Here is a 441,014-nt window from a genome sequence, read left to right as displayed (position 1 = left end):
GGGCGCGTTTATATTGCTCGTTGCCCGTCGGGATATTGAGGTATCGACGGGCCTGACCAAAAGAACGGCGGGGTTGGCCCGCCGTTCTTTTGACCTGTTTTGACCGAGGCCGAGATTACTCGGCGGTGGCGGCTTCCGCCTCGGCGGGTGCTGCGGACGCGGCCGCAACGGCAGCGGCGGCGTCTTCCTGGGCCTTCTTCAGCAGGGCTGCGCGCTCCTGCGCCTTCTTGCCGGGCAGGGCCTTGTTCGGGTTGGAGCGGGCCGGACGCTTGGCGATGCCGGCCTCGTCGAGGAAGCGCAGCACGCGGTCGGTCGGCTGGGCGCCGTGCGAGAGCCAGTGCTTGACGCGGTCGGCGTCGACCTTCACGCGTTCGCCGTCCTTCGGCAGCAGCGGGTTCCACGAGCCGAGCGCCTCGATGAAGCGGCCGTCGCGCGGCGAACGGGCGTCGGCGACGACGACGTGGTAATAGGGACGCTTCTTCGAGCCCGCACGGGCCAGTCTGATCTTCAGTGCCATTCTTTATCTCCTAACAAGCTCTGAGTTCGTTGATTGGGTTGCGGCTTTGGCCTTGTGCAAGTCGTAATCCCAAGACCGCTGCGCAGTTTGGGCGACATGCACCAGCTTCAGCCGGTTTTCGTCACGCCGTTGTTAGCGGCGATCTGTTCGTGATGCCGGATGACTTCGCGGATGACGAAGTTCAGAAATTTCTCCGCGAAATCCGGATCGAGATGCGCATCCTTCGCCAGTTGGCGCAGGCGGGCGATCTGCTGCTGCTCGCGCGCCGGGTCGGCTGGCGGCAGGCCATGCTCGGCCTTCAGCACGCCGACCGCCTTGGTGCAGCGGAAGCGCTCGGCCAGCATATGAATGAGGGCGGCGTCGATGTTGTCGATCGAAGCGCGGTAGCCCGCCAGAACGGCGCGTGCCTCGGCCATATCCTTCTCCTCGTTCATCGCCCCCCTCACTTCTTCTTGCCAAGGCCAGGCAGCCCGCCGCCGCCGAGACCGGGAAGGCCCGGCAGTTTCATGCCGCCGGGCAGGCCCGGCAACCCGCCCCCGGGAAGTCCGCCGGGCAGCCCGCCCGGCAGGCCCTTGCCGAGACCGGCAGCCTGAGCCTGCTTCTGCAGGGCCTCGAGCTGCTTGGGATCCATCTTGGAGAGATCCGGCATACCCCCCATGCCGCCGGGCATCATGCCGCCAAGGCCCATCTTCGAGGCAAGGCCGCCCATCATGCCGCGCATCATGCCGCCGCCTTTGCCCTTGCCGCCCATCGCCTTCATCATGTCGGCCATGCCGCGATGCATCTTCAAGAGCTTGTTGATCTCGGCCGCGTCGGTGCCGGAGCCGGCAGCGATGCGCTTCTTGCGCGAGTGCTTCAAGATATCGGGGTTAGCGCGCTCGGCCTTGGTCATCGAGGAGATGATGGCGAGCTGCCGGCGGAACATCTTGTCGTCGAAGCCGGCCGCGGCGAGCTGGTCCTTCATCTTGCCCATGCCGGGCATCATGCCCATGATGCCGCCCATGCCGCCCATTTTCGACATCTGCTGAAGCTGCGCGGCAAGATCGTTCAGGTCGAACTTGCCCGACTGCATTTTCTTGGCCATCGCCGCCGCCTGCTCGGCGTCGATGGTCTCGGCGGCCTTCTCGACCAGTGAGACGATGTCGCCCATGCCGAGGATGCGGTCGGCGATGCGCTTGGGGTGGAATTCCTCCAGCCCGTCCATCTTTTCGCCGGTGCCGATCAGCTTGATCGGCTTGCCGGTGACGGCGCGCATCGAAAGCGCGGCGCCGCCGCGGCCGTCGCCGTCCATGCGGGTCAGCACCAGGCCGGTGATGCCGACGCGCTCGTCGAAGCTTTTCGCCAGGTTGACCGCGTCCTGGCCGGTCAGCGAGTCGGCGACCAGCAGGATTTCGTGCGGCGACGACACCTTCTTAATGTCGGCCATCTCGACCATCAGCGGCTCGTCGATATGGGTGCGGCCGGCGGTGTCGAGGATGACGACGTCGTGGCCGCCGAGCTTTGCCGCCTGCACGGCGCGCTTGGCGATATCGACCGGGCTTTGGCCGGCGATGATCGGCAGCGTGGCGACCTTGGTCTGCTCGCCGAGCTGGCGCAGCTGCTCCTGCGCGGCCGGACGCCGCGTGTCGAGCGAGGCCATCAGGATTTTCTTGTTCTGACGCTCGGTCAGCCGCTTGGCGATCTTGGCCGAGGTCGTCGTCTTGCCGGAACCCTGCAGGCCGACCATCATGACGACGACGGGCGCGGGCGCGTTGAGGTCGATAGCGACGCCCTCGGCACCGAGCATATCGACCAGCTCGTCATGGACGATCTTGACGACCATCTGTCCGGGCTTGATCGACTTCAGCACCGCGGCGCCGACCGCCTTCTCGCGCACCTTGTCGGTGAAAGAGCGAACCACCTCGAGCGCCACATCGGCCTCAAGCAGTGCCCGGCGCACCTCGCGCAGCGCCGCAGAGACGTCCGCCTCCGACAGTGCACCGCGGCCGGTCAGGCCGTTCAGGATGGAGCCAAGGCGCTCTTGTAAGGACTCAAACATTGATCAAACCGCCGTGCGAGAGCGCCCTGTCGGCCCTGCGGCCCTCCACGCCTCTTGTGCGCTCCTGCAGTGATTCAAACATCTTGCTTCCTTCGATCTCGGTTCATTCGACCCGAGAGGTAGTGCGTTCGCGCCGGGTCGCCAAGCAAAAGCGCAAAGCCAAAAAGCACCCGGGGGCGCATCGCGCTGCCGGGTGTTGGCCTCCAGGATCGGTTTACAGCTCTCGCCTCAAAGAGGCTTCGGCGTCCTGGTCGGCTTTCGCGGAGAGGGTCTCGTCGCGGAATTCGTGCGCGTCTAGACAGGAAATCGGCGGCAGAGTCAAGGCTGGGGCGGTTTTCAAGAGCAAAAGAGGCGGTTCAGGGCAGCTTTTCGCCATCCAGGATGCGCGTATAGAGATCGAGATAGCCGTTTGCCGTCCTCGCGATGGGAAATCGCGCGGCGGCGGATGCGCGGCACTGCTCAGGCGACAAGCCGGCGATGTCGGCCAAGGCCTTGGCGAACTCGGCATCGGTGTCGAAGAGGCGTCCGGTGGCGTCGTCGACGATTTCGGGCAGCGCGCCGCGCCGTGTCGTCAACACCGGCGTGCCGCAGAGCATCGCTTCGACCGGCGCCATGCCGAACGGCTCTTCCCAGGCGATCGGGTTGAGAAAAGCTCTGGCCTCTCCCAGCAGGCGCAGCTTCTCGTCGCCGTCGACGACGCCGTGGTAGCGGAAGCGGCGGCCGAGGCTCTTGAAGAAGACACCCTGGCGGCGAACCTTGGTGCGCTGCAGGAGCTGCCAGCGCGAGCCGCCGGCGATATCGAGGTGGAAATCGAACGCACGGGCGAGATCGACAGCCCGGTTGAGGTTCTTGCCGGCGCGGGCGATGCCGGCCAGAAACAGAAGCCTGTCCGTCTTGCCGGCGGACAGCCGATAGGCGTCGACCGGAAAGCCGTTGTGGACGAAGGTTTCCCGCCCATGGTTGCGCGCATGGCTGGCGCTGACAAAGTTCCAGTTTGGCCTGTTTTGCGTGAATTCCGGGTCGAAGCCATGCATCGTATAGAGCGCCGGTCGCGAAATCTCGATGTACCAGCCATTGAAATGCACGATGTCGGTGTCGGCCGGGATCGCAGCGCGGCATTCGGCGGCCGAAGAGGCCTGCCGCACTTCGCACAGCGGATGGCTCGAGCCGCGACCGGCGATCAGGACCACCTTGTGGCCGAGACGCGAAAGCTCTTTTGCCAGCCAGTCGACCTGCCGCTCAGTGCCGCCATAGCCTTTGCAGGGAATGGTGCGTTCCGCCACCAGCGTGATGCGCATCAGGCGAGCCCGTCGGTTTTCCGCCTGACCACGATCCGATCAAGAAACCGGTTTCCGCTTTTTTGGATCATGGCTCGTCCGGCCCGACCGTCAGGGGGGAGCGGCGATGCAGAAGCAGGAGCATCGTCAGCAGCGTGCTTACGATGCCGATCGCGGCGATGAGAACGGCGTCCCAATTGGTCCAGCCGGGGCCTTCCAGCGGCTTGGCGTTGAACAGGGCGAAGGAATTGTAGCTCTGCTGGTGCGAGATCAGCAGGAAGCCGGTCAGGTTGTTGCCGAGATGGGCGCCGAATGCAGCGCCGAGATTGCCGGTCACATAGACCAGCAGCGTCAGCAGCAGCGCAAAGGCGGCGATCGAGATCAGTACGCAGGCATTGATGGCAGGCGTCGAGGCCGGGCTCCAATGCAAGGCGGTGAACAGAAGGCCCGGCAGCGCGGCCCAGATCAGCGGGCTGCCAAAGCGGCTGGCGAGGCCACGCAGCAGATAGCCACGGAACAGAGCCTCCTCCGATGAGGTCTGCAGAAAGGCGAGCGGCACGATCGCGAGAAGCAAGAGCAGCCAGGACGAGAACGCGATCGATCCGCGGACGATCTCCGGCTGTAGCCAATAGAGCAGCACCTCGGAGAACAAGGAGGTTGTCAGAACCGCGACCAGGCCTTTGAGAAACCCGCCGCGCGAGATGCGGCGGTCTGGGCCGATCAGCGCCGAGAGCGGCTCGCCATGAACGAAGCGCATCGCGGCCCAAAGACCGATCCAAATGCCGGCAAAGGACGCCAGCGCGGTGAGGATGCCGGCGGGAGAGGCAAGGAAATCCTGGATCGGCTGTCCGGTCGCCGGGCCCGGGAGGCGCAAGACGATGAAGGCGGCGGTGCCGGCGACGAGCACGACCAGCGTCACGGCGAGCCAGAAGAGAACGACGATCGCCGTTCCGAGCAGGAGCCGGAGCAGGGTGGTTTTCTCGTTCGGCGAGCGCCGGTAGCGCTCGAAGGCGGCGTTGTCGATGATCACACGGGGTCCCCTGCCGAGCGCTTTTCCGGTCGCATGATCTAGGGGATCGGCGTTTTCGGCGCAATCGCTCCCGTCAAATCCAGCAACAGTTGGGCCGCTCGACCGCAGGGATCATCGAAATTGCCTGCAGATTAGCCATGGCCTTCCATCGGTGCAGGGCCACCCGCCTAACGCTGCTGCCGGGAATCCGAGCCGGTCGACAACAATTTCGGCTCTCGATTAACCGTTTTGCCGCTTTTTACGCTTAAGAAGCTTGCCATGAAACGCGTTATCGCCATCGCCGACCGCGCGGCCCTCGTCTCGTTGAAGCTGCTCGCAGCGCTCAACGTGCTGTTTTTCCTTTCGTTCCTGCTCGTGCTGCTGCTGGCCGGTCGCGCGCATGCCGAAGCGCCCGCCTGCGGCGGCAGCGACCTGCTGGCAGGTCTTGCAAAGAGCGATCCCGCCGCCTTCAAGAAGGTCCAGACCGAAGCCGCCGCCGTTCCAAACGGCCGGGGGCTGTTGTGGAAGCTCGAGAAACCGGGCGAGGAGCCGTCCTATCTCTTCGGCACCATGCACATGACGGACACGCGCGTCACCACGCTGCCTGCCGCGGCCCAAAAAGCCTATGACGGCGCCGACACCATCATCATCGAAACCACCGACGCCCTCGACAAGGCCAAGATGATGGCCGCCATGGCCGCCGAGCCTGGCCTGATGATGTTCACGGACAACACGACGCTGTCCTCGCTGCTGTCGCCCGAGGATGCAGCGGTGCTGAACAAGGGGCTTGACGCACGCGGCATTCCGCCTCTGACGGTGGCCAAGATGAAGCCGTGGATCCTGTCGGCCATGGTGGCGCTGCCGGCCTGCGAGGTGGCGCGCCAGAGCGCCGGCGCGCCGGTGCTGGACGTCAAGCTGGCCGCCGACGCCAAAGCATCCGGCAAGGACGTCGAGGGGTTGGAAACCGCCGTCGACCAACTGCGCGCCATGGCTTCGCTGCCGCTCGCCTACCACATGAAGGGGTTGGTCGAGACGCTGAAGCTCGGCGACAAGGTGAACGACGTCAACGAAACCATGATCGTGCTCTACCAACGCGGCGAGGTCGGCATGTTCTGGCCGCTGTTTCGCGCCGTGCTGCCCGACACGGCGGATGACCAGGCCGGCTACGCCGCCTTCGAGCAGACCATGATCACCAGCCGCAACAAGGTCATGGTCGCGCATGCCATGCCTATCCTGGCCAGGGGCAATGCCTTCATGGCGGTCGGCGCGCTGCATCTGCCCGGCCCTGACGGACTGGTCGAAGATTTCCGCAAAGCGGGGTATAGTGTTACCGCCGTCAACTGAGTCGTCTGGCGGCTGGGGAGCGGAAAATGCCGGTTTTTCAGCGCTTTCCGTCCGCCTGCGTGAAACCCATTAGGGGATCCGCGCGTTGATGGCTGCTATTTGATGCCTTTCATTCCAAGGAGGACACGTTTCATGGCGAACCCTAATGACCCCTACACCCCGTCGAGCACGCCGCCCTCGAGGGGCGGTGGTGGCGGCAGCGGGTGGCTGATCGCCCTAGTTGTCATTATCCTGGCCATTGTTGCGTATTATGTTTTTGGCAGAACCGGCGGCGAGCACGCCCCGGCGACTTCCGAGCCGCCGGCCGCGACGACGCCGGCCCCGGCGCCTGCAACGCCTGAACCAGCGCCCGCAACGCCTGCTCCAGCTCCGACGCCAGCCCCGGCGCCCGCGCCGACTCCGACGCCTGCCCCGGCTCCGGCACCTGCGCCGTCTCCGTGATCAGGCTATAGCTCCACGACGAACGGCCCGCCGAAAGGCGGGCCGTTTTTGTTTAACTACAACCTTCGCCATCCTCGGGCTTTCCGCGCCGGCGCGTGACGAGCACCTAAATATGGATCGGCTTGAAGAACGTGGCCAATGCCGCTTCCTTGACCGCCTCCGACATGGTCGGGTGGGCGTGGCAGGTGCGGGCGAGGTCTTCCGAGGAGCCGCCGAACTCCATCAGCACCGCCGCCTCGTGGATCATCTCGCCGGCGCCGAAGCCGACGATATGAACGCCGAGCACGCGGTCGCTCGCCTTGTCGGCGAGGATCTTCACGAAGCCGTCGGTGTGCAGCATGGCCCGCGCGCGGCCATTGGCGCTGAAAGGGAACTTGCCGACCTTGTAGTCGATGCCGGCCTTTTTCAGCTCCTCTTCGGTCTTGCCGACCGAGGCGATTTCGGGACTGGTGTAGACGACGCTCGGAATAACGTCGTAGTTCACATGACCGGCCTGGCCTGCGATCCTCTCGGCCACCGCCACGCCCTCGTCCTCGGCCTTGTGCGCCAGCATCGGCCCGGCAATGACGTCGCCGATGGCATAGATGCCGGGCACGTTGGTCCTCAGATGCCCGTCGGTCTTGACCCGGCCGCGCTCGTCCATCTCGACGCCGGCGTCTTTCAATCCAAGGCTGTCGGCGTAGGGGCGGCGTCCGGTCGCGACCAGCACGACATCGGCCTCGATCGTTTCCGCCGCGCCGCCATTGACCGGCTCGAACGTCACGCTGGCGCCCTTCTTGGATTTGGCGACGCCGGTGACCTTGGCGCCGAGCTTGAATTCGAACCCCTGCTTGGACAGCAGCCGCTGGAACTGCTTCGAGACTTCGGCGTCCATGCCGCCGAGGATGGTGTCGAGGAACTCGACAACCGTGACCTTGGCGCCGAGCCTGGCCCAGACCGAGCCGAGCTCGAGCCCGATGACGCCGCCGCCGACCACCACAAGACTGCCCGGCACCTTGGCCAGCGACAGCGCGCCGGTCGAGGACACGATCACCTTCTCGTCGAAGTCGACCTTGACACCCGGAATGCCGGCGACGTCGGAACCGGTGGCGATGACGATGTTCTTGGTCTCGATCTCCTCGACCTTGCCGTCCTCGCCGGTGACCGACACCTTGCCGGCGCCGATCACCTTGCCGGTGCCGCGGAAAGAGTCGATCTTGTTCTTCTTGAAGAGAAAAGCGACGCCGTTGACGTTGGAGGCCACGGTCGCATCCTTATGCGCCAGCATCTTCTTCAGATTGAGTTTTGGCGCGCCGACCTCGATGCCGAGCGTATCGAAGGCATGGCCGGCTTCGGCGAACATCTCGGAGGCGTGGAGCAGGGCTTTCGACGGGATGCAGCCGATATTGAGGCAGGTGCCGCCGAAGGTGGCGTTCTTCTCGACCACCGCCGTCTTCAGGCCGAGCTGTGCCGCCTTGATGGCGCAGACATAGCCGCCCGGTCCCGATCCGATGATTACGACGTCATAAGCCATGATGGTGTCCTTCTGGTCTGGCCTTCAGCGGCCGCCGCTCACATTCAGGATCGCGCCCGTTATATAGGAGGCCGCGTCCGACAAAAGGTAGAGAACCGCGCTCGCGACCTCGTCGGCCGTGCCCGCGCGCTTCATCGGCAGCAGATCCTGCATCCGCGCCACGCGCTCCGGCTGGCCGCCGGAGGCATGGATGTCGGTTTCGGTGATGCCTGGACTGACGGCATTGACGCGGATGCCTTCCAGCGCCACCTCGCGCGCGAGACCAACGGTCAGCGTGTCGATCGCGCCCTTCGAAGCGGCGTAGTCGACATATTCGCCGGGAGAGCCCAGTCGTGCCGCCGCCGAGGACAGATTGACGATGGCGCCGCCCTTGCCGCCCTGTCGTGTCGACATGCGCTTGACGGCCTCGCGGGCGCAGAGGAAGGAGCCGACGACGTTGATGCGCATCATGCGCGCGACCCGCTCGGCGCTCATCTCGTCGACGCGCGCCTTGACGTCGACGATGCCGGCATTGTTGACGAAGGCGTCGAGCCGGCCGAAAGCCTTGTCCACCGCCTCGAACATCGCCACCACATCGGCCTCGTTGCCGACATCGCCCCTGACCGCGAAGGCCTCGCCGCCCACGGATTCGAGCTCGGCGGCAAGCGCCCCGGCAGCGTCCTGGTTGGAGACATAGTTGATCGCTACCCGATAACCGGCCCGACTGGCCTGCCGGCAGATCGCGGCGCCGATGCCACGGCTGCCGCCGGTGACCAGCAGCGTCTTCTTGTCGGCATTCATTCCTGGCAGCCTTTCAGGGCAAAGACGTCCCACGGTACTTTTGAGAAGCCCGCCGGACCGTAAGCGGCTGACATTTCGAGCGACGGTCCGAGATCGGGAAAGATCAGGCTGTTCGGTGCATCCGCGCCCTCGGACGGCAGCAGACCCACGACGCCCTTCTCATCGGCGCTATAGATCACGCCTTCCCAGACCGTGCAGGCGGCGAGCTCCTCGCCGGTGACGTCGCCGGTCGGGCATTTGTACATCAGCGAGCCATGCGGCCGCCCGGCGGAGCCCTCGGTCCACATGGCGATGCCATCGAGCACGGTATTGTTGTCGAGTATCATGCGGAATTTGTTGGTGATCGTCGCCGAGGTACCCGTCGGGCTGAAATCGATCTCGGCGCCGCTTTTCGCCTCGCCATAGACGGCGAGCTGGATCGGGCAGGCGGCCTGGGCATCGGCTGATACGAGAGCCGCACCGGCGGCAAGCGCGACCGGTCTCGCGGTGCTGAGCCAACGGGCCTTCACTCGCCGCCCCGCCCGCGAGCCTTCATGCTCCACCTCAGAGATCGAGCACCAGCCGCTCGGGATCCTCCAGGCTTTCCTTGACGCGCACCAGGAAGGTCACCGCTTCCTTGCCGTCGACGATGCGGTGGTCGTAGCTCAGCGCCAGATACATCATCGGCCGGATGACGATCTGGCCGCCGACCACCACCGGCCGCTCCTGGATCTTGTGCATGCCGAGGATGCCGGACTGCGGCGCATTGAGGATCGGCGTCGACATCAGCGATCCGTAGACGCCGCCGTTGGAGATCGTAAAGGTGCCGCCCTGCATGTCGGCGACCGAGAGCTTGCCGTCGCGCGCGGCGAGGCCCAGCCGGCCGATCTCCTTCTCGATCTCGGCGATCGACATCTGGTCGGCGTCACGCACCACCGGAACCACCAGGCCCTTGTCGGTGCCGACGGCGACGCCGACATGGGCAAAGTTCTTGTAGATGATGTCGGCGCCGTCGATCTCGGCGTTGACCGCCGGGATCTCCTTCAGCGCATGCGTGACGGCCTTGGTGAAGAAGCCCATGAAGCCGAGCTTCACGCCATGCTTCTTCTCGAACACGTCCTTGTACTTGGCCCTCAGCGCCATCACCGCGCTCATGTCGACCTCGTTGAAGGTGGTGAGCATGGCGGCCGTCGACTGTGCCTCCTTGAGCCGGCGCGCGATCGTCTGGCGCAGCTTGGTCATGCGCACGCGCTCCTCGCGCGAAGCATCGTCGGCCGTCGACGGCGCGCGGGCCGCGACCGGTGCGGGAGCAGGAGCAGGAGCCGCTTTCGGCGTCTCGGCCGGCTGCGATGGCGCGCCCTTGGCGATGGCATCGAGGACGTCGCCCTTCAGCACCTGGCCGCGCTTGCCGGAGCCCGTCAGTTGCTCGACCGAGAGATTGTGCTCGGCAATCAGTTTGGCCGCGGCCGGCGCCGGCGGCATGGTGCGCGGCTCGACCGGGCCGGCGTCGCCGGCCATCTTGGCGGTTTCGGCGGCGGCCTGCTTGGTCGTGGATGCGGCGTCCGGACTGGAGGCCTGCGCCACCGCCTGCGGCTTGGTGGCGGGAGCGGCGGCTGCGCCGCCGGCCGAAATCGAGCCGAGCAGCGCCCCGACATTGACCGTCTCGCCTTCCTTGACGGTGATCTCGGAGAGCGTCCCGGCGCCCGCGGCGGGCACCTCCACCGTCACCTTGTCGGTTTCGAGCTCGACCAGCGGCTCATCGGCGGCGATCGCGTCGCCGACCTTCTTGAACCACTTGCCGACGGTCGCCTCGGTGACGGATTCGCCGAGAGTGGGGACGCGGATTTCGGTAGCCATTGTGCCTGTCCGTTCTCTTGTCTTCTTGAGGTCAGTTTGGTCCGGGTCTGCTTATTCGCCCAGCGCGTCGTCGAGCAGGGCGGAAAGCTGGCTGAGATGCTTCGACATCAGCCCGGTGGCCGGCGAGGCCGAGGCCGGCCGGCCGGTATAGCGCACCCGCTGATGCTTGGCGTCGATATGCGCCAGCACCCATTCGAGATAAGGATCGATGAACGACCAGGCGCCCATATTCTTGGGCTCCTCCTGGCACCACACCATCTCGGCGTTGCGGAAACGCGACAGCTCGGTGATCAGCGCCTTGGCCGGGAACGGGTAGAGCTGCTCGACGCGCAGCAGGTAGATGTCGGTGATGCCGCGCTTCTCGCGCTCCTCATAGAGGTCGTAATAGACCTTGCCGGAGCAGAGCACGACGCGGCGGATCTTGGAATCCTTCACCAGCTTGATCGGCTGATCCGCCAAGAGCTGCGCATCGTCCCACAACAGCCGGTGGAACGAGCTTTCGCCCGCCATTTCCGACAGCGTCGACACCGCCCGTTTGTGGCGCAGCAGCGACTTCGGCGTCATCAGGATCAGCGGCTTGCGGAAGTCGCGCTTCAACTGCCGGCGCAGGATGTGGAAATAGTTAGCCGGCGTCGTGACGTTCGCCACCTGCATGTTGTCCTCGGCGCAGAGCTGCAGGAAGCGTTCGAGACGGGCCGAGGAATGCTCCGGCCCCTGGCCTTCATAGCCGTGCGGCAGGAGGCAGACGAGGCCCGACATTCTCAGCCACTTGCGCTCGCCGGACGAGATGAATTGGTCGAACACCACCTGGGCGCCGTTGGCGAAATCGCCGAACTGCGCTTCCCAAAGAGTCAACGCCTTGGGCTCGGCGAGGCTGTAGCCATATTCGAAGCCGAGCACCGCCTCTTCCGAGAGCATCGAGTTGATGACTTCGTAGCCGGCCTGCGCCGCCGACAGATTGTTGAGCGGAATGTAGCGCGTCTCGTCGCGCTGGTCGTAGAGCACGGAATGGCGCTGCGAGAAGGTGCCGCGCTCCGAATCCTGGCCGGAGAGCCGGATCGGATTGCCGTCGAGCAGGATGGCGCCGAAGGCCAGCGCCTCGGCGGTCGACCAGTCGATGCCGTCGCCGGATTCGATCGCCTGGCGGCGGTTCTCGAGGAAGCGCAGGATCGTCTTGTGCGCCTCGAAATCCTTCGGCACCTCGGTCAGCTTCTTGCCGATTTCCTTTAGCGTGCGGACCGGCACCGCGGTCTTGCCGCGCCGCTGTTCGTCCTGGTTGTCGGCGGTGCGCAGGCCGGACCAGGCGCCGTCCAGCCAGTCGGCCTTGTTCGGCTTGTAGGACTGGCCGACTTCCCACTCCTGTTCCAGATGCGCGCGCCAGTCGGCCCGCATCTTGTCGACCTCGGCTTGGGTGATGTGACCCTCGGCGATCAGCCGGTCGGCATAGACCTGCACCACCGTCTTATGGCTGCGGATGTTGCGGTACATGATCGGCTGCGTGAAGGACGGCTCGTCGCCTTCATTGTGGCCGAAGCGGCGGTAGCAGAACATGTCCACCACCACCGGCTTGTGGAACTTCATGCGGAATTCCGTCGCCACCTTCGCGGCATGCACCACCGCTTCCGGATCGTCGCCGTTGACGTGGAAGATCGGCGCTTCGATCATCTTGGCCACATCCGACGGATAGGGCGAGGAACGCGAGAAGCGCGGATTGGTGGTGAAGCCGATCTGGTTGTTGATGATGAAGTGCAGCGTGCCGGCGACGCGGTGGCCGCGCAGGCCGGAGAGCCCGAACATCTCCGCGATCACGCCCTGGCCGGCGAACGCTGCGTCGCCATGCAGCAGCAGCGGCATCACCTTGGCGCGCTCGGACAGCGGCACGATCTCGCCGCGCTCGCGGCCGGCGAGCTGGTCCTGCTTGGCGCGCGCCTTGCCCATCACCACCGGGTCGACGATTTCCAGGTGCGAAGGATTGGCGGTCAGCGACAGGTGCACCTTGTTGCCGTCGAACTCGCGGTCCGACGAGGCGCCGAGATGGTACTTCACGTCGCCCGAGCCCTCGACGTCGTCGGGAGCGGCCGAGCCGCCCTTGAACTCATGGAAGATAGCGCGGTGCGGCTTGGCCATCACCTGCGAAAGCACGTTGAGGCGGCCGCGATGGGCCATGCCGAGCACGGCCTCCTTCAGACCGAGCTGGCCGCCGCGCTTGATGATCTGCTCCAGCGCGGGGATCAGCGACTCGCCGCCGTCGAGGCCGAAGCGCTTGGTGCCCTTGTACTTGACGTCGATAAATTGCTCGAAGCCTTCGGCTTCGACCAGCTTCGACAGGATCGCCTTCTTGCCGGTGGCGGTGAAGGTGATCTCCTTGTCGGCGCCCTCGATGCGCGCCTGGATCCAAGCCTTTTCCTCAGGGTCGGAGATGTGCATGAACTCGACGCCGAGCGTCGAGCAATAGGTGCGGGTGAGGATATCCAGCATCTGCCGGATGGTGCCGAACTCGAGCCCCAGCACATTGTCGAGGAAGATCGGCCGGTCGTAGTCGGCTTCGGTGAAGCCGTAATTCTCCGGCGACAGCTCGTTATAGTCCTCGAGCGGCTTGGCGATGCCCAGCGGGTCGAGATTGGCGTGCAGGTGGCCGCGCATGCGAAAGGCGCGGATCATCATGATGGCACGCACGGAATCGCGCGTCGCCTGGTGAACGTCCGCATCGGAAAGGGCCGCGCCGTTGACGACCGCCTTTTCCTTCACCTTCTTTTCGATGTGCTTTTCGACCAGGCCCCAATTGCCGTCGAGCGCCGAAACCAGCTCGCCATTGGCCTGCATCGGCCAGGAAGGCTTCGCCCAGGACGCGCCCTTGGCGTTCTTGCGCACGTCGCCCGCATCGTCCTTCAGCGCGGCGAAGAAGTCCTGCCATTCCGGATCGACGGAGCCGGGGTTGTCCTCATAGGCGGCATAGAGCGCGTCGATATAGTCGGCATTGCCGCCATAGAGGAATGAGGTGAGCGAGAATTGGTCGTTGGCCTGATCTTGTCTTGCCATTTTCGTCTGCGGAGCCTGGCTCCGTCTCCTTTTATGGAAGGGAGTAGGGGAGTAAGGCAGTAGGGGAGTAGGGCATTTTTTGCCGCTGATCTTTCCCTGCTGCCCTATTCCCTTACTCCCTACTCCCTTAACCCTTGATCGCCTCGACCAGCGTCGTGCCGAGCCGCGCCGGTGACGGCGAAACCTTGATGCCGGCCGATTCCATCGCCGCGATCTTGTCTTCCGCGCCGCCCTTGCCGCCGGAGATCACCGCGCCCGCATGGCCCATGGTGCGGCCGGCGGGCGCCGTGCGCCCGGCAATGAAGCCCGCCATCGGTTTCTTGCGGCCGCGCTTTGCCTCGTCCTTCAAGAACTGCGCGGCGTCTTCCTCGGCCGAGCCGCCGATCTCGCCGATCATGATGATCGACTTGGTCTCGTCGTCGGCGAGGAACATCTCGAGCACGTCGATGAACTCGGTGCCCTTGACCGGGTCGCCGCCGATGCCGACAGCAGTGGTCTGGCCGAGGCCGACATTGCTGGTCTGGAAGACCGCTTCATAGGTAAGCGTTCCCGAGCGGGAAACAACGCCGACCGAGCCCTTGCGGAAGATGTTGCCGGGCATGATGCCGATCTTGCATTCGTTGGGGGTCAACACGCCCGGACAGTTCGGGCCGATGAGCCGCGAGGAGGAACGGTCGAGCCGCGCCTTGACCTTGACCATGTCCATAACCGGGATGCCTTCGGTGATGCAAACGATCAGCGGGATCTCGGCCTCGATCGCCTCGATGATCGCATCGCCCGCGCCTGCCGGCGGCACATAGATGACGGAGGCGTTGGCGCCGGTCTTGTCCTTGCCCTCGGCGACGGTGGCGAAGATCGGCAGGGTCTCGCCCTTCGCGCCGGTCCAGGTCTCGCCGCCCTTCTTCGGATGGACGCCGCCAACCATCTTGGTGCCGTGATAGGCCAGCGCCTGCTCGGTATGGAAGGTGCCGGTCTTGCCGGTCAGGCCCTGCACCAGCACCTTGGTATTCTTGTCGACGAGAATGGACATCGCGGCCCTTTTCTAAAAACCGTTGATCGAGGAAGGCGAAACGCGCCGGTAGAGGCCGCTCACCATGTCTTGCCAGGCGTCGCTGCCGGCGGGCTTGTAGTGCAATCGCATGCGGTAAGTATCAGTGCCGTCAAAGCTGTAAGTCACGCGAGCCGAGCCGCGCGGCGACGACCGTTCCAGCACAAGCTCGTTGCCGTTCCATGTGCCCGTAGCCGGTGAGGCCGGCACAAAGCCCATCGAGTCGAACTGATGCATGGTGACGACGTCGTTCGGCTGGTCGAAGCCGAACACATTGTGCGCGCCGAACGAGATCGTGCCGTCGCGGCGCTGGCGGTAGCGCTGGACCACGAACTGGCCGCCGAACTGCGCGTCCGCAAGCACTTCCGAAGTCGCGGCGCCGGCATCGGTCCATTGCGTCGCCGCGACATCTTCCTCGCCACGCCACGCGCCGACCAGCGCCTGCAGGCGCTGGTGACCGGCCGAAAGCGATGAGAAAGGCGTCGCGTTCATTGGTTCAGAGCCGCTTCAGATCGGCGACGGTGAGGTCGCTTTGGGCATTGCCGGTGTTCAGAGTCGTTGCCGGCTCGAACATAAGCACCACCGGCTCGACCGTCAGCGACCGCGGCCGATGCTCGACGCCGCGCGGCACGACAATGAAATCGCCCTCGCCGAGCTCGACCGGTCCATCGCGGAAATCGATGGCGATCTTGCCGCGCAGCACGAGGAAGGCCTCGTCCTCGTCATCATGCGCGTGCCAGTCGAAAACCTCGCCGAACTTGGCGACCTTGGCTTGGCTGTCGTTGACGTCGCCGGCGATGTGCGGATCGAAGACCTTGGCGATCTTCGCATCCGCCGCCTCGACCAAGTTTATCTTGCGCGGAGGCATCCGCTTTAGCCCTTCACCGCCTTGACGATCTTCTTGGCCGCGTCGTCGAGATCGTCTGCCGAGACGACGTTCAAGCCGCTTTCGTTGATGATCTTCTTGCCGAGCTCGGCATTGGTGCCTTCCAGCCGCACGACCAGCGGCACCTTCAGCCCGACTTCCTTGACCGCGGCGATCACGCCCTCGGCGATGACATCGCACTTCATGATGCCGCCGAAGATGTTGATCAGGATGCCTTCGACCGCCGGATCCTTGGTGATGATCTTGAAGGCCGCCGTCACCTTCTCCTTCGAGGCACCGCCGCCGACATCGAGGAAGTTGGCCGGCTCGGCGCCGTAGAGCTTGATGATGTCCATCGTCGCCATGGCGAGGCCGGCGCCGTTGACCATGCAGCCGATATTGCCGTCGAGCGCGACATAGGCGAGGTCGTATTTCGACGCCTCGATCTCCTTCTCGTCCTCTTCGGTGGCGTCGCGCAGCTCCATCACGTCGGGATGGCGGAAGAGAGCGTTGTTGTCGAACGACACCTTGGCGTCCAGCACGCGCAGCCGGCCGTTCTTCATGACGATCAGCGGATTGACCTCGAGCAGGCTCATGTCCTTCTCGACGAAGGCCCTGTAGAGCAGCGGGAACAGCGTGCCGCCGTCTTGCGCCGCATCGCCGTCGAGCTTCAGCGCGGCGTTGAGCTTCTTCACATCATCGGCCGTCACGCCCTTTTCCGGATCGATGGCGACGGTGAGGATCTTCTCCGGCGTGTCATGCGCGACCGCCTCGATATCCATGCCGCCCTCGGTCGAGACGACGAAGGCGATGCGCCCGACGGAACGGTCGACCAGGACCGACAGATAGAGCTCACGGTCGATATCGGCGCCGTCCTCGATATAGAGGCGATTGACCTGCTTGCCGGCGGGTCCGGTCTGCTTGGTGACCAGCGTATGACCGAGCATTTCGTTGGCGTTGGCGACCACTTCCGCCGCCGACTTCGCCAGCCGAACGCCGCCCTTGGCGTCGGCAGGCAGTTCCTTGAACTTGCCCTTGCCGCGGCCGCCGGCATGGATCTGGCTCTTCACCACATAGAGCGGGCCGGGCAGCGTCTTGGCGGCGGCTTCCGCCTCGCTTGCCTTGAACACCGGGACGCCGCTTGCGACGGGCGCGCCGAACGACTTCAGCAGCGCCTTGGCCTGATATTCATGGATGTTCATGCGCTTGGTCTCCGGAGAGGGACGATTACTTGCCGGCGAGATGCGGGGCGATCTTGGTGCAGGCCTCGGTGAGGCCCTGCACGGCCGCCACCGAATTGTCGAACATCTTCTGCTCGGCCTTGGAGAGGTCGATCTCGATGACGCGCTCGACACCGCCGGCGCCGATCACCACCGGGACGCCGACATAGGTCCCCTTGACGCCGTACTGACCGGACAGGTGCGCCGCGCAGGGCAGCACGCGCTTCTTGTCTTTCAGGTACGATTCCGCCATCGCGATGGCCGAGGCCGCCGGCGCGTAATAGGCTGAGCCGGTCTTCAAGAGGCCGACGATCTCGGCGCCGCCGTCGCGGGTGCGCTGCACGATCTGGTCGAGCTTCTCCTTGGAGGTCCAGCCCATCTTGACGAGGTCGGGCAGCGGGATCCCCGACACGGTCGAATAGCGGATCATCGGCACCATCGAGTCGCCATGGCCGCCGAGCACGAAGGCGGTGACGTCCTCGACCGAGACCTTGAACTCTTCCGCCAGGAAGTAGCGGAAGCGGGCGCTGTCCAGCACGCCGGCCATGCCGACGACATGGCTGGTCGGCAGGCCCGAAAACTTCTGCAGCGCCCAGACCATGGCATCGAGCGGGTTGGTGATGCAGATGACGAACGCCTTCGGCGCGTATTTCTTGAGACCCGCGCCGACCTGTTCCATGACCTTGAGATTGATGCCGAGAAGATCGTCGCGGCTCATGCCGGGCTTGCGCGGCACGCCGGCGGTGACGATGCAGACATCCGCGCCCTCGATGCCGGCATAGTCGTTGACGCCTGTCAGTCTGGAGTCGAATCCGTCGACCGGCGAGGACTGGGCGATGTCGAGACCCTTGCCCTGCGGAATGCCCTCGGCGATGTCGAACAGCACCACGTCGCCGAGATCCTTCAGGCCGATCATATGGGCGAGCGTGCCGCCGATCATGCCCGAGCCGATGAGCGCTATCTTGTTGCGTGCCATGTCAGGATGTTTTCCCTTTGTCTGTGACGGTGCCGTGACGGGGGCCGGGGGCCGGAAGGAATGCGGGAAACCGCGGGATTTCGCCGAACCCAATAGCTCCGGCATGGAGAAAATTCAAACGGTTATTTGGCACCCAGTGTTTTCAATCGGTTAGATGCATTGGGAATTACGTAAACGTCAAAATTTTCGAGCTAACTGAACAGAATTTATACAACAAACGATGAAATCAGAAGGCCTTCATCCCGGCGATGACGCCGTTGTGATTTTAGGAGCGGCGGACAGAGCCAAGTGGGGCGGCTGAGCGGTTCGGGAGGTGCCCATTCAAGCGAGGAAGTGCTTATCGCTTGCTCATCCCAGGTCTTGGCTCCGCGGGTCGCTCCGCCTAGGATGAGGACTGGACGCGGCTACGTTCACGCCTGCCGCGCCTCCGCGGGCTCCGACCCGACTTGCCGCCTCTCCGCCCAGCCTTCCAGCCAGTCGCGGCTCTGCATTTCGATCAGCCGCGAGGCGGTGCGCTCGAATTCGAAGACTTCCGTGCCGCGCCTGGCGGTGTAGAGCCCCTCGGGGGGCGCGGCGGCGCTCACAACCAGCCGCATGTGGTGGTCGTAAAGCGTGTCGATGAGCAGAATAAAACGCTTGGCTTCGTTGCGCTTGCCTTCGCCGAGCACCGGCACATGGTCGATGAAGACGGTCGCGAAGCGGTCGGCGATGGCCAGATAGTCGCGCGCGCCGAGCGGCTTTTCGCAGAGATCGGCGAAGGAGAAACGGGCGGCATCGCCGGCAGCGCGCGGCACCACAAGCTGACGCCCTTTCAGCGTCAGTGTCATCGCCTCGGTTGGCCTGCCATGTGTCATCGTCTTCCAAGCGTCGTCCAGCGCGCGGTCGGCCGCGGCGTCGGCCGGCGTGACATAGATTGGCAGGCGGTTGAGCTTTTCCTGCCGGTAGTCCTTTTCGGCATCCAGCGTCAGCACATGCGCATTGCGTTCGAGCAGGCCGATGAAGGGCAGGAAAAGCTGCCGGTTGAGGCCGTCTCGATAAAGGTCATGAGGCCCGACGTTGGAGGTGGCGACCAGCACGACGCCTTTGGAAAACAGCGCCGAGAACAGGCGCGACAGGATCATGGCATCGGCAATGTCGGTGACCGAAAACTCGTCGAAGCACAGCACCCAGGCCTCCTCGGCCAGCGCCCGCGCCACCGGCGGGATCGGATCGTCTTCCTTGACATCGCCGTTCTTGCGCGCCGCCCGGTGTTTTTGGATGCGGTCCTGCACGTCGGCCATGAAATCGTTGAAATGGACGCGGCGCTTTCGCCTGACCGGCAGGAGATCGAAGAACATGTCCATCAGCATCGTCTTGCCGCGCCCGACGCCGCCATGGATGTAAAGGCCCTTGACGGCCTCGCGCGGCTTGTTGCTGCGCGCGAACAGCCAGCCCAGCGCGCTCGATTTCTGCGCCAGCCTTTTTGCGGAGATCTCGTCGGTCAGCCGGTCGAGCGCGGCGACGACGCGCTCTTGCGCCGGATCGCGTTCGACCACGCCGGTTTCCACCAGATGGTCGTAGCGCTGCCTGACGGTCGCATGCGTCTGAAGGCCGTCACGCAGGTGCATAGGTCACGTCGTTCTCGGGCAATTTCGGAAAGCGGCTTGCCGTCCGAAACTGCGTGAAACAATAGGGAAAGGTCCAGCCTACCTTGTAAGCGAGATCGGCTGGCCGTTGGAAGTCTGGCCGTCGAACTTTTCGCCACCGGAGGAATAGAGCCTGGCCAGCGTGCCGCCGTTTTCGTCGTAGAGCGTCAGCTGCTTGCCGGCGACATTCCACGACTTGATGCCGTCGATCGGAGCCGGGCAATGCAGCGGACCGGCGCGGTAGCCGGCGCCGAACTTGGTCTGCGGCGTCGCCACTTTGCAGCTCTGGCCGGAGACACTGACATTCCAGACGCCGGCGACGCTGGCCGCGGTCAGGTCCGCGGCGCCCGTGGGCGCCGAACCGTCCGGCGGCAGAGAAGCCATCTGACTGTTCTTCGGCGCGGTGGGGAATTGCGACGGGTCGGTGGTGCCCGGAGCAGCCGGTGGCGGCAGCTGGTTCTGCGTCACCGTGCCGGAGGGCGCCGGCGTGAGCGGCGCCGGCTGCTGATCGTCCATCGATGAGAAGCGCGAGGTCGAGCAGCCGCTTGCAACGAGCGCGGCCAGCGATACGGCCAAAAGGCCAGTCTTCGAAAAAGTCATTCCAACCTCCGTCGGATCCGGTGGGGGGCGCCGTCCGCGTAAACACTCGCTTCACCAAGATGGCGAAGGTGGCAGAATTTCAACCCGATATGGTTAAAATAGGGTTTTCGGAGCTGGTGTTGCAAATTTGTCGCGACGGCCTTCCTTACCGGGGCGCCAGTCGAGAAATTGGACCGTAACGTCTTGAAATTTCAGGCTTGCAGCGGCGCGCTGGGCACGAAGAGATACCCGTCCGGACCAACGATATAGCATTCGCGCAGGCCATGCGGCTTGTCGATCGAGCCGGCCAACACGATGTGGCCGAGTGCTGCGGCCCTTTTTTCGACCGCATCCGGATCGGCGCCATAGAGGCGCAGCTCGATGCCGGCGCCACGCGTTTCGGCTCCGGCGAAGACGCCGGTCATCGGATTGTCGAGATAGGAATGGTCGGCATGCAGCATGAAGATCGAGCCCAGCAGCTCGATGGCCGCGAAATCCTCGTCGGCATAGATGATGCGCGCGCCCAGCACATCGCGGCAGAAAGCCTCCATCGCCGCCATGTCGGTGACAAGCAAGTTGACGCCCAGCCCATGCGGCAGCGAGCGGCCGAAATCCTCGGCCTTCATCCACGGTGTCCCGGTCCGCTTCTTCGCCACGGTGCTGTCCCTCCACATCGTCGATCCTAGTCGAAGCCGACCGTTGGCCCTTGGCATTCCCCAGCAAAATGCTTGCGCCAGGCGGCGGCGTCCTTATTTCAGGACAAGCGACAGGGGAGCGGGCGGAGAAACGATGGCCGCAGGAACAAGAGCAGCCAACCGCTACTATAGCGGCCCACTCAGCGATCATTTCGACGGCAGCCTCTTTTTCAATCCCGACGGCAGGCCGCCGGCGCGCTTCACCGATTTGCTGAAATGGCAATTGAGCGGTGGGCGCTCGAAATGGCCGGCGGCCTGGCCGAGCCCATATCCCCAGGCGAAGCCCGAACAACGGATCGACGGCGCCGCGCTTCGGCTCACCATGGTGGGTCACGCCTCGCTGCTCATCCAGACAGCCGGCCTGAACATCCTGACCGACCCGGTTTGGTCCGAGCGTGCCTCGCCTTTCGGCTTCGCCGGACCGAAGCGGGTCAACGCGCCGGGCATCGCCTTTTCCGACTTGCCGCCGATCGACCTGGTGCTGCTCAGTCACAACCACTACGACCATCTCGACCTCGCGACCCTCAAGCGGCTGAAGCAAAGCCACGACCCGATGGTGATCACGCCGCTCGGCAACGATGCGATCATCGGCACTGCCGTGCCCGGCATGCGAGTGTCGGTACATGATTGGGGCGACAGCGTCGAAGTCGCCAGCGGCGGCATCATCCACATCGAGCCGGTGCATCACTGGTCGGCGCGCGGCGGGCGCGACCGCCGCATGGCGCTGTGGGCGGGCTTCGTCGTCGATACGGCGGGCGGCAAGGTCTATTTCGCCGGCGACACCGGCTTCCACGGCGGCACCAACTACCGCCGAATGGCGGAAAGGCATGGCGGGTTTCGGCTGGCCATCCTGCCGATCGGCGCCTATGAGCCGCGCTGGTTCATGGCCCCGCAGCACCAGAATCCGGCGGAAGCCGTCCAGGGCATGAGGCTGTGCGGCGCCGTCCATGCTGCCGGCTGCCACTGGGGCACCTTTCAGCTCACCGACGAACCGATCGAGGAGCCGGCGCAGAAGCTCGCCGAGGCATTGGCGGCCGAAGGCATTTCGCCGGAGCGTTTTCGCGCCATGCGCCCGGGCGAAGCATGGGATGTGCCGCCGCCTGGCTAAGGAACCCAGCCCGGGCAAACGCGTTGGTTGCACAACGCAAATCCGCCTCGGAGCCTTCCATGATCAAGTGGATCATCATCCTTCTTATCGTTGCCGCTGCGGCAAGCCTGCTTGGCATGCCCGCGCTGGCCGGCGCCGCCGCCACAGGTGCCCGCATCCTGATCGGTATTGTGCTGATCATCTTCCTGCTGATCGTGCTTGGCGTCTTCGCCGTGACTTAGCCCGCATATTCGCCGCGGCAGGCCAGAGCCGCTCCTGGCCGGGAGTCGCGTTGCACTGGTAATTCCCCCCCGTTTCCGCCATATAGCGCCAAACGGAATTGGAACGACCGGTTAGATGGCAGGCACTGCCCCATTCGCCAAGATGAACGGCATCGGCAACGAGATCATCGTCGCCGATATGCGCGGCCGTGCCGACAAGGTGACCGCAGCCGCGGCGATTGCCCTCAATGCCGACGCGGCGACCAAGTTCGATCAGATCATGGCGATCCATGATCCGCGCACGACCGGCACTGCTTATTACGTCGATATCTTGAATTCGGACGGCACCGGTGCGCAGGCCTGCGGCAATGGCATGCGCTGCGTCGTGCAGGCGCTTGCGGCCGAGACCGGCCAAAAGACCTTCACCTTCGAAACCCGCGCCGGCATTCTCAATGCTCAGGAACATGCCGACGGCTCGATCTCGGTCGACATGGGCAAGCCGCGTTTCGGCTGGCAGGAAATCCCGCTTGCCGAGGAGTTCCGCGACACCCGCATGATCGAACTGCAGATCGGCCCGATCGATGCGCCGGTGCTGCATTCGCCTTCGGTCGTCTCGATGGGCAATCCGCACGCGATCTTCTGGGTCGACCGCGACGTCTGGTCCTACGAGCTCGACCGATTCGGTCCGCTGCTCGAGAACCATCCCATCTTTCCCGAGCGCGCCAACATCACCATCGCTCAGGTCACCTCGCCCGAGACGATGATCATCCGCACCTGGGAGCGCGGCGCGGGTCTCACCAAGGCCTGCGGCTCCGCGGCCTGCGCCGCCGTGGTGGCAGCCGCTCGCACCAAGCGCACCGGCCGCAGCGTGTCGCTGATCACGCCCGGCGGCGGCGAGCTCAATGTCGAGTGGCGCGACGACGATCACGTCATTTTGACCGGCGCCGCCGAATGGGAGTTTTCCGGCAGCTTCGACCCTTCGACCGGCGCCTGGGCCCGCGACACCGAAAGCGCCGCCTGATGTCCGCTCTTCAAAAGGGCCCGGCGCCCGAAGGGCCTATCGGCAACGGTATCGACGTCGTCACGTTCGGCTGCCGCCTCAACACCTATGAATCGGAGGTGATGCGCCGCGAGGCCGAAAGCGCCGGCCTCGGCGCGCTGGAAGGCGGCGCCGTCATCTTCAACACCTGCGCCGTCACCGCCGAAGCCGTGCGCCAGGCCAAGCAGGCGATCCGCAAGGCCCGTCGCGAGAACCCTGAAGCGCGCATCATCGTCACCGGATGCGCCGCGCAGACCGAGCCGCAGAACTTCGTCGCCATGGACGAGGTAGACCTGGTGCTCGGCAATGAGGAGAAGCTCAAGGCGAACTCCTACCGCGCGCTGCCGGACTTCGGCGTCAACGATACCGAGAAGGCGCGCGTCAACGATATCTTCTCGGTGCGCGAGACGGCGAGCCACATGGTCGACGCCATCGAGGGCCGGGCGCGCGCCTTCGTGCAGGTGCAGAATGGCTGCGACCATCGCTGCACCTTCTGCATCATTCCTTACGGCCGCGGCAATTCGCGCTCGGTGCCGATGGGTGCCGTGGTCGAGCAGGTCAAGCGTCTCGCAGGCAACGGCTATGCCGAGATCGTGCTCACCGGCGTCGACATGACCAGCTTCGGCGCCGACCTGCCGGGCAGCCCGAAGCTTGGGAAGCTGGTGAAGACGATCCTGCGCCAGGTGCCCGAGGTGAAGCGTCTGAGGCTGTCGTCGATCGATTCCATAGAAGCCGACGACGAGCTGCTCGACGCGATTGCCACCGAGCCGCGGCTGATGCCGCATTTGCATCTGTCGCTGCAATCGGGCGACGACATGATCCTGAAGCGCATGAAGCGCCGGCATTTGCGCGATCAGTCGATCCGCTTCTGCGAGGAGGTCCGGAAGCTCCGTCCCGGCATCGTCTTCGGCGCCGACATCATTGCCGGCTTCCCGACCGAGACCGAAGCGATGTTCAAAAACTCGGAGAAAATCGTCGAGGAATGCGGCCTGACGCATCTTCACGTCTTCCCGTTCAGCCCGCGCGAGGGCACGCCCGCCGCGCGCATGCCGCAACTGCGCCGCGAGGTGGTGAAAGAGCGCGCCGCACGGCTGCGTGCCGCCGGCGAGGCCGCCTATCGCCGCCATCTGGCTGCCCTTGCAGGCACGCGGCAGTCGCTCCTGATCGAGCGCGACGGGCTCGGCCGCACCGAAGGTTTCACGCTTGCCGCGATTGGCGTTGGACAGCCGGGCGAGATCGTCGAGGCGGTTGTCACCGGCCATGACGGCGCCCGGCTGATCGCGGCGCCGCTCGCCGCTCAAGCCGCCTGAGACTGCAAGACGTATGGCTGGTTTCTTCAAGAAGATATTTTCGTTCGGCAAGAAGGAAGTCGTCGAGGAGCGCGTCGACGAGACCGCGCTCCTGCCGCCGATCAAATGGGACGCGCTCGAGGCGCTGAAACCGGAAACCGAGCAGGAGCCTGCGTCCCGCAGCGCCGACGCCGGCGCCAATCACCCTCGAGCTGCGCTCGGGACCTCCCCCATCGAGGGGGAGGCAGGACCTGCGCCACAACCGGTTCCCGAGGAGCCGAAGCCCGAACCCGCACCGGACATTCCGCCGGCGCCGGAACCCGTCATCCCGCCGGCACCGGAGCCGGTTGTTCCATCCGAGCCGGAGCCGCTGCCGCAGCCCCAGCCGGAAGAAGAGCCGCGGCCCGCCCCGGAGCAGCCGCAGCCGCCTGCACCCGAGGAAGTGCCCGCTCCGCCCGGACCTGCACCTGAGCCGGTGCCCGCGCCGGCACCGCAGGAGGTGCCTGCACCCGCGCCGGCCGAGCCGGAGATCGAGCCTTCGCGTCCGGAGCCGCAGCCGGTGCCGGGGCCGGTCGAAGTGCCGACGCCCAATGAAGTCCCGGCCGAGACGCCAGCGCCGATCGAAATTCCACCGGCCGAGGCACCTTCTATCGAGCCATCTTTAGAGGTCGGCGCCGCCCCTCATCCGCCTGCCGGCACCTTCTCCCCCTATAGTGACGGGGAGAAGGAAGAAGCGCCAACGCCGACGCCCCCTTCTCCCCGTTCTCCACGGGGAAAGGATAAGGATGAGGGGCAGCGCCAGCCTGCGGAGGATTTGCCGCCACCGGAGCCGGCTCCGCCGGCGGAAGCCCTGCCTCCCATTCGCCAGGCTGCGCCGGTCGAGCCGGGGCGGATCCTTGCCGAGATCGCGCCCGAGCCGGAAGCCGTCCCCGCGCCGCCGCCGACCCCCTCTGCCGGCAAGGTGACGGTCGCCAAAAAGGTCGAGCAGAAGGCCGAGCCGCAGAAGGCACCGGAGCCGGCGCCGCGGCGCTCCTGGTTCCAGCGCATGCGCGACGGGCTTGCCCGTTCCTCGCGCGAGCTCACCGGCAACATCGCCGGCGTCTTCACCAAGCGCAAGCTGGACGAAGACACGCTGCAGGATCTGGAGGATGTGCTGATCCGCGCCGATCTTGGCGTCGAGACGGCGCTGCGCGTCACCGATTCTCTCGCCTCAAGCCGATACGGCAAGGACGTTTCCGACTCGGAGGTCCGCGCCGTGATGGCGGCGGAAGTCGAAAAAGTCCTGACCCCGGTCGCCAAGCCGCTCGAGCTCGATCTCAGCCACAAGCCGCATGTCATCCTGGTCGTCGGCGTCAACGGCACCGGCAAGACCACGACCATCGGCAAGCTGGCGGCCAAGCTGACCGAAGGCGGGCTTTCGGTCATGCTGGCGGCCGGCGACACGTTCCGCGCGGCCGCCATCGAGCAGCTGAAGATCTGGGGCGAACGCACGAAGTCGCCGGTCATCGCCACCAAGCTTGGCGCCGACGCCGCCGGCCTCGCCTACGATGCCTTCGAGAAGGCGAAGGAGGCAGGCTCCGACGTGCTGATTATCGACACGGCCGGCCGCCTGCAGAACAAGACCGAGCTGATGGCGGAGCTGGAAAAGATCGTGCGCGTGCTGGGCAAGCTCGATCCGGAGGCGCCGCACACCGTGCTGCAGACCGTCGACGCCACCACCGGCCAGAATGCGCTCAGCCAAGTCGAGATCTTCCGCAACGTCGCCGGCGTCAACGGCCTGGTGATGACCAAGCTGGACGGCACGGCGCGCGGCGGTATTCTGGTGGCGATCGCCGCCAAGCATAGATTGCCGGTCTATTTTATCGGCGTCGGCGAGCAGGTCGACGACCTCGAACCCTTCTCGGCCAGCGAATTCGCCAGAGCGATCGCCGGCGTTGCTTGAACGATCCCAAAAGCGCCGACTTTCGGGACAACAAGGACTTTCATGAACATCCTCGAACGCGACCCGTCCGACCCGCAGAAACAGAAGAAGGAGGGCATCAACCCGCCGCTCAAGCTGGTGCTCGAGCTCGGGCCGCTGCTGGTCTTCTTCTTCGCCAATGCGCGCGGCGAATGGCTGGCGCAGAAATTTCCGGCCTTGGCCGAGCTCGGCGGCCCGATCTTCGTCGCCACCGGCCTGTTCATGGCCGCCACCGCGTTGGCGCTGATCGCCTCGTGGCTGCTCACCCGCACCTTGCCGATCATGCCGCTGGTGTCGGGCGTCGTCGTCCTTATCTTCGGCGCGCTGACGCTCTATTTGCAGGACGACGTCTTCATCAAGATGAAGCCGACCATCGTCAACACGCTGTTCGGCGGCGTGCTGCTCGGCGGCCTTTTCTTCGGCAAGTCGCTGCTTGGCTATGTCTTCGACTCGGCTTTCAGCCTCGATGCCGAAGGCTGGCGCAAGCTCACCTTCCGCTGGGGCCTGTTCTTCCTCTTCCTGGCCCTCGTCAATGAAGTCGTGTGGCGGAATTTTTCAACCGATGCCTGGGTTACCTTCAAGGTCTGGGGCATCATGCCGATCACGCTTCTCTTCACCTTCAGCCAGATGCCGCTGATCATGCGCCACTCGCTGGAGGAAAAAGCCAAGGAAGAGCAGGCGAGTAAATAGAGCAGGTTCCGGGGAGGGGGCGGCATGGAATTCCTCACCACGCGCGATGAGCTGAGGACGATCTACAAGACGCCGCGGCCGACCGACGGGTCGATCCGCAAGGAACTCAAGGCGCTCGATGGCCACTGCCGTTCCTTCATCGGCAAGAACCCATTCGTGCTGATCGGCTCCTCCGACGGCGCCGGCAATGCCGACGTGACCCCGAAGGGCGACAAGCCCGGCTTCACCGCCATCCTCGACAGTTCCACCATCGCCATCCCTGACCGTCCAGGCAACAACCGGCTGGACACACTGGAAAACATCGTTCGTTGCCCGTCGGTAGGGCTGCTCTTCCTCATTCCCGGCATGAACGAGACGCTGCGCGTCAACGGCGAAGCCCACATAACCATCGACGCCGGACTGCGCGCCCGCCTGGCCGTCGACGGCAAGGAGCCGCTGAGCGTCATCGTGGTGACGGTCAAGGCCGCTTACATGCACTGCGCCAAGGCCTTTATGCGCTCCGAGCTGTGGGAGCCGGAGACCTGGTATGACCGCGCGAGCCTGCCGACGCTCGGCCAGATCATCCGCGACCAGCTGGCGCTTACAGAGAGCGCCGGCGAGATCGACCGCGAACTGGACGACGATTACCGGCAGACCATGTGGTAGGCTCCCGGGCACGATTCGTCCGAACCGCCCCCGTCACCCTTGCTGAACCTCCTCGCCATATCCGGCAGCCTGCGCGCCGCCTCGACCAATTCGGCCCTTGTCGCGGCGCTTGCCGCCAACGTGCCCGCGGATTGCCGCGTCACCGTCTATGACGGGCTCGGCCGCTTGCCGATCTTCAACCCGGATGAAGAGGGCGAGCGCACGCCGTGTGAGGCAAGATACCTGATCGAGGCCGTCACCCGCGCCGATGGCGTCATCGTCTCCTGTCCCGAATACGCCCATGGCGTGCCGGGCGGCATGAAGAACGCGCTCGACTGGCTGGTGTCGCGCGACGCCGCCGTCGGCAAGCCGGCGTTGCTGGTGCACGCCTCGCCGCGCTCGCTCTTTGCCCGCGCCGCCCTTGCCGAGATCGTGCGCACGATGTCCTTCGCGCTTTACGAAGAGACCGCGCTGGAGATCGCGCTGCTCGGCAAGAAGCCGCCGGAGGTGGAAGAAATCCTGGCTGAGCCGTCGAACCGACAGGCGATGCGCAAAGCACTTCAGGATTTCGCCGGCTTTATCCGCCCCCGCTGACGCCGTTGCCGGTCAATACGTCTTCGCCCCATTCACCATCAGCCAGACCACATAGAGCGAGGTGGTGCCGCAGATGTAGAGGCGGTTGCGCTTGGCGCCGCCGAAGGCGCAATTGGCGACGACTTCCGGCACTTTGATCTTGCCGATCAGCGTGCCGTCCGGATCGTAGCAATGGATGCCGTCGGCGGCGCTCGTCCAGATGCGCCCGCTTTCGTCGAGCCGGAAGCCGTCGAACAGGCCGGCCGTGCAGTCGGCGAAGACCTTGCCGCCCGAGACCTTCTTGCCGGGCTTGCCGACATTGAAGACGCGGATATGCGCGGGGTTCTTGGCGCCATGGGTGCGGCCCGTGTCGGCGACATAGAGCAGGCTTTCATCGAGCGAGAAGGCGAGCCCATTGGGCCTGACCATGTCGGTGATGACGGCATCGATCTCGCCCGTGCCGGGGTCGACGCGGTAGACATTGCAGGCGCCGACCTCGCTCTCGGCGTGGTCGCCTTCATAATCGCTGTCGATGCCGTAGGCGGGATCGGTGAACCAGATCGAGCCGTCGGAACGGACGACGACGTCGTTGGGCGAGTTGAGCCGCTTGCCGCGCCATTTGTCGGCGATGGTGGTGACCGAACCGTCATGCTCGGTGCGGCTGACGCGGCGGCCCGAATGCTCGCAGGTGATCAGCCGGCCCTGCCGGTCGACGGTGTTGCCGTTGGAATTGCCGGACGGCTGGCGGAAGACGCTGACGCTGCCATCGGTCTCGTCGTAGCGCAGCATGCGGTTGTTGGGGATGTCGGACCAGATGAGGTAGCGGCCGGCGGCGAACCAGGCCGGACCTTCCGCCCAGCGGCACCCGGTGAACAGCTTCTCAACCCGCTCATTGGCGTTGAACAGCCGCGAGAAACGCGGATCGAGAAGTTCATAGTCAGCGGCCGTCATGCTTTCCCTCCCGGCAATCAAAAGACGCGCGATCAAGCCAGCACAGAGCGGAGAAGGCAAGATCGCGGATGCCTCTCACGGCATGTTGACGCGTGGAGGGGCTAAGACGCCATTAACCGGCTATGCGCTGCTTGCAATGGTGCATTGCAACATCTTTCTTTTGCAATGCACCATTCCTATGTCATTCTCGCAATTGATCAGGGAGGAATAACTCAGAAGGAACCTCGTCATGATCTTCGACAACCTCGTCACCCGCGCTCGCACCAACCTCGCCAAGCGCCGCCACTACAATCGTCTCGTCGCAGAAATCGAGAACCTGTCGAGCCGCGATCTAGCCGATCTGCGTGCCGACCGCTCCGAGATGCTCTACCAGATCCACAAGCAGATTTACGGTTGAGTCCGAGGCCGGTCGAGCCGGCCTTTGCGCCGCGTCGCTTCGCTCCTTGCCTCGCACTGGAATGACGACGCAAAGGGGCGCCTAACCCGAAACCGCCAGGGCCTTCTCGATCTGCGGCAACAGCAAATCCTTCGCCGATTCCGGCGTCAGCGGCCCGACATGCTTGTAGGCAATCTTGCCGTCCTTGCCGATGACGAAGGTCTCCGGCACGCCGTAGACGCCCCAGTCGATCGCCGCGCGCCCGGCCGGATCGACGCCGATCGCCTGGTAGGGATTGCCGAGATCGCCAAGGAAGCGACGGGCGTTTGCCGGCTCGTCCTTGTAGTTCAGCGCGGCAAGCGTGAACCGCTTGTCCTGCGACAGCGCCAAAAGCACCGGATGCTCTTCCCGGCACGGCGCGCACCATGATGCGAAGACGTTGACCAGCGTCACCTTGCCGGCGAAGGATTTCGAGTCCAGCCCTGGCAGGTTCGAGCCTTCGAGCGGCGGCAGGTTCGTCTGCGGCGCCGGCAGGCCGATCAGAGCCGAGGGAATTTCAGACTCGTCGCGGCCGGACAAAAGCTGCGACAGGAACAACCCCGCCAAACCCAGGAATACCAGCAGCGGAAGCAGCACGAACAGGCGGCGACGGGGCGATGCCGGGGCTCCGGTTTCGGCGCTCACGGCTTCGCCGTCCCGGCCTTGTCGGAGCGCCGCCGCACGCCGGCCGCGTCGAGCGCCGCGAGCTCACGCTTGCGCGCCCGCTGGTCGAGCAGGATCCAGCCGATCAGCCCGACGAGCACGATCGCGCTGATGGCATAGGCGGCGGCGACATAGAGAGCATGCGCGCTCATATCAGCCGCTCCATCTGCGCACCTTCCGCGCCTGCCCTGCCAATCCGTTCGACCATGCCTTCCCTTAACTCTGCGTCACAGGCCGCGCAACCAGGCGCGGCGCCGCAGTTGAGAAACGCCCCAGCGCCTCAATCCGTCCCGTGCCGCAACGCCAGCGCCGCCGCCAGCGGCCCGACCACGGCAAGAAACAGCGTCAGCGCGGCAAGAATGAGGAAGGGCTGCAGGAACGGCGCGGGATCGGCCACCGCGCCATAGCTCGCCGAGACGCCGAAGATCAGCACCGGAATGGTGAGCGGCAGCACCAGCACGGAGATCAAGAGCCCGCCGCGCGGCAGCGCCACAGCCACGGCCGCTCCGGCGGCGCCGATGAAGGTTATGGCCGGCGTGCCGACAAGAAGCGTAAATGCCGTCGCGCCGATACCGAGCGGCTCCATGTTCATGAACAGGCCGAGCAAAGGTGCCGCGATCACCAGCGGCAGCACGCTGCCCGCCCAATGCGCCAGACACTTGGTCAGCACCGTCAACGCCAGCATGTGACGGTCGCTGTTGAGCACCAGAAGATCGAGCGAGCCGTCCTCGCGGTCGGCCTGGAAGAGGCGATCGAGCCCGAGCAGGCAGGCGAGCAGGGCGGCGATCCACAGGATCGCCGGACCGATGCGCGACAACAGGTTGAGGTCGGGCCCGACGCCGAACGGGATTGTGGCAATCACCGCCAGGAAGAAGATGACGCCGATCAGCGCGCCGCCGCCGGCGCGGACGGAGAGGCGGATATCGCGGAGGAAGAGGGCTAGCATGACTTGGTATGCCTTCGCCCAGGGGTGCCTCGCGCCGACATCAGTCACCCATCCTCAACGTCTTGGCTCCCTCGAGCCCGAGCGGCAAATGCGTGGCCGCCACGATGATGCCTCCCTCTCGGCAATGCCCTCTCATCAATCCCGCGAATCGTTCCTCCGAAGCCTTGTCCAGCCCTGCGGTCGGTTCGTCGAGCAGCCAGACCGGCCGGCGGCTGACCAGGAGCTTCGCGATCGACGCGCGCCGCCTTTGCCCGGTCGAAAGGTAGCCGAACGGCAGGTGCCCGAGCCCGTCCAATCCGACCGTCTCCAGCGACTGCCCCACGCTCAAACCAGCCTCGCCCTGGAAGGCGCGCCAGAAGCCCAGGTTTTCTTCGACGCTCAATGCCGTCTTCATCGCATTGAGATGGCCGAGATAGTGCGAGGCCGAAGCGACCGATGGAAACTCGTCGCCGCCGCCCTCGACCTTTACCTTGCCTTCGGCCGGCGGCAGCAAGCCGGCGATGACCCGCAAAAGGGTCGATTTGCCGGCGCCGTTCGGCCCGGTGACGACGAGTGCCTCGCCCCTGTCGAGGGCGAATTCGATGCCGGAAAAAACCGTCTCGCCGCCGCGCTCGCCGCCCAGATTTTCGGCGATCAGCCGCATCCTTGCCCGTCCCGAAAGCACCGTTTCGCGGCCGCCGCCGCATCGCACAAATTTGCTTTTCGACTGTCTAGAACTATTCCAGAAAATTCTCTATATGCGGTTCATCCGTGCCAGCGGTCGGCGCGGGAACAGAATTAGCGCCGAACCAGCGCACGCGCCGCCTTCAACGGCTCGGGTTGCTCGGGAGCGGACAGCGGAAATGGCCGTACCCGCACCTTTGCGCGTGATTGCATGCCAACGGCGTCCGTTCCCTTTCAGGCTGAACAGACAAGGACGGATCGCCGTGACGAAATCCCTCGATAGTTTCAACTGCCGCCGCACCCTGACCGTGGGTGGCGCGGACTATGTCTATTTCGACCTCGCAGAGGCGGAGAAAAACGGCCTTGGCGGTATTGCCCAGCTGCCCTATTCGATGAAGGTGCTGCTGGAGAACCTGCTGCGCAACGAAGACGGCCGCTCGGTCACCAAGGAAAGCATCCAGGCGGTCGCAGCATGGCTCACCGACAAGGGCACTGCCGGTGTCGAGATCGCCTACCGCCCGGCCCGCGTGCTGATGCAGGATTTCACCGGCGTTCCGGCCGTTGTCGATCTCGCGGCCATGCGCGACGGCATCAGGGCGCTCGGCGGCGATCCGGAGAAGATCAACCCGCTGGTGCCGGTGGATCTCGTCATCGACCACTCCGTCATCGTCGACGAATTCGGCACGCCGATGGCCTTCGCCCGCAATGTCGAGCTCGAATATGAGCGCAACGAGGAGCGCTACAAGTTCCTGAAGTGGGGCCAGCAGGCCTTCCGCAACTTCCGCGTCGTGCCGCCGGGCACCGGCATCTGCCACCAGGTCAATCTCGAATATCTGGGACAGGTCGTGTGGACCAACGCGGAAGAGGGCGAGACCACAGCCTATCCCGACACCTGCGTCGGCACCGATTCGCACACCACCATGATCAACGGCCTAGGCGTGCTCGGCTGGGGCGTCGGCGGCATCGAGGCCGAGGCCGCAATGCTTGGCCAGCCGGTCTCCATGCTTCTGCCGGAAGTGATCGGCTTCCGCCTCACCGGCAAGCTCAAGGAAGGCGTCACCGCCACCGACCTGGTGCTCACCGTCACCCAGATGCTGCGCAAGAAGGGCGTCGTCGGCAAGTTCGTCGAGTTCTTCGGCCCAGGCCTCTCCAATATGACGCTGGCCGACCGCGCCACCATCGGCAACATGGCGCCGGAATATGGCGCCACCTGCGGTTTTTTCCCGGTCGATAGCGAGACCATCCGCTATCTGACAATGTCCGGCCGCGAGGAAAGCCGCATCGCGCTGGTCGAGGCCTATTCCAAGGCGCAGGGCATGTGGCGCGACGCCGGCTCGGCCGATCCGGTCTTTACCGATCTGCTCGAGCTCGATCTCGGCGACGTCGTGCCGTCGATGGCCGGCCCGAAGCGCCCGGAAGGCCGCGTCGCGCTGCAGGATATTCCCGCCGGCTTCGCCAAGGCGATGGAGACCGAGTATAAAAAGGCCGTCGAGATCTCGAAGCGCTACGCCGTCGAAGGCACCGCTCACGATCTCGGCCATGGCGACGTCGTGATCGCCGCCATCACTTCGTGCACCAACACCTCCAACCCGAGCGTCTTGATCGGCGCCGGCCTGTTGGCCCGCAACGCCAACCGGCGCGGACTGAAGCAGAAGCCGTGGGTGAAGACCTCGCTGGCGCCGGGAAGCCAGGTGGTCGCCGAATATCTCGAGAAATCCGGCCTGCAGAAGGAACTCGACCAGATCGGCTTCAACCTGGTCGGCTTCGGCTGCACCACCTGCATCGGCAATTCCGGCCCGCTGCCGGCGCCGATCTCCAAGACCATCAACGACAAAGGCTTGATCGCTGCCGCGGTGTTGTCCGGCAACCGCAACTTCGAAGGCCGGGTTTCTCCGGACGTCCAGGCGAACTATCTCGCCTCGCCGCCGCTGGTGGTGGCGCATGCGCTGGCCGGCACCGTCACCAAGGACCTCACCACCGAGCCGCTCGGCGAGGGCAGCGACGGCAAGCCGGTCTATCTCAAGGACATCTGGCCGACCTCGGCCGAGATCCAGGAGTTCATCGAGAAGAACGTCACGCGCGAGCTTTTCGCCCGCAAATATGCCGACGTCTTCAAGGGCGACGAATATTGGCAGAAGGTGAAGGCGCCGGAAGGCCAGACCTATGCCTGGGACGATCATTCGACCTATGTGCAGAACCCGCCTTATTTCGCCGGCATGGGCCGCGCCTTCGGCAAAGTGGGCGACATCAAGGGCGCGCGCGTGCTTGGTCTCTTCGGCGACAAGATCACCACCGACCACATCTCGCCGGCCGGCTCGATCAAGGCGGCTTCGCCGGCAGGTAAGTACCTCACCGAGCACGGCGTCGGCGTCGCCGACTTCAACCAGTACGGCACGCGGCGCGGCAACCATGAGGTGATGATGCGCGGCACCTTCGCCAACATCCGCATCCGCAACCACATGCTGGGCGAGAACGGCCGCGAAGGCGGCTACACGATCCACTATCCCTCGAAGGAGGAGATGTCGATCTACGATGCCGCCATGGAATACAAGAAGGAAGGCGTGCCGCTGGTCATCTTCGCCGGCGTCGAATATGGCAACGGCTCCTCGCGCGACTGGGCAGCCAAGGGAACCAACCTCCTTGGTGTCCGCGCCGTCATCGCCCAGTCCTTCGAGCGCATCCACCGCTCGAACCTGGTCGGCATGGGGGTCATCCCCTTCGTCTTCGAGGACGGCACCTCATGGGCTTCCCTCAACCTCAAAGGCGACGAGCTGGTCGAGATCGACGGCCTGGATGCCATCAAGCCGCGCCAGAAGATGACGGCCAAGGTCACCTATGGCGACGGTACGCTGAAGAACGTGCCGATCATCTGTCGCATCGATACGCTGGACGAACTCGACTACTTCAAGAACGGCGGCATCCTGCAATACGTGCTGCGCGATTTGGCTGCGTAGCGACAGGGAATAGGCGGTAGGCATAGGCAGGGGGAGATTTTCCCACTGCCTGGTGCCTACTGACGTCCTAGTTAAACTGCGGCAGGCCAAGCATTCTCCGGCCCGGCTCAAAGTCCAAGTCCGATTGGCGCGCAATAGAAATCCTCCGGCAGCAGCAAACTTACCGCTTCGCGGCGATGCGGTCCCGAAATCGAACCGGGTCGAAGAATGCAGTGGCCCCTCCTGTCGCCGCCTTACCTGCGGTCGGCGGCAAAATTTCACCGCAACGTGACTTCCCGTTGACTGTCCGTTCTGCCACATATTTTAGCAACCAGAACAAGGCCGGCGTGACCGGCGGGAATTGGAACGGTCATGGCATTGCGAGGACCATTGCGGCTTACGGCAGTTGCGCTGGTCCTCACGGCGTTGAGCCGCGTGGCCTCAGCAGCCGAGCTTGAGAAAGTCGCGACCGGCAAGCCGCAGACTGAAAAGCCTTTGGGCGTCGTCGAGTTGTTCACCAGCCAGGGCTGCAGCTCCTGTCCGCCGGCCGATGAATTCTTCGCCGAGCTGGCGGCGAAGGAAAATGTCGTCGCGCTCGCATATCACGTCAATTACTGGGACTATCTGGGCTGGCAGGACACGCTGAGCAACAAAGAGAACACCGAGCGGCAGTATGACTATATGCGCGCCTTTGGCAGCCGTTCGGTCTATACCCCGCAAGCCGTCATCAACGGCCGCAGCCATGTCAACGGCGCCAACCGCAAGGAGATAGACGGCGCGCTGGCCCGCATGGACAGGGCCGGCGAGGGCATGCGGGTCGGCATCAAGGTGAGCCGCACCAGCGATCGGGTCATGATTGACGCCGGCGATGCCGGCAATGGGCCGACCGACGCCCATGTGGTGATCGTCTATTTCGATCCGCCGCAGATGGTGAAGATCGGCCAGGGCGAAAACAGCGGCCGCAACATGACCTATTGGAACGCCGTTTCCGACATCCAGATCGCCGGCATGTGGAACGGCAAGGCGCAGCGTTACGAGCTGCCGATGACGGAGATTGCGAAGAAGGGCGGCTGTGCCGTGCTGCTGCAGTCCGTCGGCAAGGACGGCGTCCCGGGACCGATTCTCGGCGCCGCGCTCATCCGCAAGCCTGACCGGCTCTGACGGCTCCGCTGACAAAACCTGATCGCCGACGAAAGCCGGCCGGGGCCCACGAAGCAGAGCATCCATGGCAAAGCGACCCGAGCCGCACCCGATTCTCCTGACGACGCGGCTACGCCTGCGTCAGTTCAGGGCTGAGGACACGGATGCGATGCACGAATGCTTTGCCGACCCGGAGGCGATGCGGTTCTGGAACGCACCAGTCCACACCAAGCGGACCGAGACCGAGCGCACCGTGCTCAGATATGTCGCCTGCACCCCGTCCTACCATCGGCACTGGGCGGTCGCCGACATTGAGACTGACCGCTGCCTCGGCCTCGTCAGCTATCACGATGGCCACATCCGCAACAAGCGTGCGGCCATCGGCTATTTCATCAACCCCGCATATCAGAGCCGGGGCATGGCCACCGAGGCTGTCTCGGCGATGCTCGACTTCTGTTTCGACGATCTCGGCCTGCACCGTCTGCAGGCGTTCATCGATCCCAACAACACCCCGTCGCGCAAATTGGTCGAGAAACTCGGATTCGGGCGCGAAGGCCTACTGCGTGATCATCTACGTGTCGGCGGCATCTGGCGCGATGAGATCCTGTATGCGCTCCTTAGGACTGGTCGCTCATCCAGCGCAGCGGTTCCAGCTCTCATTCCCTGATCGTGCATTGTGATGACGCCCGCCTGGCCGCGAGACAGGGGCCGGCGGGCCAGAGCGGACAGGCATGAAAAAACCGGCGTCAGCTTGCTTCTGACGCCGGTTATTCAGGTTTTGGGATCGTCGCACCTGATTTTTCCAAGGAAAAACCGAGGTTGGTTCGATCCGACGCTGACCCGTGGGCGGGGGGCTTGGGGTTTACGAGCCGGTGCCGGACCGAACCGTCTCAGGCAACGCGGGTAAACTCGTCGGACATTGGGGCATGAGCGCGGATAATTTGTGGCGACAATGTGGCAGAGCATCACCAATTCCAACACGCGTTTTGCAAACGTGACTGGACCTTTCGGAAACGGCGGACCGCAAGCCTGCTTCGCCGGCCCTTGCAATTCGGCCGCGAAAGCGCGAACCTTGGCCGGCGCAAGATTCAATCGAAGGATCGCGGCATGACCGATCACAGCAGCGGGACGGAGGATGGGGAAGCATCCGGAATACTGATCCCGCTGCATGAGGCGCGCAGCGCACGCCTCGACCAGCCGGTGCGCTTCGACCGGCGCGAGCTCGACCAGATCCTAAGGCTTTACGGACGCATGGTGGCGGCCAATGAATGGCGCGACTATGCGATCGACCATCTTTCCGATCGCGCTGTCTTTTCGGTCTTCCGCCGCGCCAGCGAAGTGCCGCTGTTCCAGATCGTCAAGGACCCGAAATTGGCGCGCCGACAGGGCGCCTTCGCCGTCATCGCCGCCGGCGGACGCATCCTCAAGCGCAGTCAGGAACTCGGCCGCGTGCTCGGCGTATTCGATCCCAAGCTGAAGCTGGTCCAAGCTTAACTATCCAATTTGCCGCGAAATCTCCGCTCCGGCAGTGACTCCGGATCCGGCGGCACTTCCGCGCCGCCGTTGAGCGGCAGCTGCATGAACACGGTGTCCAGCCAGCGCCCATGCTTGTAGCCGGAGCCTTCCAGGCGCCCGGAGTGACGAAAGGCGAGCTTCTCGTGCAGGCGCACCGAGGCGCTGTCGGCATGGCCGTCGCCGATCACCGCGACGATCTGGCGAAAGCCGGCCAGGCGTGCCGCCTCGATGAGCGCCAGCATCAGCAGGCGGCCGATGCCCTGGCCCTTGGCCTCGGGCGCCACATAGACCGAGTCCTCGACGGTGAAGCGATAGGCGGGCCGGGGCCGGAACGGTCCGGCATAGGCGTAGCCGAGCACGGCGCCCTCCCTTTCAGCCACAAGATAGGGAAAGCCGCCTCGTGCCAAACTGTCGAATCGATCGCCCATTTCGGCGCGGCTGGGCGGCTCCAGTTCGTAGCTTGCGGTGCCGTGCGTGACCGCGTCAGCATAGATTTCGGTTATTCGGTCGAGGTCGGCCGCAGTAGCGGCTCTGATCGCCAGATTGCTCATAATTTGTGCAGTTCTTCCTGTTGCCTCAATATCAGCAGAGGAGCGCACAAAAGGAAAGGGCGGCCGTTGGGCCGCCCTTTCCGAAGTTTATGGTCCAGCCGGACGGCTACCGTTTAGCGGCGGTCGCCCATGAACTGCAGCAGGAACATGAACAGGTTGATGAAGTCGAGATAGAGCTGCAGGGCGCCCATGATCGCCTTGCGGCCGGCGACATCCGCGACGTCACCCTCGAAATACATCTCTTTGATGCGCTGCGTGTCGTAGGCGGTGAGGCCCGCGAACACCAGCACGCCGATCGCCGAGATGGCGAAGGCCAGCGCCGACGACGCCAGGAAGATGTTGATGACCATCGCGATCAGCAGCCCGATCACGCCCATGATCAGGAACGAGCCGAACGCGCTCAGATCGCGCCTGGTCGTGTAGCCGTAGAGCGACAGCCCGCCGAAGGCCGCGGCCGTGGCGAAGAAGGTCTGGGTGATGCTGGTGCCGGTGTAGACGAGGAAGATCGTCGACAGCGACAGGCCGACAAGGCCGGCATAAACCCAGAACGTGGTCTGGGCCGCAGCCACGCTCATCGATTGGATCCTGAAGGACAGGAACATCACGGCAGCGAGAGGCGCCAGGATAACGACCCAGCGGAACGCGCTAGCATAGATGAGCTGGCCGAAGGCGGTGAGCTGGCCGTCGCCGGTGACGGCAAGCTGGAATGCGCCCCAGGCGGCAAGGCCTGTGATGAGCAGGCCAAGCCCCATGAGGTTATAGACTTTGATCATATAGGCCCGCAGGCCCTGATCGATATCGACGCGCGCGCCCGAGGCGGCGGACGTCTGGTAGTTGCGAATGGGATCAGCCATTGGAAATCCTCTATTGCTTCTGCCCCGTCCGGTGACAGGTCCTTGGAGCGACCTCCTTGGACCAGGCGCCGCTGGCGGGACTCCAGCATGCCTAGCGCGAAATATGAGCGTTCTCGACCTCAAGAACAAGACGGTAACGAACGGTAACGCTTCGTGAGAAGGCAAAAGCCCGATTTTCAGCCTTTTCCCGCCGGCATTCTTACCAAGATTTAACGCAGACAGGCCATCGAAGGGCGCTGCCGGATCAAAGCTCGCGCAGCACCGGCGCCGCCTTGTGGCCAAGCACCCGCCAGGTGCCGGCAAGGCCGATGCCGACGGTGACGGCGAGCGAGACGAGGATCGTCGCCACCGCAACTTCCGGCATGAAGTGCGACGGCAGCGTCATGATGCGGGCCACCACGAACCATGCCGCGACGCCGCCCGCGGCAAGCGCGAACAGCGCTGTCGCAAGACCGATCAGCACATATTCCAGCGAGAAGGCCGCAATCAGCGTCCTCCTTGTCGCGCCGAGCGTCTTCAGCACCACCGCGTCGTGGATGCGCGCCCGGTTGCCGGCGGCCAAAGCCCCGGAGAGCACCAGCACGGAGGCGATCAGCGCCACGCCGGCTGCGGCGCGGATCGCAGTGCCCAGCTGCGCGACCAGCCGGTTGACGATGTCGAGCGCGTCCTTGACCCTCACCGTCGTCACTGCCGGAAAGGCGCGGGTGACAGCGTTGAGCAGCCGCGCGTCGTCGGCCGTGGTGGCCTTTCTGTCGGTCAGCGTCGCCAGCCAGCCATGCGGCGCGCCGGCGAACGTATTGGGCGAGAAGATCATGACGAAATTGATGCCCATGGTTTCCCACTCGACCTGGCGGAAGCTAGCTATTCTTGCCGTCACGTTGCGGCCGAGCACGTTGACCGTGACCGTGTCGCCGAGCTTCAGCCCGATCGCTTTGCCTTCCTCGGCCGAGAACGACACCAGCGGCTCGCCGGAATAGTCCTGCGGCCACCATTTGCCTTCGGTCAGCGTAGCGTTTTCCGGCTGCTTTGCGTCATAGGTCAGCCCGCGGTCGCCGCGCAGCACCCAGGCGCCGTCGGCGGGGACCTTCACCTTGTCGACGTCGATGCCGTTGAGCGCCATGATCCGGCCGCGCAGCATCGGCACCTTGACCAGCATCCCTTGCGGCGCTTCCTTTTCGACCAGGCCGGCAAAGGCATCGACATCGCTGCTCTGGAGGTCGACGAAGAAGAAGTTCGGCGCCCGCTCCGGCAGGCTGCCGGAGATCTGGCGTCTGAGATTCCCGTCGATCAGCGCCAGCGTCACCAGCAGCGTCAGGCCGAGCCCGAGCGACAGCACCACCGATGGCGTCAGCGCGCCGGGCCGATGGATATTGCCAAGCGCCAGCCTGAGAGAGACCGACCGCAGCCGCGGGCTTCGCCGGGCCAGCCATTGGACCAGCGCAGCCACCAGCCGCAGCACCAGGAAGGCAAAGGCGGTGGCGCCGACGAAGATCGAGGCGATGCGCCGATCGTCGGCGGAAAGGATGGCGAGCGCCGCCAGCGCGAGCACGATCGTCAGCGCGGCGCCGACATAGGGCAGGCGCGGCAGGCCGCGGCTTTCGAACCCCATTTCGCGAAACAGCGCCGTTGCCGGCACGTCGCGGGCGCGGCCGAGCGGCAGCAGCGCGAAGGCCAGCGTCACCAAAAGGCCGAACAGGGCCGCGATCGCAAGCGCGCCGGGATAAAAGCCGCCTCGCGCCGGCACCGGAATGACCGACTGCAGGAGCGCGCTCGCCACGAACGGCATTGCCGCACCCAGGATCAGGCCGAGCACGATGCCGAGCCCGGCAATCAAAAGAATCTGCACGAGATAGATGGCGAAGACGAAGCCCCCGGAGGCGCCGAGGCTCTTGAAGGTGGCGATGACGCCGCGCTTGCCGTCGAGATAGGCGCGGACGGCATTCGCCACGCCGACGCCGCCGACCACAAGCGCCGTCAGCCCGACCAGCGTCAGGAACTGCGAGAAGCGCTGGATGTTGGCGGAAAGCGCCGGCGCTGCGTTGCTGCGCGTGCGGATCGACCAGCCCGCCTGCGGAAAATCCTTCGCCGCTTCGGCTTGAATGCCTTTGATGCGCGCCTCGCTCGCGCCATCGGGCAATCGGATCTTATAGGCGTTCTCGACCAGGCTGCCGGGCTGAATCAGCTCTGACGCGACCAGCCCGTCGTGCGAAATCATCAGCCGCGGCGCGAAGCCGAAACCGTCGGAAATCGCGTCGGGTTCGCTGACCAATCGGGCCCTCAGCTCGAACGTTGCGCCGCCAAGCTTCAAGCGGTCGCCGATATGCAGATTGAGGCGATCGAACAAGAGAGCGGGCGCGGCGGCGCCGAAGATGCCGGATCTCTCGCCGAACAACTCATTCCTGGGCAGCGGCGGATCGGTCTCCAGCGTGCCGTAGAGCGGATAGGCGTCGTCGACCGCCTTGGCTTCGACCAGCGCCTGGTCGGAGCCGTCCTCGAGCCGCGCCATCGAGCGCATGCCGGAATTCAGCGAGACCGTGCCGAGGCTCTTGATGAAGCCGAGCTCGGCGTCCGAAGCGCTGCGCTGGTTGATCTGGAAGCGCAGGTCGCCGCCGAGCAGCGTCTGGCCCTGGTTGGCGACGCCGGCGGTAATCGCCTGCGCCACCGAATTGACGCCGCCGATCGCCGCGACGCCAAGCGCGATGCAGGCGAGGAAGATCATGAAGCCGGACAGCCCGCCGCGCATCTCGCGCAGCGAAAAGCGCAGGGCCAGTTTCAAAGTCCGCATCAGGCCGGCACCTTAGCCTGTCTTGGCGCGTCCTCGATGCGTCCCGAGCGCATCGACACCTGGCGCGAGCAGCGGCCCGCAAGCGCCGGATCATGCGTGACCAGCACCAGCGTCATGCCGCGCTCGGCCGCCTTGGCGAAGAGGAGGTCGGCGATCTGCTTTCCCGTTGCCTGGTCGAGGTTGCCGGTCGGCTCGTCGGCAATGAGGATGCGCGGCGAAGGCGCCAGGGCCCTGGCGATCGCCACGCGCTGCTGCTCGCCGCCCGAAAGCTCTCCCGGATAGTGCGTCACGCGGTCGCTCAAGCCGACCGCCGCGAGCTCCTGCGCGGCCACCCCGAACGGGTCGTCGTGCCCGGCGAGCTCCAGCGGCACCGCGACATTCTCGAGCGCCGTCATGTTGGGGATGAGGTGGAAGGACTGGAAGACAATGCCGATGTTTCGCCCCCGAAATGAAGCAATCTGGTCCTCGCTTTTGCCGTTGAGCAATTCTCCGGCGATCCGCACCGTACCCGAATCGACCCTTTCCAGCCCGGCCAGAACCATCAGCAAGGTGGACTTGCCGGATCCCGACGGGCCGACGATCCCGGTGGCTTCGCCGGCGGCCACATCGAGGCTGATGCCCTTCAGCACATGGACGGAGGAGGCGCCCTCGCCGAGCGTCAGCGAGACATCCCTCAATGCGATGACGGCTTCTGTCACAATGAATGCGCCCTATATGGTGGAAGAAGGAGGCAAAAAATGTCTCCTTTGCATGAATCGTGTCGGTCATATGGGGCTCGCCGCATGGCTTTCAAACACTCAGCTGCCGCAGCCCTCACTCTTCTCCTGGTGGTTTGCGGCGCCATTTCGCCGGCGCGCGCCGATACGTTCAAGATCGTCGGCTTCGGCGACAGCCTGATGGCGGGGTTCAGCCTTGGTCCCGATGAGGGCTTCACCGATAAATTGCAGGCGGCCTTGAAGGCAAAAGGCCACGACGTCGCCGTCGGCAATGCCGGGGTTTCCGGCGACACCACAAGCGGCGGCCTCGCGCGGCTCGACTGGTCGGTGCCCGACGGCACCGGGCTCGTCATCCTTGAGCTCGGCGCCAACGACATGCTGCGCGGCGTCTCGCCCGAGATCGCCGAGAAAAATCTCGACGCTATGTTGGCCAAGTTGAAGCAACGGAACATCCCGGTGCTCCTGGCAGGCATGCTTGCAGCGCCCAATCTGGGCGCCGAGTACCAGAAGGCCTTCGACGCCATCTACCCGAAGCTTGCCGCGAAATACGCCGTTCCGCTCTATCCGTTTTTTCTTGACGGGGTCGCCGGCCACCCGGCCATGCAGCTGGAGGACGGTCTTCATCCCAACCCGAAGGGAATAGACGTCATGGTCAAAGGCATTCTACCGGTCGTGGAAAAGGCCATCGCCGCCAAGGGCGGCGCGTGATGAGACCAAAACGCCACGGTTTCCCCAGGGGAAAGCTTGTGGACAACAAACCGCTTGCCCCGCATGGCTATCGATGATTCGCTAGGGGCGAGAGTTTCGATTCGAGGACAGGAGGCTTCCCATGCCACGTCTTTTCACCGCCCTCGAAATTCCGCGTGATGCCGCGCTTTCACTCTCGCTGCTCCGGGGCGGCCTGCCCGGAGCCCGCTGGATCGACGTCGAAAACTATCATCTGACGCTGCGCTTCATCGGCGATGTGGAGGGCCATATCGCCGACGACATCGCCAATGCGCTCGATCGCGTCAACCGTCCCTCCTTCCCCCTGGCGCTCTCCGGCGTGGGCGCTTTCGGCGGCAAGAAGCCGCACGCCGTATGGGCCGGCGTGTCCGCCTCGCCGGACCTGGTAGCGCTGCAGGGCGAGATCGACCGCATCTGCCAGCGGCTCGGCCTGCCGGCCGATCCGCGCAAATTCTCGCCGCATGTGACGCTCGCGCGCCTGCGCAATTCGAGCCCGGCGGACGTCGCGCAATATCTGTCGGCGCGCGGCAACTTTTCCACGCTGCCCTTCCGGGTCGGCCGCTTCGTCTTGATGTCGTCGCGCGATTCGGTCGGCGGCGGCCCCTACATCGTCGAGGAAGCCTGGCCGCTGGTCGGCGCCGATCCGCTCGCTTCCAGCCGCTTCGCCAGCGCCTCCGACGCCTCGCGGATCATGCGGTAGACCGAAACGAAGGCCTGCTGGTCTTCGTAATAGGGGTCCGGCACATCGCGCGCGATACCGCTTGCAAACTCCAGAAAGAGATGGATTCGGTCGCGCGCGGCCTGCGGCGCTAACGCCTTCAGATCGCGCACATTCGTCCGGTCCATGCCGAGAATCAGGTCGAAGCGCGAGAAATCCTCCAGCGCTATTTTGCGCGCCTTTTGCGCGGAAATGTCGATGCCGTGCCTTGTGGCTACCGCGATCGAACGCGGATCGGGCGCGGAGCCGACCTCCCAGCCGCTGGTCGCGGCCGAATCGAGAAGGATGTCCCGGCCTTTCCCGCGCTCGGTCCACACGGCGCGGAAGACGCCTTCGGCCAAGGGCGAGCGGCAGATGTTACCGAGGCAGACGAACAGAATGGATTTTGTGGGCTTTGCGCTCATCGATCCGGCGCTATGGTTGGAATACCTCCGAATAGCACGGGAACCCGACATGACCAGGGAAAAACTCAACAAGGAAGCGATCACCGCAGCGCTGGCGGAACTCGAAGGCTGGTCGCTGGCGGCCGACGGCGCCTCCATCAAGCGCAGCTTCGGCTTCAAGAACTTCTCCGAGGCCTTCGCCTTCATGACCCGCGTGGCGCTGGCCGCCGAGAAGATGGACCACCACCCCGATTGGTCGAACGTCTACAAGACCGTCGACGTCACGCTGAACACGCATGACGCCGGCGGCGTCACGGCGCTCGACATCGAACTGGCGAAGCGGATGAACCGCTATTTCGGCTAACGACTGCCGATAAGTCCGATTCCGATTTGCCGGGCCGGCAACGGTGGAGACCTTGCAGGGGGGTGCCGCTTTCACCACATCTTCCGCGGTGGCCGCAACGCAAGCTGGCGCGTGGCCGAGGAGAGATTGATGGCGCAGGAATCCCGTTTCGATTTCTTTGGCTTCGGCGACAGGCTCGCCGGCGAAGGCGAGGTGCGCGAGAAGTTCTGGCGCACGGCCAAGAAGGCTGCCCGGCAGATCCCGTTCATGGAAGAGGTGGTCGCCGCCTACTATTGTGCCATGGACAAGGACACGCCGCTGCGCACCAAGGGTACCCTGCTTGCCGCGCTCGGCTATTTCGTGCTGCCGGTGGATTTCATCCCCGACTTCGCGCTCGGTCTCGGGTTCACCGATGACCTTGCCGTGCTCACCGCGGCAATCACCGCCGTCAGCGCCCATATCACCCCGGCGCACCGGCAGGCCGCCAGGGACGCCCTCGCCGACAAAGGTTGATCCTGGCTGACTTTTCGCCACAACGAAACCGCGAAACCGCCCGCGCGAAAAGACAAACTCTTGCCGCTTTCGTGCCCTCCAAGTTCGCGCCGGGACATCGCGACCGCCGCGTGGAAGCGGCGGCGCGAATGGCGGCGGTTTCCTGGGGTGAGTTCCTTTTGTTGGGAAAAATTCACCGTTTGGTAACCCTGATTAAATCAAAATGAAGCGACGGCAGGACGCCATGCGGCCCGCCTCCGCACCATTTCGGAATACGGGAAGAACGATGCGCGGATTGATTGCTACACTTTCCAGCCTGGTCCTGGCGGCCGCCTTCGCGGCGCCGGCGCTGGCGCAGCAGGCGACCAAGATCGGCCAGCACAACGCCTGGGGCACCTACAGCTATCAGTCGGCAGGCGGCAAGGTCTGCTATGTGCTGACGGTGCCGACCGACAAGCAGCCGCCGAAGCTCGACCATGGCGACATGTTCTTCTTCGTCAGCCAACGCCCCGGGCAGCAGGTGTCCTATGAGCCGCAGTTCATCGCCGGCTACAACTTCCAGGAAGGCTCCAAGGCCACCGTCACCATCGACAAGAAGTCCTTCTCGATGTTCACCCGCGGCAAGTCGGCCTGGGTCGAGAACGCCGCTGAAGAGCCGGTGCTGATCGCCGCCATGAAGACGGGTACCGACATGAAGGTGCAGGCGAAGTCCGGTCGCGGCAACCCGACTTCCTACGTCTTTTCTCTGAAGGGCATCTCGGCCGCGCTGGCCTCGATCGCCAAGTGCAAATAGGCTGAGGCTCCCTTGGCGGAGGATGGCAATATGGAAGTCCGCCTCCCGCAAGTGCTGCCAGGGACAAGCGAATAAGGCGACAGCGCCAAGCTCGCCATTCAGCCTTGCTGCTCGACGGCCCTGCGCCGCCTGATCGCTTCGGCGATGAACACGCGCGACAGCGCGTGATAGAGCGGCTCGTTGGAGATCAGCCGCGCCGTTCCGTAGCCCAGCATCGCCGCGCACATCAGCGCGATGACGTTGTCGTGGTTGCCGGTCATTTCGAGGATGATGACGAAGGCCGTCATCGGCGCCTGCACGACGCCGGCGAAATAGCCGGCCATGCCGAGCAGCGCGGCGAGGCCTGTCCCGGCGCCGAACGCCAGGCCAAGCGTGCTGCCGAGACCGGCGCCCACCGCCAGCGACGGCGCGAAGATGCCGCCCGGAATGCCCGACACCATCGACAGCACGCCGGCCGCGAATTTTTCCAGGAAGAAGAATGCGGGTAGCGGCGCGCCTTCAACGGCGCCGCGGGCCTGAGCGTAGCCGGTTCCGAAGGTAAGGCCGCCCGAGACGAGACCGATCGCGGCAACCGCCAGGCCGCAGATGCCTCCCACGAGCAGCGCGCGCCACAATGGCTGCAGGCCATTCCAGCGTCGGACGCGCCGCGTGATCTTCAGCGCCAACAGCGAAAACAGCGCGCCGAAGCCGCCGCCGATGACGCCGCAGGCAATCACCAGCGGCCAGTCGGTGGCGAAGGCCACCGTGTCCCTGGCGACGCCGAAATAGGTGTAGTTGCCGAGCAGGCCGAGCGAGGCGAGGCCGGCGAGGATCACCGCCGTCAGCACCAGCCCGTTGGTCCGTGACTCATAGGCGCGACCCATCTCCTCGATGGCGAAGACGATGCCGGCGAGCGGCGTGTTGAAGGCGGCGGCGACGCCGGCAGCCGAGCCGGCCAGGATCAGGCCGCGCGCCTGCGCCATGCCGCCCCAGCGCGCCGCCTGAAGCATGAGTGAGGCGCCGACCTGCACCGTCGGGCCCTCGCGGCCGATCGATCCGCCGCAGGCGAGACCGATGACGGTAAGCGCAACCTTGCCCGCTGCCAGGCGCAGCGAAAGAAGGTGGCCGCGATCCTCGTCATCGCGCAGGTGACGGGCGGCGATCGCCTGCGGAATGCCGCTGCCTTGCGATCCCGGAAAGAAGGAATGGGCAAGCCAGGCGCAAATCACGAAGCCGGCGGGCGTCATGACCAGCGGCAGATAAAAGCGCCAGCTGCCGCTATCGCCGCCGGTGACGACGTGGAACAGCGCCTGCGCCCGGTCGGCCAGCATGGCGAACAGCACGCTGATCAACCCGATCGAGATGGCGCCGGCCCAGAACACAAGGCGCGGCTGCCAGACGCGGCGCGACGCCCACATAGCCTGCGAGCGCCGCAGCATCGGGTATCTACGCGATATGCCGGCCATGCCTGTCCTCTGGGTGATGACCCGCCCCTAGCACATTGAGAGGGAGGATCAAGCCTGCGAGGTCAGGTCGGGTCGATGCGAGCGACGAAAATCGGAGATCGAGGAGCCAGGGCAGGACCGCGGTTTGGATATCCCGCCGGCCTGCGCCGGCGGGCAGCAGGGTTGGCGAGTCCGACCACTCTCACATCGCCATCTTTTCACATTCGGCCTGGGCCTTCTTGGTCGACGTATCGATCATGTAGGCTTTGCCTTTGGCGTCGGTGATTATCATCATGCAATGCTTGATCGGCTTCGCCATCTTCATCATTTCGGCGCTCATCTTGGCGTCAGGCATCATGGTGCCCATATGGCCGTCGGGCATGATCGCCGTCACTTGCCCACCCTTCATCATGGTCATCGTGCCCATCGTATCCTCGGCGAACGCCTGCGAGGCAAAAAGGCTTGCGAGACCGGCGACGGCAACAAGCTTGATCGAATGCATTCCGCTTACTCCCATTTCTGCAAGGGCATAGTCGCCCCTTTCAGGTTCGCGGGTGCGCTTCGCGCTGTTACGCCAACACGAATATGTGATCTCAGCCGGGGCGGGAATAGCGACACCGGCCGCCTATGCCGCCGACATGACTCCGGTCGCAAGCTGTGCTATGCGCGCGTTTCATTTCAGGCACGATGCTGAAATCGGCCGCAAACCGCTTATATTGGCGCAACCATGACCCTTTCATTCGATCTGACCGCCGAAGGCGCTCGCGACGCCTTGCGCGCCCGCGCCACGCCGGCCGAAAAGCCGTCGCTGATCGGTCTGACGCGTGCCGAGCTTGGCGCCGCTCTGGTTCACGCCGGCATCGTGCCGGAGCGCCAGGCGAAGATGCGCGCCCAGCAGCTCTGGCACTGGATGTATGTGCGCGGGGTCTCCGATTTCGCCCATATGTTCAACATCTCCAAGGATCTGCGCGCCGAGCTCGACAAGCATTTCACCGTCGCGCGGCCCGAGATCGTCGAGGAGCAGATCTCTTCCGACGGCACGCGCAAATGGCTGTTTCGCTTTCCGCCGCGCGGCGCCGGCCGTCCGGTCGAGATCGAGACCGTTTATATTCCGGAGGAAGGCCGCGGCACGCTCTGCATCTCCTCGCAGGTCGGCTGCACGCTGACCTGCTCTTTCTGCCACACCGGCACGCAGAAGCTGGTGCGCAACCTGACGACGGAAGAGATCCTGGCGCAGCTGCTTACCGCGCGCGACCGGCTCGGGGACTTCCCCGACCGCGACACGCCGGACGGCGCCATCGTGCCGGCCGAGGGCCGCAAGGTATCCAACATCGTCATGATGGGCATGGGCGAGCCGCTCTACAATTTCGAGGCGGTGAAGAAGGCGCTGCTGATCGCTTCCGACGGCGACGGACTTTCCCTGTCGAAAAGACGCATCACGCTGTCGACCTCGGGGGTCGTGCCGGAGATTGCCCGCACCGGCGAGGAGATCGGCGTCATGCTGGCGATCTCGCTGCATGCCACCAATGACGACCTGCGCGACCTGCTGGTGCCGATCAACAAGAAGTATCCGCTGAAGGAGCTGATCGCTGCCTGCCGCGCCTATCCGGGTCTCTCCAACGCCCGCCGCATCACCTTCGAATATGTGATGCTGAAGGACGTCAACGATTCCCTCGAGGACGCCAAGGCGCTGGTCAAGCTGCTCAAGGGCATTCCGGCCAAGATCAACCTGATCCCGTTCAACCCGTGGCCCGGCACCAACTATCAGTGCTCGGACTGGGAGACGATCGAGAAGTTCGCCGATTACGTCAACAATGCCGGCTACGCCTCACCGATCCGCACGCCGCGTGGCCGCGACATCCTCGCCGCCTGCGGCCAGCTCAAGTCGGAATCGGAGCGCATGCGCAAGGTCGACCGGCTGGCGCTTGAAGCGATGATGATCGCGGGGCACGGCGAGGCGTGAGGCGTATCATCGCCTATCTCGTCCGCTTCGCCGCCATCCTGATCGGCTATGTCATCGCCTCGCTGGCGGCGAGCGCCTTTCTCAACGTGCTGTTCCTCGGCTATTTCGGCTATGCGCCGGAGCCCGGACATCAGACGATCGCGCCCGCGCTCTATTTTTCGGTGCCTTTCCTGGCACTGTTCGTCGCCTATTTCGGCTTCATGCCGGCGGCGATCGTCATCCTGATCGCCGAAGTGCTCGGCCGCCGCGACTGGCTGTTCTATGCGCTGGGCGGCGCCGTGATCGCCGTCGTCTTCCTCGGCTTCGCGCATAACATCGGCGACGGCGATTTCGATGTCGCCGACAACAATGTCAGGCTCGCGCTGATCGGCAGCGGCATGGTCGGCGGCATCTTCTACTGGCTCTCCGCCGGCCGATCTGCCGGCAGTTGGCGCCGCGAGGCGCTGCCCGATCTGGAGCCCTGAGCTCGGCGCGGGCTCTACTTCGCCTGTGCCGTCAGGATCTTGAGCGCGAAGGCCGAGAACACGCCGCCGAACAGATAGTCGACCACGCGCGTGACGCGCGGGCTCGCCTTCATCGCCGCCGCGAATTTCTCCGCCGCCAGCACCATCGGCGCCGTCACCGGGATCGATAGCACGATGAATGTGATGCCGAGGAAGAACAGCTTGCCGGGCGCGTACGGGTCATGCGCGGAGACGAATTGCGGCAGGAACGTCATGAAGAACAGGATGATCTTCGGGTTGAGGAGATTGACCCCGAGCCCGGCCGCCCAGCTGCGGAACAGCGAGATTTGCGGTCCCGTCTTCTTCTCCGGCGAAAAGGCCGAACCTTTGGCCACCGCCTGCCAGGCTAAAAACACCAGATAGCCGGCGCCGAAAATCTTCAGCGCAAAGAAGGCCATGGGAGAGGCCACGATCAGCGCCGAGACGCCGACCACCACCAGTGTGGTGTGGACCAACGTGCCGGTGAGCGCGCCTGCCATCGAGGCGAAGCCGGTGGCGCGGCCCTGGCTCAGCGTACGCGACACGAACAGCGTCATGTCCGGTCCCGGCGTGATCGCCAGGATGAGCGTGGCGATGGCGAACTGGATGAGCGTCGAAGTGTCGGGAATGAAGGACATGGGTCGCCTCGGAGTGGATCGCGCAGCTCTATAGCGCGGCGATTTTTGCGTCGCCAGCGTCTGTTCAGGCAAACATCTGGCCCAGCCTGTGCCATCGGCGGGCATCTGTTCGTCTCTTGCGCCGCCCGGAAGGGCCGTGATACCTCGCCCGCGAAGCCATCTTCCCGCGGAACCGCCAAAATGTCCAAGACCAAAGACGTCAAGAAAGTCGTGCTCGCCTATTCCGGCGGCCTCGACACCTCCATCATCCTGAAATGGCTGCAGACCGAGCTCGGCGCCGAAGTCGTCACCTTCACCGCCGATCTCGGCCAGGGCGGCGAGCTGGAGCCGGCGCGCCGCAAGGCCGAGATGATGGGCATCAAGGACATCCGCATCGTCGACGTGCGCGAGGAATTCGTTTCGGACTTCGTCTTCCCGATGTTCCGCGCCAACGCCGTCTATGAAGGCACATATCTGCTCGGCACTTCGATCGCCCGGCCGCTGATCTCCAAGCATCTGGTCGAGATCGCCAAAGAAACAGGTGCCGACGCCATCGCGCATGGCGCCACCGGCAAGGGCAATGACCAGGTCCGCTTCGAACTTTCGGCTTACGCGCTGAACCCCGACATCAAAGTCATCGCGCCGTGGCGGGACTGGTCGTTCAAGTCGCGCACCGATCTCATCAACTTCGCCGAGCAGCACCAGATCCCAGTGCCGAAGGACAAGCGCGGCGATGCGCCGTTCTCGGTCGACGCCAACCTTTTGCATTCCTCCTCGGAAGGCAAGGTGCTCGAGGATCCGTGGAGCGAGCCGCCGGAATTCGTCCACCAGCGCACCGTCTCGCCGATGGACGCGCCGGACGTCGTCACCGAGATCGAGGTCGAATTCCTGAAGGGCGATCCGGTCGCGCTCAACGGCAAAAAACTGTCGCCGGCGACCATGCTGGCGGCGCTCAACGACCTCGGCCGCGACAACGGCATCGGCCGTCTCGACCTTGTCGAAAACCGTTTCGTCGGCATGAAGTCGCGCGGCGTCTACGAGACCCCCGGCGGCACCATCCTGATCGCCGCCCACCGGGCGATCGAATCGATCACGCTCGACCGCGGTGCCGGGCACCTCAAGGACGAGTTCATGCCGCGCTATGCCGAGCTGATCTACAACGGCTTCTGGTTCTCGCCCGAGCGCGTGATGCTGCAGGCAATGATCGACAAGAGCCAGGAAGACGTCGAAGGCGCGGTGCGGCTGAAGCTCTACAAGGGCAATGTCATCGTCACCGGCCGCAAGTCGAAGAAGACGCTCTATTCCGACGCGTTGGTCACCTTCGAGGACGACCGCGGCGCCTACGACCAGAAGGACGCCGCCGGCTTCATCCGTCTCAATGCGCTGCGGTTGCGGACGCTGGCGGCAAGGAACCGCGAAGGCTGATATCCGAACGTCGAAAGTTGAGATAAGCGGGAAAAACCCGGCGGAGACGCCGGGTTTTATTTCGCGTATCTAATCTAAGAAAAGTTCAGACCACTTCAGAGAACTATCGTTTGACCTTTCCGCCGCGCCAATTGAGTTCGCCAGCGGGATGCGGGGGTTTTGACAGTGAAAAGTAGTATTTCTCTTCTGGTCGCGACGGCGTTGACCTTGATGACGTGCGGGTCCTCGCAAGCAGCCACGAAGCAGGCGCCTGCGGCTAGTTTGGACGGGTGCATCTCCGCTGTCCATCTATGGAGCATCACGTTCAAGCACGAAATCGCCTCCTTCATGGGCGTCTCGCAGGAGCGCATGCCGGCCTTGTTCTGCCAGCGCATAGCCGAGGGGATACGCAGCGGCCGCATCAGCTACTCCGACATAAACAGGCTGCAGCTCGACCAGCCGACCGAAATCTGGTTGGTCATCAAGGGCAAGTCCAAGGCGGCTGCTGCGGCCACAACGGCGCCGCGGAACTCTAAATTCCGTACCTGCTCAAATGTTATCACCGGCTTCTTCGAGGTTGCCGCTTCCGAGAAATGCCCCTTAGGCGGCAGCTACTCGCAAGCTGCCGGAGTCCCGACGGTGATCGAGGACAGGCCAAAGGCGGCTCCTTCAGCGCCGCGGAACCCCAAATTCCGTACCTGCAACGGCACTACCGGTACCTTCCGGATTCCCGTTTCCCGGAAATGCCCATTGAGCGGCTACGCGAATGATTGAGAGTTAGGTGATGAGATCGAACCTGGTCGTTCCGGGTGGTTGGGTTTTGATCCTTGCTCCGTAACAAAAAGCCCGGCGCAGGCCGGGCTTCTCGTCGGAATGGAGATATTGCATCAGTTGGCGTCGATCGCCTCGGCGATGCGGGCGATGGCCTGCTGGTAGACGCTTGCCGAATTCCAGCCGGCGATGGCGCCCATATTCGCCTCATAGCCCGCCCCGGCCTGCCAGCCATGGGCTTTGAGGAAGTTGGCGGTGGAGGCCAGCGCCGTGTTCCTGTCGCGCAGATTTCCGTTGCCGACGCCATACTTCAGAACATTTCCGGGCAGGAACTGCGTATGGCCGATCTCGCCATGCATGGCGCCGACCGAGGAGGCGGTCAGCGCGCCGCGATCGACCAGCTTCAGGGCGGCGATGGCATGGGGGGTGAAATAGTCCGGGCGGCGGCAATCATAGGCCAGCGTCAGAATGGCGGAGACCGTGTTCTGGTTGCCCATCGACGCGCCGAAGCCAGTCTCCATGCCCCAGATCGCAAGCAGGACGCCCGGCGGCACGCCGTAAGTCTGTTCGATCCTGTCGAACATCGCCGCGTTCTGCTTCTTCAACGCACGGCCCTTGGAAATGATCGCGGCCCCCCCACGACGCTGCATGAACGCTTCCACCGAGCCGCTGAAAGCCTTGTGGATCGCGCGGTCGGCAGCGATCGTCCTTGTCGCGTAAGTCGCGCCGGCCAACGCGGACAGACCCCTCTGGCCCACGCCCTCGGCTTGTGCTTCCGCGGCAAATTGCTGTTTCCATGCGTCGAAGCCGGCGCCGTTCTTGCCGCAGCTGGCCGCGGCCTGCGCGCCTGTCGCCAGCCCGAAAGCCGCCACAACGGCGGCCATGAAAATCCTTCCCTTGGCAAAAAATGCCATATCGTTCTCCTGGTTGCCTGAATCACGTCCCGGCTGCAAATCTGCCAGTGAAGCGCCCGGTTGTCACCGCCCGCGCGGGCTGCGCAGCGCTTGAAGCTGGCGAATGCCGGGGAATTTGCCCACGATCAAGCATAAATTATGGCGCAAGGATTTATTGTGTGTGTCTTTTGGGAAGACGTCGATGTTGTGATCATTGGCGCAGGCTCGGCTATGCGGCTGCCCAATCCGACCGTTCCGAAGCGCGCGCCACACTGTTGCAGGCGGTGGCGGAGAAGATCTTCTTCGCCGGCGAGCATGTCGCCGGACCGCTCATCCAGACTTGTGGCGGTGCGACATTGTCAGGCGAAAGCGTGGCCAGGCGGGGCGTCGCCCTGCTCGCGACGAAATAGAAACGGAACGACGGCCGGCGACGGGCGTTTGGGCGTTGCCTAACTTCGTTGACCTTTTTTCCCGCGGTTCGATGACCGATGAAGCTGTTCGACTGCCCTCATTGCGGCCACCGTCTCTATTTTGAGAACGCGCAATGCCTGAACTGTTCAAGCCTGGTGCTTTATGATCCGGAGCGGGCGTGTTTCGTGCTTTGCGGCGGCGACGCCGTTCCATGCGGAAATGCCGACGAGTGCGCCTGCAACTGGCGGGCCGAGCCGGGCAGGATTTTCTGCCGCGCTTGCGCGCTCAACCAATGGATCCCCGACCTTTCGGTGGAGGGCAACCGTCGGCGCTGGATCCGCGTCGAGGCGGCCAAGAAACGCGCCGTCTATTCGCTGCTCGCCTTCGGCTTGCCGGTGGCGCCCAAGGCCGGACCGCAGGACGAGGCCGGGCTCGCTTTTGACTTCCTCGCCGATCCGATCGGCGGCGGACCAGGCGGCGAGCGCATCCTGACCGGCCACGACAACGGCAGGATCACCCTTAACGTCGCCGAGGCCGATTCCGCCGAGCGCGAGCGGCGGCGTGTCGAGATGGGCGAGAACTACCGCACCTTGCTCGGCCACTTCCGCCACGAGCTCGGCCATTATTACTGGGACCGGCTGATCCGCGACGATCCCGAGCGGCTTTCAGGCTTTCGCGCTCTGTTCGGCGACGAGCGGGTCGACTACGAGCAAGCGCTGAAGGCCCACTACGCCAAGGGCGCGCCGCCGGACTGGGAGCAGCGCCACATCTCGGCCTATGCGGCGTCCCACCCCTGGGAAGACTGGGCCGAGACCTGGGCGCACCACCTGCACATCACCGACACGCTGGAGATGGTGCATGCGCTGAATTTTCCGCTCGGCCGGCTGGAGACGGTGGAAGCCAACGACCTGCCGCCTGGCGATACAGGGGGACATCCGTTGCGGGAGCCCGCCGAACCCGATCCGCCGCCGGAACCGTTCGAAAGGATCCTCGCCCGCTGGCTGGTGCTGTCGGAGGCCTCCAATTCGATCAACCGCTGCATGGGTCTGCCCGACCTTTATCCCTTCGTCATTTCGGAGATGACGGCGCAAAAACTGGCCTTCGTTCACCAGCTTTTGACCGACTTGCCCAAAACAAATGGAACAATTCGTGAGCAGGCGACGGCACTTTAGCCGGAACGCATAAGGTTCTGGTTCGTTTTCGAGCCCGAGGGAGCGTTGAGAACGGAGAGAAATCATGAAAAGTCTATTGTTTCCGGCACTTGCCGGTGCGCTGCTTGCCATGTCGGGCGCGGCGCTTGCCGACACGCCCGTCTCGGCAGTGACGGATCTGAATGTCCGCGCCGGCCCCGGCCCGCAATATCCCGTTATCGGCGTGCTGGCTGCCGGCCAGTCGGCGACGCTCAGAGGCTGCATCGAAGGCAGCAAATGGTGCACCATCGCCGAAGCCGGCGGCAAAGGTTGGGTCTATTCCGACTATGTGACTGCCGAATTCGGCGGCAGCCGTGTTGTGGTGACACGCCGGCCGGCCGATGCCGGCATTGCCGTCGTGGCTCCGCCGACCGATGATATCTACACCACTGACACCTACACCGGCGCCATCGTTTCCGGCGACGACGCCATCGAGCCGATCGCCAGGCCGCCGGCCGAGGTCGGCACCTATGTCACCACGCACCGGGTCGAACCGGTCTATCTCGAGGGCGAAGTGGTGACCGGCGCGGTGCTGCCCGATACGGTCGAGCTGCGCGAGATCCCGGATTACAACTACCGCTATGTCTATGTGAACAACCAGCCGGCGCTGGTCGATCCGGGCACGCGGCGCATTGTCTACGTGATGCGCTGACCTAGGGTATTCGAGAGGCGGCCGCCGGGAAACGGGCGGCCGCCTTTCGAAGAATGTCAAGGTTGGGTCAGGCTACCTGCAGCTGTTCGACAGCCGCCGGTTTCGACCTGCAGCCACCATTTCAGGGTTCACTCCGCTCGTTGCTCCGTCTTGGCACGAGGAAGCGGGGCGGCTTCGCCAAACGCTTCACGCCCTTGGATGCGCCCGGTCGTAGATGTCGAGCAGCCTTGCCGTATCGACGCCGGTATAGACCTGGGTGGTCGACAGGCTAGCATGGCCGAGCAGTTCCTGGATGGTGCGCAGGTCGCCGCCACGGCCGAGCAGATGCGTGGCGAAGGAATGGCGCAAGGCATGCGGCGTCGCGGTTTCCGGCAGGTTGAGGGCCGAGCGCAGCTTCGCCATCTCGCGCTGGACGATGGCCGGATTGAGCGGGCCGCCGCGAGCGCCGCGGAACAGCAGCTCTTTCGGATCGATGTGGAAGGGACACAGCCGCCGGTATTCGGCGACCGCCCTGAGCGCCACCGGCAGCACCGGCACCAGCCTTGTCTTGCCGCCCTTGCCGGTGATGCGCAGGACCGTGTCAGCCTCAGTGGCGAGATCGGCCCCGGCCAGGCCCAGCGCTTCCGAGATGCGCAGGCCGGAGCCGTAGAGCAGCGTCAGCACGGCGGCGTTGCGGGCGGCGATCCAGGGTTCCTCCGCCAGTTGGCCCTCGACAGTCACGACCTGCTTGGCATCGCTCGCCGTCAGCGGTTTTGGTAGCGATTTCGGCTGGCGCGGCGCGCGCAGGGCGGCCGCACCCGCCGCGTTGACGAGGCCGCGCTTTTCGAGAAAGCACAGCAGCGAACGGATGCCGGCCAGGCCGCGGCCAAGCGTGCGGGCGCCGGCGCCGCCGTTCCGGCGCGCGGCGAGGAAGCCGCGCAGGTCGGCCGGCCGCAGGTCGGCGATATCGGAGATGCCGGGCGGGCCGCCGCAATGCCCGGTCAGAAAATGCAGGAACTGGCGCGTGTCGCGCTCATAGGCTTCGACTGTTTCGGGCGATAGCCGGCGCTCGCGCGCCAGCATCTTGAGCCAGCTCTCGCGCGCCGCCTGGAGGTCGGGTTTTGCCGGGATTAGGAATTCCTGCATGCCAGCATTTTCGGGCAGTCAGGTTAGGAAGCGGTGAAGAGCCGATCATTGAAATGACGGCTTCAGAGGGTTAGAGCAGGGCAAAGGAAGTGATGCCGATGTCGAAGCTCGAGAACCCTGTACAGATGGCCGTGATCGGCGCCGCACACGGCATCAAGGGCGAATTGCGGGTAAAGACCTTCACCGGCGATCCGTTGGCGCTCGCCGACTACGGGCCGCTGCATACCAAGGATGGCCGTGCCTTCCAGATCCTCGACATCCGGCCGGCCGGCACGGTAGTGGTGGTGCGCTTCAAGGGCGTCAGCGACCGCAACACGGCCGAGGCGCTTGCCGGCACGGAACTGTTCGTCGACCGTTCGGTGCTGCCGGACGACGGTGAGGAGGACGAGTTCTACCATGCCGACCTCGTCGGCCTGGAGGTCAGGGACGATACCGGCGTCATCGGCAGGATTGTCGCCGTGCACAATTTCGGCGGCGGAGACATACTCGACGTCACGCTCGCCGGCCGCAAGGGCGTGCTGATCCCGTTCACGCAAGCCGCCGTGCCGCATGTGTCGATCGCCGACGGCTTCGTTCAGGTCGATCCGCTGGCGGCGGGGCTGGCCGATGACGAGGAGAGCGAGGCGCCCGGTCAGCCCGGGTTCGACCCGAAGGGGCGGCCGCGCGGGCCGAAGGATGCCGGGGGCAACCGGTGAGCTTTACGGCTTCGGTGCTGACGCTCTATCCGGAGATGTTTCCGGGCGCGCTTGGCCTCTCGCTCGCCGGCCGGGCGCTGGAAGCAGGCACCTGGTCGCTGGAAGCGATCCAGATCCGCGATTTCGCCACTGACCGGCATCGCACCGTCGACGATACGCCGGCCGGCGGCGGCGCGGGCATGGTGATGCGCGCCGATGTGCTCGCCAGGGCCATCGATCACGCTTCGCCGCAGGGCGATGAACGTCCAAGGTTGCTGATGAGCCCGCGTGGAAAGCCGCTGACGCAGGCCCGGGTGCGCGAGCTCGCCGCCGGGCCGGGTGCCGTCATCCTTTGCGGCCGGTTCGAGGGCGTCGACCAGCGGCTGATCGAGGCGCGCGGCCTGGAGGAAGTCTCGATCGGCGATTTCATCCTGTCGGGCGGCGAGCCGGCGGCACTGGTGCTGCTCGATGCGGTGGTGCGGCTGCTGCCGGGGGTGATGGGCAACGCCGTCTCGGGCGAGGAAGAAAGCTTTGAGAACGGCCTGCTCGAGCATCCGCATTACACGCGGCCGCAGGAGTTCGAGGGCAGGCAAATCCCCGAAGTGCTGACCTCCGGCAATCACAAGAAGATCGCCGCGTGGCGTCGCGCCGAGGCTGAGAAGCTGACGAGGGAGCGCCGGCCCGATCTGCTGGCGGGGGCTCAGCCCTTGGTGAAGTAATAAAAGGCCAGAAACAGGCCGACGGCGACGACGAAGCCGCGCACGACACCTTGCGGCACGCGCCTGGCGATCCACACCCCGGCATAGCCGCCCAGCGCCCCGCCGGGGATCATGACGATCGCCTGCGGCCAGGCGACGACGCCGCCCGAAACGAAAACCAGGATGGCGATTGCCGCGATGACCACCGCCAGCATGTTCTTCAACGCATTGAGCTTGTGGTAGTCGCCGGCCTGCGTCAGGCCGAGGGTGGCAAGCATCATCACGCCCATGCCGGCGCCGAAGAAGCCGCCATAGACCGAAGTCAGGAACTGCGCCAGCGACCCCGCGAGCGGGCCGAGCGAGGCCTGGTGCTCCGGTACGGCCGCCGGCTTCAGCCACGGACCGGCCGCGAACAGGGCGGTCGCGGCGATCAGCAGCCAGGGCACAAGCGCACGGAAGGACGTGTTGGAGAGCGCCAGCAGAATGAGCGAACCGGCCAGCGCGCCGAAGCCGGATATCACGCAGAGCACAAGCGCCTGGCGCCAGAAATGTCTGATGTCGTCGAGATAGGCGAGCGTCGAGGTGATGTAGCCCGGAAACTGTGTCACCGAGGACGTTGCGTTGGCAACGATCGGCGGCAGGCCGACCAGCGTCATGGCACCGAAGGTGACGAAAGTGCCGCCGCCGGCGACGGCGTTCACCGCGCCCGAGACAAAGCCCGCGAAGAAGAGCAGGACGGCATCGAAGAATGTCATCGAGGGAGGCCTGGGAAATAGCTTTCTCCGACTTAGAAAGCTTGCATGGCGCGCGCAACCCGGCACGGCGGCAATATGATGGGGCCATAGTTTTCAAAAATTAGGCGTCAAAGGCGTGACAAAGCGCCGAAATAGCTGTATGTCGCCGCCCGAACCGGAAGAACGATCTTCCGGACCCGTCAACAAATGGCGGTGTAGCCGTCCCTGTCCGATGCCCCCGATTTGAATGTCTGGGCAAAGGACATAGCCGAGCGGTCATTGGAACTGCAAGGCAAGTCGAGGACGCTCTGGCTGTCGGAAGAACAAGAAGTGGATATTTGAGATGGATCTCATCCGTCAGCTCGAGGCCGAGCAGGCCGCCAAGATCGAAGCCAAGCGCAAGCTGCCCGAATTCCAGCCTGGCGACACCGTGCGCGTCCAGGTGCGCGTCACCGAAGGCAGCCGCACCCGCGTCCAGGCCTATGAGGGCGTGGTCATCGCCCGTTCCGGCTCCGGCTTCCAGGAGAATTTCACCGTCCGCAAGATTTCCTACGGCGAAGGCGTCGAGCGCGTGTTCCCGGTCTACTCGCCGATGGTCGAAGGCGTCGAGATCGTGCGCCGTGGCAAGGTGCGCCGCGCCAAGCTCTATTACCTGCGCGACCGTCGCGGCAAGTCGGCCCGCATTTCGGAAAACACCGGCGTGCGCGCCCGCAAGCTGAACGATGAAGAGCGTGATGCGCTGAACGCCGAACGCGCCCGCATCGAGGCCGAGAAGGTCGCCGCCGCCGAGGCGCTGGCTGCGGAGAAAGCCGCGCAGGACGCCGCCGAGAAGAAGGCTGCGGAGTCTGCGTCGGCCGAATAAGGCGCTTCCGCAGATTGTTTTGGAAAGGCGGCTTCGGCCGCCTTTTTCGTTTGGATGTGCAAGCGGCGCGCTTGCCTGCAGCATGCCGCCGGAACGCGCCGAGCTGAAAGCCCTGCATGGCACGCCGACCCGGCTGGTCGCCGGGTTGCGCGAAGCGGTCGCGGATTCCGCGGGATGGTCCGTCGCAGGCTGGGTTCGGGAAGCGTGCCGATCAGAGCATGGGGATCCGCTTTGGCGCTCATCGATGCAGCGGATCGGCTTGCAAGGCGCTTGCGGAAAGCTAAAGTCGGCGCCGGTTTTTCTCTTGGGCGAGCGTAGCGCCGCCAGTCACGTTCGGGAGTTCGTCATGATCAAGTCGAAACTGCTGCTGGCCGGCCTATTGGCCTGCCTTCTCGCGCCCGCTGCGGCGCTCGCCGACACGCTGCCCGATCTCGGCGGCAGAAAGGTCGTGGTGGTGACCGAAAACGCTTACCCGCCGCTGCAGTTCATCGACAAGAAGACCGGCAAGCAGATCGGCTGGGAATATGACGCGATGGATGAGATCGCCAAGCGGCTGAATTTCAAGGTCGAGTACCAGAACACCTCCTGGGACGCGATGATCCAGGCCGTTTCCGACAACCAGTACAATATCGGCATGACCGGCATCACCATCAAGGACGAGCGCAAGGCGAAGGTCGACTTCTCGGACCCTTACATGCGATCGGAACAGTTCATGCTGGTGCGCGGCGACGAGAGCCGCTTCACCGACGCCAAGAGCTTTGCCGCCTTCAAGGACGGGCTGATCGGCGCGCAAGCCGGCACGACGCCCTTCTACACCGCCGTCTACAGCGTGCTCGACGGCAATGAGCAGAATCCGCGCATAAAATTGTTCGAGACCTTCGGCGCCAGCGTGCAGGCGCTGAAGTCCGGCGATGTCGACGTGGTGCTGACCGACGGCACCGCCGGCAAGGGCTATGTCGATGCCTCCGAAGGCAAGCTGAAGCTGATCGGCGGGCCGCTCGGCAGCGAGGATTTCGGCTTCATCTTCCCCAAGGGCTCGGACCTGGTGAAGCCGGTCAACGCCGCGATCGCCGCGCTCAAGGCCGATGGCACGCTCGATGCGCTGAACAAGAAGTGGTTCCTCGACTACAAGATGGGGCAGTAGGCTCCTTTGCTGCGAATGATCGGCGACGGCGGCGGGCGGAAAACCGCGAAAATCTCATTCCTTCCCACCCCCCTCTGTCCTACCGGACATCTCCCCCGCAAGCGGGGAGATTGGCTGTCGCCTTCGCTTTCGCAAATCGCCGACGTTGCAAGAAGAGCGCCGGCGACAAAGCTGCTGATCTTCCCTCCTGCGGGGGAGATGCCCGGCAGCGCAGAGGGGGCTGTGCCGGAACGCGGCCTTCGCAACGATGCTGGCGGCACATCCTGATGTCCGCCACGACGTCCACCGCCAAATCCGAATTCCCCTGGTGGCTGGCCGCAGCGGCCATCCTGGCGCTCGCTGCGGCGCTGGCCATCGCCGCCAGCGACCTTTACGCCGAGGTCTTCGCCACCGTCGCCATGGGCATCGGCATCACTGTCTTCGTCACCGTGGTCGGCTTCGCGCTGGCCTCGGCGCTTGGACTCGGCATCGCGCTGATGGCCTTGTCGGGGTCGCAATGGCTGCGCCAGATCGCGCGCTTCTATGTCGAGATCATCCGCGGCGTGCCGATCCTGGTGCTGCTGTTCTGGATCGCTTTTGCCGGGGCGCCGGCATTCGTCGCGGCGTGGAACGCGCTGACGGCGCCGCTGCAGAGCGCCGGCTGGATCGGCGAGCTCCTGGTGCGGGATGTCTCGCTTCTGTGGCGCGCCATCATGGCTCTGACCATCGGCTATTCGGCCTTCATCTCGGAAGTGTTCCGGGCCGGCATCCTGTCGGTCGAGAAGGGTCAGATCGAGGCGGCAAAAGCGCTCGGGTTGACGCGCGTGCAGCGCTTCCGGCTTATTGTCTTTCCGCAGGCGATCCGCACCATCCTGCCGCCGCTCGGCAACGATTTCGTTGCCATGGTCAAGGACTCCTCGCTGGTCTCGGTGCTGGGCGTCGCCGACATCACCCAGATCGGCAAGGTCTATGCCGCCGGCTCGTTCCGCTTCTTCGAGACCTATTCGATCGTCGCGTATATCTATCTGATCTTGACGGTCGGCCTGTCGCTGGCGCTGCGGGCGCTCGAGAAACGGCTGCGACGGCAGCATGAGCAATAGCCCCCGGGCCAAGAGCGCGCTACGCTTGCTGGGTTGGTAACGTCCAGGAGCTGACCCATGAATTTCGACAAGGCCAATGCGGCGCTGGGCTCCGTCTATTCAGCCGAGACGCCGGAGGCGCTCGCCAAGGCCTATGCCGAATGGGCGGCGACCTATGACAGCGAGACCGCCTCGCTCGGTTATCTGCTGCCCTTCCTCATCACCGCCTGGGTGGCGCGGCATGTGCCGGCGGGCGAAGGCCCGCTGCTCGACGCCGGCTGCGGCACCGGCCTGTCCGGGCCGTCATTGAAAGCGCTGGGCTATGGCGACATCGCCGGTCTCGACCTTTCCGACGACATGCTGAAGATCGCAGGCAGCCGCAATGCCTATGGCGAGCTGAAGAAGGCGATGCTCGGCGGCCGGCTGCCTTGGCCCGACAGTCATTTCCGCGCCTTCTTCTCGACCGGCGTCTTCACCATCGGCCACGCGCCGGCCGAGGGCCTGCATGAGCTGGTGCGCATCACGAAGAGCGGCGGCCACGCCATCTTCACCGTGCGCGACCAGGTTTTTGAGAGCGGCGGCTTCCAGGCGGTGTTCGACGCACTCAGGCAGGCAAGGAAATGGCGGCTGGCAGAGGAAAGCACGTGGTTCCGCTGCTATGCGATCGGCGACCCGGGCGCGCTGGTGAAGACTTTTGTGTTCGAGGTGCTGTGAGCGCGGCTTCCCCTTCTCCCACAAGGGGAGAAGGCAAAGCTACCGCAATTGCCGAAAAGCCAAAACGTTGATATGAGCAGCGCCATGGAAGAGCTTTTCGGCGATCCGGCCTATAAGGGTTTCGTGCTGCAGGACAGGAAGCGCCTGCCGTCGCGATTTGCCGCGCGCGTCTGCGGCGCGCTCACCAGCCGACTTAGCTGAGGCGACTTATCCGATCGCTTCGCCGGTCAGAAGCCCCGGCGCCAGCTTTTGCCATTCTCATATCGACGGATTTACGCACATGAGCGCACCGCGCACCCTCTACGACAAGATCTTCGACGACCATGTCGTCGACCGCCAGGACGACGGAACCTGCCTGCTCTATATCGACCGCCACCTCGTCCACGAGGTCACCAGCCCGCAGGCCTTCGAAGGCCTGCGCATGAGCGGCCGAGACGTTCGCCATCCTGAGAAGACGCTCGCCGTGGTCGACCACAACGTGCCGACCTCGCCCGAGCGCAAGTTCGGCATCAAGAACGAGGAAAGCCGCATCCAGGTCGAGGCGCTGGCCAAGAATGCCAAGGATTTCGGCATCGAATATTATTCGGAGAACGACGTCCGCCAGGGCATCGTCCACATCATCGGGCCGGAGCAAGGCTTCACGCTGCCCGGCATGACCATTGTCTGCGGCGACAGCCACACCTCCACGCACGGTGCGTTCGGCGCGCTGGCGCACGGCATCGGCACTTCGGAAGTCGAGCATGTGCTGGCGACGCAAACCTTGATCCAGCGCAAGGCCAAGAACATGCTGGTGCGCGTTGACGGCCAGCTTCCGGAAGGCGTCACCGCCAAGGACATCATCCTCGCCATCATCGGCGAGATCGGCACCGCCGGCGGCACCGGCTACGTCATCGAATATGCCGGCGAGGCGATCCGCTCGCTGTCGATGGAAGGCCGCATGACGATCTGCAACATGTCGATCGAAGGCGGTGCGCGCGCCGGCTTGATCGCGCCGGACGAGACCACCTTCGCCTATGTGAAGGACAAGCCGCGCGCGCCGAAGGGCGCCGCCTGGGACGCCGCGCTTGCCTACTGGAAGACGCTGCATTCCGACGAAGGTGCGCATTTCGACAAGGTGGTCGTGCTCGATGCGCAAAAACTGCCGCCGATCGTCTCCTGGGGCTCCTCGCCCGAGGATGTCGTCTCGGTGCAGGGTTTCGTGCCGAATCCGGCCGACATCGCCGACGAGAACAAGCGTTCCTCGAAGCTGCGCGCGCTCGACTATATGGGGCTGACGCCCGGAACCAAGATCACCGACATCACGCTCGACCGCGTCTTCATCGGGTCCTGCACCAATGGCCGCATCGAGGACCTGCGCGCCGCCGCCAAGGTTGTCGAGGGCAAGAAGGTCAATCCGCGCGTGAACGCCATGATCGTGCCGGGCTCCGGCCTGGTGAAGGAGCAGGCCGAAGCCGAAGGGCTCGACAAGATCTTCGTCGCCGCGGGCTTCGACTGGCGCGAGCCCGGCTGCTCGATGTGCCTGGCGATGAACGACGACCGGCTGAAGCCGCATGAGCGCTGCGCCTCGACCTCGAACCGCAATTTCGAGGGCCGGCAGGGTTTTAAGGGCCGCACCCATCTGGTCTCGCCGGCCATGGCGGCGGCGGCGGCAATCGCCGGCCATTTCGTCGATATCCGCGACTGGAAGTAACGGCCTGCCGCGGAGGCGATCAAAGGCCCGGAGCGCACCGCGATCCGGGCCTTTTGTCGCTCAGCGGTCGCCGAGCCGAATAATCTCGTGGAACTCCTCACGTCGGCCAGGCTCGTCGGCAGCGACGATCAGCGCCAGTTGCTGCTCGTCAAAAATCTTGAACCACTCGTCCCATTCGACCAGCTCGTAGCCGCCGGCGTTGGGAGGCCGCTCCGGGCGGTCGTCGTCCTCATAGGCGTTCTGGCCAAAAACCAGGCGCAGCATGGGTTGCGTGCCGGCCTCGGGCGAAATGTCGACAATGGCCGGAAATCCGGCGCGCGCCGCCGCCCAGGAACGGATCGCATCGTGCTCGGTCAGGGTGATTGTACCGGCCATCGGCGTTCTCCTGTTTTGTGTTGAGAACGCCGGTCTCCCGGAGCTGTTCCGTGCCGTCGCTTAACCGCTTGTTTGTGCTTCCCGACTAGCATCTCCCCTTGGGTAACTTGGGGAAGTCACGGTCCGTTGGACACCGGTCTGCTCATAGCGCTGCTCAATCCGACGATAGCGCTGGCGCTCGGCGCTGCGTTCCTCGTGCTGTGGTTTTATCAGCGCCATCGTCCGTATCTGGCGGTGCTGGCGGCGAGCTACTGCCTGTCGGCGTCGGGTTTCCTGCTGCAATATTTCACGTTGCCGCTCGGCATCGTGGCGACCAAGCTGATCTCCAACATATGTTTCACGATAGCCGCCTGCTGCCTTTCCGGCGCGATCATCGCGCGCTACGGCCGGCGCGTGCCCTATTTCGGCATCGGTGTCATGGCCGGCGGCGGGCTCGCCGCCTTCGCATGGTTCATGTTCGTCCAGCCGGATCTTACCTGGCGCGTGCTCAGCATGAATTTCGGCTTCGGCGGCCTGAGCCTGCTCGTCGCCGTCGAGCTCAGGACAGTGCGCAACAATGGCCCTGAGAAAATCCTGGTCGCGCTGGCCCTGCTTTCCGCGCTGAACTTCACCGCCCGTACCCTGATCGTCGTCATCGCGCATGGACCGTTCCCAAGCTATGACGGCTTCTACGGCTCGTCCTACTGGACGACGGCGCTGCTCTCGCACGCGCTTTTGTCGCTTCTGATCGCGCTCTGCCTGTTCACGGCGGCCGCCCTCGACGTGCTGAAGGCACTGAAGGCCGAGACGCACACCGACCCGTTGTCCGGCCTTCTCAACCGCCGCGGCTTCCAGGAACGGGCAGCACTTCTGCTCGATCAATGCGCCAAGGCCGGGTTTCCCGTCGCGCTGGTGCTTGCCGACCTCGATCACTTCAAGGCGCTCAATGACCAGCACGGACATGAGGCGGGCGACCGAGTGATTGCCGATTTCGCTGCCAAGCTGCGCTTTGCCACCGGTGCGCGCGGCGCAGCGGGGCGCATCGGCGGCGAGGAGTTCGCCGTGCTTCTGCCGCTCAGTGATCTCGCCGCGGCGCGCCTTTTCGCCGAAGCGATCCGCACTTTCTATTCGGCCGGAGCCGTCGACGGCCTGCCGCCCGGCACCAGGGTGACAGCGAGCTTCGGCGTTGCGGCCCGCAGCGGCGCGGAAGGGCTGGCGCCGCTGATGCGGCGCGCCGACGAGGCGCTCTACAAGGCCAAGAGGAATGGCCGTGACAGCGTCCGCCTTTCCTACGAGCGCCCCGAAACCGCCTTCGTGCCCGAAGCGGTGAGCGTCGGCTGAAATCGGACACTCCAGAGCACCTGACAACAGCCAGCATCCCCGTCCGAAGGCATGCGGCGTTAACGTGTTTTTCGCCCGTCGATGGTTTTCTGCCCGGGGGGCTTCGAAGGGAACATGGGCAGCGCCGATTTCATCCTGATGATCAATCTGCTCGTCGCCGGGCTGTTGGCCGCGGCCTTCGTGGCGATCGCCGTCCACGACGTCGGGCGTGTGTCGGCGCGCTGGCTGGCTTTCGGCTATTTGCTAGGCATGGCCTATTTCGCCATCGAGTTCAGTATCCCCGCTTTTGCCGATGCCCGGCTGCCGGTTGTCATGGCCTTCGCTGTCTTCCTCGGCGCGACCATCGCCTTCAACGGCGGGGTTGCCCACAAATATGGCGTGACGCCGCCCTGGGCGCCGATGCTGGTCTTCCTGGCCGTGGCCTCGGCCGCCGTCTATCTGGTGCAGGACCTGCCGCGATACTCGCTCACCCGCATGTTGGCCTATCAGCTTCCTTATGCGGCCATGCAGTGCACCGCGCTTGGCATCGTGCTGTCCTCCAGGCAGCGGCTCGAGCGGCTCGATCACCTCCTGATGCTCGTGCTCGCGGCAAGCGCCCTGCAGTTCGCATCAAAGCCTTTCATCGCCGGCGCGTTGGGCGGCTGGGGCGCCAATCCGCAATCCTATGTGCAGACGGGTTATGCGCTGGTGTCGCAGTCGCTTGGCACCGTGTTCGGTCTGGCGCTGGCGCTGCTCGCGCTCGCTATCCTGGTGCGCGACGTGCTGGCCGAGGCGATGTCGAAATCGGAGACGGACACGCTGTCGCGGCTCCTCAACCGCGGCGGTTTCGAACGCCATGCCGAGCTGGCGTTGCGGGATGCGGTGCGCCGGGGCGTACCGGTGGCGCTGGTCATCGCCGACCTCGACCACTTCAAGAGGATCAACGACAGCTACGGCCATGCCTGCGGCGATCGTGTCATCGAGACGTTCGCAGGCTTGCTGCGCGAGGCGGCGGCCGAGCATCACGTCGCCGGCCGCATCGGCGGCGAGGAATTCGCCATCATCCTGCCCGGTACCAACCTCACTGCCGCGCGATTGTTCGCGGAAGGCGCGCGCAGCGCGTTTGGCGGGCTGCCGATCGAGGGCCTGCCCGCCGAGCATCGCTGCAGCGCGAGCTTCGGCGTCGCCGAGCTTGCCGTGGCTGAGGATTTTTCAGATCTGCTGCGGCGCGCCGATGAAGCGCTTTACGCGGCCAAGAATGCCGGCCGCGACTGCGTGCGCGTCTCGCTCGGGACCGCGCGCCGGCAGTTCCCGGCGGCGGTCAGCGGCAGGGGCTGAGGTTGGGCATCTCGCCGTCGGAGAGGCCGTACATATAGGAACGGCCCTTGATGAAGACCGGCGGCTGGTAGCAGCCCGGGGCACCGGCTGCGTCGGAATCGTAGATGACGTCGGGCTGGCCGGCGCCGGTGAAGTTCGAGAGCTGCTTGGCGTGCCGGCCCTCGCCGACGATGATGCGCTTGTAGCCGGCGGCGCTGTCGATGACGAGATTGCCGAAGGAATCGGCATAGACGCGGTCATGATGGCGCAGGCCGGCTTCGGCCGGCACAGCAATGGCGGTGGCAAGTCCAGCCAGCGTCGCGACCGCCAGGCCTGCCCGCACTGAATTCGAACGCATGTCGCTCTCCCTTGGACGGTGCGACCCTCGGGATCGCCCTGCAAACGTCGTGCGAATCGGAAATTAACCCTTTCTTAACCTTTGTTAAGGGGCAGACAGGCTTCAGGAGGGGAACTTAATGAACATGGTTAATTTCGGCGCCTTGGCTCCACTCCGTCCATCGCCCCGCCCCGGCCCAGCTGACCCAGGCGAGCTTGATCTTGGCGCATTGCGTGGCTAGCGTGCCGCGCACGAAAGGGGCAGCACATGATGTTTGGCCGCGCGATTTGGGTGTCGCTCGTTGTTCCGCTGCTTCTTGCGGCTACGGCCTGCGTGCCGCAGGACGGCGTGCCGAAGGCGGCGAATACTTTATCGCCAACAGTCTCGCCCGTTCCAACCAGCCAACCCGTCGCTCCCGGGGCCGGAGCTGCCGCAACGCCCAAGACATTGGCAACAGCTTCGCCACCCGCAACCAAAATCACCACCGACCTGACCACGCCGCGAGCCGGCGTCGGAACGGCCACCTACAGATGCGGCAATGGCGGCATGATCACCATCCAAAATCTCGGCTCTTCTCTGCGTGTGCTCGGGCCGGATGGCTCGGCCGAAGTGTTTCCAGCGTCGCCCGCCAATCAAACCAGCCGCTACCAGGAAGCGGCGACGCATGACGCAATCGTGATCGACGGTCGCGAGGCGCTGGTGATGAAGAAGGGGTCCACGCCGCAGAGCTGCAAAAGATAACGGATCTTATTGCACTGCAGCGACGTTGCGCCGGCTGCAGATCGGCCGCTAATCGATTGAAGCTGAATTTCCCCGTTTTGTCAGACTAAATGACGTTTTCAAAACGATTTTCCGGCTTTGACGCGGTGCAAAAAGCGCATTAGAAACCCGCTATCCGAGGCCCTATGTTGTGCGGCAAAAGCCGCATCCTTCGCGGCTCAGGAACGCCGATCTGGGGGAGCCATGAGCAAATCACCAGCCACCCGCGCAATTGCCAGACGTGAACGGCCGCTTTCGCCGCACCTGACGATCTACAGGCCCCCGATCACGATGACGATGTCGATCATCCATCGCATCACCGGCGGCGCGCTCTATTTCGGCACGCTCCTAGTGGCGGCCTGGCTGATCGCTGCGTCGAGTTCGCAGGCTGCGTTCGACTGGATCAACTGGGCCTTCGGCTCGTGGCTCGGCCGGCTGATCCTGTTCGGCTACACCTGGGCGCTGATGCACCACATGCTGGGTGGGTTGCGCCATCTCGTCTGGGACACCGGCGCCGGGCTCGAAAAACACACCGCCTCGAGGATCGCATGGGCAACGCTCGCCGGCTCGATCGTGCTGACGCTTTTGATCTGGATCGCGGGCTACATGGCGCGGGGGGCACTCTGATGACCGCAAAGAATTCGGACATGCGCACGCCGCTCGGGAAGGTTCGCGGCCTTGGTTCGGCGCGTGAGGGTACCGGCCATTTCTGGCGCCAGCGGTTGACGGCGGTGGCCAATATCCCGCTCATCCTGTTCTTCGTCGGCTTCCTGATCGCCCTCAACGGCCACGGCTATGCGGAAGTGCGGGCGTCGCTCGCGAACCCCTTCGTGGCGCTGGTGCTGTCGTTGGTGCTGATTTCCGCGCTCTACCACATGCGGATCGGCATGCAGGTCATCATCGAGGATTATGTGCATGGCGAGGGCATGAAGCTGGCGCTGATCGCCCTCAACACATTCTTCTCAATTGCAGTCGGCGTCGCCTCGCTCTTCGCTCTGCTTAAACTCGCATTCGGAGGCTGACGTCTTGGCCAGCGCAAACACAGCCAGCACGGCTTCGGCCTACACCTTTGTCGATCACAAATTCGATGTCGTGATCGTCGGCGCCGGCGGCGCCGGGTTGCGCGCCACGCTCGGCATGGCCGAGCAGGGGCTGCGCACCGCCTGCATCACCAAGGTGTTTCCGACGCGCTCGCACACGGTCGCGGCGCAAGGCGGCATCGCCGCCTCGCTCTCCAACATGGGCCCGGATTCCTGGCAGTGGCACATGTACGACACGGTCAAGGGCTCGGACTGGCTCGGCGACGTCGACGCCATGGAATACATGGTGCGCGAGGCGCCGGCCGCCGTCTACGAGCTCGAGCATTACGGCGTGCCATTCTCGCGCACCGAAGAGGGCAAGATCTATCAGCGGCCGTTCGGCGGCCACATGATGAATTATGGCGACGGCCCGCCGGTTCAGCGCACCTGCGCCGCCGCCGACCGCACCGGGCACGCCATCCTGCATACGCTCTACGGCCAGTCGCTGAAGAACAACGCGCAGTTCTTCATCGAGTATTTCGCGCTCGACCTGATCATGGAGCCGGACGGCACATGCACCGGCGTGGTGGCGTGGAACCTCGACGACGGCACCATCCACCGCTTCTCGGCAAAGATGGTGGTGCTGGCGACCGGCGGCTATGGCCGCGCCTATTTCTCCGCCACCTCGGCGCATACCTGCACCGGCGACGGCGGCGGCATGGCCGCGCGGGCCGGGCTGCCGCTGCAGGACATGGAGTTCGTGCAGTTCCATCCGACCGGCATCTACGGCGCCGGCTGCCTGATCACCGAAGGCGCGCGCGGCGAGGGCGGCTATCTCGTCAATTCCGAGGGTGAGCGCTTCATGGAGCGCTACGCGCCGTCGGCCAAGGACCTCGCCTCGCGCGACGTGGTCTCGCGCTGCATGACGCTGGAGATCCGCGAGGGCCGCGGCGTCGGCAAGAACAAGGACCACATTTTCCTGCATCTCGACCATCTCGATCCGGCGGTGCTGCACGAGCGGCTGCCGGGCATCTCCGAATCGGCCAAGATCTTCGCCGGCGTCGACCTGACCAAGGAGCCGATCCCGGTGCTGCCGACGGTCCACTACAATATGGGCGGCGTGCCGACCAATTATTGGGGCGAGGCGCTCAACCCGAGCTTCGACAACCCCGACCGCGTGTCGCCCGGCCTGATGGCGGTGGGCGAGGCCGGCTGCGCCTCCGTGCATGGCGCCAACCGGCTCGGCTCCAACTCGCTGATCGATCTCGTCGTGTTCGGCCGCGCGGCCGCAATCCGCGCCGGCCAGGTGATCGATCGCAAGTCGGCGATTGCGTCGCCCAATCAGGAATCGGTCGACAAGATCATGGACCGCTTCGACAAGCTGCGCCACGCCAGCGGCTCGACCCCGACCGCGGCGCTGCGCGAAAAGATGCAGCGGGCGATGCAGGAAGACGCGGCGGTGTTCCGCACGCAGGAATCGCTGGAAAATGGCTGCCAGCGCGTTTCTCAAATCTGGAGCGAGCTCAAGGACGTCAAGGTCTTCGACCGCTCGATGATCTGGAACTCGGACCTGGTCGAGACGCTGGAGCTCGAAAACCTGATGGTCAATGCCATCGCCACGGTCTACGGCGCCGAGGCGCGCAAGGAGAGCCGCGGCGCGCATGCGCGAGAGGATTTCTCGGCGCGCGACGACGCCAACTGGCGCAAGCACACGCTGGCCCAGGTCAGTGAGGACGGCAAGGTGACGCTTTCCTACCGCCCGGTGCACACCGACCCGCTGCTGGCGGAAAAGGATGGCGGCATCAGCCTGGCCAAGATCGCGCCAAAGGCCAGGGTCTACTGACATGGCATTGGCGGCCGCGGGATATTCCGGCACGCCCCTTCCGGCCAAGCTCGGCCTGAAGGACGGCATGGTCGCCGCCTTCATCGCGCTGCCGCCCGAGCTCGACGAGTTGGCTGGAGCCGTCGGGTTTGCCGGGGTCGATCGGCTGCCCAACTGGTCGGCGATCTCGGGCAACCGAAAATACGATGCGGTGCACGCGTTCACCCGGCAGCGCGCCGAGATCGAGGACGGCCTGGCCGGCATCGAGATGGCGATCAAGCGCGACGGCATGGTCTGGGTCTCCTGGCCGAAGAAGGCTTCGAACGTGCCGACCGACGTCACCGAGGACGTCATCCGCGCCGAGGCGCTCAAGCGCGACCTTGTCGACGTCAAGGTCGCGGCCGTCAACGATATCTGGTCCGGGCTGAAGCTCGTCATCCGAAAGGACCGCAGGTAATGGTCGAACTCACGCTACCCAAGAATTCGAAAGTCCAGCAGGGCAAGACCTGGCCGAAGCCGGAGGGCGCCACCAATCTGCGCGAATACCGCATCTACCGCTGGTCGCCGGACGACGACGAGAATCCGCGCATTGACACTTATTTCGTCGACATGGACGATTGCGGGCCGATGGTGCTCGACGCGCTGCTGTGGATCAAGAACAAGATCGACCCGACGTTGACGCTGCGCCGCTCCTGCCGCGAAGGCATTTGCGGGTCCTGCGCCATGAACATCGACGGCTCGAACACGCTCGCCTGCACCAAGGGCGCCGAAGACATTTCCGGCGCGGTGAAGATCTATCCGCTGCCGCATATGCCAGTGATCAAGGACCTCGTGCCCGACCTTACCAACTTCTATGCCCAGCATGCCTCGATCGAGCCCTGGCTGAAGACGGTCTCGCCGACGCCCGCCAAGGAATGGCTGCAAAGCCATGAAGACCGCGAGAAGCTCGATGGGCTCTATGAGTGCATCCTGTGCGCCTGCTGCTCGACCTCGTGCCCGAGCTACTGGTGGAACGGCGAGCGCTATCTCGGCCCGGCAACGCTGCTGCAGGCCTATCGCTGGCTGATCGATTCCCGCGATGAGGCGACCGGCGAGCGGCTCGACAATCTCGAGGATCCGTTCCGCCTCTATCGCTGTCACACCATCATGAACTGCGCGCAAACCTGTCCGAAGGGGCTCAATCCGGCGAAGGCGATCGCGGAGATCAAGAAGATGATGGTTGAGCGGCGCGTCTAAAGTTTAGCGGCTCAAGTTCGTACGCAGCGATTCTTCGCGCCCCCCTTTGGCCTGCCGGCCATCTCCCCCACGGGTGGGGAGATTGGCTGTCATCGCGGCTTTCGCCAATCGCCAACGTTGAAGGATGAGCGCCGTCGGCGAAGCTGCTGATCTCCCCCCCAAGTGGGGGAGATGTCCGGCAGGACAGAGGGGGGCGCTGTCCCGCCGACGTTCCGAAGGTTCTGCCTTGTCGCGGCGATCCGATTTCTGTCAAAATCGGTACCCGGAGAACCGACCTTATCGAAAAGCCAAACCCAATGACCGATCTTCCCGTCCTCTCTTCCGTCGAAGCCCGCGTGCTCGGCTCACTGATCGAGAAGAAGGAGCTGACGCCGGATGTCTATCCGCTGACGCTCAACGGTGCGCATGCCGCCGCCAACCAGAAGACGGCGCGCGAGCCGGTGATGGCGCTGGAACTGACCGACGTTAGGCGCGCGCTCAGCTCGCTCGAACAGAAGGGTCTGGTGCGCCAGGCTTTTGCTTCGCGGGTCGAGCGCTACGAACATCTGATGGCGCAGCGCTTTTCGCTGACCACGCCGCAGATCGCGATCGTCGGTCTGCTGCTCCTGCGCGGCGCGCAGACGGCGCATGAGCTGCTCGCCCGTTCTGAGCGCATGGCGCGCTTCGGGTCGATCGAAGAGCTTCGCGATAATCTCGACCTCCTCATCGGCCGCCGGCCACCGCTCATTCTGCTGCTCGAACGTGCGCCCGGTCAGCGCGAGGAGCGGTATGTGCATCTGCTCAGCGGTCCGGTGGAAGTATCAGCGGCGGCAGCGCCATGGGAACCGCCGGCGTCCTCCGACGCTTCCGATCTCGAAGCGCGGGTGCGGGCTCTGGAGGAAGAGGTTGCTTCGTTGCGGGCGAAGATCGAGGCGCTGGGCGGCTAGCGTGAGATGATGGCGGGACAGCGCCCCCCTCTGTCCTGCCGGGCATCTCGCCCCTCGTGGGGAGATGTCCGGCAGGGCAGAGAGGGGCGCGACGGATCCCTGCCCCGCGCAGCCTACGTCAGCCCAGCCTGGCGTCCAGCGAGACCTTGATGGCGCCGAGCGCCTTTGAGACCGGGCACTCGGCCTTGGCCTTCTCGGCCAGTTCCTGGAACTTTGCCGCATCGATGCCCGGGACCTTGCCGACCAGGGTGATGGCGCTGCCGGTTATGCCGGTGCCGGGCACCAGTGTCACAACAGCCTTGGAGTCGAGCGCGATGGCCGGGGTGCCGTTCTCGGCGAGGAAATGCGACAGCTGCATGGCGTAGCATCCGGCATGGGCGGCGGCGATCAGCTCTTCCGGATTGGTGCCGGATTTGCCGCTCTCATCCTCGAAGCGCGCCTTGAAGGAATAGGGTATGCCCTTCAGAGTCCCGCTCTGCGTTTCCAGCGTGCCCTTGCCCTCTTTCAGATTGCCTTTCCAGACGGCGTTTGCGGTGCGGTCCATGAAGTCCTCCTGGCTTGTCGGGGTTCGCGCCGGCGGGCGCCGGCGTTCCGCTGAACTATAGCGCGAGCGCGCCGGAAGACCATGGCGCGATTGTGCCCGCGAAGTCGACGCGCGCGAAAAAATTCTCGAAAAAAAACGCGTGCAAAAATGTCGACTTCCCGGCGGCCGGACCGTCCTGGGGGCGGCCACGAAGTTCGGGGCCGAAGGAGGTTGAAGATGAACAATCTGTTTTTCGCACTTTGGAGGCGCCCCGGCCGAAGGGTGCAGCGACCGGAAGAGTTCTGGCTGGATCCCCCGGCCTTCGGCCTCGGCCGGCTGGCGGCGGCCGTGGCCATAATCGGGATTGCGGCATGCCTGCTCGATCATGCGGCGGCCAGAAGCAAGGCTGACAGCATCGCGGTCGCCTCCTATGGTTCATCGCAGGAAGGGAACTGACAATGAAATATGTCCTGCTGGTCTACGGCGAGGAAAAGGACCTCTTCGCGCTCACGCCGGAACGATCCGCCAAGCTCGACGCCGATTCGCTCGCCTATGACAGGGAACTCGATCGACAAGGCAAGCTGATCATCGCGCAGGCGCTGCAGCCGGTGAAGATGTCGAAGTCGCTCAGGCGTCGCAAGGGCAAGCGGCTGGTTACCGACGGGCCGTTCGCCGAGACGAAAGAACAGCTGCTCGGCTTCGTCATGGTCGAGGCCGCGGATCTCGACGAGGCGATGGCGATCGCAGACGGCATTCCGCTGGCCGAGCTCGGCACCGTCGAGGTCAGGGCTGTCTACGACATACCGGGGTCATGACCCGGAGTTATTAGCGGTTTGTTCATCGCCGCAATTGTCGCGAGTTGAAGCGATGCTGTACTTCTTCTATCGTTGCCGCGGTTTCGGGGGAATTCGGCATGCCTTTTCTGCTCGCTATGCTTGGCCTGCTCGGCGTGGCGGCCATCTGGTGGTACCGGCTGAAGGCGATGAACGAGGCGGCCAGCGAGGTCGCCGACGTTATCGGCCGCGTGCAGGGCAATATCCGCCGTAAGAAGCTGCGCAAACAGGCGGCACTTTCGCCGCTGACGGCGATCGACGATCCGGTCGTGGCCGCCGCGACGCTGATCACCGCGATCGTTTCGGAACATGGCCCGATCCTGCCGCAGCGCGAAGCCGTCATCCGTGAGGTGATCGCGCAGATTGCCGACAACCCTAAGAAAACCGACGAGGCCGTCGTCTACGCCAAATGGGCGGCCGCGCAGGTCGACGACACCACGATCGTCATCGACAAGCTGGCGCCGTTCCTGCGCGAGCGCCTCGAGCCGCACGAACGGGACGATCTGCTCAGCATGCTGAACCGGGTGGCACAGGGCGGCGAGCAACGCCTGCGGATCGCCGACCAGCGGATGGTGAGGCTGCGGCAGAAGCTGGGTTTTGAGGTCAATTAAGCTGAAGCAGTGGCGGCCGGATCGCCTACCTTCGTGATTGGCCGAAACGCTTCTCGCCTCCTCATTCTATGGCGGAGCAAGGAGCGAAGCGGCGCGGCGCAGACCATAGAATCCATTCCGTTACCTATAAGCGTTGCAGCGGTGCAGGATTCTGCTCGGCGGCATTCTTCGACCAAGGTCACGGCATGGATCCTCGGGTCTTCGCGTCCGCTTCGCTCCCGCTCCCGCCGTGGATGACGACGTCGCGTAGGCACCGGCCAATTGCTAGGCGCTAGATCGCTTCGCCCTTCAATAGCCGCGGCATGTCGCCTGACAGGCCAGACGCCTGACGGATGAAGAAGTCCTTGAGCTTCGGCATGCGCTCGACGATACCGAGGCCGAGGTCGCGCACGGCGCGCAGCGGGCCAATGTCGTTGGAAAACAGGCGGTTCAGCACGTCGGTGGTGACGCCCATCTGCAGCGTGTCGAAGCGGCGCCATTGCTGGTAGCGCTCGAGCACGTCGAGCGCGCCGATGTCCTGGCCGAGCCGGTCGGCCTCGACCACCACTTCGGCAAGTGCTGCGACATCCTTGAAGCCGAGATTGAGGCCCTGACCGGCGATCGGATGGATGCCGTGAGCCGCATCGCCGGCGAGCGCGATGCGCGGTGCGACGAAGGCGCGCGCAAGGATCAGGCCGAGCGGCCAGGCGCGCGGCTTGTCGGCGACGCGGATCTCGCCGAGCTTCAGCCCAAAGCGCTGCTCCAGCTCATGCTCGAAGACGAACTCGTCGCCCTCGACCAGCTTCTGCGCGTCTTCCGTGCGCTCCACCCAGACGATCGAGGAGCGATTGGTGCCGTCCTCTTCAGGCTTCAGCGGCAAGGTGGCGAAGGGGCCGGCGGGCAAAAAATGTTCCTCGGCGCGGCCATTGTGCGGGCGCTCATGCGCGACCGTGCAGACGATGCCGGACTGGCCGTATTCCCATTTCACCGTCTTGATGCCGGCCATGTCGCGCAGCTTCGAATTGACGCCGTCAGCGGCGACGAGCAGGCAGGCCTTAAGCGCGGCGCCGTCGGCCAGATGCACGGTGATGCCGGCGCCGTTCGTGTCGAAGGCGCTGACGGCCATGCCTTCGATGACGTCGATGCCGAGTTTTTCGGCGCGGCAGCGCAGCGCGCCGTTGAGAACCCGGTTGGCCACCATATGGGCGAAGGGTTCGCCGGCCGCCACCTCGCCTTCGAAGGTCAAAAACACCGGGCGCACCGGATCGGCGGCGCGCGAATCGGTGATGATCATCTCGGTGATCGCCTGCGCCTCGGGCGCGATCTCGTCCCAGACGCCGAGCTGCTCCAGCATGCGGCAGGCTGCGGCGGCGATCGCCGAGGCGCGGCCGTCCTTCTGCCAGACGCCGGCAGGTGCCGCATCGACAATGGCGACGGCAAGGCTCGGTCGTGCCTGCTTCAGCGACACGGCCGCGGCAAGGCCGACATAGCCGGCGCCCGCCACCAGCACGTCCACCGAGGTTTTGTCCGCTGCATCCGCCTTGCGGTCGACCATGGCACTTTCCTTTCGCGACCTACGGCCACCGCGGCGGCCGTTGCAGCTTGACTGCCCGGCTCTCCTGTCCGAAACCCGCCATGACACATCTTCAAAGGACGTGGAACATGACGGCGGCCATGGACGAGCTTCTCGACATTCTCGACCTCGAGCAGCTCGAACACAACCTGTATCGTGGTCGCAGCCCCAAGCTCGACTGGCAGCGCGTGTTCGGCGGCCAGACGATCGCTCAGGCGCTGGTCGCCGCCCAGCGCACTGTCGAGCCCGGGCGCCATGTGCATTCGCTGCACGGCTATTTCATGCGGCCCGGCGACACCAAGGTTCCGATCGTCTATGAGGTCGACCGCATCCGCGACGGCGGCTCTTTCACCACGCGCCGGGTGGTGGCGATCCAGCATGGGCAGGCGATCTTCTCGCTGGAAGCCTCGTTCCAGCAGGATGAGGTCGGGCTGGAGCATCAGCTGCCGATGCCGCGCAACGTGCCGGCGCCCGACACGCTTCTGTCGCAGCGCGAGCTGCTCGGCAAGTTCGGCGAGGCGGTGCCGGAAGGCATCAAACGCTACTGGGAGCGCGACCGGCCGATCGAGATGAAGCCGGTAATGCTCAAGCACTATACCAGCCGCGAGAAGCTGGAGCCGGAGCAGAATATCTGGATCCGCACCACGGGCCCGGTGCCGGAAGACCGCGCCACGCAGGCGGCGGTTCTTGCCTATCTCTCCGACATGACGCTGCTCGACACCTCGACCTTCGCGCATGGCCGCGCCATCTTCGATCGCGACATCCAGGCGGCGAGCCTCGACCATGCCATGTGGTTCCACCGCAGTCATTCGCTGGACGACTGGATCCTCTACACGCAGGACAGCCCCTCCACGCAAGGCTCGCGCGGTTTCACCCGCGGATCGCTGTTCGCGCGCGACGGAACGCTGATCGCCTCGGTCGCGCAGGAAGGCCTCATCCGGCTGAAACGCTGAGCCGGCTTCGAGGCATGGCTAGAAAGCAGGCATTTTCCAAATTTTGCCCATTTTTTAATCATGAGCCATTGCGGCACTGCGCCCGTTTGTTGAGCAAGGGCTGCGGATCCCGTTTGTTTACAACAGGTTAATGTCCTGCTTCGGCAATTGGCACGGAGCTTGAATCCTGTCCTGCACTCTCCGGCTCTCCTCGGGATCGGTGAAGGTGTGCAAACGCGGGGGACCGCAACAGCAAAGGGTGAAACCTTATGAAAATCGTGATGGCAATCATCAAGCCGTTCAAGCTCGACGAGGTGCGCGAAGCGCTCACCGCCGTCGGCATCCAGGGCCTGACCGTCACCGAAGTCAAAGGCTACGGGCGTCAGAAGGGACATACGGAAATCTATCGCGGCGCCGAATACGCGGTCAGCTTCCTGCCCAAAATCAAGATCGAGGTCGCCGTCGGCGCCGACATGGTCGACAAGGCCGTCGAAGCCATCAGCTCCGCCGCCAAGACCGGCCAGATCGGCGACGGCAAGATCTTCGTCTTCGGCATCGACCAGGCGGTGCGCATCCGCACCGGCGAAACAGACACCGACGCGCTCTGAGCGGCGACCAGCTATTCCAACGGAGAGTTCAATGAATATTCCTTCCCCCTTGAAGACGACGGGACGGGCGGCCGCTGCGCTCGCTCTCGTAGCGTTCAGCACCGCCGCCGCCTTCGCGCAGGAGGCCGCTCCGGCAGCCACGGCCGCAGCGCCGGCCGCCCCGGCGCCCGCGCTCGACACCGGCAACACCGCCTGGATGCTGACCTCGACGGCGCTGGTGCTGATGATGACCATCCCGGGCCTGGCGCTGTTTTACGGCGGCATGGTGCGCAAGAAGAACGTGCTCGCCACCATCATGCAGAGCTTCGCCATCACCTGCCTGGTGACGGTGCTGTGGTTCATGTTCGGCTACTCGCTGGCCTTCTCCGACGGCGGCGGCATGAACAAGATTATCGGCGGTGCCTCGAAATTCTTCCACCACGGCATCACCACTTCCTCGCTGTGGGCGCCCGGCGTGGCGAACATCCCTGAATTCGTCTTCTCGATGTTCCAGATGACCTTCGCCATCATCACCCCGGCGCTGATCGCCGGCGCCTTCGCCGAACGCTTGAAGTTCTCGGCGCTGCTCATCTTCATGGCGCTGTGGCTGCTGGTCGTCTACGCGCCGGTGGCGCACTGGGTATGGGGCGGGGGCTTTCTCGCCACCGCCGGGGTGCTCGATTTCGCCGGCGGCACCGTCGTCCATATCAATGCCGGTGTCGCGGGCCTGGTCTGCGCGCTCGTTCTCGGCAAGCGCGAGGGCTACGGCACCACCAACATGGCGCCGCACAACCTGGTCTACTCGGTGATCGGCGCCTCGCTGCTGTGGGTCGGCTGGTTCGGCTTCAACGCCGGATCGGAACTGGCGGCCGACGGCCTCGCCGGCGCTGCGATGTTGAACACGCAGGTCGCCACCGCCGCGGCGGCGCTGGCCTGGATGTTCGCCGAATGGATCGTCGCCAAGAAGCCTTCGGTGCTCGGCATCATCTCGGGCGCCGTCGCGGGCCTTGTCGCGGTGACGCCTGCTTCCGGCTTCGTCAACCCGACCGGCGCCTTCTTCGTCGGCATCATCGCCGGCGTCGTCTGCTACCTGTCGGCGGTCAAGCTCAAGCACGCCATGGGCTATGACGACTCGCTCGACGCCTTCGGCGTCCACGGCGTCGGCGGCATCGTCGGCGCACTGCTGACCGGTGTGCTCGCCGATCCGGCGATCAACAGCCTGTCGTCGGGCGCCTCGCTCGCCAAGCAGGCATACGGCGTCGCTGTCACCATCGTATGGACGGCGGTCGCCACCTTGGTGATCCTCTACATCGTCAAGGCGCTGGTCGGCCTGCGTCCGAGCACCCAGGAAGAGGTCGAGGGTCTCGACGTCACCCAGCACGGCGAAGTCGTGCCGTAAGGCCGACCCGGCCAAGGACCGGCGGATACTCCTCCCGCCGGTCCGGATATCAAGGGAAGCCGCGGCGCGGCTTTCCCGATTTGCTCCCAAGATCCCGTCGTGATGCTCTCGAAAGGGGCTCACGCCTTGAGGCCCGGAAGATTTTCCGGGCCTCCTTTTTTCTCGGATATGAGCATGGAGCGTTTCGATCACATTCACTTGATCGCGAATGTGTGAAACGTCCGCCCTTCCGGTTCCGTACTGGGATTGCGACCGCCATCGTGGTGTCGCCAAATATCAGGGAAGGAATCGACCAATGAACTGCAAGAATATCTTCCTGGGAGCAATGGCTCTGTCGATGGTCAGCGGTGTTGCACTTGCCGGCGCGCTCGACTCGCCTGACAATATGGCTCCGTTCTTCACCGATTCCAGCATGAAGACCATGAAGTCCGAGGCCGATTTCAAGGCCGCCTGGGCGACGACGGCAAAGGACAAGCAGGACGCGATGATGAAGGAGTGCCAAGACGCGGCGATGAGCAAGCCGCATGCCGAATTCTGCGCCAACCTGATGCAGTACGCCGGCCATAAGTGATTTGCGGCAGGTCGGGTCCTTACGGGCCTGATCGTTTCATCTTTGCCAATGAGATGGCGAGCTTCATGGGCCCGCCATCTCCCTTCCGGGGAGCATCTCGGTAAAAGGCCATGGTTAATGCGGCCTTAACCTTCCCGCCGATAGTCTGGGAGACGAATCTCCCGGCATGCGTCACGCATCCGGCCAGGCATCGACACACGGGGAAGAGGCATGCGTTCAGGCGCTTCAGCACCGCTCGCGCTGACCGATACGGGGCACGGCATCCAGGCGTTCGCGCGGCGGCAGGTTGGGCGCCTGGTCGGTGCCGGGATGTTCGTGTTCACCGCTTTCGGCGTCGCCAGCCTCGCTACCTGGAACGTCGCCGATCCGAGCTTCTCGCACGCCACCAACAATCTCGTCACCAACGCCATGGGCTATGCGGGCGCGGTGTTTTCCGACCTTGCCATGCAGTTCTTCGGCCTTGCCGCCGTCGCCGGACTGGTGCCGGCGGTGATCTGGGGTTTTCTGCTCTTCTCCGCCCACGGCGTCGACAGGCTGGGCAAGCGCGGGCTTGCCTGGTTCGGCTTCGCGCTGCTTGCCGCGGCGATCGTCGGCTGCGTGACGCCGCCCAACACCTGGCCGCTGCCGACCGGTCTCGGCGGCGTGTTCGGCGATATGGTGCTGAAGATCCCGGGCATCGCCGTCGGCGGCTATCCGAAGGGCCTTTTCGCCACCGTCATCGCCATTGTGCTTGCCACGCCGGCGCTCTGGCTGTTCGCCTATGGCTCAGCGCTGATCGCGCGCAAGAACGGCTTTGCCGTCATGGAGCGCGCCGCCGAGCCGGAACCGCGCGAGCAGGACGATCTGCTCTTCGATGAGGATGAAGACGAGGGCGACGAAGGCATTCTTGCGCTCGGCGCCATCACCCATTGGTGGCTGTCGTTCCGTGCATGGATGCATCGGCGTGCCGCGCGCCGCAGGCAGGAGCGTGACGAGTTCGAGCCTCAGATTGAGCCGCGGGCCAGCGCCTGGCGCCGCGCCGCCGAACGGGTCGAATCGGCCGAGTACGCCGAATCCAGGATGAGCCCCGGCGGCCGCGCCCGTGTCGAGCCGGAATTCTTCGCCGCAATGGTCAACGACCGCAGCGCTTCGGTCGATCCGGTGGACGACGATGACTTCGACGACGAAGAGGCCGATCTCGACGACTTCGACGACGAAGAGCCGGTCCAGCGCCGCGCCAATGTGCGCAACTTCCGCTCGGACGCGGCGACGCGCGTGGAGGCGCCTGCGCCGCGCCCGGTGCAAGGCGCACGCGTTCAGCGCGAGGCGCAGACCTCGCTCATCGGCTCCGGCACGTTCGAGATGCCGTCGCTGCATTTCCTGTCCGAACCGAAGAACGTGGCGAAAGACCCAAGCCTGTCGAAGGACGCGCTGGAGCAGAACGCAAGGCTGCTCGAAGGCGTGCTCGAGGATTTCGGCGTCAAGGGCGAGATCATCCATGTCCGCCCGGGTCCGGTCGTCACCCTCTATGAGCTGGAACCTGCGCCCGGTATCAAATCCTCGCGCGTCATCGGCCTTTCCGACGACATCGCCCGCTCGATGAGCGCGATCGCCTGCCGCGTCGCCGTCGTGCCCGGCCGCAACGCCATCGGCATCGAACTGCCGAATGCCAAGCGCGAGACGGTCTATCTGCGCGAGATCATGGCGAGCCGCGACTTCGAAACCACCAAGGCGAAGCTCGCCTTGGCGCTCGGCAAGACCATCAACGGCGAGGCGGTCATCGTCGACATCGCCAAGATGCCGCATGTGCTGGTCGCCGGCACCACCGGCTCAGGCAAGTCGGTCGCCATCAACACCATGATCCTGTCGCTGCTCTACCGGCTCACCCCGCAGGAATGCCGGCTGATCATGATCGATCCGAAGATGCTCGAGCTCTCGGTCTATGACGGCATCCCGCATCTGCTCACGCCCGTCGTCACCGATCCGAAGAAGGCCGTGGTGGCGCTGAAATGGACGGTGCGCGAGATGGAGGACCGCTACCGCAAGATGTCCAAGGTCGGCGTGCGCAACATCGACGGCTTCAATGCACGCGTCAGCCAGGCCGAGAAGAAGGGCGAGAAAATCTCGCGCACCGTGCAGACCGGCTTCGACCGCCAGACCGGCGAGGCGATCTACGAGACGGAGGATCTCGACCTCGAGCCGATGCCCTATATCGTCGTCATCATCGACGAAATGGCCGACCTGATGATGGTGGCCGGCAAGGACATCGAAGGCGCGGTGCAGCGCCTGGCGCAGATGGCGCGCGCCGCCGGCATCCACGTCATCATGGCGACGCAGCGCCCGTCGGTCGACGTCATAACCGGCACCATCAAAGCCAATTTCCCCACCCGCATCTCCTTCCAGGTGACGTCGAAGATCGACAGCCGCACGATCCTGGGCGAGCAGGGCGCCGAGCAGCTGCTCGGCATGGGCGACATGCTCTACATGGCGGGCGGCGGCCGCATCCAGCGTGTCCACGGTCCCTTCGTCTCGGACGACGAGGTCGAACGCATCGTCGGCCATCTCAAACTGCAGGGCGTGCCGGAGTATCTCGACGCCATCACCGAGGATGACGAGGAAGACGACGAGGACGGCGCCTCGGGCCGGGGCGGTTCCGGCGGCGGCGGGGGCGGCAATTTCGAGGATTCCGATGATCCCTACGATCAGGCGGTGGCCGTGGTGCTGCGCGACGGCAAGGCCTCGACCAGCTACATCCAGCGCCGGCTGGGCATCGGCTACAACCGCGCGGCGTCAATCATCGAAAAGATGGAGAAGGAAGGCATCGTCGGCCCGGCCAACCACGCCGGCAAACGCGAGATTCTCGTTCCCACCGAGGACGATAAGTTCTAGCCCGGCGACGTCCACGGGAGGCGGCCGGCAACTTTGAACCCTCTGGCGCGTTGATGCGACCAAGCGGCGTGCGACCCGCCAAACTTAGGCCCAACTGGCGGTCCAGAGACTGCGACCAAGGCAAATCACAGGAAGTGACCGGCATGAAGACCCAGACAGATTTCGCTCCGACCCGCCGACAGCTGCTCGGCCTTGGCCTGGTGCTTGCGGGCGCCGCCGCCATCAATGTCGTGCCGGGCTTCCAACTTCTGGCCTTGGCTCAGGCCGCGGTTCCGCCGGCGGCGCAAAAGATCGCCGACCATTTTTCCTCGGTCAAATCGATGAGCGGCGAATTCGTGCAGTTCGGCCCGAAGGGCGAGCAGACCGGCGGCAAGTTCTTCCTCGAACGTCCCGGCAAAATCCGTTTCAACTATGACGGATCGTCGAATTTCCGGGTGATCTCGGACGGCAAGTCGGTCGTCATCCTCAACAAGAAGCTGAACACCTCCGACCTCTATCCGCTGTCGAAGACGCCCTTGAAGCTTTTGCTCGACGACCGGATCGATCTCTCGGGCGGGCGCGTGAAGGCCGTCAAGGAAGAAGACGACCTCACCACCATCCAACTCTCCGACAAGTCGGTGTTCGGCAACGCCAAGATCACCATGATGTTCGATCCGAAGACCTATGAACTGCGCCAGTGGACGATCACCGACGCGCAGGGCAAGGACACGACGGTGATGATCTTCAACGTCAAGGAAGGCGTCTCCATTCCGGACGGCACCTTCGCCATCGACTATACGGCGAACCGCGAGCTCAATACCAAGACAAGATAACTTCCTTCGTCTTAGTGCTCTTGCGAGCGTCGGCGCCGCCCCTCATCTGGCTGCCGCCATCGTCTCCCCGTGAAACGGGGAGCAGGGACGCCGTCATCGACGGTTTCTCCAATCTCCAGCGTTGCAGAATGAGTGCCAAGGCTGCGGCCGGCTTCTTTCTCGCCGTTTACGGGGAGAAATGCCCAGCAGGCAATGAGGGGTGGCGCCAGCCTCGGCGATTGTCGCCGGCTTGTTTTTATGGCTGGCGGCTGGCAGTAGTTCGGCGACCTCTTGCCGGACCCGCCGCATGCCCTTTTCCATCGCCACCTGGAACATCAACTCGGTGCGCCTGCGCATGCCGATCGTCGAGCGGCTGCTCAAGGAGCACGCGCCGGACGTGCTCTGTCTGCAGGAAACCAAGGTTCCGGACGAGCTGTTTCCGGAAAAGGCTTTCCGCAAGGCGGGATACGAGCACATCCTGTTCCACGGCCAGAAAGGCTATCACGGCGTGGCGACGGTGGCGCGCCGGCCGATCGCGCTGGTCGAGAAGCGGCGTTTCTGCGAGATCGACGACAGCCGGCATCTCTCGGTCAGGGTCCAGGCCGGCGGCAGGTCGATTCTGCTGCACAATTTCTACGTTCCGGCCGGCGGCGATGAGCCCGACCCGGACATCAACCGGAAATTCCGCCACAAGCTCGATTTCGTCTATGAGATGAACAGCGTGCCGGCGAGCGAGCACGATGCCTCGATCCTGGTGGGCGACCTCAACATCGCGCCGCAGGAGCATGACGTGTGGTCGCACAAGCAATTGCTCAACGTCGTCAGCCACACGCCGGTCGAGACCGAAAACTTCGAGGCGATGCGGCGGGCCGGCGGCTGGGTTGACCTGATGCGGCTCAACGTGCCGGCCGAGCAAAAGCTCTACACCTGGTGGAGCTACCGCGCGAAGGACTGGCAAGCATCGGACCGCGGCCGGCGGCTCGACCATATCTGGTCGTCCGCCAATCTGGTGCCGAGCTTTGCCGGTTGCGAGATTGTCAAGGCGGCGCGCGGCTGGGAGAAGCCGTCGGACCATGTGCCGGTCATCGCGAAGTTTGAATTGGATTGAGCGCTATCAATCGGCAGAGGCGCTGCGGCGCGTCTATTCCGTAAACCGTGGCGCGAGCTCCTCGATGCGGGCGATCATCTCTTGGAATTCCTCCAGGATGCGCTCGTGCAGCTGCACCGCCAGCTCCGGATACTCCTCCAAGATGCGGCGGAACATCTTGCGGCTCAAGCGGATCACTTCCGAATCGATCGCGGCCGAGGCGCTGGTCAGCCGGTTGGTGTCGGCGATAAGGGCCAGTTCGCTGAGCATGGCGCCGGGGCCTGCCGTGCCGATCGGGACGCGTTCGCCGCTGCCCTGCTCGCGATAGAGGACTATCCGCCCGCTGACGACGATATAGGCCGAGTCGGCCACGTCATCCTCGCGGTAGAGCTTGTGGTCGGCCTGCAGAAAGGTCGTCTCGGCGCCGAAGGCCAGCAGGCGCAACTGTTCCTGCGTGAAGCCCTGAAAAAGCTTCACGGCGGACAGGATGCGGATGTCGTCATCCAGCGCCATGCTAGCTGTGTCCCCGAGCGGTCAGTCCAGTCCCTCCTTTGGAGCGCCGCCTCCTTGCGGGAGCGCGCACTCCAACTTCAATCACGCGTCGTGCGATGCGTGCAGCGAGCCGATCCATCACCCTCCAGCATCAGGATCGTACCCGAGGCAGTCCCGCCCGACCGCCTATCTGTTTGGTTCGACGCAATTCCGATCGGAAAACCGCTTTCACACTTTTCCTGGAATTGCTCTAGATCATGAAATGTTTAAGGAACCAGCTTGTAGCCGCCGCTTTCTGTCACAAGAATTTCGGCATTGGAAGGATCGCGCTCAATCTTCTGGCGCAGCCGGTAGACATGGGTTTCCAGCGTGTGGGTGGTGACGCCGGAATTGTAACCCCACACTTCTTCCAAGAGCACGTCGCGCGTTACCACCTTCTGGTCGGCGCGATAGAGATATTTGATGATCGAGGCTTCCTTTTCGGTCAGCCGCACCTTGGCGCCGCGCGGATCGATCAAAAGCTTCTGGCTGGGCTTGAAGGTGTAGGGGCCGACCGAGAAGGTGGCGTCCTCGCTCTGCTCGTGCTGGCGCAACTGCGCACGGATGCGCGCCAACAGCACCGCGAAGCGGAAAGGCTTGGTGACGTAATCGTTGGCGCCGGCCTCGAGCCCCAGAATGGTGTCGGAATCGGTGTCGTGGCCGGTCAGCATGATGATCGGGGCCTTATAGCCGCCCTTGCGCAGGATCTTCACCGCCTCGCGACCGTCCATGTCTGGCAGGCCGACGTCCATGATGAGCAGATCGACAAGGCCGCCGCGCGCCGTGGCGACGCCTTTTGCGGCGGTGGCTTCCTGCTGGACGTCGAATTCCTCGTAAAGCGCCAGTTGCTCGACGAGGGTGGCTCGCAGGTCGTCGTCGTCGTCAACGATTAGAATGGTGCGTGATGTCATGATCAATCCGTTGTTTTAAAAAGAATATTCAGTTGACCTCCCCCCATTTATGCGGAAGCTCACCGGCGCAACAGTCGTTCACAGTGATTTGTTCCGTGAGACAATCATACAAGAAAAAACGCGCGCGCAATGCGGCAGGTGAATTTTTGCCCAAAGGCCTGCATGCCCTGGTTGTGCGTGCAAAGCCCGGCAACCCTGCGCAGGGCTTGCTGCAAGCCGGCCAAACGGTGTTTCCCTGCGCCCTCGGGCGCGGCGGCATTTCCGCCAGCAAGCGCGAGGGCGACGGCGCGACGCCGCTGGCTGCGATGCGGATATTGTCAGGCTATTTCCGCAACGACCAGTTTCCCGTGGGCCGCCGGACGGGGTTGGCGATGGTACCGATCGGCCCGGATCTTGGCTGGTGCGAGGTGCCGGACGACCGCAACTACAACCGACCGGTGAAGATCCCTTACGGCGCCAGCCATGAACGGATGCGGCGCGCCGACCGGCTCTACGATGTGTGCCTGGTGCTGGACTGGAACATCGTGCCGCGCCGGCGCGGACGCGGCAGCGCGATCTTCTTCCATCTGGCGCGTCCCGGCTTCACGCCGACGCAAGGCTGCGTCGCGGTGACGGCGCGCACCATGGCGAGGCTGCTGCCGCTGCTGTCGGACCGGACGGTGGTGAAGGTGGTGAGGTAGGGGAGTAGGGGAGTAGGGGAGTAGGAGAGTAGGATATGTCACGGAGGACGCACGTCCACCGAAGCGAGATTTCCTGCCTACTCCCCTATTCCCTCAGTGCCGCTTAGGCTGCTGCCAGCCGGTATCCAGCAATCCGATCCGGCCAAGCTCCCGGTTCATCGCCTTTGCGACGTCCCTGCGCTCGACGCCGATGTCGCGCAGCTGACGGTCGGAGAGATCCTCGACGGATTCGTCGGGAAGCCGAGCGGCGACCCCGGCCTGGCGCAGCCACTCGAATGCCGAACGCAGCCAAAGCGTGATGCCGGAGTCGGATTTCTGGACGGCGTGAGACTTCAGGACGATCTCGGTCATGGCTCTATCCCGTGTTCTCCGGATATCAAATCCGGTTTGATGGTTTATCGATGCGGCCATCTTGCCGGATTGAGAAACAAACGGGAAACGAGTAGTTCTTGTCTGATCATCAAGTTTTTTTTGAGATTGAGATGGCCCGCTTGCTGCCCGGAACGCGTGCGTTGAGGACGTTCGAGGCAGCGGCGAGGCACCTCAATTTCACCCGTGCCGCGGACGAGCTTGGCCTGACGCCGGCGGCGGTCAGCCACCAGATCAAGGAAATAGAGGATCAGCTCGACCTCGTGCTGTTCACGCGCACCAGCCGCACCATGCGGCTAACCGAAGCGGGGAACGTTCTGTTCGAAGCCTCGGTCGATGCGCTCGACCTGCTTGGCCGCGCCGTTACCCGCGCGCGCAAGATGGCGAGAGGCACGGCGCTGCTGAAAGTGACGCTCGACGCGCAGTTCGCAACCAAGTGGCTGATGCGGCGCGTCGACGGTTTCCGCCGGCAAAAGCCTGGCGTCGAGTTGCGCTTCGACATTACCTATGAAGTCAGGGATTTCGAGCGGGACGATGTCGATATCGGCATTCGTTTCGGTACCGGCAAATATCCCGGGCTCTGCGCTCACCGGCTGTTCGAGAACATCATCATCCCCGTCTGCAGCCCGGCGCTGCTCGCCTCAGGCCCGCCGCTGAAGGAGCCGCGCGATCTCTTCCACCATACGCTGGCGCATATCGAATGGTCCCGGCAGGGCGTCACTTGGCCGAACTGGAGCATGTGGATGCACGCGGCAGGGGTCGAAGATTTCGACGACAGCCGCACCCTTGTCTTCGGGTCCTCGACCGATGCCGCGCAGGCGGCGCTCGACGGCAATGCGGTGGCGCTTGCCGACTTCGCCATGGTGGCCAACGACCTTTCGCAAGGGCGGCTGATCCGGCCCTTCGAACTCGGCATCAAGGTCGCGCCGGAGTTCGCCTATTTCCTGGTTTATCCGGAAGCGATGAAGGACGACGCGCGCATCGTCGCCTTCCGCGAATGGCTTCTCGACGAAGTCACGAAAGACGCAGACGCGGGGTAGCGGCGCTCCGGACCGCTCTCTCTGTTTATTGGGCGCAATTCCGACGGAAACCGTTTCACACTTTTCCTGGAAATGCTCTAGCCTGCCGGCGCGGCCGGCGCGCCGAACCAACCGATCACGGCGCCGATGATGAGCAGCACGCCGAGCCAATGGCCGGCATCGATCAGCGTGAGCTCCCAGCCGAAGCCCTGATAGCGGTGGTTGACCGACAACGTGGTGGCGACGAAGCCAAACCAGAGCACAAAGCCGAAGATCACGCCGGCGAGCGGGTTGGGCTCGCCGCCGGTCATCGCGCCGACCACCAGCGTCATGACCAGCGCCATGACGAGCTCGGCGACGAAGCTGACGATGAACGGAACGGCCGAGCGCTTCATCGTCGCCGGATCGAGCTTTGCCGCCTTCAGCCAGGGCCTGCTCAGGCCCATGTACCAGGCGGCACCGAACAGCCACGCCACGACGGCTGCGGCGATCACCGCCAGCCAGTTCACCGTTGAGAAATCCATAGAATCCCCTCCCGAAAGATGAGCGATGGAATCCCTGTTCGCCGGCTGCGTCAAGCCGAAGCGGCGGAAACCCATCGCCACACGGTCGTGCGCTTGACCTCGGCATCCTCCAGCACGCGCGTCACCGGCACCTGGTAGACGGCGAGCGATTGCAGTCCGGTCTTCGGCAGATAGGCGCGCCCGGGATCGCCGACGAGGATGTCGGCGCCGCGCGCCTTGAGGCTCGTGAACCACGGCGTCAGCCTCTCCGCCAAAGGCTTGTCGTAGAAGACATCGCCGGCCAAGACGACGTCCCAGCCGTCATCCGTGCCGGTGGAGTCCGCATCCACGAAATCGGCCTTCACACCATTGGCTTCGAGGTTGAGGGTGATGACCGTCGCGCAAAAGGGATCGATATCGGCCGCGGTCACTTCAGCCGCGCCGGCTTTCAAGGCAGCGATGGCGACCATGCCGGAGCCGGAAGCGAAGTCGAGCACGCGTTTGCCCTGCACCGTCGCCGGATGGTCGAGCACATAGCGGGCAAGGCCCTGGCCGCCGGCCCAGGCGAAAGCCCAGAAGGGCGGCGGCAGGCCGATCTCGGCCAGCTCCTCCTCGGTGCGCAGCCAGAGGTCGTGCGCCTCGTCAGCCAGGTGCAGCAGCACTTCCGGCACGTGCGGCGGCGCCATCAGCGCCGTATTGTCGAGGATGAATGTCCTTGCGTTTTTGGGAGTGAGTCTGGTCACGGCGCCGGGTCGAGGCCGGCCATGCGGCAGACTTCTTTCCACTCTGCCGGCGTCACCGGCTGCACGGAAAGCCGGCCAAGCCGCACCAGCGCCATGTCGGCCAGCTTCGGATTGGCCTTGACCTGTTCCAGCGTCACCGGCTTCGGCACGTCTTTGCGGGCGCGGATGTCGACGCATTCCCAGCGTGGATCGTCCGTGGTGGAGTCGGGGTGGGCGAGCGCGCAGACCTCGGCGATGCCGACGATGTCGAGGCCTTCATTGGAATGGTAGAAAAAACCGAGATCGCCGATCTGCATGGCCTTCATGTTGTTGCGCGCGGCGTAGTTGCGCACGCCGTCCCACTGCGTGCCGGCCTTGCCCTTCGCCTTCAGCGCCTCGAAGGAAAAGACCGAAGGTTCGGACTTGAACAGCCAGTAGTTCATCTCAGTTGTCCCCTTGATTGTCGGTTCGCCACGATTGAAGCGTTGGCGCTCTTCCTTATCCTTTCCCCGTTCTCGCGGGGAGCGGGAGCGCCAGCGACCGGTCACGCGGCGGCGGGCTTCTGGAAGACCCAATTCCATGGACGGATTTCGACGCTTTCGAACAGGCCAGCCTTGGCATAAGGGTCGGCGGCCGCCAGGGCTTGCGCGCCGGCCATGTCGGGCGCCTCAATCATCACCAGGCTTCCGTCAGGCTTTCCGGCAGCGTCGAGGAAGGGACCTGCGAAGGCAAGTCTTCCTTCCCTGATCAGCCCTTCCAGGAACGCCGCATGCGCCGGCCTTGTGTCGGCGCGCAGCTGCAAGCTGCCGGGCTTGTCCTTGCAAATCAACGCAAACAGCATGTTTCATCTCCGAGGCTTCAGATGTCGGTTTCGGTTTTGAGCGGCCGCGTCATCAGCGCCGTCACAGCCTGGCCGATGGTCACCTTGCCATCGAGGATGGCGGCGACAGCGGCAATGATCGGCGCCTCGATGCCGCGCTCGGCGGCTATGCGGGCGGCAATGCCGGCCGTCGGCACGCCTTCGGCGAGCGGCAGGCCGGTGAGCTCCTTGCCTTGGCCGAGCGCCAGGCCGTAGGCGAAGTTGCGCGACTGCGCCGAGGAACAGGTGAGCAGCAGGTCGCCGAGGCCGGAGAGCCCCATCAGCGTTTCCGGCCTGGCGCCGAACGCGGCGCCGATGCGGCGCAGCTCGACGAAGCCGCGCGTCACCATGGCGGCCTGGGCGCTGGCGCCAAGCCCGGCGCCCGTTACCGCGCCGGCGGCGATGGCGAAGACGTTCTTCAGCGCGCCGCCGATCTCGACGCCGATGAGATCGTCGCTGGAATAGCAGCGCAGATTCTCGGCCGAGAAGCGGGCGGCGAGATCGGCCGCCAGTTCCCCGTCGCGGCCGGCCACCACCACCGCCGTCGGCAAGCCGCGCGCGACATCGCTGGCGAAGCTCGGGCCGGAAAGTGCGGCGACCGGATTGTCGGGCAGGTTTTCCTCGACGATCGAGGACAGCAGCGCGCCGGTGTCGCGCTCGATGCCCTTGGCACAGAGGACGAGCGGCACGCCGGATGGCACATGGCCGGCGGCAGCGGCCAGCACCGCGCGCAGCGATTGCGCGGGCGTTACCGCCAGCACGCAATTCGCACCGTCGAGCGCAGCAGCGATATCGCTGGTGGCGACGATGCCGGGCTCGATCGCGATGCCGGGCAGATAGTGCGGGTTTTCGCCACGGTCGATCGCGGCGACGGTGTCGGGATCGCGGGCATAGAGGCGGACAAAATGGCCGGCGCGCAGCATGGCGAGCGCCAGCGCCGTGCCCCAGGCGCCGCCGCCAAGCACCGCTACGCGCCAGCCGCTGGGCGCCTTGGCCTGTGCGCCGTTCGTGACCGCGTCAGTCATGCCTTTGCCCCGCGACGGCCCGAGCCGACCAAGGGAGCGGAAACACTGTCCAGCGGCCAGCGCGAGCGCGGCACGAAGTCGGCGGCGCTCGCGTCGGCCATCCCGGCGCGCAGCCGCTCGATGCCGGCCCAGGCGATCATCGCGGCATTGTCGGTGCAAAGCTTTTGCGGCGGTGCGACGAATGCGAAGCCGGCCTTGGAACAGCGCGCCTCCAACGTCGCCTTGATCGTGCGGTTGGCGGCGACGCCGCCGGCGACGACCAGCGCCGGCTTTGCCGTGTCGGGAAATTCCTTGCGGAAACGGGCGAGCGCCCGCGCGACACGGTCGCCCAGCGCATCGGCCACCGCCGCCTGGAAGGAGGCGCAGATGTCGGCGACGTCCAGGTCGCCGAGCGGCGCGATCGCCGTTGCTGTCTGGCGCACAGCCGTCTTCAGGCCGGAGAAGGAGAAATCCGGCTGCGCCGAGCCTTTCATCGGACGCGGGAAGGCAAAGCGGCTCGCATCGCCGCCGGCCGCGGCCTTTTCGACATTCGGCCCGCCCGGATAGGGCAGGCCAAGCATCTTGGCCGTCTTGTCGAAGGCTTCGCCCAGCGCATCGTCGATGGTCGTTGCCCAGCGCTGGTAGTCGCCGACGCCGCGCACCGCGACGATCTGAGTGTGGCCGCCGGAGACCAGCAAGAGCAGATAGGGAAAGTCGAGCCCCTCGGTCAGCCGGGCGGTCAGCGCGTGACCTTCGAGGTGGTTGATGGCGATCAGCGGCTTGTTCGCGGCGGCGGCGATCGCCTTGGCGGTCATCAGACCAACGATCAGCCCGCCGACCAGCCCCGGCCCGGCAGTCGCGGCGACGGCGTCGACCTCATCGAGCGATACGGCCGAATCGGTCAGGGCTGCCTCGACGATCCCATCCAGCGCCTCGACATGGGCGCGCGCGGCAATCTCGGGGACGACGCCGCCGAAGGCGGCATGCTCCTCGATCTGGCTCAAGACGACATTGGAGAGGATTTCGGGCGCGGAGTCGCCGTCCAGCGCCACCACGCTGGCCGCCGTCTCATCGCAGCTTGTCTCAATGCCCAGAACGCGGATCAATTCGTCGCTGTCCTCGAAGATTGTGTCTCTGACCTTTCCTATATAGGAGGTCTGTCGATAGTCAGGTGATGCCGGCCTGCAAATGGCGGTTTTCTGCGCTTCCGGCGCTCGCGTACCCAAAAGCACGCTCCGGTTCTCGAAATCCGCCATTTTCGGCTCGGCCTGACCTGAATCTCGGCAAACCTCGAAATCGCCTGGGGGGTTATCACGGACCGCGCGCCATGCAAACAACCTTGAAAATCGGAACACGCGGCAGCCCGCTGGCGCTCGCCCAGGCGCATGAGACGCGGGCGCGGCTCATGCAGGCGCATGGCCTGCCCGAGCAGGCCTTCGAAATTGTGCCGATCTCGACCAGCGGCGACCGCATTCAGGACCGGCCGTTGTCGGAAGCGGGCGGCAAGGGCCTGTTCACCAAGGAGATCGAGGAAGCGCTGCTCGATCGCCGCATCGATATCGCCGTGCATTCCTCGAAGGACATGCCGACGGTGCTGCCCAACGGGCTGGAGCTTTCCGTCTTCCTGCCGCGCGAGGACGCGCGCGACGCCTTCATCGGCAAGACCGCGAAGCGGATCGCCGATCTGCCGCATGGCGCGACGATCGGCTCGTCGTCGCTCCGGCGCCAGGCGCTGCTCCGCCGGATGCGGCCGGACCTCAATGTGGTGATGTTCCGCGGCAATGTGCAGACCAGACTGCGCAAGCTGGATGAGGGGGTGGCCGAAGGCACCATCCTCGCCTATGCCGGGCTGAAGCGGCTCGGGCTCGAGAGCGTGATCACCGATCTGATACCGCTGGATGTCTTTCCGCCGGCGCCGGGGCAGGGCGCGATCGGCATCGAAAGCCGCATCGGCGACGGCGCGGTCGAAAATATGCTGGCGGCTATTCACGACATGCCGACCGGCCAGGCGCTGGCCTGTGAGCGCGCCTTTCTTGCTGCGCTCGACGGCTCCTGCCGCACGCCGATCGCCGGCCATGCGACCGTCTCGGACGAAAACCTGTCTTTCGCCGGGCTGATCATCTCGCCCGACGGCACCGAGTCGCATGAGGTCAGATTGAATGGCCCGGCCCGGGACGCGGCGAATACCGGCGTGGAAGCCGCGCGGGCCGTTCGCGCCGAGGCCGGCGCAAAATTCTTCGACGGCTGGGCCTGATATGGTCCGCGTCCTGGTGACGAGGCCGGAACCGGGCGCCTCCCGCACGGCCCGGCGCCTTGAAGCCCAGGGGTTCCAGCCCGTCCTGCTGCCACTGACAAAAACGGCGGCGCTGCCGGTCGAGGCACGCGTCCTTCCCGCCGCTGCCGCGGTTGCCGTTACCAGCGCCAATGCTGTCCGCTATGCGCCCAAGGAACTGGTCGCCGCGCTTGCCGCCCTGCCTTGCCATGCGGTTGGCAAAAGGACGGCGGAAGCCTGCCGTGCGGCTGGATTTACGTCCGTCTTTGAAGGCCCAGGCGATGCCGAAGCACTGGCCGGCCAGATAACCGCCGAACTTACGGGCAAGGAGATGGTTTATCTTTGTGGCCGGGCGCGCTTTCCGGTGTTCGAAGAACGGCTGGCGGCAGCCCGGGTGCGTGTCCGGCCTGTCGAGACCTACGACACCATCGAATTCGATTATGGCGACGATGCCGTCGTTGCCCGATTGTCGGGCACGCCGGTCGAGGCAGTGCTGCTCTATTCGGCCAAGGCGGCACCCGTGATGATTGGCCTGGCCATGCGCCCAGCACTGCGGCATCTCTTTGAACGGGCGGAGTTTTTGGCCCTTTCCGCGCGAATCGCCAACCCATTGGACGGGGTTGGCGGGCAAAAGGTTCGCATTGCCTCTCAACCCGACGAGGACGCGCTGTTCCAGCTTTTGTCGCTACCGGGCTGAGCCGCGTCATCACACCGCCCCTTTTCACCGCTTGGTGATGTGGTAGAGCATCCTTGAGCTCTAGACCCTTTGAACCATCCTCAAGCCAATTTGCGGAGCCCAAGCATGGTCAAGACGCCTAAGGTGCGACATTCGAAGAGCCGCCGCGAGCCGGTGACCATCGAACTCGAACCCGGCGCCGTCTCGCGAATCACCGACGAGGATGCCGCCAATACCGATACCAACACGGAACGAACCGACGAGGCGAAGGCAGAGGAAGGGGCTGCTGCTTCGCAGCCGGAAGCTCCCGAAGAGCCGATCCATGCCGAACAGGCCGACATCGAGCCGTGGGAACACACCGACGCGGCGCAGGGCGGAGCTGACCAGGCTGGAACCAACAAGGATGGGGCGGAAGCATCCTATCCGGGCACTGATGAGGCTCCGAAGAGCGAACCAAAAAGCTTCGGCTACAGTTTCGAGGATGCGTCGGCAGCCAAGACCAGTTCTGCCGCCTCGACGGCGAAGCCGAGCAAAACCCGAAGCGACAATCGCGACTTCCCGGCCGCCAGGCGCTCAGGCGTCAACATGATTGCCGCCGGCGTGATCGGCGGCGTTGTCGCGCTTGCCGGCGCCGGCCTTCTGCAAGCGGTAGGGCTGCTCGGCTCTCCGACTTCGGTCGGCGGGCCCTCGCCCGACGGCGTCACCGGCGAGATCGCCTCGCTGAGAAGCCAAATCGCGGCACTTAAGGAGACGGCCGATACCGGCGCTTCGGCCAAGGTCGACGGCCTGTCCTCGGCGCTCGACCAGGTGAAGTCGGACGTCGCGGCGCTGAAATCCTCGGCCGGACAGGGCGACGACGGCGCCGCGCTCAAGGCGCTCACCGATAAGGTCGGCCAGGTCGAGACGTCGGTCGCCGACCTGCAGAAGGCCGGAAATGCTGCACCGGTCGATCTCGCCCCGCTCAACGAGAAGCTCGCCGGGCTCGACGCGCTTGTGAAATCGGCGGGCGACGCGGCGAAGGCGGCGGACAGCCGGATCGCGGCGCTGGAACAGTCGGTGCAGCAGCTCTCCGGCAAGGTCGAGGCGCAGGCCTCGCAGCCGAAGATCGCGTTGGCGATCGCCGCTTCGGCGCTGAAGGCGGCGCTCGATCGCGGCGCGCCGTTCGCGACCGAGCTCGACACGTTCGCCGCGATTGCGCCCAACGCGCCGGAGCTTGGCGTTCTGCGCGGCTATGCGGAAAAAGGCGTGCCCACGCGAGCCACCATCGCTTCCGAGGCCGAAGCCGCCGCCAACGCCATGATCGAAGCGGCAACGCCGGTCGACCAGAATGCCGGCTTCTTCCAAAGCCTCGTGTCGAGCGCGAAATCGCTGGTGCAGGTGCGGCCGGTCGGCGCCGTCGAAGGCAAGGGCGTGCCGGAAACCATCGCGCGCATTGAAGTGGCAGTCAACCAGGGCGATTATGCCAAGGCTCTCGCCGAATACGATACCCTGCCCGATGCGTCGAAGGCGGCCGGCGCCGACTTCGCCGGCAAACTGAAGGCGCGGCTCGAGGTCGAAAAGCAGATCGAAGCGCTGATTGGCGGCGCGACCAAGGCATGAGGACCGTCAAATGATCCGCATCCTCGCCTTCCTCGCCGTCGTCTTCGCGCTGGGGCTCGGCTTTGCCTGGCTGGCCGACCGTCCGGGCGAGATGATCGTCACCTTCAACGGTTACCAGTACCAGGTCACGCTAATGGTGGCGGCGGTGGCGATCGTCGCCGTGGTCGCAGCGGTGATGATCGTCTGGTGGCTGATCAAGTCGCTGTGGAACAGCCCCTATGCGATCTCGCGCTATTTCCGGGTGCGCCGCCGCGACCGCGGCTACCAGGCGCTGTCGACGGGGATGATCGCGGCCGGCGCCGGCGACGGCGCGCTGGCGCGTAAGAAGACCAAGGAGGCGGCCAAGTTGATCAGTTCCGACCAGGAGCCGCTGATCAACCTGCTCGATGCGCAGGCCTCGCTGCTCGAAGGCGACCATGACGGCGCGCGAGAAAAGTTCGAGCGCATGCTCGATGATCCGGAGATGCGGCTGCTTGGCCTGCGCGGGCTCTATCTCGAAGCCGAGCGACTGGGCGACCACAACGCCGCGCGCCACTATGCCGGTCGCGCCGCAGCTGTGGCACCGCAGCTTGCCTGGGCGGCGGAATCGACGCTTGAAGAGCTGACGGAGCGCGGCGACTGGGACGGCGCGTTGAAGCTGGTCGAGGCCCAGAAATCGACAAGGCAAATCGAACGCGATGCCGCCAACCGCCGCCGCGCCGTGCTGCTCACCGCCAAGGCGCAGGCGCTGGTCGACAGCGACCCGAACGCTGCCCGGACCGCGGCGCTCGAAGCCAACAAGCTGGCGCCCGATTTCGCGCCAGCCGCGGTGATCGCGGCCAACCTGCTGATCAAGCACAACGACGTGCGCAAGGGTTCCAAGATCCTGGAGACCGCTTGGCGGGCCGAACCGCATCCGGATATTGCCGAGCTCTACATCCATGCGAGGCCGGGCGATGCCGTGCTCGATCGCCTCAACCGGGCGAAAAAGCTGCAGGAATTGAAGAAGAACCATGCCGAATCGTCGATGGCCGTGGCACGCGCCGCGCTCGACGCGCAGGATTTCGCCACCGCCAGGCGCGAGGCGGAATCCGCAATCCGCATGGATCGCCGCGAAGGCGCCTATCTGTTGCTGGCCGACATCGAGGAGGCCGAAAGCGGCGACCAGGGCAAGGTGCGGCAGCTGCTGTCCAAGGCTGTGCGCGCGCCGCGCGATCCGGCCTGGGTGGCGGACGGTGTCGTCTCGGAGCGCTGGGCGCCGGTATCGCCGATCACCGGCAAGCTCGACGCGTTCACTTGGCGCGCGCCGATGGAGCGGCTCGGGCAACTAATCGACAGCGCGGTTGAGGAGGCGGTTCCCGCGATCGCTGCATCGGCGCCCGCTTTGCCGGCTGACGAGAGAGCGATCGACCTTGAGCCCGATAGTTCGGCCGAGAAGGCGGCCGCCGAGGCGCCGAACGGCATCGAGAGGGAAACCGCGGTCGCCGCCGCCGATGACACGGTGGTCGAGCAGGCGCCGGAGTTGCCGCGCTTGCCGGATGATCCCGGCGTGACGCCGGAAGACGAGGCGGAAAAATCGCCGCGCCGGTTTCGTTTGTTTTGAGGCTCGGCTTGGCGGACAGGGAAAAAGCATCGATGTTCGAACGCGTATTGTCCTTCCTGAAGGATTTGCCTGCTGCGGGCGCGAGCAAGCCAAGCGCGGACGATCCGCGCGTCGCGGCCTCGGCGCTGCTCTATCACGTGATGAACGCCGACGGCGTGCGCCAGGATATCGAGTGGGAGCGCTTCAAGGAGATCCTGGCCGAGACCTATTCGATCAGCGGCGACGAGCTCGACGCGCTGGCCGCCGCCGGCGAGCGTGCCGATAACGAGGCGATCGACCTCTATGCCTTCACCAGCGTGCTCAAGCGCCATCTGGATGCCGAGGCGCGCAAGGCCTTCATCGGCCTCATGTGGGAGATCGTCTACGCCGACGGCGAGCTGCACGAGCTCGAGGACAACACCGTCTGGCGCGTCGCCGAGCTGATCGGTGTCGAGCGCCACGACCGCATCGAGGCGCGCCGCAAGGCGGCGGCCGAAGCGCCGGGCGCCCGGGGCACATCGAGCGACGAATAGCTGGACCTTTCTTCTTCCATGCCACCCAGACCCAGGCCGAGAGCAAAAATCCTGATCGTGCTGCATCAGGAGACTTCGAGCCCCGGCCGCGTCGGCCATATGCTTCTGGAAGAAGGTTTCGATCTCGACATTCGCCGGCCGCCGCTTGGCGAAGAGCTTCCCTGCACTTTGGACGGCCACGCCGGGGCGGTGATCTTCGGCGGGCCGATGAGCGCCAACGACCAGGACGAGTTCGTCCGGCGTGAGACCGAGTGGCTCGAAATCCCGCTCAAGGAAAACCGGCCTTTTCTTGGGATCTGCCTCGGCGCGCAAATGCTCGCCAGGCATCTTGGCGGCAGGGTCGAGGGCCATGGCGAAGGACTGGTCGAGATCGGCTGGTATCCGCTGAAGGCGACCGACGCCGGCAAGAAACTGCTGCACTGGCCGGAGATGGTCTACCAGTTCCACCGCGAGGGCTTTTCCCTGCCGAAGGACGCGACGCTGCTCGCCACGGCCGAAACCTATCCCAACCAGGCTTTCCGGTATGGCGAGAATGCCTGGGGCATCCAGTTCCATGGCGAGCTGACCAGGGTGATGATGCAGCGCTGGGTGGTGCGCGGCGCGCATCGCTTCGAGCTGCCGGGCGCGCAGCCCGGCCGCGATCATCTCGGCGGCCGGCTGATTTGGGACATGCACCTCAAGCGCTGGTTGGGCGAATTTCTGGGTCTGATTTTTGGCAGGCCGGCCGTCGGATAGATTTTGCCGCAATGCAGAGGGAAGCCGCTGCACTCTTCTAGTCCGGCCGTCAACTTGCTGCGCCGGCAATTAGTTCCTGCTATTCAAATGCCGCACCTGCCGCAGCGCAGGGAACAACCAGGCCCAGATCCCGGCAACCGCGATGGCGCCGACGCCGCCGATCACCACCGCCGGCACGGTGCCGATCAGCGCCGCCATGGTGCCGGCGCGGAACTCGCCAACCTCGTTGGAAGCGCCGACGAAGACCTGGTTGACGGCGTTGACGCGGCCGCGCACCTCGTCGGGCGTCCAGAGCTGGATCAGCGTCTCGCGGATATAGACGCTGAACATGTCGGTGGCTCCGAGCATGGCGAGCGCCACGATCGACAGCCAGGTGATGGTCGAGACGCCGAACAGGACGGTGAAGGCGCCGAACAAGGCGACGAAACCGAGCATGATCTTGCCGGCATGGTCGCGGATCGGATGGCCGGCGAGCCAGACCGCCACGGCGATGGCGCCGATGCCAGGCGCCGAGCGCAGCAGGCCGAGGCCCCAGGGCCCAAGCGCCAGAATGTCGCGGGCATAGACCGGCAGCAGCGCCGAGGCGCCGGAGAGCAGCACCGCGAACAGGTCGAGCGAGATCGCGCCGAGCACGATCTTCTCGCCCCAGATGTAACGAAAGCCGGCAAACAGGGTCTGCATCGTCGGCTTGTCGGTAGCCGTCTGCTGCGCGGGCTTGGGGATGGTGAAGACGAGCAGCGCGGCGACAAGCATCAGGATCGCCGCAGTAGCGTAGGCGATCTCCGCCGAAAGGCCGTAGAGCAGGCCGCCGGCGACCGGGCCGACGATGGTTGCCGTCTGCCAGGCGGACGAATTCCAGGCAATGGCGTTGGCGAAATCCTGTGGCGGCACCAGATTGGCGACCAGCGAGGACGAGGCCGGCCCGTAGAAGGCGCGGGCGATGCCGAACATGGCGAGCACGACGAAGATCGGCAGCGGGCCGCCAAGGCCGCGCAGCGTCAGCAACAACAGAGTGAGCGCACAGCCGGCCTCGACGAACGACGCCAATGTCATGATCAGGCGGCGGCCGAAGCGGTCGGCGACGACGCCGGTGACAAGCACCAGGAGCAGCGACGGCAGGAACTGGACGATGCCGACGATGCCGAGGTCGAAGGGATTGCGCGTCAGGTCGTAGATCTGCCAGCCGACGGCGACGGAGACGATCTGGGTGGCGAAAGTGGTGAGGAAGCGCGCCGTCCAGTAGCTGAGATACGGCCGGTGCCGGAAGGCGGCGTAGCGCTGTTCAGGTGAAGTTGCTTCGGCGGTCATGATTCGAGGGCCCCGTTGTGACATCGGCCGGCGGGGCACTTCCACGGTGGGCGCTGTTCCGGCCGGAGACCCTTAGCCCAGTTCGCCTCGTCGCGCGCGCAAAAAATCGGCGCGGGATGAAGGAACTTCGGAATTATCGTTCACGGTCAAGGAGGCTCAGTCTCTCAGCGCGGCGGAAATCGCTTGCAACCCGCCGCGCAATTCCGCCTCTTTCGGCCAGCCGAAGCCGACGCGGAAGAAGCGCTTCGGCATCTCGAACCAGTGGCCGGGACCGACATAAGTGCCGTGCTCTTCCAGGAGCCGCGCGTAGAACCGGTCGAAGTCGAAATCCGCATCGACATTCAGCCGCGGGAAGCCGACCACACCGCCTTGCGGCCGCACCCAGTCGACCAGCGGCTCGCCGTCGATCCAAGCCTGGACGATATCGCGGCGCTTGGCCATCTCCGGCAACAATGATGCTAGGAAGGCATCGCGCCGCTCGAGCATGGAGCGTGCGATCGCCTCGTCGATGACACTGCCGCAGATGCCGATCTGCTCCTTGGCGGCGAGGAACGTCTCTTGCAGAGCCCTGTCCTTGCTGACCAGCCAGCCGATGCGGATGCCCGGAATGCCGAAAGCTTTCGAAAGGGAACAGACGCTGATCGCGCTTGGACTGAGCGATGCCGCGGAGGGCAGGCGCTCGCCATAGGACAGATCGCGATAGGTTTCGTCGACCAGAAGCCGGCAGCGGCGGCTTTCGGCAAGCGCGACAAGCGCGTCGAGATCGGCGCCGGTCATCATCGTGCCGGTCGGGTTGTGCGGGCAGGTGACGCTGATCAGCCTGGTGTTCGGCCGCACCGCCGCCGCGACCCGCGCGACATCGACGGCGAAGCCCTCGTCGAAGTCGAGATCGACATAGCTGATCGCGCAGCCGATCGCCTTGGGCGTCTCGATATTGGTGGCATAGTTCGGCCGCACGACGACGAGATGGTCATCGGCCGAAAGCAGCGAGGTGGCAATGATGAACAGCGCGCCGGCAGCGCCGGCGGTAACCAGCACGTCGTCCGGGGAGAGCCCTTTGTCCTGCCCGGCGATCAGCGCGCGCAATTCCTTGTCGCCGCGATGCTCGCCGTAGAACAAGGTGAGGTCGGGCAGCGACAGGCCGATATCGGCAAGCTTCTGGTCGGCGATCGAGCTTTCGGAGAGATTGAAGCGGATGCGGTCGTAGCCGTATTCCTCCGGCGCTTCCTTCTCGATCACCATCCTCGCATAGTTCATGGCTCACCCGAACAGCCTTCGCTTGTCTTATCCAAGCCAAAAGCAGGAAGCCTGCCAAGGCGGATTCCTTGGCAGGCTTCTTCAAACCGTTGGCACAGGGCCAAGATCGTTCAGGCGGGGGCCTTTACTTTCCTGGCCTTTGCCGGCTTCTCCGGCTCGGCTTCGGCCTTGCGGCCGAGGCCGATCGACTTGGCAAGCTCGGAGCGCGACGCCGCGTAATTGGGCGCGACCATCGGGTAGTCTGCCGGCAGGCCCCATTTGGTCCGGTAGGCTTCCGGGCTCAGCCCGAAATGCACGCCGATATGACGCTTCAGCGATTTGAACTTCTTGCCGTCCTCGAGGCAGATGATGTAGTCCGGCGTCACCGAGCGCCGGGGATTGACGGCAGGAACGGGCGGCGGTGCCGGCGGAGTCGGCGGCTGGTTCAGGGCGCCGATCGAGGAGGCGACATTGGCGATGAGTTCGCCCAGGCCCGAAGCAGGCAGCCGGTTCTTGGCGACATAGGCCGACACGATGTGGGCGGTGAGCTCGAGCAGGTCGACATCTTCCTTGGCTGTATTGGTTTCCTCGTCCACGTCAGTCCTCCTCTATGCCGCACGGCCGCAAATCGGGATGAAAAATCAGCGCGCTGCCGCGCTCTTGGCGCGCCGAGGCGGGCGCATGTGCGGCAGGCCGGCGGATTCCTAGTCGGCAAATCTGCGCGGCGCAACGACAGGTCGTGCGACTACACGTTATTTTGAACGACTATACTGAAAAGTAAAAATATCAGACGATCAGCGCCTTATCGCGCCACAGTCGAAATCCGCCTTCGAAGGCACGTGTGTTGTCGCCGCGCCTGGATTTTGCAGGCAATTCATCGAGCTTGTCGACATTGCCGCCGCCGATGACCACATAGTCCGGCTGCAAGGCGGCGCGAAGCCTGTTTACGACATCGAAAACGTATCTGCGCCATTTTTTCTTGCCGTGCTTTTCCAGGCCGCGCTCGCCGACATAGTCCTCGAAGCTGCCGCCCTTCTTGTAAGGAAGATGAGCAAGCTCCATCGGCTGCCCGACATTGTCGAGGATCATGGCGGCGCCCAGGCCGGTGCCGAGGCCGAGGAACAGCATACGGCCGCCGTCATAGCTGCCGATCGCCTGCAGGAGCGCGTCGTTGACGACTTTGACCGGCTTGCCGAAGGCGGCGGCGAAATCATAGCCGTTCCAGCCCTTGCCGAGATTGAAGGGATCGAGCGACGGCTTGTTGTCCCTGACCGGACCGGGATAGCCCATCGAAATGACGTCGTAATCCAGGCCCTCGGCCAGCTTCTTCACCGAAGCCACCATCTGCTCAGGTTTCAGGCCCGGCCCGGACTCGGTGCGGCGCATCTCGCCGCCGGCGCTGGTGAGAATTTTCACACGCGATCCGCCGACGTCGATGGTGAGGACGACCTGCCCGTCCTTCGTCGAAGCCCGTTTTGCTGCTTTCGCCATCCGGTCCCCTGAGAAGCTATTTCGTCGGATTGATCCAGCCATTGGGCGGGCCGAAGCCTTTCATGGCGTCGGCCGGCCCCCAGGTCTTCGGCGCGTAAATCGGAGGCGGCGTGGTGTCGCCAAGCACCGGTCCGACGATCCGCCATGCAAGCTCGGCCGCGTCCTGGCGCGTGAAGAGCTGGCCGTTGCCGTTCATGGCGTCGCCGATCAGCCGCTCATAGGGCGGCATATCGCCCTTGCTGTCGTCGAGCGCGGTCAGTTCCACCTGCTCGCCGATCATGTCGTCGCCGGCTACCTTGCGCTGGGCGCCGATCGAGATCGCCACCTGCGGATCGATACGGAAACGGACATAGTTGGCGTCGCCCGGCTTGATCGGATCGAAGACGTCGAGCGGCGGGCGCTTCAGCCGCACGATCACTTCGGTCGCATGCACCGGCATGTTCTTGCCGGCGCGGATGAAGAACGGCACGTCCTGCCAGCGCCAGGTGTCGACGAAGAAGCGTACGGCGGCGAAGGTCTCGACCGGCGAGTTCGGCCGCACGCCCGGCTCCGCCAGATAGCCGTCGAACTGGCCGCGCACGACATCGTCCTTGGTAAGCGTTCGGATGGCGCGCAGCACCTGAACCTTCTCGTCGATCAAATCGTCGGCAGAGCGGCCGACCGGCGGCTCCATGGCGAGCAACAGCAGGATGTTGAGCAGATGGTTCTCGATGACGTCGCGGATGCAGCCGACGTCCTCATAGAATTTGCCGCGGCCTTCGATGCCAAAATCCTCGGCCATGGTTATCTGCACGCTCTCGACGAAGTTGCGGTTCCAGATCGGCTCGAGGAAAGCGTTGGCAAAACGGAAATAGAGCAGGTTCTGGATCGCTTCCTTGCCGAGATAGTGGTCGATGCGGAAGATGGACTGTTCGTCGAACACCAGGTGCAACACGCGGTTCAGCCAGCGGGCCGACTGCAAATCGTGGCCGAAAGGCTTTTCGACCATCAATCTTGCGCCCCGCGCGGTGCCGGATTGTTCGAGCCCCTGGACGACGGTTTCGAACATCGTGGGCGGCACTGCCATGTAATGCAGCGGCCGCTGCGCCGAGCCGAGCGCCGTCTTCAATCTCTCGAATGTCACCGGATCGCGATAGTCGCCGCTGACATAGCGCAGCAGCGAGGCGAGCCTGGCGAACACCTTGTCGTCGACGGTGCCCAGCGCATTGACAACGCCGTCGCGGGCACGGTCCACCAGCTTGCCAAGATCCCAAGGATCGAAAGCGACGCCGATCACCGGCTCGCTCAGCGTCCCCTTGGCGACCATGTGATAGAGCGCCGGAAATATCTTCTTGTGCGCAAGGTCGCCGGTCGCCCCGAAAAGCACCAGCGTGTCGGATCTCTCCTGGCTCATCCCGTCACTCCCGCTCTCACGCCTTCGGCTTTTCGACATGGCCGCCGAAAGCGTATCGCATGGCGGACAAGAGCTTGTCGGCGAAGGCGGATTCGCCTTGCGAGGAGAAGCGGTCGAACAGCGCCGAGGAGAGCACCGGCGCCGGAACGCCGGTATCGATCGCGGCCTTGAGCGTCCAGCGGCCTTCGCCGGAATCGGAGACGCGGCCGCCGAACTGGGCGAGCGACGGATCGTTCTTCAGCGCGCCGGCGGTGAGATCGAGCAGCCAGGAGCCGATGACGCTGCCATGGCGCCAGACTTCGGCCACGGCGGGCAGGTCGATGTCGAACTGATAGTATTGCGGGCTTTCGAGCGGGCTGGTTTCGGCGTCCGCCGTGCGGGCGCGCTTGCCGGCATTGGCCGATTTCAGGATGTTGATGCCCTCGGCGTAGGCCGCCATGACGCCGTATTCGATGCCGTTATGAACCATCTTGACGAAATGGCCGGCGCCGCTCGGCCCGCAATGCAGATAGCCGTAAGGCGCGGTTCCGGCGTCTTTCGGCGGATTGGAGCCCGGGTCGGCGCCCGGCGCCAGCGTGGCGAACACCGAATCCAGGTGTTTCACGGCTTCGTCGGGGCCGCCGATCATCAGGCAGTAGCCGCGCTCCAGCCCCCAGACGCCGCCGCTGGTGCCGACATCGACGAAATTGATGCCCTTGGTCGCCAGCTTCGCCGCCTGGTCGACGGCATCGTGATAGTAGGAATTGCCGCCGTCGATGATGATATCGCCCGGCTCCATCAGCGCCGCAACCTGGTCGACGATCCTGCCGGTGATCGCCGCCGGCAGCATCAGCCAGGCACAGCGCGGCTTGGCGAGCTTGGCGACGAACTCCTCCAGCGAGGCGGCGCCGATGGCGCCGTCCTTGACCATGCCGGCGACGCTTGCCGAATTGATGTCGTAGACGACGCATTCGTGGCCGTCGCGCATCAGGCGGCGCACCATGTTGGCGCCCATCCTGCCCAGTCCCATCATTCCGATCTGCATGGTGTTATCCTAATAGCTTGAGGAAAGAACCTTACTGGCTATCCGAAGGATCGATGCCGACGGTGAAGTCGACATTCTCCCAACGGCTGGCTTCCGGCCAGAAAAATGTGAAGACGACCGTCGATCCCGGCTGCAGGCCGTCGACATCCAGGTCAACCAGGTGGACGCCGAAGGCGTTCTCCACCGTGTTGTCGTCGCGCACCGTCAGCCACTTGTCGCTACTCCAGTGAACCACGCCGCGCGCCGCAAGTTCCACGCGCAGGAGCTTGCCGGCGGGAAGAGAGCGGATCTTGTTGTTGAAGCGCCATGTCCTGAACGGCGACACGGTCTTGCGCTTGATGTAGCGCTCGACGCCCTGCGGCGGCATGTCGAAGACCTTGCCGTCGCGCAGCGAGCGCAGCAGCTTGATGTGCTCGGCATGCGCCCAGACCAGCGGCATGGCGCTGCCCGATGGCGCGCTGAGCCGCAATTCGCGCTCCGGCAGGTCGGGTCTGTCCCAGACCTGCTCCGGCAGCAGGCCGCCTGCACCGGCAGAGCGCTCGAAGGTCTCGAGCAACTCGGCCGCTTTGCCGGGTCGCCCGGCGGCCAGCTCGTAATGCGCGCGCTCGCCGGCGAGCAGCGGCCAGGGCCGGCCCCGGCCGGTGCCGTCGAAGGGCGAGCCGTCCTCATGCTCGCCATAGCCGTCGCCGGAATAGCGGTACCAGAGCGGGCCTTGCGGCAACTCGCAGCGCAGAAGCGAGTCGATGGCTTTGACGGTGTTCAAGATGCGCGCATCGTCGGCGGCTCTCAGTCCGAAGCGGACCAGCGCCAGCGCGTCGGGACTTATGATGGCCTCGGCCGGCCGATGGCTATCGCCGGGCGGGCGGTTCTTGATCGGCACGAAACCGTCCTTCGGCGAAGCGGCGCCAGCACCGTCGGGCGGTGCGATGCGGACATAGTAGCCGTCGATGCCCTCCCTGGCGCAGAGTTCGGTGCCGGTGACATAGGTCCAGCGCTCGATCTGGTCATTCCAGCAATCGGCCGTCTCGCGCAGATAATTTGCCGGTTCATTTTTGCCGCAAGCATCCAGCATGTCAGCCGCCGCAAGCAGCGCCGCGATCTCGACAGCGAGCGTGAACGGGCTGTAGCCGGCGTCCTCTTCCCAGCGGTCCTCGCCGGTGACCGGGCCGTTGCGCACCACATAGGAAGCCGCGCTTTCGATCATGGCTAGGAAGTCGTCGAGCTTCGCGCGCGGCAGATGGCCGGCGCGGCGGAGCGCGTCGGCAAGCAGCAGCGGAAAGGCGCATTCGTCCATCTGAATGCCAGGCCAGTAGGGCGTGCCGCTCGCCCAGCAGTTCTGCGGCCAATGACCGTCCGGCTGTTGGATCGAGCGGAGATAGGTGAGAATATCGAGCGCCTGCCAGGCGTCGCCGGCTGCAAGGAAGCCGCCCGCCGTTTCGACCAGGTCGCGCGGCCAGACCAGATGGTAGCCGCCGAGATCGTCGTCGCCCTTGTTGAAGCCCCAGGGGATCGAAAGACTGGCGACTGCGGCTCCAGGTCTGGCGATCGACAGATGCGAGGCAAGCACCGCGGTACTGACGCGGCAGGTGTTCAAGCCGGAGGCGGCTTGCCTGTCGAGCGTCTCCAGGCCGGACTGGAAACTCCGCCAGTTGGCGGCATAGGTTTCGGCGGCCGCATCGAAACCGTCCTTCAGGCTGGCCAGCGCGACCTCCGCCGCCTCTTCCGGCGAGGCGCCGAAGCCGAGCGCCAGCAATGCGGTGCCCTTGCCTGTCGAGAAGCCGATCTCGCCGGTCAGCGCCACATTGCCATCCTCCGCGCGCTCAGCGGCAGGATCGAGCGCGCCGCCATTCCGCAGCTGCTGCCAGCCGTCGGAGAAACCGACATAGCCGGCCGAGCATGCGCCCCAGGGCGGCGAGGCGGCAAGCGCGAGCGAGACGCCGCGGCCTGACGCAAAGAGGACACGCTGCCCCTTGTGTTGGCCGACCCAGGCGGTGTTGCCCATGCCGCGATTGACGAGATGCGGCGCGAGCAGCGCGTAAACCTGGTAGTCCGAGGCTGAGCCTTTGAGCGCCGCGAATGTGATTTCCTGCAGCAGAACGGGCCGTTTCGAATCCGTAACGATGCGCTTTTCAATCCGATAGGAGCCGTTGACCGCCGTGTTGACCAAGCGATAGCCGGGGACGCCGGCTTCGAATGGCTCGATAAGGTGGGCGGCATCGCGTTTCTCTTCCGAGAAATAGCCATCGGGACCGGTTATGATCAGCCCCAGGTCGCGCGTGCAGGCGCTGTCGAGGCGGGGATAATAGACCTCGTTCAATATGCCGTGACTGATGGTGAACCAAAGCGGGCTGTTCGCTGAAAGCCCGGTGCCGACACCGCTCTTGGCGCTTGACGTCCAGCGCGCGGGAATTCCCGGGGCGCCCTGAGCAACGGTCGGCGTCACTGCCATCAATTGGCCTCCTGCGGCCGTTCCTAGACCAGGAGCCGGCGGCTTTTCAATCGCCGCACCCGAAGTTGATCGGGCTCGGGTCGCGTCACCCATCGTTGACAGCGGCGCCGTCAAGCGCTCACTATTTCTCGGGCAGGGAGGAACTGCGGAAAACAGGATCGAGGCAGCGCCGTGCAGCGCGGCTTGGCTGTCGTTCCACGGCATTCATCAGGGGGACAGGGAGGAGACATGTCGGAGGTATCTCCCCAGCTGATCGATCGGCTGCTCGCAATCTCGCGGGCGCTCGCCGGCCATATCGATCCGGGCTCCGCGTTCCGGGCGACAGCGATCGAAATCGGCACGCTCATCCCGCACGACCATATCGATCTGGCGGTGTTGTCGCTCGATGGGCGCATGCATGCCTGCTACGAGGCCGGCTTCCATACCAGCTGGAGCGATCTGGCGCAGCATCCGGTCGAGGGCAGCCCGATCCGGCGCGTGCTGTGGGGCGACACGCCTTATCTTCTGACCGACAACGCGCTTCTCGACGACCGATTTCACTTCGAGGGAGCGTTCGACGGACCGATCTTCGCCGCCAAGCTGCGCAGCCGCATCATCGTGCCGCTGCGGGCACGCGGCAGCGTGATCGGCGCGCTCAACATCAGCCGGCACAAGGCCGGCTGCTACTCGCAAGAGGACGTCGAGGTCGCTCAGCAATGCGCCGACCTCATCGGGCCCTATATGTTCGCGCTGATCCAGACGGAGGAAGCGCGCCGCGCCATGCTCGCCGAAAGCGAGGCGCGCAACCGGGCGGAACTTTTGAGAGTCGGCGCCTCGCAACTGACCGAGGGCATGGAGCGCGAGCGGCGCCGCATGGCCATGGACCTGCACGACCAGACGCTCGCCGACCTTGCCCGCATAGCACGTCAGGTTTCAGCTTTCCGCAGCCGGGGCGTGGCGCGGACGGCCCAGCTTGCCGATCTCGAGCAGGAGGTGGCGGGCTGCCTGGCGGAGCTGCGCCACATCGTCGACGACATGCGGCCGAGCGTCCTGGAACTGTTCGGCCTGCGCGACGCGGTCGAGGCACATCTCAACCGCAGCGTTGCCAGGGCCAAGCCGCCGATCGCGGTGCGCATCGCCGACACCAGCGACGGCAGCGCCGACGGCCTGTCGGAAACGCTTCGCACCGCGCTCTACCGTATCGTGCAGGAAGCCATCAACAATGCGGTCCGTCATGCCGCGCCAAGCCGCATCGAGGTGCAGCTGGCGTCGACGGCAACCACATTCAACGTGACCGTCACCGACGACGGGCATGGCTGCGGCGCGATCGATCCCGCCGCTCAAGGCGGCATCGGCCACATGCACACGCGAGCGGCCCTTGTCGGGGCGCGGCTGCGTTTCGAGCCGGCCGACCGCAAGGGCGGCACCAGGGTCGTGATCGAGATCGATCGCGAGTCCGCCGAGGCCAAGGCGGCGGCGTGCAGCACCGCGATAACCGAAGCTCAGCCGGTGGCGGAGGCAGTTTGATGCTGGTCATGATCGCCGAAAATGACGGCCTGCATCGCACCTTCGCGCGGCGGACCGTCGAGCAATTGTGGCCCGGCGATGTCGAGGTGATCGAAGCCGGCGACGGCGAGGACGCCATCAATCTTGCGGCGGAACGGCAGCCGCCGCACGTCGTGCTCGACCTGCAACTGCCCAAGGCGACCGGGATCGAGGTGGCGCGCGCCATCTGGAGCCAACGCGCCGGCACGCATATCCTGTTCTGGTCCAACTTCGCCGACGAGGCCTATGTGCGCGGCGTGGCCCGCATCGTGCCGCCGGGGTCGGTCTATGGCTATGTGCTGAAATCGGCGACGGAAGAAGGCATGCGCTCGGCGCTGCGCGGCGTGTTCCGCGAGGGGCATTGCATCATCGACCGCGAGATCCGCGGCATCCAGCACCGCGTCCAGGACCGGTTCGAGGGCATCACCGACGGCGAGTATGAAAGCCTGATCGACATCGCGCTCGGCCTCACCGACCGAGCGATCGCGGCGCGGCGCGGCCTGTCGATCCGCGGCGCGCAGAGCCGCATCAAGCATGTCTATGAGAAGCTCGGAATAGTGCCGCCGGAGGAGGGCGCTGGCGAGGCGTCGGTGTTCAATTCGCGCACCCGCGCGATCTATCTGGCCATGGCGCGCGGCCTGATCAACATCGACGCGCTGCGGCGCGAGCAGGAGCAGCTCGACGCCTGGCTCGCGCAGGCAACGCCGTTGCAGGAGCAGTAAGCCCCGCGATGGGTGAACAGGCTCAGCTTGAATGCTGATTGCTCTTGGCCCTCAGAACGATCGGCTCGGTCTCGATCAATCGAAGCGACCTGACCATATCAGCCGTCCGCGCCTTGTAGGTGAGAAAGTGCGGCGCGGTCAGGTGGGCGTGGTAGGCGGAATGATCGACGTAGCATTCGATGACGCGCACCGTTTCGGGCGAACCTTTTATCGAGACCGCGTGCAGGAACAACACGCCGGGCTCGTTCTGCACCGAGGCCTCGATCTCTTCGGCGAGCAAGGCCCTGAAGATGTCGAGCTGGAAGGCATCGATCTCCAGCTCCGCAATCCGTACGATCGGCCTGCCGCATCTCTCCGCCATCAATGGTTCTCCTGTCTGCAGCCGCGGATGCCGGCGCCGACTGTGCAAAACCACAGTCGGTGCTGCGCTTAGACCGCTATCGCCCGGTCCGCGTCCCGACTAGCTTTTGTCCTACAAAACAAGAATCCCGGGGAAGCGCTCATGCCGTTCGTCAGCATACGGATACTCGAGGGTCATTCGCAAAAGCGCAAGAACGAGATCTCGCGCCGGGTCGCCGAGGCGATCAGCGAGGTCGCCGAACTGCCCATGGAAGCGATCTGGGTGGTGATCGAGGACGTGCCGGGCAGCGACTGGTTCGTCGCCGGCAAGCCGGTGCGGGAACCCAAGAGCCCGTGATGTCGACCCCGGCGCGCGCCCGTCATTCCGGCTTTGATGACGTCGTCGGCAATGCGACGATGGAGCGGCTCGCCACCGGCTACGGCTTCATCGAAGGTCCGGTGTGGCATCCCTATGAGAAATGGCTGGTCTTTTCCGATATTCCGCAAAGCCGCATGTACCGGCGCAGCGCTTCCGGCGAAATCGCGGCGTTCCGCGACCCGAGCCACATGGCCAACGGCAACACGCTCGACCGGCAGGGGCGGCTGGTGACCTGCGAGCACGCCAGCAGCCGCGTCACCCGCGCCGAGCCGGGCGGCACCACGACCGTTCTCGCCAGCCATTACCAGGGCAAGCAGCTCAACAGCCCGAACGACATTGTCGTCGCCACTGGAGGCTCGATCTATTTCACCGATCCGACCTACGGTCGAGCGGAATTCTACGGCGTGCCGAGGCCGCAGGAACTGTCCTACCAGGGCGTCTACCGGATCGACGGCGACGGCGCCGGGCTGACGTTGCTTGCCAACGATTTCGAGCAGCCCAACGGGCTCTGCTTCTCGCTCGATGAATCGCGGCTCTTCGTCAACGATACCACGCGTGGTCACATCCGTGTGTTCGGCGTCGAATCCAATGGTGACCTCAATGGCGGCGCCGTATGGGCTGTGACCGAGGGCGATGCGCCAGGCGCGCCGGATGGAATGAAGATCGACAGCCGCGGCAACCTCTATTGCACCGGCCCGGGCGGCATCCATGTCTTTGACGCGTCGGGCGATCTCCTCGGCGTCATCGCGACGCCGGAAGATTGTGCCAATTTCACCTTCGGCGACGAGGACCTGCGTAGCCTCTACATCGCCGCGTCGACGTCGCTCTACCGGCTAAGGGTACGGGTGCCGGGATTGAGGCTGTTTTGAGCGGGACCGTTCGCGCTCAGATCGGATGGGAGTGAAGCCGGCCCGCAGGGGCCGGTGGGAAGTGCAGCAGTCAACACATCTGGGAGGATAATGACATGAAGAAACTACTGGTCTTGAGCGCCTTTGCAGCCATGCTCGCCTCGGGCACCGCGCTTGCCGACACGAGCGGCAAGAAGATCGCCTTCTCCAACAATTATGCCGGCAATTCGTGGCGCCAGGCGATGCTCGACAGCTACGCCATCGTCACCAAGAAGGCGGTCGAGGACAAGGTGGTGGCGGCGGCGGATGTCTTCACCACCGCCGACAAGGAAGTGCCGACGCAAGCCGCGCAGGTGCAGAACCTGATCCTGCAGGGCTATGACGCCATCGTCATCAACGCCGCCTCGCCGGATGCGCTGAACGGCGCCATCAAGCAGGCCTGCGACGCCGGCATCGTCGTCGTTTCCTTCGACGGCATCGTGACCGAGCCTTGCGCCTACCGCGTCGTCGTCGACTTCAAGGACATGGGTAGGCAGGAAGTCGAGCAGATGGCCAAATTCCAGCCGAAGGGCGGCAATTTGCTGGAAATCCGCGGGCTGGCAGGCACCTCGATCGACGATGCCATCCATGCCGGTATCCTCGAAGGCGTCGCCGCCCATCCCGAGTTCAAGATCGTCGGCTCCGTGACCGGCGACTGGGACCAGACCACGGCGCAGAAGGCGGTGGCGACCATCCTGCCGTCGCTGCCGGAGATCGTCGGCGTCGTCGACCAGGGCGGCGACGGCTATGGAGCCGCGCAAGCGTTCGCCGCCGCCGGCAAGCCGCGTCCGACCATCATCATGGGCAACCGTCAGGACGAGCTGAAGTGGTGGAAGGAGCAGAAGGACAAGGACGGCTACCAGACCTGGTCGGCCTCGATCGCGCCCGGCGTGTCGACGCTCGCCTTCTGGGTGGCGCAGCAGGTGCTCGACGGCCGCAAGGACGTGCCGCACGATCTGCTGGTGCCGTATCTCGCCTTCACCCAGGACAATTTCGAGGCCGCGCTGCCGAAGATCAAGGAAGGCGGCGTCGCTACCCACGAATACACCCAGGAAGACGCGATCGCGGCCATCAAGGCCAACATCAAGCAATAGCGGCGCGACGTTGCCAGCCGCATCGCCGACCGGATATCGTTGAGGATGCTCCAGGCTATTGCAGACATCGTCAGGCTGGACGGCGCCGAAAAGCACTTCGGCGCCGTCCGCGCGCTCAACGGCGTCGACTTCCATGTCGGCGCCGGCGAATGCGTCGGGCTGGTCGGGCACAATGGCGCCGGCAAGTCGACGCTGATGCATATGGTTGCGGGCACGCTGCGGCCCGATGGCGGGCAGATCGCGGTGCGCGGCAATCAGGAAGCGAGCTATTCCGTGGCGCGCGCGCTCGAGCTCGGCATACGCTGCGTTTTCCAGGAGCTGTCGCTCTGCCCAAACCTCAGCGTCGCCGAGAACACGCGCATCAACCATCCCTCGCTCAGCGGGCTCGGCTGGCGGCGCAAGGCCGCCGATCTCATCCAGGCCAAGCTCGACGAGATCTTTCCCGACCACGGCATCGCGGCGGACGACATTGCCGGCGATCTGTCGATCGGACGCCGCCAGATGGTCGAGGTGGCGCGCGCCTTCACGCTGACCCGCGAGCCGCTGCATCTGGTCATCCTCGACGAGCCGACCTCGTCGCTCGATGCGCACACGGCCGGCCAGCTGCTTTCATTCGTGCGCCGCTTCGTCGCCGCGGGCGGCAGCTGCATCCTGATCTCCCATGTGCTGGGCGAGGTGCTGCAGAATGCCGACCGCATCGTGGTGATGCGCGACGGCAAGGTGGTCGCCGCCGACGCCGCAAGCGCGTTCGACCGGGACAAGCTGGTCGCCGCGATGGGCGGCGCCGGGGAACATCAGAAGGCCGCCGCCGAGACCCGCAAGGTCGCGGTCGGGGCGCTCAGGGTGCGGGCGCGCCCGGCGCGGCAGCAGGATGGCAAGGAGCTTGTCGCCCGCGCCGGCGAGATCATCGGCCTTGCCGGACTCGCCGGGCATGGCCAGACGGACCTGCTGCTCGCGATCTTCTCGGCCGCCTCGCGCGACAGGGCCGGCATCGAAGTGACGGCGCCGGTGGCGCTGGTCGCCGGCGACCGCCAGGCGGACGGCATCTTCGCCCAATGGTCGATCGCCCAGAACATCGGCATCCGCTCGCTTCAGCGCCTGCGCGACGGCCTGCTGATCTCGCCGCAGCGCGAGGCGGAGCTGGCCGAATTCTGGAAGAAGAAGATCGGCATCCGCACGCCGGACATGAACAACAACATCTATTCGCTGTCGGGCGGCAATCAGCAGAAGGCGCTGTTTGCGCGCGCGCTCGGCTCCGATGCCGAGATCGTGCTGATGGACGATCCGATGCGCGGCGTCGACATCGGCACCAAGCTCGAGGTCTACGACCTCGTGCGCGAGGAGGCCGGAAAGGGCCGCACCTTCCTCTGGTACACGACCGAAACTGAAGAGCTCGACAATTGCGACCATGTCTATGTCTTCAAGAACGGCCGCATCGTCGCCAATCTTGGACGCGACGAACTGACGGAGGAGAAGATCATCCAGTCCTCGTTCGGCGACACGGCCTGAGATGACGGCGATCGCTCCCGGCACGGTCCCCAAATCTTCCCGCGGCAGCGCGGCCCGCGCACGCATGCTGCGCAGCCTGCTGCCGGCGCTGTCGCTGGCGCTAGTGTTGATGGCCATCGCCTGGCTCAATCCGCGTGCCATCAGCTATTTCGGCTTCAACCTGATGCTGAACCTGGCGATCCCGATCGCGCTGGCGACGATCGCGCAGATGTTCGTCATCGCCGGCAATGAGCTCGATCTGTCGATCGGCACTTTCGTCGGCTTTGTCGGCTGCGTCACCGCCACCTGGCTCAGGGATGCGCCGCTCATCGGTGTCGCTGTGCTGCTCGGTTCAATCGGCGTCTACGCGCTGCTCGGCGCGCTGATCCATCTGCGCAACCTGCCCTCGATCGTGGTGACGCTCGGCATGAGCTTCGTCTGGCAGGGGCTGGCTATCCTCATCCTGCCGAAGCCGGGCGGCAAGGCTCCGGACTGGCTGCTGGCGATCATGTCTTTCAAGCCGCCCTATATCCCGTTCCCTATCCTGGCGGCATTGCTCATCGCGGCGATCGTGCATTTTGGCCTGATGCGCACTTCATATGGCGTCATACTGCGCGGTTCCGGCGGCAATGCCGCGGCGCTCAGGCGCGCCGGCTGGTCGCTGCTCAAGACAAAGATCGTGCTCTTCGCGTTGACCGGCCTGTTCGGCGTGCTTTCCGGCATGGCGCTGATCGGCATCACCACTTCGGCCGACGCCAATATCGGCAACGGCTACACGCTGCTTTCGATTGCCGGCGTCATCCTTGGCGGCGGCGAGTTCGTCGGCGGCCGGGTGTCGCCGATCGGCGCGGTCATCGGCGCGCTCACGCTGGCTTTGGCCGCCTCGCCGCTGTTGACCTTCATGCACATCCCGCCCGATTGGCAGGTGGCTGCCAATGGCGCGATCCTGATCATCGTGCTGGCGGCCCGGGTGCTGATCAGCCGCAGGGAGAGGTGAACGATGACCTCTGTACGGATGCTGCTTGAAAAACCCTGGCTCTGGTCCTTCGTCGGCGCCGTTCTCGTGTGGGTGGCGACCGTCGCCTTCACCGGCGGCTATGGCGCCGGCGGCATGATCACGGCGGCACTTTCGCTTGCCGTCTTCACCGTCATCGTCGGCGTCGGCCAGATGTTCGTCATCACGCTCGGCCCCGGTAATGTCGACCTGTCGCTGCCCGCCAATATCGGACTGGCGAGCGCGGTGGCGATGAAGGTTATGGGCGGCAGCGATTCGATGATCGTCGTCGGGCTGTTGGCGGCGCTCGCCTGCGGCGCGGCGATCGGCGCCATCAACTATCTGCTGATCTGGGCGCTCAGGATTCCGCCGATCATCGCGACGCTGTCGGCGAGCTTCATCATCCAGTCGGTCGACATCAGCTACGGGCGCGGCCTGCAGATCAAGCCGCCGCCGGGCTTTGCCGATTTCACCAACTGGCAGGTGCTGGGGATCCCGGTGCTGGCGATACTGACGGTGGTTTTCACCGTCGCCGCGGCGCTGGCGCTGCAGCGCATGATCTATGGCCGCTCGGTGCTGGCGATCGGGCAGAACATCCGCGCCGCCTGGCTGGCCGGCGTCAATGTCGGCCGCATCCGCTTCCTCACCTACACGCTTTGCGGCGCGCTCGGTGGCATCGACGGCGCGCTGCTTGCCGGCTATTTCCGCGGCGCCAATGTCGATATCGGCAATGAATATCTGCTCGCCTCCATCGCGGTCGTCGTCATCGGCGGCACCTCGGTCGCCGGCGGCAAGGCCAACGTGCCCGGCGTCTGGGGCGCCGGCCTGTTCCTGGTGCTTTTGCTCACCATGCTCAACACCTTCGGCGTCAGCGCCGGCGTGCGGCTGGTGCTGACCGGGCTGATCATCGTCGGGGTGATCACGGCGGCGGGTGGCGAGAAGGCTGTGCGGTGACAAGTCGCGAGGAGGGGGTCGCTCTGCGGGGTCGCCGCAGCCAAATTTGACCATGTGGACAAAGGTCGGGCGTCGTTCCATAGTCCTCCCGTCTGACATGTTTTGAACGGCCGGCTCGACACGGCTGTCGAGCAGAGGGGATTTCAATGGAAAACGATCATCGCAAAACGCAACGCGCCGGCCTGTCGCGGCGCAATGTGCTGGAACTCGGCGCCCTTGGGCTGACCGCGGCGGCGCTGCCCGGCGTGGCCTTCGCCAAGGACAAGAAGCTGAAGGTGGCGGCGATCTTCGCGACGCCGATCGAGGAGCCGTGGGACAACCAGATCCATGTCGCCCTGCAGAAGGCCGAGAAGGAACTGGGCATCGAATACAAATGGTCGGAGAAGGTGCAGACCGCCGACTTCAGCCGTGTGATGCGCGAGTATGCGCAAGGCGGCTACCAGTTGGTGCTGGGCGACGCCTTCGCCGCCGAGCGCGAATCGCGGCGCACGGCAAAGCAGTTCCCGAACACGGCCTGGCTGTTCGGCTCCGGCGCCGGGCCGGCCGAACCCAATTTCGGCGTCTTCGACAACTGGATCCACGAGCCGGCCTATCTCTCCGGGCTGATCGCCGGCAAGATGTCGAAGTCGGGCACGATCGGCGCTGTCGCGGCAATGGGCATTCCGGAAGTGAACCGGCTGGTCAACGCCTTCTTCGCCGGCGCCAAGGAGGTCAATCCAAACATCAAGCGGAAGGTCGCCTTCATCGGCTCCTTCTTCGATCCGCCGAAGGCCAAGGAGGCCGCGATCGCGCAGATCGATGCCGGCGTCGACGTCATCTATGCCGAGCGTTTCGGCGTCATCGAGGCGGCGGTCGAAAAGAAGATCTACGCCATCTCCAACATGTCCGATCAGTCGAGCCTCGGACCCGACACGGTGATCACCGGCCCGGTATGGAACATGTATCCGACGGTCGAGCAGGCGATCAAGCTGGTCAAGGCGGGCGTCTTCACCGCGCAGGACTATGGCGACTTCTCGCGCATGGCCAAGGGCGGCTCCGATCTCGCCCCCTATCACAAGTTCGACAAGACGCTGCCGGCCGAGGTCAAGGACCTGGTCGCCAAGAAGAGAGCCGAGATCCTGGAAGGCAATTTCCGCGTCGACGTCGACGAGAACACGCCGGTGTCGGATTGACCAGTACCCTCCCCCTTGCGGGGAGGGTGCCGAGCGAAGCGAGGCGGGAGGGGTCGTCTCAACCGCTCGACCTTGACGACTGAAGATGGAGCGCGTCGCGGGCGACCCCAACCGGCCCTGCGGGCCACCCTCCCCTCGAGGGGGAGGGATATTAGGAGCATCCTTGCCCGTCCCTCTGATCGAAATGCGCGGCATCACCAAGAGTTTCGGCGCCGTCAAGGCGAACGAGGGCGTGGATCTCAGCGTCGCCCCCGGCGAGATCCTTGGCCTGCTCGGCGAGAACGGGGCCGGCAAGACGACGCTCATGAACGTGCTGTTCGGCGCTTATGCGCCGGACGCCGGCGAGATCCTGGTCGAGGGCAGGCCGGTCGCCATCCACAATTCGGCCGATGCACTCGCGGCCGGCATCGGCATGGTGCATCAGCATTTCCATCTGGCGCCACGGCTGACGGTGCTGGAAAACCTCTTGATCGGCATTGCCGGCAAGTCCGGCCGCATCGACCGCACGGGCGGGCTGGCGCGGCTGAAGGAGATCGGCCGCCAGCATGGCTTACATCTCGATCCCGGCCTGCCGGTCTCGGCGCTCTCGATCGGCGAGCAGCAGCGGCTGGAAATCATCAAGGCGCTCTTTCGCGGCGCCAGGCTCCTGATCCTCGACGAGCCGACGGCGGTGCTGGCGCCCAGCGAGGTCGATGGCCTCTTCGCCGCGCTGCGCTCGATGGCGGCGCAAGGGCTCGGCATCATCTTCATCTCGCACAAGCTCAACGAAGTCAGGGCGCTCACCCATCGTTGCGTCGTGCTTCGGCATGGCAAGGTCGCCGGCCGCGTCGATCATCCGGCAGGAACCACCTCGGCCGAGATGGCCAAGCTGATGTGCGGCCACGAAATCATGCCGCCGATCAAGGAGGTCTCGACGCCTGGCGCGCCCGTGCTGACGCTCGACGGCGTCTCCACCTCAGCGCATGGCGGCACGCCGCTGCGCGAGGTCTCGCTCTTCGTCCGCGCCGGCGAGATCCTCGGCGTTGCCGGCGTCTCCGGCAATGGCCAACGGGCGCTGGCTGATGTGATCTCCGGCATGCTGTCGCCGAGTGCCGGTTCGATGACGATAGCCGGCAAAGCAGTTGCGCAATTTTCGCCGCGCGAGCTGCAGGCGCTCGGCCTTGGCCGCATTCCGGAGGACCGGATGACGACCGGGCTGGTCACCAACCTGCCTCTAGCCGACTCCATGGTGCTGCCCCGCATCGGCACCGAGGCCTTCAGCCGCAAGGGACTGCTCGATCCGGCCGCGATCCGCGCCTTCGCGGAGGCGCAGATCAAGGCCTATGACATACGCTGTCCCGGGCCCATGACGCGCGCCGGCGCGCTTTCCGGCGGCAATCTGCAGAAGGCGCTTTTGGCGCGCGAGCTCGCCTTCGACCCGAAGGTGCTGGTCGTTTCGCAGCCGACGCGCGGCCTCGACATCGGCGCCGGCCGGTTCATCCACGAGAAGTTCCTCGCCATGCGTGCCAAGGGTTGCGGGATCATCGTGATTGGCGAGGATCTCGAGGAGTTGCTGATGCTGTGCGACCGCATCACGGTGATGTACGAAGGCCGCATCGCCGGCACGCTTTCCGGCTCGGAGGCCACCGTCGCGAGGCTTGGGCTGCTGATGACCGGCGCGGAGGGGAGGGCGTAGAGCTATGGAATTGCCTCGGGAGCACGCCTGATGTTCCGTCTCGAAGCCCGCAGCTCGACTCCGGCCTGGTTCAATCTCGCACTGCCGCTGCTCGCCATCGCCGTCGCGCTGGTTTTGTGCAGCGGTCTCATCGCTGTCGCCGGCGCCGGTGTCATCGAGGCCTATGGCGTGATGCTCTCGGCCTCGCTCGGCGACAGCTACGCCATCACCGAGACGCTGGTTCGCGCCGCGCCGATGATCTTCACCGGCCTTGCGGTGGCAATCGCCTTCCGCGCCAAATTCTGGAACATCGGGGCCGAAGGCCAGCTGCTCGCCGGCGCGGTTGCGAGTTGTGCCGTAGGCGCCATCCCGATGCCGGGACCGCTCGCCATGCTGCTGATGGTGCTGGCCGGCGCGGTGGCCGGCGCCCTCATCGCGCTTGTGCCGGCGACGTTGCGCGTCCAATTCAAGGTCGACGACGTGGTCAGCTCGCTGCTGCTCAACTCGGTCATCTATTACGCGCTGATGGCGCTGATCGAGGGGCCGTGGAAAGACACCTTTTCCGGCTATCCGATCTCGCCGCCGATCGAGGATTCCGCCAATTTCCCGGTGCTGATCGAAGGCACAAGGCTGCATATCGGCGTCGTCGTGGCGCTGATCGCAGCGCCCGTCTGCTGGTTCCTGATCGCGCGCACCACGCTTGGCTTCCGCATCCGCGTCACCGGCGAGAATGCGGAGGCGGCCCGCTATGGCGGCATCAATACCCAGCGCGTGCTGCTCTCCACCGCGCTGCTTTCCGGCGCGCTGGCCGGACTGGCCGGCGTCGGCGAGGTTGGTGGCGTCCACTTCCAGGTGATGAGCGACATCTCGCCGGGCTACGGCTATTCCGGCATCGTCGTCGCCATGCTCGCCCGGCTCAATCCGCTCGGCGTCGTGCCGGCCGCGATCTTCCTTGCCGCGGTCATGACCGGCGCCGAGGCGATGTCGCGCGCAACCGGCGTGCCGGCCTTTCTCAGTGAGGTCATCCAAGGCACAGCGCTGCTTGCGATGCTGGTGGCGCTGCTCTTCACCGCCTACCGCATCCGCCGCGTGGGGGCGCCCGCATGAGCGCGGTGTTCGAGCAGATTTTTCAGGTCGGCTTTCTCGCCGCCATCATCCGCATCGCCACACCGCTCGCCTTCGCCACGCTAGGCGAGATGTTTTCCGAGCGCGCCGGCGTGCTCAATCTCGGCATTGAAGGCATCATGCTATTGGCGGCCATGGCCGGCTTCACCGCCGCGAGCCTGAGCGGCAGCCTGTGGCTGGGCGTGCTGGTGGCCGTGCTTGTCGGGGCGGCGATGGGCGCGCTGCATGGGCTGTTCACGGTGGTCTTGGGCCTCAGCCAGCATGTCTGCGGCATCGGCGTGACGCTGTTCTGCTCTGGGCTCGCCTATTTCCTCTACCGGCTGATCTTCGGCCAGCAATCGGTGCCGCCCAGCATCAAGGGCTTTCAGCCGGCGCCGATCCCCCTGCTGTCGGAAATTCCGATCCTGGGTCCGGCGGTGTTCAACCAGTTCACGCTGGTTTATCTCGCGATCATCGCCGTTCCGTTTGCCGCCTTCGTGCTCTACCGCACGCCCTGGGGGCTGTCGGTGCGCATGGTCGGCGAGAACCCGCGCGCGGCGGATTCCGCCGGCGTCAGCGTGATCGCCACGCGCTTCCAGGCGGTGATCCTCGGCGGCGCGCTGATGGGGCTCGCCGGCGCCTTCCTCACCATGGCGCAGTTCAACGCCTTCACCTTCGGCGTGGTGTCGGGCCGCGGCTGGGTGGCGATCGCGCTGGTGGTGTTCGGCCGCTGGGACCCGTGGCGTTCGGCGGGGGCGGCATTGCTCTTTGCCTTCGTCGACGCGCTGCAGCTCAGGATGCAGGCCAGCGGGCTCGGCCACATCCCTTATGAAGCCTTCCTGATGCTGCCCTTCATCTTCACGATCGTCGCGATGGCCTTCATTTCGCGCAACGCGGTCGCGCCTTCGGCGCTGCTGAAGCCGTTTCGACGCGAGGAACGGTAGGTAGATTCCGATCGCCGGGGTAGAGGAAGGGCGCCAAGCTTGGGACGCCTCAGATCGCCGTGAAGGCGTTGTCGACGAACAGATGCGCGCCGTTGACGAAGCTCGATTCGTCGCTCGCCAGGAACAGCGCCGCCTTGGCCACTTCCTCCGGCTCGCCGATGCGGCCCTGTTGCGCGGCCATGGCGGCATCGGAAACATCGACGCCGAGCTTGCCGAGGTCGGCGACCTCGCGCATTCCGTGCGGCGTGCGGATGAAGCCGGGACAGATGGCATTGCAGCGGATGTTGCGATCGCGGAACTCCACCGCGATGGCACGCGCGAACATGTGGCAGGCGCCTTTAGTGGTGTCATAGAGCACTTCGTTCGGCGTCGCCGCCACCGCCGAGATCGACGAGGTGCAGACGATCGAGCCGCCGCCGGCGGCGATCATGCCGGGCAGCACCGCGCGCGTCATCAGGAACATCGAACGCACATTGACGGCGTGCAGCCAGTCCCATTCCTGCAGAGTCGTCTCCAAGAAGGGTTTAATCACAATGGTGCCGGCGTGGTTGAACAGCACGGTCACCAGCCCGAATTTTTCCGCGGCCGCCTTCGCCGCCGCCTCGACCTGCGCCTCGTCGGAAACGTCGGCTACGAAATGCTCGGCGACATGGCCGCGCGCGCGGATCGCCGCGGCGGTCTTGCCGGCGGCATCGCCATTGCGGTCGATGATCGCCACTTTGGCGCCTTCGGCGGCAAACAGCTCGGAAGCCGCTCCACCCATGCCCGTCGCGCCGCCCGAGATGATGGCGACCTTGCCCGCCAGCCTTCCACCCATTTTTCTCTCCCTGAGTCCTGTGAGGCTATTTTGATGCTATCCCCTCGCGTATCGAATAGCCAAGCACTTGCAAGGCCGGTTGCCGCCGAAAAGCCGGAGCTACAGGCATTTTGTCGGATCCTCCGGTGGCGCGTCCCCGGACGGTTTTCGATCTCGGCTGAGAATAAACGCCCCTCAAGTTGCCGTTTCCGAGGACGTCCTTCCAAGAATCGTCGAAAAATAGCACTCGACAAAGTCTACTATCTTTATAGATTAATGGCCGAGACGGAGGTTCGACCATGACCTACATGCAGAATGCTCAGCGCGAAGGCCAGAGGCTGACCACCGACCGGAGCTGGAGGCCCGCCTATGGCGGAACCTTCGCCTATCTCGTTTTCGCGCTGGCATTCGTGTTCACCGGCGCGGTGGTGCTTGGGATCATCCCCTGACAGAGCCGGGGCCTAGGGCCCCGCCGTCCGAAAATCTGAGTTGAAGTAACCGGAGAGATGACTGGCCGAGCGCCAGGGCGCGTCGGCGCGCATTTGGATTGTTCGAGGTGGAGCGGGCAAGCAACGTGACGGAGGAGATGGCAATGCCGATCGAGTTCACGCATGTTCCCGGTAAGCCTGCCAATGGCAGCTTCTTCTACGATTTCGCCGAGACGGCGACCAAGCTGTCGCTGATCGAGGATGCGGGGTTTCGCAAGCTGGTGATCGACGATCCGGCCGGCCTGCTCACCAATATGGAGATCGCCGCGCAGACGCTCGACCGCACCCCGGCGCTGGAAGTGGTGCTGACGCACTGGGCCGGCGTGGTCGAGCCGGCGGTGGCGGCAAGGCAGCTCGCGGCGCTCGACCGCAGAGGCGGCGGCCGCCTGTCGCTCAGGATGCTGAGCGAGCCGCTGCAGGACAGTGACGCCGAGCCGCGGCCGGCCGGCCACAGCGTGGTGTGGCAACGCATCGACGAATATCTGGTGCTGCTGAAGCGGCTGTGGTCGAACGACAAGCCCTTCGACCATGAAGGCGCCTTCTACAGCGTCAAAGGCGGTTACGTGCCGCGCAAAGGCCCGCATGGCGGCGACCTCAGCATCCGGCTCGGCGGCCAGTCCGGCACAGCGCTGAAGGTCGCCGGCCGGCATGCCGATATATTCGAGCTGGCGGCCGGCTCGCCGGACGAAGTCGCGCAGTTGATGCAGCGTGTGCGCGGCGCTGCAGCCGAGCACGGCCGCGCCGGCAGATTGCGCTTCGCGCTTCCCGTCCGCATTCGCCCCGAAGGCTGGTCCGGCGCCTCCGACCACAAGGCGGTCGAGGTCGCGGGGCCGCCGGCGCGGCTTGCGCTCTCGCTGTTGCCCTATACCGCGCTAGGCATCGAGGAATTCATGATCGGCGGTATCGACCGTCCCGGCGAGATCGCGCGGATCGGCCGCGAGACGGTCACGCTGATCGCGAATTCGCTGGCGCGGTGCGACGCCGACACCCTGGCGCCAGGAACGTTCGCGTCGCGTTCGTTCACCGGGGCACACCTTCGATGAAATCGCGGGGCGAGGTGAGACCGGCCGCTGCGGCTGCCGGTTTCATCAAGACGGGACATAATCGACGCCATCCATGACATAGTCGGCGAAGAGGAAATCGCGGATGCCGGCAATCCGGCCGTTCTCCCAATCGATGAGGATGAAAAAGCGCGGCGGCCCGTCCGGACGATCCGGGCTGGTGACCAGAATGGCGGGGCGGCCTTCGACCGATATCAATTCCGTTCTTCTGCGATCCGCGACAGCGCGGCGATCACCGCCTCCGAGCTCGCCAGCGCGCCGAAGACGCCGTCCTCGACCGTCACCATATCGAGCGCGGCTTCGTGCGCCCGGCCGTCGCCGCTGGCGCAGGCGTCCGCAATCGTCAGGCATTGGAAATTGCGGTCGCAGGCCTCGCGCAGCGTGGTGTGAACGCAGACATCGGTCGTGCAGCCGGTGAACATCAGATGGGTGATGCCGCGCGCCCTCAGCACCAGTTCCAGATCCGTATAGGTGAAGGCGCCGTTGCAGGTCTTGTCGACGATGATGTCCTCCGGCCCGACTTCTATGTCGGCGACGATCTGGAAGCCTGGGCTGGAGCGCAGCAGGATGTCGGTACCGTCCAGTCCCGCCCGCTTGCGGCGCCATTTCTCGTAGGCCGTCATGTCGGCCATGTCGGCGCGGTAGCCCTGTCTCGTGTGGACGATGGCAAGGCCGGCGGCGCGCGCCGCCGCAATCAGCCGGTTCACCGTCGGCAGAATGGCCCGCAGCGGCGAAGGGTCGTAACCTTTCCTGGCGAAATAGCCTGTCGGCGACAGGAAATCCTCCTGCAGGTCGATCACGAGCAGGGCGGTGTCTTGCGGCACCAGCCTGCCGTCATAGGGGAAGTCGAACGGGGTCGCCTTGATCATCGCCTGCTGCCTCGGTTGCGGCTGGCATGGTGGCCCAGCGACGGCGTCGCAGTCCAGGCCTCACGGAGTCCCTATGCGCCGACCCGGATTATTTGTTGATGATGGAAGATCTTAATAGTTGACTCTCTAACTCATGTTTTCTAGTCAGACGGCATTGGCGTGCAATGATAACGCGAGGACTAGCCTTGTCCCGGAACGTTTTTTTTGTGGTGCTGGCCGCGTTCGCCATTCTTGCGGCCGGCTCGATCCTTCCCGACATCGCGGCGGCACAGAAGCAGGCTGCACCCGCGGTACCGGTTGCACAAGCGCCTGCTCAGCAGCCCATGACAGCTCCGGCGGCCGCGCAGCCAGCTCAGGCCCCGGCCGGGGCGCAGGCCCCGGCGACGGAGGCACCAACCGCTGCCGCACCGACCGAACCGCGCGTTCAGCCGGCGCCGAGCACTGCTGGGGGCGAAGAGCCTTCCGCCATTGCTCTGACGCTGCCGCATGACCTGTCGCCCTGGGGCATGTTCATGAACGCCGACATCGTGGTGAAGGCGGTGATGGTCGGACTTGCTTTCGCTTCTCTGGTCACCTGGACGATCTGGCTCGCCAAGTCGCTGGAGATCGTCGGCGGCAAGCTCAAGGCGCGGCGCGCGGCGAACGCGATCGGCAATGCCGCGACGCTGATGCAGGCCGGCCGCGCGCTCGGCCACAGCGGTGGCCCGGGCGCGCTGCTGGTGCGGGCGGCGGAGGAAGAGCGCGCGCTTTCGGCGGGCGCGCTGGACCATGCATCAGGTGATGGCCTGAAGGAGCGCGTCACCTCGCGGCTGTCGCGCATCGAGGCGGCAGCGTCCCGGCGCATGTCGCGCGGCACCGGCCTGCTCGCCACCATCGGCTCCACGGCGCCCTTCGTCGGCCTGTTCGGCACCGTCTGGGGCATCATGAACGCCTTCATCGGCATCTCGCAGGCGCAGACCACCAATCTTGCGGTGGTGGCGCCGGGCATCGCCGAAGCCCTGCTCGCCACGGCAATGGGTCTGGTGGCTGCGATCCCGGCGGTGGTGATCTACAATGTCTTCGCGCGATCGATAGCCGGCTACAGGCAGATCCTCGCCGACGTCTCGGCAGGCGTCGAGCGGCTGGTCAGCCGCGACCTCGATTTTCGCACGGTGCCGCCGGCAACCGCGTTGGCAGCGGAGTGAGCGGCCAATGGCGGCGCGGATTCGCGAGACGGCCGGCGACGATCTCGAGGAAAGCCACGAGATCAACGTCACCCCGTTCATAGACGTCATCCTGGTGCTTTTGATCATCTTCATGGTCGCGGCTCCGCTTGCGACCGTCGATGTCAATGTCGACTTGCCGGCATCGACGGCGTTGCCGGCGCCACGGCCCGAGACACCGCTGTTCCTGACGCTGAAAAGCGATCTTTCGCTGGCGATCGGCAATGAGGCTGTGCCGCGACCGAGCTTCGCCACCGTGCTCCACAGCCGCACCAAGGGCGACAAGCAGACGCGCATCTTCCTGCGCGCCGACAAGACGGTGGGCTATGGCGAGCTGATGGAGGTAATGAACCTGCTGCGCGCTGCGGGCTACCTCAAGATCGCGCTGGTCGGGCTGGAGACGGCGTCCGGCACCGGGGCTGCGGCCGCGGGCGCCACCTCCGCGCCGGCGACAAGCGGAAGCGCGGCGCAATGACGCAAGCGATCGCCGCCTTGTCCACCCAGCCACGCTTCGGCTTCCGCGAAGCCGGTCTGTGGGCAAGCGCGGCCACGGTTATTCTCGCCGCACATGTCGCGGTCGCTTATGCGGTGCAGAATCTGAGCTTTGTTGAGGTGCCGGACGGCGGCCCGCCGCCGGCGCTGGCTGTCGAAATGGCGCCGCTGCCGACGACGCCTGCCGTGCCGGAAGAGCTGGACACGGTCACGCCGGAGCCGCCCGATGCAATCGAGGAGGCGCCGGGGGTCAGCGAAGTGAAACCGGTGACCGATCCGGCGCCGGTCATGAAAAGGGTCGAGCCGGTCGCCGAGCCGCCGGTCGTTTCCGACAAGGCGGCGGAGGCCGAACCGACGGAGACAGTAGCTGCGCTCAGCGAGCGGCCGCCGCTGGACGAGGTCGTGCCCGACCCTGTCGAGGCAGTTACTCCTGACATCGTCGTTCCACTGCCGCAGCCAAAGCCTGTCGAGGCGCAGCCGAAGGCAAGCCAGCCCGTCGAGGCGAGGAAAAAAGTGGAAAAGAAGCCGGTCGAAAAGCCGAACCAGAGGAAAAGGGCAAAGGCCAGGCCGCCAAAGGCCGTGACGATGGCCAGCATTGATGCCAACGCAGGCGCGAAGGCCGCCGCGCCGCAATCCTCCGAGTCGGTGTCGCGATCGAGCGTCAGCCCGTCGCGCTGGAATTCCAGCTTGGCGGCATGGATCAGGCGGAATACTCGGTATCCAAGCGCGGCGCGCTCCAGGCGCGTCGAGGGCACGCCTACTGTAACCTTCACGGTAGACGTCTCCGGCAGGGTGGTCTCTGCCCGGCTGGCGCAATCCTCGGGCGATCCGGATCTCGATCGCGCCGCGCTCGGCGTGTTGCAGGGCGCGTCGGTGCCGGCGCCGCCGGCCGAACTCGGCGCCCACGTCACCCGCACCGCGCCTTTCGTCTTCAGCCTGCGCGATTAGATGCCCCGCCGCGGCCATGCAACTTTGAGGCTTGACTGGCGGGCGGTAGGGAATAGGGTAGCTGCGAACATATCGGCCTCGGTCGCCGGACGGCAAGAATGCCTCGTATGCCTCGCCTGTCGGCGGCGGCTGCGGGGCTTTTTCATTTTTGGGGCATTGCTTGAAACGGCGTATCCAGATCGGCGTCCTCTATTCGCGATCCGGCAGCTACCAGCTCGTCTCGGACGCGTGCCGTACGGGCGCGATGCGGGCGATCGCCGACATCAATGCCGACCGAAGCTGCGGGATCGAGCTGGTGCCGGTCGAACGCGATCCGCAAAGCAATGCCGACCGCTACGCCTCACTTTGCGAGGATATCTTCCGGACCAGCAGCGCCCGCCACGTGATCGGCTGCATTACCTCCTGGAGCCGCAAGGAGACGATCCCTGTGCTGGAGAAGGCGGGCGGCATGCTCTGGTATGCCTGCCCCTATGAGGGGTTCGAGGCCAACGAGCATGTCGTCTACATGCATGCCTGCCCGAACCAGCATCTGGTTCCGCTGATGGCTCATGTAGCGCCGCGTTTCGGCGCCAACGGCTTCCTGCTCGGCTCGAACTATATCTGGGGCTGGGAGATGAACCGCGTCGCGCGCGACCTGATCGCCGACGCTGCGGGCAAGGTGCTCGGCGAGCGCTACCTGCGCATCGGTGAAACCGACGTTTCGCGCCTGATCGATGAAATCCGCGCCACGCGGCCGAATTTCATCCTCAACAACCTCATCGGCACCTCGTCCTATGCCTTCCTGGCGGCATATCGCGACTTGGGACGCGAGAATGCGGCCTTCAAGGCCGACGCCTGCCCGGTCATATCCTGCAATCTCACCGAGGGCGAGTTGCCGGCGATCGGCGAAACGGGCAGGGGCCATTTGTCGGCCGGACCCTATTTCGCGCCGCGCCCGGCTGCCTTCGCCTCGTCCTTCGAGGCGTCCGCCTATGCATCGGTGCAAGTGATGGCGGACGTGCTCTCCGGCGATCCCGACGCCGGCCCGGCGGCGTTCTCAAAAGCCTTCGCCGGGCGCCGCTTCACGACGCGCCTGGGGTCTATCGCAATCGATCCGCACACGCAGCATGCAACCCTGCCGGTGATCATCGGGCGCATCGCCGATGGATTTTTCGAGGTCGTCAGCCGCGAGGAAGAAGTGGCGCCCGATCCCTATCTGTCGCGTTACGACCCGGCGAAGACCTTCGGCCGTCCGCGGCTCAGGGTGGTGTCGTGAGCCGGTCCGCACGCATCCCCAATCTCGGCGGCGCGCGGGCTTTCGTGCTGCATCGCCCGCACGCGACGGTGCAGGCGATCACCAGGCAGCTGTCGGCGATCGGCCTTGAGGCGGTCGAATGCTGGCCGCAATTGCCGGCAGAGGCGCTTGCCGCGGATTTCGTCTTCTTCGACGCCGATCTCGGCTTCGACGAGCAGTTCCCGTGGCAGCCGGGCGAGGCGCCGATGCCCCTGGTGGCGCTGATCGGTTCGGAAGCGCCGGGCCGCATCGAATGGGCGCTGTCGCAAAAAGCCGACGCGCAATTGTTGAAACCGGTCGGCAATGCCGGCGTGTACAGCGCGCTGCTGATCGCCCGGCAAAGCTTCGAGGCGGGGAAACGGCTGGCCGACGAGATCGCGTCGCTGCGCCAGCGCGTCGGCGAGCGCCAGACCATCGTGCGCGCAGTCGCGGCGCTGTCGAAAGGCAGCGACGACGATCGCGCCTATGCGCAGTTGCGGTCGCTGGCGATGAGCTGGCAGATCAGCGTCGAGGAAGCGGCCCGGCGGATCGTGGCGATGACGGAAAATGAGGATGGCGGTGACCAATCCCATCGCGCCTGATCTCCCGGCGCCGGGCCAAATGCCGGTCAAGCCGCGCGCCGGCGTCTGGCGCCGGCTGCTCAAGCGGCCGCTGGCGCTGCTCGGACTCTTCATCGTCGCCATCGTGCTTGCCGGCGCCATCCTGGGGCCGTGGCTGACCGGCTACGATCCCAACGAGCAGATGTTCGACGGACTGACGCTGGAGGGTTCGCCCTTGCCGCCGAACGCCAAGTTCTGGCTGGGTACCGACCTGCTCGGCCGCGACCTGTTGACCCGCATCCTGTTCGGCGCCCGCACCTCGCTGATCATCGGCATCGTCGCCAACGGCGTGGCGCTTCTGATCGGCACGCTGGTCGGCGTCACGGCCGGTTATTTCCGCGGCTGGATCGGCAGCGCGCTGATGCGCTTCACCGACCTGATGATGGCCTTCCCGGCACTGCTTCTCGCCATCTGCCTGGCGGCGGTGTTCGAGCCGAGCCTTTGGATCGTTGCCATGGTGATCGCGCTGGTCAACTGGGTGCAGACCGCCCGCGTCATCTACACCGAAACCTCGTCGCTGTCCGAGCGCGAGTTCATCGATGCCGAGCGCACGATAGGGGCGAGCGCGCCGCGCATCCTGTTGCGCCATATCCTGCCGCATCTGCTGCCGAGCATCATCGTCTGGGGCACGCTCGGCATCTCGACCACGGTGCTGCTCGAAGCCACGCTCAGCTATCTCGGCATCGGCGTGCAGCCGCCGACGGCCTCCTGGGGCAACATCATCTTCGAGAACCAGACCTATTTCCAGGCGGCGCCCTGGCTGGTGTTCTTCCCCGGCGCCGCGATCCTGGCGCTTGCGCTTGCCTTCAATCTGATCGGCGACGCGCTGCGCGACATCCTCGACCCGACGCAGAGGGGGCGGGCATGATCGCCTATCTCGGCCGACGTCTCATCCAGTCGCTGCTCATCCTGCTCGGCGTCTCGCTGATCACCTTCGCGCTGCTCTATCTGCTGCCGGCGGACCCAGTGCGCCAGATCGCCGGCCGCAGCGCGACGCCCGACACGGTTGAAAACATCCGCAGGCAGCTCGGCCTCGACCAGCCCTTCATCGTCCAGTACTGGCACTATCTCACAAGGCTGCTCAGCGGCGATCTCGGCCGCTCCTACATCCAGCGCTCGGAAGTCACCGAGCTCATCGTCTCGCGGCTGCCGGCGAGCCTGCTTCTGATGGTCGGCGCCATCCTGTGCGAGCTCGCGATCGGCCTTACCATGGGCCTGATCGCCGCCGTCAAGCGCGGCACCTCCACCGATCAGACCTTGATGGTCGCCTCCTTTGTCGGCGTCTCGGCGCCGCAATTCGTCGTTGGCCTGCTCCTGCTCTATGTCTTCGCCGTCCGGCTCGGCTGGTTCCCGATCGGCGGCTACGGCAGTTGGCGGCATCTTGTGCTGCCCTCGCTGACTATGGGCATACTCGGCGCCGGCTGGTATGCGCGCATGATGCGCTCGTCGATGATCGACGTTCTGCGCCAGGACTATATGCGCACCGCCCGCGCCAAGGGCCTGGCGCGCGGCGCCATCCTGTTCCGCCATGCGCTGCCCAACGCCATCCTGCCGGTGGTCGCCATGATCGGCATCGACATCGGCGTCTTCATGGGCGGCATCGTGGTGGTCGAAAGCGTCTTCGGCTGGCCCGGGATCGGCCAGCTCGCCTGGCAGGCCATCCAGCGCGTCGACATCCCGATCATCATGGGCGTCACCCTGGTCTCGGCCTTCGCCATCGTGCTCGGCAACCTGCTGGCCGACATCATCGCGCCCTTCATCGACCCCCGAATTAAACTCAGATGAACAAGGCAACAACCAGAGAAAGGGAACAGTGACATGAGACGATTTCTGGCATCCACCGTGGCGGCCTCGGCGCTTGCGCTGATGCTCGGCATGGCAAGCGCGATGGCCGACGATGCGATCGACCCTAACGCCAAGCAGGGCGGCGCCATCACCATCACCTATAAGGACGATGTCGCGACGCTCGATCCGGCGATCGGCTACGACTGGCAGAACTGGTCGATGATCAAGAGCTTGTTCGATGGGCTCATGGACTATGAGCCCGGCACCACCAAGCTGAAGCCCGACCTTGCCGAAAGCTACGAGATCTCGCCGGACGGCAAGACCTTCACCTTCAAGCTGCGCCACGGCGTGAAGTTCCACAATGGCCGGGAGATGACGGCCAACGACGTCAAATACTCGCTCGACCGCGTCACCAATCCGAAGACGCAGAGCCCGGGCGCCGGCTTCTTCGGCTCGATCAAAGGCTATGACGAGGTCGCCGCCGGCAAAGCGAACAGCCTCTCCGGCGTCACCGCGGTCGATCCCTATACGATCAAATTCGAGCTGACCCGCCCGGACGCCACCTTCCTGCATGTCATGGCGATCAATTTCTCGCATGTGGTGCCGAAGGAAGAGGTCGAGAAATACGGCGCCGACTTTGGCAAGCATCCGGTCGGCACCGGCGCCTTCAAGCTCGCCGAATGGACGCTCGGCCAGCGCATCGTCTTCGAGCGCAATCCCGACTACTGGCATAAGGGCCTGCCGCATCTCGACAAGATCACCTTCGAGATCGGCCAGGAGCCGATCGTGGCGCTGCTGCGCCTGCAGAAGGGCGAGATCGACGTGCCCGGCGACGGCATTCCGCCGGCCAAATTCCAGGAGGTGATGAACGATCCGGAGCAGAAGGCCCGCGTCGTGGTGGGCGGGCAATTGCACACCGGCTACATCACCATGAACACCACCATGCCGCCCTTCGACAATGTGAAGGTGCGCCAGGCGGTCAACATGGCGATCAACAAGGACCGCATCGTTCAGATGATCAACAACCGCGCGGTGCCGGCCAACCAGCCGCTGCCGCCTTCGATGCCCGGTTACGACAAGGCATTCAAGGGCTATCCCTATGACGTCGCCAAGGCCAAGGCCCTGCTTGCCGAGGCCGGCCACCCCGATGGCTTCGAAACGCAGTTGTTCGCCATGAACACCGACCCCAATCCGCGTATCGCGCAGGCGATCCAGCAGGATCTGGCTGCCATCGGCATCAAGGCCAGCATCCAGTCGCTCGCCCAGGCCAACGTGATTGCCGCCGGCGGCGACAAGTCCGGCGCGCCGATGATCTGGTCGGGCGGCATGGCCTGGATCGCCGATTTCCCGGATCCGTCCAACTTCTACGGACCGATCCTCGGCTGCGCCGGCGCGGTGCCGGGCGGCTGGAATTGGGCGTGGTACTGCAACAAGGATCTCGACGCCAAGGCGGCCGAGGCCGATTCGGTCGTCGATCCGGCAAAGTCCGCGGATCGCGAGAAGATGTGGAGCGCGATCTACGACAAGATCATGGAGGACGCACCCTGGGCGCCGGTCTTCAACGAGCAGCGCTTCACGCTGAAGTCGGCCCGCATGGGCGGCGCCGACAATCTCTATGTCGACCCGGTCCATATCCCGATCAACTACGACAATGTGTATGTGAAAGATGTGCAGTAACTGCGACTACACCATCCACGGGCGCCATCACCACTTCGGCTGGGACAATTCCTTTGCCCCGGCCGAGCGCGTGGCACCTGGCTCGACGATCGAGTTCCAGTGCCTGGATTCCTCCGGCGGGCAGCTCAAGGCCGACAGCACCGTCGGCGATATCGCCAATCTCGATTTCGGCATGATCAACCCGGTGACCGGGCCGATCTTCGTCGAGGGCGCCGAGCCCGGCGACGCGCTGAAGGTGACGATCGAAATGTTCAAGCCGTCCGGCTTCGGCTGGACGGCGAACATTCCGGGCTTCGGTCTGCTTGCCGACGACTTCAAGGAGCCGGCACTCAACATCTGGAAATACGAAGCCGGCTCGCTCGAGCCGGCGCTGTTCGGCAGACACGGCCGCGTGCCGCTGAAGCCGTTTGCCGGCACGATCGGCAACGCGCCGGGCGAGATGGGCCACCATTCGGTGGTGCCGCCGCGGCGCGTCGGCGGCAACCTCGACATAAGGGACCTTGCCGCCGGCACCATTCTCTATCTGCCGGTGGAAGTGGCAGGCGCGCTGTTTTCCGTCGGCGACACGCATGCCGCGCAGGGCGACGGCGAAGTGTGCGGCACTGCGATCGAGAGTCCGATGGACGTCGTGCTCAAGCTCGACCTGGTGAAGGACGCGCGGCTGAAGACGCCGCGCTTCACCACGCCGGGCCCGGTGACGCGGCATCTCGACGCCAAAGGTTATGAGGTGACGACCGGGATCGGGCCCGACCTGATGACCGGCGCCAAGCAGGCGGTCAGTCAGATGGTCGACCTGCTTGCCGGCCGATACAAGCTCGACCCGGTCGACGCCTATATGCTGGTCTCGGTCTGCGGCGATCTCAGGATCAGCGAGATCGTCGACATGCCGAACTGGGTGGTGTCGTTCTACTTCCCGCGCTGCGTGTTTGAATGAGAGGTCGGCGCCCCACCCCCGCCCCGCTGCTTCGCAGCGACCCTCCCCACAAGAGGGAGGGTAAAACGCCAGCGCCCTACCTCCCCCTCGTCGGGAGGTCGGACCAAAGGTCCGGGTGGGGACCGGCGCTCCGACTTGCTCGGGGAAAGCAATGACGCAAAGCGTTCGCGAAGTTCCATCAGCGCTGGCCGGCGAGGCGGTGCTTGAAATCGCCGGCCTCAGCGTCAGCGTGCGCGGCGAGGATGGCGAGCGCGAGGTGGTATCCGGCCTGTCGCTGTCTCTCAAACGCGGCGAGACGCTGTGCATCGCCGGCGAGTCCGGCTCCGGCAAGTCGATGACCGCGCTGGCAATCATGCAATTGCTGCCGCAGCCGGCCGGCCGCATCGCCGCCGGCGCGATCCGGCTTCGCGACAAGGATGGCAGCGCCGTCGAGCTGACGGTGCTCGACGAGCGGCGCATGCGCGACATTCGCGGCGACCGCATCGCCATGATCTTCCAGGAGCCGATGACCTCGCTCAACCCGGTGCTGTCGATCGGCCGGCAGCTCACCGAATCGATCGAGGCGCATACCGGTGTATCCCACACGGAGGCTAAGCTGCGTGCGGTTGCGGCGCTGAAGGCGGTGCGCATCTCCGAGGCCGAAAGCCGGCTGAAACAGTTTCCGCACGAGCTGTCCGGCGGCATGCGCCAGCGGGTGATGATCGCGATGGCGCTGGCGCTCGAACCCGACGTGCTGATCGCCGACGAGCCGACGACGGCGCTCGACGTGACCGTACAGGGCGAGGTGCTGGAACTGCTGCGCGACCTGCAGCGCCAGCACGGCACCAGCGTGATCCTGATCACCCACGACATGGGCGTCGTGGCCGAAATGGCCGATCGGGTGATCGTCATGCGCAACGGCCGCATGGTCGAGGAGGGGACGGCATCGGCTATTTTTGCGAGGCCGCAAGCCGCGTATACGCGCGAGCTTCTTGCCGCCGTTCCGCGCATCGGCTCCGGCGCGCGCCGCCGGGCTTCCGGCGAGTCCGACGCGGCGGCAATGCAAGACAAGGTGGCGGTCGTGAAAGACCTGCATGTCCGCTTCGACCTGCGCGGCGGCTTCTTCGGCCGCGTCAACCGAAGGGTGCATGCCGTCGAAGGCATTAGCTTCTCGATCGCGCCGAACGAGACGCTGGCGCTGGTCGGCGAATCCGGCTGCGGCAAGTCGACCACCGCTAAGGCGCTGGCCGGCCTCGTTCCTTATAGCGGCGGCGTGACGATCGGCGGACGCGAATTGTCCGGCCTCGGGCGCGACGAGCGCAAGGCGGTGCGACGCGACGTGCAGATGGTCTTTCAGGATCCTTATGCCTCGCTCGATCCGCGCATGCGCGTCGGCGAGCTGGTGGCGGAGCCGCTGCTGATCCATGGCGTCGGCTCGAAGGAAGAACGGCGCCAACGCGTGGCAGCGCTGTTCGAGCGGGTCGGTCTCTCGTCTGAGCAGATGCAGCTTTATCCGCATGAATTCTCGGGCGGCCAGCGCCAACGCATCTGCATCGCCCGGGCGCTCGCGCTGAGGCCGAAGCTGATCATCGCCGACGAGAGCGTTTCGGCGCTCGACGTTTCGGTGCAAGCGCGCGTGCTCGATCTCTTGAAGGAGCTGCAGCGCGAATTCGGCGTCGCCTATCTGTTCATCTCGCACGACATGGCGGTGGTCGAAAACGTCTCGGATCGTGTCGCCGTCATGTATCTCGGCCAGATCGTCGAGATCGGCAGTCGCGACCAGGTGTTCTCCAATCCGCGCCATCCCTATACGCGGCGGCTGATCGAGGCCGTGCCTGTTCCCGATCCGTCATTGCGCCGGCCACGCTTTGCCCGTCTCGACCGCGAAATTCCAAGCGCGACGCGGCGGATCGGCGAGAGCGTGCCGAAACTGGTGCTCAAGGATTTCGGCGGCGGACATTTCGCCGCCGTCGGAGATTGATCAGGATCACGGCCTGCCGCATTCAGCCTGGCATTCGATTGGCTTTCGGGAGCGGCGATCTGTCCGTTTCGGGATGTGCGCGAATGATGGTAGAGCCTGAAGCCGCCACTCACCCGTTTCGGATTCTCAATGTCGGTCCTCACACGCCGCAAACTCCTGCAGGGCGCCGCGGCGGCCGGCGCGGCCGGCATCGGCCTCTCGACCGCCGGCAAGTTCGCCGGTTGGGCGGCGGCGAAACCCGAACCGCTGATCTTGAAGACTGCAGGCATTGCAGCGCAGTTGATGGCCGGCGCGCCAACGAAGAATGTCCTGACCTATGGCGAGGCCGGCCCGCCGCCGGTCATCAGGATGAAGAAAGGCAAGCCATTCGCTGCGCGGCTCGTCAACGGCATCGACGACCCGACGACCATCCATTGGCATGGCATCCGCGTTCCCAACAAGATGGACGGCGTGCCGTTCATGATCCAGCCCTATGTGTATCAGGGCGATCATTTCGACTACGCCTTCGCGCCGCCAGACGCCGGCACCTTCTGGTATCACCCGCATTGCAACACGCTGGAACAGATGGGCCATGGGCTGACCGGCGTCATCGTGGTGGAAAACCCGAACGATCCTGCCTTCGATGCCGAAGTGGCGCTCAATCTGCGCGACTGGCGCCTCGGCGATGACGGCCAGTTCATCGCGCAGTTCCGGCCGCGCGATGCGGCGCGTAGCGGCACCTATGGCACGGTGCGCACGGCTAACTGGCTCGACCAGCCGCAATATGACGCGCCGGCCGGCGGGCTGGTGCGGCTGCGGGCCGCCATCACCGATGTCACGCGCATCTATGGCTTCCGCGTCGACGGCGCCGAGGCCGCCGTCATCGCGCTCGACGGCAATCCGGTGCCGCAGCGCTTTGCGCCCGACGCCCTGCAGCTCGGGCCCGGACAACGGCTGGAGCTTGCCATCCGCATGCCCGACGACGAAGGCGCGATCGTCAGCCTGCGGGATGTCAGGGGCACGAAGCCAAAGGTTCTGGCGACACTGCGTGCGGTCGGACAATCGCTCAAGCGCGATCTTCGCGATCTCGGCCCGCTCGAGCCCAATCCGGTGGCGGAGGTGGACGTCGCCGCCGCGAGGCGCATTCCGCTGGCGCTGAGCGCCACGGCCGAAAATGTCGCGGCCGACAGCATCTGTGGGTCGCTCGGCTATAGTTTCTGGGCCATCAACAAGGTACCGTGGCCGGGCGACACGCCGGACCCGACCGCGCCGCTGGCCGAGCTGAAACTCGGCCAAAGCTACATCATCGACATGGAAAACCTGACGCCGCACGCGCACCCGATCCACCTGCACGGCATGAGCTTCAAGGTGCTGTCGTCCTCGACGCGCGCGGTCCAGCCGCTTATCTCCGACACCTATCTGCCCGACGAGAAGGTGCAGCTGGGCTTTGTCGCCGACAACCCCGGCGACTGGCTGCTCCACTGTCACATCATCGAGCACCAGAAGACGGGCATGACGAGCTATTTGCGGGTGACGTGAGCGCATGGAGCGATAGGCGCCCTCGCCTTTGCCCGGAATTCGCGGACCTCGACGGGTTGACGCCCTTGCCCGCTTGCCTAGGTAGGCAAGAGGCGCTGGGGCGGCACGCAACTCCGACCGACGGCATGACATCTTTGCGCATTCGAAAACTTGCCCTTGTTGCGGCAGGCATCTCCATCCTGTCGTCCTGCGTCATCCCCGACGATACGTCGCGGGTCGCGAAAGAGGATGCCACCACGGCCGCCGCCCGCCGGGAAATGGTCGGCCTCAGCGAGGCCGATGTCCGCATGTGCGCCGGCTTTCCGACCGCGACCGCCGATGTGGGACCTTCCGGCCAGATCTGGACCTATCAGCGCAGCGTGCAGCGCGGCAACCTCAACATCGCGGTGCCGACCATGGCCCTGGGCGCTATCCCCGCGGTTGGAGGGTCCGTCAACGTCGCGCCCGGCGGCTATTGCAACACGCAGATTCGCATGCTCGGCGGCCGTGTCGCGGAAGTGACCTATGCCGGCGACAACAATTTGCCCAACAGCATCGATGCGCTCTGCGTCAGCACGGTGGACGCCTGCGTGGCCTATGCGCGACAGCGCAATCGCAAAGCGACGGCGGTCTCCAGATGATCGGGCAATACCGGCCACGCGGAGCGTCCAATTCGCACTTGTCCTGGAAGTGCCTTAGCGTCCGCCGGGATGAATGGCGCCGTGCTCTTTTTCGGAGGCGCCGGGTGAAACTTGCCGGCCCATGTCTCTGCGGGTTTCGGGCGGCGAGGCGTCCATCAGGTTCCTGACCTTGGCGTTGTTGTGCGCATGGATGATGGCACGGCCGAGATGGAGCAGGATTCCCACCACTGACATTGATACTTCCTCCGTTGGGATGGCGGATACGTCGGCGGCGGGACGCCCAACCCAATGCGCCCCGTCTGTTTCGTGGGAATGACGCGGAAGATGGCTTCTCGTTGCCAATTCGTGACCTGGAAACAGAGCAGGCCGGCGTCCAGGACGCAGGATGCAAGTGGAAACATGATCTGACGCTCATATGTGCGGCGGGAAAGAAAAGTGATGCTGGTCGCCGCAAATCGTCCTGAATCCGAAGGTCTTTCGGCCGCCCAATTCGAGACGATGGAGAGGTCGATGAAATTGTCCGTCCTTACTCTTGCCGGCACTATGCTGGCGCTGGCGCCCGCGGTTCAGGCGGCGCCGATGATCGGTATCCCGGCTGGAGAGGGCCTCGTGCAGCAGGCGCATGTGACATGCGCGTACCTGACCGAAGACGGCTATTGCGTGCGCCCGCACAAGAAGCACAAGCATTGGAAGCGCGAGCGGCACTACCGGCCGATCTATCGCACCTACGAGCCGCAGCCGTCGGACGAGTATTACTGGCGCTACGAGCGCCAGCGGCCGATTGTCCGCGTCATCCCCAGCTATCCGCGGCAGGATGAAGACAATTGGGACGATTGGGACGACTGAGCGACTGGCGGGCCCAGAGCCCGCCCCTGCTTTTCGGCTGGTGGAGCTGAGGGGGATCGAACCCCTGACCTCATCATTGCGAACGATGCGCTCTCCCAGCTGAGCTACAGCCCCGTTCCAGCGGATCGGCTTGTATCGGTCGCGGCGGTTTGATGTCAAGGCGAAACGGCTGCCCGGCGTCGAGTGCCGAAACGGCCGGGCCTTGCCCGTTCCGCGCGCAATGGCTACATGTCGGCGACAATTTGGAGACCGGCATGATCGCCCTTATTCAAACCATCGTCATGGCGCTTGATATCTACTGGTGGATCATCATCGCCTCGGCGATCTTTTCCTGGCTCTATGCCTTCAACGTCGTCAACTCGCGCAACCAGTTCGTCGGCACCGTCGGCAATATGCTTTACCGTCTGACCGAGCCGGCGCTGCGGCCGATCCGCCGCTACATGCCCGATCTTGGCGGCATCGACATCTCGCCGATCATTCTTCTTTTGATCATCTTCTTCATCCGCCAGTTTTTGATCACCACCGTCTGGTCCTGGGTCGCTTAAGGCTGTTCCATGGCCTCGCCGTTCCGTCCGCGCGACGACGGCATCGACCTTTTCGTGCGGCTGACGCCGAAGGCGGCGGTGGATCGGATCGAAGGCATTGAGATGGCCGCCGACGGGCGCAGCCATCTCAAGGCGCGTGTGCGCGCGGTGCCGGAGAACGGCGCCGCCAATACGGCCCTGGAGCGGATGGTGGCGAAGGCGCTTGGCGTGCCGGGATCGGCGGTTTCGGTAGTGGCTGGGGGCACGTCCCGGCTGAAGACGCTGCGGATAGGGGGTGATGCGGCCGAACTGGCGAAGAGCGTCGAGGCGCTTTCCGGGTAATCCAAACTTGAGAGGTAGGCGGGCCGGCGCCCGCCTTTGTCCTGCCGGACATTTCCTCCGCTTGGGTTCCCACTCGTGGCGATCGGCAGTTCAGCGCCGGCGCTTCAATCTCCCAGCGGCAGCTTCGGATCGTCGACCTTCAGCGTGTTCACGCTCTGCTTGATGCGGCGCAGGTTCTCCAGCACCTTCGGCCCGCGCGACTCCGCCACAGTGGTGGCGATCATGTCGAGAATGGCAAGCAGCGCGTAGCGCGACGAGGTCGGCTTGTAGATATTGCCGTCCTCGAAAGACTGCAGCTGGATGACCGTGTCGGCGACCTTGGCCAAAGCCGAATCGGGCGCGGTGATGGCGACGGTGGCTGCGCCATATTGCTGCGCGACCTCGACCGCCTCGATGACCGAGCGGGCATAGCCCGAGACCGAGAAGGCGACCAGCGTCGTCTCCGGTGTCGCGACCGCCGCATACATGCGCTGTAACTGGCCGTCGACCTGGGCGAGCGCCGAGAGGCCCAGCCGGAACAGCCGATTTTGCATCTCCGTCGCCATCATCGAGGAGATGCCGCCGGAGCCGATGCACAGCACATTGCCGGAACCGGCGATGCGGGCGCCGACAGCCATCAGCGTCGTCATGTCGAGATTTTCGCTGGCGCGCTGGATGGCGGCGACCGCTGCCTCGGTAATGGCGGAAGCGATGCGCTGCTCGCGCGCGTCGCGGCTGAGCGGTTCCGGCGACAGGTACTGACCGCCGATGGCGATCGCCTGCGCCAAATAGAATTTGAAATCGCGCAGGCCCTCGCAGCCGAGATTGCGGCAGAAGCGGGTGACGGTCGGCTCGCTGACGCCGACACGCGCGGCAATCTCCGAAATCGCCGCCTTGGAGGCGAAATCGAGATCGGAAAGCACCAAGCCGGCCAGCCGGCGGTCCGATTTGGTGCCGTCCTGCGACATCAGTTGCAAGCGGGTGATGATGTCGGCCGGGGTCTTCATCCTTTCATCTCACAGCGGCAGGCCCGTCGCCTTGTCGAAGAGATGGATGTTGCGCGGGTCGACGCTCACCGGCAGCCGGTCACCCGGCTTCACCTGCAGCCGGTCGCGGAACACGGCGCGTACCGTGTCGTCGCCGATCGAGCCATAGACATGGGTCTCCGAGCCGGTCGGCTCGACCACGTCGACGTCGATGGCGATGGCATCGTCACGCGCGCCGATGATGAAATGCTCGGGGCGGATGCCCGCCTCGACCGTGTCGCCGCCGGACGCTGTCTTGCCGGCAAGCGCCAGCCGGCCGCCGCCTTTGGTCTCGAACCAGGACTTGGCGTCGGCGGTCTTCAGCGCGCCGGAAACAAAACTCATCGACGGCGAGCCGATGAAGCCGGCGACGAACTTGTTGGCCGGCCGGTCGTAGAGTTCGAGCGGCTGTCCGACCTGTTGGATGCGGCCACGATCCATCACGACGATGCGGTCGGCCATGGTCATGGCCTCGATCTGGTCGTGGGTGACGTAGACGATGGTCGATTTCAGCCGCTGGTGCAGCGCCTTGATCTCGGTGCGCATCTGCACGCGCAACTGCGCGTCGAGATTGGAGAGCGGCTCATCGAACAGAAAGACGGAGGGCTCACGCACGATGGCGCGGCCCATGGCGACGCGCTGACGCTGGCCGCCCGACAACTGCCTGGGATAGCGGTCGAGATAGGAGAAGAGGTTGAGCACGCCGGACGCTTTCTTCACCTTGTCGTCGATCGCGGCACGCGTCTCGCCGCGGATCTTCGGGCCGAAGCCGATATTGTCGGCGGCCCTCAGATGCGGGAACAGGGCATAGGACTGGAAGACCATGGCGATGTTGCGCTTCTGCGGCGGCAGGTCGTTGGCACGGGTGCCGCCGATCACGAGATCACCGGAGGAGATCGTCTCCAGCCCGGCCAGCATGCGCAGGAGCGTGGACTTGCCGCAGCCGGACGGACCAACCAGCACGACGAACTCGCCGCTTTTGATCTCGAGGTTGATGTCCTCGAGAATTTTATGCTGGCCGAAGGATTTCGACAGGTTGCGAAACTGGACATCGGTCATGGTCACGCTCCCAAAATGTCGTCGATGAAAGGCAGGTAGCCGGCTGTCAGTCCGGCGTCCACCGGCACCACGGCGCCCGTTATGCCGGATGCGCGGTCGGAGGCAAGGAAAGCCACGGCCTCGGCCACTTCCGACGCATTCACGATGCGGCCGAGCGGATAGAGCCGCTTCAGCCGGCCGAGGATCTCGGTATCCTTAGCCAGGCGATGATCCCAGGCGGCAGTGCGGATCGAGCCAGGGCAGACGACGTTGGCGCGCACGCCGCTGCGGCCAAGCTCGACGGCGATCGACTTGGCGTAAGCGTTGATGCCGGCCTTGGCGGCGGCATAGGCCGGATTGCCGAAATGCGCGATGGCGTTGACCGAGGAGATGAAGACGACGCTGCCCGAGCCGCGCGCGGCCATCGCCTTGACCAGCGGATCGGCGAAACTCATCACGCCGGCGAGGTTGAGGTCGAGCTCCTGTTCTATTCTGTCCGGCGTCAACGCTTTCAGCGTCTCGGCGCGCGTCCAGCCGGCATTGTTGACAAGGATATCCGGCACGCCGTCCTTGTCGAGCAGGCTTGAGATCGCCGCTTCGATCGAGGTGCGGTCGAGCAGGTTGAAAACGTGGCACGAGGCGATGTACGGGCTGGTCAGCGCCTCGGCCGACTGGTCGCAGCCGACGATGCGGCCGCCGCGCTCGGCCATCAGCGCCACGATCGCCGAGCCAAGACCGCCACCGGCGCCGGTGACGACAATTGTCTTGCCCTCGAAATCGCCCTGCGACACCACGATCAGTGCTCCTCGCCACTTCCGACAGGGAGAGAACGCTACTCAACGAAATGTAATTAAGCAACATGATAAACTGCTTGCTTCCCCGAAAACCATCGATAATGTAGGAAAGTAACATAAATCCTGTGCCCACCGGGCCAGGCGCGAATGCGCATCATGGGAGGAGATCAGATGAGCCTTGCGAAATGGACTATCGGCCTGTTGGCCGGAATGAGCATGCTGGCGCTTGCCGCGCCGGCCGATGCGGGCGAGGTGCGCGTCACCGTCGCCGAATACAGCGCCAAGACCGGCCCCTATTTCGAAGAGGTGAAGAAGGAGTTCGAGGCGGCCAATCCCGGCATCACCATCAAATATGAAGTGGTGCCGTGGGACGTGCTCCTGCAGAAGCTGACCACCGACATCACTGCCGGCACCAATGCCGATCTGTCGATCATCGGCACGCGCTGGCTGATCGACTTCGTGCAGCAAGACGTCGCCGAGCCGCTCGACAGCTACATCAAGCCCGAGTTCAAGGACCGCTTCATAGACACCTTCCTGCAGCCCTCGATCATGAACGGCCATACCTATGGCCTGCCGATCGCCGCCTCAGCGCGTGCCATGTATTACAACAAGGAGCTGTTCGAGAAGGCCGGCATCGCCAAGCCGCCGGCAACCTGGACCGAGTTGCAGGAGGACGCGCGCAAGATCAAGGCGGTCGGCGCCTTCGGCTACGGCCTGCAAGGCAAGGAGATCGAGACGGACGTCTATTACTACTACGCGATGTGGTCATTCGGCACCGAGATCCTCAACAAGGACGGCACGTCGGGCTTGAGCACGCCGGGCGCGCTTGAAGCGGCCAAGCTTTACAAGTCGATGATCGACGAGGGCCTGACCGAGCCTGGCGTGACCTCCAACAACCGCGAGGACGTGCAGAACCTGTTCAAGCAGGGCAAGGTCGGCATGATGATCACCGCGCCATTCCTCTCCAACCAGATCAAGGAAGAGGCACCGAGCCTGAAATACGGCGTCGCCGCCATTCCGGCCGGGCCGACCGGCGCGCGCGGCACCTATGGCGTCACCGATTCTATCATCATGTTCAAGAACTCCAAGAACAAGGACGAGGCCTGGAAGCTGCTCGACTTCCTGTTCACCAAGGAGCAGCGCGCCAAGTTCACGCAAGGCGAAGGCTTCCTGCCAGTGAACAAGGAAGAGGCGAAGATGGAGTATTACGTCAACAACGCCGACCTCGCCGCCTTCACCGCGCTGTTGCCCGACGCTCGCTTCGCGCCGGTCATCCCGGGCTGGGAAGAAATCGCCCAGATCACTTCCGACGCCATGCAGAAGATCTATCTCGGCAGTGCCGAGCCGGAGGCCGCCTTGAAGGAGGCGGCAGACAAGGCCAACGGCGTGCTGAAGAAATAGGGCGTATCTCCCTGCGCCCGTGGCGCGCCCCACCCGTCGGGGCGCGCCACATCTGTCCGGTGTGGCAATCCCAGGAGAACGGGCGCGGTTTTCTGTCGGATTGCGGAAGAACGACCGGGCAATCGGTTCAGACAAGGACAATCATCGATGTCGGCGCAAACGCCGGCGAGGAATGCAAATCCTGATGCAATTGCCCAGGAAGAACGACAGCCAAGCCGGCAGGCCAGCGAAATTCGAATGCGGGGACGTGCCTTGAGCACCAATGCCACTGCCATCTACCCGCAACGCGGTGCAGGCCAGCCGATGCAAAGCCGTATCGTGCCCTATCTGCTGACGCTTCCCAGCCTTTTGCTGGCGGCGGTGGTGATCTTCTGGCCCGTCTGGGATCTCGTGCAGATCTCGACGCATGACGTGAATCGCTTTGGCCAGCTGCGCGACTTCAGCGGACTGGCCAATTTCCGGGCGCTTGCTGCCGATCCCGATTTTGTCGCCGCCCTGTGGCGCACCGGCCTATGGACCGTGCTGGTGGTCGGCGGGGCGCTGCTCTTGTCGATCCCGGTGGCGATCATCCTCAATACCGACTTCTACGGCCGTGGGCTGGCCCGCGTCATCATCATGCTGCCCTGGGCGGTGTCGCTCACCATGACGGCGGTGGTATGGCGCTGGGCGCTCAACGGCGAAAGCGGCATGCTGAACTCGGGGCTGATGAAGCTCGGCCTGATCAGCCAGAACATCCAGTGGCTGGCGAGCGCCGAGACCGCCTTCCCGATGCAGGTGCTGATCGGCATTCTGGTGACGGTGCCGTTCACCACCACGATCTTCCTCGGCGGCCTGTCGTCGATCCCCGACGATCTCTACGAAGCCGCGGCGCTGGAGGGCGCGACCCCCTTACAGCAGTTCCGCGAGATCACCTTTCCGCTCCTAAAACCGTTCATCAACATCGCGATCGTGCTCAACACGATCTACGTCTTCAACTCCTTCCCGATCATCTGGGTGATGACTCAAGGGGGACCGGCGAACTCCACCGACATATTGGTCACTCATCTCTACAAGCTCGCCTTCCGCATCGGCAAGCTGGGCGAGGCTTCGGCGGTGTCGCTGGTGATGTTCGTCATCCTGCTCATCTTCACCATGATCTATGTGCGGCTCGCCATGCGGGAGCAACGCACATGAGAAACGGCAAGCTGAAACGCTCGATCATCGCCTGGCTGCTGCTTGCGCCATTGATCGTGGTGACGATCTTCCCCTTCGCGGTGATGTTCCTCACCGCGGTCAAGCCGCGGACCGAAGTGCTGACGCCAACATGGTGGCCGAGCGAATTCCGCTGGTCGAATTTCGCCGACATGTGGGTGGCGACCGGCTTCGGCCAGGCGCTTCTCAACTCGCTCTATGTCTCGGCGCTGGCGACGATCGGCGCCATCCTGATCTCGGTGCCGGCGGCATATGCCATGTCGCGCTTCCGCTTTGCCGGTTATGGCGCCTTCCGCCAGTTCCTGCTGATCTCGCAGATGATCTCGCCGATCGTGCTGGTGCTTGGCCTGTTTAGGCTGATGGCCGCCTGGGGGCTGGTCGAGAGCACGACGGCACTCGGCTTCATCTACATGGCCTTCAACGTCGCCTTCACCGTCTGGATGCTGCAGAGCTATTTCGACACCATTCCGCGCGACCTCGAGGAGGCCGCCTGGATGGAAGGCGCCGGCCGCTGGCTGACGCTGCGCAAAGTGTTCCTGCCGCTTTGTCTGCCGGCAATCGCTGTGACGGCGATCTTCACCTTCATCAACGCCTGGAACGAGTTCGTCGTGGCGCTCACCATGCTGCGCAGCCAGGAAAGCTACACGCTGCCGATCCAGGTTTTCTCGCTGGTCGCCGGCCGCTACACGATCGAATGGCACCATGTCATGGCGGCCACGCTGCTGGCCACGCTGCCGGTGGCGATCCTCTTCATCTGGCTGCAGCGCTACCTGGTGCGCGGGCTGGCATTAGGAGCGGTGAAATAGCAATCCCGGCAATTCCAGGAAAACTGTGCAGCGGTTTTCCGTCCGGAATTGCCAAAAACAAATAGTCCACGGAGTTTTGATGCGCATCTTCACCGCCTCCCTGGCGACGGAAACCAACACCTTCTCGCCGGTGCCGACCGACCGGGCCTCGTTCGAGATGGCCTTCTATGCCGGCCCGGGAAAACATCCGGAGACGCCGACGCTGTGCTCCTCGCCGATCGTGGCGCTGCGCCGGCGTGCGGCCAGCGAAGGCCTGACCGTCATAGAAGGCACCGCCACCTGGGCGGAGCCCGGCGGGCTGGTGCAGCGGCAGACTTTTGAGGCGCTGCGCGACGAGATCCTCGACCAGCTCAATGCCGCCCTGCCGGTCGATGCGGTGATCCTCGGCCTGCACGGCGCGATGGTGGCGCAGGGTTATGACGACTGCGAGGGCGACCTGCTGGAGCGTGTGCGCGCAATCGTCGGGCCGAAGGTGGTGATCGCCTCGGAATTCGATCCGCACAGCCATCTGACGCCCAAGCGCGTCGCGGCCTCCGACATCATGGCCTATTTCCTCGAATTCCCGCACACCGATTTCTACGAGCGCGGCGAGCATGTGGTCGAGCTCGGCCTTGCCGCGGCGCGGGGCGAAATCAAGCCGGTGATCTCGACCTTCGACTGCCGCATGATCCAGGTGCTGCCGACCAGCCGCGAGCCGATGCGCTCTTTCGTCAACAAGATCAAAGCGCTGCACGGCAAGGACGGCGTGCTGTCGGTCTCGGTCATCCACGGCTTCATGGCCGCCGACGTGCCGGAGATGGGAACGCGCATCCTGGTCGTCACCGACAACGACAAGGAAAAAGGCGACCAACTCGCCGAGACGCTGGGACGCGAGCTCTATGCGCTGCGCGAAAAGACGGCGATGACGATGCTCTCCGCCTCCGCCGGCATCGAGCGGGCGCTTGCCGTGCGTGCGGCACAGAAGGACAAGCCGGTGGTGATCGCCGATATCTGGGACAATCCGGGCGGAGGCGTGCCGGGCGACGGCACCATCGTGCTTTCCGAATTGCTGGCGCGCGGGATCGACAGTGTCGGCGTCGCCACGATCTGGGATCCGATCGCGGTGACCTTCTGCCAGGCGGCCGGCGATGGCGCCGTCATCGACCTGCGCTTCGGCGGCAAGGCCGGGCCGCAGGCGGGCGAGCCGATCGACGCGCGCGTCACGGTGCTCAAGGCCGTCAGCGAGGGCTGGCAAAGCTTCGGGCCGAGCCGGGTGACGCTCGGGCCGGCTGCGGTGGTTCGCATCGAGGGCACCGAGGTCGACGTCATCCTCAACACCAACCGCACGCAGACCTTCGAGCCGGACATCTTTTCCAATATCGGCGTCGATCCGATGTCGAAGGACATCCTGCTGATCAAGTCGACCAACCATTTCTACGCCGGCTTCGCGCCGATCGCCGCCGAGATCATCTATGTCGCGGCGCCGAGTTCTTATCCCAGCAATCCGGCGGTGACGGATTACAGGAAGCTGACGAGGCCGATTTGGCCGAGGGTGAAGGATCCGTGGCGCCGATGATCTCCCCCCTTGAGGGGGGAGATGGCCGCTAAGCGGCCAGAGGGGGTTGCCGCGCGTGAAGCGCCGACCTTTTTTGAAGGCGTCGCTGCGGTCGGGTGACCCCCTCTGTCGCCTTTGGCGACATCTCCCCCTGAAGGGGGAGATTTGCTAGCGCTACACCAACCCTCTTTTCACCATCATCGCCTCGGGCGAAGGCATTTTCCCACGGAAGGCAGTGTAAAGCTCTTCCGGGTCCTTGGAGCCGCCGGCGGCGTAGATGTTCTTCCTCAGCCGCTCGGCAAGGTCCGGGTTGAAGGGATCGCCTGTTTCCTCGAAGGCGGAAAAGGCGTCGGCGTCCAGCACCTCCGACCACATGTAGGAATAGTAGCCGGCTGAATACCCCTCGCCGGCGAAGATATGCCCGAAATGCGGGGTGCGGTGACGCATGGCGATGGTGTCGGGCATATGCAGCTTTTCCAGCGTTTCGGCCTCGAACGGAAGTGGCTCGGCCGGCGCGTCCGGCCTTGCGTGATAAGCCATGTCGATCAGCGCCGAGGCGGTGAACTCGACCGTGGCGAAGCCGGCGCCGAAGGTGCGGGCGGCAAGCATCTTGTCCAGCAGGTCCTTCGGCATCGGCTTGCCGGTCTTGACGTGCAGCGCATGCTTTTCCAGCACCGCCGGCACCGTCAGCCAATGCTCATAGAGCTGCGAGGGCAGTTCGACGAAGTCGCGGCTCACCGAGGTGCCGGAGACTGACGGCCAGGTGACGTCGGTCAGCATGCCGTGCAGCGCATGGCCGAATTCGTGAAACAGCGTCTTTGCTTCGTCGACGGAGAGAAGGGCCTGCTCGCCGGCCGGCGGCTTGGCGAAGTTCATGATGTTGTAGATGACGGGCTTCGCGCCTTTACCAAGCTGGTAGCCGGATTTCAGCGCGCTCATCCAGGCGCCGGAGCGTTTCGAGGGCCGCGCGAAATAGTCGGCGAGGAACAGTCCGCGCTCGCTGCCGTCCGCGTTCTTGACCACGAAGACGCGCGCGTCGGGATGCCAGGCGACAATGCCCTTCTTCTCCTCGAAGCTGATGCCGAACAGCTTGGTCGCGACGTCGAAGCAGGCGTCGATGACGCGTTCGAGCTGCAGATAGGGCTTCAGCTCGGCCTCGTCGAAGGCGAATTTCTCGGCGCGCAGCTTCTCCTGGTAGAAGCGCCAGTCCCATGCCGCGAATTTTTCGTTGCTGCCGGCTTCGGTGGCCAGCCGCTCCAGCTGCTTCTGATCGGCGGCCGCCTTTTCCAGCGCCTTTTCCCAGACCGGATCGAGCAGGTTGTGCACCGCCTTCGGCGTCTTCGCCATCGTGTCGTCGAGCTTAAGCGCCGCGAAAGACTCATAGCCGAGCAGCCTCGCCTTCTCGGCGCGCAGCTTCAGCATGTCGCGCACCACATCGGTATTGTCGCTTGCGCCGCCATTCTGGCCGCGCATGATGAAGGCGCGGAAGGCGATCTCGCGCAGGTCGCGGCGCTCAGAAAAGGTCGAGAACGGCTCGTAGATCGAGCGCGACAGCGTCACCGCATAGCGACCCTTCTGGCCACGCATCTCGGCCGCCTCGGCCATCGAGCTCTTCAAGAAATCCGGCAGGCCGACGAGGTCAGCCTCATCGAGGAACAGCGCCCAGTCACGTTCGTCGGCCAGCACATTCTGGCCGAATTTGGTGCCGTGCGAGGAGAGTTCCTCGTTGATTGCCGCCAGCCGCTTCTTGCCGTCCGCATCGAGCTTCGCACCGGAGCGGACGAAGCCTTTCCAGGTCTTTTCCAGCACACGCAACGTCTCGGGATCGAGGCTCAGCCTGTCGCGGCGCTGGTAGAGGTCGTCGATGCGGGCAAACAGCTTCTCGTTCATCGAGATCGCGGAGAAGTGCCGCGACATCTTGGGCGAAATCTCGCGCTCCAGCTGCTGGATGGTGTCGTTGGTGTGGGCGCCGGCCCGACACCAGAAGATCGACGAGACATGGTCGAGCGGCTCGCCGGCGAGCTCAAGTGCAGCCAGCGTGTTTTCGATCGTTGCCGCTTCGCTGTTGCCGGCGATCGCGTCGATCTCAGCCTGGTGCGCTGCCAGCGCCGCGTCGAAGACCGGCCCGAAATCATTGTCGCCGATGCGGGTGAAATCGGGCAGGCCGAGCGGGCCTTGCCAAAGCGTCAGCGGATGGGCGGCGAGGTCGACGGTCTTTGACATGGGCAAATCCATAGGCGCTTTTGGTGGGGCTGAATGCAGGCGGGTTATCCCGATGTAGGGCGGTGCTCGGCACCGCGCAACAACAGGATCAGTAGGCGCTGCAGTCCTGCGCGACCGCCGTCTGGGTGCTGGCGGTGATGCGGCCGCCGACGACGGTGAAGGTCTCGCGCATCAGCGTGTCGTTCTCGGGGAAATCGTAGCAGGCGAGCACCGTGGTCTCGCCCTTTTCGCTCTTCTCGATGCGATGGCGGATGGCGGCGCCGGCAACCGCGCCTTGCCATTCGTCGATCGACGCGAGGAATTCCTGCTTGTCCTGGACGACGCCGACATCGTCGAGCTTCATGTGCACCTCTTCAGAAAGCAATTCGGACAGTTCGGTGCGGTCGGCGACCAGGAGTGCCGAATACCAACGATCGATGACGGCGCTGTCATCGGCGCTGGCGCTGATCGTCGCGGACAGCAGCAGCGCTGCCGCAAGGAGAAACCTACACCAGATCCGCTCCATCAGCCCTCCATCAAAGCTCCGGCCGCTCGAAATCGCCGGTCTCCTTGTTCATCACCCAGAGCTCGCCGGTCGAGATGTCGAACCAGGCGCCGTGCAGGGTAAGCTTGCCCTTGCCCTCGAGGATCGAAACGCAGGGGAATGTCCTGAGATTGGCGATCGAATAGCGGATCGAGATGCGCTCCAGCGCCGTCTGCCGCTCGGTCGCCGTCATGAAGGTGCTGGACGAGACGGTCTCGGCAGCCGGCGCGATCAGGCTCATCCATTTGCCGATGAAATCGCCAGGCGACAGCGGCGCAAAATTGGTATCGAGCGCGGCGCGGATGCCGCCGCAGCGGCCATGGCCCATCACCACGATGTTCTTCACCTTCAGGCTCTGCACGGCGAACTCGAGCGCAGCAGAGGTCGAGTGGAACTCGCCGTCCGGCTCATAGGGCGGCACGAGATTGCCGACATTGCGCAGCACGAAGAGCTCGCCCGGCCCGGCATCGAAGATCGCTTCGGGGGCCGAGCGGGAATCGCAGCAGGCGACGATCATGGTCTCGGGCGCCTGGCCCTCGCGCGCCAGCGAGCGGTAGCGGTCGCTTTCGGCGGGATAGCGGCCGCTCATGAAGTTGCGATAGCCGGTCAGCAGATGTTCGGGGAGATGGGGCATGGGCGCCTTTCCGGGTTTGGGGCGGCAGCTCGTTGCGATCGAAAAAGCCTCTAGCGGCAAAAGCCGGTCGCGGGCAATGCCGAATTGCGGATGGCGGCGTCGCAAACGCATGCCGGCCGCTCCGACCGGTCATGCCCAGATGGCGACCTGAATGCCGAAGCGGTCGGTCAGCGGCGGATCGGGCGAGGGCCGCGCCTCGCCGCTGGCGATGCGGCCGGCGATCAGCATCATGGCGGCCGCGTCGAGGAAGTCGTCGCCGGCGGCACCCTTCGGCGGCGCCTGGTCGAGGAAGGTCTTGTCGTAGCCTTGCCGGCAAAGCAGCGCCTTGCGCTCCTCCATGCCGGCCGGGTTGATAGTGCCCTTGATCTTCTTGGGCAGGATCATCGCGGTGCCGCCGTTCAGCCGGCAGAAGGCGACTTCCGGGTGCGATTCGAAGATGCGGCCGCGCAAATCCGGTCGCGCGATCAACAGCTGGTCGATCTCGCGAATCTTCGAAAAAATACCGAAGGCCTGGATGGAAACGCCGCGCGGCGGACTGGAAGTCGTCATCGCCACCTCGCTCGCCCGCCGGTGCGCGGCATACCAGGCTTCGACCGTGGTGAAGTTGCCGGTATCGGCGTAGAGCGCTGCGCGCGATGGTATGGCAAAGACGCTCGACTGCCGTGCTCCGAGCAGCGGCCGCACCAGCGCCTCCGGCCCGCGACCGCCGCGGCTGGAAAAATCAGGCAGGCCGATCGGCATGTCGACGGCGATCGTGGCGTCGGGCAGGGCGTGTAGCAGAGCCTCGAAAGTCGCGAAGACCGACGCCGATGGCGGCGCGCCAGGCTCGCGATGGACGGCGATCCACCCGGCCTTGCAGCCGTCGACCCCGGCCAGCACGCCGCCGCCTGGCGTCACGCCCGCTTGTCCCGCCCGGGGTGAAGGAGATGGCGAAGCTGCACCATCGCCATCGGATGCGACAGGCTCTGCGCGTCCGTCTCGAGCTGCAGCTCGTCGCCGCCGCGTTTCGCCGTGCGCGCCAGGATCTCGTAGACGGCGGCCGTGGTCGACTGCAGCGCCTTCGCCGGCGGCTGGCCGGAAAGGATGCGGGCGAGATAGACGGCGGCCGTCAGGTCGCCCAACCCGTTCGGCGGCTTCTCGATCAGGCGGTGCTCGGCAAGCAGCGCCTGTCGGTCGTCGAGGAGGAAGTTACCGGTGCCGCCCGCCATCATCGAGGGTGCCGAGGTGACCAGCATGGTGGAGGGACCGGCGTGCAGGGCGGCCGCCGTCACCGATTTGATGTCGGGCAGCGGCGCGCCGGCCATCCATTCGAGCTCGTAGCGGTTGGGCGTGGCGATGTCGGCGATCGGCATCAGCCTGTCGCGCAGCGCGACGGCCGTCGGCTCCGGCACATAAAGGCCACCCGAATCGCCCATCACCGGGTCGCAGACATAAAGGGCATCCGGCGTCCTCGCCTTGACGGCCGCAACCAGCGAAGCGACGGCCTCCGCCTGGCCGGCCTCACCGAGATAGCCCGAGAGCACCGCGCTCACCTCGCCCAGCCACGGCGCGCGCTCGAGGTCGGCCATCAGCGCCTTGAACTGATCGAGCGGCGGCACGATGCGGGTGGCGCGGCTGTGGCCTGGGTGCCAGGGTAGGATCACGGTCGGCACCGCCCAGACCGGAAACCCCAGCGTCTCCAGCGCGAACACCGCGGCGCGGTTGCCGACCGAGCCGCGGGCGACATGGCTGGAGATGACGATGACCGCGCGCGGCGCGTCGGTTTTTTCAGCAATCATGAAATTCGGTTCCTAGCCACCCTGCGTGGCGGCATACACCAGCCAGACCAACAGCCCAATGGCGATGATGAGGCCGAGCGTTCGGCCAATGCGGGTGCCCCAAACTTCGATCGGATCGGAGCGGTCGGCATCGGCCGCGGTCACGTGGTCGCGTGCGTCCTTCGCGGTGCGGGCGACGAAGGAAGCGCCGCCCGGCGTCGTTTCGCGCGCCACGCGCTCAAGGATGCGGCGCGATTCATTCTCGTCGTCCCGGCGCTCGGCCATGGCAAATGTCCTTTCCGGCCCGGAGCTTAGCCTGTTCGATCGCGTATTCACAGGGGGCGAGCGGCCGGACCAAGGCTGCGTCATCACCGGGTCATTTTCTTGCGCACGGATTGTGGTAATGCTTCGCATCACAACTTCTGTCGAGGGGACCAATCATGTTCGCCGAGCGCCTTCTTCTACCCTCCGCTTTCCGCAATTTGCCGGCCTTGCTGATGATGGCCTTCGTGCTGCCGCTGCTTGCCGGCTGCGGCTACAACACCATCCCGACGGCGGAGGAGAATGCCAGGGCAGCCTGGAGCGAGGTGCTCAATCAGTATCAGCGCCGCGCCGACCTGATCCCCAACCTGGTCGAGACGGTGAAGGGCTACGCCTCGCACGAGAAGGACACGCTCGACGCGGTGGTCCAGGCGCGCGCCAAGGCGACGCAGATCACGGTGACGCCGGAGACGCTGAAGGATCCGGAAGCCCTCAAAAGATTCCAGGATGCCCAGGCCGGGCTGACGGGCGCGCTGTCGCGGTTGATCGCGGTCTCGGAAAACTATCCCGACCTCAAGGCCAACCAGAATTTCCTCGCGCTGCAGGCGCAGCTCGAGGGCACCGAGAACCGCATCGCGGTGGCGCGTCGCGACTACATCCAGGCGGTCAGGGAGTACAATCTGACGCTGAGGACCTTCCCGTCGGTGCTGTGGGCGACATTCTGGTTCCGCGGCAATGAGCCGTTTGCGAACTTCACCGTCGAGGAAGACAAGATGCAGGTGCCGAAAGTGGATTTCGGCACGAGCACCAAGCAGGGCGGGTGAGCGGCGCGACTGAAATTTAATCGAGCTTGCAGGCCTTGCGTTCCTTCGCGCCCCCCTCTGTCCTGCCGGACATCTCCCCCGCAAGGGGGGAGATTGGCAGCTCGACCGCTGTATCTCCGCTTCCAACGTTGGAGAGTGGCGAGGGTGGACGCGATATCCAATCTCCCCCCAAGTGGGGGAGATGTCCGGCAGGACAGAGGGGGGCGCGAAGGAACGCTTACCTCAGCTTCCTTGGCGTTCTTTTCTGCCTCCTCTTCCCCATCGCCGCCCTTGCCGCCGACCTGCCCCCGCTCACCGGCCGTGTGGTCGACAATGCCGGCATTATCGATGCCGGCACGCGCGCGGCGCTGACGCAGAAGCTGGCCGATTTCGAGACAAAAGGCTCCGACCAGATCGTCGTCGCGACAATCTCCAGTCTCGGCGGCGAGGAGATCGAGCCCTACGCCAACCGGCTGTTCCGCTTCTGGAAGCTTGGCCAGGCCAAAGAGAACAATGGTGTTCTTCTCCTGGTTGCGCCGAACGATCGCAAGATGCGCATCGAGGTCGGCTACGGGCTGGAAGGCACGCTGACCGACCTGCACACCAAGCTGATCATCGAAAACGACATGGTGCCGGCCTTCCGCGCCGGGGACTTCTCCGGCGGCATCAGCAAGGCCGTCGACGACATCATCATGGTGCTGGAGGGCAATCCGGAGGAGCTGGAGGCGCGCGGCAAGCGCAACGAGCAGGCGCCGTTCAACTCCGACGACCTGTTCTTCGCCATCTTCATCACCATATGGGCGCTGATCTTCTTCGGCGGCATCGCGCTGACGGTGCTGCCGCCGATCTTCGGCCAGAAGATCGGGCCCGGCCGCTACCGCTGGCTCGGCATGACCTTCAAGCCCAGCCGGCGATCCTCCGGCGGATGGTCGTCCGGTGGCGGAGGCTGGTCGTCGGGCGGTGGAGGCTGGTCCTCCGGTGGCGGCGGTGGCGGGTTTTCCGGCGGCGGCGGTTCGTCGGGCGGCGGCGGCTCCTCTGGAAGCTGGTGAGAAACCATGGCAACGCGACCGATCAGCCCCGAGGACCATGACCGCATCGCCGGTGCCATCCGTGCCGCGGAAGCAAGGACCGACGGCGAGATATACTGCGTCGTGGCGGGGTCCAGCGACGGCTATTTCTTCCCGGCCGCGTTCGCGGCGGCGCTCGCCACGATTGTCGTCAGCCTCGCAGTGGCCTACGGGCTGGAAGCCTTGTGGCTGACCATCCGTTTGCCGCATTTCGTGCTTGCTCAGCTTCTGGCGTTTGGCTGCATGCTCGCGCTCCTCTGGGCGCTGCCCGGCTTGCGCATTCACCTCGTGCCGAAACGGCTGCGCTACCAGGCGGCGCATGCCAATGCGATGAAGCAATTTCTCGCCCGCAACGTCCACCGCACCCAGGCGAGGACGGGCGTGCTGATCTTCGTCTCCATCGCCGAGCGCTATGCCGAGGTCGTTGCCGACAGCGGCATCGATGCTAAGGTCGGCCAGCATGTCTGGGATGGCGTGGTGCGGGACCTGACACAGCACGCGGGCGACGACCGACTCGCCGACGGTTTCGCCAAGGCGATCGAATCGGTCGGCGCGGTACTGGCCGAGCATTTCCCGGTTACCGCCGGCGACACCAATGAATTGGATGACCATCTCGTCGAGATCTGACGGAACTGGCTGAAAATCTGCTCTGCCGGGGCCAGGTGAGGGCTGGTTTTCGGCGCCTCCGATGCCGCCATGCTCGTTTGTGAGAAAGCGCGGGCGCGACAGCGCGGACTCTTTGCAGTCGGGCCAAGCGGGTTTATGATTAACAAATCATGAACACGCTGACGATCGACATCCGGAAAGCCGACCCTCGCGATGCAATGGCTATCGCGGACGTGCACCAGGAGGCATGGCGCGGCGCCTATTCCGGCATCATCCCGCATCGCACGCTGACGGCCATGATCAATCGCCGCGGCCCCGATTGGTGGGCGAACGCAATTCGCAAGGCAGCTACCGTGCTGGTGGTCGAGATCGGGGGCACGATCGCCGGCTATGCCACGATCGGCAGGAACCGCGCCCGCGAGCTCAGGCAGCAAGGCGAGATCTACGAGCTTTACCTGCGTCCGGAATATCAGGGCATCGGCCTCGGCAGCAGGCTGTTCAAGGCGGCGCGGACGCGCCTTGCCGACCACGGGCTCAGAGGCCTGGTGGTGTGGGCGCTGGAGGACAATTACAACGCGCTGGCCTTCTATGCCGGCAATGGCGGCCGCGACGTCGCCGAAGGCGTCGAGGTCTTCGAGCAGAAGGCGCTGAAGAAGGTTGCCTTCGTCTGGGAATGATGGCCGCCACTTAAAGCGCGTAGCGGTGACGTGCTTCAAGTCTTCGTTTGATGCATATCGTTCGCCCAAAACCGCTGCGCAGTCTTGGGCGGCATGCATTGGGTTACAATCCATCACAAACTGTGCGCTTCCATTAGCGTCCAGTGCTATTCGCCGCATTGCACCATGAAGCGCCGCCCGCTATCGATCTCACAAATCGAGAGAGGGATTTGAGCATGCGCATCGAAGCCGTACCAACGGGGAAGAACCCGCCCGAGGACATCAACGTCATCATAGAGGTGCCGATCGGCGGCGAGCCGATCAAGTACGAGATGGACAAGGAGGCCGGCACGCTGTTCGTCGACCGCTTCCTGCACACCTCGATGCGCTATCCCGGCAACTACGGCTTCGTGCCGCACACTTTGTCGGGAGACGGCGACCCGATCGACGTGCTCGTCTGCAACACGCGCGCGCTCGTGCCGGGCTGCGTCATCAATGTGCGGCCGATCGGCGTCTTGATCATGGAAGACAATGCCGGCCAGGACGAGAAGGTGATCGCTGTTCCCTCGCCGAAGCTGACGCTGCGCTACGAGAATGTCACCGAATACACGCACCTGCCGGAAATCACCCGCCAGCAGGTGCAGCACTTCTTCGAGCACTACAAGGATCTCGAGCCCGGCAAATGGGTCAAGATCGAGGGCTGGCACGATTCCAACTATGCCAAGAAGATGATCGTCGAGGCGATCGAACGGGCGAAGGCGGTCAAGTAGGTAAGCGGCAGCCAACGCCTGGGCAATGGGGCTTGGGCGAAGCCCTCAACGTCGTCATTCCAGGGCGAAGCAGGAGCGCAGCTCCGTCGCGGAGACCCTGGGATCCATGCCGTGAGGTCGCGCGAAGATCGTTACGGAACGGAATTACTGCACCGTGGCAACGCCTTGATGTAACGGCATGGATCCTTGGGTCTGCGCCGCGTCGCTTCGCTCCTTGCTCCGCCCAAGGATGACGAATGCGCAACCTTCGCCGTCTTGCACTCGTCGAACACCCTCTAATTTCTAGTTATCTACTCGCCCAAAGTCCGGCACGTTGCCGATCACCTCGCGCTTGTCCTTGCCGCAAGCAAAACCCTTCGCCTTTCCGTCGGCGAGCTTGCGGGCCTGGTCGTTGGCCTGAGGATTGCCGGTCGCGAGCACGAGGCCGATTGTGCAGCCCTCATGCTCCTCCGGCTGCGCGACCTTGGCGACGACCAGCACCTCGGTCGGCTTGTTTTCGTTTTCGGGATTGCTGATCTCGCGACGATGAATGGCGGCGAAGGGCACCGCCTTGTCGCCATTGGTTTCGATGCGCCACTCGACCTTACGGCCCGCGGTGTTGAGCCCGGAGAAACTCTCCCAGACGACGGTCATGTCGTCGGAGGGAAAGCCGTAATAAACGGACTCGCGCGCGTCGTCGTAGCCGATCAGCACCGGATAGCCGCGATAGCCGGCGCAGGCGAGGCTCGCCCAGTCGCCGTCGCCTTCTTCCGATTGCGCGTAGGTCACGCAGTCCTTCTTCCAGTCGAGGTCGGTATAGGCGCTGGAAATGTCGCCCGCATGGGCCGCTTGGCTAAGACCGGCGAAAGCAAGCGGGACCAGAAGCGCACGCATCGCGATTACATTCCCGTGAGTATTTTGTTATCTGGCTCTAAGCCTCGCAAAAAAATACAAGGCGTACAACGTGGAAAACAAAGCGGATGCCAGGAACGCTTGATAGTCCATCCAGCAGATCGCGAGCAGTGACACCCAGACGGCAAGCAGGACAATGGGGACAAAAGCATCCAGATATAAAAACACCAAAGCGATCGTACATATTGACCCGGTCAGGATGCTTGCCGCTGAGCCGGCGCCGTGCGCCTTTTCGATACAGTAGTTCAGCGCTGACGAGATCAGCAGCAAGAAAAGCACTCTGCGCAGCACGGCTTCCTTGACCGTGTATTCGTTCAGGTTCAGGACCGTGACAATATCTTTCTTTTCTTGCTCGCCGATAAATCCTCGATTGCCCCGCCCCATATAGTGGATCAGGAACATCTTTTGCAGATCGTCCAAGAGCATACGACCAATGTTCAAATCTTAGCCGCCAGTTCGCAATAGCTTAAAGCTCAAGCAATACTAGTATGATTGCTGCTGGGTCGGATCGCAAGGTCTATTTCTTCAAGCTCGCTTCAATCAGGAGATCGGCGTTACGGGCGACCGATGCCGCCGGTCCGCCGAGGCCGAACAATTGGCCGCTGATATAGGCGCCCTCTATCAGCAGCAGCAGCCCATCGCCCAGCGTGTCGGAATCACTCGCACCCATCGCGGCCGCCATGGCGCGCAGGCGCCGGCGCAATTCCTGCTTGTTGTTCTCGCTCACCACCCGCGCAGGATGGCCGTGCTCGGGATATTCGACCGCCGCATTGGTCATGCCGCAGCCGCGATAGTCCGGCCTCTGCGTGCGTTTGCCGACGCGAGTGAGGAAAGCGATGATCTGCGCGCGCGCATTGCCAGGATGCGCGTCCACGGCCTCGTCGAACCGCTGCCAGAATTCGAGGTCGCACTTGCGCAGATAGGAAGCGGCGAGTTCGTCCTTGGACGGGAAGGTCCGGTACAGGCTGGGCTTGGTGACGCCGGCGCGCCTGACGATCTCATCGACGCCGATCGCCCGGATGCCTTCGCGATAGAACAGGTCGCGCGCCACGTCGAGGATCTTGTCGGCAGCCTTCGGCGCCGGCGCCGTGCCGGCTCCGCTGATCGACGCTTCAATTTTTTTGTCCGATGGCATTCAACAAACTCGCTTGACAATGTTACTGACCGGTACGTATGAGTGGCGCCGCTCCATTGCAACGTACCGGTCAGTAACATGCTAGCTCATTCCCGCCCCTTTGGCCAGCGCTACGCCTTCGTCGTCGTCGCAGTCATCTTCTTCTGCCTGCTGATCGCCGCCGGACTCCGTTCCGCGCCGGCGGTCATGATGCTGCCGCTGGAAGAGAGCTTCGGCTGGCGGCGCGAGGTCGTCTCGCTTGCCGCCGCGGTCGGCATCTTCCTCTATGGCCTCACCGGGCCATTTGCCGCGGCGTTGATGGAGCGGATCGGGCTACGCCGCACACTGCTTGCCGCGCTGCTGATCATGTCGGGCTCCACAGCGCTCAGCCTGCTGATGACCAAGCCGTGGCATCTGCTGATCACATGGGGGATATTTTCGGGCATCGGCTCGGGCGCGGTCGCGACCGTGCTCGGCGCCACCATCGTCAATCGCTGGTTCAAGACCAATCGCGGCCTGGTGATGGGGCTGATGTCCGCCTCCAGCGCGACCGGCCTGCTGGTGTTCCTGCCGCTGCTCGCCTCGCTGGCTCAGTCGGGAGGTTGGAAGCCGGTCGCCGTTGCCATCGCCATTGCCACGGCGGCTCTCGTGCCGCTGGTCTTTCTGCTGGTGCCGGAGCGCCCGGCTTCCATCGGCCAGGTGCGTTATGGCGCCGATGCCGACGACGTGCCGCCGGTGTCGCCGGCCGCGCAAGGCAATTTCCTGGCGCATACGCTGAACACGTTGCGCCGTGCCGCGGGAACCAGGGTGTTCTGGTACCTGTTCGCCACATTCTTTGTCTGCGGTTTCACCACAAACGGCCTCGTCGGCACGCACCTCATCGCCTTTTGCGGCGACATGGGCATCGGCGAGGTGCAGGCAGCCGGGCTATTGTCGATGATGGGCATCTTCGACCTGATCGGCACGACGCTGTCCGGCTGGCTCACCGATCGTTTCGATCCGCGCAAGCTGCTTGGCGTCTATTACGCCGTGCGCGGCCTGTCGCTCATCTATCTGCCCTATTCCGGCTTCTCGGCGGTCAGCCTGATCATCTTCGCCGTGCTCTATGGACTAGACTGGATCGCCACAGTGCCGCCGACGCTCAGGCTCGCCAACGAAGCTTTCGGCGACCGCAGCGGCCCGATCGTGTTCGGCTGGATCGTCGCCGGCCACCAGGTGGGCGCCGCGGCGGCGGCGGCCTTCGGCGGCACGATGCGCGAATTGCAGGGCAATTACGAGCTTGCCTTCCTGATCGCCGGCATGACCGGCATAGCCGCGGCCTGTATTTCGCTCTTGATCAACACGAGCAAGCCGGCTTTTGAGCCGGAACCGCAGGCGGCCTAAAGCGCGACTTCCCCTTCTCCCGCAAGGGGAGAAGGGAGAGCTGTGACCTGTTATCAAAATTTCATGGTTCCGATATGCGCCTGAAACATTGAGGCCGGAGGTTTGCGGTCCCGTTCAACGCCATCCGGAGACAGCCATGAACAAGCTCTCGTTAACCCGCCGCGCTTTCGTCACCTCGGCCAGCGCCTTTGGCCTAGTCGGCGCCTCCGGTCTCGCGTTGCCTTACTATTCGCGCGCCAATCAGCGCCCGGCCTTCACCCACGGCGTCCAGTCCGGCGATATCGACGCCACCTCCGGCGTGATCTGGACCCGCACCGACCGGCCGGCGCGCGTGATGTACGAAGTGTCGACCACCGAAAGCTTCGCCGACGCCGTCAGGCTGGCGCCGCTCGATACCTCGCCCGCCAGCGACTATACGGTGAAGCGGCTGCTCACCGACCTCGCCGCCGACCAGGACATTTTCTACCGGATGACGGCCGCCGATCTTTCCGACATCAACGCCGTCTCCGAGCCGATCGTCGGCCGTTTCCGCACCGCGCCGGCGTCGAAGCGCGACGTGCGCTTCGCGTGGTCGGGCGACACCGCCGGCCAGGGCTGGGGCATCGACGAGACCGGCATGAAGACCTACTCCACCATCGCCAAGCATACGCCTGACTTCTTCCTCCATTCCGGCGACACGATCTATGCCGACGGCGCCATGAAGGACGAGGTCGACCTGCCCGGCGGCGGCAAGTGGAAGAACGTCGTCATGATCGACGGCAAGCGCAAGGTTGCCGAAACGCTGGACGAGTATCGCGACCAGTGGAAGTACAACATGATGGACAAGCACGTGCTCGCGCTTAGCGCCATCTGCCCGACCTTCTACCAGTGGGACGACCACGAGGTGGTGAACAACTGGTCGGATTCGAAGGACCTGACGACCGACAACCGCTACACGGAAAAATCCATCCATGTGCTGGCGGCTCGCGCGGCGCGCGCCTTCCACGAGATGACGACCATCCGCTACGAACCTTCGGAACCGGGACGCGTCTATCGCAAGATCGCCCACGGGCCGCTGCTCGACGTGTTCTTCCTCGACATGCGCTCCTATCGCGGCCCGAACGGCCCCGACATGGAGGACACGCTGACGCCGAAGTCGCGCATGCTCGGCGAGCAGCAGACGCAGTGGCTGAAGCGCGAGCTGGCGAATTCCAAGGCGACCTGGAAGATCATCGCCGCCGACATGCCGCTCGGCCTCGTCGTCTGGAACGACGCGGCCAAAAAGGCCGGCGCCGAGGCGGTCAGCAACGGCGACAATGGCACGCCAAAAGGCCGCGAGCTCGAGTTCGCCGACCTGCTGCGCTACATCAAGAACGCCGGCATCACCAACACGGTGTGGCTGACCGCCGACGTCCACTATACGGCGGCGCATTACTACAATCCGGACAAGGCGCAGTTCCAGGATTTCAACCCGTTCTGGGAATTCGTCTCCGGCCCGATCCACGCCGGCACCTTCGGTCCCAACGATCTCGACATGACCTTCGGGCCCGAGCTGAAGTTCATCAAGGCGCCGAGCGCCGAGCAGGGCCAGAACCTGCCGCCATCAGCGGGCCTGCAGTTCTTTGGCCTGGTCGACATTTCCGGCGCCACCGAGCAGCTAACGGTGCGGCTGATGGATCGCGACGACAACGAGCTCTACAAGGTCACGCTCGATCCGGTGCGGTCGGCTTAGGGTCGGGACGAGGCACCCCCCTATTTCCTGCCGGACTGTCCGGCAGGGCAGGGGGCATGTGCCGGAGTGCTACCGTTGTCAGAAAGCCGTCCGCAATTAGTCCGGATAGCAGGTCGCGGGAATGTTCGGCCAGACGGCGGTGTCGCAGTTGGCTGCCTTCTGGCGCTGCTTGAAGGCGGCGCTGACCGGGCCGGTGACGATCGGGTCGACCCCGTCCGGGGCGTCGGCAAACATCTGCTGCGCGGTTTTGGCATCAGGGGGCGAGGGCTCGGCTTCTCTCAGGGCAGCCGCCGACTGCGCGGCGCCAGCCGCGACAAGCACGCCAAGCGCGGCCCACGCGAAAACCGGACGCAATCTGGACATCTGATCGGTCATGAACATGAAATTGCCCGGCCCCTCAAAGGTTCCGCCTTGGTTAACAGAATCAGTTCACACCAAGACGTTTAAGAATCAGTGACCATTTATTTGGGGCGGGGCCTCCCCTTTCGCAATTGCGAAAAACCTTGTATGAGCCGCCCAACCAAAAAAGGCGGCGCTTTCGGGCCTGCTGCCTGCAACGCTCCCGAGACCAGACAATGAACCTCCGCAATATCGCGATCATCGCGCATGTCGACCATGGGAAAACCACGCTCGTCGACCAACTCCTGAAACAGTCCGGCGCCTTCCGCGAAAACCAGCGCGTCGCCGAGCGCGCCATGGACTCCAACGACCTCGAAAAAGAACGCGGCATCACCATCCTGGCCAAGGCGACCTCGGTCGACTGGAAGGGCACCCGCATCAATATCGTCGACACGCCCGGACACGCCGACTTCGGCGGTGAGGTCGAGCGCATCCTGTCGATGGTGGATTCGGCGATCGTGCTCGTCGACGCCGCCGAAGGGCCGATGCCGCAGACCAAGTTCGTCGTCGGCAAGGCGCTGAAGGTAGGTCTGCGGCCGATCGTCGTCATCAACAAGATCGACCGGCCTGACGCCCGTCACATCGAGGTGGTCAACGAGGTGTTCGACCTGTTCGCGGCGCTCGATGCGACCGACGAACAGCTCGACTTCCCGATCCTCTACGGCTCGGGCCGCGACGGCTGGGTCTCGGAAAATCCTGAAGGTCCCAAGGACCAGGGCCTTGCGCCGCTGTTCGATCTCGTCGTCAAGCATGTGCCGGCGCCGACGGTGCATCCCGGTCCGTTCCGCATGATCGGCACCATCCTCGAGGCCAATCCGTTCCTCGGCCGCATCATCACCGGCCGCATCGAGTCGGGCTCGCTGAAGCCAAACCAGGCGGTCAAGGTGCTGCACCATGACGGCACGCAGATCGAGACCGGACGAATCTCGAAAATCCTCGCCTTCCGTGGCCTCGAGCGCCAGCCGATCGAGGAAGCCCAGGCGGGCGACATCGTCGCCATCGCCGGCCTGTCGAAGGGCACCGTCGCCGACACCTTCTGCGATCCGAGCGTGAGCGAGCCGTTGCATGCGCAGCCTATCGACCCGCCGACGGTGACCATGTCCTTCCTCGTCAACGACAGTCCGCTTGCCGGCACCGAGGGCGACAAGGTGACCAGCCGCGTCATCCGCGACCGGCTGCTGCGCGAGGCCGAAGGGAATGTGGCGCTCAAGATCGAGGAATCGCCGGAGAAGGATTCCTTCTTCGTCTCCGGTCGCGGCGAGTTGCAGCTTGCCGTGCTGATCGAGACGATGCGCCGCGAAGGCTTCGAGATCGCCGTGTCGCGCCCGCGGGTCGTCATGCAGAAGGGCGATGACGGCCAGTTGCTGGAGCCGGTCGAGGAAGTCGTCATCGACGTCGACGAGGAGCACGCCGGCGTGGTCGTGCAGAAGATGTCGGAACGCAAGGCCGAGATGGTCGAGCTGCGCCCCTCCGGCGGCAACCGCCAGCGCCTTGTCTTCCACGCGCCGACCCGCGGCCTGATCGGCTATCAGTCGGAACTGTTGACCGACACGCGCGGCACCGCCGTGATGAACCGGCTGTTTCATGCCTACGAGCCGTACAAGGGCGAGCTGCCCGGCCGCACCAATGGCGTGCTGATCTCCAACGAACAGGGTGAGTCGGTCGCCTATGCGATGTGGAACCTGGAGGACCGCGGCCCGATGATCATCGATCCGGGCGTCAAGGTCTACCAGGGCATGATCATCGGCATCCATTCCCGCGACAACGACCTGGAAGTGAACGTGCTGAAGGGCAAGAAGCTCACCAACATCCGCGCCGCCGGCAAGGACGAGGCGGTGAAGCTGACGCCGCCGGTCCGCATGACGCTGGAACGCGCGCTGGCCTGGATCCAGGACGACGAGCTGGTCGAGGTGACGCCGAAGACCATTCGGCTCAGGAAGCTCTATCTCGACCCGAACGAGCGCAAGCGCTTCGAGAAGTCGGCCAAGGTGATGGGCGCGGCGTAGGGTTTTAGCCCAGGCAGTTACTCAAGGGAGGAGCAGCGCTCCCTCTCTTTTCACTTCATGCACATGCGGCCGAAACGACAGCGTCACGGCCGCTCTCGCCGGAGAGGTCGACGCGTACCACCATGCCGTCGCGCACCGGCCTGCGCAGGGCTTTGGCGCCGCACTGTTCGATGGCGAGCAACCGCCGCGCCTCCCAGGCCTGCAGCCTCGACCGGGAGATGCCGAGCTCGCCGGCGAGCAAGCGGTCAAGCCGCAAGGGCGTTGCGGCATCGAGCCGAAGCTCAAGCCAAAGCGCCGTCGCGCCTTCCGGCCTGCCATCCAGCGGCTCCTTTCGCACCGTGACTTCGGGAGATTCTTCGATCCGCCCGACCCGATTTCTGAGCGCCACGGCATCGAAGCCATAGTGTCGGACCAGCGTCGGATCGTTGCGCTCGAGTGCAGCCAGCAGCGCCGGTGCGATGTCGCGACGGTTGCATCGCTCAAAAATGGCGCGGTTCCAGGAATTGTCGCAGTCGGTGCAGCGATAGATCAGCCAGGCATCGATGCGCTTGCCGTTGGCGTTGACGCGGAACTTTCCGCTGCATTGGTGAGGTTTGACGCCGCCGCAGCGATTGCAGTTGATGAGAGGTCGAGGCGCGACTGCGGGCGAGATCGCCCAGCGAATGCGCAAAGTTCGAGACATGCCGATAGGCCCTTCCCGTCGGAAGTCCGTCAGCGCGGCAATGTCCGAGATGCCCATGCGGGCACGGTGTGGCGAAAGGCTGTAGCGGTTGAAAATCAGGCGCCCGCGCGATTGCGCGACGGCGGCTCAGCAATGCCAAACCGGTCTCGCGCCGCCGCCTGAAGAACACATGAAATGAATGCAGGTGCCGCCAAAGCGCGCCTGCGGTGCTTTCGGGAGTAGACGAGACCGGCGGTTACTGAGGCAAAGTGAAACTCGAAATCGGAAAAGGATCGGCTCTTCTAGCCGTGCGACGGCGGGCGGGCAAGAGTATGCCGCCCGCCGTGTTTCACTGTGACGACCTTCGGGCGCTTTGGCGCTACATCATCTCGATGATCGGCGCGACCTCGACGCTGAAGGCCGGGTTCATCAGGATCGGACAATCCCTGGCCTTGGCGACGGCATCGTCGATATCCTTCGCTTCGACGATCGTGTAGCCGGCGGTTGGATTGCTGCCGCCATTGTTCTCGACCACGCCGCCGGGCAGCACCGTTCTCGACATGCCGACAGGATTGCCGCCGTCGATCACGGCCGAACCCAGCTTGTCGTACCAGCCGGTCCAGGCATCCATCGCAGCTTTGCGCTCGGCCTCCTCGGTCGGCATCTTGCCGGAGCCGTGATAGACATAGAGAAATTTCGCCATGTTCTCCTCCCTTTTCGGCAGCGTCGAGCCGGTATGCGGCAGCGCCGCCTGGCGGTATGCGGCTACGCCGCAATCCGATATGCGGCTACGCCGCAATCGTTGAAATGCGGGCTAGCCGCAATCATCGATATGCGGGCTAGCCGCAATCGTTGATCATCGACCCAAACGGCGGGGCGGGCAACGAGAAATTCGACGTTGCTAATGTGAGGCCGGTGAGCCTCACCTTGCCATGGCGTGGTATTCGGGGTTCGGTCGCATGTCGACCGCAGCGGCCACCCGGTTCGACATGTTGAAGAAGGCGGCAGTCGAGGCGATGTCCCAGATGTCGCGATCACTGAAGCCCACCTGTCGCAACGCGGCGCGGTCCCCCTCGACGATCTTGGCCGGCTCCTCCGTCAGCTTGACCGCGAATTCCAGCATCGCCGTCTCCCTTTCGGGCAAGCCGGCGGCGCGGAAATTCATCACCATCATCTCGCCAAGAGCGGGCTCACCGGAAAGCTGGCGCACCGCCGCGCCATGCGCGGTCAGGCAGTAGTAGCACTGGTTGATCGAGGAAACGGCGACCGCGATCATCTCGCGCTCCAGCTTCGACAGGCCGGACTCGCCCAGCATCAGCTCGTTGTACATGTCGGTGAAGGCGCGCAGCTTCTTCTCGTCGAAGGCGTAGGCCAGAAGCACGTTGGGCACGAGGCCGAGCTTTTCCTCGCATTTGGCGAAATAAGCCTTCGTCGCTTCGCTCAGCTCCGCCCGGGCCAGGTCGAGCGCCGTAATCCTGTCGGTCATATCCGTTCTCCTCGCAGGGTGAGCGTCGGTTCGATTTTCTTAAAGCGTCGTCAAACCTTTGTCGCCAAATAGCGCTCATCTGCTACCATAGACCCAAAAGCATGTGACGGGAGGGACTTCACATCATGGCCAGCCTGAAAACCGCAAGCCAGCCGAAAAAGACCAGCACGGCAAAAGGAGGCGCGGCAAGGGCAGGCGAAAAGCCCGGCAGGCTCGCCGACTATCTCCTCGCCCGCACGCCGGCCGAAGACATCGCCGCCTATGACGTCGCCGACCTCGAACGCGCCGCCGATCTCGCCGGCCGGGCGGTCGCCAGGCACAGAAAGGGCGATTGCATCATTGCCATAGACGTGGATTCCGGCGTGACGCGCCAGGGCCGGCCGATGACGGTCATCACCGTCGTCAACGACAACATGCCGTTCCTGTTCGATTCCATCCTCGGCGAGATCACCGAGAGCGCCGGCGAGCCGCTTTTGGTCACCCATCCCGTCATCGTCGTCCGGCACGGCAAGAGCGGCATCGAGGAGATCCTCGGTGACGGCGGCTCCGTCAAGGGCGAAACCAGCCATGACCGGCTGAGCGTCGTCCACGTCCATATCGGCCGCCTTTCGGCCGATCAGGCCGAAGCCCTGGCCGGCCGCCTGAAGAAGCTGCTGGACCAGGTGCGCGCCGCCGTCGCCGATTGGAAGCCGATGCTTGCCCGGCTCGATCAGGCCATCTCGGAATTCCGCTACGCGCCGGTGCCGCTCGACAAGGCGCATGTCACCGAGGCGATCGCCTTCCTCGAATGGCTGCGAGACGACAATTTCACCTTCCTTGGCATGCGCGAGTTCAACTACACCGGCGGCGAGAAGAGCGGCATGCTGGAGCGCGCCGACAAACCCGGCCTCGGCATCCTCGCGGATCCCGACGTCCTGGTTCTCAGGCGCGGCACCGAGGCGGTGTCGACAACGCCGGAAATCCGCGCCTTCCTGCATGGGCCGGAACCGCTGATCGTCACCAAGGCCAATGCCAAGTCCCTGGTGCACCGGCGCATCTATCTCGACTATATCGGGGTCAAAACCTACACCGCCAAGGGCGTGCTTTCAGGCGAGCTGCGCATCGTCGGCCTGTTCACCTCGACCGCCTACACGCGTTCGGTGATGAAGATCCCCTATCTGCGCTCGAAGGCCGAGACGGTCATCGCCAAGTCCGGCTTCAATCCACATGACCATTCCGGCAAGGCGCTGATCAACGTGCTGGAGAGCTATCCGCGCGACGAGCTGTTCCAGGTTCCGGTGCCGATCCTCAGGAAGCACGCCGAAGCCATCCTGGGGCTGATCGAACGGCCGCGCGTCAGGGCGCTGGTGCGGGTCGACCAGTTCGACCGGTTCGTCTCGATTCTCGTCTTCGTGCCGCGCGACCGCTACGACAGCGTCGTGCGCGAGAAGATCGGCACCTACCTGAAGACGGTATTCCAGGGCCGGCTGTCGGCATATTATCCGGCCTTCCCGGAAGGCGGGCTGGCGCGTGTGCATTTCATCATCGGCCGTTCCGGCGGCAAGACGCCAAAGGTCGAGCCAGCAACGATCGAGGCAGCGATCCGCGACATCGTGCGCACCTGGGACGATGCGCTGCGCGAAGCAGTGTCGGAATCCGGCGCGGATGCAACGCTCACGGCCATTGCCTCGCGCTTTTCGGAAAGCTATCGCGATTCGTTCTCGCCGGCCGTGGCGCTGGCCGACGCAGGTCGCATCGCCAGGATCGATGCGGCCAATCCGATCGCCATCGACTATTACCGCCATGCCGACCAGAAGCCGCACCAGGCGGCGCTGAAGATCTATCACCACGGCAGTCCGGTGGCGCTGTCGCGGCGCGTGCCGGTGCTGGAGAATATCGGCTTCCGCGTCATCAGCGAGCGCACCTTCGAGGTCGGCGACGAAGCCTCCGGCATGGTGTTCATCCACGACATGGAGCTGGAGAACAGCTACGGCAAGCCGATCGACCTCGGCGACGGCGCGCTGTTCGAGGATGCCTTCCTGTCGGTCTGGCGCGGCGACGTCGACAACGACGGCTATAACGGCCTTGCCCAGACCGCGGGTCTCTGGTCGGGCGAAATCACGATCCTGCGCGCCTACGGCCGCTATTTGCAGCAGGCCGGTATCCCGCAGAGCCAGGATTTCATCGCCGCCGCGCTCAACCGCTATCCGGAGATCGCGCGCGGCCTGCATCAGCTGTTCGTTGCCCGCCTTGGCCCGACGGCCGAGACCGAGGGCGTGGTCGCCGCCAAGCACCTCAAGGCCAAGATCAAGGACGCGCTGGAAGAGGTGCCCAACATCGACGACGACACCATCATCCGTCGTTACCTCAACCTGATCGAAGCCTCGCTGCGCACCAATCATTTCGTTACCGATACGAAAGACAAAGGACAGTCGCTGGCGATCAAGCTGGATTCGCAGGCGGTCGACGGATTGCCGGCGCCGCGGCCCTGGCGCGAGATCTTCGTCTACGGCTCGGAGGTCGAGGGCGTGCACCTGCGCTTCGGCCCGGTGGCGCGTGGCGGCCTGCGCTGGTCTGACCGCGCCCAGGACTACCGCACCGAGGTACTGGGTCTGGTCAAGGCGCAGCAGGTCAAGAACGCGGTCATCGTGCCGGTCGGCGCGAAGGGCGGCTTCTATCCGAAGAAACTGCCGATGAGCGCCGGCCGCGACGCCATCTTCGAGGCCGGCACTTTGGCCTACAAGAATTTCGTCTCCAGCCTGCTTTCGATCACCGACAATATCGGTGTCGACGGCATCATTCCGCCGGCCGGCGTGGTGCGGCGCGACCAGGACGATCCCTATTTCGTCGTTGCCGCCGACAAGGGCACGGCGACCTTCTCCGATACGGCCAACGCCATTTCCGAGACGCACAATTTCTGGCTGGACGACGCCTTCGCCAGCGGCGGCTCGGCCGGCTACGACCACAAGAAGATGGGCATCACCGCCAAGGGCGCCTGGGAAGCGGTGAAGCGGCATTTCCGCGAGATGAACCGCGACATCCAGACCGAGCCCTTCACGGTCGTCGGCGTCGGCGACATGTCGGGCGACGTGTTTGGCAACGGCATGCTCCTGTCACCGGCAACCAAGCTGATCGCCGCCTTCGACCACCGCGACATCTTCATCGACCCCGACCCGGACATGGCGGCCTCGCTGGCCGAGCGCCAGCGCATGTTCGCGCTGCCGCGCTCGTCGTGGCAGGACTATGACAAGTCAAAGCTGTCGGAAGGCGGCGTCATCGTCTCGCGCAGCCTGAAGTCGATAACGCTGCCGCAGGCGGCGGCCGCCGCGATCGGCCTCGCAAAGACCACGGCAACGCCGGTCGAGATCATGAACGCCATCCTCAAGGCGCCCGTCGATCTTTTGTGGTTCGGCGGCATCGGCACCTATGTCCGGGGCTCCGGCGAGACCAATGCCGATGTCGGCGACCGCGCCAACGACGCCATCCGCGTCACCGCGCTCGACGTGCGCGCCAAGGTCATCGGCGAGGGCGCCAATCTTGGCGTCACGCAGCGGGCGCGAATCGAGTTCGGCATGAAGGGCGGCCGCTGCAATTCCGACGCCATTGACAATTCGGGCGGCGTCAACTGCTCGGACGTCGAGGTCAACATCAAGATCGCGCTGGCGTCCGCCATGCGCAAAGGCTCGCTGGCGCGGCCGGCGCGCAACAAGCTGCTTGCCGAGATGACCGACGAGGTGAGCACGCTGGTGCTTTCCAACAACTACCAGCAGACGCTGGCGCTGTCGCTGGCGCGCAAGCGCGGACTGGCCGACATCGCGCACCAGGCGCGCTTCATGACGGCGCTCGAAGCGCGCGGCCTGCTCGACCGCGCCGTCGAGACGCTGCCTTCGCCGGCGGCGCTCGCCGAGCGCGAGGCTCGCGGCGAGCCGCTGACCAGGGCCGAGCTCGGCGTGCTGCTTGCCTATGCCAAGATCGTGCTCTTCTCCGACATCGTCGCCAGCGACGTGCCGGACGATCCGCATTTCGACCGCGATCTGATGGGCTATTTCCCGGAGCGGATGGCGAAGAAATTCGCCGGCGAGATCCGTGACCACCGGCTGCGGCGCGAGATCATCGCGCGCGTCGTCGCCAACGATCTCGTCAATCGCGGCGGACCGTCCTTCGTCAACCGGCTGCAGGAAGCGACGGGCCGCACCGCGGGCGCCGTCGCGCGCACTTTCGCCCTGGTGCGCGACGGTTTCGCGCTGCCTTGGCTCTACAAGGAGATCGATGCCCTCGACAACCAGATCGACGGCCAGACGCAGCTCGATCTCTACCAGGCAGTCAGCCGGCTCATCTTCATGACCAGCGGCTGGTACCTGAAGAACGACCTATCCTCCGCACCGCTCGGCCAGCGTATCGCCGACTTGCAGGAAGCGCGCAAGGCTTTGGAGCCGAAGCTCATCTCGCTGCTGCCGGCCTTCTCACGCGAGCGGATCGAGGCGCGGCGCCATGACCTGACTGAGGGCGGCGCGCCCGACAAACTTGCCGAAAAGCTGGCGCTGGCCGAGGTGAGCGACCTGATCCCGGACATCGCGCTCACCGCACGCACGGCCAATGCCGATATCGTCAGCGCCGCCAGGGCCTTCTTCGCCGTCAGCGACGCTTTTCGCATTCCACGCGTCGAGGAGGCCGCGCGCTCGATCATGCCGCCGGACTATTACGACCAGCTGGCGCTATCGCGCGCGACCGACACGATCGGCGCCGCAAGACGCGGCATCGCGGTCGCGGCGCTCACCGCCCACGGCCAGGCGGTGGATCCGGTGGCGGCCTGGCTGGAAGCCGGCGGCGAGCAGGTCGGGCGAATCCGCGAGAGGCTGCAGGCGCTGACCGAAGGCGGCGACATCACCGTGTCTCGGCTGTCAGTGGCGTCCGGCCTGATGAGCGACCTGACGGGGATGTAGGTTTACCCTCCCCCTTGCGGGGAGGGTCGCTGCGAAGCAGCGGGGCGGGAGGCAGCGCCGACCCCCCATGCGGACCTGAGGTGCGACTTCCCCAGAAGGAAGAGGTCGCGGCCGGCGCTCTTCCCGCTGACGCGGAGTGGAAACGCGCAAGCCAATGAGCGGCGGCGCCGTGCTTGTTCATTTGCATCGCCGCCCGAAAACATGCAGACATGCGCGGGTCGCGGGGCGAGCGGACGATGCCGGAGGGGACATGGCCGAAGTAGCAGTGCAGCGGGCAACGGGGCGCGGCATCTGGGGCTGGATGTTCTTCGACTGGGCGGCGCAACCCTTCTTCACCGTCGTCACCACCTTCATCTTCGGGCCATACTTCGTCTCGCGCATGGCGAGCGACCCCACAACCGGGCAGGCGGCCTGGGGTTACGGCATCGCTGCCGCGGGTCTCGTCATCGCGGTGCTTTCGCCGGTGCTCGGCTCGATTGCCGACCAGACCGGGCCGCGCAAGCCATGGATCGCCTCCTTCGCGGCGGTCAAGATCATCAGCCTTACGCTGCTTTGGTTCGCCGCGCCCGGCTCCAGCCTGTTCCTGATCGTGCTGCTCTTCTCGCTCGCCTCTGTGGCCGCGGAATTCTCCACCGTCTTCAACGATTCCATGATGCCGCGCCTGGTACCCAAGGAGGACATCGGCAAGATCTCCAACATCGCCTGGGGACTCGGCTATCTCGGCGGCATGGTGGCCTTGATCTTCGTGGTGCTGTTCCTGGCCGGCAATCTGGAAACCGGCAAGACGATCATCGGCCTCGACCCGCTGTTCGGGCTCGATCCTAAGCTCGGCGAGGACGCGCGCTTCACCGGGCCGATGTCGGCCGGATGGTACTTCCTGTTCATCCTGCCGATGTTCATCTTCACGCCGGACGCCATCAAGGGGCTTTCAATGGGCCCGGCGGTGCGGGAGGGCCTGTCGGAATTGAAGTCCACGCTCTTCGAGGTGCGCAAGCGCGTCGGCATCTTCCGCTTCCTCGTCGCCCGCATGATCTATCAGGACGGCGTCAACGCGCTCCTGGCGCTCGGCGGCACCTTTGCCGCCGGCATGTTCAACTGGTCGATCACCGAGATCGGCATGTTCGGCATCATCCTCAACGTCGTCGCGATCTTCGGCTGCTGGATCGCCGCGCGCCTCGACACCGCGCTCGGCTCGAAGGCCGTGGTGATGTTTGCGCTGATGCTGCTTTTGCTGGCTACGATCGGCGTCGTGTCGACCGGGCCAGGCTTCACGCTGCTCGGCCTAATACAACTGCCCACCACCGATTCCGGCGGCCTCTTCGGCACCGCGGCCGAAAAGGCCTACATCCTCTACGGCCTGCTGATCGGGCTCGCCTTCGGGCCGGTGCAGGCCTCCTCGCGCTCCTACATGGCGCGCAGCGTCACGGCCGCCGAGTCCGGCCGCTATTTCGGCATCTACGCGCTGGCCGGCAGGGCAACGAGCTTCCTGGCGCCGTTCCTGGTGTCGACGATCACGCTGGCCAGCGGCTCGGCACGGCTCGGCATGGCGGTGATTGCGCTGTTCCTCGGCCTCGGCATGGCAATCCTGGTCAGGACGCCATATCCGGCGGACAAGCCGGTGGAATAGCGCTCTCCTTCTCCCCTTGTGGGAGAAGGTGTCGCCGAAGGCGACGGATGAGGGGTGCTGGACGGAATGAGGCGGCGGCAATTTCAAGCGCATTGCCAAGCTGGAACACCCCTCATCCGTCTCGGCGCTAAGCGCCGATCCACCTTCTCCCACAAGGGGAGAAGGGAAGAAGGGCCCTCAATGCCTGAAGTGCCGCACGCCGGTGAACACCATGGCGATGCCGTGCTCGTCGGCGGCGGCGATCACGTCCTCGTCGCGCATCGAGCCGCCGGGCTGGATCACGGCCGTGGCGCCGGCCTCGATGGCCGACAGCAGGCCGTCGGCGAAGGGGAAGAAGGCGTCGGAAGCGACGACCGAACCCCTGGTCAGCGGCTCGGCCAGGCCAGCCGCCTCGGCAGCGTCGAGCGCCTTGCGGGCGGCGATGCGCGAGGAATCGACGCGGCTCATCTGGCCGGCGCCGATGCCGACGGTCGAGCCGTCCTTGACATAGACGATGGCGTTCGACTTGACGTGCTTGGCGACGCGGAAGGCAAATTTAAGGTCGGCCATCTCGGCCGGAGTCGGCGCGCGTTTCGTCACCACCTTGAGCTCGAGGTCGTCGACCACCGCATCGTCGCGGCTTTGCACCAGCAGCCCGCCGGCGACCGATTTGGCAACCGTGCCGGCGGCGCGCGGGTCGGGCAGGCCGCCGGTGACCAGAAGGCGCAAGTTCTTCTTCGCCGCTATGATCGCCGCGGCCTCGTCGGTGGCATCGGGCGCGATGATGACCTCGGTGAAGGTCTTCACGATCTCTTCCGCTGCCTCGGCGTCGAGGATGCGGTTCATGGCGACGATGCCGCCATAGGCCGAAACCGGATCGCAGGCCACCGCCTTGGCGTAAGCCGCCTTCAGCGTCGCGCCCTCGGCCACACCACACGGGTTGGCGTGCTTGATGATGGCTATCGCCGCTGACCGGGTCGGATCGAATTCACCGACCAGCTCGAAGGCGGCGTCGGTATCGTTGATGTTGTTGTAGGAAAGCTGTTTGCCCTGCAGCTGCCTGGCGGTCGCGACGCCCGGGCGCTTGTCGCCGGAGAGATAGAAGCCGGCGCCCTGATGCGGGTTCTCGCCATAGCGCATCACCTGGTCGAGACGGCCGCCGAAGGCGCGCCAGGTCGGATGCTCGATTTCGAGCGTGTCGGCAAACCAGCCGGAGATCGCCGCATCGTAGGTCGCGGTGCGGGCAAAGGCCTTCGCCGCCAGCTTCTTGCGGAAATCGAGCGACAGCGAGCCGAGATTCATCTCGAGCGCGTTGAGCACCGATGCATAGTCGGCAGGGTCGGTGACGATGGCGACATAGGCGTGGTTCTTGGCCGAGGCGCGGATCATCGCCGGGCCGCCGATGTCGATGTTTTCCACGATCGAGGCGTAGCCGGCGCCGGAGCGGCGGACCTCCTCGAACGGGTAGAGGTTGGACACGACGAGGTCGATCGGCTGGATATGGTGGTCGTGCATCGCTTTCGCGTGCTCGGGGTCGTCGCGCACGCCGAGCAGGGCGCCATGCACCGAGGGATGCAAGGTCTTGACGCGACCGTCCATGATCTCGGGAAAGCCGGTCAGCTCCGAAACATCGCGTACGGCCAGGCCGGCCCCGGCGATCTCCTTCGCGGTGCCGCCGGTGGAGACCAGCTCGACGCCGGCGGCGGCAAGGGCTTTGGCAAAGTCGATCAAACCGGTCTTGTCGAAAACGGAAAGCAGCGCGCGGCGAATCGGAACGAGTTCGGGCGCCGGAATGTTCTTGGCAGGGACGGCCATGGCTGGCGGCCTTTCAAGGCTGGTTGGGAACGTTCGCGGGCCGTAGCATATGAGGCTCGGAAATCAAGCGCGCAACTCGGGTTCCTTGGCCGCGAATCAGTTGTTCTCGGGATAGCCGGCGACGGCGGCGCGCGTCAGCTGCCAGTGCACCTCGGCGATCTCCGAGGCCTTGAAGGCAAGCACGATCTGCCGGCTGCGGCGCGGTCCGCCGAGCCCGGCGAAATAGATCGATTCCTCGATTTCCGGCGCCACTTCGGCACAAGTGAACACCCAGGTGTCGCCCTGGGAGGCCGCCAGGGTCAGGCGGCCCTGCTCGTCGTGCAGCAGGCCGATGTCGGGATGGATATGGAAGCGCACGGTGACGAAATCGCGGCCATTGTTGCGGATCGCCGCACCTCCGGGGCGAAGGAAGCGGTCGCGGCCGGTCAGCACATTGCCGTTCTCCGCCAGCTTCACCTCCCGCTCGTGCAGCAAGCCGAAGCGCGCGGCATAGCCGTCGTGGCGCGCGACAAAGCCCTGCACACCCTTCTGGTCGATGCGCTTGCAGGGCACGTGCTGCGGGCCGCCGATCAGCGGCGAGCCGAGCAGGTCGCTGACCCGCAACGAGTGACTGAAGCGCGCCGAGGACGTGTCGTTGACGGTGGCTGTCGAATGCGCGGCGGTGGCGCGGGCGAGCGGCCGGAATTCGGCGGCGCCATAGGTATCGATGCCTGCGTTGACGATGAAATGCTGGCGCCCGGAAGAAAGCTCGAAGGCGAGGCAGCCGGCATGCGCCGCGTTGGAGATGTCGACAGGCGGCGGCAGGCCGGTGTCGGCGATCACCGTGACGCCGCCCATCGACAGGCGCTCATAGCCGGAATGGGGCGCGTGCAGCAGCGGCGCGCCGACCGTGTCGTCATGACGCAGGATGGTGGCGATGCGATCGTGGATGGTGGCGCCCATGCCGTTGAAGCGGGCAAGGCTGCCGTCCTGGTGGCGGAAGAAGCGCAGCGCCGGCAGCATGCGGTCGATGGCGTTGATCAGCGCCGGCGGCGGCGCCTCGGCCTGGTTGGCATAGGTCTGGCGCAACGGCAGAAGGTCGGCCAGCAATTCCAGCACCGTCATCGGGTTGCGCGAGATGTGACCGCCGTCCGGCAGGATCTGGTGGTCGAGCTCCTCGGCCAGGTTGCGCGTGGCGGCGCGCAGCGCCGAGGCCGGCGCGGGTAGCGACAGGGTGGAGAAGGCGAGCGCGATGCGAGCGCGCAGCCTGTCCTTGCCGTCCGGCATCTCGCGCGCCATCGATCTGAGATAGCGGATCTGCATGGCGAGCGATTTGAGGAAGGCGCGGTAGAACGGGAATTCGGCGCCTTGCAGCACGACCGAGGAATGCTGCAGCCAGGCAATCACCCGCTTGGCTGTCGTGCCAGGCTCCCAGGCGACGCCCGATATCTGGTTGCCGTGCATGACGATCCAGTCCGAGACCAGGGCGCGAGCATTGGCGGCGGCGAGCTCGGTGCCTGCGGCGCGCATATGGCGCAGCCAGCGGAAGCCGTGCAGCGACTTTTGCCAGCCGCGATTGGGCACATTGATCTGGAAAGGCGATTTGCCGCCGGTCTCGACCATGTGGCCGGACAGCGGATAGCGGCCATAGTAGATTTCGAGCGCGATCTGCGGGTCGGCGAGCCTCAGATCCGGCGGCGCGATGAGGACGCGCTCGGGCGTGCGGCCGGAATAACGCCAGCGATAGATAGGACCGGCACGAAGGCGCCGGCGCGTTTTGCGCCAGAACTCCCTCGCGACAAGCGTCCAAAGACGCGTCGTGCTGCCGGCAGCAAGTGCCAAAACCCCTCCTGATAGTCGTCAGCCCCTAAGCACAAGCTTATATGATTCAAGAACTTATGCGAAGGCGGATTTCGCCGAAGTGAACCCCTTCACGCGGCCATGACCTGGGCGTCGCTAAAAAAGTCGGCAAGATTTATGCAATAACGTCCCAAATCGTCCTTCTCATCCGGGCGGCAAAGAAGCCGTCGAGCCCCGAAACCCCCGGTGAATTCAGCACCAAATCAGCGGGGGTGGTGCGCAGCGTGCCATCGGGCGTGAGGAAGGGATCGAAGCCGGCGAATTCACCCGCTTGGATCGGATCGGCGATCACGCCGCGAGTTCCGGCAAGGAAGACGCGATAAAGCTCCTCGCCCTCGATCGGGTCGAGCGAGCAATTGGAAAAGACGAGCCGTCCGCCCGGTTTGACGAGAGTGACGGCGTGAGCGAGCAGGCGCCGCTGCAGCGTGGCGAGCTTCTCGACATCGGCCATGGTTTTGGTCCACGGCACGTCGGGATGCCGGCGCACGGTGCCGGTCGAGGAGCAGGGCGCGTCGAGCAGCACGGCGTCGAACGGCTCCGCCGGCCGGTAGTCGAGCAGGTCGGTGTGCGCCAGTTCGGCCGAAAGGCCGAGGCGTTTTAGGTTCTCACCCAGCCTGGCCAGCCGGCTCTTTGAACTGTCGACGGCGGTGACGTTCGCGCCGGCGAGGATCATCTGGGCCGTCTTGCCGCCGGGCGCGGCGCAAAGATCGGCGATGCGTTGTCCCTCGATGGCGCCGAAAAGGCGCGCGGGCAGGGCTGCCGCCGCATCCTGCACCCACCAGGCGCCCCCGGCGAAGCCGGGCAGATCGGTGACGCCGGTCTGCAGCTTCTCGACGCGCACCGTGCCGGTCGGCAGCACGATGCCGCCCAGCTTCTCCGCCCAGAGCGAAGGGTCGGTTTTAACGGTGAAATCGACCGGAGCCTCATGGCGATGGGCAGCAAGAATGGCCTCCGCCTTGGCGGCGCCATAGGCTGTGGCCAGTCGGTCTGCGAACCACTGGGGCGCCTCGGTCGTCGCGCCGAGCGTCGGCGCCAGCTCGGCGCCCTTGGCACGCGCCAGCGAGCGCAGCACGCCGTTGACGAGACCGGAGAAACGCAGCGTGCGTGGGTCGGACTTGGCGTGGTTGACCGCGAGGTCGACGGCGGCGCTGTCGGGGATGTCGAGAAACAGGATCTGCGCGGCGGCCACGTGCAGGATGTGCGAGAGCACGGTGGCGTTTGCCGGCAACGGTCTTTCCAGACGCCTTGCCAGCAGTCCGACAATGGTCATGCGGTGGCGCAGCGCCGTGACCAGAATGGCGCGCACCAATGCGCGGTCGCGTTGGTCGAGCGCCTTGTATTGCGGGTGGCCGTGCTCGTTGTCGGTCAGGCCGTCGAGCGGGGTATGGGCATCGATGACGGCGGCAAGCAGGCGGGCGGCCGCCTTGCGCGCCGCGAGGCCGGCGACCGCTTCGCTCGCACTTGCGTCACGTCTGCCTTGGGTTTGGGGTCGGCGCTTCGCTCCGCTCACGACCACGGACCTTTGGATCCTGTGCCGCGGGGGCCGGTCGGGTTGCGACCCCAGGGATTGGGCTTCGGCCGCTCCGGCTCGGCCGGCTGGCTCCATGGCCCTGCCTGCGGCTCGTCCGGCTGGCCTGGCGCAGGGGCTTCGCGCCGCGCGGCTTGGGCGGCACCGCTCATCTCGCGCGCCATCTGCTGCAGGGCGGCGATGCGGTTCTCTGTGCTCGGGTGGGTCGAGAACAGATTGTCCATGCGCTCACCGTGCAACGGATTGATGATGAACAGATGTGCCATCGCCGGATTGCGCTCGGCATCCGGATTGGGAATGCGCTCGGCGCCGCGCGCGATCTTGTCGAGCGCCGAGGCGAGCCACAACGGATTTCCGCAAATTTCGGCGCCGCGCCGGTCGGCCTCGTATTCGCGGGTGCGGCTCACCGCCATTTGCACGATCATGGCGGCAAAGGGCGCAACGAGCATTGCGACAAGCACGCCGACGAAGCCCAGCGGATTGTTGTTTTCGCGGCTGCCGCCGAAGAAGAAGGCGAAATTGCCGAGCATCGAGATCGCGCCGGCAAGCGTCGCGACAATCGTCATGGTAAGCGTGTCGCGATGCTGCACATGGGCGAGTTCATGCGCCATCACCGCCGCGACCTCTTCGTGACTGAGCCGCTCCAGCAGGCCGGTCGATGCGGCCACCGCGGCGTTTTCGGGATTGCGGCCAGTGGCGAAGGCGTTCGGCTGCGGACTGTCGATCAGATAGGTCTTCGGCATCGGCAGGCCCGCCTGCTTGGCCAGCGCCTCAACGATCGCATAATATTCGGGAGCGTTCCTCTCGTCGACCTCGATGGCGCGGTTCATCGACAGCACCATCTTGTCGGCATTCCAGTAGCTGAACAGGTTCATGCCGGCGGCGAACAGCAAGGCGATCACCATGCCGCCGGTGCCGCCGATCAGAAAGCCGACGCCCATGAACAGCGCGGTCATCGCGGCAAGGAGCATGGCGGTGCGAAGCGTATTCATCGTCTCTTCCGTCTGGCGTGGTGGCGAATAGGGGTCGATCCTGCCATTGTCATGGCTATATCATGGGAAAGGCCGGTCCCCGTTTCAATCGGCAGGAAGCATCGCATGACCGAACAACCCAACAAAACCGAAGCCGCCGAAGGCGACAAGCCGCAAAGGACGCTGACGCTTGAGGCGCAGCGCGCATTGGCGGAAGCCGAAGCCCGGCGGAAGGCATACCGCGAGGCGGAAGCCCGCCTGCCGAAAGAGCTCGGCGGACGCGGCGGCAAGGAACCCGGGCGCTACGGCGACTGGGAGGTGAAGGGCCTGGCCACCGATTTCTAATGACACTCGATGCGCGTCGCGCTGAAGCGGATTCAGGCGACGCGCTTTAAGTGCTTGTTTGTGCTGCCGTCTTCGCAAAACCGCTGCACACCGCGACATACGTCAGGCCGCGTCGCGCTGCGGCTCGATGATCATCCAGCCATTGTCGTCCGTGGCGACGCCGAGGGCATCGTAGGTGGCGATGCTGGCGTGCTGCGTCACGACCGGATGGACATGCGTGGCGCTGATCACCATCACCGAGGCGCCGGAGGCTTCGCCCGCGGCGATGCCGGCCGGGGCATCCTCGAAGACGAGGCAATCGCGCGCCTCGACGCCGAGACGCTTTGCCGCCAAAAGAAACAGTCGGGCGCCGGCTTGCCGCGGGTGACGTCCTCGGCCGAGACCATGATGGCCGGCACCGGAATGCCGGCCGCCGCCATACGCAGCAGCGCGAGTTCCCGCGGCGCCGAGGTGACGACCGCCCAGCGCTCCGGCGGCAGCGACTTGAGAAACGCCACAGCACCCGGAATCGGAACGATGCCCTCGAGGTCGGCCGCCTCGGCCTCGAGCAGCGCATCGGCTTCCACGACGGGATCGACGCCGGGAAGCTTCAGCGCGGCGATGGTCTCGATCGCGCGCTTGCCGTGGATAGTCGGCAGGAAGCTCGCGACGTCGAGGCCGTGACGGCGAGCCCACTTGGTCCACACGCGTTCCGCCGCGGCGATCGAATTGAGGACCGTGCCGTCCATGTCGAAAAGGAAAGCGGCGAACTTTCTGCCTGGGAACATCGGATATCCTGGGGGAATCGTTTTCGGGGAGCGCGAAACGCACCGCTATCCTAACCTCCGAAGCGGAGCCTGCAAAGGCGCATGCCGGCATTTCGACTCGCCGCCGGAACAACGCTCCTCATTGCGGCGTTCTCCAACCAGTCTTGCAAGACCACCAACAAGGGCAAGACCACCAACAAGGGCAAGACCACCAACAAGGGGAAGTGATGCTGATCAGGCTCGGCTACGAAATCGCCATCGAATGCGATGCCGCGACGCCGATCATCGCGCTTCTCGACATCCACCCGGATCGCCATGCCGACATCAAGCGGCAGACACGCTTTCTCACCTCGCCTTCGGTGCCGACGACCACCTATCGCGACAGCCATGGCAATATCTGCCGCCGCTTCACGGCGCCGGCCGGCGGTTTTCGCATCCTCTTTGATGGGGTGATCGAGGACAGCGGCGAGGCCGACGAGATCAACACGCTGGCGCGCGAAATGCCGGTGGCGGAGCTGCCGGACGAGGTGCTCGTCTACCTGCTCGGCAGCCGCTATTGCGAAACCGATCACCTCAGCAACCTCGCCTGGGAGCTGTTCGGCCACCTGCCGCCCGGCTGGGCGCGCGCGCAGGCGATCGTCGACTATGTCCATAGCCGGCTTTCGTTCGGCTACGGCTATGCCCGCGCCACCCGCACGGCGGCGCAGGCGCATGAGGAGCGCGTCGGCGTTTGCCGCGACTTCGCGCATCTCGCGATCGCGCTCTGCCGCGCGATAAACATTCCAGCGCGCTATGTGAACGGCTATCTCGGCGATATCGGCGTGCCGGCCGATCCGGCGCCGATGGATTTCTCAGCTTGGATGGAAGTGTTCCTCGACGGGAAATGGTACGCGTTCGATCCGCGCCACAATCGTCCAAGGATCGGCCGCGTCGTGATCGCGCGCGGCCGCGACGCCACCGACGTGCCGCTGCTGCACAGCTTCGGCCCGCATCGGCTTACCCTGTTCAAGGTGTGGACCTATGAGCAGGAAGGCAACCTGTTCAGGCCACCGCATCACGGCATCGACAGGACCGCGAGCGCCCAGATGCTCGCCTAAGCCAGGCGGCTGTTTCACTGCGGCGCCAGCACCAGCGCTGACCCGCTTTGGCACAGGGCGCGCTGTGCCGAAGCGGGAAGGGCCGCAATCGCTCCGCCACTCATGGTAAGCGCTTTATTAACGGCATTTCCCTATTGCGTTTCCATTTACCCGCCATTCACCTTCCTGTCTGCCGTGTTCCAGCAAAAACAATGAGTTAACTGTCGCTCCGCGCCTTCGAACAGAAGGGTGGCCGTGTCTGGCCGAAATCCTGCAGCGCTTCCGTTGAGCGGCACCGAAGCCGCAGCAGGCGGGGGTGAGGATGCGGCAGTTGAAAGGTCTCGCTCGTGGGGTGGACGGCTTTGCGCGGGATCGCGGAGGCAATTTCGCGGTTCTGTTTGGGGCTGCCGCATCGGTGCTGGCGCTGGGGGTGGGATTCGCAGTCAATATCGCGCAGGTCTACAATGCGAGATCGAGTCTGCAGAGCGTCGTCGATGCCGCTGTGACCTCGACGGCACGCGATCTCACCCTTGGTGTCATCAAGGAAGCCGATGCCGACGCGTCGGTACAGGCATTTCTCGACGCCAACAGCGCGGCCGGCATCCTGCAGGCCGACCAGATCGTGCTCGACAAGCTCATCATCGACAGGACATCGAAGACCGTGCAGGTGAATGCGCATGCCGATGTCGGCCTCTATTTTCCGCTGTTCAGCGTTGGCGATATGCAGCGTGTCGGCGCCTCGACCACCGCGCTCTATTCAGACAAGAAGATCGAGGTGGCGCTGATGCTCGACATCACCGGCTCCATGGCGGCCAACAAGCGCGCCAAGACCAATAAGATCGGCGACCTGCAGGCGGCCGCGTCGCAGACGGTCAAGGATCTCCTGGGACAGAACCGGGATCCCAGCGAGCCTCGGGTCCGGGTGGCGATCGTCCCCTATGCCGAGGCCGTCAACACTGGCGGCCTCGCCGACACCGTCTTCGTCGAGACGTCGGCCGGACCGAAGCTGCCGCCGCCGATCGATGCGCCGCTTTCCATTTCCGTGACGACCGCGCCTGACAAATGCGCCACCGAGCGCAAGGACAAGGACGGCTATGCCGATTATTCGTCCGATGGCCCGTATACGCTGAGGCAGGACAACAATGGCAGGACCTATCAGGCCAAGGTCAACCGCGACTACCGCATGAAAGTGTGTCCATCCGCGGCTCTGGTTCCGCTGACGGCCGATCAGAACACGCTGCTCACGGCCATCGGTCATTTCCAAGCTGCGGGCGTGACGGCAGGTGGGATTGCCGCGCAATGGGGCTATTACATGCTTTCGCCGTCCTGGCGTTCGGCCATCGCCGATGCCCGCCTGGGCGCCGGTCCGGCGAATTTCGATCCGAAGAAAGTGGCAAAGATCGCCATCCTGATGACGGACGGCCAGTTCAACACCGCCTTTGCCCGCGGGCGCGGCACGTCCGCGTCCGACGACGAGGGCCGGAGGTCGCGCGCCAATGCCGAAGCCATTTGCGAGAATATGAAGCACGACGGCATAGAGGTTTTCACAATCGGCTTCGATCTCAACGATCCGTCGATGACGACGACCGAGAGGGATCAAGCGAGATCCGTATTGAAGGACTGTGCGACCGACGACACGTCGTCGCTGAAGCATTTTTACGAGGCCGCCACGGGCACCGAACTGTCAGATGCCTTCGATCAGATCACCCGCAATATCGAGAAGCTCACCATCAATCGCTGACCCACAGGCCAGGCCGCGAGAAAAGGAAAAGGCCGCCGCTTCTTGACGAAGCAGGCGGCCTTCCGTGTTTCCGTCCATGACGCGGCTCCTGGCGGCGACCCCTTCGGGTCACCTGCCGCGCGTCTCGCGCCTTAACGGGAAGACTGCTTCCCGGAAGTGCAATCCGCTGAGCTCACGTTATGGAAAACGAAATCACTCGACATCGGATCACCTCCTTTCGGTTTGTTGAACACAGCCAAATGATGGGGTGCGTCGCGGCAAAACACAAGATGACGCAACGGAATGGCCGTGCTCCGGACGAGGATCATCCTCGCGCGATGCTTTTGCGCAACAGATCGGGATTGCGGTCGACGGGCCGGTGGACGACAGTGGCGCTCGAGGGTCGGGTTCGCCGTATGGGAGGTGGGAATGGACGCCGCCGACAGAGCCGCGCGGATCGTACGCAGGGTCGTCGAGACGTTGAAGCCGGGTTTTGCGGTCAGGCTTTGGACCGGCGAGCGGATCGGGCCCGCCGGCGGTCCGGTGCTTGCCATCAACGATCAGGACATCGTCTGGCAACTGGTGCGGCGTCCCGCCTTCTCGACGCTTGTCGAGATGTGGATTTCCAAGACCGTCGACATCGAAGAGGGCACGCTGTTCGACTTCTACGCCGTGCCCTCGCAGGGCAAGCTCAAGACGAAGCTCAGATCATTGCCGAAGCTGGAGATCCTGCGCGACCTGCCGGTGGTGCTGTTCTCGCGAAAACAGATGACGGCGCGCAGCGACCTCTCCGGCCGCAACCCCTATGTCAGCGGGTCAACAAGGAAGCGATCCAGCATCACTACGACATCTCGAATGCCTTCTACCGGCTCTTCCTTGACGAGCGCATGGTCTATAGCTGTGGGTATTTCAAGGATTTCGCCAACGGCATCGACCAGGCGCAAGTCGACAAGCTCGACCATATCTGCCGCAAGCTCAGGCTGAAGCCCGGCGAAAGGCTGCTCGATATCGGCTGCGGCTGGGGCGCGATGCTGATCCATGCAGCGAAGCATTACGGCGTCGTCGGCCATGGCGTCTCGTTGTCGCGGGCCCAGACGCAGCTTGCCCGCGAGCGCATCCGCGCCGAGGGTCTCGAGGACCGCATCACCATCGAGATCAAATCCTACGCCGAGCTCTCCGGCGCGTTCGACAAGATATCGTCCATCGGCATGTTCGAGCATCTGGGTATCGCCAATCACGACGCCTACTTTTCGGCCGTCCATCGTCTGCTCAAGCCCGGCGGCATCTATCTGCACCACGCCATCACCAGGCGCAGCAAGGGCGACATCCGCAAGACGTTGCGCAAGGGCCCGGAATACAAGGCGCTGATCAAATACATCTTCCCAGGCGGAGAGCTCGACACGATCGGCATGACGCTCGGCAATCTCGAGGCGCGTGGCTTCCTCGTCCATGATGTCGAGAACCTTCGCGAGCATTATCAGCGCACCTGCCGGCTGTGGGCCGAGCGCCTCCATGCGCGCTTCGACGAGGCGATCGCCGAGGTCGGCGAGGCGAAAGCGCGGCTATGGCTGCTCTATCTCACCGGCTGCTCGATCGCCTTCGAACGCGCCTCGGCGCAGATTTTCCAGACCGTCGCCACCAAGCGCGCGCGGGGACCAAGCGGCCTGCCGCCGACGCGTGAGGATTTGTACCGGTAGGGACAGGCAGGTCAGGCGAACCGCACTTCCGCGCCGATCTCGACGCGTGCCGGCCGGTCGACGGTGCAATAAACGCCGATATTGTGGGCGTTGTAGCGGACCAGGTTGCGCAGGATGCCGGGGTCGTTGTCGAAGCCGTCCTGGGCGATGATGGTGAAGCCGCAGCGGCGGCAGGGCTCGGAGATCGTGAGCAGCAGATCGCCGATCGCGAGCTTGCGGCCGAGCCATTCCGTCTCCGGGAAGGAGCCTTCCACCGGCTCCATGTCGACGACGATGTTGGGGCGGAAGCGGCGCGAATCTGGCACGCCTTGCGGATGCAGCGCCTTCAGCCGCGCCAGCGAGGCGGTGGTGAGCAGATGGATCGGCGTCCTGCTGTATCGCTCGGCCGTCAGCGGGCCGGCATAGCCCGGCGCGTGCTCGCGGAAGTAAGGCCGGATCGAGGCGTCGAAGCCAAGAAATCCGGAAAGAACCCGGTCGCTTTCCGGGTCGGGCGCCGGCAGCCAGTCGCCGCCGGGCAAGGCCACTTCGAGCCGGCGGTCTTCGGTCAGCCGGGTGCGGATCAGCGGCACCTTGTGCCATTTCGGTCCGCGGTCCGGCCTGGCGATCTCGCCATCCGACGCATCGACCAGGCCGAACAGCCGGTCGCCGTCGACAGTCGACGTGCCGACGGAGATGGCGTCCAGCCGCTCGCCGGCGAGCGAGCTCGCCGGATAGCGCCAGAGCTGGCTGACGGTGCCGAGTGCGGCCTGCGCGTTCATCAGGCCCTTTTATTCTGCCGGTTGGCAACGAGATCGTCGACCACGGCGGGATCGGCGAGCGTCGAGGTGTCGCCGAGCGCGCCGTAATCGTCCTCGGCGATCTTGCGCAGGATGCGCCGCATGATCTTGCCCGAACGGGTCTTGGGCAGGCCCGGCGCGAACTGGATCTTGTCGGGCGTTGCGATGGCGCCGATCTCCTTGCGGACATGGGCGACAAGCTCCTTGCGCAGATCCTCGCTCGATGTCGTGCCGGACATCAGCGTGACGTAGCAGTAGATTCCCTGACCCTTGATATCGTGCGGATAGCCGACGACGGCGGCTTCCGAGACCTTGTCGTGGCTGACCAGCGCAGATTCAACTTCCGCCGTGCCCATGCGGTGGCCTGAAACGTTGATGACGTCGTCGACGCGGCCGGTGATCCAGTAGTAGCCGTCGGCGTCACGGCGGCAGCCGTCGCCGGTGAAGTATTTGCCCTTGTAAGTCGAGAAATAGGTCTGCACGAAACGGTCGTGATCGCCATAGACGGTGCGCATCTGGCCGGGCCAGGAATCGGTGATGCAGAGATTGCCGTCGGCCGCGCCTTCCAGCACCTTGCCTTCGCCATCGACCAGCTGCGGCTTGACGCCGAAGAAGGGCCGTGTCGCCGAGCCGGCCTTAAGGTCGGTGGCGCCCGGCAGCGGCGTGATCAGGATGCCGCCGGTCTCGGTCTGCCACCATGTGTCGACGATCGGCACCTTGGCGTTGCCGACGACGTTGAAATACCACTCCCAGGCTTCCGGATTGATCGGCTCGCCGACCGTGCCCAGCACGCGCAGCGACTTGCGCGAGGTCTTCTTCACATGGGAATCACCGGCGCCCATCAGGGCGCGCAGCGCCGTCGGCGCGGTGTAGAAGATGTTGACCTGGTGCTTGTCGACGACTTCCCAGAAGCGCGACTGCGACGGGTAGTTCGGCACGCCCTCGAACATCAGCGTCGTGGCGCCGTTGGCCAAAGGGCCATAGACGATGTAGCTGTGGCCGGTGACCCAGCCGACATCGGCGGTGCACCAGTAGATGTCGCCGTCATGGTAATCGAAGACATACTGGTGCGTCATCGAAACATAGACGAGATAGCCGGCGGTGGTGTGCAGCACGCCTTTCGGCTTGCCGGTCGAGCCCGAGGTGTAGAGGATAAACAACGGGTCCTCCGCCTTCATCTTCTCGGGTTTGCAGTCGGCCTTAACGGTCGCGGCCTCGTCATGGTACCAGACGTCGCGGCCCGGCACCCAGCCGGTCTTGCCGCCGGTGCGTCGCACCACCACCACTTTTTCCACCTTGGTGCCGGCCTTGGCGGCGATGTCGATGGCCTTGTCGGTGTTGTCCTTCAGCGCAATCGGCTTGCCGCCGCGCAGGCCCTCGTCGGCGGTGATGACGATGGTCGACTTGCAGTCGTCGATGCGGCCGGCCAGCGCATCGGGCGAGAAGCCGCCGAAGACGACCGACTGGATGGCGCCGATACGCGTGCAGGCAAGCATCGCGTAAGCCGTTTCCGGGATCATCGGCATGTAGATGGTGACGCGGTCGCCCTTCTTGACGCCGTGCTTCTTCAGCACATTGGCGAAGCGGCAGACATGCGCATAGAGCTCGTTGTAGGTGATCTTCCTGTCATCGTAAGGGTTGTCGCCTTCCCAGATGATGGCGGTCTGGTTGCCGCGCTTCTTCAGATGCCGGTCGATGCAGTTGTAGGAAACGTTGGTCTGGCCGTCCTCGAACCACTTGATCGAGACCTTGCCGTCGAAGGAAGTGTTCTTGACCTTGGTGAAGGGCTTGAACCAGTCGATGCGCTTGCCGTGCTTGCCCCAAAACTTGTCCGGGTTCTTCACGCTGTCGGCATACCATTTGAGATAGGTGTCGTTGTCGATCAGCGCGTTTTTCTTCCACGCCGGCTGGACGCGGTGGACATGGACATCGGACATTTTCTAGCTTTCCTCCGAAACCGTTCCGCCGGCTTGATGTGCCGACGGCATCACGGCGAAGCAGCCGTGAATTCGCGGCATTATTAACAGTTCCGCCGTGACGGCGATATTAGACGTTGGATTCGCGCGGCGGGATGACGCAGGGGCAAGTGCAAACGCCTGTCAGCACTCTCGCCCTAGGGCTGCTAACCGTCTGTTTTTCCGATGGAAAACTTGGGTCTGATGTGCGAAAATCAATAGACGGTTAAGCAACGAGGCGCAGAGTTTCGCGTTGGGAGGAAAGGAGAATCAACTGAGGACGGCAATGCGCCATCATCTCGAAATGGACTTGATGCTCAGCGGCTATGGGCTGACCACGGCCAAGATCCTTTATCACTTCCCAGACCATCCCCATCTGCTGCAAAGCTATATCTGGCAGGATTACGACATCGCGCCGGAGTTTCCGGTGCTGATCCGCTTCATCGAATTCTGGAAGACCAAGCTCGACGGCCCGCTGCATTCGGTGACGTACACGCACCAGAAGCTGATCGCGCCGAACGAGTGGCGGAAAGTGGACGGGGAGTTCGTGCTGCACTGAGCGGCGCAAAGGTTCTCTGGACGTCGAATGTTTGGCGGAACCCATCACCCGGGCGGAGCAAGGAGCTGCAGCTAATCGCAAACGTTCACGCTTGCCCTGATAGGGGCGGCCGTAATGACGTGGCCCCGAACGTCGTGTTCCGCAAGCTGAATGACGACGGGGGAATAGGAACGGCCCGCTTGGTTTCAAGCGCCGGCGAAAGCGTTATCATTGTCGGGTCGGTAACAAGATCGTTACGGAGGTGTCGAGGCGCTTAGCGACTGCCGAAGATCGCCGAGCCCACCCTGACGCTGGTCGCGCCGAAGGCGATCGCGGTCTCGTAATCGCCGGACATGCCCATCGAGAGCATTGCGACGCCGGCCTCGCGAGCGATCTTTTCCAAAAGCGCGAAATGCGGGCCGGGATTCTCGTCCGCCGGCGGGATGCACATGAGGCCCTCAATGGCGAGGCCGTGCACCTCGCGGCAGCGTTTGACGAATGCGACCGCGTCGCGCGGCTCGATGCCGGCCTTTTGCGGCTCGGAACCGGTGTTGACCTGGACATAGAGTTTCGGCGCCCGGCCTTGCCTGGCGGTCTCCTTGGCAAGCTCGGCGGCGATCTTCTCGCGATCGACGGTCTCGATGACATCGAAAAGCGCCACCGCTTCCTTCGTCTTGTTGGATTGCAGCGGCCCGATCAGGTGCAGCTCGATGTCGGGAAACGCCGCTTTCAGCGCCGGCCATTTACCTTGAGCTTCCTGCACGCGGTTCTCGCCGAAAACACGCTGGCCCGCCTCGATGACCGGGCGGATATCTTCGGCCGCGAAGGTCTTCGAGACCGCAACCAGCATGACGGCGCCGGGCTCACGCTTTGCCTCGCGTTCGGCGCTTGCGATCTTCGCCTTGACCGCGCGAAGCTGTTCGACGGGGCTCGTCATGTCCATATCCTGCCCATAGTTTTAGCACCAACGCCGGATCGCCACAGTTGACGGGTCTGGCAATCCATGGTGAACACCGACATTGTCTCGGCTGCCGGCCTTGCCCAGCGCCGCGCACCCGCTTTTAAGTGAAAAACATCCGATGGCAACCGAACGATACAATCCGCGCACGTCAGAGCCCAAATGGCAGAAGGCCTGGGCCGAAAAGAAGCTGTTCGAGGCCAGGAACGAGGACCCGAAGCCGAAATACTACGTGCTCGAGATGTTCCCCTATCCCTCGGGGAAGATCCATATCGGCCACACCCGCAACTATACGATGGGCGACGTCGTGGCGCGCTACAAGCGGGCCAGGGGCTTCAACGTGCTGCACCCGATGGGTTGGGACGCCTTCGGCATGCCGGCCGAGAACGCAGCGATGCAGAACAAGGTCCATCCCAAGGACTGGACCTACGAAAACATCGCCGTCATGCGCGAGCAGCTCAAGATGATGGGCCTGTCGCTCGACTGGGCGCGCGAATTCGCGACCTGCGACGTCGACTACTACCACCGCCAGCAGATGCTGTTCCTCGACTTCGTCGAGAAGGGGCTGGTGACGCGCAAATCCTCCAAGGTCAACTGGGACCCGGCAGACATGACGGTGCTCGCCAACGAGCAGGTCATCGACGGCCGCGGCTGGCGCTCGGGCGCGCTGGTCGAGCAGCGCGAGTTGACGCAGTGGTTCTTCAAGATCACCGATTTCGCGCAGGACCTCTTGGAGTCGCTCAACCTGCTCGAGGAATGGCCTGAAAAGGTCAAGCTGATGCAGCATAATTGGATCGGCCGCTCGGAAGGGCTGCTGATCCGCTGGCCGCTGGCGGCTGCAAGCTCTGCCAAGATCGGCGGCGACATGCACGAGCTGGAAGTCTACACGACCAGGCCGGACACCATCTTCGGCGCCTCCTTCATGGCGGTCGCGGCGGATCACCCGCTGGCCAGACAAGCCGCCGAGAACAATCCGGCGCTGGCCAGGTTCATCGACGAGGTCCGCCATATGGGCACCTCGGTGGCGGCGCTTGAGACGGCCGAAAAGAAGGGTTTCGATACCGGCATCCGCGTCGTCCATCCTTTCGACGACAGCTGGACGCTGCCTGTCTATGTCGCGAATTTCGTGCTGATGGAGTATGGCACGGGCGCCATCTTCGGCTGCCCGTCGGGCGATCAGCGCGACCTCGACTTCGCCAACAAATACGGCCTGCCCGTAGTCCCGGTAGTGATGCCGGAAGACGGCGACGCCAAGACCTTCCAGATCATCGAGGAGGCCTATGTCGACGACGGCGTGATGATCAATTCGCGCTTCCTCGACGGCATGAAGCCGCAGCGCGCGTTCGACGAGGTGGCGAAGCTGCTCGAACAGAGGACGATCGGCGGCCGGCCGATGGCAGAGCGCAAGGTGAATTTCCGCCTGCGCGATTGGGGCATCTCGCGCCAGCGCTACTGGGGCTGCCCGATCCCGATGATCCACTGCGAGGCCTGCGGCGTGGTGCCGGTGCCGAAGGCCGATCTGCCGGTGAAACTGCCTGACGACATCGAGTTCGACCGTCCGGGCAATCCGCTCGATCGGCATCCGACATGGCGTCACGTGAAATGCCCGCAATGCGGGCGCGACGCGCGGCGCGAGACCGACACGATGGATACGTTCGTCGATTCGTCGTGGTATTTCGCGCGCTTCACCGCCCCCTGGGCAAACGAGCCGACCGAGCCGAAGGCGGCGGACGAGTGGCTGGCGGTGGACCAGTATATCGGCGGCATCGAGCACGCGATCCTGCATCTGCTCTATTCGCGCTTCTTCACGCGTGCCATGCGCGAGACCGGCCATTTGAACCTCGCCGAGCCGTTCAAGGGCCTGTTCACGCAAGGCATGGTGGTGCACGAGACCTACCGCGTCGGCGGTCCGTCGACAAATGGGCGCTGGCTGTCGCCGAGCGAGGTCAGGATCGAGGATGCCGGCAGCAAGCGCCGCGCCATCGAGATCGCGACCGGCGAGGAAGCGACGATCGGCGCGCTCGAGAAGATGTCGAAATCGAAGAAGAACACAGTGAGTCCGGAGGAGATCACCGACGGCTACGGGGCCGATACCGCACGCTGGTTCATGCTGTCGGATTCGCCGCCCGAGCGCGACGTCGAATGGACCGACGAAGGTGCCGCCGGCGCGCATCGCTTCGTGCAGCGCGTCTGGCGCCTGGTGCAGATCGCGGCCGAACAGCTTGCCGACGTGAAGCCGGCCGCGGCGAGCGAAGGCGAGGCAGGTGCCGTTTCCAAGGCCGCGCACAAGATCCTGAAGGCGATCGGCGAGGACATCGAGAAGCTCGGCTTCAACCGGGCTATCGCCCGCATCTACGAGCTTGCCAATGCGCTGGCCGTGCCGCTCAACGACGTCGCCGAAAGCAAGGCTGACGCGGCGCTGAAGGGCGCCTGCCGCGAGGCCGTCGAGATCCTGGTGCATGTGATCGCGCCGGTGATGCCGCATCTGGCCGAGGAATGCTGGGAGGCGTTGGGCGGCACCGAGATGGTCGCCGAACGGCCGTGGCCTGCCTACGATCCGGCCCTGGTCGTCGACAACGAGATCATGCTGCCGGTGCAGGTCAACGGCAAGAAGCGCGGGGATTTGACAATTGCCCGCGACGCGGATCAAGGTGCCGTCGAAAAAGCGGTGCTGGCTCTCGACTTCGTGCAGAAAGCGCTCGATGGTAAAGCCCCGCGCAAGGTGATCATCGTCCCGCAGAGGATCGTCAATGTCGTTGCCTGATCCGGAAAAGTCACAGGCGGCGCGTCTTCTGCGCCGCGCTGCTCTCAGCGGCCTGGTCGCCTCGCTGGCACTGGTATCCGCCTGCACGGTGCGGCCGCTCTATTCCAGCGCGCCGCTCACCGCCGGCTCGCAGGTCGGGGCCGCCGCCGAGTTGGCCTCGATCTCGATCAAGCCGGTCAGCACCCGCCCTGCACAGCAGGTGCGCAACAACCTGATCTTCGCTTTCGGCCAGGGCTCGGGCGAGCCGGCATCGCCTGCCTATACGCTCGACCTCGGCGTCACCGAGCTTGTCGAGTCGGCGGCCATCGTTCAGGTGCAAACCGAAGAGGACGAGCCGACGGCGGGCACCGTGACCCTCACCGCCAATTATGTGCTCAGAGACGCCGCGACCGGCACTGTGGTCGCGCTCGGCAAGCGCTCGATTCCTTCCTCCTTCGACCGGCCGCGCCAGGAGTTTGCGGCCTACCGGGCGCAGATCGACGCCGAGAACCGCGCCGCCCGCGAGCTCGCCGATCTGCTCAGGCTGGCGATCGCCCAGGACCTGGCCAAGAATGGCAAGAAGGCCTGAGCTGGTCTCTGAGCGCCGCCGCGCTATTCCCCTATTCGATGCAACAAAAAGGCCAGGTTATCCCGGCCTTTTTGTTGTCTGATCTCGGGCCTCAGCCAATCTTCTGGCCGGTCTTGGCCCAGTCGGCGAGGAAGGCGGCGAGGCCCTTGTCGGTGAGCGGATGGTTGACCAGCGCCTTCAACGTCGCCGGCGGCGCGGTCACGATATCGGCGCCGATCAAAGCCGCCTGCTTGACGTGGTTCACCGTACGCACGGAAGCGGTCAGGATCTCGGTCTTGAAATCGTAATTGTCGTAGATGGTGCGGATTTCCGAGATCAGCTCCATGCCGTCCGAGCCGGTGTCGTCGATGCGGCCGACGAAGGGCGAGATGAAGGAGGCGCCGGCCTTGGCGGCAAGCAGCGCCTGGTTGGCCGAGAAGCAGAGCGTGACGTTGACCATGCGGTTCATCTCGGTGCGGATCGTCTTGCAGGCCTTCAGACCATCCAGCGTCAGCGGCACCTTGATGGCCACGTTCGGCGCGATCTTGGCCAGCACCTCGGCCTCGGCCATCATGTCCTTGTACTCGGTCGCCACGACCTCGGCCGAGACCGGGCCTTCGACAATGTCGCAGATCTGCCTGGTGACCTCGGCGATCTTGCCGCCCGATTTCAGGATCAGCGACGGGTTGGTGGTGACGCCATCGAGCAGCCCCAGATCGTGCAGCTCCTTAATTTCCTTGATGTCAGCGGTATCGACAAAAAACTTCATGGCTGTCTCCTTGGGGATTGCCTGACGCCGGCCAGGCAGATGCGGGGGTCCCCTTTGATCTAGAGCAAAGTCGGGGCAAGGTCACGCCCGATGATCGAAGATTCGCCCTTTGTCGCGGCCGCGCCGGTGCTGGTGCCGATGCCGGCCGAACGGCCCTACACTTATGCCGTGCCGCCAGGCATGCGCGTGGTGCCGGGCTCGATCGTGCGCGTGCCGCTAGGGCCGCGGCAGGTCGCCGGCATCGTCTGGGACGCCGTCGTCGAATCCGTCGATCCGAAAAAGCTGCGGCCGATCGAGGAGGTCTTCGACTGCCCGCCGATCGACAAGGCCATGCGCCGTTTCGTCGACTGGATCGCCCAATACACTCTGTCGGCGCCCGGCATGGTGGCGCGGATGTTGTTGAGGGCGCCGGAAGCCTTCGACCCGGAGCCGTGGATCGAAGGCCTGCAGCGCACGCTTGCCGAGCCCGACCGGTTGACCGACGCGCGACGCCGCGTGCTGGAGACGGCCGAAGGCGGGCTTGCCTGGACGCGCTCCGGTCTCGCCCATGCGGCGGGTGTCTCCTCGACCGTCATCGATGGCTTGAGGGCACAAGGCGTGTTCGAGTCGGTGATGATCCCGCCACGACCGGTAGTCGCCGCGCCCGATCCCGGCCATGCCGTGCCCGAATTGATGCCGGACCAGAAGGCGGCGGCCGAGAAGCTGCGCGCGGTGATCGCCGCCGACGCCTTCAACGTCACCCTGCTCGACGGCGTCACCGGATCGGGCAAGACGGAAGTCTATTTCGAGGCGGTGGCGGCGGCGCTCGACAAGGGCAAGCAGGTGCTGATCCTGCTGCCGGAGATCGCGCTGACGCACGCTTTCCTCGAACGCTTCCAGGACCGCTTCGGCGCCAAACCGGCGGAATGGCATTCGGACCTGCCGCCCCGGATGCGCGAACGCGTCTGGCGGCAGACGGCGGAGGGTGGCGTGCGCGTCGTCGCCGGGGCGCGCTCGGCGCTGTTCTTGCCGTTCAAGGAGCTAGGCCTGATCGTCGTCGACGAGGAGCATGACCCGGCCTACAAGCAGGAAGACCGCGTCTTCTATAATGCGCGCGACATGGCGGTGGTGCGCGGCCATATCGGCGCTTTCCCGGTCGTGCTCGCCTCGGCGACGCCGTCGGTCGAGAGCCGCGTCAACGCCAGCCAGGGCCGCTATCACCGCGCGGTGCTGTCGGCGCGTTTTGCCGAGGCAGCGCTCCCCGACCTGAAATCGATCGACATGCGGCGCGCGCCGCCTGCGCGCGGCGGTTTTCTGTCGCCTCTCCTTCTGGAGCAGATGGAGCGCACGCTGGAGAGACAAGAGCAGTCGCTGCTCTTCCTCAACCGGCGCGGCTATGCGCCGCTGACGCTCTGCCGCGTCTGCGGCCATCGCTTCGGCTGCCCGGTCTGCTCGGCCTGGCTGGTCGAGCATCGCTTTCGCGGCCAGCTCGTTTGCCATCATTGCGGCCACAATGAGCGGCGGCCGGAGGCCTGCCCGGAATGCGGCACGCTCGATCATCTGGTCGCCTGCGGGCCGGGCGTCGAGCGCATCGCCGAGGAAGTGGTGGCGCATTTCCCGGAAGCCCGCACGATCGTATTGTCGTCCGATCTCTTGGGCGGCGTGCGCCGGCTGCGGCTCGAGCTCGAGGCCGTCGCCAATGGCGAGGCCGATATCGTCATCGGCACGCAGCTCGTCGCCAAGGGTCACAACTTCCCCGGCATGACGCTGGTCGGCGTGGTCGACGCCGATCTCGGCCTCGCCAATGGCGATCCGCGCGCCGCCGAGCGCACCTTCCAGCTGCTCAGCCAGGTGACCGGGCGCGCGGGCCGCACCGGCAAGAAGAGCCTCGGCCTGCTGCAGACCTACCAGCCCGACCATCCGGTGATGCGGGCGATCGTCTCCGGCGATTCGGAAGCCTTTTACGAGCGCGAAATCGCGGAGCGGGAGCGCGCCGCGCTGCCACCGTTCGGCCGGCTCGCCGGCATCATCGTCAGTGCCGCGACACGCGCCGAGGCCGAAACCCATGCGCGGGGCTTGCGGCGCGCGGCACCTACAGCCTCCGATCTCTTCGTGCTCGGACCGGCCGAGGCGCCGCTGTCGCTGATCGGCGGCCGCCACCGCTTCCGCTTGCTTGTCCAGGGCGGGCGGCGCGCGGACATGCAAGGGTTTATTCGAGCCATGCTGGCGGAGGGGCCGAAGCTGCGCGGCTCCGTCAGGGTGCAGGTCGACATCGACCCGCAGAGCTTCCTATAAGCGAGAAAGACTGCCCCAACGGAGTGCTCGCTTTATGAAAACCCTCGGCCTTATCGGCGGCATGAGCTGGGAATCGACGGCGATCTACTACCGACTGCTCAACGAGATCGTGCGCGAGCGGCTGGGCGGGCTGCATTCGGCGAAGCTGCTCCTGTTGTCGTTCGACTTCGCCGAGATCGCCGAACGCCAGCATGCCGGCGACTGGGACGGCGCCGGCGTCCTTCTGGTGAAAGCCGCGCGAAAGCTGGAGGCCGGCGGCGCCGAGGGCCTGGTGATCTGCACCAACACCATGCACAAACTCGCCGACACGGTGCAGGCGGCCATCTCGATTCCGCTCATCCATATCGCCGACGCAACTGGACACGCTGTTGTCGCCGCAGGCGTGAAGCGGCCGGCGCTGCTAGCGACACGCTTCACCATGGAGCAGGATTTCTACAAAGGACGGCTCGCCGACAAATACGGCCTGCAGCCGGTCGTGCCCGGCCAGGCCGGCCGCGACATGGTGCACCGGATTATCTATGATGAGCTCTGCCAGGGTATCGTCAAAGCCGACTCGAAGTCCGCTTATGTCGAGGAAGTCGGCCGTCTGCGGCGCGACGAAAAGATCGACGGCCTCATCATGGGCTGCACCGAGATCACCATGCTGATCGGCCAGGGCGATTTCGACATGCCGGTGTTCGACACCACGCGCATCCATGCCGAGGCAGCGATCGAGTTCGCATTGTCCTGATCGGGCGCTCTTCTGACGCTTCTTCTCTTGCGTCTTTTCAAATGTGCCGGCCGCCATCTGGCGCGCGGATTTTCCTCGGCTAGAATGCCGGCAATTTCAGAACAAGACTTTCCGAGGGGGATCAGATGGAGTTCGCGTTTCCGTGGCCGGCGAGCCAGGGCGAGTGGCTGGCATGGTCGAGCGCCGTCGTGACGCTGCTCATCGGCCTCGTCCTATTCCTGGCGCCGAACCTCGCCTTCCGCATCCTGCGCCTGCAAGCGAAGCCGGAGAAAGCGGCGGCGATCGCCGAAGGGCGCGGCCGCATGTCGGGCTTCTACCTCGGCGTCAGCCTGTGCTGCATCCTGCTCGCGCAGCCGCTGCTCTATATGGCGCTCGGCTTCTCATGGCTGTTCACCGCTTTCGGCCGGCTTTTGTCGATGATGTCGGACGGCGCCAACACACCTTTCAACTGGGCTTCCATCGTGGTTGAATTGGCCCTGGCGGCGCTGCCGCTTGCCTTCGCCTTCGGCTTCGTGCCGTGAATTCGTGACTAATCCGCCGCTCAGGCTCGGCCTTCGCCGCCTGATGCGACAAAAGTGCCTGAAAACCATGCCGGACGATGCATTGCGGTCTCAAAAGGCCTGTGCTAGACGGCAATCGACTTTCGGCCGGGGATAGCGGAAGCCATCCCTCCGTGCTTGGAAAAATCGCAGTAAGGTCAAAGATTTAGCCAGAGTTTTCGCTCGCGCCAACAATCTGCGGCCTGTCAGACAAGAGAAAAGACGGTCCGTGGCCCAATCGTCATCGCCAATCTCAGCTGTCGCAGAGCGCTATGCAAGCTCGCTGTTCGAGCTCGCGCTGCAGGAAAATTCGGTCGCCCAGGTCGAGGCCGACCTCAGCGATTTCGAGGCGATGCTCAACGGCAGCGCCGACCTTGCCCGGCTCATCAACAGTCCGGTGTTCTCCAGCGACGATCAGGCCAAGGCGATCGGGGCGATCATCTCTAGAGCCAACATCACCGGCCTCGTCGGCAATTTCCTGCGCGTCGTCGCCCGCAACCGCCGCCTGTTCGCCGTGCCCGGCATGATCAAGGCGTTCCGCCAGATTGCCGCCGACCACCGCGGCGAGGCGTCCGCCGAAGTCACCTCCGCGCATGCGCTGACGGATGCGCAGCAGGCCGAACTCAAGGCGACGCTGACGGGCATCGCCGGCAAGGACGTGACCATCGTCATGACCGTCGACCCGTCGCTGCTCGGCGGCCTGATCGTCAAGATGGGCTCGCGCCAGATCGATACGTCGCTCAAAACCAAACTCAATTCGCTCAAGCTTGCACTGAAAGAGGTCGGCTGATGGACATCCGCGCCGCGGAAATTTCCGCAATTCTGAAAGACCAGATCAAGAATTTCGGCAAGGAGGCCGAGGTCTCCGAAGTCGGCCAGGTTCTGTCCGTCGGTGACGGCATTGCCCGCGTCTACGGGCTCGACAACGTCCAGGCCGGCGAGATGGTCGAATTCCCGGGCGGCATCCGCGGCATGGCGCTGAACCTCGAAGCCGACAATGTCGGCGTCGTCATCTTCGGCAACGACCGCGACATCAAGGAAGGCGACACCGTCAAGCGCACCGGCGCCATCGTCGACGTTCCGGTCGGTCCCGGCCTGCTCGGCCGCGTGGTCGACGCGCTCGGCAATCCGATCGACGGCAAGGGCCCGATCCAGGCGACCGAACGCCGCCGCGTCGACGTCAAGGCGCCCGGCATCATTCCGCGCAAGTCGGTGCATGAGCCGATGTCGACCGGCCTCAAGGCCATCGACGCGCTGATCCCGGTCGGCCGCGGTCAGCGCGAGCTGGTCATCGGCGACCGTCAGACCGGTAAGACCGCCATCATCCTCGACACGATGCTGAACCAGAAGTCGGTGCACGACAACGGCCCGGAGAAGGAGAAGCTCTACTGCGTCTACGTCGCCGTCGGCCAGAAGCGCTCGACCGTCGCGCAGTTCGTCAAGGTGCTGGAGGAGCGCGGCGCGCTCGACTACTCCATCATCATCGCCGCGACTGCGTCGGATCCGGCGCCGATGCAGTTCCTGGCGCCGTTCGCCGGCTGCACCATGGGCGAATATTTCCGCGACAACGGCATGCATGCCCTCATCAGCTATGACGACCTGTCGAAGCAGGCCGTCGCCTACCGCCAGATGTCACTGCTGCTGCGCCGCCCGCCGGGTCGCGAAGCCTATCCGGGCGACGTGTTCTACCTGCATTCGCGCCTGCTGGAGCGCGCCGCGAAGCTCAATGACGATAATGGCAACGGCTCGCTGACCGCGCTGCCCATCATCGAGACGCAGGCCAACGACGTGTCGGCATACATCCCGACCAACGTGATCTCGATCACCGACGGCCAGATCTTCCTCGAGACCAACCTCTTCTTCCAGGGCATCCGCCCGGCGGTGAACGTCGGTCTGTCGGTGTCGCGCGTCGGCTCCTCGGCGCAGGTCAAGGCGATGAAGCAGGTCGCCGGCTCGATCAAGGGCGAGCTCGCGCAGTACCGCGAAATGGCGGCCTTCGCGCAGTTCGGCTCCGACCTCGACGCCGCCACCCAGCGTCTGCTCAATCGCGGTTCGCGCCTGACGGAGCTCCTGAAGCAGCCGCAGTTCTCGCCGCTCAAGACCGAAGAGCAGGTCGCGGTGATCTTCGCCGGCGTCAATGGCTATCTCGACAAGTTGGCGCTGAACCAGGTCGGCAAGTTCGAGCACGGCCTGCTCAGCCACATGCGCTCGGCCGGCAAGGACGTGCTCGACGGCATCCGCAAGGAGAAGGCTCTGTCGGACGACCTGCGCGGCAAGCTCAAGGCCGAGATCGACGCCTTCGCCAAGACCTTCGCTTAACGAGCAGCCGGACGCACGGGATCAGGTTTGAAGCATGCCTTCATTAAAAGACCTTCGTAACCGTATCGCCTCGGTCAAGGCGACGCAGAAGATCACCAAGGCGATGCAGATGGTCGCCGCGGCGAAGCTGCGTCGCGCGCAGGAAGCGGCCGAAGCGGCGCGTCCCTATTCCGAGCGGATGGGGGCGGTGCTGGCCAACATCACCCAGGCGATCGGCGGCGGCGGCGATGCCCCGGCGCTGATGACGGGCACCGGCAGGGACGACGTGCATCTGCTCATCGTCTGCACCGCCGAGCGCGGCCTGTGCGGCGGCTTCAATTCGCAGATCGCGCGCCTGGCCCGCGAGCATATTCGTAAGCTTCTCGCCGACGGCAAGCAGGTCAAGATCATCTGCGTCGGCAAGAAGGGTTTTGACATCCTGCGCCGCGAGTACGGCTCGCTGATCCTCGAGCGCGTCGACCTGCGCGAGGTCAAGACGCTCGGCTTCGTCAATGCCGATGCGATCGCGCGCAAGGTGATCAACCTGTTCAACCAGGGCGGCTTCGACGTCTGCACGCTGTTCTATTCGCAGTTCAAGTCGGTGATCAGCCAGATTCCGACGGCGCAGCAGATCATCCCGGCGGCCCCGGCTTCCGCCGCTGCCGAGACGAGCAACGGCGCCACGGCCGTCTACGAATACGAGCCGGAGCCGGGCGAGATCCTCTCCGACCTCATCCCGCGCAACATCGCGGTGCAGATCTTCCGCGCGCTGCTGGAAAACGCGGCCGGCGAGATGGGCGCTAAGATGAGCGCGATGGACAATGCGACGCGCAACGCCGGCGACATGATCAACAGGCTGTCGATCACCTACAATCGCCAGCGGCAGGCGCAGATCACCAAGGAACTCATCGAAATCATTTCGGGCGCCGAGGCGCTCTAGGCGCGCCCCGCCGCCGAGGCCATGGACCTCGCGGCAGAAGGCGTGAGCAACAGACAGACGAAAAGGGCAAAGACGATGGCGAAAGCAGCTACCCCGAAGACCGCCGCCAAGGCGGCACCGGCCCCCAAGGCGGCAAAGGCTCCGGCAGCAGCCGCGAATGCCGCTCCGGCCAAGAAGGCGGCCGCTCCGGCCAAGGCAGCGGCTCCGGCGAAGGCGGCCAGCGTTGCGGCGAAGCGGGTCGGCGCCGCCGGCAAGGTGCGCCAGGTCATCGGCGCCGTCGTCGACGTCCAGTTCGAAGATCATCTCCCGGCCATTCTGAATGCGCTGGAAACCGACAATGTCGGCAACCGCCTCGTCCTCGAAGTCGCCCAGCATCTCGGCGAGAACACCGTGCGCTGCATCGCCATGGACTCGACCGAAGGTCTCGTGCGCGGCCAGGATGTCTATGACACCGGCGGACCGATTTCGGTGCCGGTCGGCCCGGGCATGCTCGGCCGCATCATCAACGTCATCGGCGAACCGGTCGACGAGGCCGGCCCGGTCGACGCCGTCGAAATGCGCGCCATTCACCAGCCGGCTCCGGCCTATGTCGACCAGTCGACGGAAGCGCAGATCCTGGTCACCGGCATCAAGGTCCTCGACCTGCTGGCGCCTTACGCCCGCGGCGGCAAGATCGGCCTGTTCGGCGGCGCCGGCGTCGGCAAGACCGTGCTGATCCAGGAACTTATCAACAACGTCGCCAAGGCCCACGGCGGCTTCTCGGTGTTCGCCGGCGTCGGCGAACGCACCCGCGAAGGCAACGACCTCTATCACGAGTTCATCGAATCGGGCGTCAACAAGAAGGGCGGCGGCCAGGGTTCCAAGGCCGCGCTGGTCTACGGCCAGATGAACGAGCCGCCGGGCGCGCGCGCCCGCGTCGGCCTGACCGGCCTCACCGTCGCCGAGTATTTCCGCGACCAGGGCCAGGACGTGCTGTTCTTCGTCGACAACATCTTCCGCTTCACCCAGGCCGGATCGGAAGTGTCGGCGCTGCTCGGCCGCATCCCCTCGGCCGTGGGCTATCAGCCGACGCTCGCCACCGACATGGGCGCGCTGCAGGAGCGCATCACGACCACGACCAAGGGTTCGATCACCTCGGTGCAGGCCATCTACGTTCCGGCCGACGACTTGACCGACCCGGCGCCGGCCACGTCCTTCGCCCACCTCGACGCCACGACCGTGCTCAACCGCGCGATCTCGGAAAAGGGCATCTACCCGGCCGTTGATCCGCTCGATTCGACCTCGCGCATGCTCGACCCGATGGTTGTCGGCGAGGAGCACTACCAGGTCGCCCGCCAGGTGCAGTCGATCCTGCAGCGCTACAAGTCGCTGCAGGACATCATCGCCATCCTTGGCATGGACGAGCTGTCGGAAGAGGACAAGCAGACCGTTGCCCGCGCCCGCAAGATCGAGCGCTTCCTGTCGCAGCCGTTCTTCGTCGCCGAAGTGTTCACCGGCTCGCCCGGCAAGCTGGTCGACCTTGCCGACACCATCAAGGGCTTCAAGGGCCTTTGCGCCGGCGATTACGACCATCTGCCCGAAGCCGCCTTCTACATGGTCGGCGGCATCGAGGAAGCGGTCGAGAAGGCGCAGCGCCTGGCGGCTGAAGCGGCGTAAAGAAGCGAATAGCGAATAGGGAGTAGCGAATAGGGATCAGTGGGCCGGCCGAGTTTTTCACTACTCGCTACCCGCTATTCCCTACTCGCTAGATTGGCATGGCTGAAGCTTTCAAGTTCGAACTGGTCTCGCCGGAGCGGCTGCTCGTTTCCGAGCAGGTCGAGTCCGTCGTCATCCCGGGCGCCGAAGGCGAGATGACCGTGATGGCGCAGCACGCTCCGGTCATGACCACGATCAAGCCCGGCGTCGTCACGGTGAAAACCGCGGCAGGCAAGGAAGAGCGCTACGTCGTGTTCGGCGGCTTCGCCGACATCCTGCCCTACGGCTGCACGCTGCTGGCCGAATCGGCGGTCGCCGTCGGCGACATCGACCGCGCTGATCTCGCCCGCCGCATCCAGGAAGCCAGGGAAGACGCCGCCGACGCCAAGGACGACGAGGCCCGCAGCAAGGCCGAGCAGTTTCTCAGCCAGCTCACCACGTTGGAAGGCGCGCTGCTGCCGGCCTGACGGCGGCCTCTTACGATGGACTGAAAGAGAGCGGGCTTGCCCCGGGGCTTGCCCCGCTTTTTTGTTTGCCCCGTTTTCTCGTTTTCTCGTTTGGGAGACGGTCCGCCCTGCTTGTCAGGGTGTCGTGCCGTTTCATGCAAACGGCGAGCCGCTCTAATCTCGTCGGCAAGGCAGTGCGCCTGTTCTGAAACTCGAACGGGGGCCGACTATGCCACACGGCAGGTCGTGAACGGTCGGGCGAGTAGTCTCGGTACAGACGCGCTATTCGGCCAGCTGGAGCGGTTCTTTGCCGATGCCGATCGCCGCGAGAGCCAGCTTCGGACCGCCCTGCTTGAAATGGACGAGATGAGTGGCGACAGACTCGATCAACTTCTGTCGCTCCGGATGAGCTTTGGCAAAGCCGGCGAGGTCGAACACGGCCTCCGTCATCTCCGCCGTCGGCAGAATCCGGGCGAAGATGTCGCTGAGGGCGGTATCGAGTGGATCGGTGAAATGGCCCTCCGGCAAGCTGCCACCGCGCGCGGCGCATGCGGCGATCCAGGCGGTGACCACCAGCGTCAGGTGTACGAACTCGGTCCCGGCTTCGAGGCATTCGATGGCTGACGCGACGATGCGCTGCGGCAGTTTCTGGCTGCCGTCATTGGCGATCTGCGCGGTGCGATGAGCAAGCGCGGTGTTGGAGAAGCGCTGGGCGAGCTCGGCCGTATAGGCGGCCGTATCGAGGCCTGCATCCTCAGGCAGCGTCGGCACGGCTTCGGCCCACAATGCGTCGACAAACCGTCGGATCGACGGGTCGGCGAAGGCGCGGTCGACGGTGGTGTGGCCGCTGAGCAGGCCAAGATAGGCGATGCCGGAATGCGCGCCGTTGAGCAGCCTCAGCTTCATGTCCTCGAAGGGACCGACATCCTCGACCATGGTGACGCCGAATCTCTCCCAGGCCGGCCGCCCGGTGGGGAAACGGTCCTCAATCACCCATTGGCAGAACGGCTCGGTCACCACCGGCCAGGCATCCTGGAGGCCAAGCTCGCCGGCGATGCGGGCGCGGTCGGCGTCGGTGGTCGCCGGCACGATGCGATCGACCATGGAAGACGGGAAGGCCACTTCGCCGGCGACATGGCGGGCGAGTTCGGCATCGCCCTGTCGAGCGAGCCCGGCATCGCCCTGTCGAGCGAGTCGTAAGTCGCGCAGCTTGGCAAACTCGAGCAACAGCTTGTGCAGCGTGGCGCCGTTGGCCGGAAGGTTGTCGCAGCACAGCACCGTGAAGGGCGGCGTGCCGGCGGCGCGGCGGCGCGCAAGCGCCTCGGCCAGGAAACCATGCGCCGTCCTGGGCGATCCGGGGTTTCCCAGATCGTGGACGATATCGGGATGAGTTTCGTCTAGGCTGCCGTCGGCGGCCCTCAGATAGGCCTTTTCGGTGATGGTCAGCGTGACGATGCGGGTGCGCGGATCGGTGAGCGCGGTAAGCACGGCGTCCGGATCTTCGGGCGCCACCAGCAACGACACGATCGAGCCGATGATCTGCAACTGCTCGCCGGCGCTTTCCCTCACCGCCAGCGTGTAGAGACCGTCCTGCGGCGACAGCGCATCGCGTGTGTCGGGACTGCGCAGCGAGACGCCAATGATGCCCCAACCTGTATCGCCATCAGCCAGGGAGGCGTCGACATAGGCCGCCTGATGAGCGCGATGGAAGGCGCCGACGCCGAGATGGACGATGCCGGGCGTCACGGCGCCGCGATCGTAGCGGGGTATGGCGATTGCGCCCGGCAGCTGCGTGATCGAGGCGTTCGACAGACGGCTGTTCATTGGTTTGAAGTCTCCGATCGGCGCGTCGAGCCTGGCAGGAATGGCGGCAGCGGCGTAGCACCCGCCGCTGCCCGGTACAATGGCCGGGCCTTATGCAAAAGTCATCATACAACTGGCTGGTTTTTGTATGTTGACAATGTTGTTTGCTAATCCACCAATGGGGCAGCCTGGGAGGAGCGAAGTGGCTGCATTGACTGATCCGGACCTGTTGTTCGCGCCGGAAACGCGAACGCTGGCTCGCGCCCTTCATGCAGGCGTCAAGGACCTGCCGATCGTCAGCCCGCATGGCCACACGGACCCGCGCTGGTATGCGTTCAACGAGCCCTTTCCCGACCCCGCGCAGCTCCTGATCGTCCCGGACCACTACATTTTCCGCATGCTGTTCAGCCAGGGCGTGCCGCTGGAAAAGCTCGGCGTGCCGACGCTCGACGGAGCGCCGGTCGAGACCGACGGCAGAACGATCTGGCGGCGCTTTGCCGAGCATTACTATCTCTTCCGCGGCACGCCGACCCGGCTCTGGCTCGACCATGTGTTCGAGCACCTGTTCGGCATCGACGAACCGCTCAACGCCAGCACCGCTGATCGGTGCTACGACACGATCGCCGCGCTTCTTCAGCGCGCCGACTATCGGCCGCGGGCGCTGTTCGAGCGCTTCAACATCGAGGTGATCGCCACCACCGAAGGGGCGCTCGACGATCTCAAATGGCATCGGATGATCCGTGACAGCGGTTGGCAGGGCCGCGTCGTTACCGCCTACCGGCCGGACGCCGTGGTCGATCCCGACCTCGAAGGGTTTCTAGCCAATCTCGATCGCCTGGGCGAAATCACCGGATGCGACACCGGCACATGGGCCGGCTATCTCGAGGCGCACCGAAAGCGCCGCGCCTATTTCAAGGAATTCGGCGCCACCTCGTCCGATCACGGCCATCCGACCGCCGACACCGCCAATCTTTCCGACACGGCGGCGCAGGAGCTGTTCGACAGCATCCGCCGCGGTTCGGAGGACGAGCGCGAGCGAAAACTGTTCCGCGCCCAGCTGCTGACCGAGATGGCCAAGATGAGTCGCGACGATGGGCTGGTAATGCAGATCCATCCCGGGTCGTGGCGCAATCATTCGCCGGCTGTTTTCCAGAAATTCGGCCGCGACAAGGGTTTCGATATCCCGACCCGGACCGACTATGTGACGGCGCTGAAGCCGCTGCTCGACTGCGTCGGGCTGGAGCGAGACCTGACGATCATTCTGTTCACGCTCGACGAGACGAGCTATGCGCGCGAGCTGGCGCCGCTCGCCGGCGTCTATCCGGCGCTGAAGCTTGGGCCGGCCTGGTGGTTCCACGACAGCCCGGAAGGCATGCGCCGCTTCCGCGAGATGACCACCGAGACGGCGGGCTTCTACAATACGGTCGGCTTCAACGACGACACGCGCGCCTTTCCATCGATCCCGGCGCGCCACGACGTCGCGCGGCGTGTCGACTGTGCCTTCCTGGCGCGGCTCGTCGCCGAACATCGGCTGCGCGAGGAGGAAGCGCATGAGCTGGCGCGCGAGCTTGCCTACACGCTTGCCAAGAAGGCGTACCGGCTCTGAGCCGGGCGCCAGGATTTGAAGGGCATGAAGTTCGGCAAGATCACGGTCTGGGAAGCGATACGCTCGAACTGGCCGTTCTACGGCGCGGGTATCGTGGTTCTGGCGCTGGTGACGTATATTCCCGCGATCTCGCTGTGGTTGCCAAGTGTCTTCAAGTAGGCGTCCTCGAATAGGGCGTTCAGATAGGGGAGTGCGACGTGGCCGGGCCCACGACGGATTTCAGGGTCGAACGGAAGCCGAAGCTGTCGGAAACGGTGGTCGCGGCCTTGCTCGAATGATTATCCGGTCGACGCAGCCGCCACGGACTTTGCGTAATAGGCCTGCCGCGCCTGCAGGCGCTCGCGGTAGCGCTGCTGGCTCGAGGTGAGATGTGCCCGCATCGCCTCGCGCGCGGCTTCGGGGTCGCCCGCCGAAATCGCGTTGAGGATCACCAGATGCTCCCGTTGCAGGCCACGCTGGTACTCGTCGGACTGGACGAGCTCGGCCGACCAGGGCGAGGTGACGTCGCAGGGGATGGCGCGGCGGCCGAGCACGTCGAGCATCTCGACATAGAACGGGTTATTGGTGGCGCTGGCGATCGCCCTATGGAAGGCGAGATCCGCCGGACCGGTCGGCTGGCTGGCGAGCAGAAGCCGCTCGAACTCGAAGAAAGCCTCTTGGATCGCCGCCTCTTGCGATCCGCAAGCAGCTGTTGGCGGGCGAGATCCCGCCCGGGCACAAGCTGCCGACCGAAGGGCAACTCACGGAAACCTTCGGCGTCAGCCGCACCGTCATTCGCGAGGCGCTGGCAAAGCTTGCCGCCGACGGCCTCGTCGAGGCGCGGCAGGGCGCCGGCGTCTTCGTCACAGAACACATCTCCACCACGCTCGGCGTTTTGGCCGCCGACATGGGCGCCAAGGATTCGACCGCGCTCAACGTGCTCGAGGTGCGGCTGGCGATCGAGATCGAATCGGCCGGCCTTGCCGCCAACCGACGCAACGCGGCGGTAGAGATGGACCAGACACACACCGGCGCTTTCATCTGGGCCATGGCTGGCGACAATGTCGACTATATCGCGTCACAGGCGCCAACACCGGCATCGGCCAAGGCATTGCAGTGTCGGTCGCGCGCGCCGGCGGCGCCGTCATCGGCGTCGGGCGCTCGGCGATGGATGAAACCGCGGAGAAGATCGCGGCCATTGGTGGCCAGTTCGAAACCGTGGCCGCCGATCTCGGCGATCCTGCCGCGGCTGCCGTCATGCTCGACCGGATATGGGACGAGAAGGGACCGCTCGACGGCTTGGTCAACAATGCCGGCATCATACGACGCGCCGACGCGGTCGATCTGACCGAAGCCGACTGGGACGAGGTGATGGACATCAATTTGAAGACGGTCTTCCGGCTTTGCCAGAGTTTTGCCAGACGCGTGCTGGCCGAGCCCGGGCGGCGCGGCAAGATCGTCAACATAGGCTCGGTGCTGAGCTTCCAGGGCGGCATCCGCGTCGCCTCCTACACCGCTTCGAAACATGGTGTGCTTGGCCTCACGAGGCTGCTCGCCTGCGAATGGGCGGCGAAAGGCATAAACGTCAACGGCATCGCGCCGGGCTATATCGAAACCAACAACACCGAACCCTTGCGCGCCGACCCCGACCGCAGCGCCGCCATCCTCGGACGCATTCCCGCGGGGCGCTGGGGCCGGCCGGGCGACATCGGCGACGCGGCCGTTTTCCTGCTCGCGCCCGCGTCGGACTACATGCATGGCGCGGTGATGCCGGTGGACGGCGGCTGGCTGGCGCGGTGACCATTCTGCCAATTTCGAACGGAAGCTAAGCGATGACGCCTCTCTTTTCACATGCCGGCGAAAAAGCCTGGGAGCCGACGCCCGACGGCAACAGACGGCGCGTGCTGGTGCACACGGCCGAACTGATGATGGTCGAATTCGCCTTCGACAAGGGCGGCCTCGGCGCGCTGCATTCGCATCCCCACGTCCAGGCAAGCTATGTCGCCGAAGGCCGCTTCGAAGTCACCATCGACGGCAAGTCAGAGATCCTGGCAGCGGGAAGCAGCTTCATCGTGCCGTCCAACCTGGTGCACGGCGTCAGGGCGCTGGAAGCGGGGCGGCTGGTCGACAGTTTTGCGCCTTATCGGGCCGACTTCCTATAACGATGTTCCTGTTGCCAAAGAAAAACCCGCGCCGTGAGGCGCGGGTTTGTTGCCTGGGCGCTCGTGGCACCGCCGCGGTACTCAAACATTGCCGCAGGACGACAACGGTGCCGCAACATGGTGAAGATAGGTTTAACGAAGAGGACTGGCACTCTGCCGGCATATCGGCCAAAGAGACGGCGCGCCGCAGCTTTGGCACGGATGAACTAAGCCGGCGGGAGCGGAAGTCGGAAATGGACGTCGCACGAAAATCAGACGCCTTTTTGCGCAAGGCCATCAGGCGGCCGATCAGAGAGGTTCGGCGCTTGGCGCTGGATGTGAAGCGGCTGTGGCGGCTTTGGTTTGCTGGACGCTCGGCGCCTTACAAGAAGATATTCATTGCCGGCTGCGCGCAGCGGAACGACGCTGACCCAGCGCCTGATGGGGTGTTTCGAGGACACCTTCGTCCATCGAGCCGAAGCGAAATACACCCAGCTGGATATGTTGGACCGCTCCGAAACCAACCTTGTCGTCAAGCGCACGGATCGGGGTCATATGCATCTGGCGAAATTGCCCGCCGCCATTGGCCTGATCTATTGCGTTCGCCATCCTTTCGACGTGCTCACCAGCTCGCATCCGGAAAGCAGGGCGGAGCGCCGGTTCCATGTCACCTCCGAACGCTGGCTGGCCGAGTACGAGGCCTTGCTGCGGCTGAGAAAGGCGCAGCCGGAGCGCGCGATCGTCTATGTCCGCTACGAGGACATGATCGCTCGGCCGGACGAGGTCCAGGAGAGGATCGCGCGAGCATTCGACCTCAGGCCGCGTATCCGCTTCAGCGAGGATGCCGGTAACCCGATACGGGCAACATCGCTCAAGAAGTGGGAACGGAACGAGGAATACCTTGCCTATCTCAAAGCCCTGCCCCCCGCCTTCCTCGCCCGGCTGAGAGGGTTCTGTGACGAGTTCGGCTATGACATGCCGGAGTGGGCAAACGCATGACGTCGATGCTCGCTCTTTCAGCCGAACGGCGCGGACCTTTGATTACGCCCGATATGCTGCCAGGCGATGAGGGAACCAGCATAAACGGCCCATCGCTGGTGAGGATGCCGGCCTGGGCGACCGGCCGGCTCGCAACGTATCACCTCTATTTCGCGCATCACAACGGCACCTACATCCGCCTAGCCTATTCAGATACGCTGCAAGGCCCTTGGCGCATCCACCCGGGCGGCGTGCTTTCGCTTGGTGAATGTCCTTTTCTGAGGGATCACATCGCCTCTCCCGACGTGCATGTCGACGAGCAGACCCGACGCATCGTCATGTATTTTCACGGCCCTGAGCGACATGGCCGCGAGCAGACGACCTTTGCGGCGACATCGGTCGACGGCCTTTACTTCAACCCCAGTCCCCGGGCGCTAGGGCCGTTCTATGCGCGGATCTTTTGGCACGACGGCTGGTGGTATGGGCTTTTCGGCACCGGCAGTATCAGGCTTCGCCGATCTATCGATGGTCTTTCCGGTTTCGAGGAAGGGCCGGTCGTGCTGCCGGGCTCGGGCCGGGTCCGGCCACGGCATGTGGCGGTGCAGAAGAACGGGGATTCGCTGATTGTCTATTATACGCGCAAGGGCGACGCGCCGGAGCGCGTGATTTACGGCAGCGTCGACCTTTCCAAGGACTGGCGGCGCTGGGTCGTGCGCGGCAGGACCGAATTGCTGAGACCCGGCACCGACTACGAGGGCGCCGGCCTGCCGGTTCGCCGCAGCAAGGCCGGCGTGGCAAGAAGCAAGGAGAGCGGGCTGCGCGATCCGGCCATTTTCGAGGAGGATGGCCGGACCTGGCTGCTCTATGCCATTGCGGGCGAGAGCGGCATCGCGCTGGCCGAAATCCGACCGGGAGAACTCCGGGCTGTCGGGCTGCGAAGATCGATTGCGGATCTATGGAGCCGGCTTGGAGTTTAACGCGCCCTGCCTTTGCTAACCTCGGCTCAGTGGACACTGCCGACCGCCTTGCCCTGCCATCTCGGTATCGCCGGGTTGCGGCGCAGGGAGGGGCCGGCACCTCCGGCAGAGACGGCGGCGCCGGCAGGCAAAAACGGCGGACAGCACGGGTTGCGATGGCGTTCGGGCGATCCGCGCCTTAAGAACGTGACCTCAGCCGAAACCGGGAATCACTCTCAAATGCAAAACGCGATGGCGGGGCGGGCATCGGTGGCGGGCATTGCGGCAGAGGGGCGCGATCCGAAGCGGCGCGTGCTGAAGGACGTGTTCGGCTTCGACGATTTTCGACCCGGTCAGGCCGACGTGATAGAGGCGCTGCTGTGCGGCCGCCACGTGCTGGCGGTCATGCCGACCGGCGCCGGCAAGTCGCTCTGCTACCAGGTTCCGGCGCTGGTCCTTGGCGGGCTCACCATCGTCGTCTCGCCGCTGGTGGCGCTGATGCAGGACCAAGTCGCAGCGCTGCGGCTCGCCGGCGTCGCCGCCGATACGATCAACTCCTCGCTGGATCGCGATGCCAATGTCGCGGCGTGGCGCCGCGTCGCCTCGGGCCAGACGCGTCTGCTCTATCTGGCGCCGGAGCGGCTGATGACCGAGCGGATGCTCGACGCGCTGGCCAGGCTCGACATCCGGCTGATCGCCGTCGACGAGGCGCATTGCATCTCGCAATGGGGACCAGCCTTTCGGCGCGAATATGAGGACCTTGCGCGGCTGCGCGACCTCTTTCCGAAAGTGCCGATCATCGCGCTGACCGCGACCGCGGACGAAACGACGCGCACCGACATTTCGGCGCGGCTGTTTGCCGACCGTGTCGACACGCTGGTGCTGGGCTTCGACCGGCCGAACATCAAGCTTGCCATCGAGCCGAAGCAGGACAGCAAGCGCCAGCTGTTGCGTTTCGTCGAACGCCATGCGGGGCAGAGCGGCATCGTCTATTGCCTGTCGCGCAGGAAGACAGAGGAGATGGCGGCCTTCCTCGAAAGAAACGGCGTCTCCGCGCTCGCTTACCATGCCGGCATGAGCAAGGAGGCGCGGGACGCGAACCAAAACGCTTTCATGACGCTGTCCGGCGTGGTCATGGTGGCGACCATCGCCTTCGGCATGGGCATCGACAAGCCGGACGTCGCCTATGTCTTCCACACCGACCTGCCGGCTAGCCTCGAGGCCTATTACCAGGAGATCGGCCGTGCCGGCCGCGACGGGCGGCCGGCCGAGGCGCATATGCTCTACGGCCTCGGCGACATCCGCACGCGGCGCCTGTTCATCGACGACGAGGATGCCTCGCCGGAGCACAAGCGGCGCTCACATGGCCGACTGGACACGCTGATCGGCTATTGCGAGACGGCGCAATGCCGGCGCCAGGTCCTGCTTGGCTATTTCGGCGAAGGCGCCTCGCCTTGCGGCAATTGCGACAACTGCCTCAGCCAGGCGCCGCGCGCGGACGGCGGCACCGAGGCGCGCATCATTCTTTCGGCCGTGGCGCAAACCGGCGAGCGGTTCGGGGCCTCCCGTATCGTCGACATCCTGCTCGGCCACGAGACCGAGAAAGTGCTGGCCCGAGGTCATCAAAGGCTTGCCAGCTTCGGCACCGGCGCGGCGCACAAGCGACCCGCGTGGCTGTCGCTGATCCGCCAGCTTGTGGCGGGCGGGTACCTGGTGCCGGACCCGGACGGCTATGGCGGCCTTGCCATTTCCGAGCGCGGCCGCGCGCTCGGCCGCGGCGAGATCGCCTTCGAGTATCGCGTCGAGACGCGGCACCGTTCCCTACGCGACAAGGCGCGTTCGGCCCAGGCCGCGGCGGACGCCGAAGACCTGGACGCCGCGCTGCTCGCCACGCTCAAGGCGCTGCGGCTGCGCCTGGCGAAGGAACGCCAGGTCCCGGCCTATGTCGTTTTCTCCGACCGCACGCTGATCGACATGGCCGAGCGCTGCCCGCGCGACCTCGCTGCCTTCGCCGAGGTGAACGGCGTCGGCGAAGCCAAGCTCAAGGAATTCGGCGAGGTCTTCTTGAGCGCGATTGCAGCGCATCAATCCGGCGGATCAGGTTGAGGCACAATCGGCCGGCGCATCACGCTCGTCCGGCCCAACCTACAAACCGGATCACGCATTCAAACGATGATTGCCCGCAGCCGACGCGCAACGCCCGCTCTCAAGTTGCGCCCTGGATGGCCCCGATCATGGTTCTCACAGCATCCAAGGGCTGCAAGCCGGCCTCGCGCACCAGCGTGCGCCAGCTGAAGAAGCTCAGCGCCAGCTGAAGCATCGCGCGCTGCTGCCGTCGAGGCCTTGGCCGAGCACGTCCCGGCAGGCCGCGGCGGCAAGCGCGTGCGCTTCATCGATACACCCGATACGCCGCACGCTGAAATGTGAACGGCGCCGATCGTGGTTCCACGCCGTTCCTGTGGAAACATTCCTGTTGCAATCTTCGAGGCAAACAGTTCGAATAAAGTCTTTCCGGGGGAACAAGAATTGTGAACAAGGGTGTGGTACGGCTTATTCCAAAGCCGAGGGCCTCAATATTCATCTGTGGTTGCGGTCATACCGGGTCGACCTTGCTCGCCCGGATATTGGCTGCGCATCCGGATGTCTTCAGTGTCCCGCGGGAGACAAGCGCTTTTGTCTCGGACAAAGGCGCCAGATGGACCAAGCTAAGCTTGCTTTTGCTTGAGGCGGCGATTTCGCGCCGGAGCGTCTGGGTCGAGAAAACCCCCGGGCATATTCATTACACCCGTCAGATACGCGAGACGATCCCGGACGCCCGTTTCATTGTGGTGACGCGCGACGGCCGCGATGTCGTGGCATCGCTCGGGCAGCGCTACGAGGGCGATTTCGACAGAGCTTTCCAAAGGTGGGTCGCCGACAGCAGGGCCTCGATGCTCTGCATCGAGAGGGGCGGGGCCATGCTGTGGCGCTACGAGGACTTTATCGAGTCGCCTGCGCTCTCCATCGAACGGCTATGCCGCTTCATGGGTGTGGCCTTCGATGCTGCCATCCTGGACTATCACCGGCATCCGGTCGTCTGGGGAAGGGCAAGAAGAGTTCGCACGGCGCATTCGGCTCGCCGTTCGGCGCAGGTCAACCAACCGATCACCGACTACAGGGGCGGCTGGCGATCGAAGCTGCCTGCGGAATTCGCCTCGCGTTTCGAGGCAGGTGAGGCCCAGGAGCTGATGACCTTTTTCGGATATTGCTGAGGGCGACTGTCGCGCTCCTTCGCCAAGCGCGCAGCGCCGACGAGCGATCGCCGGCTCTGCGAACGGTAGCGGCAAGCGTTCTTCCACCGAACATGGCGCCAGGCGTCAGTAAAATGGCGCCGCCCGCGACTGATCGAGGCGCAACGCCGGTTTAGCTTACGCTCATCCAGTCTCGCAAAGATGAGAAAACTGGATCTCGCGAACGGTCGACAAACGGGTCGTCCGATCCGTGCCGGCTGCCGGCACCGCCAATCCCACACAAAGGAAAGATAGATGGATCTGAACAATTTCTCCCGCCGCGGCGCCTTGGCCATTTTTGTAGGCGCCACACTTCTGTCCGCTGCGCCTGCGGCTCACGCCCAGCAGGCGTCGTCTGATGCAATCATTGGCACCTGGCAGGCGGACGACGGCAGCGTGAAGCTCGAGACGTTCAAGACCGGCTCCGAATTCCAAGCCCGTCTCCTCTATGGCAACCAACTGGTCGAGCCCGACGGCGTGACGTTCAAGAAGGACACCAAGAACCCCAATCCGGCGCTGCGCTCGCGGTCGATGAAGAATGCCATCTTCATCACCGGCCTCCATTGGGATGACGGCGCATGGACGGGCGGCTCCCTCTATGACGGCTCCTCGGGACGCACCTACAACTGCGAGGTGCGCATCAAGAATGGCAAGATGAACCTCAGGGGCTACATCGGCCTTCCGGCCCTCGGCCAGACGCGCACCTTCCATCGCGTCTGACGGCAGTGGATGGGAGTTGGCTGGCCCCGCAAAATGACGGGCCGCCCAACTCCCGCACTTGTCGGAGCTTGGGTTGTCGCTGCCCGTCGCCGCACCCTCGTGAGCCATGGCGGCTGCCGCCCAGAGGTTGGCGGAAATTGCAAGTACCGTGGCAGCGATCGCCAATGCGTGCCGACCCCTTTTGCCCCAGAATTCAACATCAAAATAGGAAAGGCACAAATCAAATGGCTAAGAAAGCAAACAGAACCGCGCTCGTCACTGGCGCATCCTCTGGCATGGGCAAGGAAATCGCCCGGCGTCTGATCAAGGACGGCTTCAAGGTCTATGTCGCCGCCCGCACCGTCGACAAAATGGCCGATCTTGCCAAGCTTGGCGCCATTCCGGTGCGCATGGACATTTCAGTGACTGCCGACATCGAGGCCGCCGTGGAAACGATACTCGCCCAGTCCGGCGGTGTCGACGTTCTCGTCAACAACGCCGGTTTTGGTCTTTACGGGCCGGTGGAAGACGTGACGATCGATGAGGCTCGCTACCAGTTCGAGGTCAATGTTTTCGGTCCCGCCCGGCTGACCCAGCTCCTGCTGCCGGCCATGCGCAAGAAGGGCGCTGGAACCATCGTCAACATCACCTCGATGGGCGGCAAGATCTATACGCTTCTCGGCGCGTGGTACCATGCCACCAAACATGCGCTTGAGGGCTGGTCGGACAGCCTGAGGCTCGAGCTAGCCCCCTTCGGCATCAAGGTCGTCGTCGTCGAGCCGGGCCTGATCGAGACGGGCTTTGGCGATGTCGTCGCCGATGGCCTGGTCAAGCGGTCGGCAAGCAGCGCCTATGCCAAGGTTTCCCAAGCGGTCGCCAAGACAACGCGGGACACCTATGGCCACGGCCGCGGCACCAACCCGGGCGTTATTGCCGATGTGGTTTCGGAGGCCGTCCGGGCGCGCAAGCCTAAGACCCGTTACGCTGCCGGCAAATACGCCAAGCCTATGATCGCTATCCGCAAATGGTTCGGCGACCGCATGTTCGACCGGATCATCATGAGCCAAATGCGATAAACAAGACCGGGATGGGCCGCTTGGCGGCGGCCCGTCGACGATGTGGAGTACAGGAGAACAGGTCATGGGCGCAGCTCCTGCTGACAAATGCAAGGTCCCGCAGGCGTTCTGGCGGGCGATCGAAGGCCTCGGGCTTCCGGCCGCTGCCGTGCTGAGGCAGGCGCGGCTGCCGGCGACGCTGCACTTGAACCCACAAAGTCTGGTGACGACGCACCAGTACTTCGCGATTTTCAAGGCCCTGGAAGAACTCACCTCCGACCCCGGCGTCGGCATCAGGTTGGTCAAGAGTGCCGATACCGCCGTCCATCCGCCGTCTACTTTGGCCGCATTCCACGCGCGGGATTACCGCGACGGATTGTCGAGGATCGCCAGGTTCAAGAGACTCTGCACGCCCGAACAGCTGCATATCTCCGAAACAAGGGGCGAGGTGGCGATCACGAGCGAGTGGTTCTATGCGACGGAGCCGGAGCCGGCCATTGCCGTCGACATTACGTTCGCGTTTCTGCTCGAACTGGGCCGGCGCGGAACCGGGCAGAACCTGGCGCCTGTCCTGGTCGAACTCACCCGTGCCGATCCCAACAGCGACGTTCTCAGCTCTTACTTTTCCTGTCCCATCCGCTACGGCGCGCCGCGTGACGTGCTGATCTTGAAAAGCAGCGATCTGAACCGTCCGTTTCCGGGATACAATCCAGAGCTTTTGGAAATTCTCACGCCGGCGCTTGCATCCGCCCTGGGTGAACTCCAGGCGCTCAGTTCGATCCGCGAGCAGGTGAAGATGGTCCTGAAAAGGAACCTGGCCAGCGGCCGGCCGGAACTGTCCGGCATTGCAACCGATCTCGGCCTCAGCGAACGAACGCTGCAACGCCGTATCACCGAGGAAGGCACCACCTTTCGTGAACTCCTGGTGGAAGCAAGACACGAGCTGGGCCGCCAGCTTCTGGCCGATGCCTCTGCCGACATCAACGAGGTCGCTTGCCTGCTCGGCTACCAGGACACGAGTTCATTCTATCGTGCCTTCCGCGACTGGGAAGGCACTACCCCCAATAGGTGGCGCGAACTGAATATGGGTCGAGCGTCGGGACCTGGTGGCACCAGCTTGCACTAGCCTGAGATGATTGGCGGTCTACGGCCGGAGGCATTTGTCCCATCTGTGATCTGTCGACTTGCTTGGATTGGCGCGAGTCACGAGTCGAATGGCGCCTGGCGCTAATCAGCATCCTTTTCGCCAGTGCTAACACCCGCCTAGGGATTCATCGACGTGAGCGAAGCTCCGGCTTCCAAAGGTGTGCAAGATGCGCCACGATTTTTGGATGTTCTTCAGAACCTGGCTGAGCGCTCCGCTCCGCGTGGCAGCAGTCGCGCCTTCTGGCAAGGCGCTTGCGAGGATCATGACGCAGGATATAACCGCGGAGACCGGGCTGGTAGTCGAACTTGGACCCGGCACCGGTGTTTTCACCTCGCGGCTGCTGGAGCGCGGCGTGCGGCCAGAAGACTTGACCTTGGTTGAGTACGGGGCGGAGTTCGCACAGCATCTCCAGTCCCGTTTTCCTCGGGTGCGGGTATTGCAGATGGACGCGGCTGCCATCGGAGACATCTCGCTTCAAAGAGGGGCAGCCGGAGCCGTCATCAGCGGCCTACCGCTTCTGAGCATGCCTGACCACAAGGTCATCGCGATCCTGGGTGGCGCCTTTTCACTGCTGCGGCCCGGAAGCGCTTTCTATCAGTTTACCTATGGTCCACGCTGTCCCGTGCCGCGTCCCATTCTGGAGGGATTGGAATTGCGTGCCACGCGCATAGGCCGGACATTGCAGAACGTGCCGCCAGCCGCAGTCTACAAGATTTCGCGGCTCAGGACTTGGGATCGGCCCCAGGGGCGCAAAGCTACGGAGCAGCCTAAAGGGGTTTCGGCCGTTGCAAGTTGAGTGCTTGTCGCCCATCGGCCCTGAAAAACGGTCAACCGAATCCGTTTGTCCATTTCGTCAAAGATTCGAAAAACGACGCCTTTTGTAGCTGACCCGGAAAGCCTCCCGAGCTGCCCGGCGGGGCAGGCCCGGGGGAGGGGTCGGTCTACGCGTCCAGGCTGCATCGGGAGAGCCCGCGCGGCCTTAGTGCCCTTCCGCATCGTGTTCAGTTTAACCGGGGCAGAAGTCGCTAAGGGCCGCAATGCCGCCGTTCTGAGTTTCAGATAGTTGTTGGAGGTCGTGGCGGAGAGGGAGGGATTCGAACCCCCGATACCCTTGCGAGTATGCCGCATTTCGAGTGCGGTGCATTCGACCACTCTGCCACCTCTCCGCGAGGTCATGGTCGGCCGTTTGCCGGCGCGGCGCACTAGATAACGGCTGACCGCCGCAGTTACAAGGCCCTGGTCGACCGATTTCCCGCTTGTTGAAAAAAGCGTCGGCGAGGCGACGGACCGGCGCGCGCCGCGCGGCATGCTCCAGGAGCAAGGGCCGCTTGCCTTGACTTCCTTGCGACCTTCGGTTAGGGACAGCCCGCATCCGGCGTGGGGCTTCTCCGCGCCGCTTGTTTTTTGAACCCGCAGACTGACAAAAAGACGGCCGAACCGCCTGAAGCGGTTCATCGAGGCCGACCGAACAGCGAAAGGCAAAAAATGTTCGCAGTCATCAAAACGGGCGGCAAGCAGTATCGCGTCGCCGCCAACGATCTGCTCAAGATCGAGAAAGTCGAAGCCAAGGTCGGCGATATCGTCGAGATCGGCACTGTTCTCGCGCATGGCGAGGGTGAGAATGTCACCTTCGGCGCGCCGTTCGTCGATGGCGCTCTGGTCACGGCGGAAGTCGTCGAACAGGGCAAGAACCGCACCGTCATCGCTTTCAAGAAGCGCCGCCGCCAGAATTCCCGCCGCAAGATCGGCCACCGCCAGCTTCTGACCACCGTAAGGATCTCCGAGATCCTGCTGGGCGGCGCCAAGCCGTCGAAGAAGGCCGCCGCCAAGGCTGAGGCCAAGGCGCCCGAAGCCAAGGCAGACGTCGCCGCCGAGGCGAAGGCCGAAGCCGCTCCGAAGGAGGCCAAGGCCAAGAAGGAAGCCAAGGCAGAGGCCGCCCCCAAGGAAGCTCCCGCCAGCGAAGAGGCCAAGGCCGCGCCGCTGTTCAAGGCACCGAAGGGCGAGCCGGACGATTTGACCGTGATCAAGGGCATCGGTCCCGTCGCGGCGAAGGATCTCGCCGAGCAGGGCATCGTCACCTTTGCGCAGCTGGCCAAGCTGACCGAGAAGGATGTCGCCAAGATCGACGAGCACATGCCGTTCAGCGCCGACCAGATCAAGGACTGGCGCGAGCAGGCCAAGGAGCTGGCGAAAAAGAAGTAAGGACGGCCGGCGATAATCGTCGCCGGATCGGACTTGAAACGGAACGCGAACGCGTTCATAAGACCATTCAAGCGCCTCAGGGCGCATCGGAGTTAGTTAGATGGCACACAAGAAAGCTGGCGGTTCGTCGCGCAACGGTCGCGATTCGCACTCCAAGCGTCTCGGCGTGAAAAAGTTCGGTGGCGAAGCCGTCATCGCCGGCAACATCATCATTCGTCAGCGCGGCACGCAATGGCATCCGGGCACCAACGTTGGCATGGGCACCGACCACACCCTTTTTGCGCTCGAAGCCGGCGCAGTCACCTTCAACAAAAAAGCCAACGGCCGAACCTACGTCTCGGTAAACCCGATCACCAAAGCAGCGGAGTAGCCGGTTCCGCACCATAACACCGGCGCCCATCTCGGGGACCGGTGTCTGGCCAGGCCAGGAAAAGGATCAGGAGAGATGGGCTTCCATCTCTCCTTTTTCATTTTTCTTTGCCCTGGAGGACTAAAATGGTTGCCGAAGCGGAAGACACCGAAGACGAAAGTTACGCGATCGATTGCCCGGTGCTCGCCACCGAGCGCCTGGTCATGCGCGCTCCGCGCGAGAGCGATCTCGCGCAACTCGTCGCTCTGGCCGACAACCGTCACGTCGCCGAAATGCTGGCCCGCATGCCGCATCCTTACGGCGAAGCCGAGGCCCGCGCCTTCCTCGCCACGGCCTCGTCGCGCCGCGCCGGCATCGCCTATGCGCTGACGCTCGCCGGCACCGGCACTTTCGTCGGCTGCGCGGGGTTGAATACCACCGATCGCGGGCTGGAGCTGGGCTACTGGATCGGCGAGCCTTACTGGAAGCGCGGCTATGCGACCGAGGCGGCGCACGCGCTGGTCGACCTTGCCTTCCAGAAGACCTCGATCCAGGTGCTGCATGCCTCGACCAGGGTCATCAATCCGGCATCGCGCCGCGTCATCCACAAGTGCGGCTTTCAGTATGCCGGCCAGGGCATGCTGAACTCGATCGTCGCCGGCCAGGTGCCGGTCGAGCGCTACCGGCTGGACCGCAAGACCTGGACGAGCCTGCGCAACTGGGTGCACTTCTAGGCATGTTGAAATTCAGGTGAGGCCGGCCTGCAAATGACGGTTTCCTGCGCTTCCGGTGCTCGCGTGCTTTCAGTACGCTCCGCTCCGGTTCTCGAAAGCCGTCATTTTCGGCTCAGCCTGACCTGAATAGCAACACGCCTAGGCGTCGGCGCTCAAAGACGACTCAGCCCAATTCGACCCAGACCGGCAGGTGGTCCGATCCACGCGCCTGCCGGTCGGCCCACAGGCGCTTCAGCGAGCCGGCGAGCGAAGCGCTGGTGAAGACGTAGTCGATGCATTTGTGGCGGCCCGCATCGTTGGGCCGATTGGGGTCGATCCAGGTGAAGAGGCCGGAAACGTCCAGGCGCTGGGCGACATCGACGGCGAGATCGGCGGTGAGCGGCATGCCGAATTCATGGTCCGGACGTCCGGCGAGTTCGACATATTCGGGCGATCCGGGCAGCATGTTGAAGTCGCCCATGACGATGAAGGCTTCCGGATAGGGCAGGTCCGGCAGGCCGATTTCGGGAATGCCGGAAAGGCCGCCGCCTTCCAACGCGTAGTTGAGCAGGCGCTGGCGCAGGAAACGGATCTGGCTCTGACGCTCGACGGGGCTGCGGTGGTCGAGATGGGTGGAGTAGAAGCGGATGAAGCCGAGCGGCGTCTCGATTAGCGCCTCCAGCGCGCCGCGCTGGAAGTTCATCCGCTCCAGGCTGCGGCTGCGCGGCAGAAGGAGATTACGCGACAGATGAATGGGCGTCTTCGACAGCACCATGTTGCCGAGCTGGAAGGTGCGGGTGACGGCGCGGCCGGCATCCAGGCGCGAGCCGATATTGACCTCGAAATTGCTGGCATAGGCGACAAAATAGTCCGGCAGCGCCTCGCCGATCTCGGCCACCATGTCGCGGTCGCCGTTGCGCGGGTTGTTGCGGGTGACTTCCTGCAGGGCGATGACATCGGCGCCGCGCACCGCGTCGGCGATGCGGCCGACATCGTATTTGCCGTCGAGGCCGATGCCATACTGGATATTGTAAGTGACAAGCTTCATTCGCGCCTCCCGGTCTCGCCCGCGAACAGTGCTACCGCGCCCCTGGCTAAAGTGCAGCCGGCGCTTTAGTTGCAAACGGGCCTCGCCCTTGGCTCCACCTTGGTTTAGAGCAATCCCGCAAGCGCAATAGCAGAAACCTGAAAATCCGATGAAATTCCTCGACCAAGCCCGAGTTTACATCCGATCCGGCGACGGTGGTGCCGGATCGATGTCGTTCCGCCGCGAGAAATTCATCGAGTTCGGCGGTCCGGACGGCGGCGACGGTGGCCGCGGCGGCGATGTCTGGGTCGAAGCCGTTGATGGCTTGAACACACTGATCGACTACCGCTACCAGCAGCATTTCAAGGCCAAGACCGGCATGCACGGCATGGGCCGCAACATGACGGGTGCCAAGGGCGCCGACGCGACGCTGAAAGTGCCGGCCGGCACCCAGGTCTTCGCCGAGGACAATGAGACGCTGATCTGCGATTTGACCGAGGTCGGCCAACGCTTTCTGCTCGCCAAGGGCGGCAATGGCGGCTTCGGCAACCAGCATTTCAAGACCTCGACCAACCAGGCGCCGCGCCGCGCCAATCCCGGCCAGCCGGGCGAGGAGTTGAGCATCTGGCTGCGGCTCAAGCTGATCGCCGATGCCGGCCTTGTCGGCCTGCCCAACGCCGGCAAGTCGACCTTCCTTGCGGCCGTCACCGCCGCCAAGCCGAAGATCGCCGACTATCCCTTCACCACGCTCTATCCCGGCCTCGGCGTCGCCCGCATCGACGGCCGCGAGTTCGTGCTGGCCGACATCCCCGGCCTGATCGAGGGCGCGCATGAGGGCGTCGGCATCGGCGACCGCTTCCTCGGCCATGTCGAGCGCACGCGCGTCCTGCTCCATCTCGTCTCGGCGCAGGAGGAAAATCCCGGCAAGGCCTACAAGACCGTGCGCGCCGAGCTCGAAGCCTATGGCCATGGGCTGGCCGACAAGCCTGAGATCATCGCCCTCAGCCAGGTCGACATCCTCGACGCGGACGCCCGCAAGAAGAAGGCTGCCTCTCTGAAACGCGCCGCCGGCCGCGCGCCGATGCTGTTGTCGGCCGTCACCGGCGAAGGCGTTGAGGCTGTGCAGCGCGCGCTGATGGCGGTGGTCGCCGAGGCGCGCGATGCCGTTCCCGCTCCAGTCGATACGCGCTGGCGGCAAAACCCATGAAATCGCTGAAATCATACCGGCGCATAACCGTGAAGATCGGCTCGGCGCTGCTCGTCGACCGCGCGACCGGCTTGAAGCGCGATTGGCTGACCTCTTTAGCCGCAGACATCGCGGTGCTCGCCAATGCCGGCGCGGAGGTGCTCGTCGTATCCTCGGGCGCCATCGCGCTCGGCCGCACCATTCTCGGGCTCGGCAAACGCGCGCTGAAGCTCGAGGAAAGCCAGGCAGCGGCCGCCGTCGGCCAGATCGCGCTTGCGGGCGCCTGGTCGGATGCGCTGGGCAGGGACGGGCTCAAATCCGGGCAGATTCTGTTGACCCTTGGCGATACCGAGGAGCGCCGCCGCTACCTTAACGCCCGCGCCACGATCTCGACCTTGCTCAAGATGAAGGCGGTGCCGGTCATCAACGAGAATGACACGGTCGCGACCTCCGAAATCCGTTATGGCGACAACGACCGGCTGGCGGCGCGGGTGGCGACGATGATGGGCGCCGATCTTCTGGTGCTGCTTTCCGACATCGACGGGCTCTATACGGCGCCGCCGGCCAAGGACCCGCAAGCCAAGTTCATTCCGGTGGTCGAGCGCATCACGCCGGACATCGAGGCGATGGCGGGCGCCGCCGCTTCGGAACTCTCGCGCGGCGGCATGCGGACGAAACTCGACGCGGGCAAGATCGCAAACGCCGCCGGCACGGCGATGATCATCACCGCCGGCACGCGCCTGTCGCCGCTGATGGCGATCGAGCGCGGCGAACGCGCCACTTTCTTCAAGCCCAGCGCCAACCCGGTGAAGGGCTACAAGACCTGGATCGCGGGACAGTTGGAGCCGGCCGGGAGGCTCACCGTCGATGCCGGCGCTGTCGGCGCGCTGAAATCGGGCAAGTCGCTGCTGCCGGCCGGCGTCAAGCTCGTCAGCGGCAATTTCTCGCGCGGCGACACGGTGGCGATCCTGTCGCCCGAGGGCCGCGAGATCGCGCGCGGGCTGGTTGCCTATGATGCCGCCGATGCCGTAAGGATCGCGGGTTTGAAGACGGCCGAGATCGAAAATGTGCTCGGCTACGAGGCGCGCTCGGCGATGATCCATCGCGACGACCTTGTGGTAAGTCGATCCAGTGATCAAGTATTGGCCGACGACCAAGTTTTGGCCGACGAATGACCCAGCGGAGGATGAACCATGCTGAAGCTGCATGACAAATCCGGGGAAGATACGGTGACGCTGATGGCCGATATCGGCCTCCGCGCCCGCGCCGCTGCCCGACCGTTGGCCGTCGCATCGACCAAGGCCAAGAACGACGCCTTGGCCGCGATGGCCGACGCCATCCTGCGCAACGAGCAGGCGATCCTAGAGGCCAACGCCATCGATATGTCGAACGGCGAGGAAGCCGGGCTGTCCGGTTCCTTCATGGACCGGCTGAAACTCAACCCCTCACGTATCAGGGCGATGGCCGACGGCATTCGCGAGATCGCGGCGCTCAAGGATCCGGTCGGCGAGGTGATTGCCGAATGGGACCGGCCGAACGGCCTCCATATCGAGCGCGTGCGCACGCCGCTCGGCGTCATCGGCGTCATCTATGAAAGCCGCCCGAACGTGACGGCTGATGCGGGCGCGCTCTGCCTGAAAGCCGGCAATCCCGTGATCCTGCGCGGCGGCTCGGATTCGATCAATTCGTCGTCCGCAATCCATGCCTGCATGGTCGAAGGGCTGAAGGCAGCCGGCCTGCCGCAAGACGCCATTCAGTTGGTGCCGACCACCGACCGCGCCGCGGTCGGCGAGATGCTCAAAGGCTTAGGCGGCAATCTCGACGTCATCATCCCGCGCGGCGGCAAGAGCCTGGTCGGGCGCGTGCAGACCGAGGCGCGCGTACCGGTCTTTGCCCATCTCGAAGGCATCTGCCATCTCTATGTCGATCGTTCGGCGAAGCTCGACATGGCGGTCCAGATCGCCGTCAACGCCAAGATGCGGCGCACCGGCGTGTGCGGCGCCGCCGAGACGCTGCTCGTCGACCGTGCGGTCGCGTCCACCCATCTGGTGCCGATCCTGGAGGCCCTGCGCGCCGCCGGCTGTGAGATCCATGCAGAGGTCGAGGTGATGAAAGCCTTTGCCGATGCCAGCCCGGCGACCGACGCCGACTGGGTGACGGAATATCTCGACGCGATCATCGCGGTGAAGCTGGTCGACGGCGTGGCCGGCGCGATCGAGCATATCGAGACCTTCTCCTCGCATCACACCGAGGCGATCGTCGCCGAGGATGCGCAATCGGTCGAAACATTCTTCAGCGAGATCGACTCGGCGATTTTGTTGCACAATGCCTCGACACAGTTCGCCGACGGCGGCGAGTTCGGCATGGGCGCCGAGATCGGCATCGCCACCGGCAAGATGCATGCGCGCGGACCGGTCGGCGTCGAGCAGCTGACCTCGTTCAAGTACCGCGTGCGCGGGTCGGGGCAAGTGAGGCCTTGATGTCGCTTGCCCTAAGAGGCTGAAGCTTGCGCCTAGGCACCTCCCTCCGGCCTGCCGGCCGTCTCCCCCGCAAGGGGGGAGATCAGCTGATTTTCCCGGTTTCGCCAGTCGCCAACACTGCAAGATTTGCGGCTGCGAAGGAGCCGCCAATCTTCCCCGTTGCGGGGGAGATGCCCGGCAGGGCAGAGGGGGGTGCCTAGCGTCATGCTTTCCCAGCCCGAGCAGCCCGTCCCCGCGCCCTATCTCCACATGCCGCATGCCGGCAAAGGGCTGGCCGTCGGCCTCTTCGGCGGCTCGTTCAACCCGCCGCATGCCGGTCACGCGCTGGTCGCCGAGATTGCGCTGAGAAGGCTGGCCCTCGACCAGCTCTGGTGGATGGTGACGCCCGGCAATCCGCTGAAAAGCGCGCGCGAGCTGGCGCCTCTCGCCGAGCGCGTCGCGCTGTCTGAAAGGATCGCCAGGAATCCGAAGATCAAGGTCACTGCCTTCGAGGCGGCGCAGCATGTCCGCTACACCGCCGACACGCTGGCGCTGGTCAAGGCGCGCAATCCAGGTGTCGACTTCGTCTGGATCATGGGCGCGGATTCCTTACGCGACTTCCATCGCTGGCAGCGCTGGCGCGAGATCGTGCTGACCTTCCCGATCGCCGTCATCGACCGACCGGGCGCCACGCTCTCCTTCCTGTCCTCGGTCGTCGCCAAGACCTTCGACTATGCCCGCGTCGACGAAGGCGACGCGCCGCTGCTTGCCCGCATGCGGGCGCCGGCCTGGACCTTCATCCACGGCCCGCGCTCTTCGCTTTCCTCCACCGCGATCCGCAAGGCGGCGAAGGGCTGAGGCGCCCATCTTCCACAAGGGGCCGAGCGATGTCGCTTTTACGGCGGCCTATCGCATTCCGATCAGCCAAGCTGCGAGGGCATGCTGACGCAGACTCAAACCGATCCCGGACAATCGGCGCCGCTGATTGCCATTGCCAGCGTCATCGTGTCGATGGCGCTGATCGCGATCGGCAACGGGCTGATGTTCGCCTTCATTCCGGTGCGGCTCGGCGCCGATGGTTTCGATCCGACCTGGGCCGGACTGATCGTCACCGGCCTTTCGGCCGGCGGGCTCGCCGGCTGCATCCTTACCGGACCCTTGGTGCGCCGGGTCGGCCATGCACGCGCGTTCATGGTGCTTTCGGCGCTCATCGCGCTCTCCAACGTGGCGATCGGCGCCGGACCGATGCCGCTGCTGTGGATCGCGGCGCGGGCGCTTTACGGCTTCGCCATATGCGGCCTCTTCATCGTCGCGCAGAGCTGGCTCAACGACGCCCTGCCGAACGCCATACGCGGCCGGGTGATGGCGGTGTTCTACGTCGCCTATATCGCCGGATTGGGCGTCGGTTATGCGACTCTCGCCGCGATCGACATCCAGACGGCGGCGGCGCCGCTGATCGGCATCGCCTTCACCGCGCTGTCCATCCTGCCGGTGGGCATGACGCGGCTTGCCCAGCCGCCCGCGCCGCAGGCCGCTTCGGTGGCGCTCGGCCAAGCGTGGAGGATCTCGCCAGTCGGCGTCGTCGGCATGCTGGCGGTGGGCGGCCTGTCGATGATCATTTCCGGTTTTGCGCCGATCCACGCCACCGCCAAGGGTTACAGCCAGGCAGAGGTGGCGCTGCTCTTGTCGGCGATGCCGGTCGGCACGCTGATCCTGCAGATACCGCTCGGCTGGCTCTCGGACCGTACCGACCGCCGCTATGTGCTGGCGGGCACGGCGGCGCTGGCGGTGGCGGCGAGCCTGCTCGCCATCGCCTTCGACGGCGGGGCGCTGATGGCCCTGGTGGCGATCTACCTGATCTGGGACGGTGCATCGGAATCGATCTATTCGCTGTCCAGCGCCCACGCCGCCGACCGCGCCAGGAAGGAAGAGCTGCTGGCGCTGTCGAGTTCGCTGCTCTTTGCCTGGTCGCTGTCCGGCTTCATCGTACCCGGCATCGTGACGGCGCTTTCCGCCGTCTTCGGCACCGGGACCTTCATCTATGTCGGCATCGCCATCGCTTCCGCGTTCTGCCTGTTCGTGCTGTGGCGGGTGTTTGCGGCGCGACCTATGCCTGCTGCCGCAACCGGCAGCTTCGCGCCGATGTCGGCGCAGACGCCCCTGCCGGTGGAGCTCGCCTTCGCGCCGGAGGAGCCGGCAAAGCCGGCCAAGGACTGACGAGATTATTGCTTGCGGACTTCCTGGGACGGTATCTCGGGCGGCGGCAGGGGGATCGAAATGCCCTCGTTGTCGAAGGCCAGCTTGGCGCGTTTGGTCAAGTCGATCTGGGTGGCGAAATAGTCGGCCGCTGAAGTCCAGTAGCGCAGGGTCAGTGAAACCGTGCTCTCGCCAAGCCCTGCGATGAAGGCGATCGGCGCCGGCTCGCGCCGGATGCGCTTCTCGGCATTGGCGATGGCAAGCAGCGTCTTCTGCCCGCGGTCGATGTCGTTCCATGAACCGATGCTCAAGCTGATATCGGTGCGTCTGACGCCGTTGCGGGTGAAATTGCGCACCGGCTGGTTCCACAGCGTTTGGTTGGGCGCCAGGATGTAGATACCTTCGACAGTGCGCAGCTTGGTCGCGAACAGGCCGATCTCCTCGATTGTGCCGGCGATCGCACCGACCTCCACATATTCGCCGATGCGGAAGGGCCTCAGCGCAAGCAGCATGATGCCGGCGGCGATGTTCTGCAGCGTACCTTGCAGTGCAAGGCCGATCGCCAGACCGGCAGCGCCGATCGCGGCGATGATCGAAGCCGTCTGCACGCCAAACTGGCCGAGCACCATGATAACGACCAGGATCAGGATGCCGTAGCGGACGACCTGGGAGAAGAAGTGGCGCAGCGTCTCGTCAAAGCCGTGAATATGACCGAGCCCGGCATAGATCGATCGCTCGGCAAGGCCGGCAACGAGGTAGCCGACAACCAGAAGGATCACAGCACCGATTGCCGAGAAGGAATAGGAGACTATCAGCGAGCTGAGCTGCGCAAGCCCGGCTTGAATCGTGATGAGGGCGCTCTGCGGGTCGATTGGCATGGTTGGGAATCCCCTTTGTCCGGTGTGCCGATAACCCATGCGGCGCGCAGGGGTTCCGCTCTTTTCAGCCTTCCGAGGGCCTGTCCGGCCTGCCGAGGCCGCCCTGAGAGCGCGCCCGTCTTGAAACTGCAATGGAACTCTGCCTATCTAAGCAGGGTCACCTGATTTGCCGGGTGATTTGGTTGTTCTTATTGGGAAAGGAAACACACTGAGAACAGCACTGCGGAAGAAGGCCGATATCGTGCCTTCGCCGGCCGGGATCAGCGGAAGCGATGCTGCCTCCCTCGCCATCAAGACAGTCCTTGCCAGTCTGGAAGACTCCAAGGCCGAAAATATCGTCTCAATCGACATCCAGGGTAAATCGAGCCTCGGCGACTATATGGTCGTCGCATCGGGCCGATCGCACCGCCATGTCTCGGCGGTCGCCGACCATCTCCTCAAGGCGCTCAAGGATGCCGGTCTCGGCATGGCGCGCGTCGAAGGGCTGGCCAGCGCCGACTGGGTCCTGATCGATTCCGGCGACATCATCGTCCATGTCTTCCGTCCCGAAGTCCGCGAATTCTACAATCTCGAAAAGATGTGGCAGGCGCCGGATCTCGAGGAAGAGACCTTGCACTGAGCCGTATCGCGGGCCGTGACCGTTCCGGTCCGGCGCCGATCGAGAGCTCGCCGAGGCGAGGATGAAGATCACCGTTCATGCCGTGGGCCGGATGAAGACCGGCCCCGAGAGAGAGCTCGCCGACCGCTATTTCGAGCGCTTCGCCAAGAGCGGGCCCGCGGTCGGGCTGGAATTTGCCGGCATTGTCGAGACACCCGAGAGCCGCGGCCAGAGCGCCGACGAACGTCGCCGCGAGGAGGGCCAGAAGCTGCAGGGTCAGCTGCAGCAAGGCAACGTGCTGTTCCTGCTCGACGAACGCGGCAAGGCGCTGTCCTCGGAGGACCTGGCGGCCCGCATCGGCCAGTTGCGCGACAGCGGCCGCAAGGCGCTGGTCATCGCGATCGGCGGCGCGGACGGCCATCACAAATCCTTGCGCGAAGAGGCCGATCTGGTGTTGTCGTTCGGAGCGCTGACCTGGCCGCATCAGCTGGTGCGCGTCATGCTCGGCGAACAGCTCTATCGCATCGCCACCATCCTTGCCGGGCATCCCTATCACCGCTCGTGAGTCATCGTTCGCGCTGTGACCCCGAAAGCTGGGGATCACGTCCGCTTGCACCGATTTCCGCCTCAATGAACCGGCATCACGGTTGTTGCGGGTGCTCCAACATGGTTGATGGTTCGTTAACGAAGCGGCGGATAGAGTCGAGGCCTGATGTCTGAAGGCTGGAATTCGAGAACGCGCGCCTGGCGCAGCCGCTGCGGCTTGACACTTGTCGCCGCGCTGATCGCGCTCGGGCCGGCTATGGCCGCGGAAAATTCGCTCGATGTCCCGCCGGACCCCGACAAGAGCCGGGTCGAATACGAGCAGGTCTCCAAGGAAATCTCGTTGTCCTCCGAGCGGCTGGCCAAGCTTGCCGCCGACGTCGCGACGGTGAAGAAGGACCATGCTTCGATCAGTGCGGCGCTGATCCAGTCGGCGATGACTGAGCAGAAGCTCGGCCAGGACATCGAGGACATCGGCGCCAAACTGGAAGGACTGAAAGCCGAGCAAGAGAAGCTGCACGCTTCGCTGGTGGCGCGGCGCGACGTGCTCGCCGAGGTGCTCGGCGCGCTGCAGCGCATGGGGCTCAATCCGCCACCGGCGATCCTGGTCAAGCCGGAGGACGCGTTGTCGTCGGTGCGCAGTGCCATCCTGCTCGGCGCCGTGGTGCCGGAATTGCGCCAGCAGACCGACAGGCTGCTCGCCGATCTCAAGGAACAGACCCGGGTGACGGCCTCGATCGAGGCCGAACGCGGGCGGCTTACCGCTGCAGTCACCGAGCAGACGGCGGAAAAGAAACGACTGACCATGCTGCTCGAGGCCAAGCAGAAGCTGCAGGCCGATACCGAAGCGGCCCTGGCAGCAGAGCGGCAGCGCTCGCAGCGGCTGGCGGACAAGGCCAGCAGCCTCAAGGACCTCATCGCCTCGCTCGAGGCCGACAAGGCGCGCAAGGCGGCCGACCAGGCCAAGGCGGCCGATCGGAAATCGGCGGACGCCGACACGACCGCATCGACAGCGGAACCCGCCGCGCCGCCGGTGCCGGAGGGCAATCGTTTAACCGCTTCCGCCCCGTTCGCGGCGCTCCAGGGCCAGATCGCGCTGCCGGTCATCGGCAAGATCAAACGGCGCTTCGGCACCGACGACGGCAATGGCGCAATGATGCAGGGAGACATGGTTGCGACACAATCGGGGGCCATCGTCACCGCGCCGGCGGATGGAAACGTTCTTTATGCGGGGCCGTTTCGCTCCTATGGTCAACTCTTGATCCTCAATGCGGGTGACGGGTATCATGTCGTCCTGGCGGGGATGAGCAGAATCAGCGTCGCGACCGGACAGTCGGTGCTCGCAGGAGAGCCGATCGGCGCGATGGGAGAGGCCCGGGTGGCAAGCACCTCGGCCTCGCAGAATGGAAATGCGACGCCGGAACTCTATGTTGAGTTCCGCAAGGATGGAAAACCCGTCGATCCGAACCCCTGGTGGGCGGACCGATTTTCTGGAAGGACGTGAAATGATGCGGAAATTGTCGCTTCTGTTTGCCGGCGCGCTGATGGGCGCATCGGCAATGAGCCTGGTCTACGGCGCACCCGGCTCGGCGGCGAATGCTGCGGGTTCCGAGACCTACAAGCAGCTGGCGATCTTCGGCGACATCTTCGAGCGCGTGCGCGCGCAATATGTGACGCCTCCGGACGACAAGTCGCTGGTCGAGAACGCCATCAACGGCATGCTCGCTTCGCTCGACCCGCATTCCTCCTACATGAATGCCGAGCAGGCGCAGGATATGCGCGTGCAGACCAAGGGCGAGTTCGGCGGCCTCGGCATCGAGGTCACGATGGAGAACGACCTGGTCAAGGTGATCACGCCGATCGACGACACGCCGGCCGCAAAGGCGGGCGTGCTTGCCGGCGACTATATCGCCAAGATCGACGGCGAGGAGGTGCGCGGCCTCACCCTCAACGACGCGGTCGAGAAGATGCGCGGACCGGTCAACACGCCGATCAAGCTCACCATCCTGCGCCAGGGCGCCGACAAGCCGATCGAGTTGACGGTCGTGCGCGACATCATCAAGGTCAAGGCGGTGAAATACCGGGTCGAGAACGACATCGGCTACATGAAGATCACCTCCTTCACCGAGAAGACCTATGACGATCTCGAGAACGCCATCGAGAACATCAAGAAGCAGGTGCCCAACGACAAGCTGAAGGGCTATGTACTCGACCTGCGCCTCAATCCGGGCGGCCTGCTCGACCAGGCGGTGAGCGTGTCGGACGCCTTCCTGAAGCGCGGCGAGATCGTCTCGACCCGCGGCCGCGATCCGAAGGACGTTACCCGCTTCGACGCCAAGCCGAAGCAGAACGACGACATCGGCGGCAAGCCGCTGATCGTGCTGGTCAATGGCGGCTCGGCAAGCGCGTCCGAGATCGTCGCCGGCGCGCTGCAGGATCTGCGCCGCGCCACCGTCGTCGGCACGCAGTCGTTCGGCAAGGGCTCGGTGCAGACCATCATCCCGCTCGGTGAGAATGGCGCGCTCAGGCTCACCACCGCGCTCTATTACACGCCGTCGGGCAAATCGATCCAGGGCAAGGGCATCACGCCCGACATCAAGGTCGAGCAGCCGCTGCCGCCGGACCTGCAGGGCAGGGACCTGACCCGCGGCGAATCGGACCTCAAGGGCCACATCAAGGGGGCCGACGAGAGCTCGACCGGCTCGGGCTCGGCCGCCTATGTGCCGCCGGAGCCGAAGGACGACCTGCAGCTGATCTATGCCGAACAGCTGCTGCGCGGCCAAAAGACCGATCCGGCCTTCCCGCCGAACCCGGACAAGGCTGTGCTGAACCAGTAAAGACGGGGAGGGCCGGGGCAGATCGCTCTGGCCGGCCGACCGAAGCGATGCAATGCTGCCGGGACCGCGAGGTTCCGGCAGTTTGATTCGGGGACAGGGTGGTTCGGCAACGGGCGCTGCGTCGCCTAAGGTTTTGAATTCGCGCGTGAGCGCTGACGATTCGATCAGCTGCGCTGATCCGATCAGCCGCGTCACGGGCCTGGGGATGCGGCTTGGCTGACATCGGCAAGGACATCGAACGCCCGCTCGGACAGACGCTCCGGCCAGAGCGCCCTGCCTCGCGCACCTTCGGCGCCGGCACGCTTGGCGCGGCGGTCGCCGTCCTCACTGTAGTGGGCATTTCCGGTGCGATCGCGTTGCGTGAAAAACCTTTCCGCAAACCGCAAGAGACGGCCGTTTCGACGCCGAAGGTAATCGTGGCGCCGGCTCCCGCGCCGGCACCGGCGCCGACGCCGGCACCGGCCGAGGTGGCGGCGGCGAAGCCCAATGCGAGCACGCCGATGAAGGGCGATGGCCCGCAAATCATCCATGTCGAGTCTGAAGAGGGCGATGGTCCGCCGAAGGCCGGTATCGTCATCCGCGATCCTTCCACACTCAGCCAGAATCTCAAGGTCGCGCATATTCCCGACAGGGCGCTGATCGAGGCGAGCGACAGCGGCCCGCTGCCGGTGCGCTCCGCCGATGGCCGGCGACCGTTCGACGTCTATGCGCGGCCCTGGTCCGGAGCGCGCGGCGCGCGCGTGGCTATCGTCATCGGCGGGCTCGCCGTCTCCCAGACCGGCACGCAGGCCGCGATCGCCAAATTGCCCGCCGAGGTGACGCTGGCTTTCGCGCCGCAGGGCAACAGCATCGACCGCTGGATGAAGGCGGCGCGCCAGAGCGGACATGAGATCGTCATGCAGATACCGCTCGAGCCGTTCGATTATCCGGGCGTCAATCCGGGACGCAACACGCTGACGGTCGATGCGAGTCCGGACGAGAACCTGAAGAGCCTGCACTGGGCGCTGTCGAGGACGACCAACTATACCGGCGTCATGAACTATATGGGCGCGCGTTTCTCGGCTGATGCAAACGCGATGGGACCGTTCATGGCCGAGCTCGGCAAGCGCGGCCTTGCCTATGTCGACGACGGCTCCTCCGCGCGAAGCCTGGCGCCCGACCTCGCGCTGAAGGATGGCGTTCCTTTCGTCGCCGGCGACATGGCGATCGATGCTGTGCAGGACCGCGGCGAAATCCTCAAGAAGCTGGACAGCCTCGAGGCGACGGCACGCGCCAAGGGCAGCGCCGTCGGCATCGGCTCGGCCTTCGATATCACCGTGGACACGGTTGCGTCCTGGGTGGCAGAGGCGAAGAAGCGCGGCATCGAGATCGTGCCGATTTCGGCGGTGGCGATCGATCCGCAAAAAGGCTAACGCCGACCCTTTCGCCTGAATGCATCTCCAAAACGGCTGGAAATCTCAACGATGGCCAAAAAGATCGATCCTGAAACGCTGCCCTATCGCCCCTGCGTCGGGCTGATGATCCTCAACCCGGCCGGGCTGGTCTGGGTCGGTCATCGCATCGCCGAGCCGGACAGCGAATTCTCCGGCACCACGAAACTCTGGCAGATGCCGCAGGGCGGCATCGACGAGGGCGAGGAGCCGCTCCCGGCGGCGGAGCGGGAGCTTTACGAGGAGACCGGTATGCGCAGCGTGTCGCTGCTTGCCGAAGCGCCGCACTGGATCAATTACGACCTGCCGCCGCATCTGGTCGGCGTCGCCTTCAAGGGCCGCTATCGCGGCCAAACGCAGAAATGGTTCGCCTACCGCTTCGAGGGCGACGAGAGCGAGATTGAGATCAATCCGCCGCCGGGCGGCCACAAGGCCGAATTCGACCAATGGGCATGGCGGCCGATGCGGGAGCTGCCCGACCTGATCGTGCCGTTCAAGCGCAAGGTCTACGAGCAGGTGGTGGCCGCGTTCCAGCATCTTGCTCGCTAGGCGTTGGCAGGCGCGCTTCCAACTAAGTTCGGTTAGCGAAGAGGTTGGCACCGTAGTCGAGATCATGCTTTGTTGATGCAGATGCGCCGCAGGCAAAGAGGCAAACATGAACGACGCGCGACAAGCGCACTTCGCCGGCGTCGAGAAGCACGCAGCTCCGCAACAAGTGTGACCCGACTTTGTCCGACGCAATTGCCCCGATGACCGGCACCAAAACGTCTTTGCCGCAAACGACCGCCACCAGCGGCTTTATGCCCGGCGAAACTTCAGCCGGCGCGATCCTGACCATCGATCTTGGCGCCATCCGCGAGAACTACCGGCGGCTGAAGGCGCGGCTGGCGGGCGTGCGCTGCGCCGGCGTGCTCAAGGCCGACGGCTATGGCCTCGGCGCAGCGCGCGTGGCATCGGCGCTGATGAAGGAAGGCTGCGAGATCTTCTTCGTCGCGCTGCTCGGCGAGGGCATCGCGCTGCGCAAGGCGCTTGAACCCGGACATGAGATCTTTGTGCTCAACGGCCTGCCGCCGGGCTCCGAGCCGGAAGCGATCGCAACTGGGCTTCATCCTGTCATCAACAGCACCGCTCAGTTGAGAGCGTGGCGTGAAGCGGCGCTTGCCGCCGGCCGAAAGCTGCCGGCCGCTGTTCAGGTCGACAGCGGCATGTCACGGCTCGGCATGCCGCCGGCTGACGTCGAGGCGCTCGCGGCGGATGCTTTCGGCGGCATCGACATCCGCCTGGTGATGAGCCATCTCGCCTGCGCCGACGAGCCGCTCAATCCTGCCAACGAAGCGCAGCGGCTCGCGTTTGAGCGGCTGCGCGGGATGCTGCCCAAGGCGCCGGCCTCGCTTGCCAATTCGTCCGGCATCTTTCTCGGATCGGCCTACCACCACGACCTCGCGCGGCCGGGCGCGGCGCTCTACGGCATCAATCCGACGCCGGGCGAGGCGAACCCGATGCTGCCGGTGGTGCGGCTGCAGGCGAAGGTGGCTCAGACGCGCAACGTCGATGACGGCGCCGGCATCGGCTACGGCCATACCCATCAGGCGCGCGGACCGCTCAGGCTGGCGACAATCTCGCTCGGCTATGCTGATGGCTGGCACCGGCGCGCCGCCTCGGCCGCCTGGCTCGAGGGCGTGCGGCTGCCTTTCGTCGGGCGGGTATCGATGGATTCCATTGTCCTCGACATTTCAGCGCTTCCGGTCGATCAACTGGGCGAGGGCGACCTCGTCGAGCTCATCGGGTCGTCGCAAAGCCTCGACGACGCGGCCGCGCATGCCGGAACCATCGGCTACGAGGTGCTGGCCAGCCTGGGTGCGCGCTTTCACCGCCGCTACATCGGCGGGTGAAAGGGGCGGCTTGCTTGACAAGCCGGTGTATCTCGGCAAGGGTCGAGGCATGAGCAACCTCGCCCATAGCAGAACCTTTTTCAGGGTTTGCCCCATCGCGGGAGCGTAGCCCCGGCGCGGTCGTGTTGGCGATCGCCGAGCCGGGGCATTTGAATTCCTGACATCGTCATCGAGCCAGCCAGCCTTTCGCGGCTGTCGGCTCTTCGTCGCCGCCTTTGAGCGGGCTGCAGCGCGCGTCGGTTCGTCGACGTGCAAATCCAGGAGGTTTGCCATGAATGCCACAACCCAATCGCGTTCACGAAACACGATCGTCGTCAGCGACGCGGACCACGACCGGCTCAGCGGCCTTGCCAGAGCCTTTCTCGAGCGGACGCCCGAGATGGCCGAGGACCTGCTCGCCGAGATGGATCGCGCGCGGATCGCCGCCGAAGCGGCGATGCCAACGGATGTCGTGCGGATGGGCACGACGGTGACGCTTCACGACGGGGAAGGAAGCGTTCAGCGCGTCACGCTGGTCTATCCCGCCGAGGCCGACATCGCCGAAAAACGCATCTCGGTGCTGACGCCGCTCGGAACCGCGCTGATCGGCGCGCGTGCCGGCCGCACAGTCTCCTGGCGAAGCCGCGACGGCCGGGTGCTTTCGGCGACCATCCACGCGGTCGAGCAATCCGCGTCGCGGAGAGCGCCATGACCAGGACCATATATCGTCTCACGACGAAGGATCTCGCGGTTCTCGAAGCGATGCTGATGCGCCGGCGCGCCTTTGCCGACGCGATCGTGCCGATGCTCGAACGCAAGCTCGCCGAGAGCAACATCATCCCAGTCGGCATGGTCGAGCCCGACATCGCCACGCTGAACAGCCGGGTAGTCTTCCGGATCAACGAAGGAGCCCCGGAGACGAGGACGTTGATGCTGGGCGACGCCTCCGCTCCTGTCGGATTCGGCCTGCCGCTCGGCACCTGGCGCGGCCTCTGCCTGCTCGGCATGAGGGCGGGCGAGTCGGTAGTGGCCGAGCGCCCCGACGGCAGCCGCGAGCGCATCCTTCTCGAGGATGTGGCCTACCAGCCGGAGGCCGAGCATCGGGCGGCTCGGACTGCCGCACAGCGACCCCTTGGCCCGAGGCTGGTGTACAGCGCCGCAGGCGATCGTTGGCCCCTTGGCGGGTGCGGCAAAATCCGGCAGACAGAAGGCGACGATCCCGGCCCTTCGGCGGCATGATCGGTTTGAGGGAGCATAGAATGAAAGTCCTGGTGCTGGGCGGCGGTGTGATCGGGATCACCACCGCCTACTTCCTTGCCGAGGCCGGCCACGAAGTCACGGTGATCGACCGGCAGCAGGGCCCGGCGCTGGAGACCAGCTTCGCCAATGCCGGCGAAGTGTCGCCGGGCTATGCCTCGCCATGGGCAGGGCCCGGCATTCCCGTGAAAGCCGTCAAATGGCTGTTGATGAAATACGGACCGCTGGTGGTGCGGCCGGCCTTCGATCCGCATATGTGGACATGGCTCTTGAAGATGCTGCGCAACTGCACGGCCGAGCGCTATGCGCTGAACAAGTCGCGCATGGTGCCCTTGGCCGAGTACAGCCGCGACACGCTGAAGGCGCTTCGCGCTACGATCGGCATCAGCTATGACGAGCGAGCCAAGGGCACGCTGCAGCTCTTCCGCAGGCAGAAGCAGCTCGACGGCACCGGCGGCGATGTCGAGGTGCTGAAAAAATACGGCGTTCCCTACGAGCTCCTCGACCGGGACGGCTGCATCGCGGCCGAGCCGGCGCTGGCCGGTGTGCGGGAAAAATTCGTCGGCGGGCTGAGGCTGCCCGGCGACGAGACCGGCGACTGCAAGATGTTCACCGACAAGCTGGCCGAGCTTTGCGTGGCGCGCGGCGTCGCCTTCGAATACGGCACGAGCATCCGGCGCGTCGTCAGGAATCGAAACCGCGTCGTCCAGGTCGGCACCGACAAGGGCTGGCGAACGGCGGACGCCTATGTGATGGCGCTTGGCAGCTATTCGGCTCCCTTCATGCGCAAGATGAAACGGCCGATCCCCGTCTATCCGGTCAAAGGCTATTCCATCACGGTGCCGATAACGGACGCGGCGGCGGCGCCGGTGTCGACCATCATGGACGAGACTTACAAGGTGGCGATCACCAGGCTCGGCGACCGCATCCGCGTCGGCGGCACCGCGGAGATTTCGGGCTTCGACCTTCGTCTGCATGAATCGCGCCGCCGCACGCTCGAGCACTCCGTCGGCGACCTGTTTCCGGGCGGCGGCGATCTCAAGGCGGCGAGTTTCTGGTGTGGCTTGCGGCCGATGACGCCCGACGGGCCGCCGCTGGTCGGGCGCAGCGAATTGTCCAACCTCTATCTCAACACCGGCCACGGCACGCTGGGCTGGACCATGGCCTGCGGCTCGGCGAAAGTGCTTGCCGATATCATTTCCAACCGGGTGCCGGAGATCAACGCGCTCGACCTCAGCCCGGACCGCTACATCAAGGCTTGATTTAAAAGGCCTGTTTCACCCACCCATTGCTGAACAGCAGCCGGTAAGCCCAGCCGATCGTGACATTGGTGGCGACCGGCTGCGAATGGGCGAGATAGTCGTCATAGACCGACTTCATGCGGCGGTAGAAGGCCGGATCGAGCACCATCATGCCGTTTTCCGAGTCGTGGACGAAGCTGCGATTGTTGAGGTTGACCGAGGAGATCGTCACCAGGCGCTGATCGATCATCATGATCTTGGAATGCAGCACCACGTCGGGCGCCTTGAATTCGCGGATGTTGATGCGGTCGCCATATTTCTCCACGAATAGCTTGTTGAGCGCGGTGAGGAAGCGGCCGCCTATGTCGCCCTTGAGATCGATGCGCCCGACGACGTCGATCTTGACGCCGCGGGCCAGCGCCCGATCGAACGCTCTCGCGATACTGGGCGTGAGGTTGAGATAGGGATTGACGATCTCGATGCGATGCTCGGCGGTGTCGATCAGTTCGACGAAGTAGTTTTCCAGTGCATGCCCGTCCGCGTAAGGCACGGAAATGAAGTGCCGCACCACGCCTTGCGGATGGCCACCGGAACGAACCGGAATGGAAAACGGCCGTGACAGATTGGTGTCGGCATCGCGCAGCCAGACGGTCGAGAAATGCGCGGCCAGCGTTTCGACCGTCGCCGGGTCGGCGATCTCGATGTCGAAGTCGCTCCAGTTGGAATAGTAGTTGAGCGAGAAGCCGTCGGTCTTGCCGTATTGCTGCAGCTGAGGGTAGCGCGACAGGTCGATCGGCTTATGAAACAGGAACCCGTCATGGATGTTGCGGCCGCCGATGATGACGCGCGAGCGGCCGGGTTCCTCGGCCAGGGTCGCCAGCATCTTGATGTGATGGGTCTTGTGCAGCTGTGAGAGCTGCTCGTCGATCGGCGCGCCGTGATCGGCCTGCCAGCGATATTCCTGCAATTGGACATTGGGAAACTCCGCCGCCAGCCGATGCAGCAGGGCGTCGTCCTTGTCGCGCTCCAGCACGTCGGTGACCAGGATGCGTACCTTGGTGCCGAGCGCCGCGTGGTGGCGGATCAGCCGCTCCATGATGCGGCCGGAAAAGTCCGCCTTGAACTCCAGCGACGACAGATAGATCAGCTTCAGTCTCGGCGCGTTGGAGAAATCGAGCGGCAGTTCGGGATCGGCCTTGTCGAAGGCGCTTTCGGGCAGCGTCTTGCCGAGCAGCGCCTCGACCTTGGCATTGAAACCGTCGCGCGATTTGCGCAGCAGGGTCGGCCACCCGAGCGGCAGCGCGCAGGTCTGCGACAGCCAACGGCCGTCATAAAAGGCGCGGTCGAGCGCTTCGAGCCCGGCCGGATCTGGCACCGGACAACGATCATAGCGGCTGTCGAGTGCCGTGATCCATGGGTCGGCGGCCTCCTCGCGCAGGATGGTCAGCTTCGCGCCGGACGGCGCGAGGCTGGAGCTGACCGTGAGATCGCAACGGGTGAGCGCTTCGCTTGGAAACAGGCTGGCAGATGTCTCGGTCGTCGGCAGGCTGAGATGGAACGCGGCACCTTTGGCAATTGTGCGCGACCGGCCCGAGATGCGCATCGCCAGCGATCCGTCGCAGCTGCCGCTGATCACGACTGGCTGCCGGCCGGCCTGGCGGAGCACGATCTCGACCGAGCGCGCCTGCAGACCGGAGAAGCTGAAGGTCTTGGGTGCGGACGGCCTGGCGGCGGCGTCGAGATAAAGCGTCTGGCGCGACATGCGCCAGCGACCGGTGAAATGGCCTTCGCCCGGTTTGCCTGGTGCGAGCGGCTGCTCAGTGCCGTCGAGCGGCTTCGCCAACCGTTGCAGCGCCGGATAAGTTGCCTGGAAACGATCATTGTGGACGTCGCGCCAGTCACGGCCGAAGCGGCCGGTGCCGTTGGTGCGGTCGAGCGCATCGATTCGGCTTTGGGCCAGCAACGCCTCGAATCGCTTTTCATAGGCGGCATTGCCATTGTCCGCGAAGTAGCGGGCGCTGGCGATCTCGGCGCCGCTTCGATCCGCCGAGATGGGCGGACGCGCGCAGGCTTCGTCTCCCGGAAAGAAGGCGCAGGCGGAACGGCCCGGCATGCCGGCGCATCCGGCGAGCGCGGTCAGCGCCAGGCCAAGCAGCAGCCTTGTCACGACGGCTCCCGGTCTCACCCGGTCGCCCCGTTCATGACCTTGAGCTGGGCGGGGTCGCGCGGCGGCATGAAGCCCTGCGGAAAGACCTTGCAGACCGGAAGCGCGAAGGTGGCTATCAAGAGCTCGGCCTCGCCGCGCATCTTCCTTGGCGCCGTCTTGTCGCCGCGGATCGTCCTTGCCGAAGCGATCAGCGCGCCGTCGCAATCGCAATGATTGTGGCGGGCGATATAGCAGGCATCGTGGATCCGGCAGGCGGCATCGAGCCGGTCGACCGGGGTGGCCGAGAGATCGCCGGTACGGGTTCCGGGACCGCAATAATTACCGAAGACGAAAGGCGAGGGGCGGGCCATCGCATAGCGGATCGACTTCGGCAGTTCAGCTTCGGGAACCCTGGCCCACGGATTGGCGCAGCCGGAGAGGCAAAGCAGCGGCAGGATGGCAAGAATGGCTCGCATGTCTGCGCCGGCTTTCCCAGATTCCCCCTCGCCTGCCATGGCATGGCGAAGTACTGGTGCCACACTGGCCGATTTTGTGGCAAGCGCAAGGCGGGTCGGCTCCGCCTTCGCTTCGGGCAGTTCCAGCAACGACCGGCTGGCGCGATTCCCGGACGGCTATCCCGTGCGGATGGCTGACATGGATTTCCACCTCGGCGACGGCGATGTCAGCTTCTACGGCCACGCCAGGATAGCGATTTCGATACGCGAGGGCCACTATGGTTTCGTCACCTGCGGGCTGCTGGGCAACAGCGCCGAGGAAGCCGGCCGGGATGTGGGCGGCGTTCGCGGCTGAGGCCGACAAGGTTGTGAATTCTTTCGTCCTCGATGCGCCTCAATGGCGGTTCCAAAGCGGATCGGCCTTTTGGACGGCATCAGACGAACAACCCTTTTTCCCGCTCCACCGCCTTGGTGATGAAATTGGCGACGAGCTGGACCCGGCGCAGCGGCCTCACCGATTCGTGATAGACCAACCAGTAGGCGCGGCGGATGGGCGCGACGATGTCTACCGGCACCAGCTCCGGCATCGAGCGGGCGACGAAGGTATGGAGGATGCCGATGCCGGCGCCCGAGCGCACCGCCTCCGCCTGACCAAGTGCTGACGAGATGGCGAAGCTGGTGCGCCAGTCCGGGCTGAACTCCGCGGCATAGTCGAGCGAAGGGCTGACGATGAGGTCGGGCACATAGCCGATCAGCGTGTGCCGATCGAGCTCGGCTGCTGTCTTCGGCAGGCCGTTGGCTTCCGCATAGGTGCGGGAGGCGAACAGGCCGAGCGTATAGTCGACCAGCTTTCCCGCCACCAATCGGCCCTCGGTCGGCCGCTCGACGGTAATCGCGATGTCGGCCTCGCGCCGCGACAGGGAGAAGGAGCGCGGCACCGGCACCAGCTGGATGGTGAGCTCGCGGTGGAGCGCCGTCAGCTCGCCCAAACGCTTGGCGAGGAAGGCGACACCGAAACCGTCGGGAGCGCCGATGCGCACCGTGCCGGAGACGTCGTCGCCCTCGCCGGCGATGGTCGAGCGCGCGGCGATCATGTCGCTCTCCATGCGCTCGGCGATGTCGAGGAAGCGCTCGCCGGCCGGTGTCAGCTCGCTGCCGGTGGTCAGGCGGCGGAAGAGTTTCGTCCGCAGCGCCTCCTCGAGAGCCGCGAGGCGGCGCGAGACGGTGGCGTGGTTGAGCTCCAGGCGTCTTGCCGCGCCGAGGATCTGGCCGGCGCGAGCCACGGCGAGGAAGATGCGGACATCATCCCAGTTCATGGGGATGACCTTGGTGACAGCGATCAAAGCCGCGTTCCTTCGCGCCCCCCTCTGTCCTGCCGGACATCTCCCCCACAAGGGGGGAGATCAGCGGTTCCGTCGCCGGCTCTTTTGTTGCGACGTTGGCTATTGGCGAAAGCAAAAATGAGAGCTTAACCTCCTCCCTTTCGGGGGCGATGGCCGGTCGGCCAGAGGGGGGCGCGAAGGAACGCAAGCTGCGGCCTTTTCAGCAATCTGCTATTTGCGGCATTTAATGCACAGCTTCCGGACGCTGTCTATTTCGCGCACAACGGTTGCGTTCTAGCTCGCGTTGCCATTGCCGCCGCAAAGGCGGACAATGCCTCATCACCAAAACAGGGAGAGAACCCATGATCGAGTACGGTCATTTCATTGGCGGCAAGCGTGTCGCCGGCACCAGCGGCCGCAAGCAGGACGTCATGCAGCCGATGGACGGCTCGGTGCGCGCAACGGTGGCGCTGGCCTCGGCGCAGGAACTGCGCGCCGCGGTCGAGAACGCCAAGGCCGCGCAGATCAAGTGGGGCGCCACCAACCCGCAGCGCCGCGTGCGCGTGCTGATGAAGTTTCTCGAACTGGTCCAGCGCGACTATGACGAGCTGGCCGACATCCTGGCGCGCGAGCATGGCAAGACCATCGCCGACGCGCGCGGCGACATCCAGCGTGGCCTCGAAGTGGTCGAGGTCTGCATCGGCGCGCCGCATATGATGAAGGGCGAGTTCACCGACGGCGCCGGTCCGGGCATCGACACCTATTCGATGCGCCAGCCGCTCGGCGTCGTCGCCGGCATCACGCCGTTCAACTTCCCGGCGATGATCCCGCTGTGGAAGATCGCGCCGGCGATCGCCTGCGGCAACGCCTTCATCCTGAAGCCTTCGGAGCGCGACCCGGGCGTGCCGATCCGCATCGCCGAGCTGTTCATCGAGGCCGGCCTGCCTGAAGGCGTGCTGAACGTGGTCAACGGCGACAAGGAAGTGGTCGACGCAATCCTCGACGATCCGGACATCAAAGCCGTCGGCTTCGTCGGGTCAACGCCGATTGCGCAGTACATCTATGCGCGCGGCTGCGCGGCGGGAAAACGCGTGCAATGCTTCGGCGGCGCCAAGAACCACATGATCATCATGCCCGACGCCGACATGGACCAGACGGTCGACGCGCTGGTCGGCGCCGGCTACGGCTCGGCCGGCGAGCGCTGCATGGCGATCTCGGTGGCCGTGCCGGTCGGCAACGACACCGCGAACCGGCTGATGGAAAAGCTGGTGCCGCGCGTCGAAAGCCTGAAGGTCGGTCCGTCGACCGACTCCTCGGCCGATTTCGGCCCGCTGGTGACACGCCAAGCCCTGGAACGCGTCAAGGGCTATGTCGACATCGGCGTCAAGGAAGGCGCCAAGCTGGTCGTCGATGGCCGCGGCTTCAAGATGCAGGGCTACGAGAACGGCTACTACATGGGCGGCTGCCTGTTCGACAACGTGACGCCGGAGATGCGCATCTACAAGGAAGAGATCTTCGGGCCGGTGCTGTCGGTGGTGCGCGCGCCGACCTATGAGAACGCCATCAATCTCGCCAACGACCACGAGATGGGCAACGGCGTTGCCATCTTCACCCGCGACGGCGACGCCGCGCGTGACTTTGCTTCCCGGGTCCAGGTCGGCATGGTCGGCGTCAACGTGCCGATCCCGGTGCCGATCGCCTACTACACCTTCGGCGGCTGGAAGGCGTCGTCCTTCGGCGACCTCAACCAGCACGGCCCGGACGCGTTCCGCTTCTACACCAAGACCAAGACGGTCACCTCGCGCTGGCCGTCCGGCATCAAGGACGGCGCCGAGTTCGTCATCCCGACGATGAACTGACCGGACGGTTTTCGGCCGCGCGTCCTCGTCGCGCTGCGGCTGCGGGCACGCGGCAGGCATCAAGGACGGCGCCGAGTTCGTCATCCCGACGACGAACTGACCGGATGGCCCTTCGAGGCCATCAGTGAGAAAGCGCGGTGCGAACCGCGCTTTCTGTTTGTAGCCTTGCAGAGGAGGCTGGTTGTCCTTCACCTCATCGACATTGGGCAAGCTTGTCGTCTCGCCCGGTCGTCGCTTGCAACTCCAGATCCACGATTTGCGATGAAGCACGTCATGGATGCATCTGTACATCCTAATAATTCCATCGCCGTGTGATGGAACCAACAGGCGGCCATCCGCCTTAGGCTGTATTCCTGCCATGCGTGCAGGCCAATCAAACAGCGCCGGTGGCAGCCGGGGTTCTCGTCTGGCGCGAGGAGGTGTCGGATGACACGATTTCTTATGGCGACGATGTGCCTTGCGGCGGCGGCGCTGTCGGCCGGCCAGGCCAATGCGGCAGCACAATGCGCACCACGCGCCGACATCATCAAGGCGCTCGGCGACAAGTTCCACGAAAGCGAGGCAGGGCGCGGGCTGATCAATCCGAACGTCGTGCTCGAGATCTTTGTCTCCGACCAAGGCAGTTGGACCGTTCTTGCCTCCGACACCAAGGGGCAGAGCTGCATCCTGTCCGTTGGCGAAGGCTGGGACAGCCCGACGATCACGGCAGCCCTGCCAGGAGCCTAACACTCACTGGCGCCACGGCTCGTTCAGTGAAAGCCGCGCCGGCGCCTGCGTCAACGCCCGCTTGTCTACCGGGCGCAGCTTCACCATATCGAGTGCAGGGAGTGACAAATCTCCCTGCGACAGACCGGAAACCAGAAGGAGTGACGTGATGGCGACGTCGAGTCCGGCCTGGAGCGTTCCGGCACACTGAGGCGGCCGAATGTGCCTCTTTTGCCGGAATGCCACGGCGAAGGAGGTGCCCATGGCACGCAGATTTTCGTTCCGAGTGGCGAAGGCGGCAGTCGCCGGCGCCGTCGTGGCTTTGCCGGCAGTCCCGCTGCAGGCGCAAGTCCTCTGCGGGGGCCATGACGATCTGGTCGCGGGGCTGGCAGAGACGTTCGAAGAGAAGCGGCTGGGCTACGGCGTGGGTGGAGACGTCGCCATCTTCGAGGTGTTTGTGTCGGCGAGCGGAACCTGGACCATCCTGATGACCGACGTTAAGGGCCAGAGTTGCATCCTGGCGGCGGGCGAGGGATGGGAGGACACGCTGGCCACCGCGGTCCGGCACCCGGGCGGGTGAACTGCGTAACCGGACAGTTCAGTTAAGCCGGAACCGCTCTGGTCAGCGCGTCGCGGCCGCCTCGGCGTGGTGGCGCAGCAGCGCCATCAATTTCTTGGCGTCCTTGGCGGCGGCTTCCTCGTCGCCGTCGAGGATCGAGCGGATCAGCGCGACGTGGTGCTCGGCCGATTCGGCGAGCCCGGTATCCGCCTTGTAGCGGAACCAGAAGCGCCGGCTGTGGGTCTGCAAGGGCGCCGCCACGCGCGCCGCGAATGGATTGTCGGCGGCGATCGCCAGCGCCTCGTCAAGTTGCTTGTCGGCCTGAATGAAGGAAAGCACGTTGCCTGAGATCACTGCCTTCTGCATGGCAAGGGCTGCCTCGTGAAACAGGTCGGCCGCCTCGCGGGTGACGAAGCGGGCTGCCGAGCGGGCAAGCACCACCTCGATGCCGCGCCTGGCATCGATAACGCGCAGCCAGTCGGCGGGGTGGAGCGGCGCGACCGCGATGCCGGCGCGTGGTCTGACGTCGAGTAAGCCTTCCCAAGCCAGCCTCTGGATCGCCTCGCGCACCGGGGTACGGCCGAAGCCGAGCCGCTCGATCAGCGCGCCTTCGGTGACGAAGCTTGAAGGCGCCAGTTCAAGAGTGACGATCATGTGCTCCAGCACACGATAGGCCCTGGTCGCAACCGGCTCGAAGGCTGCGCTTGTGTCGTTGGATATCAATGCGGATATCAATGGGCAGCTCCTGATATATTTTTCATATATCATAGCGGATTCAGCATTGACAGCCCGCGTCTTAATAAATATACCGCTGATATATCAGACGGAGAGATAGCCATGTGGGCCGGAGTTTTCCCTGCAGTCACGACCAAGTTCACCACCGACGACCGCCTCGATCATGCCGAGATGGAGCGTTGTTATTCCTTGCAGATGGAGGCCGGCTGCGACGGCATCATCGTCTGCGGTTCGCTCGGCGAAGGGCCAATGCTGTCGCATGACGAGAAGATCGAAGTGTTGAAAACGGCGCAGAAGGTCGCCGGGACAAAGCCGGTGCTTCTGACGGTCAACGAACCCGGCACCCGCGAGGCGGCAAGCATCGCACGCCGCGCAGCCAAGGAAGGCGCCAACGGCCTGATGGTGGTGCCGAGCCCGATCTACCACACCAATGCTGAAGAGACGGTCGCCGCACTTCGCGCCGTCGCGGGGGCCGGCGACCTGCCTGTCATGATCTACTCCAACCGGCTCGCCTATCGCGTCGACGTCACTGTCGACCTGATGGAGGAGCTGGCGTCCGACAAGCGCTTCGTCGCAATCAAGGAATCGTCGGACGACATCCGCCGCTCGACCGAGATCATCAATCGCCTCGGCGACCGCTACGACCTCTTCACCGGCGTCGACAACCTCGCCTTCGAGGCGCTGTCGGTCGGCGCCATCGGCTGGGTGGCGGGCCTTGTCACGGCCTTCCCGCGCGAGACCGTCGCCATCTACCAGTTGATGAGAAAAGGTCGCCGCGAGGAAGCGCTGAAGATCTACCGCTGGTTCAGGCCACTGCTCGACCTCGATGTCTCGACCTACCTGGTCCAAAACATCAAGCTTGCCGAAGTGCTGGCGATCGGTACCAATGACCGTGTTCGCATGCCGCGCCAGCCGCTCTCGGGCGAGCGCCGGAAGGCGGTGGAAAAGATCGTCAAGGATGCGCTGGCCGCGCGGCCGGAACTGCCGGCGTTCTGATAGCTTTCTGCTCCCGTTCACGGGGAAGCAGATGGCGGCAGACAGACGAGGGACAGCGCCAGCGTGCAAGGAAATGCCAAGCCGACCGAAGATGGGCGCCGCCCTTCATCCGCTGTTCGGGCGCCTTCTCCCCGCGACCGAGGAGAAGGGAAAGATATCGCCATCATCGGCGGCGGCATCATCGGCATTTGCGCCGCCACCTTGCTCGCGGAGGCGGGACGCAGTGTCACCATTTTCGATCGGACGGGCATTTGCGAGGAGACGAGCTCCGGCAACGCTGCCGCCTTCGCCTTCTCCGACGTGCTGCCGCTGGCGCATAAGGGGATGATCAGGCAGTTGCCGAAATGGCTTGCCGATCCGCTGGGGCCTCTTGCCATCCCGCCGGCCTATCTGCCTAAGCTTCTTCCCTGGCTGTTCCGCTTCTGGCGCGCGGGCGCCGCCAGGCACTTCGAGGCGAGCCTTGCGGCGCAGGCCGGCATGATGAAGCTCGCCGAAGCCGAATGGATGGGTTTGCTCGACCGCTCCGGCACGCGGCCGATGCTGCGTGAGGACGGCTCGCTCGAACTCTACGAAAGCGAGGCAGAGTTCCGCGCCTCGCTGTCCGGCTGGAGGGCGCGCGAACGTTTCGGCATAGGCTTCCGCCATGTCGAGGGTGAGGAGATGGCGGCGCTGCAGCCGGGTCTTTCGCCGCGCTTCGTCAAGGGCACCTTCGTGCCGGGGTGGAAGACAGTCGCCGATCCGAAACTGCTCGGCAAGGCGATCTGGGCCTATGCGGAGCGGCTCGGCGCACGCTTCGAGCACGCGCGCGTCGAGCGTATCGGGACCGGAACAAACGGCGTCACGCTTATGCTTGCGGACGGCACGGCCCGAAAGGCGAAGCAGCTCGTGATCGCCGCCGGCGCCTGGTCGCATCTGCTGGCCAAAGATCTCGGCGACCGCATCCCGCTGGAGACCGAGCGCGGTTACAACACCACGCTGCCGGTGTCGGCCTTCGACGTGAAGCGGCAGCTGATCTTTTCCGGGCACGGCTTCGTCATCACGCCGCTGGAAACCGGCTTGCGCGTCGGCGGCGCCGTCGAGCTCGGAGGCATCGAACGAGCGCCTAATTTCGCGCGCTCGAAGGCGATGCTGGAAAAAGCCAAGCGTTTCCTGCCCGGGCTCGATCCGTCGGGCGGCCGCGAGTGGATGGGCTTTCGGCCATCGCTGCCGGATTCGCTGCCGGTCATCGGCAGGGCGCGGGCGCCGAACATCGTCTACGCTTTCGGCCACGGCCATCTCGGCCTGACCCAGGCGGCAGCGACCGGCCGCTCGATCCGAGATCTCCTTCTCGGGCAGGAGCCGCCGATCGATCTCACTCCTTTCCGCCCGCAACGGTTCTGACAATTCGCCAGAATTCTGATATTTCAGGGAGCCATCATGGCCAAGACATCCTTCTTCTGCATCGACGGCCACACCTGCGGCAATCCGGTGAGGCTGGTTGCCGGCGGCGGCCCACTGCTAGAAGGCGCGACGATGATGGAACGGCGGGCGCATTTCCTCGCCGAATATGACTGGATCCGGACCGGGCTGATGTTCGAGCCGCGCGGTCATGACGTGATGTCCGGCTCGATCCTCTATCCGCCGACGCGCGAGGACTGCGATATCGCGATCCTCTTCATCGAAACCTCGGGCTGCCTGCCGATGTGCGGCCACGGCACGATCGGCACCGTGACGATGGCGATCGAGCATGGGCTGGTGAAGCCGAAGACGCCGGGCGTGCTCAGGCTCGACACGCCGGCCGGCCTGGTCGTCGCCGAATACAAACAGATCGGCGAATATGTCGAGGAGGTGCGGATCACCAACGTGCCGTCCTTCCTCTACGCCGAAGGGCTGTCGGTGGAGTGCCCGGTGCTTGGCGAGATCAGCGTCGACGTCGCTTATGGCGGCAATTTCTATGCCATCGTCGAGCCGCAGGAGAACTACCGCGACATGGCCGACCATTCGGCCGCCGACCTCATCGCCTGGAGCCCGGTGGTGCGCCAGCGCCTCAACGAGAAATACTCGTTCATTCACCCGGAAAATCCGGGCATCAACCGGCTGTCGCACATGCTGTGGACCGGCAAGCCGAGAGATGCCGAGGCCGATGCCCGCAATGCCGTATTCTATGGCGACAAGGCGATCGACCGCTCGCCTTGCGGCACCGGCACCTCGGCGCGCATGGCGCAGCTCCACGCCAAGGGCAGGCTCAAGGTTGGCGACAGTTTTGTCCATGAGTCGATCATCGGCTCGCTGTTCAAGGGCAGGGTCGAAAAGGAGGTCAGCGTTGCCGGCAAACCAGCCATCATCCCCTCGATCGGCGGCTGGGCGCGCATGACCGGACTGAACACCATCTTCATCGACGACCGCGATCCGTTCGCGCACGGGTTCATCGTCACCTGATCGCTCCCGGTCGGCGCGTCAGGCCGCCTCGTCGTTCGTCGAGACCTGACTACCGAACCAATCGGGAAAGGATTTCGGCCGCCGTTCGCCTCGCCGTCACATGACCGTCATACCGAGCAGAATCCTTGCTTGGCGGAATGCGCGGGACGGCAAAATCGAGCGCTGCCACTGACGCAAGGAATCTTCTCATCAATTTATTTTGACGACGATTTCTTCGAAACGACGCGCATGATACCGCTGAATCGTCAAAGACATTGCGTTGTGCCAATGATAGGGTCCGCGATAGTCCAGGGGCCGGGTGCGAAAAAGCGGGCAATCGGGCAGCGTGCTTCCAAACCACGCGCGGCGATTGAAAAATCACGTTGCAATCCGGGCTTGAAACTTTACGACTAGGGGCAATACGAAAAGGAATGCGTCCTCGAAGGCGACATTCCAGGGGAGCCGCTTAAATATGCAGTATTTCGTCCAGCAGCTTATCAACGGGCTGACGCTGGGATCTATCTATGGGCTGATCGCGATCGGCTACACGATGGTCTACGGCATCATCGGCATGATCAATTTCGCCCATGGCGATATCTTCATGGTGGGCGCCTTCACGGCCCTCATCGTCTTCCTGATCCTCGGCGCGATGTTCTATTCGGTGCCGGTGGTGGTGGCGCTCCTGATCATGATGATCGTGGGCATGCTGCTCACCAGCCTCTACAACTGGACGATCGAGAAGGTGGCCTACAGGCCGCTGCGCGGATCGTTCCGGCTGGCGCCGCTGATCACCGCCATCGGCATGTCGATCGCCCTGTCCAACTTCGTGCAGGTCACGCAAGGGCCGCGCAACAAGCCGATCCCGCCGCTGGTCAGCCAAGTCTATACGATCGACGGCATCAGCGTCTCGCTGAAGCAGATCATCATCGTGCTCGTCACCGCCGTGCTGCTGGCGATCTTCTGGTATCTCGTCAACAGGACGGCATTGGGGCGGGCGCAGCGCGCCTGCGAGCAGGACCGCAAGATGGCGGCGCTGCTTGGCGTCGACGTCGACCGCACAATCTCCATCACCTTCATCATGGGGGCAGCGCTTGCTGCGGTCGCCGGGACGCTTTTCTTGATGTATTATGGCGTGGTGGTCTTCTCAGACGGTTTCGTGCCGGGCGTGAAGGCCTTCACGGCGGCGGTGCTTGGCGGCATCGGCTCGCTGCCGGGCGCAGTGCTCGGCGGGCTTTTGATCGGCTTCATCGAGAGCATGTGGTCGGCCTATTTCTCGATCGACTACAAGGACGTCGCGGCCTTCTCGATCCTGGCGATCGTGCTCATCTTCCTGCCCTCCGGCATCCTGGGCCGGCCTGAAGTCGAAAAGGTCTGATCCTCATGGCCGTTACCGTTTCTCCGGAGCGCGACGTCGTCGCTACTCCCATCCAGCGCGCGTTCCGCGAAGCGCTATACGCCGGCGCCATCGCGCTCGGCCTGTTCGTGCTGTTCATCGGTCTCAGGACCGATCAGAACATCAACAACGAGCTGATCCTGGTGCAGCGCTGGGGCCTGCTCGCCCTGGTGGTCCTCGCCGTTGTCGTCGGGCGCTTCCTCTATGTTGCCTATGCGGTTCCGGGGCTCGAACGATCAAGGGCTGAAAGGGCCAAGGCGCCTGCAGTCGCCGTGGAGCCCGGCTTCGTGCGGCGAAACTTCAACAAGATCGGCGCCACGGTGCTGATCCTCTATCCAGTGGCGATGGTGCTTCTGTTCGGCTTCCAGGGCTCGCTCAAATGGGTCGACAATTTCGGCATCCAGATCCTGATCTATGTGATGCTGGCCTGGGGCCTCAACATCGTCATCGGGCTAGCCGGCTTGCTCGACCTCGGCTATGTCGCCTTTTACGCCGTTGGCGCCTATGCCTATGCGCTGCTCGGCACGCATTTTGGCCTGTCGTTTTGGATCCTGCTGCCTGCCGCCGGCGCCATGGCCGCCTTCTGGGGCGTCATGCTCGGCTTCCCGGTGCTGCGGCTGCGCGGCGACTATCTGGCGATCGTCACGCTCGCCTTCGGCGAGATCATCCGTCTGGTGCTGATCAACTGGCGTGAGGTGACCAATGGCTCGGCCGGCATTTCCGGCATCCCGAAGGTCTCCTTCTTCGGGCTCATGTCGTTCAATGTCTCGGACCCGAACTACATCGCCAAGGTGCTGGGGATCGCTCAGTCGGGCGCCTACTACAAGATCTTCCTCTATTATCTCATTCTGGCGCTCTGCTTCCTCACCGCCTTCGTCACCATCAGGCTGCGCCGACTGCCGGTGGGCCGCGCCTGGGAAGCGCTGCGCGAGGACGAGATCGCCTGCCGCTCGCTCGGCATCAACACCACCACCACCAAGCTGACGGCGTTCGCCACCGGCGCCATGTTCGGCGGCTTCGCCGGCTCGTTCTTCGCCGCGCGCCAGGGCTTCGTCAGCCCGGAATCCTTCGTCTTCCTTGAATCGGCGATCATCCTGGCCATCGTCGTGCTCGGCGGCATGGGCTCGTTGGGCGGTATCGCGGTGGCGGCGCTGGTGATGATCGGCGGCACCGAGATCCTGCGCGAGCTGGGCTTTCTCAAGGTGGTGTTCGGTCCGGACTTCACGCCGGAGCTCTACCGCATGCTATTGTTCGGCGTTGCGATGGTGATCGTCATGCTGTGGAAGCCGCGCGGCTTCGTCGGCAGTCGAGAACCAACAGCCTTCCTCAAGGAGCGAAAAGCGGTGTCAGGCTCCTTCACCAAGGAGGGCCACGGCTGATGAACGCGCAAGTTTCCATGAACGACTTCATCCTGCAGGTCGAGCATCTGTCGATGAAGTTCGGCGGCCTGATCGCCATCGGCGACCTGTCGTTCCAGGCCAAGCGCGGCGAGATCACCGCGCTGATCGGACCGAACGGCGCCGGCAAGACGACCGTGTTCAATTGCATCACCGGCTTCTACAAACCTTCGGAAGGCATGATCACGCTCAGCCGGCGCGACGGCTCGAACTATCTGCTCGAGCGCCTGCCCAATCACGAGATCCCGGCGCGCGCCAAGGTGGCGCGCACCTTCCAGAACATCCGCCTGTTCTCGGGCATGACGCTGCTGGAGAACCTCCTGGTCGCCCAGCACAACAAGCTGATGAAGGCCTCGGGCTACACCTTCCTCGGCCTGTTCGGCTTCTCCAGCTACCGGCAGGCCTCGGCTGAATCGATCGATCTCGCCAAGCACTGGCTGGAAAAGGCCAATCTCGTCGACCGCGCCGACGATCCGGCCGGCGACCTGCCCTATGGCGCGCAAAGGCGGCTGGAGATCGCGCGCGCCATGTGCACCGGACCTGAGCTTTTGTGCCTCGACGAGCCGGCCGCCGGTCTCAATCCGAAGGAATCGGCCTCGCTCAATGAACTGTTGATGGACATCAAGGACAACACCGGCACGTCGATCCTGCTCATCGAGCACGACATGTCGGTGGTCATGCAGATCTCCGACCACGTCGTGGTGCTGGAGTACGGCCGCAAGATCTCCGACGGCAGCCCGCAGTCGGTCCGGACCGATCCGCGCGTGATCGCCGCGTATCTCGGCGTCGACGACGAGGAAGTGGAAGAGGTGCTGACCGAAGTCGGCGACGAGGATGTCATCGAGCAGCTGGATACCGGGCCTGATGCGGCGCACGGGCCGGGCAGTTCCGCCTCGATGATGGCGGGGCCGGTTTCCGACACTGTCGAACACGCGGACGAGGGCGAACGGGTCATGGTATCGAGAGGCGCCTCGAAAGCGGCTCAGGTCGATGCCAAAGCCAAAACGCCAAGAAAGTCGTCCGAGCGGGCCACGGGCAAGCCGGCCGCGAAATCCTCGACAGCCAAGCCGCGCGGAGGGCGTAAGTAATGGCCGGCACAACGCTGCTCGATATCAAGGGCGTGCAGACCTATTACGGCAACATCCGCGCGCTGAACGGTGTCGACGTCACCGTCAACCAAGGTGAGATCGTGGCGCTGATCGGCGCCAACGGCGCCGGCAAGTCGACGTTGATGATGACGATCTTCGGCGCGCCGCGTGCGCGCAGCGGCACCATCACCTTTGCCGGCAACGACATCACGCAGTTGCCGACACACGAGATCGCGCGGATGCGCATCGCCCAGTCGCCGGAGGGACGCCGCATCTTTCCGCGCATGACGGTGATGGAAAACCTGCAGATGGGCGCCAGCCTCGACAACCTCAAACATTTTGACGAGGATGCCGAGAAGGTGTTTTCGCTGTTCCCGCGGCTGAAGGAGCGCATCGGCCAGCGCGGCGGCACGCTTTCGGGCGGCGAGCAGCAGATGCTGTCGATCGGGCGCGCGCTGATGGCCCGGCCGAAGCTGCTTCTGCTCGACGAGCCGTCCCTGGGCCTCGCGCCGCTGATCGTCAAGCAGATCTTCGATGCCATCCGCGAATTGAACCGGACCCAGGGGCTGACTGTGTTCCTGGTCGAGCAGAACGCTTTCGGCGCGCTGAAGCTCGCCAATCGCGGCTACGTCATGGTCAACGGCAATGTGACGATGAGCGGCACCGGCAAGGAGCTGCTCGCCAATCCGGAAGTGCGCGCCGCCTATCTCGAAGGCGGCCATCACTGAGTTCAGGAGACTTCATCATGCAGGGCATTCTCTACGAGGAAGCCTCGATCTGGCAGTTCCTGTTCGTCACCTGCCTGCTCGGCGGATGGGCGGCGTGGATGACCGGCAAGGCGAGCGCGCAGACCTGGCGCAGCTTCTTTCAGCTGTTCCTCTATATGCTCGGACTCGGCATCGGCATAAGGTTCATCCACCACGCGCTGTTCGACGGCACGATGTTTTCGCTGCATTACTATATCGTCGACACCATCGTGCTGATGATACTGGGCTTCCTTGGTTATCAATACACGCGCACGAACCAGATGGTCACGCAGTATAATTGGCTCTACGAAAGAGCCTCCTTATTGAGCTGGAAACCAAAGGGTTGACGTTCATGATCAACGCCGTTCCGGGGAATGAATTTGGCGTGACAAGTGCCTGAAAATCGGCATTCTATGCTTTCTGCGATAAGGGTGGGCATCGCATGAAAGTATCATCCACGCCCACTCCGTAAATGGGAGCGTTTCAATGAAAAAATCACTCTTGTCCGCCGTGGCGCTGACCGCGTTCATCGCGTTCAGCGGCAGCGCGTGGGCCGACATTCTGATCGGCGTCGCCGGTCCGATCACCGGTCCGAACGCGGCCTTCGGCGCGCAGCTGCAGAAGGGCGCCGAACAGGCGGTCGCCGACATCAACGCGGCCGGCGGAGTCCTCGGCCAGCAGCTTAAGCTGAGCGTGGGTGACGACGTGTCGGATCCGAAGCAGGGCATCTCGGTCGCCAACAAGTTTGTCGCCGACGGCATCAAGTTCGTCGATGGCCACTTCAATTCAGGCGTCTCAATTCCTGCGTCGGAAGTCTATGCCGAGAATGGCATCCTCGAAATCACGCCCGCCGCGACCAATCCCAAGTTCACCGAACGCGGCATGTGGAATACGTTCCGCACCTGCGGACGCGACGACCAGCAGGGCAAGGTTGCCGGCGACTATGTCGCCAAGAACTTCAAGGACGCCAAGATCGCGCTCATCCATGACAAGACCCCTTATGGCCAGGGCCTTGCCGACGAAACCAAGAAGGCGCTCAACGCCAATGGCGTCAACGAAGCCATGTATGAAGGAATCAATGTCGGCGACAAGGACTTCTCGGCGCTCATCGCCAAGATGAAGGAAGCCGGTATCTCCGTCGTCTACTATGGCGGCCTGCATACGGAAGCCGGCCTCATCATCCGCCAGCTCGCCGACCAGGGCCTCAAGGCCCAGTTCATGTCGGGCGACGGCATCGTGTCGAACGAGCTCGCCTCGATCGCCGGCGACGCCGTCCAAGGCACGCTGATGACGTTCGCGCCGGATCCGCGCAAGAACCCGAACGCCAAGGAGCTCGTGGAGAAGTTCCGCGCTGCCGGTTTCGAACCGGAGGCCTACACGCTCTACTCCTACGCCGCGATCCAGATCATCGCTGCGGCCATCACGAAGACCGGCTCCGCCGACGATGCGCAGAAAGTCGCCGAGACGATCAAGTCGGGCGGCCCCTGGAAGACCGCCATCGGCGACATTGGGTATGACTCCAAGGGCGACATCACCCGCCCGGACTACGTCATGTACACCTGGAAGAAGGGCGAAGACGGCAAGTACTCCTACTTCGAGCAATAAGCCGGCAAAGAAGAGCCGACTTTCCGGGATGCCCGGCGCTGAGCGCCGGGCATTTTTTGTTGGCCGGGCATCCAGCATGCCATCGTGTCCCCGCCAAGTCCGACGGCGTTTGTCGTCCACGCGCTCGAGGCCATTGCGAAGGTTTGGCGCAAACAAACGATTTAAATCGATTGAAGTGTCGCGCTATTTTGTTTGCGCTGCAGCATTTTCAAGCTAATCATTGCGCCGGTTCACCTCACCTTCCGCTACTGGAGCCCAGTCCTTGGCAATCACGAAGATCCTCGTCGCCAACCGGTCCGAAATCGCCATCCGCGTCTTTCGCGCGGCCAACGAACTAGGCCTCAAAACCGTGGCGATCTGGGCGGAAGAGGACAAATATTCGCTGCACCGCTTCAAGGCCGACGAAAGCTACCAGGTCGGGCGCGGTCCGCATCTCACCAAGGACATGGGTCCGATCGAAAGCTATCTGTCGATCGACGAGGTGATCCGCGTCGCGCGCCTCTCGGGTGCCGATGCGATCCACCCCGGCTACGGCCTGTTGTCGGAAAGCCCCGAATTCGCCGAGGCCTGCGCTGCCGCCGGCATCACCTTTATTGGGCCGAAGCCCGAGACGATGCGCCGGCTCGGCAACAAGGTGGCGGCGCGCAACCTGGCGATCGAGGTCGGCGTGCCGGTCGTGCCCGCCACCGATCCGCTGCCCGACGATATGGACGAGGTGAAAAAGCTCGCCGCGGAGATAGGCTATCCGGTGATGCTCAAGGCCTCGTGGGGTGGCGGCGGCCGCGGCATGCGCGCCATCCGGGCTGAAGCCGACCTCGCGCGCGAAGTCATGGAAGGCAAGCGCGAGGCGAAGGCCGCCTTCGGCAAGGACGAGGTCTATCTCGAAAAGCTGATCGAGCGCGCCCGCCATGTCGAGGTGCAGGTGCTGGGCGACACGCAGGGCAATGCCGTGCATCTGTTCGAGCGCGACTGCTCGATCCAGCGCCGCAACCAGAAGGTCGTCGAACGTGCGCCGGCTCCCTACCTCAGCGAGAAACTGCGCGAGGAACTCTGCGGCTATGCGCTGAAGATCGCGCGCGAGACCAGCTATATCGGCGCCGGCACCGTCGAGTTCCTGCAGGACGCCGACACCGGCAAGTTCTATTTCATCGAGGTCAACCCGCGCATCCAGGTCGAGCATACCGTCACCGAGATGGTGACCGGCATCGATATCGTTAAGGCGCAAATCCACATCCTCGACGGCTTCGCCATCGGCACGCCGGAATCCGGCGTGCCGGCGCAGAAGGACATCAAGCTCAACGGCCACGCCCTGCAGTGCCGCATCACCACCGAGGATCCGGAACACAATTTCATCCCCGATTACGGGCGCATCACCGCATATCGCGGCGCCACCGGCTTCGGCATCCGCCTCGACGGCGGCACCGCCTATTCGGGCGCGGTCATCACCCGGTTCTACGATCCGCTGCTCGAAAAGGTGACGGCCTGGGCGCCGACGCCGGCCGAGACGATCGCGCGCATGAACCGGGCATTGCGCGAGTTCCGCATCCGCGGCGTCGCCACCAATCTCACCTTCCTCGAAGCGATCATCAACCACCCGAGCTTCGCCGACAATTCCTACACCACCAAGTTCATCGACACGACGCCGGAGCTGTTCGAGCAGGTCAAGCGGCAGGACCGCGCCACCAAGCTGCTCAACTATCTCGCCGACGTCAGCGTCAACGGCCATCCCGAGACGCGCGGACGGCCGGTGCCGAAGGCGGATGCGGCGGCACCTGTGGTGCCCTATCTCAACGGCAAGGTGCCGGACGGCAGCAAGCAGCGGCTCGACGCGCTTGGGCCTCAGAAGTTCGCGGCATGGATGCGCGAGCAAGCCCAGGTGCTCGTTACCGACACGACGATGCGCGACGGACACCAGTCGCTGCTCGCCACCCGCATGCGCACCTACGACATCGCCGGCATCGCCGGCACCTATGCGCGGGCGCTGCCGCAACTGCTCTCACTGGAATGCTGGGGCGGCGCCACCTTCGACGTCGCCATGCGCTTCCTCACCGAGGATCCGTGGGAGCGTCTGAGCAGAGTGCGCGAGGCAGCCCCCAATCTTCTGCTGCAGATGCTTCTGCGCGGCGCCAACGGCGTCGGCTACACCAACTATCCCGACAATGTCGTGCAGCATTTCGTCAAACAGGCAGCTGCCGGCGGCGTCGACCTGTTCCGCGTCTTCGACTGCTTGAACTGGGTCGAGAACATGCGCGTCGCGATGGACGCGGTGGGTGCCGAGGGCAAGCTGATCGAAGCGGCGATGTGCTACACCGGCGACATACTCGATCCGGCGCGCGCCAAATACGACCTGAAATATTATGTCGGGCTGGCGAAGGAACTGGAAGCGGCCGGCGCGCATATCATCGCCGTCAAGGACATGGCGGGCCTGTTGAAGCCCTCGGCGGCGCGCGTGCTGTTCAAGGCGCTGCGCGAAGAGACCGACCTGCCGATCCATTTCCACACGCATGACACCTCCGGCCTGTCGGCGGCGACGGTGCTGGCGGCGGTCGAGACCGGCGTCGACGCCATCGACGCGGCGATGGATTCGTTCTCCGGCAACACCTCGCAGCCTTGCCTCGGCTCGATCGTCGAGGCGCTCAAGGGCACCGAGCGCGACCCCGGTCTCGACCCGCAGTGGATCCGCCACATCTCGTTCTACTGGGAAGCGGTTCGCAACCAATACGCCGCCTTTGAAAGCGACCTCAAGGGACCGGCCTCGGAAGTCTATCTGCACGAGATGCCGGGCGGCCAGTTCACCAATCTCAAGGAACAGGCGCGCTCGCTTGGGCTCGAAACGCGCTGGCACGAGGTGGCGCAGGCCTATCACGACGTCAACCTGATGTTCGGCGATATCGTCAAGGTGACGCCGTCGTCGAAAGTGGTCGGCGACATGGCGCTGATGATGGTGAGCCAGGACCTCACGGTCACCGATGTCGAGAACCCGGCGAAGGACATCGCCTTTCCGGACTCGGTCGTCTCCATGCTGCGCGGCGATCTCGGCCAGTCGCCGGGCGGTTGGCCGCAAGCGCTGCAGAAGAAGGCGCTGAAGGGCGAAAAGCCGATCACCGTCCGGCCGGGCTCGCTGCTCAAGCCGGCGAACCTCAAGGCCAGCCGCAAGGAGATCGAGGAGAAGCTCGAGCGCAAGCTCACCGAGTTCGAATTCGCCTCCTGGCTGATGTATCCGAAAGTCTTCACCGACTTCGCCGCCGCTCAGGAGACCTATGGCCCGGTCAGCGTGCTGCCGACGCCGACCTATTTCTACGGCATGAAGTCGGAAGACGAGATCTTCGTCGACATCGAGAAGGGCAAGACCCTGGTGATACGCTGCCAGGCGTTCGGCGACGTCGACGAAAAAGGCATGGTCACCGTCTTCTTCGAGCTCAACGGCCAGCCGCGTCGCGTGAAGGTGCCGGACCGCGCGCATGGCGCTTCGGCCGCCAAGGCGCGGCGCAAGGCCGAGCCGGGCAACGAGGCGCATGTCGGGGCGCCGATGCCGGGCGTGGTGTCGGCTCTTGCCGTGGCGCCAGGCCAGGCGGTCAAGGCGGGCGACGTGCTGCTCTCGATCGAGGCGATGAAGATGGAGACCGCGTTGCACGCCGAGCGCGACGGCGTGGTGGCAGAGGTGCTGGTCAAGGCCGGCGACCAGATCGATGCGAAGGATTTGCTCATCGCCTTTGGCTGAATGTGCTGATGTTCAGGTGAGGCCGGCCTGCAAACGCCGGCTTCCTGGGGTTCCGGCCTTCGCCGCCGAAGCACTCACCAGGCACGTCGCAGTTAAGGCTACGGCCAGCTTAGGCCCGTGCCCACGTACTTCAAGCATGCTCGGCTCCGGTTCTCGGAACAACCGTTCTCGCCGCTTCGCGCCCGTCTTCGACTCCGGCTCGGCCTGACCAGAATCTCAGCACAGCCTGGGGTGCTCCAACCCTTCATGCCGCATCGATAATGTCTTGACCCGCCGCGCCTGCTCGGGCATCGAACCCGCTCCAATTTTGCCGGGCGGGAATCGCCGTGGCGCAAAAAAACGCGGAGAGAAAAAATGGCCGACGAGATCACCGAGACCAGCCAGACTGTAGCCGCCGGCCAGCTGCGCGCCATCATCGAGCGCATCGAGCGGCTCGAGGAAGAAAAGAAGACGATTTCCGACGACATCAAGGACGTCTATGGCGAGGCCAAGGGCACCGGCTTCGACACCAAGGCGATCCGCACCATCGTCCGGCTGCGCAAGAAGGATCAGGCCGAGCGCCAGGAGGAGGAGTCGATCCTCGATCTGTACAAGGCCGCGCTCGGCATGGTCTAAGGCTCGCGGCTAGAGCAGTTCAGCGTTTTGATGGAATCGCTGAACTGCTCCAACCATTTGCTTTTGCGCAATTCCGGACGGAAACCGTTACACTTCCTGGAATTGCCTCTAGGGACGGCCATGAGTGAGTTCGACTTCGGCGGCCATCGCGCTTCGGAGTTCCGGCATCGCGGGTTCTGGGCGCTGTTCGCCGAACGGCACCCGGAAGAAAGGGCGCGGCTGGCGCGACGCGGGCCATGGTTCTGGCAGCGCGGAATGCCGGAGTTCGCCCTGGTGCTGTCCATGTATGTCGCGCCAAGCGAGAACGTGGTCGGCGTCTTCTTCGGCCGCAACGAGAAGCTCGGCGCGACGGAGGTCTGGACGCGGCTGATGCCATTCCAACCGGCGATCGAGGCGCGGCTGAAGCTCAGGCCGGAGCAGAGCGCGCAGAATCTCGGCATAAATTCGCAGTGGCGGGTCAACTGCTTTGCCGAGGACAATTGGCCGGCCATGGCCGACTGGCTGGCGACGGAATGCTCGCGCTTCGAGCAAGCCGTCACCCAAGTGCTGAGGCAGGAGTAGAGCACAGATGGTTGCCGGCTTCTTCCGCTCGCGCTGGCAAGGCATTGTGCCGCTCGACCGGCTGTTCTGGCGCGACATGCTGCTCGCCGGCACGGCGATCAACATCGCTTCGTCCGGGCTGGCGCTTGTCCTGCTTGGGCTGAAGCTGCCGCTCTGGCTGGTGCTCACGGTGCACTTCCTTCCCGCCCCCTACAACATCTTTCTCGCCCTTGCCGTCTGGCGGACGGCGGAAACGGCCGGCGGGGTCAAGGCGCAGTTGATGATGCTGGGCTCGGCGCTCTGGCTGATCGCGACGGTCGTCGTCTGAATCGAAAAAGGGCGGCCGAAGCCGCCCTTACAAAGCTACCACGAACTGGCTGTCAGGCCGCCGGCTCGAAGCGCAGCGACACGCCGTTGATGCAATAGCGCAGGCCGGTCGGCGGCGGACCGTCCTCGAAGACATGGCCGAGATGGCTGCCGCAACGCGAGCAGTGGCACTCGGTGCGGACCATGCCGTAGCTGCGGTCGACGGTGGTCTCGATCGAGCCCGGGACCGGATCGTTGAAGCTCGGCCAGCCGGTTCCGCTCTCGAACTTCAGCTTGGATTCGAACAGCGGCTGGTCGCAGCCGACGCAGAAGAAAGTGCCGGCGCGCTTCTCGTAGAGCAGGGCGCAGCTGCCGGGACGCTCGGTGCCGTGGTTGCGCATGACGGCATACTGCTCCGGCGTCAGCCGGGCGCGCCACTCGGCATCGGTGCGGGTGACGGGATAGGCGTGGGTGTCCATGAAATCTCCTCGGCCTTGGCGGCTCGTTGTTGGTTGGCATGTCATGTTCGCACGAAGATAGGTGTTTGTTACACCACTGACCAGCGCTGGGACTGACAACGCAATCGCCGCTGGTTTCCGCGAATTACTGTCACACTCAATGCTTCCTCGATAGCTGCTTCGTTGCCGCTTCGAGCCCGGCAAGCGTCAGCGGGAACATGCGGCCGCCGAAGATGTCGCTGATCATCGCGATGGAATGGGTGTAGCGCCAGTTCTTCTCAGCCTCAGGGTTCAACCAGACCGCGTTCGGCCACTGCTGCAGCAGCCGACCGAGCCAGACGCCGCCGGCCTCCGGGTTCCAGTGCTCGACCGAGCCGCCGGGATGCGCAATTTCGTAAGGGCTCATCGAGGCGTCGCCGACCACGATCACCTTATAGTCCGGCCCATATTTGTGGATAAGGTCGAAGGTGGGGATCGTCTCGGCCAGGCGGCGGCGATTGTCCTTCCAGACGCGCTCGTAAAGACAATTGTGGAAGTAGTAATACTCGAGCTGGCGGAATTCGGCGCGCGCGGCGGAGAACAGCTCCTCGACGGTTTTGACGTGACCATCCATCGAGCCGCCGACGTCGAAGAACATCAGGAGCTTCACCGCGTTGCGCCGCTCCGGCCGGGTTCTCACGTCCAGATAGCCGTGCTCGGCGGTGGCGTGGATGGTGCCGGGCAGGTCGAACTCTTCCTCGGCGCCCTCGCGCACCCAGCGCCGCAGCCGCTTCAGCGCCACCTTGATGTTGCGGGTGCCGAGCTCGATCGCGTCGTCGAAGTTCTTGAACTCGCGCTTGTCCCAGACTTTCACTGCGCGACGGTGGCGGCTTTCGTGCTGGCCGATGCGCACGCCTTCCGGATTGTAGCCATAGGCGCCGAAGGGCGAGGTGCCGCCGGTGCCGATCCATTTCGAGCCGCCCTGGTGCCGGCCCTTCTGCTCCTCCAGGCGCTGCTTTAGCGTCTCCATCAGCTTGTCAAAGCCGCCCAGCGCCTCGACCAGCTTCTTCTCCTCGTCGCTCAGGTGCTTTTCGACGAGCCGGCGCAGCCATTCCTCGGGGATGTTGGCGACGTCGACAGCGTCCGGACCGGCGAGCGCTTCGACGCCCTTGAAGACATGCGCGAACACCTGATCGAAACGGTCGATATGGCGCTCGTCCTTCACCAGGGCCGAGCGCGCGAGGTAGTAAAAACCCTCGACGTCGTAGTCGACCAGCCCAGCTTCCAGGCCTTCCAGCAGCGACAGATACTCCCGGAGCGAAACGGGAACCCGCGCGGCTTTCAGTTCAAGGAAGAAGGGGATGAACATCGCCAGACGGCTATCTCTGCCCCTCGATCTTTTCACGCGCGGCACTCGCAATGAAGGCAGAGCGCGTCAGGCCCCGGCGGCTGGCTTCAGTATCGATCGCCGCAAGCAGACCAGCGTCCAACGACAGGTTTGCCCGGACTGACCGACCGGAGTCGATCAGCAGCGGGATCATGACGGCAGACTCGCCTGCGGCGCTATCGATCTCACCTGATCGTAACAAGTCCGCCACCGTTCGTGCTTCGGGTAACGAGACGTGCTTTGCCAACCGAGTTTCGGCCCATTCGCGTATCGCCGATGTTGCATCGGCAATCGCCTCCTCGGGGCTGGCGCCGCCGCCATGGCAGCCCGGGAGGTCGGGGACCCGGATTCCCCAGACATTATCTGCGCCGTCCAGAACTCCGATATAATGCGTCATGCGATCAGGCCTCAAATCCATCCGGCAAGCTTGGCGATCGAGCGTGCAACGCCCGGAGATTGCTCGCGGTGCCGCGGCACGATGATGGTCACATCCGGTTTCCCGGGTGCTCGTATTTGTTGTGCTTGCCGCCTCCGACGCTCGACCAGCCGTCGCGCAAAAGCCGCGCTATGATCTTGCGCGTGTTAGTCTCAATCAGCGGCACGGCGGCTTTCCAATGCGCAATATATTGCGCAGCTGGGACCGGTTTCAACCGTTTCACGACAGATCGTACTCGATGAAGCCCGTGCGCCGCGCCACATGGTCGTACAGCCGGCGCGCGGTGGCGTTGGTCTCGTGCGTCATCCAGTAGACGTTCTTCACGCCGATCTTGCCCGCCTCGTCCTGCACCGCTTTGATCAACGCCGCACCGATGCCCTTGCCGCGCACTTCGGGGTCGGCGAACAGATCCTGCAGATAGCAGGTGTTGACCTCGGACCAGCAGGAGCGGTGGTAGAGATAGTGGGTCAGGCCGACGGCCTTGCCCTCAAGCGTGGCGATAAAGCCTTTCGGCTCGAACTCGCCCGCCGTGAACAGGCGTTTCCAGGTGACGTCGTAGACCTCGTCCGGCAGCTTGGTCTCGTAGAAGGTGAGATAGGCGGTCCACAGCCGGCGCCAGTCGGAGCGGTCGGACTGGGCAAGCGGGCGGACGGTGATCTCGGACATGTTTTCCTCCAACGTTTTGGTCGGAAGCTGCGGCAACCGCCGCCTGTCGGCAACGGTCCACAGACGGACAAAGCGCTATTGCTGCCAAGCCTATTGCTGGCGCCTGGCCATGAAGGCCAAGCGTTCGAAGAGGTGCACGTCCTGCTCGTTCTTGAGCAGCGCCCCATGCAGCTTCGGCAACATATTCTTCGGATCGGCGCGCAGATCCTCCGGCGCGATGTCGTCGGCGACCAGCAGTCGGATCCAGTCGAGCGCTTCGGAGGTAGATGGTTTCTTCTTCAGCCCGGGCACGTCACGGATCTCGTAGAACTGGGTAAGCGCGGCCCGCACCAGATTCTGCTTGATGCCGGGATAATGCACGTCGACGATCCGGTGCAGCGTCTCGATATCGGGGAAGCGGATGTAGTGGAAAAAGCAGCGGCGCAGAAAGGCGTCCGGCAACTCCTTCTCGTTGTTGGAGGTGATGATGACGATCGGCCGAAATTCGGCGCGGATGGTCTCGCCGGTCTCGTAGACGAAGAACTCCATCCGGTCGAGTTCCTGCAGAAGATCGTTGGGGAATTCGATGTCGGCCTTGTCGATCTCGTCGATCAGGAGAACGACCTTTTTCGGTGCCGCGAAGGCGTCCCACAGCTTGCCGCGTTTGATGTAGTTCTTGATGTCGCTGAACCGGTCGTCACCGAGCTGGCTGTCGCGCAGCCGCGAGACGGCGTCATACTCGTAGAGGCCCTGCTGCGCCTTGGTGGTCGATTTGACATTCCATTCGATGAGATCGAGGCCGAGCGCCGCCGCCACTTGACGGGCGAGTTCGGTCTTGCCGGTGCCCGGCTCGCCCTTGACCAGCAACGGTCGCTCCAGAGCGATCGCGGCGTTGACCGCCACCATCAAATCCTTATCGGCGACGTAAGCCGCGGTGCCTTCGAAACGCATTTCTTCTCCTGATCGTTGGGCCGCGACCCTAAGGACGCTGGCCAGGCTGTGCAAGGCATGACAACGCCGCAAGGCCCATGACGCAGATTTGCGGCCGCTTGGAGCGGTGTCCTTCTGGCGCTCGGTCAACCATGGGCCTATATTGGTTTTGGCGGTCTGCGCTTCCCGGCAGGAGAAACTTATCCCCGGGGCCTTATCGATCCTTAGGGAGCTGTCCCTGGGAAGACCCGTGGGTTTTCTCACACGGCGCCCACCTACTTTGTAGGCACCCGGGATCGACCTCTCCACCGGTTGTGTGGATCGCCACTCTCCCGTTTTTGAATTTGATGCGGTAGAAAGCGTCGCTCCTGCAACTTCGTCCGGATACGACCTTTTCTAACGTCTGCGCATGACCTCATCAAAAGACCTGAAAAAACAGCTTCGCAAGGAAGCTCTGGCGCGGCGGGATGCGCTGGACGAATTCTGGCGGGTCGAGATCGCGCTCGAAATGGCTGAGACGGCGCGTGACCAGATCGCCGTCGAACCGGGCCAGATCGTCTCCGGCTTCTGGCCGATGCGCTCCGAGGTCGATGTGCGGCCGCTGATGTTCGCGCTGCGCGAGAAAGGCGCCAGGCTTTGCCTGCCGGCGATCCTCGACAAGACAACCATCGTCTTCCGCGAGCTGGTGCGCGGCGCGCCAATGGTCGAGATGGGTTTCGGCACGGTCGGACCGCACGAGGAGGCCGAAGAGCTCGACCCCTCGCTCATGTTTGTTCCGCTCGCAGCATTCGACGCGCGCGGCCACCGCATCGGCTACGGCGCCGGCTATTACGACCGAGCGATCGCCAGGCTGGCCGACAAAGGGCTGCCGCCGCGGCTGATCGGCATTGCGTTCGACTGCCAGGAGGTGTCGCAAGTGCCGGATGAGAACCATGACGTGATCATCCCGGAAATACTCACCGAGAGCGGGTTACGCCGGTTTACCGCCTCTTAGAATATTCCGACCCGCTTCGCGCGATTCCAATCCCTATCCAACAGTATTCCTGCTATCCAATCCAAGTTGAGGTTAGCAAAGGATTTTGTCTTCATGCGATTCATCCTGATGCCGTTTGCTCTGATCGCGGCAGCACTGTTTGCGATGGGATTGCATATCACCGGAACCACCCTGTACCACCAAGCCGCCTGGGGGCAGACGGTCGCTACCGTGACGGATGTCAGTCCTTTCACTGAAATGCACAAAAATGGCCTCGCCATAGAGCGCATCAATGTCGCCCTCGCCTATGTGGTTGACGACGTGCCGATGACCTGGTCCGTAAAGGGAAACCTTGTCGGTCTCCACGAGGCGTCGATCGGCGACAAGGTGAAATTCTACTACGACCCTGGCGATCCAGCGACCCTCGATACCGCCGGAATGAAGGGCTGGCGCGGCATGCTGTTGATCCTTGCAGGTACCGGCGGCTTCACCGTCTTCTACGTTTGGTTTTTCTGGCTGCGCGGACGGAGCGCGCGTTAGACGTCGCCTTCGGCTGCTAGGACGGGGCGGTGGTGCCGTATAAGACCATCATGTGATCATCCCGGAAATACTCACCGGGAGCGGGTTGCGCCGGTTCACGCCGCAATTGTAGAAAAGCGGTTGAGAAACGCATGATCTTTTGCGGAAAGTCATGCAGCTTTTGCTTGGCGGACTTTCGACGCGGGATCGTATGAGACTTCTCTTCCTCGGCGACATGGTCGGAAAAACTGGGCGCACGGCGGTGTGGGAACAGCTGCCGGGCTTGATATCCGACTTCAAGCTCGACTTCGTCATCGTCAATGGCGAGAACGCCGCCGGCGGCTTCGGCATCACCGAGGAGATTTTTCGCGAGACGCTCGCGGCGGGCGCGGATGTCGTCACCACCGGCAACCATGTCTGGGACCAGCGCGACGCGCTGGTCTTCGCGCCGCGCGAGGAGCGCTTCCTGCGCCCCTCCAATTTTCCCAAGGGCACGCCGGGGCGTGGTTCCGGCGTCTATATCGCCAGGAACGGCGCGCGGGTGCTGGTCGCCAACATCATGGGGCGCGTCTTCATGCATCCCGAGCTCGACGATCCGTTCCAGGCCGGCGAGCGCGAGCTTGCCGCCTGTCCGCTTGGCGAACAGGCCGACGCGGTAGTGATTGATTTCCATGCCGAGGCGACTTCGGAAAAGATGTGCTTCGCGCATTTCGTCGACGGCCGTGCCAGCCTTGTGGTCGGCACCCACACGCACCAGCCGACCGCCGATCATCAGATACTCAACGGCGGCACCGCCTATATTTCGGACGCCGGCATGTGCGGCGACTATGATTCCTCGCTTGGCATGGACAAGGAAGAGCCGCTCAACCGCTTCCTGTCGAAAGTGCCGAAAGGTCGTTTCGAGGCCGCGAATGGACCGGCGACGCTGTGCGGCGTCGGCGTGGAAATTTCCGACCGCACCGGGCTCGCCGAGAAGATCGCGCCGTTTCGCCGCGGGCCGAGACTCGAGGAAACCGCGCCGTCCTTCTGGTCATGATATTGATATGAGCACCGGTCGTACCTAACTGGCGACGAAACCCGCGAAAACTGCTCTAGATCGTAGAGGGGACGACCTCCATGCAGCTTGTCGAGTTCCTGGCGCCGCACTTTGCCTTTGTCTCCGATCCCACAGCCTGGATCGCGCTGCTGACGCTGGTGGTGCTGGAGGTGGTGCTCGGCATCGACAACCTGATCTTCATCTCGATCCTGACCAACAAGCTGCCGGAAGCGCAGCGCGCCCGCGCCCGCAAACTCGGCATCTCGGCGGCACTGGGCATGCGGCTGGTGCTGCTCGCCACGATCTCGATCATCGTGCAATTGACGACACCGGTGTTCACGGCGTTCGGGCATGGCTTTTCCTGGCGCGACCTGATCCTGATCGCCGGCGGCCTGTTCCTTGTCTGGAAGGCGACCAAGGAAATCCACCACACGGTCGATCCGCAGGATCATCAGGACTCGATGATGGGCGGCACACTGCAGATGAGCCTGGCCGGCGCGATCTTCCAGATCCTGCTGCTTGACCTCGTCTTCTCGATCGATTCCATCATCACCGCCGTCGGGATGACCGACGAGATCGCCATCATGTACATCGCTGTCATCGTGGCGGTGAGCGTGATGATGCTGGCGGCGACGCCGCTCGCCAACTTTATCGCCAAGAACCCCACAATCGTGATGCTGGCGCTCGGCTTCCTGCTGATGATCGGCATGACGCTGATTGCCGACGGCATGGGCTATCACGTGCCCAAGGGCTACATCTACGCCGCCATGGGTTTTTCCGCGCTGGTCGAGGGCCTCAACATGCTGGCGCGGCGTCGAAAGAAGCAGCGGTCCGGCGGCGGGCATTAAGCTAGGGCAGGTTGATCTGCCAGGAAACGCCGAAGCGGTCGTTGAGCCAAGCGAAACGGCGGCTGAAGCCGTAATCGTCGGTCGGCATCAGAAACGCGCCGTCCTTGCCCAGCACCCCGACAATGCGATCGAGCTCCTCCTCGGAGGAACAGTCGACGAAGAGCGAGAACGACGGCGTGAAGGAGAAGGCGTGATGCACGGGGCTGTTGAAGACCATGACCTCCGCGCCGCCGATCACGACGCGGGCCAGCTTGAGCGTGCCTTCGGGTCCGTCCTCACCGGCGCCATAGCGTGTGACGTCGACAACGCGGCTTTCTGGAACGGTGTCGCAATAGAGGGTCATGGCCTCCTCGGCCTGACCTTCGAACATCAGGAACGGCGTTACCTTCACGGCCGGGCCTCCTCGCTCAAAGGGAGTCAAATATTGGTCTCGTTGGCCGGCTCGCCTTTCATCTCGGCGCGATAATAGCCGTCGCGCAAATTGATGCCGTATTCGAGATACGCCTTCATGCAGGCGAGCATCTGCGACCAGCCCTCGCAATTGAGGTAGGATTTCTTCAGTCCGACCTCGCCTTCGTGCCAGCCGGCCTCGGCGATGGTAACGAAGGTGCCGCCGTCGTCCAACGGCTCGAAGTTCATCTCGATGCGTGTCTTGTAGGCCGGCTTGCCGTCAGTGTCGGCCGCGTCCCAGCGCAGCACGATACGCCTATCCTTGATCACCTCGTCGACCTCGACCGGCACCGTCTTCCACCAGGTGACGGTGGTGCCGGCGACCAGCGGAGCAGAGGCGCCGCCAATGGTGGTGAAATAGCCGCTGAGCTTCGTCGGGTTGACCACGGCGTCGAAGACTTCGGCCACCGGCCTGCCGATGCGTCCGGAAATCCTGAATCCAAGAGACATATCCACAGCTCCTTCCTTGCCTCGTGAAACAATATGTTATAAAAACATAACATGTCAAGCCCAACCTCGGACGATCGTGTTTTCAAGGCCTTGGCGCACTCGCGCCGGCGCGAGTTGCTCGACCGGCTCAAGGATCAGCCGCAGACCACCGGGGCGCTCTGCGAGGCTTTCCCGGACATGGATCGCTGCACGGTCATGATGCATCTGAAGGTGCTGGAAGAGGCCGATCTGGTCGTGGCGAGGCGCGAGGGGCGCGAGCGCTGGAACCATCTCAACGCGCTGCCGATCAGGCAGATCCACGACCGCTGGATCGGCCAATATGCGGGCCATGCGATCAGCATCCTCGACCGGCTGAAGTCGGATCTGGAGGGATGATGCCGCGCTGCAAGGGCAATCTCGGTGTGTACGCCGTCAGGGTCGACGGTCCGGCTGGACGAATTGAGCCGATTTATCTATAAGCCGGCCATTCCGACAGAGAGCGCCGCGGGCCTTCGCAGGCACGCTTGCAGCGTTCTGAATTTTTAAATTCGAGCATTTGCCGATGCCGGGTGATCGCGCCCGGCCGAGAAATGCTCTAGCCGAACACGACAGGGGTGCCATGGCTGGCCATTCGCAGTTCAAGAACATCATGCACCGCAAGGGCCGCCAGGATGCGGTGCGGTCGAAAATGTTTTCCAAGCTGGCACGCGAAATCACCGTCGCCGCCAAGACCGGCACGCCGGACCCGGCGATGAACCCGCGGCTGCGCCTTGCGGTGCAGAACGCCAAGGCGGTGTCGATGCCGAAGGACAACATCCAGCGCGCCATCAACAAGGCCTCCGCCGGAGATGCCGAGAACTACGAGGCCGTGCGCTATGAGGGCTATGGCCCCGGCGGCGTGGCGCTGATCGTCGAGGTGCTGACCGACAACCGCAACCGCTCGGCGTCCAATGTGCGCGCCGCCTTCACCAAGGCCGGCGGGGCGCTCGGCGAAACCGGCTCGGTGTCGTTCATGTGGAACCGCGTCGGCGAGATCTATTACCCGGCTTCGGCCGGCAGCGCGGACAAGGTGATGGAAGCCGCGATCGAGGCCGGTGCTGACGACGTCGAGTCGGACGAGGAAGGCCACACCGTCTATTGCAGCTTCGAAAATCTCGGCGAGGTATCTAAGTCGCTCGAAGCCGCGCTCGGCGAAGCGGAGTCGGTCAAGCCGATCTGGCAGCCGCAGAACAACGTGCCGGTCGATGAAGAACGGGCGCAGTCGCTGATGAAGCTGGTCGCCACCCTCGAGGACGACGACGACGTGCAGAGCGTCTACGCCAATTTCGAGGTCGACGACGAGACGATGGCCAAGCTCAGCGCGGCCTGATCGGCTGACGTATGAGCGGAGCTCGATCCGTCATGAGCGAGAAGCCGCTGCCCGCCGTCCGCATCACCTACTGCACGCAATGCCAGTGGCTGCTCAGAGCCGGCTGGATGGCACAGGAGCTGCTCTCGACCTTCGGCACCGATCTCGGCGAGGTGACGCTGGTGCCGGGCACCGGCGGCATCTTCACGATCTTCTGCAACGACCAGCTTATCTGGGAGCGCAAGCGCGACGGCGGTTTTCCGGAGGCGGCGAAGCTCAAGCAGCTGGTCCGCGATGTCATCGACCCGGAGCGCGATCTGGGACACGCCGACCGCAAGACGCACAAGAAGACGGACCCCGCCTGAGGCGGGGTTTATCCGCTGGCCGCTCTCTTCAAATCAGAGCAAGGATGAAGCAGGCCATCGCCACGATCGCGGTGATGGTGCGGACGTGGTTCCACATCGCCCATTGGCTCAGATGGTTCGCCCACACGGCGGCGCCGTTGCTGCTGGCCGGGTCGACGGCGGCCAGGGCGTCGTTGAGCGGTACGTTGAACACCATGGTCACGATCGGGTTGCCGACGAGATAGATTACGGCGCCGGCAAGCAGCCAGTACGAGCCCGATTGGCTCCAGCCCATGCTGACGGCGGCAATCAGCACCAGGCAGATGAGGCCGGTGCCGAAAAGCGCCGTCATGAAGGCGGGCGTAATTACGGTGATGTTGATCGAATTCATCGCTGCGATGCCGGCTGGGACGGGCAGCCTGGCAAGTGCTGCCATGACGAAATTGGAAAAGGCGAAGAAGACGCCGCCGACCACGCCAGAGCCGATCGCGGCAATGAAGGCGAGGGCGGGAAGAATTTTCATCATCTCAGTTACTCCAGACGCCGCTGGCTGCGGTTTCGGTTGCATAGGCGAAGAAGTCTTTCGGCCGGCGGCCGAGCGCGCGCTGCACGCCGTCGGTCAGCGATTCGTTGCGGCCGTCGAGCACCTCGGTGAAGAGCTCGTTGAGCAGCCAGGCGAATTCCGGCGGCAGGTTGTGCGCAGCCACCGTTTCGGTGAATTGGGCATGCGAGATCCGCCGATAGCGGATGTCGCGGCCAGTGGCTTTGCCGATTTCGGCGACGGCCTGAGCAAAGCTCAGCAGACGCGGGCCGGTGAGTTCGTAAAGCTGGCCGGCATGGCCCGGCTCCGTCAGCACGGCTTCGGCGACATCGGCGATATCGTCGACATCGACGAAGGGTTCGCCGACAGCGCCGACCGGCAGGGTGACTTCGCCTTCGAGTATGGATTCGATGAGGAAGCCTTCGCTGAAATTCTGCGAGAACCATGAGCAGCGCAGGATCGTCCAATCGGCACCGGAGACCTTGACCATTTCCTCGGCGCGCTGAGCCTCCGTCTCGCCGCGACCGGAGAGCAGCACCAGCCGCTTGATGCCGCGCTCGACGGCAAGTTTGGCCAACGCCTCGACAGTTTCGGCGGCGCCCGGCACCGCGATGTCAGGATAGTAGCTGATGTAGACGGCGCCGACGCCGTCGAGGGCCGCGCCCCAGGTTTTCTTGTCCGACCAGTCGAAGGGAGGCGTGCCTGCGCGGGAGCCGATCCGCACCGGGATACTGCGGGCGGTCAGCCGTTCGGCCAGCCGCCGGCCGGTCTTGCCGGTGCCGCCCAGGATCAAAATCGGTTTCCGTGACGTGTCGGTCATCTCGATCTCCTCGTTTTCTTAATATGAGTAATCCTCATGTTTGCAAAACGTGATAACCGCTCGTATTTTGTGAGTCAAGCCAGTTTCTCGAGGATCTTTCGGAGGAAGCTCATGCAAGGCAGGGTAGCCGCGAAGCTCGACCAGGAAATCGCAATGCCCCGGCGAGCGCCGACGCAGCAGCGCAGCCGAGAGCGGGTCGAGCGGATGCTTGCCGCTGCCGCGGCGCTGATCGCCGAGCAAGGCAGCGATGCCATGCGCATGGGCGAGGTGGCGGAAAGAGCAGGGGTGTCGATCGGCTCGCTCTACCAGTTCTTTCCCGACAAGCGGGCGATCGTCTGGGCGCTGGCCGAGCGCTACACCGCCGAAAGCCAGGCCTGCATTTCGGCGGCGCTGAAGGACGTCAGCGACGCCGAAGGGCTGAAGCAGGCGTTTTCGGAGCTGGTCGACATCTATTACGGGATGTTCCTAGCCGAACCGGTGATGCGCGACATCTGGTCGGGCACGCAGGCTGACAAGGCCTTGCGCGAACTCGAACTGGCCGACAGCCGGGCCAATGCCCGATTCCTCGTCGCGGTGCTGAAGCGGTTGCGTCCCGGCGCAGATACCGTGGCGATGGAGACGGCGGCGCTGCTAGTCTGGCAGATGGGCGAGGCGGTCATGCGGCTGGCGATCTCCGTCGACCGGGAGGAGGGCGACAGGCTGGTCGCGGCCTATAAGCGCATGGCGCTGCGGGAGCTGGTGGAAGGGTAGGTACAACCTGGTCGGGTTTCCCGCAGCGTCTGTGGCCAACAAAAAACCCGCCTCGGAGGCGGGTTTTGATCTGCGACACGTTTAGAAAGGCTTAGAGGCCGAAACCTTCGAAACGCTTCTTGAACTTCGACAGGCGGCCGCCGCGGTCGAGCAGGGTCTGCTGGCCGCCGGTCCAGGCCGGGTGCGTGGTCGGGTCGATGTCGAGGTTCATCGTGTCGCCTTCCTTGCCCCAGGTCGAGCGGGTCAGGTATTCGGTGCCGTCGGTCATGACGACCTTGATGGTGTGGTAGTCGGGATGGATATCGGCCTTCATTGTCGTGTTCCTGGCTTGCCGGCGCTGGTGACGGGCCGATGGCCTGCGTCGATGCGCCCCTTTTTAAAACTCGAAGCCGCAGCTAATGAAAAGCCACGGCTTCTAAAACGGTCGGCGAGCCTATACATCAGCCGGAATTGAATCACAAGGCCGCGGCAGGCGCATATTGAAGCGCATGACGAACACGCGGCCAGAGGAAACGCTCATGGCGGATATCGGTGTCAGTGGTGACGAGCGCAGGCGCTCGGTCCGGCCGCTCAGGAACCTTTTTCCGTACGTCATGCAGTACCGCAAACTGGCGGTCGGAGCGATCATATCGCTGATCGTCGCGGCAGGGACGACGCTGGCCCTGCCGATGGCCGTGCGGCGCATGATCGATCACGGCTTCCAGGCGGCGGGCTCCACCTTCATTGCCGAGTATTTCGCCGCGCTGGTGCTGATGGCGGCCGTGCTGGCGGCGGCGTCCGCCAGCCGCTACTACTTCGTCATCACGCTCGGCGAGCGGGTCGTCGCCGACATCCGCCGCGATGTCTTCTCCCATGTCACGACGCTCTCGCCGGCCTTTTTCGATCGCTCGCAGTCGGGCGAGATCGTGTCGCGGCTTGCCGCGGATACCACGCAGGTGAAGTCGGCGGTCGGCGCCACGGCATCGGTCGCGCTGCGCAATCTCATCCTCGGCGTCGGTGCCGTGGCGATGATGGTCTTCACCAGCCCGAAACTGTCCGGCCTGGTCCTGGCCGCCATCCCGCTGATCGTGCTGCCGCTCGTCGCCTTCGGCCGTTCGGTGCGGCGCAAGTCGCGGCTGGCGCAGGATACGCTGGCGGAAGCCACTGCCTATGCCAGCGAGCAGATCGGCGCCGTGCGCACGCTGCAGGCCTTCACCAACGAGAAGCTGGTGACGGGGCGCTTCTCGGCCGCCGTCGAGGCCGCCTTCGAGGCGGCGCGCACGTCGGTCTTCGCCCGCTCCTTTCTCACCTTCTTCGCCATCTTCATGATCTTTTCATCGGTGGTGGCGGTGCTCTGGTTCGGCTCGCGCGACGTGCTTGCCGGCACGATGTCGGCCGGCACGCTCGGCCAGTTCCTGCTCTATTCGGTGTTCGCCGCCGGCGCACTCGGCGCGCTGTCGGAAGTGTGGAGCGAGCTGTCGCAGGCGGCGGGCGCCGCCGAGCGTCTGACCGAGATCCTGGCGGAGAAGCCCGCCATTCAAGCGCCCGCCGATCCGCAGCCGCTGCCGGCCAAGGCCAAGGGCGCGATCAGCTTTGACGATGTCTCCTTCTCCTATCCCGCGCGGCCGGACCGGGCCGCCGTGCATGGGCTGAGCTTCCAGGTGAAGCCCGGCGAGACGGTGGCGATCGTCGGTCCTTCGGGCGCGGGAAAAAGCACCGTCTTCTCGCTTATCCTGCGCTTCTACGATCCGGAGAGCGGCCGTGTCGTCATCGACGGCGTCGATCTGCGCCAGGCCGATCCGGCCGCAATCCGCCAGCGCATCGCCATCGTGGCGCAGGACGTCACCATCTTCGCGGCCAGTGCTGCCGACAATATCGGCTTCGGCCGGCCGGGCGCCAGCGATGCCGAGATCGAGGCGGCGGCAAAGGCGGCGCTTGCCGACGAATTCATCGGCAAGCTTGAAAAGGGCTATGACAGCCAGGTCGGCGAGCGCGGTGTGACGCTTTCGGGCGGCCAGCGCCAGCGCGTGGCGATCGCCCGCGCCATTCTGCGCGACGCACCGATCCTGCTGCTCGACGAGGCGACCTCGGCGCTCGACGCCGAAAGCGAAACGCTGGTGCAGACGGCGCTGGAGCGGCTGATGCGCGGCCGCACCACCATCGTGATCGCCCACCGGCTGGCGACGGTACTCAAGGCCGACCGCATCCTGGTCATGGAAGGCGGGCGCATCGTCGAGGAAGGCACCCACCAAAGCCTTGTCGCCAAGGGCGGCACCTATGCGCGGCTCGCCAAGCTGCAGTTCGAGACCGGAGCGAGCGCCTTCAAGGGCGCGGCGGAGTAGCGCCCGCCGGCAGGCGCTATCAGTCGCCGTAGCGCTTGCGCAGGTGCTCGGTGAAGTAAACGGCGTTGAGCTTCTCGCCGGTGGCGCGCTCGAGCAGGTCCGGCGTCGACCAGCGCGAGCCCTGCGACCAGATCTTGGCGCGTCGCCACTCATTGATGGCGCTGAAGTCGCCCTTGGCGAGATCTCCGTCGGCTGACGGATGCTCCCTGGTCAAGGCCGCCCACTGCTGTGCCGCCATCATGGCCCCCAAGGTGTAGGACGGGAAATAGCCGAAGGCGGCGCCCGGCCAGTGCACGTCCTGCATCGGCCCGTCGGCCGGGTTGTCGATGGTCGACAGGCCGAGATAGTCGCGCATCTTGGCATCCCAGGCCTCGGGCAGGTCGGCCGCCTCCAGCCGTCCTGAGACGAGCTCTTGCTCGAGCTCGTAACGCAGGATGACATGCAGCGGATAGGTGACCTCGTCGGCGTCGACTCGGATGAAGCCGAGTTCCACATGATGGACATGCGGCAGGATGTCGTCGATCGACCAGGCTTCGCCGAGATGCTTCTCGACAACCGGCAGCGCCCAGCGCCAGAAGGCGGGGTTGCGGCCGATCTGCTTCTCCACGAACAGGCTCTGGCTCTCATGCACGGCCATGCCGCGCGCCTTGCCGAGCGGCCAGTGCGACCAGGCTTTCGGCAGGTTCTGTTCGTAAAGCGCGTGGCCGGTCTCGTGCAGCACTCCCATCAGCGCCGACAGGAAATCGGAAGTCTTGTAGCGGGTGGTGATGCGCACATCGGTCGGCACGCCGCCGCAGAAGGGATGGTGCGACACCGCAAGCGAGCCATGGGTGAGGTCGAAGCCGACCGCCGCCATCATGGCAAGACCAAGCTCGCGCTGCTTCTCGACGGCGTAGCTGCCGGAGAGCGGCTTGAGCGCGTGCTTCGCCAGCCGCGCATCCTGCATCGCCAGCGCATGCGGCAGGAAATCCTTGAGGAAAGCCTTCAGCTCGACAAACACCGGCGTGATGTCGGCGGCGCGGTTGCCCGGATCGTACTGCTCCATCAGCGCGTCATAGGGGGCGAGGCCGAGCGCCTCGGCGCGCAGCGCCGCTTCTTCCCGCACCAGTGCCACGACGCCTTCCAGTGCCGGCAGGAAGCCCGCCCAGTCATTCTTGGCGCGCAGGTCGCGCCAGAGCTGCTCGGAGCGCATGCGCGCCGTCGTCTGGCGCTCAACAAATTCGACCGGCAGGCAGGTGAGGTTGGTATATTGCCGGCGCAGTTCCCTTACCGCAGCCTGCTGCTCGTCGTTCAGCGGTTCGGCTTCGGCGGCGGCGATCCAGTCGCCGATCTCCGGCGCGGTAGCCTGGGCGTGCAGCATGCCGGCCAGGGCCGACATCGCCTCGGCGCGCTTCTCGCCGCCGCCAACCGCCATGTGGGTCGCCTCATCGGCGCCGAGGATGGCCAGCGCATGTTCCAGCGCTTCGAGCCTATGGCCGAGTAGATCGAGTTTTTGGAAGGACATGGATGGTTTCCGGCTGCAAAGGGGTTGGCGCGAAAAGATACCAAGGCGCGCAGCTTGGCAACCCTGATCCGCCCGTTCCGGATCAGCCCATCTTGCCTTGCAACAGCGCTGCGTGATCAAAGGTTGGGGCCAACGAGCGGAGGGGACAATGATCGGCAATATCCTGACCGGGCTGGTGGCGCTGATCCATTGCTACATCGTCTATCTGGAGATGGTCCTGTGGGACACGCCGCGCGGCCACAAGGCGTTCAACCTCAAGCCGGACTTCGCCAGCGCCTCGAAAGTGCTCGCCGCCAACCAGGGGCTCTATAACGGCTTTCTTGCGACAGGCCTGATCTGGGGGCTCTATCTCGGCACCGGCGGCTTCCAAATCAAGATGTTCTTCCTGCTTTGCGTTGCCGTCGCCGGCCTCTATGGCGGGGCGACCGTCGGCCGCAAGATCCTGGTCATCCAGACGCTGCCCGCGGTGCTTGCCATTATCGCGCTTTGGCTCGGCCGGTGACTGAAAAAAGGACGCCCTCGGGCCAGGTCCCTCGGGCGCCAGATCGTCCCTTCCTGGTCTCGAAACGGCAGTCGCGGACCGAAACCGCTCAGCCGTTCGGATAGTGGCCGCCGTCGGCGCCGTCGCCCATCAGGAAGCCGCTGCCGGTATCGGTTCTCAGCTTTTGGTCGACATTGTCGAGACGGCGCAGCAGGTCGTGATATTGCGCAGCCGGAATCCTGCCGTGATCCGAAGCGGCTACGTGCTCGGCCACCTGGCTGATGTGCGCGGCGCGCATATGCAGTTGCTGCGCTTCCGAGGCCGAGATGTCGTTTGCTTGCCGCGCGTCGGCGATGCCCTGATCCACACCCTGGACCTGCTCGATCAGGCTGGTCACCCGCGGTCCGGTGAAGTCGGTTGGATCGGTTGCGTCGAGAGCGCCCTTGTGATGTCCGGCGGCGTAGGCGCCGGCGAGCGGGGCGGCGATCAGAACCGCGGCGAGAGTTGCAGTCTTGAGAGATGTTAAAGCGCGCATGACGGCGCGTCCTCCTGCTGGGGAAGGAGCGGCCATCCCGCTCCGCTTCCGAGCTAGTGGGCCGTCCGGTTCCGTCGCGTCGCGATGGGAGGCATCGCCGGCGGTTCCCGGCCCTGCGCAGCAAACTAGGGCCGCCAAGTCGCCGAGTGTAATTAAAAAAAGATAATGTTTTCAGGCCTTGCCGGCGAGCCTCTGCGCGCTAGAGTTGAGCCTGCGAACAAATTCGCGTGAGTTCGCGTGATGCCGGATCAACGTTCGGTGAGCTTCAGTTCAATTCGGCGATTCTTGCTGCGCGCCTCATCCGTGTCGGCCGGATCGAGCGGCTGGAATTCGCCGAAGCCGGCGGCTACCAGTCGGTTCGCCGGCACGCCGTTCTCGATCAGGAACTTCACCACCGAGGTCGCACGGGCGGTCGACAGCTCCCAATTGTCGCGATAGCGGCCGGTGCCGGACAAGGGCTTGTTGTCGGTGTGGCCGTCGACGCGCAGCACCCAGCTGATCTCAGGCGGGATTTCCCTCTGCAGCTCGATGACGGCATCGGCGAGCTTCTTCATCTCGACCTTGCCGGCATCGTTGATCTCGTCGGAGCCGGTCGGGAACAGCACCTCCGACTGGAAGACGAAGCGGTCGCCGACGATGCGAATGTTCTCGCGGTCGGCGAGGATCTCGCGCAGCCGGCCGAAGAAGTCGGAACGGTAGCGGTTGAGCTCCTGGACACGCTGCGCCAGCGCCACGTTCAGGCGGCGGCCGAGATCGGCAATCTTGGTGTTGGACTCGCGGTCGCGCTGCTCGGACACGTTGAGCGCGTCCTCGAGCGCCGCGATCTGCTTGCGCAGTGCCGCGATCTGCTGGTTGAGGATCTCGACCTGGCTCAGCGCTTGCTGGCTGATCTGGCGCTGGTTGCTGAGTTCGCCGGACAGCGCGTCCGCCCGCTTGTTGGCAGCGTCGCCGGCGCCGGCACCCTGCTCCAGCAATTGCTGAAGACGGCTCTTTTCCGCCTCCGCCGCCGACAGCGAGGCCTGCAGATTGGCGAGCGTGTCTTCCTTGTCCTGGCTGTTCGAGCGCTCCAGCGCCAGCAACTGCGTCAGCTCGTTGATCTGCGAGTTGAGGCGGCTGAGCACGGTGTCCTTGCCGGAGATTTCGCGGCTGAGCAGGAATTGCGCCAGCACGAAGACCGTCAGCAGGAACATGATGGCGAGCAGAAGCGTCGACAGCGCGTCGACGAAGCCGGGCCAGTAGTCGATGCGGCGATCGGCGCGCCTCCTTGCCAGCGCCACGTCAGTGCACTCCGGTCTTCTTCAGGGCGTCAGCGATCTTTTCCAGCGTGTTGCGCATCGCCTTCTGTTCGTCCGACTGCGCCTCGACCCAGTCGCGCATGATCTGCTGTTCCGAGCGCATGTTCTTGACCAGCCCGGAAATGCCGTCCGCCAGGTTGGCCATGGCGGTGGCGACGCGCGGGTTGGAGCCGCCGCCGTTCTCCTGCAGGCTGCGCAGCCGTTCCGACAGCAGGCGGATCTCCTCCGACGGCTCGGCGCGCGCCGATTCCGACACGACGATATCGGACGAGAGATCGGTGACCGAGGACAGCCAGTTCTCGAGCTCGGTGTAGAAGCGGGTCTGGGCGCGGCCGGCCTGCAGGTCGAGGAAGCCGAGCACCAGCGAGCCGGAGAGGCCGAACAGCGAGGACGAGAAGGCCGTGCCCATGCCGGCGAGCGGCGCCGACAGGCCCTGCTTCAGCGCGTCGAGCACGGCGGCGGCATCGCCGCTGCCGGGGTCGAGCGCCTCGATCGTCTCGCGGATGGAGGCGATGGTGTTGAGCAGGCCCCAGAAGGTGCCGAGCAGGCCAAGAAACACCAGCAGTCCGACAAGATAGCGCGAGGTGTCGCGGCTTTCATCGAGGCGCGTGGCGATGGAATCGAGCATGGTGCGCATCGAAGAGGTCGAGAAGGCGATCGTCGACGAGCGGCCGATCATCGCCTTCATCGGCGCCAGGAGCACCGGCTCGGTGGTCTCGGAGCCGGCGCGGAAGGAGTTGACCCAGCGCACCTCTCTGAACAGCCGGCCGACCTGGGCGAAGGCGAGCAGGATGCCGACGGCGAGCACGCCGATGATCAGCCCGTTGAGGCCGGGGTTGCTGGAGAAGGCGGTGGAGATCTGGCGGGTGAGGATGGCGGCGATGAAGGCGACGATGACCAGGAAGATCACCATCGTGAGCAGGAAGACCTGCGGGCTCGACAGCTTGTGCGGATCGTAGACCAGGACATCCGAGCGCCTGCCGAAGGATCTGAGAAAAGCCATCCGTGCCCCGTTTCCGATGCCACCCGCCGCAGAATTGCCGCGACTCTAAACGGAATTGTGACCAAATTGAATGGTGCTTGACAATATCGCCCCGCGCGGGTCGTTTCAAAAACGGCTGATGACCAGACAGTCGACCATGGCGGCCAGGTGCAGCCCGGCGCCGGTGACGACGAAGCCATGCCAGACGGCATTGTGGAAACGCAGGCCTTTCCAGGCAAAGAAGATGACGCCCAATGAATAGACAATGCCGCCCGCGACCAGCAGCATGACGGAGGCTGGCGGCAGAGTCGCGACCAGCGGTCCGGCGAGCACGACGCCGCTCCAGCCGATGGCGAGATAGAAGAGGATCGCCAGCCGGTCGTAGCGTCCAGGCAGGAACATCTTGATGGCGATGCCCAGTGCCGCCGCGCTCCACACGATAACGATCATCGGCACGGCAAGCGCGGACGTTTGGAGCTGGGCCAGGAAAGGCGTGTAGGTGGCGGCGATCAGCAGATAGATCGCGGCATGGTCGAAGCGGCGCAGGATCCACTTCGCCGGCCACGATATCGGCCACAAATTATAGGCCAGCGATACCGACAGCACGGTGAGCAGCGACACAACGTAGAAGACGGCGGCGACATACTCACCCGGGCCGGAATGGAAGGCGGCTAAAGCCAGGAAGGCAGAGCCGGCGGCGATCGCCAGCACGATGCCCACAGCATGGACGATGCCATCGGCGATCATCTCGGCGCGCGAATAGTGCCAGCGGCCGACAAAGGGGATTTCGATCGTTGTATTTGCGCGAGCGTCGTTCATGAATGATCCTGCAACCATAATCTGGGCAGTCGCGGATCAGTATTTCAAGCTTCGGTTGCGGTTTTGCGACGAGCGCGCCGCGCGTCCTTTCGACGCGCAAAGGAGGCTGCAGCCCTTTGATTTGCGCTTATCTGTTCCGAAACGGAGATCAGCGAAATCGATTCCCGATTTCGGGGTGATGCGATAGGCGCGCTTCAGCGCGCAGCCAGGGGCTTCTTTACCGTCCTCAAGAGCGCACGTTGGATAAGCTCGTTGCCGGCGACGATGGAGCCGGCCTCCAGCATGTCCTGCCCGCCATCCATATCCGAAACGAAGCCGCCCGCTTCACGGATGAGCAGGGCGCCGGCGGCGATGTCCCAGGCCGAAAGGCCGGTTTCCCAAAACCCGTCCATGCGGCCGGCCGCGACATAGGCGAGATCGAGCGAGGCTGAGCCAAGGCGGCGGACGCCGGAGACCTCGGCCATGACATTGCGCAACTCGATCAGGAAATTGCCGTGCTGGCCGCGCCCAAGATGCGGCACGCCGCAGCCGATCACGGCATCGGTGAGCTTGGCGCGTCCGGCGACGCGCAGCCGGCGGTCGTTCATGAAGGCGCCGCCGCCGCGCTCGGTGGTATAGAGCTCGTCCATGGCCGGATTGTAGACGACACCGGCGACGATCTGGCCCTGGCGCTCGAGCGCGATCGAGACCGCGAAGAGCGGGATGCCGTGGAGGAAGTTGGTGGTGCCGTCGAGCGGGTCGACGATCCAGCGATGCTGGCCGTCCTCGCCGTCGACGGCGCCGCGCTCCTCCATCAGGAAGGCGTAGCCCGGCCGCGCCTTCGACAGTTCGGTAAAGACGATCTCTTCGGCCTTGCGGTCGGCCTGGCTGACATAGTCGCCAGGCCCCTTCATCGAGACCTGCAGGTTCTGCACCTCGCCGAAATCGCGCGACAGCGACCGGCCGGCCTTCATCGCGGCCTGGACCATGACATTGAGGAGAGCGGAACGCGCCATTCTTCTTCTTCCTGTGTTGGCCGTTTTATTCTGCGCGACGCACGTAAGTGATCTCGTTGGTGTCGACGATGATGCGCTCGCCGGCCGAGATGAAGGGCGGCACCAGGACGCGGACACCGTTTTCCAGCACTGCAGGCTTGTAAGAGGACGCCGCCGTCTGGCCCTTCACCACGGGGTCGGCCTCGGTGATGGTCAGCGTCACCTGGTCGGGCAGCGAGATGCCGATCGGCCGCTCCTCGTAGAGCTGGACCGTGACCATCATGCCGTCCTGCAGGAAGGCGGCGCGCTCGCCGACGAAATCCTTGTTCAGTTCGAGCTGCTCGTAGCTTTCGGTGTCCATGAAAACCAGCGCGTCGCCCTGCTCGTAGAGGAAGGAGAAATCCTTCATCTCCAGCCGGATCTGCTCGACGGTCTCGGCCGAGCGGAAGCGCTCGTTGAGCTTGGTGCCGTTGATCAGGTTCTTCAGCTCGACCTGGTTGTAGGCGCCGCCCTTGCCGGGCTTCACGGTGTTGGTCTTGACCGCGACCCAGAGGCCGCCGTCATGCTCGATGACATAGCCGGGACGGATTTCGCTGCCACTGATCTTGGCCATGTTGAACTGATCCGGAATGAGATTTTTGGCGCGGAGCGCGCTTTGGCGCCTCCAAGACCACAAATCGCATTGAGTGGCAAGGGAGGGCGTCGCGAACGCTCATGGAGATGGCCGCTGCCGTGAGCCGTCTTTTCAGGGCAGCCGGTTCGCCCTCTGCAGCGCCTGCTTGGTCTGACCGTCGTCGAGGCCCTGCAGGAAATCGTCCATCTGCGGGTCGATCAACCCGGCGCGCCGGGCGACGATATACCAGGCTCCGGCCAGGATCAGATCGGGGTCGGTACCGATGCCGCCCATATAGAGTTTGGCGAGGCGGTTCTGGGCGGCGACATTGCCGCCTTCGGCCGCGCGCCTCATCCAGGCAAAGCCCGATTTCAGGTCGCGATCGCCGCCGCGCCCCTCGATCATCCATGCGGCGAGGTCAAGTTGCGCGGTGTCGTAGTTCTGCCGGGCGGCCTGCGCCAGCAGGGTGCGTGCCTTGGCGTCGTCGCGCGGTTTGCCGCCGGCGCCGTTGGCGTAGATTTGCGCCATCGCATATTCGGCGTCGGCAAGGCCGGTACTGGCGGCGCGCTCATAATACACAGCCGCCTTGGCGATGCCGGCATCGCCCGGATCCTGCTGGACGAGCAATTGGGCGAAGTTGAACTGGGCCAGGCGGTTGCCCGCCTCGGCGGCGGCCTGCATCAGCGCATAGGCTTCCTTGGCGTCCTTCTTCACATAGCGTCCGTCGAGCAGCATCAGCGCATATTGGAACTGCGCTTCCGGCACGCCCTGCTCGGCGGCGAGCCCATACCATTTCGCGGCCTCTGCCGCGTTGAGCGGCACGCCCAGCCCACGCGACAGGATCTCGGCGACCAGTGTCTGCGCCGCGGGGTCGCCGTTCTTGGCCCGCACCATGGCAAGGTTGTAGGCGGTCTTGTAGAGGCCGCGCTGGAAGGCGCCGTAGGCAGCGTCCGGGAGCTTGGCGCCGAAGCGATCGGGATTGATGGTGTCGGCCGATGGCGGTTGAAGCGTTGCCGGCTGTGGCAGCGGTGTTTCGATCGGCTTATCGGCGTGGGCCGCGCCAGTATTCGGGGCGGCAGCATTCGGGTCGCCAGTATTCGGGGCGCTGGTATTTGGGGCGCTTATATTCGGAATGCTTGTATTCGGGGCGCCGGTAGCAGGGGCGCTTGTATCCGGCGCGCTCGTGTCGGGTGTGGTCGTGTCCGGTCTGGGCTGCGGCACCGGCGGGGTCTCGGCGGCCAGCGCAGCGGGCGCCTGGATCGTCAAGGCAGCGGCCAACGCCGCGAAGGAAAGCCGGGGCCAGCGCACGTCAGTCCTCGAAGCGCGGCGCGGTTTGGTCGAGCAGCGCGTTGGCGGCGGCGACCGCCGCGCGCGGATCGAGTCCGTCGGCGAAGACGGCGCTGGAGAGCGCCACGAACTCGGCGCCGGTGGCCGCTACCGTTTGCACCGACGCAAGCTCGGAGCCGGCCATCACGATGCAAGGAATCTGGATCATCTGCGCCCACCATTCACCGAGAGCGAGATTGCGGTGGTGCGGCTCGGGCTTGTTGTCATAGCCGAAGCGGCCGAAGAACATGTAGTCGGGCCGCTCCTCGCCGAGCTCCAGCGCCTCGTCGCGGGTCTTGGCGCCGCTCGCCCCGACCATCATCCTGTCGGCCAAGCGCTCGATCGTCTCGGCCAGTTCCTGGCGGTTTGCCTCGACATGGATGCCGTCGGCATGGACGCGGCCGGCGATGCGGCTGTCGCCGGCGATGATGACGGCGACGCCGGCGGCCTGTGCGATCGGCACGATCTTCTCGGCGAAGGCCTGGAAGGCGGCGTCATCCATGCCGTTTTCGGGCAGGATCAGCGAGGCGACGTCGCCGCCGTCGAAGGCGGTGCAGATGTGCTCGGGAGTCACAAGCGGCGGCGCGATCAGCACGATTCGGCAGCGATTGGGCGGGGTTGCTTCATTCATCGGTCTTCGATCCCGGTTTTCGCCTATGCCGGGCGAACATGGTGGCATTGCGGCATAGAGCAAAGCGTCCGGCTTGAACAGGAGGCGGGCGAAGATCGCCGCTGAAAAGCGTCGCGGCAGCAGCGGCTTGCGCCAATCTCCAAGGACTGACAGACGGCCTGTTGAAGCTCCTGATGGACGCTAACGAAACGACCGCTAGGTTAGCAAGCGAAAGCACGGGAAGAGCATGGCGCAAAATATCTACGACAAGGCCGATTTCTTCGAGGGCTACAGCCGTCTGCATCGTTCGGTGGAAGGGTTGGACGGCGCGCCCGAGTGGCCGGTTCTGCGCGCCATGCTGCCGAAGGTGGTTGGTCTAAGCATCGTCGATCTCGGTTGCGGCTTCGGCTGGTTCTGCCGCTGGGCGCGGGCGCACGGAGCCAAGCAGGTTCTGGGCCTCGACCTGTCGGAAAGGATGCTCGCCCGAGCACGCGCCGCCGGCTCCGACGACGCCATGACCTATGAGCGGGTCGACCTCGACGAGCTGAGCCTGCCGAAGGCGCGCTTCGACCTCGCCTATAGCTCGCTTGCCCTGCATTATGTCAGCGATGCCGCGCGGCTGTTCGCGACGGTTTACCAAGCCTTGGTTCCCGGCGGGTTCTTCGTCTTCTCGACGGAGCATCCGATCTTCATGGCTCCAAGCAATCCGGGCTGGTCCGTGGATGCCTCAGGAAGGAACGTCTGGCCCGTCGATCGGTATCTGGTGGAAGGACCGCGCTCGACCGACTGGTTCACCAAGGGCGTGGTGAAGCACCACCGCACACTCGGCACCACGCTCAACAATCTGATCCAGGCCGGGTTCACCATCGGCCGCGTGGAGGAATTCTGTCCAACTGAAGCGCAGATCGCTGCCAGGCCTGAACTGGCCAAAGAGGTCGAGCGGCCGATGTTTCTTCTGGTTCAGGCGCGACGATGAGAGGTCGGCGGCATCGCCGGCGCGGGTGCGTCAAATATCCAGCTTGTAGCCGATGTGGCTCGCCTTGAAGCCGAGCCGTTCGTAGAAGCGGTGCGCGTCGAGCCGGCTCTTGTTGGTCGTCAGCTGCACCACCCTGCAGCCGCGCTCCCGGCATCTTTCGATCGCCCATTCCAGCAGGCGCTGCCCCAGCCCGTCTCCGCGCCGGCTCGCCGCGACGCGCACCGCCTCGATCTGGCCGCGCCAGGCGCCCTGCAACGACAGGCCTGGGATAAAACTGATCTGCAAGGTGCCGATGACTTCGGCGCCGTCCGCCATCACCGCCAGGAAATGGTTCGGGTTGCCGTCTATGGCCGCGAAGGCGTCCTGATAGGCTTGCGCCAAAGGCACGCTTGCATTCTCGCGGGCGCGGCCAAGCGCGTCATCTGCAAGCATCGCGACGATCGCCGCAAGATCGGCTTTGTCCGCGCGGCGGATCAGGACTTCGCTCATCGTCAAACCTCATGCTGGGCGGGTGACCTTATGCATGGCCCGCCGCCAGCCGCAAACTCGGCAGGCCGGATTACGGACAGTTGATCGCGCCGACCGGCTGGCGGGGCGCTTCGGCTATCGCGGTCTTTCGCTTTCTGGTCTATTGCAAGTCTCCCGCCATCCTCCAGCCGTTTCTTGTCGCCGTTCTCCCATGTCAGGCCTGCTCAGCGATCCCTGGTTCTATGCCGCCGCCATTCCGGCGGTCATCCTCGTCGGCCTGTCGAAGGGCGGCTTCGGCGGCGCCGTCGGCTTCGTCGGCGTGCCGCTGATGGCGCTGGCCATCCCGCCGGTGCAGGCGGCGGCCATCCTGCTGCCGATCCTTTGCCTGATGGACATCGTTTCGGTGTGGACGTGGTGGGGCGTCTATGACCGCAAGATGCTGGTCGACATGATGCCCGGCGCCATCATCGGCATCGGCCTCGGCTGGCTGACGGCGGCCCTGGTGACGGAGGAAATGGTGCGGCTGATCGTCGGCGCGGTCGCGCTGGTCTTCGTCCTGCGCTGGATCTATCTGCAGTTCCGCCACGGCGCCGACCACGAGGTGGAGCCGAACCGCATCGCTGCGGCGTTCTGGGGCATCGTTGCGGGCTTCACCAGCTTCGTCGCCCATGTCGGCGGCCCGCCCTTCCAGGTCTACGCGCTGCCGATCCGGCTCGACCCGAAGGTGCTGTCAGGGACGGCGGCGATCTTCTTCGCCGCTACCAACGCGCTGAAGCTCATTCCCTATTTCGCGCTTGGCCAGTTCGACAGCACCAATCTCACCGCATCGTTTGCGCTGATGCCGCTGGCGCCGCTTTCCACCATCGCCGGCGCCTGGCTGGTGCGCCGCATGCGGCCGGAGGTGTTTTATCCGTTCACATACGCGACGGTGGCGGTGGTGGCGCTCAAGCTGCTCTGGGACGGTATTGCGGGCCTGATGTGATGGGCAGGGCGGCGCACCGGCGCCGCCCGCCACAGAAGGATCAAGCGGCGCTCGGCACCAGCTGGCGGCCGCCGCCAAGCGCAAGCGCTGCGCCGGACGCGATCACCAGCACCATGCCGGCGAGGATGCCGATGTCGTGAAGCGTAGGCTTCAGCACCATGTCGGCGATGATCACCAGCATCACCGAGTAGTCGAAACGCGCCCAGCGCATCATGCGCTGGCCGATGGCGAGAACCCCCGGCGTCACGCCTTCCTTGGCGACCATGGCCCCCATCCGCTCGCCGGTCGGCTTGAAAACGAGCATGCCGATCGAGAAGGTCGTGCCGTAGCCGACAAGGCCGATGATGATCCACAGGTCGGAAAAGCCGACCCAGAAGCTGCACATGATCAGGCCGAAAATCAGGGTGAGCATCGACATCGGCGCGAAGAAGCGGCCGCCGAGCTCGCCGCTCGCCCGCATCGCTTGCAGCTTGTCCTGGATGTTGCCGGCGCGCTCGGCAAGCACGCCGAGCAGAAACAGGACGAAGCCGCCGCCGACCCACAGGATGGCCGAGACGACGTGAAGGAATTTGACGATCGAATACCAGTCCATTGGTGTGCTCCTGCATTTCTTGATTGGTGGCAGCGTCGACTGCGCCCGCATTGAGAGGAGCGGGCGTTTAGCGCGGAGCGTGTTTCGAAACGATGTCGCGGCGGCGGGACCGATGTTTCGGCGCCGCCATATGCATCCAGGGCTGGATGGCGCGGGAGGGAGCCGGGCCGTCCCGTTCCGGCACAGGAAAAAGTCCGTTCGCTTGAAAATTCCGCGCGGCGTTAAGGCTTCATTAAGCTTTACAGGCGTTTACTAGGACCCATCCAGTTTGTCTGGATTCTTACCGAGTGGTTGGAGCCACTTTGTTTGACGCCTCCCTGTTAAACTCCTGAGAGCCGCCTTATCCGCGGCTCTTTTTTTGCGCGTTGGCCGCCGGCGGACAACGCGCCTCGGCGTTAACCGTTTGTTAAACATGCGCTTGCCTTCATGGGCATCGAAGCGCATTTTCAAGCCTCAGTCGTTTAAGGGTGCAGGACGTATCGGCAAGGATGCCGAATCGGCTTGCGGCAGTGCAGGGGCGTATCGATGAACGAGCCTTCGAAAGGCAGCGCGAAAACCATAAAGCTCGCGGAACGCCGGGTTTTCTCCCAGTCCTTCAAGCCGCTTTACCAGGAGGGCATGGGCCTGGTCGAACAGGCGGCCGAATATCTTGACGGCAAGGGCAGGCTCGAAGCCAAGAAGCTGTCGCGCACGGCGGCGACGCTCTATGCGGCCGAATCGATGCGTCTTACCACGAGGCTGATGCAGGTCGCCTCCTGGCTGCTTTTGCAGCGGGCGGCCAATTCCGGCGAGATGACCCGCGACCAGGTCGCCTCGGAAAAATCCAAGGTGCGGCTCGATACCGCCTCCGCGCATGATGAGGCGCTGGGCTGGAGCGAATTGCCAAAGGACTTCCTGGATCTGGTGAGCCGGTCGCTGCGCCTGCAGGCGCTGGTGAAGCGCATGGACGAGGAGATCTACGGCGGCGCCATGCACGACACGCCGGCCGCCGGCCGCCGCGCCAACCCGGTCTCCGATCAGATCAGCCTGCTGAACACGGCCTTCGCCCGCGGCTAACAGGCTGCCCCACAATTCGCTCTGATCGCTATCTGGCGCCGTTTTCTGCGCTTCCGGTGCTCGTGTACTAAAGTCAGTTCCGCACCGGTTCTTGAAAACGCCGCCTTACGGACTCATCGGATCGAATTCTGAAGCAGCCCATCCCGGCACAGGCTGTTTCTGGTTTGTTCACAATTCACTGGTATCGCCATGCGCAGCGGTTAGACTTGGCGCATGGGGGAAGCGATTCGCATCATCGGCATCGATCCGGGCCTGAGGCGCACCGGCTGGGGCATCGTCGAGAGCCTCGGCAATTCGCTGCGCTTCGTCGCCTCCGGCACCGTGCGTTCCGACGACAAGGCGCCGCTCGCAACGAGGCTCTGCCAATTGCATGATGGGCTCGCCGAAGTGCTGCACCAGGCCATGCCGCACGAGGCGGCGATCGAGCAGACCTTCGTCAACAAGGATGCCACAGCGACGCTGAAGCTCGGCCAGGCGCGCGGCATCGCCATGCTGGTGCCGGCGCGCGCCGGGCTGGCGGTCGCGGAATACGCTCCCAACGCGGTCAAGAAGGCGGTGATCGGCGTCGGTCACGGCGAGAAGAAGCAGATCCATATGATGGTGAAAGTGCTGATGCCGAAAGCGGTGTTCGAGACCGACGATGCCGCCGATGCCCTGGCCATCGCCATATGTCATGCGCATCACCGTCAAAGCGTCGCCTACCGAATGGCGGCGCTGGCCGGGTAGTGTTCTTGACTTGTTCTCATTTGCGCAGTAAGTAATACCTTCGGAGTATTACCATGCGTGTGACCACCAAAGGGCAAGTCACGATCCCCAAACAAATAAGGGACCACCTGGGCATAGGCCCGGGTTCGGAGGTCCAGTTCGTGGCTACGGACGAGGGCGCCCGGCTTGTCGCCGTCAACGAAAACATTTCGAAGGAGGAAGCTGCCCGCAAATTCAAAGAGGTCCTCGGCAAGATGGAGGGGACGCTGGATTTGGGCGGCATGACGACGGACGAGTACATGGAGTGGTTGAGGGGACCACGTGAAAATCTCGACGTTGATTGACACAAACGTGCTCATTGACGTCTGGGGTCCGGCTGGGCCGCTGACGGAATGGTCTTCGTCCGCGATTATCTCCTGCCGACGCGATGGCGCGTTGGTCATCAACAGCATCGTCTGGTCCGAGCTTGCTCCCCTGGTTGCTTCCGAAGCAATGCTGAGGAAAGCAGCCGAGAGGCTTGAAATGGATCGCGAGTTTTTGCCCTGGGAAGCCGCATTCTTGGCTGGGGTGGCACATTCCCGTTATCGGCGGGCCGGCGGTGTTCGAGAGCGGACCTTGCCGGATTTTTTCATTGGCGCTCATGCGGCCGTTGCTGGTCACCGCCTATTGACGCGCGACGCTCCTCGCTATCGCAGCTATTTCCCCGACCTCGAAATCGTCTCTCCGGAAACGCATCCATGAAGGCCAGGACATGATCGGCAAGCTGAAGGGCACGCTGGATGAGATCGACGAGGATTCCTGCATCGTGGACGTGCACGGCGTCGGCTATGTCGCCCATTGCTCGGCTCGCACATTGGCATCGCTGCCGTCCCCCGGCGAGGCGGTGGTGCTGTTCATCGAGACCTATGTGCGCGAGGATATGATCCGGCTATACGGCTTTCAGACCCCGCTCGAGCGCGAGTGGTTCCGCCTTTTGATGAACAATGTGCAGGGCGTCGGCGCCAAGGTGGCGCTGGCCGTGCTGTCGACGCTGGCGCCGCCCGACCTCGCCAATGCGATCGCGTTGCGCGACATCGCCATGGTGTCGCGCGCACCGGGCGTCGGCAAGAAGGTGGCCGAGCGCATCGTCACCGAATTGCGCACCAAGGCGCCGGCCTATGCGGGCGCCGCCACCGGCACGATCAGCCTCAAGCAGGAGCTTGGCGAAGGCGTGGCGGCAGCACCCATCACCGACGCGGTCTCGGCGCTGGTCAATCTCGGCTATTCGCGCGACATCGCCGCCAATGCGGTGGCCGCGGCCCTAAAGTCGGCCGGCGAAGGGGCGGACGCCTCGAAGCTGATCCGCTTCGGCCTGAAGGAACTGGCGCGGTGAGGTGGCGCTTGTCCCGGTCCTTGCCGTATGCAAGGAAGACCGCATGAGCCTTTCGCCCCGTCTCATTGCCCCCGACAAGCGCGGCGAGGATGCCGACCAGAGCTTGCGGCCGCAGTCGCTTGACGAGTTCGTCGGCCAGGCTGCGGCGCGTGCCAATCTCAAGGTCTTCGTCGATGCCGCCAAGAGCCGCGGCGAGGCGCTCGACCATGTGCTGTTCGTAGGCCCGCCGGGGCTCGGCAAGACGACGCTGGCGCAGATCATGGCGCGTGAGCTCGGCGTTAATTTCCGCTCTACGTCGGGGCCGGTTATCGCCAAGGCCGGCGACCTTGCGGCGCTGCTCACCAATCTCGAGGAGCGCGACGTGCTCTTCATCGACGAAATCCACCGGCTCAATCCGGCGGTGGAAGAAATCCTCTACCCGGCGATGGAGGATTTCCAGCTTGACCTCATCATCGGCGAGGGGCCGGCGGCGCGTTCGGTCAAGATCGATCTCGCCCGCTTCACGCTGGTTGCGGCGACAACCCGGCTCGGACTTTTGACGAATCCTCTGCGCGACCGTTTCGGCATCCCGGTCAGGCTCAATTTCTACACGGTCGAGGAGCTGGAGCAGATCGTGCGCCGCGGCGCCCGCATCCTCTCGATGCCGCTCGGTGACGACGGCGCGCTGGAGATCGCGCGCCGCGCTCGCGGCACGCCGCGCATTGCCGGACGTCTGTTGCGCCGGGTGCGAGACTTCGCCTCCGTCGCCGGAAACGGCCATGTCGATAAACGCATTGCCGACGAGGCGCTGACCAGGCTGGAAGTCGACGGGCTCGGCCTCGACGCGCTCGACCGCCGGTATCTCTCGATGATCGCCCGCAACTTCGGCGGCGGACCGGTCGGCATCGAGACGATCGCGGCTGGGCTGTCGGAACCGCGCGACGCCATCGAGGACATCATCGAGCCCTATCTGATCCAGCAGGGCTTCATCCAGCGCACGCCGCGCGGCCGCGTGCTGACCGCCAATGCCTGGCGGCATCTCGGCCTTGAAGCACCGAAAGACCTCGCGCAGCAGCAGATCAGCCTGTTCCAGGAAGAGTAACGGACATTTGTTCGTCGGACGCGCCTTGAAGGGCTTCCTGCGCGAAATCTCCCCAGCTCCGCCAAGCTGAAGGCACAATTGCAGCCTCTAAGGCAGCTTGACGCATTTCCAGGGGGCGGGGCTGACCGATGATCACCAGACGTGGCTTTCTGCGCCTCATCGGCGGATCGTTCCTGTCCATGGTGTCGTTGAGTGCCTATGCGGTCGGCATTGAGCCGATGCTGCTCGCCCATGTGAAACGCTATTCGGTGACGCCGCCGCACTGGCCCGCGGGCCTCAAGCTGCGCGTCGCAGCACTGGCCGACATTCATGCCTGCCATCCCTGGATGACGTCGGAGCGGATCGCCTCGCTCGTCGAAAGGACGAATGCCCTGCAGCCAGACCTGATCGTGCTGCTTGGCGACTATGTCGATGGAATGCGGCTGGTCACGGCCGAAGTCTCTGCACCGGAGTGGTCCGCCGCTTTGTCAGGGCTGAAGGCGCCGCTCGGCGTGCTCTCGATCCTCGGCAATCACGACTGGTGGCACGATCATGCGGCGCAACTGGCCATGGCCGGGCCGACGACCGCGCGCAAGGCACTGGAGAGCGTCGGCATCCCGGTGCTGGAAAACGACGTGGTGCGGCTGGAGAAGGACGGGCATGGCTTCTGGATCGCCGGACTTGCGGACCAGCTGGCAATCCGGCCGAGCAAAGCCCTTGGCCGCCACGGCTTCAAGGGTCTCGACGACCTCGGCGGGACGCTTGCCAAGGTGCAAGGCGACGAGCCGATCATCCTGCTCGCGCATGAGCCGGACATCTTTCCGAAAGTGCCCTGGCGGGTTTCGCTGACGCTTTCGGGCCACACCCATGGCGGGCAGGTGCGACTGTTCGGCTATTCGCCGGTCGTGCCGTCCGACTTCGGCAACCGCTACGCTTATGGCCATGTCGTCGAGAATGATCGCAATCTGATCGTCTCCGGCGGGCTCGGCTTCAGCATCATGCCGGTGCGGTTCGGCATGCCGCCAGAGATCCTGCAGATCGACCTCGGGTAGCTCCAGTATTATTCACGCGGACGGAAAACCGCGCAGGCGCCAAGCGCCAGCAGCCCCGCCATCAAGGCTTGATCATCGCGCCCATCGGTGCCATCCGGTTCTCGCGCCAAAGTTCAAGCCTGAAAAGGAAAGCGCGATGGACGATCATAGTGAATCCGCAGCGCTCAGCGCCGGGCTTTCGGGGGCGCTGACGCAATCCGGCCATCGCCTGATGGCCCGCGTCTACTATGCCGACACCGATTTCTCCGGCGTCGTCTACCATGCGCGCTATCTCGAATTCTTCGAACGCGGGCGCTCGGACTATCTCAGGCTCGCCGGCGTCCATCACACCGAGCTTGCCGATGGCAAGCATGGCGAGCGCATCGTCTGGGTGGTGCGGCGCATGGAGATCGACTTCCGTTCGCCGGCCCGCATGGACGACATCCTCACCATCGACACGCGCACCGAGGACATTTCGGGCGCCCGCATCTTCATGGCGCAGCAGTTGAAGCGTGGCGGCGAGGTGCTGGTCGAAGCGAAGGTCGAGGCGGCGATCATCGGCGAGAACGGCCGCCCGCGCAGATTTCCGAAGGAATGGGTCGCGGCCTTTATGCCGAGGGCGAGCGACTGATCACCGCGAACCGGCTTCGGCCGAATCCCTGTCACGCAGGAGTTGCCCGTTCTGGGACAACGACATCCACCAAAACAACCAAAAGCGCGCCGCCCGGACCCGCTTCAGCGCGATGTGCACTGATCGGCCGCGTCCAGCATGGCGCCGGCCGGGTGGGCGCGGCAATGCGCCACGCTTCATATCCTAACCCATCCTTAACCATAACGGTTCATGAAGGAATTGGTGAAGATTGGCGCAATTCGTGTGCCTTCCTTTCACCAAGATTTGCCCCGAAAACGCCGCGAAACGGTGCATTCGGGGCTTGTCCCGCGAGCTTCAGGCTTCGCGCGATCGGACCAAAGGGATGCCATGGGCCAGCCGCCAGCGATGCCCGGAAAAATCTTAAGGACGTAGTCATGGAAAACATCGCACTCGCCGACCCGGGCGCGCATTTGTCGATATGGGCCTTGTTCATGCAGGCCGGCTGGGTGGTCAAATTGGTCATGATCGGGTTGCTCTGCGCCTCGATCTGGACCTGGGCGATCATCATCGACAAGCTTGTCGCCTATAGCCGCATGCGGATGGCACTCAACCGCTTCGAGCAGGTGTTTTGGTCGGGACAGTCGCTCGAGGAGCTCTACCGCACGCTCGCCGACCGCAAGACCACCGGCATGGGCGCGATCTTCGTCGCCGCCATGCGCGAATGGAAGAAGAGCTTCGAGAAGGGCGCCAAATCGGCGCTGGCATTGCAGACCCGCATCGACAAGGCGATGGATCTCGCGCTGACCCGCGAGATGGAAAGGCTGGAGGGTCGGCTCGGCTTCCTCGCCACCACGGGTTCGGCCGCGCCATTCATCGGCTTGTTCGGCACCGTAATCGGCATCATGACCTCCTTCCAGGCGATCGCCGCCTCGAAGAACACCAGCCTGTCGGTCGTGGCGCCCGGCATCGCGGAAGCGCTGCTGGCGACGGCCATCGGCCTGCTCGCGGCCATTCCGGCCGTCATCGCCTACAACAAGCTGTCATCGGATGCGAACAAGCTCGCCGTGCGCATGGAAGGGTTTGCGGACGAGTTCTCCGCCATACTCTCGCGCCAAATCGATGAAAAAGTCGCGCAGAAGGCCTGAGGTACGATCATGGGTATGTCTGCTGCTAGCGCAGGTGGCATAGGGCGAGGCGGACGCGGCCACCGGCGGCGCGGCCGTCATCATGGCCTGATGTCGGAAATCAACGTCACGCCGATGGTCGACGTGATGCTGGTGCTGCTGATCATCTTCATGGTCGCGGCGCCGTTGCTCACCGTCGGCGTTCCGATCGACCTGCCCGACACGAAAGCCAAGGCGATGAATGTCGACACGCAGCCGATCACGGTGTCGATCAACGCCGCCGGCCAGATCTATCTGCAGGAAACCGAGATCCCGATCGATGAGCTGGTAGCGAAGCTGCAGGCAATCTCGAAGACCGGCTATGACGAGCGCATCTTCATTCGCGGCGACAAGTCGACGGATTATGGCACTGCCATGAAGGTCATGGCCCGCATTTCGGCGGCCGGCTACAAGAACATCGGCCTGGTTTCGCTGCAAGAACAGGATCAGTAGACGCCAAATGCGGACCGGCCTCACCTCATCGGTGATCTTGCATGCGGTGGCGCTGGCCTTCGGGCTGTTCACGCTGTCCTCGCCGCCCGCCATGCCGGCTTCCGACGTGGAGTCGGTGGCGGTCGACATCGTGCCGATGGAAGCGATCGCGCAGACGCTGCAGGGCGACAAGAAAGCGGTCATGCATGACAAGCCGGCGCCGCTGCCGACCAAGCGCCCGGATATCGTCCCCGACGCGCAGAAGGTCGGCGAGAACAGCGTCGACACCGACAAGCCGGTGACGGACGAAGCCAAGCCGAAGCCGGTCGAGAAGACATCCGCGCCGCCCCCGGCGCCGACGCCGACCGAGAAGCCGGCGGTCGAGGACGTGCCGAAGCCGCAGGAAAAGCCGAAGCCGACCCCGGCGACCGAAGTCGCGCCGACGCCGACACCTAAGGAAGAGGTCAAGCCCGAGCCGGTCAAGCAGACGGAGCCGAAGCCGACACCCGCCAAGGAGCCGACGCCAGCGCCGCCGAAGGACACGACCGCCGCCATCCAGAAGGAAGAGGTCAAGCCGGACGCCGTCGCCGAGGCGATCGCCAAGGAGCAGCCGACCGAGGAGGCTAAGCTTCCGGACTCGGCACCCGCCCCTGCAGCGCGGCCGAAGCCGCAGCCCGCTCCCGCCGAAAGCGCCAAGGCGCCGGAGCGCAAGGACGCGGAAAAGCCGGTGAAGGAAGCTTCCTCGAAGCCGAAGTCGGATGAAAAGCAGTTCAACGCCGACGAGATTTCAGCACTTCTGGACAAGCAGAAGCCGTCGGGTGGCGGCGCCAAGCGCTCCACCCAGCAGTCGTCGCTCGGCGGCGAGAAGGATCAGGGCCAGAAGCTGTCCAAATCCGAGCAAGGCGCGCTCGAAGCTCAGCTCGGCGGCTGCTGGACCTTGCCGGTTGGACTGGAAGGTTCGGAGAACTTCGTCGTCGTGGTCCGCTTCAATCTCGATACCAACGGCAAGCTCGACGGCCGCCCGTCGGTCGAGCAGTCGAGCGGCAACCGGCAGTTCGACGAAAGCGCTGTGCGCGCGGTTCAAAAATGCGACGTGGCCGGCCTGCAGGTTCCCGCCGGCAAGCAGGACATTTGGAACGACATCCGGGTCACCTTCGACCCAAGGGAGATGCTTGGCCTATAGGCCTTGCGTCCGAACCATCAAAGAAGAGAAGCGAGAAGACATGAGATCTTTCCTCAAGCCGCTCCTGACGATTGCAGCCATGGCGCTGGGCATGACGACCGCCGCCACCTTGCCGGCCTGGGCGCTCGTCGAGCTCAACGTCAACAAGGGCAATGTCGAGCCGCTGCCGATCGCCATCACTGACTTCCAGTCCAATGGTGAGCTCGGCGCCCAGATCACGGAGATCGTCACGGCCGACCTCAAGCGTTCCGGCCTGTTCGCGCCGATCGACAAGAGCGCTTTCATCGAGAAGATCTCCGGCCCGGACGCCACGCCGCGCTTCGATGACTGGAAGGTGATCAATGCGCAGGCGCTGGTCACCGGCAGCGTCGGCAAGGAAGCCGACGGCCGTGTCCGCGCCCAGTACCGGCTATGGGACACCTTTGCCGGCCAGCAGATGGCCGGGGAGCAGTTCTTCGCCAATGACGCCAATACCAGGCGCGTCGCCCATATCATCGCCGATGCGATCTACGAGCGGCTGACCGGCGAGAAGGGTTATTTCGATACGCGCGTCGTCTTCGTCGACGAATCCGGCGCCAAGAACGCGCGCAAGAAGCGTCTCGCCATCATGGACCAGGACGGCGCCAACGTCCGCTACCTGTCGGACGGCCGTTCGATCGTGCTGACGCCGCGCTTCTCGCCGAACCGGCAGGAAATCACCTACATGTCCTATGAGAGCGGACAGCCGAAGGTGTATCTGCTGCAGATCGAGACCGGACAGCGCGAGCTGGTCGGCAATTTCCCCGGCATGACGTTCGCGCCGCGCTTTTCGCCCGATGGCCAGAAGGTGATCATGAGCCTGCTGCGCGATGACGGCAACTCCAACATCTTCGCCATGGATCTGAGAAGCCGTTCGACCACGCGGCTCACCGATTCGACCGCCATCGACACCTCGCCCTCCTATTCGCCCGACGGCTCGCAGATCGTCTTCACCTCCGACCGCGGCGGCGGCAGCGGCCGCTCGCAGATCTACGTCATGGGTGCGGACGGCTCCAACCCGCACCGCATCTCGTTCGGCGACGGCGTCTATTCCACGCCGGTGTGGTCGCCGCGCGGCGACCTCATCGCCTTCACCAAGCAGTCGGGCGGCGAGTTCCAGATCGGCGTCATGAAGACCGACGGTTCGGGCGAGCGCATCCTGTCCTCCGGCTTCCAGCAGGAGGGGCCGACATGGGCGCCGAACGGTCGCGTGCTGATGTTCTTCCGCGACTCCGCCGGCGGGCCGAAGCTGGTCACAGTCGATCTTACCGGCCGCAACGAGCAGCAGATCCCGACGTCGAACTTCGCCTCGGATCCGGCCTGGTCGCCGCTGCTGGAGTAGGCAGAGGAACGGAAGAATTTAAGAACGGGGAACTGACGAACTGAGGAAAATGGAGGACCCGGGGCGCTTGTAAATCTCAGAGAGAAGCTGGCCTAATTTCTTCCTTCAATTCCTCAGTTCTTCAGTCCCTCAATTCCCCCTTTTTTCATGTTTTGGCCGCATTTCCGCCTACGGTCGCCGCGCATTGTGAGCCTAGCTAAATCGGCCGAGGACGGCGGCTCGAAACGAAAAATTAACCGTGTTTCTTGAATGCCGGTTAACCCAAACGTGGTTACTGGGTGATCAACGAAATCACTCGAATGCGAAGGAGAGGCGGCATGGGCCGTATCGCAGCACTTACCAGAAATCCGGCGATGATCGCGCTGGTGGCGGCTCTGGCCATCACCGGCTGCGCCTCGAAGAAGACGCCGAACAGCGCCGCCGATCTCGGCCTCAACGGCGCCGGCTCTGCCACGCCCGGCTCGGCGCAGGACTTCACCGTCAACATCGGCGACCGCATCTTCTTCGACACCGACTCCTCGTCGATCCGCGCCGACGCGCAGACGACGCTGTCGCGCCAGGCGCAGTGGCTCAACCAGTACAGGCAGTATGCCATCGTCATCGAAGGCCATGCCGACGAGCGCGGCACGCGCGAGTACAATCTGGCGCTGGGCGCCCGCCGCGCCGCTGCCACCCGCGACTTCCTGGTTTCGAAGGGCGTCGCGGCCAACCGTCTGAAGACGATCTCCTACGGCAAGGAACGCCCGGTCGCCGTCTGCGACGACATCTCGTGCTGGTCGCAGAACCGCCGCGCCGTCACCACGCTCTCGGGCGCCGGTTCCTGACGCGCCGCGCCGGAAATCGATATCGATTTTCGGAAACGCTCATAAGCGCCACAGCGTCCTTGGCGCGTCTGACGACGCGCGGCGCTGTGGGCGGCAAAAATACAACATCGCTGAACGAAAGGCGGCCTCCGAGCCGCCTTTTTCATATGCGACAGCTTGAAACAAAATTTGGCCGAAGTCTCGCGTCCTGCTAAGAGCGCGAGGGCGCTTTATCCCCCTCCGATTTGGAAAGGCGCATCGGGCCAACAGATTTTCACGGCGAGAGACATAATGCATTTCAGAACGGTCCTGAGCGGCACGCTTGCGCTGCTGCTCCTATCAAGCATCGCAGGCATCGCCGCACCGGCGGACAGCGGGCAATCTTCGGACAGCGGCTTCACTTTCCATCTGCCGACGCTGGGCATTTTCGGCGACAAAAAGAAGACCGAGCAGGCGCAAGTCGCCCAGCAGGACGGCGCCGGCATGACCGGTCTGGAGGATCAGATCCGCCAGATGAACGGCAAGCTTGAGGAGCTCAATTTCCAGATCCTGCAAATGCAGGAGCAGATGCGCAAGCAGCAGGAGGACAACGAGTTCCGCTTCCAGCAGCTCGAAGGCGGCTCGCAGGGTGCGAAGCCAACGGGCCAGAAGAAGTCGGAAACCGCGCCGCAGGACGGCAGCAGCGGCAACACGAATATGGGCGATGCTGGCGCCGGCGACAGCGGCACCGACACCAACGTCGCAACGGCTCCGGCGACGCAAGCTCCGGCCGGCACGGCTCCGCAGGACGGCGGCGGCAAGAGCGTCGGCGACGTCATCGTCGAGTCTCAGACCGGTGACCCGGGCAAGTTGATCACCGGCGCGCCGCCGAAGACCTTCGGCACCATTACCGTCGACAAGAACGGCAATGTCGTCAATGCCGACCCCGCCCTGCAGGCGGGCTCGCAGACGGAAGCTCCCGCGGCTACGGCAAACGCGCCTGCCGCCGAGACCGGCAGCAAGGCTGGCAAAGGCAAGTCCGGCGGCACGGTCATGGCCTCGCTGCCCTCGACCAACAATCCGGACGAACTCTACCGCAACTCCTACCAGTTCATCCTGTCGGGCGACTATCCCACCGCCGAGCAGGGGTTCCGCGACCATATCTCGCGCTTCCCCAAGGACGCCAAGGCGGCGGACGCGCATTACTGGCTGGGTGAATCCCTGCTTGGCCAGCAGAAATATCGCGACGCGGCGGAGGTTTTCCTGGCCGCCAGCAAGGATTATCCGAAGGCCAAGAAGGCGCCCGACATGCTGCTCAAGCTCGGCGTATCGCTGGTCGGCCTCAAGCAGAACGACGTGGCGTGCGCCACTTTCAACGAGATCGGCAAGCGCTACCCGGATGTTTCCGGCACGCTGAAGGAACGCATCAAGCAGGAAAAGGCGCTGGCCTCGTGCTAGCTTGCGTGTCGTTGGCCCAGAATCGGGACCGCTTTTGGACGACGCGCAGTGATGTTCGATACCGAGACTGACCTTTCGGATCGCCTTTTCCAAGACTTCGACTTCTCCCACGGCGCCGTTGCGGCCGTGTCCGGCGGCAGCGACTCGACCGCCCTTCTCCATCTGCTCAAGCACCACCTCGACCGTACCCTGCCCGCGGCAAGGCTGCTTGCGGTGACGATCGATCATGACCTCAGACCAAGCTCGGCAGCCGAAGCGCAAGCTGTCGCCCGGCTTTGCGCCGAGCACGGCATCGCGCATCGCACGCTCGTCTGGTCCGGCCGCAAGCCATCGACCGGCTTGCCGGCCGCCGCGCGCGAGGCGCGCTACCGGCTGCTGGCCGAGGCAGCCGAAGGGGAAGGCATCCGCACGGTGGTGACCGGACATACCGCCGACGACCAGGCCGAGACCGTGCTGATGCGGCAAGTTCGTGAAGAGGAGGCCCGCGACGAGGATCCACGCGACGGCCGCGGGCTCGCCGGCATGGCGCCCGCCACGCTCTACGATTGGCGGGTCTGGATCGCCCGCCCGCTGCTCGCCACGCGCCGCGCGGCATTGCGCGAGATGCTGGAGCGTCGCGGCATCGGCTGGACCGAGGATCCGACCAATGTCGACCGGCGCTTCGAGCGGCCGCGCCTCCGCATCTCGCTTGCAGGCAGAAACGGCGAGGCGCGTTTCAAGGAAGCAATCGCGAAGGCCGGACAGGCAGCCGCCGAGCGCGAGAACCTCGGCCAGCGTGCGGCGGCGCTGATCGGCGCCTTCGCTAGCCAGCCGGCTCCGGGGCTCATCCGCCTCGATCGCGATTTCGCAACTGGTGAGGATAGCGAAGCCGCCGTCTATGCATTTCGCATCCTGCTCGCCACGGTCGGCGGCGTCACGTTCCTTGTCGACGAGGCGCGTTGCCGGGCGCTGTTCGAGCATCTGCGGTCGGGGACGCTTTGCGCCACATTGTCGCGGACGGTGGTCGACGCGCGCCGCACCGGCATCTTCCTCCACCGCGAGGCCCGCAATCTGCCCGCGGTTCCGGCTGCTGAGCAGGCCCTATGGGACGGTCGGCGGAGGATCACATTGAGCGACAGGCCGAGCGGGTTGGTGATCGCGCCAGCAGGTCCCGGCGCCGCCAAGCGATTTACCCCGGAAGGCGACGTTCCGGCGAGCTTGCTGCGCAAGGCGCAGGCCGCCGAGCCCGCGCTGTGGCGCGGCGGCGAACGCCTTGGTTTGGCTGGCGGTGATGCCGCGCCGCCGGCGACGGCGATCGTTCCTGCGGTGTCGCCCTTCACCCGCTTCCTGCCGTCCTTCGATCTCCGGCCCGCTGCCGCCGTCGCCGCGCTGATCGGCGCGCCGCCGCTGCCGCCCTCGCCTTTTCGCGGCCATGATCGCGGCGGAGCATGGGCGAAAGCTTAACCGAGGCATGCTGTTCTGCTTGGCAAGGGGAGACGCTCTCCCTATGTTAGGCCCAAGCCTCCAATCATCATCGTGGGTCCGCGCGCGGACGCCAACAGGACAATAGATGAATCCGAATTATCGCAACCTCGCGCTCTGGGCGATCATAGCGGTCCTGCTCATCGCCTTGTTCAATCTTTTCCAGACGCCGCAGACGCGCGGCGCTTCGAGCGAGATTGCCTATTCGCAGTTCCTGCAGGATGTCTCTTCCGGCCGGGTCAAGAGCGTGACGATCGCCGGCGCCCGTATCTCGGGCAACTACACGGACAACGCCAACGGCTTCCAGACCTATTCGCCGGGCGATCCGTCGCTAGTCTCCAGGCTGCAGGACAAGAACGTCACCATCAACGCGCGGCCTGAAAGCGACGGTTCGAACTCGCTGTTCGGCTATCTGATCTCGTGGCTGCCGATGATCCTGATCCTCGGCGTGTGGATATTCTTCATGCGCCAGATGCAGTCCGGCTCCGGCCGCGCCATGGGCTTCGGCAAGTCGAAGGCGAAGTTGCTCACCGAGGCGCATGGCCGTGTCACCTTCCAGGACGTCGCCGGCGTCGACGAGGCCAAGGAGGACCTGGAGGAGATCGTCGAGTTCCTGCGCGATCCGCAGAAGTTCCAGCGGCTCGGCGGCAAGATCCCGCGCGGCGTGCTGCTGGTCGGCCCTCCCGGAACCGGCAAGACGCTGCTCGCCCGCTCCGTCGCAGGCGAGGCCAACGTGCCGTTCTTCACCATCTCCGGCTCGGATTTCGTCGAGATGTTCGTCGGCGTCGGCGCAAGCCGGGTCCGCGACATGTTCGACCAGGCCAAGAAGAACGCCCCCTGCATCATCTTCATCGACGAAATCGACGCCGTCGGCCGCCATCGCGGCGCCGGCCTCGGCGGCGGCAATGACGAGCGCGAGCAGACGCTGAACCAGCTGCTGGTCGAGATGGACGGCTTCGAGTCCAACGAAAGCATCATCCTGATCGCCGCCACCAACCGGCCCGACGTGCTCGACCCGGCGCTGCTCAGGCCGGGCCGCTTCGACCGCCAGGTGGTCGTGCCGAACCCCGACATTGTCGGCCGCGAGAAGATCCTCAAGGTGCATGTGCGCAACGTGCCGCTGGCGCCCAATGTCGACCTCAAGGTCATCGCGCGCGGCACGCCCGGCTTCTCCGGCGCCGACCTGATGAACCTGGTCAACGAATCCGCGCTGATGGCGGCGCGTCGCAACAAGCGGCTCGTCACTATGGCCGAGTTCGAGGACGCCAAGGACAAGATCATGATGGGCGCCGAGCGCCGCTCGTCGGCGATGACGCAGGCCGAGAAGGAGCTGACCGCCTATCACGAGGCCGGCCACGCCATCCTGGCGCTCAACGTGCCGACGGCCGATCCGCTGCACAAGGCGACCATCATCCCGCGCGGCCGCGCGCTCGGCATGGTCATGCAGCTGCCGGAAGGCGACCGCTATTCGATGAGCTACAAATACATGATCTCGAGGCTGGCGATCATGATGGGCGGCCGCGTCGCCGAGGAGTTCAAGTTCGGCAAGGAGAACATCACCTCCGGCGCCTCCTCCGACATCGAGCAGGCGACCAAGCTGGCGCGCGCCATGGTCACGCGCTGGGGCTTCTCCGACAAGCTCGGCCATGTCGCCTATGGCGACAACCAGGAAGAGGTCTTCCTCGGCCATTCGGTGGCGCGCCAGCAGAACATCTCGGAAGAGACCGCGCAGATCATCGACGCCGAGGTGCGCCGGCTGATCGACGATGCCTATTCCACCGCCAAGACCGTGCTGACCAAGAAGAAGAAGGACTGGATCGCGCTGGCCGAAGGGCTGCTCGAATACGAGACCCTGACCGGCGAGGAGATCAAGCAGCTTATCGCCGGCCACAAGCCCGCCCGCGACCTTGGCGACGACACGCCGCCCAGCCGCGGCTCGGCTGTGCCGAAAGCCGGCACAGGCGGCCGTCGCAAGAAGGGCCCCGAGCCCGAAGGCGGCATGGAGCCGCAGCCGCAGGGCTAAGGCTCGATCGAAAACGAAACATAAAAAACGACGCCGCGGCTCAGACCGCGGCGTTTTTGTTTGGGAGGTCACAGACGATTGGCGAGTCGCTCGCGGACTGCACCTGCAAGATCGGCGTCCGGCGCAAGCGCCAATCTTCCTTCTGGCTCATCACGCTTCTGGCCTCGCATGGCACCCCAAACCTCCGGCGCAAAACGCACGAAACTGTTCGCGATGTCTTCGCACACCTGTTCGCGATGTCCTCAGTCCATATAGGGGGAGATTGGTAGCTTCGCCGGCGGGGGTTCTTTTGCGGCGCCGATATGCCTCTTTAAGCGCGTCCAACGAAAAAGCCCGCGCATCTCGCGATGCGCGGGCCTTTGTCTTGGAGGTAAGCGCTGAGCGATCAGCTCTTCAGCTTGGCGTTGCAGAGGCTGTAGAAGCCGCCGCCCTTCTGGATCCACCGCAGGCCGTTCAGCGTGTTGGCGTCCTTGTTGGCATAGTACTGCTCGAGGCAAGTGTGCATGCGGGCCTTGGCCGGCGTCTCGTTGGCGAATTTCGGCGAGATGGCGGTCGGGAAGGTCACGCCCTTCGGCGCAGCCACGCTGGGCTTTGCCGGTTCCTTGGTGAAAGTCGCCTCGGTCGGAGCCGGCACGGTGTCGTCGTCGTCGCCGGCGCCGCATTCGGCCTTGCGGAAGTCGTTCCACTTCATGCCGTTGAGCTTGTTGGCGGTCTTGGCAGCCTGGTACTTGCTGCTGCATTCGGCCATGGTCAGACCCTTGGCCGAACCACCGTCAGCGGCAGCGGTGGAAGTCTTGCTGGCGGCAGGTTTGGCGGCCGCCGCGGCAGTGGCGCCGGGGCCGCATTCAGCCTTGCGGAAATCGTTCCACTTCATGCCATTCAGCGTGCCGGCCGCCTTCGCGGCCTGATACTTGGTGCTGCATTCCTTTGCGGTCAGGCCCTTGGCTGTGTCGTCCGAGGCAGCTGCCGACTTTGCCTTCTTGGTGTCAGAAGCCTTGGTCTCGGTCGCCGCCTTGGTGTCGGTCGCCGCCTTGGTCTCGGTCGCCGCCTTGGTGTCGGTCGCGGCGGAAGCGTCGCTGCCGCACTGGGCCTTGCGGAACTGGTTCCAGGTCTGGCCGTTGAGCGTTCCGGCGTCCTTGGCTGCGTTGTACTTGGTGCTGCACTCGGCCATGGTCAGGGCGTTGGCCGGCGCCGCCAGGAACAGGGTTGCGACGGCGATGCCCGTCAATGTTGCAAGTCTATGAATAAGCATGGCGTTTTTCTCCCTTGCTGCGCCAAATGGTCTCTATACCAAATCAATAGCTCTCAACTTCGGGCTGCGCCAGATGCTTCCCGCGCGGATGCCCTCACAAAGTGTGTTCCTGCCGACAGGGTGCTAAATTGCTGGCGCTCGGTTCGAGCAAATAAGGTTTTTCCAACCATGTCGGGCGGAAAAGTTGTCCGGGCTTTTATATTCCCGTTACAACGAGAGGTCGTGGCAGGCCGCCGAATCACTTGACCCGTCCGCGACAATGATTTTCTAAGGAATGGTAATATATAATCACGAAACGTGATGATCGGATGCGGCCCAATTGTGGCAATACGGGCGGCTGAAACCGACGGGGACTTTGGCAGGTATGGCAGGGCAGTATTTCGGCACCGACGGCATTCGCGGACGCGCCAACAAGTTTCCCATGACGGCCGAGGTGGCCATGCGGGTGGGTATGGCCGCCGGCCTTTCTTTCCAGCGGGGCAACCATCGGCACCGCGTCGTGCTCGGCAAGGACACGCGGCTTTCCGGCTACATGATCGAGAACGCGATGGTGTCGGGCCTGTGCGCCGCCGGCATGGACGTGTTCCTGCTCGGGCCGATTCCGACACCGGCGGTCGCCATGCTGGTGCGCTCGCTGCGCGCCGACATCGGGGTGATGATCTCGGCCTCGCATAACCCTTATTACGACAACGGCATCAAGCTGTTCGGCCCCGACGGCTATAAGCTCTCCGACGAGATCGAGGAGCGCATCGAAGGCATGCTCGACAAGGACATCGAGTTGTCGCTTGCCGATTCCGACGGGCTGGGGCGCGCCAAGCGCGTCGACGGCGTCCACGACCGCTATATCGAATTCGCCAAGCGCACGCTGCCGCGCTCGATGTCGCTTTCCGGGCTTCGGATCGTCGTCGACTGCGCGAACGGCGCCTCCTACAAGGTGGCGCCGGAGGCGCTGTGGGAGCTCGGCGCCGAGGTAGTCGCCATCAATGTCGAGCCGAACGGCTTCAACATCAACAAGGAGTGCGGCTCGACCCATCCGGCCGGCCTGCAGAAGAAGGTGCACGAGGTGCGCGCCGATATCGGCATCGCGCTCGACGGCGACGCCGACCGTGTGGTCATCGTCGACGAGAACGGCGCCATCGTCGACGGCGACCAGATCATGGCGCTGATCGCCGAGTCCTGGCACCAGAGCGGGCGGCTGGCCGGCGGCGGCGTCGTCTCGACGGTGATGTCCAATCTCGGTCTCGAGCGTTTCCTTGGCGACATGAAGCTGCAGCTGCACCGCACCAAAGTCGGCGACCGCTATGTCGTCGAGCACATGCGCGCGCACGGCCTCAATGTCGGCGGGGAGCAGTCCGGCCATATTGTGCTGTCCGATTTCTCGACCACCGGCGACGGCCTGGTTTCGGCGCTGCAGGTGCTGGCCTGCATCAAGCGGCAGAACCGGCCGGTCAGCGAGCTGTCGAAAAAGTTCGAGCCGGTGCCTCAGCTTCTGAAGAACGTCCGCATCTCCGGCGGCAAGCCGCTGGAGGAGGCGCCGGTCAAGGCAGCCATCGAGGAAGGGCGCAACCGCCTGGGCAAGGCCGGCCGCCTCGTTATCCGGCCGTCCGGCACCGAGCCGCTCATCCGCGTCATGGCCGAAGGCGACGATCCGCAGCTGGTCGAGGCCGTCGTCAACGAGATCGTCGGCATCATTTCGGATACCCGCAGCGCCGCCTGATCGCCGCCGCAAATCGGACGATCGCACCTGCAAGCCCGCCGCCAGGCGGGCTTTTTCGCGCGCTCACAACACCCCGGACAACGGAATACCCTCTAAAATTGTAGGCATTCGTGGTTAATCGGTACGGTTAAACGGCTTTTAACCTTTGCAATTCATTATCCACGCCGAGGTTCATCTTCGGGCGATGTCGTCCCGAGGCTTCTTAGGGGTGACAGCATGTTCGATACCGCAAGAATGGCACTGTTTGCCGCGCTGTTGGCGGGAGTGGCCGGGCCGGCCCTCGCCGCCGACCTGGGGGAACCACCGCCGGTGGAGGAAGCTCCGCCGCCGCTGGTCGAGGCTCAGCCGATCGACGTTGGCGGCTGGTATATTCGCGGCGACATCGACTACCACAAGTCGACCTTGCGCGGCATCGACTACATTACATACGGGCCACCGCCCGGCACTAACGATTTCGATTTCGGCAAGCTGAAGGGCGGTTTCTCGCTCGGCGGCGGCGTCGGCTACAAGATCAACGATTACTTCCGAACCGATCTGACGGCCGACTATTGGTTCAAGTCGGACTTCAACGGCCAGACCTCGGACCTCGTAACGACATCCACCGAGGTGTCGAGGATGAGCGCGCTGCTGCTGTTGGCCAATGCCTATGTCGACATCGGCACCTATCACGGCATCACGCCTTACGTCGGCGCCGGCATCGGCGGCGCGCACGTCAAGTGGGACACGGTCCACGATCCGAACACCACCGAAACCAACCCGGGTTCGTCCAACTGGCGCTTCGCCTATGCGCTCATGGCCGGCGCTTCCTACTGCCTGACCGACAGGGTGATCCTCGACGCAGGCTACCGCTTCACTCACATCCAGGGCGGGCGCATGTTCGAGTTCGATTCGACGAGTTCCGGGCCGGGGTTCGACCACGGCATCAACACGCATGAGGTGCGCGGCGGTCTGCGCTACCAATTCGGCGGCAACAATGGGTGCACTACACCGGTGGCCTACCAGCCGGAGCCGGAGCCGATCTACACCAAGTAGTCGCTTCGAAGATCCTGGAATTTTACCGATCGCCCGGCGTCAGCCGGGCGATTTTCTTTTGTGGGTGGCCGATAAAACAGCATCGAAATCAATTCGGTAACCCCCTGTTATCCTTAACCGGCACTTAACCACTATGGTTAACAATGCTCCTGAAACGGCAGCTATGCTCGCGTTCGCGACTGGTGCCAATCTCAGGAGCCGGGGACCATGACATCAAAATCGCGTATCGCACTGGCGCTCGCCGCAATCGTGCTGATGCCGGCGACACAGGCGGTGTCGGCCGACTACGATCCGCCGATCTATGTCGACCAGGCGCCGGACTATCAGCCGGTCGAGGTAGGCTCCGGCTGGTACCTCCGCGGCGACGTCGGCTACGCTCTCAGCCATCCATTCAAGCATGAGGAAACATCGTCGGGACCGCTCAACAGCTTCAGCGATGAGTCCAGCTTGTTCAGCGGCAGCATCGGCATGGGCTATCACGTCAACGACTACCTCCGGGTCGAGTTGAACGGTGGAATCCTGCCGACCGACAAATTCGCCGCCCATGACAGACTGGGAGCCACCTGCGACGGGCACACGCTTGTGGACGACGGTTTCGGAACGATCAATTCCGTTGCGACCAGCCAGGCCTGCGACCTTTCCGACAACGCTTCCAACAAGGGCTACAGCATCATGGCCAATGGCTATGTAGACCTGGGCACCTATGTCGGGCTCACGCCCTATATCGGCGGCGGCATCGGGCTCGCCTACAACAAATACTACAGAAGCATCGGCGCGCGCGACTGCGTGGAGGTTCCTACGAACAGCGCCGGCACCGGCGGATTTTTCTGCGACGATCCGGCCGGCTATGAAGGGCAGACCGATACTGCGGCAAAGTTCAATCTGGCCTATTCCATCGGCGCAGGGCTCTCTTACCAGGTCACGAAGAACGTTTCGGTCGATCTCGGCTACGAATACTTTTCCGTCCCAGCGGCGAAATACGTCGCCTATGATGGTGGCGCTTTCAATATCCGCAAGGGCATTGACTATCAGACGGTCAAGCTCGGGCTGCGCTACGATCTTTGGTGAGCGAGAGAACTCGGAAATTGCCGCCGGCGGATCGAGCGGTCCGCCGTTCTTTTCGTTTCCAGCGCGTGGTGCCGTGAGAAAATATCCCGGCAGCGACAAAAACTTTGCTCTTGACGCCGAAAGCCTGAAAGCATATCGCCGTCCGTGGGCCACCCCTCCCCAACGAGGGGCCACTATCTGGAAGGATAGACCACGATGACGACGCTTACCAAGCCCGGACTCCGTCCGGCAAATCCCAATTTCTCCTCAGGTCCCTGTGCAAAACGCCCCGGCTGGTCGGTCGAGGCGCTGAAAGCTGCTGCGCTCGGACGCTCCCACCGCGCCAAGATCGGCAAGGGCAAGCTCGAGCAGGCGATCGAGCTGACGCGCGAAATCCTCAAGGTCCCGGCCGGCTACCGGATCGGCATCGTGCCGGCATCCGATACCGGCGCGGTCGAGATGGCACTGTGGTCACTGCTTGGCGAGCGCGGTGTCGACATGGTCGCCTGGGAAAGTTTCGGTTCCGGTTGGGTGACCGATGTCGTCAAGCAGCTCAAGCTCGCCGATGTGCGCAAGTTCGAGGCCGGCTACGGCGTGTTGCCGGATCTGACGCAGATCGATTTCGACCGCGACGTGGTCTTCACCTGGAACGGCACGACCTCCGGCGTGCGCGTGCCGAACGGCGATTTCATTCCGGCCGACCGCAAGGGTCTCACCATCTGCGACGCCACCTCGGCGGCGTTCGCGCAGCGGCTCGACTTCGATAAACTCGACGTCGTCACCTTCTCCTGGCAGAAGGTGCTGGGTGGCGAGGGCGCGCACGGCATGCTGATCCTCAGCCCGCGCGCCGTCGAGCGGCTGGAAACCTACAAGCCGGCCTGGCCGCTGCCGAAGATCTTCCGCCTGACCTCGGGCGGCAAGCTGATCGAGGGCATCTTTAAGGGCGAGACCATCAACACGCCGTCGATGCTGTGCGTCGAGGACTATCTCGATGCGCTTCAATGGGCGAAGTCGATCGGCGGCCTGGAAGCGCTGATCGCCCGCGCCGACGCCAACGCCGCGGTGCTGGACCGGTTCGTGGCCAGGTCGTCGTGGCTCGGCCATCTGGCCGTCGATCCGGCGACGCGCTCGAACACTTCCGTGTGCCTGTCCTTCACCGATCCGGACGTGGCGGCGCTCGATGCCGACGGTCAGGCGGCTTTCGCCAAGGGTATCGTCTCGACGCTCGACCGGGAAGGTGTCGCCTACGACATCGGCTCCTACCGCGATGCGCCCCCCGGCCTGCGCATCTGGTGCGGCGCGACCGTCGAGACCTCCGATCTCGAAGCACTGCTGCCCTGGCTCGACTGGGCCTTTGCCATGCAGAAGGCGTCGCTCAAAGCGGCCGCCTGAGTCATTCGCGGCGGCCTTCGGGCCGCCGATCCCAAACGGATCAATCCCATTCTTCAAGGAGGCCGCCATGGCGCCCCGCGTTCTCGTCTCGGATAAACTTTCAACCACCGCCGTGCAGATCTTCAAGGACCGCGGCATCGAGGTCGACTACCTGCCCGATCTCGGCAAGGACAAGGAAAAGCTTCTCGAAGTGATCGGCCAGTATGACGGCCTCGCCATCCGCTCGGCGACCAAGGTCACCGAGAAGCTGATCAATGCCGCCACCAGGCTCAAGGTCGTCGGCCGCGCCGGCATCGGCGTCGACAACGTCGACATTCCGGCGGCGAGCCGCAAGGGCATCATCGTGATGAACACGCCCTTCGGCAACTCGATCACCACGGCCGAGCATGCCGTTGCGATGATCTTCGCGCTGGCGCGCCAAATCCCGGAGGCCAACGCCTCGACCCATGCGGGAAAATGGGAGAAGAACCGCTTCATGGGCGTCGAGATCACCGGCAAGACGCTGGGCGTGATCGGCTGCGGCAATATCGGCTCAATCGTCACGACGCGCGGCGTCGGCCTGAAGATGCATGTCGTGGCTTTTGATCCGTTCCTGTCGGACAGCCGCGCTGAAGAACTCGGTGTCGAGAAGGTCGAGCTCGACGAGCTTTTCGCGCGCGCCGACTTCATAACCTTGCACACGCCGCTGACCGACAAGACGCGCAACATCATCGATGCGGCCGCGATCGCCAAGATGAAGGACGGCGTGCGCATCATCAATTGCGCGCGCGGCGGGCTGGTCGTCGAGGCCGACCTGGTCGCGGCGCTGAAGAGCGGCAAGGTGGCCGGCGCCGGTGTCGATGTTTTCGAGGCCGAGCCGGCGGAGAACAATCCGCTGTTCGGCATGCAGAATGTCGTGGCAACCCCGCATCTCGGCGCCTCGACCACCGAGGCGCAGGAGAACGTTGCGCTGCAAGTGGCCGAGCAGATGGCCGATTACCTGATCAAGGGCGCCGTTTCCAACGCCATCAACATGCCCTCGATCACCGCCGAGGAAGCGCCGCGACTGAAACCCTTCGTCAAACTGGCCGAGGTGCTCGGCGCCTTTGTCGGCCAGGTCACTGAAGATCCGATCAAGGAGGTGGAGATCCTGTTCGACGGCTCGACCGCGACGATGAACACGCGTGCGCTGGTCAGCGCCACTCTTGCCGGCCTGATCCGGCCGCAGGTCTCCGACGTCAACATGGTGTCGGCGCCGATCATGGTGAAGGAGCGCGGCATCATCGTCGCCGAGGTCAAGCGCGACAAATCTGGCGTCTTCGACGGCTATATCAAGCTCACCGTCAAGACCGAGCACATGACCCGCTCGATCGCCGGGACCTGCTTCTCGGACGGCAAGCCGCGCTTCATCCAGATCAAGGGCATCAACCTCGATGCCGAGGTCGGCCAGCACATGCTCTACACGACCAATGCCGACGCGCCCGGCATCATCGGCCTGCTCGGCACCGTCTGCGGCGAGAACGGCGTCAACATCGCCAACTTCCAGCTCGGCCGCAACCGGCCGGGCGGCGATGCGATCGCGCTGCTCTATCTCGACGCCCCCTTCCCGGAAAGGGTGCTCGATCAGCTGCGGGCGCACCAATCGATCGATTCGGCCAAACCGCTGCACTTCGATGTCGGCGCCGCCTGAAAGATCATGTTCCGCATGCTTCGGCATGCGGGGCATTTCCCCTACAGAACGGCTCTGCTGCCGCTGTATTCGGCCAGCGCGATGCCTCCGAGCACGAGCACAAGCGCAAGACCCTGATAGAATTGGAACTGCTCGCCGACGATCAGCACCGAAAGCAGGGTGCGAAGATTGGCACCAGATTGATGAACAGTCCGGCGCGATTGGCGCCGATCAGCTCGTTGCCCTTGATGTAGAAGATCTGCGAGACGACGGACGCGCCGAGCGCGGTGTAGAACGCGACCGCCCATCCTCGCGCGTCCGGGACGATGACGCGGCCCGCCGCCCCTTCCCAGACAAAGAACGGCACCGAGGTCAAAAGCGCGGCGAGCGACAGAGCCAGCATGAAGCTTTGCCAGCGTACGGCCGGCTTCAGGCGCAGCCCCACCGAATAGAGGCTGTAGCAGAGGACCGCGACCAGCATGATGGCGTCGCCGAAATTGAGCTCGAGCTTCAGCAGCTGACCGAGGTCGCCATGGCTAGCGGTCAGGCCGACGCCGAGGATGGTGAGCGCGACGCCGACGATCTGCAGGCGCTGCACGTGCAGCCTAAACAGCACGAAGTTGGCAAGGATGATGACGATCGGTATGGCGGCCTGCTCGATCGAGACATTGATGGCGGTCGTGTAGTTCAGCGCCGTGTAGAAGATGACGTTGAACATCGTGAAGCCGCAGGCGCCGAGGCCGGCGATCAGCAGCCAATGCCGGCGCAGTTCAGGCCAGTCCTCGCGAAACGTCCGCCAGCCGAGGGGCAGCATGATCAGCGCCGCCAGCACCCAGCGCAGGAAAACCAACGTCATCGGCGACACATGGCCGACGGCAAGCTTGCCGGCCACGGAATTGCCGCCCCACAGCAGCATGGTGGAGAGCAGGAACAGATAGGCGGCTCGATGCATCGCTTAATCCTGGACCGGCAGGCGCGGTGGAAGAAGGATGCCGGCCTATTGCGATGGCGAGGCCAAGTAAATGATGCGAAAGCCGGAATTTGTTGTGCCTGGTTTGTTGTGCCCTGGGTGGTTTCGGGGACAAAGAAGGGGTCGCATCGGCCTGCACATGAGGCTATAGAGGCCTGTCGTTTCAAGCCGCCAAGGCGGCATCTCAAGGGAAAAGAACATGGCCAATGTGGTGGTCGTCGGCTCGCAGTGGGGCGACGAAGGCAAGGGCAAGATCGTCGACTGGCTGTCGGAGCGCGCCGACGTGGTCGTGCGCTTCCAGGGCGGCCACAATGCAGGTCATACCCTGGTCGTCGACGGCAAGGTCTACAAGCTTTCGCTCTTGCCGTCCGGCGTGGTCAGAGAGGGCAAGCTGTCGATCATCGGCAACGGGGTGGTCTTCGATCCGCACGCCTTCGTCGCGGAAGTCAAGAAGCTCAAGGAGCAGGGCGTGGAGGTGACGCCCGAACGCCTGAAAATCGCCGAAAACACCGCGCTTATCCTGTCGCTGCACCGGGAGCTGGACGGGTTCCGTGAAGACGCCGCCTCGAATTCCGGAACCAAGATTGGCACGACCCGCCGCGGCATCGGCCCCGCATATGAGGACAAGGTGGGCCGGCGTGCGGTGCGGGTGATGGATCTGGCGGATTTGGAAACGCTTCCCCTGAAGGTCGACAGGCTGCTCACGCATCATAATGCGCTGCGCCGCGGGCTCGGCCATCCGGAAGCGACCCAGGAGGCGATCATGCAGGAGCTGACCTCGGTGGCCGGCGAGATCCTGCCTTACATGGACCGCGTCTGGAAGGTGCTCGACGACAAGCGCCGCGCGGGTGCGCGCATCCTGTTCGAGGGCGCGCAAGGCACGCTGCTCGATATCGACCACGGCACCTATCCCTTCGTCACCTCATCCAACACCGTGGCAGGGCAAGCGGCCGCCGGCTCCGGCACCGGCCCCGGCGCGATCGGCTATGTGCTCGGCATCACCAAGGCCTATACGACGCGCGTCGGCGAAGGGCCGTTCCCGACCGAGCAGAAGAATGAGGTCGGCGAGTTCCTCGGCACGCGCGGCCACGAATTCGGCGTCGTCACCGGCCGCAAGCGCCGCTGCGGCTGGTTCGACGCCGTGCTGGTGCGCCAGGCGGTGGCCGTCAACGGCATCAAGGGCATCGCGCTCACCAAGCTCGACGTGCTCGACGGGCTGGACGAGATCAAGGTCTGCACCGGCTATCGCCTCGATGGCGAGTTGATCGACTATCTGCCGGCCAGCCAGGGCGCCCAGTCGCGCGTCGAGCCGGTCTATGAGACGCTCGAAGGCTGGAAGGGAACGACGGCCGGCGCCAGGAGCTGGAACGATCTGCCGGCGCAAGCCGTCAAATATGTCCGCCACATCGAGGAGCTGATCGGCGCCCCGGTTGCACTGCTTTCCACCAGCCCGGAGCGGGACGACACGATACTTGTGACCGATCCGTTTCAAGACTAGTTTCACAGCGCTTCCAGGCGCTACGGCTGATTTGCGGCCGGCCCGGGAAAGAATTGCAGGTCGACTGACGCATGGCAGATTTCGTTGGTGTTCTGAAAAAACAGCTTGCGAAGCACAGCGAGCCCTCGCCCGAGTTGCGCAAGCGGATTTACGAGAATGCTCGTGAGATGCTGGCGAAGAAACTCGCGAACTATTCTCCGCCGTTGTCGGCCGAGGTCATCAGCAAGCAGAAACGTTCGCTCGAAGATGCCGTCGCCAGCGTCGAGCGCGAGTATGCCAAGCCTGCTCCGGCGCCCAAGCCGGCTCCAGCGGAAGATCCCCTGGCGGAGCTGGAACATATTTTTTCCTCGATCGACCGCAACAAGAACCAGCCGAGCCACGTCCGGCAGCCGTCGGTGGCGAAGCCCGAACCTGCCAAGCCGGAGCCCTTCAAGCCGGAGCCCTTCAAGACGGCGCCCGCACCGGCGCCGGTGAAGGCGGAACCGAGCTGGCAAGGCGCAGCAAAGACGGAACCAAGCTGGCAAGGGGCAACGAAGACTGAGCCCGGCGGCTGGCACAAGGTGCCCGCGGCACCGCCGCCCATGCCCTCGCCGCGCGAGGACGATGTCGGCCTGCCCGGGATGAACGCCGCCGAACCGGACGAGGACAGCGATGTCTTTGCCAATGACGAGCAGCCGGCCGATACTTTCCAGCGGCTGCGGCCTGCGCCGCGCAAGCGCAGCTATGGCGGGTTGATTGCTGCCGTTGTCGCATTGCTGGTGCTGGCCGGCGGCGGGTACGGCGTTTGGCTGAACAGGGATGCGTTCAGCTCCATGCTCGGCTTGAAGGGCGGCAGCAGCCAGACCGTCTCGACCGAGCCTCTGGTCAAGCCTGCCGCCCCGACAAAGCCGACCGCCGAGACGGCGGCCGCGCCGCCGGCTGCGGGCAATAACGCGGCTGCAGCCAATGAGCCGGCCGAAACAGCGAAATTCACCCAGCGGCTGACGCCCGAGGGCAAGGAAGTAGATCCTGGTCCGGCCGGCGGCCAGAGCACCATCGGCGAGGGCGAATCCGTCGCCGCGCTGACCACGCCGCCGCCCGCCGCGCCTGGGATGACGCCGGCGCCCGCCGCCGGCACGCCGCCCGCCGCGCCAACTCCGGCCGCGACCCCGCCCGCCGCCGACACTCCGCAGGCTGCGCAAACCCCGCCCGCGAGCCCGCCTGCCGGGACCACGCCGTCGGCGCCCGCCGGTGCCGCCGCCAATCCGCCCGCGCCGGCCGCCGGGACCACGCCTCCGGCCGCGGCGGCCACTCCGCCTGCCGCTGGCACGACTCCGCCACCCGCGTCCGGGACTGCGCCTGCGACGGCCCAAGCGACCGTGCCGGTCGGCCAGAAAGCAATCTTCTATGAGGAGCGCACCAGCACCCAGCAGGGAACCGCCGAGCCCGGCAGCATCGTCTGGTCGCTGGTGCAGGAATCGCCGGGCGGCGACCTGCCGCCGGAGCCGGCGATCCGCGCCGAGGCGACGATACCCGGCAAGGACATCCAGCTGCGCATGACCATCCGGCGCAATACCGACCAGACGCTGCCGGCCAGCCACATCATCGAGATGATCTTCCTGACGCCGGAAGGGTTTGACGGCGGCGGCGTCGACAACATCCTGCGCATCGCCATGAAGAGCTCGGAACAGGACGCCGGCAGCCCGCTGATCGGCATCCCGGCCAAGATCGCCGACGGCTTCTTCCTCGTCGCCCTCAACGACACCAAGGCCGACGAGGACGCCAACCTGACGCTGCTCAGGGGGCAGGCCTGGATCGACGTGCCGGTGGTCTACAAGACCGGACGCCGTGCCCTGCTCACCATGGAAAAGGGCATTCCGGGCGAGAAGGTGTTTGATGAGGCGCTGAAGGCCTGGGCGACGAAGACGTCCGGTTGAGGCCGAGCGGCTCAGAAGCCCTGAAACAGCATGTCGAGCGCTGCAACGATCTCGTCGTGATGCTTCGCGAGGTTGAAACGGTTTTCCCCGAGTTCCGTCGCAGCCACCGTAGCGATCAGATGGGTGGCCATGACCAGCTTGCGTCCATTGATTTCGAAGACCGGATGCAGCTTCCGCATTGGCGGCGGCGCCGACGCGAGGGGCAAAAGCGGAACGACGACGCGCGTCTTGAAATTGTCGAGCAGGTCGGATTGAACCTCGAGGAGGTAGCCGCCTTCGATGCCGCTGGCGGCAAAGGCGTCATAGCGCGCCATCAGAACTGCCGATGCTCCTTGAGCGGAACGCCGTACGTGTCGACATACTCGTTCCAGGCATCCATGGTGGCGCGGTTTTCGAGCTTCCACAGCCGCGTTTTCTCGGCTGCCACGGCTTCTGCGATCCCGGCTTCGGCGGCACGAGATACATTCACGTTGAGCCCCTTGGCTTCCTTCATGAGCTGAGAATCGATCGATAGATTTGCCGGCTGGCGGACCGCATTTGCGGCAATCTTGCGCATGATAGCCTCCGCAACATGCGTATAGAATATGCGCATCACGCGAGTGCTGCAATGGATAGCTTGGACCAGCGCGACCTTCGCGACCGGACCGGCATGGCAAATTCGCCCTCAAATGCTATAGTCGCGGAAGCGGCAGGTCTGACCGGAGACGGCGATGACCAGTGCGAAGATCGACGTTCGTGAGCTGGGTGAAGCCGTTTTCCTGACCGATGGCGGCCTCGAGACCTCGCTTGTTTTTCTGGAAGGCCTCGATCTGCCCTCCTTCGCCGCCTTTCCGCTTCTTGGCGAGGAGGAGGGGCGGACGACGTTGGCCCGCTATTTCCGCCAGTATCTCGACATCGCCGACAAACACGGCGTCGGCTTCGTGCTCGATACTCCGACGTGGCGCGCCAATCCGGACTGGGGCGAAAAGCTCGGCTATTCGAAAGTCGCATTGTCGGGCATAGACATGCAGGCAGTGTCATGGGCGCGGGCGCTGGCTGCGCCCTATGTTGCGCGTGGCATGACCGTGCTGGTCAATGGGGTGGTCGGGCCCCGTGGCGACGGCTACCACGTTGACACAGTCATGTCGCCCGCCGAGGCCGAGACCTATCACGGCGATCAGGTCAAGGCATTCCGCGATGCCAGCGCCGATATGGTCAGCGCCATTACGATGACCTATGCGCAGGAGGCTGCCGGAATAGCCTGTGCCGCGATGGCGGTGGGGCTCCCGTCGGTGATTTCGTTTACCGTCGAGACGGACGGACGCCTGCCTTCGGGGGAGAGCCTGAGAGACGCCATCGAGACCGTTGACGACGAAACGGACGGCGCCCCCGCATATTTCATGATCAACTGCGCGCATCCGAGCCATTTCGACGCCGTCCTTGCCGGCGACGGACGCTGGATCAGGCGCATTCGCGGCGTGCGGGCCGACGCCTCCGCCAAAAGCCATGCCGAGCTGGATGCGGCGACCGAACTCGATCCAGGCGATCCTGTCGACCTCGGCCGGCGCTACCGCGCCATGCGCGACCGCTTCGGCCAGATAGCCGTGCTTGGCGGCTGCTGCGGCACCGACAGACGCCATATCGCTGCGATCTGCGAGGCCTGCCTCTGAGGCTTGCCTATAGCGGCTAGCCTTCCATCTCCTCGCGCAGCATCTCCAACTCCAGCCACTCTTCCTCAAGTGAGGCCAGCGTGGTGCGCTCCTTGTCGAGCGCGGCGATGGTCTTCTGGAACGAGACCGGATCGCGCTCATAGAAGGACGGGTCGGCGATATTGTTCTCCAGCCTTGAGATGGACGCGCTCACCGCCTCGATCTTCTTCGGCAGGGATTCCAGCGCGAACTTCTGCTTGAAGGAGAGCTTCTTGGCCGGGCTTTTCGCGCTGGTCTGTTCGGCCCTGGCCGTCGCTTCGTTCGCTTCAGCCTTCGGCCTTGCCTTGCGCTCCTCCAGCTTCGAGCCGCCGCGTTGCGCCAGCATGTCGGAATAGCCGCCGGCATATTCGATCCAGCGTCCGGCGCCGTCGGGCGCGATCACGCTGGTGACTGTGCGGTCAAGGAAATCGCGATCGTGGCTGACCAGGACGACCGTTCCGGCAAAGCCGGCGACCAGTTCCTGCAGCAGCTCCAGCGTCTCCATGTCGAGGTCGTTGGTCGGCTCGTCGAGCACCAAAAGGTTCGCCGGCCGCGCCAGCACCCGGGCCAGCAGCAGTCGCGCCCGTTCGCCGCCCGAAAGCTCGCGCACCGGCGTGCGCGCCTGCTCCGGCTTGAAAAGAAAATCCTTCATATAGGAGACGACGTGGCGCTGCTCGCCATTGACCACAAGGTTCTCGCCGCGCCCGTCGGTCAGGTAGTTCGCCAGCGTCTCCTGCGGGTCGACGGCCTCGCGCTTCTGATCGAGCGTTGCGATTTCCAGATTGACGCCAAGCCGCACGGTGCCGGCATCCGGCGCCAGCTCGCCGGTCAGCATCTTGAGAAGCGTCGTCTTGCCGACGCCGTTCGGGCCGACAAGGCCGACACGGTCGCCGCGCTGGATACGGGTCGAAAAGCCCTTGACCACGGTGAGGTCGCCAAAACTCTTCTCGATGCCTTTGGCTTCGATCACCAGCTTGCCGGATTCAGCGGCGTCGCTTGCCACCATCGTCGCCGAACCCTCGGCGCCGCGATGGCTGCGAAAACGCTGGCGCATGGCCTGCAGCTCGCCGAGCCGGCGCATGTTGCGCTTGCGCCTGGCGGTCACGCCATAGCGCAGCCAATGCTCCTCGCGCACGATCTGGCGGCCGAGCTTGTGCTGTTCGCGCTCTTCCTCTTCAAGCACCTGGTCGCGCCATTCCTCGAAATGCGCGAACCCCCTGTCCAGCCGGCGCGTCTGGCCGCGGTCGAGCCAGACGGTGGCGCGCGAGACGCGCTCGAGAAAGCGGCGGTCGTGCGAGATCAGGATCACGGCCGACGAGGTGCGGGCAAGCTCTTCTTCCAGCCATTCGATGACCGACAGGTCGAGATGGTTGGTCGGCTCGTCGAGGAGCAGGATATCGGGCTCCGGCGCCATGACGCGAGCGAGTGCTGCGCGGCGCGCCTCGCCGCCGGAAAGGTCGTTCGGCCGCTCCTCGCCGGTCAGGCCGAGATGCTCCATCAGATAAGTGGCGCGATGCGGGTCGTCGGCCGGCCCGAGGCCGGCTTCGACATAGGCGCGCACGCTGGCGAAGCCATCCATATCGGGCATTTGCGGCAGGTAGCGCACCGTTGCCGAGGGCTGGCGGAATACTTCGCCGTCCTGCGGTTCGATCAGCCCCGCGACGATCTTGAGCAGCGTCGACTTGCCCGAACCGTTGCGGCCGACAAGCGCGATCTTCTCGCCGGCGGAGGCGCTCAGTACCGCGCCGTCGAGCAGCGGCGTGCCGCCAAAAGTCAGTTTTATGCCATCCAGATTGAGAAGAGGCGGGGCCATGTCAGCTTTCGGGAAGAGGATAGGGGTGGGCGAGCAGCAGCGCCCGGCCACGCTCGAGCGCGATATGGAGCCGGCCCTTGACCTCATTTGATATGGTAAGCGAGGAGCCGAACGCCACCTCGACACCGTCCAGCGGCCATTTGGCGCCTGAGACCGTCAGGCCGGCGAGGTCGGAGAAGCCGAGCACCGAGAACAGCGTGCCGTCGGCGTAGTCGAAGCCGGCTTTGCCCGGCAGGATGGGCACGCCCTCCTGGGCGCCGCTGGTCAGCAGCACGGTCGTGCCCGCCTCGGCCAGCCGCACGCTTAGAGCCAAATGCAGAAAGGCATGATCGGCGCGCTTGCCGCCGAAGGCGCCGGCCAGCACCAGGCTGGTGGCGCCGCGCGCCAGCGCCTCGGCAATGGCGAGCTCGCCGTCGGTCATATCCTTCTCGGTCGGGAAAATCTTGCGCGGCACGGCGGCCAGATTCTCCGGCAGGCTCGCCGGCACCGAGTCGAAATCTCCGACCCAGAGCTCCGGCAGCAGGCCAAGCATATCGGCATGGCCGATACCGGCATCGGCGGCGATGATGCGGGAGCCTTCGATCTGGCGATCGAGCCGAGGCGTGCGGACGAGATCGCCGCCAAGCAGGATGGTGAATGTGCCCATGGCCGTCGCCCTTACCAGCCCGGCCAACGAAACGGAAGCGGGCGCGTCCAAACGGAATCGCACTTCGCTACCGCGGTGAACCCTGATGGATGCCCAGGAAACTTCCGCTTGCGCGCCGCATCGGCCGGGCCTATGTCTCGAAATGCTCTAACGGGGTGCCGGACGCTGATTTTGCGAACCGGCTGAGAGGCACAAAGCCAACCCGCTGAACCTGATCCGGTTTGTACCGGCGGAGGGATTAGACGTTTCGGACCATCCGACGCCTCAATTCCTTTAACCGAACGAAGGAGGCGCCGATGCGCTCGCTATTGTCCAACCTTGTTCTTGCAGCCGGCCTTGTTTCGCTTTTGGCAGGCGGACCTGCCGAGGCGAAAGACAAGCTTACCGTCTACACCTACGAAAGCTTCACTGCCGAGTGGGGTCCCGGACCTGCGGTGAAGAAGGAGTTCGAGGCCGAATGCGGCTGCGATCTCGACTTCGTCTCCGTCGCCGACGGCGTGGCGCTGCTCAACCGCGTCAAGCTCGAAGGCGCCGGCACCAAGGCCGATATCGTGCTCGGCCTCGACACCAATCTCACCGCCGAGGCCAAGGCGAGCGGCTTGTTCGCGCCGCATGGCGCGGTGGCCGATGTGAATGTCCCCGGCGGTTGGAAAGACGACACCTTCGTGCCTTTCGACTACGGCTATTTCGCCGTCGTCTACGACACCGAAAAGCTGAAGAGGCCGCCGAAGAGCTTGAAGGAACTGGTCGAGGGCGCCGGCCCCGACAAGATCATCATCCAGGATCCGCGCACCTCGACGCCCGGCCTCGGCCTGCTTCTGTGGGTCAAGTCGGTCTATGGCGACAAGGCCCCGGAAGCCTGGGCCAAGCTGAAGCCGAAGGTGCTGACCGTGACGCCGGGCTGGAGCGAGGCCTATGGTCTGTTCACCAAGGGCGAGGCGCCGATGGTTCTCTCCTATACCACCTCGCCGGCCTATCACATGGTGGCCGAGAACACCGAGCGCTATCAGGCGGCGTCCTTCGATGAGGGCGAATATCTGCAGATCGAGGTCGCCGGCATCACCAAAACCGGCGCGAAGAACCCGCTGGCGGAAAAATTCATAGCCTTCATGACCGGTCCCAAGTTCCAGAACGTCATCCCGGAGACCAACTGGATGTTCCCGGCCGGCAAGACCGACAAGCCGCTCAACCCGGCCTTCGAAAAGCTGGTGAAGCCGACCAAAACCCTGCTGTTCAGCCCGGACGAGGTGGCGGCCAACCGCAAGGCCTGGGTGGATGAATGGCTGGCGGCGATGAGCAAGTAGGACGCAGGATGGCGCTTGAGCACCGCCCTCTGTCCGGCCGGCCATCTCCCCCGCAAAGGGGGAAATTCGCGGTCATCGGTGATTTCGCTAGCCGCCGACGGTGTAGGAAGAGCGGCAAAGCTGCCAATCTCCCTCCTAGAGAGGGAGATGTCCGGCAGGACAGAGGGGGGTGCGACGGAACGTGGCGTTCGCTAGCTCGAGCCAACGTGGTGCAGCGTGCAATCCACGCCGCGCCCTGACCCTCGCATCACCGCCGGCATCATCGCCCTTGTCGCCATCACTTTGCTCATCGGCGGCGCCTTCGCCGGCCTGATCCTCGAAGGCGCGAGCGGTCCGTCCAGCGCTGCCGCGGCCTTCGACAGCTATCTGCTCCGCGTCGCCCGCTTCACGCTTTGGCAGGCGCTGCTGTCGACATTGCTTTCGGTCTTGCCGGCAGTGTTCGTCGGCCGCGCCTTGTCCAGGCAAACGAACTTTCCCGGACGTCGCCTGATCCTGCAGTTGTTCACGGTGCCGCTGGCGCTGCCGGCCATCGTCGCCGCGCTCGGCGTGTTGGCGCTCTACGGCCGTGCCGGTTATTTTGCCGGCATCCTCGGCACGTTCGGCGGTGGGGAATGGCCGGGCATTTACGGCCTTTCCGGCATCCTGGTCGCGCATGTCTTCTTCAACCTGCCATTGGCCACGCGGCTGTTCCTCGAGGCGCTCGGCACCGTGCCGGCCGACCAGTGGCGGCTGGCGAGCCAGCTCGGTATGGACGCTCGGTCGGCCTTCCGGCTGATCGAATGGCCGGCGCTGCGCACGGCGCTGCCTGGGGTCGCCGGGCTGGTCTTCATGCTGTGCATCACCTCCTTCACCATCGTGCTGACGCTGGGCGGCGGGCCGGCGGCGACGACGCTGGAGGTCGCGATCTACCAGGCGCTGCGCTTCGATTTCGATCCCGCGCGGGCCGTAACACTAACGTTTCTGCAGATCCTGCTGACCTTCGTCGTGGTCGCTATGCTGACGCGACTCGGCGCCAACACGGTCGGCGACGCTAATCTGCCGGTAGCGCCACGCCGCTATCTTGCGGCCAGCACCACCGAGGCCGTGTTGAACGCCGGCCTGATCGTGCTTGCGCTGCTGTTCGTCGCCGCACCGATGGCGGCGACCGTGCTCGCCGGGCTGGAGGCGGATCTCGGCCGGCTGGCCGGCGAGGACGCCGTGCGCCGCGCGACGCTCACCAGCGCCGGGCTCTCCTTTCTCTCGGCGCTGCTTTGCGTGATGCTGTCGCTGTCGCTGATTGCCGCCCGACGCGCAGTGGCCCTGCGGCGCCGCGCGGGCGGCGCCATGTCGCTGCTCGAACACGCCGCCGACACCGGCGCCGGTTTCGTGCTGGTCGTGCCGCCCATCGTGATCGGCGCCGGCTGGTTCCTGGCTCTGCGTAACATCACCGATGTGTTCGCCATCGCACCTGTCATGGTCGTCGCGGTCAATGCGGTGATGGCGATGCCATTTGCCATTCGCGCCGTCCGCCCTGCCTATGACGCGGCGAGCGAGCGCCACGAGCGACTCTGCCTGGCGCTCGGCATTTCCGGCTGGAACCGGCTGCGGCTGGTCGACTGGCCGTCGCTCCGGCGGCCCTTGGCCACCGGCTTTGCGTTCGCCATGGCGCTGTCGCTCGGCGATCTCGGCGTGATCGCGCTGTTCGGCAGCGATTCCGTCCAGACCTTGCCCTATCTTCTACTCGCGCGCATGGGCAGCTACCGGACGGCCGACGCCGCGGGGCTGGCCTTGCTGCTCGGCCTCGTCTGCCTGATGCTGGTTGTCGCCGCCGACTGGCTGGGGCGGGAGGCAAAGGCATGACGAGGGATAATAATGGCATCGCGGCCACGAAGGGCCTGGCCGTCACGTTGGACGGCGTATCCTTCAGCTATGGCGAGGCATCCTTCCGGTTCGATGTCGAATTCGCCGCCGGCAGGATCACTGCCATCATGGGGCCGAGCGGTTCAGGCAAGTCGACGCTGCTCAATCTGGTGGCCGGCTTCGAATCACCCAATGCTGGCAAGGTGCTGATCGGCGGGATCGATGTCGACAATGCGCCGCCCTCGGCGCGGCCGGTGTCGATGGTGTTCCAGGAAAACAACCTGTTCGCCCATCTTCCGGTCGAGGGCAACGTCGGGCTTGGCCGCTCGCCATCGCTCAAGCTCACGGCCGACGACCACCGCGCGGTCGCGGAGGCGCTGGGGCGTGTCGGCCTTGCCGGCAAGGAAAAGCGGCTGCCGCGCGAGCTTTCCGGCGGCGAGCGGCAGCGCGTCGCGCTGGCGCGGGTGCTCATACGGGACCGTCCGGTGCTTCTGCTCGACGAGCCTTTCGCCTCGCTCGGCCCGGCGCTGCGCGAAGACATGCTCGATCTCGTGGCCGGCATCCACGCCGAGCGACAGATGACCGTGCTTTTCGTCACGCACCAGCCGCAGGACGCGCGCCGCATCGGCCAGCGGATCGCGTTCGTCGACGAGGGCAGGGTCGCGGCAAGAGGGTCGGCCGCCGATTTCTTCGACGGTGCTGGACCGGAGGCCTTCCGGCGCTATATCGGCGATCGAGGCGGCAGCGTTGCCGGATGACAACACATTGCCCGGAAGCGGACATAATTTACGGCCAAACCGGTTGCGGGTGATCAGGCGTTTGCTTGCCTTGTCCGGGGGAGTGTGGCTAGGTCCGGCCATGCTGGTCCGGGTGGGCCGTGATTTGCCGAAAGATTACGAAAGGAAGCCGATCTGACGGCCGGCATCGAGAGAGTATGGACTAAGCCGCTGGCGCGATTTTTCGCGATGGCCGGCTTTGCCGTGGCGCTAGCGAGCTGCCAGATGTTCACGCCGCCGGACGTGCAGGAGTCCGGCTTCCAGCCCTCCGACAAGCCGATCACCGTCGACAATGTCGTCGCCAATGCCAGGCTGGCCGAAATGGCCAAAGCGCAGCATCCGCGGATTCTCGCCACCTATGGCGGCGAATATTCCGATCCGAAGCTCGAGCGCATGGTGGCCAAGGTCGTCGGCAACCTGACGGTGGTCTCGGCCAATCCGACCCAGACCTATCGCATCACCATCCTCAACTCGCCCAACATCAACGCCTTCGCGCTGCCGGGCGGCTATCTCTATGTCACGCGCGGTCTGCTGGCGTTGGCAAATGATTCCTCCGAGCTTGCGGCCGTCATCGCGCATGAGATGGGCCACGTCACCGCCAATCACGGCCTGCAGCGACAGCAGCTCGAGGCCGAGGAAGGCTTGGCGACCAAGGTCGTCTCCGATGTGCTCGGCGACAGCCCGACCGCCAAGGCCGCTCTCATCCGCGGCAAGCTGAGGCTTGCGCAGTTTTCGCGCAACCAGGAACTGCAGGCCGACGCGATCGGCATCAAATCGATCGGCGAGGCGGGCTATGACCCCTATGCGGCCGGCCGCTTCCTGCAGTCGATGTCGGCCTATACCGATTTCCGGTCGGTCAGCGGCGCCACGGATGCCAGCCTCGACTTCCTGGCCACGCATCCCAACACGCCGCAGCGCATCGAGCTGGCGCAGCGACTCGCCCGCAACTTCGGACCGCCCGGCGTCGGCACGCGCGACCGCGATGCCTTTCTCGCCGGCATAGACGGGCTGCTCTACGGCGACACGCCGGAAGAGGGCTATGTGCGCGGCCAGACCTTCCTGCATCCCGGCCTTGGCGTGTCGTTCTCGGTGCCCGAGGGTTTCGTCATCGACAATTCGGCGGCTGCGGTGACCGCGACCGGTCCGGGCGATATCGCCATCCGCTTCGATGGCGTGGCGATCGACAAGTCGGTGTCGCTCACCGACTATATCCGCAGCGGCTGGGTCGCCGGACTGGACGATGCCAGCGTGCGCCAGGAAACGGTCAACGGCAACCAGGCGGCGATGGCGCATGCCAGTGCGCAAGGCTGGCAGTTCGATATCGCGGTCATCCGGGCCGGCGGACAGGTCTACCGGCTGCTGACTGCGGCACCCTCGGCCAGCACCGCGCTGGAGCCGGTCGCGCGCTCCGTCAGCGGCTCCTTCCGCACGTTGAGCGCGGCCGAGAAGGCGGCGCTGAAGCCGCTGCATATCCGGGTTGTCACTGTGCAGCCCGGCCAGAACATGGGCACGCTTGCCGCTCAGATGGTGGGCGTCGACCGCAAGCTCGACCTGTTCCGGGTGCTCAACGCAATGTCGCCGGGCGCGAATGTGTCGGCCGGCGACAAGGTCAAGATCGTCACCGACAAGTAGGGTCAGCATCCCCGCTTAGTGCTTCCGCAACGAATCAGCCGCGCGCTTCTGTTCGGTCAACCCGGGCGCGCGGCTGCCGCAGCAATCAGAGCCCGCCACTGCTGCCGCCTTCAGGGCTGCTCTGGCCGCCGGTGCTGCCCCCGCTGCCCTCACCACTTTGGCCGCCGCCGGACCCCGAATGATCGCCGCTACTGCCGCGCCAGGGCGCCGGTCCGGTATCGGTCTGAGGTGGTTTGACCACTGTCGGGACTGTCACCGTCGGCGTCTTGGGCGCGAGTGTGCGGACAACCTTTACCTTGGTGACTATTTTCGTCACGACTTTGGGCTTGCACACTGCGACCGTTAAGGTGCTGCGCGCGGGAAGGCCGAGAATGCTCATCGAATATGCCTCTTGCCGCGCGATGCCGGCTTTGAGGAAAGCCAAGGCGCGGGCCTCGTCGGCGGGCACGCCGTTGCGGCCATCCTTGAAGATCACGGCGAGATCGTTCATCGCGTTGACGTGCCCCATGGCCGCCGCCTTGAGCAGCAGGTCCAATCCCTTGCCGGTATTCTGCTCGACGTCGACACCATTGAACAAGGCTCGCCCCCAAGCGGCCATCGCATAAGGGTCTCCCTTGTCGGATGCTTCTGAATAAAAGCTGATCGCTTTCGCGGAGTCCGCGGCCGGTCCTATTCCGGACGAAGCGATATGGCCGAGCTCGAACGTGGCGCGGACATGCCCCTTGTCGGCAGCCTCCTGGATAGCTTTCCTGGCCTCGTCGACCTTGCCGGACGCCAGCAGCGCCCGCCCAAGCTCATAGCGAAACCGGGCGACATCGGGGTAGGCCTTCACCGCCGCCTCGCAGGCCTCCGCGGCCTCGCCGGCGATCTCGTTCTGCAAACGGCCGGGCGCGACGCCCTGCAGGTCGAGCGGTGCGCCCGCCGCCTGGTCGCACGGGTCGACGCTTGGCGACAGCTTCATTGTCGCTGCCTTGGACGCGTTGCCGCCGCGGATTTGGAAGCCAATCTGGACCGGAGCAGCTGAGCCGATCTGCGGCTCGTAACGCAAATTATCGATTTCACCGGCCCTCAGGCTGGAATCCGGAGACAGGGTCCTGTCCGGCAGCGACAGCGTTCCCGTTGCCGGATAGCTTGCAAGCTTCAGGCTGAGCGCGGGGTCGTTGCTCGGGAAATCGAGCTTCAGCGGAACCGGACCGACGCCAACCGGGATGCTGATATCGCGATTTGCGATCGCCTCGGCGGCGCCGGTGAGTTGGATGCCGCTCTCCGGATCCGGCTGCTCCTGCTTGGCCGTGACCTCCTGACCCCCGGCGTCATCGTGGCGCATCAGCACCACCTCGTCGACCAGCGAGGAATTCTCCCACGGAACCTGCTTGCCATTGGTGGCTTTGACCACGTCGCGGCGAACGGCCGCCATCACCGTGCGGATTTCCTGGTTGGGCGCCAGCGCGTGGCGCGAAAAGGCAGATGAGAACGGGCTGAGGGCACCGCGCCCGTCATAGGCGACCGCGCCCGGCTCGGTGGCGAAGGCAATCAGCGTGTTCAGCGAGCTCTTCACCTGCGCAAGGCCGGCGTCGCCCGCGACGATCAGCTGGTCCCTCAGCCAGTAATCCTGGCGGGGGAACGGATTGTTGCGGCAGGCGTCGAGGATGATCACCTGGATCTTCGCTTTCGAGCGCAATTGCTCCAGCACGTCGTCGAGCTTGATCGCCTGGACCTCGATGTCGGCGGCATCCTTCAGCGACGCATCGACGGGGATCAGGAAATTCTCGCCGCCGATCTGAAAACCATGGCCGGAATAGTAGACGACGGCCAGATCCGCACCGTCCGCCGCGGCGAGATAGTTGCGGAACCGCTCCTCGAACTGAAGCTTGGTCAAGTCCTTGGCGACGAACACGTCGAAGCCGGCCAGCCGGAACGTGTTCGCGACGTCCTGAGCATCTTTGTCCGGGTTTTTGAGAGCCGGAATATTTCGGTATTCGGCATTGCCGATGACCAAGGCAACCCTTCGATCGGCGTGAGCCTCGAACGCGGTGAAGCACACGAGAACCAAGGCTGCAAGGAACGCGCAGCATCGCAGCATGGCAAACCCCCATCCGCTAAAGTTGGTGCAGTCAGGAAGACAGTTTACGCCGCGAGAGTCTGTTAAAGAATTCACAATCCATGGCTATGGATGCAGAAAAGCCGCCGGGATGGCTGACTGATGGCCTCCTGACGACTTCGAGTCGCTGCCTCGGCTTTCAGGCGGCTTCCGCCAGGAATTCGGGGTTCTGCTTCACCAGCGCCGCCCGCAGCTTTTCCATGGCGCGGGCTTCGATCTGGCGGACGCGTTCCTTGGAGATGCCGAGCGCCTCGCCGAGCGATTCCAGGGTGGCGCCGTCGTCGCTCAGCCGGCGCTCCTCGATGATGCGCAGCTCGCGCGCATTGAGCGCGCCGAGCGCGCTCTTCAGCCAGACAGCGCGGCGCTCGACGTCGATCGTTTCGCCGACGACCTCGTCGGGGAGCGGATCCTCCGAGACCAGGAAATCCATCCGCTCGGCGGCGCCGTTCTCGTCGGCAAGCGGGGTGTTGAGCGAGCTGTCGGGGGCCGAAAGACGCGAATCCATCATCGCCACGTCGGCTTCCGGCACGCCGAGCGCGGCCGAAACCTCACGGTACAGCGAGGCATTGGAGAGCGGCTCGGCGCCGTTGGCAAGCCGCGCGCGCAGCCGCCTCAGATTGAAGAACAGCGCCTTCTGCGCGGAGCTGGTGCCGCCGCGCACGATCGACCAGTTGCGCAGGATATAGTCCTGCATCGAGGCGCGGATCCACCAGGTGGCATAGGTGGAGAAACGCACTTCGCGGGCGGGCTCGAAGCGGGCAGCCGCCTCCAGCAGGCCGACATGGCCTTCCTGAATGAGGTCGCCGAGCGGCAAACCGTAATGGCGGAATTTGGAAGCCATCGAAATCACCAGCCGCATATGGGCGACGGTGATCAGATGCAGCGCGTCCTGATCCTTTTTTTCCCTCCAGCGTATGGCCAGGAGATGCTCCTCGTCGCGCTCGAGATAGGGAGCCTTCATTGCCGCCCGGACCAGTGTCCGTCCTGCCACATCCTCGATCATGCCGGCTCCTTTTGGCGGTCGTTGCACTGGATGACGGTTGAAATGACGTCGCAGCGCCCTACAACAGCCAGCAACGTGCCAGAAGCGCGAATGGTTCCGTAGTGCCGGCGGATGCATATGCCTGCCGAAAACGTTTCTGTTATCGATCCGTGAGGCTTGGCTTGGCGGATTTTTCGCTGGTTTTGAGAACTGGATTTCTGAAACGGTCGATTTTTGAAATCTGGTTCCTTATTTCTCGAGCTTCCATCTGCCAGTTTGCGGCTCTCACCATGCGCCGGGGCACCGGTCAAAACGGGATCACAGAAAAATGAAATGGCTCAAATCGCTTCTCGTCGCCGGAACGCTGCAGGTTCTGGCAGTCACAGCCGGTCATGCCGGCGCCAATCTCGACCAGATCAAGCAGGCGGGCGTGATCAAGGTCGGCACGGAGGGCACCTACGCGCCTTTCACCTATCATGACGAATCCGGCGCCCTGGTCGGCTTCGACGTAGAGATCGCCAAGGCGATCGCCGAGAAGCTCGGCGTCAAGGTGCAGTTTCTCGAGGGCAAGTGGGACGGCCTGATCGCGGGGCTCGACGCCAACCGCTACGACGCCGTCATCAACGAGGTCGGCATCACCGACGCACGCAAGGCCAAGTATGATTTCTCCGATCCCTACATCGCCTCCAAGGCGGTGCTGATCGTGCGCGGCGACAACAGCGACATCAAGACATTCGCGGATCTCAAGGGCAAGAAGGCGGCGCAGTCGCTGACCTCGAATTTCGGCAAGCTCGCCGAGAAGAACGGCGCCGAATTGGTCGGCACCGACGGCTTCGACCAGTCGATCCAGCTGCTGCTCACCGGTCGCGCCGACGCCACCATCAACGACAGCCTGTCCTTCCTCGATTTCAAGAAGCACAAGCCCGACGCCAATGTGAAGATCGCCGCGCAGGAAGAGAATGCCGATTATTCCGGTGTCATCGTGCGCAAGGGCGATCCGGAACTGGTGGCGGCGATCAACAAGGCGCTAGCCGACATCAAGGCCGACGGCACCTACAAGAAGATTGCCGATACATATTTCGGCCAGGACGTCTCGCAGTAAACCCAATCATCCCTTTTGCTTGAGTTCCGGCGGGCCGTCAAAGACGGCCCGCCGATTTTTACCTGATAGTCGCTCGGCATGCGGCCAGAGGGTCGCAGCGTCCGGAAAGGAGAAGGGCTCCGTGCCGCACTGGTTGCAATTGATGCTGGAGTCGCTGCCGACGCTGCTATGGGCGGCACTGATCTTCACCGTGCCGCTGACGCTGCTGTCCTTCGCCTTGGGGCTTATGGCCGGGCTGGTGACGGCGCTGATCAGGCTGTTCGGCCCGAAACCGCTGGTCGCGCTTGTGCGCTTCTATGTCTGGATCTTTCGCGGTACGCCGCTCCTGGTGCAGCTCTTCCTGATCTTCTATGGCCTGCCGTCCGTGGGCATCTTGCTCGACGCCTTTCCCGCAGCGTTGATCGGCTTCACGCTCAATATCGGCGCCTACACGTCGGAGATCATCCGCGCCGTCATCGGCTCGGTGCCGAAAGGGCAGTGGGAGGCCTCCTATTCGATTGGCATGACCTGGAGCCAGGCGATGCGGCGCACGATCCTTCCGCAAGCGGGCCGCGTCGCGGTGCCGCCGCTCTCCAATACGTTCATATCGCTGGTCAAGGACACCTCGCTCGCGGCGGCAATAACGGTGCCCGAAATGTTCCAGGCTGCGCAGCGCATCGTCGCCACCACCTACGAGCCGCTGATCCTCTATGTCGAGGCGGCGGCGCTCTATCTGGCGATGAGCTCGGTGCTGTCGGCTCTGCAGGCGCGGCTGGAGGTGCGGCTCAACCGCTATGGCGGCTTCCTGGAGGCCAATGCATGATCGGCCTTACCAACATCGAGAAGCGCTTCGGCGACAATCTTGTCCTGAAAGGTGTCACCGTCAGCATCGACGAAGGCAGCGTCACGGCGCTGGTCGGGCCTTCGGGCGGCGGAAAAAGCACGCTCTTGCGCTGCATCAACCTCTTGGAAATTCCGACCTCGGGCACTTTGCGCATCGGCGACGAGACGCTGGAATTTCGGCCGGGCGCCAAGGTACCGGCAGCGGACATTCAGCGCGTGCGGCTGCAGACCGGCATGGTGTTTCAGAATTTTCAGCTCTTTCCGCATCGCACCGCGATCGAGAACGTCATGGAAGGGCTGGTGACGGTGCTGAAATGGCCGCAGGCGCGGGCGCGCGAGCGGGCGATGGCGCTGCTCGAGAAGGTCGGCATGGCGCATAAGGCCGATGCCTGGCCGGCGACTCTGTCAGGCGGCCAGCAGCAGCGCGTTGCGATCGCCCGGGCGCTGGCGCCGTCGCCGCGCGTGCTGCTTTGCGACGAACCGACCTCGGCGCTCGATCCGGAGCTGGCGCAGGAAGTGGTCGACGTGCTGGGTCAGCTGGCCCGCGAGGGCACCACCATGGTGATGGCCACGCATGATCTGAGACTTGCCTCCAAGATCGCGCAGGAGGTCGTGTTCCTCGATGCCGGCTCGATCGTCGAGAAGGGCCCGGCTTCGATCGTGTTCGACAATCCCGAGCGCGAGCGGACCAAGCGCTTCATCGCCTCGCTGCGGCAGGAGGAAGCGCGGAAGGAAGGCGGGGGCGGGGGATCAGGTACGATTTCTTCATAAGTTGGCGCTGCCCCTCATTGCTCTGCCGGGCATTTCTCCGCGGATAGTGACGGGAGAAAGGACGCTTTCATCAGAGAGTTCGCCAATCGCCAACGTTTCAGAATGGGCGCCAACGACGCCGTCATCTCGCTTCTCCCCGTTCACTATACGGGAGAAGGTGCCGGCAGGCGGATGAGGGCAGCGCCGACCTTCCGATATTGCGCGCAACAAAAAACCCGGCGCCAGGCAGGGTTCTTCGTTGTTCGGCAGGCGAGTGCTCAGGCAGCTTCTTCCTGCTCGGCTTCCTCGTTGTCGGCCTTGGCGCCGCGCTTCGGACCCTTGTTGAGGTTGACCTCGATGAGGCGAACCGCCTCGGTCTCCGACATGCGGTTGACGGCGGCGATCTCGCGAGCCATGCGGTCGAGTGCGGCTTCGTAGAGCTGGCGCTCGGAATAGGACTGCTCCGGCTGGTTGTCAGCGCGATAGAGGTCGCGCACCACTTCCGAGATCGAGATCAGGTCGCCGGAATTGATCTTGGCATCATATTCCTGCGCGCGGCGCGACCACATCGTGCGCTTGATGCGGGCGCGGCCCTGCACGACCTTCAGCGCGCGATCGACATAATCCTCTTCCGAGAGCTTGCGCATGCCGATAGAGGTCGCCTTGGCGACCGGCACCTTAAGCCGCATCTTGTCCTTCTGGAAATCGATGACGAACAGCTCCAGCTTGTGACCCGCGACTTCCTGCTCGTCGATGGCCACGATCTGGCCGACGCCATGCGCCGGATAAACGATAAACTCACCGGTCTTGAACCCGTGACGGGCCGCGGTGGACTTCTTCTGCGGGGTGATCGTTGCCATTACGCCCTGAACTCCTTAGTTGTAGCGCCGGCATGGCGGCGCCGGCTGAACTCAGACGATCGGCGGAAGCCGATCTTTAGCCGCACAACAAGTGAACTCACCGGAATAAGCCGGGACCGACAAACCGCACGAATGCGATTGCCTGCCCCAGATCGCTCTGGTCCGGATTTGAAAAGTTCACCTTTCAGTGATTTGGGGCGTTAGCGCCATAAATCGACGTTGTGTCACCGGCATGTTTCGCGGATATAACACAAAAAGTCGGAAGAATCAAGGTTTTGCTGCATTCGCTAACGCCATGCGCCATCGCTGGCTGTCAAGACAGCAATTGTATCGGCTCGCTTACGTGGCGTCATGCCGGCTTGCCCGGCCCGGCCTTCAGTCGCCTTCGCCGGGCTCCGGCGAGAAATACTTCTCGAACTTCCCGGCCTCGCCGTCGAAGTTCTTGGCGTCGGCCGGCGGCTCTTTCTTGGCAGTGATGTTGGGCCATTTCTCCGCGTATTCGGAATTGACCTGCAACCATTTGTCGAGCCCGGACTCGGTGTCCGGCTTGATCGCGTCGGCCGGGCATTCCGGCTCGCACACGCCGCAGTCGATGCACTCGTCAGGATGGATGACGAGCATGTTCTCGCCTTCGTAGAAACAGTCGACCGGACAGACCTCGATGCAGTCCATGTATTTGCATTTTATGCAATTGTCGGTCACGACATAGGTCATCGCAGGCTCCGGGACGTCCCGTATTTGCTGGGCTTTTTTGGTGAGGTAACGCCTTTGCCCGCCGCTTGCAAGGGCAGGACTTCCCGCCTGAGCCGGCATCGCGGAAAGGAATTCCGCGCGCCTGCCGCGACGAGGTTCCGTCGTATCTTCTAGTCCTCGCCGAGCAGCCGGTCCGTCTGCCGCCGCTGCCGCTTGGTCGGACGGCCGGTGCCGGCCTCGCGCAGCGCCGGAATGGCGTCAGGAACCGCCTCGCCCTTGGCCGTCGGCGGCGGCGACATATCCTCGTAAAGCAGCCGCGCCTCGTCGGCAGGACCACGCCGGGCGCCAGGCCCAAGCACCTTCCAGACAAGGATTCGGCGGTCGAGCGTGATGGTCAGGACATCGCCGGCCTTGACCAGATCGGAGGCCTGCGCTGCTTTGTCGCGATTGATGCGGACGCGCCCGGCAATGACGAGCTTCGCCGCCAACGACCGGGATTTCACCGCACGCGAGAAGAACAACCATTTGTCGATGCGCTGGCGGCCTTCTCCAACCATCGTGACCGGCCGAGGCTATTTCTTCAGCTGGTCGCGCAAGGCGGCGAGCTTGGCAAAGGGTGAATCCGGATCGAAGCGCTGCGGACGCTCCTCGCGCGGCTTGCCCTGGAAGGCCGGCTTGTTGCCGCCTGCGGCATTGCCCTTGCCGTCCTGCCTGTTGCCTTTCCAGTCCGGCCGGCCCTCGCGGCGTCCCCCCTCGTGGCGATCGGCACGCTCGCCCTGCTGCCTGCCTTCGCGCCGTTCGCCGCCTTCGCGTTCCGGTCTCGGCTTGAACTTCGACCGGTCGAAGCGCGGCTTGCCGGCCCCGTCGCGCTGGTCGCGGCGGCCCTCACGGGCTGGCCGATCGCCGGCCTGGCCACCCGTGGCAGCCGCCTGGCCATCGCCTGCAGCCTGGCCGTTGCGCGGACGATTGTCGCGGCGATTGTCATGGCGGTGGCGCGGGCGCGAATGGTCGAAGCGCGCCTGCCGCCACAGCAGGATCGGCTTCGGCTCTTCCGGTTCGGCGGGGGGCTCTGCGCCTTCACCGCCTTCGCCCTCGTGGAGAGCGCCGGCGTCGGCGGTGTTGGTGCCGTCTGCATCGTCGGCGCCGTCAGCCCCACCCGCGTCGCTTCCCGCCGCGACCTCCCCCATCGAGGTGGAGGCATCGGCGCTTTCAGCCGACCCAAGCGCTGCTGCAGCGTCGACCGCTGCAGCGGCCTCCACAGGCGGAGCCTCTTCCGCGACCGCAGCCGACGCTTCCGCCGGATCTTTCGCGTCAGGCTCCGTCGCGGCTTCCGCGATGGCGTCGGCAGGAACTTCAGCGGCAGCCGGCTCGGATCCCTCGATCGTTGCCTCTGCAACCGTGTCGGTTGCCACGGCGTGCGCCTCTGCCGCCTGTGCAGCACGCGCGGCCTCTTCCGCCGCAAGCTTCGCAGCCGCGGCCTCCCGGGCGGCATTGTCCAGCGCGTCGAGCTTGGCCTTCACCTCCGCCGCCGGCTTCGGTTCGGCGCGATAGCCAAGGCCTTTGAGGATCTCTTCCATGTCGTCGGCGGTGGCGCCGAGGATCGACATCATCGGCGGCGTCACCATGAAGGCGTGGCCGTCATAGGCGCCGTCCGGTCGCTGGCCGAGGCCGGGCTTCCAGTTGGTCGCGGGTCGGATGAGATCGGCCAGCCGCTCTAGGATATCGACGCGCACGGCGCGGCGGCCGAGATTGCGATAGCCGGCGAGCTTGTAGAACGTCTTGTCGAAAGCAGGATCGATGACCACCGAGGTGCGGCCCGATGCCAGCGCATGCACCACGTCGCCGAAGCCTGGCTTGTCCTTGCCGTCGCTCTTGAGCGCCCAGAGCAGCGTCACCAGCCCGGCCGGCGCCGGCTTGATCAGCGCCGGCACGAAGACGTGGTAGGCACCGAAGCGCACGCCAAGGCGCCGCAGGGCCGCCCGGCCTTCCTGGTCGAGCGACTTCATTTCCTCGGCGATGTCGCGGCGGTTGATGAGGCCGAAATGCTCGACGAGCTGGAAGGCGATACCGCGCGCGATGCCGGTGAGCTGCTCGGCGTTCTTCAAATCGACCAGCGGCTTCAAGAGCGACTCGATCTGGAAATTGACGAAACGCTCGGCGCGCGCCGCGACCTTGTCGCGGGCAGGGCCGGTGAGCTGTTCGTCGGCAAGCAGCACAAGGCGCGGCTTCAAGGCCTCGTCGCCGGCAACCAGGGTGCCGATCGGCGCGCCGATCCAGCGCAGGACACCGTCCGAACCCAATGCCAGATCGCCGTTGGCGCAGGCGGCGAAGCGCTCGGCGCGCGCCTCGAACTCAGCCGCGAGCGCCTTCTGGGCAGCGGTGCGCACCGCCTTGGCGTCCTCGCCGCCGGCGCTCTGGTCGGCGGTGAAGCGGAATCCCTGCAGTTCGCCGACGTGATGGCCTTCGACGAGCACGGTTCCGGTTGGGCTGATTTCAGCTTCAGGCATGGTATTTTCTCTAAGGCGCCGCATGAGGACGGAAGTCCTGCGGTCTACGAAGCGTTTCGTCAACCGCTCATGCAACGCATCCGACAATCTGTCTTCGATTTCGCGCGTCTTTTCCTGCCAGTGTAGCTGATCGGCCAGCCAGCCCGGTCGGTTGGAGACGAAGGTCCAGGTGCGGATCTGGGCGATCCGGTGCGACAGCGTGTCGATATCACCATCCGTGGTGTCGGCCCGCCGCACCTGCTCGGCCATATAATTTTCATCGACATGGCCATGGCGTGCGAGGTCCATGTAGATCGAGGCGATGAGGTCGGCATGCTGGGCGGGCGCGATCTTGCGGTAGTCCGGCAGCGCGCAGGCCTCCCACAGCAGCGCCACGCGCTCCCTGCCGGTGGCTAGCGTCCTGATGTCCGCGTCGCGCGACAAATGTTCCAGCGCCTGAGCGTCGACCGCCGGCAATGCCCGGGTCAGCCCTTCGACCGGCGCGTTGGTCTCGATCGAGCGTTTCAGGGCATCGAGGCTGGCAAAATCGAAATCGGCGGTGCGCCACTGCAGCACCTTCACCGGGTCGAAATCGTGCGCCTCGATCTTCTTGACCAGATCCTCGTCGAACGGATCGACCTGGCCGGTAACGCCGAAGGTGCCGTCGCGCAGGTGTCGGCCGGCACGCCCCGCGATCTGGCCTAGCTCGGCGGCGGTCAGGTTGCGGTATTGGTAGCCGTCGAACTTGCGGTTCTGGGCGAAGGCGACGTGCTCGAGGTCGAGGTTCAGGCCCATGCCGATGGCATCGGTGGCGACCAGATAGTCGACGTCGCCCGACTGGAAGATCTCCACCTGGGCATTGCGGGTGCGGGGACTGAGTGCGCCGAGAACGACGGCAGCACCACCCTGCTGGCGGCGGATCAATTCGGCGATGGCATAGACCTCGTCGGCGGAGAAGGCGACGATCGCCGTGCGCCGCGGCAGGCGGGTGAGCTTCTTCGAGCCGGCGTAGGCAAGATGCGACAGCCGCGGCCGCGTCACCACCGAGACGCCCTTCAGCAGGCGTTGCAGGATGCCGTGCATGGTGGCGGCGCCCAGAAGCAGCGTCTCCTGGCGGCCGCGCAGATGCAGGATGCGGTCGGTGAAGATGTGGCCGCGTTCGAGGTCGCCGGCGAGCTGCACCTCGTCGATGGCGACGAAGGCGGCATCGGTCTCTCGCGGCATCGCCTCCACGGTGCAGACGGAATATCTCGCGCTCGCCGGCACGATCTTCTCTTCGCCGGTGACCAGCGCCACCTTGCTGGCGCCGACCTTCTCGCAGACGCGCGTATAGACCTCGCGGGCAAGGAGCCTCAGCGGCAGACCGATGATGCCGGTGTCGTGCGCCACCATGCGCTCGATGGCGAGATGGGTCTTGCCGGTGTTGGTGGGGCCGAGCACGGCCGTCACGTCGCGGCCGGAAAGGATCAGCGGCTGGGAGGGTTTCGGCTGGATATTCATCGGCTCGGAAATGAGGCTTTCTGCCGCTTGTTGTCGGGGACGCGGCGGTGCCGCCGCGTGTGACAGGGCACACATAGGGATTTCAGACGCGAAGCGAAAGCGGAATGTTCCCATCAAGAGATGGCGCGACGACAGGCAAGGTCAAAATCCGCGGCCGATTAACCGTTGGAACGAGTCTGGAACGAATCGGCGACGAATCACTGACTCGCTCTGATTCAGGTTTTGTTCACGGCTATATGTGGATTTTTTGACCATGAGTCTCACCACATGCTGAATCTGTGCACTGGCCCGTTTCGTGCTTGGCTCGCGCTGGTTCTGGAGCGTGGTTAACCTTTGCGGGAGAGCGACCGCGACGGACTCGAGCGCGGCCGCCAAAATTATGAAATGGTTGATCTTTCCTAACCGGCGTTAATCTTTTTCGGGGTATTTGCGGCGCGGCCCGTTAACTTTTCGGCCAAAGCCGGAACGAATCGGCGACGAATCAGCGATCTGCAAAAATTCCTGGTTTGTTCACGACTAGATATGGTGTTGTCCACAGCTTGTGCACCGAAAATTCACGGCATGTGAACCGGGTTTCCCACAGGGCGCGGGGAGGTCGTTAACGTTTGCGTGCCAAATTGAGGCATGCCCACCCGGTGCCGCCGCTGCGCAGACAAAAACAGGCGGCCCGTTTGCGGCGGGCCGTCTGCCATCGGTGTCAGAAGAGTTCAGGCCAGTAAGATCTCAGGCGAAATACTGGCCGCCATTGGCGCTTATCGTCGAGCCGGTGATGAAGCCTGCGTCTTCCGAGGCGAGGAAGACGACGCAGCGCGCAATCTCCTCCGGCTCGCCGAGACGGCCGACCGGGATCTGAGCGATGATCGATTCCCGCACTTTTTCCGGCACGGCCATGACCATGTCGGTGGCGATGTAGCCGGGGCAAACAACGTTGACGGTGATGCCGGCGCGGGCGCCTTCCTGGGCAAGCGCCTTGGTGAAGCCGATATCGCCGGCTTTCGAGGCCGAATAATTGACCTGGCCCATCTGGCCTTTCTGGCCGTTGATCGAGGAGATGGTGATGACGCGGCCGAACTTCCTATCGCGCATGCCGTTCCATAGCGGATGCGTCATGTTGAAGACGCCGGAAAGGTTGGTGTCGATGACCTCCTTCCACTGCTCGCGGGTCATCTTGTGGAACATGGTGTCGCGGGTGATGCCGGCATTGTTGACCAGCACCGAGACCGGACCGAGATCGGCCTCGACTTGGGCGATGCCGGCGGCGCAAGCGTCATAATCGGCGACCGACCATTTGTAGACGGGGATGCCGGTCTCGGCGTTGAATTTCTGGGCCGCCTCGTCATTGCCGGCATAGTTCGCGGCGACCGAATAGCCGGCATTCTTCAGGGCCACCGATATCGCCGCACCGATGCCGCGCGATCCGCCCGTGACGATTGCTACCTTGCTCATGCATTTCCTCCCTTTGGTCGGAAGAGCGAGTAGGGAGCGGCGAATAGCGAGTAGGAATCCGATAACCCGTCGCGCAACACCATTTCCCCCTATAGGCTACTCCCCATTCGCTATTCGCTCAGTTCGCCGTTCGCTCAGTTCAAGGCTTCCACACACATCGCAACGCCCATGCCGCCGCCGATGCAAAGCGTCGCGAGGCCTTTCTTTGCGCCGCGGCGGCGCATCTCGTAGACCAGCGTGTTGAACACGCGGGCGCCCGAGGCGCCGATCGGATGGCCGATGGCGATGGCGCCGCCGTTGACGTTGACGATCGAGGGGTCCCAGCCCATGCCCTGGTTGACGGCGCAGGCTTGCGCGGCGAAGGCCTCGTTGGCCTCGACGAGATCGAGATCCTTTACCGACCAGCCCGCCTTCTCAAGCGCGCGCTTGGAGGCGGGAATGGGCCCCGTGCCCATGATTGACGGATCGACGCCGGCGGTCGCCCAGGAGGCGATGCGGACCAGCGGGGTGATGCCGCGTCTTGCGGCCTCGGCCTCGGTCATCAGCAGCGCGCCGGCGGCGCCGTCATTGATGCCGGACGCGTTGGCGGCGGTGACCGTGCCTTCCTTGTCGAAAGCGGGCTTCAGCTTGGTCATGGCGTCGAGCGTCGCGCCGTGGCGGATATACTCGTCCTGGTCGACGACCGTGTCGCCCTTCCTGCCCTTGATGGTGAAGGCGACGATCTCGTCCTTGAACCTGCCGGCCTTCTGCGCCGCCTCGGCCTTGTTTTGCGAGGCCAGCGCGAACTCGTCCTGGACTTCGCGGGTGATCTGGAACTGACGAGCGACGTTCTCGGCGGTGTTGCCCATATGGTAGCCGTTGAAGGCATCCCATAGGCCGTCCTTGATCATGGTATCGATCATCTTGTAGTCGCCCATCTTGACGCCGGCGCGCAGGTGCTGGGCGTGCGGCGACAGCGACATCGATTCTTGGCCGCCGGCGACGATCACCTTGGCGTCGCCGGTGGCGATCTGCTGCATGCCGAGCGCAATGGCCCTCAAGCCCGAGCCGCAAACCTGGTTGAGGCCCCAAGCAGTCGTCTCCTTGGGCAGACCGGCATTGATGGAAGCCTGGCGGGCCGGGTTCTGGCCCTGAGCGGCGGTCAGCACCTGACCCAGGATGACTTCGTCCACCTCCGCCGGGTCGACCTTGGCACGCGCTAGCAATTCCTTGATGACGACCGCGCCGAGCTCGTGCGCGGGCGTGGCGGCGAAACTGCCGTTGAAGGAGCCGACTGCTGTGCGGGCTGCGCTGGCGACGACGATTGAATTGGAAGCGGACATTTTCTTCTCCAGGCTTCGAGGTGTCGTTAGGCTATCCTTGGAGACTTTCTTGCCCGTTCAAGCACCTGAGTCAAACCGGAAATCGGCATGGCCGCCATGCGCGGCAAGCAAGTCGAGCGCTTATCGTGACGGCGTGGCCATCGCGCTGCAGCACAATTTGGCCCGCCCTTTCGGCATTAATTGGTGCCGCACTGCACAAACCGCTTGGAATTGTGACGCTTTTGCGCATATCCTCGACAAATGGCGCAATCGTTACCGGCCGCTTACTGTGAACGCGCCGGTATCCTGGGGAGGATACGGATGGCCGCAAAAGACGACCCGATCGTCATCAAGAAATACGCCAACCGCCGGCTCTACAACACCGGCACCAGCACCTATGTCACGCTCGAAGATCTGGCCGAGATGGTCAAGAAGGGCGAAGAATTCACCGTGCAGGACGCCAAGACCGGCGACGACATCACGCATCCGGTGCTGACCCAGATCATCTTCGAGCTGGAGAACAAGGACGGGCAGAACATGCTGCCGATCCCGTTCCTGCGCCAGCTGATCTCCTTCTACGGCGACCAGATGCAGATGATCGTGCCGAGCTTCCTCGAACAGTCGATGATCGCCTTCTCCAAGGAGCAGGAGCGTTTCCGCGAGCAGCTGAAGGGCGCCTTCGGCAAGACGCCGATCGACATGATGAAGACGCCGATGAAGGCGCTGGAGGAACAGACGCGGCGCAACGTCGAGATGTTCCAGAACGCGATGCGCATGTTCACGCCGTTCCCGTCAGCCGGCCCCAATTCCGCGGCGCCCGCCGAGCCGTCGAAGAAGGACGAGAAATCCGACGACCTGCAGGAATTGAAGGCGCAGATCGCCGCCATGCAGCGCAAGCTCGACACCATGTCGTGATGGCTAGCCGTCAGGTGTTCCTGCAGGGCCGTCATAGCGGGCTCGCGGCCTGATGGGCCTGTTGCTCGTCACCTGCTCGATGGCATGCGCCGTCCAGCCGATGCTGCGACCGAGCGCGAACAGGCGAAAGGGCGCGTCGGCGGGGAGATTGAGGCTGCGCGTCAGCGCGGCGAGCGCGAAGTCGACATTCGGGCGCATGCCTGTCGCGGCAAGGACGGCGTCGCGCAGATGCAGCAGACCGTCAGCGATATCGAGGTCGGGCAGCAGAGCCTCGGCGCGCGGATCGCCTTCGGGGTAAAGCTGATGGCCGAAGCCGGGCAGCGGCCGGTCGTGGGCCAGCCAGCGCGCGATCGTCTCGTCCGGCCCGAGCCGCTCGGCATCCTCGACCAGCGCGATGGCGGCGGCGCCGGCGCCGCCATGACGCGGGCCGGTAAGGGCAGCGAGCCCGGCAAGCAGGCAGGCCACGATCGGCGCGCCGGTCGAAGCGGCGACGCGTGCGGCGAAGGTCGAGGCGTTGAGCTCGTGATCGGCCAAAAGCACCAGCGCCTTGCGGATGAGATCGGCACCGGCAGCGTCGACCGACCAGCCGCGCGCCAGCCTTTCATGCACCGGCTCCGCCCCCGGGCTTGCACCGAGTGACGTCGCGAGCACGCTGGTGGCGCTGGCGCCATCCTGCTGCAGCATGCCCGGCCTGCGGCCGAGCGAAGGCCGGCCAGCCGCGGCAAGCGCCGACAATCTTGCAAAGGCCGTCGGGGTGCCGCTCTCGCGAACGATCGAAGGCGTCAGCGATGCGAAGGATATCGCGGCGCCGGATGCCCAAAGCAGGCTTGCTGCCTCCTCCAGCGTCGCTGTCGCGGCAAGCGCAACGGCATCCTTGCCGCGATAAACGAGGCGGCCGTGCAGCACGGTCGAGATGGCAGTGGTGATCGCCGGCTCGCCCCAGGCGATGGCGCTTTCGGCGATCGCCTGGGGGCTGCGCCCGCGCGCCCGGCGGGTGGCGAGCGCGGCTATGTCGTCGGCTCGATACTGGCTGCGGCGCGGATCGGCCCCGTCGGGCCGCATGCCGATGCGGCCGCGGCTGACATAGGCGTAAAGCGTCTGCGGCCGGACCTTGAGCCGCGCCAGCGCTTCCTCCCGCGTCAGCCATTCGGACAAGTCCGCACCGCCTCATATTGATTCAGTTGATCAAGATTGATGCGTTGATTGTAGAGCATTAACTGCAGTGCACAAAGGGTCAAGGAGACAGTCATGGCAAATGGGCTCGATGATGTTGTGGCGGCGGAGACGGTTCTTTCCGATGTCGACGGCGCGGGCGGCCATCTCACCATCCGAGGCCATTCGTTGACGGAACTCGCCGGGCACTGGCGCTACGGCCAGGTGGTCCGCCTCTTGTTCGACGGGTTCTTTGACGAGCTTCCCGGCGACGACGAGCTGGAGAAGGCGATCGGCAATGCGCGTGTCGAGATTTTCGAACGGCTGCAGCCGATGCTCGCTGAACTTCCAGCGCTCGACGTCTACAGCGGTATGCGCGCCGGCATCGCCCTTCTGCCCGACGGCGAGTCGCTCGCCGACGCGCTCCGGCTGATCGCGGCGCCGGCGGTGCTAACTCCGGCCCTGCTGCGGCTCGGACGCGGCGAGAAGCCTCTGACTCCGGACGCACGCGCCGATCATGCCAACGACATGCTCCGAATGCTCTCCGGCACGCCGTCGCCGGCCCTTGCCAAGGCGCTCGATACGTATCTGGTGACAGTCTGCGACCATGGGCTCAATGCCTCGACCTTCGCAACGCGGGTGGTGACGTCGACGCAGGCGGGCTTGACCTCGGCGATCCTGGCCGGGCTCGGCGCGCTCAAAGGCCCGCTGCATGGCGGCGCGCCGGGGCCGGTGATCGAGATGCTCGACGCGATCGAGGCGAGCGGCGACGCGGCCGCCTGGCTGCGAAACGAGATAGCGCGCGGCGAGCGCATCATGGGCTTCGGCCATCGCATCTACCGCGTACGCGACCCGCGTGCCGACGTGCTGAAAGCCGTCGTGCGGCGGCTGGGCACACGAAATGAGTCCGGCCGCCGGCTGGCCTTCGCCGAGACGGTGGAGCAGGCGGCACTCGACGTGCTCAAGGTCGCCAAGCCGCAACGCTCGATCCAGACCAATGTCGAATTCTATACCGCGCTCCTGCTCGAAGCCGCGGGCTTCCCGAAGGAGGCGTTCTCCAACGTCTTTGCCGCCGGCCGCGTCGCCGGCTGGATTGCGCATGCGCGCGAGCAGCAGGCGACCGGACGCCTGATCCGGCCGCAGTCGCGCTATGTCGGGCCGGTGCCCGATCTCGTGGCCTGACGCCGCGAGCAATACTCCGCGTCCGGCAGCGGACAGTTTTTTTCATGAGCGAAATTTCACCCGATCACGCTTGTGTGCTCGTGTTCTTGCCTTGGTCCGTCCTTATATGCTGCGCTGCAACATAGGCTGACGGCAGCGGTCCCGCTCCAATGACGCAGGGGCAGGCCGGCACATCGAGACAAGGAACGCCATGGCGAAGAACGGCAAGGCGGGGGACAAGAAGAAGATCAACATCGCGCTTCAGGGCGGCGGTTCGCACGGCGCCTTCTCCTGGGGCGTGCTCGATCGTCTGCTCGAAGACGGGCGGCTTGAGATCGCTGCCGTGTCCGGCACCAGCGCCGGCGCGATGAATGCGGTGGCGCTGGCCGACGGCTTCGTGCGCGGCGGCGTCGAGGGCGCGCGCACAAAGCTCGATGATTTCTGGCGTGCTGTGGCCTCGAAGGGGCGGTTCAGCCCGGTGCAACGCATGCCGTGGGACGTCGTCTGGGGGAACTGGTCGATCGAGAACACGCCCGGCTATTTCTTCTTCGACACCATGTCGCGGGTCTTCTCGCCTTACGTCGCCAATCCGCTCGGCCTCAACCCGCTGCGCGATGTGGTCGAGAAGGAGATCGACTTCGGCAACGTGCACGCCTGCAAGTCGATGGAGCTCTTCATTTCGGCGACCAATGTCGAGACCGGGCAGCTGCGCGTCTTCTCGGATGGCGAGATCGACCTCGACACGGTGATGGCGTCGGCCTGCCTGCCGCAATTGTTCCGCGCCGTCGAGATCAAGGGCGTGCCCTATTGGGATGGCGGCTATGGCGGCAATCCGGCGCTCTATCCGTTCTTCAAGACTGCGGCGACCGAGGACGTGCTGCTCGTGCAGATCAACCCGGTGGTGCGCGAAGGCACGCCGAAGAGCGCCAACGAGATCCAGAACCGCATCGACGAGATCACCTTCAATGCCGGGCTGCTGCGCGAATTCCGCTCGATCGCCTTCGTCAAGGAACTGATCGCGGCGGGACGCCTGCCGCATGGCGAATACCGCGACATCCGCATGCACCGCATCGATGCCGACGAGGCTTTCAAGGATCTGTCGGCCTCGTCCAAGGTCAACGCCGAATGGGCCTTCCTCGCCTATCTGCGGGACCTTGGCCGCAGTGCGGCCAGCGACTGGCTGGAGGAGAACTACGACGCGGTCGGCAGCCGAGCGACGCTCGACCTCTCGGGCGAGCTCGACGACGGCTTCAGGCCGATGCGCGGCCCGGCGCCGGGCCGGCGGGTCAAGGAATTCCTCGCCGCGCGCATCAAGCCAGAGTCAGCGCGCCGGCGAGCCTAGTTGCCCAACCCTGTCGCACGTTTCAGCAGGCGCTGAAGTTTCCCTTGCGGAACCGGCGATACGCTGGATTCACCCCCGTCGCGCGAGTAGTTTACCTCGACGTAAACGGGAGGTAGCGATGCTGCAGACCAGACAGAACTCTCTCGGGGTCAAGTTTGAGGCGCAGTGCAGGGCCTTCGAGAAGGACCCCTTTCCTGGCCTCGCAGTGCGCAAGGACCGGCTGAAGCGGCTGCTGGCGCTGACCGAAAAGCATGAAGCCGAGATCTGCACGGCGATCGACAGCGATTTCACTGGACGGGCGGCGCAGGAAACGCGGCTTGCGGAACTGTTCGTCGTTCGCGCCGGCATCAAGCACGCCGTCCGGCATCTGCGCGGCTGGATGCGCGAGCGCCGCGTCGCCACCAGCCTGCCGTTCCTGCCGGGGCGCAACCGCCTTCTGCCGCAGCCGCTCGGGGTCGTCGGCATCGTCTCGCCCTGGAACTATCCGTTCCAGCTTGCCATCGCGCCGGCGACTGCCGCTCTAGCCGCCGGCAACCGGGTGCTGCTCAAGCCGTCCGAGCTGACGCCGAATTTTTCAGACCTGCTTGCCCGGTTGGTCGAAGAGCATTTTTCCTCCGACGAGATGAGCGTTGTCGTCGGCGATGCCGAAGTCGGCAAGACATTCGTGTCCATGCCTTTCGATCATCTCTTGTTCACCGGCTCCACCGCTGTCGGTCGGCAGGTGGCGCTGGCCGCGGCCGCCAATCTGACGCCGGTGACGCTCGAGCTTGGCGGCAAGTCACCGGCGATCTTCGATGCGTCCTGCGATCTCGACGCTGCGGTCGCAAGCGTCGCCTACGGCAAGCTCTTGAATGCGGGCCAGACCTGCATCGCACCCGACTATCTGATGGTCCCGCAAGGGCAAGGCGCGGCGATCGCCGCAAAACTTGCCGGCGCGATGACGCAGCTCTATCCGCGCCTGGGCGACAATCCCGACTACACGGCGATCATCAGCGAACGGCACCAGCGGCGCCTGAGCGACATGATCGCCGAGGCGCGCGAAAGCGGCGCCGATGTCACCGAGGTCAACCCGGCAAATGAAAGGCTTGGCGTGAGCGACCGCAAGATGGCGCCGGTCCTGGTCAGGAACGCCGGCGAGAGTTTGCGGCTGATGCGCGAGGAAATCTTCGGGCCGGTGCTGCCGATCGTTGAATACGGCGCGGTAGATGAGGCAATCGATCACGTGAACCGCGGCGAGCGTCCGCTCGCCCTCTATTGGTTCGGCAAGAACAGCGCCAATCGCCAAAGGATCATGCGAGAAACCGTTGCCGGCGGCGTGACGATCAACGACAGCATGATGCATCTGGTGCAGGAACGGCAGCCATTCGGCGGCGTCGGCGAGAGCGGCATGGGCGCCTATCACGGCGAATGGGGTTTCCGCACCTTCAGCAAGGAAAAGCCGATCTTCGTCCAATCCAGGCTGAGTGCCGGGGCCCTGCTCAGGCCGCCTTATGGCCGCACATTCGAGCGGCTGTTCCGCTTGCTTAACCTGATCACCTGATCGGATTTATTTTCGGATTGGGCGCGTCCTCTGATTGCTCCATGCCAATGCGACATGTCATTTCGCAAAAAAATTCTTCATCATACTGACGCCTGCTGCCATTGAGTGTCCGATCGGCTGAAAAACCGGCCCCGATTGAGAAAAGCCAAGCAGTCCAGCATGTAAAACGCGGAAAAAACCAGCGCCCCAAGCTCGGCGGCGCAATAATCCATCAAAGTTTCTGACTGTTTTGCGCAACGGCTTTGCGGTAGAAGCGCGCTTCGCCGATCACGGCAAATTGAAGATGGCTCTGCGCGCCCCCATATCGGCCGCGCGCCCGGGGATCGAAACCGTCGACCTCGCCCAAGCCTGCAACGGAAAAAATGACGATGCCGAAAATCAGGTTTCACAAGCTTGCAGCCATTGCTGTGCTCATCGGATTCGCTGCCTGGATGGCAACGGGCGAGTTCTCGTCCGTGGGCAGCGCCGCCGACCACCAGAAGCAGGGAGAAGCAGGCAAAGCCGCGCAGTCCGTCGCCGAAAAGCCGAAGACGGCGGAGGCCGAGCCGAAGGCAGCATTGCGCACCGTCGCGGTGGTGACGCCGCCGCGCAAAACCTTCGCGCGGGCGATACGGATCTCGGGCCTGACCGAAGCCGACAAGCGCGCTGTGCTTGCTGTCCGCGTCGCCGGTGTCATCGATAAGCTCCCGGTCAAGCAGGGCGATCACGTCAAGACCGGCGACCTCGTGCTGATGCTTGCCGCCGAGGAGAAGCTCTCGAATGTCGACAATGCCAGGCAGCTGCTGGCGCAGCGCAAGGCCGAGCTCGACGCAGCCGAACGGCTGGCCAAGACCGGCAATCTCCCCAAGCTGCAGCTCGACACCGCTCGGTCGAACCTGACGGCGGCGCAGTCCATGCTGGAGACGGCGCAGGCCGAACTCGACCGCAACGAAGTGAAGGCGCCTTTCGACGGCGTCATCGACCGCGTGCCCGTCGAGCTCGGCAGCTCGGTGATGCAGGGCGGCGAGGTGGCCACCATCCTCAAGCTCGACCCGGTGATCGCGCGCGGCGAGATCAGCGAGCGCGACCTGCGCTACATCAAGATCGGCGACCAGGCCAATGTGCGCCTTGTCAACGACCAGAAGGTTACCGGCACGGTGCGCTACATCAGCCGTGACGCCTCCTCGCAGACCCGCACCTTCCGTGTCGAGGTGGCCATCCCCAATGCCGACGGCTCCATCCCCGCCGGCATGACGGCCGAGATCACGCTCAGCGCCCAGCCGACCGATGCGGTCATGCTGCCACGCTCGGTGGTGACGCTGGGCGACAAGGGCGACCTCGGCATCCGCGCGGTCGGCAAGGACGACAAGGTGGCGTTCTTCCCGATCGACCTCGTCGACGACACGCCGAAGGGACTGGTGCTCGGCGGCATACCGCAGGACGCGCGCATCATCGTCGCCGGCCAGGAACTGGTGAAGGAAGGCGATCTGGTGAAGCCGGTCGAGGCCGACCAGGCAACCATCAACAAGCTGATCAGCGAAGCCTCCGCCGGCACGCAATAGCGCGGCCGCGCCGGCTCGGCCGGCGCCGCTGGCCAATGTCGCGGCTTCCAGGGAAACAGCAGGCATAAGTCATGGACATCGTCAGACTCGCCATTCACAACGCCCGCCTCACAATATCGGCGCTGATGTTCCTGCTCGTCGCGGGCTGGGTCGCCTATCAGTCGACGCCGAAGGAAGCGGAGCCGGACGTTCCAATTCCGATGATGTATGTCAGCCTGATCTACCAGGGCATTTCGCCGGAGGACTCAGAACGGCTGCTGCTCAGGCCGATGGAAAGCAAGCTCAAGAGCCTGAAGGGGCTTAAGGAGATGCGCTCGGCCGCCTTCCAGGGCGGCGGCTACGTGCTGGTCGAGTTCCAGCCGCAGACCAATCTGGCCACCGCGCTGCAGGACACGCGCAGCAAGGTGCAGGACGCCAAGGCCGACCTGCCGCAGGCGGCGGAGGAGCCGACCGTCACTGAAGTCAACGTCTCGGAATTCCCCGTTCTCGTCGTCACGCTTTCCGGCGACGTGCCGGAGCGCGTGCTGACGTCGGCGGCGCGCGAATTGCGTGATCGCATCGAGGAGGTGCCGGGCGTGCTCGAAGGCTCGCTGCAGGGCGCGCGCGACGATCTGGTTGAAGTCGTCATCGATCCGGTGAAGCTCTCCTCCTACGGACTCCAGCTCGATCAAGTGATCCAGGGCGTCGGCGCCTCCAACAGCCTGGTCGCGGCCGGCAATCTCGAAGGCTCCGAGGGCAAGTACGCCGTCAAGGTGCCGTCGCTCATCGAGACGCCCGAGGACGTCGCCAAGCTGCCGGTCGTCGCCACGCCCAATGCCGTGGTGCAGGCCAAGGACGTCGCCACCATCCGCTCCACCTTCAAGGACGCCGAGACGGTGACCCGCCTCGACGGCAAGCCGGCGATCGCCATCGAGGTGAAGAAGCGCATCGGCGCCAACCTGATCGACACGCTGAACCATGTTCGGGAAGTGTCCGACACCTTCATCAAGACGATGCCGGAAGGCATGCACGTCACCTACACGCAGGACAAGTCGGTCTTCGTCAACCAGCTTTTGGGCGACCTGCAGAACCATGTGATGATCGCGGTCATCCTGGTGTTCATCGTCATCCTCTACGCGCTGTCGGGACGCGCCTCGCTGCTCATCGGCCTCGCCATTCCGTCGTCCTTCCTGATCGGCATCCTGCTGCTTGCGATGATGGGCTACACGATCAACATGATCGTGCTGTTCAGCCTCATCCTGGCGGTCGGCATGCTGGTCGACGATGCCATCATCGTCACTGAATTCGCCGAGCGGCGCATGAGCGAGGGCATGCCGAAGGCCGATGCCTTCGCGCTAGCCGCCAAGCGCATGGCCGGCCCGGTCATCGCAGCGACGATGACGCGCATCGCCGCCTTCTCGCCGCTGCTCTTCTGGCCCGGCATCATCGGCGACTTCATGAAGTACATGCCGATCACGCTGATCGTGACGCTGTCGGCCTCGATGCTCTATGCGCTGGTCTTCGCGCCGACGCTGGGCGCGATCTTCGCCAAGGCGCCGGCGCATCACGAGGACAGCGGTCGCGACGGCTGGTATATGGCGCTGGTCAAGCAGGCGGTGCGTTTCCCGATCACCGTCATCCTGCTCACCGTCGGCTTGCTGGTCGGCGTCGGTTTCGCCTATTCGAAATACGGCGCCGGCGTCGAGTTCTTCCCCAGCGTCGAGCCGGATTATGGCCTGCTCTATGTGCACGCCCGGGGCAACCTTTCGCTTGCCGAAATGGACGCCGCAACCAAGACGGCGGAACGCCGCCTGCTCGGCTGGCCGGGCGTGAAATCGGTCTATACGCGCGTCGGCAAGACGCAAGGCGGCGGCCAGGACATCCCGGAAGACGTGGTCGGGGTGATCCAGTACGAATTCGTCGACTGGCGCGAGCGCAAGTCCGCCAACCAGATCCTCGACGATTTGCGTGGCGTCATGGCCGGCATTCCCGGGGTCGACGTCGAAGTGCGCGTGCCGGAGGCCGGCCCGCCGACCGGCAAGCCGATCCAGATCAGGCTTTCGGCCGCCGACCCGGCCGGGCTCGACGACAAGGCGCGCGCCGTCGCCGCGCGCATCGCCAAGGTCCCCAACGTGATCGATGTTTCCGACGGCCTGCCGCCGCCCGGTGTCGACTGGGCGCTTGAGGTCGATCGCGCCAAGGCGGCGCAATACGGCATCAGCCCGACCTCGGTGGGCACGGTGGTGCAGCTGGTGACGAACGGCCTCAAGCTGTCGGAATACCGGCCGGCCGGCGCCGACGACGCCGTCGACATTCGCCTGCGTCTGCCGGAAGACCGGCGCACGCTCTCGACGCTCGACGAGCTCAGGGTGCAGACCTCGCAAGGCTCGGTGCCGATCTCGAACTTCGTGGTCAGGAAGCCCGAGCCGACAGTCAGCGTCCTCAACCGCATCGACGGCGCGCGCACCGTGGTGGTGCAAGCCAATGTCAGCGCCGGCGCGCAAGTGGCAGCGGTGCAGGCGGAAGTCACCAAGGCCGTGGCCGACATGGATCTCGGCAGCGGCATACGCTGGAAGCTTGCTGGCTCCAACGAGGACAGCGCGGAAGCCAGCGCCTTCCTCAGCAAGGCCTTCGGCGCCGCGATCTTCCTGATCTTCCTGGTGCTGCTCGCGCAGTTCAACAAGTTCACCAGCGTGTGGCTTGTTCTGTCCTGCGTCGTCATGGCGACGATCGGCGTGTTCCTCGGGCTGCTTCTGACGGGCGAGGCCTTCGGCATCGTCATGTCGGGCATCGGCGTCATTGCGCTTGCCGGCGTGGTGGTGAACAACAACATCGTTCTCATCGACACCTATGACCGGCTGCGCGAGGAAGGCTGGGACAAGATGGATGCCGTGCTGCAGACCTGCCGCGAGCGCGCGCGGCCCGTGGTGTTGACGGCGGTGTCGGCCATCCTCGGCGTGCTGCCGATCGCCTTCGGCCTCGGCCTCGAAATCTTCCATCACGAGACGACGATCAACGCGCCGTCGACGCAATGGTGGATTTCGCTGTCATCGGCGATCGTCTTCGGCCTGTCCTTCGCCACCTTGCTGACGCTGGTGGTGACGCCCTCGATGCTGATGGTGTTCACCCGCGCCAAGGTGAAGCCCGGCGCCCGGCGTGGCTGGCTCAGCCGCCTGTTCCGCCGCGGCAAGGGCGAGCTCCCGACAGGCGAGCCGGTAGCGGAAGCCAATGCCGAGCCGGCGGTCGCCTTCCCGAAAGCCGCCGAGTAGAGCCACTTCGCAACTCAGGTACATAAAAGCCGCTCGGGAACTACCGGGCGGCTTTTTGCATTGTTCCCTCGAAGTTCAACCAGACGGCGAGGATTTTCAATGACGATCGGTACAATTCTCGTAATAATCCTGATCCTGATCCTGATCGGCGCCGTGCCGGCATGGCCGCACTCGCGGTCTTGGGGCTATGGGCCTTCGGGGATTGTGGGAGTCATTCTGGTGGTGTTGCTGATCCTGCTTTTGATGGGCAGGATCTGAACCGACGACGATTTGCGGCCGGGCCTTCAAGTCCGGCCGTTTTCATCTTGAGGTTGTTCTTTGCTCAGGCGGCCTGACGCGTGGGCGCGACGGCTATGCCGATGTCCTGCATGGCTTCCGCCACTGCTCGGTCGAGCGGGGTGTGCGGGATTTCGTCGATGACCTCTTCCAGCCGCGCTGACGCCAGCCGGTGCGGCTCGAAGCGCAGGTAGGACATCGAGACGATCTCGCGCCACATGGTTACGAACGGGCTGCCGGCGCGCAACACCCACCAGGGCATGAAGGTGAGTTTCAGCTTGCGGCCGAGCGCCTTTTCGGCGGCGGCCTGGATGTCGAGATCGGTGACGGCGTGGCCGGGGAAATTGATGGCCTCGTAAAAGCCGAGCTTATCGAGATTGCGCGCCAGTGCGACAAAAGCCACCGCGAAGTCGGGCAGATAGGCCCATTCGTGCACGAGCTTGGCCGGGCCGGCGGCGGTGTAGACCCCCTTTGCCATCTTGGCGGCGACGACGAGGTCGAACCAGCCGCCGCTGCCGGTGCCGCCGAAGAAGTCGCCGGCCCTAAGCAGAATGGTGCGCACGCGGCCCGCATCGGCTTCGCGACGGAAAAGCTCCTCCATGGCGACGCGGATGCGGCCCTTGTCGGTGGTAGGATGGAAAGGCGTTTCCTCGGTGATCACCTGCGGCATCGGCGAGCCGTAATTATAGACAGTGCCCGGGAAAAGATGCAGCGCGCCGTTCGCCCGACAGGCTGCCATGACGTTCTCGGCCATCGGAAGGCATTTGTCCCAGTCGGTATAGATCGGGTTCAGGCCATTGAAGATGATGTCGACGTCTCGCGTGGCCCGGATCAGCGACTGGCGGTCCAGAGCGTCGCCGGCGACGGCAATAGCACCCTTGAGCTCGGCCGGCACCTTGCCGGTGCGGGTGACGGCGCGGACGTCAAAACCGGCGTCGATGAAGGCCTTGGCAACCACGCGTCCGAGCCGGCCATTGGCGCCCAGAATTGCGATCTTGGTCATTGTTCGTCTCCGTTTTTGTGTTTGCCCGCTTAATTTGACCTCTTCAAAGCCGAATGGAAATTGACTAAGGCTGGCACTCTGTTATTCAAAAACGAATGAATGAATTCGACTGGAATCTGATCAAGAGCTTCGTCGCGGTGGCCGAGACCGGCAGCCTTTCGGCCGCCGCGCGCCAGCTCGCATCAAGCCAGCCCACGCTCGGCCGCCACATCGCCGAGCTGGAGCAGGCGCTCGGCGTCACGCTGTTCCGGCGCGGGCGGCGCGGCTACGAACTGACGGAGGCAGGCAGCGCACTCTACGAGCGCGGAAAGGCAGTCAGCGAGCAGGCCAATGCATTCTCATTGCTTGCGCTGGGCTCGGTCGAGGCGATCGAGGGTACGGTGCGCATCGCTGCCTCGGAGGTGGTTGCGGCCTGCGTGCTGCCGCAGATGACGGCGCGCCTTGGCGAGGAAGAGCCGGGCATCGAGGTCGAGATCGTCGCTTCCAACCAGGTCGAGAACCTGCTGCGGCGCGACGCCGACATCGCCATCCGCATGGTCAGGCCGGCGCAGAACGAGCTGATGGCGCGCAAGGTCACGGATATCGCGCTCTGCATATGTGCTGCGAAATCCTATCTCGACCGGCATGGACGCCCGCAGAAGCCGAGCGATCTCGTCGACCATCCTTTGGTCGGATTCGACCGCAGCGATGAGATCGTTCGCGGCCTTACCGCGTTTGGCATCCCGGTCAGCCGCAGCAACTTCCGCTTCAGGACCGACAACCAGATCGTGCTGTGGGAAGCGGTGCGGGCCGGCAATGGCATCGGCATCGGCCAGGAGCCGCTCGCTAGCCGCGATCCTCGACTGGAGAAGCTGTTGCCGGAGGTTCCCTTGCCCGTGCTGCCGGTGTGGCTGGCAATGCACCGTGACGTGCGCACCAGCATGCGGATCCGCCGCGTGGCGGATTTCCTGCATGAAGAGCTGAAGCGCTACTCCGCCGGCGCAGGCTCGGCGGCGAATTCGGCGCGGTGAGCGAGGTTCGCCATCAACAGCACGATGACCAGCAGGCCGGAAAGCGCGACGAAGATCGGGCCGAAGCTCGATTGCTCGGCGACGAAGCCGATCGCCGACGGCGCCACCAGGATTCCTGAATAGCCCATGGTGGTGACGACGCTCATGCCGGTGCCGGAAGACAAGCCTTCCTGGTTGCCGCCGGCCGAAAACAGGATCGGCACCATATTGGCGATGCCGAAACCGCAGAAGGCGAAAGCGGCAATGGCAAGATAAGGCGAGGGGGAGAGGCCGGCCACGAGCATGCCGGCGGCAGCGACAAGCGCCGAGCCGCGCAGCGTCGCCACCGCGCCGAAGCGGTTGCGCACGCCGTCGCCGAGAAAGCGCATGAGCGCCATGACGCCGGAGAAGGCAGCATAGGCGAGGCCGGCAATCGCAAGGTCGGCGCCGAGCTCCTGCTGGAGGTAGAGCGCGGCCCAGTCAAGTACGGCGCCCTCTGAGACCATGGTGAGCAGCGCCATCAACCCGACCAGATAGACAATTGTGTTCCGCGGCAGCGTAAATTTCTGATGCCCGGCGGCCTGCGGCCTGTCGTCGGCGATGAGGTAGCCAACAGCAAAGGCGATGACCAAAAAGGCGAGCGCCGTCACCGCAATCGCATGCGCGAGATAGCCGTAGTTCTGAATGGAGTAGCCACCAAGCGCGCCGCCGGCGAAGCCGCCGAGGCTCCAGAAGCCATGCGAGGACGACATGATGGCGCGGGAGAGCCGTCGTTCGACGATCACCGCGTTGGAATTCATGGCGACGTCCATGCCGCCGATCGAGCCGCCGAAGACGAGCATCGCGAGGGCCGCGAGCGGCACGTTGGGCGCAAGTGCCACGACCAGCAGGCCGAAACTGCCGCAGATGCCGAACCAGCGCAGCACGGGGCGCGAGCCGTGCCTGGAAATGAGATGGCCGCACCAGGTCATCGCCATCACCGCGCCGACACCAAACAACAGGATCAGCAGGCCGAGCGTGAATTTCGAGATGTCCAGCCGGGTCAGAAACACCGGGATCTGCGGCGCCCAGCTGCCGGTGAGAAAGCCATTGGCCAGGAAAATGCCGGCAACGGCCCAGCGGCCGCGCGTCGCGGCTTGCCTTGTAGTTTGCACGCTCATGGTTTGAAGTCCGAATGCTTTGCGCGGCAAATTAGATCGATTCAATTTGTAGTCAAGAAGCGCTCTGGCAGAAGCGTTGGACCAAGAGGCGCGGACCTGTGAGGAATGGGCCCTACTTTGGAGATTTGGCCGAAACGCCTCCTTCGCCATCCATGGGCGAAGCAGGAGCGAAGCGACGCGCGCAGACCTTGGGATGACAAAGCAGCAGGGGCGAGCCAAATAGGACCGTTCAATGATCCTTCGGCCGCCTGGCCTCGAACTCAGCTTTCCTGGCCTCGGAGGCTTCGGTCTGGTTGAGCGCCTGCCATTCGGCATAGGGCATGCCGTAGATGATCTCGCGCGATTCGTCCTTTGTCAGCGCAATGCCGTCGGCCTCGGCCGCCTCGCGATACCAGTTCGACAGGCAGTTGCGGCAGAAGCCGGCCAGGTTCATCAGGTCGATGTTCTGGACGTCGCCGCGTGCGCGCAGATGCTCGACCAGCCGGCGGAAGGCGGCGGCCTCGAAATCGCGTTTCCGTTCTTCGCTGAGTTCGGTCATTTCGTGGTCCCCGGCCTCTCGGTCGTTTTTTAGGCCGGCCCGGTGCGCGAGCCGAACATCTTCACCTCGTGTATATCGGCACGCCGGTCGACGGCGTCAACGATCGGAGCCAATCGCTCCGCCCATTGAACAGCGCCAGCGCGGTCGGCGATCAGGTCCTGGCGGATCTCGAGCAGGGCATGGGCATAGCCGTTGACGATGGCATGGCGGAACATGGTGTCGCCGCGCAGCGCGCCGTCATAGGGCTCGTTGTCGCCAACGATGAGCGCCTTGTCTTCGGCCAGCAGGTCGATCAGCGGCCTCGCAACGCGGTCGTCGCGGTCCCACAAGATGCCGACATGCCAGGGGCGGATAAAGCCTTGCATGCGAGGGGTGAAGGAATGCACCGAGAAGATGAACGGCGCTTTGCCGGAGGCCTGCGCCACCGAGGAAATCATGGCCCCGACGGCGTCGTGATAGGGGCGATAGAAGCGGTCGAGCCGTCTCTCCCGCTCCTCGGCGGCCATGGGATAGTTTCCGGGCACGACGGTGCCGTCATAGAGCTGGCGGATCAGCGTCGGGTCGTCCTCGCCCCGGTTGGGGTCGATCAGAAGGCGGGAGAAGCCGGCCAGCACGGCCGGCGCATTGAGCGCCGCCGCCAACTCGCGCGTCACCGTCTCGACGCCGATGTCATAGGCGATGTGGCGCTCGAACTCGGCAGCCGGCAGGCCGAGGCTGCCATACTCTTCCGGCAGGTCGCGACGGGCGTGATCGGCCAGAAGCACGATGCCCTTCTTGCGGTCGCCCTCGACGATGTCGAAGGGCGCGAAAGCTGTGGATCGGGTCATCGGCTGAAAACGGTCTGTTCGCTGGCGTCCGGGCGGGGTGGTATCGTCATTCCACGAAGAGGACTGAGGCGCAATGCCGTTGTTTGGCCACGGTTTCTGCAAAGAATCCCGGATGGGACGCCAAATCGTCCACCGGACCCTTCTAAATCGATTGGAATTGAATAAAACGGCGCGTTGACATGCGCCCGGAGTTTGCTGAAAAGGTGCTTCGACGATGCAGATGTGGTTCGCCAAGGGTTTTGGATTGGGTTGCGCCGGCAGGCTGCGCAAGCGCCTGAGCCTGCCGCTCCTGATCTTTGGCGCGGGCCTGTGCGCGCTCGCCGCGACCTCGCCGGCGCGCGCCGACTTCCGCGTCTGCAACGCGACGCAGAACCTGGTCGGCGTCGGCATCGGCTATCGGGCGAAGGCCGGTTGGATCACCGAGGGCTGGTGGCACATCGAGGGATCGACCTGCAAGACGCTGATCGAGGGGCCGCTGTCATCAAGGTTTTACTATCTTTATGCAGAAGACGCCGAGCGCGGCGGACGTTGGGACGGCCCGATCAACATGTGCGTCGCCGAAAAAGAGTTCAAGATTGCCGGCGTGAATGATTGCGTCGCCCGGGGCTTTCAGCGCGCCGGATTTCAGGAATATGACACGGGCGAGCAGGCAAGCTGGATGGTCCAGCTGACTGACGAGCCCGCAACGGGCGGCGCGCCAGCGGCCCCCGCTCCGGGAACGAACAATCAATGAGACGCAACCGCAAGGTCAAGATCCTCGCCACCATCGGTCCGGCTTCCTCCTCCGAGGAGATGCTGCGAAAGCTCTTCGAGGCAGGCGCCGACGTCTTCCGCATCAATATGAGCCATACCGACCATGAGCTGATGCGCACGCTTGTCGGCCGCATCCGGGCCGTCGAGGCGGCGGTCGCGCGGCCGATCGGCATTCTCGCCGATCTGCAGGGGCCAAAGCTCAGGGTCGGCAAGTTCGCCAATGGCAGGGAAGCACTGACCGTCGGCCAGACCTTCACGCTGGATGACAGTCCGGAACCCGGCACGTCGAAGCGCGTCTACCTGCCGCATCCGGAAATCCTGAACTCGGTCGAGGCCGGTCACCGTCTTTTGATCGATGACGGCAAGCTGGAGCTCAAGGCGGTCAAGAGCGACGGCAAGTCGATCACCTGCACGGTGGTCGCCGGCACCGGCATCTCCGACAAGAAGGGCGTCAGCCTGCCCGACACCGATCTGCCGGTCGGCGCGCTGACCGAGAAGGACCGCGCCGATCTCGACGCGGTGCTGGCGGCAAGCGTCGACTGGGTGGCGCTGTCGTTCGTGCAGCGGCCGGAGGATCTGGCCGAAGCGCGCAAGATCGCGCGCGGCCGGGCCCTCATCATGGCCAAGATCGAAAAGCCGCAGGCGGTGGCGCGCCTGGCCGAGATCATCGAACTCTCCGACGCGCTGATGGTCGCGCGCGGCGATCTCGGCGTCGAGATGCCGCTCGAGGCCGTGCCCGGCATCCAGAAGCAGATCACGCGAGCCGCCCGCCGCGCCGGCAAACCGGTGGTGATCGCGACCCAGATGCTGGAATCGATGATCACCGCACCCGTGCCGACCCGCGCGGAGGTCTCGGATGTGTCGATCGCCGTCTTCGAAGGCGCGGACGCGATCATGCTTTCGGCCGAATCCGCCGCCGGCGCCTACCCGGTCGAGGCGGTCGCGATGATGAACCGCATCGCCACAAAGGTCGAAGCCGACCCGACTTATGCCGGCATCATCAACGCCCAGCGCTCGGAACCGGAAGCGACCGGGGCCGACGCCATTTCGCTCGCTGCGCGCGAGATCGCGGAGACGCTGAAACTGTCGGCGATCATTTCCTACACCGCCTCTGGAACAACTGGTCTGCGCGCCGCGCGCGAACGGCCGCAAGTGCCGATCGTGGCGCTGTCGCCGATCGTCAACACGGCGCGCCGGCTCTCGCTTCTGTGGGGTACGCATTGCGTGGTCTCGGAGGATGCTATCGACCTCGACGATATGGTCGACCGCGCCTGCCGCATTGCCCTCGAAGAAGGCTTTGGCAAGCCGGGCGACCGCGTCATCATCACGGCGGGCGTGCCGCTGAGGACGCCCGGCTCGACCAACATGCTGCGCATCGCCTATGTCGGATCAGAGACGCACTAAGGTATGCCCGTATTCAGGTGGGACCGGCCTGTGAGGCGCGCCTTTCCTGCGCTTCCGGGCTCATGTGGTTAAGTCGCTCCACTCCGGTTCTGGAATCCGCTCTGCTCGGCTCGGCCTAATTTGAATCTCAACACCCTTCCGGTCCCGAGCTTAGCCCGGCGCCAGCTCGGCGTCCGGCACCTTCAGTTCCGGGTACCTGTCAGCGCCTTGCGCGTCGCCGGCGATCCGGCTTTCCACAACACTCGCCATCGACTGCAAGTCGACCGGCGCGCCCGCCGCCCTTTCGATGGCGCCGACGACGAGGTCGGGGGCGATCCAGTCGGGCTTGTGGCCGAGATTCGCGACCCAGACCAGCTCGGCGCCGGGAATGTCGCGTTCGAGGCCGACGGAATGGACCGTGGCATAGACCACCTTGTCGCGATCGCCGGAGATGACCAAGGTCGGCGCCTTGATCTCACGGTAGCCAGGCGAGGCCGCGCGCACATAGCCGTAAAGTCGGGCCACATCGCGGGCGTTGGCGCGGAAGGCGGGCGGCCTCAGCACAAGCGGAATGGAAGCCTTGCCGATATAGCCCTTCGGCACATTGTTCGGTGAAAACACGCAGGCCGTGGCATTGCCGATCCGCAGCATGCCAGCGGCGGAAGCAATGGTCTCGGAAAACAGCCAGCCGACAACCGGAACAGCCGTCAATTTGTAATACCAGGCGGTCGCGCCGCCCGGCCACGGATGGCTGACGGGCGCCAGGAAGACGAGGCCGAGCGTCTTTTGCGGATGCTGGCGCGCGAAGGCGGTGGTGACCGCGCCGCCGAAGGAATGGCCGACGATGATCGCCCTTGCGATGCCGAGCCGATCCATCAGAGCGGCGACAGTGTCGGCCTGCGTCGCCAGTGTTTCGTTGTCGCCGCGCTCGGACCAGCCGAAGCCCGGTCGGTCGAGGAACAGCAGCTCGGCGCGGCCCTCGAGCAGAGGCCTCAGCGGCAGCATCTGGTCCTTGAGATTGGCACTGGCGCCATGGATGAAGACGACAGGCGGCAGACCGGCGCCGGCGGCGGGGACGTGGACATAATGGATACGGGCACCATCGATGTCGGCGAATGCGCCGATCGGCGGATTGCGACGCTCGATCAGCCAGACGCCGGCGCGGGTAATGCCGGCAAGGGCGATGAGGAAGGCAACGAGGAGGAGGAGCGCGAGGCAGATGAGGTACATGCGGAAAGTACGAGGGCGAGCGGATCTAATTTAGGAGCACGGTGAGTTTGGCGAGCTGGCGGCCTGCTGCCAGCCCCAATTATTGCCCGCTTCGGTGGAGTATCGCAAACGTTCGGCTTGGCCGGGCTTGTTAAGGTCGTCGTCACCTTGCGCGAAGGCTGCAGCGTTCTGCACCGCCGTCGCGGCGCGGAAAGTCACGGCGTGGGTCGTTGGCTCAAGCCCGAGGATGACGAAGAGCTGCCCTCAAATGCCCTCGCCGGCCAGGTCTTCCGACAGCGTCGAGACCTGGCCCTGGGCGCTGCGCATCATCGGATAGATGGTGAGCACCTTCTGCCAGGCTTCCAGCGCCGACTGCTTGTGGCCGGTCTCGGCCATGATCTGCGCGAGACCCGACAGCGCGCCGAAATGGCGCGGTTCGAGCCGCAGCGTGTGGTCGATGTCCGACATCGACTTTCCATAGTTCTTCATCAGGAAATGCACGGTAGCGCGGCGGTTCCAGCCTTCGGCATAATCGGGCTGCAAGGTCACCACCTGATCGAGGAAATCGAGCGCGACGTCGAATTTCTGGTCTTCCGCCGCCCTTTGCGCCCATCGCATCATCAGGTCGATCGAGGCGCTGCCGGACTGGTTCCACTCATTCCAGATGCGGCCGGCGATGCGTTCGGCGGCCTTCTCGTTGCGCTCGCGTCTGAGATCGGCAAAGAGCTGGTCGAGCCGTCCCTGCCTGGTCGAGGCGACCGGCGGCGGCGTGATGGCGGGCGGCGGCGAAGCGGCGGGCGGCGTGGCCTCATCCTGCGCCGAAGCGGGCAAGGTCGTTCCGGAAAGGACGAGGGCAATGAAGAATGCAAAAAGAATCCGCATGTCCGGAATCTAGTCCCGGACGGCGGATCGTCAAAATGATTTTAGCGTGAGAGGGCCGGCGAACCGGAAGTCGACATCAGCGGGCGCGGCGCTTAGCGCCGCGCGCAAGTCTCAGCCCTGGCGCGCCTTGTAGCGCGGAGCGGTCTTGTTGATGATGTAGATGCGTCCCTTGCGGCGAACCAGCCGGTTGTCGCGGTGACGCGCCTTGAGCGCCTTGAGCGAGTTCTTGATCTTCATGGTCTTGCCTGTTCGGTCGGGGGCCCGGTCCCGGGCCGAATTTTAAAGGCGCGCCCGAAAAAAGCGCGCCTTGAACTTGCGTGGCTCATAAACGAGGAGCCTTGCCCGTGTCAACCGCAAGCGGGCGGCTCTTATGCCGCAAATGGTGCGCTGATCAAATATTCGCCATAGGGAACGCGCGGCATTGCGCGACTCAGAGGCGGCTGGAATGTTGCGGGCCACGCCAGAGCGGGACATAGGTCCCCTCCGGTTATGTCTATTTGTTTAGCCGCATTTCTGCGACGCCAAGCGATTCCTCTAGGTTGCAGATGCTCTCAGCGAAACGGAGTCTTATCATGCGCCGTCTCTTTCTGCCCGCATGCCTTGTCCTCATCGCGACAGTTCCGGCTGCATGGGCCGAGGACTGCGACCGCAGCGACGACAGCCAGTCGATGATGAATATCTGCGCCAATGCCGATTATCAGGCGGCCGATGCCAAGCTCAACGCCGCCTACAAGGATATTGTCGGCCGCAATGACGAGAAGGCCAACAAGTTGCTGCAGACCGCACAGCGCGCCTGGATCGCCTTCCGCGACGCCGAATGCGCCTATTCGACCGCCGACAGCGAGGGCGGTTCCATCCACCCGATGGAGGTTTCGCAATGCCTGACGGAACTGACCACCGAGCGCACCAAGCAACTCACCTCCGGCCCCAACTGCCAGGAAGGCGATCCGAGCTGCGCCAGCCCGGACGAGGACGAAGACGTGCAGTAGTCGGCGTTAGCGCCGACGCTCAATGCGCGTGAAATGGCCCATCTTGCGGCCGGGCCGCGACTCGGCCTTGCCGTAGAGATGCAGCATCACGCCGGGCTCGGCGAGCAGCGCCGGAACCTTCAGCATGTCATCGCCGATCAGGTTTTCCATGACACAGTCGGAATGCCGTGCAGGCGAGCCCAGCGGCAGGCCGGCGATGGCGCGGATATGCTGTTCGAACTGCGAAACGATGCAGGCGGCTTCCGTCCAGTGGCCGGAATTGTGGACACGCGGCGCCAGCTCATTGGCTAAAAGCGAACCGTCGGCAAGCACGAAGAACTCGACGCCGATGACGCCGACATAGTCGAGCGCCGCAAGGATTTTTGCTGCCGCTTGCTTCGCCGCCGATGCGGTGTCCGGTGCGATGGCGGCCGGCAATGTCGACGTTCGCAATATGCCTTCGCGATGGATATTCTCGGCCGGATCGTAGGCTGCAACCGAGCCGTCCTGCCCGCGCGCGGCAATCACCGAAATCTCGCGCTCGAAAGCGACCAGCGATTCGAGGATCAGCGGCACATTGCCCATCGCCTCGCAGATGCCGGCAAAGCCGCCGGTCTCCATGTTGCGGAAGACGCGCTGGCCTTTGCCGTCATAGCCCATGCGGCGCGTCTTCAGCACGCCGCTGCCGCTGAATTTCTTCAGCGCGGCCGTCAGCTGCTCGTCATTGTCCACTGGGCAGAATTCGGCTGTGGGAACGCCGATGCCGTTCAGGAAGCTTTTTTCGGTCACGCGATCCTGCGCGATTTCCAGCGCGCGGGCCGGCGGACAGACGGGAACGCGCGCCGCGAGTGTCTGCGCCGCTTGAACCGGGACGTTCTCGAATTCGTAAGTGACGACAGCGCTGGCGCCGGCCAGTTCGGCAAGGGCCGCCGGATCGTCATAGGCGGCGACGATCTGACGGTTGGCGACCTGCGCCGCCGGGCTGTCGGCCTGTGGCTCCAGGACGATGGTGCGATAGCCGAGGCGGGCGGCGGCCATCGCCAGCATGCGGCCGAGCTGGCCGCCGCCGATGATGCCGATGGTCGATCCCGGGGCCAGGCTCACGGGGTATCCGCCGGCTCGGTGGCGACCTTGGCGGTCTGTGCGGTGCGCCAGGCATCGAGGCGGGCGGCGAGTTTTTCATCGCTCAGCGCCAGGACGGCCGCGGCGAGAAGGGCGGCGTTGGCGGCACCGGCCTTGCCGATGGCTAACGTTCCGACCGGAATGCCGGCCGGCATCTGCACGATGGAGAGCAGCGAATCCTGGCCGGACAACGCCTTGGATTCCACCGGCACGCCGAAGACGGGCAGCGGCGTCATCGCCGCCGTCATGCCGGGCAGGTGCGCCGCGCCGCCGGCGCCGGCGATAATCACCTTGTAGCCGGCCGCCTTGGCGCCCTTGGCGAATTCATAGAGGCGGTCCGGCGTGCGGTGTGCCGAGACGATCAGCTTTTTGTGCGGGATGCCCAGCGCATCCAGCGTTTCCGCCGCCTGGCGCATCGTCGCCCAGTCGGACTGGCTGCCCATGATGATGGCGACGTCGACACGCTGATCGGTCAAGGTTTTCGCTCCCGGCGGCAAAGGCGCGCCTTAGCGGAATTCGCCGACAGCCGCAAGGATTGTCGCGGCTGTGGGCCGACGGTGGCGAGGTCTAGTCCGGCCAGCGCAGCGCCCCGGATGAATCCTTGCGCGCCGCTTTCATCGCATCCGCGGGACGCTCCTTCGCGGTCAGAACCGCGCGCAGCCGCTCGGCGACGATCTCGGCCTCGCCGGGATGGAGATTGCAGGGGTCGAGGAAGAAGTGTCCGCGCTCGACCTCATGGTTGCGCACGATGACGGGCGGTGAGCCGGCGGCCAAAGCCGAGGCTAGGCCCGCGGCGGTGAAGCGGCTCTCCGGACGGACGAAGACCTGCAGGCGGTCGAGCGGGTTGGCGGTTGGGTCGGGCACGATCTCAGCGCCAATGCCCGGAATGCCTTGCAGCGCATCCTTCCACAGATCGAGCGCCGCCTCTTCGCGCCGGCGAATGCCGGCATGGTCGCGCTTTTCCCAAGCGTCGAGCGCCGCCATGGTGCCGGCGATGCTTTCCTTGCCGACCTTCATGGCCCGCGCGACGCCGCGATTCTGCAGATAGGCGGCGCGCACCAGGTCCTTGCGGCCGGTGACGATGCCGCTGGTCGGGCCACTCAGGAATTTGTGGCCGCTGTAGACGACGATGTCGGCGCCCTGCGCGAGGAAGGTCCGCAGATCGTATTCCGAAGCGGCATCGACGATCACCGGCACATTCTTGGCGTGGCAGATCTCGCAGAACTCCTCCAGCGAAAGCATGCCGTATTGCACCGTGTGGTGGGCGACGACGTAAAGCGCGGCCGCGGTGCGCTCGTTGATCGCCTCGCGCAAGTGGTAATCCTGCGTGACGCTGACGGTGCCCGCCGGAATGACCTTGGCGCCGGCGAGGCGGATCGACTGATCGATCGGCGCGCCGTAATTGACGATATGGCCGAGCTGGATGACGACCTCCGATTTCAGCCCTTCGGTGTCGTCGGGCAGCCGTTCGATGGCCAGCAGGTTGGTGCCGGTCATTGCGCCGGCGATCGCCATGGTGATGCCTGAGGCGCAGCAGGCGGTGATGAAGCCGGCCTCGCCGCCGGTGAGACGCGCAACGACTGCGCTCGCGGCGCGCTGCAAATCGTCCATCTCCACCCATTGCGAGGCGATCTCGGCCATGGCGCTGATCGCTTCCGGAACGATGATCGAGGCGCCGAGCGTCGTCATCGTGCCCGAGACGTTGATGATCGGACGCAGTCCCAGCCGCTCGCGGATCGTTGTGTTGGAGCCGTTCTCGGAATAGGTTTTCATGGCAGCAGATCCCAGTGTCAGGCGGCGATCTCGACGACCGCTTCGATTTCGACGGTGATGTTTCCAGGCAGCGAGCCGACACCGATCGCCGAGCGCGCGTGGCCGCCGATCTTGTCGAAGACATCGGCGAAGAGATCAGAGCAGCCATTGACCACCTTCGGGTGATCGCTGAAGGTCGGCGTCGCATTGACGAAGCCGAGCAGCTTGACGACGCGCACGATGCGCCCGAGGTCGCCCGCCGCCGCGTGCATGACGGCAAGCAGGTTGAGGCCGGTGAGCCGGGCATGCTCATAGGCCTGTTCGACGGTGACGTCCTCGCCGACCTTGCCGGTGCAAAGCGTGCCGTCGGCGCGCAGCGGCCCCTGGCCCGAGAGGAAGATCAGCCGGCCGCTCTCGGCATGAGTGACGAAGTTGGCGATGGGCGTTGGCGGCTCGGGCAGCGTCAGGCCGAGTTCGGCGAGCCGGGTGTAAGGCGTCATGGAAGAATGCTCCTTGGATGGCATTTGCCATCCGATGTCAGAATTGCGAGGCGCGGAAGCGCGCCAAAAAAGTCCGCAGGCGCTCGTTCGTGGTCTCCGCGGCAAGCACCTCCTTCGGCGGCCCGACGGCACTGACGCCGCCGTCGGCCATGAAGACGATGCGGCTTGAGGCGTCGCGGGCGAAGGCCATCTCATGCGTCACCATCACCATGGTCATGCCGTCCTCGGCGAGGCTTTTCACCACGGCCAGAACCTCGCCGACGAGTTCCGGATCGAGGGCCGAGGTGATCTCGTCGAGCAGCAGGATCTTCGGCTCCATGGCGACGGCGCGGGCGATGCCGACACGCTGCTGCTGCCCGCCGGAAAGCTCGGCGGGCAGGCTGTCGGCCTTGTGGGCGAGACCGACACGACCCAGCCAGTGGTCGGCGATCGAGCGCGCCTCGCCGCTGCTCTTGCCGCGTACCTTGGTGAGGCCGAGCATGATGTTGCCGGCCGCCGTCAGATGCGGGAACAGGTTGAAGCCCTGGAACACCATGCCCGTCTCGGCGCGCATGGCGGCCAAGTCGCGCTCGCTGCGGCGCTGGCGCGCACCGCCGTCGCGAAAACCGACCTCCTTGCCGTCGATGCGGATCGAGCCGCTGTCGTAGCTTTCGAGGAAGTTGACGCAGCGCAGCAGCGTGGTCTTGCCGCTGCCGGACGGTCCGATGATGGCGACCACCTCGCCCTTCGCCACCTTGAGGCTGACCGAGCGCAGCACCTCGACCGAGCCAAAGGATTTCGAGACCTCGGCGATATCGAGAAGCGCAGGGCTGTTATCGGAAGTGGTGGCCATCGTGCTATTCCCGGATGAAGGCAAAGCGCTGCTCCAGCCGTCGGCTGGCAAGCGAAAGCGCGTAGTTGACGCCGAAATAGAGAAGGGCGCCGAGGATATAGAGCGGCATCGCTTCATAGGTGCGGCCGATGACCTGGTTGATGGCCTGCATCAGATCGGTGATGCCGAGCAGCGAGACCAACGCGCTGCCCTTGACCGCGTCGGTGACGCCGTTGATCCAAGGCGGCAGGAAGCGGCGGAAGGCCTGCGGGAAAATCACGTAGGTAAGGCGCTGGCGAAAGGTCAGGCCGATCGCCATCGCCGCTTCCGACTGGCCTTTCGGGATCGAGGCGACCGCGCCACGCAGATATTCGACGACCTGCGCGGTCTTGAACAAGGTCAACGCCAGCACCGCCGCCCAGAAGGACTGGAGATGCACGCCGACGGCCGGCATGCCGTAATAGACGAAGAAGATCAGCACCAGGATCGGGATGCCGCGGACGGTGTCGCTGAAGATCCGCACCGCCCAGCGCAAGGGTGCGGGCCCGTAGACGAGGCCGACGCCGAAGACAACGCCGGCGATCAGCGACAGCACCACGACGAGCAGCGACACCCAAAGCGTCAGCGCGAAGCCTTCGGCGAGGAACGGCAGGGCGTAGGCGATCTGGCCAAGCATCAGCGCGCCGTCCTATACCAGCGCTCGACCAGCCGGAGCGCGAAGAGCAGGGCGTAACCCGTCACCAGATACATCGCCGTCACCACCAGATAGACCTCGACGATGCGGAAGGTGTTGAAGTTGATCCATTGCGCGCCGTAGGTCAGCTCGGGCACCGAGATGACGGAAGCAACGGATGTGTCCTTGAACAGCGAGATGAAGGTGTTGGAAAGCGCCGGCAGGGTGATGCGCATCATCGTCGGCAGCCGCACATGGACAAGCCGCTGCCATGGCGTAAGGCCGATCGCCTTGCCGGCATCGATCTGGCCGCGCGGCACGGCTTCGAGGCCGGATCGGAACACTTCGACGAGATAGGCGCCGCTGTAGACGGCAAGCGTGGCGACGAAGGACGTCTGCGCGCTGTAGGCCAGGTCGATGACGGTCGGCAGGCCGTAGAAGACCAGATAGACCAAGAGGATCAGCGGCACGTTGCGGATGAATTCGACGTAAGACGCGATAATGCCGCGCACGACGCGCCCGGCCGAGACATACCAGACGGCCAGTACCAGCCCGATGACAATGCCGATGGCGATCGAGATCACCGCAAGCTCGAGGCTGAGCAGCAGTCCGCCCCAGAGCTTGTCGAAGTGGCGCCAGATCAGGTTGAAATTGAGCGTATAGCCCATGCGTCCGTCTCAATGGCCTGTTGTGACGATAAAGAATTCGTCACTGCAGGAACCCGTGTCGAGGAGAACAGGCGGAAGGGCGCTTGCTGCGGCCCTCCGCCGGCTAAAGCCAGACAGGCCTCGTCAGATGACCGGGAAGCCCGGATGGCGCGGCGGCGGTTCCTGGCCGAAATATTCCTTGAAGGCAGCGTCGTAGAGCGCCGTCTCGTGCCCGAACATGGCGATGGTGAAGGTCTGGTTGACGTAGGTCAGCCAGTCGAGGTCGCCCTGCCTGATGGCCGCGCCGTAAAGCATCGAATACCAGCTCTTGCCGGCGTCGAAATATTTGTCCGGGTTGCGCGAGGCGAGCCAGCGCACGGTGGAGAGGTCGACCGCGGCGGCGTCGACGCGCTTGGATTCCAGCGCCTGCAGCACGTTGGCCTGGGTGTCGATCTGCATCACCTGCGCCTGCGGCAGGGCAAAGTGCACCGAGTTTTCGGCATCGACATTCTGCAGGATCGAGATGCGCGTGGCGGAGCCGTTCGCCAGCAGCTTGTCGAAAGTCTTGTTCTCGGAGCCGGGCAGCGTCAGCAGCGCGACGCCTTCGACATAGTAGGGGCGCGAGAAGTGGATCAGCTGCGAGCGCTGCGCCGTCATGGTCATGAACTGAATGGTGATGTCGACCTTGTTGGTGGTCACGTTCGGAATGCGCTGCGCCGGATCCTGCATGACGAATTCGACCTTGGTCGGGTCATCGAAAAGGCCCTTGGCGAGGATGCGCCCCATGGTGATGTCCATGCCGACCAGCTCGCCGGCATCGTTCTCGAAATGCCACGGCGCGTTGGTGCTGCCGGTGCCGACGATCAGCTTGCCGCGATCGAGCGCGGTGCGCAGCACGCTGTCGGACGCGGCTTGCGCGGCGGCCTTCTCGGCGCTGACCGCGGTGAGCGCGCCGGCGGTGGCAAGTCCGGCCATTCCCAATTTCAGAAAATCACGTCTTCCGGATGTGTCGTTCACGGCGACCTCCTTTGGTGGTGTGTTCCCCATGAATACACGCGTCAGCAATCGATATACGATTGTCTCTTACAAGAGACGTATGTATCCTGTACAAGACAGATACTAACACCGGGAAGCGACAATGCAAGATGGCGAAACACTGACCGAGTGGCAGGCCGGAAGTTCGGACGAAGAGAGGCCCGCGAACTCTCGCGAGAAGGGTCTCAACCGCGCGCTGCACATTCTGGAGTTCCTGCATGCCACGCAGCGCGCGATCGGCATCGGCGAGCTGGCCAAGGGGCTCAACGCCCCCCGCTCGACGACTTACACGCTGGTTCGCGAGCTGGTCGGTGCCGGTCTCCTGGAGATGGCCGGCGACGGCAACCGCGTCTATTTCGGCAAGAAGCTTTACCTCTACGGAATGGCCTATATGCGCGGCAACGACCTGCTTAGGCGCGGACGGCAGGAGGTCGACACGCTGTCGCGCGAGACCGGCGAGACCTCGGAGCTGTGCATGCTGCAGAGCGGCCGCTACACGATCGTCCATTCGAGCCCGGGCACCAGGCCGTTCCGCATCAGCTCGGCCACCGGCCTGCAGATCCCGCTGCCTTGGACCGCGTCGGGCCGGCTGCTGCTCGCCGGCCTGGAACGCAGCCGGATCGAGGCGATGATCTCCCAGGACGACCTCATGCTGCCGGATGGCCGCAAGATCGAGCTCGACGATTTCATCGACGACATCGCAAAAGCCCGCGTCACCGGCTATTGCGTGACGTCGGGCCTTGTCGACGCCTATACCAAATGCTTGGCGGCGCCGGTCTTTTCAACGCCCGGGAAGATCGAGGCGACGATGTGCCTGGTGGTTCCGATCGACACGTCGGAAGATCGGACAGGCGAGCTGGTCGCGCTGCTGCGTGACCGCGCCGCGCGGCTTTCGATCTCTTAGCCGTCGAGCGTAAGAAGCTGCCGGTCAGGCGATGATGTCGGGGATGATGCGGTCTTCCAGCGCCATCAGCCGGTCCTTCAGCATCAGCTTCTTCTTCTTCATGCGCTGGATCTGCAGCGGGTCGCAACCCATGGCGATCATCGCATTGATGGCGGCGTCGAAATCGGCGTGTTCCTGTTTGAGCCGGGAATATTCGAGGCGTATCTCAGCCTGTTCCTGTTCGGACATTATCTACCGTCTGCGTATGCGTCGCCCAGGGATGGGCCTTTGGGCGGGGCCGGTGGGTTTGTGACCGGCGCGCCGCTGATATCACATTTCACATTGTCGTGGAATGCTACCACGCGGCATTCGACATCGAGATTGGTTGGTGGCAAACTGTCATCGTGCCGTCACAGTTGCGACCTGCGGTGGACGTGCCTGAGACGGCTGCAATCGAGGAATCCATGAAAGGGAGAACCAATCATGTCTCTTGCATCCCATCTTGATGAGCTGCAGCGGAAGCACGGCGACATCGAGCGCGAGCTTATCGACGCGATGAATCATCCTTCGGTAGACGACCTCGAGATCGCCACTCTGAAGCGGCGCAAGCTGGCAATCAAGGACGAGATTGAAAAGCTGAAGGCGAAACCGACGGCACACTGAAACTCCTCTAGGCAACATAACCGCACCCGTCGGGTGCAACCCAACCGGTGGCAAGAATGCCGCCGGTCTGGCGAGTTTACGCTGAATTTCCTGACTCTTCCTGGAATGCAAACGCAGCCCGATGTGGGCTGCTGAACCGCACGGCCGCCAACCAAGCGCAGCCGATTTGCGGACCGTGGCTGTCACCGGCCATTGACAAGCCATCTTTGCTCCGCCACCTCATGCCCGGAACTTCCAGATGAAGGCGGCCGGCATGACCGGATATTTTTCTTCTCCTTTCCCGCGCCGCGCATCGGTCGGCGTCGATGTCGGCGGCGTGATGGTCGGCGGCGGCGCGCCGGTCGTCGTGCAGTCGATGACCAACACCGATACCGCCGACATCGATCAGACCGTTGCCCAGGTGGCGGCGCTGCATCGCACCGGCTCGGAGATCGTGCGCATCACCGTCGACCGCGACGAGAGCGCCGCCGCCGTGCCGCGCATCCGTGATCGGCTGGCACGGCTCGGCGTCAACGTGCCGCTGGTCGGCGACTTCCACTATATCGGCCACAAGCTGCTCGCCGATCACCCGGCCTGCGCCGAGGCGCTGGCGAAATACCGCATCAACCCCGGTAATGTCGGCTTCAAGGAAAAGAAGGACCGCCAGTTCGCAGCGATCGTCGAGATGGCGATCAGATACGACAAGCCGGTGCGGATCGGCGTCAACTGGGGCTCGCTCGACCAGGAGCTCTTGACCCGGCTGATGGACGATAACCAGGCCCAGGGCTCGCCGCTCACCGCCCAGGAAGTCACCCGCGAGGCGATCGTGCAGTCGGCGATCCTGTCGGCGGAGATGGCGGAAGAGATCGGGCTCGGCCGCGACAAGATCATCCTGTCGGCCAAGGTCAGCGGCGTCCAGGATCTGATCGCCGTCTATACCGAGCTTGCGACCCGCTCCAACCATGCGCTGCATCTCGGGCTGACCGAGGCCGGCATGGGCACCAAGGGCATCGTCGCTTCCTCAGCTGCCATGGGTATCCTTCTGCAGCAGGGCATCGGCGACACGATCCGCATCTCGCTGACGCCGGAGCCGAACGGCGACCGCACGCGCGAGGTGCAGGTGTCGCAGGAACTTTTGCAGACGATGGGCTTCCGGCAGTTCGTGCCGATCGTCGCGGCCTGCCCCGGCTGCGGCCGCACGACCTCCACCGTCTTCCAGGAGCTGGCCCAGAGCATCCAGGCCGACATCCGCAAGAACATGCCGGTGTGGCGCGAGAAATATCCGGGCGTCGAGAACCTGAAGGTCGCGGTGATGGGCTGCATCGTCAACGGCCCCGGCGAATCCAAGCATGCCGATATCGGCATATCTTTGCCCGGAACCGGCGAGACGCCAACAGCGCCGGTGTTCATCGACGGCAAGAAGGCGGCGACGCTGCGTGGCCCCTCGATCGCGCAGGATTTCGAAAAGATGGTCGCCGACTATATCGAGCAGCGGTACGGACACGGCAAAGCCGCCGCGGAATGAGCCATGCAGCGCTTGCTCAGGACGGCACTGATCCTGATTTGCGCGCTGATCCCTGCCGGTCAGGCATTGGCCGATCCGCCGCAGTCGCGATCGGCCGCAAAACGGCTGATCAATCGCGTCTGTGACCTGATCGAAACTCAGGCCGAGCAAAATGGCCTGCCCAAGGATTTCTTCGCCCGGCTGATCTGGAAGGAGAGCCGCTTCGATCCCAATGCGGTGAGCCCCGTGGGCGCCGAAGGCATCGCCCAGTTCATGCCGGGCACGGCCAAGCTGCGCGGGCTTGCCGATCCCTTCGACATCGGGCAGGCGATCCCCGCCTCGGCCAAGTATCTTGCCGAGATGAAGGCGGGCTACGGCAATCTCGGCCTCGCGGCTGCCGCCTACAATGCGGGCGAGAACCGTGTGTCGCGCTGGCTCTCCTCCGGCGGCTTCCTGCCGATGGAGACCGAAAGCTATGTCTTCGACATCATGGGCGAGCCGGTCGACAAGTTCTCGGACACCGCCTATGCCGGCACTATCCGGCCGCTCGATCCGAAGATGAGCTTCGCGGTCGCCTGCCGCAGGCTGCCGGTGATCATGTCGCGGACCGTCGCCATGGCCTCGATCAACGTCAAGCCGTGGGGCGTCCAGGTGGCCGGCAATTTCCGCCGCTCCGCCGCAATCAGTCAGTGGTTGCGGGTTCGCGGCCGATTCCCTTCCCTGCTTGGCAGCCATGATCCTGTGGTCAGCCGCGTGCGCACGCCGATCGGCCGGCGCGGCATCTATGCGGTCAGGATCGGTGCCGACTCGCGCGCCGAGGCCAACGGCATCTGCAATAAGCTGCAAAGCGTCGGCGGGGCGTGCCTGGTTATGCGAAATCGGTAGCTCAAGCCGTCTTCGCCGCCACCGTCTCGCTGAGCCAGGTGCCGATCTTGGCGCCGAGGCGGTCGGGAGAGACCGGCTTCGGCAGGTAGTCGTCCATGCCGGCTTCCATGCATTTTTCGCGGTCGCCCTTCAGCGCATGCGCGGTGACGCCTATGATCGGCGTATGGCTGCCGCTCTGCCCTTCGATGGCGCGGATGGCGCGCGTCGCCTCGTAACCGTTCATCTCAGGCATGGAGACGTCCATCAGCACCAGCCTCGGGCGCAGCGAGCGGTACATCTCAACCGCGGTGCGGCCATTGCCGGCAATGCGATAGCTGAGGCCGAGGCCGTTGAGGATCTGGCCGAAGACCAATTGGTTCACGTCATTGTCCTCGGCGATCAGGATATCGATCGGACCGCTCGGCGCCGCCGCCGGTTCGGGCGAGAGGACCGGAACGGCTGGACCACGGATGACGGTGAAGGGCGGCGGAGCCGACTGGACGACGACCGGCTCGCGCACGAAATGCGCCTTGCCGCCTTGCGTGCGCGCCTTCTGGATGGCGGAGATCACGGTGCCGAGCAGCACCGCCGAACGCGCCGGCTTGGTGAGATGCGCGACGATGCCGAAATCGATCACCAGTCGGCCGAAATCGACCTGGTCGACCGAAGTGAGCAGCACGACCGGAATGGAAGACAGGCGGCTGTCGGCGGCGATCGTCTTGGCGACATCGGCGCCGTTCATGCCGGGCATCTGGTAGTCAAGGATGATGCAGTCGACCGAAGCGCCGAGCTGGCAGGCGCGGTCGAGAAAGGCGAGGCCGACGGCGCCGCTTTCGGCCGCGGCGCAGTCGAAGCTCCAGCTGCGCAGCTGCTCGAGCAGGATCTCGCGATTGACCGGGTTGTCGTCGATGACCAGGACGCGGGCGCCGGTGACGTCGACCGGCACGATCTCGTCGCGCGCTTGCTGATTGTGTGCCGGCAGCGGTACGGCGAACCAGAAGACCGAGCCGCGGCCGATCTCGCTTTCAACGCCGATCTTGCCGCCCATCAGGTCGACGAGGCGGGCGGAGATGGCAAGGCCGAGCCCGGTGCCTTCGTGACGACGGGTGGACGAGCCGTCGACCTGGGCGAATTTCTCGAACACGCTCTGCAGCTTCTCGGCGGGGATGCCGATGCCGGTGTCCTCGACGCGGACCTTGAGCTGGACGGTTCCGTCGATCACATCGCCGCCGACATCGATCAGCACATGCCCCTTCTCGGTGAACTTCACCGCATTGCCGAGCAGGTTGGTAACGATCTGGCGGAAACGGCCGGCGTCGCCGACGACGAAGCCAGGTAGGCGCGGGTCGACGCGCACGATGAGCTCGAGGTTCTTTTCGGCAACGCGGGCCGAGACCAGGGTGGCCACGTCCTCGACCGCTTCGGCCAGGCGGAACGGGGCGGGGTCGAGCGTCAGCTGGCCGGCATTGATCTTCGAGAAATCGAGAATGTCGTTGATGATGGTGAGCAGCGCGTTGCCGGATTTGACGATGACGTCGGTGAAGGTCTTCTGGCGCGGCGTCAGCTCGGTCTTGGCGAGAAGCTCGGCCATGCCGAGCACGCCGTTCATCGGCGTGCGGATCTCATGGCTCATATTGGCGAGGAATTCCGACTTGGCCCGGTCGGCCGCCTCGGCCTTGAACAACGATGCTGCGGTTTCGGCGAAGGCGCGGCGGATCGCGTTCTCCATCGGCCGGAAGATCAGAACCGCGGCGATGGCGATGACGGCGATCAGCAGACCGCTCGCCCATAGGAGCAGCCGGTCGCTGGCGGCATCGGCGAGGCGCCGCTCGTCATCGAGCGCGGTGCGCACGCGAACCAGCATCGGCTGGGCGAAAAGATCGTTCTGGTTGCGGATCTCGCGGTAGCTCCATTCGTCGACTGTCTGGGCCACCGACATCAGGTTGAAATTGCGCACCATGTCGCGCGCCGACCAGAACAGATCGTCGTTCACCGAAGCGGATTCGAGCGCATTGAGCGTATTCTTCGACAGCCGCGGCCTGATCGCCGCGAGCTGCGCGTTCAGGATTTCGATCTCGCCCATCAGCCGTTCGGAATGGCCGCGCGCGGCTGCGGTCAGCCCATCGCGGGTCTCGGCCCGCCACACGGTTCCGGTCGTCTCGGCGAAATTGGTGGCGTTGCGCAGGTCGCGCGAGAAGATGACGAAATTGGCGCTCAAGGCAGCGACCTCGTGGCGGTATGAGTTCACGCGGTTGAGCGCGAACATGACGGCCGCCGAGGCCAGGGCAAAGACGAGCAATCCCGAAATATAGCGGACCCGGATCGACCGGATGAAGGAGGAATACTCCGGCATGCGTAACCCCAACCCAAACGCACAATTTTAACAGTCGGGATTACGCTTGATTTACATTAAGATTTCGTTGGTGCGGCTGCCTGTCTTGCCTGCGCATTTAGGGCTCAGGGGCAGATTTAAGCACGTCAATCCGTCGACAGGGAAAACTCGTTTGCGATGGTGACGTGGTGGTGAATGCGTCCCTCGAAATATTTGCCCAGAACAGCCTCGGTCGCGGCGCGAGATTCCGCGCGGGCGGGGCTCGCGAGCGCGGCCTCGACCGCGGCCATGTCGCGATAGTTGATTGCCAGGATCATCGGGAATTCCGGCGCGCCATCGTCGCGCTTCTCGGCAAAGCTGACGCGTACGTCTAGCGCGCCCGGGAAAGCCTTCCACTTCGGCAGGACGGTTCTGATCACATCCTCGCGGAAGGCTTCGGTCTGGCCGTCCTTCACCTTGCCTTCAAACAGCGCATAGCGTGTGATCATGCTGCGGGCTCCTCATCCTTGCGTAGGAAAAATTCCATCAAAGCGGCCTGGTCCTCGCCACCCAGTCCGGCGGCCGTCAACAGCCGGTGCACTTCGGCGCAGACGGCCGTCAGCGGCATTGCGGTGTGCGTGCGCCGCGCCAGGTCCTGCGCGGCGTTGAGGTCCTTGACCATGTTGTCGATGCGGCCGGTGCGCCGGTAGTCGAGGGTCGCAAAACGCGGCAGGTATTCCTGCAGAATGGCGCTGTCGCCGCGGCCGCCTTTCAGCGCCTGCGGGATCTTGAGCGCGTCGACGCCGGCATCGAGCGCCAGCCGGGTCGCTTCCGCCACAGCCATGAAGTTCAGGGCGCAGAGCACCTGGTTGATCAGCTTCGTCGTTTGCCCCGCACCGGCCGGGCCCATATGCGTATAGTTGCTGGCGACGTGGTGGAGCACCTTGTGCGCGTCCGCCACATCTTCCGCCTTGCCGCCGGCCATCAGCGTCAGCTCGCCGACGAGGGCTTTCGGCGCCCCGCCCGAGAGCGGAGAGTCGACCCAGCGCAGACTCATTTCGGCGGCGTCCGCCGCCAGCTGGCGCGTCGCGTCGGGGTCGATAGACGACATGTCGATGATCAGCGTGCCGGGCTTCGCGCCGGCGACGACGCCGCCATCGCCGAACACGGCGCGGCGCACGATCGCAGCGGAATTGAGGCTGAGGATGACGAAGTCGGCCGCTGCGGCGGCCGCGGCCGCGCTGGCCGCGGCGCTGGCGCCCTTCGCAACCAGCGTTTCCACCTTGACCGTGTCGAGATCAAACACGAAGAGCCGGTTGCCGGTAGCGAGCAGGCGTTCGCCGATCGCTCCGCCCATGGCACCAGCGCCGATTAGCGCGACTATGTTGGTCATGACGGTCGCTCCTCAAATCTGGATGTTATGTCCGCGACAATCTTTTCGAGCGGTGCGTCGATCGCCACCGCGATCGCATTCTCGTCCTTGCCTGGCACTTCCAGCGTCGCGAACTGGCTGTCGAGCAGGCTGGTCGGCATGAAATGGCCGGTGCGCTCGCTCATGCGCCAGGAAATCAGTTCACGCGAACCATCGAGATAGATGAACAGCACCGGCGCGCGGGCGTGCTCGGTGATGAAATCGCGATAGGCGCGCTTCAGCGCCGAACAACCGACGATGACCGGTGCGGGCTGCAGCCTCAGCGTTCCGCCGACTTTCGCCAGCCACGGCCACCTGTCGGCGTCGTCAAGCGGAATGCCTGCGCTCATCTTGGCGATGTTGGCCTCGGGGTGCAGCTTGTCGCCATCCACATACGTCGCCTGGATCGCACGGGCCAGCGCCTCGCCGACCGTCGTTTTGCCCGAACCGGTGACGCCCATGACGACCATGCGCGGCGGCAGGTCAGATCGAAGCTGTGATGCCGCCATCGACATAGAGGACATGTCCGTTGACAAAGGAAGAGGCATCGGACGCCAGGAAGACGCAGGCGCCGACCAGTTCTTCGACCTTGCCCCAGCGGCCGGCCGGCGTGCGCTTTTCGAGCCAGGCGCTGAAGGCCGGGTCGGCGACAAGGGCCGCGTTGAGCGGCGTGTCGAAATAACCGGGCGCGATGGCGTTGCATTGCAGGCCGTGCCTGGCCCAGTCGGTCGCCATGCCCTTTGTGAGATTGCCGACCGCGCCCTTGGTCGCCGTGTAAGGCGCGATACCCGGCCGGGCGAGCGCGGTCTGCACGCTGGCGATGTTGATGATCTTGCCGCGGCCGCGCCTAATCATGTGGCGCGCCACGGCCTGGCCGACATGGAAGACGCTGGCGACGTTGGTCTGCAGCAGGCGCTCGAACGCGTCGGCGGGAAAGTCCTCGAGCGGCGTGCGGAACTGCATGCCGGCATTGTTGACGAGGATGTCGATCGCTCCTTGAGCCTGCTCGAACGCATCGATGGCGGCGCGTACCGCATCATGGTCGGTCGCATCGAAGGCGAGCGTCGCAGCGCCGGGGATTTGCGCGGCCGCAACGGCGAGTTTTGCCTCGTCGCGGCCGTTGAGGACCACTTTGGCCCCGGCACCGGCGAGCCCCTTTGCCAATGCAAGGCCGATGCCTTGCGAGGAGCCGGTGACGAGCGCGGTGCGCCCGGTGAGATCGAACAAGGTGGACGACATTTTCTCGATTGCCTCTCGTCGCTGTCCGTTTTATGTTATCGATAACATCAGCTGTCAAGTCAAGTGGAGTGAAAACCGATGCAGCGGCCCCATATCCTTCAGGTTGGACCTTATCCCGCGTGGGACGAGGTGCCGCTCAACGAAGCCTTCGTGGTGCATCGTTATTTCGCGGCCGAGGACAAGCCGTCCTTCCTCGCCGACGTCGGGCCGCAGGTCCGCGCCATCGCCACCCGCGGCGAACTCGGCGCGAACCGCGCCATGATCGAGGCCTGCCCGGCGCTCGAGGTCGTCTCCGTCTACGGCGTCGGCTTCGACGCGGTCGATCTGTCGGCGTGCCGGGAGCGCGGCGTGCGGGTCACCAATACGCCTGATGTGTTGACCAACGACGTCGCCGATCTCGGCATCGCAATGATGCTGTGCCTGTCGCGCGGCATGATCGGCGCGGAGCGCTGGGTGCGCGACGGGAGTTGGGCGGCGAAGGGGCTCTATCCGCTCAAGCGCCGCGTCTGGGGCCGGCGGGCCGGCGTGCTCGGCCTTGGCCGCATCGGCTATGAGGTGGCCAAGCGTCTTGCCGGCTTCGGCATGGACATCGCCTACAGCGATGTCGGGCCGAAGGATTTCGCCTCGGACTGGAAATTCGTGGCCGATCCGGTCCCGTTGGCCAGGCGTTCGGATTTCCTGTTCGTGACGCTGGCCGCCTCCGCCGCCACGCGTCACATCGTCAACAGGGAGGTGATCGCGGCGCTTGGCGAGGACGGCATGCTGATCAACATTTCGCGCGCCTCCAATATCGACGAGGATGCGCTGCTCGATGCGCTCGAGAAGAAGGCGCTGGGGTCTGCCGCGCTCGACGTTTTCGAGGGCGAGCCGAAGCTCAATCCGCGGTTCCTGGCGCTCGACAACGTCCTTTTGCAGCCGCACCATGCGTCGGGCACCATCGAGACACGCAAGGCGATGGGCAAGCTGGTACGCGACAACCTTGCCGCCCATTTTGCTGGCCAGCCGTTGCTGACGCCGGTGCTGTGAAATTGTTTTACGCAAGTTTTCACGCAAAGCCTGCCTGCACAGTCCGAGGAGTTAGCCTGCCATGAAGTCGATCGTCATCCACGCCGCCAAAGACCTGCGCATCGAGGACCGTCCGGTCGAGGAGCCGGGTCCGGGCCAGGTGCTGTTGCGTCTTGCCGCCGGCGGCATCTGCGGCAGCGACCTGCACTACTACAATCACGGCGGCTTCGGAACGGTGCGCCTGAAGGAGCCGATGATCCTCGGCCACGAAGTCTCCGGCGTGATCGAGAGCCTCGGGCCGGGAGTGAGTGGACTGCAGACGGGACAGCTCGTCGCCGTGTCTCCGTCGCGACCCTGCTACAGCTGCCGCTATTGCCGCGAGGGCATGCACAACCAGTGCCTCAACATGCGCTTCTACGGCAGCGCCATGCCGTTCCCGCATATCCAGGGCGCGTTTCGTGAAATGCTGGTGGCGGACGCGATTCAGTGCGTCCCGGCCGACGGCTTGACCGCCGGCGAGGCGGCGATGGCCGAACCGCTGGCGGTCTGTCTGCACGCGACGCGCCGGGCCGGAGAGATGCTGGGCAAGCGCGTGCTGGTCACAGGCTGCGGGCCGATCGGCCTGCTGTCGATCATCAGCGCGCGCCGCGCCGGTGCCGCCGAGATCGTCGCCGTCGACATCGTCGATTTCACGCTGTCGATGGCCATGCGCGCCGGCGCCGACAAGACCATCAACACCCGAAGCGAGCCGGAAGGATTTGCGCCCTACCTTGCCGACAAGGGAACGTTCGACATCCTTTACGAATGTTCGGGCGCGGCGGCGGCGCTGGCGCAAGGCATCGCGGCGCTGCGTCCGCGCGGCACCATCGTCCAGCTCGGCCTCGGCGGCGCCGAGATGGCACTGCCGATGTCGACGGTGACCGCCAAGGAACTATCGATCAACGGCTCGTTCCGCTTCCATCCCGAATTCGCCGTCGGCGTTGAGCTGATGCGCAAGGGGCTGATCGACGTGAAGCCGCTGATCACCCACTCGGTGCCGGTCGACGAGGCGCTTTCCGGCTTCGAGCTCGCCAACGACCGCAGCCAGGCGATGAAGGTCCAGATCGCGTTTGCGTGAGCTGCAACGGCGCGTTGCATTCCGCCGTGATATCGATAACGTACGGCTATGCAATCTTCGCCCAAACGGCCAACCATGGCCGATGTCGCGCATCGCGCCAACGTCTCGACGATGACCGTGTCGCGCGCTTTCAAGCGCGACGCTTCGGTCAGCGCCGATACGCGCGACCGCATCCTAAAGGCGGCTGAAGAGCTCGGCTATGTCTTCGACAGCATCGCCGCCAACCTGTCGTCGCGGCGGTCGGGGTTCGTGGCCGCGACGATCCCTTCGATCAACAACGCCAACTTCGCCGACACGGTGCGCGGGATGACCGAGGGCCTGCGCGACAGCGGGCTGGAGATCCTGCTCGGCTTCACCGACTATAATGTCGAGGAGGAGGAACGCCTGGTCGGGCAATTGCTGCAGCGGCGCCCGGAGGCGATCATCGTCACCGGCGGCCGGCACACGCCGCGCTGCCGCAAGCTGCTGGCAAATGCCGGCGTTCCGGTGGTGGAGACCTGGGATTTGCCAGCCGATCCCATCGGCCACGTCGTCGGCTTTTCCAATGCCGATGCCGGGCGGCTGATGGTCGATCATCTCGTCCAGCGCGGCTATTCGAGGCTGGGCTTTATCGGTGGCGACACCTCGCGGGACACCCGCGGCCTGGACCGCCGGCGCGGCTTCGTCGCGGCGCTGGAGGACCGCGGCCTCGACGCTTCGCGCGTGATTGCCTCCGGCGTGCCGCCGATCTCGATGCGCGAGGGCGCGACCGCCATGGTCGAGATGATCTCGAGCTGGCCGGATACACAAGCGGTGATGTGCGTGTCCGACCTCTCCGCCTTCGGCGCCCTGATGGAATGCGTTCGACGCGGCATCCGCGTGCCGGACGACGTGGCGATTGCCGGCTTCGGCGCCTATGATCTCGCCGAGCAGTCGGTGCCTTCGATCACCACGATCGACGTCGGCGCGCATGAGATCGGCATCCGCGTCGCCGAGCTGGTGCTCGACCTGCTCAACGGGCGGCGAGCGCTCGATGACCGCGTCGTAATCGGCATGACGCCCAAGGTTGTTGTGCGACACACGGCCTGAAGCGTCGGAAAAAACGAACGGCCGGCGGGATGATCGCCGACCGCTCGCTGATCGTTCTGGATGGCGTCTATTTGCCCCAGATCTTCTTGTATTGGTCGCGGTAGCCGTTGCCCGGGTCGAAACGGTTGTCCGGGCCGCCGTCGAACTCGACATTGTCGGAAGTCACCACATGCAGCGGCGAGATGTAGCCCGACCATTTCTCGCCGGCCATGGCGCGGTTGAGCTCGTCGACAAGCTGCCAGCCCTGCAGGTTCAGCGGCTCGGCCACCGTCACCTTCTGGAACTGGCCGGAGCGGATGCGCTGGTAGGCCGATTCCGAACCGTCGCCCGCCGCGACGTTGATCGGCGCATCGGTGCCGGACTTGCCGGCCGCCGCGAGCGACGGCCCCATAAAGTCGAAATAGAGGTCGTTGATCGCCAGCGAATGGGTCCATTGATCGCCGTATTTCTGCAGCAGCGAGGTGGTGAGCTGCGGCATGCGCTGCGAGGTCTCGGCGATCGGCGTGTCGACATATTCGAGCACCTTGCCGCCGAGATCCTCGATCTCCTTCTTCATCCGGTCCGCCTTGGCGATAGCGATCTGGTAGGTGGAATCGGTGAAGATGATGACGCCGGGCTTGCCCTTGGCGTCGACAAAGGCCCAGTCGGCGGCCGCCTTCGAAACTTGCATTGGATCGGTCGAGACGTTGGCGACGATGCCGAGATCGTCGATCGGGCCGACGGTCGGCGCGGCGTGCCAGGCCACCATCGGGATCTTGGCCGCCTTGGCCTGCTCCATCGCCGGCTTCTGCTCGACGGCGTCGAAGCCGTTGATGATGATGCCATCGGGATTGAGCGCCAGCGCCTGGCCGAAGGCAGCGGTGCGGCCGCCGATGGAGCCGGCGCCGTCAAGCGTCTTGACCGTCCAGCCCAGGGCGGCAGCGGCTTCCTCGACACCCTTGGTGACGCCGAGGATGCCGCCGTTCTTCATGTCGGCGCCAAGCACGACGATGGTCTTGCCGGCGGCCCCTTTCGGTCCCGTGGTCGGTCCGTCCCACTTCTCGACCTTGCTGGCATATTTATCCACCACCGCTTTGGCGTCGGCCATCGGGTCGGCCAGCGTCGGCGAGGCGATGCCAAGCGCCAGGCAGGCAATTCCGAGCTGTAGGACTGTTCTGCGCTGCATATCGTTTCTCCCATTAAGCATTGTCGGTTGTATTTGTTGATTGGCTGGTGGCTGGTCGGCTGGTGGGCGCGGATGCCGGCACCACCGCGCCGCGGCGGCGCTGCGCGTAGCCGGCAATGCCGATCGCGACGAGCAGGGTGACGCCGTTGAACAGCGGCTCTACCCAGAACGAGCCGCCGAACTGCTGGATGCCGGAAATGCCTACGGCGAGGATAACGACGCCGACGATCGTGCCCCAGACGTTGACGCGACCCGGCTTGATGGTGGTCGATCCGAGGAATGCGCCGACCAGGGCCGGCAGCAGGTATTCGAGGCCAACACTGGCCTGGCCGATCCTGAGTTTCGAGGCCAGCAGCACGCCGCCCAAGGCGGTGAGCGCGCCGGAGGCGACGAAGGCTCCCATGACGAATCTCTGCACCGGAATGCCGTTGAGCGCGGCCGCCTTCGGATTGGCGCCGATGGCGTAGAGGTAGCGGCCGAGCGGCATGTATTCGAGCACCAGCCACATCACCAGCGCCAGCACGACGACGTAGTAGCCGGTGATCGGCAGGCCAAACAGCATGGTGCCGTTGAGGGAAAGGAAACCGTCGGGAAGCACGCCGACGACTTGGCGGCCGCCCGTGTACCACATTGCCAAAGCGTAGAGCACCGTGCCGGTGCCGAGTGTGGCGATGAAGGAATCGATGCGCGCCACCTCGACCAGCAGGCCGTTGATGAAGCCGGTGAGCACGCCGAGCAGGATGACGATGAGCACCGCGAACGGCCAGGGCACGCCGAATGCGGTTTGCAGGCTGATGGCAAGGATGTGCCAGAGCACGATGCCGTAGCCGACGGTGAGGTCGATGCGGCCCGAAGCCATCGGAATCATCGCCGCCAGCGACAAGAGCGCGATGATCGCCTTGTCGGAAACGATCGAGCGCAAATTGAGCAGCGTCGGGAACGTCCGCGGCAGGAGCAGCGAGAAGAGCAGGATCAGGAGCAGCGTCAGGATCGGCAGGCCGTAGACCGGCAGATAGCGCGCCGCCTTCTGGCCGTAGCTCAGCCCGGCGAGCTCCGAACGGGTCGGCTCAAGCGCCGTCGATTTGATCGAGTTCATGGATCCTCCTCAGGCAGCTTCGGACACGGAAGCGGCGCGGATGAGCGCCGCCGTCGTCAAGGCATCGCCGGCGAGCTCGCGCACGATGCGATTGTGCGAGAAGACGAGCGCGCGGTGACAGATATGGGCGACTTCCTCGAAATCGGTGGAGACGACGATCACTGCCAGCCCGGCTTCGACCGCGGCAGCGATCAGCCGATAGATCTCGGCCTTGGCGCCGACATCGACGCCCGCCGTCGGATCCTCGGCGATCAAAAGCTTGCGGCCCGTCGCCAGCCAGCGGCCGACGACCACCTTCTGCTGGTTGCCGCCGGAGAGCGCCTCGATCGGCAGGTGCGGGTCATTGGGCCGCAGCCCCAGCCGCCCGCCGAGCTCCCGCGTCAGCTCGCTTTCCCGGGCCGGCTTCATAAAGGAGAAGAGCCCGCGGCCGACGGCCGACGGGTTGAGATACATGTTCTCGCGCACCGAGAGCGACAGCGCCACGGATTCCTCGGTGCGGTCGCGCGCAATCAGTCCGACGCCGGCGGCAAGAGCGGCGCCGACCGAGGACAGGTCGAGGCGCTTGCCGTCGAGCCAGACCAAGCCGTCGAAAGCTTCGGCCCCAAACAGCGCGCGGCCGACGGCTTCCTGCCCGGCGCCGCGCAGGCCGACCAGGCCAAGCAACTCGCCGGACCGTGCCTCGAAGCGAACCGGACCGACACTGCCGCAGGTGAGGTTCTCCACCCTGAGCCGCTCCGGCCCGTCCTGCCAATGCGACTTGGCAAACATCTGGTGCGCCGGCCGGCCGACGATGAGATCGACCAGTTCCTGCGGCGTGGTCTCGGCCACCGGCTTGACCGCGACCATGCGGCCGTCGCGCATGACGGCGACGCGGTCGGCGATGCGGAACACCTCGTCCAGCCGGTGCGAGACATAGATCATGCCGACGCCGCGCTGGCGCAGGGGCCGCAGCGCCTCGAACAGGCGCTCGACCTCGTCCGCCGGCAGGCTCGCCGTCGGCTCGTCGAGAACCAAGACGTCGGCCTCGGTGGCCAAAGCCCGGGCAATCGCCACCAGAGACTTTTCGGTGCGGGAGAGGTCCTGCACCCTCGTCGCCGGATCGAAGGCACAGCCGACCAGCGCCAGCGCGCGCTCGGCGCGGCGCTCGGTGTCTTGCCAGTCGATCAGGCTGATGCGGCGCGAAAAACCCTGCGCCATGCCGACATTCTCGGCCACGGTCATCCATTCGATCAAGCCGAGGTCCTGATGGATAAAGGCGACCTTCTGCGGCTGATTGGGGCGGGGCGGGCGATGGTGATAATCCTCGCCGCGAAAGCGGATCGTGCCCTGGTCGCGCTTGTGGATGCCGGCGAGCGTCTTGATCAGCGTGGATTTGCCGGCGCCGTTCTCGCCGAGCAGCGCGACGATCTCGCCCTCATGGATGTCGAGCGAGACCGACTTGAGCGCCAGGGTGCCGCCGAAGCGCTTGGAGATGTCGATGAATTCGATGAGCTTGGGCCGCATTTTTTGGCCTCCTCCCAAGCCAAGCAAATGACTGAATTGCGACCGATGTTATCGCTAACATTTGGGCAGGTCAAGTCTTGAAAATGGGTCAACGCGCCGGCTATCGATGAGGCGGTTTTCGCGGAGAAGTACCATGTTCGGAGACATTGAAGGCGCTGGGTTCGAAGTTCTCGACGAGCGGTTCGAGCGGTGTTTCGTCGGTCACGTTGCGGTCGAGCGGCTGTGGACCGGCGGGCGCTGGCTCGAGGGCCCGGCGTGGTTTGCCGCCGGCCGGTATCTCCTTTTCTCCGACATCCCGAATGACCGCATCATGCGCTACGACGACACCAGCGGCGCGGTCTCGGTCTTCCGCTCGCCGTCCAACAACGCCAACGGCAACACGGTCGATTTCCAAGGGCGGCTGGTCACCTGCGAGCATCGCGCGCGGCGCGTCACCCGCACCGAGCATGACGGCTCGATCACGGTGATCGCCGACCGCTTCGAAGGCAGGCGCTTGAACTCGCCCAACGATGTGGTGGTGCGCTCGGATGGCACGGTGTGGTTTTCCGACCCGCCCTACGGCATCGCCACCGACTACGAGGGCGACCGCGGCGAGCAAGAGATCGAGGGATGTCATGTCTATCGCGCGGATCCTGGAACCGGTGAGGTAACGCGAGTTGTCTCCACGATGGCAAAACCCAACGGCCTCGCCTTCTCCCCGGACGAGACGATCCTCTATGTCGGCGACACAGGCGTCACGCATCAGAAGGACGGGCCAAGGCACATCCGCAAGTTCGCTGTCGAAGGCAACAATCTGCGCGAACTCGGCGTTTTCACCACCTGCACGGCCGGTCTGTTCGACGGGTTCAGGGTGGACACGACCGGCCGCGTCTGGGCAGGGGCCGGCGACGGCGTCCATTGCTTCGATCCAGACGGCACGCTGATCGGCAAGATCCGCATCCCGGAGACGGTAGCCAACCTGACTTTCGGCGGTCCCAAGCGCAATCGCTTGTTCATCACGGCGCGGCAGTCGCTTTACGCGGCTTTCGTGGTGGCGAACGCCGCGGGGCGGGGGTGAAAACCGCGACCTGAGGTCCGCGGCGTCAGCTGCGGTCTCAGCTGCTCCGCGTGGCGACAAACGTTGCCGCCGCCTTCAGCAAATCCGCCTGCTCGCCATAGGGCTCCAGCAGCGCATGCGCCTGGTCGATGAGGCCGTGCAGTTGCTCGCGCGCCCAATCGGCTCCGTGCAGCGCGGCAAGTGTCGCCTTGCCGGCGGCGGCGTCCTTCTTGGTCGCCTTGCCCATCTGCTTTGCGTCGGCGGTGAGATCGAGCAGGTCGTCGGCTAGCTGGAAGGCAAGACCGATCGCCGAGCCGAACTCCGCCAGCCTTTCACGGTCGACGGCGGATGCGCCGGCGATGATGGCGCCTGCTTCGCAGGCGAAACGGATCAGCGCGCCTGTCTTCATCGCCTGCAGACGGATGATGCCGGCCTCGTCCGGCCGCTTGCGCTCGGCCTCGAGGTCGAGCGTCTGGCCGCCGACCATGCCGCCGGCTCCGGCGGCGCGGGCGAGTGCCAGCACCAGCGCCGCCCGTCGCTCGGCCGGCAACGCGGTCGCCTCGTCGGCGATGATGTCGAAGGCCAAAGTCAAGAGCGCGTCGCCGGCAAGGATCGCGGTTGCCTCGTCGAAAGCTTTGTGCACCGTCGGCTGGCCGCGGCGCAGATCGTCGTCGTCCATGGCAGGAAGATCGTCATGGATCAGCGAATAGCAATGCACGCATTCGAGCGCGGCGGCGACGCGCAGCGCCGCCTCGTCATCTGCCGAAAACAGCGCCGCGCTTTCCATCACCAGAAAAGGGCGGAGCCGCTTGCCGCCGTTGAGCACGCCATGGCGCATCGCCGCCATCAGGCGTTCCGGCCGTGCGATCTCGCCGGAAAACAGAGGCGCATCGAAGACCTGCCGCAGCAGGACCTCGACTGCTGCGGCGCGCGTAAAAAGCGCGGATTCGAAGGCCACCCGGTCGTCTTTCAACATGGCCGGGACCGGTAGCCGACACTCAGACGTTGCGCAAGCAGCCTCGCGCCATTATGCCGAAGTAGCGGGTGGCACGGGTGGGGCGACTTGACGGAACCGATCGTCGAACATGAAAGCGAAGGGCTGGACATGGCACGGCCGCGGCGCCTGAACCGCGCCGGTCTCAAGCGCCTTGGCCGGCGCTGCCTGGTCGCGGCGATCGTGCTGGCCGCGATGCCGGTCGCGCTCACCTTTCTCTATCTGCCGCCCTTCGTGCATCCGGTTTCGACGCTGATGCTGAAGGATCTTGTCACCTTCTCCGGCTACGACCGGCGCTGGGTTTCGATCGACGATGTGGCGCCGGTGCTCATGCATTCGGTGATCATGTCGGAAGACGGGCAGTTCTGCTTCCATCGCGGCGTCGACCTCGGCGAATTGCGCGGCGTGGTCGACGATGCGCTTGCCGGCGAGGCGACGCGCGGCGCCTCCACCATCACCATGCAGACGGTGAAGAACCTGTTTTTGTGGTCGCGGCCGCTGGGCAGCGTGCGCAAGGTGGTCGAGCTGCCACTGGCCGTCTATTTCGATGCGGTGATGTCGAAGCGCCGCATCATGGAGATCTATCTCAACATCGCGGAATGGGGGCCAGGCATATACGGCATCGAGGCGGCCGCGCAGCATCATTTCGGCGTCTCGGCCAGACAATTGTCGCGCCGGCAGGCAGCGCTGCTTGCCGTCAGCCTGCCCAACCCGATCGCGCGCAATCCGGCCAGGCCAGGCCCGGGCTTGAGGCGCCTCGCCAATCTGATCGAGCGGCGCGCCGGGCGCTCGGGCGCTTACGTCGGTTGCCTCGATTAAGGTGACCCGGCGCCGGCTCAAAAAAATTCGTGCCAGTGCTGGCCAAAACGGCGCAAGGCGTGTATAGGCACCCGACTTTCTCAGATTATGGCCTCGATGCGGCCCTTTCGCGAGGGTTGCCGGGGCATTTTGACCATGTAGTGGAGCATATCCATGGCCGTTCCAAAAAGAAAAACCTCTCCGTCGAAGCGCGGCATGCGCCGCTCGGCCGACGCCCTCAAGGCCCCGACCTATGTCGAGGACAAGAATTCCGGCGAAATGCGCCGGCCGCATCACATCGACCTGAAGACCGGCATGTATCGCGGCCGCCAGGTGCTGGAGCCGAAGGAAAGCTGAGAAGCTTGCACGGGAAAGCTGAGAAGCTTCCATGGTTGTGACGTTTTCAGAGGACCGGCCGCTGGCCGGTCTTTTTGATTCTGGCGACCGGATGAAGGTCCTCGCGCTGGCTGGGCACGAGCCGCCGAAAAGGCAGCGGGAAAACGGCTGACATCGTTATTTCATTAGGATTTAGAGCGTGTTCGGCGCCGTCGCCGAAAAGCCTTGACGGCGTGCCCGCCGCGCCTTTTACAAAAGGGTGCCTCATTGGAGACGCCCAGATGTTCGGTGCCATCCCGCTGCTGATCGTGCCCTTCGTCCTCTACAACCTCGGACTGCTCGGCCTGTTCGGCGGCGGCGACGATCCGTGGACGATCGAAATGTTCTCGTTCCGGATGATGTCGGGCGGCGTCTTCTCGATGACGCTCGGCGACCTGATGGTGCTGATCGGGCTGATCTTCCTCTTCGTCGAGATATCGAAATCGGTGCGCACCACCAATGCGTCGATCCTGGATCATCTGTTGTCGACGCTGGTCTTCATCGCCTTCCTGGTCGAGTTCCTGCTGGTGAAGGGCGCCGCGCATTCGGTCTTCTTTTCGCTAATGATCATCGCGCTGTTTGATGTGCTGGCCGGCTTCTCCGTGTCGATGCGGTCGGCAAGCCGGGATATCAACTTAAACTAGGATTGCACCCGGCGACCCGCGGTCCAAAACGCCGTCAACCTGCGGTGGCCTGAGGCTTGCGGGCGACAACCGCCTCATAGGCGGCCTGCAGCTGCCGGCGCACGGTCGCCGTGCCGGGCGGCGTCTTCACCGGCGCTCCAAGATGTTCGTGGCGCAATTCGTCCATGAACCGATCCCACAACGGCGGGCCGCCTTTTTCGAGCAGCTCGGCTCGGATCGACAGCTCCTCGCTCACCGGCAGCCAGACGCGGCCCCAGGCGCCGAGATGCGCCATGATCGGCACAAGGGTGATTGCCATCTCGGTCAGGCTGTAGATCGCCTTCTGCTTGTGGCTGGGATCGTCCGCCTTGGTCAGGAGGCCGAGCTCCATCAGCCGCTTCAGGCGATCGGCCAGGATGTTGGAGGCAATGCCTTCGATCGAGCCGTTGAGCAATTCCCGAAAATGACGCCTGCCGCCGAAGATAATGTCGCGCAGGATGATCAGGCTCCAGCGGTCGCCGAAAACTTCGAGCGACAGATTGATCGGGCAGCCGGAGCGGTGCTCGGTGTTCATGCCAGTATCCAAAAAAACCGGTTGCATTATGATATCAGCTTGCTTATCCTGCAACTGATTGCAACATGCAAGCAGATCGAGAGATGGAGGAGGGAAGGATAGCCGTCTTGCGTCGCCCTGAAATCCATTCGGAAAGTTTCGGCGATCCGGCCGACCCGGCGATCCTTCTGATCATGGGCGCCATGGCCTCGATGCTCTGGTGGCCGGAAGCCTTCTGCCGGGCGCTTGCCGAGCGCGGCCGTTTCGTCATCCGCTACGACAATCGCGACACTGGTCTCTCGACCAAGTACACGCCGGGCGCGCCGCCTTACGGGTTCGAGGACATGGTCGATGATGCCGTCCGTGTGCTCGACGATCACAATATCGCCAAGGCGCAGGTCGTCGGCATGTCGATGGGCGGCATGATCGCGCAGATCGTAGCGCTGAAATGTCCCGAACGCGTCAGCGCGCTCACCGTGATCTCCAGCTCACCGCTCGGTGTCGATACGTCTGGTTTGCCGGGGACGAGCGAGGCCTACCGAGAGCATTCCGCCGAAGGTGCCGATGTCGATTGGTCGAACCGGCAACAGGTCATCGACTTCATGGTCAGGGACGCTCGCGCAATCGCCAGCACCCTGCATTCGTTCGACAGCGAACGGACACGTGCGATGATCGAGGAGGACTACGATCGGTCCGGCGGTCTCGCCAGCGCCACCAACCACTTCCTGCTGAAGAGCAGCGGCCCGGAGCGGCGAATAAGGGATTTGACCGTGCCGCTGCTCGTCATCCACGGCACTACCGATCCGCTCTTCCCGATCGAGCACGGCGAGGCGCTCGCCGCCGCGGTTGCCGGCGGCAGGCTGGTGCGGATCGAAGGCGGCGGCCACGAACTGCACCGCAACGATTGGCCGCAAATCCTCGAAGCCATCGCCGCATTTGGCTAGCCCGGCGGGATTAGGATTGACTCCGGCGGCCTGCGAAAATAGTTAAGTGATCACTTCAGTATTGCTTCGGCCCCCGCCGACAGGAGAAAAAATGTCCCTGACGCTGTATTTCCATCCGCTCGCTTCCTTCTGCTGGAAGCCGCTGATCGCGGTCTACGAAAACAACACGCCGTTTGCGCCGGTGATCGTCGATCTCGGCGATGCGCCGTCGCGCGCGGCTTTCTTGAAGGTTTCGCCGACGGGCAAGATGCCGGCCCTGCGCGATGACGCGCGGGGCCGCACGGTGCTGGAATCGACCATCGTGATCGAATATCTCGGCGCCTATTATCCCGGGCCGGTCGAGCTCATTCCCGCCGACGTCGACCTCGCCATCAAGGTGCGCCAGGCCGACCGCTTCTACGACTTCTACGTGCAGGAGCCGATGCAGAAGATCGTCGGCGACCGGCTGCGGCCAAAGGACAAGACCGATCCGTTCGGAGTCGAGCAGGCGCGCGAGCAGCTGCGCAATTCCTACGCCATCATCGAACGGGAGATGCAGTCAAAAACGTGGGCGGTCGGCGATCACTTCACTTTGGCCGACTGCGCCGCCTCGCCGGCGCTGTTTTACGCCAACAAGGTCGAGCCGTTCGGCGACAAATTTCCCGCCGTGAAACGCTATCACGACCGTCTGCTCGAACGGCCGAGCTTCGCCCGCGTGATCGAGGAGGCGCAGCCCTATTTCAAGTTCTTCCCCTACAATAATGGCTAAGCCTCGATGCTGCACGATCCCGCCCAGCTCGATCTGATGTTCCAGGCGCTTGCCGATCCCGCCCGGCGCCAGATGGTGGAACGTCTGTCGCGCGGACCGGCATCGGTCAGTCAGCTCGCCGAGCCGCTGGCGATGTCGCTGTCGGCCGTCGTCCAGCATCTCGCCGTTCTTGAGACGAGCGGGTTGGTGAGCACCGAGAAGCTTGGCCGGGTGCGAACCTGCCGGATCGAGCCAAACGCATTGCGGGCAGCCGAGCATTGGATCAACGAGCGGCGACTGGCCTGGGAACGCCGGCTCGACCGGCTCGGCGATTTTCTCACCGACATCAACGACCAAACCTGAAGGGATCAGTCATGACCGAACGATCCGTCGTCCATTCCACCTTCGTCATCGAACGCTTCTATCCGGCGTCGCGCGAAAGGGTCTATTTCGCGCTCAGCGATCCGGCGGCCAAGAAGCGCTGGTTTTTGATCCCGACGACCCGGTGCCGAGCCGGCATGAAATGGACTTTCGCATCGGCGGCAAGGAGGTGAATGCCGGCTGCCCGAGCGACGGGCAGACGCATTTCTTCAACGCCGTCTACCAGGACATCGTACCGAACAAACGCATCGTCTACAGCTATGAGCTGCTGTTCGGCGAAACCCGAGTCTCGGTTTCGCTGGCGACGATCGAGCTCATCGCGGAAGGCAAGGGAACGCGACTGATCCTGACGGAGCAAGGGGCCTTCTTCGACGGCATCGACTCGCCGGCCACGCGCGAGCATGGCACCGGCGAACTGCTCGACGCGCTTGGCGCGGCGCTGCAGGGAGCGAACTGAGGGCCTCTGGCTGGTGGCCAGCGGTCACTCTCCAGGGGAGAGTTCCCAGAACTGATCCAGCCAGACATTCAGCCTGAGGAAGCCGGCGGTGCTGACGGCGTAGACGCGTCTGGTGCCCTCGGCCCTGGCATTGACCAGACCGGCGTCGAGCAGGACTTTCAGATGCTGGGAAACGGCCGGGCGCGAAACCGGCAAACCGGCGGCCAACTCATTCACCGTCTTGGGACCGCGCCGGAGCTCTTCCAAGAGATAGCGCCGGTTGGGATCGGCTATCGCCACGAAAGCGTCGGAAAACATCATGCCTCATTTGTGGGGCAAAGTTCCCCAAATCTCAACCATCGGTTTCAACCTTTGTGCGCGGGTCGAGCCGCAAGGCTTCCGGCGTGACGGCGCGGTCGGCCGGCTGCGTCTTGAAGGCATCGCGGTTCTCGATCGGAACCGGCGCGCGGGCGCGGATGCGGAGCAGGGTGTAACCGGCAAGGCAGAGATGCGCGAGCGCGGTCGCAAGGAAGAGCGCTTCGGGGCGCAGCCAGCCCATCAAAGCGGCGGCCAGCAGCGGTCCGATCATGGTGCCGAAGCCATAGAGCAACAGCAGGCCGCCGGAAACCTTGACGAAATCCTCCGCCCGCGCGTGGTCGTTGGCATGCGCGACGGCGATCGAATAGAGCGTGTAGGCGAAGGCGCCGTAGGCGGCCGTCAGCAAGATGACGAAAACGCCGGAACGCGGCTCGACCAGAAAGACCAGCACGGCAAACAGTGCCGCGCCGAAGGCTGCGCCCGCCAGCACGAAACGGCGGTCCGTGGTGTCGGATAGCCGGCCCGCGGGGAGCTGCATGGCCGCGCCGGCGATGACCACCAGGCTCATCATCAGCGCGATCTCGGCGGTAGAGATGCCGATGCGGGCGCCATAGACGGCGCCGAGCGTGCCCCAAGCGCCATTGGCTATGCCAATCAGAAGGCAGGCAACCGCCGACACCGGCGAATTGGCGTAGAGGCCTTTGACGTCGAGCTTGACATCCTGCAGCGGCTTCGGATGCGACTGGGTCGATACCGCAGTCGGAAGGAGCGACAGGCAGAACAGGATGCCGGTGATCATGAACAGCGAGGCCGATTTCACATCGCCGCCGGCGACGATCATCTGGCCGCCCATGATCGAAGCATAGGTGACCATCATATAGAGGCCGAAGACGGTGCCGCGATTCTCGTTGGTGGCCTTCTCATTCAGCCAGCTTTCGATGACCATGAAGGCGCCGGCCATGGTGAAGCCGGTGAAGGCGCGCAGCAGGATCCAGAAATACTCGTCGATGATGAGACCGGTGAGGAGCGCAATGATTGCGCCGGAGGCGGCGAAGGCGCCGAACGCCCTGACATGGCCAGCACGGCGCACCAGCCGCGGCGCGAAGAAACAGCCAGTGACGAAGCCGCCGGCCCATGCCGTGCCCATCAGGCCGAGCGAGGCGGTCGAGAAACCCTCAAGCTGGCCGCGCAGCGGCAAAAGCAGGCCGTGAAGGCCGGAGGCCGCCAGCAGGAACGCGGTGCCGCGCAGCAGCGAGAGGATCGGTCGGTAGGTTGCGAACATAGGCTGATCCGGCTGGTAATTTCGAAGCGCAGGTCTGTTTGAGGGTGCAGCTCTGGCAGTCGCTTTCAGGCTTTTCCGGGGCGGCTGGCCATGCAGCCAGGATTATCCGCGGCGAAACAGTGCCTCGGCGGCGGATTTGGTGGCGCCCCTGGCGGCCCGCTCAGCTTCCAGCCTCGCGATCTCTTCGCGCAGCAGGTCAATGCGCTCGGACAAATCATCGACAGACAGCAGCGACAGATCCTGTCCGATCTCGTGTGGGCGGGGCTTCTTCCTGGGTTCGTCGTCGAAGATCGCCATCGTCGCTTCTCCCTGATTTCACCATTTGCCTGATTTGGTAATGAGCATACATAGGGCAGGGATGCCGATGCAAACAGCCGGCCAGCGGCATGAGGAAACGGGACAATTCATGGCAAGCGGACAGCATATTCCGGCAAAGATGACGGCGATCGCAATCTCGCAGCCTGGCGGTCCCAGGGTGCTGAAGCCGGAGACGCGCGACGTGCCCACGCCCGGCCCCGGCGAGGTCCTCATCCGCGTGCACGCGGCCGGCGTGAACAGGCCCGACGTGCAGCAGCGCAAAGGCGCCTATCCGCCGCCGCCCGGCGCCTCGGACCTGCCCGGGCTCGAGGCGGCCGGTGAGATCGCGGCGCTCGGTGACGAGATATCGCGCTGGCGCACCGGCGACCGGGTCTGCGCGCTGACGCCGGGCGGCGGCTATGCCGAATATGTCAAGGTCCACGCCGGCAGCGTGCTGCCGATCCCGGCGGGCTTTACCTATTCCGAGGCCGCGGCCGTGCCGGAGAACTACTTCACCGTCTGGCACAACGTGTTCGAGCGCGGCGGGCTGAAGAAAGGCGAGACGGTACTTGTCCATGGCGGCTCGTCCGGCATCGGCACGACGGCCATACAGCTCGCCTCGGCATTCGGTGCCTATGTCATCACCACGGCCGGCAGCAAGGAGAAGTGCGACGCCTGTCTTGGGCTCGGCGCCGACCGGGCGATCAATTATCGCCAGCAGGACTTCGTTGCCGAGGTCAAGGAAGCAACCGGCGGCCGGGGCGCCGACGTCATCCTCGACATGGTGGGCGGCGACTATGTGGCGCGCAACTACGATGCGGCGGCGGTCGAAGGACGCATCGTCCAGATCGCCGTACAGGCCGGTGCGGTCGCCAGCACCGACTTCGCAAAGCTCATGGTCAAGCGCCTTGTCCATACCGGCTCGACGCTTCGGCCGCGCACCGTCGAATTCAAGGCAGCCATCGCGGCGGCGCTCGAGGCTCAGGTCTGGCCGCTGCTCGGCACCCGCAAGGTCGCTCCGGTCATGGACATGATCTTCCCGCTGACGGAGGCCTGGCGGGCGCATGAGCGGATGGAGGAGGGCGAGCATATCGGCAAGATCGTCCTCGACGTCGGCTAGGATGTCGCCCGATATAGGTGAGGCCGGCCTGCAAGCAATTGTGTCCTGCGCTTCCGCTGCTCACGTACTTTCCTCGACGCATCCTGGGCGTTCGGATCCCTGGCGAGAGACTGAACAAAGGCCTAATGCTGCAATGCACAAAATGCATTGCCGCCATGCAAAAGAGTCCGTTCAATTCGTAGGCAAGGGTGCCTATTTACGCGGCATCGAACAACTGATCCCACGAATGGAGGACTGAAATGAACCCGATCCGCGCTTTCCGCAACTGGCGCCTCTACAATGAGACCGTGCGTGAGCTGAACAAGCTGAACGCCCGCCAGCTGAACGACCTCGGCATCAACCGCGGCGACATCGAGCGCATCGCCCGCCAGGCTCTTTGATTTGAAGCACGACCCGGCCGCAAGGCCGGGCCGTAGTCTCGAAGCCAGAGCCGTCGCAGACGCTTGCTCGTCTCCGGTTCCGAACCCGCTGGACTCCGTCCGGCGGGTTTTGTCTTTTTGGGTCCCAGCTGCTCCCCTGCCAAAAACATTGCGAAATCGTGACGGAGCGTTTATACAGGCCGCGAATTTCCCATTTTGGTGGCTCTAAAACCACCGCCCGCGCGGGAACGCGGGCGAACGAGAAGGATTTTGATATGGCCAATACGCTGCTGATGCCCAAGGCCACCGCCGTCTGGCTGGTCGACAACACCGCGCTCTCCTTCGAGCAGATCGCGCAGTTCTGCGGGCTGCATCCGCTGGAGGTCAAGGCGATCGCGGACGGCGAGTCGGCTCAGGGCATCAAGGGCATGGACCCGATCATGACCGGCCAGCTCACCCGCGACGAGATCGCGCGCGGCGAGAAGGATCCGAACCATCGGCTGAAACTCTCGGACCCCAAGGTCCGGGTGCCGGAATCGAAGCGCAAGGGCCCGCGCTACACGCCGCTGTCGAAGCGCCAGGACCGGCCGAACGCCATCCTCTGGCTGGTACGTAATCATCCCGAGCTCAAGGACGCGCAGATCGCGCGGCTGGTCGGCACGACCAAGTCGACGATCGAGCAGATTCGGGAGCGCCGGCATTGGAACTCGGCCAATCTGCAGCCGATGGATCCGGTGACGCTGGGCCTGACCTCGCAGATCGACCTCGACATGGAAGTCAACCGCGCCTCGCGAGGCCGCGAGCAGGCACAGCCGGTCGCCGGCGACACGCTGCTGCCGGCGGCGCTGACCGAAAGGCTGACGCCGGCTCCGGAGAAGCCGAAGGACGAGGATCAGGAGCTCGACGCCAATGCCGTGTTCGCCAAGCTTTCGGCGCTGAAGTCGAAGGACAAGAAAGAAGACGGGGAAGAGGAGTAAGGTCTCCCAGCCCGACAAAAAAGCCCGCTTCGCGCGGGCTTTTTTGTCGGCGGTGCCTGGGGAGGTCAGGTCCGCGCCGCTCGGTCGGGCGCCATGCCGTAATCCTCGCTGCGTTCCACGGCGCGATAGAAGTCGGCGAGCTGCTTGCCGCGCTCCGGCTTGTAGATACGCCCGGCAATCACCACCGAAGCGATGCGGTCGATGCGGAAGGCGCGAAAATCGTCGCGCATCTCGCACCAGGCGACCAGGGTCCATACCTTGCCCCAGAACCAGAGGCCCAGCGGCCGGATGTCGCGCGCCGTGCCGCGCCCGGCTTCGTCCGAGTAGTCGATGGTGAGCACCTGGCGCTTCTCGATGGCGCGCTCGATGAGGTCGATCGCCTCGCGCGCGGCATCGCTCACCACCCACATCGGCGTGTGGATCTCGGTGCGCGCGATGCGATCCTTTTCCGTGTCGGGCAGCACCGCGCCGATCTTGACCAGCGCCTCGTCGGCGGCCCTTGCCATCGCCGCGCCGCCAAAGGCGCGCACCATGCGGGCGCCGGCAACCAGCGCCACGATCTCGTCACGCGTGAACATCAGCGGCGGAAGGTCGAAACCTTCCCTCATCATGTAGCCGACACCCGCCTCGCCGTCGATCGGCACGCCGGTCGACTGCAAGTCGGCTATATCGCGGTAGATGGTCCGCTCGGACACCTCGAGCCACGTCCCGAGCTTCTGCGCGGTGACGAGTCTGCCTCCGCGCAGGTGCTGCACGATCTGGAAAAGCCTGTCGGCGCGGCGCATCGTTTGACCCCTTGGCTTCGGTTCTACGCATGCCGCGGTCCCAAAACCGGTTCCCGCAGGTTCGAGGCTGCTTCAATAACGCAAGCCTCCTGACAACATAGTGTCAGGAGGCTGCAGCCACTACCACCACCGGACAACGGCGTCTTTCCTGAAACCCAGCGTTTCAACCGACATTACATCTGGGCGCGGCATGGCCGCTATCCAAGTCATGCGCCGAAAATTTCAGTTCTCACGCACGCGGCCGTTATAAAGGTCCGGCCAACCGATGTCCTTGCGAATGTCCGCCGGCAAAGTGTTCAGGAAACGCTGGGTCCGGATCTCGTTCCGCACGGTGCGGATCTTGCCGACATAGTGCTGCACGCTACGCAAGATGGTAAAACCGTTCATGACCGAGCTCCTCTTTTTGACGAGAGGAGTATCTCACACCCCTGCTGACAGCAGTCTGTCAGCAGGGGTGCGAGGTAGCCGAAGCCGGCGCCAGAACGATCAGCACGGTCCCAGGGCGCCCCTTTGTTTGTCAGGAGCGATACGATGGTGAAAGCGCCCAAGAACCGCTTTGACAGCCGCCGAAGATGCTGGTCAAAGGCGGCATGACGAAACTGCTCGCCCTTGTCATCATCGGCATCATGCTCATCCAGATCATCAAGCCGCTCGGCTGGCCGGGGCTGAAGCGCCGCAGCGATTTCTGGAAGCTGGCGCTGCTTGCAATGGCCGCAATCTCGCTGGCGGCCGTGCTTGGGCATTGGACTTGAGGCACGTCGATTTGAGGTGAGGACGGCCTGCGAAGGGCGGCGCTGGCCCCCGCTGGTTCGACGCCTCAGCTGGGAGTGCGGCCCGCAAAACAAAATCCGGGCCTTGGCCCGGCCGGGCGTTGGACCGGGTTTTCAGCGCTTTAGACTAGGGAAAGCTCAAAGCGCGTCGACGCGCTTCAAGCCGTTGTTGATGCATGTCGTTGCCCCAGAATCGCTGCACACTTCTGGCGACATGCATTGCTATCAGGCGGCCTTTTCCAGCGCCGGCTGCCATTGTCCGAGCGCCGCCAGATGATTCATGTGGGCGCGATGGATGAAGGCAGCCTGGCCGGCGGCGACGTTCGACGCCTTGCCGCTCCAGGCCTTCTGCGCGGCCGCCTGCAGGGCGCGGCCGTAGGAGAAGGAGAGCTTCCACGGATGCGGGCCGATGACATTGATGGCGTTAAGGTTGGCCGTCGCTTCCTCGTCGTCCTGGCCGCCCGACAGGAAGGCAATGCCGGGCACCGCCACGGGCACGGTTTCGCGAAACAGCTTGATCGTCTTCTGGGCGACCGCTTCGGGACTGTCCTTCTTGCCCGATTTCTTGCCGGAGATGACCATGTTCGGCTTGAGGATGGTGCCTTCGAGCACCACGCGCGCGGCATAAAGCTCGCCATAGAGCTTCAGCAGGGTCGCCTTGCTCACCTCATAGCAGGTGTCGATCGAGTGGGCGCCGTCCATCAGCACTTCCGGCTCGACGATCGGCACGATGCCTGCCTCCTGGCAGAGCGCGGCGTAGCGTGCCAGCGCATGCGCGTTGGAGGCGATCGAGGTGGCTGACGGCACGCCCTTGGCGGTGTCGATGTCGATCACCGCGCGCCATTTGGCGAACCGGGCGCCGAGCTTATAGTAGTCCGCCAGCCGCTCGCGCAGGCCATCGAGACCCTCGGTGATGGTGTCGCCGGGAAAGCCGGCGAGAGGCTTGGCGCCGACATCGACCTTGATGCCCGGAATGGCGCCGGCGGCCTTGATGATGTCGACCAGCGGCGTGCCGTCGGCAGCCTTCTGGCGAATGGTCTCGTCATAGAGGATGACGCCGGAAATATACTTGGTCATCGCCTCCTTGGCGCGGAACATCATCTCGCGATAGTCGCGCCGATTGTCGGCGGTCGATTCGACGCCGATGACGTCGAAGCGCTTCTTGATGGTGCCGGAGCTCTCATCGGCGGCCAAAAGGCCCTTGCCATCCGCCACGATCGCGGCGGCAATGTCTTCGAGACGTTCGCTCATGGTGCTCTCCTAAGGTGCGTTTCATTCCGCGCTAGCAGAACACTACCGCCAAAGGAATGACGCCGAAAAGCTCGAATCGATTGAAAGTCTCGATAGCTGCGTCCGCTCGGAAAGTCTTGAATGACTCAGCGCTTCAGCACCTCGACGCCCGGCAGCGGCTTGCCTTCCATCCATTCGAGGAAGGCGCCGCCGGCGGTCGAGACATAGGTGAAATCGTCGGCGACGCCGGCATGGTTGAGCGCGGCCACCGTGTCGCCGCCGCCGGCGACCGAAACCAGCTTGCCCTCCTTTGTGCGGGCTGCCGCATGCTTTGCCGCAGCCACCGTGGCGCGGTCGAAGGGTTCGATCTCGAATGCACCGAGCGGGCCGTTCCAGACCAGCGTGGCAGCACGGTCGATCCAATCGGTGACGCTCTTCACGGTTTTCTCGCCGACATCGAGGATCATGCCGTCTGCGGGCACGTCGGAGATGGCGACGGTTTGGCTCGCGGCACCCGCCTTGAATTCCTTCGCCACGACGCCGTCGGCGGGCAGGATGATGGCGCAGCCGGCTTCGGCCGCCTCGATCATGATCTGCTTGGCGGTGGAGGCCAGGTCATGCTCGCAGAGCGATTTGCCGACATCGGTGCCGCGCGCGGCGAGGAAGGTGTTGGCCATGCCGCCGCCGATGACCAGCGCGTCGACCTTCTTCACCAGGTTCATCAAAAGATCGATCTTGGTCGAGACCTTGGCGCCGCCGACAATGGCCACGACGGGCCGCGCCGGGTTGCCGAGACCCTTTTCCAGCGCGTCGAGCTCGGCCTGCATGGTGCGGCCGGCATAGGCCGGCAGGCGGTGCGCCAGGCCTTCGGTCGACGCATGCGCGCGGTGCGCGGCGGAAAAGGCGTCGTTGACGTAGATGTCGCCATTGGCGGCGAGCCTTTCGGTGAAGGCCTGATCGTTCTTCTCCTCGGCCTTGTGGAAGCGGGTGTTTTCCAAAAGCAGGACGTCGCCATCCTTCATGGCGGCAACCGCGTCGGCGGCCTTGTCGCCGATGCAGTCGGAGGCGAAGCCGACCGGGCGGCCGAGCACTTCCGCCGTGGCGCGAGCGATCGGCTCCAGCGAGAATTCGGCCGACGGGCCGTCCTTCGGACGACCGAAATGCGCGAGCAGTATCACCCTGGCGCCTTTGCCGGAGAGCTCGGAAATGGTCGGCGCGATGCGCTCGATGCGGGTGGCGTCCGTCACCTTGCCGTCGGCGACGGGAACGTTGAGGTCGACGCGCACCAGGACGCGCTTGCCGCCAACGGCGCCGATATCGTCGAGTGTCTTGAAGCCGGCCATGGTCGTTCCTTTCCGCCAAAAACGCGGCGACCTTACCCGCCACCGGGCACGATGCAAGGCCTGGGTCACGCAGCGGGTGCAAAAATGGTGTCATTGTGTGACGTCAGCTCTCGCTGGCTGATTTTGGCGCTATGGGCTCGGACGTCGCCATTTTGTCCGGCTCGCTTTGGGGGACCTTGCCTGGCGCCGGTTTGCGCCAGCTGCGGATGAAGGCGGCGACGCGGTCGGCGATCTCGCCGGCGCTCAGGAAAACCGGCACGCGCGCCACCGGCGCGGTCGGCTCGAAGGACAGGCCGAGGCCGGTGATCCGGCCCTTCTCGTCGACATCGCGCACGATAAGCTCGATCGGGCCGATCATCACGCGGTCGGCATATTCGGCCTGGCCGCCGAGCCGCTCGGTGACCAGCGCCGCGACGGTGAGCTTCTGTTCGGCCTCGGTGAGGCCGGGTCCATAGGCGGCTTCGAGCTCGGCGGCGGAGCGGGCCGGATCGACGGCAAAGGCGCCAAAGAAGTCGGCATCCTCGGGGTCGACGACGGCGCGGCTGGCGAAGAGCTTGTCGAGCAAGCGCGGATAGCGGTCCGGCACGAAGATGTAGACCTGATCGCCGGCGGCGAGCCGGCCCATGTCCTGGAACCGCATGGAGCGGCCATCGCGCAGCACCAGCGAAGGCCTCGCCCAGCGCGGGATGCGTTCGCCGCGCGCCACCGGACTACCGGGGGCGACGCGATAGGCGAGCAGCTCGTGGTGGGCCGAGCCCGGCAGCTCGAGCTCGACCTTGTCGAGCGGTCCAAGCCTTGCCGGCACAATGAGGCCGAGACGGCGCGCCAGCGGACCGACGGTCCAGCCCTGCACCACCAGCGAGACCAGCACGATGATGAAGGCGACATTGAAGATGAGGCGACCGTTGGCGAGGCCGCCGAGCAGTGGCGTGATGGCAAGCAAGATCGAAACGGCGCCGCGCAACCCGACCCAGGAGACGAAGGCGACCTCCGGACGTGGCAGGCGGAACGGCATCAGGCAGAGCCAGACGGCCAAGGGCCGCGCCACGAAGATCAGGAACAGGCCGAGCAGGATCGCCGGCAGCAGGATCGCTGGGAATTGCGAGGGCGTGGCAAACAGGCCGAGGATCAAAAACATGATGATCTGCGCCAGCCACGACATGCCGTCCTGGAAGCGCTTCAGGATGGTGACGGCGCGAATGTCGGAATTGCCGGCGACGAGGCCGGCGAGATACACCGCAAGGAAGCCCGAGCCGCCGACGGCGCCGGCTGCGGCGAACACCATCAGCGACAGCGTCAGCACGAAGATCGGCAGCAGGCCATGGTCGAGGTTCAGTCGCTCGACGAGGCGCACGATCGCCAAGCCGCCGAGCACGCCGATGATGGCGCCGAGTCCCATGTTGATGAAGAAGCCGATCACCAAACTGGTGGCGAGAACGTTTGCCTCAGGGTTGGCATGCGCGGCGATGATCTCGACCAAAGAGATGGTGAGGAAGATGGCGATCGGATCATTGGTGCCGGATTCAACCTCGAGCGTCGAACGGACGCGCTCGCGCAAATGGATTTCCCCGGCGCGCAGCAGGAAGAACACCGCCGCTGCGTCGGTCGAGGCGACGGCGGCGCCGAGCAGCGAGGATTCCAGCCAGCTGAGATTGAGGAGGTAGTAGGCGGCGACGCCGAAGATGCCGGTGGTCAGGAGGACGCCGACGGTGGCCAGCGACAGCGCCGGCCCGGCCGCCTGGCGCAAGGCGTTGAGCGGCGTGCCGAAACCGGAATCGAACAGGATAATGGCCAAAGCCAACGAGCCGGCGAAGTAAGCCAGCCGCGCATTGTCGAATTCGATGCCAAGGCCGTCGACGCCGGTGGCAAGGCCAATGCAGAGGAAGAGGAGCAGCAGGGGCGCGCCGAAGCGGAAGGCGATCAGGCTCGAAAAGGCGGCGGCGACAACAAGCGCTGTGCCGACCAGCGTCACGAGATAGATCGCATGCTCCATCCGGAATTGCCCCTCAAATCCGCGTCCCTCCCGCTTTACGGCAGAGTGGGGCGAAGACATGACCAGTGCAAGGCGGCAGCGTGGCTTTTTTGCCCCATGCCGCTGCGTCGAACGAAAACGCCCGGCCGAAGCCGGGCGTTTCACACGATCAAAAAGGAAGCCCTGAGGTCAGGCGATGGTCTTGCCGAAGGCGACAGCCGTGTCGCCCATGCGGTTCGAGAAGCCCCATTCGTTGTCGTACCAGGAGAGTACCGAGACGAAGTTGCCGTCCATGACCTTGGTCTGGTCGAGCGCCGCGATCGAGGAGTGCGGATCGTGGTTGAAATCGATCGAGACGTTCGGGTGATGGGTGACCGAGAGCACGCCCTTCAGCTTGCCCTTGGAGGCGGCGATCAGCGCTTCGTTGATCTCCTGCGCGGTGGTCGAGCGCTTGGCGATGAATTTGAAATCGACGACCGAGACGTTCGGGGTCGGCACGCGGATGGAGATGCCGTCGAGCTTGCCCTTGAGGTCGGGCAGGACCAGACCGATCGCCTTGGCGGCACCGGTCGAGGTCGGGATCTGCGACAGCGCCGCGGCGCGGGCCCGGTAAAGGTCCTTGTGCATGGTGTCCAGCGTCGGCTGGTCGCCGGTGTAGGAGTGGATCGTCGTCATCATGCCCTTCTCGATGCCGACGGTCTCGTGCAGCACGGCGGCAAGCGGGGCCAGGCAGTTGGTGGTGCAGGACGCGTTGGAGATGACGACGTGGTCCTTGGTCAGCTTGTCGTGGTTGATGCCGTAGACGACCGTGAGATCGGCGCCTTCGGCCGGGGCCGAGACGATGACGCGCTTGGCGCCGGCCGTCAGATGCGCGGCAGCCTTGTCGCGCGCAGTGAAGATACCGGTGCATTCGAGCGCGATGTCGATGCCGAGATCCTTCCAGGGCAGCTGGGTCGGATCCTTGATGGCGGTGACCTTGAACTTTTCCTTGCCGACGGAGATCTGGTCGCCGTCGACCGTCACTTCATGCGGGAAGCGGCCATGCACGCTGTCGTAGCGGAGCAGATGCGCGTTGGTCTCGACCGGCCCGAGGTCGTTGACGGCAACGACGTCGATGTCCTTGCGGCCGGATTCATGAATGGCGCGCAGGATGTTGCGGCCGATGCGGCCAAATCCGTTGATGGCAACTCTGACGGTCATGTTTCTCTCCCTGGGGGCTGGAAAGTGGATGGGTCCGCTGCTTCATAGCGGCGGGCGTGCAAAGAATCCAGCCGCAGAAGCCGGAATTTAAATCGATTAGGTTGGTCCAGTCCGGCGACTTCCTTTGAATGGGCTTCGCCGGACGGGGCGTTGCTTTTTATGCATGCCGCTCGAGATCGCTGCGCGCTTTGAGCGACATGCGATGGCTCATTTGCCGTGCAGGCGCGCCTCCACGGCCTTCGCGGCGGCCTCGGCGGTGATGCCGAAATGCGGATAGAGCTGCTCGATCGAGCCGGAGGCGCCGAAGCCGGTCATGCCGACGAAGATGCCGTCGATACCGATCAGGTGGTCCCAGCCCTGGCGGATGCCGGCCTCGATAGCGACCTTCACCTTGGCGTTGCCGATGGTCTTCCTGCGATAGTCCTCCTCCTGCTGGTCGAACAGCTCGAAGCAGGGCACCGATACGACGCGGGTCGGATGGCCGTGTTTTTCGAGCAACTCGCGGGCGCCAAGGGCGACCTCGACCTCCGAGCCCGTGGCGAAGATCGTCACGGCCGCCTCGCCGTTTGCCGCGGCAAGCTCATAGGCGCCCGAGGCGCTGAGGTTCTTCTCGCTGTGTTCGCTGCGCACGGTCGGCAGGTTCTGGCGGGTCAGCGCGAGCGTCGAAGGCGTCTTTTCGGACTCCAGCGCCAGCTGCCAACATTCCGCCGTCTCGACCGCGTCGGCCGGGCGGAAGACGTTGTGGTTCGGAATGGCGCGTAGTGCGGCCAGATGCTCGACCGGCTGGTGGGTCGGGCCGTCCTCGCCGAGGCCGATCGAGTCATGGGTCATGACGAAGATCGAGCGGATGCCCATCAGCGAGGCAAGGCGCATCGACGGGCGGGCATAGTCCGAAAAACACAAGAAGGTGCCGCCATAGGCGATCAGGCCGCCATGCAGGGTCAACCCGTTGATGGCCGCCGCCATGCCGTGCTCGCGGATGCCGTAATGAACATAGCGCTGGCCGTAGTCGTCCGGAGTGATGTTCTTGGTCTGGCTGGTCTTGGTGTTGTTGGAGCCGGTGAGGTCGGCCGAGCCGCCGATGGTTTCGGGAACAGCGCCGTTGATCACTTCCAGCGCCATTTCCGAGGACTTGCGGGTGGCCACCTTCGGCTTGTCGGCCGAAAGCTTCTTCTTGTACTCGGCGATGACGGCGTCGAAATTGTCCGGCAGCTTGCCGGCGAGGCGGCGCTCGAATTCGCCCTTCAGCTTGGCGTCGGCCTTGGCAAGGCGGCCTTCCCAATCGGCGCGCGCCTTGGCGCCGGCGGTGCCGACGCCGCGCCAGGCGTCGAGGATGTCGGCCGGAATCTCGAAGGGCGGCGATTCCCAGTTGAAGAATTTGCGGGCGCCGGCGATTTCGTCGGCGCCGAGCGGCGAGCCATGCGCCTTGTTGGTGCCGGCCTTGGTTGGGGCCCCGAAGCCGATGGTCGTCTTGCAGGCGATCATCGTCGGCTTGTCGGAATGGCGGGCGGCTTCGATGGCGTAGGCGATGGCTTCCGGATCGGTGCCGTCGATGTGGCTGGCGTTCCAGCCGCTGGCCTGGAAGCGGGCGACCTGGTCGGTGTTGTCGGCGAGCGAGACCGGGCCGTCGATCGAGATGTTGTTGTTGTCCCAGAAGACGATCAGCTTGTTGAGCTTGAGATGGCCCGCGAGCGCGATGGCTTCCTGGGAGACGCCTTCCATCAAGCAGCCGTCACCGGCCAGCACATAGGTGTAGTGGTCGACCAGGTCGTCGCCGAAGGCGGCGTTCATGATGCGCTCGCCGAGCGCGAAGCCGACCGAGTTGGCGAGGCCCTGGCCGAGCGGACCGGTGGTGGTCTCGATGCCGGCGGCATGGCCGTATTCGGGATGGCCGGCGGTCTTCGATCCTAGTTGGCGGAAGTTCTTGATCTGGTCGATCGTCATGTCCTCATAGCCGGTGAGGTACAGGAGCGAATAGAGCAGCATCGAGCCGTGACCGGCCGACAGGATGAAACGGTCGCGATCGGCCCAGTGCGGGGCCCTGGCGTCGAATTTCAGGAAGCGGGTGAACAGCACCGTAGCGATGTCGGCGCAGCCCATGGGCAGGCCGGGGTGGCCGGAATTGGCCTTCTCGACGGCGTCCATGGAAAGAAAACGGATCGCATTGGCCATCCGATCATGTTGTTCACGCGAGGTCATGCTTCCTCCGGAATAGGGGTTGGAGCCTTGGGAGAGCCCGTGGAAAGGGTGCGCGACACATAGCAGGCGCGGCCTTCGAGTCAACAAATCGGTGCTTTTTTGCCGGCCTTGTGAAGGCGCCGGCGACGCTACATTAGCGTTAGCGGGGGACAGTCGCGAGAGCTTTATTGACGCGCGCTTCACCCGGCGCCTAATCTTTCCGAGATAACGCGTTCTGAACGCGAGCGATTCGGTGACGGGCAGGGCATAGGACGAAGGCCATGACCGGGGAAACGACCCTCAAGGAAGTCATCGCCAGGCTAGGCAAAGCCATGGAGGGACTGGAAAACGCCGTGGCGGCGCGGCTCGAGCATGAGCGCGACTATTCCGAAGCCGAGGCCGAGGTGCAGCGCATGAACGCCGACCGCTCGCGGCTGGCGCAGGAGCTCGACAATTCCGAGGCGCGCGCCGAACGGCTGGAAGACGCCAACAAGGAAGTGTCGCGCCGGCTGGTGACCGCCATGGAAACCATTCGCGCGGTACTGGACAGGTAAGCCAATGGCACAGGTCACCGTTTCCATCGACGGCAAGCAGTACAGGATGGCTTGCGACGAGGGCCAGGAAGAGCATCTGATCGACCTCGCCGAGCGCTTCGACCGGTATGTCATGCATTTGAAGGATTCGTTCGGCGAGATCGGCGACCAGCGGCTGACAGTCATGGCCGGCATCATGGTGATGGATGAGCTTTCGGAGCTCAACAAGCGGGTCAAGGGCATGGAGAGCGAGGTGCTGACGCTGCGCAAGACGCGCGACGAGGCGCTGACCAAGGCCGACAAGAGCGACAGCGTGCTGACGACCGCGCTCGCGGCACTTGCGCAGCGCATGGAAGACCTTGCGACGACGCTGGCGGTGAAGAAGGCTTAAGCCCGCCAATCCCCTGCGTCCACTATGGAAATTCTGCTGTCTTTTCCAGGAAAAGCAGAAATTTTTCCGTCGTTCCGATCACGCTTGCAGACACAAGCCTTTTGAACCGTTCCTTCCGGCGGTATAGAAGCTGACGCGCGCCGCTGGGGTTGGCCCATGCCGGCGCCATGTTACAGGGTAGGGAGCCCGCGATGAGCCTTCGTATCAACGATATCGCGCCGGATTTCACGGCCGAGACCACGCAAGGGACGATCAATTTCCATCAATGGATCGGTGACGGCTGGGCAGTGCTCTTCAGCCATCCGAAGAACTTCACGCCGGTTTGCACGACCGAGCTCGGCACGATGGCCGGGCTCGAGGGCGAATTCAAAAAGCGAAACGTCAAGATCATCGGCATTTCCGTCGATCCGGTGTCGAGCCACGACAAATGGCAGGCCGACATCAAGACAGCTACCGGCCAGACGGTGAACTATCCGCTGATCGGCGACAGGGACCTCGCCGTCGCCAAGCTTTACGAGATGCTGCCGGCGGGCGCCGGCGAGAGCTCTGAAGGCCGCACGCCGGCCGACAACGCCACGGTGCGCTCGGTCTACGTCATCGGCCCGGACAAGAAGATCAAGCTGGTGCTGACCTATCCGATGACCACCGGCCGCAACTTCGATGAGATCCTGCGCGTCATCGATTCCATCCAACTGACGGCCAAGCACCAGGTCGCGACGCCGGCAAACTGGAAGCAGGGCGAGGACGTGATCATCACCGCCGCCGTCTCCAACGAGGACGCGATCAAGCGCTTCGGCGCCTACGAGACGGTGCTGCCGTATCTGAGGAAGACCAAGCAGCCCTCGGCGTGAGCTTTTTACCTTCTCCCCGTTCAACGGGGAGAAGGTGCCCGAAGGGCGGATGAGGGGCGGCGCGGCGATCGATAGATGAGCGCCAAGCTGCTCGGAGATTTTTGCTGAGCAATCAACCTTGCAGCGTCGGCGCTGCCCCTCATTGTCCTGCCGGACATTTCTCCCCGTATCGTGACGGGGAGAAAGGGCTTGTTTCGCCGCCTTCGCCAATCGCAGGCGTTGGAACGTATGGTCGGACCGCAAAAGTGCGAAGCCGGAGGTCGACGAGTTAATATACCAATTCTGACTGCTCGCGTACGATCAACGCGTCGATGAAGGGTCGTCTGAAAACTTTTTGTTTGGGTAATAGCGCTTCTTCTGCCGTTTTAGCTGATAGAACAGTGTTCCGTGTATACCATTAACTTCGGTTTTTCTTTGTAAACCTCTACTTAAACTTTCTTGAACCTGCTTCGCCCTTTTGCTCCCAACGCGCTTAAAGAAATCCTCAATGAACTCGATATCCTGACCATTCGGAAAAATTAACTCAAAATCTTCATCTGAAACTGCATAGATATTGTACGCGGTGTTGTCGGCGCCATCGATTAACTGAACATTTTTCATTGACGCATCGCTCTGCACATGTGTCTGCTCGTTCAGAGCGCTAAATTTCCTACGCCGATACCTGTCGTAATACGGATAGCAACATTTGCCAAGGCTTTGGCGGTGCAACTCGCAAACGTGCCAAATTCTCTTCTTGTCTTGGCGGGAAGACATTTGCATCTGCCTTTGCGAAGCTTGCCAAATCGCAGGTGTTGCAACGTTAAAAAACGGCGGCGCCAGACGCTGGCGCCGCCGTTTTGTCTTTGCGTAATGCCTCGAGCTTTTACGCCGCCGGCTGCGCTTCGATGGTGCGCAGCGCCTGGTTTTGACGCTTGGCCGCGGCCTTGACCGCGTCCTGCACCTTCTCGAAGGCGCGCACCTCGATCTGGCGCACGCGCTCGCGGCTGATGTCGAACTCGGCCGACAGCTCTTCCAGCGTCAGCGGCTCTTCGGCCAGACGACGCGCCTCGAAGATGCGCCGCTCGCGGTCGTTGAGCACCGACAGCGCGCCCGACAGCATCGAGCGCCGGTTTTCCAGCTCGTCCTGCTCGATCAGCATCTCTTCCTGGCTTTCGTGATCGTCGACCAGCCAGTCCTGCCATTCACCGGACTCACCTTCGCTCGCCCTGATGGGGGCGTTGAGCGAAGCGTCGCCCGACAGGCGACGGTTCATCGACACCACTTCGGCCTCGGAAACGTTGAGACGCGTGGCGATCTCGGCGATCTGGTCGGGCTTGAGGTCGCCGTCGTCGAGCGCCTGGATCCGGCCCTTCACCTTGCGCAGGTTGAAGAACAGGCGCTTCTGGTTGGCGGTGGTGCCCATCTTGACCAGGCTCCACGAGCGCAGGATGTATTCCTGGATCGAGGCCTTGATCCACCACATAGCGTAGGTGGCGAGCCGGAAGCCGCGCTCCGGTTCGAATTTCTTGACAGCCTGCATGAGGCCGACATTGCCTTCCGAGATCACCTCGCCGATCGGCAGGCCGTAGCCGCGATAGCCCATGGCAATCTTGGCGACGAGCCGCAAATGGCTGGTGACGAGCTTGTGCGCGGCGGAAGTGTCCTGATGCTCGGCATAACGCTTGGCGAGCATGTACTCTTCCTGGGGCTGAAGCATCGGAAAGCGACGGATTTCTTCCAGGTAGCGGGCGAGACCGCCTTCACCGGAAACGATACTGGGTAGTGACTGGGCCATGATAGCGCCCCCTCTCTATTGGAGTGATGCCCCCGTAACGCGGCGGGCATGTGACGCGAATGCCAATCGGCTCATTCGCGGCAACTGCTGTATATAGGAACAAAACCAGAAAGGACAGGCATTTGTTCAACACGAAACAGTGTGTCACGCTGAAGTGAACAACGCCAGTCAGGTTTTTTGATGGCTGGTTTGAAGCGTCTTGATGGCGGTTCAGAGCATTCGAAAGCCGCCGACAAGTTCCTCCATGTCCCTCGGCATCGGCGCCTCGAACCGCATCGGTAGATGGGTGGTCGGGTGTCGGAATTCAAGGAGCCAGGCATGGAGCGCCTGCCTGGAAAATGCCTTGACCTCGCCTTTCAGCGGTTCCGGCAGCCGGTTGGCCTTGGTGCGGAAGGCCTGGCCGTACTCCGGATCGCCGACCACCGGATGACCGATATGCGCCATATGCACCCTGATCTGGTGCGTGCGGCCGGTCTCGAGGCGGCATTCGATCAGACTTGCGGTGGTGAATTCCTTCTGCCGCCCGCCGAAACGCTCGACGACGGTGAAATGGGTGACGGCATGCCGGGCGTCGTCCCGGCCTTCGGGAACCACCGCGCGCCGCACCCGGTCGGCGGCGCGGCCGAGCGCGGCCTCGACGGTGGCGGTCGGCCGCTGCGGAATGCCCCAGACCAGCGCCAGATAGGCGCGTTCGAGGTCGCCCGTCCGGCCATGATCGGCGAAGGCCTCGGACAGTGCCTTGTGGGCGCGGTCGGTCTTGGCCACCACCATGACGCCGCTGGTTTCCTTGTCCAGCCGGTGGACGATGCCCGGTCGCCTGACGCCGCCGATGCCGGAAAGACTGTCGCCGCAATGATGGATCAGCGCGTTGACCAGTGTGCCGGTCCAGTTGCCGGCGCCGGGATGCACAACCAGCCCCGCCGGCTTGTTGACGACGATCAGCTCGTCGTCCTCGTAAAGGATGTCGAGAGGAATGGCCTCGCCTTGCGGCTCGGCAGGCTCCGGCTGCGGCATGATGACCGCGACACGCTCGCCCGGCGCCATCTTGCGCTTTGCCTCTTCGACCGGCTTGCCGGCGATCGTAACCGCACCCTGCTTGATGAGGGCCTGCACGCGGCTGCGTGAGATCTCCGGGCCGAGCTGGGCGGTGAGCCACTGGTCGAGGCGCTGGCCTGCGGCATCGGCGCCGGTTTCCAGCTCCACCGCTCCACCCAACTCATCGCCCGGCAATTGATCCTGTCTCAAAATCGGGGCCCTATCAAAATCGAGGTCTCTTCGCTATGAGCGCTCATCGAAACCCGTTGCGGATTGTTTAGTCATGGCCCGGCCGATCGCCGAAGAAGATGAGGAGAAGCCGCTCGACCCTGCGGCCGAAAAAGTGCGCCGGAAGCTCATCCGCTTCATGATCGTCAATCTCGGTCTTCTGTTCCTCGCCCTTATGGTGGTGATCGGAGCCCTTGTCTACAAAGCCCGCAATGCGCCCGGCGCCGGATCGGTGCATGCCGGCGATGTCCAGGCTCCGGCCGGCGCGCCCCTCTCCGGCGATATCGTGCTGCCGGTCGGCGCCAAGGTGGTCAGCCAGGCACTGTCCGGCAACCGCCTGTCGATCGATGCCGAGCTCGCCGACGGCAGCCGTTCCATCTTTCTCTACGACATTGCCGAGCGCCGCGTCATCGGCCAGTTCGCGATTCGCAACAAATGAGCGGCTTTGCCGATAACCGCAGCATTGCGACCGTGGCGCTCGTCGTCGAAAACTATGACGAGGCGATAGCCTGGTATGTCGAGCGGCTTGGCTTCGTGCTGAGCGAGGATGTCGACCTCGGCGGCGGCAAGCGCTGGGTGACGGTCACGCCGGCAAACAGGCAGGGCGCGCGGCTGCTCTTGGCGGCAGCCTCCGGCGAGAGGCAGGCAAGCCGCATCGGTGACCAGACCGGCGGCCGGGTGTTTCTTTTTCTCGAAACGGACGACTTCGCCCGCGACCATCAGGCGATGCTTGGCAGGGGCGTCGAATTCCGCGAGGCGCCGCGCTTCGAGCCCTATGGCACGGTGGCGGTGTTTGTCGATCTCTACGGCAATCTCTGGGATCTGATCGAGCCGAAACGGCAGGGTTGACGAGGGCAGTCCGCAAAGTCCGCGAACAGTCCGAAACCCCAGTTGCTTTTTTCCGGCCTTCATCCTATGTAGCCGGTTCTTGAGCGCGCCCATCGTCTAGCGGTCAGGACACCGCCCTCTCACGGCGGGAACAGGGGTTCGATTCCCCTTGGGCGTACCATTGATTCCAATAATTTAGCTGCTTTGAACGACGACGCGTCGAATAGCGATCGAGAAGCCTTAGCCAGGCAATGCGCGAAGGAACACACAGCACCGTCGGCCGTTTGCCTTTCTTTCAGTGAAAGGATGAGACATGCCGACACCCGCTGAGCTCGAAGCGAAATTCTGGAAAGCACTGAAATCTGACATGACGATGATGATCGGCCTCGACGGCTCCAACATCATCCCTCGGCCCATGACGGCACAACTGGAGAAGGACGATACCGGTCCGATCTGGTTTTTCACGGCGAAAGACACGGAGCTTCCGATGGGCCTTTCCGGCGGCGACCAGGCAACGGCCACGTTCGTCTCCAAGGGACATGACCTCTTCGCAACGGTGCAGGGCAAGCTTCGCGTCGACAATGATCGGGCTGTGATCGATCGGCTCTGGAACCCCTATGTCGAAGCATGGTTCGAGGGCGGCAAAGACGATCCGAAACTCACGCTGTTGCGCTTCGATCTGGACCGAGCCGAAATCTGGCTCGATGCGTCGAGCGTGGTTTCGGGCATCAAGATGCTGCTCGGATATGACCCGAAGCAGGAATACAAGGATAATGTCGCCAAGGTCGACCTTTAGGGGCCGGTCGCGACAGGCTGTCGACCGCGTAATTTCTGCTTGATTCTCGGTTGATGCGGCAAAGGCCTCCAGCCTGGAATGCAACCACGCATCCACTCTATGGGCTCGCGACCAGAATGAACCGCGCCAGTTTGCGGCGGCAATGCGTTACGCACCGGGATGGAAGATAGGCGCACGAATCCGCCACTGGCGCGCGCCTGGCGTTATACTCGACGTTATCGGAGCGGCGCTTTTTGCCCCTGGGCTTTGAAGCCCCTGTTTCCGCGCTGTCCCATGAGGGGAAGGCGCTGCGCTATTTCCCGGTAAGAAACGGCGTGGCTCAGTCATGCGATAGCGTCTAGGCACCGATTCGGCCTTGGCTACCATCCCAATTGGATTATCTGGGAAAGATCGGCGATGTCGCCATAGATCATCGAGCCTTTGACGAGAAAACACTTGCCATGCAAGACCTCGGACAGTGAGCTCGACGCGGTGCAAACCGGCAAAACTTTATGGCCATTGGCTTCGGTCGGGCCGATGCTGATGACGAGGAAAGCAATCGCAACGAGAGTCGTTCTGCTCATATCCAACCCCTCAAGCCTACTAGCTGCCAGGGCTGCAAAACCGGTTGCCTCCTCAAAGTAGCATCGGGCAATGATGGGATTCATCGTATCGATTGGAGAAGCGGCTCATCTATCTGCCGTAGGCGCAAAGACGGATAGCTCCCCGCCTGTTCAGTGACTTCCACCAGGCGGGCTAGCGCTTCTTTGTTTCCCAGCCAAACTACAACCCCTCGAATTGCCCACCACCTCGGTGCTTGAATTCCTCGAACTTCTTCAAAGCGTTCAGGAGCTTCACGACGTGCATCTATCGCGCTTGCTGAAAAAGGCGGCGCGGAACAGTGCAGCCTAAAGGTTGGGGGGGCCCGGCCTGTGGCGTATCGGGGGACCTAGGGCAGACAGGCCGGGCCTTTTACCCCATGTGGGCAAGGGGCATGCGCCACCTTTCGACGGCTGACATCAGAACTTTAGGCGTAGCTAATAAACTCCGTCGCGATTAATGAGCGCAAGCGAGGGACCTTTGGTTGCCTCTGCGGCTACACCCCTGATGGGATTGACCGCTCATAGTCAGCACGCTCCCAAACGGAAGCGGCAAACCGCTCACCTGCGAAAGCGGGATGAGTTGCGCCATGACCGTTGCAAGTCCTCGCGCTTCTCAAGACAGGCTTTTCGCAAACGCTGACGGACTTGGAGTGTGACCTTGCCGCGCCATCAACGCTGTGGTGGCACCGGATCGAGCAGGGTGACATCGTCGGGCCCCGCGGGTGGCAGTTCGCCATTGGGCGTCAGCTTGTTGACCGCCTCGGGCAAGTCCCTGGTTATCCTGGCTATCAGCTCATCGCGGGACAGGCCGGTCTGCATTGAAAGAGAAGCCAGTGTTTCGTCGTCTATTGCCGCCTCGACCTCTTTCGGCTCGATCGGCTGGTTGGGTCCGCTACTAACCCAAGAATCCACCTTGGAACCGGCTCCCGCATTTCTGAAGCGGTCGACAATATCCCCAAGCGCCGTCCCCGATACGCCTTTGGACAGCTGATCCAAGATCCCTCCCTGCAGACTGTTTGGATCGCGATTTCCCGCGCCACGGAGCAGCTCTCCGATCTTGTCGCGATTTTGGTAGGCGAGAATGCCCAATATGGCGACAGCCAGTCGTCCCAGGTTTGCCATTGATTGCCTCCCAGTAATTACAAGGGAAGAGCCGGTGATCACAAAGGTTCCGTCTAACGTGAAAAGTTTGCCGAGAGGCCAGCAAGTGAGGTCATCTTGCAATCAACAGGCTGGATCACGAGCCGCTTGATTTAGACGCATAAACTCCTGGACGAAGGCCGCTCGGAAAGCCGCAAAAATCTCCGGTGGCACCCCCTTCAACCTGCTTGCCACTGGCGACAAGCCATACTGAAAGAATCCTGCTGGCCGCGATCCCTATTGGCTTTTGTTCAGGAGCGTGGCGGGACCGAAAACCGGCAGCCGGTCCTAGGGAAAAGAGTGCCGGTACTCCTCGCTAAATCAAACCGCGCTCGGAACAAAGGTGTCGGTCGCTTGTTGGGTTCGCAGCACATCTGCCCAACTAGGAACTTCTCCATGAAAAATCGCCATCTACTGGTTGCGCTGACCACAGCCGCCGCCATCACATTTGCAGTGCCTGCCTTTGCCGCCGACGATGCCCAGGGGTTCGTCGACAAGGCTGCCAGCGGGGGCATGTTCGAGGTCGAGTCGAGTAAGATCGCCCAAGGCAAAGCCCAGGATCAGGCGGTCAAAGACTTCGCCCAAAAGATGATCGACGATCATGGGGCGGCCAATGCAAAACTCGAAACGATTGCCGGCGAGCAGAAGCTCAAAGTGCCCGCCGAGACGGATGCCAAGCACAAGAGCGACCTCGACGCCCTTCAGAACGGCAAGGATCCGGTCGAAAAGACCTATGTGCAGATGCAGCGTGATGCGCACGCGGATGCCGTGGAGCTGTTCGAGAACTACGCCAAGGATGGCGACAATCCCCAGCTCAAGGCGTTCGCATCGGAGACCTTGCCCACACTCAAAATGCATAAGGAAATGATCGAGAAGATCGCTTCCACCATGGACGATGAAACCGGCACGACGACGAGTTCGACAACTCCCGCCGTCACCACGACCGACACAAAAAATCCGGCTGCTCCGGTGCCAGGCGCCAATAGCTTCACCGAAGACCAGGCCAAGAGCCGGATCCAGGATGCCGGCTTCTCGGATGTCTCAGCGCTAACCAAGGACGATCAAGGCATCTGGCGCGGTCAGGCCACCAAGGACGGAAAGAAGACAACCGTGGCGCTCGATTATCAAGGCAACGTCGTTGCCGGCAGCAACTGAAACGGATTGGAGTTCAACCATGAGAACCGTGACCGGACTATTTGACAATTATGAGGACGCTTCCGATGCCGTCGGTGAACTCGAAGCCATCGGCGTTCCGCATTCCGACATCAGCATCGTCGCCAATAACTCGACCGGCTGGTACCAAGATGATCGCTCGAATGCCGCCGAAGATGCGGCTGGCGGCGCCGGTGTGGGCGCCCTCATTGGCGGCGCCGGCGGGTTGCTGACGGGGCTTGGGATCATGGCTATCCCAGGCGTGGGCCCTGTTGTCGCCGCAGGGTGGCTCGCCGCTACCGCTGCAGGCGCATTGGGGGGCGCAGTTGTCGGCGGGGCTGCCGGGGGCATCGTCGGAGCCCTTACCGACTCCGGGGTCCCGGAAGGGATGCTCATGTCTACGCCGAAGGTGTGCGCCGCGGCGGGACGTTGGTCACGGCCAGGGTCGACGACGCGTTGGCCGGCGAAGCCGAGAGCATCCTCGGCCAATCAAGATCAGTGAACTTGGAAGATCGCCGCAGTGCCTACGAAGCGGACGGTTGGAGGAGCTTTGACGCTGGCGCCGAAAACTACACCGCCGACGAGATCGAACGCGATCGAGCGCGCTACGCAAATCGCGTTTGACCATATTCGCCCCCAGGCGAAAGGCCTGGGGGCTTCACGCTCTGGCGCGTAGACAGCGCCTCCATGCTGGAGCAACCGAGTTCGGTCATCCGCTCAATAAAGTTCTCTGCGGCCTCGACGCGCGAGCCAGCTGTGATGCGGGGAGTGAAAAGTGATTTTGCGGCGCGCAACGCGCGGGTTACGCTATGTCACTTGCCAAAAGGAGGATGATGATGAAAGCCTTCCTCGGAACGATCTTAGCGCTGGGCCTGTCCGTCTCTGCAGCATCAGCCAATTGCCCGGCACACGCGAAGGATCAAGCCTCAGTCGACGCGCAGCAGACGGCGAGTGTTGACAAGTCCGACACGTCAACATCGACGGAAATCAAGAAAGAAACCCCGGCGAAGTCGGAGTAGTGCTTCTTCTTCGAAGGTAGATTGAGAGAGTGTCCGCGCTGCGGGTAGTAACACCCGAGAGCGGGCTACCATGAGGAGCCATGCGGCGCGAGGACGGCGTGAGTGTCGCCGCTATCGCTGAGAAGCTTCGCTGATCGGCGACGTGAAAGCGTAGCGGTGGCGCCATTTCGGGCGCCCTCAAGGACGGTCTACAAATAAGGCTTCCGCAGGCTGCCGACACTGAACCAAGCGGCCAAGTCTAAAATGCCGGCTCGGGTCCGTTCACGAGACGCCCTCTCCAACAACAGCGACAGCTGATGCAGGTGGATCGATTGGGCGTCTTCAAGCAACTGCAGAAAGCTGGACGCCTCGCCTCGCGGCCACCGACAGCGCTTTAGCGCAGCGATGCGCGCGCGCTGGCGCTTGATGTGCTGCTCGGCCTGCAGAACGCCATTTGGATGTCGTCGGCCAATGCCATGGTTGTAAACGGCGGTGTCGGGCAGGCGGTTCCGCTGGCCCGGCCGGCCCTCGATCATGGTGCAGCAGAGCCTTGCGCATCCTCCTTGCGGCCGGCGATGACGTGCTGGTGCGATGCTGCGCGCCGCTTCTGGCGCAACGCCTCGGATTGAATTAGCATCCGATAATCAAAGTTTCGGCCGCGATCCAGCAGGATGCGGATTGCGGAACCAAGGGGAAGCCGTGTGGCGGTCGCCTGCCGGGCGCCGATTTAAAGGCTGCCTGACCACATCGTCCGGCGGCAGGCGCGGCGGCGCCGGGAGGAGCCAATGCAAAAACTGCAGTCGCAAGGCGTCCATCACATCACGCTGGTCGGCGCCGATCGCCAGACCTCCATCGATTTCTGGGAAGGCGTGCTCGGCATGCCATTCATCTTCGAGCAGCCCAATCTCGACAAAGCGAGCGAAAGCCACCTCTATTTCGACCCGGGCGATGGCCGGCTGATCACGGTCTTCACCGACGAGAGCCGCAGCCCGGTCAAGCGGCGCACACCGACCGATACGGGCTGTGTCCACCACATCGCGTTCTCGGTGTCGCGCGTGACGTTCCTGCAGGCAGTCGGCCGGCTCGACGAGCGCGCCATCAAGCACAGCGGCGTCAAGGATCGCGGCTTCATGGATTCGATCTATTTCGAGGATCCGCTTGGGCTGCTGATCGAGCTTGCCTCCTACCGGTTCGAGCCGCCCGCGGGCTTCAGCCATGCCGACGTGCTGATGGCGGCGCACAAGATCCGCGTTGCGCGCGGCGACTACAATATCGCCGAGGCGCACCTTGCCGACGCCATCCAGGCGCTGGTCGAGCGATCGCGCGAAACATTGTCCGAGAACCGGGCGGCGAAAAATCCATACTGAACAGGTCAGAGGGAGGACCAGATGGCAAAGGCTGCAACGAAGGGAACGAAGAAAGCCGCCGCCAAGCCGGCAGCGAAGATGGCAAAGCCGGCGGCAAAGGTGACTGCGGCCAAGATGTCGGCCAAAGCAGTCAAGCCGGCCGCAAAAGCCGCGCCTAAAGCGACGGCAAAAGCCGCGCCTAAAGCAACGGCAAAGGCAGCACTTAAAGCCAAGGCGAAGCCGGCGAAGAAGCCCGCGGTCAAGCTCAGCATGCTTAGGCCCAGCGTCAACAACATGACGGTCCGGGTGTTCACGCGAGCGGCCGGGCTCGACCATGCCGAGACCGACGCCTGGGGCCTGACGCGCACGCCAGAATTCCTGGCGCGGAACCCGGCGCATCTGACTCCGATGATCGAGGACAAAGGACTTCCCAGAGGCGTGCTTTGGGAAAGCTGCGCAATCATGCAGTACCTCGCCAACAAGCATGGGCTGGACAAGTTCTATCCGAAGGCGCCGGCCAAGCGGGCGATGGTCGACAGCGCCATGTTCTACCTGGTCGGAACGCTCTATCCCTATGTGGCCAGGGCCACTTATCCGGCACTTGGCTTTCCGCAATATGCCGGCGAGGTCGGCCACAGCGATGCCCATCCCGACAAGAAATCGGAGGCGCAAAAGGCTGCCATCGCCGCAATCGCCGAGCCGCTGGAGGTCTTTCATAGTTTCTTCAGGGACGGCAAGCCTTTCATCGGCGGCAACAACCCGTCGATCGCCGACATCCGTCTGGCGGCGACACTGGAGTTTCTGGCGGTCATCGACTATGCGCTGCCTAACTGGGCGAAGGACTATATGGCTGCGATCGAGAAGAAGCTCGGCAAGGCCTATGCTGAACCGGCCGGTGACGTGCGCGGCTACATCGCCCATGTGAAGGCTCAGGCCACTGCTTAAGAAATGTGCGAGGTTAGGGTTTCGTTAACCAAACCCTTGTCTAGTGTCTCGGTCCTCGCTGCGACCACGGATGTACTGGCGCGATTGCCGAGGAGAAGGAAAGGTCGGCTCAGCGCCGGCCTTTTTGCTTTTCCGCCGGCGCGCCAGCGTCACGGCAGCATGATTTTATCGGGTGCCGGCGCGGTTGAAATTCTATTGTCATCCGCGTCGTTGATCGTACCATGCGAACGGGCGAAAGCGGCGAGGACAAAGCCATGAGAAGCACGGCTAGACTTTCAGCGATCGCAGGCGCGCTGCTGGCGATGCCTTTTCCGGCAGATGCCGCATCGCTCAACACGATGAACGAGGTCGGCGCCGCGCTGCAGGCGTGCTGGACGCCGCCGGCCGAAGCCGGAACTGCCTCGGTCACCTTGAGTTTCAGCTTCAAGCGCGACGGCACGCTGATCGGCCCGCCGAAGCCAACGGCCATCAAGGTCAACGGCGATGACAAGGCGCGTCAGGCCTATGTCGACGCGGCGACCGTCGCCCTGCGGAACTGCCTGCCGCTCAGCTTTTCGCCGGAGCTTGCCAAAGGAATTCCCGGGAAGATCTTTACGCTTCAGTTCAATTCGCCGAAGGACAACGCCAAAGCAATTCAGCAGTAGAACTGCCAAGTTGCCCAGTTTCGCCTTCGCCGATTTCCAATAGAAAACACGGCTATGCTTTCTAAGAGGCGCTTTGCTGCTGGACAGCGCTACGCCGGATTGCGCCCGCGGCGGGCATTGGCGTGTTTTTCCAGTTGCGGCATCTCGAAGACATAGTCGCTCCAGGCCGATTCCGGAATTTGTCCGGCCAGATAGCATTCCAGCAATAGATTTTGCTCGGGTGTCAGACGCCTCGGGGCCCGCTCGTGATCCAGTCCAAGCGAATGGATCAGGTTTCTCGTTAGGCCTGAGACGGTGAAATGAACAGACATCTTCGCTCCCCTTCGTGCTGCGCCGATAACGCCAGACACCACACAAAGGTTTCACGCGCAGTGAGGAAACACGCGATCTTATCGTAGCTACGAGGCTACTCGCAGACGACGCGATAGCGCTTACCGGGTTCGCTGACATTCCGGCAGGCGAGCGCCTTCTGTGGCTGGGAGGACGCATCAGCCAAATCCGGCTGAAAGGAAGGGGCCGTCGAAACACGTCTTCGACTGGGGGAACTCACCGGGGCGCTCGGCGGCTGAGGAAATACGTCCGTCGCGATCTGCCGCGAAGCTGTTGTTCCTGGCGGGGCCTTGTCCCAAATGCGCCTGACGTCCATCCGGCTTGGAATGATGACGGTTCCGTCGTCGCTGCGCGTGCAGCCGCTTGCCGCGAGCAGCGCCGGACAGAGAACAAAAGTCAGCATTCGACCAAGCATCAGCTATACCCCCACCGATTTTATAGCCCGGCAGCGGTGGGTTCGCCAACGGACGGATTACCGCAGCGAGGTCGGACCGGCGTCCGCCTAAAACCCGTTAACGGCATCGGGCGTGTTCGGGTGCGAATCGTTAAGGTTAGCCGATCGTTAATGCTTGTCGGGCACATTCCGCCGACGAACCGGGAGGGTTCGGCCTGGGGGTAGGGATGGCGGATAGGGACGGTACTTTCGAGATGGGCGCCGCCCGTTCTTTCGAAGGCGCGGTCGAGCGCGGCGAGGCGGCGGTCCCCCGCGCCCCCGATCAGCATGCGGCCGCGACCTCGGAAGCGCTTGCCAATCTTCGCCTGATGGTCGATTCGATGCCGATCGGCGTCATTGTCCTCGATGCCGACCTCAGGGCGGAGATCATCAACCGCGCCTTCTACGACTTCTGGAAGATCGATCCGCTTCGCGCCACTGCCGGCTGCGGCTTCCGCGAGCTGATGGAGGCCAGCCGCGACGCCGACCCCTATGGTGCCGACGAGGTGGGCTGGCAACGCCACATCGCCGAGCGCGAGGCCGAAATCCGGGCAGGCGTTGCCGGTTCCAGGCAGTTGCCGCGCAATGACGGCCGCGTGCTGATCGCCTCGCTGGCACCGCTTGCCGGCGGCAAGCGTCTGATCTCCTATGTCGACATCACCGACATGAAGCATCGCGAGACCGAGGCAGAGGATGCGCGCAAGAATCTCGCCACGGTGCTGGAGTCGCTGCCGGCCGGCGTCATCATCTATGACCGCCACGATGAATTCGTCTTCGCCAACCGCAAGCTGCATGACAGTTTGCCGGCGCTGAAGCCGGCCTGGCAGCCGGGCCGCACCTTACGCGAGGCGCTCGCTCTCGGTCATTCCGCCGGCTATTTCCGGTCGAGCGGCGACGTCGAGATCGACAATCTCTATGGTGTCGACAAAGAACGCTGGCTCGACACCATGCTGAAGCGTTACCACCTGCCCAATTCGTCCTATGAACGGCTCAATCCCGACGGTCGCTGGTCCCAGGTCTACGACATGAGAGCGGACGACGGCACATTCATAGGGGTGCGCGTCGACATTTCCGATCTCAAGGCCCGCGAGAAGGCGCTGCGCGAGTCGATGCGGCAGATCGACCTTTACCGGCATGTCATGGACGAATTGCCGGTGGCGGCGTTTATCAAGGCCGAGGATCTTACGATCGAGTTCGTCAACAAGGCCTGGTGCGCGCTGACCGGCATTGCCAAGGAAGACGTCATCGGCAAGACGGACCGGCAGCTTTTCGGCTGCGAGGACGCCGAAAGCTACAGCCATGACGATGCCGAGGTCATCGCGACCGGCAAGGGGCGCGAAGTCGAGGAGCCTGTCAGCCATCGCGACGGCACGGTGCGGCAGCTGATGACGCGCAAGAGCCGCCTCGTCGCGACCGACGGATCGGTGCATCTGGTCGGTTCCAGCACCGACATCACCGAGGTCAAGGCGCGCGAGCGGGCGCTCAAGGAAAGCATGAGCGAGAACGAGGTGTTCCGCAACCTGATCGACAACGTGCCGGTGTCGATCTACGCGAAGCGTTCGGATCTAAGGCAATTCTACGTCAACAAGGGCTGGTGCGATCTTACCGGCTTCAGCCAGGAAGAGGCGATCGGCAAGACCGATGTCGAGATCTTCGGCGCGGACGGCGAAGCTTTCGTCACCGGCGACCTGGCGGTGCTGCGCACCGGCGAGACGCAGGAGATCGAAGAACGGGTGACACTGCCCGACGGCAGCGTGCGTCACCAGTTCGCGCGCAAGGGCGCGATGATCGCGTCGGACGGTTCGCTCTATCTGATCGGGTCGACCACGGACATAACGGAACTGAAACAGCGCGAGGCCGAACTCAGCGAGGCGCGCCGGCGCGCCGTGCTTGCCGACCGCGCCAAGTCGGAGTTCCTCGCCAATATGAGCCACGAGATCCGTACGCCGATGAACGGCGTGCTCGGGATGGCCGAGTTGCTCGCAAAGTCGGACCTCGACCCAAAGCAGAGGACGTTCACCGACATCATCGTCAAATCGGGCAACGCGTTGCTCACCATCATCAACGACATCCTCGACTTCTCCAAGATCGACGCCGGCCAACTCGTGCTCGACCCGGCGCCATTCAACCTTGCCGAGGCGATCGAGGATGTGGCGACGCTGGTGTCGACGCGCGCCAAGGAAAAGGACCTCGAGCTCATCGTTCGCGTCCAGCCCGGGCTCGACGGGCAGTTCGTCGGCGACGTCGGCCGGATTCGGCAGATCGTCACCAACCTTCTCGGCAATGCGGTGAAGTTCACCGACAAGGGCCATGTGCTGGTCGACGTGACCGGCGAGCGCGTTCCGTCGGGGACGAAGCTCGCCATCTCGGTCACCGATACTGGCATCGGCATTCCCGAAGACAAGCTGAAGCTGGTGTTCGAGAAATTCAGCCAGGTCGACACCTCCTCGACAAGACGGCACGAGGGCACCGGGCTCGGCCTTGCCATCACCTCGCGGCTGGTCGAACTGATGGGCGGCGAGATCGGCGTCGACAGCGCCGAGGGCAAGGGCTCGACATTCTGGTTCACCGTCACGCTGCCGCGGGCCGAGCGAGGCGGGCAGCGGATCATGCCGGTCGACGTGACCGGCGCGCGCGTGCTGATCGTCGACGACAATGCCGTCAACCGCGCGATCCTCAGCGAGCAGATGGCTTCGTGGACCTTCGATTCCTGCGCGGCCGAAAGCGGCGCCGAGGGACTGAAGGTGCTGATTGCGGCTGCCGCTTACGGCGTGCCTGTCGACTGTGTCGTGCTCGACTACCAGATGCCGGGCATGACGGGCGCCGAAATGGCGCGCATCGTGCGCAACACCGCCGGCCTCGCGCACACGCCGATCATCATGCTGACCTCGGTCGACCAGTCGCTCGCCAGCGCCGCCTACCGCGATCTCGGCATCGATGCGCAGCTGATCAAGCCGGCGCGCTCCTCGATCTTGCTGGAGACGCTGGTCGCCACCATCCAGCGTCATCGCCACAGCACGGCGGCCATCCACCCGCCGTTGATCGGCGGCGTCGAGACTGCGGCCGGCGCGCCGCAGGCATCCACGGCGCAGGCGACGGTGGCCGATCGCGTCCTGCTGCAGCCGCCGCCGGCGCGTGCCCGTCCACGCCTGGCCGGCGCGGAGGCCGGGCTCGACATTCTCGTCGCCGAGGACAACGAGGTGAACCAGATGGTGTTCACGCAAATCCTGGGCGAGACCGGATACCAGTTCGAAATCGTCGGCAACGGCCGCAAGGCGCTGGACGCCTTCGGCAGGCTTAACCCGCGCATGATCCTGATGGATGTGTCGATGCCCGAGATGAGCGGCCTGGAGGCGACCGCGGCCATCCGCCGGCTCGAAGCCGAGATGGGCACGCATGTGCCGATCGTCGGCGTCACCGCGCATGCGCTGAAGGGCGACCGCGAGCGCTGCCTGGAAGCCGGCATGGACGATTACCTGCCGAAGCCGATCAGCCCGAAGGCGCTGCTCGAGAAGCTCGAAAGATGGCTCGGGTCGGACGCGGAAGTTCGCCGCAGCGCCGGATAACAGCCTTTCTGCGCGGCCGTTCACGGCGTCGTCGACGAGGCCCGTCATCTGCGTCCAACGCAGACATATGGTGTGATCGCACCATACAAAACGAAGGCCAGGTCAGGACAATGGCTGCTGTCGATTCCGCCCTTCGGTTACGGGCGGGAGCAGCGACCGCCGGCAAGGAACAGCGTCGACTCTACCCCAACGGACCTGTTTTCGGCGATGGCCAGGCCATGATCCGCTCTGGCGCACAGGCAACGCGCTCTCGTCCGGATTTTATTTCCCGGCGGCCGGAGATCCCCGCCGCCGGGATAATTTTTGATTCAAAAGTCGGACAAGCTGCTGATTCCCGCGGCAAACTTCGGCTCGGTCCGCAAATGGCGGCCGCAGGCCCCCCAGGCATCCCTGTTCAGGCGTTACCGGGCTGACACGAAACTGTCATGCGACTGTAATAATCGAAGTCTATTGCGCTCACCAGGCGCCGATAGACAAGGGTTGCCGAAAGACCATATTCCGAACAGGAGCAGGCCACATGAGACATTTCATCCGCTCGGCGGCCGTTGCGATTGCAATGGCTGCGGCATCCACGCTTTCCCTCTCCGCCGCTATGGCGGCCGACATCTCCGGTGCCGGCGCTACCTTCCCCTATCCGATCTATGCCAAGTGGGCCGACGCCTACAAAAAGGAGACCGGCATCGGTCTCAACTATCAGTCGATCGGCTCCGGCGGCGGCATCAAGCAGATCAAGGCCAAGACCGTGACCTTCGGCGCCTCGGACGCGCCGCTCAAGGGCGAGGATCTCAAGTCGACCGGGCTCGCGCAGTTCCCGATGGTGATGGGCGGCATCGTTCCGGTCGTCAACCTCGAAGGTGTCAAGCCGGGCGAACTGGTGCTCGACGGCCCGACGCTGGCCGACATCTTCGTCGGCAAGATCACCAACTGGAACGACGAGGCGATCAAGAAGCTCAACCCCGACGTCAAGCTGCCCGACCAGGCGATCGCGGTCGTCCACCGTTCGGACGGCTCGGGCACCACGTTCAACTTCAGCTACTATCTGGCCGAAGTCAGCGCCGACTGGAAGTCGAAGGTCGGCGTCAATACCGCGCTCGAGTGGCCGGTGGGCATCGGCGCCAAGGGCAACGAAGGCGTCGCCAACAACGTCGCGCAGACCGGTGGCGCGATCGGCTATGTCGAGTATGCCTATGCCAAGCAGAACAAGCTCACCTATACCGACCTGATCAATAAGGACGGCAAGAAGGTAGAGCCGACCGCTGCCGCGTTCTCGGCCGCTGCAGCCAATGCCGACTGGAGCTCCAAGCCTGGCTACGGCGTCATTCTGGCCAACCAGGCTGGTGCTGAAAGCTGGCCGATGACCTCCGCGACCTGGATCCTCGTCTACCAGAAGCCCGATGATGCGGCGGCCACCACCGAAGCACTCAAGTTCTTCGCCTGGTCCTACGCCAAGGGCGACGACATGGCCGCCGAGCTGGACTATGTTCCGATGCCCGACGCGGTCGTGAAGAGCGTCGAGGAAATGTGGAGCAAGGACATCGTCGACAGCAACGGCAAGCCGCTCTACTCCGGCATGTAATTCCTACGGAATAAGGAGGGCGCCGCTGGCGCCCTCCTGTCTCTTTCGAAATGCGAGGGGCGAAATGACAGCCGTTTCCGAAGCCGTGACATCGTCCGCCATACGGACCAGGGAAGCGACGGTGCGCCGCTTCGCCCTGACCGACACGATCTTCCGAACGGTCACGCGTCTCTCCGCCATACTCGTGCTGGTTCTTCTGGGCGGCGTCGCGGTCTCGCTGATCGCCGGCTCGTGGGAGGCGCTGTCGAAGTTCGGCTTCTCCTTCCTGACGACTGAATCCTGGAATCCGGTGACCGAGAATTTCGGCGCGCTCGCGCCCATCTACGGCACCGTCGTCACTTCGGCCATCGCCATCCTCATTGCCGTGCCGATCGGCATCGGCATCGCCGTCTTCCTGACCGAGCTCTGCCCGCGCCCGCTCAGGCGCCCGATCGGTATCGCGGTCGAGCTGCTCGCCGGCATTCCCTCGATCATCTACGGCATCTGGGGCCTGTTCGTCTTCGCGCCATTCCTGCAGACGACGGTACAGCCGTTCATCATCAATCTTTTCCACGGCATACCGGGTCTCGCCAGCCTGTTTGCCGGTCCGCCCTACGGCATCGGCCTGCTGACGTCGTCGCTGATCCTGGCCATCATGGTGCTGCCCTTCATCACCTCGATCACCAAGGACGTGTTCGACACGGTGCCAGCGGTGCTGAAGGAATCGGCCTACGGCATCGGCTGCACGACCTGGGAAGTGACCCGGCGTGTGGTCATCCCCTATACGCGGGTCGGCATCATGGGCGGCGTCATGCTCGGTCTTGGCCGCGCGCTCGGCGAGACGATGGCCGTCACCTTCGTCATCGGCAACGCGCACCGCATCAGCGCCTCGCTGTTTGCGCCCGGCACGACGATCTCGGCGACCATCGCCAACGAATTCACCGAAGCCGACGGCGAGCTTTACACGTCCTCACTGGTGGCGCTCGGACTGATCCTGTTCATCATCACCTTCATCATCCTCGCGCTCGCACGCTACATGCTGTTGCGCATCGATAGCCGCACGGGAGCCTGACCGATGTCGACAGCCGCATCGCTCCACCGAAGCCGCAAGCGCAAGAACGCCGTGATGATGGCGCTGTGCACCATAGCGGCGGGCATCGGCCTCGTCTGGCTGGCGCTGATCCTCGGCGCCCTTCTCTATAAGGGGCTCTCGGGGCTCTCGCTTTCGGTGTTCACGCAAATGACACCGCCGCCCGGCGACGCCGGCGGCCTGCTCAACGCCATCTACGGCAGCATCGTGATGACCGTGATCGGCATCGTCGTCGGCACGCCGATCGGCGTGCTCGCCGGAACCTATATGGCCGAGTACGGGCGCTTCTCGCGCCTCACCACGGTGGTGCGCTTCATCAACGACATCCTGTTGTCGGCGCCGTCGATCATCGTCGGCCTGTTCGTCTACGAGCTGATGGTGCGGCCGATGGGTCATTTCTCGGCGATCGCCGGCGCGGTGGCGCTGTCGATCCTGGTGATCCCCGTGGTAGTGCGCACCACCGAGGACATGCTGAACCTTGTGCCCAACGCGCTGCGCGAGGCTGGCACCGCCATCGGCGCGCCGCGCTGGGTGGTGATCCGCTCGGTCGCCTATCGCGCCGCACTGTCCGGCATCGTCACCGGCATATTGCTGGCGATCGCCCGCATTTCGGGCGAGACGGCGCCGCTGCTCTTCACCGCGCTCAACAACCAGTTCTGGTCGAGCAATCTCAACGCGCCGATGGCCAGCCTGCCGGTGACCATCTTCCAGTTTGCGCTGAGCCCTTATGAGGAATGGCAGCAACTGGCCTGGACGGGCGCACTCATAATCACCCTGACGGTTCTCGGGCTGAGCATCTTCGCCCGCAGCCTTACCGGACGCAGAGAGGACAGATGAAACCGATGTTGTCCACCGACCTGAACGTAGCCGAGACGACCGCCGAGAAGGCCAAGATCGAAGTCAAGAACCTCAACTTCTACTATGGCCAGTCGAAGGCGCTGAAGGACATCAACCTGTCGCTGCCCGAGCGCAGCGTCACCGCCTTCATCGGACCTTCGGGCTGCGGAAAGTCGACGCTGCTGCGCGTGCTCAACCGCATCTACGAGCTCTACCCGAAGCAGAGCGCCGAAGGCCAGGTGCTGCTCGACGGCAAGAACATCCTCGACCGCTCGCAGGACCTCAACCTGCTCAGGACCAAGATCGGCATGGTGTTCCAGAAGCCGACGCCGTTCCCGATGTCGATCTACGAGAACATCGCCTTCGGCGTCAGGCTGTATGAGAAGATAAGCAAGGCCGAGATGGACAATCGCGTCGAACAGGCGCTGAAGCGCGCCGCGCTGTGGAACGAGGTCAAGGACAAGCTCAACGCCAGTGGCCAGAGCCTTTCGGGCGGCCAGCAGCAGCGGCTCTGCATCGCCCGCACCGTGGCGGTGAAGCCGGAGGTCATCCTGCTCGACGAGCCGGCATCGGCACTCGATCCGCTGTCGACCGCCAAGATCGAGGAGCTGATCGACGAGCTACAGGCCGACTACACGATCGTGATCGTCACCCACAACATGCAGCAGGCCGCGCGCGTCTCGCGGCAGACCGCGTTCATGTATCTCGGCGAGCTGATCGAATTCGACCGGACCGAAAAGATTTTCACCTCGCCCCGCGAGAAGCGCACGCAGGACTACATCACCGGCCGCTTCGGCTGAGTTCATACGAGGACATAAACATGGCCCATACGGTCGCTTCCTTCGACGAGGATCTGAGGCAGATCAGCCAGCTCATCCGCGACATGGGCGATCTTGCCGGCTCGATGGTCGGCGCGTCGACCAAGGCTCTGCTGAATTCCGACAACGCGCTGGCGCAGCGCGTGGTCTCCGACGATGCCATCATGGACGCGCGCCAACGCGAGCTCGACGATCGCGCCATCACGCTGATTGCCAAACGCCAGCCGATGGCCGACGACCTGCGCAGCGTCGTTGGCGCCATCCGGATGGCCGGCGATCTTGAGCGCATCGGCGACCTTGCCAAGAACATCGCTAAGCGCGTCGGCTCGGTCGGCATCAGCGCCGCGCCGCGCGACCTTTCGCACTCAATCGACTCGATGGCGCAGCTGGTGCTGATCCAGGTCCAGGGCGTGATCGAGGAATACGCGGCCGGCGACGCCACGGCGCTCGCCAAGCTCCGCAACGACGACGAGCGCATCGACGTCAAATACACCTCCGTCTTCCGTGAGCTCCTGACCTACATGATGGAGGATCCGCGCAACATCACGGCTTGCACGCATCTGTTGTTCTGCGCCAAGAATCTGGAGCGCATCGGCGACCACGTCACCAACATCGCCGAGAACGCCTACTATGTGCTGACCGGCACGCAATTGCCCGCGAATCGTCCTAAGCAGGACGAGACGGCGATGTCGGCGCCGGCGGCCTGACAGCGAAGGTGCCTGCTAAATGATCGCGCCACGCATCATGGTGGTGGAGGACGAGGAGCCGCTGGGGGTGCTGCTCCGCTACAACCTCGAATCCGAGGGCTATCAGGTCGAGGTGGTGACGCGCGGCGACGAGGCCGAGATCCGCCTGCAGGAGAATGTGCCCGACCTTCTGGTGCTCGACTGGATGGTGCCGGCGGTGTCCGGCATCGAGCTTTGCCGGCGCCTCAGGATGCGGCCCGAGACCGAACGCCTGCCGATCATCATGCTGACCGCGCGCGGCGAGGAAAGCGACAGGGTGCGCGGCCTCTCGACCGGCGCCGACGACTATCTGGTCAAGCCGTTCTCGACGCCGGAATTCATGGCCAGGGTCAAGGCGCTGCTGCGCCGCGCCAAGCCGGAGGTGCTGTCCAGCGTGCTCAAGGTCGGCGACATCGTGCTCGATCGCGAATCGCATCGCGTCTACCGCAAGAAGAGCGAGATCCGGCTCGGCCCGACCGAGTTCAGGCTGCTCGAATTCATGATGCGGCATCCCGGCCGGGTGTTCTCGCGCAGCCAGCTGCTCGACAATGTCTGGGGCGAGACGATCTATATCGACGAGCGCACCGTGGACGTGCATGTCGGCCGCCTGCGCAAGGCGGTCAACAACGGCCGGATGCCCGATGTGATCCGCACCATTCGCGGGGCGGGCTACGCGATCAGGGAAGATTAGCCGCCGGCCCGGAGTTCATCCGTGCCTTCCAGGCGAGACAGTGCAGCCCAAAGCGCGTCGAACTCCGCTTTGGCAATCTCGCGGGTTTGCAAACCATCGTGCTCGGCCTCTTCCACCGTAGGCAGCTCCCCCTCGGGCAAGTGGTCGCCGTCGAGGCCTCCGGGATATGCGAGGAGCATGCGGCCATCGGCGTATATGTGTATTGCCCGACGACCAAGATTCTGTGCATCGCATTCGAAATAGTACAGGGTTGGCAAATCCGCGCCCCCAGGCGTGACACTCATGAGCCAGCGAGCGGGAGGGCCGAAGTCAGGCAGATAATAGGTTACGCCAAGCCGGTTCTTGTAGCTCTTCACCATAGGCACTCGTCGGCCTCAGGCGACATTCTTCCCCGCACCGCTTCTCGCCTGCACGCCCGAGGCGAAGATCTCCTGGTCGACGAAGGTCAGCGCGCGCATGGCGCAGCCTTCGCGGATCAGCGGCAATTCGTTCGGCTCGGTATCGAAGGAGATCGAGTTTGAATGCTGGCCGCCGGCGGTCTGGGCAATCGCCTCGCGCAGCGCCGGCTCGATCAGATCGAAGGCGGCGGCGCTTACGCCGACCATCGCGACCGGCGCTGGGTCGATCAGCGCGAACAGGCTGCCAAGGCCGAAGCCCAGCGCCTCGCCGGCCCGGCGATAGGCCTCGCGCTCCGGGCCATCCGTCTCGCGCGCCTTGGCGGCGAGCGCCCGCATGTCGGCGTCGCCGACATCGACCGGCTCGGCGTCCTCGCTCATCTTCATGGCGCTGCGCCAGATGGCGTAGTTGCCGGCATAGGCCTCGACGCAGCCGCGGCGACCGCAACGGCAGAGCGCGCCGCCCGGACGATGGATCATGTGGCCGAACTCCCCGCCGGAAGAATGTGTGCCGGTGAACAGCTCGCCCTTCAGCACCAGTCCCATGCCGATGCCGTGGGAGAGCAGAATGGCGATGAAATTGTCGCGATAGCGGTGGGGATCGCGCCACTGCAGCGCCACCGCCATCATGTTGCAGTCGTTCTCCATGGTGGCCGGAATGCCGAATTCCTTTTCCAGGATGTCGGCGAAGGGAATGTCGGTCAGCGGCGTGATCGGCGACCATAGCATGGTGCGGGCATGGGAATCGGTGATGCCTTGGATGCCCATGGCGATGCGGGCGACGCTGCCGACGTCGAGGTCCGGATCGTCCAGCCGGCGCCGCACGATCGCCAAGCATTCGCCGATCAGCTCGTTGCGCGGCATGGTGAGGGTATCGAGGCGGCGCTGCTCCTCGGCGATGACCTGGCCCGCATAATCGATAACGGCGAGCGAGAGGAAATTGAGCGACAGCACCACCGTTACCACCGCTGCCGCCTCAGGCTTGAGCGCGAGGCCCACCTGTGGCCGGCCGCGCTTCAGAGACGCGGTCTCGCTCGGCTTGCTCTCGGCCAGGATGCCTTCCTGGATCAGATCGGAAGAGATCGCCGAAATGGTCGAATGGCTGAGCCCGGTGGTCGCGGCGATTTCCGTGCGCGACGGCTGGCCGGCCCGGCGCACGGCCGAGAGCACCATGGCGCGGTTGCGCCGGCGCAGATCGTCGTGGCGGATTCCGACCGACATTTTTTCTCCTCCCAGTCAGCGCGGCCTCTCGATCATGCACAGGACCCGGCGACGCGCCAGATCGATTCACCACCCGGACGCCGGCACCCGAACCGTCCCGGTTTTTACAAGTTTCGGTGGACGCGGGCTGCGCCTCCTCCGAACTGTTCCCCGATAGTGGCAGAAGCGGTCGGCACTGTCATTATTTATTGCGGGTCTCGAAAAAAAAGTACGCGACACCTCAAAAACCGTCAGAATTGCAGTTGACAGCGCCTTTGCCTTGGATCAGTATTTTTTCGAGGCTCGAAAAAAAGCCTCTGCATGGTCTTCGGGCCAATCTGGGTCGCGCCGCGAGGGGCGCAGGGAGGATATCATGAAGAGATTCGCAGCCGCCATTCTGGCGGGCGTCGCCATGTCGTTGACGTTGGCGTCGGTCGCGCAGGCGAAGGACAAGGTGATCGGCGTTTCGTGGTCCAATTTCCAGGAAGAGCGCTGGAAGACCGACGAAGCGGCGATGAAGAAGGCGATCGAGGCCGCCGGCGACAAGTACATATCCGCCGACGCACAGTCCAATCCAGGCAAGCAGCTGACCGACGTCGAAAGCCTGATCTCGCAGGGCGCCAATGCGCTGATCATCCTGGCGCAAGACGCCTCCGCGATCGGGCCGGCGGTGCAGAAGGCACTCGACGAAGGCATTCCGGTCGTCGGCTACGACCGCCTGATCGAGAACAAGGACGTGTTTTATCTGACCTTCGACAACAAGGAAGTCGGCCGCATGCAGGCCCGCGAGGTGTTCAAGGCCAAGCCCGAGGGCAATTATGTCTTCATCAAGGGCTCGGGCGCCGACCCGAACGCCGATTTCCTGTTCTCCGGCTCGATGGAAGTGCTGAAGGAAGCCATCGACAGCGGCAAGATCAAGAATGTCGGCGAGGCCTATACCGACGGCTGGCTGCCCGCCAACGCGCAAAAGAACATGGAGCAGTTCCTGACCGCCAACGACAACAAGGTCGACGCGGTGGTGGCGGCCAATGACGGCACCGCCGGCGGCGTCGTCGCGGCGCTGACGGCGCAAGGGCTGGCCGGCACCGTTCCGGTCTCGGGCCAGGACGGCGACCATGCCGCGCTCAACCGCATCGCGCTCGGCACCCAGACGGTGTCGGTGTGGAAGGACGCGCGCGAGCTCGGCAAGCACGCCGCCGAGATCGCCTCGCAGCTCGCCGACGGCAAGAAGATGACCGACATCGCGGGCGCCAAGGACTTCACGACGCCTGGCGGCAACACCGTCAAGTCGCTGTTCCTGACCCCGGTCGCAATCACCAAGGATAATCTCAACGTCGTCATCGACGCGGGTTGGATCAATAAGGATGAAGTCTGCGCGGGCGTTGCCGCCGGCAGCGTCGCGGTCTGCAACTAAGCTGGCCGTCAGGTTCAAACGCAGCGCCGCGGCCCAACGGCCGCGGCGTTTCTCGAAAGGCTTTCGGGCGTACTGAAGCCGGAGACCATTGGGGCAGTTCACTGTCCGGCAGGATCGCCGAACTGCTCCAGCCGTTTGTTTCCGCGCAATTCCAGGCGGCTACGCACTTTTTCCTGGAATTGCTCTAACATCGTGGTCCGGCATCCGCGCCAGACGGCAAGCCGGCGGGAGGAGATCATGACCGATACGACCTCTGATACGCCGGCCAACCCGGCGGCGGATCGCGCGCGGGCTTCCGAACTGAGCACCGTCGGGCGCTTCCTCAAGGCGACCGAGCTCGACACACGCATGCTCGGCATGGTCGGCGCGCTGCTGATCATCTGGATCGGCCTGCATGTCATCTCGAGCCTGCGGCTCGGCGTCAATCCGCTCGATTTCGACAGCCGAACGTTCCTGACGCCGCGCAACCTGTGGAACCTGTCGGTGCAGACCTCGGCCGTGGCCATCATGGCTTCCGGCATGGTGCTGGTCATCGTCATGCGCAACATCGACCTCTCCGTCGGATCCGCCGAGGGTTTGATCGGCATGGTGATGGGCTTTGCCCAAGTGCATTTCCTGGTGCGAATGGTTGGGCTCGAGCTTGGCAATCCCTGGATCTGGGTGCTGGCACTGTTGATCGGCCTGGCGCTCGGCCTGCTGATCGGCGCCTTCCAGGGCTTCGTCATCGCCTATCTCGAAGTGCCGGCCTTCATCGTGACGCTTGGCGGGCTGCTGGTCTGGCGCGGTGCTGCCTGGTGGGTCACCAGCGGCCAGACGGTGGCGCCGCTCGACGCCACCTTCCAGCTGATGGGCGGCGGACCGGCCGGCTCGATCGGCGCCAAATGGAGCTGGATCGTCGGGATCGTCGCCTGCGTTGCCGTGGTGTTTGCGCTGTTCAACGGCAGGGTGCAGCGCAAGCGCTTCCGTTTCCCGCTGCGTCCGATCTGGGCCGAGACGCTGCTCGGCGCGGTCACCTGCGCGGTCATCATGGGCGCGGTGTGGCTGGCCAATTCCTATCCGTGGCCGGTCGGCATCGTGAACCGCTATGCCGCCGCCAAAAACCTCACCGTCCCCGAAGGCGGCCTGTTCATCGCCCACGGCATCGCCATTCCGGTGCTGATGGCGATCGCCGTCGGCCTCGTCATGACCTTCATCACCAAGCGCACTCGCTTCGGCCGCTATGTCTTTGCCATCGGCGGCAATCCGGAAGCGGCCAACCTTGCCGGCATCAACACGCGCTGGATCACCATGAAGGTGTTCATGATCATGGGTGTGCTGGCGACGATCGCCGCGGCGATCTCGTCGGCGCGGCAGAATTCGTCGACCAATGCGCTCGGCACGCTGGACGAGCTCCTGGTCATCGCCGCGGCGGTCATCGGCGGCACCTCGCTCGCCGGCGGCTCGGGAACCGTGCTCGGCGCTATGCTCGGGGCGCTGCTGATGCAGTCGCTGCAGTCCGGCATGGTGCTTCTCGGCGTCGATTCGCCGCTGCAAAGCATCGTCGTCGGCGCCGTGCTGGTCATCGCGGTCTGGCTCGACACCATCTACCGCAAGCGGGTGTGAAGGAGGCAGCATCATGGCAGACGAGAACGCTCCCGCCGACGCCGCGCTGGTCGACATGCGCAACATCTCGATCGCCTTCGGCGGCATTCGCGCCGTCGACGACGCCTCCATCGATCTCTTCCCCGGCGAAGTGGTGGCGCTGCTCGGCCATAACGGGGCCGGCAAGTCGACGCTGATCAAGATACTGTCCGGCGCCTACAAGCGCGATGCCGGTCAGATCTTCGTCAATGGCGAGGAGGCAGCAATCTCCAACCCGCGCGACGCCAAGAAATACGGCATCGAGACGATCTATCAGACGCTGGCGCTTGCCGACAATGTCGACGCCGCCGCCAACCTTTTCCTTGGCCGCGAGCTGATGACAGCCTGGGGCACGCTCGACGACGTCGCCATGGAGGCCGAAGCGCGCAAGGTGATGGGCCGGCTCAATCCGCGCTTCCAGCGCTTCAAGGAGCCGGTGATCAAGCTGTCCGGCGGACAGAGGCAGTCGGTGGCGATCGCGCGCGCGATCCTGTTCAACGCGCGAATCCTGATCATGGACGAGCCGACGGCAGCGCTCGGCCCTCAGGAGACGGCCCAGGTCGGCGAACTGGTGCGGCAGCTCAAGGCCGACGGCATCGGCATTTTCCTGATCAGCCACGACATCCATGACGTGTTCGAGCTGGCGGACAGGGTCTGCGTCATGAAGAACGGCCAGGTCGTCGGTACGGCGCGCACCAGCGACGTGACCCAAGACGAGGTGCTCGGCATGATCATTCTGGGCAAGTGCCCGCCGGGCGCCATGCCAGGCCCGGGAGCGCTGAAAATCGCGGCCTAAGACCATAAATTGGTTGGCTAATTTGCGACTTGTTTGATGAGCCAATCGCGGCGTTGGGTTGGCCTTGCCATTGTATTGGCGCGGAGACTTGCCCATAAAGGTAGCCAACCATCCATGGGCCGCACCCTGCATTGAAAAAGCTTTTCCCGATCGTCGCCTTCATCGCCGTCGCGCTGATCAGCCTGACGATGGCGGGGTTCGCCTATTTCGCGACCCAGGAGGCGGCACGCATCAAGTTCGAGGGAACCGCCGACGATGCGCTCAACCGCATCGAGAGCCGCATCGACCTGCATCTGTCGCTGCTGCGCTCGACCCAGGCGCTGTTCGATGCTCGTAACGGCGATATCACGCGCGGCGAGTTCAAGGCCTTCCTCACCGCGCTCGACATCGACGACAATTTCGCCGGACTGCGCGGCATCGGCTTCCTGAGGCTGGCCAAGACCGGCGACGAGGCCACGCTCGAGCGCGACATCCTGCGCGCTCGCGGTTCGGCCCACCCGGTCTATCCGGCAATCACGCAGCAGCAATGGCGCACGCCCATCGTGCTTTTCGAGCCGCTCGATACCTCCAACCAGTCGATCATCGGCTTCGACATGTTCAGCGACCCGGCACGGCGGGCGGCAATCGAGAAGGCCATGGCCGACGACCAGCAGCATGCCAGCGGGCTCGTTCAACTTGGCCAGGGACAAGGGCTGGAGCAGACATTCCCCGGATTTCTGGTCTTCGTGCGGCTGAACGTGGAAACGGCCCCGGACGTCATCAATGCCAGCCGCTCCTCGACCGCCGGCTTCCTCTACGCCTCCTTCCGCGCACGCGATCTGTTCCAGGTGGCGCTCAGCAAGGCTCCGCTGCTGCCGGTCAACGTCGAAATCTTCGACGGCCAGCCGGGAGCCGACAATCTCCTGTTCCGGTCGGAGGCGCCGCCGGCCGAATCGCTCGGCGGAAAGCTGCTGGCGCGCCGGGATATCGTCGTGGCCGGCCGACCCTGGACTGTCCTGTTTCGGCCGACGAGCGCTTTCGCGCTGCCTTCCTCGCGCGCTATTCCCGTGATGCTCGGGCTGTTCGGTCTGCTGCTCGCCGGGGCGATTGCCTTGGTGGCCCGCTATCAGGAGCGCGCCTACGAGGCGAAGTCGCTGCTGCATGAGGCGACGGAGAAGAGCCTGCTGGAAAAGGAGCTGATCCTGCAGGAGATGAAGCACCGCATCAAGAACTCGATCACCAGGGTGCTGGCGATCGCGCGGCAGACTGCTTCGCAGGCCACCGACGTGAAGGAGTTCTCGGCATCATTCTCGGCGCGGCTGCAGGCGATGGCTGCCTCGCAGGACATGCTGACACGCTCGCGCTGGCAGAAGGCGGACCTCGGCGACCTGCTGCGCACCGAGCTTGGGCAGGTGTTCGGCAAAGAGCTTTCCGAAGGCATATTGTCGGGGCCGGAAGTGCTGCTTGACGAGACGACGACGCAGGCGCTTGGCCTGACCTTCCACGAGCTTGCCACCAACGCGCTGAAATATGGCGAGGCCGGCAACTCGGTGGGCGCCCTGAAGGTCGATTGGCGGGTCGAAGGACGTGGCCGGGAGCGGACGCTGGTGCTCGATTGGCGCGAGGCCGGGCAAAAGAAACTGGAGCCGCCGGCAAAGACCGGTTTCGGCACCAAGCTGATCGATCTCAATGTCACGCGAGAATTGCGCGGTACGATCAAGCGCGACTACCGGGCCGACGGGCTTAAGGTGGAAATCCGAATACCCCTGCCAGGCTGAGCGCCTGTCGGTCAGGGTCTAACAACGATCTACCCGGGGACCGCTGGTCGGCCCCCGGGTAGATGACTGTGTCTCGCGGAAAATCAGTTGCAGCGGGCCTTGTATCTCGTGCCGTCAGCGTGACGATATATGCAATAGCCATTGCGCAGGTTGCGAACCAACAGGCCGGACCCGGCGCCCACAGCCGCGCCGATCAGCGCGCCCCTGCCGCCGCCGACCAGGCCGCCGACGCCGGCGCCGATCAAGCCGCCCCCGACGACATCCTGCTCAGTCGTGGTGCAGCCGCTAACGGCGACCACGGCAACCATGGCAATGATCATTTTCCGCATAAATAGCTCCTCGCTTTTGTCCTCACTTTTGGCAGTGCCAACCGCCGTTTAGCACGAAAAAACGGGCTTTGCCTGCCCGATCTTGTTATTGCTGAAGAGAGTGTCTTACGGGCGTGCGCCGTTTGACGCGACAAGCGCGCCGGAAGTTTCCAGCGACGCGACGAGCCTGCCGTCGGGACGCACGGTCCACAGCAGTTGATCGTAGTCGTCTTCAAGTGCCGGATCGACGGCAAGGCACTCGCCCTTGACACGCGGCGTGCGCCCCTGCAGGTCGCCCAGCGCAAACGGCCGTTCGGCGATGCAAGCCTCGAAAGTCTCGAAGACGCTGACCGGCACCGACAGTTCGCGGCAATCGGTCATGGTGTCCGAGCAGCCAATGACGAGGAGCAGGCGGCGATGTGTTCCACGGGTCGAAACCTCCCGCCGCAAAGAACGATTGTTGCCGCTCAAAAGTTCCTGCTCGGCGGAGTCGGCGCGCAATGGCGCGTGCCCTTGGCGCCGGCCGGCTGCTCGATTGGAAAGATCAGGCCAGTTGCCAGTCCACCGCCAGCACGAGAGCAGCAACAAGGGCGACGGCGCCGAGGCGAAGCGATGGATGGGAGGAACGGGGCGAGGGCGGTGCTTCGGCGTCCTGGAAGCCGCCCATCGAGACGCGGGCGGCCCGCTCCAGCCTGTTCATATCGGCAATCATCTTCGGTTCCTCCCAAATCGCGGTGTGATTGCGCGGCTGGGTTTGATGCGTCGCGAGCGGTTCAGCTCCTCACGGGATCGCCGATCCACTCCAAGGTTTACGCAACTCGGAAGGGCATTGCGCGCTATCCTGGAGTTGCTTCTGCCGGGGAACACAATCGGATTTTATGGTGAACAGCAGGTTAAACGCCTCTCCGGCGGCTGACCGTTGCCCCGGGACGTGGTTGTCATTCTATCTCGAAATTGCCGCGCGGGATGGTCAGGCGATATTCGAGACGATCGTCGTCGATATCGAGACTGGCGGAGCCGTTCAGCGACGTCGGCACGACGCGTTCGAGGGCGACGCTGCCAAAACGATTTTCGGTGCGCCGACCGGCGCCGATCCTTTCTGTCCAAATCAGCAAAAGGCCAGGCGAAGTCTCGCTGCCGGCCGCGATCCTGGCGCTTACCCTGATCCGTCCGTCAGGCTGCGACAGGGCGCCGTAGCTTACCGAATTCACGGCCAGCTCGTGCATGGCCAGTCCGATATGAAGGGCAGCGTTCGGATTGAGGTAAGGGTTCTCCCCATCGAAACGCAGGCTGCGACTTGGATCGGCGCTATAGCGGCCGATCTGGCCGGACACGAGCTCACGAAACGCCGCTCCCCGCCAGTTGGAGGATGTCACCAGATCCTGAGACGAGGCGAGCGACTGGATGCGGCCGCGAAAGTGCGTCAGGAAATCGCCGAGCGTCTCCGAGTAGCGTCCGGTCTGGGTGGCTATGCTCTGGATGATGGCCAGAAGATTCTTCGAGCGATGGCTGACCTCTCGCAGCAGCGTCTTCAGCGTCTGCTCGCGGCGCTTCTGCTCCGTCGTCTCGACCATGGTGGTGACGACGCCCTGAACCTCGCCGGAGTCGCTGCGATCGGCATCGATCCAGACATGGAACCAGCGCACGCCGTCACTGTCGGAAATGCCGAGCTCGAGGCGATCCGGGTTGCCGGTTTCAATCACCTTGCGCTTGGCTGCGCCTATGCGCTCGGACTGCGCGGGGGAAAGCACATCCTTGCCCTCGGCCGTCTCGCACGCCCACGGGGCGCGCATGTTGCGCGCCCAGACGGTCTTCATTCCACGATCCTGGTAGAGGACCGAAATTCCAGCATTGTGGAGCGCGTGGAGCAGCGCGCGCCCCACCTGCATCCCGCTTTCCGCCGGATGCATCGCGATTACTTCGTCGCTGCGCTCTTGCGTATAGTCCTTCTCTGAGGCCTTGGAACGCATTCGATACTTCCCGCATCCAGGCGCGAACGGCTTTCGAGGATTGCTGCCCCGGTCTTGACCTACTGACACTTACGCTGCCCAAAAGCGGTCCGCCGGACGACATCCTTTTGGGGACATCGCCCGGCGGTGGCTGGAAACCGTTTGAGGGGTGCGGCTTCCAGTGTTCGGCACTGCCCCTGGTCAGGTTCTCCTGACGAGGCCGGCGATGAGTGAGATCACCAGGAAAGCAAGGAAGACGAAGAACAATATCTGCGCGATGCCAGCCGACGTGCCGGCGATGCCGCCGAACCCAAGCGCGCCGGCGATGATCGCGACCACAAGAAAAACGAGCGCCCAGTACAGCATGATATCTCTCCTTCTAACGTCCTGGAAAAAACGTGGCTGGATGGCGTTTGTTCCACCATTTGCGGAAAAAGACGATCCCCTGAAAACGCTTCACGGATAGGACTCCGCGGCCGCATCGTGCGAGGCGCGGGCGCCTCGCATGAGAGCTCAATGATCGGACATGCGGTCAGGCCGCGGCTTTCGCCTGCCGGTCGAAGAACAGCGCCTGACTGATCAGGGCCTTCACCATGTCTGGATTGAAGGGCTTGGTCACCAGAAACGCCGGTTCGGGACGCTCGCCGGTCAACAGGCGCTCAGGGAAAGCGGTGATGAAGATCACCGGCACCGGCGTCGAGGACAAGATCTCGTTGACCGCCTCTATGCCCGAGCTGCCATCGGCGAGTTGGATGTCGGCCAGCACCATTTTCGGACGCGTCTTGCCGAAAACGGCGACCGCCTCGGCGTGCGTGCGGGCGGTGCCGACAACGCGATGGCCGAGGCTTTCGACCATTTCCTCGATATCCATGGCGATCAGCGGCTCGTCCTCGATGATCAGCACGTCGGTCGCGACCTGGCGAGAAATCTCGCTGCTTGCCTGGGCAAGCAATTCGGAGAACTCCTGTTCGTCGGCATCGAGGATTTCCGCGGCTTCATCCTCGCTGAAACCCTCTACGGCGACCAGCAGGAAAGCTTGCCTCGGCCGCGGCGCGATTGCGTTGAGATTGGCGGCCGCCCGCTGCTCCCAAGCTGTCTGCGCATGCTCTTGCGGCACGCGGATCGCAATCGAAGTGAAAAGCCTGGCAAAGACCTTGTACAGCGCAATGCGATCGCTCGATGCCTTGGGGAAAACTTCGGTGTCGGCGATGATGGCCTCCAGCATCGCAGCAACCAGGGCGTCACCGCTTTCCTGCGATCCCGACACGGCGCGCGAGAAACGGCGGAGGAAAGGCAGGTGAGGAGCGATGGTTGCGGACAGGCTCATATTTGACGTCTCCCTCAGATGACGTTGTTGCATTGCAAAGGCTAGACTCACTGGAAGTCCCGGCAAAACCAACGTCGGCTTTCTGAAAAAGTTCCGCCGGGCAGGGAACTAAATTAGGAAGCGGGCGTTTCCGGCTTTGGGATGGGCAACCAGACAAGGGTGCCGCTTGCGTCGTGATCTATGGTTTTAAAGCGGTTTCAGGTGCTGGGACTTAGGGCAAACATGAAAGAAATGTCAAAGAATGCAATAACTGGCGCCCCGAGCAGGCACCGGAACGGGGGTAGCAGTCCGCTCGGACCGAACTCCGAAATCGCCCGCAAACTCAAGCAATATTACGACGAGCTGGTCTCCGATCAGGTGCCGGATCGATTCGCTCAGTTGCTCAGCCAGCTGGAAAAGGCCGAACCCGCCGAGAAAAAGGACTGAGACATGGCGGCGGTCTCCCAGAGCTTCAAGACCGAGTTGCTCGGCGCGATCCCAAGCCTGCGCGCCTTTGCGGTGTCGCTGACGCAGAATGCCGACAAGGCGGACGACCTCGTCCAGGAAACCCTGGTCAAGGCGTGGGACAAACATGAGAGTTTCCAGCCGGGCACCAACCTCAAGGCCTGGCTGTTCACGATCCTGCGCAACGAATTCTATTCGCAGATGCGCAAGCGCGGCCGCGAGGTGCAGGACAGCGACGGCATCATGACCGCCAGGCTCGCCGTCCACCCGGCCCAGCATGGCCAGCTCGACCTCAAGGATTTCCGCGGCGCGCTGGAGCAGCTGCCGGAGGATCAGCGCGAAGCCATTATCCTGATCGGCGCGTCCGGCTTTTCCTACGAAGAGGCGGCGGAGATCTGCGGCTGCGCGGTGGGCACGATCAAGAGCCGGGTCAGCCGCGCGCGCGCCCGGCTGCAGGACATCCTGAAGATTTCTGGCGAGGACGAATACGGCCCCGACGCGATCTCGGCGCAGGTGACAGGATCAAACGCCGCCTGACACCCACCTCCGGCTCTTCGACGCTACGTCGTCACGCCGCTTTCGCGCGCCTGCAGGCGAGCGCCAGGGCCTGGATCAGATCGTCTCCCGAGTAGGGCTTGGTGACCAGCTTAATCTCGGGAAAAGAGCCTTCGAGATCCTCGGCGTCGGAGTAGCCGGACGCGAAGACGAATGGAATGTCCGCGCTGCGCAGCCGCTCGGCGAAGTCGAGTGTCGAGGTGCCGCCGAGCATCAGGTCGACGATAGCGGCGTCGAACCACGAAAACCCATCCCGCAGGTCGATTTCAGCCAGGTCCCCAACAATCGTGACCTCGGCTGCCCCTTGGTCGCGGCATAGTTGCTCGACATCCATCGCTATCAAGAATTCGTCTTCCAAGACCAGGATGCGCAATCCGTCTAGCAATGGGGGCACGTGGCGGCGACTCCTATAAGGCTTCAGTCATGCGCGGTATTCGGCGCTCTGTCATTTAAAAAAGACATGACCGGCGATGCATTGCGTGAGCGGCGGAACCTCGGTCCGGGTGAAGCGTTTGTATTCGCCCGATCGGGGCAGGGGTTTCGAAGAGGGGTCGAAATGTCCGGCCAGAGCGCATATTCCCTTGCCACCCGCCAATATCCTTGCGGCAAGTGCCCGCTGCGGCCGCTGCCAGTCTTTCGCGAATTCGAGAGTCAGGAGCTGTTGTTCGTCAGCGGGTTCAAGAAAGGAGAGCTTGCGGTCGACAAGGGGGCGACCGTGCTGGTCGAAGGCAGCCACAGCGCGCATCTCTACACCATACTTTCAGGCTGGGCATTCCGCTACAAGCTGTTGCGCGACGGGCGGCGGCAAATCCTCAACTATTCCATGCCCGGCGATCTCATCGGCCTGCAAGGCAGCCTAATGGGCGAGATGCAGCATTCCGTCGAGGCCTTGTCGCCGATGCTGCTGTGCGTCTTCGAGCGCGACCAATTGCACGAGCTTTACCGCAACTACCCGGGCCTGGCCTATGACATCACCTGGATGGCGTCGCGCGAGGAGCGCATGCTCGATGAAAACCTGCTGAGCATCGGTCGCCGTTCCGCGCTGGAGCGCACCGCCTATCTTGTCGCCTTCATCTCCAGCCGTGCCCGGGGCGCAGGCCTTAACGGCAAGCGGCCGGTGCAGATCCCGATCACGCAGCAGCATATCGCCGATACGCTCGGCCTGTCGCTAGTGCATACCAACAAGACGATCCGCAAGCTGATGGACCGTAAGCTGATCATTTGGCGTGACGGTGGTTGCGAGGTTATCAGCCATGAGGGGCTGACGGAGTTGGCCGGCTGGCAAGGTTTGGGTGAGGAGCGCAGACCGCTCATCTGACGACGACCGGCAGAACGGAACCCCGGTCTCGGCCAAGCGTTGAAATGGAAGCAAACTTAAGGAGTTACGCAATGGCGACCGCCGCAGGCAGATCCGCAACAGATACTCCCCCCAGCGCCGACCTCGAAGCCGACATCCGGCAGTTGAAGGCCGATATCGAAGAGCTCACCAGGCAATTGGCCAAGACCCGGGACGACAGTTACGGGGCAGCGCGCCGCGCGGCCGCCGAAGGCGTCGAGCAGCTGCGCGCGCACGGCGAGGCAGCGTTCGAAAGCATGCGCGGAAGCGCTCAGGATTTGGAAGCGCAGTTGATAGCCAGCGTTCGCGAAAAGCCGGTGACGTCGCTGGCGATTGCGGCGGGAGTAGGCTTCCTGTTCGCGCTGCTGTCGCGCCGCTAGCAGCCCTCATATGGGGACGCTGGTTTCGCTTATTTCCGGCCTTGCTTCCGGCGAGGCGGTGGCGGCCTTGCAAAGAGCGCGGCTGACCGCAATCCTCTACGGACTTGCCGGTGTTTTTGCCCTGTGCGGCGTCGGTTTCCTCATCGGCGCGGCCTATATCTGGCTGGCGGCGCGCTACGGGCCGCTAGCGACCAGCCTCGGCTTCGGCATCGGCTTCCTGGTGATCGCCGGGCTGATTGTCGTGATCCACAAGCTCACAACCAGCATGCGGGCGCGGCGGCGCGCGCGAAGGCGAAAGGCCGACATGACGGCGGTTGGCGTTACCGCGGCGCTCGCTCTGCTCCCGGCGCTCGCGAAAAGCAAGGGCGGCCTGGGGACGCTTCTCGCGCCCGCGATCGCGCTCGCCGCCTACGCCATCTACCGCGAGAACGTGAAGGCTGGGCCTCGAGAAAAGGATCGCAGCGAAACGCCATAGGCGCGGCAAGCCGGTCGGGGCGGCCGACCGTGCCGGATATAGCTGTCGGATTGGGAACTTTCGCGGAAAGGGTCCGTTACCCGACCATGCCGTGCTCGGCGTGCGCGCCCCCACACCTGGAGACCGACAATGCCCAAGACCGTTCCTGAAAACGAAGCCCGCCAGGGGCACTGGGGCTGGCATGCGCTCAGGATTCTCGTCGCCGGGCTGCTGCTGGTATTCATCGCCTGGGGCGTAGCCGAGATTTATGGCGTGCTGATCAAAGAGCCGAGCACCGAGCAGCAGCACGTCCCACAACCTCCAGGGACCGAGCAGGCGCCTGCTCCCAGCGGTCAAACACAGTAGTTTTGAGGTCTTGGCTTCATTCAGGCTGCCTTTGCCTGCGCGCTGCTTCTAGGGACCAGCACGTTAAGGGTTGCTGGATGGATCTCGACTGTGGTTTCGCGTTCCAGCTTGACCAACTCTCCGTCCATCACCGCCTTGAACTTTGTCGGCGAGGAATGAATTTTCAGCACGGCTTTGTCAGCCTGGTGGATCTCGACATGTTCGCTTTGGCGCCACCGGCCGCGCAGCATGGCAAGCAGCAATTTTACCAAGTCACGGCGCCGGCGCGCAACGCTGACATAGATGCCAAGCACGCCGCCGGCCGGATTGTCCGCATAAGGCAGATGGCCCTCGCCGAACAGATTGTTGCTGATGCCAATTCCGGTCGCGCGGGTGATGATGTCGGTCTTGCCGATGGTCAAGGTCACCTTGAGGGTGCGCGGGTTCTTGATCGTTGCCCATGCGGCGCGAACCGACGCCCGCATCTTTCCCAGCCGCGAGCCAAAATCCATCTTCTCGCGGAGCTGGACCATTCTGGCATGCATGCCGATTGAAAATTGATGCACGAAGGGACGGCCATTCGCAGTCGCCATATCGACCGCCTTGACCTCGCCGTCGGTAAAGGCCTTCAAGGCGGCTTCCAGTGTTTGGGGAATGCCAAGGCTGCGCGCGAAAAGGTTCATCGTACCGGCCGGCAATATGGCCAACGCCTTCTGCTTGTTCATGAGAAGCGAGGCGGCGGTGGACACCGTTCCGTCGCCGCCTCCGGCCAGCACGACATCGACGTTGCGCATGGCTATGGCCTTTTCCAACGCCGAGGCGATTTCGCCGCCCGCAACGATGTCGATCTGAACCGAATGGCCGGCCGCTTCCAGAAGCTCGCGGACCCGGTCGGCAAAGGCTGGAACATCGGTCGTGCGCAGGGTGCCCCCGTCCTTGTTCAGCACCGCAGCAAACCGCATGCCCCTCTCCGTCCTGCTATTGTTAGGCCAAAAAACGAACTCTCAGCCGCAGGCTGAAACGGAAAAGGGCCGCCGAAGGTTCCGCGCCAGCGAGCAAGGCAAGCGCCGTGGACGGGCGCCGTTTGGAACAAGGCTCCCCTCACGACGTTGTGAAATCGTGGAATATTGCCGCGCTCGCCCTTGCCTTGTGCGAGGCCGCGAACGCGGCGCGTAGGAAATCAGGCACGAGGAGAGACGATCATGATCCGCACTCTTTTTGCAACGACCGCGCTTGCAACCCTCCTAGCAACCGGGGCCATTGCGCAGAACACAACGCCTGCACCGGCGCAGGCGCCCGCCACCGAAACCCCCGCGCCCGCCGCCGAGACCCAAGCTCCAGTAGTACGTGCAGACGGCGCGCTGATGACCAATATCATCGGTGAATCCGTCTATAATGGGACCGGCGACGATGCCGAAGACATCGGCAAGGTCGACGACGTCGTTTTCGATGCAAGCGGCAACGTAAAATCCGTCATCATCGGCGTCGGCGGCTTTCTTGGCGTCGGCACCAAGGATGTCGCCTTCGATTACAACAAGCTGGAATGGGCCGAGAAGAACGGCGACCGCTGGCTCGTAGCGAAGACGACCAAAGACGAGCTGAACGCACAGGCGGCCTTCGATCGCAAGGCCTATGATCCGGCCCCGGCGCAAACGACCGATGCCACGCAGCCTGCGACCACCGACACCGGAACGGCGCAAGCGCCCGCGCAGCCGGCCCAGCCGGTAGAGAAGGCTGAAGGCAATCTCGCCACCAACATCATGGGCGAGTCGGTCTATAACGGCACCGCCGACGACGCCCAAAAAATCGGTGACGTCAACGACATCGTTCTTGCCAAGGACGGCAAGGCCGAATCCCTCGTGATCGGCGTCGGCGGCTTCCTGGGCATTGGCGAGAAGAACGTTACCTTCGACTTCGCCAAGGCCAAATGGGCGGAGAAGAATGGCGATCGCTGGTTGATCGCCGAGACGACGAAGGAAGAGCTGGAGGCTCAGCCGGACTTCAACCGCAAGGCCTATGATCCGGCGCCGGCCGCAGCCACCACGGCTTCGAACACTGCTCCGGCAACGACCACCCCTGCCGTGACCTCGTCCGACACCACGGCCGACAAGGAGGCCAAACCGGCTCAGCCGGCCCAGACGACGGCTGAGACCAAGCCCGCGGCGCCGGCTGCGAATACGACGGCTGAGAACAAGCCGGCCGATACCGGCACAGCCGCCACCGACACGACCAAGACAGCCTCGATCGACAAATCGACGTTGAATGAAATGCCGATGGGCAACATCAGAGTCGACGACCTGAAGGGCACCACGGTATACGGCGCCAACGATGTCGAGATCGGCGAGATTGGCGATGTCGTGCTGACGCCCGACAACAAGCCGGATGCGGTGGTTATCGATGTCGGCGGTTTCCTCGGCATGGGCGAGAAGGAAGTCGCCCTCGGCATGGATAAGCTGAAGTTCATGACCGACAAGGACGGCAACAAGTATCTCTACACCAACTTCACCAAGGAGCAGTTGGAGGCGCAGGCAGCCTACGACAAGAGCTCCTATGCCGCAAACCGCGACAAGCAGCGGATGGTCCTGCAGTAAGGGACCAGGCAGCGGGCAGCAGGCGGCAGGGAATACGCGTTTCGCTATTCCCCGCTGCCTGCTGTCTTGCTCACGTGGCCGACCACTCCGTCCTTTGTCAGCTCCGCCAGCGCGAGTGATTGGTCGAGATGGTTGGCGCGCCAGGTGAGCATCTTCTCGGCGAGTTCCACGCGCACCG

General features: G+C 64.4%; 447 protein-coding genes, 3 tRNA genes, 1 other RNA gene, 7 pseudogenes and 1 riboswitch (2 of these 459 only partly in view). Of the genes and pseudogenes, 274 read left to right on the top strand and 184 right to left on the bottom strand.

The annotated features are described in order from the left end of the window. A protein-coding gene (locus CK224_RS18850) for a YMGG-like glycine zipper-containing protein (RefSeq protein ID WP_066991674.1) crosses the window boundary here: on the top strand, window positions 1-39 show its 3' end. Its footprint begins 225 nt before the window's first position; the window shows 39 of its 264 coding nt (coding positions 226-264); its start codon lies beyond the left edge, outside the window; its stop codon occupies window positions 37-39. A 76-nt stretch (window positions 40-115) separates the two neighbouring features. Here the strand turns inward: CK224_RS18850 and rpsP are convergent, their stop codons facing one another. The 5 genes from rpsP to CK224_RS18825 all read right to left on the bottom strand — a co-directional run bounded on the left by rpsP (window position 116) and on the right by CK224_RS18825 (window position 4,862). After that, the gene (gene rpsP, locus CK224_RS18845; protein WP_066991677.1) at window positions 116-517 is read right to left on the bottom strand and encodes a 30S ribosomal protein S16; all 402 of its coding nucleotides are present in this window, start codon (window positions 515-517) and stop codon (window positions 116-118) included. A 107-nt stretch (window positions 518-624) separates the two neighbouring features. Further along, window positions 625-951, bottom strand: coding sequence for a chorismate mutase (locus tag CK224_RS18840; RefSeq protein WP_066991680.1), 327 nt, complete (start codon window positions 949-951; stop codon window positions 625-627). 8 nt (window positions 952-959) lie between these two features. Further along, the gene (gene ffh / locus CK224_RS18835) at window positions 960-2,555 is read right to left on the bottom strand and encodes a signal recognition particle protein (protein ID WP_095776704.1); all 1,596 of its coding nucleotides are present in this window, start codon (window positions 2,553-2,555) and stop codon (window positions 960-962) included. Window positions 2,556-2,911: 356 nt separating this feature from the next. Next, window positions 2,912-3,853 (bottom strand): glycosyltransferase, encoded by a 942-nt coding sequence (locus tag CK224_RS18830; RefSeq protein ID WP_095782748.1) that lies wholly within the window; start codon window positions 3,851-3,853, stop codon window positions 2,912-2,914. Window positions 3,854-3,920: 67 nt separating this feature from the next. Further along, the gene (locus CK224_RS18825; RefSeq protein ID WP_095782747.1) at window positions 3,921-4,862 is read right to left on the bottom strand and encodes a CPBP family intramembrane glutamic endopeptidase; all 942 of its coding nucleotides are present in this window, start codon (window positions 4,860-4,862) and stop codon (window positions 3,921-3,923) included. A gap of 258 nt (window positions 4,863-5,120) precedes the next feature. Here CK224_RS18825 and CK224_RS18820 point away from each other — a divergent pair, with 258 nt between their 5' ends. After that, a complete protein-coding gene (locus CK224_RS18820) occupies window positions 5,121-6,185 on the top strand; it encodes a TraB/GumN family protein (protein ID WP_095782811.1) in 1,065 nt (354 codons plus the stop codon). A 547-nt stretch (window positions 6,186-6,732) separates the two neighbouring features. On the opposite strand, the gene lpdA is transcribed toward CK224_RS18820, so the two are convergent. The 13 genes from lpdA to CK224_RS18750 form a co-directional block, all read right to left on the bottom strand. Next, a complete protein-coding gene (gene lpdA, locus CK224_RS18810) occupies window positions 6,733-8,139 on the bottom strand; it encodes a dihydrolipoyl dehydrogenase (protein WP_095782746.1) in 1,407 nt (468 codons plus the stop codon). Between the two features lie 24 nt (window positions 8,140-8,163). Further along, a complete protein-coding gene (locus CK224_RS18805) occupies window positions 8,164-8,919 on the bottom strand; it encodes a glucose 1-dehydrogenase (RefSeq protein ID WP_095782745.1) in 756 nt (251 codons plus the stop codon). Next, the gene (locus tag CK224_RS18800; protein WP_095782744.1) at window positions 8,916-9,428 is read right to left on the bottom strand and encodes a hypothetical protein; all 513 of its coding nucleotides are present in this window, start codon (window positions 9,426-9,428) and stop codon (window positions 8,916-8,918) included. The genes CK224_RS18805 and CK224_RS18800 overlap by 4 nt, the downstream gene beginning before the upstream one ends. 34 nt (window positions 9,429-9,462) lie before the next feature. After that, complete coding sequence (gene odhB, locus CK224_RS18795; RefSeq protein ID WP_067323636.1) at window positions 9,463-10,755, bottom strand: 2-oxoglutarate dehydrogenase complex dihydrolipoyllysine-residue succinyltransferase; 1,293 nt, start codon at window positions 10,753-10,755, stop codon at window positions 9,463-9,465. A gap of 51 nt (window positions 10,756-10,806) precedes the next feature. Next, a complete protein-coding gene (locus CK224_RS18790) occupies window positions 10,807-13,794 on the bottom strand; it encodes a 2-oxoglutarate dehydrogenase E1 component (RefSeq protein WP_095782743.1) in 2,988 nt (995 codons plus the stop codon). Window positions 13,795-13,921: 127 nt separating this feature from the next. Further along, on the bottom strand, window positions 13,922-14,824 hold the full coding sequence (gene sucD, locus CK224_RS18785) for a succinate--CoA ligase subunit alpha (protein WP_095779971.1): 903 nt from the start codon (window positions 14,822-14,824) through the stop codon (window positions 13,922-13,924). 12 nt (window positions 14,825-14,836) lie between these two features. Then, a complete protein-coding gene (locus tag CK224_RS18780) occupies window positions 14,837-15,334 on the bottom strand; it encodes a DUF1579 family protein (protein ID WP_066991709.1) in 498 nt (165 codons plus the stop codon). A gap of 4 nt (window positions 15,335-15,338) precedes the next feature. Then, entirely contained in the window at window positions 15,339-15,710 is a 372-nt protein-coding gene (locus CK224_RS18775) for a cupin domain-containing protein (protein ID WP_066991712.1), read from the bottom strand. Window positions 15,711-15,715: 5 nt separating this feature from the next. Next, a complete protein-coding gene (sucC, locus tag CK224_RS18770; RefSeq protein WP_095782742.1) occupies window positions 15,716-16,909 on the bottom strand; it encodes an ADP-forming succinate--CoA ligase subunit beta in 1,194 nt (397 codons plus the stop codon). A gap of 25 nt (window positions 16,910-16,934) precedes the next feature. Beyond that, entirely contained in the window at window positions 16,935-17,903 is a 969-nt protein-coding gene (gene mdh / locus CK224_RS18765) for a malate dehydrogenase (RefSeq protein ID WP_040996351.1), read from the bottom strand. A gap of 410 nt (window positions 17,904-18,313) precedes the next feature. Beyond that, window positions 18,314-19,510, bottom strand: coding sequence for a cell division protein ZapE (gene zapE, locus CK224_RS18760; protein ID WP_095782741.1), 1,197 nt, complete (start codon window positions 19,508-19,510; stop codon window positions 18,314-18,316). 78 nt (window positions 19,511-19,588) lie between these two features. Continuing rightward, complete coding sequence (locus CK224_RS18755) at window positions 19,589-20,128, bottom strand: protease inhibitor Inh/omp19 family protein (RefSeq protein ID WP_095779966.1); 540 nt, start codon at window positions 20,126-20,128, stop codon at window positions 19,589-19,591. 191 nt (window positions 20,129-20,319) lie between these two features. Beyond that, window positions 20,320-20,763, bottom strand: coding sequence for a VOC family protein (locus CK224_RS18750; protein ID WP_245425986.1), 444 nt, complete (start codon window positions 20,761-20,763; stop codon window positions 20,320-20,322). Window positions 20,764-20,896: 133 nt separating this feature from the next. On the opposite strand from CK224_RS18750, the gene CK224_RS18745 reads away from it, so the two are divergent. From CK224_RS18745 to CK224_RS18710, 8 genes are all read left to right on the top strand, one after another. Beyond that, on the top strand, window positions 20,897-21,910 hold the full coding sequence (locus tag CK224_RS18745) for an MBL fold metallo-hydrolase (RefSeq protein WP_095782739.1): 1,014 nt from the start codon (window positions 20,897-20,899) through the stop codon (window positions 21,908-21,910). A 59-nt stretch (window positions 21,911-21,969) separates the two neighbouring features. Beyond that, window positions 21,970-22,131 carry a DUF1328 family protein gene (locus CK224_RS18740; protein ID WP_066991727.1) on the top strand — a complete coding sequence of 54 codons (162 nt, stop codon included), beginning with the start codon at window positions 21,970-21,972 and terminating at the stop codon, window positions 22,129-22,131. Between the two features lie 115 nt (window positions 22,132-22,246). Continuing rightward, window positions 22,247-23,131, top strand: coding sequence for a diaminopimelate epimerase (gene dapF / locus CK224_RS18735; protein WP_095782738.1), 885 nt, complete (start codon window positions 22,247-22,249; stop codon window positions 23,129-23,131). Then, entirely contained in the window at window positions 23,131-24,459 is a 1,329-nt protein-coding gene (gene mtaB / locus CK224_RS18730; RefSeq protein WP_095782737.1) for a tRNA (N(6)-L-threonylcarbamoyladenosine(37)-C(2))-methylthiotransferase MtaB, read from the top strand. The genes dapF and mtaB overlap by 1 nt, the downstream gene beginning before the upstream one ends. A gap of 13 nt (window positions 24,460-24,472) precedes the next feature. Then, window positions 24,473-26,380, top strand: coding sequence for a signal recognition particle-docking protein FtsY (ftsY, locus tag CK224_RS18725; RefSeq protein ID WP_095782736.1), 1,908 nt, complete (start codon window positions 24,473-24,475; stop codon window positions 26,378-26,380). 42 nt (window positions 26,381-26,422) lie between these two features. Further along, window positions 26,423-27,088 (top strand): septation protein A, encoded by a 666-nt coding sequence (locus CK224_RS18720; protein WP_095779961.1) that lies wholly within the window; start codon window positions 26,423-26,425, stop codon window positions 27,086-27,088. A 24-nt stretch (window positions 27,089-27,112) separates the two neighbouring features. Next, on the top strand, window positions 27,113-27,733 hold the full coding sequence (locus tag CK224_RS18715; RefSeq protein ID WP_095782735.1) for a pyridoxamine 5'-phosphate oxidase family protein: 621 nt from the start codon (window positions 27,113-27,115) through the stop codon (window positions 27,731-27,733). A 39-nt stretch (window positions 27,734-27,772) separates the two neighbouring features. Beyond that, window positions 27,773-28,306 (top strand): NADPH-dependent FMN reductase, encoded by a 534-nt coding sequence (locus tag CK224_RS18710; protein ID WP_095782734.1) that lies wholly within the window; start codon window positions 27,773-27,775, stop codon window positions 28,304-28,306. A gap of 12 nt (window positions 28,307-28,318) precedes the next feature. Here the strand turns inward: CK224_RS18710 and CK224_RS18705 are convergent, their stop codons facing one another. Beyond that, window positions 28,319-29,236, bottom strand: a complete 918-nt coding sequence (locus CK224_RS18705) for an SMP-30/gluconolactonase/LRE family protein (protein WP_095782733.1) — start codon at window positions 29,234-29,236, stop codon at window positions 28,319-28,321. A gap of 229 nt (window positions 29,237-29,465) precedes the next feature. Here CK224_RS18705 and CK224_RS18695 point away from each other — a divergent pair, with 229 nt between their 5' ends. Then, window positions 29,466-29,633 (top strand): hypothetical protein, encoded by a 168-nt coding sequence (locus CK224_RS18695; protein ID WP_082953829.1) that lies wholly within the window; start codon window positions 29,466-29,468, stop codon window positions 29,631-29,633. 81 nt (window positions 29,634-29,714) lie between these two features. On the opposite strand, the gene CK224_RS18690 is transcribed toward CK224_RS18695, so the two are convergent. The 4 genes from CK224_RS18690 to ccmA all read right to left on the bottom strand — a co-directional run bounded on the left by CK224_RS18690 (window position 29,715) and on the right by ccmA (window position 31,903). Beyond that, on the bottom strand, window positions 29,715-30,296 hold the full coding sequence (locus CK224_RS18690) for a DsbE family thiol:disulfide interchange protein (RefSeq protein ID WP_095782731.1): 582 nt from the start codon (window positions 30,294-30,296) through the stop codon (window positions 29,715-29,717). Then, window positions 30,293-30,466, bottom strand: coding sequence for a heme exporter protein CcmD (gene ccmD / locus CK224_RS18685; protein ID WP_095782730.1), 174 nt, complete (start codon window positions 30,464-30,466; stop codon window positions 30,293-30,295). Before ccmD ends, CK224_RS18690 begins: the two co-directional genes overlap by 4 nt. Before the next feature lie 128 nt (window positions 30,467-30,594). Next, window positions 30,595-31,260: a heme exporter protein CcmB gene (ccmB, locus tag CK224_RS18680; RefSeq protein WP_095782729.1), complete on the bottom strand. Its 666-nt coding sequence runs from the start codon at window positions 31,258-31,260 to the stop codon at window positions 30,595-30,597. 40 nt (window positions 31,261-31,300) lie between these two features. Further along, a complete protein-coding gene (gene ccmA, locus CK224_RS18675) occupies window positions 31,301-31,903 on the bottom strand; it encodes a heme ABC exporter ATP-binding protein CcmA (RefSeq protein WP_095782810.1) in 603 nt (200 codons plus the stop codon). 283 nt (window positions 31,904-32,186) lie between these two features. Between ccmA and acnA the strand changes: the two genes are divergently transcribed. The 4 genes from acnA (at window position 32,187) to CK224_RS18655 (ending at window position 37,490) form a co-directional block, all read left to right on the top strand. After that, complete coding sequence (gene acnA / locus CK224_RS18670) at window positions 32,187-34,877, top strand: aconitate hydratase AcnA (protein ID WP_095782728.1); 2,691 nt, start codon at window positions 32,187-32,189, stop codon at window positions 34,875-34,877. 351 nt (window positions 34,878-35,228) lie between these two features. Continuing rightward, window positions 35,229-36,017: a thioredoxin family protein gene (locus CK224_RS18665; RefSeq protein ID WP_067323682.1), complete on the top strand. Its 789-nt coding sequence runs from the start codon at window positions 35,229-35,231 to the stop codon at window positions 36,015-36,017. A 64-nt stretch (window positions 36,018-36,081) separates the two neighbouring features. Then, window positions 36,082-36,663 carry a GNAT family protein gene (locus CK224_RS18660; protein ID WP_095782727.1) on the top strand — a complete coding sequence of 194 codons (582 nt, stop codon included), beginning with the start codon at window positions 36,082-36,084 and terminating at the stop codon, window positions 36,661-36,663. A gap of 440 nt (window positions 36,664-37,103) precedes the next feature. Beyond that, window positions 37,104-37,490, top strand: coding sequence for a DUF2794 domain-containing protein (locus CK224_RS18655; RefSeq protein ID WP_095782809.1), 387 nt, complete (start codon window positions 37,104-37,106; stop codon window positions 37,488-37,490). On the opposite strand, the gene CK224_RS18650 is transcribed toward CK224_RS18655, so the two are convergent. From CK224_RS18650 to CK224_RS18635, 4 genes are all read right to left on the bottom strand, one after another. Beyond that, entirely contained in the window at window positions 37,487-38,062 is a 576-nt protein-coding gene (locus CK224_RS18650; protein WP_095782726.1) for a GNAT family N-acetyltransferase, read from the bottom strand. The two genes, CK224_RS18655 and CK224_RS18650, sit on opposite strands and share 4 nt — an antisense overlap. Before the next feature lie 113 nt (window positions 38,063-38,175). After that, a complete protein-coding gene (locus CK224_RS18645) occupies window positions 38,176-38,916 on the bottom strand; it encodes a Bax inhibitor-1/YccA family protein (RefSeq protein ID WP_095782725.1) in 741 nt (246 codons plus the stop codon). Window positions 38,917-39,160: 244 nt separating this feature from the next. Continuing rightward, complete coding sequence (locus CK224_RS18640; protein ID WP_095782724.1) at window positions 39,161-41,701, bottom strand: ABC transporter permease; 2,541 nt, start codon at window positions 41,699-41,701, stop codon at window positions 39,161-39,163. Then, complete coding sequence (locus tag CK224_RS18635; protein ID WP_095782723.1) at window positions 41,701-42,399, bottom strand: ABC transporter ATP-binding protein; 699 nt, start codon at window positions 42,397-42,399, stop codon at window positions 41,701-41,703. Before CK224_RS18635 ends, CK224_RS18640 begins: the two co-directional genes overlap by 1 nt. A gap of 84 nt (window positions 42,400-42,483) precedes the next feature. Here CK224_RS18635 and CK224_RS18630 point away from each other — a divergent pair, with 84 nt between their 5' ends. Both CK224_RS18630 and thpR read left to right on the top strand, forming a co-directional pair. Continuing rightward, window positions 42,484-43,125: an arylesterase gene (locus CK224_RS18630; protein ID WP_095782722.1), complete on the top strand. Its 642-nt coding sequence runs from the start codon at window positions 42,484-42,486 to the stop codon at window positions 43,123-43,125. A gap of 121 nt (window positions 43,126-43,246) precedes the next feature. Then, entirely contained in the window at window positions 43,247-43,843 is a 597-nt protein-coding gene (gene thpR / locus CK224_RS18625; RefSeq protein WP_066991784.1) for an RNA 2',3'-cyclic phosphodiesterase, read from the top strand. Here the strand turns inward: thpR and CK224_RS18620 are convergent. Next, window positions 43,747-44,265: a low molecular weight protein-tyrosine-phosphatase gene (locus CK224_RS18620; protein ID WP_095782721.1), complete on the bottom strand. Its 519-nt coding sequence runs from the start codon at window positions 44,263-44,265 to the stop codon at window positions 43,747-43,749. The two genes, thpR and CK224_RS18620, sit on opposite strands and share 97 nt — an antisense overlap. Before the next feature lie 49 nt (window positions 44,266-44,314). Here CK224_RS18620 and CK224_RS18615 point away from each other — a divergent pair, with 49 nt between their 5' ends. The 4 genes from CK224_RS18615 (at window position 44,315) to CK224_RS18605 (ending at window position 45,872) form a co-directional block, all read left to right on the top strand. Further along, the gene (locus CK224_RS18615; RefSeq protein ID WP_066991930.1) at window positions 44,315-44,608 is read left to right on the top strand and encodes a 4a-hydroxytetrahydrobiopterin dehydratase; all 294 of its coding nucleotides are present in this window, start codon (window positions 44,315-44,317) and stop codon (window positions 44,606-44,608) included. 129 nt (window positions 44,609-44,737) lie between these two features. Further along, the gene (locus CK224_RS18610; protein WP_095782720.1) at window positions 44,738-45,100 is read left to right on the top strand and encodes a YkvA family protein; all 363 of its coding nucleotides are present in this window, start codon (window positions 44,738-44,740) and stop codon (window positions 45,098-45,100) included. Further along, window positions 45,097-45,306 carry a hypothetical protein gene (locus tag CK224_RS30815; RefSeq protein ID WP_127214559.1) on the top strand — a complete coding sequence of 70 codons (210 nt, stop codon included), beginning with the start codon at window positions 45,097-45,099 and terminating at the stop codon, window positions 45,304-45,306. The genes CK224_RS18610 and CK224_RS30815 overlap by 4 nt, the downstream gene beginning before the upstream one ends. Window positions 45,307-45,365: 59 nt before the next feature. Beyond that, complete coding sequence (locus CK224_RS18605) at window positions 45,366-45,872, top strand: invasion associated locus B family protein (RefSeq protein WP_095782719.1); 507 nt, start codon at window positions 45,366-45,368, stop codon at window positions 45,870-45,872. A 98-nt stretch (window positions 45,873-45,970) separates the two neighbouring features. On the opposite strand, the gene CK224_RS18600 is transcribed toward CK224_RS18605, so the two are convergent. After that, complete coding sequence (locus tag CK224_RS18600; protein ID WP_095782718.1) at window positions 45,971-47,317, bottom strand: chloride channel protein; 1,347 nt, start codon at window positions 47,315-47,317, stop codon at window positions 45,971-45,973. Window positions 47,318-47,498: 181 nt separating this feature from the next. Next, window positions 47,499-47,798 carry a hypothetical protein gene (locus CK224_RS18595; RefSeq protein WP_066991794.1) on the bottom strand — a complete coding sequence of 100 codons (300 nt, stop codon included), beginning with the start codon at window positions 47,796-47,798 and terminating at the stop codon, window positions 47,499-47,501. Between the two features lie 225 nt (window positions 47,799-48,023). On the opposite strand from CK224_RS18595, the gene rlmN reads away from it, so the two are divergent. Both rlmN and CK224_RS18585 read left to right on the top strand, forming a co-directional pair. After that, window positions 48,024-49,259, top strand: coding sequence for a 23S rRNA (adenine(2503)-C(2))-methyltransferase RlmN (rlmN, locus tag CK224_RS18590; protein ID WP_095782717.1), 1,236 nt, complete (start codon window positions 48,024-48,026; stop codon window positions 49,257-49,259). Further along, window positions 49,256-49,723, top strand: coding sequence for a hypothetical protein (locus tag CK224_RS18585; RefSeq protein WP_095782716.1), 468 nt, complete (start codon window positions 49,256-49,258; stop codon window positions 49,721-49,723). The genes rlmN and CK224_RS18585 overlap by 4 nt, the downstream gene beginning before the upstream one ends. A 14-nt stretch (window positions 49,724-49,737) precedes the next feature. On the opposite strand, the gene CK224_RS18580 is transcribed toward CK224_RS18585, so the two are convergent. Next, complete coding sequence (locus CK224_RS18580; RefSeq protein WP_095782715.1) at window positions 49,738-50,379, bottom strand: LysE family translocator; 642 nt, start codon at window positions 50,377-50,379, stop codon at window positions 49,738-49,740. Between the two features lie 180 nt (window positions 50,380-50,559). Between CK224_RS18580 and CK224_RS18575 the strand changes: the two genes are divergently transcribed. Further along, window positions 50,560-51,783, top strand: coding sequence for an argininosuccinate synthase (locus CK224_RS18575; RefSeq protein ID WP_095782714.1), 1,224 nt, complete (start codon window positions 50,560-50,562; stop codon window positions 51,781-51,783). Between the two features lie 165 nt (window positions 51,784-51,948). Beyond that, complete coding sequence (locus CK224_RS18570; RefSeq protein ID WP_245426002.1) at window positions 51,949-52,536, top strand: hypothetical protein; 588 nt, start codon at window positions 51,949-51,951, stop codon at window positions 52,534-52,536. Window positions 52,537-52,649: 113 nt separating this feature from the next. Here the strand turns inward: CK224_RS18570 and CK224_RS18565 are convergent, their stop codons facing one another. Then, window positions 52,650-53,447 (bottom strand): lytic transglycosylase domain-containing protein, encoded by a 798-nt coding sequence (locus CK224_RS18565; RefSeq protein ID WP_066991813.1) that lies wholly within the window; start codon window positions 53,445-53,447, stop codon window positions 52,650-52,652. A 467-nt stretch (window positions 53,448-53,914) separates the two neighbouring features. Between CK224_RS18565 and CK224_RS18555 the strand changes: the two genes are divergently transcribed. Together CK224_RS18555 and CK224_RS18550 are read left to right on the top strand one after the other, a co-directional pair. Further along, window positions 53,915-55,009, top strand: a complete 1,095-nt coding sequence (locus CK224_RS18555) for a putative zinc-binding metallopeptidase (RefSeq protein ID WP_095782713.1) — start codon at window positions 53,915-53,917, stop codon at window positions 55,007-55,009. Window positions 55,010-55,073: 64 nt separating this feature from the next. After that, window positions 55,074-55,679: a DUF1236 domain-containing protein gene (locus CK224_RS18550; protein WP_066991818.1), complete on the top strand. Its 606-nt coding sequence runs from the start codon at window positions 55,074-55,076 to the stop codon at window positions 55,677-55,679. Window positions 55,680-55,865: 186 nt separating this feature from the next. Here CK224_RS18550 and CK224_RS18545 read toward each other — a convergent pair whose 3' ends face one another. Further along, complete coding sequence (locus CK224_RS18545; protein ID WP_095782712.1) at window positions 55,866-56,804, bottom strand: tyrosine recombinase XerC; 939 nt, start codon at window positions 56,802-56,804, stop codon at window positions 55,866-55,868. Between the two features lie 98 nt (window positions 56,805-56,902). On the opposite strand from CK224_RS18545, the gene rimM reads away from it, so the two are divergent. Next, a complete protein-coding gene (gene rimM, locus CK224_RS18540) occupies window positions 56,903-57,499 on the top strand; it encodes a ribosome maturation factor RimM (protein ID WP_095782808.1) in 597 nt (198 codons plus the stop codon). Then, on the top strand, window positions 57,496-58,197 hold the full coding sequence (trmD, locus tag CK224_RS18535) for a tRNA (guanosine(37)-N1)-methyltransferase TrmD (RefSeq protein ID WP_095782711.1): 702 nt from the start codon (window positions 57,496-57,498) through the stop codon (window positions 58,195-58,197). The genes rimM and trmD overlap by 4 nt, the downstream gene beginning before the upstream one ends. Here trmD and CK224_RS18530 read toward each other — a convergent pair. After that, complete coding sequence (locus tag CK224_RS18530) at window positions 58,179-58,931, bottom strand: sulfite exporter TauE/SafE family protein (RefSeq protein ID WP_095782710.1); 753 nt, start codon at window positions 58,929-58,931, stop codon at window positions 58,179-58,181. The genes trmD and CK224_RS18530 overlap by 19 nt on opposite strands. A gap of 322 nt (window positions 58,932-59,253) precedes the next feature. On the opposite strand from CK224_RS18530, the gene rplS reads away from it, so the two are divergent. From rplS to leuC, 5 genes are all read left to right on the top strand, one after another. Beyond that, window positions 59,254-59,772 carry a 50S ribosomal protein L19 gene (gene rplS / locus CK224_RS18525; RefSeq protein ID WP_040974610.1) on the top strand — a complete coding sequence of 173 codons (519 nt, stop codon included), beginning with the start codon at window positions 59,254-59,256 and terminating at the stop codon, window positions 59,770-59,772. A gap of 346 nt (window positions 59,773-60,118) precedes the next feature. Beyond that, complete coding sequence (locus CK224_RS18520) at window positions 60,119-60,916, top strand: transporter substrate-binding domain-containing protein (RefSeq protein ID WP_095782807.1); 798 nt, start codon at window positions 60,119-60,121, stop codon at window positions 60,914-60,916. 266 nt (window positions 60,917-61,182) lie between these two features. Further along, on the top strand, window positions 61,183-61,995 hold the full coding sequence (locus CK224_RS18510; protein ID WP_095782708.1) for an amino acid ABC transporter permease: 813 nt from the start codon (window positions 61,183-61,185) through the stop codon (window positions 61,993-61,995). A 57-nt stretch (window positions 61,996-62,052) separates the two neighbouring features. Beyond that, window positions 62,053-62,688 (top strand): class I SAM-dependent methyltransferase, encoded by a 636-nt coding sequence (locus CK224_RS18505; RefSeq protein WP_095782707.1) that lies wholly within the window; start codon window positions 62,053-62,055, stop codon window positions 62,686-62,688. A gap of 280 nt (window positions 62,689-62,968) precedes the next feature. Continuing rightward, a complete protein-coding gene (gene leuC / locus CK224_RS18495) occupies window positions 62,969-64,378 on the top strand; it encodes a 3-isopropylmalate dehydratase large subunit (protein ID WP_066991840.1) in 1,410 nt (469 codons plus the stop codon). A 60-nt stretch (window positions 64,379-64,438) separates the two neighbouring features. Here leuC and CK224_RS18490 read toward each other — a convergent pair whose 3' ends face one another. Further along, the gene (locus CK224_RS18490) at window positions 64,439-64,753 is read right to left on the bottom strand and encodes a hypothetical protein (protein WP_066991843.1); all 315 of its coding nucleotides are present in this window, start codon (window positions 64,751-64,753) and stop codon (window positions 64,439-64,441) included. A 126-nt stretch (window positions 64,754-64,879) separates the two neighbouring features. Between CK224_RS18490 and CK224_RS18485 the strand changes: the two genes are divergently transcribed. Then, entirely contained in the window at window positions 64,880-66,073 is a 1,194-nt protein-coding gene (locus CK224_RS18485; protein WP_095782706.1) for a GGDEF domain-containing protein, read from the top strand. 114 nt (window positions 66,074-66,187) lie between these two features. Continuing rightward, complete coding sequence (locus CK224_RS18480; RefSeq protein ID WP_095782705.1) at window positions 66,188-67,390, top strand: GGDEF domain-containing protein; 1,203 nt, start codon at window positions 66,188-66,190, stop codon at window positions 67,388-67,390. Here the strand turns inward: CK224_RS18480 and CK224_RS18475 are convergent. Beyond that, on the bottom strand, window positions 67,374-67,727 hold the full coding sequence (locus CK224_RS18475) for a hypothetical protein (protein ID WP_095779929.1): 354 nt from the start codon (window positions 67,725-67,727) through the stop codon (window positions 67,374-67,376). The genes CK224_RS18480 and CK224_RS18475 overlap by 17 nt on opposite strands. Window positions 67,728-67,973: 246 nt before the next feature. Between CK224_RS18475 and CK224_RS18470 the strand changes: the two genes are divergently transcribed. From CK224_RS18470 to CK224_RS18440, 7 genes are all read left to right on the top strand, one after another. Next, window positions 67,974-68,447: a hypothetical protein gene (locus CK224_RS18470; RefSeq protein WP_095782704.1), complete on the top strand. Its 474-nt coding sequence runs from the start codon at window positions 67,974-67,976 to the stop codon at window positions 68,445-68,447. A 222-nt stretch (window positions 68,448-68,669) separates the two neighbouring features. Beyond that, complete coding sequence (sdhC, locus tag CK224_RS18465; RefSeq protein ID WP_095782703.1) at window positions 68,670-69,092, top strand: succinate dehydrogenase, cytochrome b556 subunit; 423 nt, start codon at window positions 68,670-68,672, stop codon at window positions 69,090-69,092. After that, window positions 69,092-69,487, top strand: a complete 396-nt coding sequence (gene sdhD / locus CK224_RS18460; protein ID WP_066991857.1) for a succinate dehydrogenase, hydrophobic membrane anchor protein — start codon at window positions 69,092-69,094, stop codon at window positions 69,485-69,487. The genes sdhC and sdhD overlap by 1 nt, the downstream gene beginning before the upstream one ends. Before the next feature lie 4 nt (window positions 69,488-69,491). Then, a complete protein-coding gene (sdhA, locus tag CK224_RS18455; RefSeq protein WP_095782702.1) occupies window positions 69,492-71,327 on the top strand; it encodes a succinate dehydrogenase flavoprotein subunit in 1,836 nt (611 codons plus the stop codon). Window position 71,328: 1 nt separating this feature from the next. Further along, a complete protein-coding gene (locus CK224_RS18450) occupies window positions 71,329-71,763 on the top strand; it encodes a DUF3052 family protein (protein ID WP_095782701.1) in 435 nt (144 codons plus the stop codon). Continuing rightward, window positions 71,763-72,542, top strand: a complete 780-nt coding sequence (locus CK224_RS18445) for a succinate dehydrogenase iron-sulfur subunit (protein ID WP_095779924.1) — start codon at window positions 71,763-71,765, stop codon at window positions 72,540-72,542. The genes CK224_RS18450 and CK224_RS18445 overlap by 1 nt, the downstream gene beginning before the upstream one ends. Before the next feature lie 296 nt (window positions 72,543-72,838). Further along, window positions 72,839-73,468, top strand: a complete 630-nt coding sequence (locus tag CK224_RS18440; protein WP_095782700.1) for a DUF480 domain-containing protein — start codon at window positions 72,839-72,841, stop codon at window positions 73,466-73,468. 118 nt (window positions 73,469-73,586) lie between these two features. Here CK224_RS18440 and CK224_RS18435 read toward each other — a convergent pair whose 3' ends face one another. Next, the gene (locus tag CK224_RS18435; RefSeq protein ID WP_095782699.1) at window positions 73,587-74,012 is read right to left on the bottom strand and encodes an OsmC family protein; all 426 of its coding nucleotides are present in this window, start codon (window positions 74,010-74,012) and stop codon (window positions 73,587-73,589) included. A 216-nt stretch (window positions 74,013-74,228) separates the two neighbouring features. On the opposite strand from CK224_RS18435, the gene CK224_RS18430 reads away from it, so the two are divergent. From CK224_RS18430 to CK224_RS18420, 3 genes are all read left to right on the top strand, one after another. Continuing rightward, entirely contained in the window at window positions 74,229-74,447 is a 219-nt protein-coding gene (locus tag CK224_RS18430) for a hypothetical protein (protein ID WP_095782698.1), read from the top strand. A 2-nt stretch (window positions 74,448-74,449) separates the two neighbouring features. Then, complete coding sequence (locus CK224_RS18425; RefSeq protein ID WP_095782697.1) at window positions 74,450-74,806, top strand: YciI family protein; 357 nt, start codon at window positions 74,450-74,452, stop codon at window positions 74,804-74,806. Window positions 74,807-74,904: 98 nt separating this feature from the next. After that, window positions 74,905-75,435 (top strand): hypothetical protein, encoded by a 531-nt coding sequence (locus CK224_RS18420; protein ID WP_067322954.1) that lies wholly within the window; start codon window positions 74,905-74,907, stop codon window positions 75,433-75,435. Between the two features lie 271 nt (window positions 75,436-75,706). Here the strand turns inward: CK224_RS18420 and CK224_RS18415 are convergent, their stop codons facing one another. Next, entirely contained in the window at window positions 75,707-76,969 is a 1,263-nt protein-coding gene (locus CK224_RS18415; protein WP_095782696.1) for a ubiquinone biosynthesis hydroxylase, read from the bottom strand. Between the two features lie 107 nt (window positions 76,970-77,076). Here CK224_RS18415 and tesB point away from each other — a divergent pair, with 107 nt between their 5' ends. The 7 genes from tesB (at window position 77,077) to xth (ending at window position 85,243) form a co-directional block, all read left to right on the top strand. Next, window positions 77,077-77,940: an acyl-CoA thioesterase II gene (tesB, locus tag CK224_RS18410; RefSeq protein WP_066998363.1), complete on the top strand. Its 864-nt coding sequence runs from the start codon at window positions 77,077-77,079 to the stop codon at window positions 77,938-77,940. 248 nt (window positions 77,941-78,188) lie between these two features. After that, a complete protein-coding gene (locus CK224_RS18405; RefSeq protein WP_066998360.1) occupies window positions 78,189-78,527 on the top strand; it encodes a P-II family nitrogen regulator in 339 nt (112 codons plus the stop codon). Window positions 78,528-78,723: 196 nt separating this feature from the next. Then, complete coding sequence (locus CK224_RS18400) at window positions 78,724-79,905, top strand: ammonium transporter (RefSeq protein WP_245425998.1); 1,182 nt, start codon at window positions 78,724-78,726, stop codon at window positions 79,903-79,905. A 295-nt stretch (window positions 79,906-80,200) separates the two neighbouring features. After that, the gene (locus CK224_RS18395; protein WP_066998346.1) at window positions 80,201-80,476 is read left to right on the top strand and encodes a hypothetical protein; all 276 of its coding nucleotides are present in this window, start codon (window positions 80,201-80,203) and stop codon (window positions 80,474-80,476) included. A 210-nt stretch (window positions 80,477-80,686) separates the two neighbouring features. Next, the gene (locus tag CK224_RS18390; RefSeq protein ID WP_095782694.1) at window positions 80,687-83,344 is read left to right on the top strand and encodes a DNA translocase FtsK; all 2,658 of its coding nucleotides are present in this window, start codon (window positions 80,687-80,689) and stop codon (window positions 83,342-83,344) included. Between the two features lie 143 nt (window positions 83,345-83,487). Beyond that, a complete protein-coding gene (locus CK224_RS18385) occupies window positions 83,488-84,156 on the top strand; it encodes an outer membrane lipoprotein carrier protein LolA (protein WP_066998340.1) in 669 nt (222 codons plus the stop codon). 286 nt (window positions 84,157-84,442) lie between these two features. Continuing rightward, window positions 84,443-85,243, top strand: a complete 801-nt coding sequence (gene xth, locus CK224_RS18380) for an exodeoxyribonuclease III (protein ID WP_095782693.1) — start codon at window positions 84,443-84,445, stop codon at window positions 85,241-85,243. A 33-nt stretch (window positions 85,244-85,276) separates the two neighbouring features. Here xth and CK224_RS18375 read toward each other — a convergent pair whose 3' ends face one another. Then, a complete protein-coding gene (locus tag CK224_RS18375) occupies window positions 85,277-85,735 on the bottom strand; it encodes a cyclic nucleotide-binding domain-containing protein (RefSeq protein ID WP_095782692.1) in 459 nt (152 codons plus the stop codon). Window positions 85,736-85,980: 245 nt separating this feature from the next. Continuing rightward, window positions 85,981-86,664 (bottom strand): response regulator transcription factor, encoded by a 684-nt coding sequence (locus CK224_RS18370; protein ID WP_066998380.1) that lies wholly within the window; start codon window positions 86,662-86,664, stop codon window positions 85,981-85,983. Window positions 86,665-86,810: 146 nt separating this feature from the next. Here CK224_RS18370 and CK224_RS18365 point away from each other — a divergent pair, with 146 nt between their 5' ends. Continuing rightward, complete coding sequence (locus tag CK224_RS18365) at window positions 86,811-87,344, top strand: L,D-transpeptidase (RefSeq protein ID WP_245425983.1); 534 nt, start codon at window positions 86,811-86,813, stop codon at window positions 87,342-87,344. A 93-nt stretch (window positions 87,345-87,437) separates the two neighbouring features. Here CK224_RS18365 and CK224_RS18360 read toward each other — a convergent pair whose 3' ends face one another. Next, a complete protein-coding gene (locus tag CK224_RS18360; RefSeq protein ID WP_066998328.1) occupies window positions 87,438-87,695 on the bottom strand; it encodes a DUF1127 domain-containing protein in 258 nt (85 codons plus the stop codon). Window positions 87,696-87,826: 131 nt separating this feature from the next. Here CK224_RS18360 and gcvA point away from each other — a divergent pair, with 131 nt between their 5' ends. Next, window positions 87,827-88,753, top strand: coding sequence for a transcriptional regulator GcvA (gene gcvA, locus CK224_RS18355; protein ID WP_095782690.1), 927 nt, complete (start codon window positions 87,827-87,829; stop codon window positions 88,751-88,753). A gap of 77 nt (window positions 88,754-88,830) precedes the next feature. On the opposite strand, the gene CK224_RS18350 is transcribed toward gcvA, so the two are convergent. The 6 genes from CK224_RS18350 to tsaD all read right to left on the bottom strand — a co-directional run bounded on the left by CK224_RS18350 (window position 88,831) and on the right by tsaD (window position 92,923). Further along, on the bottom strand, window positions 88,831-89,256 hold the full coding sequence (locus tag CK224_RS18350; protein ID WP_066998322.1) for a DUF1761 domain-containing protein: 426 nt from the start codon (window positions 89,254-89,256) through the stop codon (window positions 88,831-88,833). A gap of 50 nt (window positions 89,257-89,306) precedes the next feature. Next, window positions 89,307-89,978 carry a methyltransferase gene (locus CK224_RS18345; RefSeq protein WP_095782689.1) on the bottom strand — a complete coding sequence of 224 codons (672 nt, stop codon included), beginning with the start codon at window positions 89,976-89,978 and terminating at the stop codon, window positions 89,307-89,309. Continuing rightward, on the bottom strand, window positions 89,975-90,400 hold the full coding sequence (locus CK224_RS18340) for an EVE domain-containing protein (protein ID WP_066998318.1): 426 nt from the start codon (window positions 90,398-90,400) through the stop codon (window positions 89,975-89,977). The genes CK224_RS18345 and CK224_RS18340 overlap by 4 nt, the downstream gene beginning before the upstream one ends. A 101-nt stretch (window positions 90,401-90,501) precedes the next feature. Beyond that, the gene (locus tag CK224_RS18335; RefSeq protein WP_095782688.1) at window positions 90,502-90,798 is read right to left on the bottom strand and encodes a YciI-like protein; all 297 of its coding nucleotides are present in this window, start codon (window positions 90,796-90,798) and stop codon (window positions 90,502-90,504) included. 17 nt (window positions 90,799-90,815) lie between these two features. Further along, window positions 90,816-91,841, bottom strand: coding sequence for an NAD(P)H-dependent glycerol-3-phosphate dehydrogenase (locus CK224_RS18330; protein ID WP_095782687.1), 1,026 nt, complete (start codon window positions 91,839-91,841; stop codon window positions 90,816-90,818). Next, window positions 91,838-92,923 carry a tRNA (adenosine(37)-N6)-threonylcarbamoyltransferase complex transferase subunit TsaD gene (gene tsaD / locus CK224_RS18325; RefSeq protein ID WP_176477957.1) on the bottom strand — a complete coding sequence of 362 codons (1,086 nt, stop codon included), beginning with the start codon at window positions 92,921-92,923 and terminating at the stop codon, window positions 91,838-91,840. The genes CK224_RS18330 and tsaD overlap by 4 nt, the downstream gene beginning before the upstream one ends. A gap of 224 nt (window positions 92,924-93,147) precedes the next feature. Here tsaD and hemC point away from each other — a divergent pair, with 224 nt between their 5' ends. From hemC to CK224_RS18295, 6 genes are all read left to right on the top strand, one after another. Then, on the top strand, window positions 93,148-94,074 hold the full coding sequence (hemC, locus tag CK224_RS18320) for a hydroxymethylbilane synthase (RefSeq protein ID WP_095782686.1): 927 nt from the start codon (window positions 93,148-93,150) through the stop codon (window positions 94,072-94,074). A 1-nt stretch (window position 94,075) separates the two neighbouring features. Next, complete coding sequence (locus CK224_RS18315) at window positions 94,076-94,789, top strand: uroporphyrinogen-III synthase (RefSeq protein WP_095782685.1); 714 nt, start codon at window positions 94,076-94,078, stop codon at window positions 94,787-94,789. A 105-nt stretch (window positions 94,790-94,894) separates the two neighbouring features. Beyond that, window positions 94,895-96,367, top strand: coding sequence for a mitofilin family membrane protein (locus tag CK224_RS18310; protein ID WP_095782684.1), 1,473 nt, complete (start codon window positions 94,895-94,897; stop codon window positions 96,365-96,367). Window positions 96,368-96,377: 10 nt separating this feature from the next. Then, on the top strand, window positions 96,378-97,949 hold the full coding sequence (locus CK224_RS18305; protein WP_095782683.1) for a heme biosynthesis protein HemY: 1,572 nt from the start codon (window positions 96,378-96,380) through the stop codon (window positions 97,947-97,949). Window positions 97,950-97,981: 32 nt separating this feature from the next. Next, the gene (locus CK224_RS18300; protein ID WP_095779840.1) at window positions 97,982-98,461 is read left to right on the top strand and encodes a TerB family tellurite resistance protein; all 480 of its coding nucleotides are present in this window, start codon (window positions 97,982-97,984) and stop codon (window positions 98,459-98,461) included. Window positions 98,462-98,479: 18 nt separating this feature from the next. Further along, on the top strand, window positions 98,480-99,196 hold the full coding sequence (locus tag CK224_RS18295) for a glutamine amidotransferase (protein ID WP_095782682.1): 717 nt from the start codon (window positions 98,480-98,482) through the stop codon (window positions 99,194-99,196). Between the two features lie 69 nt (window positions 99,197-99,265). On the opposite strand, the gene CK224_RS18290 is transcribed toward CK224_RS18295, so the two are convergent. The 7 genes from CK224_RS18290 to CK224_RS18260 form a co-directional block, all read right to left on the bottom strand. After that, window positions 99,266-100,504, bottom strand: a complete 1,239-nt coding sequence (locus CK224_RS18290; protein WP_095782681.1) for an MFS transporter — start codon at window positions 100,502-100,504, stop codon at window positions 99,266-99,268. A 156-nt stretch (window positions 100,505-100,660) separates the two neighbouring features. Further along, a complete protein-coding gene (locus CK224_RS18285; RefSeq protein WP_095782680.1) occupies window positions 100,661-101,761 on the bottom strand; it encodes a pyridoxal phosphate-dependent aminotransferase in 1,101 nt (366 codons plus the stop codon). A 110-nt stretch (window positions 101,762-101,871) separates the two neighbouring features. After that, window positions 101,872-102,336: a MucR family transcriptional regulator gene (locus CK224_RS18280; protein ID WP_095782679.1), complete on the bottom strand. Its 465-nt coding sequence runs from the start codon at window positions 102,334-102,336 to the stop codon at window positions 101,872-101,874. Between the two features lie 190 nt (window positions 102,337-102,526). Then, window positions 102,527-103,231: an ROK family protein gene (locus CK224_RS18275; RefSeq protein WP_095782678.1), complete on the bottom strand. Its 705-nt coding sequence runs from the start codon at window positions 103,229-103,231 to the stop codon at window positions 102,527-102,529. 16 nt (window positions 103,232-103,247) lie between these two features. Further along, window positions 103,248-104,624: a glucose-6-phosphate dehydrogenase gene (gene zwf, locus CK224_RS18270; RefSeq protein ID WP_095782677.1), complete on the bottom strand. Its 1,377-nt coding sequence runs from the start codon at window positions 104,622-104,624 to the stop codon at window positions 103,248-103,250. Window positions 104,625-104,640: 16 nt separating this feature from the next. Beyond that, entirely contained in the window at window positions 104,641-105,648 is a 1,008-nt protein-coding gene (gene gnd, locus CK224_RS18265) for a phosphogluconate dehydrogenase (NAD(+)-dependent, decarboxylating) (RefSeq protein WP_095782676.1), read from the bottom strand. 31 nt (window positions 105,649-105,679) lie between these two features. Further along, the gene (locus CK224_RS18260) at window positions 105,680-108,097 is read right to left on the bottom strand and encodes a glucan 1,4-alpha-glucosidase (RefSeq protein WP_095782675.1); all 2,418 of its coding nucleotides are present in this window, start codon (window positions 108,095-108,097) and stop codon (window positions 105,680-105,682) included. Between the two features lie 228 nt (window positions 108,098-108,325). Here CK224_RS18260 and CK224_RS18255 point away from each other — a divergent pair, with 228 nt between their 5' ends. Next, a complete protein-coding gene (locus CK224_RS18255) occupies window positions 108,326-109,603 on the top strand; it encodes a histidine kinase (RefSeq protein WP_095782674.1) in 1,278 nt (425 codons plus the stop codon). Then, window positions 109,603-110,343 (top strand): response regulator transcription factor, encoded by a 741-nt coding sequence (locus CK224_RS18250; protein ID WP_066998258.1) that lies wholly within the window; start codon window positions 109,603-109,605, stop codon window positions 110,341-110,343. Before CK224_RS18255 ends, CK224_RS18250 begins: the two co-directional genes overlap by 1 nt. A 22-nt stretch (window positions 110,344-110,365) precedes the next feature. Here the strand turns inward: CK224_RS18250 and CK224_RS18245 are convergent, their stop codons facing one another. Further along, entirely contained in the window at window positions 110,366-110,704 is a 339-nt protein-coding gene (locus CK224_RS18245; protein ID WP_095782673.1) for a putative quinol monooxygenase, read from the bottom strand. A gap of 141 nt (window positions 110,705-110,845) precedes the next feature. On the opposite strand from CK224_RS18245, the gene CK224_RS18240 reads away from it, so the two are divergent. The 10 genes from CK224_RS18240 (at window position 110,846) to CK224_RS18195 (ending at window position 121,352) form a co-directional block, all read left to right on the top strand. After that, entirely contained in the window at window positions 110,846-111,040 is a 195-nt protein-coding gene (locus CK224_RS18240) for a 4-oxalocrotonate tautomerase family protein (protein ID WP_066998377.1), read from the top strand. Continuing rightward, the gene (locus CK224_RS18235) at window positions 111,040-111,930 is read left to right on the top strand and encodes an SMP-30/gluconolactonase/LRE family protein (RefSeq protein WP_095782672.1); all 891 of its coding nucleotides are present in this window, start codon (window positions 111,040-111,042) and stop codon (window positions 111,928-111,930) included. The genes CK224_RS18240 and CK224_RS18235 overlap by 1 nt, the downstream gene beginning before the upstream one ends. Before the next feature lie 95 nt (window positions 111,931-112,025). Continuing rightward, entirely contained in the window at window positions 112,026-113,042 is a 1,017-nt protein-coding gene (locus CK224_RS18230) for an ABC transporter substrate-binding protein (protein WP_066998252.1), read from the top strand. Between the two features lie 45 nt (window positions 113,043-113,087). Beyond that, window positions 113,088-114,551 (top strand): sugar ABC transporter ATP-binding protein, encoded by a 1,464-nt coding sequence (locus CK224_RS18225; protein WP_066998249.1) that lies wholly within the window; start codon window positions 113,088-113,090, stop codon window positions 114,549-114,551. Between the two features lies 1 nt (window position 114,552). Further along, on the top strand, window positions 114,553-115,527 hold the full coding sequence (locus tag CK224_RS18220; protein WP_095782671.1) for an ABC transporter permease: 975 nt from the start codon (window positions 114,553-114,555) through the stop codon (window positions 115,525-115,527). A gap of 3 nt (window positions 115,528-115,530) precedes the next feature. Continuing rightward, complete coding sequence (locus CK224_RS18215; protein ID WP_095782670.1) at window positions 115,531-116,478, top strand: ABC transporter permease; 948 nt, start codon at window positions 115,531-115,533, stop codon at window positions 116,476-116,478. Between the two features lie 146 nt (window positions 116,479-116,624). After that, on the top strand, window positions 116,625-117,650 hold the full coding sequence (locus tag CK224_RS18210; protein ID WP_095782669.1) for a BMP family protein: 1,026 nt from the start codon (window positions 116,625-116,627) through the stop codon (window positions 117,648-117,650). A 163-nt stretch (window positions 117,651-117,813) separates the two neighbouring features. Beyond that, complete coding sequence (locus CK224_RS18205; RefSeq protein WP_095782668.1) at window positions 117,814-119,325, top strand: ABC transporter ATP-binding protein; 1,512 nt, start codon at window positions 117,814-117,816, stop codon at window positions 119,323-119,325. Between the two features lie 30 nt (window positions 119,326-119,355). After that, window positions 119,356-120,411, top strand: a complete 1,056-nt coding sequence (locus CK224_RS18200) for an ABC transporter permease (protein ID WP_095782667.1) — start codon at window positions 119,356-119,358, stop codon at window positions 120,409-120,411. Next, window positions 120,408-121,352 carry an ABC transporter permease gene (locus CK224_RS18195; protein ID WP_095782666.1) on the top strand — a complete coding sequence of 315 codons (945 nt, stop codon included), beginning with the start codon at window positions 120,408-120,410 and terminating at the stop codon, window positions 121,350-121,352. Before CK224_RS18200 ends, CK224_RS18195 begins: the two co-directional genes overlap by 4 nt. A gap of 49 nt (window positions 121,353-121,401) precedes the next feature. Here the strand turns inward: CK224_RS18195 and CK224_RS18190 are convergent, their stop codons facing one another. Next, on the bottom strand, window positions 121,402-122,169 hold the full coding sequence (locus CK224_RS18190) for an SDR family oxidoreductase (protein ID WP_095782665.1): 768 nt from the start codon (window positions 122,167-122,169) through the stop codon (window positions 121,402-121,404). 278 nt (window positions 122,170-122,447) lie between these two features. On the opposite strand from CK224_RS18190, the gene CK224_RS31310 reads away from it, so the two are divergent. After that, complete coding sequence (locus CK224_RS31310; protein ID WP_095782664.1) at window positions 122,448-122,597, top strand: hypothetical protein; 150 nt, start codon at window positions 122,448-122,450, stop codon at window positions 122,595-122,597. A 143-nt stretch (window positions 122,598-122,740) separates the two neighbouring features. Next, entirely contained in the window at window positions 122,741-123,679 is a 939-nt protein-coding gene (locus CK224_RS18180; RefSeq protein WP_095782663.1) for an LLM class flavin-dependent oxidoreductase, read from the top strand. Window positions 123,680-123,724: 45 nt separating this feature from the next. Here the strand turns inward: CK224_RS18180 and CK224_RS31305 are convergent, their stop codons facing one another. Together CK224_RS31305 and CK224_RS18175 are read right to left on the bottom strand one after the other, a co-directional pair. Further along, window positions 123,725-123,895 carry a hypothetical protein gene (locus CK224_RS31305; protein ID WP_170950272.1) on the bottom strand — a complete coding sequence of 57 codons (171 nt, stop codon included), beginning with the start codon at window positions 123,893-123,895 and terminating at the stop codon, window positions 123,725-123,727. Next, window positions 123,892-124,566 carry an isochorismatase family cysteine hydrolase gene (locus tag CK224_RS18175; RefSeq protein ID WP_095782662.1) on the bottom strand — a complete coding sequence of 225 codons (675 nt, stop codon included), beginning with the start codon at window positions 124,564-124,566 and terminating at the stop codon, window positions 123,892-123,894. Before CK224_RS18175 ends, CK224_RS31305 begins: the two co-directional genes overlap by 4 nt. Window positions 124,567-124,751: 185 nt before the next feature. Between CK224_RS18175 and exbB the strand changes: the two genes are divergently transcribed. From exbB to CK224_RS18115, 12 genes are all read left to right on the top strand, one after another. Further along, window positions 124,752-125,750 carry a tonB-system energizer ExbB gene (exbB, locus tag CK224_RS18170; RefSeq protein ID WP_245425980.1) on the top strand — a complete coding sequence of 333 codons (999 nt, stop codon included), beginning with the start codon at window positions 124,752-124,754 and terminating at the stop codon, window positions 125,748-125,750. A 7-nt stretch (window positions 125,751-125,757) separates the two neighbouring features. After that, a complete protein-coding gene (gene exbD / locus CK224_RS18165) occupies window positions 125,758-126,243 on the top strand; it encodes a TonB system transport protein ExbD (RefSeq protein ID WP_095782660.1) in 486 nt (161 codons plus the stop codon). Further along, the gene (locus CK224_RS18160; protein ID WP_095782659.1) at window positions 126,240-127,208 is read left to right on the top strand and encodes an energy transducer TonB; all 969 of its coding nucleotides are present in this window, start codon (window positions 126,240-126,242) and stop codon (window positions 127,206-127,208) included. Before exbD ends, CK224_RS18160 begins: the two co-directional genes overlap by 4 nt. Before the next feature lie 160 nt (window positions 127,209-127,368). Beyond that, window positions 127,369-128,463 carry a transporter substrate-binding protein gene (locus CK224_RS18155; protein ID WP_095782658.1) on the top strand — a complete coding sequence of 365 codons (1,095 nt, stop codon included), beginning with the start codon at window positions 127,369-127,371 and terminating at the stop codon, window positions 128,461-128,463. Continuing rightward, the gene (locus CK224_RS18150) at window positions 128,460-129,062 is read left to right on the top strand and encodes an ANTAR domain-containing protein (protein ID WP_066998217.1); all 603 of its coding nucleotides are present in this window, start codon (window positions 128,460-128,462) and stop codon (window positions 129,060-129,062) included. The genes CK224_RS18155 and CK224_RS18150 overlap by 4 nt, the downstream gene beginning before the upstream one ends. Window positions 129,063-129,081: 19 nt before the next feature. After that, window positions 129,082-129,948, top strand: coding sequence for an ABC transporter permease (locus tag CK224_RS18145; protein ID WP_210199662.1), 867 nt, complete (start codon window positions 129,082-129,084; stop codon window positions 129,946-129,948). Continuing rightward, a complete protein-coding gene (locus CK224_RS18140; RefSeq protein ID WP_066998214.1) occupies window positions 129,945-130,865 on the top strand; it encodes an ABC transporter permease in 921 nt (306 codons plus the stop codon). Before CK224_RS18145 ends, CK224_RS18140 begins: the two co-directional genes overlap by 4 nt. Before the next feature lie 33 nt (window positions 130,866-130,898). Further along, the gene (locus CK224_RS18135) at window positions 130,899-132,542 is read left to right on the top strand and encodes an ABC transporter substrate-binding protein (RefSeq protein WP_095782657.1); all 1,644 of its coding nucleotides are present in this window, start codon (window positions 130,899-130,901) and stop codon (window positions 132,540-132,542) included. Continuing rightward, complete coding sequence (locus CK224_RS18130) at window positions 132,532-133,476, top strand: acetamidase/formamidase family protein (protein ID WP_095782656.1); 945 nt, start codon at window positions 132,532-132,534, stop codon at window positions 133,474-133,476. Before CK224_RS18135 ends, CK224_RS18130 begins: the two co-directional genes overlap by 11 nt. 151 nt (window positions 133,477-133,627) lie before the next feature. Continuing rightward, window positions 133,628-135,436: an ABC transporter ATP-binding protein gene (locus CK224_RS18125; protein WP_095782655.1), complete on the top strand. Its 1,809-nt coding sequence runs from the start codon at window positions 133,628-133,630 to the stop codon at window positions 135,434-135,436. 129 nt (window positions 135,437-135,565) lie between these two features. Continuing rightward, entirely contained in the window at window positions 135,566-136,954 is a 1,389-nt protein-coding gene (locus CK224_RS18120) for a multicopper oxidase family protein (RefSeq protein WP_095782654.1), read from the top strand. A 125-nt stretch (window positions 136,955-137,079) separates the two neighbouring features. After that, window positions 137,080-137,574, top strand: coding sequence for a hypothetical protein (locus tag CK224_RS18115; protein WP_067001403.1), 495 nt, complete (start codon window positions 137,080-137,082; stop codon window positions 137,572-137,574). A 54-nt stretch (window positions 137,575-137,628) separates the two neighbouring features. Here the strand turns inward: CK224_RS18115 and CK224_RS18110 are convergent, their stop codons facing one another. Continuing rightward, on the bottom strand, window positions 137,629-137,808 hold the full coding sequence (locus CK224_RS18110; protein ID WP_067001405.1) for a hypothetical protein: 180 nt from the start codon (window positions 137,806-137,808) through the stop codon (window positions 137,629-137,631). Window positions 137,809-138,084: 276 nt separating this feature from the next. Here CK224_RS18110 and CK224_RS18105 point away from each other — a divergent pair, with 276 nt between their 5' ends. After that, a complete protein-coding gene (locus tag CK224_RS18105; RefSeq protein ID WP_128372275.1) occupies window positions 138,085-138,420 on the top strand; it encodes a hypothetical protein in 336 nt (111 codons plus the stop codon). Between the two features lie 38 nt (window positions 138,421-138,458). Here CK224_RS18105 and CK224_RS18100 read toward each other — a convergent pair. Continuing rightward, a tRNA-Ala gene (locus tag CK224_RS18100) sits at window positions 138,459-138,534 on the bottom strand. 140 nt (window positions 138,535-138,674) lie between these two features. On the opposite strand from CK224_RS18100, the gene CK224_RS18095 reads away from it, so the two are divergent. Both CK224_RS18095 and CK224_RS18090 read left to right on the top strand, forming a co-directional pair. Next, complete coding sequence (locus CK224_RS18095) at window positions 138,675-138,965, top strand: YggT family protein (RefSeq protein WP_095782652.1); 291 nt, start codon at window positions 138,675-138,677, stop codon at window positions 138,963-138,965. A gap of 9 nt (window positions 138,966-138,974) precedes the next feature. Further along, a complete protein-coding gene (locus CK224_RS18090) occupies window positions 138,975-139,286 on the top strand; it encodes a DUF167 family protein (RefSeq protein WP_067001410.1) in 312 nt (103 codons plus the stop codon). A gap of 104 nt (window positions 139,287-139,390) precedes the next feature. Here the strand turns inward: CK224_RS18090 and CK224_RS18085 are convergent, their stop codons facing one another. From CK224_RS18085 to CK224_RS18075, 3 genes are read right to left on the bottom strand one after another with little or no spacing between them, the layout of a single operon-like run. Next, the gene (locus CK224_RS18085; RefSeq protein WP_067001412.1) at window positions 139,391-140,272 is read right to left on the bottom strand and encodes a MurR/RpiR family transcriptional regulator; all 882 of its coding nucleotides are present in this window, start codon (window positions 140,270-140,272) and stop codon (window positions 139,391-139,393) included. A gap of 9 nt (window positions 140,273-140,281) precedes the next feature. Then, window positions 140,282-141,349, bottom strand: coding sequence for a sn-glycerol-3-phosphate ABC transporter ATP-binding protein UgpC (ugpC, locus tag CK224_RS18080; RefSeq protein WP_095782651.1), 1,068 nt, complete (start codon window positions 141,347-141,349; stop codon window positions 140,282-140,284). 2 nt (window positions 141,350-141,351) lie between these two features. Next, on the bottom strand, window positions 141,352-142,122 hold the full coding sequence (locus tag CK224_RS18075; RefSeq protein ID WP_095782650.1) for an SDR family oxidoreductase: 771 nt from the start codon (window positions 142,120-142,122) through the stop codon (window positions 141,352-141,354). A 171-nt stretch (window positions 142,123-142,293) separates the two neighbouring features. On the opposite strand from CK224_RS18075, the gene CK224_RS18070 reads away from it, so the two are divergent. The 4 genes from CK224_RS18070 (at window position 142,294) to CK224_RS18055 (ending at window position 147,075) form a co-directional block, all read left to right on the top strand. Continuing rightward, window positions 142,294-143,523 carry a sugar ABC transporter substrate-binding protein gene (locus CK224_RS18070; RefSeq protein ID WP_095782649.1) on the top strand — a complete coding sequence of 410 codons (1,230 nt, stop codon included), beginning with the start codon at window positions 142,294-142,296 and terminating at the stop codon, window positions 143,521-143,523. Window positions 143,524-143,826: 303 nt separating this feature from the next. After that, window positions 143,827-144,696, top strand: a complete 870-nt coding sequence (locus CK224_RS18065) for a sugar ABC transporter permease (protein ID WP_067323139.1) — start codon at window positions 143,827-143,829, stop codon at window positions 144,694-144,696. After that, window positions 144,693-145,520: a carbohydrate ABC transporter permease gene (locus CK224_RS18060; RefSeq protein WP_067001418.1), complete on the top strand. Its 828-nt coding sequence runs from the start codon at window positions 144,693-144,695 to the stop codon at window positions 145,518-145,520. The genes CK224_RS18065 and CK224_RS18060 overlap by 4 nt, the downstream gene beginning before the upstream one ends. Window positions 145,521-145,599: 79 nt before the next feature. Continuing rightward, window positions 145,600-147,075, top strand: a complete 1,476-nt coding sequence (locus tag CK224_RS18055) for a M81 family metallopeptidase (RefSeq protein ID WP_095782648.1) — start codon at window positions 145,600-145,602, stop codon at window positions 147,073-147,075. Window positions 147,076-147,228: 153 nt separating this feature from the next. Here the strand turns inward: CK224_RS18055 and CK224_RS18050 are convergent, their stop codons facing one another. The 6 genes from CK224_RS18050 to CK224_RS18025 form a co-directional block, all read right to left on the bottom strand. Continuing rightward, window positions 147,229-149,283 (bottom strand): M3 family metallopeptidase, encoded by a 2,055-nt coding sequence (locus tag CK224_RS18050; RefSeq protein WP_095782804.1) that lies wholly within the window; start codon window positions 149,281-149,283, stop codon window positions 147,229-147,231. A gap of 82 nt (window positions 149,284-149,365) precedes the next feature. Beyond that, the gene (locus CK224_RS18045; RefSeq protein ID WP_067323116.1) at window positions 149,366-149,782 is read right to left on the bottom strand and encodes a hypothetical protein; all 417 of its coding nucleotides are present in this window, start codon (window positions 149,780-149,782) and stop codon (window positions 149,366-149,368) included. Window positions 149,783-149,792: 10 nt separating this feature from the next. Continuing rightward, the gene (locus tag CK224_RS18040; RefSeq protein WP_067001427.1) at window positions 149,793-150,434 is read right to left on the bottom strand and encodes a carbonic anhydrase; all 642 of its coding nucleotides are present in this window, start codon (window positions 150,432-150,434) and stop codon (window positions 149,793-149,795) included. A 129-nt stretch (window positions 150,435-150,563) separates the two neighbouring features. Next, window positions 150,564-151,331, bottom strand: coding sequence for a DUF429 domain-containing protein (locus CK224_RS18035; protein WP_095782647.1), 768 nt, complete (start codon window positions 151,329-151,331; stop codon window positions 150,564-150,566). Continuing rightward, entirely contained in the window at window positions 151,328-152,212 is an 885-nt protein-coding gene (gene pdxY / locus CK224_RS18030; RefSeq protein WP_095782646.1) for a pyridoxal kinase PdxY, read from the bottom strand. Before pdxY ends, CK224_RS18035 begins: the two co-directional genes overlap by 4 nt. 12 nt (window positions 152,213-152,224) lie before the next feature. Then, entirely contained in the window at window positions 152,225-152,476 is a 252-nt protein-coding gene (locus tag CK224_RS18025) for a hypothetical protein (protein WP_067001435.1), read from the bottom strand. Window positions 152,477-152,631: 155 nt separating this feature from the next. Between CK224_RS18025 and CK224_RS18020 the strand changes: the two genes are divergently transcribed. From CK224_RS18020 to ppa, 5 genes are all read left to right on the top strand, one after another. After that, complete coding sequence (locus CK224_RS18020; protein WP_095779831.1) at window positions 152,632-153,276, top strand: LemA family protein; 645 nt, start codon at window positions 152,632-152,634, stop codon at window positions 153,274-153,276. Window positions 153,277-153,431: 155 nt separating this feature from the next. Continuing rightward, complete coding sequence (locus tag CK224_RS18010) at window positions 153,432-154,304, top strand: YgcG family protein (RefSeq protein ID WP_095782803.1); 873 nt, start codon at window positions 153,432-153,434, stop codon at window positions 154,302-154,304. 6 nt (window positions 154,305-154,310) lie between these two features. Beyond that, the gene (locus CK224_RS18005; RefSeq protein ID WP_095782645.1) at window positions 154,311-154,949 is read left to right on the top strand and encodes a TPM domain-containing protein; all 639 of its coding nucleotides are present in this window, start codon (window positions 154,311-154,313) and stop codon (window positions 154,947-154,949) included. Window positions 154,950-155,098: 149 nt separating this feature from the next. Then, a complete protein-coding gene (locus CK224_RS18000) occupies window positions 155,099-155,605 on the top strand; it encodes a GNAT family N-acetyltransferase (protein ID WP_067324917.1) in 507 nt (168 codons plus the stop codon). A 215-nt stretch (window positions 155,606-155,820) separates the two neighbouring features. Then, window positions 155,821-156,354, top strand: a complete 534-nt coding sequence (gene ppa, locus CK224_RS17995) for an inorganic diphosphatase (protein WP_067001447.1) — start codon at window positions 155,821-155,823, stop codon at window positions 156,352-156,354. Between the two features lie 282 nt (window positions 156,355-156,636). Here ppa and CK224_RS17990 read toward each other — a convergent pair whose 3' ends face one another. From CK224_RS17990 to CK224_RS17980, 3 genes are all read right to left on the bottom strand, one after another. After that, window positions 156,637-157,227: a hypothetical protein gene (locus CK224_RS17990; protein ID WP_095782644.1), complete on the bottom strand. Its 591-nt coding sequence runs from the start codon at window positions 157,225-157,227 to the stop codon at window positions 156,637-156,639. A gap of 27 nt (window positions 157,228-157,254) precedes the next feature. Beyond that, the gene (locus tag CK224_RS17985; RefSeq protein WP_141245822.1) at window positions 157,255-157,665 is read right to left on the bottom strand and encodes a hypothetical protein; all 411 of its coding nucleotides are present in this window, start codon (window positions 157,663-157,665) and stop codon (window positions 157,255-157,257) included. 97 nt (window positions 157,666-157,762) lie between these two features. After that, window positions 157,763-158,380 (bottom strand): TetR/AcrR family transcriptional regulator, encoded by a 618-nt coding sequence (locus CK224_RS17980; protein WP_095782642.1) that lies wholly within the window; start codon window positions 158,378-158,380, stop codon window positions 157,763-157,765. 78 nt (window positions 158,381-158,458) lie between these two features. On the opposite strand from CK224_RS17980, the gene CK224_RS17975 reads away from it, so the two are divergent. Both CK224_RS17975 and CK224_RS17970 read left to right on the top strand, forming a co-directional pair. Then, window positions 158,459-159,742 (top strand): MFS transporter, encoded by a 1,284-nt coding sequence (locus CK224_RS17975; RefSeq protein WP_095782641.1) that lies wholly within the window; start codon window positions 158,459-158,461, stop codon window positions 159,740-159,742. 136 nt (window positions 159,743-159,878) lie between these two features. After that, window positions 159,879-161,453, top strand: coding sequence for an alkaline phosphatase (locus CK224_RS17970; RefSeq protein ID WP_095782640.1), 1,575 nt, complete (start codon window positions 159,879-159,881; stop codon window positions 161,451-161,453). 96 nt (window positions 161,454-161,549) lie between these two features. Here the strand turns inward: CK224_RS17970 and CK224_RS17965 are convergent, their stop codons facing one another. Then, a complete protein-coding gene (locus CK224_RS17965) occupies window positions 161,550-161,834 on the bottom strand; it encodes a hypothetical protein (RefSeq protein WP_245418659.1) in 285 nt (94 codons plus the stop codon). 194 nt (window positions 161,835-162,028) lie between these two features. Between CK224_RS17965 and typA the strand changes: the two genes are divergently transcribed. Beyond that, complete coding sequence (typA, locus tag CK224_RS17960) at window positions 162,029-163,858, top strand: translational GTPase TypA (RefSeq protein ID WP_067001463.1); 1,830 nt, start codon at window positions 162,029-162,031, stop codon at window positions 163,856-163,858. A gap of 55 nt (window positions 163,859-163,913) precedes the next feature. Here typA and CK224_RS17955 read toward each other — a convergent pair whose 3' ends face one another. The 3 genes from CK224_RS17955 to CK224_RS17945 all read right to left on the bottom strand — a co-directional run bounded on the left by CK224_RS17955 (window position 163,914) and on the right by CK224_RS17945 (window position 166,005). Further along, window positions 163,914-164,540, bottom strand: coding sequence for a DUF1062 domain-containing protein (locus tag CK224_RS17955; protein WP_095782801.1), 627 nt, complete (start codon window positions 164,538-164,540; stop codon window positions 163,914-163,916). Between the two features lie 358 nt (window positions 164,541-164,898). Continuing rightward, window positions 164,899-165,222, bottom strand: coding sequence for a hypothetical protein (locus CK224_RS17950; protein WP_067002171.1), 324 nt, complete (start codon window positions 165,220-165,222; stop codon window positions 164,899-164,901). Window positions 165,223-165,441: 219 nt separating this feature from the next. Further along, complete coding sequence (locus tag CK224_RS17945; protein WP_067001468.1) at window positions 165,442-166,005, bottom strand: peroxidase-related enzyme; 564 nt, start codon at window positions 166,003-166,005, stop codon at window positions 165,442-165,444. Window positions 166,006-166,130: 125 nt separating this feature from the next. Here CK224_RS17945 and CK224_RS17940 point away from each other — a divergent pair, with 125 nt between their 5' ends. Together CK224_RS17940 and CK224_RS17935 are read left to right on the top strand one after the other, a co-directional pair. Continuing rightward, a complete protein-coding gene (locus CK224_RS17940; RefSeq protein WP_095782639.1) occupies window positions 166,131-170,927 on the top strand; it encodes an NAD-glutamate dehydrogenase in 4,797 nt (1,598 codons plus the stop codon). Window positions 170,928-171,177: 250 nt separating this feature from the next. Then, window positions 171,178-172,554: an MFS transporter gene (locus CK224_RS17935; RefSeq protein ID WP_095779848.1), complete on the top strand. Its 1,377-nt coding sequence runs from the start codon at window positions 171,178-171,180 to the stop codon at window positions 172,552-172,554. Between the two features lie 177 nt (window positions 172,555-172,731). Here CK224_RS17935 and purH read toward each other — a convergent pair whose 3' ends face one another. From purH to htpX, 4 genes are all read right to left on the bottom strand, one after another. After that, window positions 172,732-174,348 carry a bifunctional phosphoribosylaminoimidazolecarboxamide formyltransferase/IMP cyclohydrolase gene (purH, locus tag CK224_RS17930; protein WP_095782638.1) on the bottom strand — a complete coding sequence of 539 codons (1,617 nt, stop codon included), beginning with the start codon at window positions 174,346-174,348 and terminating at the stop codon, window positions 172,732-172,734. A gap of 96 nt (window positions 174,349-174,444) precedes the next feature. After that, complete coding sequence (locus CK224_RS17925) at window positions 174,445-176,169, bottom strand: heparinase II/III family protein (protein WP_067324937.1); 1,725 nt, start codon at window positions 176,167-176,169, stop codon at window positions 174,445-174,447. A 133-nt stretch (window positions 176,170-176,302) separates the two neighbouring features. Beyond that, window positions 176,303-177,703: an RsmB/NOP family class I SAM-dependent RNA methyltransferase gene (locus CK224_RS17920; protein WP_245425978.1), complete on the bottom strand. Its 1,401-nt coding sequence runs from the start codon at window positions 177,701-177,703 to the stop codon at window positions 176,303-176,305. Continuing rightward, a complete protein-coding gene (gene htpX / locus CK224_RS17915) occupies window positions 177,694-178,707 on the bottom strand; it encodes a zinc metalloprotease HtpX (protein ID WP_095782636.1) in 1,014 nt (337 codons plus the stop codon). Before htpX ends, CK224_RS17920 begins: the two co-directional genes overlap by 10 nt. Window positions 178,708-178,812: 105 nt before the next feature. Between htpX and CK224_RS17910 the strand changes: the two genes are divergently transcribed. After that, window positions 178,813-179,031 carry a DUF1674 domain-containing protein gene (locus tag CK224_RS17910; protein WP_067001484.1) on the top strand — a complete coding sequence of 73 codons (219 nt, stop codon included), beginning with the start codon at window positions 178,813-178,815 and terminating at the stop codon, window positions 179,029-179,031. Between the two features lie 102 nt (window positions 179,032-179,133). On the opposite strand, the pseudogene CK224_RS17905 reads toward CK224_RS17910, so the two are convergent. Beyond that, a pseudogene (locus CK224_RS17905) lies at window positions 179,134-179,798 on the bottom strand (HAD-IA family hydrolase). Window positions 179,799-179,879: 81 nt separating this feature from the next. On the opposite strand from CK224_RS17905, the gene CK224_RS32365 reads away from it, so the two are divergent. From CK224_RS32365 to CK224_RS17890, 4 genes and pseudogenes are all read left to right on the top strand, one after another. Continuing rightward, window positions 179,880-180,005, top strand: a complete 126-nt coding sequence (locus CK224_RS32365; RefSeq protein WP_278057108.1) for a hypothetical protein — start codon at window positions 179,880-179,882, stop codon at window positions 180,003-180,005. Then, window positions 180,005-180,874, top strand: coding sequence for a transglutaminase family protein (locus CK224_RS17900; RefSeq protein WP_095782635.1), 870 nt, complete (start codon window positions 180,005-180,007; stop codon window positions 180,872-180,874). The genes CK224_RS32365 and CK224_RS17900 overlap by 1 nt, the downstream gene beginning before the upstream one ends. 301 nt (window positions 180,875-181,175) lie before the next feature. Continuing rightward, a complete protein-coding gene (locus CK224_RS17895; protein WP_095782634.1) occupies window positions 181,176-182,594 on the top strand; it encodes a pilus assembly protein in 1,419 nt (472 codons plus the stop codon). A gap of 408 nt (window positions 182,595-183,002) precedes the next feature. Next, window positions 183,003-184,270 (top strand): annotated as a pseudogene (locus tag CK224_RS17890) (cyclopropane-fatty-acyl-phospholipid synthase family protein). Between the two features lie 11 nt (window positions 184,271-184,281). On the opposite strand, the gene CK224_RS17885 reads toward CK224_RS17890, so the two are convergent. Then, window positions 184,282-185,028 (bottom strand): MOSC N-terminal beta barrel domain-containing protein, encoded by a 747-nt coding sequence (locus CK224_RS17885; protein WP_095782633.1) that lies wholly within the window; start codon window positions 185,026-185,028, stop codon window positions 184,282-184,284. Then, entirely contained in the window at window positions 185,028-186,983 is a 1,956-nt protein-coding gene (gene acs, locus CK224_RS17880; RefSeq protein ID WP_095782632.1) for an acetate--CoA ligase, read from the bottom strand. The genes CK224_RS17885 and acs overlap by 1 nt, the downstream gene beginning before the upstream one ends. 304 nt (window positions 186,984-187,287) lie before the next feature. On the opposite strand from acs, the gene CK224_RS17875 reads away from it, so the two are divergent. Beyond that, window positions 187,288-187,560 (top strand): aspartate-semialdehyde dehydrogenase, encoded by a 273-nt coding sequence (locus CK224_RS17875; RefSeq protein WP_067001506.1) that lies wholly within the window; start codon window positions 187,288-187,290, stop codon window positions 187,558-187,560. A 253-nt stretch (window positions 187,561-187,813) separates the two neighbouring features. Here CK224_RS17875 and CK224_RS17870 read toward each other — a convergent pair whose 3' ends face one another. Then, complete coding sequence (locus tag CK224_RS17870) at window positions 187,814-188,476, bottom strand: YggS family pyridoxal phosphate-dependent enzyme (protein ID WP_095782800.1); 663 nt, start codon at window positions 188,474-188,476, stop codon at window positions 187,814-187,816. Window positions 188,477-188,618: 142 nt separating this feature from the next. On the opposite strand from CK224_RS17870, the gene leuS reads away from it, so the two are divergent. Both leuS and lptE read left to right on the top strand, forming a co-directional pair. Further along, the gene (gene leuS / locus CK224_RS17865) at window positions 188,619-191,261 is read left to right on the top strand and encodes a leucine--tRNA ligase (protein ID WP_095782631.1); all 2,643 of its coding nucleotides are present in this window, start codon (window positions 188,619-188,621) and stop codon (window positions 191,259-191,261) included. Then, entirely contained in the window at window positions 191,248-191,829 is a 582-nt protein-coding gene (gene lptE / locus CK224_RS17860) for an LPS assembly lipoprotein LptE (protein ID WP_067001511.1), read from the top strand. Before leuS ends, lptE begins: the two co-directional genes overlap by 14 nt. Before the next feature lie 91 nt (window positions 191,830-191,920). On the opposite strand, the gene fsa is transcribed toward lptE, so the two are convergent. Beyond that, window positions 191,921-192,577, bottom strand: a complete 657-nt coding sequence (gene fsa, locus CK224_RS17855; RefSeq protein WP_095782630.1) for a fructose-6-phosphate aldolase — start codon at window positions 192,575-192,577, stop codon at window positions 191,921-191,923. A 90-nt stretch (window positions 192,578-192,667) separates the two neighbouring features. Between fsa and CK224_RS17850 the strand changes: the two genes are divergently transcribed. The 8 genes from CK224_RS17850 to CK224_RS17815 all read left to right on the top strand — a co-directional run bounded on the left by CK224_RS17850 (window position 192,668) and on the right by CK224_RS17815 (window position 201,520). Further along, window positions 192,668-194,851, top strand: a complete 2,184-nt coding sequence (locus tag CK224_RS17850; protein WP_095782629.1) for a primosomal protein N' — start codon at window positions 192,668-192,670, stop codon at window positions 194,849-194,851. A 34-nt stretch (window positions 194,852-194,885) separates the two neighbouring features. Next, window positions 194,886-195,581: an aspartate/glutamate racemase family protein gene (locus CK224_RS17845; protein WP_095782628.1), complete on the top strand. Its 696-nt coding sequence runs from the start codon at window positions 194,886-194,888 to the stop codon at window positions 195,579-195,581. A 125-nt stretch (window positions 195,582-195,706) separates the two neighbouring features. Then, window positions 195,707-196,102, top strand: a complete 396-nt coding sequence (locus CK224_RS17840) for a DUF4345 family protein (protein ID WP_067324963.1) — start codon at window positions 195,707-195,709, stop codon at window positions 196,100-196,102. A 247-nt stretch (window positions 196,103-196,349) separates the two neighbouring features. Then, the gene (locus tag CK224_RS17835; protein WP_095782627.1) at window positions 196,350-196,910 is read left to right on the top strand and encodes a F0F1 ATP synthase subunit delta; all 561 of its coding nucleotides are present in this window, start codon (window positions 196,350-196,352) and stop codon (window positions 196,908-196,910) included. Then, window positions 196,910-198,439, top strand: a complete 1,530-nt coding sequence (atpA, locus tag CK224_RS17830) for a F0F1 ATP synthase subunit alpha (protein ID WP_067001528.1) — start codon at window positions 196,910-196,912, stop codon at window positions 198,437-198,439. Before CK224_RS17835 ends, atpA begins: the two co-directional genes overlap by 1 nt. A gap of 34 nt (window positions 198,440-198,473) precedes the next feature. Further along, the gene (locus tag CK224_RS17825; protein ID WP_067001531.1) at window positions 198,474-199,358 is read left to right on the top strand and encodes a F0F1 ATP synthase subunit gamma; all 885 of its coding nucleotides are present in this window, start codon (window positions 198,474-198,476) and stop codon (window positions 199,356-199,358) included. 75 nt (window positions 199,359-199,433) lie between these two features. Beyond that, window positions 199,434-201,014: a F0F1 ATP synthase subunit beta gene (gene atpD / locus CK224_RS17820; RefSeq protein WP_067002177.1), complete on the top strand. Its 1,581-nt coding sequence runs from the start codon at window positions 199,434-199,436 to the stop codon at window positions 201,012-201,014. A 98-nt stretch (window positions 201,015-201,112) separates the two neighbouring features. Then, window positions 201,113-201,520 carry a F0F1 ATP synthase subunit epsilon gene (locus tag CK224_RS17815; protein WP_095782626.1) on the top strand — a complete coding sequence of 136 codons (408 nt, stop codon included), beginning with the start codon at window positions 201,113-201,115 and terminating at the stop codon, window positions 201,518-201,520. Window positions 201,521-201,781: 261 nt separating this feature from the next. Here the strand turns inward: CK224_RS17815 and CK224_RS17810 are convergent, their stop codons facing one another. After that, window positions 201,782-203,323, bottom strand: a complete 1,542-nt coding sequence (locus CK224_RS17810) for a mannitol dehydrogenase family protein (RefSeq protein WP_067001536.1) — start codon at window positions 203,321-203,323, stop codon at window positions 201,782-201,784. A 181-nt stretch (window positions 203,324-203,504) separates the two neighbouring features. Here CK224_RS17810 and uxaC point away from each other — a divergent pair, with 181 nt between their 5' ends. Beyond that, entirely contained in the window at window positions 203,505-204,908 is a 1,404-nt protein-coding gene (uxaC, locus tag CK224_RS17805; protein ID WP_095782625.1) for a glucuronate isomerase, read from the top strand. Between the two features lie 24 nt (window positions 204,909-204,932). Continuing rightward, window positions 204,933-205,067: a hypothetical protein gene (locus CK224_RS32360; protein ID WP_280940578.1), complete on the top strand. Its 135-nt coding sequence runs from the start codon at window positions 204,933-204,935 to the stop codon at window positions 205,065-205,067. Between the two features lie 119 nt (window positions 205,068-205,186). On the opposite strand, the pseudogene CK224_RS17800 reads toward CK224_RS32360, so the two are convergent. Next, window positions 205,187-205,585, bottom strand: a pseudogene (locus CK224_RS17800) (FCD domain-containing protein); the annotation flags it as partial. On the opposite strand from CK224_RS17800, the pseudogene CK224_RS17795 reads away from it, so the two are divergent. The 11 genes and pseudogenes from CK224_RS17795 to CK224_RS17745 form a co-directional block, all read left to right on the top strand. Further along, window positions 205,585-205,899: pseudogene (locus CK224_RS17795) on the top strand (GntR family transcriptional regulator); the annotation flags it as partial. The pseudogenes CK224_RS17800 and CK224_RS17795 sit on opposite strands and share 1 nt — an antisense overlap. A gap of 29 nt (window positions 205,900-205,928) precedes the next feature. Continuing rightward, window positions 205,929-206,687: a 2-dehydro-3-deoxy-D-gluconate 5-dehydrogenase KduD gene (gene kduD / locus CK224_RS17790; RefSeq protein ID WP_095782799.1), complete on the top strand. Its 759-nt coding sequence runs from the start codon at window positions 205,929-205,931 to the stop codon at window positions 206,685-206,687. Between the two features lie 32 nt (window positions 206,688-206,719). After that, window positions 206,720-207,049, top strand: a complete 330-nt coding sequence (locus tag CK224_RS17785; RefSeq protein ID WP_095782624.1) for a cupin domain-containing protein — start codon at window positions 206,720-206,722, stop codon at window positions 207,047-207,049. Between the two features lie 378 nt (window positions 207,050-207,427). Beyond that, on the top strand, window positions 207,428-208,027 hold the full coding sequence (locus CK224_RS17780) for a sulfotransferase (protein WP_245425976.1): 600 nt from the start codon (window positions 207,428-207,430) through the stop codon (window positions 208,025-208,027). Beyond that, a complete protein-coding gene (locus CK224_RS17775) occupies window positions 208,024-208,983 on the top strand; it encodes a hypothetical protein (RefSeq protein WP_095782623.1) in 960 nt (319 codons plus the stop codon). The genes CK224_RS17780 and CK224_RS17775 overlap by 4 nt, the downstream gene beginning before the upstream one ends. A gap of 219 nt (window positions 208,984-209,202) precedes the next feature. Further along, the gene (gene recQ / locus CK224_RS17770; RefSeq protein WP_245425974.1) at window positions 209,203-211,068 is read left to right on the top strand and encodes a DNA helicase RecQ; all 1,866 of its coding nucleotides are present in this window, start codon (window positions 209,203-209,205) and stop codon (window positions 211,066-211,068) included. Between the two features lie 605 nt (window positions 211,069-211,673). Then, the gene (locus CK224_RS17765) at window positions 211,674-212,213 is read left to right on the top strand and encodes a sulfotransferase (RefSeq protein ID WP_210199663.1); all 540 of its coding nucleotides are present in this window, start codon (window positions 211,674-211,676) and stop codon (window positions 212,211-212,213) included. A 273-nt stretch (window positions 212,214-212,486) separates the two neighbouring features. Continuing rightward, window positions 212,487-212,951 (top strand): DUF2147 domain-containing protein, encoded by a 465-nt coding sequence (locus CK224_RS17760; protein ID WP_095782620.1) that lies wholly within the window; start codon window positions 212,487-212,489, stop codon window positions 212,949-212,951. Between the two features lie 224 nt (window positions 212,952-213,175). Continuing rightward, window positions 213,176-214,006: an oxidoreductase gene (locus tag CK224_RS17755; RefSeq protein ID WP_095782619.1), complete on the top strand. Its 831-nt coding sequence runs from the start codon at window positions 213,176-213,178 to the stop codon at window positions 214,004-214,006. A 64-nt stretch (window positions 214,007-214,070) separates the two neighbouring features. Continuing rightward, entirely contained in the window at window positions 214,071-215,111 is a 1,041-nt protein-coding gene (locus tag CK224_RS17750; RefSeq protein WP_095782618.1) for an AraC family transcriptional regulator, read from the top strand. 187 nt (window positions 215,112-215,298) lie between these two features. Further along, window positions 215,299-215,928, top strand: a complete 630-nt coding sequence (locus CK224_RS17745; RefSeq protein ID WP_067001571.1) for a methyltransferase domain-containing protein — start codon at window positions 215,299-215,301, stop codon at window positions 215,926-215,928. A 280-nt stretch (window positions 215,929-216,208) separates the two neighbouring features. Here CK224_RS17745 and CK224_RS17740 read toward each other — a convergent pair. Further along, window positions 216,209-216,298 (bottom strand) — tRNA-Ser (locus CK224_RS17740). 319 nt (window positions 216,299-216,617) lie between these two features. Between CK224_RS17740 and rplU the strand changes: the two genes are divergently transcribed. The 3 genes from rplU (at window position 216,618) to CK224_RS17725 (ending at window position 218,417) form a co-directional block, all read left to right on the top strand. Continuing rightward, on the top strand, window positions 216,618-217,334 hold the full coding sequence (rplU, locus tag CK224_RS17735; RefSeq protein ID WP_095782617.1) for a 50S ribosomal protein L21: 717 nt from the start codon (window positions 216,618-216,620) through the stop codon (window positions 217,332-217,334). Window positions 217,335-217,434: 100 nt separating this feature from the next. Next, window positions 217,435-217,704, top strand: coding sequence for a 50S ribosomal protein L27 (gene rpmA / locus CK224_RS17730; RefSeq protein ID WP_095767205.1), 270 nt, complete (start codon window positions 217,435-217,437; stop codon window positions 217,702-217,704). Window positions 217,705-217,829: 125 nt separating this feature from the next. Beyond that, entirely contained in the window at window positions 217,830-218,417 is a 588-nt protein-coding gene (locus tag CK224_RS17725) for a GNAT family protein (RefSeq protein WP_095782616.1), read from the top strand. A gap of 163 nt (window positions 218,418-218,580) precedes the next feature. Here the strand turns inward: CK224_RS17725 and CK224_RS17720 are convergent, their stop codons facing one another. Next, entirely contained in the window at window positions 218,581-219,444 is an 864-nt protein-coding gene (locus CK224_RS17720; RefSeq protein ID WP_067319561.1) for an endonuclease/exonuclease/phosphatase family protein, read from the bottom strand. Between the two features lie 148 nt (window positions 219,445-219,592). Between CK224_RS17720 and obgE the strand changes: the two genes are divergently transcribed. From obgE to CK224_RS17690, 5 genes are all read left to right on the top strand, one after another. Further along, a complete protein-coding gene (obgE, locus tag CK224_RS17715; protein ID WP_067001582.1) occupies window positions 219,593-220,630 on the top strand; it encodes a GTPase ObgE in 1,038 nt (345 codons plus the stop codon). Continuing rightward, window positions 220,627-221,784: a glutamate 5-kinase gene (gene proB / locus CK224_RS17710; RefSeq protein WP_095782615.1), complete on the top strand. Its 1,158-nt coding sequence runs from the start codon at window positions 220,627-220,629 to the stop codon at window positions 221,782-221,784. Before obgE ends, proB begins: the two co-directional genes overlap by 4 nt. Window positions 221,785-221,802: 18 nt before the next feature. Next, window positions 221,803-223,089 carry a glutamate-5-semialdehyde dehydrogenase gene (locus tag CK224_RS17705; protein WP_095782614.1) on the top strand — a complete coding sequence of 429 codons (1,287 nt, stop codon included), beginning with the start codon at window positions 221,803-221,805 and terminating at the stop codon, window positions 223,087-223,089. Between the two features lie 249 nt (window positions 223,090-223,338). Next, complete coding sequence (locus CK224_RS17695) at window positions 223,339-223,926, top strand: nicotinate-nucleotide adenylyltransferase (RefSeq protein ID WP_095782798.1); 588 nt, start codon at window positions 223,339-223,341, stop codon at window positions 223,924-223,926. A gap of 81 nt (window positions 223,927-224,007) precedes the next feature. Beyond that, entirely contained in the window at window positions 224,008-225,285 is a 1,278-nt protein-coding gene (locus tag CK224_RS17690; protein WP_095782612.1) for an MFS transporter, read from the top strand. 5 nt (window positions 225,286-225,290) lie between these two features. Here CK224_RS17690 and CK224_RS17685 read toward each other — a convergent pair whose 3' ends face one another. Beyond that, window positions 225,291-226,142 carry a mechanosensitive ion channel domain-containing protein gene (locus CK224_RS17685; RefSeq protein ID WP_067001600.1) on the bottom strand — a complete coding sequence of 284 codons (852 nt, stop codon included), beginning with the start codon at window positions 226,140-226,142 and terminating at the stop codon, window positions 225,291-225,293. Window positions 226,143-226,383: 241 nt separating this feature from the next. Between CK224_RS17685 and rsfS the strand changes: the two genes are divergently transcribed. From rsfS to CK224_RS17635, 10 genes are all read left to right on the top strand, one after another. Continuing rightward, window positions 226,384-226,761, top strand: a complete 378-nt coding sequence (gene rsfS, locus CK224_RS17680) for a ribosome silencing factor (RefSeq protein WP_059189846.1) — start codon at window positions 226,384-226,386, stop codon at window positions 226,759-226,761. 61 nt (window positions 226,762-226,822) lie between these two features. Beyond that, window positions 226,823-227,305, top strand: coding sequence for a 23S rRNA (pseudouridine(1915)-N(3))-methyltransferase RlmH (gene rlmH, locus CK224_RS17675; RefSeq protein WP_095782611.1), 483 nt, complete (start codon window positions 226,823-226,825; stop codon window positions 227,303-227,305). A 147-nt stretch (window positions 227,306-227,452) separates the two neighbouring features. Beyond that, window positions 227,453-228,787, top strand: coding sequence for a murein hydrolase activator EnvC (locus tag CK224_RS17670; RefSeq protein ID WP_095782610.1), 1,335 nt, complete (start codon window positions 227,453-227,455; stop codon window positions 228,785-228,787). 1 nt (window position 228,788) lies between these two features. After that, window positions 228,789-230,120: a S41 family peptidase gene (locus CK224_RS17665; protein WP_067001610.1), complete on the top strand. Its 1,332-nt coding sequence runs from the start codon at window positions 228,789-228,791 to the stop codon at window positions 230,118-230,120. A gap of 212 nt (window positions 230,121-230,332) precedes the next feature. Then, window positions 230,333-231,532, top strand: a complete 1,200-nt coding sequence (locus CK224_RS17660; protein WP_095782609.1) for a divergent polysaccharide deacetylase family protein — start codon at window positions 230,333-230,335, stop codon at window positions 231,530-231,532. A gap of 51 nt (window positions 231,533-231,583) precedes the next feature. Then, a complete protein-coding gene (locus CK224_RS17655) occupies window positions 231,584-232,099 on the top strand; it encodes an RNA pyrophosphohydrolase (protein WP_067319545.1) in 516 nt (171 codons plus the stop codon). Window positions 232,100-232,350: 251 nt separating this feature from the next. Continuing rightward, entirely contained in the window at window positions 232,351-233,442 is a 1,092-nt protein-coding gene (alr, locus tag CK224_RS17650; RefSeq protein ID WP_095782797.1) for an alanine racemase, read from the top strand. 271 nt (window positions 233,443-233,713) lie between these two features. Continuing rightward, entirely contained in the window at window positions 233,714-234,133 is a 420-nt protein-coding gene (rnk, locus tag CK224_RS17645; protein WP_095782608.1) for a nucleoside diphosphate kinase regulator, read from the top strand. After that, on the top strand, window positions 234,130-234,660 hold the full coding sequence (locus CK224_RS17640; RefSeq protein WP_095782607.1) for a nucleoside-diphosphate kinase: 531 nt from the start codon (window positions 234,130-234,132) through the stop codon (window positions 234,658-234,660). Before rnk ends, CK224_RS17640 begins: the two co-directional genes overlap by 4 nt. A 20-nt stretch (window positions 234,661-234,680) precedes the next feature. Continuing rightward, window positions 234,681-235,940, top strand: coding sequence for a D-amino acid dehydrogenase (locus tag CK224_RS17635; protein WP_095782606.1), 1,260 nt, complete (start codon window positions 234,681-234,683; stop codon window positions 235,938-235,940). Between the two features lies 1 nt (window position 235,941). On the opposite strand, the gene CK224_RS17630 is transcribed toward CK224_RS17635, so the two are convergent. Next, window positions 235,942-238,032 carry a phosphatidylserine/phosphatidylglycerophosphate/cardiolipin synthase family protein gene (locus tag CK224_RS17630; protein WP_095782796.1) on the bottom strand — a complete coding sequence of 697 codons (2,091 nt, stop codon included), beginning with the start codon at window positions 238,030-238,032 and terminating at the stop codon, window positions 235,942-235,944. Window positions 238,033-238,100: 68 nt separating this feature from the next. Continuing rightward, entirely contained in the window at window positions 238,101-238,541 is a 441-nt protein-coding gene (locus CK224_RS17625) for a hypothetical protein (RefSeq protein WP_095782605.1), read from the bottom strand. On the opposite strand from CK224_RS17625, the gene CK224_RS17620 reads away from it, so the two are divergent. Then, entirely contained in the window at window positions 238,531-238,875 is a 345-nt protein-coding gene (locus tag CK224_RS17620; protein ID WP_141245820.1) for a hypothetical protein, read from the top strand. The genes CK224_RS17625 and CK224_RS17620 overlap by 11 nt on opposite strands. 79 nt (window positions 238,876-238,954) lie before the next feature. On the opposite strand, the gene CK224_RS17615 is transcribed toward CK224_RS17620, so the two are convergent. Continuing rightward, on the bottom strand, window positions 238,955-239,836 hold the full coding sequence (locus tag CK224_RS17615; RefSeq protein WP_095778195.1) for a LysR family transcriptional regulator: 882 nt from the start codon (window positions 239,834-239,836) through the stop codon (window positions 238,955-238,957). A 368-nt stretch (window positions 239,837-240,204) separates the two neighbouring features. Between CK224_RS17615 and CK224_RS17610 the strand changes: the two genes are divergently transcribed. From CK224_RS17610 to CK224_RS17595, 3 genes are all read left to right on the top strand, one after another. After that, entirely contained in the window at window positions 240,205-241,701 is a 1,497-nt protein-coding gene (locus CK224_RS17610) for a CoA-acylating methylmalonate-semialdehyde dehydrogenase (RefSeq protein WP_067319526.1), read from the top strand. A gap of 426 nt (window positions 241,702-242,127) precedes the next feature. Continuing rightward, window positions 242,128-242,427, top strand: coding sequence for a hypothetical protein (locus CK224_RS17605; RefSeq protein ID WP_095782603.1), 300 nt, complete (start codon window positions 242,128-242,130; stop codon window positions 242,425-242,427). 241 nt (window positions 242,428-242,668) lie between these two features. Beyond that, entirely contained in the window at window positions 242,669-242,986 is a 318-nt protein-coding gene (locus CK224_RS17595; RefSeq protein ID WP_095782601.1) for a hypothetical protein, read from the top strand. Between the two features lie 42 nt (window positions 242,987-243,028). Here CK224_RS17595 and CK224_RS17590 read toward each other — a convergent pair whose 3' ends face one another. Next, window positions 243,029-243,688 carry a GntR family transcriptional regulator gene (locus CK224_RS17590; protein ID WP_095782600.1) on the bottom strand — a complete coding sequence of 220 codons (660 nt, stop codon included), beginning with the start codon at window positions 243,686-243,688 and terminating at the stop codon, window positions 243,029-243,031. 114 nt (window positions 243,689-243,802) lie between these two features. On the opposite strand from CK224_RS17590, the gene CK224_RS17585 reads away from it, so the two are divergent. From CK224_RS17585 to CK224_RS17525, 13 genes and pseudogenes are all read left to right on the top strand, one after another. After that, window positions 243,803-244,696: a dihydrodipicolinate synthase family protein gene (locus CK224_RS17585; RefSeq protein WP_095782599.1), complete on the top strand. Its 894-nt coding sequence runs from the start codon at window positions 243,803-243,805 to the stop codon at window positions 244,694-244,696. A 63-nt stretch (window positions 244,697-244,759) separates the two neighbouring features. After that, the gene (locus CK224_RS17580) at window positions 244,760-246,076 is read left to right on the top strand and encodes an FAD-dependent oxidoreductase (RefSeq protein ID WP_095782598.1); all 1,317 of its coding nucleotides are present in this window, start codon (window positions 244,760-244,762) and stop codon (window positions 246,074-246,076) included. 36 nt (window positions 246,077-246,112) lie between these two features. Then, window positions 246,113-247,114: a 4-hydroxyproline epimerase gene (locus CK224_RS17575; RefSeq protein ID WP_095782597.1), complete on the top strand. Its 1,002-nt coding sequence runs from the start codon at window positions 246,113-246,115 to the stop codon at window positions 247,112-247,114. Between the two features lie 451 nt (window positions 247,115-247,565). Then, window positions 247,566-248,468, top strand: coding sequence for a branched-chain amino acid ABC transporter permease LivH (locus CK224_RS17570; protein WP_067001669.1), 903 nt, complete (start codon window positions 247,566-247,568; stop codon window positions 248,466-248,468). 5 nt (window positions 248,469-248,473) lie between these two features. Beyond that, the gene (gene livM / locus CK224_RS17565) at window positions 248,474-249,865 is read left to right on the top strand and encodes a high-affinity branched-chain amino acid ABC transporter permease LivM (protein WP_095782596.1); all 1,392 of its coding nucleotides are present in this window, start codon (window positions 248,474-248,476) and stop codon (window positions 249,863-249,865) included. Further along, a pseudogene (locus CK224_RS17560) lies at window positions 249,865-250,947 on the top strand (ABC transporter ATP-binding protein); the annotation flags it as partial. The gene livM and the pseudogene CK224_RS17560, both read left to right, overlap by 1 nt. 23 nt (window positions 250,948-250,970) lie before the next feature. Continuing rightward, window positions 250,971-251,699: an ABC transporter ATP-binding protein gene (locus CK224_RS17555; protein WP_095782595.1), complete on the top strand. Its 729-nt coding sequence runs from the start codon at window positions 250,971-250,973 to the stop codon at window positions 251,697-251,699. A gap of 17 nt (window positions 251,700-251,716) precedes the next feature. Then, window positions 251,717-252,064 carry a DUF6867 family protein gene (locus CK224_RS17550; protein WP_067001681.1) on the top strand — a complete coding sequence of 116 codons (348 nt, stop codon included), beginning with the start codon at window positions 251,717-251,719 and terminating at the stop codon, window positions 252,062-252,064. A gap of 139 nt (window positions 252,065-252,203) precedes the next feature. Next, window positions 252,204-253,322: a branched-chain amino acid ABC transporter substrate-binding protein gene (locus CK224_RS17545; RefSeq protein WP_067001684.1), complete on the top strand. Its 1,119-nt coding sequence runs from the start codon at window positions 252,204-252,206 to the stop codon at window positions 253,320-253,322. 262 nt (window positions 253,323-253,584) lie between these two features. Next, window positions 253,585-257,043: a pyruvate carboxylase gene (pyc, locus tag CK224_RS17540; protein WP_095782594.1), complete on the top strand. Its 3,459-nt coding sequence runs from the start codon at window positions 253,585-253,587 to the stop codon at window positions 257,041-257,043. Between the two features lie 354 nt (window positions 257,044-257,397). After that, entirely contained in the window at window positions 257,398-257,658 is a 261-nt protein-coding gene (locus CK224_RS17535) for a DUF2312 domain-containing protein (RefSeq protein ID WP_067001689.1), read from the top strand. A 120-nt stretch (window positions 257,659-257,778) separates the two neighbouring features. Then, window positions 257,779-258,219 carry a hypothetical protein gene (locus tag CK224_RS17530; protein WP_067001692.1) on the top strand — a complete coding sequence of 147 codons (441 nt, stop codon included), beginning with the start codon at window positions 257,779-257,781 and terminating at the stop codon, window positions 258,217-258,219. A gap of 7 nt (window positions 258,220-258,226) precedes the next feature. Beyond that, window positions 258,227-258,526, top strand: coding sequence for a hypothetical protein (locus tag CK224_RS17525; RefSeq protein ID WP_095782593.1), 300 nt, complete (start codon window positions 258,227-258,229; stop codon window positions 258,524-258,526). A gap of 52 nt (window positions 258,527-258,578) precedes the next feature. Here the strand turns inward: CK224_RS17525 and msrB are convergent, their stop codons facing one another. The 5 genes from msrB to CK224_RS17500 form a co-directional block, all read right to left on the bottom strand. Next, window positions 258,579-258,983: a peptide-methionine (R)-S-oxide reductase MsrB gene (gene msrB / locus CK224_RS17520; RefSeq protein ID WP_067001694.1), complete on the bottom strand. Its 405-nt coding sequence runs from the start codon at window positions 258,981-258,983 to the stop codon at window positions 258,579-258,581. Between the two features lie 136 nt (window positions 258,984-259,119). Beyond that, window positions 259,120-260,310 carry a VWA domain-containing protein gene (locus CK224_RS17515; protein ID WP_095782592.1) on the bottom strand — a complete coding sequence of 397 codons (1,191 nt, stop codon included), beginning with the start codon at window positions 260,308-260,310 and terminating at the stop codon, window positions 259,120-259,122. A gap of 10 nt (window positions 260,311-260,320) precedes the next feature. Continuing rightward, entirely contained in the window at window positions 260,321-260,725 is a 405-nt protein-coding gene (locus CK224_RS17510) for a type II toxin-antitoxin system HicB family antitoxin (protein ID WP_067002185.1), read from the bottom strand. 258 nt (window positions 260,726-260,983) lie between these two features. Further along, entirely contained in the window at window positions 260,984-261,430 is a 447-nt protein-coding gene (locus tag CK224_RS17505) for a GNAT family N-acetyltransferase (RefSeq protein ID WP_095782591.1), read from the bottom strand. A 90-nt stretch (window positions 261,431-261,520) separates the two neighbouring features. Then, window positions 261,521-262,360 carry a MoxR family ATPase gene (locus CK224_RS17500; protein WP_095782590.1) on the bottom strand — a complete coding sequence of 280 codons (840 nt, stop codon included), beginning with the start codon at window positions 262,358-262,360 and terminating at the stop codon, window positions 261,521-261,523. A 150-nt stretch (window positions 262,361-262,510) separates the two neighbouring features. Between CK224_RS17500 and ssrS the strand changes: the two genes are divergently transcribed. The 5 genes from ssrS (at window position 262,511) to CK224_RS17475 (ending at window position 265,715) form a co-directional block, all read left to right on the top strand. After that, window positions 262,511-262,666, top strand: a non-coding RNA gene (ssrS, locus tag CK224_RS17495) — 6S RNA. 82 nt (window positions 262,667-262,748) lie between these two features. Then, window positions 262,749-263,333, top strand: coding sequence for a 5-formyltetrahydrofolate cyclo-ligase (locus tag CK224_RS17490; RefSeq protein ID WP_095782589.1), 585 nt, complete (start codon window positions 262,749-262,751; stop codon window positions 263,331-263,333). A gap of 93 nt (window positions 263,334-263,426) precedes the next feature. Beyond that, window positions 263,427-263,852 carry a DUF3592 domain-containing protein gene (locus CK224_RS17485; RefSeq protein WP_095782588.1) on the top strand — a complete coding sequence of 142 codons (426 nt, stop codon included), beginning with the start codon at window positions 263,427-263,429 and terminating at the stop codon, window positions 263,850-263,852. 190 nt (window positions 263,853-264,042) lie between these two features. Then, on the top strand, window positions 264,043-264,867 hold the full coding sequence (locus tag CK224_RS17480) for a YmdB family metallophosphoesterase (protein ID WP_067319494.1): 825 nt from the start codon (window positions 264,043-264,045) through the stop codon (window positions 264,865-264,867). An 80-nt stretch (window positions 264,868-264,947) separates the two neighbouring features. After that, complete coding sequence (locus CK224_RS17475) at window positions 264,948-265,715, top strand: TerC family protein (protein WP_067001713.1); 768 nt, start codon at window positions 264,948-264,950, stop codon at window positions 265,713-265,715. A gap of 1 nt (window position 265,716) precedes the next feature. Here CK224_RS17475 and CK224_RS17470 read toward each other — a convergent pair whose 3' ends face one another. Both CK224_RS17470 and CK224_RS17465 read right to left on the bottom strand, forming a co-directional pair. Next, entirely contained in the window at window positions 265,717-266,106 is a 390-nt protein-coding gene (locus tag CK224_RS17470; protein ID WP_280952267.1) for a VOC family protein, read from the bottom strand. A 26-nt stretch (window positions 266,107-266,132) separates the two neighbouring features. After that, entirely contained in the window at window positions 266,133-266,615 is a 483-nt protein-coding gene (locus CK224_RS17465) for an SRPBCC domain-containing protein (protein ID WP_095782587.1), read from the bottom strand. 51 nt (window positions 266,616-266,666) lie between these two features. On the opposite strand from CK224_RS17465, the gene CK224_RS17460 reads away from it, so the two are divergent. The 3 genes from CK224_RS17460 (at window position 266,667) to CK224_RS17450 (ending at window position 268,307) form a co-directional block, all read left to right on the top strand. After that, window positions 266,667-266,990, top strand: coding sequence for a helix-turn-helix domain-containing protein (locus tag CK224_RS17460; protein ID WP_067001718.1), 324 nt, complete (start codon window positions 266,667-266,669; stop codon window positions 266,988-266,990). 223 nt (window positions 266,991-267,213) lie between these two features. After that, window positions 267,214-267,963, top strand: a complete 750-nt coding sequence (locus CK224_RS17455; RefSeq protein ID WP_067001721.1) for a YebC/PmpR family DNA-binding transcriptional regulator — start codon at window positions 267,214-267,216, stop codon at window positions 267,961-267,963. 32 nt (window positions 267,964-267,995) lie between these two features. Further along, the gene (locus CK224_RS17450; RefSeq protein WP_095782586.1) at window positions 267,996-268,307 is read left to right on the top strand and encodes a SelT/SelW/SelH family protein; all 312 of its coding nucleotides are present in this window, start codon (window positions 267,996-267,998) and stop codon (window positions 268,305-268,307) included. A 28-nt stretch (window positions 268,308-268,335) separates the two neighbouring features. Here the strand turns inward: CK224_RS17450 and CK224_RS17445 are convergent, their stop codons facing one another. Further along, on the bottom strand, window positions 268,336-268,812 hold the full coding sequence (locus CK224_RS17445; protein WP_095782585.1) for a DUF1772 domain-containing protein: 477 nt from the start codon (window positions 268,810-268,812) through the stop codon (window positions 268,336-268,338). A gap of 1 nt (window position 268,813) precedes the next feature. Further along, window positions 268,814-269,647 (bottom strand): NAD(P)H-binding protein, encoded by an 834-nt coding sequence (locus tag CK224_RS17440; protein ID WP_095782584.1) that lies wholly within the window; start codon window positions 269,645-269,647, stop codon window positions 268,814-268,816. A 111-nt stretch (window positions 269,648-269,758) separates the two neighbouring features. Between CK224_RS17440 and CK224_RS17435 the strand changes: the two genes are divergently transcribed. After that, the gene (locus CK224_RS17435; protein WP_095782583.1) at window positions 269,759-270,397 is read left to right on the top strand and encodes a TetR/AcrR family transcriptional regulator; all 639 of its coding nucleotides are present in this window, start codon (window positions 269,759-269,761) and stop codon (window positions 270,395-270,397) included. A gap of 91 nt (window positions 270,398-270,488) precedes the next feature. Here the strand turns inward: CK224_RS17435 and rpmE are convergent, their stop codons facing one another. Further along, a complete protein-coding gene (rpmE, locus tag CK224_RS17430; RefSeq protein ID WP_040974396.1) occupies window positions 270,489-270,710 on the bottom strand; it encodes a 50S ribosomal protein L31 in 222 nt (73 codons plus the stop codon). Between the two features lie 205 nt (window positions 270,711-270,915). Between rpmE and CK224_RS17425 the strand changes: the two genes are divergently transcribed. Next, entirely contained in the window at window positions 270,916-272,718 is a 1,803-nt protein-coding gene (locus tag CK224_RS17425) for an ABC transporter transmembrane domain-containing protein (RefSeq protein ID WP_095782582.1), read from the top strand. Between the two features lie 19 nt (window positions 272,719-272,737). Here the strand turns inward: CK224_RS17425 and CK224_RS17420 are convergent, their stop codons facing one another. Then, window positions 272,738-274,222 carry a carboxypeptidase M32 gene (locus tag CK224_RS17420; protein ID WP_095782581.1) on the bottom strand — a complete coding sequence of 495 codons (1,485 nt, stop codon included), beginning with the start codon at window positions 274,220-274,222 and terminating at the stop codon, window positions 272,738-272,740. Between the two features lie 148 nt (window positions 274,223-274,370). Between CK224_RS17420 and CK224_RS17415 the strand changes: the two genes are divergently transcribed. Next, a complete protein-coding gene (locus tag CK224_RS17415; protein WP_095782580.1) occupies window positions 274,371-274,724 on the top strand; it encodes a DUF1304 domain-containing protein in 354 nt (117 codons plus the stop codon). A gap of 88 nt (window positions 274,725-274,812) precedes the next feature. Here CK224_RS17415 and CK224_RS17410 read toward each other — a convergent pair whose 3' ends face one another. The 8 genes from CK224_RS17410 to CK224_RS17375 all read right to left on the bottom strand — a co-directional run bounded on the left by CK224_RS17410 (window position 274,813) and on the right by CK224_RS17375 (window position 281,878). Continuing rightward, window positions 274,813-275,238: a hypothetical protein gene (locus CK224_RS17410; protein ID WP_067001742.1), complete on the bottom strand. Its 426-nt coding sequence runs from the start codon at window positions 275,236-275,238 to the stop codon at window positions 274,813-274,815. A gap of 248 nt (window positions 275,239-275,486) precedes the next feature. Beyond that, window positions 275,487-276,515, bottom strand: coding sequence for a peptidoglycan -binding protein (locus tag CK224_RS17405; protein WP_067319478.1), 1,029 nt, complete (start codon window positions 276,513-276,515; stop codon window positions 275,487-275,489). 1 nt (window position 276,516) lies between these two features. Next, complete coding sequence (locus tag CK224_RS17400) at window positions 276,517-277,536, bottom strand: MotA/TolQ/ExbB proton channel family protein (RefSeq protein ID WP_067001748.1); 1,020 nt, start codon at window positions 277,534-277,536, stop codon at window positions 276,517-276,519. A gap of 105 nt (window positions 277,537-277,641) precedes the next feature. Then, window positions 277,642-278,334, bottom strand: a complete 693-nt coding sequence (locus CK224_RS17395) for a hemolysin III family protein (RefSeq protein ID WP_170950278.1) — start codon at window positions 278,332-278,334, stop codon at window positions 277,642-277,644. Window positions 278,335-278,528: 194 nt separating this feature from the next. Then, on the bottom strand, window positions 278,529-279,329 hold the full coding sequence (locus tag CK224_RS17390; protein ID WP_095782578.1) for an inositol monophosphatase family protein: 801 nt from the start codon (window positions 279,327-279,329) through the stop codon (window positions 278,529-278,531). A gap of 25 nt (window positions 279,330-279,354) precedes the next feature. Further along, the gene (gene efp, locus CK224_RS17385; protein WP_067001754.1) at window positions 279,355-279,921 is read right to left on the bottom strand and encodes an elongation factor P; all 567 of its coding nucleotides are present in this window, start codon (window positions 279,919-279,921) and stop codon (window positions 279,355-279,357) included. A gap of 132 nt (window positions 279,922-280,053) precedes the next feature. Beyond that, the gene (locus CK224_RS17380; protein WP_245425996.1) at window positions 280,054-281,046 is read right to left on the bottom strand and encodes a tetratricopeptide repeat protein; all 993 of its coding nucleotides are present in this window, start codon (window positions 281,044-281,046) and stop codon (window positions 280,054-280,056) included. Between the two features lie 184 nt (window positions 281,047-281,230). Further along, window positions 281,231-281,878: a thiamine phosphate synthase gene (locus CK224_RS17375; protein WP_095782577.1), complete on the bottom strand. Its 648-nt coding sequence runs from the start codon at window positions 281,876-281,878 to the stop codon at window positions 281,231-281,233. Between the two features lie 226 nt (window positions 281,879-282,104). On the opposite strand from CK224_RS17375, the gene CK224_RS17370 reads away from it, so the two are divergent. After that, the gene (locus CK224_RS17370) at window positions 282,105-282,833 is read left to right on the top strand and encodes a class I SAM-dependent methyltransferase (protein ID WP_095782576.1); all 729 of its coding nucleotides are present in this window, start codon (window positions 282,105-282,107) and stop codon (window positions 282,831-282,833) included. A 30-nt stretch (window positions 282,834-282,863) separates the two neighbouring features. Here CK224_RS17370 and CK224_RS17365 read toward each other — a convergent pair whose 3' ends face one another. Next, on the bottom strand, window positions 282,864-283,322 hold the full coding sequence (locus tag CK224_RS17365) for a GNAT family N-acetyltransferase (RefSeq protein ID WP_095782575.1): 459 nt from the start codon (window positions 283,320-283,322) through the stop codon (window positions 282,864-282,866). 190 nt (window positions 283,323-283,512) lie between these two features. Between CK224_RS17365 and CK224_RS17360 the strand changes: the two genes are divergently transcribed. Further along, a complete protein-coding gene (locus CK224_RS17360) occupies window positions 283,513-284,283 on the top strand; it encodes a sulfite exporter TauE/SafE family protein (protein ID WP_095782574.1) in 771 nt (256 codons plus the stop codon). A 40-nt stretch (window positions 284,284-284,323) separates the two neighbouring features. On the opposite strand, the gene CK224_RS17355 is transcribed toward CK224_RS17360, so the two are convergent. Beyond that, window positions 284,324-284,875 (bottom strand): DUF2269 family protein, encoded by a 552-nt coding sequence (locus tag CK224_RS17355; protein ID WP_095782573.1) that lies wholly within the window; start codon window positions 284,873-284,875, stop codon window positions 284,324-284,326. A 525-nt stretch (window positions 284,876-285,400) separates the two neighbouring features. Here CK224_RS17355 and CK224_RS17350 point away from each other — a divergent pair. From CK224_RS17350 to ftsH, 16 genes are all read left to right on the top strand, one after another. Beyond that, window positions 285,401-285,931 carry a DUF1465 family protein gene (locus CK224_RS17350; RefSeq protein WP_067001767.1) on the top strand — a complete coding sequence of 177 codons (531 nt, stop codon included), beginning with the start codon at window positions 285,401-285,403 and terminating at the stop codon, window positions 285,929-285,931. 213 nt (window positions 285,932-286,144) lie between these two features. After that, window positions 286,145-286,657, top strand: a complete 513-nt coding sequence (gene ruvC, locus CK224_RS17345) for a crossover junction endodeoxyribonuclease RuvC (RefSeq protein WP_067001770.1) — start codon at window positions 286,145-286,147, stop codon at window positions 286,655-286,657. A gap of 53 nt (window positions 286,658-286,710) precedes the next feature. Continuing rightward, a complete protein-coding gene (locus tag CK224_RS17340) occupies window positions 286,711-286,980 on the top strand; it encodes an AbrB/MazE/SpoVT family DNA-binding domain-containing protein (RefSeq protein ID WP_067001773.1) in 270 nt (89 codons plus the stop codon). Next, the gene (locus CK224_RS17335; protein WP_082980671.1) at window positions 286,958-287,377 is read left to right on the top strand and encodes a type II toxin-antitoxin system VapC family toxin; all 420 of its coding nucleotides are present in this window, start codon (window positions 286,958-286,960) and stop codon (window positions 287,375-287,377) included. The genes CK224_RS17340 and CK224_RS17335 overlap by 23 nt, the downstream gene beginning before the upstream one ends. A gap of 10 nt (window positions 287,378-287,387) precedes the next feature. Then, on the top strand, window positions 287,388-288,008 hold the full coding sequence (ruvA, locus tag CK224_RS17330) for a Holliday junction branch migration protein RuvA (protein WP_067319464.1): 621 nt from the start codon (window positions 287,388-287,390) through the stop codon (window positions 288,006-288,008). A gap of 43 nt (window positions 288,009-288,051) precedes the next feature. Continuing rightward, the gene (gene ruvB / locus CK224_RS17325; RefSeq protein ID WP_067002199.1) at window positions 288,052-289,089 is read left to right on the top strand and encodes a Holliday junction branch migration DNA helicase RuvB; all 1,038 of its coding nucleotides are present in this window, start codon (window positions 288,052-288,054) and stop codon (window positions 289,087-289,089) included. 128 nt (window positions 289,090-289,217) lie between these two features. After that, on the top strand, window positions 289,218-290,120 hold the full coding sequence (locus tag CK224_RS17320; RefSeq protein WP_095782572.1) for a metallophosphoesterase: 903 nt from the start codon (window positions 289,218-289,220) through the stop codon (window positions 290,118-290,120). Between the two features lie 136 nt (window positions 290,121-290,256). Beyond that, window positions 290,257-290,730, top strand: a complete 474-nt coding sequence (ybgC, locus tag CK224_RS17315) for a tol-pal system-associated acyl-CoA thioesterase (RefSeq protein WP_095782571.1) — start codon at window positions 290,257-290,259, stop codon at window positions 290,728-290,730. Window positions 290,731-291,125: 395 nt separating this feature from the next. Next, window positions 291,126-291,836, top strand: coding sequence for a protein TolQ (gene tolQ / locus CK224_RS17310; protein ID WP_067001789.1), 711 nt, complete (start codon window positions 291,126-291,128; stop codon window positions 291,834-291,836). Window positions 291,837-291,845: 9 nt separating this feature from the next. Further along, window positions 291,846-292,307, top strand: coding sequence for a protein TolR (tolR, locus tag CK224_RS17305; protein ID WP_095782570.1), 462 nt, complete (start codon window positions 291,846-291,848; stop codon window positions 292,305-292,307). 7 nt (window positions 292,308-292,314) lie between these two features. Next, window positions 292,315-293,469, top strand: a complete 1,155-nt coding sequence (locus CK224_RS17300; protein WP_095782569.1) for a cell envelope integrity protein TolA — start codon at window positions 292,315-292,317, stop codon at window positions 293,467-293,469. A 79-nt stretch (window positions 293,470-293,548) separates the two neighbouring features. Continuing rightward, on the top strand, window positions 293,549-294,829 hold the full coding sequence (gene tolB / locus CK224_RS17295; protein ID WP_245425992.1) for a Tol-Pal system beta propeller repeat protein TolB: 1,281 nt from the start codon (window positions 293,549-293,551) through the stop codon (window positions 294,827-294,829). 317 nt (window positions 294,830-295,146) lie between these two features. Beyond that, window positions 295,147-295,653 (top strand): peptidoglycan-associated lipoprotein Pal, encoded by a 507-nt coding sequence (gene pal, locus CK224_RS17290; RefSeq protein WP_067001802.1) that lies wholly within the window; start codon window positions 295,147-295,149, stop codon window positions 295,651-295,653. A gap of 270 nt (window positions 295,654-295,923) precedes the next feature. Continuing rightward, complete coding sequence (gene ybgF / locus CK224_RS17285) at window positions 295,924-297,069, top strand: tol-pal system protein YbgF (RefSeq protein WP_095782567.1); 1,146 nt, start codon at window positions 295,924-295,926, stop codon at window positions 297,067-297,069. A 51-nt stretch (window positions 297,070-297,120) separates the two neighbouring features. Next, window positions 297,121-298,512: a tRNA lysidine(34) synthetase TilS gene (gene tilS, locus CK224_RS17280; RefSeq protein WP_095782566.1), complete on the top strand. Its 1,392-nt coding sequence runs from the start codon at window positions 297,121-297,123 to the stop codon at window positions 298,510-298,512. Between the two features lie 106 nt (window positions 298,513-298,618). Next, window positions 298,619-300,553, top strand: a complete 1,935-nt coding sequence (gene ftsH / locus CK224_RS17275; protein WP_067001810.1) for an ATP-dependent zinc metalloprotease FtsH — start codon at window positions 298,619-298,621, stop codon at window positions 300,551-300,553. A 385-nt stretch (window positions 300,554-300,938) separates the two neighbouring features. On the opposite strand, the gene CK224_RS17270 is transcribed toward ftsH, so the two are convergent. After that, entirely contained in the window at window positions 300,939-301,805 is an 867-nt protein-coding gene (locus CK224_RS17270; RefSeq protein WP_095782565.1) for a hypothetical protein, read from the bottom strand. A 364-nt stretch (window positions 301,806-302,169) separates the two neighbouring features. Between CK224_RS17270 and glmM the strand changes: the two genes are divergently transcribed. The 5 genes from glmM to serA all read left to right on the top strand — a co-directional run bounded on the left by glmM (window position 302,170) and on the right by serA (window position 308,662). Then, window positions 302,170-303,522 carry a phosphoglucosamine mutase gene (gene glmM / locus CK224_RS17265; protein ID WP_067001816.1) on the top strand — a complete coding sequence of 451 codons (1,353 nt, stop codon included), beginning with the start codon at window positions 302,170-302,172 and terminating at the stop codon, window positions 303,520-303,522. A gap of 216 nt (window positions 303,523-303,738) precedes the next feature. After that, window positions 303,739-304,554, top strand: a complete 816-nt coding sequence (locus tag CK224_RS17260) for an outer membrane protein (protein ID WP_095782564.1) — start codon at window positions 303,739-303,741, stop codon at window positions 304,552-304,554. Window positions 304,555-304,761: 207 nt separating this feature from the next. Then, complete coding sequence (locus CK224_RS17255) at window positions 304,762-305,622, top strand: outer membrane beta-barrel protein (protein WP_095782563.1); 861 nt, start codon at window positions 304,762-304,764, stop codon at window positions 305,620-305,622. 195 nt (window positions 305,623-305,817) lie between these two features. Next, the gene (locus CK224_RS17250) at window positions 305,818-306,993 is read left to right on the top strand and encodes a phosphoserine transaminase (protein ID WP_095782562.1); all 1,176 of its coding nucleotides are present in this window, start codon (window positions 305,818-305,820) and stop codon (window positions 306,991-306,993) included. 67 nt (window positions 306,994-307,060) lie between these two features. After that, window positions 307,061-308,662, top strand: a complete 1,602-nt coding sequence (gene serA / locus CK224_RS17245) for a phosphoglycerate dehydrogenase (RefSeq protein WP_095782561.1) — start codon at window positions 307,061-307,063, stop codon at window positions 308,660-308,662. 41 nt (window positions 308,663-308,703) lie between these two features. Here serA and CK224_RS17240 read toward each other — a convergent pair. Further along, window positions 308,704-309,593 (bottom strand): annotated as a pseudogene (locus tag CK224_RS17240) (DMT family transporter). Between the two features lie 217 nt (window positions 309,594-309,810). Here CK224_RS17240 and CK224_RS17235 point away from each other — a divergent pair. Next, on the top strand, window positions 309,811-311,109 hold the full coding sequence (locus CK224_RS17235) for an adenylosuccinate synthase (protein ID WP_095782560.1): 1,299 nt from the start codon (window positions 309,811-309,813) through the stop codon (window positions 311,107-311,109). 71 nt (window positions 311,110-311,180) lie between these two features. Continuing rightward, window positions 311,181-313,025 carry a hypothetical protein gene (locus CK224_RS17230; RefSeq protein WP_095782559.1) on the top strand — a complete coding sequence of 615 codons (1,845 nt, stop codon included), beginning with the start codon at window positions 311,181-311,183 and terminating at the stop codon, window positions 313,023-313,025. A gap of 11 nt (window positions 313,026-313,036) precedes the next feature. Here CK224_RS17230 and CK224_RS17225 read toward each other — a convergent pair whose 3' ends face one another. After that, window positions 313,037-313,339 carry a CcdB family protein gene (locus CK224_RS17225; protein WP_067001839.1) on the bottom strand — a complete coding sequence of 101 codons (303 nt, stop codon included), beginning with the start codon at window positions 313,337-313,339 and terminating at the stop codon, window positions 313,037-313,039. After that, complete coding sequence (locus tag CK224_RS17220) at window positions 313,339-313,581, bottom strand: type II toxin-antitoxin system CcdA family antitoxin (protein ID WP_067002201.1); 243 nt, start codon at window positions 313,579-313,581, stop codon at window positions 313,339-313,341. Before CK224_RS17220 ends, CK224_RS17225 begins: the two co-directional genes overlap by 1 nt. A 154-nt stretch (window positions 313,582-313,735) precedes the next feature. On the opposite strand from CK224_RS17220, the gene CK224_RS17215 reads away from it, so the two are divergent. Continuing rightward, complete coding sequence (locus CK224_RS17215) at window positions 313,736-314,674, top strand: homocysteine S-methyltransferase family protein (RefSeq protein ID WP_095782558.1); 939 nt, start codon at window positions 313,736-313,738, stop codon at window positions 314,672-314,674. Between the two features lie 16 nt (window positions 314,675-314,690). Here the strand turns inward: CK224_RS17215 and CK224_RS17210 are convergent, their stop codons facing one another. Further along, a complete protein-coding gene (locus CK224_RS17210) occupies window positions 314,691-316,505 on the bottom strand; it encodes an ABC-F family ATP-binding cassette domain-containing protein (protein ID WP_067001845.1) in 1,815 nt (604 codons plus the stop codon). 1 nt (window position 316,506) lies between these two features. After that, window positions 316,507-317,151 carry a thiamine diphosphokinase gene (locus tag CK224_RS17205; protein ID WP_067001848.1) on the bottom strand — a complete coding sequence of 215 codons (645 nt, stop codon included), beginning with the start codon at window positions 317,149-317,151 and terminating at the stop codon, window positions 316,507-316,509. A 141-nt stretch (window positions 317,152-317,292) separates the two neighbouring features. Beyond that, window positions 317,293-317,406, top strand: a riboswitch (TPP riboswitch). Window positions 317,407-317,447: 41 nt separating this feature from the next. Between CK224_RS17205 and thiB the strand changes: the two genes are divergently transcribed. The 4 genes from thiB (at window position 317,448) to CK224_RS17180 (ending at window position 322,702) form a co-directional block, all read left to right on the top strand. Further along, window positions 317,448-318,455 carry a thiamine ABC transporter substrate binding subunit gene (thiB, locus tag CK224_RS17200; RefSeq protein WP_095778108.1) on the top strand — a complete coding sequence of 336 codons (1,008 nt, stop codon included), beginning with the start codon at window positions 317,448-317,450 and terminating at the stop codon, window positions 318,453-318,455. 216 nt (window positions 318,456-318,671) lie between these two features. After that, on the top strand, window positions 318,672-320,294 hold the full coding sequence (gene thiP / locus CK224_RS17190) for a thiamine/thiamine pyrophosphate ABC transporter permease (RefSeq protein ID WP_095782556.1): 1,623 nt from the start codon (window positions 318,672-318,674) through the stop codon (window positions 320,292-320,294). Continuing rightward, entirely contained in the window at window positions 320,291-321,052 is a 762-nt protein-coding gene (gene thiQ / locus CK224_RS17185; protein ID WP_095782555.1) for a thiamine ABC transporter ATP-binding protein, read from the top strand. The genes thiP and thiQ overlap by 4 nt, the downstream gene beginning before the upstream one ends. A gap of 207 nt (window positions 321,053-321,259) precedes the next feature. After that, the gene (locus CK224_RS17180) at window positions 321,260-322,702 is read left to right on the top strand and encodes a M48 family metalloprotease (protein WP_095782554.1); all 1,443 of its coding nucleotides are present in this window, start codon (window positions 321,260-321,262) and stop codon (window positions 322,700-322,702) included. 85 nt (window positions 322,703-322,787) lie between these two features. Here CK224_RS17180 and CK224_RS17175 read toward each other — a convergent pair whose 3' ends face one another. Both CK224_RS17175 and CK224_RS17170 read right to left on the bottom strand, forming a co-directional pair. Further along, window positions 322,788-324,701 carry a caspase family protein gene (locus CK224_RS17175; RefSeq protein WP_245425972.1) on the bottom strand — a complete coding sequence of 638 codons (1,914 nt, stop codon included), beginning with the start codon at window positions 324,699-324,701 and terminating at the stop codon, window positions 322,788-322,790. A 241-nt stretch (window positions 324,702-324,942) separates the two neighbouring features. Then, window positions 324,943-325,806, bottom strand: coding sequence for an RNA polymerase factor sigma-32 (locus CK224_RS17170; RefSeq protein WP_067001865.1), 864 nt, complete (start codon window positions 325,804-325,806; stop codon window positions 324,943-324,945). A 307-nt stretch (window positions 325,807-326,113) separates the two neighbouring features. Here CK224_RS17170 and CK224_RS17165 point away from each other — a divergent pair, with 307 nt between their 5' ends. From CK224_RS17165 to CK224_RS17155, 3 genes are all read left to right on the top strand, one after another. Then, window positions 326,114-326,887: an amino acid ABC transporter substrate-binding protein gene (locus CK224_RS17165; protein ID WP_095778113.1), complete on the top strand. Its 774-nt coding sequence runs from the start codon at window positions 326,114-326,116 to the stop codon at window positions 326,885-326,887. Between the two features lie 121 nt (window positions 326,888-327,008). After that, window positions 327,009-327,689 carry an ABC transporter permease subunit gene (locus CK224_RS17160; protein WP_067001871.1) on the top strand — a complete coding sequence of 227 codons (681 nt, stop codon included), beginning with the start codon at window positions 327,009-327,011 and terminating at the stop codon, window positions 327,687-327,689. After that, a complete protein-coding gene (locus CK224_RS17155) occupies window positions 327,686-328,480 on the top strand; it encodes an amino acid ABC transporter ATP-binding protein (RefSeq protein ID WP_095782552.1) in 795 nt (264 codons plus the stop codon). Before CK224_RS17160 ends, CK224_RS17155 begins: the two co-directional genes overlap by 4 nt. Window positions 328,481-328,737: 257 nt before the next feature. Here CK224_RS17155 and CK224_RS17150 read toward each other — a convergent pair whose 3' ends face one another. The 6 genes from CK224_RS17150 to CK224_RS17125 form a co-directional block, all read right to left on the bottom strand. Continuing rightward, window positions 328,738-329,319: a CarD family transcriptional regulator gene (locus CK224_RS17150; RefSeq protein WP_040974338.1), complete on the bottom strand. Its 582-nt coding sequence runs from the start codon at window positions 329,317-329,319 to the stop codon at window positions 328,738-328,740. A gap of 375 nt (window positions 329,320-329,694) precedes the next feature. Further along, window positions 329,695-330,033, bottom strand: coding sequence for a ferredoxin FdxA (gene fdxA, locus CK224_RS17145; protein WP_067001876.1), 339 nt, complete (start codon window positions 330,031-330,033; stop codon window positions 329,695-329,697). A gap of 149 nt (window positions 330,034-330,182) precedes the next feature. Next, window positions 330,183-330,569: an RNA-binding S4 domain-containing protein gene (locus CK224_RS17140; protein WP_095782551.1), complete on the bottom strand. Its 387-nt coding sequence runs from the start codon at window positions 330,567-330,569 to the stop codon at window positions 330,183-330,185. Between the two features lie 15 nt (window positions 330,570-330,584). Next, window positions 330,585-333,998, bottom strand: a complete 3,414-nt coding sequence (locus tag CK224_RS17135; RefSeq protein WP_095782550.1) for a helicase-related protein — start codon at window positions 333,996-333,998, stop codon at window positions 330,585-330,587. Window positions 333,999-334,721: 723 nt separating this feature from the next. Continuing rightward, window positions 334,722-335,444: a beta-ketoacyl-ACP reductase gene (locus CK224_RS17130; RefSeq protein WP_067001887.1), complete on the bottom strand. Its 723-nt coding sequence runs from the start codon at window positions 335,442-335,444 to the stop codon at window positions 334,722-334,724. 134 nt (window positions 335,445-335,578) lie between these two features. Beyond that, complete coding sequence (locus CK224_RS17125; protein ID WP_095782549.1) at window positions 335,579-336,766, bottom strand: acetyl-CoA C-acetyltransferase; 1,188 nt, start codon at window positions 336,764-336,766, stop codon at window positions 335,579-335,581. Between the two features lie 300 nt (window positions 336,767-337,066). Between CK224_RS17125 and phaR the strand changes: the two genes are divergently transcribed. Next, window positions 337,067-337,660, top strand: a complete 594-nt coding sequence (gene phaR / locus CK224_RS17120; protein ID WP_067001892.1) for a polyhydroxyalkanoate synthesis repressor PhaR — start codon at window positions 337,067-337,069, stop codon at window positions 337,658-337,660. Window positions 337,661-337,663: 3 nt separating this feature from the next. On the opposite strand, the gene CK224_RS17115 is transcribed toward phaR, so the two are convergent. After that, complete coding sequence (locus CK224_RS17115; protein ID WP_095782548.1) at window positions 337,664-338,815, bottom strand: citrate/2-methylcitrate synthase; 1,152 nt, start codon at window positions 338,813-338,815, stop codon at window positions 337,664-337,666. Window positions 338,816-338,908: 93 nt separating this feature from the next. Here CK224_RS17115 and CK224_RS17110 point away from each other — a divergent pair, with 93 nt between their 5' ends. The 6 genes from CK224_RS17110 (at window position 338,909) to CK224_RS17085 (ending at window position 347,902) form a co-directional block, all read left to right on the top strand. Beyond that, on the top strand, window positions 338,909-339,994 hold the full coding sequence (locus tag CK224_RS17110) for a citrate synthase/methylcitrate synthase (RefSeq protein WP_095782547.1): 1,086 nt from the start codon (window positions 338,909-338,911) through the stop codon (window positions 339,992-339,994). 190 nt (window positions 339,995-340,184) lie between these two features. Then, window positions 340,185-341,315, top strand: coding sequence for a patatin-like phospholipase family protein (locus tag CK224_RS17105; protein WP_095782546.1), 1,131 nt, complete (start codon window positions 340,185-340,187; stop codon window positions 341,313-341,315). A gap of 118 nt (window positions 341,316-341,433) precedes the next feature. Then, on the top strand, window positions 341,434-342,855 hold the full coding sequence (locus CK224_RS17100; protein WP_095782545.1) for a coniferyl aldehyde dehydrogenase: 1,422 nt from the start codon (window positions 341,434-341,436) through the stop codon (window positions 342,853-342,855). Window positions 342,856-343,223: 368 nt separating this feature from the next. After that, window positions 343,224-344,396 carry an efflux RND transporter periplasmic adaptor subunit gene (locus tag CK224_RS17095; protein WP_082980682.1) on the top strand — a complete coding sequence of 391 codons (1,173 nt, stop codon included), beginning with the start codon at window positions 343,224-343,226 and terminating at the stop codon, window positions 344,394-344,396. 71 nt (window positions 344,397-344,467) lie between these two features. Continuing rightward, entirely contained in the window at window positions 344,468-347,644 is a 3,177-nt protein-coding gene (locus CK224_RS17090) for an efflux RND transporter permease subunit (RefSeq protein WP_095782544.1), read from the top strand. Between the two features lie 99 nt (window positions 347,645-347,743). Continuing rightward, a complete protein-coding gene (locus CK224_RS17085; RefSeq protein ID WP_040991775.1) occupies window positions 347,744-347,902 on the top strand; it encodes a DUF3309 family protein in 159 nt (52 codons plus the stop codon). 64 nt (window positions 347,903-347,966) lie between these two features. Here CK224_RS17085 and CK224_RS17080 read toward each other — a convergent pair whose 3' ends face one another. Continuing rightward, the gene (locus CK224_RS17080) at window positions 347,967-348,923 is read right to left on the bottom strand and encodes an SDR family oxidoreductase (protein ID WP_095782543.1); all 957 of its coding nucleotides are present in this window, start codon (window positions 348,921-348,923) and stop codon (window positions 347,967-347,969) included. 95 nt (window positions 348,924-349,018) lie between these two features. Here CK224_RS17080 and CK224_RS17075 point away from each other — a divergent pair, with 95 nt between their 5' ends. Beyond that, window positions 349,019-349,933, top strand: coding sequence for a LysR family transcriptional regulator (locus CK224_RS17075; RefSeq protein WP_095782542.1), 915 nt, complete (start codon window positions 349,019-349,021; stop codon window positions 349,931-349,933). Here CK224_RS17075 and CK224_RS17070 read toward each other — a convergent pair. The 3 genes from CK224_RS17070 to CK224_RS17060 all read right to left on the bottom strand — a co-directional run bounded on the left by CK224_RS17070 (window position 349,891) and on the right by CK224_RS17060 (window position 352,437). Beyond that, a complete protein-coding gene (locus CK224_RS17070) occupies window positions 349,891-351,072 on the bottom strand; it encodes an MFS transporter (protein WP_095782541.1) in 1,182 nt (393 codons plus the stop codon). The genes CK224_RS17075 and CK224_RS17070 overlap by 43 nt on opposite strands. Before the next feature lie 229 nt (window positions 351,073-351,301). Next, on the bottom strand, window positions 351,302-351,610 hold the full coding sequence (locus CK224_RS17065; protein WP_095782540.1) for a DUF1244 domain-containing protein: 309 nt from the start codon (window positions 351,608-351,610) through the stop codon (window positions 351,302-351,304). A 29-nt stretch (window positions 351,611-351,639) separates the two neighbouring features. After that, on the bottom strand, window positions 351,640-352,437 hold the full coding sequence (locus tag CK224_RS17060) for an N-formylglutamate amidohydrolase (protein WP_095782539.1): 798 nt from the start codon (window positions 352,435-352,437) through the stop codon (window positions 351,640-351,642). Between the two features lie 244 nt (window positions 352,438-352,681). Here CK224_RS17060 and CK224_RS17055 point away from each other — a divergent pair, with 244 nt between their 5' ends. Then, entirely contained in the window at window positions 352,682-353,170 is a 489-nt protein-coding gene (locus CK224_RS17055) for a DUF1036 domain-containing protein (protein WP_095782793.1), read from the top strand. Beyond that, window positions 353,167-354,594 carry a pyruvate kinase gene (pyk, locus tag CK224_RS17050; RefSeq protein ID WP_095782538.1) on the top strand — a complete coding sequence of 476 codons (1,428 nt, stop codon included), beginning with the start codon at window positions 353,167-353,169 and terminating at the stop codon, window positions 354,592-354,594. The genes CK224_RS17055 and pyk overlap by 4 nt, the downstream gene beginning before the upstream one ends. 150 nt (window positions 354,595-354,744) lie before the next feature. Here pyk and CK224_RS17045 read toward each other — a convergent pair whose 3' ends face one another. From CK224_RS17045 to ykgO, 3 genes are all read right to left on the bottom strand, one after another. Next, on the bottom strand, window positions 354,745-355,803 hold the full coding sequence (locus CK224_RS17045) for an alpha/beta hydrolase (RefSeq protein WP_095782537.1): 1,059 nt from the start codon (window positions 355,801-355,803) through the stop codon (window positions 354,745-354,747). Between the two features lie 243 nt (window positions 355,804-356,046). Beyond that, a complete protein-coding gene (locus CK224_RS17040; protein WP_067001924.1) occupies window positions 356,047-356,664 on the bottom strand; it encodes a hypothetical protein in 618 nt (205 codons plus the stop codon). Between the two features lie 111 nt (window positions 356,665-356,775). Next, complete coding sequence (ykgO, locus tag CK224_RS17035) at window positions 356,776-356,901, bottom strand: type B 50S ribosomal protein L36 (RefSeq protein WP_040974291.1); 126 nt, start codon at window positions 356,899-356,901, stop codon at window positions 356,776-356,778. Between the two features lie 335 nt (window positions 356,902-357,236). On the opposite strand from ykgO, the gene CK224_RS17030 reads away from it, so the two are divergent. Continuing rightward, window positions 357,237-357,653 carry a lysozyme inhibitor LprI family protein gene (locus CK224_RS17030; RefSeq protein ID WP_095782536.1) on the top strand — a complete coding sequence of 139 codons (417 nt, stop codon included), beginning with the start codon at window positions 357,237-357,239 and terminating at the stop codon, window positions 357,651-357,653. Between the two features lie 6 nt (window positions 357,654-357,659). On the opposite strand, the gene CK224_RS17025 is transcribed toward CK224_RS17030, so the two are convergent. From CK224_RS17025 to CK224_RS16990, 8 genes are all read right to left on the bottom strand, one after another. Further along, window positions 357,660-358,736, bottom strand: a complete 1,077-nt coding sequence (locus CK224_RS17025) for a 5-(carboxyamino)imidazole ribonucleotide synthase (RefSeq protein WP_095782535.1) — start codon at window positions 358,734-358,736, stop codon at window positions 357,660-357,662. Beyond that, a complete protein-coding gene (purE, locus tag CK224_RS17020; protein ID WP_095782534.1) occupies window positions 358,733-359,230 on the bottom strand; it encodes a 5-(carboxyamino)imidazole ribonucleotide mutase in 498 nt (165 codons plus the stop codon). The genes CK224_RS17025 and purE overlap by 4 nt, the downstream gene beginning before the upstream one ends. Window positions 359,231-359,321: 91 nt before the next feature. Further along, a complete protein-coding gene (locus CK224_RS17015; RefSeq protein WP_095782533.1) occupies window positions 359,322-360,527 on the bottom strand; it encodes an aminotransferase class V-fold PLP-dependent enzyme in 1,206 nt (401 codons plus the stop codon). Window positions 360,528-360,544: 17 nt separating this feature from the next. After that, window positions 360,545-361,006: a RidA family protein gene (locus tag CK224_RS17010; RefSeq protein WP_067001934.1), complete on the bottom strand. Its 462-nt coding sequence runs from the start codon at window positions 361,004-361,006 to the stop codon at window positions 360,545-360,547. Window positions 361,007-361,043: 37 nt separating this feature from the next. Then, entirely contained in the window at window positions 361,044-361,838 is a 795-nt protein-coding gene (locus tag CK224_RS17005) for an amino acid ABC transporter ATP-binding protein (RefSeq protein ID WP_095778132.1), read from the bottom strand. Window positions 361,839-361,842: 4 nt separating this feature from the next. Further along, the gene (locus tag CK224_RS17000) at window positions 361,843-362,493 is read right to left on the bottom strand and encodes an amino acid ABC transporter permease (RefSeq protein WP_095782532.1); all 651 of its coding nucleotides are present in this window, start codon (window positions 362,491-362,493) and stop codon (window positions 361,843-361,845) included. Next, window positions 362,493-363,158 carry an amino acid ABC transporter permease gene (locus CK224_RS16995; RefSeq protein ID WP_067319366.1) on the bottom strand — a complete coding sequence of 222 codons (666 nt, stop codon included), beginning with the start codon at window positions 363,156-363,158 and terminating at the stop codon, window positions 362,493-362,495. Before CK224_RS16995 ends, CK224_RS17000 begins: the two co-directional genes overlap by 1 nt. Before the next feature lie 123 nt (window positions 363,159-363,281). Next, window positions 363,282-364,112, bottom strand: coding sequence for a transporter substrate-binding domain-containing protein (locus CK224_RS16990; protein WP_197504271.1), 831 nt, complete (start codon window positions 364,110-364,112; stop codon window positions 363,282-363,284). 163 nt (window positions 364,113-364,275) lie between these two features. Between CK224_RS16990 and CK224_RS16985 the strand changes: the two genes are divergently transcribed. After that, window positions 364,276-365,076 carry an IclR family transcriptional regulator gene (locus tag CK224_RS16985; RefSeq protein WP_095782531.1) on the top strand — a complete coding sequence of 267 codons (801 nt, stop codon included), beginning with the start codon at window positions 364,276-364,278 and terminating at the stop codon, window positions 365,074-365,076. A 24-nt stretch (window positions 365,077-365,100) separates the two neighbouring features. Here CK224_RS16985 and CK224_RS16980 read toward each other — a convergent pair whose 3' ends face one another. After that, the gene (locus tag CK224_RS16980) at window positions 365,101-365,304 is read right to left on the bottom strand and encodes a DUF465 domain-containing protein (protein WP_067001951.1); all 204 of its coding nucleotides are present in this window, start codon (window positions 365,302-365,304) and stop codon (window positions 365,101-365,103) included. Between the two features lie 234 nt (window positions 365,305-365,538). On the opposite strand from CK224_RS16980, the gene CK224_RS16975 reads away from it, so the two are divergent. From CK224_RS16975 to CK224_RS16965, 3 genes are all read left to right on the top strand, one after another. Continuing rightward, a complete protein-coding gene (locus tag CK224_RS16975) occupies window positions 365,539-365,718 on the top strand; it encodes a YdcH family protein (RefSeq protein ID WP_040998838.1) in 180 nt (59 codons plus the stop codon). Window positions 365,719-365,971: 253 nt separating this feature from the next. After that, window positions 365,972-367,222: a flavodoxin-dependent (E)-4-hydroxy-3-methylbut-2-enyl-diphosphate synthase gene (gene ispG, locus CK224_RS16970; RefSeq protein ID WP_095782792.1), complete on the top strand. Its 1,251-nt coding sequence runs from the start codon at window positions 365,972-365,974 to the stop codon at window positions 367,220-367,222. A gap of 3 nt (window positions 367,223-367,225) precedes the next feature. Further along, entirely contained in the window at window positions 367,226-368,086 is an 861-nt protein-coding gene (locus CK224_RS16965) for a lytic transglycosylase domain-containing protein (protein WP_095782530.1), read from the top strand. A 1-nt stretch (window position 368,087) separates the two neighbouring features. Here CK224_RS16965 and CK224_RS16960 read toward each other — a convergent pair whose 3' ends face one another. The 5 genes from CK224_RS16960 to CK224_RS16940 form a co-directional block, all read right to left on the bottom strand. After that, window positions 368,088-370,418 carry a response regulator gene (locus CK224_RS16960; protein ID WP_095782529.1) on the bottom strand — a complete coding sequence of 777 codons (2,331 nt, stop codon included), beginning with the start codon at window positions 370,416-370,418 and terminating at the stop codon, window positions 368,088-368,090. A gap of 125 nt (window positions 370,419-370,543) precedes the next feature. After that, on the bottom strand, window positions 370,544-370,885 hold the full coding sequence (locus tag CK224_RS16955; RefSeq protein ID WP_095778137.1) for a hypothetical protein: 342 nt from the start codon (window positions 370,883-370,885) through the stop codon (window positions 370,544-370,546). Beyond that, window positions 370,882-371,769, bottom strand: coding sequence for an NAD(P)-dependent oxidoreductase (locus tag CK224_RS16950; protein ID WP_095782528.1), 888 nt, complete (start codon window positions 371,767-371,769; stop codon window positions 370,882-370,884). The genes CK224_RS16955 and CK224_RS16950 overlap by 4 nt, the downstream gene beginning before the upstream one ends. Beyond that, window positions 371,766-372,302 (bottom strand): gluconokinase, encoded by a 537-nt coding sequence (locus CK224_RS16945; RefSeq protein ID WP_095782527.1) that lies wholly within the window; start codon window positions 372,300-372,302, stop codon window positions 371,766-371,768. Before CK224_RS16945 ends, CK224_RS16950 begins: the two co-directional genes overlap by 4 nt. Further along, window positions 372,271-373,026 (bottom strand): SDR family oxidoreductase, encoded by a 756-nt coding sequence (locus CK224_RS16940; RefSeq protein WP_095782526.1) that lies wholly within the window; start codon window positions 373,024-373,026, stop codon window positions 372,271-372,273. The genes CK224_RS16945 and CK224_RS16940 overlap by 32 nt, the downstream gene beginning before the upstream one ends. A gap of 78 nt (window positions 373,027-373,104) precedes the next feature. Here CK224_RS16940 and CK224_RS16935 point away from each other — a divergent pair, with 78 nt between their 5' ends. The 3 genes from CK224_RS16935 to CK224_RS16925 all read left to right on the top strand — a co-directional run bounded on the left by CK224_RS16935 (window position 373,105) and on the right by CK224_RS16925 (window position 376,216). Beyond that, window positions 373,105-374,052: a 2-hydroxyacid dehydrogenase gene (locus tag CK224_RS16935; RefSeq protein ID WP_095782525.1), complete on the top strand. Its 948-nt coding sequence runs from the start codon at window positions 373,105-373,107 to the stop codon at window positions 374,050-374,052. A 61-nt stretch (window positions 374,053-374,113) separates the two neighbouring features. Next, window positions 374,114-375,148: an L-idonate 5-dehydrogenase gene (locus CK224_RS16930; RefSeq protein ID WP_095782524.1), complete on the top strand. Its 1,035-nt coding sequence runs from the start codon at window positions 374,114-374,116 to the stop codon at window positions 375,146-375,148. 75 nt (window positions 375,149-375,223) lie between these two features. Beyond that, window positions 375,224-376,216, top strand: coding sequence for a LacI family DNA-binding transcriptional regulator (locus tag CK224_RS16925; protein ID WP_095782523.1), 993 nt, complete (start codon window positions 375,224-375,226; stop codon window positions 376,214-376,216). 67 nt (window positions 376,217-376,283) lie between these two features. Here CK224_RS16925 and CK224_RS16920 read toward each other — a convergent pair whose 3' ends face one another. From CK224_RS16920 to CK224_RS16910, 3 genes are read right to left on the bottom strand one after another with little or no spacing between them, the layout of a single operon-like run. Continuing rightward, window positions 376,284-377,381: a substrate-binding domain-containing protein gene (locus CK224_RS16920; RefSeq protein WP_095782522.1), complete on the bottom strand. Its 1,098-nt coding sequence runs from the start codon at window positions 377,379-377,381 to the stop codon at window positions 376,284-376,286. A gap of 13 nt (window positions 377,382-377,394) precedes the next feature. Next, window positions 377,395-378,477, bottom strand: a complete 1,083-nt coding sequence (locus CK224_RS16915; protein ID WP_095782521.1) for an ABC transporter permease — start codon at window positions 378,475-378,477, stop codon at window positions 377,395-377,397. 9 nt (window positions 378,478-378,486) lie between these two features. Then, window positions 378,487-379,980, bottom strand: coding sequence for a sugar ABC transporter ATP-binding protein (locus tag CK224_RS16910; protein WP_095782520.1), 1,494 nt, complete (start codon window positions 379,978-379,980; stop codon window positions 378,487-378,489). 133 nt (window positions 379,981-380,113) lie between these two features. On the opposite strand from CK224_RS16910, the gene CK224_RS16905 reads away from it, so the two are divergent. Beyond that, entirely contained in the window at window positions 380,114-381,037 is a 924-nt protein-coding gene (locus tag CK224_RS16905) for an SMP-30/gluconolactonase/LRE family protein (RefSeq protein ID WP_095782519.1), read from the top strand. A 37-nt stretch (window positions 381,038-381,074) separates the two neighbouring features. Here the strand turns inward: CK224_RS16905 and CK224_RS16900 are convergent, their stop codons facing one another. Then, entirely contained in the window at window positions 381,075-381,992 is a 918-nt protein-coding gene (locus CK224_RS16900; RefSeq protein ID WP_095782518.1) for a polyprenyl synthetase family protein, read from the bottom strand. A 129-nt stretch (window positions 381,993-382,121) separates the two neighbouring features. On the opposite strand from CK224_RS16900, the gene CK224_RS16895 reads away from it, so the two are divergent. The 3 genes from CK224_RS16895 to CK224_RS16885 all read left to right on the top strand — a co-directional run bounded on the left by CK224_RS16895 (window position 382,122) and on the right by CK224_RS16885 (window position 383,827). Continuing rightward, window positions 382,122-382,829, top strand: a complete 708-nt coding sequence (locus CK224_RS16895; protein WP_067002212.1) for a transglycosylase domain-containing protein — start codon at window positions 382,122-382,124, stop codon at window positions 382,827-382,829. A 153-nt stretch (window positions 382,830-382,982) separates the two neighbouring features. Next, a complete protein-coding gene (gene rpmF, locus CK224_RS16890; protein WP_006203806.1) occupies window positions 382,983-383,165 on the top strand; it encodes a 50S ribosomal protein L32 in 183 nt (60 codons plus the stop codon). A gap of 260 nt (window positions 383,166-383,425) precedes the next feature. Then, window positions 383,426-383,827 carry a hypothetical protein gene (locus tag CK224_RS16885; RefSeq protein ID WP_095782517.1) on the top strand — a complete coding sequence of 134 codons (402 nt, stop codon included), beginning with the start codon at window positions 383,426-383,428 and terminating at the stop codon, window positions 383,825-383,827. Window positions 383,828-383,861: 34 nt separating this feature from the next. Here CK224_RS16885 and CK224_RS16880 read toward each other — a convergent pair whose 3' ends face one another. Next, complete coding sequence (locus tag CK224_RS16880; protein WP_095782516.1) at window positions 383,862-384,380, bottom strand: helix-turn-helix domain-containing protein; 519 nt, start codon at window positions 384,378-384,380, stop codon at window positions 383,862-383,864. An 83-nt stretch (window positions 384,381-384,463) separates the two neighbouring features. Between CK224_RS16880 and CK224_RS16875 the strand changes: the two genes are divergently transcribed. The 5 genes from CK224_RS16875 (at window position 384,464) to CK224_RS16860 (ending at window position 386,868) form a co-directional block, all read left to right on the top strand. After that, complete coding sequence (locus CK224_RS16875) at window positions 384,464-385,303, top strand: alpha/beta hydrolase (RefSeq protein WP_095782515.1); 840 nt, start codon at window positions 384,464-384,466, stop codon at window positions 385,301-385,303. 91 nt (window positions 385,304-385,394) lie between these two features. After that, entirely contained in the window at window positions 385,395-386,051 is a 657-nt protein-coding gene (locus tag CK224_RS16870) for a glutathione S-transferase family protein (RefSeq protein ID WP_095782514.1), read from the top strand. 6 nt (window positions 386,052-386,057) lie between these two features. Continuing rightward, the gene (locus CK224_RS16865; RefSeq protein WP_067002018.1) at window positions 386,058-386,393 is read left to right on the top strand and encodes a metalloregulator ArsR/SmtB family transcription factor; all 336 of its coding nucleotides are present in this window, start codon (window positions 386,058-386,060) and stop codon (window positions 386,391-386,393) included. A gap of 11 nt (window positions 386,394-386,404) precedes the next feature. After that, on the top strand, window positions 386,405-386,584 hold the full coding sequence (locus tag CK224_RS32520) for a hypothetical protein (RefSeq protein WP_348628397.1): 180 nt from the start codon (window positions 386,405-386,407) through the stop codon (window positions 386,582-386,584). After that, entirely contained in the window at window positions 386,554-386,868 is a 315-nt protein-coding gene (locus CK224_RS16860; protein WP_348628396.1) for an SRPBCC domain-containing protein, read from the top strand. Before CK224_RS32520 ends, CK224_RS16860 begins: the two co-directional genes overlap by 31 nt. A gap of 24 nt (window positions 386,869-386,892) precedes the next feature. Here CK224_RS16860 and CK224_RS16855 read toward each other — a convergent pair whose 3' ends face one another. The 3 genes from CK224_RS16855 to CK224_RS16845 all read right to left on the bottom strand — a co-directional run bounded on the left by CK224_RS16855 (window position 386,893) and on the right by CK224_RS16845 (window position 388,744). Beyond that, window positions 386,893-387,168 carry a metalloregulator ArsR/SmtB family transcription factor gene (locus tag CK224_RS16855; protein WP_067002023.1) on the bottom strand — a complete coding sequence of 92 codons (276 nt, stop codon included), beginning with the start codon at window positions 387,166-387,168 and terminating at the stop codon, window positions 386,893-386,895. A 31-nt stretch (window positions 387,169-387,199) separates the two neighbouring features. Then, window positions 387,200-388,447: an MFS transporter gene (locus CK224_RS16850; protein WP_067002026.1), complete on the bottom strand. Its 1,248-nt coding sequence runs from the start codon at window positions 388,445-388,447 to the stop codon at window positions 387,200-387,202. 102 nt (window positions 388,448-388,549) lie between these two features. Next, window positions 388,550-388,744, bottom strand: a complete 195-nt coding sequence (locus CK224_RS16845; RefSeq protein WP_067002029.1) for a DUF1192 domain-containing protein — start codon at window positions 388,742-388,744, stop codon at window positions 388,550-388,552. Between the two features lie 109 nt (window positions 388,745-388,853). Here CK224_RS16845 and CK224_RS16840 point away from each other — a divergent pair, with 109 nt between their 5' ends. From CK224_RS16840 to CK224_RS16830, 3 genes are all read left to right on the top strand, one after another. Further along, window positions 388,854-389,864: an NAD(P)H-quinone oxidoreductase gene (locus CK224_RS16840; protein ID WP_095782791.1), complete on the top strand. Its 1,011-nt coding sequence runs from the start codon at window positions 388,854-388,856 to the stop codon at window positions 389,862-389,864. Window positions 389,865-390,103: 239 nt separating this feature from the next. Then, on the top strand, window positions 390,104-390,244 hold the full coding sequence (locus CK224_RS16835) for a DUF1127 domain-containing protein (protein WP_067002031.1): 141 nt from the start codon (window positions 390,104-390,106) through the stop codon (window positions 390,242-390,244). 254 nt (window positions 390,245-390,498) lie between these two features. Next, complete coding sequence (locus tag CK224_RS16830; protein ID WP_067319324.1) at window positions 390,499-391,200, top strand: DUF1013 domain-containing protein; 702 nt, start codon at window positions 390,499-390,501, stop codon at window positions 391,198-391,200. 65 nt (window positions 391,201-391,265) lie between these two features. On the opposite strand, the gene CK224_RS16825 is transcribed toward CK224_RS16830, so the two are convergent. Beyond that, on the bottom strand, window positions 391,266-391,985 hold the full coding sequence (locus CK224_RS16825; protein WP_059189944.1) for a YafY family protein: 720 nt from the start codon (window positions 391,983-391,985) through the stop codon (window positions 391,266-391,268). 222 nt (window positions 391,986-392,207) lie between these two features. Further along, window positions 392,208-392,372: a hypothetical protein gene (locus tag CK224_RS16820; RefSeq protein WP_082953649.1), complete on the bottom strand. Its 165-nt coding sequence runs from the start codon at window positions 392,370-392,372 to the stop codon at window positions 392,208-392,210. A 185-nt stretch (window positions 392,373-392,557) separates the two neighbouring features. Between CK224_RS16820 and CK224_RS16815 the strand changes: the two genes are divergently transcribed. Beyond that, window positions 392,558-392,737 (top strand): hypothetical protein, encoded by a 180-nt coding sequence (locus tag CK224_RS16815; RefSeq protein WP_176477937.1) that lies wholly within the window; start codon window positions 392,558-392,560, stop codon window positions 392,735-392,737. Window positions 392,738-392,980: 243 nt separating this feature from the next. Here CK224_RS16815 and CK224_RS16810 read toward each other — a convergent pair whose 3' ends face one another. From CK224_RS16810 to tkt, 5 genes are all read right to left on the bottom strand, one after another. Then, window positions 392,981-394,006: a class I fructose-bisphosphate aldolase gene (locus tag CK224_RS16810; RefSeq protein WP_095782513.1), complete on the bottom strand. Its 1,026-nt coding sequence runs from the start codon at window positions 394,004-394,006 to the stop codon at window positions 392,981-392,983. 125 nt (window positions 394,007-394,131) lie between these two features. Further along, on the bottom strand, window positions 394,132-395,328 hold the full coding sequence (locus tag CK224_RS16805) for a phosphoglycerate kinase (RefSeq protein ID WP_095782512.1): 1,197 nt from the start codon (window positions 395,326-395,328) through the stop codon (window positions 394,132-394,134). A gap of 103 nt (window positions 395,329-395,431) precedes the next feature. After that, window positions 395,432-397,321, bottom strand: a complete 1,890-nt coding sequence (locus CK224_RS16800; RefSeq protein WP_095782511.1) for a potassium/proton antiporter — start codon at window positions 397,319-397,321, stop codon at window positions 395,432-395,434. Between the two features lie 168 nt (window positions 397,322-397,489). Beyond that, window positions 397,490-398,500, bottom strand: a complete 1,011-nt coding sequence (gap, locus tag CK224_RS16795) for a type I glyceraldehyde-3-phosphate dehydrogenase (protein WP_067002042.1) — start codon at window positions 398,498-398,500, stop codon at window positions 397,490-397,492. Between the two features lie 207 nt (window positions 398,501-398,707). Beyond that, on the bottom strand, window positions 398,708-400,699 hold the full coding sequence (gene tkt / locus CK224_RS16790) for a transketolase (RefSeq protein WP_095782510.1): 1,992 nt from the start codon (window positions 400,697-400,699) through the stop codon (window positions 398,708-398,710). 260 nt (window positions 400,700-400,959) lie between these two features. On the opposite strand from tkt, the gene CK224_RS16785 reads away from it, so the two are divergent. From CK224_RS16785 to CK224_RS16775, 3 genes are all read left to right on the top strand, one after another. Then, window positions 400,960-401,232, top strand: a complete 273-nt coding sequence (locus CK224_RS16785) for a DUF4164 domain-containing protein (RefSeq protein ID WP_040973690.1) — start codon at window positions 400,960-400,962, stop codon at window positions 401,230-401,232. A 4-nt stretch (window positions 401,233-401,236) separates the two neighbouring features. Next, complete coding sequence (locus CK224_RS16780) at window positions 401,237-401,602, top strand: cell division protein ZapA (protein ID WP_067002048.1); 366 nt, start codon at window positions 401,237-401,239, stop codon at window positions 401,600-401,602. Window positions 401,603-401,793: 191 nt separating this feature from the next. Then, the gene (locus tag CK224_RS16775; protein ID WP_095782509.1) at window positions 401,794-402,453 is read left to right on the top strand and encodes a peroxiredoxin; all 660 of its coding nucleotides are present in this window, start codon (window positions 401,794-401,796) and stop codon (window positions 402,451-402,453) included. A gap of 300 nt (window positions 402,454-402,753) precedes the next feature. Here CK224_RS16775 and CK224_RS16770 read toward each other — a convergent pair whose 3' ends face one another. The 3 genes from CK224_RS16770 to CK224_RS16760 all read right to left on the bottom strand — a co-directional run bounded on the left by CK224_RS16770 (window position 402,754) and on the right by CK224_RS16760 (window position 405,430). Further along, entirely contained in the window at window positions 402,754-403,071 is a 318-nt protein-coding gene (locus CK224_RS16770; RefSeq protein ID WP_197504270.1) for a hypothetical protein, read from the bottom strand. Between the two features lie 244 nt (window positions 403,072-403,315). Further along, on the bottom strand, window positions 403,316-404,227 hold the full coding sequence (rpoH, locus tag CK224_RS16765) for an RNA polymerase sigma factor RpoH (protein WP_067002056.1): 912 nt from the start codon (window positions 404,225-404,227) through the stop codon (window positions 403,316-403,318). A gap of 210 nt (window positions 404,228-404,437) precedes the next feature. Next, window positions 404,438-405,430: an RluA family pseudouridine synthase gene (locus tag CK224_RS16760; RefSeq protein WP_245425970.1), complete on the bottom strand. Its 993-nt coding sequence runs from the start codon at window positions 405,428-405,430 to the stop codon at window positions 404,438-404,440. 115 nt (window positions 405,431-405,545) lie between these two features. Between CK224_RS16760 and CK224_RS16755 the strand changes: the two genes are divergently transcribed. From CK224_RS16755 to CK224_RS16740, 4 genes are all read left to right on the top strand, one after another. Then, entirely contained in the window at window positions 405,546-405,929 is a 384-nt protein-coding gene (locus CK224_RS16755) for a fimbrial protein (RefSeq protein ID WP_067002059.1), read from the top strand. Beyond that, window positions 405,926-406,339 carry a VOC family protein gene (locus CK224_RS16750; protein ID WP_095782507.1) on the top strand — a complete coding sequence of 138 codons (414 nt, stop codon included), beginning with the start codon at window positions 405,926-405,928 and terminating at the stop codon, window positions 406,337-406,339. Before CK224_RS16755 ends, CK224_RS16750 begins: the two co-directional genes overlap by 4 nt. Before the next feature lie 85 nt (window positions 406,340-406,424). After that, window positions 406,425-406,499 (top strand) — tRNA-Glu (locus CK224_RS16745). A gap of 132 nt (window positions 406,500-406,631) precedes the next feature. Then, the gene (locus CK224_RS16740) at window positions 406,632-407,114 is read left to right on the top strand and encodes a pyridoxamine 5'-phosphate oxidase family protein (RefSeq protein ID WP_095782506.1); all 483 of its coding nucleotides are present in this window, start codon (window positions 406,632-406,634) and stop codon (window positions 407,112-407,114) included. A 359-nt stretch (window positions 407,115-407,473) separates the two neighbouring features. Here CK224_RS16740 and CK224_RS16735 read toward each other — a convergent pair whose 3' ends face one another. Together CK224_RS16735 and CK224_RS16730 are read right to left on the bottom strand one after the other, a co-directional pair. Beyond that, complete coding sequence (locus CK224_RS16735; protein WP_245307357.1) at window positions 407,474-407,761, bottom strand: hypothetical protein; 288 nt, start codon at window positions 407,759-407,761, stop codon at window positions 407,474-407,476. 603 nt (window positions 407,762-408,364) lie between these two features. Further along, on the bottom strand, window positions 408,365-408,817 hold the full coding sequence (locus tag CK224_RS16730) for a YidB family protein (protein ID WP_067319306.1): 453 nt from the start codon (window positions 408,815-408,817) through the stop codon (window positions 408,365-408,367). A gap of 414 nt (window positions 408,818-409,231) precedes the next feature. Here CK224_RS16730 and CK224_RS16725 point away from each other — a divergent pair, with 414 nt between their 5' ends. From CK224_RS16725 to CK224_RS16715, 3 genes and pseudogenes are all read left to right on the top strand, one after another. Beyond that, window positions 409,232-409,990, top strand: a complete 759-nt coding sequence (locus CK224_RS16725) for a DUF4142 domain-containing protein (RefSeq protein WP_095782505.1) — start codon at window positions 409,232-409,234, stop codon at window positions 409,988-409,990. A gap of 19 nt (window positions 409,991-410,009) precedes the next feature. Then, window positions 410,010-410,611, top strand: a pseudogene (locus tag CK224_RS16720) (hypothetical protein). A gap of 212 nt (window positions 410,612-410,823) precedes the next feature. After that, window positions 410,824-411,006, top strand: coding sequence for a hypothetical protein (locus CK224_RS16715; RefSeq protein ID WP_067002221.1), 183 nt, complete (start codon window positions 410,824-410,826; stop codon window positions 411,004-411,006). 188 nt (window positions 411,007-411,194) lie between these two features. Here CK224_RS16715 and CK224_RS16710 read toward each other — a convergent pair whose 3' ends face one another. Next, entirely contained in the window at window positions 411,195-411,521 is a 327-nt protein-coding gene (locus CK224_RS16710; RefSeq protein ID WP_095782504.1) for a hypothetical protein, read from the bottom strand. Window positions 411,522-411,770: 249 nt separating this feature from the next. On the opposite strand from CK224_RS16710, the gene CK224_RS16705 reads away from it, so the two are divergent. From CK224_RS16705 to CK224_RS16695, 3 genes are all read left to right on the top strand, one after another. After that, entirely contained in the window at window positions 411,771-412,352 is a 582-nt protein-coding gene (locus CK224_RS16705; protein ID WP_067319302.1) for a VOC family protein, read from the top strand. Window positions 412,353-412,373: 21 nt separating this feature from the next. Then, complete coding sequence (locus CK224_RS16700) at window positions 412,374-413,276, top strand: glutathione S-transferase family protein (RefSeq protein WP_095782503.1); 903 nt, start codon at window positions 412,374-412,376, stop codon at window positions 413,274-413,276. Window positions 413,277-413,530: 254 nt separating this feature from the next. After that, window positions 413,531-413,920 (top strand): hypothetical protein, encoded by a 390-nt coding sequence (locus CK224_RS16695; RefSeq protein ID WP_095782789.1) that lies wholly within the window; start codon window positions 413,531-413,533, stop codon window positions 413,918-413,920. Between the two features lie 89 nt (window positions 413,921-414,009). Here the strand turns inward: CK224_RS16695 and CK224_RS16690 are convergent, their stop codons facing one another. After that, window positions 414,010-414,231 (bottom strand): hypothetical protein, encoded by a 222-nt coding sequence (locus CK224_RS16690; RefSeq protein ID WP_067002082.1) that lies wholly within the window; start codon window positions 414,229-414,231, stop codon window positions 414,010-414,012. Window positions 414,232-414,871: 640 nt separating this feature from the next. On the opposite strand from CK224_RS16690, the gene CK224_RS16680 reads away from it, so the two are divergent. From CK224_RS16680 to phoB, 7 genes are all read left to right on the top strand, one after another. After that, window positions 414,872-418,249 (top strand): response regulator, encoded by a 3,378-nt coding sequence (locus CK224_RS16680; protein WP_245425969.1) that lies wholly within the window; start codon window positions 414,872-414,874, stop codon window positions 418,247-418,249. A gap of 517 nt (window positions 418,250-418,766) precedes the next feature. Continuing rightward, window positions 418,767-419,825 carry a phosphate ABC transporter substrate-binding protein PstS gene (gene pstS / locus CK224_RS16675; protein WP_067002085.1) on the top strand — a complete coding sequence of 353 codons (1,059 nt, stop codon included), beginning with the start codon at window positions 418,767-418,769 and terminating at the stop codon, window positions 419,823-419,825. A gap of 64 nt (window positions 419,826-419,889) precedes the next feature. Continuing rightward, window positions 419,890-420,876 carry a phosphate ABC transporter permease subunit PstC gene (gene pstC / locus CK224_RS16670; RefSeq protein WP_067002087.1) on the top strand — a complete coding sequence of 329 codons (987 nt, stop codon included), beginning with the start codon at window positions 419,890-419,892 and terminating at the stop codon, window positions 420,874-420,876. A gap of 3 nt (window positions 420,877-420,879) precedes the next feature. Then, window positions 420,880-421,731, top strand: a complete 852-nt coding sequence (gene pstA, locus CK224_RS16665) for a phosphate ABC transporter permease PstA (RefSeq protein ID WP_067002090.1) — start codon at window positions 420,880-420,882, stop codon at window positions 421,729-421,731. Continuing rightward, the gene (gene pstB / locus CK224_RS16660; protein ID WP_067002093.1) at window positions 421,728-422,531 is read left to right on the top strand and encodes a phosphate ABC transporter ATP-binding protein PstB; all 804 of its coding nucleotides are present in this window, start codon (window positions 421,728-421,730) and stop codon (window positions 422,529-422,531) included. The genes pstA and pstB overlap by 4 nt, the downstream gene beginning before the upstream one ends. Before the next feature lie 20 nt (window positions 422,532-422,551). After that, the gene (phoU, locus tag CK224_RS16655) at window positions 422,552-423,256 is read left to right on the top strand and encodes a phosphate signaling complex protein PhoU (protein WP_095782502.1); all 705 of its coding nucleotides are present in this window, start codon (window positions 422,552-422,554) and stop codon (window positions 423,254-423,256) included. Window positions 423,257-423,275: 19 nt separating this feature from the next. Continuing rightward, window positions 423,276-423,965 carry a phosphate regulon transcriptional regulator PhoB gene (gene phoB, locus CK224_RS16650; protein WP_010911896.1) on the top strand — a complete coding sequence of 230 codons (690 nt, stop codon included), beginning with the start codon at window positions 423,276-423,278 and terminating at the stop codon, window positions 423,963-423,965. Here the strand turns inward: phoB and CK224_RS16645 are convergent. Both CK224_RS16645 and CK224_RS16640 read right to left on the bottom strand, forming a co-directional pair. Continuing rightward, entirely contained in the window at window positions 423,962-424,324 is a 363-nt protein-coding gene (locus tag CK224_RS16645) for a hypothetical protein (RefSeq protein ID WP_095782501.1), read from the bottom strand. The two genes, phoB and CK224_RS16645, sit on opposite strands and share 4 nt — an antisense overlap. 15 nt (window positions 424,325-424,339) lie before the next feature. Continuing rightward, window positions 424,340-425,581 carry an ROK family transcriptional regulator gene (locus CK224_RS16640; protein WP_095782500.1) on the bottom strand — a complete coding sequence of 414 codons (1,242 nt, stop codon included), beginning with the start codon at window positions 425,579-425,581 and terminating at the stop codon, window positions 424,340-424,342. 352 nt (window positions 425,582-425,933) lie between these two features. Here CK224_RS16640 and xylF point away from each other — a divergent pair, with 352 nt between their 5' ends. The 4 genes from xylF (at window position 425,934) to CK224_RS16620 (ending at window position 431,147) form a co-directional block, all read left to right on the top strand. Continuing rightward, window positions 425,934-426,974 carry a D-xylose ABC transporter substrate-binding protein gene (xylF, locus tag CK224_RS16635; RefSeq protein ID WP_095782499.1) on the top strand — a complete coding sequence of 347 codons (1,041 nt, stop codon included), beginning with the start codon at window positions 425,934-425,936 and terminating at the stop codon, window positions 426,972-426,974. 237 nt (window positions 426,975-427,211) lie between these two features. Continuing rightward, the gene (locus CK224_RS16630) at window positions 427,212-428,576 is read left to right on the top strand and encodes a sugar ABC transporter permease (protein WP_095782498.1); all 1,365 of its coding nucleotides are present in this window, start codon (window positions 427,212-427,214) and stop codon (window positions 428,574-428,576) included. Between the two features lie 13 nt (window positions 428,577-428,589). Beyond that, window positions 428,590-429,390 carry an ATP-binding cassette domain-containing protein gene (locus CK224_RS16625; RefSeq protein ID WP_095782497.1) on the top strand — a complete coding sequence of 267 codons (801 nt, stop codon included), beginning with the start codon at window positions 428,590-428,592 and terminating at the stop codon, window positions 429,388-429,390. Between the two features lie 131 nt (window positions 429,391-429,521). Further along, complete coding sequence (locus tag CK224_RS16620; protein WP_095782496.1) at window positions 429,522-431,147, top strand: CHASE domain-containing protein; 1,626 nt, start codon at window positions 429,522-429,524, stop codon at window positions 431,145-431,147. Between the two features lie 83 nt (window positions 431,148-431,230). Here CK224_RS16620 and CK224_RS16615 read toward each other — a convergent pair whose 3' ends face one another. The 6 genes from CK224_RS16615 to CK224_RS16595 all read right to left on the bottom strand — a co-directional run bounded on the left by CK224_RS16615 (window position 431,231) and on the right by CK224_RS16595 (window position 434,731). After that, entirely contained in the window at window positions 431,231-431,476 is a 246-nt protein-coding gene (locus tag CK224_RS16615) for a YMGG-like glycine zipper-containing protein (RefSeq protein WP_067002111.1), read from the bottom strand. Window positions 431,477-431,581: 105 nt separating this feature from the next. Then, complete coding sequence (locus CK224_RS16610; protein ID WP_176477944.1) at window positions 431,582-431,836, bottom strand: hypothetical protein; 255 nt, start codon at window positions 431,834-431,836, stop codon at window positions 431,582-431,584. 163 nt (window positions 431,837-431,999) lie between these two features. Beyond that, on the bottom strand, window positions 432,000-432,167 hold the full coding sequence (locus CK224_RS31300) for a hypothetical protein (protein WP_176477943.1): 168 nt from the start codon (window positions 432,165-432,167) through the stop codon (window positions 432,000-432,002). Between the two features lie 226 nt (window positions 432,168-432,393). Continuing rightward, a complete protein-coding gene (locus tag CK224_RS16605; protein ID WP_095782495.1) occupies window positions 432,394-433,425 on the bottom strand; it encodes a PAS domain-containing sensor histidine kinase in 1,032 nt (343 codons plus the stop codon). A 180-nt stretch (window positions 433,426-433,605) separates the two neighbouring features. Then, complete coding sequence (locus CK224_RS16600) at window positions 433,606-433,770, bottom strand: DUF1328 domain-containing protein (protein WP_067002119.1); 165 nt, start codon at window positions 433,768-433,770, stop codon at window positions 433,606-433,608. A gap of 166 nt (window positions 433,771-433,936) precedes the next feature. Then, window positions 433,937-434,731: a response regulator gene (locus CK224_RS16595; protein ID WP_067002122.1), complete on the bottom strand. Its 795-nt coding sequence runs from the start codon at window positions 434,729-434,731 to the stop codon at window positions 433,937-433,939. Between the two features lie 222 nt (window positions 434,732-434,953). On the opposite strand from CK224_RS16595, the gene CK224_RS16590 reads away from it, so the two are divergent. Further along, a complete protein-coding gene (locus CK224_RS16590; RefSeq protein ID WP_095782787.1) occupies window positions 434,954-435,157 on the top strand; it encodes a NepR family anti-sigma factor in 204 nt (67 codons plus the stop codon). Window positions 435,158-435,160: 3 nt separating this feature from the next. Continuing rightward, window positions 435,161-435,712: an RNA polymerase sigma factor gene (locus CK224_RS16585; protein ID WP_040973662.1), complete on the top strand. Its 552-nt coding sequence runs from the start codon at window positions 435,161-435,163 to the stop codon at window positions 435,710-435,712. A gap of 31 nt (window positions 435,713-435,743) precedes the next feature. On the opposite strand, the gene CK224_RS16580 is transcribed toward CK224_RS16585, so the two are convergent. Then, complete coding sequence (locus tag CK224_RS16580) at window positions 435,744-436,088, bottom strand: response regulator (protein WP_348628392.1); 345 nt, start codon at window positions 436,086-436,088, stop codon at window positions 435,744-435,746. Between the two features lie 198 nt (window positions 436,089-436,286). On the opposite strand from CK224_RS16580, the gene CK224_RS16575 reads away from it, so the two are divergent. The 4 genes from CK224_RS16575 (at window position 436,287) to CK224_RS16560 (ending at window position 438,266) form a co-directional block, all read left to right on the top strand. After that, the gene (locus CK224_RS16575) at window positions 436,287-437,048 is read left to right on the top strand and encodes a Crp/Fnr family transcriptional regulator (RefSeq protein WP_095782493.1); all 762 of its coding nucleotides are present in this window, start codon (window positions 436,287-436,289) and stop codon (window positions 437,046-437,048) included. A gap of 71 nt (window positions 437,049-437,119) precedes the next feature. Further along, complete coding sequence (locus CK224_RS16570) at window positions 437,120-437,446, top strand: DUF883 family protein (RefSeq protein WP_095778215.1); 327 nt, start codon at window positions 437,120-437,122, stop codon at window positions 437,444-437,446. A gap of 10 nt (window positions 437,447-437,456) precedes the next feature. Further along, on the top strand, window positions 437,457-437,921 hold the full coding sequence (locus CK224_RS16565; RefSeq protein WP_095782492.1) for a phage holin family protein: 465 nt from the start codon (window positions 437,457-437,459) through the stop codon (window positions 437,919-437,921). A 129-nt stretch (window positions 437,922-438,050) separates the two neighbouring features. Then, the gene (locus CK224_RS16560) at window positions 438,051-438,266 is read left to right on the top strand and encodes a hypothetical protein (protein WP_067002134.1); all 216 of its coding nucleotides are present in this window, start codon (window positions 438,051-438,053) and stop codon (window positions 438,264-438,266) included. A 20-nt stretch (window positions 438,267-438,286) separates the two neighbouring features. On the opposite strand, the gene CK224_RS16555 is transcribed toward CK224_RS16560, so the two are convergent. Further along, entirely contained in the window at window positions 438,287-439,207 is a 921-nt protein-coding gene (locus CK224_RS16555) for a diacylglycerol kinase family protein (protein ID WP_095782491.1), read from the bottom strand. Between the two features lie 240 nt (window positions 439,208-439,447). Here CK224_RS16555 and CK224_RS16550 point away from each other — a divergent pair, with 240 nt between their 5' ends. Beyond that, complete coding sequence (locus CK224_RS16550) at window positions 439,448-440,836, top strand: PRC-barrel domain-containing protein (protein WP_095778175.1); 1,389 nt, start codon at window positions 439,448-439,450, stop codon at window positions 440,834-440,836. A gap of 44 nt (window positions 440,837-440,880) precedes the next feature. Here CK224_RS16550 and CK224_RS16545 read toward each other — a convergent pair whose 3' ends face one another. Beyond that, a protein-coding gene (locus CK224_RS16545) for an alkaline phosphatase family protein (protein ID WP_245425967.1) crosses the window boundary here: on the bottom strand, window positions 440,881-441,014 show its 3' end. Its footprint extends 1,429 nt past the window's final position; 134 of the gene's 1,563 nt are visible here — the last part of the coding sequence; its start codon lies off the right edge, out of view; its stop codon occupies window positions 440,881-440,883.

It is taken from the genome of Mesorhizobium sp. WSM3862 (assembly GCF_002294985.1).
Classification (GTDB): Bacteria; Pseudomonadota; Alphaproteobacteria; order Rhizobiales; family Rhizobiaceae; genus Mesorhizobium.
This window is presented reverse-complemented; position numbering and strand designations above follow the sequence as displayed.

What these genes read in the sequence shown, in the direction of transcription:
- rpsP (WP_066991677.1), bottom strand. Translation starts at nt 517, where the DNA reads ATGGCACTGAAGATCAGACTGGCCCGTGCGGGCTCGAAGAAGCGTCCC.
- CK224_RS18840 (WP_066991680.1), bottom strand. Translation starts at nt 951, where the DNA reads ATGAACGAGGAGAAGGATATGGCCGAGGCACGCGCCGTTCTGGCGGGC.
- ffh (WP_095776704.1), bottom strand. Translation starts at nt 2,555, where the DNA reads ATGTTTGAGTCCTTACAAGAGCGCCTTGGCTCCATCCTGAACGGCCTG.
- CK224_RS18830 (WP_095782748.1), bottom strand. Translation starts at nt 3,853, where the DNA reads ATGCGCATCACGCTGGTGGCGGAACGCACCATTCCCTGCAAAGGCTAT.
- CK224_RS18820 (WP_095782811.1), top strand. Translation starts at nt 5,121, where the DNA reads ATGAAACGCGTTATCGCCATCGCCGACCGCGCGGCCCTCGTCTCGTTG.
- lpdA (WP_095782746.1), bottom strand. Translation starts at nt 8,139, where the DNA reads ATGGCTTATGACGTCGTAATCATCGGATCGGGACCGGGCGGCTATGTC.
- CK224_RS18805 (WP_095782745.1), bottom strand. Translation starts at nt 8,919, where the DNA reads ATGAATGCCGACAAGAAGACGCTGCTGGTCACCGGCGGCAGCCGTGGC.
- odhB (WP_067323636.1), bottom strand. Translation starts at nt 10,755, where the DNA reads ATGGCTACCGAAATCCGCGTCCCCACTCTCGGCGAATCCGTCACCGAG.
- CK224_RS18790 (WP_095782743.1), bottom strand. Translation starts at nt 13,794, where the DNA reads ATGGCAAGACAAGATCAGGCCAACGACCAATTCTCGCTCACCTCATTC.
- sucD (WP_095779971.1), bottom strand. Translation starts at nt 14,824, where the DNA reads ATGTCCATTCTCGTCGACAAGAATACCAAGGTGCTGGTGCAGGGCCTG.
- CK224_RS18780 (WP_066991709.1), bottom strand. Translation starts at nt 15,334, where the DNA reads ATGAACGCGACGCCTTTCTCATCGCTTTCGGCCGGTCACCAGCGCCTG.
- CK224_RS18775 (WP_066991712.1), bottom strand. Translation starts at nt 15,710, where the DNA reads ATGCCTCCGCGCAAGATAAACTTGGTCGAGGCGGCGGATGCGAAGATC.
- sucC (WP_095782742.1), bottom strand. Translation starts at nt 16,909, where the DNA reads ATGAACATCCATGAATATCAGGCCAAGGCGCTGCTGAAGTCGTTCGGC.
- mdh (WP_040996351.1), bottom strand. Translation starts at nt 17,903, where the DNA reads ATGGCACGCAACAAGATAGCGCTCATCGGCTCGGGCATGATCGGCGGC.
- zapE (WP_095782741.1), bottom strand. Translation starts at nt 19,510, where the DNA reads ATGCACCTGCGTGACGGCCTTCAGACGCATGCGACCGTCAGGCAGCGC.
- CK224_RS18755 (WP_095779966.1), bottom strand. Translation starts at nt 20,128, where the DNA reads ATGACTTTTTCGAAGACTGGCCTTTTGGCCGTATCGCTGGCCGCGCTC.
- CK224_RS18745 (WP_095782739.1), top strand. Translation starts at nt 20,897, where the DNA reads ATGGCCGCAGGAACAAGAGCAGCCAACCGCTACTATAGCGGCCCACTC.
- CK224_RS18740 (WP_066991727.1), top strand. Translation starts at nt 21,970, where the DNA reads ATGATCAAGTGGATCATCATCCTTCTTATCGTTGCCGCTGCGGCAAGC.
- dapF (WP_095782738.1), top strand. Translation starts at nt 22,247, where the DNA reads ATGGCAGGCACTGCCCCATTCGCCAAGATGAACGGCATCGGCAACGAG.
- mtaB (WP_095782737.1), top strand. Translation starts at nt 23,131, where the DNA reads ATGTCCGCTCTTCAAAAGGGCCCGGCGCCCGAAGGGCCTATCGGCAAC.
- ftsY (WP_095782736.1), top strand. Translation starts at nt 24,473, where the DNA reads ATGGCTGGTTTCTTCAAGAAGATATTTTCGTTCGGCAAGAAGGAAGTC.
- CK224_RS18720 (WP_095779961.1), top strand. Translation starts at nt 26,423, where the DNA reads ATGAACATCCTCGAACGCGACCCGTCCGACCCGCAGAAACAGAAGAAG.
- CK224_RS18715 (WP_095782735.1), top strand. Translation starts at nt 27,113, where the DNA reads ATGGAATTCCTCACCACGCGCGATGAGCTGAGGACGATCTACAAGACG.
- CK224_RS18705 (WP_095782733.1), bottom strand. Translation starts at nt 29,236, where the DNA reads ATGACGGCCGCTGACTATGAACTTCTCGATCCGCGTTTCTCGCGGCTG.
- CK224_RS18695 (WP_082953829.1), top strand. Translation starts at nt 29,466, where the DNA reads ATGATCTTCGACAACCTCGTCACCCGCGCTCGCACCAACCTCGCCAAG.
- ccmD (WP_095782730.1), bottom strand. Translation starts at nt 30,466, where the DNA reads ATGAGCGCGCATGCTCTCTATGTCGCCGCCGCCTATGCCATCAGCGCG.
- ccmB (WP_095782729.1), bottom strand. Translation starts at nt 31,260, where the DNA reads ATGCTAGCCCTCTTCCTCCGCGATATCCGCCTCTCCGTCCGCGCCGGC.
- ccmA (WP_095782810.1), bottom strand. Translation starts at nt 31,903, where the DNA reads ATGCGGCTGATCGCCGAAAATCTGGGCGGCGAGCGCGGCGGCGAGACG.
- CK224_RS18665 (WP_067323682.1), top strand. Translation starts at nt 35,229, where the DNA reads ATGGCATTGCGAGGACCATTGCGGCTTACGGCAGTTGCGCTGGTCCTC.
- CK224_RS18660 (WP_095782727.1), top strand. Translation starts at nt 36,082, where the DNA reads ATGGCAAAGCGACCCGAGCCGCACCCGATTCTCCTGACGACGCGGCTA.
- CK224_RS18655 (WP_095782809.1), top strand. Translation starts at nt 37,104, where the DNA reads ATGACCGATCACAGCAGCGGGACGGAGGATGGGGAAGCATCCGGAATA.
- CK224_RS18650 (WP_095782726.1), bottom strand. Translation starts at nt 38,062, where the DNA reads ATGAGCAATCTGGCGATCAGAGCCGCTACTGCGGCCGACCTCGACCGA.
- CK224_RS18645 (WP_095782725.1), bottom strand. Translation starts at nt 38,916, where the DNA reads ATGGCTGATCCCATTCGCAACTACCAGACGTCCGCCGCCTCGGGCGCG.
- CK224_RS18640 (WP_095782724.1), bottom strand. Translation starts at nt 41,701, where the DNA reads ATGCGGACTTTGAAACTGGCCCTGCGCTTTTCGCTGCGCGAGATGCGC.
- CK224_RS18630 (WP_095782722.1), top strand. Translation starts at nt 42,484, where the DNA reads ATGGCTTTCAAACACTCAGCTGCCGCAGCCCTCACTCTTCTCCTGGTG.
- thpR (WP_066991784.1), top strand. Translation starts at nt 43,247, where the DNA reads ATGCCACGTCTTTTCACCGCCCTCGAAATTCCGCGTGATGCCGCGCTT.
- CK224_RS18620 (WP_095782721.1), bottom strand. Translation starts at nt 44,265, where the DNA reads ATGAGCGCAAAGCCCACAAAATCCATTCTGTTCGTCTGCCTCGGTAAC.
- CK224_RS18615 (WP_066991930.1), top strand. Translation starts at nt 44,315, where the DNA reads ATGACCAGGGAAAAACTCAACAAGGAAGCGATCACCGCAGCGCTGGCG.
- CK224_RS18610 (WP_095782720.1), top strand. Translation starts at nt 44,738, where the DNA reads ATGGCGCAGGAATCCCGTTTCGATTTCTTTGGCTTCGGCGACAGGCTC.
- CK224_RS18605 (WP_095782719.1), top strand. Translation starts at nt 45,366, where the DNA reads ATGCGCGGATTGATTGCTACACTTTCCAGCCTGGTCCTGGCGGCCGCC.
- CK224_RS18600 (WP_095782718.1), bottom strand. Translation starts at nt 47,317, where the DNA reads ATGGCCGGCATATCGCGTAGATACCCGATGCTGCGGCGCTCGCAGGCT.
- CK224_RS18595 (WP_066991794.1), bottom strand. Translation starts at nt 47,798, where the DNA reads ATGCATTCGATCAAGCTTGTTGCCGTCGCCGGTCTCGCAAGCCTTTTT.
- rlmN (WP_095782717.1), top strand. Translation starts at nt 48,024, where the DNA reads ATGACCCTTTCATTCGATCTGACCGCCGAAGGCGCTCGCGACGCCTTG.
- CK224_RS18580 (WP_095782715.1), bottom strand. Translation starts at nt 50,379, where the DNA reads ATGTCCTTCATTCCCGACACTTCGACGCTCATCCAGTTCGCCATCGCC.
- CK224_RS18575 (WP_095782714.1), top strand. Translation starts at nt 50,560, where the DNA reads ATGTCCAAGACCAAAGACGTCAAGAAAGTCGTGCTCGCCTATTCCGGC.
- CK224_RS18565 (WP_066991813.1), bottom strand. Translation starts at nt 53,447, where the DNA reads ATGGCATTTTTTGCCAAGGGAAGGATTTTCATGGCCGCCGTTGTGGCG.
- CK224_RS18555 (WP_095782713.1), top strand. Translation starts at nt 53,915, where the DNA reads ATGAAGCTGTTCGACTGCCCTCATTGCGGCCACCGTCTCTATTTTGAG.
- CK224_RS18550 (WP_066991818.1), top strand. Translation starts at nt 55,074, where the DNA reads ATGAAAAGTCTATTGTTTCCGGCACTTGCCGGTGCGCTGCTTGCCATG.
- CK224_RS18545 (WP_095782712.1), bottom strand. Translation starts at nt 56,804, where the DNA reads ATGCAGGAATTCCTAATCCCGGCAAAACCCGACCTCCAGGCGGCGCGC.
- rimM (WP_095782808.1), top strand. Translation starts at nt 56,903, where the DNA reads ATGTCGAAGCTCGAGAACCCTGTACAGATGGCCGTGATCGGCGCCGCA.
- CK224_RS18530 (WP_095782710.1), bottom strand. Translation starts at nt 58,931, where the DNA reads ATGACATTCTTCGATGCCGTCCTGCTCTTCTTCGCGGGCTTTGTCTCG.
- rplS (WP_040974610.1), top strand. Translation starts at nt 59,254, where the DNA reads ATGGATCTCATCCGTCAGCTCGAGGCCGAGCAGGCCGCCAAGATCGAA.
- CK224_RS18520 (WP_095782807.1), top strand. Translation starts at nt 60,119, where the DNA reads ATGATCAAGTCGAAACTGCTGCTGGCCGGCCTATTGGCCTGCCTTCTC.
- CK224_RS18510 (WP_095782708.1), top strand. Translation starts at nt 61,183, where the DNA reads ATGTCCGCCACGACGTCCACCGCCAAATCCGAATTCCCCTGGTGGCTG.
- CK224_RS18505 (WP_095782707.1), top strand. Translation starts at nt 62,053, where the DNA reads ATGAATTTCGACAAGGCCAATGCGGCGCTGGGCTCCGTCTATTCAGCC.
- leuC (WP_066991840.1), top strand. Translation starts at nt 62,969, where the DNA reads ATGAGCGCACCGCGCACCCTCTACGACAAGATCTTCGACGACCATGTC.
- CK224_RS18490 (WP_066991843.1), bottom strand. Translation starts at nt 64,753, where the DNA reads ATGGCCGGTACAATCACCCTGACCGAGCACGATGCGATCCGTTCCTGG.
- CK224_RS18480 (WP_095782705.1), top strand. Translation starts at nt 66,188, where the DNA reads ATGGGCAGCGCCGATTTCATCCTGATGATCAATCTGCTCGTCGCCGGG.
- CK224_RS18475 (WP_095779929.1), bottom strand. Translation starts at nt 67,727, where the DNA reads ATGCGTTCGAATTCAGTGCGGGCAGGCCTGGCGGTCGCGACGCTGGCT.
- CK224_RS18470 (WP_095782704.1), top strand. Translation starts at nt 67,974, where the DNA reads ATGATGTTTGGCCGCGCGATTTGGGTGTCGCTCGTTGTTCCGCTGCTT.
- sdhC (WP_095782703.1), top strand. Translation starts at nt 68,670, where the DNA reads ATGAGCAAATCACCAGCCACCCGCGCAATTGCCAGACGTGAACGGCCG.
- sdhD (WP_066991857.1), top strand. Translation starts at nt 69,092, where the DNA reads ATGACCGCAAAGAATTCGGACATGCGCACGCCGCTCGGGAAGGTTCGC.
- CK224_RS18450 (WP_095782701.1), top strand. Translation starts at nt 71,329, where the DNA reads ATGGCATTGGCGGCCGCGGGATATTCCGGCACGCCCCTTCCGGCCAAG.
- CK224_RS18445 (WP_095779924.1), top strand. Translation starts at nt 71,763, where the DNA reads ATGGTCGAACTCACGCTACCCAAGAATTCGAAAGTCCAGCAGGGCAAG.
- CK224_RS18440 (WP_095782700.1), top strand. Translation starts at nt 72,839, where the DNA reads ATGACCGATCTTCCCGTCCTCTCTTCCGTCGAAGCCCGCGTGCTCGGC.
- CK224_RS18435 (WP_095782699.1), bottom strand. Translation starts at nt 74,012, where the DNA reads ATGGACCGCACCGCAAACGCCGTCTGGAAAGGCAATCTGAAAGAGGGC.
- CK224_RS18430 (WP_095782698.1), top strand. Translation starts at nt 74,229, where the DNA reads ATGAACAATCTGTTTTTCGCACTTTGGAGGCGCCCCGGCCGAAGGGTG.
- CK224_RS18425 (WP_095782697.1), top strand. Translation starts at nt 74,450, where the DNA reads ATGAAATATGTCCTGCTGGTCTACGGCGAGGAAAAGGACCTCTTCGCG.
- CK224_RS18420 (WP_067322954.1), top strand. Translation starts at nt 74,905, where the DNA reads ATGCCTTTTCTGCTCGCTATGCTTGGCCTGCTCGGCGTGGCGGCCATC.
- CK224_RS18415 (WP_095782696.1), bottom strand. Translation starts at nt 76,969, where the DNA reads ATGGTCGACCGCAAGGCGGATGCAGCGGACAAAACCTCGGTGGACGTG.
- tesB (WP_066998363.1), top strand. Translation starts at nt 77,077, where the DNA reads ATGACGGCGGCCATGGACGAGCTTCTCGACATTCTCGACCTCGAGCAG.
- CK224_RS18405 (WP_066998360.1), top strand. Translation starts at nt 78,189, where the DNA reads ATGAAAATCGTGATGGCAATCATCAAGCCGTTCAAGCTCGACGAGGTG.
- CK224_RS18400 (WP_245425998.1), top strand. Translation starts at nt 78,724, where the DNA reads ATGCTGACCTCGACGGCGCTGGTGCTGATGATGACCATCCCGGGCCTG.
- CK224_RS18395 (WP_066998346.1), top strand. Translation starts at nt 80,201, where the DNA reads ATGAACTGCAAGAATATCTTCCTGGGAGCAATGGCTCTGTCGATGGTC.
- CK224_RS18390 (WP_095782694.1), top strand. Translation starts at nt 80,687, where the DNA reads ATGCGTTCAGGCGCTTCAGCACCGCTCGCGCTGACCGATACGGGGCAC.
- CK224_RS18385 (WP_066998340.1), top strand. Translation starts at nt 83,488, where the DNA reads ATGAAGACCCAGACAGATTTCGCTCCGACCCGCCGACAGCTGCTCGGC.
- xth (WP_095782693.1), top strand. Translation starts at nt 84,443, where the DNA reads ATGCCCTTTTCCATCGCCACCTGGAACATCAACTCGGTGCGCCTGCGC.
- CK224_RS18375 (WP_095782692.1), bottom strand. Translation starts at nt 85,735, where the DNA reads ATGGCGCTGGATGACGACATCCGCATCCTGTCCGCCGTGAAGCTTTTT.
- CK224_RS18370 (WP_066998380.1), bottom strand. Translation starts at nt 86,664, where the DNA reads ATGACATCACGCACCATTCTAATCGTTGACGACGACGACGACCTGCGA.
- CK224_RS18360 (WP_066998328.1), bottom strand. Translation starts at nt 87,695, where the DNA reads ATGACCGAGATCGTCCTGAAGTCTCACGCCGTCCAGAAATCCGACTCC.
- gcvA (WP_095782690.1), top strand. Translation starts at nt 87,827, where the DNA reads ATGGCCCGCTTGCTGCCCGGAACGCGTGCGTTGAGGACGTTCGAGGCA.
- CK224_RS18350 (WP_066998322.1), bottom strand. Translation starts at nt 89,256, where the DNA reads ATGGATTTCTCAACGGTGAACTGGCTGGCGGTGATCGCCGCAGCCGTC.
- CK224_RS18340 (WP_066998318.1), bottom strand. Translation starts at nt 90,400, where the DNA reads ATGAACTACTGGCTGTTCAAGTCCGAACCTTCGGTCTTTTCCTTCGAG.
- CK224_RS18335 (WP_095782688.1), bottom strand. Translation starts at nt 90,798, where the DNA reads ATGCTGTTTGCGTTGATTTGCAAGGACAAGCCCGGCAGCTTGCAGCTG.
- CK224_RS18330 (WP_095782687.1), bottom strand. Translation starts at nt 91,841, where the DNA reads ATGACTGACGCGGTCACGAACGGCGCACAGGCCAAGGCGCCCAGCGGC.
- hemC (WP_095782686.1), top strand. Translation starts at nt 93,148, where the DNA reads ATGCAAACAACCTTGAAAATCGGAACACGCGGCAGCCCGCTGGCGCTC.
- CK224_RS18315 (WP_095782685.1), top strand. Translation starts at nt 94,076, where the DNA reads ATGGTCCGCGTCCTGGTGACGAGGCCGGAACCGGGCGCCTCCCGCACG.
- CK224_RS18310 (WP_095782684.1), top strand. Translation starts at nt 94,895, where the DNA reads ATGGTCAAGACGCCTAAGGTGCGACATTCGAAGAGCCGCCGCGAGCCG.
- CK224_RS18305 (WP_095782683.1), top strand. Translation starts at nt 96,378, where the DNA reads ATGATCCGCATCCTCGCCTTCCTCGCCGTCGTCTTCGCGCTGGGGCTC.
- CK224_RS18300 (WP_095779840.1), top strand. Translation starts at nt 97,982, where the DNA reads ATGTTCGAACGCGTATTGTCCTTCCTGAAGGATTTGCCTGCTGCGGGC.
- CK224_RS18295 (WP_095782682.1), top strand. Translation starts at nt 98,480, where the DNA reads ATGCCACCCAGACCCAGGCCGAGAGCAAAAATCCTGATCGTGCTGCAT.
- CK224_RS18290 (WP_095782681.1), bottom strand. Translation starts at nt 100,504, where the DNA reads ATGACCGCCGAAGCAACTTCACCTGAACAGCGCTACGCCGCCTTCCGG.
- CK224_RS18285 (WP_095782680.1), bottom strand. Translation starts at nt 101,761, where the DNA reads ATGAACTATGCGAGGATGGTGATCGAGAAGGAAGCGCCGGAGGAATAC.
- CK224_RS18275 (WP_095782678.1), bottom strand. Translation starts at nt 103,231, where the DNA reads ATGGCGAAAGCAGCAAAACGGGCTTCGACGAAGGACGGGCAGGTCGTC.
- zwf (WP_095782677.1), bottom strand. Translation starts at nt 104,624, where the DNA reads ATGAGCCAGGAGAGATCCGACACGCTGGTGCTTTTCGGGGCGACCGGC.
- gnd (WP_095782676.1), bottom strand. Translation starts at nt 105,648, where the DNA reads ATGCAGATCGGAATGATGGGACTGGGCAGGATGGGCGCCAACATGGTG.
- CK224_RS18260 (WP_095782675.1), bottom strand. Translation starts at nt 108,097, where the DNA reads ATGGCAGTGACGCCGACCGTTGCTCAGGGCGCCCCGGGAATTCCCGCG.
- CK224_RS18255 (WP_095782674.1), top strand. Translation starts at nt 108,326, where the DNA reads ATGTCGGAGGTATCTCCCCAGCTGATCGATCGGCTGCTCGCAATCTCG.
- CK224_RS18250 (WP_066998258.1), top strand. Translation starts at nt 109,603, where the DNA reads ATGCTGGTCATGATCGCCGAAAATGACGGCCTGCATCGCACCTTCGCG.
- CK224_RS18245 (WP_095782673.1), bottom strand. Translation starts at nt 110,704, where the DNA reads ATGGCGGAGAGATGCGGCAGGCCGATCGTACGGATTGCGGAGCTGGAG.
- CK224_RS18240 (WP_066998377.1), top strand. Translation starts at nt 110,846, where the DNA reads ATGCCGTTCGTCAGCATACGGATACTCGAGGGTCATTCGCAAAAGCGC.
- CK224_RS18235 (WP_095782672.1), top strand. Translation starts at nt 111,040, where the DNA reads ATGTCGACCCCGGCGCGCGCCCGTCATTCCGGCTTTGATGACGTCGTC.
- CK224_RS18230 (WP_066998252.1), top strand. Translation starts at nt 112,026, where the DNA reads ATGAAGAAACTACTGGTCTTGAGCGCCTTTGCAGCCATGCTCGCCTCG.
- CK224_RS18225 (WP_066998249.1), top strand. Translation starts at nt 113,088, where the DNA reads ATGCTCCAGGCTATTGCAGACATCGTCAGGCTGGACGGCGCCGAAAAG.
- CK224_RS18220 (WP_095782671.1), top strand. Translation starts at nt 114,553, where the DNA reads ATGACGGCGATCGCTCCCGGCACGGTCCCCAAATCTTCCCGCGGCAGC.
- CK224_RS18215 (WP_095782670.1), top strand. Translation starts at nt 115,531, where the DNA reads ATGACCTCTGTACGGATGCTGCTTGAAAAACCCTGGCTCTGGTCCTTC.
- CK224_RS18210 (WP_095782669.1), top strand. Translation starts at nt 116,625, where the DNA reads ATGGAAAACGATCATCGCAAAACGCAACGCGCCGGCCTGTCGCGGCGC.
- CK224_RS18200 (WP_095782667.1), top strand. Translation starts at nt 119,356, where the DNA reads ATGTTCCGTCTCGAAGCCCGCAGCTCGACTCCGGCCTGGTTCAATCTC.
- CK224_RS18195 (WP_095782666.1), top strand. Translation starts at nt 120,408, where the DNA reads ATGAGCGCGGTGTTCGAGCAGATTTTTCAGGTCGGCTTTCTCGCCGCC.
- CK224_RS18190 (WP_095782665.1), bottom strand. Translation starts at nt 122,169, where the DNA reads ATGGGTGGAAGGCTGGCGGGCAAGGTCGCCATCATCTCGGGCGGCGCG.
- CK224_RS31310 (WP_095782664.1), top strand. Translation starts at nt 122,448, where the DNA reads ATGACCTACATGCAGAATGCTCAGCGCGAAGGCCAGAGGCTGACCACC.
- CK224_RS18180 (WP_095782663.1), top strand. Translation starts at nt 122,741, where the DNA reads ATGCCGATCGAGTTCACGCATGTTCCCGGTAAGCCTGCCAATGGCAGC.
- CK224_RS18175 (WP_095782662.1), bottom strand. Translation starts at nt 124,566, where the DNA reads ATGATCAAGGCGACCCCGTTCGACTTCCCCTATGACGGCAGGCTGGTG.
- exbD (WP_095782660.1), top strand. Translation starts at nt 125,758, where the DNA reads ATGGCGGCGCGGATTCGCGAGACGGCCGGCGACGATCTCGAGGAAAGC.
- CK224_RS18160 (WP_095782659.1), top strand. Translation starts at nt 126,240, where the DNA reads ATGACGCAAGCGATCGCCGCCTTGTCCACCCAGCCACGCTTCGGCTTC.
- CK224_RS18145 (WP_210199662.1), top strand. Translation starts at nt 129,082, where the DNA reads ATGCCGGTCAAGCCGCGCGCCGGCGTCTGGCGCCGGCTGCTCAAGCGG.
- CK224_RS18140 (WP_066998214.1), top strand. Translation starts at nt 129,945, where the DNA reads ATGATCGCCTATCTCGGCCGACGTCTCATCCAGTCGCTGCTCATCCTG.
- CK224_RS18135 (WP_095782657.1), top strand. Translation starts at nt 130,899, where the DNA reads ATGAGACGATTTCTGGCATCCACCGTGGCGGCCTCGGCGCTTGCGCTG.
- CK224_RS18130 (WP_095782656.1), top strand. Translation starts at nt 132,532, where the DNA reads ATGTGCAGTAACTGCGACTACACCATCCACGGGCGCCATCACCACTTC.
- CK224_RS18125 (WP_095782655.1), top strand. Translation starts at nt 133,628, where the DNA reads ATGACGCAAAGCGTTCGCGAAGTTCCATCAGCGCTGGCCGGCGAGGCG.
- CK224_RS18120 (WP_095782654.1), top strand. Translation starts at nt 135,566, where the DNA reads ATGTCGGTCCTCACACGCCGCAAACTCCTGCAGGGCGCCGCGGCGGCC.
- CK224_RS18115 (WP_067001403.1), top strand. Translation starts at nt 137,080, where the DNA reads ATGACATCTTTGCGCATTCGAAAACTTGCCCTTGTTGCGGCAGGCATC.
- CK224_RS18110 (WP_067001405.1), bottom strand. Translation starts at nt 137,808, where the DNA reads ATGTCAGTGGTGGGAATCCTGCTCCATCTCGGCCGTGCCATCATCCAT.
- CK224_RS18105 (WP_128372275.1), top strand. Translation starts at nt 138,085, where the DNA reads ATGAAATTGTCCGTCCTTACTCTTGCCGGCACTATGCTGGCGCTGGCG.
- CK224_RS18095 (WP_095782652.1), top strand. Translation starts at nt 138,675, where the DNA reads ATGATCGCCCTTATTCAAACCATCGTCATGGCGCTTGATATCTACTGG.
- CK224_RS18090 (WP_067001410.1), top strand. Translation starts at nt 138,975, where the DNA reads ATGGCCTCGCCGTTCCGTCCGCGCGACGACGGCATCGACCTTTTCGTG.
- CK224_RS18085 (WP_067001412.1), bottom strand. Translation starts at nt 140,272, where the DNA reads ATGAAGACCCCGGCCGACATCATCACCCGCTTGCAACTGATGTCGCAG.
- ugpC (WP_095782651.1), bottom strand. Translation starts at nt 141,349, where the DNA reads ATGACCGATGTCCAGTTTCGCAACCTGTCGAAATCCTTCGGCCAGCAT.
- CK224_RS18070 (WP_095782649.1), top strand. Translation starts at nt 142,294, where the DNA reads ATGAGCCTTGCGAAATGGACTATCGGCCTGTTGGCCGGAATGAGCATG.
- CK224_RS18065 (WP_067323139.1), top strand. Translation starts at nt 143,827, where the DNA reads ATGCAAAGCCGTATCGTGCCCTATCTGCTGACGCTTCCCAGCCTTTTG.
- CK224_RS18060 (WP_067001418.1), top strand. Translation starts at nt 144,693, where the DNA reads ATGAGAAACGGCAAGCTGAAACGCTCGATCATCGCCTGGCTGCTGCTT.
- CK224_RS18055 (WP_095782648.1), top strand. Translation starts at nt 145,600, where the DNA reads ATGCGCATCTTCACCGCCTCCCTGGCGACGGAAACCAACACCTTCTCG.
- CK224_RS18045 (WP_067323116.1), bottom strand. Translation starts at nt 149,782, where the DNA reads ATGGAGCGGATCTGGTGTAGGTTTCTCCTTGCGGCAGCGCTGCTGCTG.
- CK224_RS18040 (WP_067001427.1), bottom strand. Translation starts at nt 150,434, where the DNA reads ATGCCCCATCTCCCCGAACATCTGCTGACCGGCTATCGCAACTTCATG.
- pdxY (WP_095782646.1), bottom strand. Translation starts at nt 152,212, where the DNA reads ATGATTGCTGAAAAAACCGACGCGCCGCGCGCGGTCATCGTCATCTCC.
- CK224_RS18025 (WP_067001435.1), bottom strand. Translation starts at nt 152,476, where the DNA reads ATGGCCGAGCGCCGGGACGACGAGAATGAATCGCGCCGCATCCTTGAG.
- CK224_RS18020 (WP_095779831.1), top strand. Translation starts at nt 152,632, where the DNA reads ATGTTCGCCGAGCGCCTTCTTCTACCCTCCGCTTTCCGCAATTTGCCG.
- CK224_RS18005 (WP_095782645.1), top strand. Translation starts at nt 154,311, where the DNA reads ATGGCAACGCGACCGATCAGCCCCGAGGACCATGACCGCATCGCCGGT.
- CK224_RS18000 (WP_067324917.1), top strand. Translation starts at nt 155,099, where the DNA reads ATGAACACGCTGACGATCGACATCCGGAAAGCCGACCCTCGCGATGCA.
- ppa (WP_067001447.1), top strand. Translation starts at nt 155,821, where the DNA reads ATGCGCATCGAAGCCGTACCAACGGGGAAGAACCCGCCCGAGGACATC.
- CK224_RS17990 (WP_095782644.1), bottom strand. Translation starts at nt 157,227, where the DNA reads ATGCGTGCGCTTCTGGTCCCGCTTGCTTTCGCCGGTCTTAGCCAAGCG.
- CK224_RS17980 (WP_095782642.1), bottom strand. Translation starts at nt 158,380, where the DNA reads ATGCCATCGGACAAAAAAATTGAAGCGTCGATCAGCGGAGCCGGCACG.
- CK224_RS17975 (WP_095782641.1), top strand. Translation starts at nt 158,459, where the DNA reads ATGCTAGCTCATTCCCGCCCCTTTGGCCAGCGCTACGCCTTCGTCGTC.
- CK224_RS17970 (WP_095782640.1), top strand. Translation starts at nt 159,879, where the DNA reads ATGAACAAGCTCTCGTTAACCCGCCGCGCTTTCGTCACCTCGGCCAGC.
- CK224_RS17965 (WP_245418659.1), bottom strand. Translation starts at nt 161,834, where the DNA reads ATGTTCATGACCGATCAGATGTCCAGATTGCGTCCGGTTTTCGCGTGG.
- typA (WP_067001463.1), top strand. Translation starts at nt 162,029, where the DNA reads ATGAACCTCCGCAATATCGCGATCATCGCGCATGTCGACCATGGGAAA.
- CK224_RS17955 (WP_095782801.1), bottom strand. Translation starts at nt 164,540, where the DNA reads ATGTCTCGAACTTTGCGCATTCGCTGGGCGATCTCGCCCGCAGTCGCG.
- CK224_RS17950 (WP_067002171.1), bottom strand. Translation starts at nt 165,222, where the DNA reads ATGGCGAAATTTCTCTATGTCTATCACGGCTCCGGCAAGATGCCGACC.
- CK224_RS17945 (WP_067001468.1), bottom strand. Translation starts at nt 166,005, where the DNA reads ATGACCGACAGGATTACGGCGCTCGACCTGGCCCGGGCGGAGCTGAGC.
- CK224_RS17940 (WP_095782639.1), top strand. Translation starts at nt 166,131, where the DNA reads ATGGCCAGCCTGAAAACCGCAAGCCAGCCGAAAAAGACCAGCACGGCA.
- CK224_RS17935 (WP_095779848.1), top strand. Translation starts at nt 171,178, where the DNA reads ATGGCCGAAGTAGCAGTGCAGCGGGCAACGGGGCGCGGCATCTGGGGC.
- purH (WP_095782638.1), bottom strand. Translation starts at nt 174,348, where the DNA reads ATGGCCGTCCCTGCCAAGAACATTCCGGCGCCCGAACTCGTTCCGATT.
- htpX (WP_095782636.1), bottom strand. Translation starts at nt 178,707, where the DNA reads ATGAATACGCTTCGCACCGCCATGCTCCTTGCCGCGATGACCGCGCTG.
- CK224_RS17910 (WP_067001484.1), top strand. Translation starts at nt 178,813, where the DNA reads ATGACCGAACAACCCAACAAAACCGAAGCCGCCGAAGGCGACAAGCCG.
- CK224_RS32365 (WP_278057108.1), top strand. Translation starts at nt 179,880, where the DNA reads ATGCCGGCATTTCGACTCGCCGCCGGAACAACGCTCCTCATTGCGGCG.
- CK224_RS17900 (WP_095782635.1), top strand. Translation starts at nt 180,005, where the DNA reads ATGCTGATCAGGCTCGGCTACGAAATCGCCATCGAATGCGATGCCGCG.
- CK224_RS17895 (WP_095782634.1), top strand. Translation starts at nt 181,176, where the DNA reads ATGCGGCAGTTGAAAGGTCTCGCTCGTGGGGTGGACGGCTTTGCGCGG.
- CK224_RS17885 (WP_095782633.1), bottom strand. Translation starts at nt 185,028, where the DNA reads ATGAACGCGCAGGCCGCACTCGGCACCGTCAGCCAGCTCTGGCGCTAT.
- acs (WP_095782632.1), bottom strand. Translation starts at nt 186,983, where the DNA reads ATGTCCGATGTCCATGTCCACCGCGTCCAGCCGGCGTGGAAGAAAAAC.
- CK224_RS17875 (WP_067001506.1), top strand. Translation starts at nt 187,288, where the DNA reads ATGCGCCATCATCTCGAAATGGACTTGATGCTCAGCGGCTATGGGCTG.
- CK224_RS17870 (WP_095782800.1), bottom strand. Translation starts at nt 188,476, where the DNA reads ATGACGAGCCCCGTCGAACAGCTTCGCGCGGTCAAGGCGAAGATCGCA.
- leuS (WP_095782631.1), top strand. Translation starts at nt 188,619, where the DNA reads ATGGCAACCGAACGATACAATCCGCGCACGTCAGAGCCCAAATGGCAG.
- lptE (WP_067001511.1), top strand. Translation starts at nt 191,248, where the DNA reads ATGTCGTTGCCTGATCCGGAAAAGTCACAGGCGGCGCGTCTTCTGCGC.
- fsa (WP_095782630.1), bottom strand. Translation starts at nt 192,577, where the DNA reads ATGAAGTTTTTTGTCGATACCGCTGACATCAAGGAAATTAAGGAGCTG.
- CK224_RS17850 (WP_095782629.1), top strand. Translation starts at nt 192,668, where the DNA reads ATGATCGAAGATTCGCCCTTTGTCGCGGCCGCGCCGGTGCTGGTGCCG.
- CK224_RS17845 (WP_095782628.1), top strand. Translation starts at nt 194,886, where the DNA reads ATGAAAACCCTCGGCCTTATCGGCGGCATGAGCTGGGAATCGACGGCG.
- CK224_RS17840 (WP_067324963.1), top strand. Translation starts at nt 195,707, where the DNA reads ATGGAGTTCGCGTTTCCGTGGCCGGCGAGCCAGGGCGAGTGGCTGGCA.
- atpA (WP_067001528.1), top strand. Translation starts at nt 196,910, where the DNA reads ATGGACATCCGCGCCGCGGAAATTTCCGCAATTCTGAAAGACCAGATC.
- CK224_RS17825 (WP_067001531.1), top strand. Translation starts at nt 198,474, where the DNA reads ATGCCTTCATTAAAAGACCTTCGTAACCGTATCGCCTCGGTCAAGGCG.
- atpD (WP_067002177.1), top strand. Translation starts at nt 199,434, where the DNA reads ATGGCGAAAGCAGCTACCCCGAAGACCGCCGCCAAGGCGGCACCGGCC.
- CK224_RS17815 (WP_095782626.1), top strand. Translation starts at nt 201,113, where the DNA reads ATGGCTGAAGCTTTCAAGTTCGAACTGGTCTCGCCGGAGCGGCTGCTC.
- CK224_RS17810 (WP_067001536.1), bottom strand. Translation starts at nt 203,323, where the DNA reads ATGAACAGCCGTCTGTCGAACGCCTCGATCACGCAGCTGCCGGGCGCA.
- CK224_RS32360 (WP_280940578.1), top strand. Translation starts at nt 204,933, where the DNA reads ATGAAGTTCGGCAAGATCACGGTCTGGGAAGCGATACGCTCGAACTGG.
- CK224_RS17785 (WP_095782624.1), top strand. Translation starts at nt 206,720, where the DNA reads ATGACGCCTCTCTTTTCACATGCCGGCGAAAAAGCCTGGGAGCCGACG.
- CK224_RS17775 (WP_095782623.1), top strand. Translation starts at nt 208,024, where the DNA reads ATGACGTCGATGCTCGCTCTTTCAGCCGAACGGCGCGGACCTTTGATT.
- recQ (WP_245425974.1), top strand. Translation starts at nt 209,203, where the DNA reads ATGCAAAACGCGATGGCGGGGCGGGCATCGGTGGCGGGCATTGCGGCA.
- CK224_RS17760 (WP_095782620.1), top strand. Translation starts at nt 212,487, where the DNA reads ATGGATCTGAACAATTTCTCCCGCCGCGGCGCCTTGGCCATTTTTGTA.
- CK224_RS17755 (WP_095782619.1), top strand. Translation starts at nt 213,176, where the DNA reads ATGGCTAAGAAAGCAAACAGAACCGCGCTCGTCACTGGCGCATCCTCT.
- CK224_RS17750 (WP_095782618.1), top strand. Translation starts at nt 214,071, where the DNA reads ATGGGCGCAGCTCCTGCTGACAAATGCAAGGTCCCGCAGGCGTTCTGG.
- CK224_RS17745 (WP_067001571.1), top strand. Translation starts at nt 215,299, where the DNA reads ATGCGCCACGATTTTTGGATGTTCTTCAGAACCTGGCTGAGCGCTCCG.
- rplU (WP_095782617.1), top strand. Translation starts at nt 216,618, where the DNA reads ATGTTCGCAGTCATCAAAACGGGCGGCAAGCAGTATCGCGTCGCCGCC.
- rpmA (WP_095767205.1), top strand. Translation starts at nt 217,435, where the DNA reads ATGGCACACAAGAAAGCTGGCGGTTCGTCGCGCAACGGTCGCGATTCG.
- CK224_RS17725 (WP_095782616.1), top strand. Translation starts at nt 217,830, where the DNA reads ATGGTTGCCGAAGCGGAAGACACCGAAGACGAAAGTTACGCGATCGAT.
- CK224_RS17720 (WP_067319561.1), bottom strand. Translation starts at nt 219,444, where the DNA reads ATGAAGCTTGTCACTTACAATATCCAGTATGGCATCGGCCTCGACGGC.
- obgE (WP_067001582.1), top strand. Translation starts at nt 219,593, where the DNA reads ATGAAATTCCTCGACCAAGCCCGAGTTTACATCCGATCCGGCGACGGT.
- proB (WP_095782615.1), top strand. Translation starts at nt 220,627, where the DNA reads ATGAAATCGCTGAAATCATACCGGCGCATAACCGTGAAGATCGGCTCG.
- CK224_RS17705 (WP_095782614.1), top strand. Translation starts at nt 221,803, where the DNA reads ATGCTGAAGCTGCATGACAAATCCGGGGAAGATACGGTGACGCTGATG.
- CK224_RS17695 (WP_095782798.1), top strand. Translation starts at nt 223,339, where the DNA reads ATGCCGCATGCCGGCAAAGGGCTGGCCGTCGGCCTCTTCGGCGGCTCG.
- CK224_RS17690 (WP_095782612.1), top strand. Translation starts at nt 224,008, where the DNA reads ATGCTGACGCAGACTCAAACCGATCCCGGACAATCGGCGCCGCTGATT.
- CK224_RS17685 (WP_067001600.1), bottom strand. Translation starts at nt 226,142, where the DNA reads ATGCCAATCGACCCGCAGAGCGCCCTCATCACGATTCAAGCCGGGCTT.
- rlmH (WP_095782611.1), top strand. Translation starts at nt 226,823, where the DNA reads ATGAAGATCACCGTTCATGCCGTGGGCCGGATGAAGACCGGCCCCGAG.
- CK224_RS17670 (WP_095782610.1), top strand. Translation starts at nt 227,453, where the DNA reads ATGTCTGAAGGCTGGAATTCGAGAACGCGCGCCTGGCGCAGCCGCTGC.
- CK224_RS17665 (WP_067001610.1), top strand. Translation starts at nt 228,789, where the DNA reads ATGATGCGGAAATTGTCGCTTCTGTTTGCCGGCGCGCTGATGGGCGCA.
- CK224_RS17655 (WP_067319545.1), top strand. Translation starts at nt 231,584, where the DNA reads ATGGCCAAAAAGATCGATCCTGAAACGCTGCCCTATCGCCCCTGCGTC.
- alr (WP_095782797.1), top strand. Translation starts at nt 232,351, where the DNA reads ATGCCCGGCGAAACTTCAGCCGGCGCGATCCTGACCATCGATCTTGGC.
- rnk (WP_095782608.1), top strand. Translation starts at nt 233,714, where the DNA reads ATGAATGCCACAACCCAATCGCGTTCACGAAACACGATCGTCGTCAGC.
- CK224_RS17640 (WP_095782607.1), top strand. Translation starts at nt 234,130, where the DNA reads ATGACCAGGACCATATATCGTCTCACGACGAAGGATCTCGCGGTTCTC.
- CK224_RS17635 (WP_095782606.1), top strand. Translation starts at nt 234,681, where the DNA reads ATGAAAGTCCTGGTGCTGGGCGGCGGTGTGATCGGGATCACCACCGCC.
- CK224_RS17630 (WP_095782796.1), bottom strand. Translation starts at nt 238,032, where the DNA reads ATGCCGGGCCGTTCCGCCTGCGCCTTCTTTCCGGGAGACGAAGCCTGC.
- CK224_RS17620 (WP_141245820.1), top strand. Translation starts at nt 238,531, where the DNA reads ATGGCTCGCATGTCTGCGCCGGCTTTCCCAGATTCCCCCTCGCCTGCC.
- CK224_RS17625 (WP_095782605.1), bottom strand. Translation starts at nt 238,541, where the DNA reads ATGCGAGCCATTCTTGCCATCCTGCCGCTGCTTTGCCTCTCCGGCTGC.
- CK224_RS17615 (WP_095778195.1), bottom strand. Translation starts at nt 239,836, where the DNA reads ATGAACTGGGATGATGTCCGCATCTTCCTCGCCGTGGCTCGCGCCGGC.
- CK224_RS17610 (WP_067319526.1), top strand. Translation starts at nt 240,205, where the DNA reads ATGATCGAGTACGGTCATTTCATTGGCGGCAAGCGTGTCGCCGGCACC.
- CK224_RS17605 (WP_095782603.1), top strand. Translation starts at nt 242,128, where the DNA reads ATGACACGATTTCTTATGGCGACGATGTGCCTTGCGGCGGCGGCGCTG.
- CK224_RS17595 (WP_095782601.1), top strand. Translation starts at nt 242,669, where the DNA reads ATGGCACGCAGATTTTCGTTCCGAGTGGCGAAGGCGGCAGTCGCCGGC.
- CK224_RS17585 (WP_095782599.1), top strand. Translation starts at nt 243,803, where the DNA reads ATGTGGGCCGGAGTTTTCCCTGCAGTCACGACCAAGTTCACCACCGAC.
- CK224_RS17575 (WP_095782597.1), top strand. Translation starts at nt 246,113, where the DNA reads ATGGCCAAGACATCCTTCTTCTGCATCGACGGCCACACCTGCGGCAAT.
- CK224_RS17570 (WP_067001669.1), top strand. Translation starts at nt 247,566, where the DNA reads ATGCAGTATTTCGTCCAGCAGCTTATCAACGGGCTGACGCTGGGATCT.
- livM (WP_095782596.1), top strand. Translation starts at nt 248,474, where the DNA reads ATGGCCGTTACCGTTTCTCCGGAGCGCGACGTCGTCGCTACTCCCATC.
- CK224_RS17555 (WP_095782595.1), top strand. Translation starts at nt 250,971, where the DNA reads ATGGCCGGCACAACGCTGCTCGATATCAAGGGCGTGCAGACCTATTAC.
- CK224_RS17550 (WP_067001681.1), top strand. Translation starts at nt 251,717, where the DNA reads ATGCAGGGCATTCTCTACGAGGAAGCCTCGATCTGGCAGTTCCTGTTC.
- CK224_RS17545 (WP_067001684.1), top strand. Translation starts at nt 252,204, where the DNA reads ATGAAAAAATCACTCTTGTCCGCCGTGGCGCTGACCGCGTTCATCGCG.
- CK224_RS17535 (WP_067001689.1), top strand. Translation starts at nt 257,398, where the DNA reads ATGGCCGACGAGATCACCGAGACCAGCCAGACTGTAGCCGCCGGCCAG.
- CK224_RS17530 (WP_067001692.1), top strand. Translation starts at nt 257,779, where the DNA reads ATGAGTGAGTTCGACTTCGGCGGCCATCGCGCTTCGGAGTTCCGGCAT.
- CK224_RS17525 (WP_095782593.1), top strand. Translation starts at nt 258,227, where the DNA reads ATGGTTGCCGGCTTCTTCCGCTCGCGCTGGCAAGGCATTGTGCCGCTC.
- msrB (WP_067001694.1), bottom strand. Translation starts at nt 258,983, where the DNA reads ATGGACACCCACGCCTATCCCGTCACCCGCACCGATGCCGAGTGGCGC.
- CK224_RS17515 (WP_095782592.1), bottom strand. Translation starts at nt 260,310, where the DNA reads ATGTTCATCCCCTTCTTCCTTGAACTGAAAGCCGCGCGGGTTCCCGTT.
- CK224_RS17510 (WP_067002185.1), bottom strand. Translation starts at nt 260,725, where the DNA reads ATGACGCATTATATCGGAGTTCTGGACGGCGCAGATAATGTCTGGGGA.
- CK224_RS17505 (WP_095782591.1), bottom strand. Translation starts at nt 261,430, where the DNA reads ATGTCCGAGATCACCGTCCGCCCGCTTGCCCAGTCCGACCGCTCCGAC.
- CK224_RS17500 (WP_095782590.1), bottom strand. Translation starts at nt 262,360, where the DNA reads ATGCGTTTCGAAGGCACCGCGGCTTACGTCGCCGATAAGGATTTGATG.
- CK224_RS17490 (WP_095782589.1), top strand. Translation starts at nt 262,749, where the DNA reads ATGACCTCATCAAAAGACCTGAAAAAACAGCTTCGCAAGGAAGCTCTG.
- CK224_RS17485 (WP_095782588.1), top strand. Translation starts at nt 263,427, where the DNA reads ATGCGATTCATCCTGATGCCGTTTGCTCTGATCGCGGCAGCACTGTTT.
- CK224_RS17480 (WP_067319494.1), top strand. Translation starts at nt 264,043, where the DNA reads ATGAGACTTCTCTTCCTCGGCGACATGGTCGGAAAAACTGGGCGCACG.
- CK224_RS17475 (WP_067001713.1), top strand. Translation starts at nt 264,948, where the DNA reads ATGCAGCTTGTCGAGTTCCTGGCGCCGCACTTTGCCTTTGTCTCCGAT.
- CK224_RS17465 (WP_095782587.1), bottom strand. Translation starts at nt 266,615, where the DNA reads ATGTCTCTTGGATTCAGGATTTCCGGACGCATCGGCAGGCCGGTGGCC.
- CK224_RS17460 (WP_067001718.1), top strand. Translation starts at nt 266,667, where the DNA reads ATGTCAAGCCCAACCTCGGACGATCGTGTTTTCAAGGCCTTGGCGCAC.
- CK224_RS17455 (WP_067001721.1), top strand. Translation starts at nt 267,214, where the DNA reads ATGGCTGGCCATTCGCAGTTCAAGAACATCATGCACCGCAAGGGCCGC.
- CK224_RS17450 (WP_095782586.1), top strand. Translation starts at nt 267,996, where the DNA reads ATGAGCGAGAAGCCGCTGCCCGCCGTCCGCATCACCTACTGCACGCAA.
- CK224_RS17445 (WP_095782585.1), bottom strand. Translation starts at nt 268,812, where the DNA reads ATGATGAAAATTCTTCCCGCCCTCGCCTTCATTGCCGCGATCGGCTCT.
- CK224_RS17440 (WP_095782584.1), bottom strand. Translation starts at nt 269,647, where the DNA reads ATGACCGACACGTCACGGAAACCGATTTTGATCCTGGGCGGCACCGGC.
- CK224_RS17435 (WP_095782583.1), top strand. Translation starts at nt 269,759, where the DNA reads ATGCAAGGCAGGGTAGCCGCGAAGCTCGACCAGGAAATCGCAATGCCC.
- rpmE (WP_040974396.1), bottom strand. Translation starts at nt 270,710, where the DNA reads ATGAAGGCCGATATCCATCCCGACTACCACACCATCAAGGTCGTCATG.
- CK224_RS17425 (WP_095782582.1), top strand. Translation starts at nt 270,916, where the DNA reads ATGGCGGATATCGGTGTCAGTGGTGACGAGCGCAGGCGCTCGGTCCGG.
- CK224_RS17420 (WP_095782581.1), bottom strand. Translation starts at nt 274,222, where the DNA reads ATGTCCTTCCAAAAACTCGATCTACTCGGCCATAGGCTCGAAGCGCTG.
- CK224_RS17415 (WP_095782580.1), top strand. Translation starts at nt 274,371, where the DNA reads ATGATCGGCAATATCCTGACCGGGCTGGTGGCGCTGATCCATTGCTAC.
- CK224_RS17410 (WP_067001742.1), bottom strand. Translation starts at nt 275,238, where the DNA reads ATGCGCGCTTTAACATCTCTCAAGACTGCAACTCTCGCCGCGGTTCTG.
- CK224_RS17400 (WP_067001748.1), bottom strand. Translation starts at nt 277,536, where the DNA reads ATGGCTTTTCTCAGATCCTTCGGCAGGCGCTCGGATGTCCTGGTCTAC.
- CK224_RS17395 (WP_170950278.1), bottom strand. Translation starts at nt 278,334, where the DNA reads ATGAACGACGCTCGCGCAAATACAACGATCGAAATCCCCTTTGTCGGC.
- CK224_RS17390 (WP_095782578.1), bottom strand. Translation starts at nt 279,329, where the DNA reads ATGGCGCGTTCCGCTCTCCTCAATGTCATGGTCCAGGCCGCGATGAAG.
- efp (WP_067001754.1), bottom strand. Translation starts at nt 279,921, where the DNA reads ATGGCCAAGATCAGTGGCAGCGAAATCCGTCCCGGCTATGTCATCGAG.
- CK224_RS17375 (WP_095782577.1), bottom strand. Translation starts at nt 281,878, where the DNA reads ATGAATGAAGCAACCCCGCCCAATCGCTGCCGAATCGTGCTGATCGCG.
- CK224_RS17370 (WP_095782576.1), top strand. Translation starts at nt 282,105, where the DNA reads ATGGCGCAAAATATCTACGACAAGGCCGATTTCTTCGAGGGCTACAGC.
- CK224_RS17365 (WP_095782575.1), bottom strand. Translation starts at nt 283,322, where the DNA reads ATGAGCGAAGTCCTGATCCGCCGCGCGGACAAAGCCGATCTTGCGGCG.
- CK224_RS17360 (WP_095782574.1), top strand. Translation starts at nt 283,513, where the DNA reads ATGTCAGGCCTGCTCAGCGATCCCTGGTTCTATGCCGCCGCCATTCCG.
- CK224_RS17355 (WP_095782573.1), bottom strand. Translation starts at nt 284,875, where the DNA reads ATGGACTGGTATTCGATCGTCAAATTCCTTCACGTCGTCTCGGCCATC.
- CK224_RS17350 (WP_067001767.1), top strand. Translation starts at nt 285,401, where the DNA reads ATGAACGAGCCTTCGAAAGGCAGCGCGAAAACCATAAAGCTCGCGGAA.
- ruvC (WP_067001770.1), top strand. Translation starts at nt 286,145, where the DNA reads ATGGGGGAAGCGATTCGCATCATCGGCATCGATCCGGGCCTGAGGCGC.
- CK224_RS17340 (WP_067001773.1), top strand. Translation starts at nt 286,711, where the DNA reads ATGCGTGTGACCACCAAAGGGCAAGTCACGATCCCCAAACAAATAAGG.
- ruvA (WP_067319464.1), top strand. Translation starts at nt 287,388, where the DNA reads ATGATCGGCAAGCTGAAGGGCACGCTGGATGAGATCGACGAGGATTCC.
- ruvB (WP_067002199.1), top strand. Translation starts at nt 288,052, where the DNA reads ATGAGCCTTTCGCCCCGTCTCATTGCCCCCGACAAGCGCGGCGAGGAT.
- CK224_RS17320 (WP_095782572.1), top strand. Translation starts at nt 289,218, where the DNA reads ATGATCACCAGACGTGGCTTTCTGCGCCTCATCGGCGGATCGTTCCTG.
- ybgC (WP_095782571.1), top strand. Translation starts at nt 290,257, where the DNA reads ATGGACGATCATAGTGAATCCGCAGCGCTCAGCGCCGGGCTTTCGGGG.
- tolQ (WP_067001789.1), top strand. Translation starts at nt 291,126, where the DNA reads ATGGAAAACATCGCACTCGCCGACCCGGGCGCGCATTTGTCGATATGG.
- tolR (WP_095782570.1), top strand. Translation starts at nt 291,846, where the DNA reads ATGGGTATGTCTGCTGCTAGCGCAGGTGGCATAGGGCGAGGCGGACGC.
- CK224_RS17300 (WP_095782569.1), top strand. Translation starts at nt 292,315, where the DNA reads ATGCGGACCGGCCTCACCTCATCGGTGATCTTGCATGCGGTGGCGCTG.
- tolB (WP_245425992.1), top strand. Translation starts at nt 293,549, where the DNA reads ATGGCGCTGGGCATGACGACCGCCGCCACCTTGCCGGCCTGGGCGCTC.
- pal (WP_067001802.1), top strand. Translation starts at nt 295,147, where the DNA reads ATGGGCCGTATCGCAGCACTTACCAGAAATCCGGCGATGATCGCGCTG.
- ybgF (WP_095782567.1), top strand. Translation starts at nt 295,924, where the DNA reads ATGCATTTCAGAACGGTCCTGAGCGGCACGCTTGCGCTGCTGCTCCTA.
- tilS (WP_095782566.1), top strand. Translation starts at nt 297,121, where the DNA reads ATGTTCGATACCGAGACTGACCTTTCGGATCGCCTTTTCCAAGACTTC.
- ftsH (WP_067001810.1), top strand. Translation starts at nt 298,619, where the DNA reads ATGAATCCGAATTATCGCAACCTCGCGCTCTGGGCGATCATAGCGGTC.
- CK224_RS17270 (WP_095782565.1), bottom strand. Translation starts at nt 301,805, where the DNA reads ATGCTTATTCATAGACTTGCAACATTGACGGGCATCGCCGTCGCAACC.
- glmM (WP_067001816.1), top strand. Translation starts at nt 302,170, where the DNA reads ATGGCAGGGCAGTATTTCGGCACCGACGGCATTCGCGGACGCGCCAAC.
- CK224_RS17260 (WP_095782564.1), top strand. Translation starts at nt 303,739, where the DNA reads ATGTTCGATACCGCAAGAATGGCACTGTTTGCCGCGCTGTTGGCGGGA.
- CK224_RS17255 (WP_095782563.1), top strand. Translation starts at nt 304,762, where the DNA reads ATGACATCAAAATCGCGTATCGCACTGGCGCTCGCCGCAATCGTGCTG.
- CK224_RS17250 (WP_095782562.1), top strand. Translation starts at nt 305,818, where the DNA reads ATGACGACGCTTACCAAGCCCGGACTCCGTCCGGCAAATCCCAATTTC.
- serA (WP_095782561.1), top strand. Translation starts at nt 307,061, where the DNA reads ATGGCGCCCCGCGTTCTCGTCTCGGATAAACTTTCAACCACCGCCGTG.
- CK224_RS17235 (WP_095782560.1), top strand. Translation starts at nt 309,811, where the DNA reads ATGGCCAATGTGGTGGTCGTCGGCTCGCAGTGGGGCGACGAAGGCAAG.
- CK224_RS17230 (WP_095782559.1), top strand. Translation starts at nt 311,181, where the DNA reads ATGGCAGATTTCGTTGGTGTTCTGAAAAAACAGCTTGCGAAGCACAGC.
- CK224_RS17225 (WP_067001839.1), bottom strand. Translation starts at nt 313,339, where the DNA reads ATGGCGCGCTATGACGCCTTTGCCGCCAGCGGCATCGAAGGCGGCTAC.
- CK224_RS17220 (WP_067002201.1), bottom strand. Translation starts at nt 313,581, where the DNA reads ATGCGCAAGATTGCCGCAAATGCGGTCCGCCAGCCGGCAAATCTATCG.
- CK224_RS17215 (WP_095782558.1), top strand. Translation starts at nt 313,736, where the DNA reads ATGACCAGTGCGAAGATCGACGTTCGTGAGCTGGGTGAAGCCGTTTTC.
- CK224_RS17210 (WP_067001845.1), bottom strand. Translation starts at nt 316,505, where the DNA reads ATGGCCCCGCCTCTTCTCAATCTGGATGGCATAAAACTGACTTTTGGC.
- CK224_RS17205 (WP_067001848.1), bottom strand. Translation starts at nt 317,151, where the DNA reads ATGGGCACATTCACCATCCTGCTTGGCGGCGATCTCGTCCGCACGCCT.
- thiB (WP_095778108.1), top strand. Translation starts at nt 317,448, where the DNA reads ATGCGCTCGCTATTGTCCAACCTTGTTCTTGCAGCCGGCCTTGTTTCG.
- thiQ (WP_095782555.1), top strand. Translation starts at nt 320,291, where the DNA reads ATGACGAGGGATAATAATGGCATCGCGGCCACGAAGGGCCTGGCCGTC.
- CK224_RS17180 (WP_095782554.1), top strand. Translation starts at nt 321,260, where the DNA reads ATGGCCGGCTTTGCCGTGGCGCTAGCGAGCTGCCAGATGTTCACGCCG.
- CK224_RS17170 (WP_067001865.1), bottom strand. Translation starts at nt 325,806, where the DNA reads ATGATCGAGGATGTGGCAGGACGGACACTGGTCCGGGCGGCAATGAAG.
- CK224_RS17165 (WP_095778113.1), top strand. Translation starts at nt 326,114, where the DNA reads ATGAAATGGCTCAAATCGCTTCTCGTCGCCGGAACGCTGCAGGTTCTG.
- CK224_RS17155 (WP_095782552.1), top strand. Translation starts at nt 327,686, where the DNA reads ATGATCGGCCTTACCAACATCGAGAAGCGCTTCGGCGACAATCTTGTC.
- CK224_RS17150 (WP_040974338.1), bottom strand. Translation starts at nt 329,319, where the DNA reads ATGGCAACGATCACCCCGCAGAAGAAGTCCACCGCGGCCCGTCACGGG.
- fdxA (WP_067001876.1), bottom strand. Translation starts at nt 330,033, where the DNA reads ATGACCTATGTCGTGACCGACAATTGCATAAAATGCAAATACATGGAC.
- CK224_RS17140 (WP_095782551.1), bottom strand. Translation starts at nt 330,569, where the DNA reads ATGGTTGGAGAAGGCCGCCAGCGCATCGACAAATGGTTGTTCTTCTCG.
- CK224_RS17135 (WP_095782550.1), bottom strand. Translation starts at nt 333,998, where the DNA reads ATGAATATCCAGCCGAAACCCTCCCAGCCGCTGATCCTTTCCGGCCGC.
- CK224_RS17130 (WP_067001887.1), bottom strand. Translation starts at nt 335,444, where the DNA reads ATGAGCAAGGTAGCAATCGTCACGGGCGGATCGCGCGGCATCGGTGCG.
- CK224_RS17125 (WP_095782549.1), bottom strand. Translation starts at nt 336,766, where the DNA reads ATGTCCGCTTCCAATTCAATCGTCGTCGCCAGCGCAGCCCGCACAGCA.
- phaR (WP_067001892.1), top strand. Translation starts at nt 337,067, where the DNA reads ATGGCCGCAAAAGACGACCCGATCGTCATCAAGAAATACGCCAACCGC.
- CK224_RS17110 (WP_095782547.1), top strand. Translation starts at nt 338,909, where the DNA reads ATGGCAAATGGGCTCGATGATGTTGTGGCGGCGGAGACGGTTCTTTCC.
- CK224_RS17105 (WP_095782546.1), top strand. Translation starts at nt 340,185, where the DNA reads ATGGCGAAGAACGGCAAGGCGGGGGACAAGAAGAAGATCAACATCGCG.
- CK224_RS17100 (WP_095782545.1), top strand. Translation starts at nt 341,434, where the DNA reads ATGCTGCAGACCAGACAGAACTCTCTCGGGGTCAAGTTTGAGGCGCAG.
- CK224_RS17095 (WP_082980682.1), top strand. Translation starts at nt 343,224, where the DNA reads ATGCCGAAAATCAGGTTTCACAAGCTTGCAGCCATTGCTGTGCTCATC.
- CK224_RS17090 (WP_095782544.1), top strand. Translation starts at nt 344,468, where the DNA reads ATGGACATCGTCAGACTCGCCATTCACAACGCCCGCCTCACAATATCG.
- CK224_RS17085 (WP_040991775.1), top strand. Translation starts at nt 347,744, where the DNA reads ATGACGATCGGTACAATTCTCGTAATAATCCTGATCCTGATCCTGATC.
- CK224_RS17080 (WP_095782543.1), bottom strand. Translation starts at nt 348,923, where the DNA reads ATGACCAAGATCGCAATTCTGGGCGCCAATGGCCGGCTCGGACGCGTG.
- CK224_RS17075 (WP_095782542.1), top strand. Translation starts at nt 349,019, where the DNA reads ATGAATGAATTCGACTGGAATCTGATCAAGAGCTTCGTCGCGGTGGCC.
- CK224_RS17070 (WP_095782541.1), bottom strand. Translation starts at nt 351,072, where the DNA reads ATGAGCGTGCAAACTACAAGGCAAGCCGCGACGCGCGGCCGCTGGGCC.
- CK224_RS17065 (WP_095782540.1), bottom strand. Translation starts at nt 351,610, where the DNA reads ATGACCGAACTCAGCGAAGAACGGAAACGCGATTTCGAGGCCGCCGCC.
- CK224_RS17060 (WP_095782539.1), bottom strand. Translation starts at nt 352,437, where the DNA reads ATGACCCGATCCACAGCTTTCGCGCCCTTCGACATCGTCGAGGGCGAC.
- pyk (WP_095782538.1), top strand. Translation starts at nt 353,167, where the DNA reads ATGAGACGCAACCGCAAGGTCAAGATCCTCGCCACCATCGGTCCGGCT.
- CK224_RS17045 (WP_095782537.1), bottom strand. Translation starts at nt 355,803, where the DNA reads ATGTACCTCATCTGCCTCGCGCTCCTCCTCCTCGTTGCCTTCCTCATC.
- CK224_RS17040 (WP_067001924.1), bottom strand. Translation starts at nt 356,664, where the DNA reads ATGCGGATTCTTTTTGCATTCTTCATTGCCCTCGTCCTTTCCGGAACG.
- ykgO (WP_040974291.1), bottom strand. Translation starts at nt 356,901, where the DNA reads ATGAAGATCAAGAACTCGCTCAAGGCGCTCAAGGCGCGTCACCGCGAC.
- CK224_RS17030 (WP_095782536.1), top strand. Translation starts at nt 357,237, where the DNA reads ATGCGCCGTCTCTTTCTGCCCGCATGCCTTGTCCTCATCGCGACAGTT.
- CK224_RS17015 (WP_095782533.1), bottom strand. Translation starts at nt 360,527, where the DNA reads ATGAAAACCTATTCCGAGAACGGCTCCAACACAACGATCCGCGAGCGG.
- CK224_RS17010 (WP_067001934.1), bottom strand. Translation starts at nt 361,006, where the DNA reads ATGACGCCTTACACCCGGCTCGCCGAACTCGGCCTGACGCTGCCCGAG.
- CK224_RS17005 (WP_095778132.1), bottom strand. Translation starts at nt 361,838, where the DNA reads ATGGCCACCACTTCCGATAACAGCCCTGCGCTTCTCGATATCGCCGAG.
- CK224_RS17000 (WP_095782532.1), bottom strand. Translation starts at nt 362,493, where the DNA reads ATGCTTGGCCAGATCGCCTACGCCCTGCCGTTCCTCGCCGAAGGCTTC.
- CK224_RS16995 (WP_067319366.1), bottom strand. Translation starts at nt 363,158, where the DNA reads ATGGGCTATACGCTCAATTTCAACCTGATCTGGCGCCACTTCGACAAG.
- CK224_RS16990 (WP_197504271.1), bottom strand. Translation starts at nt 364,112, where the DNA reads ATGGCCGGACTTGCCACCGCCGGCGCGCTCACCGCGGTCAGCGCCGAG.
- CK224_RS16985 (WP_095782531.1), top strand. Translation starts at nt 364,276, where the DNA reads ATGCAAGATGGCGAAACACTGACCGAGTGGCAGGCCGGAAGTTCGGAC.
- CK224_RS16980 (WP_067001951.1), bottom strand. Translation starts at nt 365,304, where the DNA reads ATGTCCGAACAGGAACAGGCTGAGATACGCCTCGAATATTCCCGGCTC.
- CK224_RS16975 (WP_040998838.1), top strand. Translation starts at nt 365,539, where the DNA reads ATGTCTCTTGCATCCCATCTTGATGAGCTGCAGCGGAAGCACGGCGAC.
- ispG (WP_095782792.1), top strand. Translation starts at nt 365,972, where the DNA reads ATGACCGGATATTTTTCTTCTCCTTTCCCGCGCCGCGCATCGGTCGGC.
- CK224_RS16965 (WP_095782530.1), top strand. Translation starts at nt 367,226, where the DNA reads ATGCAGCGCTTGCTCAGGACGGCACTGATCCTGATTTGCGCGCTGATC.
- CK224_RS16960 (WP_095782529.1), bottom strand. Translation starts at nt 370,418, where the DNA reads ATGCCGGAGTATTCCTCCTTCATCCGGTCGATCCGGGTCCGCTATATT.
- CK224_RS16955 (WP_095778137.1), bottom strand. Translation starts at nt 370,885, where the DNA reads ATGATCACACGCTATGCGCTGTTTGAAGGCAAGGTGAAGGACGGCCAG.
- CK224_RS16950 (WP_095782528.1), bottom strand. Translation starts at nt 371,769, where the DNA reads ATGACCAACATAGTCGCGCTAATCGGCGCTGGTGCCATGGGCGGAGCG.
- CK224_RS16945 (WP_095782527.1), bottom strand. Translation starts at nt 372,302, where the DNA reads ATGTCGATGGCGGCATCACAGCTTCGATCTGACCTGCCGCCGCGCATG.
- CK224_RS16940 (WP_095782526.1), bottom strand. Translation starts at nt 373,026, where the DNA reads ATGTCGTCCACCTTGTTCGATCTCACCGGGCGCACCGCGCTCGTCACC.
- CK224_RS16935 (WP_095782525.1), top strand. Translation starts at nt 373,105, where the DNA reads ATGCAGCGGCCCCATATCCTTCAGGTTGGACCTTATCCCGCGTGGGAC.
- CK224_RS16930 (WP_095782524.1), top strand. Translation starts at nt 374,114, where the DNA reads ATGAAGTCGATCGTCATCCACGCCGCCAAAGACCTGCGCATCGAGGAC.
- CK224_RS16925 (WP_095782523.1), top strand. Translation starts at nt 375,224, where the DNA reads ATGGCCGATGTCGCGCATCGCGCCAACGTCTCGACGATGACCGTGTCG.
- CK224_RS16920 (WP_095782522.1), bottom strand. Translation starts at nt 377,381, where the DNA reads ATGCAGCGCAGAACAGTCCTACAGCTCGGAATTGCCTGCCTGGCGCTT.
- CK224_RS16915 (WP_095782521.1), bottom strand. Translation starts at nt 378,477, where the DNA reads ATGAACTCGATCAAATCGACGGCGCTTGAGCCGACCCGTTCGGAGCTC.
- CK224_RS16910 (WP_095782520.1), bottom strand. Translation starts at nt 379,980, where the DNA reads ATGCGGCCCAAGCTCATCGAATTCATCGACATCTCCAAGCGCTTCGGC.
- CK224_RS16905 (WP_095782519.1), top strand. Translation starts at nt 380,114, where the DNA reads ATGTTCGGAGACATTGAAGGCGCTGGGTTCGAAGTTCTCGACGAGCGG.
- CK224_RS16900 (WP_095782518.1), bottom strand. Translation starts at nt 381,992, where the DNA reads ATGTTGAAAGACGACCGGGTGGCCTTCGAATCCGCGCTTTTTACGCGC.
- CK224_RS16895 (WP_067002212.1), top strand. Translation starts at nt 382,122, where the DNA reads ATGGCACGGCCGCGGCGCCTGAACCGCGCCGGTCTCAAGCGCCTTGGC.
- rpmF (WP_006203806.1), top strand. Translation starts at nt 382,983, where the DNA reads ATGGCCGTTCCAAAAAGAAAAACCTCTCCGTCGAAGCGCGGCATGCGC.
- CK224_RS16885 (WP_095782517.1), top strand. Translation starts at nt 383,426, where the DNA reads ATGTTCGGTGCCATCCCGCTGCTGATCGTGCCCTTCGTCCTCTACAAC.
- CK224_RS16880 (WP_095782516.1), bottom strand. Translation starts at nt 384,380, where the DNA reads ATGAACACCGAGCACCGCTCCGGCTGCCCGATCAATCTGTCGCTCGAA.
- CK224_RS16875 (WP_095782515.1), top strand. Translation starts at nt 384,464, where the DNA reads ATGGAGGAGGGAAGGATAGCCGTCTTGCGTCGCCCTGAAATCCATTCG.
- CK224_RS16870 (WP_095782514.1), top strand. Translation starts at nt 385,395, where the DNA reads ATGTCCCTGACGCTGTATTTCCATCCGCTCGCTTCCTTCTGCTGGAAG.
- CK224_RS16865 (WP_067002018.1), top strand. Translation starts at nt 386,058, where the DNA reads ATGCTGCACGATCCCGCCCAGCTCGATCTGATGTTCCAGGCGCTTGCC.
- CK224_RS32520 (WP_348628397.1), top strand. Translation starts at nt 386,405, where the DNA reads ATGACCGAACGATCCGTCGTCCATTCCACCTTCGTCATCGAACGCTTC.
- CK224_RS16860 (WP_348628396.1), top strand. Translation starts at nt 386,554, where the DNA reads ATGGACTTTCGCATCGGCGGCAAGGAGGTGAATGCCGGCTGCCCGAGC.
- CK224_RS16855 (WP_067002023.1), bottom strand. Translation starts at nt 387,168, where the DNA reads ATGATGTTTTCCGACGCTTTCGTGGCGATAGCCGATCCCAACCGGCGC.
- CK224_RS16850 (WP_067002026.1), bottom strand. Translation starts at nt 388,447, where the DNA reads ATGTTCGCAACCTACCGACCGATCCTCTCGCTGCTGCGCGGCACCGCG.
- CK224_RS16845 (WP_067002029.1), bottom strand. Translation starts at nt 388,744, where the DNA reads ATGGCGATCTTCGACGACGAACCCAGGAAGAAGCCCCGCCCACACGAG.
- CK224_RS16840 (WP_095782791.1), top strand. Translation starts at nt 388,854, where the DNA reads ATGGCAAGCGGACAGCATATTCCGGCAAAGATGACGGCGATCGCAATC.
- CK224_RS16835 (WP_067002031.1), top strand. Translation starts at nt 390,104, where the DNA reads ATGAACCCGATCCGCGCTTTCCGCAACTGGCGCCTCTACAATGAGACC.
- CK224_RS16830 (WP_067319324.1), top strand. Translation starts at nt 390,499, where the DNA reads ATGGCCAATACGCTGCTGATGCCCAAGGCCACCGCCGTCTGGCTGGTC.
- CK224_RS16825 (WP_059189944.1), bottom strand. Translation starts at nt 391,985, where the DNA reads ATGCGCCGCGCCGACAGGCTTTTCCAGATCGTGCAGCACCTGCGCGGA.
- CK224_RS16820 (WP_082953649.1), bottom strand. Translation starts at nt 392,372, where the DNA reads ATGAACGGTTTTACCATCTTGCGTAGCGTGCAGCACTATGTCGGCAAG.
- CK224_RS16815 (WP_176477937.1), top strand. Translation starts at nt 392,558, where the DNA reads ATGCTGGTCAAAGGCGGCATGACGAAACTGCTCGCCCTTGTCATCATC.
- CK224_RS16810 (WP_095782513.1), bottom strand. Translation starts at nt 394,006, where the DNA reads ATGAGCGAACGTCTCGAAGACATTGCCGCCGCGATCGTGGCGGATGGC.
- CK224_RS16805 (WP_095782512.1), bottom strand. Translation starts at nt 395,328, where the DNA reads ATGGCCGGCTTCAAGACACTCGACGATATCGGCGCCGTTGGCGGCAAG.
- CK224_RS16800 (WP_095782511.1), bottom strand. Translation starts at nt 397,321, where the DNA reads ATGGAGCATGCGATCTATCTCGTGACGCTGGTCGGCACAGCGCTTGTT.
- gap (WP_067002042.1), bottom strand. Translation starts at nt 398,500, where the DNA reads ATGACCGTCAGAGTTGCCATCAACGGATTTGGCCGCATCGGCCGCAAC.
- tkt (WP_095782510.1), bottom strand. Translation starts at nt 400,699, where the DNA reads ATGACCTCGCGTGAACAACATGATCGGATGGCCAATGCGATCCGTTTT.
- CK224_RS16785 (WP_040973690.1), top strand. Translation starts at nt 400,960, where the DNA reads ATGACCGGGGAAACGACCCTCAAGGAAGTCATCGCCAGGCTAGGCAAA.
- CK224_RS16780 (WP_067002048.1), top strand. Translation starts at nt 401,237, where the DNA reads ATGGCACAGGTCACCGTTTCCATCGACGGCAAGCAGTACAGGATGGCT.
- CK224_RS16775 (WP_095782509.1), top strand. Translation starts at nt 401,794, where the DNA reads ATGAGCCTTCGTATCAACGATATCGCGCCGGATTTCACGGCCGAGACC.
- rpoH (WP_067002056.1), bottom strand. Translation starts at nt 404,227, where the DNA reads ATGGCCCAGTCACTACCCAGTATCGTTTCCGGTGAAGGCGGTCTCGCC.
- CK224_RS16755 (WP_067002059.1), top strand. Translation starts at nt 405,546, where the DNA reads ATGGCCCGGCCGATCGCCGAAGAAGATGAGGAGAAGCCGCTCGACCCT.
- CK224_RS16750 (WP_095782507.1), top strand. Translation starts at nt 405,926, where the DNA reads ATGAGCGGCTTTGCCGATAACCGCAGCATTGCGACCGTGGCGCTCGTC.
- CK224_RS16740 (WP_095782506.1), top strand. Translation starts at nt 406,632, where the DNA reads ATGCCGACACCCGCTGAGCTCGAAGCGAAATTCTGGAAAGCACTGAAA.
- CK224_RS16735 (WP_245307357.1), bottom strand. Translation starts at nt 407,761, where the DNA reads ATGAATCCCATCATTGCCCGATGCTACTTTGAGGAGGCAACCGGTTTT.
- CK224_RS16730 (WP_067319306.1), bottom strand. Translation starts at nt 408,817, where the DNA reads ATGGCAAACCTGGGACGACTGGCTGTCGCCATATTGGGCATTCTCGCC.
- CK224_RS16725 (WP_095782505.1), top strand. Translation starts at nt 409,232, where the DNA reads ATGAAAAATCGCCATCTACTGGTTGCGCTGACCACAGCCGCCGCCATC.
- CK224_RS16715 (WP_067002221.1), top strand. Translation starts at nt 410,824, where the DNA reads ATGAAAGCCTTCCTCGGAACGATCTTAGCGCTGGGCCTGTCCGTCTCT.
- CK224_RS16710 (WP_095782504.1), bottom strand. Translation starts at nt 411,521, where the DNA reads ATGATCGAGGGCCGGCCGGGCCAGCGGAACCGCCTGCCCGACACCGCC.
- CK224_RS16705 (WP_067319302.1), top strand. Translation starts at nt 411,771, where the DNA reads ATGCAAAAACTGCAGTCGCAAGGCGTCCATCACATCACGCTGGTCGGC.
- CK224_RS16700 (WP_095782503.1), top strand. Translation starts at nt 412,374, where the DNA reads ATGGCAAAGGCTGCAACGAAGGGAACGAAGAAAGCCGCCGCCAAGCCG.
- CK224_RS16695 (WP_095782789.1), top strand. Translation starts at nt 413,531, where the DNA reads ATGAGAAGCACGGCTAGACTTTCAGCGATCGCAGGCGCGCTGCTGGCG.
- CK224_RS16690 (WP_067002082.1), bottom strand. Translation starts at nt 414,231, where the DNA reads ATGTCTGTTCATTTCACCGTCTCAGGCCTAACGAGAAACCTGATCCAT.
- CK224_RS16680 (WP_245425969.1), top strand. Translation starts at nt 414,872, where the DNA reads ATGGCGGATAGGGACGGTACTTTCGAGATGGGCGCCGCCCGTTCTTTC.
- pstS (WP_067002085.1), top strand. Translation starts at nt 418,767, where the DNA reads ATGAGACATTTCATCCGCTCGGCGGCCGTTGCGATTGCAATGGCTGCG.
- pstC (WP_067002087.1), top strand. Translation starts at nt 419,890, where the DNA reads ATGACAGCCGTTTCCGAAGCCGTGACATCGTCCGCCATACGGACCAGG.
- pstA (WP_067002090.1), top strand. Translation starts at nt 420,880, where the DNA reads ATGTCGACAGCCGCATCGCTCCACCGAAGCCGCAAGCGCAAGAACGCC.
- pstB (WP_067002093.1), top strand. Translation starts at nt 421,728, where the DNA reads ATGAAACCGATGTTGTCCACCGACCTGAACGTAGCCGAGACGACCGCC.
- phoU (WP_095782502.1), top strand. Translation starts at nt 422,552, where the DNA reads ATGGCCCATACGGTCGCTTCCTTCGACGAGGATCTGAGGCAGATCAGC.
- phoB (WP_010911896.1), top strand. Translation starts at nt 423,276, where the DNA reads ATGATCGCGCCACGCATCATGGTGGTGGAGGACGAGGAGCCGCTGGGG.
- CK224_RS16645 (WP_095782501.1), bottom strand. Translation starts at nt 424,324, where the DNA reads ATGGTGAAGAGCTACAAGAACCGGCTTGGCGTAACCTATTATCTGCCT.
- CK224_RS16640 (WP_095782500.1), bottom strand. Translation starts at nt 425,581, where the DNA reads ATGTCGGTCGGAATCCGCCACGACGATCTGCGCCGGCGCAACCGCGCC.
- xylF (WP_095782499.1), top strand. Translation starts at nt 425,934, where the DNA reads ATGAAGAGATTCGCAGCCGCCATTCTGGCGGGCGTCGCCATGTCGTTG.
- CK224_RS16630 (WP_095782498.1), top strand. Translation starts at nt 427,212, where the DNA reads ATGACCGATACGACCTCTGATACGCCGGCCAACCCGGCGGCGGATCGC.
- CK224_RS16625 (WP_095782497.1), top strand. Translation starts at nt 428,590, where the DNA reads ATGGCAGACGAGAACGCTCCCGCCGACGCCGCGCTGGTCGACATGCGC.
- CK224_RS16615 (WP_067002111.1), bottom strand. Translation starts at nt 431,476, where the DNA reads ATGCGGAAAATGATCATTGCCATGGTTGCCGTGGTCGCCGTTAGCGGC.
- CK224_RS16610 (WP_176477944.1), bottom strand. Translation starts at nt 431,836, where the DNA reads ATGACCGATTGCCGCGAACTGTCGGTGCCGGTCAGCGTCTTCGAGACT.
- CK224_RS31300 (WP_176477943.1), bottom strand. Translation starts at nt 432,167, where the DNA reads ATGATTGCCGATATGAACAGGCTGGAGCGGGCCGCCCGCGTCTCGATG.
- CK224_RS16605 (WP_095782495.1), bottom strand. Translation starts at nt 433,425, where the DNA reads ATGCGTTCCAAGGCCTCAGAGAAGGACTATACGCAAGAGCGCAGCGAC.
- CK224_RS16600 (WP_067002119.1), bottom strand. Translation starts at nt 433,770, where the DNA reads ATGCTGTACTGGGCGCTCGTTTTTCTTGTGGTCGCGATCATCGCCGGC.
- CK224_RS16595 (WP_067002122.1), bottom strand. Translation starts at nt 434,731, where the DNA reads ATGAGCCTGTCCGCAACCATCGCTCCTCACCTGCCTTTCCTCCGCCGT.
- CK224_RS16590 (WP_095782787.1), top strand. Translation starts at nt 434,954, where the DNA reads ATGAAAGAAATGTCAAAGAATGCAATAACTGGCGCCCCGAGCAGGCAC.
- CK224_RS16585 (WP_040973662.1), top strand. Translation starts at nt 435,161, where the DNA reads ATGGCGGCGGTCTCCCAGAGCTTCAAGACCGAGTTGCTCGGCGCGATC.
- CK224_RS16575 (WP_095782493.1), top strand. Translation starts at nt 436,287, where the DNA reads ATGTCCGGCCAGAGCGCATATTCCCTTGCCACCCGCCAATATCCTTGC.
- CK224_RS16570 (WP_095778215.1), top strand. Translation starts at nt 437,120, where the DNA reads ATGGCGACCGCCGCAGGCAGATCCGCAACAGATACTCCCCCCAGCGCC.
- CK224_RS16565 (WP_095782492.1), top strand. Translation starts at nt 437,457, where the DNA reads ATGGGGACGCTGGTTTCGCTTATTTCCGGCCTTGCTTCCGGCGAGGCG.
- CK224_RS16560 (WP_067002134.1), top strand. Translation starts at nt 438,051, where the DNA reads ATGCCCAAGACCGTTCCTGAAAACGAAGCCCGCCAGGGGCACTGGGGC.
- CK224_RS16555 (WP_095782491.1), bottom strand. Translation starts at nt 439,207, where the DNA reads ATGCGGTTTGCTGCGGTGCTGAACAAGGACGGGGGCACCCTGCGCACG.
- CK224_RS16550 (WP_095778175.1), top strand. Translation starts at nt 439,448, where the DNA reads ATGATCCGCACTCTTTTTGCAACGACCGCGCTTGCAACCCTCCTAGCA.